We start from the raw sequence: 448,126 nt of genomic DNA on the forward strand, positions 1-448,126 counted from the left end.
ACGGCGGCCGGGCCGGCAGCGGCCGGCGTGGGCACTGCCAGTGACCAGGCGTCGAAGAGCGCGACCCAGCCGCGCAGCACGGCGACGTCGTCGCGGTCCCAGGCGCGCAGCCGCCACCCGGGGCGGGCCAGGCCGTCGTGGAGCTCGACCAGGCCCGCGAGCCGGGCCCGGTCCCAGTCGGCGCGGACGTGGTGGGGCGTCAGGCCCAGCGCGTCGGCGGCGTCGGCGACGGCGGCGTCCGGGAGCGATCCGTCGGGGCCGGCGCGCAGGCTGCCGGTGCGGTCGGCCCAGCGCGCGAGCCGGGCCGCGCCGGCCAGTGCGGCACGGGCCTGGCGGGCCAGCTCCGCGGGCGGCGGGGTGCCCTCTGGGGGCCTGGGCGCCGGGCGGGTGGCCCGGGTGCTCACCGCCCGGCGGGCGGCCGCAATCGGTTGTCGGGGGACGAGTCGGAGCCGGGAGTCGCGCGGTGTACGGGACGTCACAAGAGCAGTCTTGCCGCTGACGGCCCGAAAGCCCAATCGGAACCCGGCCCGTGGGCCTCCCGGCCTGCGCCACCGGGCCGTCCCGCGCCGGACGGGGGAAGTTGTCCCCCTGTACAACCTCCGGCCCCCGCGAGGGCGCCTCGGGGCCCGGGGCGGCGGTCGGCCGGCCCGGTCACATGAGGGGGGTGAGGAAGCGGCGCAGGGTCTCCTCGTAGCGGTCCGGGTCGGCGTTCCACATCGCCGCGTGCGGGGCATGCGGAACGGGCTGAAGGGTGATCAGCTCCGGACGGCGGGCGGCGAAGCGGCGGGAGGCGTCCCAGGGGGCGAGGGTGTCCTCCGGGCCGTGGAAGACGAGGACCGGCGCGTCGAGTGCGTCGGGGTCGACGGCGTCCGCGGGGCGGTCGACGGGCAGTCCGGTGTGCCCCTCGGCGGCGCGGACGGCCAGCGGCAGCAGGGCGCGCGGGACGTGGCGGGCGGTGGCGAGGGCGCGGACGGTGGCGTGCCGGTCGAGGACCGGGGAGTCCAGGACGAGGCCCGAGACGCGGTGGCCCAGCCCGGAGTTGAGGGCGGCGCGCAGCGCCATGGTGGCGCCGGTGGACCAGCCGTAGAGGACGACCGCGCGGGCGCCGTAGCGGACGGCGTAGCGGATGGCGGCGTCCAGGTCGCGCCATTCGCTGTCGCCGAGGTGGTGGACGCCGTCGGCGGTGCGCGGGGCGCCGGGGTCGTTGCGGTAGGCGAGGTCGAGCACCGGGAAGTGGTGGCGGTGCAGGAACGGCAGGACCACCATGGGGTGCTCGCGGGTGGTGCCGAGGCCGTGGACGGTGATGACCCAGGTGTCGCGGGTGCCGGGCACGAACCAGGCGGGCAGCGCGCCGAGTTCGCCGGGGACGTCGACGTCGGCACAGGTGAGGCCGAGGGTGTCGTAGGGGTTGCCCAGGTGCACCTGCGGGGTCAGCCGCATCCGGGCGCCGGGCCGCAGCGTGCCGTGGGTGACCCGCTCCAGCCGGCGCACCACGGCGTCGGCGGGGTGCGGGGTGCCGTGGACGACGGGGCCGACCACCGCGTGGCAGCCGGCGCCGGTGAGCCCGTAGGTGCCGGGCCGGAGGGAGGCCAGGCTCCGGGTGAGGACGATGTGGTCGTCGGCGGCCCCGTGGACGGTGAGCCGGGAGTCGCCCGGGAAGGGGTGGCCGGGCGACGGTTTCAGGGCAACATCCCCGGCGTACCGCCCGGCCGCCACGGCGGCCACCGCGATGCCGATCACGGTGGTGGCGGTCAGCGCCGCCACGGTCCCCAGTCGCATTTCTCCAGTGTGCGCAGCGCCGCCGGACCCGGCCACCGGGCGCCGGGAGCGGCGGCCGGACCAGCGGTGTTGTGCGGTTCCCGGGGCTGGCGCGCGAGTGTCCGCGGGCGTTTCGGGCGCTACGCGGGGTCGTCGGCGGGCTGGCCGTAGCCGCGCAGCCGTTCGCCCGCGGCGTCGAGCTGGGCGGGCGACAGCAGGCTGGGGGTGTGGCCCGGCACGGTGGCGGCGGTGAGCCAGACCCGGCACATCCACTCCAGTTGGGCGGTGCGGTCCAGGGCCTGGGCGAGGCCGGCGCCGTAGGCGAGGGTGCCGTGGTTCTGGAGGAGGGCCGCGGTGCGGTCGCGGAGCGCGTCGAGCAGGTGGGCGGCGAGTTCGTCGCTGCCGTAGAGGGCGTAGGGGGCGACGCGGACGGGGCCGCCGAGCGCGGCGGCCATGTAGTGGATGGGCGGGAGTTCGGTGACGAGGGTGGAGACCGCGGTGGCGTGCGGGGCGTGGGTGTGCACGACGGCGGTGGCGTCGGTGTGGCGGTAGACGGTGAGGTGGAGCGGAAGTTCGCTGGTGGGGCGGAGCCGGCCGATGATCGGGCGGCCGTCGAGGTCGACGCCGGTCAGGTGGGACGGGCCGAGCCGGTCGTAGGGGATGCCGCTGGGCGTGACGAGAATCAGGTCCTTGACGCGGACCGAGACGTTGCCCGACGTACCGACGACGAGGCCGTCGGCGGCGGTGCGGCGGGCGGTGGCGACCAGCTCGCTCCAGGCGTCGGCGAGGTGGTCGGGGTGGTCCTTCATGCTGTCCTCCGGTGCGACGCTGCGGGACGTGCGGAAACGCACGAGGGCGCTGCACGACACCGTACGAGCGGGCCGGGGCACTGTACGCCGCCTCGCCAACTGTCCGGTATCCGCCATATGGGGGTACCTGGCCATCTAGGGGCGATTGGCCGGAGATCGACCACTTGGCGTCGATCATCCATTAACGTCGAGTGAACTACACCCCTCACATGTCATCACCCAGGGGGACCCATGACCTGTGACCGTTCCACCCCCCGGACCAGGCTGGCGACCGCGATAGCGGTGGCCTCGCTGGCCGGGGGCACCGCACTCGCCGAACACCCCTCGTCGGCCGCGGCGGACAGCCAACCGCTCGGGCACGACGTCTCCTCCTACCAGAAGCAGATCGACTGGCGGGCGGCGCGCGCGAAGGGTGCGCGGTTCGTCTACGTCAAGGCCACCGAGTCGGACAGCTACCGCAATCCGCACTTCTCGGCGCAGTACAGCGGCTCCCGGGCGGCCGGGCTGCTGCACGGCGCCTACCACTTCGCCGTGCCCAGCGCCTCCTCCGGCACCCGGCAGGCGACGTACTTCCTCCAGCACGGCGGCCACTGGAAGGCGGACGGCTGGACGCTGCCGCCCGCCCTCGACATCGAGCACAACCCGTACGACGCCCGGAAGTCCTGCTTCGGGCTGGGCCGGACGGCGATGGTCCACTGGATACGGGCGTTCAGCGACGAGGTGCGGCGCAGCACCGGCCGGCGGCCCGTGATCTACACCACCGCCCGCTGGTGGGACCGCTGCACGGGCGGCAGCCGGGCCTTCGGCGCCACCCACCCGCTGTGGCTGGCGGACTACTCGGGCGCGGCCCAGTTGCCCGCCGGCTGGTCGTACCTGACCCTCCGGCAGTACGCCTCTCGGGGGCCGCTGCCGGGCGATCAGGACCGCTGGAACGGGACCCTGGCCCAGCTCAGGAGATTTGCCGACGGATGAGGCAGAAGTGACGGTAGGGGCGCCTCCGCGTGAACACTGCGGGGGTGTCACCGCGGCGCCCGGCCGAGTTCACTTTCCGTTCACCCGTCGTCCGTACGGTCCCGAGGACACTGACCTTCGAACAGGATTGCCTGGGTGAATGGAACACATCACGCTTCTCATCGGGATCGTGATCGTCACGGCCTTGGTGTTCGACTTTACGAACGGCTTCCACGACACGGCCAACGCAATGGCCACCACCATCTCCACCGGGGCCTTGCGACCCAAGACCGCGGTGGCGATGTCGGCGGGGCTCAACCTCGTCGGGGCTTTCCTCTCCGTTGAGGTGGCGAAGACCATCTCCGGCGGCATCATCGACGAGAGCGCCGGCATCAGACCTGAAGTGATCTTCGCGGGTCTGGTCGGCGCCGTCGTCTGGAACCTCCTCACCTGGCTGGCCGGCCTGCCGTCCAGTTCCTCCCACGCCCTCTTCGGCGGTCTGATCGGCGCGACGCTGGTGTCCGTGGGCACCGGCGGCGTGCACGGCGAGGCCGTCGTCATGAAGGTCCTGATCCCCGCGGTCGCCGCGCCCTTCGTGGCGGGGCTCGCCTCGATGGCGGCGACCCGGCTCACCTACCGACTGGCCCGCGGCCGCGACGAGGCCGACACCGCCAAGGGCTACCGCGCCGGGCAGATCGCCTCGGCCGCCCTGGTCTCGCTGGCCCACGGCACCAACGACGCGCAGAAGACGATGGGCGTGATCACCCTCGCGCTGATCACCGGCGGGGTCGTCGCCCCGCACTCCGACCCGCCGATGTGGGTGATCGTCTCCGCCGGCCTGGCCATCGCGCTCGGCACGTACCTGGGCGGCTGGCGGATCATCCGCACCATGGGCAAGGGCATCACCGACATCCAGCCGCCGCAGGGCTTCGCCGCCCAGACCGGCGCCGCGGCCACCATCCTGGCCTCCTCCCACCTCGGTTTCGCGCTCTCCACCACCCAGGTCTGCTCCGGGTCCGTGATGGGCTCCGGGCTGGGCCGCAAGGGCGGCGTGGTGCGCTGGTCCACGGCCGGCCGGATGGTCGTGGCCTGGGGCCTGACCCTGCCGGCCGCCGGACTGGTCTCCGCCGGCGCCGCCTACCTCGCCGACCAGGGCCCCTGGGGCGTGGCCACGGTCGCCGTCCTGGCCCTGGCGGTCTGCGGCGGCATCTGGGCGGCCTCCCGGCGCAAGCCGGTGGACCACACCAACGTCAACGAGGGCCCGGCGGTGGAGCCGGCGGGCGTCGTCACCACGGCGCTCCAGACGGTCGCGCCGCCCCCGGCCGGCCCTGTCGCGGCGAACGCCGCAGCGGACGCCGCGACCCACGCCGCGCCCGCGACCACCCCGGCGAAGACCCCCGCCCAGCCCGCGACGGCCTCGTCCTGACGCCGACCACCCTGACCTAAGGACTCCGCAATGCACATCGACTGGGCAGCTCTCGGCCAGGTCTTCGGCGTCAGCCTCGTGGTGACGGTGGGGCTCGTGGGCCTGTTCACCGTCGGGATCGTGGGCACCTCCCGCAAGCCCGCCGCGGACGGCGACGCGACGGCCACGACCGTCCCCGGTACGGGGTCGCGCGTCGGGGCGCTGGCCGCCTACGGGCTCTGCGCGGCCGCGGTGGCCTACGGGATCTACCTGATCGTCGCCGCCTGACGGCGGAGCCGGCGCGGCCGGCAACGGACGGGGCGTCCGGTGGACGCGGCAGCAGCCGCGGCCCCGGGCGCCCCGTCCGCGTGCGGCACCCCACCGGCCCCGCGGGTGGCCTTGGCCACAGGGTGGCGGTCGGCACTGCGTCGCAGGTCAAGGGTGAGTTGACGGACCTGGGCGGGCGTGGTGGACTTCCGGGGCCAATCGGCGACAGCAGAGGAAGTCCGGTGCGAATCCGGCGCGGTCCCGCCACTGTCACCGGGGAGCGCTCCTCCGACGAGGGCCACGGTCCGTACGCACGCCGTACGGGCGGGAAGGCCGGGGCGGCGCCGATCCGGGAGCCAGGAGACTCTGGTCGCCGTCACGTCGAGCCAGGGCGCGGACCCTGAGTGAGGACACCGCCATGCCCGGCTGCCCGTCGAGAGCTCCACTGCCCGCTGTCGCAGGGCCCCTTCGAGGGCGGACGGCGGCCTGATCCGATGCGCGGCGAACACGCGGGGTACGCGTGCGGCGCGGCCCTCGGCTTCCTCGGTGACCTGATCGTCGCGGACCCGCGGCGCGGCCATCCGGTGGCCGCGTTCGGCCGGGCCGCGGGCGCCCTCGAACGCCGGCTGTGGCGCGACCACCGCGGTTACGGAGCGGCCCACACCCTGTTGTGCGCGGGCGGCGCGGCCGTCGGCGCCGCGTTGCTCCAACGCGCCCTCGGGGAGCGTCCGGGCGCCCGGACCGCGCTGACCGCGGCGGCCGCGTGGGCGGTGCTGGGCGGCACCTCGCTCGGCCGGGAGGCGCGGGCCGTGGGCGGCGCGCTGGCCGTCGGCGACCTGGACGTGGCACGGGAGCGGTTGCCGCACCTGTGCGGGCGCGATCCGCAGGCGCTGGACGGGCCGCAGATGGCCCGTGCGGTGGTGGAGTCGGTCGCCGAGAACACCTCCGACGCGGTGGTCGGCGCCCTGGTGTGGGGCGCGGTCGCGGGCGTGCCCGGCCTGGTGGCGTTCCGGGCGGTGAACACCCTGGACGCGATGGTGGGGCACAAGTCCCCGCGCCACCGGCGGTTCGGCTGGGCGGCCGCCCGCCTCGACGACGTCGCCGGCTGGCCCGGCTCCCGACTGACCGCCGCGCTGACCGTGGTGGCGGGCCCCGACCGGCGCGGTGCGCTGCAGGCCTGGCGGGCCGACGGCGGGGCCCACCCGAGCCCCAACGCCGGCCCGGTGGAGGCGTCGTTCGCCGGCGCGTTGGGCGTCCGGCTGGGCGGCACCCTCGCGTACGGCGGGCGGGTGGAGCACCGGCCGGTGCTCAACGGTGGTGGGCGGCCCCCCGCGGTGTCCGACATCGAGCGGGCGGCCCGGCTGTCCCGGCGGGTCGGCCTGCTGGCGCTGGGCGTCACGGTGGCGGGCCGGCTGGCGGTCGGCGCGGTGCGGCGCGGGAGGAAGGGCGTGACGGCGAACGTGAGCGGGAGGGTGACCCGGTGAACGGGCGCAGGAAGACGGCCGACGGGGCCGTGGGCGGCGGGCTGTTGGTGGCCGGGACGACGTCCGACGCCGGCAAGAGCGTGGTGACCGCCGGCATCTGCCGCTGGTTGGCGCGGCAGGGCGTCTCGGTGGCGCCGTTCAAGGCGCAGAACATGTCGCTGAACTCGTTCGTGACCCGCGAGGGCGCGGAGATCGGCCGGGCGCAGGCGATGCAGGCGGCCGCGGCCCGGGTCGAGCCGACCGCGCTGATGAACCCGGTGCTGCTCAAGCCGGGCAGCGACCGCAGCAGTCAGGTGGTGCTGCTGGGGAAGGCGGTGGGCGAGCTGAGTGCCCGTGGCTACCACGCCGGCCGGCAGGAGCAGTTGCTCGGCACCGTGACCGACTGCCTGGCCCAGCTGCGGCGCACCCACGACGCGGTCGTCTGCGAGGGCGCCGGCAGCCCGGCCGAGATCAACCTGCGGCGGACCGACATCGTCAACATGGGCCTCGCCCGGGCGGCGCGCATCCCCGTCGTGGTGGTCGGCGACATCGACCGCGGCGGCGTCTTCGCCTCGTTCTTCGGGACCACCGCGCTGCTGTCCGAGGAGGACCAGTCGCTGGTCGCCGGCTACCTCGTCAACAAGTTCCGCGGCGACGTGACGCTGTTGGAGCCGGGCCTTCAGATGCTGCGCCGGATCACCGGACGGCAGACCTACGGCGTCCTGCCGTACGCGCACGGGCTCGGCATCGACGAGGAGGACGGCCTGAGGGTGTCGCTGCGCGGCGCGGTCCGCGAGTCGGTGGTGGCGCCGCCGGCCGGCGAGGACGTGCTGCGGGTCGCGGTGTGCGCGGTGCCGTTGATGTCCAACTTCACCGACGTGGACGCGCTGGCCGCCGAACCGGGCGTGGTGGTGCGGTTCGTGGACCGGCCGGAGGAACTCGTCGACGCGGACCTGGTGGTGCTGCCGGGGACCCGCGGCACGGTCCGCGCGCTGGCCTGGCTGCGCGAGCGCGGACTGGCGGACGCGGTGGTCCGCCGGGCCGCCGAGGGCCGTCCGGTGCTGGGCATCTGCGGCGGCTACCAGATGCTCGGCGAGCACATCGAGGACGAGGTCGAGTCGCGCGCGGGTGCGGTCGACGGGCTGGGGCTGCTGCCGGTCCGGGTCCGCTTCGCGGTGGAGAAGACGCTCGCCCGGCCGTCCGGCGAGGCGCTGGGCGAGCCGGTGGAGGGGTACGAGATCCACCACGGGGTGGCCGACGTGACCGGTGGCGGCACGTTCCTCCACGACGAGCGGGGCGACGCCCTCGACGGCTGCCGGGTCGGCAGCGTGTGGGGCACGCACTGGCACGGCTCCCTGGAGAGCGACGGATTCCGCCGGGCGTTCCTGCGGGAGGTGGCCCGGGCGGCCGGGCGCCGGTTCGTACCGGCGCCGGACACCTGCTTCGGGGCGCTGCGCGAGGAGCAGTTGGACCGGTTGGGCGATCTGATCGAGGAGCACGCGGACACCAAGGCGCTGCTGCGGCTGATCGAGGAGGGGGTGCCGGTGGGGCTGCCGTTCGTTCCTCCGGGGGCGCCGTGAGGGCCGCCGGAGGCGGGATCCCCGCGGGTGCGGGGCGCATGACAGCAGCTCCACCACGTGCTCGTGAAGCAGCGGGCCACCCCCGCAGACGCAGGGCCGAGGACACCAACACGCCGCACGGCGCGCACAGTTCGACCGGCAACGGACGTAAGCCACCCGAAGGAGCGATCACCACATGAGCACCCGGTATCCGTTCACTGCCGTCGTCGGCATGGACGACCTGCGGCTGGCGCTGCTGCTGAACGCCGTCAGCCCGGCGGTCGGCGGTGTCCTGGTCCGTGGCGAGAAGGGCACCGCGAAGAGCACCGCGGTGCGTGCCCTGGCGGACCTCATGCCCGAGGTGCCGGTGGTGGCGGGCTGCCGCTTCAGCTGCGACCCGCTCTCCCCCGATCCCCAGTGCCCGGACGGTCGGCATGAAGGCGGTTCCGCCGCGTCCCGGCCGGCGCGCATGGTCGAGTTGCCGGTGGGCGCGTCCGAGGACCGGCTCGTCGGCGCGCTCGACATCGAGCGGGCGCTCGCCGACGGGGTCAAGGCGTTCGAGCCGGGGCTGCTCGCGGCCGCCCACCGCGGCATCCTCTACGTGGACGAAGTCAACCTCTTGCACGACCACTTGGTCGACGTGCTCTTGGACGCCGCCGCCATGGGTGCCTCCTACGTGGAACGCGAGGGCGTCTCCGTGCGGCACGCCGCCCGCTTCCTGCTCGTCGGGACGATGAACCCCGAAGAGGGCGAGCTGCGGCCGCAGTTGCTGGACCGGTTCGGGCTGACCGTGGAGGTCGCGGCGTCCCGCGAACCGGAGCAGCGGGTCGAGGTGGTGCGGCGCCGGCTGGCGTACGACGACGACCCGGCCGGCTTCGCGGCGCGCTGGGCGGACGAGGAGCACCGGCTGCGCGAACGGATCGCGCTGGCCCGCGCGTTGCTGTCCCAGGTGCGGCTCGGCGACGCGGCGCTGCGACAGATCGCGGCGACCTGTGCGGCGTTCGAGGTGGACGGGATGCGGGCGGACATCGTGATGGCCCGCACGGCGACCGCGCTGGCGGCGTGGGCGGGCCGGACCGAGGTGCGGCCGGAGGACGTCCGGCAGGCGGCGCTGCTGGCACTGCCGCACCGGCGGCGGCGCAACCCCTTCGACGCGCCGGGGCTCGACGAGGACAAGCTCGACCAGGTCCTGGAGGACTCCGGCGGGCAGGACCCGGAGGGCGACGACGATCCGGAGCCGGAGGGTCCGGACGACCGCCCCGACGGACCGGACGGCGGCCCAGGCGGCGGCCCAGGCGGGCTGCCGCCGCAGGACGGCGGGCCCCGGGAGCAGCCCGGCGACGCGCCCGGCCCGGAGCTCCCGCGGCAGCAGGAGCCGGAGCGGCCGGCGCGGTCCGAGGAGTCCGCACCGGAGCCGGCGGGCGAGCCCGCGGCGTCCGGGCCGGCGCCGGAGCAGGCCGCAGTGGGCGCCACCGAGCCGTTCCGGATCCGGCGGCTGGACGTGCCGGGGCTGGGCGAGGGCGCGGACGGCCGACGGTCCCGGGCGCGGACCGCGCACGGCCGGACGACCGGGGCGCGCCGGCCCCGAGGGGCCCTGGGCAAGCTGCACCTGGCGGCGACCGTGCAGGCCGCGGCGCCGCACCAGTGGGCCCGCGGGCGGCGCGGCCCGGGCCTGGTGGTGCGCCGGGACGACCTGCGGGAGGCGGTGCGCGAGGGGCGCGAGGGCAACCTCGTGCTGTTCGTGGTGGACGCGTCCGGGTCGATGGCGGCGCGGAAGCGGATGGGCGCCGTCAAGGGGGCCGTGCTGTCGCTGCTGCTCGACGCGTACCAGCGGCGGGACAAGATCGGGATGGTCACCTTCCGGGGTTCGGGTGCCGAGGTGGCGCTGCCGCCGACGTCGTCGGTCGAGGCCGGCGCGGCGCGGCTGGCGCAGCTGCCGACCGGCGGCCGGACGCCGCTGTCGGAGGGGCTGCTGCGGGCCCACGAGGTGCTGCGGGTGGAGCGGCTGCGGGACCCGTCCCGCCGGCCGCTGCTGGTCGTGGTCACCGACGGTCGGGCCACCGGCGGGCCGGAGCCGCTGGCGCGGGCGTACCGGGCGGCGGGGTTGCTGGCCGCCGGGGGCACCGCGTCGGTGGTGGTGGACTGCGAGGCGGGCCCGGTGCGCCTGGGGCTGGCCGGTGAGCTGGCCCGGGAGTTGGGCGGCGCCGCCGTCACCCTCGACGAGCTGCGCGCGGACAGCGTCTCCGCGCTCGTCAGGTCCGTGCAGGGCAGGCCCGCGGCGGGCGGCAGTGGTGCCGGCCGGGGCGGGGATCGGGATCGTCACAACAGGAAGGCCGCGTAATGCCGCAGGGACAGCCGTCCGTCGTACCGGAAGACGGGCTCACCACCCGCCAGCGCCGCAACCGCCCGCTGGTGCTGGTCCACACGGGTCAGGGCAAGGGCAAGTCGACCGCCGCCTTCGGGCTGGCGCTGCGGGCCTGGAACCAGGGCTGGCCGGTCGGGGTGTTCCAGTTCGTGAAGTCGGCGAAGTGGAAGGTCGGCGAGGAGCGGGCGCTGACGGTGCTGGGCGCCACCGGGGAGGGCGGCACCGTCGCCTGGCACAAGATGGGCGAGGGCTGGTCCTGGGTGCAGCGCGACTCCCAGCTCAGCAACGAGGAGGCGGCCCGGGAGGGTTGGGAGCAGGTCAAGCGGGACCTGGCCGCGGAGACCTACCAGCTGCTGGTGCTGGACGAGTTCGCCTACCCGCTCAAGTGGGGGTGGGTGGACGTCGAGGAGGTGGTGGCGGTGCTGCGGGACCGTCCCGGCACGCAGCACGTCGTCATCACCGGGCGGGACGCGCCGGCGGCGCTGCGGGACTTCGCGGACCTGGTGACGGACATGACGAAGGTCAAGCACCCGATGGACGCGGGGCAGAAGGGCCAGCGGGGCATCGAATGGTGAGCAGGTCATGAGTGGCGGTGCCGTCCCCCGGCTGGTGATCGCCGCGCCGTCCTCGGGCGCCGGCAAGACGACGGTGGCGACCGGTCTGATGGCGGCCTTCGCCGAGTCCGGTCTCGCGGTGTCGCCGCACAAGGTGGGGCCCGACTACATCGACCCCGGCTACCACGCGCTGGCCACCGGCCGCCCCGGGCGCAATCTGGACGCCTTCCTGTGCGGACCGGCGCAGATCGCTCCGCTGTTCCTGCACGGGGCGGCGGGCGCGGACCTGGCGCTGGTCGAGGGCGTGATGGGGTTGTTCGACGGGGCGTCCGGGCAGGGCGAGCTGGCGTCGACCGCGCAGGTGGCGAAGGTGCTGCGGGCACCGGTGGTGCTGGTGGTGGACGCCTCGTCGCAGTCCCGTTCGGTGGCGGCGCTGGTGCACGGCTTCGCGTCGTGGGACCCGGAGGTGCGGCTGGCCGGGGTGATCCTCAACAAGGTCGGTTCACCGCGGCACGAGGAAATCCTGCGGGACGCCATGGACTCCTCGGGGGTGCCGGTGCTCGGGGCGCTGCACCGTGCCGAGCAGGCCCGGACGCCGTCCCGGCACCTGGGGCTGGTGCCGGTCGCCGAACGCCGGGCCGAGGCCCTGGAGTCGGTGCGGGCGCTGGCCGCGCGGGTGCGCGAGGGCTGCGACCTCCCGGCGCTGCTGGCGCTCGCGCGCAACGTGCCGGAGCTGCCGGACCGGCCGTGGGATCCGGGCACGGCGGTGCCGGCGCCCGCCGCGGGGGCCGGGCGTCCGGTGGTGGCGATGGCCGGCGGGCCGGCGTTCACCTTCTCGTACGCCGAACACGCCGAATTGCTGACCGCGGCCGGCGCCGAGGTGGTGCCGTTCGATCCGCTGCGGGACGAGCGGCTGCCGGCCGGCACGCGGGGGCTGGTCATCGGCGGCGGCTTCCCGGAGGTGTACGCGCCGGAGCTGTCGGCGAACGCGCCGCTGCGGGCGGCGGTGGCTCAGCTGGCCGCGTCCGGGGCGCCGGTCTCCGCGGAGTGCGCCGGGTTGCTCTACCTCGCCCGGTCGCTCGACGGGAAGCCGATGTGCGGGGTGTTGCCCGCCGACGGCCGGATGACGCAGCGGCTCACGCTCGGCTACCGGGAGGCGGTGGCGCTGAGCGACAACGCGCTGGCCGCGGCCGGGACGCGGGTGCGGGGCCACGAGTTCCACCGCACGGTGCTGGAACCAGGCGCGGGGGCGTCCCCGGCGTGGGGGGTCACGCACCCCCGGCGAGCGGTGGAGGGCTTCGTCGCGGGCGGGGTGCACGCCTCGTACCTGCACGTGCACTGGGCGGCGGAACCGGCGCTGGCCGAGCGGCTGGTGGCGGGGGCGGCGCGCGCCGCGGTGCCGGCCGCGGGCGGCGCCCGGTGACCGCCGGCGGCACCGCCGCCTGTGCGTGCGCCGCGCCGGTCCGCACCGACCGCGGCCCGGTGTCGTGCGGGCGGCGAGCCGTCGCCCCGTGAGCGGCGCACGCCCGGCCGGCGCGCCGCAGCGGCCGGACCCGGTCGTGGTCGCCGGCGTGGGGGCCCGTCGGGGTGTGCGCGTGGAGGAAGTGGTGGCGCTGGTCGGTGCCGCGCTGGCGGCGGTCGGCCGGGCGCCGGGTGCGCTGGTGGCGCTGGCCACCGTCGACGCCAAGGCGGCCGAGCCCGGGGTGCGGGGTGCCGCGCGGCGGCTGGGGGTTCCCCTGCGGGCGTTCCCGGCGGCGGAGTTGGCGGCGGTGCGGGTGCCGGCGCCGTCGGCGGCGGCCCGGGACGCGGTGGGCACCCCGAGCGTCGCGGAGGCGGCCGCGCTGCTGGCCGCGGGGCCGGGCGCCCGTCTGGTGCTCGGCAAGCGGGTGTCGGCGCCGGCCGGGCGCCCGGGCGCGGCGACCTGTGCCCTGGCGGCCCCCACCGGCCAGGACACTTGGGACACTTGGGCCATTACCCGCGGTACGGCGGGCGCGGCCGTGGGGTCCCCGGATGCTGCCGCTATCGTCGTCCCCTCCCCCGACCCGTCGGTGCACGTACCGGCTGCACCGGACCGGCGGGCGGCGGAGGTCGGCGGCGGCCACCGCGGACAGGAACTTCCCGGCACCAAGGAGACGTTGTGACCATCCGTCCCGCACTGCTCATCGCCGGTCACGGCACCCGTCACGAAGGGGCGGCCGACGCCCTGCGCACGCTGGTGCGGGTGCTCGGCGAGCAGCACCCCGACGTACCGGTCGCCGGGGGCTTCTTCGGCGCCCCGGCGTCGCCGCTGCCGCTGTCCGGCGCGGTCGACGCGTTGGTCGCGCGGGGCGCGACCCGGCTGGTCGTGGTGCCGCTGCTGATGGCGCCCACCGGCTCCCTGCGGGAGACGCTGCCGGAGGCGGTGGCGCGGGCGGTCGCGGCGCACCCCGGCGTCGACGCGGTCTGCGAGCCCGAACTGGGGCCGCACCCCCGGCTGCTGGCGGCACTGGAACGACGGCTGGACGAGGCGCTGGGCGGCGGTGCGCGGCGGCCCGAGGACCGGGACCGCACCACGGTGCTGCTGGTGGGCCGGGGCGCGGCCGATCCGCACGCCAATGCCGAAGTGGTGCGGGCCGCCCGACTGTTGTGGGAGGGCCGGGGCTTCGCGGGCGTGGAGACCGCGTTCGTGACGCTGGCGGCGCCGGACGTGCCGGCCGGGCTGGACCGGTGCCGGGTGCTGGCCGCGGCGGCGCCGGGGACCCGCCGGGGGCACCGGATCGTGGTGCTGCCGTACTTCTTCTTCGCCGGTGACCTGCTGGAGCGGCTGCGGATGCAGACCGAGGGCTGGGCGGCGGCGTACCCGGGCGCCGAGGTGCTGGGCGCCGACCCGATCGGTGCGGCGCCGGAGTTGGCCGAGGTGGTCCTGGCCCGCTACCGGGCGGCGGTGGCGGGCGGGGCGGCGTTCACCGGCCGGGCCGGCGACGCGCTGCCCACCACCGCCTTGAGCGCCGCGTCCGCCGGGGGCCCGGCATGACCGGGCCGGCACTGTCCGCGCCCCGCACCGGGCCCGGTGCGGGAGAGGTCGACCTGCGGCACCACGGTGACGCGGAGGTGCGCGGCGCCGCTCTGACGGACCTGGCGGTCAACGTCCGGGCGGGCACTCCCCCGGCCTGGCTGAAGGCCGAGATCGCCGCGTCGCTGGACGGGCTGGCGGCGTATCCGGACGGCCGGGCGGCCCGTCGGGCGGTCGCCGTCCGGCACGGCCTCCCGGAGCGTCGGGTGCTGTTGACGGCCGGCGCCGCGGAGGCGTTCGTGCTGCTGGCGCGGGCGGTCCGGGCGCGACGGCCGGTGGTGGTGCATCCGCAGTTCACCGAGCCGGAGGCGGCGCTGCGGGACGCCGGGTACACGGTCGGGCGGGTCCTGCTGGCGGAGCGGGACGGCTTCCGGCTGGATCCGGCGGCGGTGCCGGACGACGCGGACCTGGTGGTGGTGGGCAATCCCACCAATCCGACCTCGGTGCTGCACCCGGCGGCCGCGCTGGCGTCGTTGGCCCGGCCGGGCCGGACGCTGGTGGTGGACGAGGCGTTCATGGACGCGGTGCCCGGGGAGCGGGAGTCGCTGGCCGGGCGGGTCGGTGCGCTGCCCGGGCTGGTGGTGCTGCGCAGCCTGACCAAGACCTGGGGGCTGGCGGGGCTGCGGATCGGCTACGTGCTGGCGGACGAGGGGACGGTGGCGGAGCTGGAGCGGGCCCAGCCGCTGTGGCCGGTCTCCTCGCCGGCGTTGGTGGCCGCCGAGGCGTGCTGTGCGCCGACGGCGCTGGCGGAGGCGGCCGCGGCGGCCGAGGAGATCGCCGCCGACCGGGCCCATCTGCTGGCCCGGCTGGGCGCGTTCCCCGAGGTGGCGGTGGCCGGTCCGGCGGCGGGGCCGTTCGTGCTGGTCCGGCTGCCCGGTGCGGCGGCGGTCCGGGCCGGGCTGCGCACCCGCGGCTTCGCGGTGCGCCGCGGGGACACCTTCCCGGGCCTGGGCCCCGAGTGGCTCCGGTTGGCCGTCCGGGACCGGGCGACCACCGACCGGTTCGTGGCCGCTTTGGCGGACGTGCTCGGCGCCGCGCCCCGGTAGCGGAGGGCTCGGCGCCGCCCGTACCGCGACGTTCCCCCGCCGGGCCGGTGCACCGGCCCGGCGGGGGGCGGGTGCGTCGCGCGGGCCCGCGCGACGCACCGTCCGCACCCGCCTGCGACGTCCCCACGGCGCCGGGTGGCGGGTGCGCTCCCCTGCCGTTGGGCAAGGGGAGGCTCCGTCAGCCGCGTCCGTGCGACGCGGCGGTGCGGCGGCGGGCGTAGACCAGGGCCCCGGCGCCGCCGGCGACCAACAGGGCCGCGCCGCCGACGAGGTATGGCGTGGCGGAGCTGCCGCCGGTCTCCGCGAGGTGCTGCTCGGTGGCCGGGCGGACGCCGCCGCTGCCGGAGTTCACCTGCGTGCCGGTGCCGGGGTGGGTGCCGGTGCCGGGAGGGGTGCCGGTGCCGGGCGGCGGGGTGCCGTGCGGGGTGGTGCAGGTGGCCTGGGCCAGGGTGACCTCGCCGTGCACCTCCGCCACGTTGAGCTTCAGCGGGTTGACGGAGACCCGTAGGCGGAGGGCGGTGGCGGCGGCGCTCGCCGAAGTGGTGCCCTTCTGCGACAGGTCGAGCCGGACGTCGCCGACCCCCGGGACCTTGACCTCGGTGGTCCCGCCGGCGCGGAGCCCGACCCGCTTGCCCAGCACCACGACGTCGCCCAGCACCTGGGCCTCGGCCCGCGGCCGCTGCCCGGCCTGGCAGAGCGCGCGGGCGGTGACCTGCTGGACCCGGGCCAGCGGCACCGACGACAGGCCGGGCAACTGGACCGTGGCGCCCACGAGGTGGGCGTAGCCCTCGGCGGTCCGCCCGTCGGCGGTGGCGCGGGCGGTGGCGACGTCGGCGCGCAGCAGGCTGACCGGCCGGCCGCCGTCGATGCCGTCCAGGCGGACGGTGAGCGCGGTCTTGTCGGCCGAGGCCGGGGCGTGGACCTCGTTGAGGACGGCCCGGACCGGGACGTTCAGGGTCTTGTCGAGCAGGCCGACGTCGAGGGCGGTGCGCAGCACCACCGCCCCCGAAGTGCCGTGGTCGCGGCCGTCGTTGCCGTTGGCGTGCGCGGCGGGTGCGGCGGCGAGGACGACGGCGGGGCCGGCGGTCAGGACGGCGGCGACGAGGGCGGCGCCGAGCCGGCCTCTGGTGCCGGTGGCGCCGGCGGAACTGGTGGACACGTGTGTGGAACCCCCACAGGAGAGATGGAGCCGCCGACCGCGCCAATGGGGGACATCACGCGGGCCGACGGCCTCGACCCGCACATCGTGTACGCACTGAGGGTGAACGGGCAGCCACGCGAGGTCAGTTCACCCCAAAGGGTGGTTTCCGTGCCTTTATTCGATTGCTTCCGGCTCGTCCGTCTCGGCGGACACCCCACGCCACAGCCGTACCGGTCCAGAACGGTCCGGTACGGCCGACAGTGGAGCGCGCAGCCAGCGGCAGCCCGTGGCAGTCAGCGCGATCAGCGCATCAGGACGCCGCCGTTGACGTCGTACGTGGCACCGGTGACGAACGTCTCCCGGGAGGCGAGGAAGACGGCGACCCGGGCGACCTCCTCGGGGGTGGCGATCCGTCCCATCGGCACCTGGGCGGTGAGTTCGGCGAGCGCCTCCGGGTCGATCGAGCGGACCATCGGGGTGTCGATCATGGCCGGGGCGACCGCGTTCACCGTGACGCCGTACGGGGCGAGTTCGGCCGCGAAGACCCGGGTGAGGGCGATCAGCCCGGCCTTGCTGGTGCCGTACGCGGCGCCGGTGGGCCGGGGCGTCTGGCCGGCGACGGAGGCCATGTTGACGATCCGCCCGAAGCCGCGCTCGCGCATGTCGGCGCCGACCGCGCGGGTCAGCAGGAAGACCGCGCGGAGGTTGACCGCGAAGACGTCGTCCCACTCCTCGGGGGTGATCTCCCACAGCGTCCGGGCGAGCGGCCGGGCGGCGTTGTTGATCAGCACGTCGACCGGGCGCCAGGCCCGGACGTCGTCGTAGGCGGCGGCGAGCGCGGCCGGGTCGCGCAGGTCGGCCCGGACCGGCCGGATCCGTTCCCCCGCGGGGTCGAGCCGCTCGACGAGGGCGCGGTTGGCCGCCTCGTCGACGTCCAGTGCGGCCACGTGGGCGCCCTCGGCGTGGCAGGCGCGGACCAGGGCGGCGCCGAGCCCCTGGGCGCTGCCGGTGATCAGGACGGTCCGGCCGTCGAGTCCGGTGTCGAGCACGGTGGTCCCCTCAGGACGTGGCGAAGAAGAGCGGGCGGCCGACGCGGGCCTCGATGCGCAGGTAGCGCCAGAGCCGCCCGTCGCCGACCGGGGTGTCGCGGACGAGGCCGCACACCGCGGCGACGGTGTCCAGGTCGGGGACGTCGGCGAGGACGTAGGAGGTCCACGGCCAGGCGGTGGTGGCGCCGACCATCAACTGGTCGTCGTCCAGGGTGCCGAGCACGGTGACGCCGAAGCGCTCGCCGAGCCGGTCGAAGGCGGGCGGGATCGCGGCGGCCACGGCGGCACGCCGGGCGTCGTCGGCGGCGAAGAAGTCCTGGGTCACGCCGATGCAGAACAGCGTGCGCAGCGGGCCCGCGGCGGACGGGTCCCCGGTGGGCGCGTGCGTGGGGGCGGAGGGGGGTGCCGGGTCGGCAGTGGTCATCGCGGAGCCTCGCGGGAGCGTCGGTACCGACGGGCGCGCGGGTACGTCCTCGGGTGGCGTCGGACGCCCTCGCCGTCGGTGAATAATTAGAGGATCGTCAACACATTGACGATCACCGACCGTATCACTCGCTTAGAGAGTTCTCGAACAATGCCTCGAACGGACCCGGGCGGCGCCCTGGGCGCGGACCCCAGCGCCACCTCCGCGCCGGCCGACCCCGACCAGCCCGAGACCGCGTCGATCCGGCTCGGCGACCTGCTCCAGGCGTTCAGCGACCCGCTGCGGCGACGGATCGTGCGCCTGCTCGCCACCGAGGGCGAGGCGGGCTGCGGGGACATCGCCCTGCCGGTGACCCGGGCCACCGGCAGCTACCACTTCCGGATCCTGCGGACGGCGGGCTGGACGCACACCCGCCGCGCCGGCCGCGAGCGGTACCTCTCGCTGCGCCGCGCCGACCTCGAAGCGCGCTTCCCCGGCCTGGTGGACGCGCTGCTGCGGGCCGACGCGGCGGAGCGGGGCGGCCCCGCGGGGCCCGGGGCGCCCGGCGCGTGAGCCGTCCGGCGCGGCCCGCGGCGGCTCAGCCGACGATCCGGCCGCGCAGCACCACCAGGCGGGGCGCCGCCAGCACCCGGACGTCGGCCCGCGGGTCGGCCTCGAAGACGACCAGGTCGGCCGGGGCGCCCTCGGTCAGGCCGGGGCGGCCCAGCCAGGTGCGGGCGCCCCAGGTCGTCGCGGAGAGGGCGGCCTCGACCGGCAGCCCGGCCTTCATCAGCTCGGCCACCTCGTCGGCGACCAGGCCGTGCGGCAGCGAGCCGCCGGCGTCGGTGCCGGCGAAGATCGGCACCCCGGCGTCGTAGGCGGCCCGCACCGTGTCGTAGCGCCGGTCGTACAGCCGGCGCAGGTGCGCGGACCAGCGCGGGAACTTCGCCTCGCCGCCGTCGGCGAGCTGCGGGAAGGTCGCGATGTTGACCAGGGTGGGGACGATGGCGACCTGCCGCTCGGCGAAGAGCGGGATGGTGTCCTCGGTCAGGCCGGTGGCGTGCTCGATGCAGTCGATCCCGGCCTCGACCAGCGGGGCGAGGGACTCCTCCGCGAAGCAGTGCGCGGTGACCCGGGCGCCGAGCCGGTGCGCCTCGGCGATGGCCGCGGCCACCTCGCCGGGCGGCCAGCAGGCGGCCAGATCGCCCACCGAGCGGTCGATCCAGTCGCCGACGAGCTTGACCCAGCCGTCGCCGCGCCGGGCCTCCTGGGCCACGTACGCGACCAGGTCCGCCGGCTCGATCTCGTGCGCGTAGTTGCGGATGTAGCGCCGGGTGCGGGCGATGTGCCGGCCGGCGCGGATGATCCGCGGCAGGTCGGGGCGGTCGTCGATCCAGCGGGTGTCCGAGGGCGAGCCGGCGTCGCGGATCAGGAGGGTGCCGGCGTCACGGTCGGTGAGCGCCTGCTTCTCGCTGGTGGCCGCGTCCACCGGTCCGTGCGCGTCGAGCCCGACGTGACAGTGGGCGTCGACCAGCCCGGGGAGCACCCACCCCGACACGGTCGTGACATCCCGTGCCACCGAAGGTCGCTCGAACGTCACCCGGCCGTCGATGACCCACAGCTCGTCGCGGACCTCGTCCGGTCCGACGAGCACCCTCCCCTTGAGGTGCAGCGCCGCACCTTCACTCATGGACGTCATGCAGGCACTGTATGCGGGGGCCGCGGCGGGCGACCACGGTGCGCCGGGCGCCCGCCCCGCGCGCCCGGCGGGCGCTTTCGCAAAAATCACGCACCGGTATGCACGGTATGCGCACCCCGCCCGTTCGCATAACACCCGGCGAGGCTTCCCGCATCTCTTGACGGTCTCTTCGGGGTGGCGCCCCGGTGACTTCTCGTGTCCGTTTTGGCGAATCGTCCGCGACACCTTCCGGCGGCGAATTCCCAATTTCCAAGAAGCCAGCTTCCCGTATTCGTATGCCCGCTTTCCCGAACCTCAAACGCCAAGATTTCGCTAGCGTCGAGTCTCATTATTCAGGCACTTCGCGGGAGCGTTATCGAGCTGTGACCGACTACACAGCGTGTCCGTTTCGTCCCGAACTTCCATGACGAAACGTGACAACTTGCCGCCGATTCGCGCGCCCGTACGCCCCCGCGTGATAACACAAAACCGCCTGTGGCGTAACCCAGACCCGCGATGCAATTTGCTTTTCGCCTGGGTAAATTCAATTGCATGACCGCCGCACAAGCAGACCATGCCGGTGCCCGAAGCGATATCAAGGAATTTCCGGAGGGCTTCAAGCTCGACACCCCCCGGGTGGAGGACGGGGCAGCGATCTGGCGCATCGCCCGCGACTCGAAGGCGCTGGACCTCAACTCCTCCTACAGCTACCTCCTGTGGTGCCGCGACTTCGCCGCCACCTCCGCCGTCGCCCGCGATGCGACCGGCGAACCAGCCGGGTTCGTCACCGGCTACCTGCGTCCCGACCGCCCGGACACCCTCGTCGTCTGGCAGATCGCCGTCGACGCGGCGCACCGCGGACGGGGCCTGGCCGCCGCACTCCTGGACGGGTTGACCGCCCGCGCCATCGACGAACTGGGCGTCCGCAGCGTGGAGACCACCATCACGCCCGGCAACGACGCCTCCAACCGACTGTTCGCCTCCTTCGCCGCACGGCACTCAGTGCCGGTCAAGCGCGAGGTGCTGTTCGACGCCGCGCTCTTCCCCGAACAGGGCCACGAGCCGGAAGTCCTGCACCTCATAGGCCCGTTCGAGGCGCCGCCCGGCAGCCAGCGCTGATCCGGGCAGCGCGCACGGCGCCGCCCCCAGACTTCGCCCTCCCGCACTCATCTCCCAGGAGCATGCTGTGACCATCACCCAGCCCGATCTGAGCGTCTTCGAAACCGTCGAGTCGGAGGTGCGCAGCTACTGCCGTGGCTGGCCCACCGTCTTCGACCGCGCGCAGGGCAGCCGCCTGACCGACGAGGACGGCCACACCTACCTGGACTTCTTCTCCGGCGCCGGCTCGCTCAACTACGGGCACAACAACCCGGTCCTCAAACGCGCCCTGATCGACTACATCGAGCGGGACGGCATCACCCACGGGCTGGACATGTCCACCACGGCCAAGCGGGCCTTCCTGGAGTCGTTCCAGAACATCATCCTGCGGCCGCGCGACCTGCCCTACAAGGTCATGTTCCCGGGCCCGACGGGCGCCAACTCGGTCGAGGCCGCGCTCAAACTGGCCCGCAAGGTCAAGGGGCGGGAGTCGATCGTCTCCTTCACCAACGCCTTCCACGGCATGTCGCTGGGTGCGCTCGCGGTCACCGGCAACTCCATGAAGCGGGCCGGCGCCGGCATCCCGCTGGTGCACGGCACCCCGATGCCGTTCGACAACTACCTGGACGGCCAGACGCCGGACTTCCTGTGGTTCGAGCGACTGCTGGAGGACCAGGGCTCGGGCCTGAACAAGCCCGCCGCGGTGATCGTGGAGACCGTGCAGGGCGAGGGCGGCATCAACGTCGCCCGCGCCGACTGGCTGCGCGCCCTGGCCGCCCTCTGCGAGCGCCAGGACATGCTGCTGATCGTCGACGACATCCAGATGGGCTGCGGCCGCACCGGCGCGTTCTTCTCCTTCGAGGAGGCGGGCATCGTGCCGGACATCGTCACCGTCTCCAAGTCCATCAGCGGCTACGGGCTCCCGCTCGCCCTGACCCTGTTCAAGCCGGAGCTGGACATCTGGGAGCCCGGCGAGCACAACGGCACCTTCCGCGGCAACAACCCCGCCTTCGTCACCGCGGCCGCCGCCCTGGACACCTATTGGGCCGACGGCCAGATGGAGAAGCAGACGCTGAGCCGCGGCGAGCTCGTCGAGGGGCACCTGAAGGCCATCGTCGCCGAGCACCCGGGCGCCTTCGCCGAGTACCGCGGGCGCGGTCTGGTCTGGGGCCTGGAGTGCACCGACAAGGACCTCGCCAACAAGATCGCCAAGCGCGCCTTCGAGCTGGGGCTCCTCATCGAGACCTCCGGCCCGCAGAGCGAGGTCGTCAAACTGCTGCCCGCACTGACGACCACCCCCGAGGAGCTGGACGAGGGACTGCGGGTCCTCGCCCGCGCGGTGCGCGACTGCGCCTGACCGCACCCGTCGTCCGACGCCCCTCACCGTTCCACAGAAAGGCATCCAACGCACCATGATCGTCCGCTCGTTCAAGGACATCGAAGGCACCGACCGCCACGTCAAGGCCAAAACCGGCACGTGGGAGAGCAAGCGCATCGTGCTCGCCAAGGAGCGGGTCGGCTTCTCGCTCCACGAGACCATCCTCTACGCCGGCACCGAGACGTCGATGTGGTACGCCAACCACATCGAGGCCGTGGTCTGCGTCGAGGGCGTGGCCGAGCTGACCAATGACGAGACCGGCGAGAAGCACCTCATCACGCCCGGCGTGATGTACCTGCTCAACGGGCACGAGAAGCACACCATGCGGATCAAGGAGGACTTCCGCTGCCTGTGCGTCTTCAACCCGCCGGTCACCGGTCGTGAGGACCACGACGAGAACGGCGTCTACCCGCTGCTCACCGAGCCCGAGCCCGAGGCGAGCTGAGCGCGGACACCGGACCGTCCACCGTCCGGCGTCACCGTGACGCAGTGAGATTCCGTACGAGAGGAGAGGAAGGCACCACCATGACCACCGCACCCGAGCGCACCGCCGACCTGTACCCGACCCGTGGGACCTCAGAGGTCATCACCCCGCGGCAGGACCCGGTGGTGTGGTCGCAGCCCGGCGCGGCGGGCCCGCTCGCCGCGTCCGAGCTGAGCGACTTCGACCGCGACGGCTTCTTCGCCATGCCGGAGCTGCTCTCCGCGGACGAGGTCGCGGTGTACCGCGCCGAGTTGGACCGGCTGGTGAACGACCCGGCGACGCGCGCGGACCCGCGCTCGATCGTCGAGCCGCAGTCGCAGGACGTCCGCTCGGTCTTCGAAGTGCACCGGATCAGCGACGTGTTCGCACGGCTGGTCTCCGATCCGCGCGTGGTGGGCCGGGCCCGCCAGATCCTCGGCTCGGACGTCTACGTCCACCAGTCACGGATCAACGTCAAGCCCGGGTTCGGTGCCTCCGGCTTCTACTGGCACTCGGACTTCGAGACCTGGCACGCCGAGGACGGCCTGCCCAACATGCGCACGGTGTCGGTCTCCATCGCCCTGACGGAGAACTACGACACCAACGGCGGCTTGATGATCATGCCGGGGTCGCACCGGCACTTCGTCGGGTGCGAGGGCGCCACCCCGAAGGACAACTACAAGAAGTCGCTGCAGATGCAGGATGCGGGCACGCCGTCGGACCGAGCGCTGACGACGATGGCGGACCGGTACGGCATCCGGCTGTTCACCGGCCGGGCCGGCTCGGCGACGTGGTTCGACTGCAACGCCATGCACGGCTCCGGCGACAACATCACGCCGTTCCCGCGCAGCAACGTCTTCATCGTCTTCAACAGCATGGAGAACGCCGCGGTGGAGCCGTTCGCGGCACCGGTCAGGCGGCCGGAGTACATCGGGGCGCGGGCCCCGTTCACGCCGGTCAAGTAGGGAGCCGTCGGCCCGCCCGCCGAAGGCGGTGGGCGGCTCGGACGGCGGGCGGCCGCCGCACGGAGTCCCCTCGTGGCACTGTGCGGCGGCCGTCCGCGTTCCGCCGGTCGACGCGACCACCCACCTGATGGACCGTCAGTTGTCTGCCAGGGCGGGGTAGTCGAGGTAGCCGCGGTCGTCGCCGCCGTAGAAGCTGGCCCGCTCCGGGACGTTGAACGGACCGCCGGCCGCCAGGCGGCGGGGCAGGTCGGGGTTGGCGATGAACAGCGCGCCGTACGCCAGCAGATCGGCGTCGCCCCGCTCGACGAGCGCCAGCTCCTCGGGGCCGGTGGGGCGCCCGACGGTGGCCGGGTTGAGCAGGAACGGGCCGTCGAACCGCTTCCGCAGCCGGGCCAGCAGCTCCAGGTCGTGGACGTCGCAGGTGTGCAGGTAGGCCAGGCCGAGCGGGGAGACGGCGTCCAGCAGCGCGGCGTAGGTGGCCTCCGGCTCGGGCTCGGCGATGTCGTTGAACGGGTTGCCGGGCGAGAGCCGCAGGCCGGTGCGGTGCGCGCCGACCGCCGCCGCGACCGCCGTGACCACCTCGATGGCGAACCGGGCGCGGGCCGCGTCGGAGCCGCCCCACGCGTCGGTGCGCAGGTTGGCGTTGGGGGCCAGGAACTGGTGGACGAGGTAGCCGTTGGCGCCGTGGATCTCCACCCCGTCGAAGCCGGCCTCGATGGCGTTGCGGGCCGCGGCGGCGAACCCGTCGACGGTCGCGCGGATCTCCTCGTCGGTCAGCTCGCGCGGGGTGACGAAGTCCGTCGGGCCGTTCTGGGTGAAGCCCTGGCCGGCCGCCCGCACCGCGGACGGGCCGACCGGCTCCAGCCCGTCGGGCAGCAGCACCGGGTGGCCGACCCGGCCGCCGTGCCACAGCTGGGCGAAGATCCGGCCGCCGGCCGCGTGGACGGAGTCGGTGACCCGGCGCCAGCCGGCGACCTGCTCGGCGGTGTGCAGGCCCGGCGTCAGCGGGTAGCCGCGGCCGACCACCTCGGTCTGGGTGGCCTCGGTGACGATCAGGCCGGCCGACGCCCGCTGGGTGTAGTACGTGACCATCGAGGAGGTGGGCACGCCCGCCTCGGTGGCGCGGTTGCGGGTCATCGGCGCCATCACGATGCGGTTGGCGAGCGGGATGCCGGCGAGTTCTATGGGGTCGAACGCGGTGGTCACTGGCGGCCTCTCAACTGGGGGGACACGGGGCGCCAACTCACCTGTTCGAGCTGCCGCCTTGGCCATTAGATCAGCCCCCGCATCCCCGGCCGCGCCCCCCTGGCCTGCAAAAACACCGCGGCAACGGGCGGCGATCGAGGCGTTACGGAACCAGCAGTTCGAGCGCCCGGTCCACGTCCGCGCTGGAGTTGTAGAGGTGGAACGCCGCCCGGAGCAGCCCGCCGCGGACCGCGACCCGCACCCCGGCCGCGGCCAGCCGCGGTTCGGCGTCCGCCAGCCCGGGGGTGGAGACGATCGCGGAGCCGGGCGCGGCCCGCGGGGTGAAGCCGGCCGCCACCAGCCCCGCCCGGTACTGCTCGGCGAGCGCCACGTCGTGCGCGTGGACGGTCGCCGGCCCGATCTCCGCGAGCAGTCCGAGGGAGTGCTCGGCGCCCACGTAGGCGTAGTGGGCGTGCGGTTCGTCGTAGCGGCGGGCGGTCGGCGCCGGCCGGTCGATCGGGCCGTAGTTCGACTCCCCCGGGTCCTCGCCCGCGACCCATCCCGCGTGCGCCGGCACCGGCCATCCGGGGCCGCCCAACTCGCCGCGCTCACCGCCGAAGACCGTGAACGTCGTCCCCTTCGGGCACAGCAGCCACTTGTAGGCGCCGCACACCACGTAGTCGAAGTCGGCGACCGGCACCGGCAGCCAGCCCGCCGCCTGCGTGACGTCGACGTAGGTCAACGCCCCGTGCGCCCGGGCGGCGTCGCGGACCGCGGCCAGGTCGGCGATCCGACCGTCCTGGGGGTGCACCGCACTGACCGCGACCAGCGCGGTCCCGGGGCGCACCGCCTCGGCGAGCGCGTCGCGCGGCACCGCCCGCACCACGCAGCCGCCGTGCGCCATCAGCGGGTTCACCAACGAGCTGAAGTCCCCCTCGGCGACCAGCACCTCGCTGCCCGCCGGCAGCGACGCGGCCACGAACGCCGAGCGGACCGCGACCGAACTGCCCACCGCCACCCGCTGTGCCGGCACCCCCATCAGCCGCGCGAACGCCCCGCGCGCCCGGTCCGCCGTCCCGAGGTAGTCGCGCCCCATCGTCCCGTGCGAGGCCGACTCCACCAGCGCGTCCCGCACCGCGGCGGCGGTCCGCGCGGGCAGCAACCCGCTCGACGCCGAGTTCAGGTAGACCGTCTCGGACGCGAACTCGTCCCCACCCAGTGCCGTGTGTCGCTGCATGGCCCCCACTCTGGTCGGTAACGGGTCCGGCGTCCACGGGGGCGCCGGACCCGCCGGAGCGGTTCCGGCCGGCTCACGCCCCCGGGACGGCGCAGCCCCCGTCCCCGCAGACGTCCGCGTCGTCGGTGGCCAGCACCTGGACGGCGGAGTCGGCGTGCGCCCGCTGCAGCGCCTGGTGGAAGACGTCCACCGGCTGGGCGCCCGATATGCCGTAGCGGCGGTCGATGACGAAGAAGGGGACGCCGGTGGCGCCCAGCTCGGCGGCGGCGTGCTCGTCGGCGCGGACCTCGGCGGCGAAGGCGTCGGGGTCGGCGAGGACCCGGGCGGCCTCGTCGGCGGGCACGCCGGCCTCGACCGCGATCCGGGTCAGCACCGCCGGGTCGCCGAGCGGTCGGGCCTCGGCGAAGTTGGCGCGGTACAGGGCGGTGAGCAGGGCGTCCTGCACGCCGTGGGCCTTGGCCAGGTGGAGCAGTCGGTGCAGGTCGAAGGTGTTGCCGTGGATGCGGTCCGAGCGGTAGCCGAGCCCCTCCCCCGCGGCGGCCTCGGCGACCCGGGCCTCCATCTCCTCGGCCTGGGCCCGACTGACGCCGTACTTCGACGCCAGCATGTCGAGGATCGGCACGTCGGTGGCGGGCGGGGCGTCCCGGTCCAGCTCGAAGGAACGGTGGACGACCTCGACGTCCGCCCGGTGGGCGAAGGCCGCCAGGCCGGCCTCGAACCGGGCCTTGCCGATGTAGCACCAGGGGCAGGCGATGTCCGACCAGATTTCGACGCGCATGGGGGTGACTTTCCTCGGGGGGACCGGTCGGCGACCGGTCAGGGGTACGGAAGCGGTGCAACGCGGCGGCGGGCCCGGTTATTCCGGAGGCGAGCGGCATGCGGGAGTTCGCGGCGGCCTCGGCGGTACCGTCCCGGTATGGGCACGCCAGCACCGCACGGCACCGACGGGTTCTGGGAGACGACCGGGGCCGCCAAGACCTTCACCCACCCGATCGATCCCGCGCTGCTGGCGGAGTTCGTGCCACGCACCGCGCGGGTGCTGGACTACGGCTGCGGGTACGGGCGGCTCACCGCGGAGCTGGTGGGGCTGGGGTACCGGGCAGTGCGCGGGGTGGACCGGTCGGCGGCACTGATCGCCCGCGGGCGGCACGCGCATCCGGGGCTGGCGCTGCTGCGGTGGTCGGGGTTCCCGCTGCCGTTCGCGGACCGCAGCTTCGACGCGGCGCTGCTGTTCGCGGTGCTCACCTGCGTCCCCGACGACGCCGATCAGCGCGCGATCGTCGGGGAGCTGGCGCGGCTGGTGCGGCCGGGCGGGGTGCTGTACGTGAGCGACGTGCCGTTGCAGGACGACCCGTTCAACCGCGCGCGCTACGAGCGGTTCGCGGCGCGGTTCGGGACGTACGGGGTGTTCGAGACGCCGGACGGCGGGGTGTTCCGGCACCATCCGCCCACGTGGCTGCGGGGGCTGCTGCGGGCGGCCGGGTTCGCGGTGCTGCGGGAGTGCCGCACGGTGGTGCCGACGCTGGACGGCCGCACCGCCGAGCGGCTCCAGCTCATGGCGCGGCAGGAGCCGGCGGTGCCGGGGTCAGCGCCAGGGTGAGCGCGAGGTGGGTGGCGTCGGGCGCGGGTCGGCGGTCCGGGTCGGGGCGCCAGCCCAGGCGGGCGTAGAAGGTGCGGGCGCGGTGGTTGTGCCAGAGCACGTCGAGGACGGCCCGGGGGTGGCCGGCGGCACGCCAGGCGTGCAGGCAGGCGGCGTGCAGGGCGCGGCCGACGCCGGTGCCCCAGTGGGCCGGGTCGACGTGCAGTTGGTGGAGCGTGACGGCGGGCCGGGCCGGGTCGGCGGCGGGCGGGAGGTAGGAGGCGGCCCCGACGACGGCGCCGTGCCGGACGGCGCACAGGGTCGGGGCGTCCGCGCGGTGCAGCACCCGGTCCCAGGTGTCCCGGCAGCGGGCGTGTTCGGCGGGGGCGTCGAAGGGCGCGTCCGGCACCCGGGCGCGGAGGTAGGCGGCGCGGGCGGCGGTGTGCAGGGCGGCGATCGGCTCCAGGTCGGCGGCGGTGGCGGGGCGGACCTGCGGGGCGGTGGGGGTCATCCGTGGGCCTACGCCCCTGCCGCGCGGCCGGCGGGCCGGTCGGCCATCGGGTGCTCGGGCCGGTCGTCGACGCGGCGCGGCAGTCCCAGCGGGTTGTCGTCGCGCAGTGCGGGCGGCAGGAGGGCCGGCGGGGTGTCCTGGTAGGCGACCGGGCGGAGCCAGCGCTCGACGGCGGTGGCGCCGACGGAGGTGGCGGTGGAGGTGCTGGCCGGGTAGGGGCCGCCGTGGTGCTGGGCGGGGGCGACCGCGACGCCGGTGGGCCAGCCGTTGACCACGACCCGGCCGGCGAGCGGGGTGAGGGCGGCGAGCAGCCGGGCGCCGCGGCCCGCGGGGTCGGTGCCGGCGCTCTCGGCGGTGGACAGGTGCAGGGTCGCGGAGAGGCTGCCGGGGACGCGGGCGAGGACGGCGGCGGCCTCGTCCTCGTCGACGCACCGGGCGAGGACGGTGACCGGGCCGAAGCACTCCTCCAACAGGAGGTCGTGCGGGCCGCCGGTGGCGAGGTGGCGGGCGGGGACGGTGAGCACGGCGGCGCTGACGGTGTGCCCGCCGTCCTCGACGACCGGCGTCAATGGCGCCTGTACATCGGCGAGTTGGCTGCGCTCGTGCACTCCGGCGTGGAAGGCGTCGCGCATCCGGTGGTCGAGCATGGTGCCCGGCTCGTTGGCGCCGGCGGCCGCGGTGAGGGCGGCCAGCAGGCGGTCGCCGGCCGCGCCCTCGGGCACCAGGACCAGTCCCGGCTTGACGCAGAACTGTCCGGTGCCCAGCGTCATCGAGCCGGCCAGCCCGGTCCCGATCGCGTCGGCGCGTTCGGCGGCCGCGGCCCCGGTGACCACCACCGGGTTGAGGCTGCCCAGTTCACCGTGGAAGGGGATGGGGTGCGGGCGGGCCGCAGCGGCGTCGTGCAGAGCGCGGCCGCCGCGGACGGATCCTGTGAAGCCGGCCGCGGCGACCAGCGGGTGGCGGACCAGGTCGAGCCCGGCCTGGAAGCCGTGCACCAGCACCACGACGTCCGCGGGCAGGCCGGTCTCGGTGGCGGCGCGGCGCAGCAGGGCGGCGCACCGCTCGGCGGTGGCCGGGTGGTCGGGGTGGGCCTTGGCGACGACCGGGCAGCCGGCCGCGAGGGCGCTGGCGGTGTCGCCGCCGGGCACGGAGAACGCGAGCGGGAAGTTGCTGGCGCCGTAGACCGCGACCACGCCCAGCGGGATCTTGTAGCGACGCAGGTCGGGGCGGGGCGGGGTGAGGCCGGGGTCGGGGTGGTCGATCCGGACGTCGAGGAAGCCGCCCTCGTCGACGAGGTCCGCGAAGGACCTCAACTGGTAGGCGGTGCGGGCGAGTTCGCCGGTGAGGCGGGGCGCGCCGAGGGCGGTCTCGGCGTCCGCGACGGCGACGAGCTGGGCGCCGTCGGCTTCGAGGAGGGCGGCGGCGCGGCGCAGCAGGGCGGCCCGTCGGCCGCGGTCGGCGAGGGCGTCGCGGGCGGCGTGCGCGGCGCGGACCGCGGCGTCCACCGCGTCGGCTGTGGCCTCCACCGCAACCCGCTCCCGGTGCTTCCCGGTTCGGGGGTCGACGCTCCAGACTGGTGCTGCCACCGGCGCTGCTCCCGCTGCTGTCACCGTGTGTTCCTCCCGGGCGATGTCCTGGCCGCGCGAACCCTTGCCGCACACGGGATGGCGTTCTATATGCTGAACGCTGTCCCACATGATGAATACCTGGGACTCTATGGCTGTCCGAACAGAGGGGTCAAGGGCGATGTCAGCTGCCGCGGCCGGTGGGGCGCAGGTCAAGTCCGCGGTGCGGACGGTGGAGTTGCTCGAATACTTCGCGGGCCGCCCCGGCATGCACAGCCTCGCCTCCGTACAAGAGGCCGTCGGGTATCCCAAGTCCAGCCTCTACATGCTGCTGCGCACCCTGGTCGACCTCGGCTGGGTGGAGACCGACGCCACCGGCACCCGCTACGGCATCGGCGTCCGCGCCCTGCTGGTCGGCACCTCGTACATCGACGGCGACGAGGTGGTGGCCGCCGCCCGGCCGACGCTGGACCGGCTCTCCGACGACACCACCGAGACCATCCACCTCGCCCGGCTCGACGGCGTCAACGTCGTCTACCTCGCCACCCGCCAGTCGCAGCACTACCTGCGCCCGTTCACCCGGGTCGGCCGCCGGCTGCCCGCGCACTCCACCTCGCTGGGCAAGGCGCTGCTCGCCACCCACACCGACGACCAGGTGCGGGCGATGCTGCCGCCGACCCTGGCCGCGCTGACCGAGCACACCACCACCGACCGGGAGCAGCTGATCGAGGAGCTGCACGCGGTCCGCGCGCAGGGCTTCGCGGTCGACCGCGAGGAGAACACCGTCGGCCTGCGCTGCTTCGGCGTGGCGATCCCCTACCGCACCCCGGCCCGGGACGCGATCAGCTGCTCGGTGCCGGTGGCCCGGCTGACCCCCGCCCACGAGCAGACGATCAAGGACGCGCTGTTCGACGCCCGGGACCGGCTGACGCTGGCCACCCGCCGGCTCTGACCCCGGCGGCCGGGTGCGGCACCGGCCCGACGCCCCCGGACGGAGCAGCCTGCCGGGCCCGCTCACCCGTTCTCCGTAAGCCAGCAGGACCGCCGGGCCGCCGCGGGCTTATCTCGTGGGAGAAGGCGCGGAACTCCACCGACTTCCTCAGTGGCACACCTGTGTCGCGGCCGCGCTTCGCGGAGGTTGTTCCCATGCGTTCCACCCGACTGCTCACCGGCGCCGCGCTGTCCGTCGCCGCCCTGGGTCTGGCCGCCACCGCGGCGCACGCCGGCGACTTCGGCACCATCGAGGTCTCACCGGGCATGGCCAAGGCCGGTTCCACGGTCTCCCTCTCCACCATGGGGTGCGGGAGCAGCCGCTCGGCGAGCGTGGACGCCGCCGCCCTCGGCGGCGGCACGGTCACCTTCGCCCCGGGCTCCACCAAGGGCTCCCTGGCGGGGAAGGTGATGGTCAAGTCCGGTACCAAGCCCGGCAATTACGGGATCGGCGGCAAGTGTGCCGACGGCAAGGAACTCACCGGCACGGTCCGGATCGCCGCCCAGGACGCGTCGGCCGACCCGAGCACGAGCCCCGGCGCGAGCGGCAGCCCCAGCATGAGCATGAGCCCCGGCATGGGCCACGGCAGCGCCGGTCCGAGCATGCCCGCAAAGGAGCACTCGGCGATGCCCGCGCCGGGCAGCACCGGTCCCTCCATGCCGCCCAAGGGCAAGATGAAGACCGGTGAGGGCTCCACCAGCGAGGACGGCATCAACACCAAGGAGGTCGCCGCGGGCGCCGGTGTGGTGCTGGTGGCCGCGGCGACCGGAGTGTGGCTGGTCCGTCGCCGTCGGCACGGCGGCCGGTACTGACCCGAGCCACCGTTCCCGGCCGGTATGCCGCCCGACGGCCCCCCACGCCCCGGTTCCCCACCGCCCCCGCCCGGTGACGGCGGGCGCGCCGGGCGGGGGGAACGGCGGGCGCGGGCCGGCGGGGCGCGGCTGGCCGGTGCGCTGGCGGCCGTCGGCACGCTCGCCGCGGGCGCCGTCGGCGGGTGGCTGATCGCCGGCGGCACCCGGGACACCGCGCCGCCCCAACCGTCCGCCGCGCAGGGCTTCCCGAGCGCCGGGGCGGGCGCGGGGCGGGCGGCCGCGGAGCCCCTGCCGGCCGCGGAGCCACTGCGGGTGGCGGTGCCGTCGCTGCGCATCGACGCGCCGTTGGCCCGGCTGGGGTTGGCCCGGGACGGCAGCCTGGCCGCGCCGCCGGAGAACGACCGGAACCTGGCCGGCTGGTACGCCGAGGGCACCCCGCCCGGCGTCACCGGCACCGCCCTGATCGCCGGGCACGTGGACACCCGCGCCGGCCCCGCCGTCTTCTACCGCCTGGGGGCCCTGAAGAGGGGGCACACCGTGCGGATCCTGCGGGCGGACGGACGGACCGCGGTGTTCACGGTCGACGCGGTGGAGGTGTACGACGGCCGGCACTTCCCGGACGAGAAGGTCTACGGCGAGGCCGCCCGCCCCGAACTCCGCCTGATCACCTGCGGCGGCGGCTTCAGCCGGACCCGGCAGGAGTACCTGGGCAACGTCGTGGTCTTCGCGCACCTGACGGGAAGTCAGTTCGGTGGGACGGCGGCCGCCCCGCTGCCCTGGGCCCGGCCGCCCGCCGACCGGTTCAGCGCCCGCAGCGCGCCCCGCACCGCCTGAAGGTCCGCCGCGCCGGCCAACCCGGCGTGGTAGAGCCGCAGTTCGTCCGCGCCGAGGGCGGCGGCGTGCGCGGCGTCGGCGGCCAGCGTGGCGGGGCTGCCGCCCAGCCCGCTGACGACGGTGAGGTTGGCGGCCAGCGTCGTGCCCGCCGGGCGGCCGGCGAACGGCCCCAGCGCCGCGGCCCGGGCCCCCTCGCCCCCGGTGCAGGGCACCACCACCCCGTCCGCGTGCGCCAGGACCCCCGCCGGGTCCACGCCGGCGTTGGGGCCGCACCGGTGCGGCGCGGGGTCGGCGTGCAGCAGCACCCGGAAGCCGTCCACCGGGGCCCGCGCCGCGGCGTCCCGCACGGCGTGCACCACCGCGCGCTGGAGCTCGCCCGCCACCCGCTCCCGCCAGGCGCGCACCACGCCGGCCGGCCCGGCGCCGAGCAGTTCCTCGACGGCGGCCCACTCCCCGGCTCGGCCGCCGCCGTCCGGTGGCGCGGCCCCGGCCCAGACCGGCTCCAGGGCCCGCCGCACCGCGGCCGCCACCTCGCCGTCGGGCAGGCCGAGGGCGGCGTACCCGGCGCGGCACACCGGGCAGCAGCACACGGACATCAGGTACTCCGCGGCGCCGCCCAGCCCGACCCCGGCGAGCTTGTCGTGGCCGTGCAGGTGGGCCAGCCCGTACCAGCCGCAGGACTCCAGCTCCACGCCCCGGGCGCCGGGGCGGACCGCGGCCTCCGCGGCGAGGCGGACGAGGTAGTCGCGCACCTCGGGGCGGGCGATGCAGGGCGCCCACGGGTAGCGGTCGCCGTAGGCGTTGCGGACGACCGAGGCCGGGTGGTCGGCGCCGAGGCGGGAGTTGTGGGCCAGCACCACCCAGCTGTGCACCTCCAGGCCGGCGGCGGTCAGCGCCCGCGCGGCGGTGCCGAAGGGGTCCGGGTCGGCGACCCAGTCCTGGGGGTACGGGCGCAGGGCGCGGCCCGCCCAGCGCCCCGGGTCGGGCGGGTAAAGGATCGCGGAGTGCCGGGCGGTGACGATGCGGTGGCGGGGGTGGCGCGGGGTGAGGGCGCGGGTGGAGTGGTAGGCGGCGGCCAGCGTGACCTGGTGGACGCCGAGTGCGGCGAACCGGTCCGGGGCCTGCGGATCGCCGACCACGTCCCAGGGGTAGGCGAAGGCGCCGACCCGCATCAGGCGCCGCTCCCGGGGGCGTCCGCGGCCAGTTCGAGGCCGTGGTCCAGGAGGCGGGCCAGGCGCTCGACGTGGGCGGGCCGCGGGTCGCTGAGCGGTGGTCGCACCCCGCCGACGGGCGGCCCGCCGCGCAGCCCCACGCCCGCCTTGACCAGCGAGACGGCGTAGCCGCGGCCCTCGTTGCGCAGTTCCACCAACGGCCGGTAGAAGCCGTCCAGCAGTCGGGTGGTGGTGGCGTCGTCGCCGTCGCCCAGGGCCCGGTGGAAGGCGAGCGCGATCTCGGGGGCGAAGGCGAAGACGGCGGAGGAGTAGAGGCGGACGCCCAGGCCCCGGTAGGCGGGACCGGTGAGTTCGGCGGTGGGCAGGCCGTTGAAGTAGCCGAACGGCCGGCCGGCGGCGTCGGTGCGGACCGCGCTGATGATGCGCTGGAGCAGGTCCAGGTCGCCCAGGCCGTCCTTGAGGCCGATGATCCCGGGGGTGCGGGCCAGGGCGGCGACGGTGTCGGGGGCGAAGACGGCGTTGTCGCGCTGGTAGACGATGACCGGCAGCGCGGTGGCGGCGGCGAGGGCGGCGTAGTGGCGCAGCAGGCCGGCCTGGTCGGCGCGGACGAGGTACGGCGGCATGGCCAGCAGGCCGTCGGCGCCGGCGGTCTGCGCGAGGCGGGCGAAGTGGGTGGCGAGCGCGGTGCCGTAGCCGGTGCCGGCCAGGACCGGGACCCGGCCGGCGGCCTCCGCGACGGCCGCGGCGACGCAGGCGGCGTACTCCTCGGGGGCGAGGGCGTGGAACTCGCCGGTGCCGCAGCAGGCGAAGACCGCACCCGCGCCGGCCTCGACGCCGGCGCGGACGTGCGCGCGGAAGGCGTCCAGGTCCAGCGCGCCGTCGGGCGCGAAGGCGGTCACGGGGAAGAACAGCAGTCCGTCGAGGCGGTCGGTGAGGTGGGGGGACCTCCCGGCGGCGGCCGGGCGAGGGTGTGCGGTCACGGGCTCTCCCTGACGTGCGCAGACGCGTTCTCGTATATGTTTATGATCAACGTCCATATCTCTGAACGACGTCACGGTATTGCAGCCGAACTGGGCCGGTCAAGGGTCCCAAAGCCGCGCCGTACAAGCCGATTTGACCGTCCCGTCAAGGGGCTTGACCGGCCAGGATCGCCCTCCCTAGCGTTTCCCTCCGTCCGCCGCGTCCACCCACGTGAATCCTGGTCCGTGCAGACGATCCCGCCGCCCAGCCGGAGGAGTACCCCCGTGACCGCACCCCGCACCGTCCTGCTCACCGGCGCCGCCGGCGGCGTCGGCACCCTCATGCGTGCCCTGTTGCCGCCGTACGGCTACCGGCTGCGACTGTTCGACCGGCGCCCGATCGACGGCGAACCGGACGCCGTCACCGCGGAGTTGGCCGACACCGAGGCGCTGCGCGCCGCGGTCCGCGGGGTCGACGCCGTCGTCCACCTGGCGGGCATCTCCCTGGAGGCACCGTTCGAGGAGATCCTGCGGGCCAACATCGAGGGCACCTACCGGCTCTACGAGGCGGCCCGCGAGGCGGGCGTACGACGGGTGGTCTTCGCCTCCTCCAACCACGCCGTCGGCTTCACCCCGCGCCCGCCGGACGGCTCCGCGGCCATCCCGGTCGACGCCCCGCACCGCCCGGACACCTTCTACGGCCTCTCCAAGGGCTTCGGCGAGGACCTCGCCGCCCTCTACTGGGACCGGCACGGGATCGAGACCGTCTCCCTGCGCATCGGCTCCTGTTTCCCCGAGCCGACCACCGTGCGGATGCTCTCCCTGTGGCTCAGCCCGGCCGACTGCGCCCGACTGCTGCACGCCGCCCTCACCGCCGACGGCGTCGGCCACACCGTCGCCTACGCCTCGTCGGCCAACACCCGCCTGTGGTGGGACCTGTCCACCGCCCGCGCCCTGGGCTACGACCCGCAGGACGACTCCGAGCCCTACGCCGCACGGCTCCTCGCCGCCCAAGGGCCACTCGACCCCGACGACCCGGAACACGCCCACCTGGGCGGTGCCTTCTGTACGAACCCACCCCTTTGGCAACAGTCGTAGCGTTCCTGACCATTCCCGGGCGATCTTCCCGCGCACGGAACCTCGTTCCCACCGTCCGGCGTCCTTGAGGGCACAACGTCCGCCGGCACCGCAACCAGGTGCCGGCGGGCGCGAGCACACGACGCGAGAACGAGGTAACACACCATGGGCATCGTCAGCTGGCTCCTCCTGGGCCTGATCGCGGGCGTCATCGCCAAGGTCCTGCTGCCGGGCCGGGACCCGGGCGGCCTCGTCGGCACCACCCTGATCGGCATCGCCGGCTCCTTCATCGGCGGTTGGCTCTCGACCCGCTTCCTGCACCGCCCGATCCCCAAGGACTTCTACGACCCGGCCATGTGGATCTCCGCGGTGGCCGGTGCGCTGGTCCTGCTGATCGCCTACCGACTGCTCTTCGGCAACTCCCGCGCCCGCCGCTGACCGGCACCGACGCCCGCCCCGGCCGACCGGTGAGGCGCCGCCCGCAGGGAACCGCGCACCCTCCCGGACCGTTAGGGCTGGCATGACCGCTATGACTCCTGGCTCGAACCTCCCGCTCACCGCCGCGCGGGTGGCGGTGACCGTCACCGCCCCCGTGCGGCTGGACGTGTCGGGCCTGCTGCTCACCGCCGGCGGCAAGGTGCGCTCCGACGACGACTTCGTCTTCTACAACCAGCCCGCGGGAGCGGGCGTGAGCCACGGCACGACGCCGACCGGCGACACCATCACGGTGGACACCGCCGCGGTGCCGGCGGACATCGACAAGGTCGTCGTCACCGCGAGCCTGGACGCGCCCGGCGCGACCTTCGCCGGCACCGAGCCGACCGGCACGGTCCGTGACGCGGACGGCGGCGCCGTGTTGGCCACCTTCACCCCGCCGCAGCTCGGCGCCGAGACCGCACTGGTGGTCGTGGAGGTCTACCGGCGCGCCGGCGGCTGGAAGGTCCGTGCGGTCGGCCAGGGGTACGCGAACGGACTCGCCGGCATCGCCACCGACTTCGGGGTGAGCGTGGAGGAACCGGCGACCCCGGCAGCCCCGCCCGCCCCCCAGGCCCCGGAAGCCCCTGCAGCCCCGGCCGCCCCGCCGGTGCCTCCGGCCCCACAGGCACCGCCGGCGCCCGTCCCGCAGGACCAGTGGGCGCCCCCGGCCGGTGCCCCGGCGCCGCTCGCCCCGCCGCCGCAGGCCCCGGCGCCCGCGGCCCCGCCCGCCACCGGCAAGGTCAACCTCGACAAGGGCCGGGTCAACCTCCAGAAGAACCAGACGGTCTCGCTGGTCAAGGGCGGCCGCCCGTTGCTCGGCTCGGTCCGGATGGGCCTGGGCTGGGAGCCCGCCCGGCGCGGCCGCAGCATCGACCTGGACGCCTCGGTGATCGCCTACGGCCCGGACCGCGGCAAGGTCGACAGCTGCTACTTCGGCAAGCTGCGGATCCTCGACGCGGCGATCCAGCACTCCGGCGACAACCTCACCGGCGACGGCGCCGGCGACGACGAGGTGATCACCGTCCACCTCGGCGGGATCCCCCCGGAGGTCACCGGCCTGGTCTTCACCGTCAACTCCTTCTCCGGCCAGAAGTTCTCCGACGTCACCAAGGCGTACTGCCGGCTGACCGACGCCCAGACCGGCGAGGAACTGGTCCGCTTCGACCTGACCGGCGCCGAACCGCGGACCGGCGTGATGATGGCCAAGCTGATCCGCCAGTACTCCGGCGAGTGGGATATGACCGCGCTCGGCTCCTTCGTCGACGCCCGCACGGTGCGCGGCATGGTCAAGCCCGGGGCCGCCGCGCTGTAGCCCGCTCCCCCGGCGGTGCGGGTGCCGGCCCGCACCGGCCGGGCGGGCGGCCGGTCACCCCCGACCGACCAGCCCCGCCACCCCCGCCAGCCGCTCGAAGGACTCCAGCAGCGCCGCCCGGTCGTAGGTGCTGGTCGTCACCAGCACCTCGTCGGCCGCGGTCCGCTCGATCAGCGCCCCGAGGTCCGCCGCGACCTGCTCCGGCGTGCCGTGGACGTGCCCCCGCAGCGCCTGTGCGTAGCCGTCCCGCTCCCGTGCGGACATCCCGTCCCCGGCCACCTCCCGCTCCACGTCCGCCGCCGGCCGCAGCGGCGGGAACACCCCGTGCGTGCGCGCGAACGCCATCGCCCGGGCCTCCGGCACGAGCAGCCGCCGGGCCGCGGCCGTCGTCCCGGCCACCGCCACCGTCCCGGAGATCACCACGTACGGCCGCGGCCAGAGTGCGGACGGGCGGAAGGCGGCGCGGTACTCCTCGACCGCCGCCAGCACCTTCACCGGCGCCCGGAAGTCGCCGATCACCAGGGCCAGGCCGGCCCGCGCCGCCACCTGCGCCCCCGCGCCGGTGGCCAGCACGAACGCCGGCACCGTCAGCCCCTCGGCGGGGCGGGCGTGCACCTGCGGATGGGCACTCTGGGCGCCGGTGAAGTAGCCCAGCAGTTCGGCCAGCTGCGCCTCGAAGCCCTCGGCGGCGTCCTTCCCGGTGCCCAGCGCCCGGCGGATCCCGCCGGTGAAGCCGACCGAACGGCCCAGCCCCATGTCGATCCGGCCCGGGAAGAGCGACGCCAGGACCCCGAACTGTTCGGCGACCACCAGCGGCCGGTGGTTGGGCAGCATCACCCCGCCGGTGCCCACCCGGATGGCGGTGGTGGCCGAGGCCACCGCGGCGGCCAGCACAGTGGGCGCCGAGCCGGCGACGCCGGGCACGCCGTGGTGCTCGGCCACCCAGAACCGGTGGTAGCCGAGCCGCTCGGCGTGCCGGGCCAGCTCCACGGTGTCCCGCAACGCCGTGCCGGGCGGATGCCCTTCCCTGGTGCGGGAGCGGTCCAGGATTGAGAATTGTGTCGTCCGCATCGTCGAGCTCACCTCCCCTTCAACACCGCCACGCGCCCAGGATTCCGTCCCCGCGCCCCCTCGGCCCCCTCCCCCCACGGCTCACCACGAGGAGCGTCCGATGACCGAGCAGCCGCCCCCGACCGGCGGATCCAGCCGGTCCGGGCCCCCCGACCACCCGGACGGCGCAGCCCGCCCGGACCTTCCCGAGCGGGTCGCCGCCACCTACGGAACGGAGGACCTCAGCACCGTCACCGCGTTCACCGGCGGCTTCATCAACTTCGGCTACTGGGCCTGGCTGCCCGAGCTCGCGGACCGGCCGCTGACCGCGGAGGACCGGCTCCGCAGCGAGCAGGACCTCTACCGGCTGGTGCTGGACACCGTGGACCGGCCGCGGGACCGCACCGCCCTGGAGGTCGGCTGCGGACGCGGCCTGGGCTGCGCGCTGGCCCTTCAGGAGTTCGACTTCGGCTCGGTGATCGGCCTGGACGCCCATCCGGACCAGATCGCCCGCGCCCTGGAGGCCAACGCCCACCTGCTCGCGGCGGACTCCGGCCCCCGCCGGCTGGAGTTCGTGCTGGGCCCGGCCCAGCGGATGCCGCTGCCGGACGCCTGCACCGACGTCGTCTACTCCGTCGAGGCCGCCCAGCACTTCCGCGACCTGGCCGGCTTCGCCCGGGAGGCGGTGCGGGTGCTGCGCCCGGGCGGCCAGTTCGCGCTGACCACGTTCTTCGCCCGGGTCCCGGAGGCCGTGCGGGTGCTGCCCGAACTGCTGCCCCCGTACGCCAACGGGCTGGACGTGACGCACCTGGTCGACGACGTGGTCGCGGCGTTCGACGGGGCCGGGCTGGTCGACGTCGCGGTGACCCCGATCGGCGACGGCGTCTGGGAACCGTACGACCGCTACATGGCGGAACGGCCGGAGCTGCGCGACAAGTGGCCCCGCCAGTACCTGACGGCCTACCAGACCGGGCTGTTGGACTACTACCTGATCACGGCCGCGGCCCCGGCCGGCTGAGCGCCGGCCGGGCCGCCGCGGCTCAGCCGGCCTGCTGCGACCGCGCCTTGAAGGCGGCCTTGCGCGCCTCCTTGGCGGCCTTCTTGTCCGGGTGGAGCCGGCCCATGGCCTCCAGCACGTCCGCGGTGGCTGGGTGGTCCACCCGCCAGACCGCGTCGAAGAACCCGCTGTGCTGGTCGCTCAACCCCTGCACCAGCTCCTGGAGTTCGGCGCTCGCCTCGTCGTCGGCGTCACCGAGCTGGGCCGCGATGGTGTCCACCGTCAGCCAGAAGACCAGCTCCTGGGACGGCTCGGGGATGTCGGGCAGCCCGCGCTCGGCGAGCCAGACCCGGGCCAGCCCGCCCAGGTGCCGGTCGTCGAGCACCTCGCGCAGTGCCGGTTCGGCCTCGGGGGCGACCAGCGAGAGGGTCTGCTGGGCGGCGAGCCGGCGCAGCGGGCCCCGGGCGTCGTCGCCGCGGGCCGCGGCGAGCAGGTCCCGGGCGGCGTCCAGCGGGGCGCGGGCGGTCAGCCACTGCTCGGACTCCGCCTGGGCCAGCACCTCGGGGTAGTCGGGCAGCGCCGCCAGCAGGGCGTCGGCGCCCTTGTCGGCCAGGTCGCCGAGGGCGGGGGCGTCCACGCCGGCGTCGAGCATCCGGGCGCGGACCGCCCAGACGCCGAGCGGGGTGAGCCGAACCAGGCCGTAGCGGGCGACGTCCTCGTCCGCCAGCGGCTCGGCCTCGGTCACCGTCGTGCCGTCCTCGTCCAGCTCCTCGATCAGTGCCTCGTCGACCGGCCGGTAGGCGACCAGGCCGATCGGCTCCAGCACCCGGAACTGGTCGTCGAGCCGCATCATCGCGTCGGAGACCTCTTCGAGGATCTCGTCGGTGGGCTCGTCCATGTCGTCCGGGACGATCATGGAGGCGGCCAGTGCGGGCAGCGGGATGTCCTGGCCGGGGTCCTCGCCCAGGGCGCTGAGGAGGTAGAGGTTGCCGAGGATGCCGTCCAGCAGCTCGGCCTCCTCCTCGGGGTTCCAGTCGATCGCGTCCAGGTCCAGCTCGCCGCCCTCGGCGAGCTGGTCGGCGATGTCGGAGAAGTCGGGCGCGACCGCGTCCGCGAGGACGGTCTCCATGCCGCCGAGCCAGATGTCCAGGACGTCCTGCGGGTCGCCGGCGGTGAGCAGGCCCAGCTCCTCGCCGGGGGCGGCGGTGCCGACCGCGGCGTCGTCGGGCAGCTGCGCCGCGTCGTCGGTGTCGGCGTCCTCGTGCTCGGTGATCTCCACCAGTCCGGTGTCCACCGCCAGCTGCCACGCCTCGGCGGTGTAGGCGGGGCCGTCCTCGTCGGCGGCCAGGCCCAGGTGCTCGGTGGCCGCGACCAGCGCCTTCTCGACCAGCTCGCCGCCGACGCCGACCGGGACGCCGGAGTCGGCCCAGCGGGCCAGCTTGGCGGCCCGGGCCAGCAGCGGAGCACTCAGCGCGGCACGGGCCAGCTCCGCTTCGGAATGCAGCCGCACCGGCGGCATGGTGGGGCGGTCTGCGGACATCTGGTTCAGCTCCTCGGACGGACGGCGGCTGTGCGCCGCCCAAGCGTAGACGGAATTCTCCCCATCTCGGGCGGTTCACCTCCCCGTACGCTCCCGTCCACCGGGAGAACCTTGACAACTCCCTTGCGCACAACGGAGATTGACGCGCGTAGCGAGCGCCGGTCCCGCTCCGCCACATCTCCCTACCCCCCTCTCTCCGGAGGCACCGATGCCATCCCGTCGTACGCTCCGCAGGCCGGCCGTCCTCAGTGCGGTGGCCGCCTGCGCCGCCCTCACCGGCGGCCTGCTCAGCGTGCAGTCCGCCTCGGCGGCCGGCACCCGGATACACGACATACAAGGCAGGACCCGGATATCCCCGCTGGCCGACAAGCAGGTCAGCGACGTTCCCGGCACCGTGACCGCGATCCGGGCGTTCGGCTCGTCCCGCGGTTTCTGGGTGCAGGACCCGCACCCCGACGACGACCCCGCCACCAGCGAGGCGGTCTTCGTCTTCACCGGCAAGGAAACGCCCGCGGTGGCGGTCGGCGACGCGCTCACCTTCAGCGGCACGGTCACCGAGTACTACCCGGGCGGCAAGGACGCCGGCGGCCAGTCCGTCACCGAGGTCACCGGCGCCACCTGGAAGGTCACCGCGAGCAACCAGCCGCTACCGGCCCCGGTCAAGCTCAACGCGTCCGCGATCCCCGCGGCGTACGCGCCGGACGCCGGCGGCCAGAGCATCGAGTCGCGCACCCTACAGCCCGCCAGGTACGCGCTCGACCGCCTGGAGTCGCTGGAGGGCATGCGGGTCGCGGTCTCCGACGCCCCGGTCGTCGGCCCCACCAACACCCACAACGAGCTGTGGGTGACCGCCACCCCCCGGCACAACCGCACCACCCGCGGCGGCACGCTCTACGGGTCGTACGCCGACCCCAACGGCGGCCGGGTCAAGGTCCAGTCGCTCATTCCGTTCTCCCAACGACCGTTCCCGGTCGCCAACGTCGGGGACCGGCTGAACGGCACCACCGCCGGCCCCCTGGACTACGACAACTTCGGCGGCTACACCCTCCAGGCCACCGAGTTGGGCACGCTCGCCGCGCACACCCCCGCGCCCGAGGTCACCCGCAAGCAGACGGCAGACGAGTTGGCGGTGGCGACGTACAACGTCGAGAACCTCGCCCCGGACAACCCGCAGACCAAGTTCGACCGGCTGGCGAAGGGGCTGGTGCACAACCTCGCCGCCCCCGACGTGGTGGCCTTGGAGGAGGTCCAGGACGACAGCGGCGCCACCGACGACGGCACGGTGACCGCGGGGGCCACCCTGAAGAAGCTCACCGACGCCATCAAGGCGGCCGGCGGCCCGGCCTACGAGTGGCGGGCCATCGACCCGCAGAACGACCAGGACGGCGGCCAGCCCGGCGGCAACATCCGGGTGGCGTTCCTGTTCAACCCGCAACGGGTGGCGTTCACGGACGTCAAGGGCGGCGACGCGACCACGCCGGTGCAGGTCGTCGACGACCACGGCCGGGCCGGGCTCTCCGCGTCGCCGGGGCGGATCGCGCCGACCGACGCGGCGTGGAAGGCCAGCCGCAAGCCGCTGGTCGGCGAGTTCGCGCTGCGCAGCGCGCCGGACCGCCGGGTCTTCGTGATCGCCAACCACTTCAACTCCAAGGGCGGCGACCAGGGCCTGGACAGCCGTTTCCAGCCGCCGGCCCGGACCTCGGAGACCCAGCGCACCGCCCAGGCGAAGCTGGTCAACACCTTCGTCAAGGAACTGCTGGCCAAGGACCCCAAGGCCGACGTGGTGGTGGCCGGGGACCTCAACGACTACCAGTTCTCCCCCGCGTTGAAGGCGCTCACCAGCGGCGGCGTGCTCACCGACCAGGTCACCAAGCTGCCGGCCGCCGAGCGCTACAGCTACGTCTACCAGGGCAACTCCCAGGTGCTGGACCACCTGCTCACCAGCAGGGCGCTGGCCCGCACCGACTACGACGTGGTGCACATCAACGCCGAGTACGCGGACCAGACCAGCGACCACGACCCGCAGGTGCTGCGCCTGACGCCCTGACCGCCCGACTCCTGCCCCTCGCCTCACCCGGGGTGACCTTCGCATCACCCCACCAGCCCACTTCCGGGGGCCAACTGCGCCCGGGGGTGCGGTACTGGGCTGGTAAGCATCGTTTCGGCGAGACAAAAGGAGTCATGATGCCGAAGTCGCAGAACCGTAAGTCGGGCAAGCAGGACCGGGCCGCGGAGCGGCGCTCCGAGCAGCACCGGCCGCAGGCGGAGGAGTCCGCCGCAGAGCGCACCCAGGACCTGAAGCCGCGGTCGCGCAAGGCTGACTGACGCGAAGAGGGCAGTACGCCGAAGCGGCCGTCGCACCTCACGGGTGCGGCGGCCGCTTCTCGTCGTTCCGGCGCCGGTCGGGCGCGCGGTCACCTGGCGGCGGGTACCGCCGCCCGGCCGTCGGACCCGTCCCCGGCGACCGCCGTCGGCCCGGCCGCCGGCTCGACGGGCAGCAACTCCCGCACCAGCAGGGTCGCCCCGGCCACCGCGCCCGGCATCAGCACCACCGCCGCGAACGGGATCAGGAACAGCAGCACCAGCGGGGTGCCGAAGCCGACCGCCAGCCAGCGCCGGCCGCGCAGCAGCCGCAGCCGTTCGCGCACCGGCACGTCCCGGCGCTGCATGGCCACCGTGGTCAGCTCCACGGCGAGGAAGAAGCCGGAGACCCCGAAGCCGACGACCGGGACGACGGTCTGGCCGACGACCGGCAGGAAGCCCAGCAGGAAGAGCAGCACCCCGAACCCGGCGGCCCGCAGCAGCACGTGGACCAGGTCCCGCAGCGCGACGGCGATCTCCCGCCACAGCGGGCGGCCCGGCCCGGGCGGGCAGCCGCCCTCGCTCTCCTCGACCCGCTCCGAGAGCGACTCGTAGAAGGGGTCGCCGATCAGCAGGGTGACGGCGGTGAAGGTCAGCACCGACAGCGTCAGCCCGCCGGCCAGCAGCAGCGCCACGAACAGCCCGCGCAGCAGCCCCTGCCACGGCGCGCCCCAGCCGTCGGCGAACGGCGTCGCCCAGGCGGCGAGGTCGCCGGAGTACAGCGCCAGCACGGTGAACAGCCCCGCGTACAGCACCAGCGCGACCAGCGCGGGCAGGAGTCCGAACCCCCACCACCGGCCGTGCCCGGCGACCCAGCGCACGCCCCGGCCCAGGTACCGCATCCCCGCTACAAGATCACGCATGGAGTCACCCTATCGGCGCGGTGCGGCAGTTGACCGGTCCGGGACAACCGGCCGGCCGGCGGGCCCCCACCGGATCGGACGGAGAAACGCCCCGGGCCCGGCGGGGTGGCCGCCGGGCCCGGGGCGATGACCGTGGGACGGTGCCCGGTCAGTTGTGGCTGTGCAGGATCTCGTTCAGACCGCCCCAGACCGCCTTGTTCGGGCGGGCTTCCACGGTGCCGGTGGTGGAGTTGCGGCGGAAGAGGATGTTGTCGGCGCCGGAGAGCTCCAGCGCCTTGACGATCTGGCCGTCGGGCAGCGTGACGCGGGTGCCGGCGGTCACGTACAGACCGGCCTCGACCACGCACTCGTCGCCCAGCGCGATGCCGATGCCGGACTCGGCACCGAGCAGGCAGCGCTCGCCGATCGCGATGATCTGCTTGCCGCCACCGGAGAGGGTGCCCATCGTGGAGGCGCCGCCGCCGATGTCGCTGCCGTCGCCGATCACCACGCCGGCGCTGATCCGGCCCTCGATCATCGAGGTGCCCAGCGTGCCGGCGTTGAAGTTGACGAAGCCCTCGTGCATGACGGTGGTGCCGGCCGCGAGGTGGGCGCCCAGCCGCACCCGGTCGGCGTCGGCGATCCGGACGCCGGCGGGCGCCACGTAGTCGGTCATCCGCGGGAACTTGTCGACGCTGGTGACCTGGAGGTGCAGGCCCTCGGCGCGGGCGTTGAGCCGGGCCGTCTCCAGCTGGTCGACCGGCACCGGGCCGAGCGAGGTCCAGGCGACGTTGGCCAGCAGGCCGAAGACGCCCTCCAGGCTCTGGCCGTGCGGCTTGACCAGGCGGTGGCTGAGCAGGTGCAGGCGCAGGTAGGCGTCGTGCGCGTCCAGCGGCTTGTCGTCCAGGGAGGCGATGACCGTGCGGACGGCCACGACCTCCACGCCGCGGACCGGGTCCGGGCCGATGGCCTTCAGGACGGCGGCGCCCAGCAGCTCGGTGGCGCGGTCGTCCGCCAGCTGCTCGGTGCCGGCCGGGCCCGGCGCGTCGACCAGCTCGGGCGCGGGGAACCAGGTGTCGAGAACGGTGCCGTCGGCGGCGACGGTGGCGAGCCCGGCGGCGACGGCGCCGGTGGTACGGGGAGTTGCAGCATCGGTCATGCTGGAAACCTAACCGGAGCCGCCCCGTGGTGGCGAACCGGTCTCAGCGATCGGTCCCCGGCCGTGCGCTCGCGCCCCGGGGCCCTCCCCGCCCGTCGCCCGGCGGGTGCGGCCGTACCCGCCGCCCTACGGCGCCGACCGGTCACCGGACGGTCCCAGCACCCCCGCCAGCCCCTCGCGCACCACGTCCGGCTGGAAGGGCTGCCCGGTGAGCAGGTGCTGGAGCATCAGCCCGTCGGTGAAGGCCACCACCGCCCGCGCTGCGGCCCGGTCGCCGGTCCGTCGGGCGAGCAGCGTCACCATCTCGTCCAGGCACTCGGCCGCGATCGGCCGGACCGCCTCGTGCCGCAGCGCCGCCAGGTACAGCTCGTACTCCAGCTCCACCCGCGCCCGGTCCCCGGCGAGGGTCTCGGTGACCAGGCGGGCCGCCTCGTCGGCGAGCGGCACGGTCGGGTCGATTCCGTCCACCCAGCGGGCGAAGTCCGCCAGCCACCAGCCGTTGGCCTGTCGCAGCGCGGCGACCAGCAGGTCGTCGAGGGTCGCGAAGTGGTACGTCGTGGAGCCCAGCGGGACGTCCGCCGCGGTGGCCACCGCGCGGTGGCTGAGCCCGGCGATGCCCCGCTCCCCGACCACCGCGATCGCCGCGTCGATGATCCGCTGCCGCCGGTCCGGGTCGTAGCGGCGGGCCATCAGTGCGCCCCGCCGAGGTTGAGCACCACGACCCCGACTATCACCAGCAGCACCCCGAGGATCTTGAGCGGGTTGGTGCTCTCGCCCAGGAACACCATGCCGATCGCGGCGATCAACGCGGTGCCGGCCCCCGCCCAGATCGCGTACGCGGTCCCGACGCTCATCGACTTCAGGGTCTGGGCGAGCAGCGTGAAGGCCAGCACGTAGCCGAGGGCGGTGCCGAGCGAGGGCCACAGCTTGCTGAAGCCGTGGCTGTACTTCATCGAGGTGGTGGCGAGGATCTCGGAGAGGATCGCGCCGGCGAGCGTCAGGTAGGCCATGCGTACGAGCGTACACAGCGTTGCGTACGGGCGTACACAACGAGCGGGAGCCCTCGCCGCGACCGCACCGACCGGCGCCGGACCCCACAACGCGGACCCCACGACGACACCACGGCCGTGCCCACCGGTTGCCTGGTGGACACGGCCGTGGTGACCGTGCGGAGGTGCCGCGGGAGGGCCGCTCAGACGTTGAAGCCCAGCGCGCGCAGCTGCTCGCGGCCGTCGTCGGTGATCTTGTCCGGGCCCCACGGCGGCATCCAGACCCAGTTGATCTTCAGCTCGTTGACGATGCCGTCCGTCGCGGACCGCGCCTGGTCCTCGATGACGTCGGTCAACGGGCAGGCCGCCGAGGTCAGCGTCATGTCGATGGTGGCGATGTTGGCGTCGTCGATGTGGATGCCGTAGATCAGCCCGAGGTTGACGACGTCGATGCCCAGCTCGGGGTCGACGACGTCGTACAGCGCCTCGCGGACCTCTTCCTCCGAGGCCGGCTTGGTGGTGGTCGGGGTGTCGGTCATGCGGTCTTCGCCTCCTGGGAAAGGGCCTTGGCCGTGGCGTCCTTCCAGGCCATCCAGCTGAGCAGGGCGCACTTCACGCGCGCCGGGTACTTGGAGACGCCGGCGAACGCGACCGCGTCCTCCAGCACCTCCTCCATGGCGTCATCCGGCTCCACCTGGCCCTTGGACTGCATCAGCTCCAGGAACGCCTCCTGGATCCGCTGCGCCTCACCGAGCTCCTTGCCGACCAGGAGGTCGTTGAGCACCGACGCACTGGCCTGGCTGATCGAACAGCCCTGCCCCTCGTACGACACGTCCTCGATGGTCGTGCCGTCGAGCCGCACGCGGAGCGTGATCTCGTCGCCGCACGTGGGGTTGACGTGGTGCACCTCGGCGTCGCCGTCCCGAAGACCGCGCCCGTGGGGGTGCTTGTAGTGGTCCAGGATGACGTCCTGGTACATGGAATCCAGCTTCACGACTCAGTCAGTCCTCGTCCTCATCCGTCGTGCTCGTTCACCGCGGCTACTCGTCAGCCGAAGAAGTTGCGGACGTGCTCCAGGCCCTCGACCAAGGCGTCGACCTCACCCGGGGTGGAGTACAGATAGAACGACGCTCGCGTGGTCGCAGGAATTCCGTAGCGCAGGCAGACCGGACGCGCGCAGTGGTGACCCACCCGGACCGCGATGCCCTGTTCGTCCAGCACCTGACCCACGTCGTGCGGGTGGATGTCGCCGAGCGTGAAGGAGATCGTCGCCCCGCGGTCCTCGGCCGTGCTCGGGCCGATGATCCTGAGGTCGGGGACCTCCAGCAGCCGCTTGACGGCGTACTCGGTGATCGCGTGCTCATGCGCGGCGATCTTGTCCATGCCGATGGCGGCGAGGTAGTCCACCGCCGCGCCGAGGCCGACGGCCTGGGCGATCGGGGGCGTACCGGCCTCGAACTTGTGCGGCGCCGGGGCGTACGTGGAGGAGTGCATCGAGACGGTCTCGATCATCTCGCCACCGCCGAGGAACGGCGGGAGGTCCTCCAGCAGCTCCTGGCGGCCCCACAGGACGCCGATGCCGGTCGGGCCGCACATCTTGTGGCCGGTGAAGGCCACGAAGTCGGCCTGCAGCGCCTGGACGTCCAGGACCATGTGCGGCGCCGCCTGCGAGGCGTCTATGACCACCAGGGCGCCGACTTCCTGGGCGCGGCGGATGATCGTCTCGACCGGGTTGACCGTGCCCAGGAGGTTGGACACCAGGGTGAAGGAGACCACCTTGGTCCGGTCGGTGATGACCTCGTCGATCGTGGAGAGGTCCAGCCGGCCGTCGTCGGTCAGGCCGAACCACTTCAGCTTCGCGCCGGTGCGCTGCGAGAGCAGCTGCCACGGAACGATGTTGGAGTGGTGCTCCATCTCCGTGATGACGATGTCGGTCTCGTGGTCCACGCGGTAGGGCTCGTCGGCCCAACCGAGCATGTTCGCCACGAGGTTGAGCGACTCCGAGGCGTTCTTGGTGAAGATCACCTCGTTGCGGCTCGGCGCGTTGATGAAGGTGGCGACCTTGTCGCGGGCACCTTCGTACAGCGCCGTGGCCTCCTCGGCGAGCACGTGCACGCCGCGGTGGACGTTGGCGTTGTGACGTTCGTAGTAGGCACTCAGGGCGTCGAGGACCTGGCGCGGCTTCTGCGACGTCGCCGCGTTGTCCAGGTACACGATCTTCTTCCCGTCGTGGACCTGACGGTCCAGGATGGGGAAGTCCTTACGGATCGCCTCTGTGTCGAGGAGGCCCGGCAGCTGTGTCACGCGGTGGTACCACCCTTCACGTACGCCTCGTAGCCCTCGGCCTCCAGCTTGTCCGCCAGCTCGGGGCCGCCGGAATCGGCGATCCGGCCGTTGGCGAAGACGTGGACCTGGTCGGGCTTGATGTAACGGAGGATCCGGGTGTAGTGGGTGATCAGCAGGGTGCCCACCTCACCGGTCTCGCGGACGCGGTTGACGCCCTCGGAGACCACCCGCAGCGCGTCGACGTCGAGGCCGGAGTCGGTCTCGTCGAGGATCGCGATCTTCGGCTTGAGCAGCTCCAGCTGGAGGATCTCGTGGCGCTTCTTCTCACCGCCGGAGAAGCCCTCGTTGACGTTGCGCTCGGCGAACGCCGGGTCCATCTGGAGACGCTCCATGGCCGCCTTGACCTCCTTGACCCACGTGCGGAGCTTGGGGGCCTCGCCGCGGATGGCGGTGGCGGAGGTGCGCAGGAAGTTGGAGACCGAGACGCCGGGGACCTCGACCGGGTACTGCATGGCGAGGAAGACGCCGGCGCGGGCGCGCTCGTCGACGGACATCTCCAGGACGTCCTCGCCGTCGAGGGTGACGGTGCCGCCGGTGATCGTGTACTTCGGGTGACCCGCGAGGGAGTAGGCGAGGGTCGACTTGCCGGAGCCGTTGGGGCCCATGATGGCGTGCGTCTCGCCCTGCTTCACGGTCAGGTCGACGCCCTTAAGGATCTCGCGCTGGCCGTTCTCGGCCTCGACGGAGACGTGCAGGTCGTGGATCTCAAGCGTTGCCATGGGTGACTCAGGACTCCTGGGTGACGGAGACGAGCACGTCGTCCCCTTCGATCTTTACGGGGTAAACGGGGACGGGGCGCGTCGCGGGAAGGCCGGACGGCTTGCCGGTGCGCAGGTCGAAGCTCGAACCGTGCAGCCAGCACTCGATCGAGCAGTCCTCGACCTCGCCCTCCGAGAGCGAGACGTTGGCGTGCGAGCAGATGTCGTTGATCGCGAACACCTCGCCCTCGGTGCGCACCAGCGAAATCGGCGTGCCGTCGATCTCCACCCTCTTGGGGGTGTCCTCCTCCAGCTCGCTCAGCGCGGCGGCGCGTACGTAGGTCATGCCGCGGATGCTTCCAACTCGGCTTCGATCTTGCTCATCAGCCGCTCCTCGACGTCCGGGACGCCGATCTGCTGGACCAGCTCGGCGAAGAAGCCGCGGACGACCAGCCGGCGCGCCTCGTCGGCGGGGATGCCGCGGGCCATCAGGTAGAAGAGCTGCTCGTCGTCGAACCGGCCGGTCGCCGAGGCGTGGCCGGCGCCGACGATCTCGCCGGTCTCGATCTCCAGGTTGGGCACCGAGTCGACCCGCGCGCCGTCGGTCAGGACGAGGTTGCGGTTGAGCTCGTAGGTGTCGGTGCCGGTGGCGGCCGCCTGGATCAGCACGTCGCCGATCCAGACCGCGTGCGCGTCCTGCCCCTGCAGCGCGCCCTTGTAGGTCACCTGCGAGCGGCAGTTCGGGGTGTCGTGGTCGACGAAGAGGCGGTGCTCCTGGTGCTGGCCCCGCTCGGTGAAGTACAGGCCGTAGAGCTCGGCCTCGCCGCCGGGGCCCTGGTAGTCGATCCGCGGGTGGAGGCGGACCAGGTCGCCGCCGAAGGTGACGACCACGGACTTGAAGCTGGCGTCCCGGCCGACCAGGGCGTTGTGCTGGCCGCAGTGGACGGCGGTGTCGTCCCAGTCCTGCACGGAGACCACGGTCAGCTTGGCGCCGTCGCCGAGCAGGTAGTCGACGTTGGCGGCGAGCACGCCGTCACCGGTGTGGTCGATGACCACGACGGCCTCGGCGAACGCGCCCAACTCGATGACCTGGTGGCCGAAGGCGGTGCCGCCCTCGCCGTGCACCCGGATCCGCACCGGCTCGGTGAGGACGGTGTCCTTGGGGACGGTGATCACCGACGCCTTCTCGAACACGCTGTACGCCTGCGCGGCGACGCGGTCCACCGGCTTGCCGGCCTTGCCGACCCGCGGGTCGGCGCGGTCGACGAGCTCGTGGGTGACCCCCTCGGGCGCGGTGATGTCGACCTTCAGGTCGGGGCCACCGGCCGTGGCGCTGCCGTCGTGCAGACCGCGCAGCCGCGCGAGCGGCGTGAAGCGCCACTCCTCCTCGCGGCCGTGCGGCACCGGGAAGTCCGCCACGTCGTAGGACGGCGGGGCGCTCATCCGGGTGGCGACGGTGGACTCCGCAGCCACCGCGATGGAGCCGGTGGTCGTGGAACCCGCCGGGATGGTCGTCTGAGCCTCAGCCATGGCTGTCGTCTAGCTCGCTTTCTGCGTTCTGTCGGGAGTCAGTCGCTGCGTGGGGCCGGGGTCAGCCGACCGCGCCTTCCATCTGCAGCTCGATCAGCCGGTTGAGCTCCAGCGCGTACTCCATCGGCAGCTCACGGGCGATCGGCTCGACGAAGCCGCGGACGATCATCGCCATGGCCTCGAACTCCGTCAGGCCGCGGGCCATCAGGTAGAAGAGCTGGTCCTCGCTGACCTTGGAGACGGTCGCCTCGTGGCCCATGGAGACGTCGTCCTCGCGGACGTCCACGTAGGGGTAGGTGTCCGAGCGGGAGATGGTGTCCACCAGCAGGGCGTCACACAGCACGTTGGACTTGGAGCCCGCGGCGCCCTCGCCGATCTCGACCAGGCCGCGGTAGGAGGTCCGGCCGCCACCCCGCGCCACCGACTTGGAGACGATGTTGGAGGAGGTGTTCGGCGCCATGTGGACCATCTTGGAACCGGCGTCTTGGTGCTGGCCCTCGCCCGCGAAGGCGATGGACAGGGTCTCGCCCTTGGCGTGCTCGCCCATCAGGTAGACCGCCGGGTACTTCATCGTCACCTTGGAGCCGAGGTTGCCGTCGACCCACTCCATGGTCGCGCCCTCGTAGGCGACGGCGCGCTTGGTGACCAGGTTGTAGACGTTGTTCGACCAGTTCTGGATCGTCGTGTAGCGGCAGCGGCCGCCCTTCTTGACGATGATCTCCACGACCGCGGAGTGCAGCGAGTCCGACTTGTAGATCGGCGCGGTGCAGCCCTCGACGTAGTGGACGTACGCGTCCTCGTCGACGATGATCAGCGTCCGCTCGAACTGGCCCATGTTCTCGGTGTTGATCCGGAAGTAGGCCTGCAGCGGGATGTCGACGTGGACACCCTTGGGGACGTAGATGAACGAGCCGCCGGACCAGACCGCGGTGTTCAGCGACGCGAACTTGTTGTCGCCGACCGGGATGACCGTGCCGAAGTACTCCTGGAAGAGCTCCGGGTGCTCTTTGAGCGCGGTGTCGGTGTCCAGGAAGATGACGCCCTGCTCCTCCAGGTCCTCGCGGATCTGGTGGTAGACGACCTCGGACTCGTACTGCGCGGCGACACCGGCGACCAGGCGCTGCTTCTCCGCCTCGGGGATGCCGAGCTTGTCGTAGGTGTTCTTGATGTCCTCGGGCAGGTCCTCCCAGGAGGCGGCCTGCTGCTCGGTGGAGCGGACGAAGTACTTGATGTTGTCGAAGTCGATGCCCGACAGGTCGGAGCCCCAGGTCGGCATGGGCTTCTTGCCGAACAGCTTCAGCCCCTTGAGGCGGAGCTTGAGCATCCACTCCGGCTCGTTCTTCTTCCCCGAGATGTCGCGGACGACGGCCTCGGACAGGCCGCGCTTGGCAGCGGCGCCGGCGGCGTCGGAGTCGGCCCAGCCGTATTCGTAGTTGCCCAGTCCCTCAAGCTCAGGGTGAGCAGTCTCCGTGGGGAGCGTCATGCGGGGTTCCTCCCGGCCGTGGTGCTAGCAGAAGCTGTGGTGGTCTTTGTGGGGCGCTCACCGGTGCGGTGAGCTGCCTTGCCGGCGCCGGCCTTCGGGACGAAGGTCGTGCACACCCCGTCGCCGTGGGCGATGGTGGCAAGGCGCTGTACGTGGGTCCCGAGCAATCGGGAGAAGACCTCGGTCTCCGCCTCGCACAGCTGCGGGTACTGCTCGGCGACGTGGACGACCGGGCAGTGGTGCTGGCAGAGCTGTTCACCGAGCTGGGGATTGGGCGCACTGCGCGCCGTAGCAGCGTACCCGTCCGCGGTCAACGCCCTCGCCAGGGCCTGGGTGCGGGCCTCCGGCTCGGCCGTCTCGACCGCCTCGCGGTACCCCTCGGCCTGTGCGGCCAGCCGGGCCCGGGCGAACGCGGCGACCGCCGCCTCGCCCTGGGCGCCGCCGCCCGCGCTCTGCGCGATCCAGCGCAGCGCGTCGGCGGCGAGGTCGTCGTACGCCTGGTCGAAGGCGTCCCGGCCGCACTCGGTGAGCGCGAACGCCTTGGCCGGACGGCCGCGGCCGCGGGCGCCGTAGATCCGCTTCTCGCGGGGCTCCACGACGCCCTCGGCGGCCAGCGCGTCCAGGTGACGGCGGACGGCGGCCTGGGTCAGCTCCAGGCGGAGGGCGAGCTCGGCCGCGGTGGACGGACCGTGGTCGAGGATGGAGCGGGCGACGCGATTGCGGGTACCGGGCTGGTCGTCGTGCGCCGGCGCGACGGAACCCGGACCGGCGGTCTGCCGGGCCGCGGGCCTCTTCCGATCCTCGCTCGCGTTTTTCACAACGCCATTGTTGCGTAATTCGCCAAAGCGATTCAAGCCTGTACCGAATGGCGGACCGGTGGCCTCCATCACTTAGGGTTACCTAATTACGGCCCTGACCGTCACGCTCCGGAACCACCGTCGGCCGACCCAGGAGGTTACCCGGCGCCGGAGCCCCGCAGGGCCCGCCCGGACGGGCCCCGGCCCCCGCTCCCGGCACCCCGACCGGCTCCGTAGACTGCCCGGCATGCCCAGCACCTCCCCAGGGGACGCCCCCCGCTCCCCCGGCCGCGAGCCCGCCGTCGAGGTCGTCGGCCTGGTCAAGCGGTACGGGAAGAAGACCGCCGTGGACGGTCTCGACCTCACCGTCGCGCGCGGCACCGTGACCGCGGTCCTCGGCCCCAACGGCGCCGGGAAGACCACCACCGTCGAGACCTGCGAAGGGTACCGGCGCCCGGACGCCGGCCGGGTCCGCGTCCTGGGACTGGACCCGGTCGCCGACGCCGCCGCCCTGCGCCCCCGGATCGGCGTGATGCTCCAGTCGGGTGGGGTCTACGCGGGCGCCCGGGCCGAGGAGATGCTGCGGCACACCGCCACCCTGCACGCCCACCCCCTCGACGTGGACCGGTTGATGGACCGGCTGGGCCTGGAAAGCTGCGGGCGCACCGCGTACCGGCGGCTGTCCGGCGGGCAGCAGCAGCGGCTGGCCCTGGCGATGGCCGTGGTCGGCCGCCCCGAGCTGGTGTTCCTGGACGAGCCGACGGCCGGCCTCGACCCGCAGGCCCGCCGCGCCACCTGGGATCTCGTCAGGGAACTGCGCGCCGACGGCGTCAGCGTGGTGCTGACCACCCACTTCATGGACGAGGCCGAGCAGCTCGCCGACGACGTCGCGATCATCGACGGCGGCCGGGTCGTCACCCAGGGCAGCCCGGAGGAGCTGTGCAAGGGGGGCGCGGAGAACAGCCTGCGCTTCACCGGCCGCCCCGGCCTGGACGTCGCCTCGCTGCTCAAGGCGCTGCCGGCGGAGAGCGCCGCCGCCGAACTGACCGCCGGCACCTACCGCGTCCAGGGCCGGATCGATCCGCAACTGCTGGCCACCGTGACCTCGTGGTGCGCCCAGAACGGCGTGCTGCCCGCCGCGATAGCCGTCGAGCGCCACACGTTGGAGGACGTCTTCTTGGAACTGACCGGCAAGGAGCTGCGCGCATGACCACCGCGACCGGCACGTTCGCCCCGCGGCCCGGCGCCGCCCCGCTGCCCCGGATGATCCGCGCGCAGGCCACCTTGGAAACCAAGATGCTGCTGCGCAACGGCGAGCAGCTGCTGCTGACGGTGATCATCCCGACGCTGCTGCTGGTGCTGTTCTCCGCCGTCCGCATCATCGACACCGGCGCCGGCAAGCCGGTGGACTTCCTCGCCCCCGGCGTCCTCGGGCTCGCCGTCCTGTCCACCGCCTTCACCGGGCAGGCCATCGCCACCGGCTTCGAGCGGCGCTACGGCGTGCTCAAGCGGCTGGCCGCCTCGCCGCTGCCGCGCTGGGGCCTGATGACCGCCAAGACCTGCGCAGTGCTGGTCACCGAGGTCCTCCAGGTCGCCCTGCTGACCGTGGTCGCCCTCGCGCTGGGCTGGTCCCCGCACGGCGCTGGGACGTTTTCCGGCGTGCTCTCCGTGGTCCTGCTGCTCCTGCTGGGCACCGCCGCCTTCTCCGGCCTGGGGCTGCTGATGGCCGGCACCCTCAAGGCCGAGGCCACGCTGGCCGCCGCCAACCTGGTCTTCCTGCTGCTGCTCGTCGGCGGCGGGGTGATCGTCCCGCTGGACAAGTTCCCGGCCGGGGCCCAGCAGGTGCTCCAGTTCCTGCCGATCTCCGCGCTCTCGGACGGGCTGCGGGAGGTCCTCCAGCACGGCGCCGGCCTGCCCCTGGCCGACCTCGGCATCCTGGCCGTCTGGGCCGTCCTGGGCCTGGGCGCGGCGGCCCGGTTCTTCCGCTGGGAGTGACCGCCCGCCCCGCCCGACCAGCCCCGCGCGCCCGTTTCGCACCCCTCGTGAAAACTCGCACAAGCCGCCGCCTACGATGACTCCCGTGCCGAACACGCTGAATCCCCTTGAGCTGATCGCCCGCCACTGGCAGCCCTCCGCGCGCTTCGTCCGGCGGGCGGCGCTCGCCACCGTCGTGATGGCCGTGATCATCGTCGTGACCGGCGGCGCGGTCCGGCTGACCGAGTCCGGCCTCGGCTGCTCGACCTGGCCCAAGTGCACGCCGGACAGCCTCACCCCGACCGCCGCGATGGGCATCAACGGCCTCATCGAGTTCGGCAACCGCATGCTGACCTACGTCCTGTGCGCGGTCATCGGGCTGTTCATCATCGCCGCCCGGGCCCGCGCGCCGCGCCGCCGGGCGCTCACCCGACTCGGCTGGGCACAGTTCTGGATCGTGATGGGCAACGCGGTCTGGGGCGGCATCGTCGTGCTGACCGGCCTGAACCCGTACCTCGTCGCCGCGCACTTCCTGCTCACCAGCGCCCTGCTGACGGTCGCCGTGCTGAGCTGGCAGCGCGCCAAGGAGGGCGACGAGGAGCCGCGCGACGTGGTCGCCCGCCCGGTCCGGCAGCTGTCCTGGCTGCTGGTGGTGGCGACCGGCGCGCTCACCGTGATCGGCACGGTCGTCACCGGCACCGGCCCGCACGCCGGAGACGCCCACAAGGTCCACCGCATCCCGCTGAACTGGCAGGAAGTCACCCAGCTCCACGTCGACTTCGTCTACGTCGTGGTCGGCCTGAGCGTCGCCCTGTGGTTCGCCCTGCGCGCGGTCAAAGCCCCGGCCGCGGCGCGCCGCACCGCGCTGGAACTCCTCGGCTGCATCGCCCTCCAGGGCGTCATCGGCTACGTCCAGTACTTCAGCGGCCTGCCGGAGATCGTGGTCGGGCTGCACATGCTGGGCTCGACCCTGGTGTGGATCGCCGTGCTGCGGGTCGCCCTCGCCCTGCGCGAGCGCGGTCCGCTCCAGGTGGACGACCCCGCGGCGCCGGCCGTCGACGCGGCGCCGGACGCTCAGCTCGCCTCCGCCGCCAGCCGGTAGACCCGGCGCGCGGTCCCCGAGCCGACCAGCTCGGCGATCCGCCGGCCGTCCGAGGCGGCGCACAGCCCCTCGGCGGCCCACTCCCCGACGACGCGTTCGACGGCCCGTGAGAAGAGCCGGGCCGCGGTGACGTAGAGCTCGGGCAGCCCCCGCGCCCCCGAGGAGAACATCAGCTTGCCGAACGGCGCCTGACCCAGCGTCTCCTCGGGGAACGGGCCGGTGTCCGCGTAGACGTGGGCGTGCACCGTGGCGAGCTGCGCGGCCCGCCGGTGGTGCGGGACCCGGGGCAGCAGCACCACGTCCGAACCGAGCCCCGCGGTGGCCCGGAGGAACTCGGTCAGCGGCTGCGGATCGGGACAGTGCAGCTGCACCGGCAGCCCGGTGGCCACCGCGCTCCACAACAGGTGCCGGACGAGCGCCGGCTCCCCCAACAGCTCCCCCGGACGGCGACCGCGCAACCAACGGTCGGCGGCCCGGCGCACCGCGCCCGCATCCGGGGCCCGGCCCTCGCAGTAGGTGGCGCCCGAGGCGAAGGCGGTGGCGTGCTGGGCGGCGGCGTAGAGGGCCTCGGCGGTGTATCCGAGGAAGGAGTCGACGCTCCCGGAGGTGTCGGCGACCTGCTCGGCGAGCGGTTCCAAGCGGACGACCTCGTGGGCGCGGGCCTCGGCGGCGGCCGCGAGTTCGGCGGCCGAGGTCAGGCCCGCCGGGGCGCCGGCCTCCACCAGGAACGCGCCGATGCCGGCCCCGCGCAGCAGCATCCGGCCGGCCAGGAAGGCGCCCAGCTCCCGCCGGCGGGCCAGGTAGCGCACCGGCGAACAGTGCGGCTCCAGACCGAGCAGCGGGGGGCACCAGCGGCGTATCGCGAGTCCGGTGCGGGTGTCGAAGTGACTGGTGCCGGGGGGCGCCGGGCCCTCGGCACCGGAAGCGGCGGCCAACCGGGCCTCGAAGGAACCGAGGCCGAGTTCGCCGTGGACGGCACCGTGGCTGTGTTGGTCGACGAGCAGGGGGAGTGTCGCCATCCGCCCTCCTCCGCCGTCAGCCCACCGGCGTGGCCGGTCCACCGCGCCCGGTGAGCCTAACGGGCGAGCCCGCGGTGAGGTAGCGGGCGGTGCGCCCCGGCGCACGGCACCGGGGCGGCGCTGCGGAGCCCTACGGGTTGGCCGGGCCGCCCAGTTGGAGGCCGGCCATCCGGGACCACTCGTACGGACCGGTGCGGACCTTGCCGGCCAGCTCGCCGTCGAAGTCGTCCTGCAGGGTGAGGCCGGCCTGTTCGGCGGCCTTCTCGGCGGCGCCGTAGCTGTCCGCGACGAGGTTGCCCCACTCGCCGTTGGCGCCGACCAGGGCGATCCGGGTGCGCCCGCGGCCGATGTGGGCGAGCTGTCCCTCGGCGCTACCGCCGTGGGAACTCGCGAAGGCCCGGATCTGCTTGGCGAGTCGGGCCGCCTGCTTGTCGGCCCGCTTCTGCGCCGGGTTGGCGGGGGCCGGGCCGCCCGCCGCCTGCTCGTCCGCCTGCTGGGTGTCTGCCATGGTCAGCATGCTACTCGCGGGTACGGCCTTCGTGGGGGTGATCCCCCACACCTTGGTCAGCGCAGGAAGGGGTCCACCGCGACGGCGACGAACAGCAGCGACACGTAGGTGATGGACCAGTGGAACAGCCGCATCTCCTTGAGCTTGGCACCGGTGACGCCGGCCTTGGCGCGGGACTGGAGGGCGTGCGCCTCGCGGAGCCAGAAGGCGCCGCAGGCGACCGCGACCGCGGTGTAGAACCAGCCGGTGTAGCCCAGCGGCTGGAGCAGCAGCGAGACCGCGACCATCACCCAGCTGTAGACGACGATCTGCCGGGCGACGACCTTGTTGCCCGCGACGGCCGGCAGCATCGGCACGCCGACCCGCTTGTAGTCGTCACTGACCTTCATCGACAGCGGCCAGTAGTGCGGCGGCGTCCAGAAGAAGATGACGAGGAAGAGGATCAGCGAGGCCCAGGAGACGGAGTTGGTCACCGAGGACCAGCCGATGAAGACCGGCATGCAGCCCGCGATGCCGCCCCAGACGATGTTCTGCGAGGTACGCCGCTTCAGGATCATCGTGTAGACGACCACGTAGAAGAAGATCGCCCCGAGCGACAGCATCGCCGACAGCGGGTTGACGAGGTACCAGAACAACGCGGTGGAGCCGACCGTGAGCGCGGACGCGAAGACCAGGCACTCGCGCGGCGAGACCATCCCGGTGACCAGCGGCCGCTGCGCGGTGCGGTCCATCATCGCGTCGATGTCGCGGTCGAGGTACATGTTGAAGGCGGCGGCGCCGCCGGCGGAGAGGTAACCACCGACGCAGGTGGCCAGCACCAGCCACAGGTCCGGCACACCGCCGGCGGCCAGGAACATCACCGGCACCGTCGTCATCAGCAACAGTTCGATGACCCGCGGCTTGGTCAGCGCGATGAACGCCTTCACCCGGGCCCCGAACGGCCGGTTACCGGGACTCCCGGGGACTTGAGAGAGCCCCCCCGCAGGACGGGTTTCGACGGCCGTCACGCACACCCCTGGAAGTTAACGTCAGCGGCCTGGGCCGCGGAGATAAGGCCAGCAAGCTCCGCCGGCAGTGAACACCCGGTAAAGGCTTGCGCTTACCACGCCACTTTAGACGTTGGCCATACGGCGACTCTCGCGGGGGTGGGGTCGTGTTGGGCACCTGAGCGCGGGGTGGTGGTGGCGGCGGGCCCGGCGGAGCGCGCGACGGTTTGTCCGGAGGTCTCCCGGGACGTTCGCCCGGCGTTCGAGAGGCGGAGGCGCCCGGGGCCCGGCAGTCTGGTCCTAGGGCGCGCCCCAGGAACCGGGAATGCCCCGGCATCGACTTGATTGCCCCAAGCGAAGATTGCTCCCGCGAGACCCGCCCGCCGACTGAGCGCCCCCGGCGCCGACTGAGCACCGACTGAGCGCCGAAATCACCGACTGAGCGTCGAAAAGGCGGGCCCATTTACGGGGGTAGGCTCGACACCGCCTGGGCGGACACGCCGTCCGCGTTCGACAGTGGAGAGGAGCCCTGACTCAGGGTGAGCACCAAGCCGACCACCACAGATTTCGAGTGGACCGAACTGGACCAGCGGGCGGTGGATACCGCCCGCGTCCTGGCCATGGATTCCGTGCAGAAGGTCGGTAACGGCCATCCGGGTACGGCCATGAGCCTGGCGCCCGCCGCCTACGTTCTGTTCCAGAAGCTCATGCGGCACGACCCCGCCGATGCGGACTGGACCGGCCGGGACCGGTTCGTCCTCTCTGCCGGCCACTCCAGCCTGACCCTCTACACCCAGCTCTTCCTGGCCGGCTTCGGCCTGGAACTGGACGACCTGAAGGCCTTCCGCACCTGGGGCTCGAAGACCCCCGGTCACCCGGAGTACGGCCACACCACCGGCGTGGAGACCACCACCGGCCCGCTGGGCCAGGGCGTCGCCAACGCCGTGGGCATGGCCATGGCGTCCCGCTACGAGCGCGGCCTGTTCGACCCCGAGGCGGCGCAGGGCACCTCGCCCTTCGACCACACCATCTACTGCATCGCGGGCGACGGCTGCCTCCAGGAAGGCATCGCCGCCGAGGCGTCCTCCCTGGCCGGCCACCAAAAGCTCGGCAACCTCGTGCTGCTGTGGGACGACAACCACATCTCCATCGAGGGCGACACCGAGACCGCCGTCTCCGAGGACACCTGCAAGCGCTACGAGGCGTACGGCTGGCACGTCCAGCGCGTCGAGCAGGCACCCAACGGCGACCTGGACCCGGCCGGCCTGGCCCGGGCCGTCGAAGCCGCCAAGGCCGTGACCGACCGCCCGTCGTTCATCGCGATGCGCTCGATCATCGCCTGGCCGGCCCCCAACGCCCAGAACACCGAGGCCGCCCACGGCTCGGCGCTGGGCGACGAGGAGATCGCCGCCACCAAGCGCGTGCTCGGCTTCGACCCGGAGCAGACCTTCGAGGTCACCGACGAGGTCCTGGCGCACACCCGCGGCGCCCTGGACCGCGGCCGCGAGGCCCGCGCCGAGTGGGAGAAGGCGTTCGCCGCCTGGCGCACCGCCAGCCCCGAGCGCGCCGCCACGTTCGACCGGATCGCCGCGGGCGAACTGCCCGAGGGCTGGCAGGAGCACGTCCCGGCGTTCGAGACCGGCAAGGCGGTGGCCACCCGTGCCGCCTCCGGCAAGGTCCTGCAGGCGCTGGGCGCGGTCGTGCCCGAGCTGTGGGGCGGCTCCGCCGACCTCGCGGGCTCGAACAACACCACGATCGACAAGACCTCCTCGTTCCTGCCCGAGGGCAACCCGCTGCCGGGCGCCGACCCCTACGGCCGCACCATCCACTTCGGCATCCGCGAGCACTCCATGGGCGCGGAGATGAACGGCATCGCGCTGCACGGCAACACCCGCATCTACGGCGGCACCTTCCTGGTGTTCTCCGACTACATGCGCAACGCCGTCCGCCTGTCCGCCCTGATGCACCTGCCGGTGACGTTCGTGTGGACGCACGACTCCATCGGTCTGGGCGAGGACGGCCCGACCCACCAGCCGGTCGAGCACCTGGCCTCGCTGCGCGCCATCCCGGGCCTGAACGTCGTCCGCCCGGCCGACGCCAACGAGACCGCCCTCGCCTGGCGCGAGATCATGCGCCGCTGGACGAAGGAGTTCGGCGTGGGCGCCCCGCACGGCCTGGCGCTGACCCGTCAGGGCGTGCCGACGTACGAGGCCAACGAGGACACCGCCAAGGGCGGTTACGTCCGCTTCGAGGCCGAGGGCGGCGCGGCGCAGCTCGTGCTGATCGCCACCGGTTCCGAGCTGCAGCTGGCCGTCGCGGCCCGCGAGCAGCTCCAGGCCGAGGGCGTGCCCACCCGCGTGGTGTCGATGCCGTCGGTGGAGTGGTTCGAGGAGCAGGACCAGGAGTACCGCGACAGCGTGCTGCCGCCCTCCGTCAAGGCCCGCGTCGCCGTCGAGGCCGGCATCGGCCTCACCTGGCACCGCTACGTCGGCGACGCCGGACGCATCGTGTCCCTGGAGCACTTCGGCGCCTCCGCCGACGCCAAGGTCCTCTTCCGCGAGTTCGGCTTCACCCCCGAAGCGGTGGCCGCCGCCGCACGGGAATCCCTGGCCGCCGCCGCGCGCTGACGCCCACATACGACTAGTAGGAGATGCAGAACCCATGACAGACGCACTCAAGCGCCTCTCCGACGAGGGCGTGGCGATCTGGCTGGACGACCTGTCGCGCAAGCGCATCACGTCCGGCAACCTGGCCGAGCTGATCGACCAGCAGCACGTCGTCGGCGTCACGACCAACCCGTCGATCTTCCAGAAGGCGATCTCCTCGGGCGACGGGTACAGCCCGCAGCTGGCGGACCTCGCGGCCCGCAAGGTCACCGTCGAGGAAGCCATCCGCATGATCACCACGGCGGACGTCCGGGACGCCGCCGACGTGCTGCGCCCGGTCTTCGACGCCACCGGTGGCCAGGACGGCCGGGTCTCCATCGAGGTCGACCCGCGGCTGGCGCACCACACCGTGCCGACCATCGCCGAGGCCAAGCAGCTCGCGTGGCTGGTGGACCGCCCGAACACGCTGATCAAGATCCCGGCCACCAAGGCGGGCCTGCCGGCGATCACCGAGGTGATCGGCCTGGGCATCAGCGTCAACGTCACGCTGATCTTCTCGCTGGAGCGCTACCGCGAGGTGATGGACGCCTACCTCGCCGGTCTGGAGAAGGCCAAGGCCGCGGGCCTGGACCTGTCCGAGATCCGTTCGGTGGCGTCGTTCTTCGTGTCCCGCGTGGACACCGAGATCGACAAGCGCCTGGAGAAGCTCGGCACCGACGAGGCCAAGGCGCTCAAGGGCAAGGCCGCACTGGCCAACGCCCGACTGGCGTACCAGGCGTACGAGGAGGTCTTCTCCTCGGACCGCTGGTCCGCCCTGGACAAGGCGGGCGCCAACAAGCAGCGCCCGCTGTGGGCCTCGACCGGCGTGAAGGACCCCGCGTACAAGGACACCCTGTACGTGGACGAGCTGGTCGCCCCCGGCACGGTCAACACCATGCCCGAGGCCACCCTGCAGGCCACCGGCGACCACGGCCAGATCACCGGCGACACCATCGCCGGCACCTACGCCGCCGCCCAGGCCGACCTCGACGCGCTCGGTGCGCTCGGGATCTCGTACGACGACGTCGTGCAGCTCCTGGAGGACGAGGGCGTGGAGAAGTTCGAGTCGGCGTGGAACGACCTGCTCAAGTCGACCGAGGCGGAACTGGCGCGCCTCGCTCCCTCGGAGGGCTGATCTCCCTTGTCTGGTTCACACGGAGCTAACCCGCTCCGTGACGCCGCAGACCGACGGCTCCCGCGCATCGCGGGGCCGTCGGGCCTGGTCATTTTCGGCGTCACGGGCGATTTGTCCCGTAAAAAGCTGATGCCCGCGGTCTACGACCTGGCGAACCGGGGGCTGCTGCCGCCGGGCTTCTCGCTGGTCGGCTTCGCCCGCCGAGAGTGGGAGGACGAGGACTTCGCGCACGAGGTGTACGAGGCCGTCAAGCAGCACTCCCGCACGCCGTTCCGCGAGGAGGTCTGGCAGCAGCTGGTGCAGGGCTGCCGGTTCGTCCAGGGCAACTTCGACGACGACGAAGCCTTCGAGACGCTCAAGGACACCATCAACGAGCTCGACAAGGCACAGGGCACCGGCGGCAACTTCGCCTTCTACCTGTCGGTGCCGCCGAAGTTCTTCCCCAAGGTCGTCCAGCAGCTCAAGAAGCACGGGCTGGCCGACCAGAAGGAGGACTCCTGGCGCCGCGCGGTCATCGAGAAGCCCTTCGGCCACGACCTGAAGAGCGCCCAGGAGCTCAACCGGATCGTCCACGAGGTCTTCCCGCCCAACGAGGTCTTCCGGATCGACCACTACCTGGGCAAGGAGACGGTCCAGAACATCCTGGCGCTGCGGTTCGCCAACACCATGTTCGAGCCGCTGTGGAACCGCAGCTACGTCGACCACGTGCAGATCACGATGGCCGAGGACATCGGCATCGGCGGCCGGGCCGGCTACTACGACGGCATCGGCGCCGCCCGTGACGTCATCCAGAACCACCTCCTCCAGCTGCTCGCGCTGACCGCCATGGAGGAGCCCGCCTCCTTCGAGGCGGACGCGCTGGTCGCAGAGAAGACCAAGGTGCTGGGTGCCGTCCGGCTGCCCAAGGACCTCGGCAAGGAGACCGTCCGCGCGCAGTACACGTCCGGTTGGCAGGGCGGCGAGAAGGTCGTCGGCTACGTCGAGGAAGACGGCATCGACCCGAAGTCGAAGACCGACACCTACGCCGCGATCAAGCTCGGGATCGACAACCGCCGTTGGGCGGGCGTCCCCTTCTACCTGCGGACCGGCAAGCGCCTGGGCCGTCGGGTCACCGAGATCGCGGTCGTCTTCCAGCGCGCCCCGCACTCCCCGTTCGACCACACCGCCACCGAGGAGCTGGGGCAGAACGCCCTGGTCATCCGGGTGCAGCCGGACGAGGGCGTGACCGTGCGGTTCGGCTCCAAGGTGCCCGGCACCTCGATGGAGGTGCGCGACGTCTCGATGGACTTCGCGTACGGCGAGTCCTTCACCGAGTCCAGCCCCGAGGCGTACGAGCGGCTGATCCTCGACGTGCTGCTCGGCGACGCCAACCTCTTCCCCCGCCTGGAGGAGGTCGAGCTGTCCTGGAAGATCCTCGACCCGATCGAGACCTACTGGGACAAGCACGGCAAGCCCGCGCAGTACCCGGCGGGCACCTGGGGTCCCGACGAGGCAGACGAAATGCTCGCACGAGACGGACGGAGCTGGCGTCGGCCATGAAGATCGATCTGACGGAAACCACGGCCAGCAAGATCAACAAGGCGCTGGTCCAGGGCCGCCGCGCCGTCGGCACCCCGGCCATCGGCATGGTGCTGACCCTCGTCATCGTCACCGACGAGGAGAACGCCTACGACGCCCTGAAGGCCGCCAACGAGGCGTCCCGCGAGCACCCTTCGCGCACCCTCGTCGTCATCAAGCGGGTCAGCCGCTCGCCGCGCGACCGCGCCAAGGCCCGGCTGGACGCCGAGGTGCGGGTCGGCACGGACGCCGGCACCGGCGAGACGGTGGTGCTCCGGCTGTACGGCGAGGCGATCGACCACGCCCAGTCCGTGGTGCTGCCGCTGCTGCTGCCGGACGCCCCGGTGGTGGTCTGGTGGGCGGTCAACGCCCCGCTGGACCCGGCCCAGGACCCGCTCGGCGCGCTGGCGCAGCGCCGGGTCACCGACGCGTACGCCTCCGAGGAGCCCATCCGGGAGCTGTCCGCGCGCGCCGACACCTACACCCCGGGCGACACGGACCTGTCCTGGACCCGGATCACGCCCTGGCGCTCCATGCTGGCGGCGGCGCTGGACCAGTCTCCGTGCACCGTCACCTCGGCCGTGGTCGAGGGCGAGGAGTTCAACCCCAGCTGCGAGCTGCTCGCCATGTGGCTCGCCAGCAGGCTGGACGTGCCGGTCCAGCGCACCGTTTCGGCCGGCCCCGGCCTCACCGCGGTGCGCCTGGAATCCAGTGCCGGAACGATTGTCCTGGACCGTGCGGACGGCTCGCTGGCCACCTTGTCCATGCGCGGTCAGCCGGACCGCGCGGTGGCGCTCAAGCGGCGGGAGACCGCCGAGCTGCTCGCCGAGGAACTGCGCCGGCTCGACCCGGACGACATCTTCGCCGCCGCGCTGAAGTACGGCGTGCAGCGGATCGGCGAGCCGGACGGGCAGCCGGCGACCCCGGCCGCCGACCGGCCGGCGGCCGGCGAGGCCGCGGACGCGGGCGACGCCCCGGCCAAGCCGGCGGCGAAGAAGGCGCCCGCCAAGAAGGCGACCGCCAAGTGAGTGCACCGCAGGTCGTCGTCCACCGCGACAAGGAGCTGATGGCGAAGGCCGCCGCGGCCCGACTGATCACCAAGATCGTCGATGCCCAGTCGGCCCGCGGCACCGCCTCCGTCGTGCTCACCGGCGGGCGCAACGGCAACGGGCTGCTCGCGGCCCTGGCCGAGGCGCCCGCCCGGGACGCGGTCGACTGGTCCCGGCTGGACCTGTGGTGGGGCGACGAGCGGTTCCTGCCGGACGGCGATCCGGAGCGCAACTACACCCAGGCCCGCGAGGTGCTGCTGGACAGCGTCCCGCTGGACCCGGCCCGGGTGCACCCGATGGCGCCCTCGGACGGCCCGCACGGCAACGACGCGGACGCCGCCGCCGAGGCGTACGCGGCCGAACTCGCCGCCGCCGCGGGCCCGGAGCACTACCGGTCCGCGGCCGCCGACGCGGGCGGCGCGGTGCCGTCCTTCGACGTCCTGCTGCTGGGCGTGGGCCCGGACACCCACGTCGCCTCGCTCTTCCCCGAGCTCCCCGCGGTCTACGAGCGGGAGCGGACCGTGGTCGGGGTGCGCGGAGCGCCCAAGCCGCCGCCCACCCGGGTCACGCTGACCCTGCCCGCGATCCGCGCGGCACGGGAGGTCTGGCTGCTGGCGGCCGGCGAGGACAAGGCCAACGCCGCGGCCATCGCGCTGTCCGGCGCCGGCGAGGTGCAGGCGCCGGCCGCCGGGGCGCGCGGCCGCAGCCGGACGCTGTGGCTGCTGGACGAGGCGGCCGCCACCCGGCTGCCGCGCGCCCTCTACCCCCCGGCGTCCTCCTGAGCCGGGCGGCGCCCCGGCCCGCCGGAGCGCCGCGGATGCGCCGATGGCCCCACACCCCGACGGGTGTGGGGCCATCGGCGCATCGCATCAACGCCCGCGCAGCTCGCGGTACTTGGCGACCAGACCGGCCGTGGACGCGTCCAGGCCCGGCACCTCGGCGCCCTCGGTGAGCGCCGGCTCGACGCGCTTGGCCAGGACCTTGCCCAGCTCCACGCCCCACTGGTCGAAGGAGTTGATGTTCCACACCGCGCCCTGGACGAACACCTTGTGCTCGTAGAGCGCGATCAACTGGCCCAGCACCGACGGGCTCAGCTCCGACGCCAGGATCGTGGTGGTGGGGTGGTTGCCCCGGAAGGTGCGGTGCGGCACCAGTTCCTCGGCGACGCCCTCGGCGCGCACCTCGTCGGCGGTCTTGCCGAACGCCAACGCCTGGCCCTGCGCGAGGAGGTTGGCCATCAGCAGGTCGTGCTGGCCGACCAGGTGCGGCTGGAGGTCCTCGACCGGCCGGGCGAAGCCGAGCAGGTCCGCGGGGATCGTCTTCGTGCCCTGGTGGAGCAGCTGGTAGTACGCGTGCTGGCCGTTGGTGCCGGGGGTGCCCCAGACCACCGGGCCGGTCTGCCAGTCCACCGGCCGGCCCTCGCGGTCCACGGACTTGCCGTTGGACTCCATGTCCAACTGCTGGAGGTAGGCGGTGAACTTGGAGAGGTAGTGGCTGTAGGGCAGCACGGCGTGCGACTGGGCGTCCCAGAAGTTGCCGTACCAGATGCCCAACAGGCCCAGCAGCAGCGGGGCGTTCTCCTCCGGCGGGGCGGTGCGGAAGTGCTCGTCGACGAGGTGGAAGCCGGCCAGCATCTCGCGGAACCGCTCCGGACCGATCGCGATCATCAGCGACAGGCCGATGGCGGAGTCGAACGAGTAGCGGCCGCCGACCCAGTCCCAGAACTCGAACATGTTGTCGGTGTCGATGCCGAACTCGGCGACCTTCTCGGCATTGGTCGACAGCGCCACGAAGTGCTTGCTGACCGCCTCCTGGCCGGCCCCGAGGCCGGTCAGCAACCAGTCCCGGGCGGAGGTGGCGTTGGTGATGGTCTCGATCGTGGTGAAGGTCTTCGACGCGACGATGAACAGCGTCTCGGCCGGGTCCAGATCGCGCACCGCCTCGTGCAGGTCGGCACCGTCCACGTTGGAGACGAAGCGGAACTGCATGTCCCGGTGGGTGTAGGCGCGCAGCGCCTCGTAGGCCATCGCGGGGCCCAGGTCCGAGCCGCCGATCCCGATGTTGACGACCGTCTTGATGCGGCGGCCGGTGTAGCCCTTCCAGTCGCCGGAGCGGACCCGGTCGGCGAAGGTCGACATCCGCGTCAGGACGTGCTGCACGGCGGGAACGACGTTCTCCCCGTCGGTCACGATGGCCGCCGAGCCCGGTGCGCGCAGCGCGGTGTGCAGCACGGAGCGGTGCTCGGTGATGTTGATCTTCTCGCCGCGGAACATCGCGTCCCGCAGCTCGGCCACGCCGGTCGCCGCCGCCAGTTCGCGGAGCAGCCGCAGGGTCTCGTCGGTGACCAGGTGCTTGGAGTAGTCCAGGTGCAGGTCGCCGACCTGGAGGGTCAGCCGCCCGGCGCGCGAGGGGTCCTTGTCGAACAGCTCGCGCAGGTGCACCTCCCCCATCTGCTCGCGGTGCTTGCTCAACGCGGTCCACTCAGGCATGTGGTCGAGCCTGCCGCGGCCTTCTGCGTTCATTTCGGACATCAGCCTTCTTCGTCTCGTAGCGGCCCCGCCGTCCTCCAACCTAATTGATCAGGGCGCGGTATGAGGTATCTGTCCCCCGTTGGACGGGGTGCCGTCGCCGCCCCGAACAACCGGTGCCAGCACCACCGTCCCCGCCCCCAACAACACGGCCGCCACCAGCACCGGGGAGTTGGGCCCCCACGCCACCGCGGCCCCGCCGCCCAGCAGCGCACCCACCGGGGTCCCGGCGATCGAGACCGTGCGGAAGGCGGCGCTGATCCGCCCCAGCATCGCCTCCGGGGCGCGCTGCTGCACCACCGTGGTCTCCAGGACGTTCCACACCGTGCCGGCGAAGCCGAACAGGGCCAGCGCCAGGGCCGCGGTCCACAGCACACGCACCGTGCCGAACCCCACCAGCACCACGGTCTGCACCGCGCCGGCCAGCAGCACCGTGCGCAGCTGCCCGCCGAGAGCGGCGACGACCCGGCCCGCCAGCAGGCCACCGAGCACCGTGCCGGCCCCGTACCCCGTCGTCACGGCGACGTAGCCGAAGTCCCCCGAGCCCAGCCAGTCCTTGACGACCACGACGAGTTCGGCGATCAGCGCGCCGAGGCCGACGTTGCCCAGCGCCACCGACAGGCAGAAACCCCGCAGCACCCGGTCACCGCGCAACCCCCTTAGCCCCTCGGCGATTTCCCGCCGCAGGGTGCGCCCGGCGACGGCCCGCGGACGGGGCGGCGCACCGGTGCGCAACGAGGCCACCAGCGCGGCGGCGAGCAGGTACGTCGCCGCGTCGGCCAGGAAGGGCAGCGCGACGCTCACCCCCATCAGCACCGGCGCCACCGGTCCCCCGACGAACCGTCTGACGACCTCCTGGCCGGTCATCAGACGGGCGTTGGCGGTGGTCAACACCGCCCTGGGCACCACCGTCGGCAGCAGGGCCGTGGCGGCGTTGTCGAAGAGCGTCTGGAGGGTTGTGAGCGCGAAGGCCAGCGCCAGCAACAGCCCGATGCCGGCCGCGCCCGCCGCCACCGCCAGCGCGAAACCCGCCATCAGCAGCCCGCGCAGCAGGTCCACCGCCCACATCGCCCGCCGCTGGTCGACCCGGTCGGCGACCGCGCCGCCGAGCAACCCGAAGAGCAGCCACGGAGCGAAGCCGCAGGCGGTGACCAGCGCGATCAGCAGCGGATCGGCGGTCAACGCGTGGGCGAGCAGCGGGAGGGCGGTGCCCCGCAGCGCGTCGCCGAAGGCGGAGACGACGGCGGCGCTCCACAGCCGGCCGAAGCCGCCGCCCCCGAAGCGGCCGTCAACTCCCGCCGCGCCACCCGCCACCGTCCGCGCCATCGTCGCCCCCGTACCGCGCCCGGCGGTCCCCGCGCGGGACCCGCCTGCCAGAAACCGTACGGTCGACCACTGACATCGGGCCTGGGGCAACCTCCCCATCACGGGCCTCAGATGGCCGCCGGCCCGTCCCCGGCGCCACGTGGCGGGCCCGACAACGTGAGCGGCCCGGCCGGAAGGGGAGCGGTGTCCCTTCCGGCCGGGCCGGTCGTGCTCGGCAGTGCGCTGCGGTGCGGTCAGATCTCGCCGCGGAGTTTGGCGAGCGCCTCGGCCAGGATCGCCTCGCCGTCGGCGTCGCTGCGGCGCTCCCGGACGTAGGCGAGGTGCGTCTTGTACGGCTCGGTACGCGGCGGGTCCGGCGGGCTGTCCCGGTCCTTGCCGGCCGGGAAACCACAACGGGGGCAGTCCCAGGTGTCCGGCACCTGGGCATCGCCGGCGAAGCTGGGCTGCGTCTCGTGCCCGTTGGAGCACCAGAAGGAGATGCGGATGCGCGGTGCGGACTCGCCGCGCTCGGCCTCCCCCATCGGCCCCGCCCCGACCCGACTTCCTCGGATCGCGTTGCCACTTGCCACGGTCGTAACTCCCTGCGTAATGGTGCCGCGTGCTCTCACAGCAGCTGCGCTGCGGGCGCCCCAGTCTACGTAAGGCCCAACGCGCGTCCAGTGACACGAGTTACCGTCCCGGGACGCTGCCTTCATGATAGGCCGCGTCCCCGACGGTATGTCAGCTGCCGAGCTTCATCAGGATGCCGAGCACGACGATGCAGGCGAACCAGAGCAGAGCGATCACGATCGTGATGCGGTCGAGGTTGCGCTCGGCGACGGAGGAGCCGCCGACCGAGGACTGCATGCCGCCACCGAACATGTCGGACAGACCGCCGCCCTTCCCCTTGTGCATGAGCACCAACATCATCAGCAGCACGCTGAAGACGATGAGGGCGATCGAGAACCCGATGACCACGGCTGGACCAACTCTCTGAGGACTGTCGGACGGAACGCGCCAGCCGTCCGATGGTGCCGGACGGAGCAGGGCCGGGCGGTGCGCACGACACCGGACCCGGCCCTGACAGGGTACGACGGGCCGAGCCCGTCGTCATAGCTGCTACTGATCGCGGAAGCGGACGATCTTCACGAATTCGTCCGCGTCCAGAGCGGCGCCGCCGATCAGGGCGCCGTCCACGTCCGGCTGCGCCATGATCGCCGCGACGTTGCCGGACTTGACCGAGCCGCCGTACTGGATGCGGACCTTGTCGGCCAGCTCCTGGCTGTAGAGCTCGGCGAGGCGGCCGCGGATGGCACCGCAGACCTCCTGCGCGTCCTCGGGCGTGGCGACCTCGCCGGTGCCGATGGCCCACACCGGCTCGTAGGCGATCACGATCGTCTCGGCCTGCGCGGCCGGGACGTCCTTCAGGCCGCCGTCGACCTGGGCGAGGGTGTGCGCGACCTGGTTGCCGGCCTTGCGGACGTCCAGGCCCTCGCCGACGCACAGGATCGGGGTCAGACCGTGCTGGAACGCAGCCTTGACCTTGGCGTTGCAGATCTCCTCGTCCTCGCCGTGGTACTGGCGGCGCTCGCTGTGGCCGACGGCCACGTAGCTGCACTTGAGCTTGGCCAGCATGGCGCCGGAGATCTCGCCGGTGTAGGCGCCGGAGTCGTGCGCCGACAGGTCCTGGGCGCCGTACTTGATCTTGAGCTTGTCGCCGTCGACGAGGGTCTGCACCGAGCGCAGATCGGTGAAGGGCGGCAGGACCGCGACCTCCACCTGGTCGAAGTCCTTGTCGCTGAGGGCGAAGGCGAGCTTCTGGACGTGGGCGATGGCCTCGAGGTGGTTGAGGTTCATCTTCCAGTTGCCCGCCATCAGCGGGGTGCGGTCACTCACGGTTGTTCAGTCCTCCAGAGCGGCGAGGCCGGGGAGCGTCTTGCCTTCGAGGTACTCGAGGCTGGCGCCACCACCGGTCGAAATGTGGCCGAAAGCATTCTCGTCGAAGCCGAGCAGGCGCACCGCGGCGGCCGAGTCACCGCCGCCGACGACGGTGAAGGCGTCCGCGTCGAGCAGCGCCTGCGCAACGGCCTTGGTGCCGTTCGCGTAGTCGGGGTGCTCGAAGACGCCCATCGGGCCGTTCCAGAAGACGGTGCCCGCGTCGGCGAGCTTCGCGGCGTAGAGCTCGCGGGTCTTCGGTCCGATGTCCAGGCCCTCCTTGTCGGCCGGGATGGCGTCCGAGGCGACGAGGTCCGGGTGGGCCGGGGCCTTGGTCTTCAGGTCCGGGAAGTCGGCCGAAACCAGTACGTCGGCGGGGAGCACGAACTCCACGCCGCGCTTCTCGGCCTCCGCCAGGTACTCCAGGCAGACCGGGATCTGGTCCTTCTGCAGCAGCGAGATGCCGACCTCGTGGCCCTTGGCCGCCAGGAAGGTGTACGCCATGCCGCCGCCGATCAGGATGCGGTCGGCCTTCTTGAGCAGGTTGTCGATGACGCCGAGCTTGTCGGAGACCTTGGCGCCGCCGAGCACCACCACGTAGGGGCGCTTGACGTCCTCGGTGAGCTTCTTGAGCACGCCGACCTCGGTGGCGATCAGGTCGCCGGCGGCGTGCGGCAGCCGCTCGGGAAGGTCGAAGACCGAGGCGTGCTTGCGGTGCACGGCACCGAAGCCGTCGCCGACGTAGAGGTCGGCGAGCTGGGCGAGCTGGTCGGCGAAGGCGCCGCGCTCGGCGTCGTCCTTGCTGGTCTCGCCCGCGTTGAAGCGGAGGTTCTCCAGGACGGCCACCTGGCCGTCGGCGAGCTGCGAGGTCACGGAACGGGCGGACTCGCCGACCGTGTCGGTGGCGAATGCCACGTCCTGGCCGAGAAGTTCGCCGAGCCGCCGGGCCGCGGGAGCCAGCGAGAAGGCGGGGTCCGGGGCACCCTTGGGACGACCCAGGTGGGAGGCGACGATCACCTTGGCGCCGGCCGCGGCCAGCTTGGCGATGGTCGGCTGGACGGCGCGGATCCGACCGTCATCGGTGATGGCGGTGCCGTCCAGCGGAACGTTGAGATCAGCGCGGACGAAGACCCGCTTGCCTGCGACGCCATCCTGGATCAGGTCGTCGATCGTCTTCATATGAAGTGAACTCCGTTGTAGTCCGTCATGGGACGGGGCCCGTACGACGCGTTGCCGCGCCCTACGAGCCCCGTCCACACATTCCGGTGCCTTGGGTGACGTCAGGCAGTGATCAGAGCTGGCCGCCGACGAAGACGGTGAGGTCCACCAGACGGTTGGAGTAGCCCCACTCGTTGTCGTACCAGCCGACGATCTTGACCTGGTTGCCCTGCGCCATCGTAAGGGAGGAGTCGAACGTGCAGGAGGCCGGCCAGTTGACGATGTCCGAGGAGACGATCGGGTCCTCGGTGTACTCCAGGATGCCCTTGAGCTGACCCTCGGCGGCCTTCTGGAAGGCGGCGTTGATCTCGTCCTTGCTGACCTCGCGGTCGAGTTCCAGGACGAGGTCGGTGACCGAGCCGGTGGGGACCGGGACGCGCATGGCGATGCCGTCCAGCTTGCCCTTGAGCTGCGGGAGGACCAGGGCGGTGGCCTTGGCGGCACCCGTCGAGGTCGGGATGATGTTCTCCGCGGCGGCCCGGGCACGGCGCAGGTCCGAGTGCGGGAAGTCCAGGATGCGCTGGTCGTTGGTGTACGCGTGGACCGTGGTCATCATGCCCTTGACGATGCCGAAGCTCTCGTCGACAACCTTGGCCATCGGCGCCACGCAGTTGGTGGTGCAGGACGCGTTGGAGATGACGTGGTGGTTGGCCGCGTCGTACTTGTCCTGGTTGACGCCCATCACGATGGTGATGTCCTCGCCCTTGGCGGGCGCGGAGATGAGCACCTTCTTGGCGCCGGCGGCCAGGTGCTTGGCGGCGTCGTCGCGCTTGGTGAAGATGCCGGTCGACTCGATGACGATGTCGGCGCCCAGCTCACCCCAGGGGAGGTTGGCGGGGTCGCGCTCGGCCATCGTCTTGAAGGTCTGGTCGCCGACCGTGATGGAGTCGTCGGTGTGGCTGACGTCCTGCTTCAGCCGACCCAGGATGGTGTCGTACTTCAGCAGGTGGACCAGGGTGGCGTTGTCGGTCAGGTCGTTGACACCGACGATCTCGATGTCCGCACCCTGCTCCAGGAGCGCGCGGAAGTAGTTACGACCAATGCGGCCGAATCCGTTGATGCCTACGCGGATCGTCACGAACCGATCTCCTCGTTGGTACGCCGGTTTTGGATACCGGCGAGCTGTATGGGCTGTCCCCGACCGCCTACGACCCTACCCCCTAGAAGAGACGTACGTGACATTGACATCGGCGCCCAAAGGTGCTCAGGTGAGCGGCTTCGAGCCCCTCTGACGCCGACCGGTGCGCACCGGATCGCGCCGCCCACACGCACGCGCCCCCGACACCCGAGTGCGGGTGCCGGGGGCGCGGGGGACCGGGCCGTCGCGGTCAGCTGACCATGCCGTCCGCGAGCTCCTCGGTGAGGTTGGACTCGGTGCCCGGGATGCCCAGGTCCTGGGCCCGCTTGTCGGCCATCGCGAGCAGCCGCCGGATCCGACCGGCGACCGCGTCCTTGGTCAGCGGCGGGTCGGCCAGCGCGCCCAGCTCCTCCAGGGACGCCTGCTTGTGCTCCATCCGCAGCCGGCCGGCGGCGGCGAGGTGCTCGGGGACCTCCTCGCCGAGGATCTCCAGGGCGCGCTGCACCCGGGCGCCGGCGGCGACCGCGGCCCGCGCCGAGCGGCGGAGGTTGGCGTCGTCGAAGTTGGCGAGGCGGTTGGCGGTGGCCCGCACCTCGCGTCGCATCCGCCGCTCCTCCCACGCCAGCACCGACTCGTGGGCGCCGAGCCGCGTCAGCAGCGCGCCGATCGCGTCACCGTCCCGGACGACGACGCGGTCCACGCTGCGCACCTCGCGGGCCTTGGCGCCGATGCCGAGCCGGCGGGCCGCGCCGACCAGGGCGAGGGCGGCCTCGGGGCCGGGGCAGGTGACCTCCAGGGAGGACGAGCGGCCGGGCTCGGTCAACGAGCCGTGGGCCAGGAACGCGCCGCGCCACGCGGCTTCGGCGTCGCAGGTCGCGCCGGAGACCACCTGCGGGGGCAGTCCGCGGATCGGCCGGCCACGGCCGTCGACCAGGCCGGTCTGGCGGGCCAGCTGGTCACCGCCGGCCACCACGCGGACCACGAAGCGGCTGCCGCGCCGCAGCCCGCCGGGGGCCATCACCACCAGGTCGGAGGAGTGCCCGAAGATCTCCAGGATGTCCTTGCGGAGCCGGCGGGCGGCGATGCCCGTGTCGAGCTCCGCCTCGATCACAATGCGGCCGCTGACCAGGTGCAGACCACCCGCGAACCGCAGGATCGACGAGACCTCCGACTTCCGGCAGCAGGTCCGGGTGACGGGGAGCCGGGAAATCTCGTCCTTCACCGCAGCCGTCATCGCCATGGGCCGATCCTTCCATGCATCCGAAAAATACGGTCGTACGCGGCTGCCAGCAGCTCCGGATCGTGCCGGTCGGGGGCTCCCCCGGCACCGGGCCGGGCGTCGTCTCCGCGGGCCGCGACCGCGGCCAGCTCGACCTCGCTGCCGACCAGCTGCTTGGCGGCAGCGGTCAGACCGTCGATGTCGGGCACCGCGGCCTCGTCGGCCAGCACCACGTCGAAGGCGAGTTTAGGGGCGTGTCGGGCCAAAACCTCCAAATGACGCTGCGGGGAGAAGCCGTCGGTTTCGCCCGGTTGGGGCGCGAGGTTGAGCGAGAGCACCTTCCGCGCCTTGGTCTCCTCCAGGGCGATGCGCAGTTCGGGCACGAGCAGGTGCGGGATGACCGAGGAGAACCACGAACCGGGGCCCAACACCACCCAGTCGGCGTCGCGGACCGCGGCCACCACCTCGGGGACGGCCGGCGGGTCCTCGGGAACGACGTGCACCGACTGCACCTCACCGCAGGTCAGGGCGACCGTGGCCTGGCCGCGGACCGTGCTGATCTCGTCCGGGTGATCCTGGTCCAGCCCCTTGACCTGGGCCTGGAGTTCCAGTGGCACCGCCGACATGGGCAGCACCCGGCCGTGCGCGCCGAGCAGCTTGCCGACCAGGTCCAGCGCCTGAACGTGGTCGCCGAGCTGCTCCCACAGCGCGACGATCAGCAGATTGCCCACCGCGTGGTCGTGGAGTTCGCCCTCGCTCTCGAAGCGGTGCTGGATCACCCGGGACCAGGTCTGGCCCCAGTCGTCGTCACCGCAGAGCGCGGCCAGGGCCTTGCGCAGGTCGCCCGGGGGCAGCACGCCCAGCTCGTCGCGGAGCCGGCCGCTGGAGCCGCCGTCGTCGGCGACGGTGACCACGGCCGTCAGGTCCCGGGTGATGCGGCGCAGCGCGGCGAGCGAGGCGGACAGGCCCATGCCGCCGCCGAGCGCCACCACCTTGGGAGTGGCGCCCTTGGTCGCGCGGACGCTGGGGACGAATCGGCGGACCCGGCGCAGCCGTGGCGTGCGGGAGGTCACTCGCGCCCCATGTCCCGGTGCACGACGACCGTTTCGACGCCCTCGGCGATGAGTCGGCGGGCCAGCTTCTCGGACATCGCGACGCTGCGGTGCTTGCCTCCGGTACAGCCGACGGCGACGGTCACGTAGCGCTTGCCCTCGCGGCGGTAGCCGGCCGCGACCAGGCGCAGCAGCTCGGTGTAGCCGTCCAGGAACTCCTTGGAACCGGGCTGGTTGAAGACGTACTGGGAGACCTCTTCGTTCAGACCGGTGAAGGGGCGCAGCTCGGGGACCCAGTGCGGGTTGGGGATGAAGCGGCAGTCGACGACCATGTCGGCGTCGACCGGCAGGCCGTACTTGAAGCCGAAGGACATGACCGTGGCGCGCAGCTCGGGGACCTCCTCGCCGGCGAACTGGGCGTCGAGCTTGGCGCGGAGTTCGTGGACGTTGAGGCTGGAGGTGTCGATGACCAGGTCGGCGTCGCCGCGCAGCTCGCGCAGCAGGTCGCGCTCGGCGGCGATGCCGTCGACGATCCGGCCGTCGCCCTGGAGGGGGTGCGGGCGGCGGACCGACTCGAAGCGGCGCACCAGGGCCTCGTCGGAGGACTCCAGGAAGACGATGCGGCGCTTGACGTTCTGCGCGTCGAGGGTGGCCAGCGACTCCTTGAGGTTGGCGAAGAAGCGGCGGCCGCGGACGTCGACGACCACGGCGATCTTGGCGACGTTGCCCTGGGAGCGGGCGCCCAGCTCGACCATCGGGGGGATCAGCTCGGGCGGGATGTTGTCGACCACGAACCAGCCGAGGTCCTCCAGGCACTTCGCCGCCGTGCTGCGGCCGGCGCCGGACATGCCGGAGATGATCACCAGCTCGGGGATCGCGGCGCTCTCGCCCTGGTCGGCTTCGCGCATCGTGCCCGTACTCACCTGTGCACCGTCTCTCTCGGGTTCCTGCGTGTCGTGCGGTGTGCTCATCGGTCCTGCCCCCGTTCTGCCGGCAACGCGGCCGGTGGGGCCCCGTCATCCTCAATGATCTCTCCTGTGGCGGTGTTCACCGCGGGGGCGGACGGGGGTGCGGTGGCCAGTGCCGCGGCGACCGTCTCGGCCGTCTTGCGGCCGACGCCCGGGACCTGGCAGATCTCGTCCACCGTGGCGGCCCGCAGCTTCTTCAGCGAGCCGAAGTGCTTCAGCAGGGCCTGCCGGCGGGTCTCGCCGAGGCCGGGGACGGCGTCCAGCGGGGAGGACTTCAGCCGCTTGCCGCGCTTGTTGCGCTGGTAGGTGATGGCGAAGCGGTGTGCCTCGTCGCGGACCCGCTGGAGGAGGTAGAGCCCCTCGCTGCTGCGGGGGAGCACCACCGGGTCGTCCTCGCCGGGCAGCCAGACCTCTTCCAGCCGCTTGGCCAGGCCGCAGACCGCGACGTCGTCGATGCCCAGCTCGTCCATGGCCCGGCGGGCGGCGGCGACCTGGGGGGCGCCGCCGTCGACGACCACCAGCTGGGGCGGGTAGGCGAACCGCTTGGGGCGGCCCTCCTCGTCGGTGAGGCGGTCGGCGGAGTCGGTCGGTTCGGTCGGGTCGACGGGGTCGACGGCGGTGGTCGGGTCCATCGCGGCATCCGCGGTGAGGGTCCCGACGGGCTCTCCGGCGGCCCCTTCCTCGCCCCACTCCCCCGACTTCTGCTTCTCCTGGAGGTAGCGCCTGAAGCGGCGGCCGATGACCTCGTGCATGGAGCGCACGTCGTCCTGGCCCTCGCCGTGCCACACCTGGGTGTCGCCGATCCGGCCCTTGATCTGGAAGCGGCGGTACTCGCTCTTCCTGGCGAGGCCGTCCTCGAAGACCACCATGGAGGCCACGACGTCCTCGCCCTGGAGGTGCGAGATGTCGAAGCACTCGATGCGCAGCGGGACGGTGTCCAGGTCGAGGGCCTGGGCGATCTCCTCCAGGGCGCGGGAGCGGGTGGTCAGGTCGGAGGCGCGCTTGGTCTTGTGCAGCGCGAGCGCCTGCTGGGCGTTGCGCGCGACCGTGGCCATGAGGTCCTTCTTGTCGCCGCGCTGCGGGATGCGCAGCGAGACCTGCGCGCCGCGGCGCTGGGTGAGCCACTGGGTGACCGGCTCGACCGGCTCGGGCAGCGCCGGGACCAGGACCTCCTTGGGGACCGCGTCGCCCTGCTCCTCGCCGTAGAGCTGCTGGAGGGCGTGCTCGACCAGACCGGCGGTGGTGACCGCCTCGACCTTGTCGGTGACCCAGCCGCGCTGGCCGCGCACCCGACCGCCGCGGACGTGGAAGATCTGCACGGCGGCTTCGAGTTCGTCCTCGGCGAGGGCGATCAGGTCGGCGTCGGTGGCGTCGGCGAGCACCACCGCGCTCTTCTCCATCGCGCGCTTGAGCGCGCCTATGTCGTCCCGCAGGCGGGCGGCGCGCTCGTACTCCATCTCCTCGGCGGCCTCCTGCATCCCGTGCTCCAGGCGGCGGAGGTGGGCGCCGGTGCGGCCGGCCATGAAGTCGCAGAACTCCTCGGCGAGTTCGCGGTGCTCCTCGGGGGAGACCCGGCCGACGCAGGGGGCCGAGCACTTGCCGATGTAGCCGAGCAGGCAGGGGCGGCCGATCTGGGCGGAGCGCTTGAAGACGCCGGCGGAGCAGGTCCGCACGGGGAAGACCCGCAGCAGCAGGTCGACGGTCTCGCGGATGGCCCAGGCGTGGGCGTACGGGCCGAAGTAGCGCACGCCCTTCTTCTTGGCGCCGCGCATCACCTGGACGCGCGGGAACTCCTCGCCCAGGGTCACCGCGAGGTACGGATAGCTCTTGTCGTCGCGGTACTTGACGTTGAACCGGGGGTCGAACTCCTTGATCCAGCTGTACTCCAGCTGGAGCGCCTCGACCTCGGTGGAGACGACGGTCCACTCGACCGAGGCGGCGGTGGTGACCATCGTGCGCGTGCGCGGGTGGAGTCCGGCCAGGTCCTGGAAGTAGTTGGCCAGGCGCTGGCGCAGGCTCTTGGCCTTGCCCACGTAGATGACCCGGCCGTGCTCGTCGCGGAACTTGTAGACCCCCGGCGAGTCGGGGATCTGTCCCGGCTTGGGTCGATAGCTGCTGGGGTCTGCCATGCCCACCACCCTACTGACCGCCACCGACAATCAGGGCCGTGGCGACGGAGCCCGGCCCCCCGCCAACCGGTGAACGGGGCGGAAGGACGGGCTCCGGTGGGGCGGCGGCCGGTCAGCGGTTGCGGCGCCGGCGCACCGCCGCCGCGGCCGACAGGCCGAGGGCGAGCAGGGCGCCGGCGCCGGCCACGGTCGTGGCGGCGGTCACCGCCCCGTTCGCGCCGTCCGCGGTGGCGTCGGCGGTGGCCGCGGCGTCCGCCGCGAGCGGGTGGGGCGCACGGCCGGTGTCGTCGGCCGGTGCCGTCCCGGGCCCGAAGCCGCCGGCCTCGCCGCGCTTGTCGTAGGCGGAGCCGGGCAGCTTGTCGCCGTACGCCTTGGTGACCCGCTCCTGGTAGGCGGCGACGGTGGTGCCCCGCGCGCCCACGGCCTTGCGGGCCGCGTCGTCCAGGGGCTCGATGCGGTCGCCGCGCTGGACGTACCAGGCGTCGATCTGCGGCTCGTGGAAAACCGTTCCGCCACCGCTGGCGGCACCGGCCGCGGCGTAGCGGGTCTCGTCGTCGCCGCTGGCGATGTTGACGACCTTCCAGCCGGCGCCCTTGTGCGCGGTCCACACCGAGGCCGTGCGGCCGTCGGCGGCGACCGCCTTGCTGGCCATGAACTCCATCCTGGCGACCGGGGTGCCGGCCCGGCCGCGGACGAAGTCGGGCGACAGGACGTAGACCGGCACGGTGCCGCCCTCGACGTGCGCGGCGTTGCGGGCCGGGGCGGCGAGGGAGGCGGCACCGCCGGTGCGGGCACCGCCCTTGGCCGGGACGGTGGCGAAGAAGCGGGCCAGGGTGTCCAGGGTCGCGGTGGAGGCGGCCGCGGCGCGGGCGGCGGCGACGGCGGCGCGCGGCGGAGCCGGCGGCGCGGGCACGTCGGCGGCCAGCGCGGTGAGCGGGGCGAGGCCCAGGAAGGCCGCGGCGAGCGTGCCCGTGGCGACGGCGCGGGCGGCGGTGCGCTTGGTCATGGCCTCAGGCTCCTATCCGGTAGAGGGAGTGCGTCCAGGAGAAGGAGCTGCCGTTCACGTAGTTGTCGAAGTCGCCCCAGTTGTACCGGTTGTTGGTGGCCCAGGGGTCGCCCCAGTACACCCAGTTCCGGGCGGCGTCGTAGCCGTAGATGACGTGCATGTGGCCGCCGCCGGACGACCACTCGATGCGGCTCTCGACGGGGCGCTTGGCGTTGATCTCGCTCTGCACCGTGGCGTAACGAAGCCAACCGGTCACATATGAGCCAGGATTGATGCCCATCCAGTCAAGTGCGTTCTGCACGTTTCCCAGCGTGGCCTGGTTGTTGGGGCAGGTGCTGGTCTGCTGGCGGTTGAAGGCGGCGTTGCAGAACTGGTTCTGGCTGTAGTTCTTGCCGTACCAGGTCGCGATGGTGTTGCCCGAGGCCGCCCAGCACCAGTTGGTCTTCTCCTGGGCCTGCATGTTGATGTCCAGGCGGTTGGCGGCCTGTACGGCGGCGCCGGCGGGCTGGGGGGTCGCATGGGCGGCCCCCGGGAGCGCGGTCAGCGCCACTGCGGCGAGCACGGCCGCCGACAGCCGTCTGCCGCGCCGACGGCGGGTGCGAAGGGATGGGGACATGGCGTTCCTCCCGGTCATGGGGTGAGGGGGGGAGAGGAGCGCATCCGGATGCTGTTGAGGAGCATCAGGTGTTGTCGCAGGCAGGTCAACACGCTTCAATGCCAGGTGACATGGGGGTGTGGACGGACGGGCCCGGAAGTGAACGGCCGGCGCCCGGCGTCCTGCAGTGACGAGGCGGGGAGAGCGCGCGCCGTGCGTTCCAGTTGTGAACGTTCACCCCGTGCGCCGGAGGATTGAGGTAATGGCACAGAACACTCCCGATACGATGGAAAACCTTCCGGTTTCGGCCGAGTTGGCGCAACTCCTGCGGACCGGCCCGTTCCACCTCGCCCTGCGCAGCGCGCTCACCGCACGCGGCCTCGCCCTCACCCGCGTCCAGCACAAGCTCGCCCAGCGCGGCATCACCATCGGGGTCACCAGCCTCAGCTACTGGCAGCAGGGGGCCCGACGCCCGCAGCGCCCCGAGTCGCTGCGCGCGGTCCGCGCCCTGGAGGACGTCCTCGGGCTGCCCGACCGCTCGCTGCACCGACTCCTGGTGCCCGAGGGCGGCGCCCGCCCGGAGACCGAACGCCCGCCGGCCCGCTCCTACCGCTCCCTGGTCGCCCCGGCCGACTGCCTCCAACAGCTCTTCGCCGAGCTGGAGACCCCGGTGGACGGCGGCGTGCACACGATCGGCCACCACGAGCGGGTGCGGATCGGGGCCCGGCGCGAGCTGAGCGAACGGGAGTCGCTCCAGGTGGTGCGCGCCCACCGGGACGGGGTGGACCGCTACGTCGCCATCCACCGCGGCGACAGCGGCTGCGACCCGTCCCGGGTGCGGGTCAGGGCGCTGGAGAACTGCCGGCTGGGGCGGGTGCGCGGGAACGCGGAGAACGGCGTGGTCGTCGCCGAGCTGCTCTTCGACACCCGGCTGCGGGCCGGCGACACCCACGTCTTCGGCTACGCCTTCGAGGACGGCAGCGGGGGCCCCAGCTCCGAGTACGTGCGCGGCTTCAGCTTCGCCGGCGGCCAGTACGTCCTTCAGGTGCGGTTCGACGAGGGGGCGCTGCCGGTGCGCTGCCGCCGCTTCGCCCAGGCGTCGGCCGGCGCCCCGCGCACCGGCCAAGAGGAGCTGACGTTGGGCGGGCGGCACCACGGGGTGCACGTGGTGGAGCAGGGCGTGCGGCAGGGAATCCTGGGGATCTCCTGGGACTGGGGGTGAAGCGGGCGGCGGGCGCCGCCTCAGCCCGCCACCAGCTTGTCGCCCTTGACCTTGACCGGGACCTCCTCCAGGGGGCTGGACGCCGGGCCCTGGGCGACCTTGCCGGTGGCCACCTCGAAGTGGCTGCCGTGCAGCGGGCAGACGGCCTGCCCCTTCTCGATCTTGTTCAGCGTCCCGCCCATGTGCGTGCAGATGGCGCTGAAGCACTTGAACTCGCCCTTGGTGGGCTGCGAGACCAGCAGCCGCTGCGCGGCGTAGAGCTTGGCGCCGCCGACCGGCACCTCCGCGGCCGGGCCCAGCTCCACCGGCGCGTCCGAGGACGGCCGGGCGCCCGAGCCCTGCTCCCCCGCGGCACAGGCGGCGGCGCCGAAGCAGGCGATGCCGGCGAGCGCGGCACCGCGCAGCACGGTCCGACGGTCCGGGGACGCACTCATGGGGTACCTCCAGGTCAGTGGGCGGCGTCGGCCCCTGACGATACCGGGGGGCGCCGGCCGCCCGGCCGGCGGTCCACCCCGCCGGCCAACAGCTCCGCCTCGATCTCCTCCAGGCTGCGGCCCTTGGTCTCCGGCAGCAGCCGCTGGACGAAGAGGAACGCCAGCAGCGTCGTCCCGGCGAAGAAGCAGAAGTTGATCCCGGCACCCCAGGCGTGCAGCAGCGAGGGGAAGACCAGCGCCACCACCATGTTGAACAGCCAGTTGAACAACACGCACAGGCTGACCGCGGCGGCCCGGATCCGCATCGGGAACAGCTCCGGCAGCATCACCCACTGCACCGGCCCCCAGGAGACCGCGAACGACGCGATGTAGAGCCCGATCCCGAGCAGGGTGAGCGCGGACAGCAACGGCCCGTAGCCGAGCCCGGACAGGTTGGTGACGGCGAGCACCACCATCGCCGCGCACATGCCCAGCGCCCCGGTCCGCAGCAGCGGCTTGCGGCCCAGCCGGTCGATCAGCCGCATCGCCGGCAGCGTCATCACCATGTTGAGCAGGCCGATGCCGACGTTGGCCAGGATGGCGCCGCTCGGGCCGAACCCGATGTCGGTGAGCAGGGTCGGCGCGTAGTAGATGATCGTGTTGATGCCGACGAAGTTCTGGAAGAACACCAGCAGCATCCCGACCGTGAACACCCCTCGCAGCTGCGGCGACAGCAGCCGGCGCAGGCTCAGCGGCTCGCCGGCCCCCCGTTCCGCGCGCTCGGTCCGCTCGATCTCGGCCAGCTCCTCGCCCGCCGTCGCGGCGTCCCCGCGCAGCCGGGTCAGCACCTCGCGGGCCTGCCCGCCCCGGCCCTTGCTCACCAGCCAGCGCGGGCTCTCCGGCTGGGTGACGATGCCCAGCGCCAGCACCGCGGCCGGGACCACGCCCAGACCGATCATCCAGCGCCAGGCCCCGGAGCCGGCGAGCAGGTAGTCGGTGACGTAGGCGACGAAGATGCCGACGGTCACCAGCAGCTGCATCAACGAGGTCAGCCCGCCGCGCAGGTGCTTGGGCGCGAGTTCGGTGAGGTAGAGCGGGACGACGACGGAGGCGATGCCGACGCCCACGCCGAGCACGAAGCGGAACGCGATCAGCATGGCCGCCCCGGTGGCGCAGGCCGCGCCGAGCGTGCCGAGGATGAAGACCGCGGAGGCGGCCAGGATCAGCCGGCGGCGCCCCCAGGAGTCCGAGAGCCGCCCCGCGAGGCCCGCGCCGAGCATCGCCCCCACCAGGAGGCCGGAGACGACCAGGCCCTCCAGGAGCGGGGTGAGTGCGATGTCCTGCTTGAGGAAGAGCATGGCGCCGGAGATGACGCCGGTGTCGTAGCCCCAGAGGATGCCCCCGAGGGCGCCGAAGACCCAGATCAGCGCGTTCTTGACGGTTGCGGGCACCGCGCTCAGCCCTTCTGGGGGGCGATGTGGATCTTGCGCCCGGTGCCGGCCCGGAAGCGGGCCACCGCCTCGTCGAAGTCGTCCAGGCCGTAGACGTCGGAGACCAGCGAGTCGACCGGCACTCCGCCGAGGCCCGCGGCCAACAGGTCGATGGCGGGCTGGAAGCTGTTGTGCACCGCCATCGAGCCGATGATGTCGATCTCCTGGCTGTAGACGCGGTACGGCGAGACGGACACCGCGCGGGCCGGGTCGGCGACGCCGAACTGGAGGAACGTACCGCCGCGGCGCACCCGCCCCAGACCGTCCTCGATGGCCGCGACCACTCCCGTCGCGTCGATGACCACCTCGAAACCGGGCGCCCGGTCGAGGGCGTCGGCGTCGGTCACCGCCGCGTCCACGCCGAAGGACCGGGCGAACGCCAGCCGTTCCTCGTTGAGGTCGACGACGGAGACCGAGCCGGCCCCCGCGGTCCGCACCAGCGCGGCCATCAACAGGCCCATGGTGCCCGCGCCGTAGATCAGGTAGTGCTCGCCGGGGCGGCGCGGCAGCCGGTTGAGGCCGTGCACCGCGCAGGACAGCGGTTCGACGAGGCCGGCGGCGGCCTCCGAGAGGTGCGCGGGCAGCACGTAGCAGCAGCGGGCCGGCACGGCGACCAGTTCGGCGAAGCCGCCGGCCCGGGTGACGCCGATCGCGGTGTAGTCCTCGCAGAGGTTGCCGCGGCCGATCCGGCAGTAGTGGCAGGCGCCGCACGGCATGTTGGGGTCGACCGCGACCCGCTCGCCGACCGCCCGGTCCCGCACCGCCGCACCCACCGCGACGATCTCGCCGGTCAACTCGTGCCCGGGGACCAACGGGTAGCCGACCACCGGGAGTTCGCCGCCGAGGACGTGCATGTCCGTGCCGCACAGCCCGCAGGACGTGACCCGCACGACCACCTCGTCGGGTTCCGGGCGGGGGTCGGGCAGTTCGGTGACAGCGGTGGTGCCCCGAAGGCCCGGTGCGGTGACCACGAGAGCGCGCATCGGCGCCTCCTCACGACGTCGTGCGAGTTCGATGGCGGGGACACTACAGAAAAACCGCCGGGACGTAAACGCTTGCGCAAGCGTTTACGTTTGGTCCGTCGGCGACGTACTGTGATGGACTGCGACGGACCGGCACGGAGGCCGTCCGCCGGGATCCGGAGCACGGTGCACCGGGGCGTCGGGAGGAAGAGCCGGATGACGACGATGGTCGATGTGGCGCGGCGCGCGGGCGTCTCCGTCGCCACGGTCTCGCACGTGGTGAACGACACCCGGCCGGTGCGCCCGGACACCCGGGCCGCGGTGCTGGCCGCCATCGAGGACCTCGGCTACACCCACAACACCCTCGCCCGTTCCCTGGTCACCGCCCGCACCCGCTCCATCGGCCTGGCGGTCTCCGCGATCAGCAACCCGTACTTCACCGAGATCCTCCAGGGCGTCGAGGCCGGCGCCCTGGAGGCCGGCTACAGCCTGCTGATCGCCGATCCGCACGACGATCCGCAGCACGAGCGCAAGGTCGTCCAACTGCTCCACGAGCGGCGGGTGGACGGCATGATCGTCGCCCCCTCCGCCCAACCGACCGAACTGATCGACTACGTGACCCGGCGCCGGGTCCCCACGGTCTTCCTCGACCGGCTGGTCGGCGACGGCTTCGACCAGGTCTGCGCCGAGAGCGCCGGACCGGTCCGCCGGCTCGTCGAGCACCTGGCCGACCTGGGCCACACCCGGATCGGCCTGGTCGCGGGGCTGCCCGGGCTCAGCACCACCACCGAACGGGTCGAGGGCTACCGCGCCGGGCTGCGCGCCCGTGGACTGCCCCTCGCGCCCGAGCTGTTGGCGGGCGGCAACTCCGAGGCGGAGGGCGCCCAGGACGCCACCCGCCACCTGCTCGCCGCGCCGGAGCCGCCCACCGCGATCATCACCGCCAACAACGCGATGACCATCGGCGCGCTCCAGGCACTGCGCGGCCTGGGCCTGGAGGTGCCCCGGGACATCGCGCTGGCCTGCTTCGACGACTTCTCCTGGGCCGACCTCTTCACCCCCAGGCTGACCGCGATCGCCCAGCCCAGCAAGGAGCTCGGAGCCGCGGCGGTCCGGCTGCTGCTGGCGCGGCTGGACGATCCGGCCCGACCGCCGCGCACCGTCCGGCTGCCCTGCACCTTCGTGCACCGCACCTCGTGCGGCTGCCCCGAGACCGCTTAGCGGCCGTCCGGTGGGCCGGGCCCCCGGGCCCCGCCGGACGTCCCCCGGGCCCGGACGGGCCCCCGCCCGCACGCCCCGGCCGGTACCGGCCGCCGTAGGAAAGGACCCGCCCCCGTGATCGTCGTCGCCGGCGAGGCGCTGATCGACCTCGTTCCCAGCCAGCAGCCGTCCCCGGACGGCCCGTTGCCGGCGCTGCTGCCGCGGCGCGGCGGCGGGCCCTACAACACCGCGGTGGCGCTCGGACGGCTGGGCTCCCCCACCGCCTTCTGCTCCCGGGTCTCGACCGACGCCTTCGGGGCGTCGCTGCTGCACGGTCTGCACGACGGCGGCGTGGACACCTCGCTGGTGCAACGCGGCCCGGAGCCCACGACCCTGGCGGTGGCGGACGTCAGCGACGACGGCTCGGCCGGCTACGGCTTCTACGTGGAGGGCACCGCCGACCGGCTCTTCACCCTGCCCCCGGCGCTGCCCACGACGGTGCGGGCGCTCTCGCTGGGCACCTGCTCGCTGGTGCTGGAGCCGGGCGCCGGGGCGTACGAGGCGCTGTTGCGGCGGGAGGCCCGGCGCGGCGTCTTCACCGCGCTCGACCCCAACATCCGGCCGGGGTTGATCGTCGACCCGGACGCCTACCGGGCCCGCTTCCGCTCCTGGCTGCCGGACCTGGCGCTGCTGAAGCTGTCGGAGGAGGACGCGGCCTGGCTGGCCGGGGCGGGCGCCGACGGGGCCGACCGGGCGGCGGTGCTGGCGGCGGCCCGGGAGTGGCTGGCCGCCGGGCCGGCCGCGATCGTGGTCACCCACGGCGGCGACGGGTTGACGGCCGTGACGCGGGGCGGCGGGGAGGTGGCGGTGCCCGGCGAGCGGGTGCCCGTCGTCGACACCATCGGCGCCGGCGACACCGTCAACGCGGCGCTGCTGCACCGGCTGGACGGCCACGGCGCGCTGTCGTACGCGGCGCTGGGCGCGCTGCCCGCCGACGACTGGGCGGACATCTTGGGGTTCGCCGCCCGGGCGGCCGCCGTCACCTGCTCCCGGGCGGGCGCGGAGCCGCCGTTCGCCGCGGAACTGGCGGGCTGAGGCGCCCACGGGTCGACGGCCCGGCGCCCCGGCCGGGCGGTCGTGCGCAGCGCAGCGGGGGCGGAGCCCGGGAAGGGCTCCGCCCCCGCTGTGCGGTGGTGCGGCGTCAGGACGTCCGACGGGCCCGCGTCGTCGTCTTCTTGGCGGCCGTCTTCTTGGTCGCCGTCTTCTTGGCCGCGGTCTTCTTGGCCGTGGTCGCCGCGGTGCTCTTCTTGGCCGCGGTCTTCTTCGCCGCGGTCGAGGCCGTCACCGTCGCCTTCCCGGCCGCGTCGGCGGCCACCGCCTTCTTCTTCGCCGCGGTCTTGCGGGCGGCCGGCTTCCGGGGCCCGCCGGTGACCGGCGCCGCATCGCTGACCCGGTCGCCGAGGATGTCCCGCAGGAACTTGCCGGTGTGGCTGGCCGGGATCGCCGCGACCTCCTCGGGGGTGCCCTCGGCGACGACCATGCCACCGCCGTTGCCGCCCTCGGGGCCCATGTCGATGACCCAGTCCGCGGTCTTGATCACATCGAGGTTGTGCTCGATGACGATCACCGTGTTGCCCTTGTCGACCAGGCCGGACAGCACCTTGATGAGCTTGCTGATGTCCTCGAAGTGCAGGCCGGTGGTGGGCTCGTCGAGGACGTAGACGGTGCTGCCGGTGGAGCGCTTCTGGAGTTCGCTGGCGAGCTTGACCCGCTGCGCCTCACCGCCGGAGAGGGTCGGCGCGGACTGGCCGAGCCGGACGTAGCCGAGACCGACCTCGTTGAGCGTCTTGAGGTGACGGGCGATGGTCGGCACCGCCTCGAAGAAGCTCAGCGCCTCCTCGATCGGCATGTCCAGCACCTCGGCGATGGACTTGCCCTTGTAGTGGACCTCCAGCGTCTCGCGGTTGTAGCGCGCGCCGTGGCAGACCTCGCACGGGACGTAGACGTCCGGCAGGAAGTTCATCTCGATCTTGATGGTGCCGTCGCCGGAGCAGTTCTCGCAGCGGCCGCCCTTGACGTTGAAGGAGAAGCGGCCCGGCAGGTAGCCGCGGACCTTCGCCTCCATCGTCTCCGCGAAGAGCTTGCGGACGTGGTCGAAGACGCCGGTGTAGGTGGCCGGGTTGGAGCGCGGGGTCCGGCCGATCGGCGACTGGTCGACGTGCACCACCTTGTCGACGAGGTCGTCGCCGGCGACCCGGGTGTGGCGGCCGGGGACCGACTTGGCGCCGTTCAACTCGCGGGCGAGGTGGGTGTAGAGGATGTCGTTGACCAGCGTCGACTTGCCGGACCCGGAGACGCCGGTGACGGCGGAGAGCACTCCGAGCGGGAAGGAGACGTCGATGTCGCGGAGGTTGTTCTCCTTCGCGCCGTGGACGGTCAGCTGGCGGGACGGGTCGGTGGGACGGCGGACGTCCGGCGTCGCGATGGCCCGCTTGCCGGCGAGGTACTGGCCGGTGATCGAGTCCTTGTTGGCCAGCAGCTGCTTCATCGGGCCGCTGTGGACGACCTTGCCGCCGTGCTCACCGGCGCCCGGACCGATGTCGACCACCCAGTCCGCGACCTTGATGGTGTCCTCGTCGTGCTCCACCACGATCAGGGTGTTGCCCATGTCGCGCAGGCGGACCAGGGTCTCGATCAGGCGGTGGTTGTCGCGCTGGTGCAGGCCGATCGACGGCTCGTCGAGGACGTAGAGCACGCCCACCAGGCCGGAACCGATCTGCGTGGCGAGCCGGATGCGCTGGGCCTCGCCGCCGGACAGGGTGCCGGCCGCGCGGTTCAGCGAGAGGTAGTCCAGGCCGACGTCGACCAGGAACTTCAGCCGCTCGTTGACCTCCTTGAGGACCCGCTCGGCGATGGTCTTCTCGCGGGCGTTGAGCGTCATGGTGCGCAGGAAGTCGGCGCAGTCGCTGATCGACATGGCCGCGACCTCGGCGATCGACTTCTCCTGGACCGTGACGGCGAGCACGATCGGCTTGAGCCGGGTGCCCTCGCAGGTCGGACAGGGCACCTCGCGCATGTAGCCCTCGAAGCGCTCGCGGCTGCTGTCGCTCTCGGCCTCGCTGTGCCGGCGCTTGACGAACGGCACGGCGCCCTCGAAGGCGGTGGTGTAGGCGCGCTGGCGACCGTAGCGGTTGCGGTAGCGGACCTCGATCTGGGTCTTGTGGCCGTGCAGGAGGGCCTTCTTGGCGCGCTGCGGCAGCCCGGCCCACGGGATGTCGGTGCGGAAGCCCAGGGCGTCGGCGAGCGCGCCGACCAGACGACCGAAGTACTCCTTGGTGTGACCGCCGGACCAGGGGTGGATGGCGCCCTCGTCGAGGGAGCGCTCCTCGTCCGGGATGATCAGCTCCGGGTCGACCTCCATGCGGGTGCCGATGCCGGTGCAGTCCGGGCAGGCGCCGAACGGCGAGTTGAAGGAGAAGGAGCGGGGCTCCAGCTCCTCGAAGGAGAGGTCGTCGTGGGCGCAGTAGAGGTGCTCGGAGTACATCCGCTCGCGCTGCGGGTCGTCGGCGTCGAGGTCGACGAAGTCGAGGATGACCATGCCGCCGGAGAGCCCGAGGGCGGTCTCGACGGAGTCGGTCAGCCGGCGCTTGGCGCTCTCCTTGACCGTGAGGCGGTCGATGACCACCTCGATGGTGTGCTTCTCCTGCTTCTTGAGCGTCGGCGGCTCGGTGAGCTGGACGGTCTCGCCGTCGACCCGGGCGCGGCTGTAGCCCTTGGTCTGGAGGTCGGAGAAGAGGTCGACGAACTCACCCTTGCGCTCGCGCACCAACGGCGACAGCACCTGGAAGCGGCTGCCCTCGGGGAGCTCCAGGACCTTGTCGACGATGGCCTGGGGCGACTGCCGGGCGATCGGCCGCCCGCACTCCGGACAGTGCGGCTTGCCGATCCGGGCGAAGAGCAGGCGGAGGTAGTCGTAGACCTCGGTGATCGTGCCGACCGTCGAGCGCGGGTTGCGCGAGGTCGACTTCTGGTCGATCGAGACCGCGGGGGACAGGCCCTCGATGAAGTCCACATCGGGCTTGTCCATCTGCCCGAGGAACTGTCGGGCGTAGGAGGAGAGCGACTCGACGTAGCGGCGCTGCCCCTCGGCGAAGATCGTGTCGAAGGCGAGCGAGGACTTGCCCGACCCGGAGAGCCCCGTGAAGACGATGAGGGAATCGCGGGGGAGGTCGAGCGAGACGTTGCGGAGGTTGTGCTCGCGAGCGCCACGGACGATGAGACGGTCGGCCACGCCGGTCGGCACCTTTCTTGGAGGGGGCGGAAGCCACGGGCTGCGTCCGCCGCGCGGTGAGCGAGCAGAGGCGGCGGAGCGGAGCGGGCCCCCGACCAAGGGTATGGGGCCGTCGCGGCAGTGTCGTTGGGATGCCAGACACGAGCTTATAGCACGTGCATTCGATTTACGGGCCTCGCAAGCCCTCTTCACCCAAACGTGTGGCGGCCCCACAACCTTCCCACCGCGGTGACCAGCCGTTACGCCGTCCGGCGGGCGGCACCCCCGCACTCAGGACCGCTCCGGACCCCCGTCCGGCAGCGCCCGCGCCAGCACGTCGAACGTGTGCCGGATCACTGCTTCGTGCTCAACGGCCACCTCCTCCACGGGGTCACCCTCCAGTTGCCGGGTCACGACCTCCACGTAGAGCGTCCGCCAGGCCGCGACGATCATCGCGGCGGCGAGCCGGGCGTCCCGATCGGGCCGCGCGGGGTCGCCACCGGCCGCCTCGGCCAGCGCCCCGGCCAGCGCCGCCTCGATCTCCCCGGCCGCCTCGCGGGCCCGCGCCCGCAGCGAGGGCGCCGCCAGCACGGTGCGGAAGAAGCGCTCGAACCCCTCCCCCAGCCCGCCCAGCGGGTGCCGCCGCGTCAGCAGCTCCAGCGCCAGCCGACGCAGCGCGGCGAGCGGCGACTCCTCGGCGCCGCGCCCCCGCACCGCGCCGACGACCAGCTCCACGGCCTCGGGGATCCGGTCGAGGAGGAGGTCCTCCTTGCGCGGGAAGTAGTTGAAGACCGTCATCGTGGACACCCCGGCGGCGCGGGCGACCTCGGCGACGGCCACCTCGTCGAACCCCCGCTCCAGGAACAACGACGTCGCCTCCGCGGAGATCCGCTGCCGGGTGAGCCGCTTCTTCCGCTCGCGCAGGCCCAGCGTCCCGTCGTCCGGTGCGTCCCCCGCGTCGCGTCGCACCCCGCCCCGTTCCGCCACCGACTTCTCCTCCGTCACTCCCGCTCCTCTCATGCGAAAAATTGTAGCGGAAACAAATTTTTAGTGACTACACTCTTTCCCATGAAGCGAGACGCAGACGTAGTGGTGGCAGGGGGCGGCCCGGTGGGGCTGATGCTCGCCTGCGAACTGGCACTGGCGGACGTCCCGGTCGTCGTCCTGGAGCGACTGACCGAGGTGGACACCACGATCAAGGCGGGGGCCATCAACACCCCCAGCTCGGAGGCGCTCTACCGGCGCGGGCTGCTGCCGCAGCTGGTGGAGGTGCAGAAGGCCGGCCTGGCGAGGTTCGGTTCGTTCGTCCGGCAGCGGCAGGCGAGCGGGGCCGCCGTCACGGCGTCGGCCCCGAAGTTCGCCGGGCACTTCGCCGGCATCATGCTCCGCGGCGACCTGCTCGACGCCACGGACCCGGACTTCGCCGGCAGCGGACCGGCCGGCGACGTCGGCCTGGTCCCCCAGGAGGCACTGGAGCGGATCCTCGCCGAGCGCGCCGCCGAGCTGGGCGTCACGGTGCGCCGGGGCGTGACCCTCACCGGCTTCGACGCCGACGACGAGGGCGTGCACGTCCACACCTCACACGGCCCGCTGCGCGCCGGCTGGTTGGTGGGCTGCGACGGCGGGCGCAGCACCGTGCGCCGGCTCACCGGCATCCCGTTCCCCGGGACCGCCCCGACGATCACCGGCCACCAGGCCCTCGTGGAGATGACCGGGTCCGACGCGTTGGGGGCCGGCTGGAACTGGACCGGGACCGGGACGTACGCCCACGGGCCGGTGCCCGGCCGGATCCTCACCGTGGAGTTCGACGGGCCGCCCGCGGACCGCGAAGCCCCGGTCACCGCCGAGGAGTTGCAGACCGCGCTGCGGCGAGTCTCCGGCGTCGCGGACGTGACGGTCACCAAGGTGCACGCGGCGACCCGGTTCACCGACAACGCCCGGCAGGCGTCCACGTACCGCAGCGGCCGGGTGCTGCTGGCCGGCGACGCGGCCCACGTGCACTCGCCGTTCGGCGGCCAGGGACTCAACCTCGGGCTCGGCGACGCGGTGAACCTCGGCTGGAAGCTGGCCGCCACGGTGCACGGCTGGGCCCCGGAGGGGCTGTTGGACACCTACACCGCCGAGCGGCACCCGCTCGGCGCGTGGGTGCTGGACTGGACCCGGGCCCAAGTCGCCCTGATGCGGCCGGAACCGCACGCCGCGGCGCTGCGCGAGGTGATCGCCGAGCTGTCCGCGACGCCCGACGCCACCACCTTCTTCGTCAAGAAGATCTCCGGCGTCTGGCAGCGCTACGACCTGCCCGGTTCACACCCGTTGACCGGCCGCAGCGCCCCCGACCTGGAGCTGTCCGACGGCCACCGGCTCGCGGACCATCTGCACGACGGCCGGGGCCTGTTGCTCGACCTCGCCGACGATCCGGCGCTGCGCGGGCGCGCCGCCGGCCACCGCGACCGGGTGCGGACCCTGACGGTGCGCTGTCCGGACCGGCCCGACCTGGCCGGTCTGCTGCTGCGCCCGGACGGCTGCACCGCCTGGGCGGCCGACACCCCCGGCTCCTACGGGGAGTTGGACGCGGCACTGGCCCGGTGGTTCGGGGCACCCGCCGAGGTCCCGGCGGCCTAGGGCGTTTCCGAGCGCCCTAGGGGCGCGGAGCGGGCGGACGGTGGAGCAGGGGTGGCGACCCCGACCGCCCCTCTCGCGCCCTCATGCACCATCCGCGCCACCAGCACCACCCCGTGCTCACCGTCGAATGCCTCCGTACGACTCCCGGACCGGCCCGCCCGGCGCTAGCGTCGGGCCATGACCAACCCTCCTGATTTCCCGCGCCACGTGTCCGCCGTCCACGAGTCGACCGACCGGCTGCTGGTATCCCTGGGCAAGCTCGACGACGCCGCGATCGGCGAGCCGTCGCTGCTGCCCGGATGGACCCGGGGTCACGTCCTGGCCCACCTGGCCCGCAACGCCGACGCCCTGGTCAACCTCCTCACGTGGGCGCGGACCGGCGTCCGCACCCCGATGTACGCCAGCACCGCGGCCCGGGACGGCGACATCGAGCGCGACGCCGACCGTCCGCTGGCGGCCCACCTGGAGGACTTCCAGGAGAGCGCGGCCCGCTTCGAGGCGGCGGCGCAGGCCCTGCCCGAGGACCGCAGGGCGTACGAGGTCGAGATGCGCAACGGCGTCGTCGAGCGGGCCGACCGGCTCGCGCTGCGCCGGCTGGCCGAGGTCGAACTGCACCACGTCGACCTGGGCGTCGGGTACGCCGTCGAACAGCTGCCGCCGGCCTTCGTGGACAGCGAGTTGGACTTCCTCACCCAGATCAAGTTCGCCGGACACCCGGACCTGCCCGCGCTGGAGCTGCGGGCCGACGACGGCCGTCGGTGGCGCACCGGGCGCCGGGACGCCCCCGACGGCGCGCCGGCCGCCGCGGTCGTGGTCGGCGGGGCGCCGACGGACCTGGTCGGCTGGCTGACCGGCCGGTCCGACGGCGGCCAGCTGGACACCCCCGGCGCGACGCTGCCGGTCATCCCGCCGCTCTAGAGTTGGTGCCATGACCTACAGCGGAGCAGTGAAGGTCGGCGGACCGGCCGACGTGCACGAGCTGACCGACCTGATGATCTCGAAGGTCGCGGTCGGTCCGACGGACAACAACGCGTACGTGCTGCGGTGCCGCGCGACCGACGAGCAGTTGCTGATCGACGCGGCCGCCGAGCCGCACACGCTCCTGACCCTGATCGGCGACGGCGGCCTGGCCTCCGTGGTCACCACGCACCAGCACGGCGACCACTGGGGCGCGTTGCGCGAGGTCGTCGACGCCACCGGCGCCCGGACGTACGCGGGGCGCCACGACGCCGAGGGCATCCCCGTGCCCACGGACGTCCCGGTCGAGGACGGCGACACGATCACCGTCGGCCGGGTGCGGTTGACCGCGCGTCATCTGGTCGGGCACACCCCGGGCAGCATCGCGCTGGTCTACGACGACCCGCACGGCCACCCGCACGTCTTCACCGGGGACTGCCTCTTCCCGGGCGGGGTCGGCAACACCTGGGGCAGTGCCGAACGGTTCGCCAGCCTGCTCGACGACGTGCGGACCAAGCTCTTCGACCGGCTGCCGGACGAGACGTGGGTCTATCCGGGGCACGGCGGCGACACCACGCTCGGTGCCGAGCGGCCGCACCTCGCCGAGTGGCGGGAGCGCGGCTGGTAACGACCGCGCGCCCGGCACCGGGCCCGGTGGGTGTTCTCCGCCCACCGGGCCCGTGCCGTTCTCCGCGGCGCCTACGGGCGGGGGTGCGCCCCGGCCCCGTCGGCGTCCGCCGTGGCCTCCTCGGCCGCGGCCTGGCGCCGGGAGGCCCGCAGGCTGGTCACCGTCGTGACGGCCAGCACCGCGCAGATCACGCCCAGGGAGACCGGGATGCTGATCTCCGGGACGGGCACCCCGGACTCGTGCAGGGCGTGCAGCACCAGCTTCACGCCGATGAACCCGAGGATCACCGACAGGCCGTAGGAGAGGTGGACCAGCTTCTTGAGCAGTCCGCCGAGCAGGAAGTACAGCTGCCGCAGGCCCATCAGGGCGAAGGCGTTGGCCGTGAAGACGATGTACGGGTCCTGGGTCAGGCCGAAGATCGCCGGGATCGAGTCCAGGGCGAAGAGGACGTCGGTGGTGCCGATCGCCAGCATGACGATCAGCATCGGGGTCATCAGTCGCCGGCCGTTCTCGACGACGAACAGCTTGGTCCCGTGGTACTGGTCGGTGGACGGGAAGCGCCGCTCGACCGCCTTCAGGAAGCGGTTCTCCTCGAACTCCTCGTCCTCCTGGTCGCCCCGCGCCTCCTGGATGAGCTTCCAGGCGGTCCAGATGAGGAACGCCCCGAAGAGGTAGAAGACCCAGGAGAAGTTGGCGATGATCGCCGCGCCCGCGCCGATGAAACCGGCCCGCAGCACCAGGGCGATCAGCACCCCGACCAACAGCACCCGCTGCTGGTAGACGGCCGGCACCGCGAACTTGCTCATGATCAGGACGAAGACGAAGAGGTTGTCGACGCTGAGCGACTTCTCGGTGATGAAGCCCGCGAAGAACTCGCCGGCCGGCGCGCCCCCGCCGAAGACCAGCAGGCCGAGCCCGAACAGCACGGCCAGCGCCATCCAGACACCGGTCCAGATGCCGGCCTCCTTGAGGGACACCTCATGGGGCTTGCGCCCGCCGATGAAGAAGTCAACGGCGATCAGGGCGCCCAGACCGAGGATGGTCAGCACCCACAGATTCAGGGAAACGTCCACTGCTCCTCCGGCAGAGTCGTACGGCACTCACAGCGTCGTTGCTGCCGGGGATTTCTGCACCCCTTCCACAGAAGGGTAAAGCAAGTTCATTAAATGGCAAAGGAAAGGCTAAAAGTGCTGGTGGGGAGCGGTTTACCGAACGGTTGACGGGGCTGGTGGGCGTCAGCCCGGCTCCGGATCCGCGGCCGGTCGGGCCGCCGCGACACGGTCCAGCGCCCGGCGGAGCACCTCACTGCGCCGGGGCGCGAGCGGCGGCGCGTACGTCCAGGCGTGGCCGACCCACGGGTCGGCGAGATGGACGTCCGGCACCGGCGTGAGCCGCAACAGGGCACGCCAGAGCGGGTCCAGGACCGGCCCGAACTCCCGGGCCCGCTCCCGGTCGGCGACCATCATCAGATGGACCCCGACCGCCGGGCCCTCGTCGGCGAGGTAGCGCAGTTGGTTCAGCCCGCGGTCGTCGAAGCCGTGCGGGAAGTCGTGGACGATCAGCAGTTGCTCGGCCGGGTCCAGTTCCGGCGGCAGGGCCTCCGTCGCGCGGTGCCGCACCGCCATCTGGAGGAGGTCGACCCGCCGGGTCAGCGCCTCCAGCACCGCGGCCACGCCCGGGGCGCCGGTGGCCGGGGAGGCGGGCAGCAGGCCGCTCTCCCGCAGCGGGGCGAGCGCCGGGCCGGCCGCGCCGGCGGGGTCGACGACCTGGACCGCGAACGCGCCCGGCGGATGGGCGGCGAGCAGCCGGGCGGCGACCGCCACGGCGGTCTCCAGGGCCAGCCGCCCCAGCGCGGCCTCGTCGGGCACCGCGTCGGTGAGCGCACCGCCCAGCTCCCGGCGGGCGAACTCCCGCTCCGGGTCGTACCCGGCGCGCGGGTACGGACCGGGGCCGCTGTCGATCCACAGTCCGCGCTCCAGCGGGAGCCGGACGAGCATCGGGATGCGCAGACCGGGGGCCTCCGGGAGGTGCAGATCGCCCAGCCGCACCGCCATCGGGTGCTGTTGGGGGACCTCGTAGCCCTGCCACACCGGGTTGTCCCAACGGGCCAGGGCGGGCGGCAGCGCCGGCTCCACCACCGCCGACTCCGCGATCAGCTGGGCGAGGTCGCGGTCGAGGACGGCGCGGGCCCGGTCGACCAGGTCGGTGTGCCGGTCCCGGGCGGCGGCCCGGGTCGCCTCGGCCGCACCGCCCAGCCGGGTGGCGGGGTCGGCGAGCGCCTCGTCGAGCTCGCGCTCCAGGCGGGAGGCGGCGAAACCGGTGGCGCTGCGATACGCCGCGACCGACCGGGCCAGGTCCTCGAACATGCCGCGGACCTGGTTGTAGAGCCGCTCCTCCATGCTCCAGCCGTTGGCGTCGCCGGCGACCGGTGCGGTCGGGACGCCGGGGCCGCCGGCGGGCGCAGGCGGGCCGGACGCGGACGGGGCGGACGCCGTCGCGCCCCCGGGCCCCGGGGCGGGCGCGGGCGCGGTGGAGCGTCCGGGATGGCGGTAGTCGACCCGATCGCCGGAGGGCGGGGCGTCGGGGCCCGCGGCCGGGGCGCCGGGGGTGCGTTCGGCCGCCGGCCGCTCCAGGTGGTGCGCCGCCACCGGGTCGGGCGCCGATGCCACCGGTGCGCGGCCGGGTCCGGCCGCCGCTTCGATCTCGGCGGCCAGCTCCGCGGCCCGCGGCAGTCCCTGGTCGCGCAACAGCTCCGGCAGTCCGCCGGCGTAGCCCTGGCCGACCGCGCGGATCCGCCAGGCGCCCCGACGCCGGTACAGCTCCAGGGCGACCAGTGCGGATTCGGGGCCGAGGCCGGTGACGGCGTAGGCCGCGAGGGGGGCGCCGTCGGCCCGCGCCACGACGAGCGAGGGCGCGGCCGCGGCACCGAAGGCAGCGGGCGCACCGGGCCCGCCCGGCAACGCGAGCAGCACGCTCAGCCGGTGCACCGCGGCGGGCACCGCGTCGAGGTCGACCGCGATGCGTTGCTCGGCGGCCGCCTCGGAGGGCACCTCGACGCCGGGCCGACGCCGGGCGCCCGGATGGACCACCGACTCGGCGCCCGCCAGCCGGCCCTGCTCGTCACCGAGCGCGACCCCGACCAGGACGGGCCCGTCGGCCGCGATCCGGATCTCCACACGGGTGCCGTCCAGTGGGTGGTTCTGCCCCCGGACCAGCTCCGCCGTCATCGTCGTCCCCTTGTGTGTCGTGGCAGGTCGGGTGGGATGCCGGGTGCGTGTCGGACCCGGTCGCTCATCGGTGCTGCGGCTGCGGCGCCTACGGGTGCGGGCGGCTCGCCGGCGGCGGCTCCGGGGCCGGGTCCGGGGCCGGGTCTGCGAAGGTGCGGTCGACGGCGAGGGCGTCGAGGACGGGGGCGTCGACGGCGGGGGCGTCGAGGGCGGTCAGCCGGCGGTCGGCGGTCGCACGGCCCGCCGCGCGGACGACCCGTGCGGCGCCACCGATGGCCTGCCGCGTGGACGCGTTGACCGACACCCGCCGTCCCCTCCTCGCCCGTCCGCGTCCGCCGCGCCGGCGAACTCTGCCGACCCTACGCACCCGGGCGGGGCGGAGCACGCCGGATCCCGCCGCCTGTGGCGGATCCGCAACACACCGGGGCACCGCCTCGGAACGCTCCGCCCGCCCGCCGTCGCCCCCGGTGGGCACGGCGGGCACGGTCACGCACCCCCGCTACCGCAGTCCGGCCTCCTTCATCTGCCGCAGCTCCTTCTTCAGCTCGCTGACCTCGTCCCGCAGCCGGGCGGCGACCTCGAACTGCAGCTCTGCCGCGGCCGCCCGCATCCGCTCCGTCAGCTCCTCGATGGTGTCGGCGAGTTCGGCCGCGGGCCGGTCCGTGAGGACCTCGCCGCCCTTGCCGCCCTTGCCCTTGGCGACCTTGCCCGCCTTGCCGGCCTTCCCCCCGAGCGACGGGACCGGCGCCTTGGCCTTGCCATCCTTGTCGCCGGACTTGCGGTAGCCGCTGCCCAGCAGCTCCTGGGTGTCGATCTCCTCGCGGGCCAGGGTGGCGACGATGTCGCCGATCTTCTTGCGGAGCGGCTGCGGGTCGATGCCGTTCTCCTTGTTGTACGCCAGTTGCTTCTCCCGGCGGCGATTGGTCTCGTCGATGGCCTTCTCCATCGCCGCGGTGATCTTGTCGGCGTACATGTGCACCTGGCCGGAGACGTTGCGGGCCGCCCGGCCGATGGTCTGGATCAGCGAGGTGCCGGAGCGCAGGAAGCCCTCCTTGTCGGCGTCGAGGATGGCCACCAGGGAGACCTCCGGCAGGTCCAGGCCCTCCCGGAGCAGGTTGATGCCGACCAGCACGTCGTACTCGCCCGAACGCAGCTCGCGCAGCAGCTCCACGCGCCGCAGGGTGTCGACGTCGCTGTGCAGGTAGCGGACCTGGATGCCGAGTTCGAGGAAGTAGTCGGTGAGGTCCTCGGCCATCTTCTTGGTGAGGGTGGTGACCAGGACGCGCTCGTCCTTCTCGGTGCGCTTGCGGATCTCGTGCACCAGGTCGTCGATCTGCCCGTCCGTGGGCTTGACCACCACTTCCGGATCGACCAGGCCGGTCGGCCGGATGATCTGCTCGACGAAGCCGTCGCTGCGGGAGAGTTCGTACGGGCCGGGTGTCGCGGAGAGGTACACGGTCTGGCCGACCCGCCCCAGGAACTCCTCCCACTTCAGCGGCCGGTTGTCCAGCGCGGACGGGAGCCGGAAGCCGTGGTCGACGAGGGTGCGCTTGCGGGAGGCGTCGCCCTCGTACATGGCGCCGATCTGCGGGACGGTGACGTGCGACTCGTCGATGACCAGCAGGAAGTCCTCGGGGAAGTAGTCGAGGAGGGTGTTGGGCGCCGAGCCGGGCTCGCGGTCGTCCATGTGCATCGAGTAGTTCTCGATGCCGGAGCAGGAGCCGATCTGCCGCATCATCTCGATGTCGTACGTGGTGCGCATCCGCAGCCGCTGGGCCTCCAGCAGCTTGCCCTGCTTCTCCAGGGTGGCGAGCCGGTCCGCCAACTCGGCCTCGATCCCGGCGACGGCCTTCTCCATGCGCTCGGGGCCGGCGACGTAGTGGCTGGCGGGGAAGACGTAGAGCTGCTGGTCCTCGCTGATCACCTCGCCGGTGAGCGGGTGCAGGGTGGACAGCGCCTCGATCTCGTCGCCGAACATCTCGATCCGGACGGCCAGCTCCTCGTAGACCGGGAAGATCTCGATGGTGTCGCCGCGGACCCGGAAGGTGCCCCGGGTGAACGCCAGGTCGTTGCGGGTGTACTGAATCTCGACGAAGCGGCGCAGCAGCTGGTCCCGGTCGAGCTCGTCGCCGACCCTGAGCGGCACCATCCGGTCGACGTACTCCTGGGGCGTACCCAGGCCGTAGATGCAGGACACGGAGGCGACGACGATCACGTCCCGCCGGGTGAGCAGGGAGTTCGTCGCGGAGTGGCGCAGCCGTTCGACCTCCTCGTTGATGGAGGAGTCCTTCTCGATGTACGTATCGGACTGCGGGACGTACGCCTCTGGCTGGTAGTAGTCGTAGTACGAGACGAAGTACTCGACGGCGTTGTTGGGCAGCAGTTCGCGGAATTCGTTGGCGAGCTGGGCCGCGAGGGTCTTGTTGGGCGCCATCACCAGCGTCGGGCGCTGGAGCTTCTCGATCATCCACGCGGTGGTCGCCGACTTGCCGGTACCCGTGGCACCCAGCAGGACGACGTCCTTCTCACCGCCGCGGATGCGCCGGTCGAGCTCGGCGATGGCCGCCGGCTGGTCGCCGTTGGGTTGGTAGGAGCTGACGACCTCGAAGGGCGCCACCGTGCGTTCGATCTTCGAAACGGGCCGCATGGGATCCACCGTACGACCCGCCACTGACAATCGGTGCCGCACAGGGGCTGACCTGCGGTTTCCTGCGGGGTGCCGAGCGGTGGGCGAGCAGTCCGGTCGCCTGGGCGCCGCCGGCGCTCCGCCGGTTCGCGCGGGTCGTCCTGGCCGGGGCCGGGCGCGTCGCGGCCAGCCGGAAAGGTATGCCCGGGGCGCGGGCGGCAAAAACGGTCACACATACGAGGGGTGACTCGCCGTCGGCCGAGATGCGCAGAAGCCGCTGCTCCGGCAAGTTGGACGACGTCGGGACGTACGCCTGCTGCACGGCCATTCCGGGCATCCTGCACCTGCGACGCTCCGCACGGAACACGGCCATTTCCCGTTCAGCGCCCGGCCACCGCACGTCCCTCTCCCCCTCCGGCCCGGCTGCGAGCCTCCGTCTGACCGTCCTCCCCGTTCACCTCACCCCACCTCACCTCACGTCAGTCCACCCTCACGACGTCACGAGGAGTCCGTATGCGTATTCGCCCCGTCGCTGCCCTCGCCGGTGCGCTCTTGGGTCTGTCCGCGCTCGTCCTCCCCGCCAGCGGCGCCCAGGCCGCGGCCCACGAGCATCCCCCCGTGGTGGTCGGCCACCGCGGCGCCGCGGCGTACGCGCCCGAGAACACGCTCGCGTCGGTCGACGCGGCGCACCGGCTCGGCATCACCTGGGTGGAGAACGACGTCCAGCGCACCAAGGACGGCCAGCTGGTCGTCCTGCACGACACCTCGTTGGCGCGGACGACCAACGTCAAGAAGGTCTTCCCGGACCGCTCCCCGTGGAACGTCGGCGACTTCACGCTCCGGGAGATCGAGAAGCTGGACGCCGGCAGCTGGTACGACGCGAAGTTCAAGGGCGAGCGGGTGCCGACCCTCGAGGACTACCTCGACGAGGTCGAGCACAACGGCCAGCGGCTGCTGATGGAGCTGAAGAACCCCGAGCTCTACCCCGGGATCGAACGGCAGGCCCTCCGGGAGCTGCGCCACGACGGCTGGCTGAACGGCGCGCACGTCAAGAGCCGGCTGATCGTCCAGAGCTTCAACGCCGACGCGATCAAGAAGGTCCACCGCCTGGAGCCGGCGATCAAGACGGGCTTCCTCGGGAACCCCTCGGTCACCGACCTGCCCAAGTACGCCGCGTACTGCGACCAGATCAACCCGCCCCACACGGCCGTCACCCGGGCGTACGTGGACGCCGTGCACGCGCTGCGCGGCCCGCACCACCGGCGACTGGAGCTCTACACCTGGACCGTCGACGACGCCAAGGCCGCGGTCGGCTCCGCCGGCCTGGGCGTCGACGGCGTCATCAGCAACAAGCCGGACGTGGTGCGCGAGGCCCTGGCCGACGGGGACGACTGACCCTCGGGCGCGGCGGGGAGCGGGGCCGGCGGGGGCCGCCCGGTCCGCTCCCCGCCGCGTTGTCGGTGGCCGGACCTACCCTTGGACCCGTGACGAACCCAGAGCACGGCCCAGGACCCGCCACGGCACCGGACGCCGCCCCGCAGGCGGGCCGTCCGCCCCGCCGCGACTGGGCCTGGACGCGCCTCGGGACCCCGATCGGCCCGCTGCTGCTCGCCGCGACCCGCGAGGGCCTGGTCCAGGTCGTCTTCCACGCCGACGAGCGGGTGACCCGGCGGGCGCTGGCCCGGCTGGAAGGCGCCTTCGGCGGGCCGCCGCTGCCGGAGCTGCCGCACCTGGCGACGGCCGCCGCCGAGCTCTCCCGCTACTTCTCCGGTGCGCTGCACGCCTTCACCGTCCCGCTGGACTGGTCGCTGTCCGGCGGCTTCAACGCCCGGGTGCTGCACGTCCTGGCCGACGGCGTGCCGTACGGCAGCGTGGTGGGCTACCAGGACCTCGCGGACCGCGTCGGGGAGCCGGGTGCGGCCCGGGCGGTGGGCGCCGCCATGGGCTCCAATCCGCTCCCGGTGGTCGTGCCCTGCCACCGGGTGGTGGCCAGCGACGGCGGGATCGGCGGTTTCGGCGGCGGCCTGGAGGCCAAGCGGCTGCTGCTGGCCCTGGAGGGCGTGCTGCCCGCTCCCCTGTTCTGAGCCCCGCCGGGCCGCGGCCCGGCCGCCTCCCCGTCCGCCCCTCGTGCCCGCCGCCGGCCGGCACCGTTCCGAAGGATCGCGCATGCCCCGCCAGATCGCCCTGCTCCGCGGCATCAACGTCGGAGGCCACAACGCCTTCCCCAAGGCCCGTCAGCTGGAGCTGGCCCGCTCCCTGGGGTTCGAGGAGGTCTCCGTCCTGCTGCAGACGGGCAACCTCGTCTTCGCCGACCCGGGGACGGCGCCGGCGGAGACCGCCCGGCGGATCGAGGAGCGGATCGCGGCCGAGCTGGGCCTGTCGGTGCCGGTGCTCGTGCGGACCAGGGACGAACTGGCCGCCACCGTCGCCGGGAACCCGTTCCCGCTCGCCGTCCCGGAGCCCAAGACCCTGCACGTGACGTTCCTGTCGCAGGTGCCGACCGACACGGCCCGGCTGGACGCGCTCGATCACGACGCGTACGCACCGGACCGGTTCCGGCTGGTGGGCCGCGACCTGTACCTGTGGTGTCCGCAGGGCATCGGGCGTTCCAAGCTGGCCGAGGCGGTCGGCCGGGCCCGACTCGGGGTGACGGCCACGGCGCGCAACTGGAACACCGTCACCAAGCTGCTGGCGCTGGCCGACGCCTGATCCGCCGCCCGCTGCGCCCGGGGTCGGCTCCCGCCCCCGGGCGGACGGCCGGCGTCACCGCCAGCCGTGGAGCTCCCGCAGCCGGTTGGCGACGAGGTTGAAGCGGCCCCGGTCCAGCGCGCACGCCTCGCGCCGCATCCCGTCCGCGTGGACCCGCAACACCCGGTCCGCGGCCACCCAGGAGTCCCGCCCGGCGCGGTCCCAGGGACCCGCGCCGATCGCCACCCAGTCCCGCTCGTCGCTGTGGCGCTTGCTCGACAGCTGCACGGCCAGCAGCGTCCCGGTCGCTTCCCGGGCCACGACCAGCACCGGTCGGTCCTTGCCGCGCCCGTCGTTCTCCTCGAACGGCACCCAGGTCCAGACGATCTCGCCGGGGTCGGGGTCCCCGTCCGGGTCGGGGGCGTAGGACATCGCCACGGCTCCGACGGCGCGCGGCGGGATCTCCGCGGTCGCGGTGGGTCCCTGGCTGCCGGGCAGGGGTGGTTGCGGTGCTGCTGCGTCGAACGAGGTCGTCATCCCCCGCACGCTACCGGCCGCGGTGAACGCGCCGTCGGGCGGCCCGCGTTCGGCCGTCTCCGGTCGATTGTCAGTGGCCGGCCGTACGGTTTTTGAGAGCGGGGCGGTCGCGGGGGCTGCCCGGGAGGGATCGCCATGACCGAGAACACGAAGCGCGGCACACCGGCCCAAGGAGGCTTCCCCGGGCGGGAGTTGTCGAGGGGTGCGGGACGGCGCGCCGGGGTCGGGGCCGGCCCCGACGGGCCCGTTCGCCGGGCGGGCGTCCGGTGGGCCGCCCGCTCAGTCCGTGGTGCCGCTCCACGCCGGTCGGCGGGGATCGTCGGCCCGCACGACGACGTCCGCGGCCTCCTCGGGCCGGGTCTCGGCCTCGTAGCGGGCGAACGCCGGCAGGGTCCATTGCTGGTCCTGCGGAGTGCGGCGGGCGAGCGCACCCGGCGACAGCTTCAGGTGCACGGCGAGGTCGAGCGGGAACCACTGCCCGAGCAGCAGCGGGCCGTGCAGCAACAGCACGCCGCCGGGCGGCAGTTGTACGTAGGCGCTGCGGGTCGCCCGGTCCGCCACCGGGTCCCAGAGGTCCGGGAGCACCCGCCCGGTGCCGCCCGGTTCCAACGGCTGGAACACCTCGCGCCACAGGGCCCGCCGGTCGAACCACTCGTCGTGGTAGGCGTCCGAGTCCTCCCGGCCGTACTCCAGGCGCAGCGAAGCGGGCCGCAGAAAGCCCTGGGCGCCGACCTCGTGCACCGCCCGCCCCCGGAGCCGGAGCGCCTCGGCGAGCCGCCCGGCGAGGGCGCCGGGGGCGGCGGCGGGAGCCCCGTCGACCGCCACCCGCAGCCAGGGGCTCCCGTCGTGCGCCGTCAGCCCGTCGACGCGCCCGGCGAGCGCGTCGGTGAGCCGTTCCCAGGTGATCGCTTCGAGCCGCACCCGGCCATTCTGCCGCGGCGGCCGGTGCGCGGCGCCCGGGATCAGCGGGGCTGCGGTCCGCCGGGCGGGATGCCGTGGATGCCACCGGAGATCACGCCGGCCTGCACCACCACCCCGCTCGCAGTTCCGCTGAGGGTGTTGTTGACGTCCCGCACAGTGGCCTGGGCCTGCTGCGGGGGCGCCACCTCGTCGAGCAGTTGGCGCAGTTCGGCCGCCGCGGCCGGATCCTCGGCGAGCAGCCGCCGCAGCCGGGCCTTCCAGATCACGGCCATCCCTGGGGCCACGTCCTCGTCGCCGTCCTGCTGGGCGGCGACGACGTCGGCGCGCGCCTGGTCCAGTTCGCGTTCGACCTCCGCCTCCTCCTCCGCGCCGCGGCGCCGGGCCAGCAGGGCCGCCATCCGCCGGCGGACCGCGGCCCAACCGTCGGTCGCCATCTGCTGCACCAACGTCGTCGCCCCGGACGCCGCGAGCGCCACCAGTTCCGCTTCCATCGGACCCCCTCGTCCCTCACGCGCGTCGTGTCGCGCCTGGTGCCACGGTAGAGAGGCGAGCCGCCTCGTGCACAGTCACGCGCCCCGGCGTCGCCGGGGTTCCCCGTCAGGCGTCCGTGCCCGGCCGGGCCGCCCCGTGGCGGCTGAGTACGGCCGCCGCCTCCTTGGTGGCCTCGATGACGTCGTCGGGGGCCTTCGGCATCACGGTCTTCTGCTTGAGCAGCAGCACCGCGCCCATGATGGCCCCGTCCCACATGATCGGTGCGGCACAGGAGTTCCAGCCGGCCATGCACTCCTCGTATCCGAGCGCGTGGCCGAGGTCGCGGACCTCGGCGAGGGAGGCCAGCAGCGCGGCGTTGTCCCGGTAGACGCCGGGCCCGGCCTGGTCGGGGACCGGTTCGGCGAGCACCCGCTGCTGGAGGACCTCCGGGAGGTAGGCGAGGATGGTCCGCCCGGAGGCGCCGGTGCGCAGGGAGCGGGTGACGGACAGCACGTCCCGTGGTGTCATGCCGAGTTCGGCCAGGTCGGAGTCGCCGACGGCCATGTCGACGCACTGCCGCTGCGCGCCCGAGAACGGCGCCACCATGTACAGGAAGACCAGCCCGTTCCCGGTCGCCTCGCGCAGGTCGCTCAGGACCGTCTGCGCCCCGTCGAGGCGGTGGTCGAGCGCGGTGAAGGCGAGTTGGGCGGCCGAGGTCCGCAGCCGATAGAGGCCGCGGTCCACCCGTTCGAAGATCCGCTGGTAGATGCCGGACTGCAGGATCCGGTAGACGACCGAGTCGTCCAGGCCGGTGAACTCCGCGATCTCACCGGGCCCGTGGGCGTGCCCGCCCAGCTCGGCGAAGGCCGTCTGGACGAGGAAGACCCGCTCGGCATGGCCGGATCCGTGCGTCCGGGAGCCGGCGGCGGCCGTGCTCCGGCGTGCCTGGCCGGTGTGCTGCGCGGCCTCCGGAGCCGTGGACTGCGACGCTGCGGTGCGATGGCCCATCGTGTGCTCTCCTCCCTGGCGGTGCTCCGCGCCCGAAGGCGCACGGCGTGTGTGGTGCGGGGCGACCGGCCCCCGGCGCCTTCGGCGTCAGCGGGTGACGTCGAGGGCGAGCTTGCCGGTCGGGGTGCGGGCGGCGAGGTCGTGGTGCGCCTGCGCCGCCTCCCCGAGCGCGTAGGTGGCGCCGGTCAGCGTGGTCAGGGAACCGTCGGCGACGGCGTCGAACAGCGCCCGCATGGACGTCGGCAGGGCGGTGCGGTCCCCGTAGAGCTGGGGCAGCCAGAAGCCCGAGACGGTGAGGGAGCGCTCCATCAGCTCGCGGGTGGACACGTCCGCCAACTCGCCGCCGGCGAAGCCGTAGACGGCGAGTCGACCGCGCGGTGCGACGGCCGCCAGGGTGCGGGCGAAGGTGGCGCCGCCGGTCATCTCCAAGGCGGTCTCGACGGGGCCGCCGGCGGCGTCCAGGATGCGCTCCGTGAGGTCCTCGGCGGTGGAGTCGACCACGGCGTGCGCGCCCATTTCCAGAGCCAGTTGGCGCTTGGCCGCGGAGCCGGCGAGGCCGATGACCTTGGCGCCGGCCCGGGCCGCGAGCTGGACGGCCAGCGTGCCGACGCCGCCCGCCGCGGCCGGGACGACGACCCTCTCGCCCTTGGTCAGGCGCAGTGCGGTGAACAGCAGGTGCCAGGCGCTGTTGCCCTGGAGGGCCAGCGCGACCGCCTGCTCGTCGCTGACGGCGTCGGGGACGTCCCAGGTGACCCGGCGGTGCAGCAGCGTCCGCTCGGCGTAGCCGCCACCGCGGGTGAGTCCGACGACCCGTCGGCCGTCGATCGTGCCGACGACTTCGTTGCCGGGTATGTAGGGCAGGTCGACCGGGGCGAGGTAGGTGTCCCCGCGGACGTGCACGTCCGCGTAGTTGACGCCGGCCAGGGTCACCTCGACGCGTGCGTGCCCGGCGCGCGGGGTCGGCTCGGGCGCGTCCTCCAACCGGAGCACGTCCGGGCCGCCGAATTCTCGCATGACGATCGCGCGCACGACTCTCCCTCGGGTTCTCCGGTGCGGTGCCCGCACAGGGTAGGCACGGCACCGGACGGCTCGCCGCTCCCCGATCATTTCGCGCCAACCCTCCGGACGCTCGAGGAGCAGCGCTCACAGCCGCACCCTCGATTCGTGGGAGATTTCTCGCGTCGCGAGAAAAGTTCGATGCCGTTTCTCACTATTGATGCCGTTTGGTGGTGATCTACCGGGCAGTACAGGTCGGGTGGCTCCCACGCATCGCTCACTCTCCGTCGGCTACCGGAAGTGATCGACGCCGCCTACGATCCGGACGTGTGTCCGCCGTTGACCTAAGGCGACGGCCACGTCCTCAAGGGCAGCGCACAGCATGCGAGGCAGCGGTGCCGGCCCGGCCCGCCCGGAGTCCCGGGCGGGGAGTGGCGGAGGGCGGGGTCCGAACCGCGGTCGGGCGGGCACGGCCTGAGGGGGAATCATGATGGGGAAATCGGGGGGCGGCAGGCCGGCGTTCGCGCCGGCCTGCCGGGACCTACAACGCGCTCTGCCTCTTCCGCCGGCACCTCTGCGCATCCTGCGAACCGCGTCTGCTTCCCTGCCGTCGCTGACGGCGCGGGTCACCGCCGCCACCGACGCCGTCATCGCCGCCGCGCGCCGTCACTCCCGGCCCCACACCGCTCCGCCCTTTCTGGACGTGGCCGGGCCCCGCCGGGGACCCGCGCGCCACCGCCGAGAAAGGGACCGCTCATGAACGCGTCGAGCAGCACGAGCAGCGCCGGGCTCCAGTTCACGCACCCGTACCTCGCCGTGGTGCTCGGCGGCGGCTTCACGGGCATGCTCGCCGCCGCGGCGCTGTCCGCGCACGCCGATGTGATCGTCGTGGAGCGGGAACGACTGCCGCGGACCCCCGCGCTGCCCAGCGACCTTCCGCAGCCCCGGCACACCCACCTCCTGGCGGCGGACGGCGCCCGGGTCATCGAGGACCTGCTGCCCGGCACCGTCGCACGATGGCTGGCCGAGGGCGCCCACCGCCTCGTGGTGCCGTCGGAGAACGGTCCGCTGCGCCCCGGCCGTTCGGCCCGCACGCAGCACGTGTTCACCTGCTCCCGCGATCTGCTCGACCGGGTCGTCCGCGGCCAGGTGCCGGCGCTCCCCGGGGTGTCGGTCCTCGACGGCACGGAGGCGGAACGGTTGACCGGTACCGCCGAACACGTCACCGGGGTGTGGGTCAGGGGCACCACCGGCGGTGAAACGTACCGCCTGGACGCCGATCTCGTGGTGGACGCCACCGGCCGTTCCTCCACCACCCCGGACCGGCTGGCGGCGCTGGGGCTGCCCGCCGCGCCGGAGGACGTCCGGGACTCCGGGATCGTCTGCGCCACCCGCATCTTCCGCGCGCCGGCCGGGTCCCGGAACTGCCCAGTGATCACCGGCCGTTCGGACCGCCGGCCGGCCGGCGACGCCGCCGCGCACGGCACTCCGCTCCCGCCCGCCCGGACCGCGACGCTGGTCCCGATCGAGGGCGGGCGTTGGCTGGTCACGCTCACCGGCGGCGGCACCGGCGCCGAGCCGCCGTCCGAACGCGCCGACCGCTTCGCGCCGTTCGCCCACCGCATCCACCCGGTCATCGGGGACCTCGTCGCCGAGGCCGAGCCGCTGAGCGAGGTGCGGCTGACCCGGGACACCTCCAGCCGCCGCCACCGCTACGAGCGGCTCCGCAACTGGCCCACCGGGTTCCTCGCCCTCGGCGGCGCGGTGGCCTCGGTCAATCCGGACTTCGGCCAGGGACTGTCCCTCGCCGCCCATGGTGCGGCCGAACTGCGCGCCGCGCTGCGACGGTACGGCCTGGACGAGCCCGCGCTGGCCCGCAGGGTGCAGCGGGCCGTCGGCGGTCTCGTCGACGGGCCGTGGGCGCTGGCCGCCGGCGAGGAGCCTCCGCGGCCCCCGCGCCCGGGCGCCTCCCGGCCGTCGCTGGCCACCCGTTTCGTGCGCGGCGCGCTCGACGGGGTGCGCGACCCGGCCGCCGGCCTGCCGCCGGTCTGCCGCGCCTACGTGGACGTGGTCCGGCCCGCCGTCCCGGTGACCCGCCTGCCGCAGGCGTGGACCCAGCAACCGGCGTCCGCCGCGCCCCCGTCCGCGGGGCGCGCACCGGGCGCCGATGCCCCGGACGTGCCGTCCGCGCTGCCGTCCCGGTGCGCCCCTTCGGCGACCGCCGCACTCACCACGGCGCCGGTCCCGGCCGCACCGAGCGCACCCGGACTCGAACGGGCGCTCCGCCGGCTGCCCCGCTCGCTCGGTTTCGACCCCGCGTCGTTGCGGTTGGGCCGGTTCAACGGCGGCCGGCGGCGGCCCGGGGACGCCTGAGGCCCGGCCCTGGACCGGGCACGGCATCGGCCCTGAAATACGGTGGCTGCCGGGCACACGTCCGATCGCCGGTGGCAGACCGCCGGAGACGTCACCACCAGGGGGTTGCAGATAACGGTGATGCGCGCTAGCACCACGCTGACCGCGAGCCGCGAGCCGCGAGCCGCGAGCCGCGAGCCGCGAGCCGCGAGCCGCGAGCCGCGAGCCGCGAGCCGCGAGCCGCGAGCCGGGCAGGGCAGGGCAGGGCAGGGCGGAGCGGACGGCGTCGAGGGGGGTGCGGCCGGCTCGCCCGCGGCTGCGGCGGACAGCACGCACGGGCTGCTCCCCCCGCTGCGCGTGCCGGTGGGGACGGACCCCGAACGATGGCAGACGTTCCGCGGCGAGCGGTTGGTGGTCGCCGTCGCCCGCACCGTCACCTCGACCGTGCGGGTCCTCGACGTCCTGCGCCCCGTCCTGCGCGATGACCCACGGGTCCACCTGGTCTTCGCGTTCGACCCCACCTCGGCGTTCAACGACGGCGTGCACGCCCTGCTCCGCTCGGTCGGCGCCCGGGTGCTGCCCTGGCACCAGTTCGCCCGGACCGACCCCGACCTGATCGTCACGGCGACCGAGAACGCCGACCTCACCACCGCGCACCACACCTGCCCGGTGCTGGTCCTGCCGCACGGCGTCGGCTTCCACAAGGTCGTTCCGGACGCGCGCAGCGACCGCGACCGGCTGGCCGGCGTCGTCCCGGAAGCGCTGCTGCGCAGTGGTCGCGCCCGACTGGCAATCTCCCACCCGGACCAGGCGGCCCAACTCACCGCCGCCCATCCGGCCACCGCCGGCCGCACCCTGCTCGTCGGCGACCCGTGCTACGACGCGCTCCTCGGCGGGCGGGCCCTGCGCGCGACGTACCGTGCGGCGCTCGGCATCACCGACGGGCGCCGGCTGGTCATGATCAGCTCGACCTGGCGCGACCGCTCGGTCCTGGGCCGGGACCCCGCCCTGCCGGCCCGCCTGCTCGCCGAACTCCCCCTGGACGACTACGCCGTCGCCCTGGTCACCCACCCCAACATCACCTCCGCCCACGGCGGTTACGCCCTCCGTTCGCACCTCGGCTCCGCGCACGACGCCGGGCTGTTGACCATTCCGCCGACCGCCGGCTGGCAGGCCACGCTCCTCGCCGCCGACCTGCTGATCGGCGACCACGGATCGGTCACCTTCTACGGCGCGGCGCTCGGCACGCCCCTGCTGCTCGGGGCGTTCAGCGACGAGGAGGCCGTCGCCGGCACCCCCATGGCGGAGCTGGGCCGGATCGCCCCGCGGCTGCAACTCGACGCACCGCTGCGACCGCAGGTCGAGCGGGCACTGGGCCTGGGACGAGGGGCCGCCGACGACACGCTGGAACGGCTGCGCAAGGTCGGGGAGAGCGCCTTCGCCGCGCCCGGCCGCGCCCTGACACGACTGCGCACCGCCGTCTACGACCTCCTGCACCTCCCGGAGCCCGAGAACGGCGCGCCGCTCCCGCTCCACGCCCCAGAGCCGCCCGTCCCGCAGGACCGCCCGGAAGCGACCACGGCCTGTTACGTCCGCACCTCCCTCGTCGAGGATTCCCCGGGTTCCGCCAGGCGTTCGGGGCCTTTCACTGCATCGGGTTCATGGGGTGCGCAGGGTTCGCCGGGCTCGCCGGGCGCTTCGGGCCCCTCGGTGCCTTCGCCCGCCGAGGGGTCTCCGGGGTGGGGCGGTTCCGGGGAGACCGAGGGCCCCCGGATAGCGGTGGAGCGCATCCCGGCCGCCGTAGTCGCCTTCTCGTCGCCTTCCACCGCCCCGTCCGCGGTCGGCACCGGAATGCCCCAGGGCGACGCCCCCGACGGCTCGTTCCGCCACTTGTCCTGTGCGGATGACGAGTGGGACCGGCGGTGGCCGGAGAGCGCGTCCGTCCTCGTGCGCCGGGCCACGGCCGACACCGCCGTGGCCGCCGACCGGTGGATCGACGACACCCTCGCCCGCTACCCCGGCTGCCTCCTCGCCGCGGCGACCGTCACCGGTCGCGGCTGCCGGGTCGGACTGCGCGACGGCCGCACGGTCGAGGTGTCGGCCACCGGAACGCCGCACGAGGCCGCCGTCCTGGCGGCCGCCGTCTACGCCTGCGTACGCGCCCGCCGCCCGCTCGCGGGCTTCGCCACCCTCGCGCTGGGCGACCGCACCGAGGACGTGGAACTCCGCCCCGCCCGCCGGGCGAGCCAACCGCGCCCGACGGACTGACGGGCCAACGGGCGCGCACGTCCACGGCGGCGTCGCGCCCCGAGCACCACGGGTGCCGGCCCCTGCACCGCCTACGCCTCTCCGGCCCCGTCACCGCCCGCGCCCGCCCGCGCCGCCCGCGCCGCCGTCCAGGCCGCCCTTCGGGCCGTCCGCACCGCCCTCCAGCCTGCGACGCAGCTGCACGGCGCGCGGGCCGCCGCCCGCTTCGTATATCTCCAGGGCCCGTGCCAGATGGCGGCGCCACCGCTCGTGGTCACCGCGCTCCTCGGCGAGTTCCGCCAACGTCTCGCAGACCTGCGCCTCGTAGTGGACGGCGCCGCGCTCGCGCAGCATGAGCACGGCCTCCTCCAGGGCCGCCACGGCCTCGGCATGCCGCCCGAGGGCGCGCAGGACGCCCCCGATGGCGGCCAGCGCGCGGGCTCCCATCCGCCGGTCGTCGAGGGCCATGAACCCGTCGTGGGCGTCCTGCAAGGTGGCTCGGGCCTCCTCCACGCGGCCGACGGCCTGCTGGGCGCAGCCCATGAAGTACCGGCCGATGGCGATGCCGCGCTCGTCGCCCGCGGCGCGGTAGAAGACCATCGCCTCCTCGTAGGTCGTCACGGCGCGGGCCGGATCGCAGCGGTCCCAGTAGCGGCCGTAGAACTCGCGGACGGAGGCGCGCAGCAGGGGGTGGCCGGACTCGTCGGCGCGGGCGACGGCGGTCTCCAACTCGCGTCGGGCGCGCCGGAGTTCGTCGCGGTCCATCAGCGGGCGGGACAGCAGGGTGCGCAGCCGGGCCTCGGCGGCCGGGTGGCCGTCCTCGGCGGCGTGCCGGGCGCCCAGGTCCCCGCTCCTGACCCAATCGTTGAGGTACCGGCGGTTGAGGAAGAGGGCGGTGAGCGCCTCGGCCAGCTCCCACACCCTGCGGTGCCAGCCGTGCTCGGCGGCGGCCTGTTGGGCGGACAGCAGCTCGCCGCGCCAGGCGTCCAGCCAATCGAGCGCCTCCTGCCGGTCGGCGAAGGCGGTGGCCCGGTCCGCTTCGCCCAACCGGTCGGTGTGGGACCCGATGCGCATCCGGCGGCCCATGACGGCGAGGTCGGCCTGGGCGGCGCGGGTGAGCAGATGGTCGACGACCCGGGCCACGACTGCCGTGCGCTCGGCCTCGTCGTCCTCCCGGACGGTCTGCTCACGGGCGTGCAGCCGCACCAGGTCGTGGAACTCGTAGCGCCCGTCGTCACTCATCGCGATCAGGCTCGCGGTCTCCAGGACGTCGAGTTGCTCGGCCGTGTGGACGACGGCGGTCCCGGCTGCCGCGGCCGCCGAGGCGACGTCCCAGTGGCGGCCGGGATGCAGGCCCAGCAGGCGGTAGAGCCGGGCGGCCGGTGCGGGCAGCCCCGCGTAGGCCACCCCGAAGACAGCGGACACCGTGCGCTCCCCTCCCCGGCGCAGGGCGTCCAATCGGCGCCGGTCGTCGGCCAATTCATCGGCCAGTGCGGCGAGCGTCAAACGCGGATGCATCACCAGTCGTGCGGCGGCGACGTGCAGGGCCACCGGCAGCCCGGCGCAGCCGGCCACGATCCGCTCGGCCGCGTCCGCGCCGCCCGCGTCGATCCGCGCCGGCCCGCACAGCCGGCGCAGCAGTTGCAGCCCGTGCTCCGGCGACAGCGGATCCAGCGGCATCAGACGGGCGCCGTCGTCGAGCAGCTCCCCGAGCATCGCCTGGCTGGTCGCCAGGACGACGCTACCGGGGGCGCCCGGCAGCAGTGCCCGGACCTGCGCGGGCTCGGTCACGTCGTCGAGCACCATCAGCACCCGTTTGTCCGCCGTCAGGGTCCGCAGCAGGCCGGTCAACTCGCCCAGGGTGTCCGGCAGGTAGCGGTCCTCGACGCCGAGCGCCCGTAGGCAACGGCTCACTCCGGCCGAGACGTCGCCGCCGGCCTGCGCCCGCAGCTCGGCGAAGTCCACGTAGAACTCGCCGCCGGGGAACCGGCCGCGCTCCTCCTGCGCCCATCTGCGGACCGTCGCAGTCTTGCCCACCCCTGGCAGCCCGCTGAGCACCGCGAGGCCGCCGCCGTCGCCCACCCAGCCGTCGATCGCCGCCAGGACCGGTTCGCGGTCGACGAACTGCGGTGATCCGGCCGGCACTTGGCGCGGCACCGGCGGCTCCGGGCGCGCCGCCTCGAACCGCACGTCGCCCTGGATCACGCCGGCTTGGATCACCGGTCCGTGCGCGGTCCCGCTGAAGGCGTTCCGCACGCTCTCGGCGCGCGCCTCCCCGTCGTCCTTCACGCCGACTCCCCCTCGGTCACCATCGGTCGATCCCGTCCACGAAAAACGCTACTCGACGCCACTGACAACGCAGAGCGACGGTACTCCTCCGGTCCGCCACCCGGTCATATCCGATCCGCAGCGACGAAATTCGGTCGCCCGGCGACTTTGGCTCGATCACAGTGGTGCAGGGCACCGGCCGGAGTCGCCCGGCGCGGGGCGGCACGCCACCCGGTCGGAACCGGAACCGGAAATACCGAACGAGGAACGAAGAGCGGGGGAACGGCATGTCGACGCTGCGCGTCACGGTCGAGGAACTGACGGTCCACGAGCATCCCGACGCCGATGCGCTGGAGCTCGCACAGGTGGGCCTGTACCGGGCGGTGGTCGCCAAGGGCGCCTATCGGACCGGGGAGTTCGCCGTCTACATACCGGAGCAGGCGGTGCTCCCGGAAGCGTTGATAGCCGAGCTGGGCCTCACGGGGAAGCTCGCCGGCGCCGCCGCCGACCGGGTCAAGGCGATCCGGCTGCGCGGCGAACTGTCGCAAGGCATCGTCTGCCGTCCGCGGGCGCTGTCCGGGGTCGACCTGGCCGGCGCGCACGAGGCCGGCGCGGACTTCGCTGCGGAACTGGGGATCGTGAAGTGGGTTCCCCCGGTGCCGATTTCGATGAGCGGGGAGGTCGAGCCGGCCGGCGACCTGCTGCCGTGGATCGACGTCGAGAACCTCAAGCGGTACCCGGCGGCGTTCCCCGAGGGCGAGCCGGTCGCGGTCACCGAGAAGGTGCACGGCACCGCCTGCTGCCTGACCTACCACGCGGGCGACGACCGGGTGCAGGTGACGTCCAAGGGGCTGGGCGCGCAACGCCTGGCACTCGTCGAGGACGCCGGCAACCTGTACTGGCGGGCGGTCCGCGGCCACCACCTCCCGCGGGTCGCCGCGGAGCTGGCCGGGGAGTTGGGGGCGTCGCGGGTCGGGATCTACGGCGAGGTGTACGGCGACGGCGTCCAGGACCTCGGGTACGGCACGGACGGTCGGCGCGACGTGCCCGGATACGCGGCCTTCGACCTCGCCGTGGAGGTCGGCGGCGCGGTGCGGTGGCTGGATCCGCAGGAGTTGGACCGGGTGCTGGCCGGACGGCTTCCGGTGGTGCCGACGCTGTTCAGCGGGCCGTACGGGGCGCGGCGGGTGATGGCGCTGGCCGAGGGCCGCGAAACGCTGTCGGGGCGGGCGGTGCACCTCCGGGAGGGCGTGGTGGTGCGTCCGTTGACCGGCCGCTACAGCCCCGAGCTGGGCGGACGGGCCATCGCCAAGGTGGTCAGCGGCGCCTATCTGACCCGCAAGGGCGGTACAGAGTACGAGTGACCGTGCCGTGCCGCAGCGGCCACATACCGCGGCGCGGCACCGGATCAACGGCCGCCGGGTGCGCGGCTCTCCGCGCACTCCGCCTGGTGCCCCAGGAGGCGCCGGGCGAGGGCGAGCGTGGCCTGCGGGGCGCGGGTGGGACCGGGGGCTGCGGTGCGGTGGCTGGGGAGCCGTTCGACGGTGGCGGCGCCGGTGTCGGACTCCAGGGCGGGGGCGTAGCCCGCAGCGCGCAGGGCGTCCAGGGTGGCGGCCGGCGGCCGGCCGCTGACCAGGACGGTCGGCGCGAGGGCACGCAGCGCCAGCTCGCGCAGGGCGTGGTGGGCGGCGAGTTCGGCGAGCAGCGCCTCGTCGTCGGAGCGGATGCAGCAGCCGGTGGGCACGACCCGCATCCGGCCGTGGCTGCGGGCGGTGTCCTTCAGGAGGTAGTCGAGGGGCTGCGGCAGGGGGCCGGCGGCCGAGACGGCGGCGAGGGCCGCGCGGAGGGTGTCGACGGCGTGGCCGGAGTCCAGCGCGCGGCGGACCGAGCCGGGGGTGAAGCGCCAGGTCACGGCGTGGCCCTCGGACTCCCGGTCGGCGGCGGAGGCGAGGAGTCCGGCGAGCGCGGGGGCCGGGCGACCGGGCACGACGGCGGTCAGATCGGCCTGGAAGTGGGCCTGTTCGACGGGGGGCGGCAGGAGGTCGCGGAGCGGCGCGTCGAGGTCCGCCGGGTCGCTCAGCAGGGCCCGGCCGAGGGGGGTGAGGGTGCCGTGGGCGGTGAGGCCGAGGTAGGCCGCCTCGTGGAGGGTGTGGGCGGCGCGCTCCGGCGCCGACGGCTGCTCGGTGACGGCGAGCGGACGGTGCCAGTCCGCCGCCCGGAGCAGGTGCTGGAGGGACGCGTGGGCGGCCTCGTCCGCCGACGCCTCCGGCAGCGGCGGGAGTGTCTCGCCGGCGCCCGGCGGGACGTCCGCCAGTGTGGCGAGGAGGGCGTGCCGGAGGGCCGGGGCGTACCGGTCGTGACCGCGGACCAGGGCGGTCGGGGTCTCGCCGAACGGCGTGTGGGTGGGGACGTCCCACAGGGCATACCAGGCGGCCAGTACGGGGGCCAGGCGGGCGCCGGGCGGACAGGCGAGCCAGTCGTCGTAGGCGTGGGTGGGCAGTGCCGTGATCCCCGACGGGCTGCGGGTCAGGGCGATCAGGCCGGCGGCCAGGGCGAGATCGAGCAGGAGCCGGGTGTGCGGTTCGGTGGCGCCGGCCGCCTTGGCGAGGCGTTTGAGTTCGCGCACGGTCAGTCCGCCGGACTTGCGGAGCGTGGCGGGCTCGGTGGCCAGGGCGGAGAGCAGGCGCTCCACCGTAGTGGCCAACTGTGCCGCGGCCGCCTGGGATTCATCGTGCGGCGAGGTCCGAGGGGCGGGTGGGGCAGCGGCGTCCGGTTGGACGCCGGGGGGCTCGGCGCCCTCGGGGACGGACGTCGGCGCGTGCGGGGCGAACGGGCCGAGGTCGTGGGCCGCGAGGAGTTGCGGGACCCGCGGCGGGACGACGACGGCGCCGTCCTCGGTGACCGCGGCGAGGCCGTCGGCGCAGAGCGCGGCCAGCGCCGCTTCGGCGGCGGTCCGCGCCGGTCCGGGAGCAGTGGCGCCCAGCGCGGCGTGCACGTCCGCGGGCGGGACGGGTTCGCTGGCCAGTTGGGGGAAGGACAGCCGGTGGGCCATCAGGGACTGGTAGTCGGCGCCCGCAGCCGGGGCGGCGGGGGCGGCCGCGTCCCGGGCGGCCCGCTCCTGGCTGATGCGCGCGGTGGTGGCGAGCACCTGCAACCTGGGGTGATCGAGGTGCAGCACCACGTGGTGGAGGGTTTCGTAGGACCACAACGCGCCGGCCAGTCCGCGGAGTTCGGTGGGCGCGGGGCGACGGGCGAGCGGCTCGGCGTGGCGGGTGAGCAGTGCGGCGAGCTGTTCGGGGGTGCGCTGCGCGAGGGAGCGGGTGAGTGCGTCGAGACCTTCCACGACGTTGAGGGTAGTCATCGCGCCAACAGGGTGGTGAGGGCGCCTACGGGGTCCGGGTCGGCGGGGCCGGCGGGCCACCACTCCTGGGCGCCGGGCTCGGATTCGTAGGGGTACCAGCGGTTGTCGTGGCCGAACCGCAGCTGGATGCCGCGGTCGGCGTCGGTGAGGCGATTGTGGTGGGGGCGCAGCCCCGGCAGGCCGGCGGCGAGCAGGGCGCTGCGGGCCCGGTCGAAATCGCCGGCCGGGGGATTCCAGGCGTCTTCCAGGAGGGTGAGCCCCTCGGCACCGCCCTGCCGCCAGGCCGCGACGGAACGTGCGATGTCGGTGGGGTGCCGGCCGGTCGCCGCCGCGACGTCGCGGTAGAGCGCGCGGGTCGTGGCGGTCAGACCGGCCGTCGGATGGGCGGTCGCGGCCAGCCGTACCGCGTCCTCCCACGGCGGCAGCGTCGCGAACGGGCCGGGGCCGGCCGGGCCGTCGGGCCCCGTGGTCCCTGCGGCGGACAGGTGGGCGTGGGCGCGGGCGGCGGCATCGGCCGCGACGAGTTCCAGGACGGTGGCGTCGAAGGGCAGCCCGCCGGCGTCCGGGAGGGCCGGCGGCTGGCCGGGCTGTGCCGGCACCGCGGCGGGCGGCGGTAGCGGCGGGCGGGGCCGGTCGACGAGGGCCTCCCGGGCGAGCACCCCGCGGGGCGCGGCCACGGTAGGTGCGGCTGCCGCGGCCCGTTCGACGACCGACGGGGCCGGGACCGAACCGGGGATTCCTCGGGGCGCGGTCGCATCGGCCCCCGATGCGGACACCGGTCCCGGCAGGTCAGCGGCGGCGGGCCCGCCGGCCGAGTCACCGGGGGGTGCGAAGGCCCGTCCCCGGCTCTCCCGTGCGCCGTGGTCGGCGTTGCGGCGCGCGAGCTCGTCGAGGAGTTCCCGCTCGCCCCGGCCTCGGATCAGCAGGAGGACGAAGGGGTCGGCGTCCAGCAGGCGGGCCACCTGGAAGCAGAGCGCGGCGGCGTGCTTGCAGGGCCGACCGCTGTCCGGGCAGGAGCACCGGGGCGTCAACTCCCCCGGCCCCGGGAGGAGCCGCACCGCCCCCTCGGCCAGGGCCCGGGGCAGCTTCTTGGCCAGCAACGCGGCGAGCCGGTCGGGGTGGGCCGCGACGTCGTCCAGGAGCGCGTCCCACTCCTGCTCGGTGAACGTCGTGATCCGCACCTCGGCGCTGTACGGGCGGGGTCGGCTGCCCCGCACCGTGGCGATCACCCGGCCCGGGGTGACGTTGATCGTGTCGACGCGACCGTCGCGGGCGTAGGCGCGACCGCGGGCGAGGCGCGCGCCGTCGAGGGCGCTGGCCTCCAGCGCCTCCAGCCAGGCGCCGCCCCACCAGGATCGCGCGCCCGAGGCGTCCGGTCCCTCCGTGGTGTCCGGTTCGGGCAGCGGCGGGAAGGTGCGGGACCGATCGGCGCGGACCAACCGGTCCGCCGCGGCGGCGCGCCCGGGGCTGCCGGTCCGGCGCCGGTGTCCCGGGCTCATCCGGTCCTCCTCAGGGAGACGAGATCGGCGAGTTGGGCATCGGACAGCTCAGTGAACGCGCCCTCCCCGCCGGAGAGCACCGCGTCCGCGAGGGCCCTTTTGGCGGCGAGGAGTTGGGCGATGTTGTCCTCGACGGTGCCCTCGGTGATCAGTCGGTGGACCTGGACGGGCTGGGTCTGGCCGATGCGGTAGGCCCGGTCGGTGGCCTGCTCCTCCACCGCCGGATTCCACCAGCGGTCGTAGTGGACGACGTGTCCGGCGCGGGTGAGGTTCAGGCCGGTGCCGGCCGCTTTCAGGGACAGCAGGAAGACCGGTGCCCGGCCCGACTGGAAGTCGTCGACCATCCTCTCCCGCTCGGCCACCGGGGTCCCGCCGTGCAGGAGTTGGGTGGGGATCCCCCGGCCCGCGAGGTGGCGTTCGAGCAACTTCGCCATGCTGACGTACTGCGTGAAGACCAGGGTGGCGCCGCCCTCCGCGAGGATGGTGGCGAGGAGTTCGTCGAGGAGTTCCAGCTTCCCGGAGCGCGCGGCGAGGCCGGGGGCGGTCTCCTTCAGGTACTGCGCCGGGTGGTTGCAGATCTGCTTGAGGGCGGTGAGCAGCTTCATCACCAGGCCGCGCCGCGCCATCCCCTCGGCGCCCTCGATCCTCGCGAGGGTCTCGCGCACCACTGCTTGGTACAACGCGGCCTGTTCGCGTCCGAGCGGAACCGGGTGGTCCGTCTCGGTCTTCGGCGGAAGCTCGGGCGCGATCCCGGGGTCGGACTTCTTGCGGCGCAAGACGAACGGACGCACCAGTCTGGCCAGCCGTTCCGCCGCCCGTGGGTCCTCACCACCCTCGACCTCCCGGGCGTGCAGCGCCCGGAACGTCTTGAGCGGGCCGAGGAGTCCGGGGGTCGTCCAGTCCAGCAGCGCCCACAGCTCGGACAGGTTGTTCTCCACCGGCGTGCCGGTGAGGGCGATCCGCGCCGGAGCCTTGATGCCGCGCAGCGCCCGCGCCGTCGAGGACCGCGGGTTCTTCACGTGCTGCGCCTCGTCGGCGACGATCCACGCCCAGGCGCGGTCGGCGAGTTCGGCGGCGCTGCTGCGCATCGTCCCGTAGGTCGTGAGCACGAATCCGCCGTCCACGCCGTCGAGGCTGCGGCCCGCGCCGTGGAAGCGGCGCACGGGCGTGCCGGGGGCGAAGCGTTCGATCTCGCGCTGCCAGTTGCCGAGGAGGGAGGCGGGACAGACGACCAGGACGGGGGCGGTGGGCAGCCGGTGCAGGTGGAGCGCGATGACGGTGATCGTCTTGCCCAGGCCCATGTCGTCGGCCAGGCAGCCGCCCAGCCCGGTGGAGACCATCGTGTCGAGCCACGCCATGCCGCGCAGTTGGTAGTCGCGCAGGGTCGCGCGGAGACCGGGCGGTTGCGGCAACGGGCCCGCTTGGGTGGTGAGTCGGCCGCGCAGGGCGGCGAGCGCGCCCAGGGGCACCACCTCGACCTCTTCGCCGTCCACCTCGGTGGTGCCGTCGAGCGTCGTGGCGAGCGCCCGGAGGGGGTCCACGTAGCCCAGTTCGCGCTTGCGCGCCTTGCGGACCGTCGCGGGGTCGACCAGGACCCATTGGTCGCGCAGTCGGACCACCGGGCGGTGCGCCTCGGCGAGCACGTCCATCTCCGCCTCGCTCAGCGGCACCCCGTCCATCGCCACCTGCCAGCGGAACTGGGCCAGCTGATCGGCGTCGAAGAAGCCGAAACCGTCCGCCGCCGACCCCGGCGCGGGGCGCAGCACCGCCGTCGCGGTCAGGCCGCGGGTCAGTTCCCTGGGCCAGTGGACGGCCACTCCGGCGGCGGCGAGGCGGGGTGCGGCAGCGCCCAGCAGCTCGGACAGCTCGTCCTCGCTGATCGGGAGCACATCGGGGACGGGGCGCTCCAGGAGGCGGTCGAGCGGAGGCCAGAACCGGGCGGCCCGGCGCAGCGCAAGGAGCGTGTCGGCGAGGGGCCGCGGGCCGAAGGCGTCGGGCGCCTCGCCCTCCCACAGCTGGCGGGCGTCGGCCACCAGGGTCGGATCGGTGAGGCTCTGCACCTGGAGGACGGCCGCCGCCGCTCGGCGTTCGCCCGAGGCTCCGGTGTACGGCGCCGCGCCTTCTTCGACCTCGTCGCCCTGGTCCCCGTGCGTCGCGTCGCTCTCTTGCGCTCGTTCTCCCGCGTCGAAGAGCTGGTGCGGGGCGAGGTCGAGGCGGAGCGAGAGCCGCACCCCGGCGTCGACGCCCGCTGCGACCTCGGCCGCCCACTCCCGGGCGGCCGGGAGATGCTGCGGCGCCGGGGCGGCGAACGGCGCACCGGCCACCAGCGCCGCCGCCGGGGTGCGCGGCAGGGTGTCGACGACGGCGTCCACGAACTGCCGCACCAGGACGGCCGGATCGGGCAAGTGGAGCGGTCGGCTGCCGGGCAGCGGTACGGCGTACGCCTCGCCGGGCATGGCGGCGGCGACGGCCCGCAGGTGCGCGACGTCGTCGGGGTCGAGCGGGCCGGCCCGCCAGGCGTCGACGTCCGCGCCCGTCAGACCGGGCAGCAGCTTGCCTCGGGCGACGAGGTGCAGGGCGTGCAGGGTGGCCGCGCCCCAGCAGGACGCGGCCGGGTGGGCGTCCGGAGCGTGCCGGGCGCGGGTCAGCAGCGGAATGGCCGCGGGGAGCGGGACCACCAGTGCGGGCACCGTACGGCTCCGCGCCCCGGCGCCGTGGCGGCGGGCCACCGTCAGTCGCGTGACCTCGCCGACCGACGTCGCGTCCCGGCCGCTGCCGGCCTCGGCGGCTCCGGCCACGGCATCGGGGAGCGGCCCGCCGTCCGGTCGCCAGAAGGCGACCGTCCCCGCGCGCGGTGGGCTGGCGGGCAGGAAGACGGCGGCACAGCCCTCGACGGTCACGGCCGGGTGGCCGGCTCCCCCCTCGGGCACCGCGACCGCTCTGGGCGCACCGGCGGCAGGGACGGTCGACGGCCGGGGCGCCCCGGTGGGTGCCTCCTGCCAGCTCGCCATGCCATCCCCTGTCCTCGGGTCCTTCCGCGCCGGTCCCGGCGCCCACCGGGCCCGTCGCGCCCGGCCTCGTTCTGCTGCTTCCCCGACCTGCGAGTCTACGGTCGCCGTCATGTCGTCCTCCCCCGTCGTCCTGCGGCGCCGCGACGCTCGCAACCGGCTGCGGCGCGCTCCCCTGCCTGGCCGTCCCGCTGCTCCCCCGCCCGTTCCCGTCGTCCGTCTCGGCCGTCCGCGCCGCTTGCGTCGTCGCGGCTCTGCGTGATGTCGAGGAAAGCAGAGACCACTGACAATCCCCCCACCCGCAGCCGCCCGCGAAGCGCGAGCGCCGCACCACACCCCACCCCTCCACACCTCACATAGATCTCCTGACCAGCAAATATTCACCCCGGACGGCACTCCACGCAGGGCATGGGGAAACTCCCGAAGAAGTTATCCACAGCCCTGGCGCACCGCACCCACCGCCAGCGCGATTCGATTACATTCAGTGACGAAGCCGCTCGCGGTGGCGCGCACCGCACCGGCCACCACTGATCCCGACACCATCCGGCAGTCCCCACCCACCAGGAGCCCCCATGCACGCCCCGACCTCCGAACAGACCGCCGCCGCCGAAGCCCTACCGACCGGCGCCCACCTCGTGATCCAGGCCGGCGCCGGCACCGGCAAGACGACGACCCTGGCGATGCTGGCGCACGTCGCCCGCCGACAGCGCCGCACCGGCCGCTACCTCGCCTTCAACCGCGCCGTCGCCCACCACGCCGCCCGGACCTTCCCCGCCGAGGTGCGCTGCGGGACCGCCCACGCCCTCGCGTACGGCGCGGTCGGCCGGCACTACCGAGCCCGGCTCAACGCCCCGCGCCGGGCAGGCTGGCGCACCGGTGCCGCCCTCGGGATCGACGACGGGACGTGCTTACGCATCGGCCCCCGCAAGGTCGACAACAGGGCCCTCTCCTACGCCGTCCTGCGGACCGTCGCCCGCTTCTGCCAGTCCGCCGACGCCGAGATCGCCCACCACCACGTCCCGCCACTGCGCGGCGCCGAGTGCGAGCCGCTGCACGCCCAACTCGCCGGCCACGTCCTGCCGTACGCCCGCAAGGCATGGGCCGATCTCCAGCGACCGGACCACGGCGTGGTCCGCTTCGAGCACGACCACTACCTCAAGATGTGGGCCCTGAGCGCCCCCGTCATCCCCGCGGACTTCCTCCTCCTCGACGAGGCGCAGGACACCAATCCGGTCGTCGAGCAGGTCCTCACCGCACAGCGCGATCACGCGCAGCTGGTCCTCGTCGGGGATTCGGCACAGGCCATCTACGGCTGGCGCGGCGCTCGCGACGTGATGACCGGCTTCGACGGCACGCACCTCGGCCTCACCCGGTCCTTCCGGTTCGGTCCCGCCCTCGCGGCCGAGGCCAACCGCTGGCTGACGATCGTCGGCGCGCCCATCCGTCTCACGGGGTCGGCCCGGCAGAAGACCGAGTTGTGCCGCCTCCCCGCACCCGAAGCGATCTTGTGCCGCACGAACGTGGGCGCCATGATCGAAGTGATACGGCAACTGGAGGCGAACCTGCGGGTCGCCCTCGCCGGGGGCGGAGAGACGCTGAGCGCCCTGGCCCGCGCCGCGCACGACCTCGCCTCAGGGCGCCGCACCGCTCACCCCGAGCTGGTGCTCTTCGAGACCTGGTCCGAACTCCGCGAGTACGCGGAGTGCGATCCCGCCGGCCGCGATCTGCTGCCCCTGGTGGAGCTCGTCGACGACCACGGGCCGGACGCGGTGCTCCGTGCCATGGAGCAGCTCTCGCCCGAGCGGTCCGCGCAGGTCACAGTGTCCACGGCACACCGGGCGAAGGGCCGCGAGTGGGCGAGCGTACGCATCGCGGACGACTTCACCGGGCCCGATGACCTCGACGAGCGCGACGAGGACGGCGCACCCCTGCCCGGCCCGATCGATCTCGACGAGGCCCGCCTGGCCTACGTCGCGGTGACCCGAGCCCGCTCACAGCTCGACATCGGCGGACTCTCATGGCTCAACACCCACCCGGCAGGCGATCCACACCGCGGAAGCACCCCGCCGCCGCTCCGAGGGCCGACGACCCCTCCCACGACGAGCCGGAAACCCCCGCCGCGGGAGTCCGTGCACATCGGAGCCGCGCACGACGGCGCCCACACGCCGAAGGAGAAAGCGCCCGAACCGCACCCCAAGGAATCCGCCATACCCACGACACCCGTCAGACCTGCCAGACCCACCCGACGCGGCAGTCCCGCCAGGGCCGGCCAGGCGCAGAGAGACAGCGTGCCGGGAGCGGCCACCCGGGCAGGAGGGCGGCGATCAGGCACGTGACGCACGTAGCGATCAGGAGGATGCTGGAGAGAGGAGATGATTGGCGATGCGCTCGGGTGATGAGCCGCTGCACGCACGCAGTCCGCTACGGATGCGGTGCGGGTTGGCGCTGTGGGGGCTGCTGTGGGCCGTCGCCGGCACCGTGGCGTTCGTCATGGCCGGCCGGCCGCAGTGGGCGGCCGCCTGCGCCGCATTGGCCGCAGTGGCACTGACCGACCTCGGCATGGTGATCCGGCACATCCATCAGGGGCCGCACTACCAACCCGGCAGGAACATCCCGCCCTACGAACCCGATCACGGTCGCAACGAGATACGCACGCCGGCCGGGCGGCGGCGCGACTCCAGACCGTAGCCACAGCGAGCGCGACCGCCCCGGCCGTCACCACCCGACGGACGACCCACACGTCCAACGAGGACGAGGACTAGGACTCCCCGACGGCGTCGTCCGGACCACTCGCGTGACCGCCATCGACCGGCTCCTGGGCGAACCGTGCGGCACGGAGGAACTCCGGGCGCGGTTCCAGAGCCGCGGCCAGGCGGAAGTGGCGCAGGGCCTCGTCGGGCCGGCTGGCGCGCTCCAAGGTGCGGCCGAGGGCGAAGTGGGCGAAGGCGTTGTCCGGTTCGCGTTCCAGCACGATCTGGAACTCCAGCTCCGCGGGGCGGAGTTGGGCGGAGAGAAAGAAGGCGCGAGCGCGCAGCAGGCGCGCGGCGGTGTTCTCGGGGTGTGCGGTGATGACGGAATCCAGCAACCGGATCGCGCCGCGCGGGTCGCGGGCGGTCAGCAGTTGCTCCGCGGCACGGTAGTCGATGACGTTCGTCTCGGGACTGCGCTGGTGCACGGGCCGTCTCCTCTCCGGGTGTCGCCGGGCTGGCCACCAAGGACCATGCTCCGTACGGCGTTCTGTGCGGTGCAACAACGACGTCGTTAACACTTGGGTCCGTTGCCGCATTCCCCGGTCCGGCGGACTCGTCCCGCCGGGGCGCCCAGCCATCCATGGCGCGTCCCACACCGACGTCAGCCCCTCACGCTGACGCCGATGCACCACCGCTAGAGGCTGATGTGGTACGCCTTGCGCAGCGTCTCGTGCACCGTCCACCGCGTGCGGTCGCCCTCGCGCAGGACGCAGGCGTCGCCCGGTCCCACCTCCAGGACCTGGCCGCCCTCGACCTCGATGGTGGCCCGTCCGCTGACGACCACGAAGAGTTCGTTCGCCTCGGTGTCCGTCACCACGCCCGGTGTGATCTGCCAGATGCCCCGGATCTGGCGACCGTCCGGTGATTCCCACAGCACCTTGCCCGTCACCACCGGGTCCCCGGAGACGATCTGTTCGGGGTCGTGGGGCTCCGGCTCCAGGTCGGCGTCCGCGAGGCCGGGGACGTTCACCACGAACGACGCGGGAGCGGGATCGGCTGCCGGACCGGGGGCCCCGGCAGCCGATTCGGGGCCGGTGGCCGGGGACTTGGGATCAAGCTCGGTAGTTGTCATGGCGGTGAGGCTATCGTCCGACCTCAGGCGCCCCGCAGGCGCTCCCACACCTCGCGGACCTGCGGCTCCAGCGCCTCCAACGGCCCGTCGTTGTCGATCACCAGGTCGGCGACGGCCAGCCGGTCCGTGCGGCTGGCCTGCGCGGCCATTCGCTGTGCCGCCTCGTCCGGGGTCATGCCGCGCAGCCGCACCAGCCGGTCCAACTGCGTCTCGGGCGTCGCGTCGACGACCACCACCAGGTCGTAGAGCGGGGCGAGGCCGTTCTCCGTCAGCAGTGGCACGTCGTGCACCACCACGGCGTCCGGCCCGGCCGACGCTTCGAGTTCGGCGGACCGCGCGCCGACGAGCGGGTGCACGATCGCGTTGAGCGCCTTCAGCTTCTCGGGGTCGGAGAAGACCAGCGCACCCAGCTTGGGCCGGTCCAGGGTGCCGTCCGGCGTAAGGACGTCCTTCCCGAACTCGGCGACCACCGCCGCGAGTCCGGGTGTGTCCGGCTCGACGACCTCGCGTGCGATCTTGTCCGCATCCACGATCACCGCGCCGTACGACGCCAGCAACCGCGACACTGCACTCTTGCCGGCACCGATCCCGCCGGTCAGCCCCACCTTCACCATGGCCCCACGCTATACGGCCGGCACCACGAGCGGGACGTCCGGGCGGCGCCCCGCGCACGGGGGGGGAACCTCGCCTCCCACCAACAGGACCGCATCCCACCGCATACGGGGAGGGGAGCGGAAAACCGCCGACCGCTCGGTGCGGCGGAAACCAACCGGCGCCCTCCGAGCGACAGTTACCACCCCACGACCGACCGCACCCTCTCCCTAAACCACACTCACGGCATCCGCCTCAGCTCACGCCCCGCCGCCCTCGGCCTCGCGTTCCGCCAAGAAGCGTTCGAACTCGCGGCCGATCTCGTCAGCCGACGGGAGTTCCACGGGCTCGGCCACGAGGCTGCCCCGGGTCTCGGCCCCGGCCACCGCGTCGTACTGGTGCTCAAGGCCACTGACCAGGGCGACCAGTTCCTCGTCGCCCTCGGAGATCTGCCGCTCGATCTCCTCCTGCGTGCGCAGCGCCTCCGTGCGCAGTGCGTGCGCGGCGCTCGGCAGCACCAGCCCGGTGGCGGCCGTCACCGCCTCCAGGGCGGTGAGCGCGGCGTCCGGATACGCGGACCGGGCGATGTAGTGCGGAACGTGCGCCGCCACGCCCAGGACGTCGTGCCCGGCCTCTTCCAGCCGGAATTCGATGAGGGACTCGGCGCTGCCGGGCACCTGGGCCTCGTCGAAGAAGCTGCTGTGCCCGGGCATCAGGTCCGTGCGGTTGCCGTGCGGGGTCAGCCCCACGGGCCGGGTGTGCGGGACGCCCATCGGAATGCCGTGGAAGTTGACCGACAGCCGGACGCCCAGCCGCTCCACCATCTGCCGGACCGCCGCCGCGAACCGCTCCCACTCCACGTCCGGTTCGGGCCCGGACAGCAGCAGGAAGGGGGCACCGGTGGCGTCCTCGACCAGGTGGAGTTCGATGCGCGGCGTCTCGTACGCGGTCCAACGGTGCCGTTCGAAGGTGAGCAGCGGGCGGCGCGCCCGGTAGTCGACCAACCGGTCGTGGTCGAACCGGGCCACCACCCGGTGCGGCAGGCCGTCCAACAGCCTCTCCACGATCTGGTCGCCGGTCTCACCGGCGTCGATGTAGCCGTCGAAGTGGTACAGCAGCACCAGGCCGGCGGAATCCCTGGCAGTGATCGCCTCGACCGCCGCGAGCCCGCTCGGCTCCCATTCGTACAACCCCTGGGGATCCAACACAGTGACCGCTCCTCCTCGTGTCCATGAGCAAGAACACCCCGGACACCCCCGGGCATTCCCGCCCCGGCCTTCCGCTCTCCGGTTCCGGAGGCCCGGGCCAGCCCCACGCCCCCAGCCCCACTCCCTCATCTCCCGTCCCACACCGCCCGGCACTCCACCGCGCCACGCCACCCGTTCACGTCGCTGAACCCCACGCCCCCGCCGGCTCGCCCCGCGCATCCCCGTGCTGCCTCTTGACGCTCCTTGGTCCGGACCTCTAGCTTCACCACCGCTCCAGCGATTCACATTGCCGCCCAACGTTCATATACGGAAAGGCAGTTGAATGCGTACCGGCCCCCTCATCACCCTTGCCACCACCGCGCTCCTGGCCGCCACCTGCGCCCTCACCACCACCGCCCAGGGCGCACCCGCCCCCACCCTCAGCGCTGTCTCCTCGGCCCCCTCCCTCTCCCGCGCGGTCGACGTCTCGACCGCGGCGCAGCTCAAGAGCGCACTGGCCGCCGCCCGCCCCGGGGACACCATCCGGCTCGCCGACGGCACCTACCGCGGCAACTTCGCGGCCTCCACCACCGGCAGCGCCACCTCCCGGATCACGCTCACCGGCTCGTCGAAGGCCGTGCTCACGGCGAGCGGCGGCTACGGACTCCACCTGGACGGGGCGTCGTACTGGACCGTGCAGGGGCTCACCGTCACCGGCGGCCAGAAGGGCATCGTGACGGACGCCGCGAACGGCGTGGTGCTCGACGCGGTCACCGTCCAGGACCTGACCATGGAGGGCGTGCACTTCCGCTCGTCCAGCAAGGACGGGATCATCCGGAACTCCACCATCCGCGACACCGGCAAGGACGGTCGGGGGATGGGCGAGGGCGTCTACGTGGGCAGCACGGGCGGCACGGACGACAAGAGCGACAACGTGCAGGTCCTGAACAACACCATCGGCCCCGGCATCGGCGGCGAGAACGTCGACATCAAGGAGGGCACGACCGGCGCCAAGCTCATCGGGAACACCTTCGACGGCAGCGGCCTGACCGGCGCCAACTTCGACGACTCCTGGGTGGACATCAAGGGCAACGGGGTCCTCGTCGAGGACAACACCGGCATCCACACCACGAACAACGGCTACGAGACCCACACCCAACAACCGGGCTGGGGGTGCGGCGCGGTCTTCCGCGGCAACCGGTCCGATCTGAGCGGCGCCACCGGCTCGGGCCGTTACGGCTTCAACATCACCAACTACCGGGCGGGCGACTGCCCGGTCACCATCGCGGGCGACAACACGGTCACCGGCGGCCGGGGCACCGCCAACCCCGGAATCCCGGTCGGCTGACGAGCACCTCGGCCGCAACCACCGCGCGCCCCAACGGCCCCCGGACCTCCCGGGCCGGCGCCCCACGGCATGACGAAGGCCCGCCCCCCGAAGGGAGCGGGCCTCACGTCTTCAGCTACCTCAACCGGCTAGCGCTGACGGTGGGAACCGTTCAGCTCTGGCCGCCGGCCAGCTTCTCGCGGAGCGCGGCAAGGGCCTCGTCCGACGCCAGGGCGCCGGAGTTGTCCGCCGACTCCGAGGAGTACGAGCCACCGGAGACGTTGCCGCCGCCGCCCTGGCTGCCGGCCGCCGGAGCGGCAGCACCCTCGGCCGCAGCCTGCTCGTCGGCCTCGCGGGACTTGATGACCTGGGCCTGGTGCTGCTCGAAGCGCTGCTGAGCCTCGGCGTACTGGTTCTCCCAGGCCTCGCGCTGCGTCTCGTAGCCCTCGAGCCAGTCGTTGGTCTCGGGGTCGAAGCCCTCGGGGTAGATGTAGTTGCCCTGGTCGTCGTAGGACGCGGCCATGCCGTACAGGGTCGGGTCGAACTCGACCGCCGACGGGTCGGCACCGAAGGACTCGTTGGCCTGCTTCAGCGAGAGGCTGATGCGACGACGCTCGAGGTCGATGTCGATGACCTTGACGAAGATCTCGTCGTTGACCTGGACGACCTGCTCCGGGATCTCCACGTGGCGCTCGGCCAGCTCGGAGATGTGGACCAGACCCTCGATGCCCTCGTCCACGCGGACGAACGCACCGAACGGCACCAGCTTCGTGACCTTGCCGGGCACGACCTGGCCGATCTGGTGGGTGCGGGCGAACTGCTGCCACGGGTCTTCCTGGGTCGCCTTGAGCGACAGGGAGACGCGCTCGCGGTCCATGTCGACGTCCAGGACCTCGACCGTGACCTCCTGGCCGACCTCGACGACCTCGGAGGGGTGGTCGATGTGCTTCCAGGACAGCTCGGAGACGTGGACGAGACCGTCGACGCCACCCAGGTCCACGAAGGCACCGAAGTTGACGATGGAGGAGACGACGCCGGAGCGCACCTGACCCTTCTGGAGGGTGGTGAGGAAGGTCTGGCGGACCTCGCTCTGGGTCTGCTCCAGCCAGGCACGGCGGGACAGGACCACGTTGTTGCGGTTCTTGTCCAGCTCGATGATCTTGGCCTCGAGCTCCTTGCCCACGTAGGGCTGAAGGTCGCGGACACGGCGCATCTCGACCAGGGAGGCCGGGAGGAAGCCGCGGAGGCCGATGTCGAGGATGAGACCACCCTTGACGACCTCGATGACGGTACCGGTGACGATCCCGTCCTCTTCCTTGATCTTCTCGATGGTGCCCCAGGCACGCTCGTACTGGGCGCGCTTCTTCGAGAGGATCAGGCGGCCTTCCTTGTCCTCCTTCTGGAGGACGAGGGCCTCGATCTCGTCACCGACGGCGACGACCTCATTGGGGTCGACGTCGTGCTTGATCGAGAGCTCACGGCTCGGGATGACGCCTTCGGTCTTGTAACCGATGTCGAGCAGGACCTCGTCCCGGTCGACCTTCACGATGACGCCGTCGACGATGTCGCCGTCGTTGAAGTACTTGATCGTCTCGTCGATCGCGGCGAGGAAAGCTTCCTCGTTACCGATGTCGTTGACCGCAACCTGCGGGGTGGTGGCGGTGGTCTCGGTGCTGCTCGTCATGTGGGAAAGGGCTCCGGTACGGACATTGAAGTCGTAGGTACTGCTACGCCGAGAGCCCGTATCGCCATCTGCATCAGACCGGACAGCGTCTAAGGCGCATCCTCCGGAGGCCCCGCAAACGGAGCAACCTGAAGCGCCTCAAAACCGAGGGGACATTCATACAGATGCGAGCGCGGCCTACTCCGTCCGAGGCACGCAGGCCCGCAGCGCAACTTGTAGCATACGGGGGCAGCCGGACAGGGTCAATGCGCGAAAGGCGCACACCAGGGAGAGAACGCCCTATAACCGGCGCACGCGATGTTCCGCGAGGTCGTACGACCTCACAGTCCCCCGCTGCGACAAGCACAGCGAAGACTACGACGACGGGCGCGATGAGCCAATACGCGAAGGACGACGAGCCGGAGGCGACCCGCCGTGACGCCTCGGACGCCGAGAGCAGCCGGGCCAGCCGAGGCTGGTGGGACCGCAACGCGGACGACTACCAAAGGGAACACGGCGGCTTCCTCGGGGACGACCGTTTCGTATGGGGCCCGGAGGGGCTCGACGAAGCGGACGCCGCACTGCTGGGGCCGGCCGCAGAGCTGAAGGGCCGGCGGGTCCTGGAGATCGGTGCCGGGGCGGCGCAGTGTTCCCGCTGGTTGGCGGCGCAGGGAGCGCTGCCGGTGGCCCTGGACCTCTCCCACCGGCAGCTCCAGCACGCGCTGCGGATCGCCGGCGACGACACCGGTGGCCCGCTCGACCTCGTGCAGGCGGACGCGGGCGCCCTGCCGTTCCGCGACGCCAGCTTCGACCTGGCGTGCTCCGCCTACGGGGCGCTGCCGTTCGTCGCCGATCCGGTGGGGGTGCTGCGCGAGGTCCGGCGGGTGCTGCGGCCGGGCGGGCGGTTCGTGTTCTCGGTGACCCATCCGATCCGCTGGGCGTTCCCGGACGAGCCGGGGCCGGAGGGCCTGTCGGTGGCGGCCTCCTACTTCGACCGCACGCCCTACGTCGAGCAGGGCGACGACGGGCGGGCGGTGTACGTGGAGCACCACCGCACGGTCGGTGACCGGGTGCGGGACGTGGTGGCCGCCGGCTTCCGGCTGGTGGACCTCGTCGAACCCGAGTGGCCGGACTGGAACGCCCAGGAGTGGGGCGGCTGGTCGCCGCTGCGCGGGCAGCTGATTCCGGGGACGGCGATCTTCGTCTGCACGGCGGACCGGGCGTAGGGGCCGGGCCGCAGCGCAGTGGGGCGGCCAGCCGGCGCCCTCCTGCCGGGCGGCAGACTGGAACGGTGAGCCTCCCCCCTTCTCCGGCCGCGGGCACGCCCGGTGCCGCCCTCGCCCAGCTGCCCGTCCGCAGCGCGCTGCCCGCGCTGCGCAGCGCCCTCGACACCGCCGGTGCCGCGGTGCTGTGCGCGCCGCCCGGCACCGGCAAGACGACCCTCGTGCCGCTGGAACTCGCCGGGCTGACCGGTGCGGGGCCACGGCGGCGGGTCGTCGTCGCCGAGCCGCGCCGGATCGCGGCCCGCGCCGCGGCCCGGCGGATGGCGTGGCTGCTCGGCGAGCGGGTGGGCGACCGCGTGGGCTTCACGGTGCGCGGCGAGCGGCGGGTCGGGCCCCGCACGGCGGTGGAAGTGGTGACCACCGGGGTGCTGCTGCAACGGCTGCAGCGCGATCCGGAGCTGGCCGGGGTGGACGTCGTGGTGCTGGACGAGTGCCACGAGCGGCATCTGGACGCCGACACCTGTGCGGCCTTCCTGCTGGACGTCCGGGCGACGCTGCGTCCGGAGTTGCAGTTGCTGGCGGCCTCCGCGACGACGGACGCCGAGGGGTGGGCGCGGCTGCTGGGCGGCGACGGGGAGCCGGCGCCCGTGGTGGCGGCGGACGGGATCTCCTACCCCGTGGACATCGTGTGGGCGCCGCCGGAGCGGCCGGTCGCGCCGGCACACGGGATGCGGGTGGATCCGGCACTGCTGGCGCACGTCGCCGCCGTGGTGCGGCGGGCGCTGCACGAGCGGAGCGGTGACGTGCTGTGCTTCCTGCCCGGCGTCGGGGAGATCGCGCGGGTCTCGGGGCAGCTGGCCGGGGTGGACGCCGAGGTGCTCCAGGTGCACGGGCGGGCGCCGGCCGAGGTGCAGGACGCGGTGTTGGCCGGAGGGGACGGGGTGCGTCGGGTGGTCCTGGCGACCTCCGTGGCGGAGTCGAGTCTGACCGTGCCGGGGGTCCGGACCGTGGTGGACAGCGGGCTGGCGCGGGTGCCGCGGCGGGACCATGCGCGCGGGCTCAGTGCGCTGGCGACCGTGCGGGCCTCGCGGGCGGCCGGGCGGCAGCGGGCCGGACGCGCCGGGCGGCAGGAGCCCGGGGTGGTCTACCGCTGCTGGGCCGAGGCGGAGGACGCGCGGCTGCCGCGCTTCCCGGACCCGGAGATCAAGGTCGCCGACCTGACGGCGTTCGCCCTCCAGGTGGCCTGTTGGGGCGATCCGACGGCGAGCGGGCTGGCGCTGCTCGACGCGCCGCCGGGCGGGGCGCTGGCCGCGGCCCAGGAGGTGCTGGCGGCGATCGGCGCGGTGGACGGCGCGGGCCGGTCCACCGGACGGGGCGTGCGGATGGCGCGGCTCGGGCTGCACCCGCGGCTGGCCCGCGCGCTGGTGGACGGCGCGGCCGAGGTCGGCGCACGGCGCGCGGCGGAGGTGGTGGCGCTGCTCAGCGAGGAGCCGCCGCGGTCCTACGGGGACGACCTGGCGGCCGCGTGGCGCACCGCGCGCCGGGGCGGTGACGCCTACGCGGCGCGGTGGCGGCAGGAGACGCGACGGCTCGCGACGACCGACACGGGACCCGCGCGGGAGGACGGCGAGCGACCGCAGCCGACCGCCGGGGGCACCGGGTCCGACGACGCGGTGGCGGGACTGATCGCGGCGCTGGCCTTCCCCGAGCGGGTGGCCCGGGCGCGCGGCGCCGGTGGCTACCTGATGGCGTCCGGGACCGGCGCCGAGCTGGCCGGGGGCCGGGACGGGGACGGGTCGCGACTGCGGGACGCCCCTTGGCTGGCGGTCGCGGTGGCGGACCGGCCGGTCACCGCGGCGTCCGCGCGGATCCGGCTCGCGGCGGTGCTCGACGAGGAGACCGCCCGCGCCGCGGCGGGGGCGCTGTACGCCGCCGGGGAGGAAGTGCACTGGGCGGACGGGGAGGTGGTGGCCCGGCAGGTGTCCCGGCTGGGCGCGATCGAGTTGACGGCCCGGCCGTTGACCACGCCGGATCCGGCGCTGCTGCGGGACGCGGTCGTCGACGGTCTGCGGCGGGAGGGGCTCGGGCTGCTGCGGTGGACGGCCGGGGCGACCGCGGTGCGGCAGCGGATGGCCTTCTTGCACCGGGAGCTGGGCGCGCCGTGGCCGGACGTGTCGGACGCGGCGCTGCTGGAGCGCGTCGAGGACTGGCTGGGGCCGGAGTTGGGGCGGGCGCGGCGGCGGGCCGACCTGGCGCGGGTGGACGCGGGCCAGGCGCTGCCCCGGCTGCTGCCGTGGGCGACCGGTGAGGCGGTGCGCTTCGAGGAGCTGGCGCCGGAGCGGATCGAGGTGCCGAGCGGGTCCCGGGTCCGTGTGGACTACGAGGGCGAGCAGCCCGTACTGGCCGTCAAGTTGCAGGAGTTGTTCGGGCTGCGGGAGTCGCCGCGGGTGGCGGGCGGGCGGGTGCCGGTGTTGGTGCACCTGCTGTCCCCGGCCGGGCGGGCGGCGGCGGTCACGGCGGACCTGGCCTCCTTCTGGCGGGACGGCTACCGGTCCGTCCGGGCGGAGTTGCGCGGCCGCTACCCCAAGCATCCCTGGCCGGAGGACCCGTCGACGGCCGAGGCGACCCGGCACACCTCGGCGCGGCTGCGGCGGGGGTGAGGGCCCGCCGGGCGGGGCGGCCCCGCTGCGCGGCGGACGGTCTCGTGCGCCCCGCCCTCTCCGAGCTGCGGGGCGCGTCAACTCCCTTTCGGCACAGGGCGTTCGGGGGCGGTGCGGTCGGTTCGTCGGCGTCATGTCTCCACGCTACGACGCACCACTGACAACGCCCTCGGTCGCCGGTGGCGCGGGGTCGGGGCGGGGCCGTCGGCCGCGGGCCTCCAGGTGCAGGCTGACGGCGAGGAGGACGGCGCCCAGGCCCAGGAAGCCCCAGGGGAGGTAGCTGGTGAGCAGCAGGACGAGGGTGCGCTGGGACGTGACGAGGGACAGCGTGGCGTCGACGTAGTCGGCGCGCATCTTGACGTGACCGGCGAAGGCGGTGACCTTGCCGCCGCCGGGCAGCAGTTGGCCGCCGCGCAGCTCTTCCTTGTGGATCTCCTCGCCGTTGACCGGGGCTCCGGTGACCGGGTCGACCCAGAACATCCGCGTGGTGGAGTACCAGCGGGTGGTGCCCATCTTCTCGACGGCCTGCGGGGTGATGCCCTTGACCGGCATCTTCTTGGGGAGCGGGACCTTGGTCCAGGGGATGGTCTGCTCGAAGTAGTAGACCTGGAGGCCGTGGAAGGTCCGGGTCCCCTTGTAGTGGATGGGGGCGGAGGTGCGGGTCTGCGGGTCGAAGTAGGAGTAGTCGCGCTTCTCGGTGAGGAACGGCCACTTGAACTCGATGCCGGACCGGCGCACGGGGTCGCCGTCGACCATCTCGCCGGCGGCGTGGACCGGATCCTGGGAGTGCGCGTCGAAGACGTAGCGCTCGGGGATCTCGGAGACCATCTTGCCGTCGGGCCCGGCCACGTAGGAGAGCGCGTCCCAGACCACGACGTCGCGGCCGGTGCCGGCTTCGACCCGGTGGGCCTCGGCGACGTTGCCCTTGAGGGTCTGCACGATGGTGACCTTGGGAACCTGCCGGGCCTTCATGGTGCCGTAGTCGAGGAGGGTGGCGGGGCGGGCCTCCAGCACCATGTCCTGGTACTGGCTGGGCGGGATCTTGGCGAGGCGGGGGAAGGCGTACCACCGCATCAGCGGAGACAGGGCGGTGAAGAAGGCGGCGAGGCCGAGCAGGACGAGGCTCGCGGTGCGGCGCATCCCTCTCGGCGGCTTTGACGGGTGCGCCCCTTTGCCGGGCGGGGTTCGGCGCATGGCGGTGGCGGCCCTCCCTCAGGGGTGTGCAGGGACGGTGGTCAACAGCGGCTTGGGGGAGGTCCGGCCCTCGGGGGCGCCGATGGCGGTGACGGTGAAGATGAGGGCGAGCGCCGCGGCCAGGCCGACCGCGGCTGCTATCAGGGCGCGCATGGCCGTCCTCCCGGGGAACTGGACTGATGCAGCGTCAGGGCGGGGGCACGGTAGCAACGGGCGGTCGAGATGAGAACACGTTTCACCGCCGCCCCGCCCGGTGAACGGGCGGGGCGGCGGTGGTGGTGCCGGTGGTGGTGCGGCCGGGGCCGGTCCGTCAGGAGGCGGCGGCCGGTGCCGTGACGGTGAGGGTGACGATCAGCACGGCGCCGTCGGCGGTGGTCAGCCGGAGCCGGAAGGTGCCGGCGTGGGTGTCGGTGTAGATCTTCGGGAGGGTGAGCAGGCCGTCCGCGTCGGTGGTGAGGCCGGTGAGGGCGCGGACCGGCTTGTCCTTGTCGGCGCCGGTGGCCTTGGGGTCCTTGAAGTAGGGGCCGCGGTCGTTCTCGACGGGCTTCTTCGGGTCGTCGGTGATCAGGGTGGCGGTGACCGCGGCCCCGGCGGCGACCTTGCCCCGGTAGGTGGCCTTGATCCGGACGGCGTCGTCGGCGTACGCGCCGCCGGCCGTAGTGGTCAACGCCTCGTCGGAGGTCCGGGCGAGCGCGTCGGCCTTCGGCGCGGGCTTGGCGGTGACGGTGCCGGCGAGGTCGACGGGGCGCACGGTGCGGTCGACGGCGGTGGCGCGGACGGTGAACGGGCCGGCCGTGTCACCGGCGTGCAGGGTCGGGGCGGTGGCCAGGCCGTCCTTGTCGGTGGTCACGGTGACCTCGGTGGCGCCGCCGGGGAAGCGGGTGCCGGTAGTGCCGGTGAGGGTGAAGCGGATGCGCGCGCCAGCCACCGGTTTGCCGTCGGCGTCCTTGGCGCGGATCCGGGGCGCGGTGGCGAAGTCGGTGCCCGCGGTGGCGGTGAGGGCCTTGCCGTCCGCGTCGCCGACGGCTTCGAGGGCGGTGAGCGGGGCGGGCTTCGTGGGCGTCGGGGTGGGCTTGGGCGTCGGCTTCGGGTCCGGGGTCGGCTTCGGGGCGGGCGTGGGGGTGCCGGTGCCGTCGCCGTGGGTGGGGCCGGTGGAGCCGTGGGGTGCGGACGGACCGCCGGGGACGGCCGACCCGTCGGGCTTCGTCCGGCCGGCCGTGCCGCCCGGGGCGGTCGGGGCGTCCTTCGCGCCGCCGCGGTCGCCCTTCGCGGTGCCGCCACCGGTGTGGGCCGTGCCGCCGCCGCGGTGTACGGGCAGCGAGCCCTTGCCGTCCGGGACCTCGAACGTGCCCTTCTGGTAGAAGCCGTACCAGGACAGCACCAGTTGCAGGTACTCGCGGGAGTCGTTGTAGCCGAGGACGGCCCGGTCCAGGTCGGCCTGGACCGACAGGTCGCGGCCGTTGGCGCAGAGGTAGCGGCCGGCGGCGAGGGTGGCGTCGAAGACGTTGTTGGGGTCCTTGACGCCGTCGCCGTTGCCGTCGGCGCCCCAGCCCGTACCGCCCGGACCCCCTTGGGACCAGGTGGAGGGGATGAACTGCATCGGCCCGACGGCACGGTCGTGGGTGGTGTCACCGTCGTAGCGACCGTGGTCGGTGTCGGGTATCAGGGCGAAGCCGTTGCCGTTGAGCTGGGGTCCGAGGATCGGCCGGAGCGTGGTGCCCGCCGCGTCGACGGCGCCGCCCCGGGCGTGGCCGGACTCCACCTCGCCGATGCCTGCGAGGAGTTGCCAGGGCAGCCGGCAGCCGGGGTCGGAGGCGCGGAGCTCGGACTCGGCCTTCTTGTACGCGGCCAGAACGGTGGCCGGAATGCCGGCCTGGGACGGGCCGTGCACCGGAGTGCCGGTGCCGCCGGGATGGCCGGAACTGTGCGGTGGAGTGGGGGTCTTGCGGGGTGGCGCGTCGGTGAAGAACGACGAACCGCCGTCGATGGGGGTGTCCGCGGGCGGCGCGGGGCTGCGGTCGGCGCGACCGGCCGGGTGTTCCGCGGCACCGGGCGCCTGGGAGGCGGTCAGCGCGGCCAGCGCCGCCGCTGCCACCGCCGTCGAGGCCGCTCCCCTGTGGAGCCGCCGCCGGAATGTGGCTGCCATACCTGGTGTCCCCTCCGTGTCGACTGTCGCGCGCACGGCGCCGGATCCCCGGCCCTTCGTGCGTGCCGCCGTAGGGCGCTCCCCAGCGCCTCAGCTGCGGCGACACTACGACAACTCGGGCCGCACAGCTACTACTCCCATCGGCCACATAATGATCCGAATCGATCGAGGAGGGGCAGATGCCGTTCACCCTGAGCCATGCCGCCGCGGTCCTGCCGCTCGTCCGTCGCACCGGCGCGGCGCGCGGTCCCCTGGTCGCCTCGGCGCTGGTCGCCGGCTCGTTCGCACCGGACGTGACGTACTACGCCGGCACCGTGGTTCCCGGGGGCATGGCGTTCGGTTCGGTCACCCACGCCCCGGTCGGTGTGGTGACGGTGGACGTGCTGCTCACCGCGGTGTTGGTCGGCGGCTGGCGGCTGGTGCGCGCGCCGCTGCCGGCGCTGCTGCCGCCGGCCGGGCGGGAGCGGCTCGGGGCGTTCGTCCGCGGCGGGGCACGGCGGCCGCGGACGCTGCGCGAACGGGCGGCGCTGGTGGGGTGGTTCGCGGTGTCGGCGGTGCTCGGCTCGGTGTCCCACGTGGTGTGGGACGCCTTCACCCATCCCGGCCGCTGGGGCACCCGGCTGGTTCCCGCGCTCAACACGGTGGTGGGGGACCGTCCGCTGGCGATGTACGTGCAGTACGGGACCTCGGCGCTGGCGTTGGTGGGGATCGGGTGGTTCCTGTGGACGGCGCTGCGGCGGCGTCCTGCGGCGGGCGACGGCGGCGCGGGACGTGCGGTTCCCGAACTGTCGCTGCGGCTGCGGCTGTTGCTCGCCGCTCCGGTCGTCCTGGGGGTGCTGCTGGGCGCCGGCTACCGCACGGTGCGGGCGTACGCCGTCCACGGGGCGGCGGTGGGGTGGTTCGACTACCTGCCGGACCTGCTCTTCGGGGCGGGCGCCGGGCTCGCACCGGGGCTGCTGGCCTGTGCGGCGGCCTTCCGCCTGGTGGTCCGCAGGGCCCGGCGGAACGGTGCCGCGGTGGACGGGACCGCGCCCGGGCGGCCGGCGGGCGCCGGGGCCGCCTGACGCGGCGGTCCGGGAAGAGGGGCGTACGGCGCGGGCACCGTACGCCCCGTCCCGGCGGTCAGTGCGCCGCCGACTCCCAGTCCTCGCCGGAGCCGACCGAGACGTCGAGCGGGGCGCGGAGTTCGACGGCGGCGGCCATCTCCCTGCGGACCAGCTCCTCGACCGCGGCGCGCTCGCCGGGGGCCACCTCGACCACGATTTCGTCGTGGACCTGGAGCAGCATCCGGGAGGACAGCTCCGCGGTGCGCAGCGCGGCGTCGACCCGCAGCATCGCGATCTTGACGATGTCGGCGGCGGTGCCCTGGATCGGGGCGTTCAGCGCCATCCGCTCGGCCATCTCGCGGCGCTGGCGGTTGTCGCTGTTGAGGTCGGGCAGGTAGCGGCGGCGGCCCAGGATCGTCTCGGTGTAGCCGGTGGCGCGGGCCTCCTCGACGACCCGCTGGAGGTAGTCGCGCACCCCGCCGAACCGCTCGAAGAAGGTGTCCATCAGCTTGCGGGCCTCGTCGGGCTGGATGCCCAGCTGCTGGGAGAGCCCGAACGCGGAGAGTCCGTAGGCCAGGCCGTACGACATCGCCTTGATCTTGCGGCGCATCTCCGGGTCGACGTCGGTCTTGGCGACCGAGAAGACCTGCGAGGCGACGGTGGTGTGGAGGTCCTCGCCGGAGGTGAACGCCTCGATCAGGCCCTCGTCCTCGGAGAGGTGCGCCATCACCCGCAGCTCGATCTGGCTGTAGTCGGCGGTCAGCAGCGACTCGAAGCCCTCGCCGACGACGAAGCCGCGGCGGATCGCCCGGCCCTCGTCCGTCCGCACCGGGATGTTCTGCAGGTTGGGGTCGGTGGAGGACAGCCGGCCGGTGGCGGCGACGGTCTGGTTGAAGGTGGTGTGGATCCGGCCGTCCGCGGCGACGGTCTTGATCAGGCCCTCGACCGTGGTGCGCAGCTTGGCCTGCTCCCGGTGGCGGAGCATGATCACCGGGAGTTCGTTGTCCGTCTGGCCGGCCAGCCAGGCCAGGGCGTCGGCGTCGGTGGTGTAGCCGGTCTTGGTCTTCTTGGTCTTGGGCAGGCCCAGCTCGCCGAAGAGGACCTCCTGGAGCTGCTTGGGCGAGCCGAGGTTGAACTCGTGGCCGGCGGCGGCGTGCGCCTCCTTGACGGCCTGCTGCACGGCGCCCGCGAACTGCTGCTCCATGCGCTCCAGCCAGCCGCGGTCGGCGGCGATGCCGGCCCGTTCCATCCGGGCGAGCAGCTCGCTGGTGGGCAGCTCGACGTCGCGCAGCAGGTCGGCGGCGCCGACCTCGGTCAGCTTCGCGGCGAAGGCCGTCCCGAGGTCCGAGACCGTGCGGGCCTGTGCCATCAGGGCCTCCGCCTCGGCCTGCTCGTCCGCGCCGAACGCCAGCTGCCCGTCGCCGGCGGCGGCCGGGGCGAGGTCGCGACCGAGGTACTCGATGGAGAGGGCGTCCAGCGCGAAGGAGCGGCGGCCGGGCTTGACCAGGTAGGCGGCGAGTGCGGTGTCCATGGCGACGCCGTCGATGCGCCAGCCGTGCTCGCCGAAGACCCGCATCAGGCCCTTGGCGTTGTGCATCACCTTGGGGCGGGCCGCATCGGCGCTCCAGGCGGCGAAGGCCCGCTCGTCGGCCTCGTCCAGCTGGGACGGGTCGAACCAGGCGGCCGGGCCGTGCCCGGTGGCCAGCGCCACCTCGGCGACGCTGCCGCTGCCCAGCGTCCACACGTCGACGGTGGCCACGCCCAGCACTGTGGTGCCGTGCTCGGCCAGCCACGGGGCGAGTTGGCCGGTGCCGAGGACCGTGCCGTCCACCTCGACGCCGGCGGCCGGCTCGACCGGCTCGGCGTTCTCGGCGGCGCCCGGGTCCACGGCCAGGAGGCGGTCCCGCAGGCCCTGGTTACGGATCTCCAGGGCGTTGAGGAAGACCTTGAGGGCCTCGCGGTCGTAGGGCGCGCGGGTCAGCTCGGCGGGGCCGCAGGACAGCTCGACGTCGCGGACCATCTCGGTCAGCCGGCGGTTGAGCTTGACCGACTCCAGGTGGTCGCGGAGGTTCTGCCCGGCCTTGCCCTTGACCTCGCCGACGCGCTCCACCAGCTCGGCGAACGAACCGAACTGGTTGATCCACTTCGTGGCGGTCTTCTCGCCGACGCCCGGGATGCCCGGGAGGTTGTCCGACGGGTCGCCGCGCAGGGCCGCGAAGTCCGGGTACTGGGCGGGGGTCAGGCCGTACTTCTCGGCGACCTTCTCGGGGGTGAAGCGCGTCAGCTCGGAGACGCCCTTGGTCGGGTAGAGGACCGTGACGTCCTCGGAGACCAGCTGGAAGGAGTCGCGGTCGCCGGTGACGATGGCGACCTCGAAGCCCTGGGCGGTGGCCTGGGTGGCCAGCGTGGCGATCACGTCGTCGGCCTCGAAGCCGTCCACCGCGAAGCGCTTGACGTGCATCGCGTCGAGGAGCTCGCCGATCAGCTCGACCTGGCCCTTGAACTCGTCGGGCGTCTTGGAGCGGTTCGCCTTGTACTCGGGGAACTCCTCGGAACGCCAGGTCTTGCGGGAGACGTCGAACGCCACCGCGAAGTGCGTGGGCGCCTCGTCACGCAGGGTGTTCGCGAGCATCGACGCGAAGCCGTAGATCGCGTTGGTCGGTTGCCCGGTCGCGGTGGTGAAATTCTCCACGGGCAGGGCGAAGAACGCCCGGTACGCCATGGAATGCCCGTCCATCAGGAGCAGGCGTGGACGGCCGCCCGCCGCCTCGGTGCCGGTCGCTTCGCTCATCTTCGCTGCCTTTCCTGCCACGCCCCCGATCCTGCCACGGTCCACTGACAATCCCCGCCGCGACGGGATCCGCCGGGCCGACGCACCGCCGCGCGCAGCGCCCAGGCCCCCTGTCGCGCCGCGCCCACCGCCGCGCCGTCCCCTTACTCGCCCCGGCCCGTCCATGACAGGATCTGAGGCGCACCAATCAGATGTGTACGGCAACGATCCGCCGCGACCCGGCGGTCCGGCCGCGGCACACGACCCCAGGGAGAGCGCCATGGCAGGCAAGCCGCCCGCTTCGGACCCGGTCCAGGACGCGCCCGAGGTCAGCGCGCCCCAGCACTCCGCGGTCGGCCTCCCGGCCATCACCCACGCGCTGAAGATCTCCCAGCAGCAGATGGGCGTGCGCCGCACCGCCCTCACCCTGCTGCGGGTCAACCAGAAGAACGGCTTCGACTGCCCCGGCTGCGCCTGGCCCGAGGGCGACAAGCGGCACGCCGCCGAATTCTGCGAGAACGGCGCCAAGGCCGTCGCCGAGGAAGCCACCCTGCGGCGGGTCACCCCCGACTTCTTCGCCGCCCACCCGGTCGCGGACCTCGCCACCCGCAGCGGCTACTGGCTCGGCCAGCAGGGCCGCCTCACCCACCCCATGTACCTCGCCGAGGGCGCCGAGCGCTACGAGCCGGTCACCTGGGACCGCGCCTTCGACCTCGTCGCCGAGGAACTCACCGCCCTCGACTCCCCCGACGAGGCCGTCTTCTACACCTCCGGCCGGACCAGCAACGAGGCCGCCTTCCTCTACCAGCTCTTCGCCCGCGAGTTCGGCACCAACAACCTCCCCGACTGCTCCAACATGTGCCACGAGTCCTCCGGCTCGGCACTGACCGACACCCTCGGCGTCGGCAAGGGCAGCGTCCTGCTGGAGGACCTCTACAAGGCCGACCTGATCATCGTCGCCGGCCAGAACCCGGGCACCAACCACCCCCGGATGCTCACCGCGCTGGAGAAGGCCAAGGCCGGCGGCGCCAAGATCATCTCGATCAACCCGCTGCCCGAGGCCGGCCTGGAGCGGTTCAAGAACCCCCAGACCCCGCGCGGCCTGGCCGGCGGCGGCACCGCCCTGACCGACCTCTTCCTCCAGGTGCGGCTCGGCGGCGACCAGGCCCTCTTCCGCGCCCTCAACCGGCGCATCCTGGAGACGGACGGCGCCCTCGACGAGGACTTCCTGCGCGAACACACCCACGGCTTCGAGGAGTTCGCGGCCCTGGCCCGCGCCGGCGAGGACGCCGACGACACGCTGCGCGCCACCGGCCTCACCCACGACGAGATCGAGCGCGCCCTCGCCATGGTCCTCGCCTCCGAGCGCACCATCGTGTGCTGGGCGATGGGCCTGACCCAGCACAAGCACTCCGTCCCCACCATCCAGGAGGTCGTCAACTTCCTCCTGCTGCGCGGCAACATCGGCCGCCCCGGAGCCGGCGTCTGCCCCGTGCGGGGCCACAGCAACGTCCAGGGCGACCGCACCATGGGCATCTTCGAACGGCCCGCGCCGGCCTTCCTCGACGCCCTGGAGGAGGAGTTCGGCTTCGCCCCGCCCCGTGAGCACGGCTACGACGTCGTCCGCGCCATCCGCGCCCTGCGCGACGGACACGCCAAGGTCTTCTTCGCCATGGGCGGCAACTTCGTCTCCGCCACCCCCGACACCGACGTCACCGAAGCCGCCGTCCGTCGCGCCCGCCTCACCGTGCACGTCTCCACCAAGCTCAACCGCTCCCACGCGGTGACCGGCGCCCGCGCCCTGATCCTGCCGACCCTGGGCCGCACCGAACGCGACCGCCAGGCGAGCGGCGACCAGTTCGTGACCGTCGAGGACTCCATGGGCATGGTGCACGCCTCCCGCGGCCGCCTGGAGCCCGCCGGCCCCCGACTGCTCTCCGAGCCCGCCATCGTCGCCCGCCTCGCCCGCCGCGTCCTGGGCGAGGGCAGCAACACCCCCTGGGAGGCGTTCGAGCAGGACTACGCCGCGATCCGCGACCGGATCGCGCGCGTCATCCCCGGCTTCGAGGACTTCAACGCCAAGGTCGCCCACCCCGGAGGCTTCGCCCTGCCGCACGCCCCCCGGGACAGCCGCAGCTTCCCCACCGCCACCGGGAAGGCCAACTTCACTGCCGCCCCCGTGGAGTACCCCACCGCCCCCGAAGGCCGGCTGCTGCTCCAGACGCTGCGCTCCCACGACCAGTACAACACCACCATCTACGGCCTCGACGACCGCTACCGCGGCATCAAGAACGGCCGCCGGGTCGTCCTCGTCAGCCCCGACGACGCCGGCCGACTGGGCTTCGCCGACGGCGCCTACGTGGACCTGGTCAGCGAGTGGACCGACGGCAGCGAACGGCGCGCCCCCGGCTTCCGGGTGGTGCACTACCCCACCGCCCGCGGCTGCGCGGCCGCCTACTACCCGGAGACCAACGTCCTGGTGCCGCTGGACCACACCGCGGACACCAGCAACACCCCGGCCTCGAAGTCGGTGGTCGTGCGGCTGGAGGCCGCGCGGGAGGGCTGAGCGCCGGCCGGACGGCACGCGGCCCGGCCGCCAACGGGCACCCCGCCACGGGTGCCCGCCCGAAGACCTGATAGGAACGGGCCCAGATCCGCGACGATCAAGGGCGCGTTCGAGGGCGAGCGAAACGGAGCAGTCCATGGGTGAGCAGAGCACGACCACGTTCCCGCAGGAGATCCTCGATCAGTGGGCCGGCATCGGGATCGACCTGCCCACCCTGTTCTCCGCCGGACACCTGGGCGAGCGGATGAGCGTTAGGGTCACCGAGGCCGCCCCCGAGCGCGTCGTCGGCACCATGCCCGTCGAGGGCAACACCCAGCCCTACGGACTGCTGCACGGCGGCGCCTCCGCCGTACTGGCCGAGACCCTCGGCTCCGTGGGCGCGATGCTGCACGGCGGCCCCACCAAGGCGGCCGTCGGCGTCGACCTCAACTGCACCCACCACCGCGGCGCCCGCTCCGGACTGGTCACCGGCGTGGCCACCCCCGTGCACCGCGGTCGGTCCACCACCACCTACGAGGTCACCATCACCGACGAAGACGGCAAGCGGGTCTGCAGCGCCCGCCTGACCTGCCTGCTGCGCGACGCCGACCCCGGTATGTACCGCGCCTGACGTCGGATACCAGCCAACCGGCCGGCGCCCCGGCGCCGGCCGTCACGGCCCCGTCCCGGACTCCCGGGGCGGGGCCGTCCGCCGTCCCGTCACCCTGCGTGACGCGCACGCCGGGCGGTCGCCCGGCCGAACATCCACCCCCGGGCGTTTCCTGCGGTTCCCGGACGCCACGGCGCCGCCACCGCCCCAACTCCGCGCCAGAAGTGCGAGTTCACCCTCCGCTCCGCCGACTCACTCGGTAAGGAGCGTGACGGCAAAACGCTCATAGAAGGTCATAACAAGAGCGTCACAAGCTCGACAGGGTCAGTTCCGGCCAGCCGCGGCGCGCTCTAGAGTTCACCGCCAGTCACTGCGCCGCCGGGCGCTCCGCGCACGCCCCCCGCCCCGCCCCGTACGGCCCGGTGCGCGATCCGGCCAGGCGTCAGCCGTGGCCGCGGCCAAGGAAAGGACTGATCGTGCGTCACCGTTCCTTGCTCTTCCTCACCACCGCACTGACCACCGGCGCCCTCACCCTCACCGCCTGCGGATCCCGCGGCGACGGCAACGGCACCGACGACGGGAAGACCCGCGTCGTCATCGGCCTCGACGCCCCGACCACCGGCGAACTCTCCGCCCTCGGCCTCGGCATCCGCAACTCCGCCCAACTCGCCGTCGACATCGCCAACAAAACGGGCGAGGTCAACGGCGTCACCTTCGCGCTCGAACCCCTCGACGACAAGGCGCTGCCCAACGTCGGCCAGCAGAACGCCACCAAACTCGCCGGCGACACCGACGTCCTCGGCATCGTCGGCCCGCTCAACTCCGGCGTCGCCCAGTCCATGCAACAGGTCGCCCAGCAAAACGGCGTCACCCTGATATCCCCCGCCAACACCACCCCCGACCTCACCCAGGGCAAGGACTGGAGGAAGAACAAGCGCACCCGCCAGTTCCCCACCTACTTCCGCACCGCCACCACCGACGAAGTGCAGGGCGCCTTCGACGGGCAGTACGCCTGGGAAAAGATGAAGGCCAAGACGGCCTACGTCATCGACGACCAGAAGACCTACGGCACCGGGCTGGTCTCCTCCTTCAAGGACCAGTTCACCGAACTCGGCGGCACCGTCGTCGGCACCGACCACATCAGTCCCGACGACCGCGACTTCAAGGCCGTCGTCTCCAAGGCCAAGACCGCCGCCCCCGACATGGTCTTCTACGGCGGCGAGTACCCCGCCTCCGGCCCGCTCAGCCAACAGCTCAAGGACGGCGGCGTCACCGTCCCCCTCATGGGCGGCGACGGCATGTACAGCGCCGACTACATCAAACTCAACAAGCGGGCCCAGGGCGACTACGCGTCCTCCGTCGGCAAACCCGTCGCACAGCTCCCCTCCGCGAAGAAGTTCATCGCCGACTACAAGGCCGCCGGCTTCAAGGAGTCCTACGAGGCGTACGGCGGCTCCACCTACGACGCCACCTGGGCCCTCGTCCAGGCCGTCAAGAAGGCCGTCGCCGACAACAACGGGAAACTCCCCGACGACGCCCGCAAGAAGGTCACCGCCGCCATGAACACCGTCACCTTCGACGGCGTCACCGGCCACCTCGCCTTCGACGCGTACGGCGACACCACCAACACCATGATCACCGCCTACCAGGTCGAGAAGAACGCCTGGGTCTCCCGCTTCAGCGCGGAATTCAAGAAGTTCGACAAGAGCTGACCGACCGGCACCGGCCCCCACCGGGCCGCGCCCGGCCCCTCCCCGCCCCGGCGCGGCCCCCGGCACCACGCAGACGCACACCTTCCCACCCCACGGAGGCCCTGCGGTGACCGAACTGCCGCAACAGCTGGCCAACGGACTCATCCTCGGCGCGATGTACGGCCTCATCGCGATCGGGTACACGATGGTCTACGGCATCGTCCAACTCATCAACTTCGCCCACGGCGAGATCTTCATGGTCGGCGGATTCGGCGCCCTCACCGTCTACCTCGCCCTCCCCACCGGCACCGCCCTCACCCTCGCCCTGCCCGCCATGCTCCTCGGCGGCGTCGCGGTGTCCGTCCTCGTCGCCGTCGCGGCGGAACGATTCGCCTACCGCCCGCTCCGCCGCGCCCCCCGCCTCGCCCCCCTCATCACCGCCATCGGCCTGTCCATCGCCCTGCAACAAGCCGTCTGGAAGTGGTACCCGGACGGCAAACAGGCCCGCGTCTTCCCGCAGTTCAAGGGCCACGCCCTCGACGTCCTCGGCGCCACCGTCCAACGCGGCGACCTCTTCGTCCTCATCGCCGCACCCCTGTGCATGACCGCCCTCGGCCTCTACGTCGCCCGCACCCGCACCGGCCGCGCCATGCAGGCCACCGCCCAAGACCCCGACACCGCCCGCCTCATGGGCATCAACACCGACCGCATCATCGTCCTCGCCTTCGCCATCGGCGCCGCCTTCGCCGGCGTCGCCGCCGTCGCCTACGGACTGCGCACCGGCGAGGTGCAGTTCCGCATGGGCTTCCTCATGGGCCTCAAGGCCTTCACCGCCGCCGTCCTCGGCGGCATCGGCAACATCTACGGCGCCATGCTCGGCGGCCTCGTCCTCGGCATCGCCGAATCCCTCGCCACCGCCTACGTCGAACACCTCCCCGGCATGGAGCAGTTCGGCGGCGGCGCCTGGAAGGACGTCTGGGCCTTCGTCCTCCTCATCCTCGTACTCCTCCTGCGGCCCCAGGGCCTCCTGGGCGAACGCGTCGCGGATCGGGCGTGATACCGATGACCACCCTCCCCAACGCCGCCCCCCGGGGCCTCCTCCCCCTGCCCGCCCGCACCGCCCGCCTCACCACCGCGACCGGCGCCCTCGCCACCGCCGCCACCACCGGCCTCGCCTGGACCTGGACCCACGACTTCCCCGGCGACCTCACCTACTACGGCTCGCCCGCCGGCCTCCAACTCGTCACCCTCACCGGCGCCCTCCTCACCCTGCTCCTCGCCGCCTCCGCCCACGGCCTGCCCGGCCTGCGCTGGCTCACCCCCGCCGGCCGCACCGCCCCCGTCCTGCTCGCCGCCCTCGGCACCTTCGCCGCCACCGCCTTCACCCTCACCGCCATCGCCGTCCAACTCGGCGGCCTGATCAACCTCGAACCCGGCGGCTACCTCGCCGGCGGCGCCGCCCTCGCCACCCTGCTCGGCGCCCTCGCCCTACCCCCCGACCACCCCACCGGCCCGCCACCCGCCACCCTCCGACAACGCCTGACCGCCGCCCTCACCCCCGGCCCCCTGAGGCCCCCCGAGCGACCCCTGCCCACCTGGGGCGAACACCTGGCCATCGCCGCCGCCACCGCCGGCGTCCTGCTCGCCTTCACCTACGGCATCGACACCGACGACGGCGCCCCCTTCATCGGCTACCTCCTGCTCGTCGCCCTCGCCGTCCCCGCCCTCCACCGCGCCGGACTCCTCGCCCGGCTCACCGCGCTCACCCACCGGCACCGCGGCACCGCCCTCGGCACGGCCTTCCTCGCCGCCGCGGTCTTCCCGTTCACCCAGGACACCGACCAGTACACCCTCATCGGCGCCAACATCCTGATCTTCGCCACCGTCGCCCTGGGCCTCAACGTCGTCGTCGGCCTCGCCGGACTCCTCGACCTCGGATACGTCGCCTTCCTCGGCGTCGGCGCCTACGCGGCCGCCCTCGTCTCCGGCTCCCCCGAATCCGCCCTCGGCCTCCACTTCCCCTTCTGGGCGGCCCTGCTCACCGGCGCCGCCGCCGCACTCGTCTTCGGCGTCCTCATCGGCGCACCCACCCTGCGCCTGCGCGGCGACTACCTCGCCATCGTCACCCTCGGCTTCGGCGAGATCTTCCGCATCGCCATGCTCAACCTCAACGGCACCACCGGCCCCGACATCACCAACGGCGCCATGGGCATCCCGAACATCCCCAATCTGGAGATCCTCGGCTTCAACTTCGGCGAGCCCCACCGCCTCCTCGGCCTCCCCCTCGCCCCCTACGGCAACTACTACCTGCTGATGATCCTCGTCACGGCCCTCGTCGTCCTCGTCTTCCGACGCGCCGCCGCCTCCCGCATCGGCCGCGCCTGGATCGCCATCCGCGAGGACGAGACCGCGGCCGTCGCCATGGGCATCAACAGCTTCCGCCTCCGCCTCCTCGCCTTCGCCCTCGGCGCCGCCCTCGCCGGACTCGCCGGAACCGTCCATGCACACGTAGTAACCACCGCCACCCCCGAACAATTCCAGTTCGCCGGCCCCCAACCCCCCAACTCCGCCTTCCTCCTCGCCGCCGTCATCCTCGGCGGCACGGGCACCCTCAGCGGCCCGCTCGTCGGCGCCGCCCTGCTCTTCCTCATCCCCGCCAAACTCGACTTCCTCCAGGACTACCAACTCCTCCTCTTCGGGCTCGCCCTCGTCCTCCTCATGCGCTACCGCCCCGAAGGACTCGTCCCCGACCGCCGCAAACGCCTGGAATTCCACGACACCGACCGACCCCGCGCCACAGGGGCACCCACGGACGCCGTCCGGGACGGCCACACCGACCCCACCGGCACCCTCGGCACCCCCCAGGCAAAGGCGTGACCCCATGACCACACCCACCACCGCCCCCACCCCGGCCCCCGCCGCCGACACCCTCCTCCGAGCCACCGACGTCACCATGCGCTTCGGCGGCCTCACCGCCGTCCGCAACGTCGACCTCACCGTCCGCACCGGCGAAATCGTCGGCCTCATCGGCCCCAACGGCGCCGGAAAAACCACCTTCTTCAACTGCCTCACCGGCCTCTACACCCCCACCGACGGCACCATCAGCTACCGAGGCACCCGCCTCTCCCGCAAACCCCACCTCGTCACCCAGGCCGGCATCGCCCGCACCTTCCAGAACATCCGCCTCTTCGCCAACATGACCGTCCTGGAAAACGTCCTCGTAGGACGCCACACCCGCACCCGGGAAGGACTCTGGTCCGCCCTCCTGCGCACCCCCGCCTTCACCCGCGCCGAACACCACAGCACCCAACGCGCCCTGGAACTCCTCGACTTCACCGGGCTCGCCACCAAACGCGACCACCTCGCCCGCAACCTCCCCTACGGCGAACAACGCAAGCTCGAAATCGCCCGCGCCCTCGCCAGCGAGCCCGGACTCCTCCTCCTCGACGAACCCACCGCCGGCATGAACCCCCAGGAGACCCGCGCCACCCAGCAACTCGTCCACGCCGTCCGCGACCGCGGCACCGCCGTCCTCGTCATCGAGCACGACATGCGGTTCGTCTTCAGCCTCTGCGACCGCGTCGCCGTCCTCGTCCAGGGCCGCAAGCTCACCGAAGGCACCCCCCGCACCGTCCAGGCCGACGCACGCGTCATCGCCGCCTACCTCGGCACCACCGACGCCCCCACCGACGCCGCCGGAGACGCCTCATGACCCCGCTGCTCGAAGTCGAGGACCTGCACGTCGCCTACGGCAAGATCGAAGCCGTCAAGGGCATCTCCTTCACCGTCCACGCCGGCCAGGTCGTCACCCTCATCGGCACCAACGGGGCCGGCAAGACCACCACCCTGCGCGCCCTCTCCGGCCTGCTCACCCCGCACACCGGAAGGATCACCTTCGACGGACGCCCGCTCGACGACGTCCCCGCCCACAAGATCGTCCGACGCGGCCTCGCCCACTCCCCCGAAGGCCGCCGCCTCTTCCCCCGCCTCACCATCGCCGAGAACCTCCAACTCGGCGCCTTCCTGCGCACCGACACCGCCGGCATCGCCGCCGACGTGCAACGCGTCTACGACCTCTTCCCCGTCCTCGGCGAACGCCACCGCCAGCCCTCCGGCACCCTCTCCGGCGGCGAACAACAGATGCTCGCCATGGGCCGCGCCCTGATGTCCCGCCCCAAGCTCCTCATGCTCGACGAGCCCTCCATGGGCCTCTCACCGATCATGATGCGCACCATCACGGACACCCTCCGCGCGCTCCGCGACCAGGGCACCACCATCCTCCTCGTCGAACAGAACGCACACGCCGCGCTCTCCCTCGCCGACGAGGCCCACGTCATGGAAACCGGCCGCATCGCCCTCTCCGGAACCGGCGCCCGCCTCCTGGGCGACGCCTCCGTCCGCAAGACCTACCTCGGCGAGGACTGAACCGGCACGCCCCCGGACACACGAAATCGCCGGCGGCGTCCCTGGGGACACCGCCGGCGACCGGCGAACCGAACCAGGCCCTACTCGCCCTTGTCCTGCTCCTTCGACTGCTCCTTGGACTGCTGACGCTCCGCCGCGTCCTGGATGACCGCCTCGGCCACCTGGTGCATCGACAGCCGACGGTCCATCGACGTCTTCTGGATCCACCGGAACGCGGCCGGCTCCGTCAGCCCGTACTGGGTCTGCAGGATGCTCTTCGCCCGGTCCACCAACTTCCGCGTCTCCAGCCGCTGGGCGAGGTCGACAACCTCCTTCTCCAGCGCCCGCAGCTCGGTGAACCGGGACACCGCCATCTCGATCGCCGGCACGACGTCGCTCTTGCTGAACGGCTTGACCAGGTACGCCATGGCCCCCGCGTCCCGGGCCCGCTCCACCAGCTCGCGCTGCGAGAAGGCGGTCAGCATCAGGACCGGCGCGATGCTCTCCTCGGCGATCTTCTCGGCCGCCGAGATGCCGTCCAGGACCGGCATCTTCACGTCCAGGATCACCAGATCGGGGCGGTGCTCACGGGCCAGTTCCACGGCCGTCTGGCCGTCACCGGCCTCACCGACGACGGAGTAGCCCTCTTCCTCCAGCATCTCCTTGAGGTCGAGGCGGATCAGCGCCTCGTCCTCGGCGATCACGACGCGCGTGGTCAGCGGCGGGACGTGCGACTGGTCATCATCGGCGACGGGCTGCTGGGGCTCGGCGGCGCTCAAGGGGACTCCTCGTTCCAGGCAGGTGGTGCCCTTGCAGCCTACCTAGAGGCGGTCATCGTTACTCACACGGTATGGTGTCTCGTGCCGCCGGCCGGGTTGGTGGAATGGCATACACGGATGTCTCAAACACATCTGCCCGAAAGGGCTTGCGGGTTCGAATCCCGCACCCGGCACTCCCAGACCCCCCGGAATTCCACGTTCTCGTGAAGTTCCGGGGGAATCATTTCTTCCGCACGCATCGTCACGCAGAGTGACGGTATGCGAATCCACGACACAGCCGTACGACAGCAGGCGCTCACCCGACTCCGCGCGGGAGCGAAGAACGCCGAGGTCGCCCGCGCACTCAACGTCCCACTCGGCACCATCAGCTACTGGCGACACGTCGACCGCGCCGCTCGCGGAGAGTGTCCGGGGCGACCTCATCGACTCTGCCCCCGCTGCCACGGCCGCGCACTCGACGAAGCCGCCTACGCCTACCTTCTGGCCCTCTACCTCGGCGACGGCCACCTCATCCAGCACGCCGCCCACCGCGTGCCGAGCCTCATGATCACGTGCGACGACCACTGGCCCGGGCTCATGGACGCCTGCGAGGCCGCGATGCGGACGGTCTTTCCCGACAACTCGGTATGCAGGGTGAGCAAGAAGGGCTGCCACAATGTGAAGGTCTACTCCAAGCACCTGTGGTGCATGTTCCCCCAGCACGGCCCCGGCAAGAAGCACGAGCGGCCGATCGCCCTCGAAGGGTGGCAGCAGGGGATCGTGGAGCACCATCCCTGGGAGTTCATCCGGGGGTTCATCCACTCCGACGGATGCCGGATCACCAACTGGACGACGCGGACGGTCGCCGGCGAGCGCAAACGCTACGAGTACCCGAGGTACTTCTTCACCAACACGTCCGCCGACATATTGCGGCTCTACACCGCCGCACTGGACAGGACCGGAGTCGCCTGGAAACACACCCGTCAGTCCCGCGCGGCGAAGACCGTCTCCGTGGCCAAGCGTGACTCCGTGGCGCTCATGGACCAACACATCGGGCCGAAGTACTGACAGGGACGGCAGTCAGGTACCTCGGCCCAGCTCTTCGGGGTGCGGTGGTGCGGTGTGTGCGACGGGGGGGTTACCGCGGCGGGTGGATGTCGTCCTCGCCGATGTGGTGGACGCGGACGAGGTTGGTGGAGCCCGGGACCCCGGGCGGGGAGCCGGCGGTGATGATGACGACGTCGCCCTTCTTGCAGCGCCCGATCTTCAGCAGCTGCTCGTCGACCTGGGCGACCATCTCGTCGGTGGAGTTGACGGTGGGCCCGAGGAAGGTCTCCACGCCCCAGGTGAGGTTGAGCTGGGAGCGGGTGGCGGGGTCGGGGGTGAAGGCGAGGAGGGGGATGGGCGAGCGGTAGCGGGAGAGGCGGCGGACGGTGTCGCCGGACTGGGTGAAGGCGACGAGGAACTTCGCGCCGAGGAAGTCGCCCATCTCGGCGGCGGCGCGGGCGACGGCGCCGCCCTGGGTGCGCGGCTTGCTGCGTTCGGTCAGTGGCGGGAGCCCCTTGGCGAGGATGTCCTCCTCGGCGGCCTCGACGATGCGGCTCATGGTGCGGACCGTCTCGGTGGGGTACTTGCCGACGCTGGTCTCGCCGGAGAGCATCACGGCGTCGGTGCCGTCGATGATCGCGTTGGCCACGTCGCTCGCTTCGGCCCTGGTGGGGCGGGAGTTGTCGATCATCGAGTCGAGCATCTGGGTGGCGACGATGACCGGCTTGGCGTTGCGCCGGGCGAGTTTGACGGCGCGCTTCTGGACGATCGGGACCGTTTCCAGGGGCATTTCGACGCCGAGGTCGCCGCGGGCGACCATGATGCCGTCGAAGGCGGCGACGATGTCGTCGATGTTCTCGACGGCCTGGGGCTTCTCGACCTTGGCGATGACGGGGAGGAAGCGGTTCTCCTCGCGCATGATGCGGTGGACGTCCTGGATGTCGCGGCCGCTGCGGACGAAGGAGAGGGCGATGACGTCGGCGCCGTAGCGCAGGGCCCAGCGGAGGTCGTCCTGGTCCTTCTCCGAGAGGGCGGGGACGGAGACGGCCACGCCGGGGAGGTTGAGCCCCTTGTGGTCGGAGACCATGCCGCCTTCGATGACCTTGGTGTGGACGCGGGGTCCTTCGACGGCGGTCACTTCGAGGGTGACCTTGCCGTCGTCGACGAGGATCTGCTCGCCGGGGGTGACGTCCCCGGCGAGGCCGGAGTAGGTGGTGCCGCAGGTGTGGCGGTCGCCCTCGATGCCGTCCTCGACGGTGATGGTGAAGACGTCGTCGCGTTCAAGGAGTACGGGACCTTCGTGGAATCGGCCCAGGCGGATCTTCGGGCCTTGAAGGTCGGCGAGGATTCCGACGCTGCGGTGGGATTCTTCGGATGCTTTGCGGACCCGGTCGAACCGCGCTTCGTGGTCGGCGTAGGTGCCGTGGCTGAGGTTGAAGCGGGCGATGTCCATTCCGGCGTCGACGAGGGCTTTGATCTGCTCGTACGAGTCGGTGGCGGGTCCTAGTGTGCAGACGATCTTTGCTCGGCGCATGTTTCGACCCTATGACTTACCCGACGGTAGGGAGCTGTGGAGACATGACTGCTCAACGACCGCTTGGTGAAAGGCTGTTGACAAGTAATGGAATGGGCGCGTAGCCGCTCCGATGAGCAGAATTACAGCTTGGCGTGGGGTGGTCTCACAGTGCGGGACGGGTCATGGTGAAGCGTGCGTTGAGGCTGGCGTAGACGGTCTGACGCTGGGGTTCGAGGTCGAGGACGGGGGCGGCGTCGTGGGCGGCGCTGCGGGCTCCGCCGGGGGCCGCGAAGCCGTAGCCCTGCTGCTGGGGTTGGCCTTCGGCGCCGAGGTCGGCGATTTCGAGGACGGCGTCGAGGTGGGCGCCGAGGGCCTCGGCGTATTCGCGGGCGCGCTGGACGGCTTCGTGGACGGCCTGGGTGCGGGCGCTGCGGTGGGCGGGCGAGTCGGGGCGGAGGGCCCACCAGGGGCCGTCGACGCGGGTGAGTTCGAGGTCGGCGAGGCGGGTGGCGAGTTCGCCAAGGGCGGTGAAGTCGTTGAGGGTGGCGGTGACGGTGACGCGGCCCTGGTAGGCGCGGATGCGTTCGTGGCGGCCCTTGTCGGTGAGTTGGGGGGTGAGGGCGAAGCTGCCGGTTTCCAGTTTCTCGACGGCGTCGCCGTAGCTCTTGATGAGGGTGAGGGCGTGTTCGTTGCGGCGGGTGAGGTCGGTGAGGGCGGTGGTGCGGTCGGTGCCGCGGGCGCTGACGGTGACGGTGATGCGGGCGATCTCGGGGTCGACTTCGAGGCGGGCTTCGCCGCGGACGGCGAGGCGAGGGGCGTCGGGGGTGCCGTAGGGCAGGGCGGAGGTGGTGTGGGTGGTGGCGGTGGCGGTGGTGTCGTCGGTCATGGGGGGTGCCCTTCTGGTGGTGGGGGCGGGGGCTGGAGTTGCAGGGTTGCACAGTGGGGGCGGGGTGCGGTTGGTCATCGGATCGCAACCTGTGGGGGGTGTTGCGCCGGGGGTGGCTGCGCCAGAATCTACGCGCGTTGCCCGGGTCGTTGCGTCCGGGCTTGCCGTGCGGTGCCGGGCGTGCACCGCGGACTGTCAGGCACCGTGTTCTTTCTGGGAGTTGCGATGACGTTCGACCGGAGGAAGTTCCTGGGTGGTTCCGTGGTGACGGGGGCGGGGGTGGTGCTCGCGGGGGCGGGCGCGCCGGCTGCCGCCGCGGCGCCGGTCGGATCGGCCGGCGGGAGCGGTGCGCTCGGCCCGGGTCGGGGACGGGACCGCTACGCGTTCACGGTCATGGGGACGACGGACCTGCACGGGAACGTCTTCAACTGGGACTACGCCACCGACGCGGAGTTCGACGACAAGGACCACAACGACGTCGGGTTGGCGAAGATCTCCACGCTGGTGCACGACGTCCGCCGCGCGAAGGGGCGGGAGAACACCCTGCTGATCGACGCGGGCGACACCATTCAGGGCACGCAGCTGGCGTACTACTACGCGAAGGTGGATCCGATCACGGGTCCGCGCGGTCCGGTGCATCCGATGGCGCGGGCGATGAATGCGATCGGCTACGACGCGGCGGCGCTGGGGAATCACGAATTCAATTACGGGATTCCGGTGTTGCGGAAGTTCGAGGAGAGTTGCCGCTTTCCGCTGTTGGGGGCGAATGCGGTGGACGCGAAGACGCTGCGGCCGGCGTTCCGGCCGTATGTGATCAAGCGGATGCGGACGCCGCGCGGGCGGGACGTACGGGTGGCGGTGCTGGGTCTGACGAATCCGGGGATCGCGATCTGGGACAAGGCGAACGTGCAGGGGAAGCTGGCGTTCCCGGGGCTGGTGGAGCAGGCCGCGAAGTGGGTGCCCAAGCTGCGGTCGATGGGTGCCGACGTGGTGATCGTGGCGGCGCATTCGGGGACCAGCGGCACGTCGTCGTACGGGGACCAGTTGCCGTACGTGGAGAACGCGGCGGCGTTGGTGGCGGAGCAGGTGCCGGGGATCGACGCGATCCTGGTGGGGCACGCGCACGTGGAGATCCCGGAGCGGCGGGTGGTGAACGGGACGACGGGCCGGGAGGTGGTGCTGTCGGAGCCGTTGAAGTGGGGGCAGCGGCTGACGTGCTTCGACGTGGAGGTGGAGTGGCGTCGGGGGCGGTGGGCGGTGGCGTCGGTGGGTTCGAAGGTGCTCAATGCGAATGCGGTGGCGGAGGATCCGCGGATCACCGAGATGCTGCGCGCGGCGCACGCCAAGGTCGTGACGTACGTGAACCGGGTGATCGGGAAGTCGACGGTCGCGATGTCGGCGGCCGAGGCGCCGGTGAAGGACGTGCCGGTGCTGGACTTCATCGCGTTCGTGCAGGCGGAGGCGGTGCGCAAGGCGCTCGCCGGGTCGGCGCACGCGGCGTTGCCGGTGGTGTCGCAGGCGTCGTGCTTCTCGCGGACGGCGAACGTGCCGGCGGGGGACGTGTCGATCCGGTCGATGGCGGCGCTGTATCCGTTCGACAACACCCTGGAGGCCCGGGTGTTGACGGGGAAGCAGTTGCGCGAGTACTTGGAGTTCTCGGCGCGGTACTACGTGCGGACGGCGCCGGGCGGTCCGGTGGATCCGGCGCGGATCACCAATGCGGACGGGACGCCGGACTACAACTACGACGCGGTGAGCGGGGTCGCGTACGAGATCGACATCGCGAAGCCGGCGGGTCAGCGGATCGGGAAGCTGACGTTCGACGGGAAGCCGGTGGCGGATGCGGCGCGGTTCGTGTTGGCGGTGAACAACTACCGGGCGAGCGGTGGTGGCGGCTTCCCGCACGTGGCGTCGGCCGAGCAGGTGTGGTCGACGTCGGAGGAGATCCGGAATCTGATCATCGCGTGGGTGGAGGCGAGCGGGGTGATCGATCCGGCGGCGTTCGCTTCGGTGGAGTGGCGGCTGACGCGGGACGGGGTGCCGGTGTTCTAGGTGGGGCCGGTGCGCGCGGTAGTGGGGTAGTGCGCCGTGGTGCCGGTGGGCCGCCCCTCTCCCCCGGCCTTGGGGTGGGAGGGGCGGTGGCCTTCAGTGGCGCGGGACGAGCGTCGAGCCCTGGCGGGGGACGGTGCCGGTGCGGCGGGTCGGGGGGTGGCCGAGGCCGAAGGTGGTGAAGGAGGTGCGGGTGGGGAGGGAGTAAGCGGGGCTGCCGGTGAGGGAGTTGAGGATGGTGGCGCTGCGCCAGGCGGCGAGGCCGAGGTCGGGGGTGCCGACGCCGTGGGTGTGGCGTTCGGCGTTCTGGACGTAGAGGGAGCCGGTGACGGCGGGGTCGAGGACGAGGCGGTGGTGCTCGTCGATGCGGGGGCGTTCGGAGGCGTCGCGGCGGAGGTAGGGGTCGAGGGCGGCGAGCAGGGTGTCGAGGCGGCGTTCGCGGTAGCCGGTGGCGAGGACGACGGCGTCGGTGGTGAGGCGGGAGCGGCTGCCCTGTTGGGCGTGTTCGAGATGCAGCTCGACCTTGGTGGTGCCGACCCGGCCGGCGGTGCGGACCTGGACGCCGGGGGTGAGGACGGCGTTGGGCCAGCCGCCGTCGAGGGTGCGGCGGTACAGCTCGTCGTGGACGGCGGCGAGGGTGTCGTGGTCGATGCCCTTGTAGAGCTGCCACTGGGCGGGGAGGAGTTCGTCGCGGGCGCGTTCGGGGAGGGCGTGGAAGTAGCGGGTGTAGTCGGGGGTGAAGTGCTCCAGGCCGAGCTTGCTGTACTCCATGGGCGCGAAGGCCGGGGTGCGGGCGAGCCAGTGGAGGTTCTCGCGGCCGGCGGGGCGGGCGCGCAGCTGGTCGAGGAAGATCTCCGCGCCTGACTGTCCGGCGCCGATGACGGTGAGGTGGTCGGCGGCGAGGAGCCGGTCGCGGTGGTCGAGGTAGTCGGCGGCGTGGATGACGGGGACGGTCGGGGCCTCGGCGAGCGGGCGCAGCGGGATGGGGACGTGGGGGGCGGTGCCGATGCCGAGGACGAGGTTGCGGGCGTAGGTGCGGCCGAGGGCTTCGGCCTCGCCGTCGGCGCCGAGTTGGGTGAAGTCGACTTCGAAGAGGCTGCGTTCGTGGTTCCAGCGGACGGCGTCGATCTGGTGGCCGAAGTGGAGGGAGGGGAGGTTCTCGCTGACCCAGCGGCAGTAGGCGTCGTATTCGGCGCGGTGGATGTGGAAGCGCTCGGCGAAGTAGAAGGGGAAGAGGCGTTCGCGGGTCTTGAGGTAGTTGAGGAAGGTCCAGGGGCTGGCGGGGTCGGCGAGGGTGACGAGGTCGGCGAGGAAGGGGACTTGGAGGGTGGCGCCGTCGATGAGGAGGCCGGGGTGCCAGTGGAAGGCGGGGTGCTGGTCGTAGAAGGCGGTGCGGAGTTCGGTCAGGGGGTGGGCGAGGGCGGCGAGGGAGAGGTTGAACGGGCCGATGCCGATGCCGGCGAGGTCGAGGGGCTCGTCGGGGCCGGGGGCGTCGGTGGCGGTGCCGGGCTCGGTGTGCGGTGGGGTGTTCATCGCGGGGTGTGGCCTTCCACGAGTTTGAGGAGGTGGGTGAGGTCTCCGGGTTGGGTGTGGGGGTTGAGGAGGGTGGCTTTGAGCCAGAGGCCGGTGGGGGTGGTCGCGCGGCCGAGGACGGCGTGGCCTTCGAAGAGCAGGGAGCGGCGGATGGCGGCGAGGGCGGTGTCGTCGGCTCCGATGGGGCGGAAGAGGACAGTGGTGAGGGTGGGGCGGGAGTGGAGTTCGTAGCCGGGGTGGGCGTCGACGAGGTCGGCGAGGGTGCGGGCGGCGGCCAGGGTGCGGTCGACGAGGTCGCCGAGGCCCTGGCGGCCCAGGGCCTTGAGGGTGACGGCGATCTTGAGGATGTCGGGGCGGCGGGTGGTGCGCAGCGAGCGGCCGAGGAGGTCGGGGAGGCCGGCTTCGGTGTCGTCGTCGGCGTTGAGGTAGTCGGCCTGGTGGGCGAGGGGGGTGAGAGTGGCCGGGGCGGGGACCGCGAGGAGGCCCGCCGCGACGGGTTGCCAGCCGAGTTTGTGCAGGTCGAGGGTGACGGTGTGGGCGCGGGTGAGGCCGGTCAGGACGCTGCGGTGGGTGTCGCTGAAGAGGAGCGGTCCGCCGTAGGAGGCGTCGACGTGGAAGCGGGCGCCGTGTTGCTCGGCGAGGTCGGCGAGGGCCGGGAGGGGGTCGATGGCGCCGGCGTCGGTGGTGCCGGCGGTGGCGGTGAGGAGGACGGGCCCGGTGCGTCCGGTGAGTTCGGCGAGGCAGGTGTGGACGGTGGCGGGGTCGAGGGTGCCGTCGGGGGTGGGGAGGGTGAGGGGTTCGGGGAGCCCGAGGAGCCAGGCGGCGCGGTGGATGCTGTGGTGGGCGTTGGCGCCGCAGACGATCCGTAGGGGATCGGCGGTGTGCGGGGGGCGGGGGGCCTCGCGGGCCAGGAGGACGGCGAGTTGGTTGGACTCGGTGCCGCCGGTGGTGACGAGGGCGTCGGGTGCGGTGGCCGCGGGGTAGACGAGGCCGGCGAGCGCGCGGGCGGTGAGGACTTCGAGTTCGGAGGCGGCCGGGGCCTGGTCCCAGGAGTCCATCGAGGGGTTGAGGGCGCCGGCGGCGAGGTCGGCGGCGGTGGCCAGGGCCAGCGGGGGGCAGTGCAGATGGGCGGCGCAGTGCGGGTCCGCGGGGTCGGCGGCGCCGGCGGCGAGGGTGTGGACGAGGGTGCGCAGGGCGGCGTGCGGGCCGGCGCCCTGCTCGGGGAGGAGGGGGAGGCAGGCGTCGCGGACGGTGCGCGCGACGGCGTCGGGGCCACCGGGCGGGAGGGGGCCGGAGCGGTCCTGGGCGCCGGTGGTGAGGGCGTCGAGGACGATGTCGAGGAGGGGGCGGAGCGCGCGGGGGCCGTCGGTGCCGCCTGCAAGGGCGGTGCCGGCAGGGGCGACTGGCATCAAGGGGCTCTTCTTCAACGGGAGTTGGGTGCACGGGCACCGGGTCTTAGGACGCCCTAAGTTACTGGCCCGGTACGGCGGGTATCCACCCGTTGCGCCGGGACCACCCGTTCGTGGGATGGATGTCCCGCAGGTGTTCGGTTGCCTGCGGTCTTGCGTCCCGTCGAAGGGCGGTGCCGGGCCGGTGCCCGTGCATGCGGCGCGGGTGCCGCCGGCGGTCCGCTTCCGCCGGGCGACACCCGCGCCCTCGGTGTCCGCCGCGCCGTGGCTGCCGGCGGCGGCGTCTCCCGTCTGTGGTGGGGCTCCGGCCGGCTACCGCACGGCGGCCGCTCGTACGCGCAACGCCCGCCGCAGGTCGGCCAGTTGGTCGTCGAGGGTGCGCCGCAGGGCCGGTGTCGGGTCGCCCTCGGCCAGGCACTGCTCGCCGCGGCGGAGGGTCTCTTCCTCGACGAGGACGGCGGGGAACGCCCACCGGCCGGCGGCCTTGGCGAGGGCAGGTCCGCGGCGGACGGCGAGGGCGGGGACCTCGGCGAAGTAGCGGGCGACGTAGGGGCGGAGCAGGTCCTGCTGTTCGGCCGCCCAGAAGCCGGTGGCGGTGGCGGTGAAGAGGTAGTTGGAGAGTTCGGTGCCGGTGTCGGTGTCGGTGCCGGTGCCGAACAGGGCCTGCCACGCGGCCCGTTTGGCTTCCGGGTCGGGGAGGGCGGCGCGGCAGCGGGCGGCGCCCTCCTGGCCGGTGGCGCTCTGGTCGCGGGCGAGTTCGGCGTCGATGAGGGCGTGGAGTTCGGGCAGGGGTGCGGCGCCGAGCGTGGCGAGTCGGGCGAGGATCCGCCAGCGCAGTTCGTGGTCGAGGGTGGGGCCGCCGGGGACGCTGCCGTCGGCGAGCCACTCCTGGATGCCCTCGGGGGTGGTGGCGCTGTCGATGAAGGCGCGGACGGCGGTCAGTCGCAGGCCGGCTTCGGGGCCGTGGCCGGGGCCTTCGGTGCGGCGCAGGATGTCGCGGCTGAGGGCGTTGAGGGTGGTGAGTGCGGTGTGGCGGGTGGTGGCGGCCGGTTGTCCCGGGGACGACGGGGAGGAGGGGAGGTAGCGGTCGGCGAGCTGGGTGCGGGCGAAGGCCAGCACGCCCTGGACGACGGCGAGTTCGCTCTCGTGCGGGAGGTGGGTGCGGGCCGCGTCCAGGTAGGCGGCGGGCGCCAGTTCGCCGTCGCGGACCAGGTCGCGGGCGGCGTTCCAGACGACCGCGCGGGTCAGCGGGTCCGGCAGTGAGGACAGCGCGCGGGCGGCGGTCTCCCAGGAGGCGGCGTCGAAGCGGACCTTGGCGTAGGTGAGGTCGCCGTCGTTGAGGACGACGAGGGCGGGGGCGGCCTGGGGGAAGGTGTGCCGGGCGGGGTCGCCGTCCGCCGGGACGTCCACGTCGAAGCGGTCGCGCAGCGCGAGCCGGTCGGGGTGGCCCGGGTCGGGGTCGTAGGCGCCGACGGCGATGCGGTGCGGGCGGCTGCCGGTGTGGGCGACGTCCAGGTGCCAGGTGCCGGCGTCCTCGGCGACGGTCGGGGTGAGGGTGTCGACGCCGGTGGTGCGCAGCCAGCGGGCGGCCCAGGCGTGGACGTCGCGGTCGGTGGCGCGGGCCAGGGAGTCGAGGAAGTCGGCGAGGGTGGCGTTGCCGAAGCGGTGCCGGGCGAAGTGGTCGTTGATGCCGGCGAGGAAGTCCTTCTCCCCCATCCAGGCGACGAGTTGGCGCAGCGCGGAGGCGCCCTTGGCGTAGGAGATGCCGTCGAAGTTGAGGAGGGCGGAGGCGGTGTCCGGGACGTCCTCGGGGGCGGGGGCGACGGGGTGGGTGGAGGGGCGCTGGTCGGCGTCGTAGCCCCAGCCCTTGCGGGCGATCGCGAAGTCGGTCCAGGTGTCGCGGAAGCGGGTGGCTTCGGAGAGGACCTGGTATCCCATGTACTCGGCGAAGGACTCGTTCAGCCAGATGTCGTCCCACCACTGGAGGGTGACGAGGTCGCCGAACCACATGTGGGCCATCTCGTGGGCGATGACCATGCCGCGGGTCTGCCGCTCGGTGTCGGTGACGGCGGAGCGGAAGACGAATTCGTCGCGGAAGGTGACCAGGCCCGGGTTCTCCATCGCGCCGGCGTTGAACTCGGGGACGAACGCCTGGTCGTAGGAGTCGAAGGGGTACGGCTCCTCGAAGATCTCGTGGTAGCGGTCGTAGCAGCGGCGGGTGAGGTCGAGGAGTTCCTCGACGTCGGCGTCGAGGTGCGGGGCGAGCGAGCGGCGGCAGTGGAGGCCGAAGGGCAGGCCGGCGTGCTCGGTGCGGACGGAGTGCCAGGGGCCGGCGGCGACGGCGACGAGGTAGGTGCTGATGCGGGGGGTGGCGGCGGCCCGCCAGGTGCCGTCGGGGAGTTGCTCGGTGCGGCCGTTGGCGAGGACGGTCCAGGTGGGCGGGGCGGTGACGGTCAGCTCGAAGGCGGCCTTGAGGTCGGGCTGGTCGAAGGCGCCGAAGACCCGTTGGATGTCGTCCATGAAGAGCTGGGTGTAGACGTAGTTCTCGCCGTCGGCGGGGTCGGTGAAGCGGTGCATGCCCTCGCCGGTGCGGGAGTAGCGCATGGTGGCGTCGAGGCGGAGTTCGTGGGGGCCGGCGGCCAGGCCGGTGAGCGGCAGGCGGTTGTCGTCCAGCGCGGCCGGGTCCAGCGGGTGGCCGTCGAGGGTGGCGCCGTGGAGCGCGGCGGGGCGGATCTCGACGAAGGTGTCGCCCGGTTCGCGGGCGGTGAAGTGGATGGCGGTGCGGGAGGTGAACTCCTCGTCGCCGTGGGTGAGGTCGAGGGCGACCTCGTACCGGTGGACGTCGAGCAGGTGGGCACGGGCCTCGGCTTCGGGGCGCTGCAGTACGGGCATGCCTGGCAGCTTGCCACGTCGGGGGTGCGCGGGTCCGGGGAGTTTCGCCGGTCCGTGGGGCGTGGGGCGGGCGGTGGCGCTACTGCACCCTCGGGGGGTCCGCGGGGTCCGGTACCTGCGTCGACCAGCCGCCGGGCACGCAGTGGACCTGGCGGTCGCGGAAGCGGGCCGGGGCGAGGCCGACGCGGCGGGTGAAGAGGCGGCTGAAGTAGGCGGGGTCGTCGTAGCCGACGCGGCGGGCGACGGCGGCGATGGGCAGTTCGGTGGCGATCAGGAGTTCCTTGGCGCGGCCCAGGCGGATGCCGAGGAGGTAGTCCTTGGGGCTGCAGCCCGCGCCGCGGCGGACCGCGGTGCGCAGTGCGGCGGGGGTCATGCCGTGCCGGGCGGCGTGCTCGACGACCGAGAGCGGGAGGAAGGCGTCGCGGGCGAGGGCGGCGAGCACCGGTTCGCCGTCGGCGTCGGTGTCGGCGCGGGCGCGGCGCAGGGCGACGAGGAGTTCGTGGACGGCGGCGGCGGTCTCGACCTCCAGCAGCGGGTTGCCGCGGCGGGCGGCGCGGGCGATGCGGCCGATCGCGGTGCGGGCCGGGCCGGCGTCGGCGAGCGGGACGACGGGCTGCTGCGGTTCGATGTAGCCGAGTTCGGTGTAGGTGTCGGCGGCGGGTCCGGTGAAGTCGACGAAGCTCTCGTCCCAGCCGGTGGCGGGGTCGGCGCCGTAGTGGTGGGGGACGCCGGGCAGGAGCCAGAGCAGGGCGGGGGCGGTGACGGTGCGGCGGCGGCCGTCGGGGGCGGTGCACCAGCCGCGGCCGGCGCTGATGACGACGGCCACGTGGTGGTCGAGGGTGCGGGGGCCGACCGGTGGCAGGGTGCCGTGTTGCAGGCCGACGCCCAGGCAGACCAGGCCGAGTCGGTGGTGGACCGGGCTGGGCGTGAAGTAGCGCATCCAGGTGTGGTACATGCCGCCCGGCCTCCCGTCCTCGTGCGCCGCCGCCGTGTCGGCCCCGCCCACCGGAGCGCCGGACGTCGCACCGTCCAAGCACCACCGATCTTTGTCCATGGACCGGCGGGCCGCCAGAGGGCGAGGGTGTGGGCGGCCGGGGAGCGGCCGGGGGGACGACCAGTCGGGAGGCGTCGGGTGCGGTTTGCCGTGGGGGAACGAGACTTCGAGGCGGACGGGCGGCCGGTGCGGCTGCTGTCGGGGGCGTTGCACTACTTCCGGGTGCACGAGGCGCAGTGGGGGCACCGGTTGGCGATGCTGCGGGCGATGGGGCTGAACTGCGTGGAGACGTACGTGCCGTGGAACTGGCACGAGCCGCGCCCGGGTGAGCTGCGGGACGTCGCGGCGTTGGGGCGGTTCCTCGACGCGGTGCAGGCGGCGGGGTTGTGGGCGATCGTGCGGCCGGGGCCGTACATCTGCGCCGAATGGGAGAACGGCGGACTGCCGTCGTGGCTGACGGGGGCGTTGGGGCGGCGGGTGCGGACCAGGGACGCGGCGTTCCTGCGGGCCGTGGACGGGTGGTGGCGGGCGCTGTTGCCGCAGGTGGTGGCGCGGCAGTGCGACCGCGGCGGGCCGGTGGTGCTGGTGCAGGTGGAGAACGAGTACGGGTCGTACGGGTCGGACGCCGCGTACCTGGGTCATCTCGCGCGGCGGCTCGGGGAGTTGGGGGTGACGGTCCCGCTGTGCACCTCGGACGGGGCGGAGGACCACATGCTGACCGGTGGGAGCATGCCGGGGGTGTTGGCGACGGTGAACTTCGGGTCGGGGGCGCGGGCGGCGTTCGCGGCGTTGCGCCGGCACCGGGGGCGGGGGCCGTTGATGTGCATGGAGTTCTGGTGCGGGTGGTTCGCGCACTGGGGGCGGGCGGCGGAGGGGCGGGGCGCGGCGGACGCGGCCGCGGCCCTGCGGGAGGTGCTGGAGTGCGGCGCGTCGGTGAACGTGTACATGGCGCACGGGGGGACGAACTTCGGCGGGTGGGCGGGGGCCAACCGGGCGGGTGAGCTCCAGGACGGGGCGTTGCTGCCGACGGTGACGTCCTACGACTACGGGGCGCCGGTGGACGAGCGGGGGCGGCCGACGGAGAAGTTCTGGCGCATGCGGGAGGTGTTGGCGCCGTACGCGCAGGGGCCGGTGCCGGAGCCGCCGGAGCCGGAGCCGGTGTTGGCGGGACCGGTGGGGGTGGTGTTGTCGGGGTGGCTGCCGCCGGACGCGGTGGTGGAGGCGCTGGGGGAACCGGAGGTGTGCGCGGGGCAGCCGCCGACCTTCGAGGAGTTGGGGGTGGACCGGGGCCTGGTCCGCTACCGGCTGGCGGTGCCGGGACCGCGGCGCCCGTACGCCCTGCGGGTCGTGGGGCTGCGGGACCGGGCGGTGACGGTGCTGGACGGGGCGCGGGGGCCGGTGCTGGAGGAGGGGGACGCCCAGGGGGCGGTGCTGGGCGAGGTGCCGGGCCCGGCGGCGGTGGAGCTGTGGGTGGAGTCGCTGGGGCGGGTCAACTACGGGCCGCGGTTGGGCGAGGCGAAGGGCATCACGGGTGGGGTGCTGCACGAGCGGCAGTACCTGCACGGGGTGCGGGCGCGGGGGCTGCGGCTGGACGCGGTGGACGGCGCGGCGGGGGCCGCGGCGGTGGCGGGGTTGGCGTTCGGTGCCCCGGCGGCGGGGGCGCGCGGACTGCACCGGGGCACGGTGACGGTGCCGGCGGGCGGCGTGGGTGACGCGGTGCTGGAGTTGCCGGGGTGGACGCGGGGCTACGCGTGGGTGGGGGGCTTTCCGGTGGGACGGTACTGGTCGGTGGGGCCGCAGCGCGGGCTGTTCGTGCCGGGCCCGGTGCTGCGGGAGGGGGAGAACGAGGTGTTGGTGTGGGAACTGGAGGGCCCGGACGGCGCGGACGCCTCGGCGGGGCCGCCGCGACTGGTGCCGTGAGGCGGGCGGGCCGGGGCGTGCGCCGCCCCGGCCCGCCGGCACCTCACACCTCGGTGACCTGGAAGGCGTCGAGGACGCATTCGGCGGTGCCGTCGGTGCCGGTCTTGCGCAGCCCGACCCAGGCTTCGCCGCGTTCGGGTGCGGTGAACTCGTAGCTGAGGGTGGTGGGTTGGACGGCCACGGGCAGCGGTTGGCGGGCGAGTTCGCGGGCCGCCGGCTCGTCGACGGCGGTGATCCAGGCGTACTGGCCGGCCTGCTCGTTCTCGTAGCGCAGGGTGACGCGGTAGCGGCGGCCGGGGACGAAGCGGGCGGTGTGCGGGACGGTGCGGTAGACGAGACCGGTGTTCTCGCCGCGCGACTTGAGGGACTGGCCGCCGTCGACGACGTCGTCGATCGCCTTGCCGTTCCAGCCGCGCTGGGTGTACCGCGCGTGGCGTTGGGCGAGGTGGGTGCGGGGGTCGGTGGAGCCGCCGGCGTCGCCCTTGACGAAGGGGCCCCAGCCCTGCGGGACGTGCTCGAAGTCCTCGAAGACCAGGGTGCCCGGGCGGGCGGTGCGGGGCGCGGGCACGACGCGGACGTTGTCGAAGCGCACCCGGGCCGCGCCGGCGGCGGCGCCGAGGGTGAGGGTGACCGGGCCGCCGCCGTCGGGGACGGTGAAGCGGGTGGTCATGCGCTGGAAGCGGGTGCCGGTCTTGCGGTCGGCGGCGACGTGGTTGCCGGCGGTGGAGGTCTCGGTCCAGTTGGTGGCGGTGACGCCGTCCGCGGTGCGGACCGTGAGGGCGGCGCGCCGCCGCTCCCCCGCCGTGGCGCCGACCTCGACCTGGACCGAGGCGGCGTAGTCGCCGGGGGCGAGCCGGGCCAGCCGCTGGGCGACGGTGGCGGCGGCGCCGGCGGCGATGACGAGTTCGTGGTCGCCGCGGTCGTTGGGCCGGACGGCGGCCGGCCCGGTGGTCTCCCAGGCGGTCAGGTCACCGGCGTGGAATCCGGGGTCGACCAGGGGCGTGCCCTCCCCCCAGTGGGGAGCGGGCTGGGCGGGCGCCTCGGTGCGGTAGACGACGTAGGCGGTGCCGGGGCGGGCGGTGAGGGTGATCCGGCCGGCGGTGACGGGGATCCGCGTCGCGTCGGCGCGGCCCTGGTCGGTGAGCCGGTAGGCGTGCACCGCGGACGCGCCGGACCAGCCGCGCGGCAGCTGCCAACTGCTCTGCCCGCCCTGGGGGTTGTAGTGGTAGAGCTTGTCGGGGTCGGTGGCGCGGCGGGGTTCCCAGGGCAGGAGGTAGCGGCCGCCGTCGTAGACCGGACGGCCGTCGGTGGTGATCCTGCGGACCCCGTCGGCGTCGGTGACCACGGTGCGGGTCGGGCCTTCGAAGGTGATCTCGTGGTCGGTCCAGGTGCGGATGGGGTACGCCTGGAGGTACTTGGCGGGCAGGGCGTCGTTCCAGACGACGGCCTGGAAGGCGTGCCAGTCGTTCTTGCCGGTCCAGCCCTCGAAGTTGCCCATCCGGGGGGCGCCGAGGAGGGTGGGCCACTTGTCGGCGAAGACGTCCTTTTGGTGGTTGCGCAGGAAGCGGACGAGCCGGGAGTTGATGCCGCGGGAGGTGTCGGGGCCGTAGTCGGTCTCGTTGGCCCAGTGGGACCACAGGGCGGAGCGTTCCAGGCCGTGGCCCCATTCGGTGGCGACCTGCCAGCCCTGGTCGCGCAGGTGGCGTTGGAGCCGGTCGGAGTTCCAGCCGGATTCGCGGAAGACGTCGAGGTAGACGGTGTTCAGGGCGGCGTCGGTCTCGCGGCGGAGCTGGGCGAAGCGGGCCGCGATGGTGCCCGCGGTCAGGTCGCGGCGGGCGTCGATGCGGTAGGACTGGTCGAGCCAGTCCCACTGCTTGTCGTCCTTGTCGACCAGGGTCTCGGAGAAGGCGTGCGCGACGGGGTAGGACTCGGTGGCGTTGACGTGGACGGCGAAGTCGCTGGACCACTTCCTCCCGGCCCGCAGCAGGGTGTTGAGGTCCGCCAGGCCGCCGGCGCGCTCGTTGTAGTTGCCGCCGTAGTCGGGGTGGGCGGAGTCGTGGCCTTCGGACTGGTAGCCCTTCAGCAGCGTGAACTGGCGCAGGCCGTCGGTGGCCAGCGCGATCCGCTTGACGTCGTCGAGGGTGGCGAGGAACGGGTTGGTGGCCTGGCTGGCGAAGTTGAAGGGGATGTGCGGGACGACGCGCAGGTGCTGGGTGTCGGCGCCGAGCGGCTCGACCATGACGTCGCGCAGCGCGAGGGCGGCGTCCTGCCAATCGGTGCGGCCGTCGCCGTTGCGGTCGCGGGTGAGGACGACGGTGGCGTACGGCAGGGGCTCGGTGGCGTCGGTGGGTTGGCCGGCGGCGCGGTGGGTCCACTGGCCGGGGGTGAGTTGGGCCTCGACGCGGCCGTCGCGGTGCCGGGTCCGGCGCCAGAGGCGGCCGTTCTCCCACGTGGTGGCGCCGGTGGGGGTGTCGTAGACGGTGTTGGTCTCGATGGCTGCGGCGAGCTGGTCGGTGGCGACGACGGCGTAGGCGCAGCCGGTGGGGGCGGCGTCGGCGGGGGTGTCCGCGGTGACCTCGATCAGGGTGTCGCCGCTGGTGGCCTTGTCGAGTTGGAGGCGGGCGGCGAGGAGGTGGGCGCCGGGTTGGTCGCTGCGGACGGTGAGCAGCGCGAGGTCGGGGATCTGGAGGGTGCCGATGCGCAGGGCGGGGGTGTCGTGGACGGCGGTGACGCGCCAGGTGACCTGCCAGCCCTCGACGGCGATCTCGACGTCGAGGGTGGTGCCGCCGTCGAGGGCGAGGGTGTAGGCGGCGCGGTCGGTGCGGGCCCGGTGGGTGACGCGGGGGGTGTGCGCGGTGCCGTCGACGAGGAGCTGGGTGACGGGGGTTTCCTGGCCGTGCAGGACGGCACCGGTGGCGCGGTCGGTGTAGCTGAGGACGCGGGGGAAGGCCGGGTCGACGCGGACGTCCAGCGCGGTGGAGCGCAGGACCGTTTCTCCGGCGCGGGGCGCGGCGGCCGCGGTGCGGGTGCCGAGCGGGAGGGCGGTGGCGACGCCGGCGAGTGCGGTGGCGGCGACGAGTTGTCTGCGGCTGGGCCCTGGCTGTGCGCTCACGCGCGTCCTCCTCGGTGGCGGTGCGGCCTGTCGGCGGACAGCGTGCGCGGCGGGCGGGGCGCGGGCCCATGGACTTAGGGGCCGGAGGTGTTGGACAGATGTGGCCGGGGCGCGGGGTCAGTCGCCGGCCGGGTCGCTCGCGGGCAGGACCGCGGTGACCTCCCAGCCGCCTTCGGGTGCCGGGCCGGCGGTGAGCGTGCCGCCCAGCACCTCGGCGCGCTCGGTGAGGCCGGCCAGCCCGAAGCCGCCGCCGCGGGCCGCCTCGGCCAGGCGGGCCGGTGTGCCGCCGTCGTTGGCGATGCGCAGTTCGGTGCCGCGGGGGACGGTGTGCACGGTGATGCGGACCGCGGTGGCGTCGGCGGCGTGCTTGCGGACGTTGGTGAGCGCCTCGCGGACGATGCGGTGGACGGCGGCGGCCACTTCGGGGCGCAGGGTGCGGTCCAGGCCGGGTTCGAGGTCCAGGGTGACCGGCGGCCCGGTGCGGGTGAACGCCTCGGCCAGCGCGCGGACCTCGGCGAGGCCGGCGACCGGGGCGGTGCGGGCCTCGCCCTCGCGCAGCACCCGCACCAGCCGGCGCATGGCGCCGAGCGCCTCGCCGCCGGAGGTCTCGATCCGGGCGAAGGCGGCGCCGGCCCGCGGGCCGTCGAGGGCGGTGAAGCGGGCCGCCCGGGCCTGCACGACGATGCCGGTGACGTGGTGGGCGACGAGGTCGTGGAGTTCCCTGGCCAGTTCGAGGCGTTCGGCGTCCCGCACCGCTGCCAGGTCGCGCAGCCGCCCGGCGTCCTGCCAGCGCAGGATCAGCGAGTAGGCGGTGACGACGACGGTCAGCACGCCGTAGACGACGGTGAAGACGCCCATCCGGATGTCCCGCATGGGCGCCAGGACGCAGGACAGGCCGAGCAGCGGGCCGAGGACGGCGGCGGTGCGTCCGGGGGCCCGCCGCACCACGGCGGTGAGCAGGACCAGCAGGGCGATGCCCTCGCCCAGGCCCCAGACCCGCAGGGCGTGCTGGCCGGCGATCAGCACGGCGGAGGCGGTGAGCGAGACCGCGACGGCGATCCGGGCCCGCAGGGTCAGCGGGATCCGCTGGTACGGCACGGCGCACAGGCAGACCACGACGGCGGCGGCGACGACGATGGCGTGCGGCCGGGTGGGCTGCTGGGTGAGCACGACCGACTCGACGCCGACGAGGAAGAGCAGGACCGCGGCGAGGCCGGTCTTGGCGGCGGCGGCCTTGCCGGGGTGGGCGCGGGCCCACCCGGTCAGCGGGCTCATCCGCCGCCGGCCAGCCCGGTCTCCCAGGCCCAGGCGGCGATCTCGACGCGGTTGCGGACGGCGAGTTTGGCCTGCACGTTGGCCAGGTGCGTCTTGACCGTGGAGAGCGAGACGAAGAGTTCGTCGGCGATCTCGGCGTTGGTGCGGCCGGTGGCCAGGGCGCGGACGACCTGTTCCTCGCGTTCGGTGAGCGGTTCGCCGGGCGTGCGGGCGGTGGCGCGGCCCGCGGTGGGGGCCATGGTGCGCAGCAGCCGCAGGGTGATGGCGGGTGAGACCAGGGCGTCGCCGGCGGCCGCGGCGCGGACCCCCTCGACGAGCAGCGCGGGGCTGGCGTCCTTCAGGAGGAAGCCGCAGGCGCCGCCTTGTAGTGCGGCGTGCACGTACTCGTCCAGGTCGAAGGTGGTGACGATGACGATCCTGGGGCGGTCGTGGAACTCGGGGTGGTCGGCGGCGCGCTCGGCGAGCCGGCGGGTGACCTCCAGGCCGTCCAGCTCCGGCATCCGGATGTCGAGCAGCAGCACGTCGGGCTGGAGCCGCTCGACGGCCTCCAGGGCGGCGGCGCCGTCGGTGACGTCGTCCAGGACCTCGATGTCGGGCTGGCTCTCCAGGATCATCCGGAAGCCCGTCCGGACCATCTCCTGGTCGTCGGCGATGACCACGCTGATCGGCATGGCTCCATCGCACCCGGGGCGCCCGGGGCCCGCAAGCCACGGCGGCGGATGGCGGAACGGGCCGGGGCCCGGGGGGTGGCCGGGCCCCGGCCGTCTGGGGTCGGCCGGTCAGCCGAGTTCGGCGGCGGCCTTCTTGATGTCCGCCGCGAAGGTGCTCACCTCGCTGTAGACGCCGGGCTTGCCGGGCCGGGCGCAGCCCTCGCCCCAGGAGACGATGCCGACCTGGATCCACGCGCCGGCGTCGTCCTTGCGGAACATCGGGCCGCCGGAGTCGCCCTGGCAGGTGTCGACGCCGCCGGTGTCGAGCTTGCCGGCGCATATCTCGTCGCCGGGCGTCAGGGAGTCGCCGTACGCCTTCTGGCAGGTGGCGTCGTCGATGAACGGGACGGACGCCTTGAGGAGGTAGCGCTGCTGGTCGCCGCCCTCCTTGTCGGCGCCCCAGCCGGCGATGGTGAAGTCGCCCTTGTTGTAGGCGTCGTTCTCGGCGATCTTCAAGGTGGGCTGGTCGATGGGCTTGGCGAGCTTGATCAGGGCCCAGTCCTTGCCCTTGCCGTTGTAGCCGGGGGCCTGGAGGACCTGGGTGGAGTTGACCGTGACGGCCGCCGAGTCCTCCAGGTCGACCACGCCGCCGGTGGCGGTGATGGAGGTGTCGGGTCCGCTGCCGTCGACGCAGTGCGCGGCGGTGAGCACGATGTCCTTGGTGTAGAGGGCGCCGCCGCAGCCCATCGACAGCCGGACCATGAAGGGGAACTCGCCCTGGTCGGCGCGGGTGCCGCCGACGACGTGGGAGTGCACGGAGCCGCCGGGGTCGGGGGCCGGGGCGGCCTGCGCCGCGGCGGGCTGGAGGCTGAACGCGGCGACGGCGATCGCGCCGGCGGCGGTGGCTCTCTTCAGGTGCTTCAGGGAGCTGCGCACGGGCTTTCCTTTCGTGGGGGGTCGAAAGCGTCATGACAGGCTCATGCCAAACCCGGCGCCGGGTACGGCCACCGCAAAATCCGCGCGGGCGGCGGCAGCACACCGCAAAGCCTCCGGGCGTCTGGGCAATGAACCCGTAAAGCGCCCTGTGATTATGTGGAGTTCGGGAACAGAGTGACAAGGGTCAACATCCGGCCAACTCCCTTACCCCATACGCCCCGTACACCCTGGTACCGCCCTGGACCGCCCCGGTCGTACAGTGTCCGGATGACCACCGGCGGCGGCGCGATCGCACACGGCTTCCCCCACCTCGACACGGTCCGCGCGGCCCTCACGGCGCTCTTCCGGCGCCTGTCCCACGACACCGTGCGCACCTTCCCCACCAGCGTGCCGCCGGTGGACGTCGCCTTCGACGACGACGAGGACCTCCACCTGGGCGCGCAGCGGGTGGCCCGCGCCATGGTCCGCCAACTGCACCTGCCGGACGCCCGGATCGTGCTCACCTTCCGCGAGATGGAGCACGCCGCGACCGTGGAACCGGCCGCCGGACCGGAGTACTTCATCGAGCTCAACGACCGCTTCCGACGGCACCGCAAGGACATCGGCGCCGCCCTCGCCCACGAGGTGACCCACGTCTGGCTGCACCGACTGGACCTGTCCTTCCCCGGCACCCGCGACAACGAGATCCTCACCGACACCGCCGCCACCTACCTCGGCGCCGGCTGGCTCCTGCTGGACGCGTACCGCGAACACGGCCCGTTCTCGCAGAAGCTCGGCTACCTGACGCCCGAGGAGTTCGGCTACGTGCTGGCCAAGCGCGCCGCCTTCTTCGACGAGGACCCGTCGCCGTGGTTCACCAGCCCGCAGGCGTACGACGCGTACACCGCCGGGCGGGCGCGGGCCGAACAGGACGCCCGCCGACCGCCGCTCGCCGGCGCCGGCTGGGCCGCCCGGCTCCGCTACGCCAAGGACCGCCGCGCCGCCGGGGCCGCGCACCGCACCGCGCCCGACGCCGGCCCCGGCGGCGGCTACGCCTTCGCGTCCGCCCCCGGCACCGACACGCCCCTGCGGGTGTCCTTCCCCTGCCCGGTCTGCTGCCAGCGGATCCGCGTCCCGGTCCGCGGACGCCTCCAGGCCCGCTGCGGCCTGTGCAAGACCCTGCTGGACTGCGACACCTGACGGGGCATCACCCCACGGGCCGCCGGGGACGGCCCCGCCGGCCCGACCGGGTCAGATCCACCCCTCCAGCCCGGCCAGGAAGCCGTCGAAGTCGTCGCGGTGGATGGTGTGCCCGGCGCCCTGCACCGTGCGCACCTCGAAGCCGCGCCGGGCCAGCTCCTTGCCCGCCTCCCGCGTGAAGAGGAACCCCTCCCCCGCGATCTGCACCAACGACGGCACCAACGGCCGCTCCGGCGTCCGGTCCTGGAGGTGGCCACCGGAGAGCGCCAGCGCCGTTGCGGTGTCCCAGTCCGCGATGGTGGCCAGCTCGACCGCGACGTCGGTGTCGTCCCAGCGCGGGTTGAAGGCGCGCACCCGGGACGCGTCGGCGTTCTTGAACGTCACGAACACCGCCGGGTCGACGGCCTGGCCCACGCCGGCCAACGACCACGCCGGGTCGCAGTAGACCGCACGCCGCGGCCGCAGCCGCTCGACCGCCAGGGACAGCGCGAGCCCACCCAGCGAGTGCCCGAGGACGACGTCGGCACCGACCGGCAGGGTGTCCACCAGGTCGTCGGCGAAGAGCTCGGCGCCGTAGTCGCCGCGCGGACTGCGGCCGTGGCCGCGCAGGTCGACGCCGATGACGCGGTAACCGCGGTCGGCGAGGGCCGGCCCGACCCGGTGCCAGGTGCGGTGGTCGGACATGATCCCGTGGATCAGCACCGCGGTCCGGTCGCCGTCGCCCCACTCGTGGGTGTGCAGCTGCATCCGTGCCTCTCTCCCGCTCGTCTCCCGCCCGCTTCCGGGCGCCGGTGCGCCGCGCGCGAGGCCCGCAGGGGCCGTCCGGCACGGCCGCACGAGCGAAGTTACACGTGTAAGTCGTCGGGTAGGCGTAAGCGGCGCCGCACCCCGGCACCCGGCACCCCCTGTGCGAGGATGCCCACCAGCATGACCGATCCCACCGGCCACGAGGCCGTGCCAACCCCCCCGACCAGCGCGGCCGTTGCCCGCCGCGCCGGGGTCTCGCGCGCGACCGTCTCGTACGTGTTCAACGGCCAGGCCGCCGGGCGCGTCGGGGCCGGCGCCCAGGCCCGGGTGCGGGCCGCCGCCGAGGAGTTGGGGTACGTCCCGCACGCGGCCGCGCGCAGCCTGCGGGCCGGGCGGGGCCGGATCGTACTGCTGGCCGCACCGGCGGACACCGCGCCCGTCTTCGGCCCGCTGTTCGCCGACTTCCTGGCCGGATTCCAGAGCGCACTGCACCGCCTCGGCTACACCGGCGTGCTGCACGGCGCCCCCGCCGACGCCCCGCTGGACGCCGCCCGCGCCTGGGCCGAACTCCGCCCCGCCGCCGTACTGACCCTGCACGACCCGCCGTTGGACGCGTCCGCCGTGGACCTGCTCAAGCGGGCCGGCACCGCGGCGGTGCTCACCCCGGGCCCGCAGGCACCACCGGGCGCCCACGCCCTCCTGCTGGACCAGTCCGAGGCCGGCCGCCGGGCCGGGGCGCACCTGCTGGCCGCGGGCCGCCGCCGGATCGGCGTGGTGCTGCCGGCCGAACCGGGCCTGGCCGCGTCGGCCGATCCGCGGCTGGCCGGTGTGCGGGCGGCGGCCGCCGGCCACCCCGACGCCGCGGTGCACCCCCTGGACCTGGCGCTCACCGAGGAGTCCGCCGCCCGGCTCGTCGCCCGGTGGCCGGCGCTCGGCCTGGACGCGGTCTTCGCCTACAACGACGCGTACGCGATGCTCCTGATGCGCGCCCTCCAGGACGCCGGCCACGCGATCGGGACCGGTCCGGGGCGGATCGCGGTGGTCGGCGCGGACGACCTGCTGCTGGCCCGGCTGCTGCGCCCCCGACTGACCAGCGTCCGCACCGAGGCCATCGCCCCGGACCGGCTCGCCCACCTGGTCGACACCCTCGTCCGGGCCCCGTCGACGCCGCCGGCCACCCACCGACTGGGGACCTTCCGCGTCGTGCCCCGCGCATCCGGCTGACGTCACGTCACCTCACCCTTTGCGCAAGGCACTTGGGGGCATGCGTCCCGCCCCTCACCACCAATCCGCCTCCGGTGTCGCCGCCGCCAGCGCCGCGTGACCGTCGGCGCGGATCGGCACGCCGTGCGGCACGCAGACGGTGTCGACCTCTTCGAGGGCGGCCAGCCGGCGGAAGGAGGCGACGGCCCGGGCGCGGTCGACGTTGAAGGGCCCGAGCAGGACCCGGGTGCCGTCGGGATCGGTGGCGATGGTGTCGCCGGGGAGGAGCACCCGGCTCCCGGGGAGGTGCAGGGCGATGCTGCCGGGGGTGTGGCCGGGGACATGCAGCACCCGGGCGGGCTCCGGCCAGCCGTCGAGGACGTCCCCGTCGCGGAGCGCGACGTCGACCCCGGTGCGGCGCAGCGGCGGGACCCCTTCGGCGGCCATGCCGGCCAGCACCTGCTCGTGCAGGACCCGTTCGACGGGGGTGAGGTCGGGCTGCGGCTCGGGCCGGGTGCCGTCGACGTACGGGACCTCCGGCGCACCGGCCAGGACCCGGGCCCCGGTCGCGGCCACGAGGTCGGCGGCGGAGCCCATGTGGTCCACGTGGCAGTGGGTGAGCACTATTTGGCGCAACGCCCCGGGGCGGCCGCCGAGCCGGGTCACCGCGTCGAGGATCGCGGGGGCCGAGCCGGGCAGTCCGGTGTCGACCGCGGCGTAGCCGTCGTCGGGCAGCGCGACGAGGTACACGTGGCCCACGGGGAAGAGCAGTTGCCAGACGTGCGGGGCGAGCTGCTGAAGGGTGTCCATGGGCGGAACGCTAAGTGTCGGCGGGTCCCGGACGCGGTGGTTTGCGCCGTGGGCGGATTGAGCGGACGGCGCAAGCGGACGACGGCGGTCCGGACCGGTCGGCCATCCGGCGGAACCCGTCGTGCTCCTGACACGTCCCATCCGCGACCGATCCGAGGAGGCACGTCATGCAGCACCCCGTCCACCCCGCCCGCCCACGCACCCGGGTGACCGCCCTGGTCGTCGCCCTCGCATCGGCCGGCGCCGTCGCGCTCACCGGCTGCGGCAAGGACACCCAGACCGTGGGCACCGCACCGCCGCCGCGCGCCAAGGACGCCTTCGCGACGCGGGCCGCGCAGATAGTGCGGGACTGGCCGAAGGTCGCCCCGGTGACCGGCCGGCAGGAGGCGTTGCTCCCACTGGCCGGCGCCGACCACCCCACGAGCCCAAACGCCGAGGAGCTCACGGTGACCGTCGGCCACAGCGCCTGCGACGCCGGCTACGGCGCCCGCGTCCTGGAGTCCAGGGAGTTGGTCGTGGTGTCCGGATGGGGCAAGAAGAAGAACCCCGAGGGAATGTGCACCGAGCAGTTGGCCACCGACAAGACGAAGGTGCGGCTGGACGGCCCGCTGGCCGGCCGCAAGGTGGTGGACGCGGCCACCGGCAAGCAACTGCTGAAGGGCTGAACTGGCCGCCGGGCCGCGGCGACCCGGGCGGCGGGAGCCGTGTGGGTTCACCCCGGAGCGCACCGGACGCCCTAGGCTCGCGGGCATGAGCCCTTCCATCGCCACCACCACCCGAGTCGACCTGTCCGAGCTGCTGGAGTTCGTCCGCCCGCGGCACCGCGCGATCCTGCTCACCCGTCGCGCCGACGGCACCCCGCAGGGTTCGCCGCTGACCTGCGGGGTGGACGACTCCGGTCGGCTGGTGATGTCGACGTACCCGGAGCGGGCCAAGGTCCGCAACGTCCGCCGGGTCGCGTCGGTCAGCGTGCTCGTGCTGTCCGACGAGTGGACCGGCCCGTGGGTGCAGGTCGACGGCGAGGCCGAGGTGGTCGACTCCCCGGACTCCCTGGAGCCGCTGGTCGAGTACTACCGCAACATCGCCGGCGAGCACCCGGACTGGGACGAGTACCGGGCGGCGATGCGCAAGCAGGGCAAGTCCCTGATCCGGGTCACGCCCCGGCGCTGGGGCCCGATCGCGACCGGCGGCTTCCCGGCCCGCCTGGTGGCCGGCGACGCCGGCTGAGCGGCGGGGCGCGGCGTCAACGGGTGGTGTGGGCACCCCCGTTGACGTTCAGCACCTGGCCGGTGACGTGCCGGGCCGCCGGCGACGCCAGGAACGCCACCGCGCCGGTGACGTCGTCCACGGAGCCGGGGCGGCCGGTGACGGTGTCCGCGACCAGCCGCTCCCGGCGCGCGTCGGCGAGCTTGTCCCGGAAGAACTCGGTGCCGGCGATGTAGCCGGGCGCGACCACGTTGGCGGTGATCCCGCGCGGGCCGAGCAGCCGGGCGAGTTCGACGTTCCAGGAGGCCAGTGCGGCCTTTGCCGCCCCGTAGGAGCCGGAGCCCTGGTCGGCGGCGATGGACCCGAGGTGGACGACCGCTCCGCCGTCCGCCAGCCGGTCCTGGAGGGCCCGGGTGGTCAGCGCGGCGCTCAACAGGTTGGCGTCGAGGTTGGCGCGGAAGTCCCGGGCGTAGGAGGCCAGGTCGGTGCCGCCGTCGGCGTCGAAGTCGGTCTGCCCGCCGGCGTTGTTGACCAGGACGTCGAGGCGTTCGGGCAGGTCAGCGGCGAGCCGGAGCAGCGCCGCGGGGTCGGTGTGGTCGCAGACCAGGGCGCTCACCCCGGCGACGGCGTCCACGACCGCCCGGAGCGGGCCGGGGCGCCGGCCGGTGATGACGACGTGGTCGCCGTGGCCCGCGAAGTGCGCGGCGAGGGCGCGGCCGATGCCGGTGCCGCCGCCGGTGATCAGGATGGTGCGTGCCATATGCTGGGCTCCGTCCGTAGTTTTTAGGTCTAAATGGACAGCTCGCGACCGCCCTGCGTTGAGGGCTAAATTTAGACCTGAACATAACACTTCCAGGAGGTCCGGTGGCAAGCGAAGCCGCGACGCAGGACGGCGCCGACCACCCCGAGGCCCGCGCCGCCAGCTATCCCGTGGAGGAGATCGCCGCCGCCTGGCGCCGCGAGCGCCCGGGCACGCCGGTCTCCTCCATCGGGATCGTCACGCCCATCTGGCGCCTGGCGAAGCTCCTGGGCGACGACCGGCGCCGGGTGCTGAGCGGCGCCGGGACGGACCCGGCCACCCTGGACCTGATGAGCGTGCTGCGCCGCAGCGGCCCGCCGTACACCCTGACCACCCGGGAACTGGGCCGACGCTCCATGATCACCGCCGGCGCGGTCTCCCAACGGGTGGCCCGGGCCGAACGCGACGGCCTTGTCACCCGCCGCCCCGGCGAGGGCCGCCCGCGCACCGTCCTGGTCGAACTGACCCCGGCCGGCCACCACCTCGTCGAGTCCACCGTCGACCGCGTACTGGGCCGCGAGGCCGAACTGATCGAGGCGCTCGCCCCCGCACAGCAGGAGCAGTTGGCCGGGCTGCTGCGCGTCCTCCTCCAGGACGTCCAGCACCGCCTCGGCGACGACCGGATCACCCAGGTCGGCGAGGACTGACCTCCGTCCGGTCCCGCGCCGGCGGCGCCGGCGTGGGCGTGAGCACCTCGTCGGGCAACCCCAGCCGGGCCCCGAAGGCGAGCCGGCCGGCCTCGGTGACCGCGAGGATCCGGCTGGCCGGGGCCCTGATGACCCAACGGTGCTCCAGCGCGTGCCGGTAGAGGGCGGCCCCGACCGCACCGGAGAGGTGCTGGCGCCGCGAGGTCCAGTCGAGGCAGGTGCGCACGTGCGCCCGGTGGGCCGGCGAGTGGCCGCCGCCCTCGATGCCCAGCGCGGTCAGCCACGCGGTGCCCGCGTCGGTCAGCTCCAGTCCGTGTTCCCGCACCAGCAGGCCGCGTTCGGTCATCGCCTCGGCGATGGCCACCCCGAGGGCCCCGGCGATGTGGTCGTAGCAGGTGCGCGCGTGGTGCAGGGCCCGGCGGTGGTTGGCCTCGGCCAGCGAACGGATCCGCACCCGGCGGTAGGGGGCGAGCCCGGCGAGGTTCTCCAGGGTCTCGGCGGTGTCCGGACCGGCCAGTCTGACGTGGCGCCGTCGCCCCCGTCGCTCCTCGGCCAACAGACCGCCGGCGACCAGGAGGTTGAGGTGCTCGGTCGCGGTGGACGGCGCCACCCCGGCGTACTCGGCCAGCTCGCCGGCGGTCCACGTGCCGCCGTCGAGCAGGGCGATGCACATGGCGGCGCGGGTCCGGTCCGCGAGCAGCGCCGCGAGGGCTGCCAAATCGGGGGTTTCCGCGGTGCTTTCGTGATCGGCTTCCCATCGAATCATGTGCAGAGCGTAATCACATATAACACTTCGGTGAGCGCCGAATCGTCCGGCTTCTATCCTCAAGACCATGAGATCCGCGCTGGAGAAGAGCAGTTCGGTCGTGCCGGCGCTGCTGTCCACGGAGAACGACGACGGGACGTTCGTACTGGTCACGCTGCAGATCCGGTGGGACCTCGGCCCCGTGGCGAGCGTCTGGTTGCCCGCCCGCGGACGCACCGCGCAAAACCTCGCGGTACGCCCCGACGTTGTCTTCAACCTGCCACCCCAAGGGACAGCGGCCCAGGAAGGGACGGGCGGCGGCCCCGACGGGGAGGCGCCGTGGACGGAGCCCTCCGAACTCGTCCGCCCGCCCCGACTGACCCACTGCCCGGTGCAGTTGGAGGCCCGGCGGGTCGGCGAGCGGACGGTGACCGACGGCGCCTGGACCCAGATCGAGGCGCAGGTGCTGCGGGTGCACGCGGACCCGCGCTGGGTGCTGCCGCTCGGCGACGGCACCGTCGACGTGTCGGCCTGGCGCGCGCCGGTGCACGACTTCCGGCCGCCGGCCACTCCCCCGCAGCCGGCCGTGCCGGCGCCCGCCCGGGAACTCGCCCGGCAGTTGGGGCGGCGCTTCCCCGCCCAACGGGACGGCTGAGCGCGAGCGGGCCGGCGGGCGGCCGCACGGCCCGGAAAGACAGCGCGGCGCCTGCCCTCCGGTCGGGGTGGAGGGGCAGGCGCCGCCGTACGGGGGCCGGGCTCTCACCCGGTCCCCGTGCCTCCGTACGACGCTGTACGGGACATGCGGGGACGGACGCTCACGCCGTCAGGGCGCGGTCCGTCGGCTTGATCGGGGCCGGCAGGGCGCTGGCTCCGGTGAGGTAGCGGTCCACGCCGCGGGCGGCGGAGCGGCCCTCGGCGATGGCCCACACGATCAGCGACTGGCCGCGGCCGGCGTCGCCGGCGACGAAGACGCCAGGGACGTTGGTGGCGAAGTCCGCGTCGCGGGCGACGTTGCCGCGCTCGTCCAGCTCCACCCCGAACTGCTCGACCAGGCCGTTCTTCTGGTCGGTGCCGGTGAAGCCCATCGCGAGGGTGACCAGCTGGGCCGGGATCCTCCGCTCGGTGCCGGGCTTCTGCTCCAGCTTGCCGTCCTTGAACTCCACCTCGATCAGGTGCAGCCACTGGACGTTGCCGTCCTCGTCGCCCTCGAAGTGGGTGGTGGAGACCGAGTAGATCCGCTCGCCGCCCTCCTCGTGCGCGGAGGTGACCTTGTAGAGCATCGGGAAGGTCGGCCAGGGCTGGTGCGCCGCCCGCTCCTCGCCCGGCCTGGGCATGATCTCCAGCTGGGTCACCGACAGGGCGCCCTGGCGGTGCGCGGTGCCGACGCAGTCCGCGCCGGTGTCGCCGCCGCCGATGACGACCACGTGCTTGCCCTCGGCGCTGATCGGGGCGACGGTCAGGTCGCCCTCCTGCACCTTGTTGGCCAGCGGCAGGTACTCCATCGCGGCGTGGATGCCGTTCAGCTCGCGGCCGGGCACCGGCAGGTCGCGGGAGGTGGTGGCGCCGGCCGCGATGACCACCGCGTCGTACCGCTTGCGCAGCTTGCGGGCGTCGAGGTCGCGGCCGATCTCCACCTCCGTGCGAAACTTGGTGCCCTCCGCGCGCATCTGCTCGATGCGGCGGTTGATGTGCCGCTTCTCCATCTTGAACTCGGGGATGCCGTAGCGGAGCAGGCCGCCGATGCGGTCCGCGCGCTCGTACACCGCCACCGTGTGGCCGGCGCGGGTCAGCTGCTGGGCGGCGGCCAGACCGGCCGGCCCCGAGCCGATGACGGCGACGGTCTTGCCGGAGAGCCGCTCGGGCGGCTGCGGGGTGACGTCACCGCGGTCCCACGCCTGGTCGATGATGGAGACCTCGACGTTCTTGATGGTGACCGGCTGCTGGTTGATGCCCAGCACGCAGGCCGCCTCGCAGGGGGCGGGGCACAGCCGACCGGTGAACTCCGGGAAGTTGTTGGTCGCGTGCAGCCGCTCGCTGGCCGCGGTCCAGTCCTCGCGGTAGGCGTAGTCGTTCCACTCGGGGATGAGGTTGCCCAGCGGACAGCCGTTGTGGCAGAAGGGGATGCCGCAGTCCATGCAGCGCGACGCCTGCTTGGTGATGATCGGCAGCAGCGAGCCGGGCTGGTAGACCTCGTTCCAGTCCTTGACGCGCTCCTCGACGGGGCGGGTCTCGGCGTGCTCGCGCTCGTGGGTCAGGAAGCCCTTGGGGTCAGCCATTGGTCGCCGCCTCCATCATCTTCTCGTGGGTCTCGGACTCGGAGAGCCCGGCCTGCTCGGCGGCTTCCTTGGCGGCGAGCACTGCCTGGTACGTCGACGGGATGACCTTGCTGAAGCGCGCGGCCGCGGCATCCCAATCGGCGAGGAGCTTCTCGGCCACGGTGGAGCCGGTCTCCTCCTGATGGCGGCGCACCACGTCGTGCAACCACTGCTTGTCGGCGTCGTCCAACGGTCCGACCGCGTCGACGAGTTCCTTGTTGACGTTGGCCTGGTCCAGGTCGATGACGTAGGCGGAGCCGCCGGACATGCCGGCCGCGAAGTTGCGGCCGGTCTCGCCCAGGACGACCGCGCTGCCCCCGGTCATGTACTCGCAGCCGTGGTCGCCGACGCCCTCGGAGACCACCGTGGCACCGGAGTTGCGGACGCAGAACCGCTCGCCGACCCGGCCGCGCAGGAACAGCTCGCCGCCGGTGGCGCCGTAGGCGAGGGTGTTGCCGGCGATGGTGGAGTACTCGGCGAGGTGGGAGGCCGCGCGGTCCGGGCGGACCACGATCCGGCCGCCGGACAGGCCCTTGCCGACGTAGTCGTTGGCGTCGCCCTCCAGGCGGAGGGTGATGCCGCGCGGCAGGAAGGCGCCGAACGACTGGCCGGCCGACCCGGTGAAGGTGAGGTCGATGGTGTCCTCGGGCAGGCCCGCACCGCCGAACTTCTTGGTGACCTCGTGGCCGAGCATGGTGCCGACGGTCCGGTTGATGTTGCGGATCGCGACCTGGGCGCGCACCGGCTGGGCGTCCTCGGCGGTGTCCGCGGCCAGCGCGTCGGCGGCCAGCTTGATCAGCTCGTTGTCCAGCGCCTTCGCCAGGCCGTGGTCCTGGACGGTGATCTGGTGGCGGACCGCGCCCTCGGCCAGGTCGGGGACGTGCAGCAGCGGGGCGAGGTCCAGGCCCTGGGCCTTCCAGTGGTCCACCGCCCGGGCCACGTCGAGGACCTCGGCGTGGCCGATGGCCTCGTCCAGGGTGCGGAAACCCAGCTCGGCGAGGAGTTCGCGGACCTCCTCGGCGATGAACTCGAAGAAGTTGACGACGAACTCGGCCTTGCCGCTGAACCGCTCGCGCAGCACCGGGTTCTGGGTGGCGATGCCGACCGGACAGGTGTCCAGGTGGCAGACGCGCATCATCACGCAGCCGGAGACCACCAGCGGGGCGGTGGCGAAGCCGAACTCCTCGGCGCCCAGCAGGGCCGCGATGACCACGTCGCGGCCGGTCTTGAGCTGGCCGTCGGTCTGCACCACGATGCGGTCGCGCAGGCCGTTGAGCAGCAGCGTCTGCTGGGTCTCGGCCAGGCCCAGCTCCCAGGGACCACCGGCGTGCTTCAGCGACGTCAGGGGCGAGGCGCCGGTGCCGCCGTCGTGGCCGGAGATCAGGACGACGTCCGCGTGCGCCTTGGAGACGCCCGCCGCGACCGTGCCGACGCCGACCTCGGAGACCAGCTTCACGTGGATGCGGGCGGCCGGGTTGGCGTTCTTGAGGTCGTGGATCAGCTGGGCCAGGTCCTCGATGGAGTAGATGTCGTGGTGCGGCGGCGGCGAGATCAGGCCGACGCCCGGGGTGGAGTGCCGGGTCTTCGCGACCCACGGGTAGACCTTGTGGCCGGGCAGCTGGCCGCCCTCGCCGGGCTTGGCGCCCTGGGCCATCTTGATCTGGATGTCGTCGGCGTTGACGAGGTACTCGGAGGTCACGCCGAACCGGCCGGACGCCACCTGCTTGATGCTGGAGCGGCGCGCCGGGTCGTAGAGGCGGTCCGGGTCCTCGCCGCCCTCGCCGGTGTTGGACTTGGCGCCGAGCTGGTTCATGGCGATGGCGAGGGTCTCGTGGGCCTCGCGGGAGATCGAGCCGTAGGACATCGCGCCGGTCGAGAACCGCTTGACGATCTCGGACGCCGGCTCGACCTCGTCCAGGGGAATGGCCTGGCGGTCGGACCCGAAGGAGAACAGGCCGCGCAGCGTCATCAGCCGCTCCGCCTGCCCATTCACCCGTTCGGTGTACTGCTTGAAGATGTCGTAGCGGCGCGCACGGGTGGCGTGCTGGAGCCGGAAGACGGTGTCCGGGTCGAAGAGGTGCGGCTCGCCCTCGCGGCGCCACTGGTACTCGCCGCCGATCTCCAGGGCGCGGTGGGTGGCGGCGATGCCGGAGGCCGGGTACGCCTTGGCGTGCCGGGCCGCGACCTCCTGGGCGATGACGTCCAGACCGGCGCCGCCGATCTTGGTGGTGGTGCCGTGGAAGTACTGCGCGACGAATTCCTCGTCCAGGCCGATCGCCTCGAAGACCTGCGCGCCGCGGTAGGAGGCGACGGTGGAGATGCCCATCTTCGACATCACCTTCAAAACGCCCTTGCCGAGCGCCTTGATGAGGTTCTTCAGGGCGGTGTCGGTCTCCACGCCGGGCAGGAAGGTGCCGGCCCGGACCAGGTCCTCGACGGACTCCATGGCCAGGTACGGGTTGACCGCGGCGGCGCCGAAGCCGATCAGCAGCGCGACGTGGTGCACCTCGCGGACGTCACCGGCCTCGACCAGCAGCCCGACCTGGGTGCGGGTCTTGGTGGCGATGAGGTGGTGGTGGACCGCGGCGGTGAGCAGCAGCGACGGGATCGGCGCGTGCTCGGCGTCCGAGTGGCGGTCGGAGAGGACGATCAGCCGGGCGCCGTCGGCGATGGCGGCGTCGGCCTCCGCGCGGATCTGCTCGATGCGGTCGGCCAGCGCCTCGCCGCCGCCGGAGACCCGGTAGAGGCCGGAGAGGGTCACGGCCTTCATGCCCGGCATGTCGCCGTCGGCGTTGATGTGGACGAGCTTGGCCAGCTCGTCGTTGTCGATGACCGGGAACGGCAGGGTCACGCTGCGGCAGGACCCCGCGGCGGGCGCGAGGAGGTTGCCCTGGGGGCCGAGGGAGGAGACCAGGGAGGTGACCAGCTCCTCCCGGATGGCGTCCAGCGGCGGGTTGGTGACCTGCGCGAACAGCTGGGTGAAGTAGTCGAAGAGCAGCCGGGGGCGCTCGGAGAGCGCGGCGATCGGCGAGTCGGTGCCCATCGAGCCGATCGGCTCGGCGCCGGCCTTGGCCATCGGGGCGAGGATGACCCGCAGCTCCTCCTCGGTGTAGCCGAAGGTCTGCTGGCGGCGGGTGACCGAGGCGTGGGTGTGCACGATGTGCTCGCGCTCGGGCAGGTCGACGAGGTCGATCAGGCCGGCGTCGAGCCACTCCTGGTAGGGCTGCTCGGCGGCGAGCTGCGCCTTGATCTCGTCGTCCTCGATGATGCGGTGCTCGGCGGTGTCCACGAGGAACATCCGGCCCGGCTGGAGGCGGCCCTTGCGGACGATCGTGGCGGGGTCGATGTCCAGGACGCCGACCTCGGAGGAGAGCACGACCAGGCCGTCGTCGGTGACCCAGTAGCGTCCCGGGCGCAGACCGTTGCGGTCCAGGACCGCGCCGACCTGGACGCCGTCGGTGAAGGTGACGCAGGCCGGGCCGTCCCAGGGCTCCATCATCGTGGAGTGGTACTGGTAGAAGGCCCGCCGGGCCGGGTCCATGGCGGTGGCGTTCTCCCACGCCTCGGGGACCATCATCAGCACCGCGTGCGGCAGCGAGCGCCCGCCGAGGTGGAGCAGCTCCAGGACCTCGTCGAAGGAGGCGGAGTCGGAGGCGTCCGGGGTGCAGACCGGGAAGAGCCGGTCGAGGTTCTCGGGGTCCCCGTTGCCGAAGAGCGCGCTGGCCAGCTGGGACTCGCGGGCGCGCATCCAGTTGCGGTTGCCCTTGACCGTGTTGATCTCGCCGTTGTGGGCGACGAAGCGGTACGGGTGGGCGAGCGGCCAGCTCGGGAAGGTGTTGGTGGAGAACCGCGAGTGGACCAGTGCGATGGCGGTGGCGAACCGGCGGTCGGACAGGTCCGGGAAGAAGGGCTCCAGCTGACCTGTGGTGAGCATGCCCTTGTAGACGAGGGTGCGGGCGGACAGCGAGGGGAAGTAGACCCCGGCCTCCCGCTCGGCGCGCTTGCGCAGCGCGAACGCCTTGCGGTCCAGCGCCAGGCCGGTGCTCTTCCGGTCCGCGACGAACAGCTGGGAGAAGGCCGGCATGGTGGCGCGGGCACCGTTGCCCAGCAGCTGCGGGGCGACCGGGACGACCCGCCAGCCGAGGACCTCCAGGCCCTCCTCACCGGCGATCGTCTCGATCCGCGAGACAGCATCGGCCGCATCGTGGGCATCGGAGGGCAGGAAGGCGATGCCGACCGCATAGGAGCCGGCCGCGGGGAGCGCGAAGGTGACGTTCTCGCGAAGGAACGCGTCCGGAACCTGGAGCAGGATGCCCGCACCGTCGCCCGAGTCGGGCTCGGAGCCGGTGGCACCGCGGTGCTCCAGGTTCGTCAGCACGGTCAGGGCCCGTTCGACCAGGGCGTGGCTGGCCTCGCCGGTGAGCGTGGCCACGAAGCCGACGCCGCAGGCGTCGTGCTCGTTGCGCGGGTCGTACATGCCCTGCTGGGCGGGGCGGCCGTCCATGGGCGACCAAGCGGCGGCGGCGCTGCTGGTGGTCGCGGAGTGCGTGGACGCGTAGCGCATCGGCTCTCCCAACGTCGTCGTGGCATTTGCATTGCCGAGGGACGACGTTGGCCCTCCGCGAAATTTCGTGCAGGTTACAGGATGGCTCGCTTCTCAAAAAGCGGAAGACGCCTTCCAACATGCGGACACCGCACTGGCGGTGAAACGGAATTTCTCAGGAATACGGACGGAAACGAGCCGCCCTCTGCGGCGGCGTTCGGCGAGCGACATTGCCCGCGACGCCAGGGCCTTATGCCCGGTCGTCAACAAACCGAAACCGCTGGGTAATGCGGCAATCATGCGGTCACCCGAATGGGACGTCAACCCACCACCGTCCCGAACAGCGCGCCGAGGGCGTACGTCACGCCCGCCGCGGCACCGCCCAGGGCCAACTGCCGCAGCCCGCTGAACAACCAGGAACGCGCCGTCACCCGCGCCACCACAGCACCGCAACCGAAGAGCCCGACCAGCGCCAGGAGCACCGCCGGCCAGAGCGCACTGGCGCCCAACAGATAAGGAAGAAGAGGCAGCAGGGCGCCCAGTGCAAACGATCCGAAGGAAGAAACGGCCGCAACTGCCGGAGAAGGAAGGTCCGACGGATCGATTCCCAATTCCTCGCGGGCGTGGATCTCCAGCGCCTGCTCGGGGTCGCGGGAAAGCTGCTCGGCAACCTTCGCGGCGAGTTCCGGCTCGACCCCGCGGGACACGTAGAGCGCCGCCAGCTCCTCCTGCTCGTCCTTGGGGTACGTGCGCAACTGGGTCCGCTCGGCGTCCAGCTCCGCGACCACCAGCTCACGCTGCGAAGCCACCGAGGTGTACTCCCCCGCCGCCATCGAGAACGCACCGGCCGCCAGCCCCGCCAGCCCGGTGATCACGATCGTCTGCTGCGACACCGCGCCGCCGGCCACGCCCGTCATCAGGGCGAGGTTGGACACCAGGCCGTCCATCGCACCGAACACGGCAGGTCGCAGCCAGCCACCGTTGACGTCGCGGTGGGTGTGGTTGTCGCGGTGCGCCACGTGGGTCGGCGCGGCGGCGTCCATGATCTCCATGACCGACATGTCTGGACCTGCTCCCTGCTCTGCGAGGTGTGGGCCGCTGACGGCGCTTTCCCCTCCAACACCTCGAAGCTATGCGCGAATTGCCTTCCTCCGCTAGCAAGGAAGGCCGAACTTACCGCGCTGACCTGCGGCTTTACCGAGAAGTCGAGCTTGTGATCCCGATCACGAGCACTTTTGGCGGCCTCCCTGCCCCCGTGCCGGCCGGTCGACCGGGTGACCCTGCCGGCCCGCGCAGGACAGTCGGCCCGCCGCGGGGGACGGATACCGCGCCGGAGCGACTGCGCGCGGGCCCCGCCGACCGCCACCCGCCCCGGCGACCGCCGCCCCCAGCGAAAGGACGCCCCGCAGATGACGGACGCCACCGCCACCACGACGCCGCCGGCCCCGGAACCGGCCGCCCCCGCAGGGCCCCTGGCGTCCCACGCCGCCGTCCCGGAGCCCGGACCGGCCGGTGCGCCGCCCGAGGTCGCCCCGCTGGAGGACCGAGCGAGCGGCGCACTCGTCGGGGCCGCGGTCGGCGACGCCCTCGGCGGGCCGGCCGAGGGCCTGACGCCGGAACAGATCGTGGCCCGGCACGGCGGCCGGATCGAGGGCATCGTCGGGCCGTTCCACACCGACTGGCGCACCGCCAGACCGCTCACGCCGTACCACAAGGGCGACGGCCACGTCACCGACGACACCCTGATGACCCACGCACTGGTCCGCGTCTACGAGACGGTCCGCGACCACCTCGACGCCTACGACGTGGCCGACCACCTCGTCCCGGACCTGATCGGCACGCCGCGCTGGATCCCCGAACTGGAGGCCGAGGCGCTGCCGTTGCAGCGGATCCTCCTCGCCGAGAAGTGGATCGTGGCGCGGCTGCACTACGGGCACGCCGATCCGCGCGAGGCTGGCGTCGGAAACATCGTCAACTCCGGTGCGGCGATGTACATGACGCCGGTCGGCGTCGTCAACGCCGGCAATCCCGACCGGGCTTACGCCGAGGCGCTGGACATCTCCGCCGCCCACCAGGCGTCTTACGGGCGCGAGGCGGCCGGGGTGTTCGCCGCCGCGGTGGCCGCCGCGTTCCTCCCGGACGCCACCCCGGCCTCGGTGGCCGGGCACGCGCTGCGGCTGGCGAAGGACGGCACCCGGGCCGCGATCGAGGCGGTCTGCGACGTCGCCGCGCCGCACACCGACTACGAGTCCGCGCTGGTGCCGCTGCGGGCCGCGGTCGCGCCGTTCGACACCGTGGGCCCGGACCACCGCCAGCCGTCGTTGGGCGCCCGCCGGCCCTCCCGGCTGCACGCCGTCGAGGAATTGCCCATCGCCCTGGGCATGCTGCTGGTCACCGACGGCGACTACCGGGCCGGCGTCCTCGGCGCGGTCAACTACGGACGCGACAGCGCCGCCACCGCCACGATGGCCGGTGCCCTGGCCGGCGCCCTGAACGGCGCGGCGGCGGTGCCCGCCGACTGGCACACCGAGGTCGCCCGGGCCAGCCGACTCGACCTGCACGCCCCGGCCGCCGCCCTCGCCGCCGTCACCCGCGAGGTGTTCGCCCGCGACCGGGCCCGCCGCCTCCGCCACGAGCAGGCGTTCGACGCCATCGCGGCGCGGCTCACGGTGACCGAGGCCAGCGGGCGGTGACGGTCCGGGTGGCGGGGCGCCCCGCCACCCGGACCACGGCCGGAACGCCGGAGCGCCGGGCGGTCCCGCGGTGAGCGGGTCCGCCCGGCGCTCCGGTCGGAAGGACGAACGACGGTCGCGTCAGGTCTTCGCGCCGCCCTGGCTCCCGGCGGCCTCGGCCGGATCCGGCTTCCCTCCGGCCGCTCCCTTGGAGTCCTCAGCGCCCTTGACGTCCTCGGTGCCCTTGGTGTCCTTGGTGAGCTTCACCTCGGCCGCTCCCTCGCCGCCCTGGGCGCCCTCGCCGAGCTGCCACTCCGGCTCGACGATCTCCTCGCGCCCCGGGGCCTTCTTGGCGGAGACGATCATGTAGACCACCGCCAGGACGAAGACGACCATCGAGGTCCAGTCGTTCAGCCGCAGCCCGAGGATGTGGTGCGCCTCGTCGACGCGCATGTACTCGATCCAGGCGCGGCCGACGCAGTACGCGGCGACGTAGAGCGCGAAGACCCGGCCGTGGCCGAGGCGGAAGCGCTTGTCCGCCCAGATCACCAGCGCCGCGACGCCCAGGCACCACAGGCACTCGTAGAGGAAGGTCGGGTGGTAGGTGCCGCCGATGCGGCCGATGGCCGGATCCGGGTCGATCTTGAGCGCCCACGGCAGGTCGGTCGGCTTCCCGTACAGCTCCTGGTTGAACCAGTTGCCCCAGCGGCCGATCGCCTGTCCGATCGCCAGGCCCGGGGCCAGCGCATCGGCGTAGGCCGGCATCGGGATGCCGCGGCGACGGCAGCCGATCCAGGCACCGAGGGCACCCAGCGCGACGGCGCCCCAGATGCCGAGGCCGCCCTGCCACACCTTGAAGGCGTCGAGCGGATGACCGTTCTCGCCGAAGTACGGCTCGTACGTCGTGATGACGTGGTAGAGGCGCCCGCCGACCAGGCCGAAGGGCACCGCCCACACGGCGATGTCGGCGACGGTGCCGGAGCGGCCGCCGCGCTGCACCCAGCGACGGTTGCCGAGCCAGACGCCGACGAATACGCCGATGATGATGCAGAACGCGTAGCCACGCAGCGGGATCGGGCCGAGATGGACGACACCGGTCGGCGGGCTGGGAATGAATGCGAGGTCCATGGCAGGACCGACGCTACCGCGCCGGGCCGGGTTCACGACAACCCGCCCGGCAACGGCTGCGTAACGACCCCGCCCGGGCGGCGGGCCGTACCGCCGCCCGGTGGATCAGCCCTGGACGGGCGCCTTCTTGCCCTTGTTGGCCGCGAGCACCAGTTTCTTCAGCTCGGCGGGGGTGACCTGGCCGCCCTGGACCTGCGCGAGGTCCTTGCCGTTCAGGATGACGGTCGGCGTGCCGCGGAACCCGCCCTGGGCGAACGCCTGGTTCGACTTGCGCACGAAGCCGTCGAAACGGCCGGTGCGGACGCAGGTGGTGAACGCGTCCGACACCAGGCCGTCGACCTTCCCGGCCAGCTGGATCAGGTATTTCTTGTCGCTGAACCGGTCCTGCTGCTCCGGCGGCTGGTGGGAGTACAGGACGTCGTGGTACTCGCGGAACTTCCCGGCGTCCTGGGCGCACAGCGCGGCGTTGGCGGCGTTCAGCGAACCGGTCCCGCCGGCGTTGCCGTCGATCAGGGTGGCGAGGTGGTACTCGGTCTTGAGCTGGCCGGAGTCCTGGAGTTGGTGGATCACCGGGCGGAAGCCGGTCTCGAACTGCTGGCAGGCCGGGCAGCGGAAGTCCTCCCAGACGACGAGGGTGGAGGGGGCGCCGGCCGTGCCCACCGGGACCGCCGGCTTGTCGCCGTCGCTGGCCTTCTTGGGGAGGGCGAAGGCGGTGTCGCCGGTGCTGCCGGACCCGCCGCCGGAGGACACCCAGACGGCGACCCCGCCGGCCACCGCGAGCGCCGCCACCACCGCGCCGCCGACGACCGCCTGGCGGATCCGCCGGGCGCGCGTCCTGTCCTTGGTGCGCTGTGCCTGCAGCCGCTCGCGGGCGCTGTTCGTTCGGTCACGGTCCTGGCCGTCATGGTTGTGGTTCACGCCCGGGGACAACGAGGCGGAGGGGCGCGGTCGCACCCCTCCGCTCCGAAGTTCGCCCCATCGGACGATCCGCCGGTGTCAGTCGCGGACCGCGCCGCCCCGTCGCACGCCCTCGCCCAGCTGGCCGGCGAGGCCGCGCACCGCGGCGAGGCCGGCGTCAAGGTCGTCGTCCGCCGCCAGCAGGCACTTGACGAACGCCGAGCCGACGATCACACCGTCGGCGAACCGGGCGACCTCACGGGCCTGCTCGGGGTTGGAGACCCCGAGTCCGACGCAGACCGGGAGCCCGTTGCGGGCGCCGGCGGTGGCGCGGGTGCGGGCCACCAGGTCCTCGGCCTCCCGGCCGACGGACTCGCGGGTGCCGGTGACGCCCATCAGGGAGGCGGCGTAGACGAAGCCGCTGCCGGCCTCGGTGATCTTGGCCAGCCGCTCGTCCCGGCTGCTCGGCGCGACCACGAAGACGGTGGCCAGGCCGTGCTGCTCGGCGGCCTTGCGCCAGCCCTCGGACTCCTCGACCGGGAGGTCCGGCAGGATGCAGCCGGCGCCGCCCGCCGCCGCGAGGTCGGCGGCGAACCGCTCGACGCCGTAGCGGTCGACCGGGTTCCAGTAGGTCATGCAGAGCACCGGCGCCCCGGTGGCGGCGTGCACCTCGCGGACCGTGCGGATCACGTCGACGATCTTGACGCCGCCGCGCAACGCGATGTCGTCGGCGGTCTGGATCACCGGACCGTCCAGCACCGGGTCGCTGTGCGGCAGCCCGACCTCGACGACGTCGCAGCCGCCGTCCAGCATCTCGGTCATCGCGCGGATGCCGCCCTCGACGGTGGGGAAGCCGGCCGGCAGGTAGCCGACCAGGGCCGCCCGGTCCTCCGCCTTGGCCTGCGCCAGCACGGACGACAGGAGTTCGATGTTGCCCGTGTTGCCCGTGTTGCCCGCCATCAGTGGTCCCCCTCGCCGGTGCGGCCGTCGTTGTCGTAGAGCCCGAAGTAGCGGGCGGCGGTGTCCATGTCCTTGTCGCCGCGGCCCGAGAGGTTCACCAGCAGCAGGCCGTCGGGGCCCAGCTCCCGGCCGATCTCCAGGGCGCCGGCCAGCGCGTGCGCGCTCTCGATGGCCGGGATGATGCCCTCGCTCTGCGACAGCAGCCGCAGCGCCTGCATCGCCGCGTCGTCGGTCACCGCGCGGTACTCGGCGCGGCCGACGTCCTTGAGGTAGGCGTGCTCGGGGCCGATGCCCGGGTAGTCCAGGCCGGCGGAGATCGAGTACGGCTCGGTGATCTGGCCGTCCTCGTCCTGGAGGACGTAGGAGCGGGAGCCGTGCAGGATGCCGGGGGTGCCCTCGGTGAGGGTGGCGGCGTGCTCGCCGGTCTCGATGCCGTGGCCACCGGGCTCGCAGCCGATCAGGCGGACGTCCGCGTCGGGCAGGAAGGCGTGGAAGAGGCCGATGGCGTTGGAACCGCCGCCGACGCAGGCGACGGCAGCGTCCGGCAGCCGGCCGGCGCGCTCCAGGATCTGGCGGCGGGCCTCGACGCCGATGACCCGGTGGAAGTCGCGGACCAGGGCCGGGAAGGGGTGCGGGCCGGCGACCGTGCCGAAGAGGTAGTGGGTGCGGTCGACGTTGGCGACCCAGTCGCGGAACGCCTCGTTGATGGCGTCCTTGAGGGTGCGGCTGCCGGACTTCACGGCGATGACCTCGGCGCCGAGCATCCGCATCCGGGCCACGTTGAGGGCCTGCCGCCGGGTGTCGACCTCGCCCATGTAGATGGTGCATTCGAGGCCGAAGAGGGCGCAGGCGGTGGCGGTGGCGACGCCGTGCTGGCCGGCGCCGGTCTCCGCGATGACCCGGGTCTTGCCCATGCGCTTGGTGAGCAGCGCCTGGCCCAGCACGTTGTTGATCTTGTGCGAGCCGGTGTGGTTGAGGTCCTCGCGCTTGAGGAACACCCGGGCCCCGCCGGCGTGTTCGGCGAACCGCGACACCTCGGTGAGCGCGCTGGGCCGCCCGGTGTAGTTGACCATCAGGTCGTCGAGCTCGGCGGCGAACGACGGGTCCGCCTTGGCCTTCTCGTACTCGGCGGCGACCTCGTCCACCGCGGCGACCAGCGCCTCGGGGATGAACTTGCCGCCGAACGCGCCGAAGTAGCCCTCGGCGCTGGGCACGTGGCCTTCCGGATCGGGAAGGAAGAAACGGGAACTTCCGGAGGACATCTGAGCACTCCTCGACCGGGGCGCACTGCCCCTCAAGGTCCGGTGGAACGGGATGACGTGACGACTGCTGCGCGCGGTGGTGCGCCGCCGTTACGGGGACGGGCGCGTCAGCGCGCGGTCCCCGGGCGCCATCGCATCCCGTTGATCTGACCCGGTTCGGAGCCGATGTGGTACCGGACCCGGCGCCCCCGGACCCGCCGGGCGGGGGCCCGGCAGCCACGGTGCCACGAGGGCAGCGCGGAGCGGCTGGCCTCGGGGCGGCGGGGGACGGTGGTCATCTCGAAAGTGTCCTGCCTTCGGCTACCGGGTCAGTCCCGGCCGTGCCGGATCGCCGGGTGGGAACCGGCCGCGACCAGGTCGGCGACCGCGGTCCTGGGGTCCTTGCCGGTCACCAGCGACTCGCCCACCAGGACGGCGTCGGCGCCGTCGTTGGCGTACGCGATCAGGTCGTGCGGGCCGCGCACGCCGGACTCGGCGACCTTGACGATGTGGTCCGGGATCTCCGGGGCGACCCGGGTGAAGGTGCCCCGGTCGACCTCCAGGGTCTTGAGGTTGCGGGCGTTGACCCCGATGATCCGGGCGCCGGCGTCCACCGCCCGGGCGACCTCGTCCTCGTCGTGCGCCTCGACCAGCGGCGTCAGCCCGATCGACTCGGCCCGCTCGATCAGCGACACCAGCGCCTCCTGCTCCAGCGCGGCGACGATCAGCAGCGCGAGGTCGGCGCCGTAGGCCCGGGCCTCCCACAGCTGGTAGGCGGTGACGATGAAGTCCTTGCGCAGGACCGGGATGTCGACCTTGGCGCGGACGGCCTCCAGGTCGGCGAGCGAGCCGCCGAACCGGCGCTGCTCGGTGAGCACGGAGATCACCGCGGCGCCGCCCGCCTCGTAGTCGGCGGCCAGGCCCGCGGGGTCGGCGATGGCGGCCAGCGCGCCCTTGGAGGGGCTGGAGCGCTTGACCTCGCAGATCACCCGGACGCCCTCGCCCTTCAGGGCGGCGACACCGTCCTTCGCGGGGCGCGCCTTGCGGGCCCGCTCCTTGAGCTCGTCGAGGCTGACGCGCGCCTGCCGCTCGGCGAGGTCGGCGCGGACTCCTTCGATGATCTCATCGAGCACGCTCACGCGAGCGGCCTCCTTCTTGAACGGTGGAGGTGGACAGTGACCTGTGGGACCGGACGACTGTCCCAACCGGTCCTCTGATGGTATCCGCCTGCGGGGGCAGGTCCCGCATCCGGTGGACCGTGGTCCCACACCCTGGACACCTCCGGGCCGCGGGGAGGGGCGCCGACGGCGGGGCGCCGGGGCCTGGGCGCGGTGCGGGTCACGGGCGCAGCCCGGCGCCGAAGGGGAGGTTGCGGACGACCGCGAAGGCCAGCAGCAGCGTGCCGAGCGCCCACCAGTGGACCGGCCGGGGACGCGGGCCGGCGGTGGGCAGGCCGCGGGCCGCCCGGACCAGCCAGACGAGCCAGAAGAGCGCGAACGCGGCGTAGCCGGCGACCGCCGGGGCGTTGGCGCCCAGTGCCGTGACGAGGTCGCCGTGCGCGACGGCGTGCGCGCTGCGCAGCCCGCCGCAGGCCGGGCAGAGCAGGCCGGTGAGGTGCAGGAGCGGGCAGACGGGGTAGTGGCCCGGTTCGTTCGGGTCGACGGCGCCCACATAAGCGAAGGCGGCGGTCACCGCCGCGAGGGTGCCGACCGGTGCCGCGAGGCGGCGCAGCGGACGGGCGGGCCGGGAGCCGTCCGGCCCGAGCGGTACCACGGGATCGCTCACGGTGCCGATGCTGCTACCGGAAGCGGGAAGGCGCAGCTTCTCGGCCGCCGTACGGGGCGCGGGCCGTACGGGGAGCGGGAAGCGGGAAGCGGCGCCTTCGGGTTGCTGCCGAGCGGGGCTCAGCCCTCCTGCGGCTGGACCTTGGCCGGGGCGACCTTGGCGGAGCGCTTCGGCTCCTTGCCCATGCCGGCGGCGCGCATCAGACCGCCCACGACGGCACCGGCGGCGATCAGCACCATGCCCGCCCAGAAGCCGGCCACGTTGGCCATCACGATGAAGACGCCGGCCACACAGAAGCCGATGAACGCGATGATGACGCCGGTCCAGGCGGCGGGGGTGTGTCCGTGGCCACTGCTCGACATGGGGTGCTCCTCTTTGCTGAAGTCGCGCCGGGGACCGGGCGCGAAACCGTCGTCGTCCATTGTCACCGATGCCGGACGGAACCCTTTTACCGGGTCGGGTCCTCGCCGCGGTCCAGGGACTTCCAGATCTCCTCGGGGCGCTCCAGGTCCGGCGCCGCCGGGGCGCGCCGCGGGCCGCGGGCGCCGCCCGGGGTGCGCTCGTAGCGGCCCGACATCGCGGGCCAGGAGCGGCCGTACAGCAGGGCCAGCACGCCGGCGAGGAGCAGCAGCACGCCGCCGGCGGCGGCCACCCAGGGCCAGACGGTGTGCGTGACGTGATGCACATCGGCGCCGGCCAGGCCGACCGCGTCGGCGGCCTTCTCGCGCAGCGCCGAGGTGTCGCCGTAGCCGAGCGCGGCGGCGGCGGTGACGCCCAGGCCGCTGAGCGTCAGCAGTGCGGCGACCACGATCCGGCCGACCCGGCGGACCGCGAAGACGGCGACCAGGGCGGCCAGGCCGACCACCGCCAGCGCGCCGGGCACCCCGGTCACGTCGGCGCCGGTCACGGTGCGCGGCAGCTCGCCCTGGGCGAGCACCGCGGTGCCCCGGGCCCAGGTGCGGCCGGCGGCCAGCAGCGCCAGGCTGGCGCCGGCTGCGCCGAGCAGCAGGGCCGGGGCGAGGGAGCGCTTGGCGCTGCGCGCGGGCCGGGCCGGCGACGGCGGCGGCTCGGTGTCGGTACGGGGCTGGGGTGCGGCACTCACGCGTACCACTATCGCCCACCGGCCCCGGTGCGCCGGTGGGCGGGGGTGCGCCGGATCATTTCCCCAGGTGGTTGGCGGTGTGGACGGCGCGCAGGACGGCCGCGGCCTTGTTGCGGCACTCGGTGTCCTCGGCGACCGGGTCGGAGTCGGCGACGATTCCGGCGCCGGCCTGGACGTAGGCGGTGCCGTCGCGCAGCAGGGCGGTGCGGATGGCGATGGCGGTGTCGGAGTCGCCGGCGAAGTCCAGGTAGCCGACGCAGCCGCCGTAGATGCCGCGCCGGGTCGGTTCCAGTTCGTCGATGATCTGTAGGGCGCGCGGCTTGGGGGCGCCGGAGAGGGTGCCGGCGGGGAAGCAGGCGGTGAGCACGTCGAAGGCGGTGCGGCCGGCGGCGACCGTGCCGGTGACCGTGGAGACGATGTGCATGACGTGGCTGTAGCGCTCGACGGACATGAAGTCGACCACCTCGACGCTGCCGGGCTCGCAGACCCGGCCCAGGTCGTTGCGGCCCAGGTCGACCAGCATCAGGTGCTCGGCGCGCTCCTTGGGGTCGGCCATCAACTCGTCGGCGAGCGCCTGGTCCTCCTGGACGGTGGCGCCGCGCGGGCGGGTGCCGGCGATCGGGTGCACCATGGCCCGGCCGTCCTCGACCTTGACCAGCGCCTCGGGACTGGAGCCGACCACGTCGAAGGCGCGGCCGTCGTCGCCCTCGAAACGGAAGAGGTACATGTACGGGCTGGGATTGGTGGCCCGCAGCACGCGGTAGACGTCCAACGCGCTGGCCGTGCAGGGGGTTTCGAACCGCTGCGAGGGCACCACCTGGAACGCCTCGCCGGCGCGGATGCGCTCCTTGACGTCCTCGACGGCGGCCATGAACGCCTCGCCGCCCCACTTGCCGGTGTAGGTGGGCACGGAGGCCGGCGGGAGCGCGGCGGCGCTCGCGGGCGCGGGGCGGGACAGGTCGTCGGCCATGGCGTCCAGCCGGGCCACCGCGTCCGCGTACGCCTCGTCGATGCCGGATTCCAGGTCGTTGTGGTTGATCGCGTTGGCGATCAGCAGGACCGTGCCGCTCCAGTGGTCCAGGACCGCGAGGTCGGAGGTGAGCAGCATGGTCAGCTCGGGCAGGCCGAGGTCGTCGGTGGTGTGGTCGCCGACCTTCTCCAGGCGGCGCACGACGTCGTAGCCGAGGTAGCCGACCATGCCGCCGGTGAAGGGCGGCAGGCCCTCGCCCTCGATGAGGTCGCGGGGAGTGTGCAGGGTCTCGACGGTGGCGCGCAGCGCGGCGAGCGGGTCGCCGTCGGTGGGGACGCCGACGGGTGGGCTGCCGAGCCAGTGCGCCTGCCCGTCGCGGGTGGTGAGCGTCGCGGCGCTGCGGACGCCGATGAACGAGTACCGCGACCACGTGCGGCCGTTCTCAGCGGATTCGAGGAGGAAGGTGCCGGGGCGCTCGGCGGCGAGCTTGCGGTAGAGGCCGACCGGGGTGTCGCCGTCCGCCAGGAGGCGCCGGGTGACGGGGATGACCCGTCGGTCCTTGGCGAGCGTGCGGAAGGTGTCGAGGTCCGGTGCGGCGGTGCCGGTGGTTCCCGTGGTCATGGCAGCGGAGCCTACTGGTCGGCGGTGGGGGCGTCGGCCAGCACGTCGGCGTCGAAACAGGTGCGGGCGCCGGTGTGGCAGGCCGCGCCGACCTGGTCGACCTTGACCAGCACGGTGTCGGCGTCGCAGTCGAGGGCGACGGACTTCACGTACTGGACGTGCCCGGAGGTGTCGCCCTTGACCCAGTATTCGCGGCGACTGCGGGACCAGTACGTGCAGCGGCCGGTGGTCAGGGTGCGGTGCAGCGCCTCGTCGTCCATCCAGCCGAGCATCAGCACTTCCCCGGTGTCGTACTGCTGGGCGATGGCCGGGAAGAGGCCGTCCGCGTCGCGCTTGAGGCGGGCGGCGACGGCGGGGTCCAGGGCGGGGGCGGTGGCGCGACTGCTGGTCATGGGTCCATTGTGCCGTGCGGCATCCTGCTGGAATGGACCAGCAGCCCCCGGACGCACGCGCCGGCTCCACCGCCGCGCCCCCCGCTGCGCCGCCGCCGGACCCGGACCGGACGGCGAAGGTCGCGGTACGGGTGTTGGCCGCGGTGTTCGTGGCGTCGCTGGTGGCGGCCGTGGTGGTGGCGGTGGTCGTGCTGCACTGGTGACGGCGGCGCGGGGCCGGGGCGGGTGCGCCGTGGCAGGGGACGCGCAGCGGTCGTAGGCTGGCGGTATGTCGACCCATGCGAAGCGTGAACGGCTCCTTCTGGCCGACCTGTTGGAGAGCGCGGGCCCGGAGGCGCCGACGCTCTGCGACGACTGGACGACGCGGGACCTGGCCGCGCACCTGGTGGTCCGCGAGCGGCGCACGGACGCGTCCGCGGGGATCGTGCTGAAGCCGCTGGCGGCGCGGCTCGAGCGGGTGCAGGCGGAGTTCGCCGCGAAGCCGTACGAGGAGCTGATCGGCCTGATCAGGACGGGTCCGCCGAAGATGTCGCCGTTCGCGCTGAAGCAGATCGACGAGGCGTCGAACACCGTCGAGTTCTACGTGCACGCCGAGGACGTGCGGCGGGCCCAGCCGGACTGGACGCCGCGCGAGCTGGACCCGGTCTTCGCGGACGCGCTGTGGGCGCGGCTGGAGCGGGCGGCCCGGGTGCTGGGCCGGAAGGCGCCGGTCGGCGTGGTGCTGCGGCGGCCGGACGGGCAGACCGTGGTGGCGCACCGGGGTGCTCCGGTGGTGACGGTCACCGGCGAGCCGGGCGAGCTGACGATGTTCGCCTTCGGCCGGCTGGCCGCGGCGAAGGTGGAGCTGGACGGCGAGCCGGACGCGGTGGCGAAGCTGCGGGCGGCGAAGCTGGGGGTCTGACGGGGCGCGGCGCCGGGGCCTTCCCCGGCGGGCGCCGCTCTTCAGGGGGCGTCGCCGAAGGGCACGTCGTCGGCCAGGTGCGCGCGCAGGATGCGGTCCAGTTCGCGGGCGGCGCGCGGCGGTGAGACGTCGCCGCGGTGGGCGACGGAGATCACGCGGTGCATGCCGGGGGTGGCGAACGGCGTGATGCGCAGGCCGGAGCGTTCGGCGACCATGCTGGGGACGACGGCGACGCCGAGCCCGGCCCGGACGAAGCCGAGGACCGCGTCCATCTCGCCGCCCTCGACGGTGAAGGTGGGTTCGAAGCCGGCGGCGCGGCATGCGGCCGTGGTGAATTCCCGCAGGTCGTAGCCGCGGCGGAACATCGCGAGCGGGCGGCCGCGGAGGTCCTCGACGCGGATCCGGGTGCGCCGGCCGGTCACCGGTGCCGGACGGCCTGGGGCGGAGACCACCACCAGTTCCTCGCGCAGCAGCTCCGCGGTGGCCAGGGCCGGGGCCTGGCCGGGCAGCGGCGTGATGATCAGCGCCAGGTCCAGGTCGCCGTCGGCCAGGGCCCGCACCAGGTCCTGGGATCCGTCCTCGCTGACGATCAGGTCGACGCCCGGGTAGGCGGCGTGGAAGGCGCTCAGCACGTCGGGGACGAGGCTGGCGCAGAGGCTGGGCGGGGCACCGAGGCGCAGCCGGCCGCGGCGCAGTTGGGCGACCTCCTGGACCTCACGGCGGGCGGTCTCGGTGTCGGCGAGGATCCGGCGGGCGAGCGGCAGCAGGGTTTCGCCGGCGTCGGTCAGGGTGATGTGGCCACGGGCGCGGTGGAAGAGCTCGGCCCCCAACTCCCGTTCCAGGGCCCGGATCTGCTGGGAGAGGGAGGGCTGGGCGACGTGTTCGCGTTCGGCGGCGCGGGTGAAGTGGCGGGTGTCGGCCACGGCCGTGAAGTAGCGGAGCTGCTGTAGCTGCATGGGGGGAATATAAGGCAACGATAGGGCCAGCCTATCGAGATCAGCTGGACCATGTCTTGGACTGATGGCGAACGCGTCCCTACCGTCGGGACTCATGGCACTGGCAACACGGACGGACCAACGGCCGCCGAAGAAGAACCGCGCACCGCGGCGCCCCGGCGGCGGGCCGACGGGCGGGCGCGCACTGTGGGACTCCACCGTCGGCAAGAAGACAGTGATGGCCGTCAGCGGCCTGATCATGCTCGGATACCTCGTCGCCCACATGTTCGGCAACCTGAAGATCTTCTTCGGGCCCGACACCTTCAACGGGTACGCGCACTGGCTGCGCACCCTCGGCGAGCCGTTCATGCACTACGAGTGGACGCTCTGGGTGTTCCGCGTGGTCCTGGTGGCCGCCGTCGTCGCGCACGCCACCTCCGCGTACCAGCTCAGCCGGCGCGACATCAAGGCCCGCCCGACGAAGTACGTGCACAAGAAGCCGCGGGCCAGCTACGCCACCCGCACGATGCGGTGGGGCGGGATCATCCTCGGCCTGTTCATCGTCTGGCACGTCCTCGACCTGACCACCGGCACCGTGCACGCCGGCGGATTCCAGCCGGGCCACCCGTACCAGAACGTCGTGGACACCTTCTCCACCTGGTACGGCAACGTCATCTACCTCGTCGCGATGCTCGCGCTCGGCCTGCACGTCCGGCACGGCTTCTGGAGCGCCGCGCAGACCCTCGGCGCCGGCAGCCGGAGCCGCGACCGCCTCCTGAAGACCCTGGCCGACCTGCTCGCGCTGGTGCTGACCCTGGGCTTCATCGCCGTCCCCGTGGGCGTCATGACCGGATTGGTGAGCTGACCATGACCTACACCGACTTCACGACCGGGGAACCGGTCGTCGACAGCAAGGCCCCCACCGGCCCCATCGCCGAGCGCTGGGACACCCGCCGCTTCGAGGCCAAGCTGGTCAACCCGGCCAACCGCCGCAAGCACACGGTCATCGTCGTCGGCACCGGGCTGGCCGGCGGCTCGGCCGGCGCCACCCTCGCCGAACAGGGCTACCACGTCGTCCAGTTCTGCTACCAGGACTCGCCGCGCCGGGCCCACTCCATCGCCGCGCAGGGCGGCATCAACGCCGCGAAGAACTACCGCAACGACGGCGACTCCGTCCACCGCCTCTTCTACGACACCGTCAAGGGCGGCGACTTCCGGGCGCGGGAGTCCAACGTCCACCGGCTGGCCCAGATCTCGGTGGAGATCATCGACCAGTGCGTGGCGCAGGGCGTGCCGTTCGCCCGCGAGTACGGCGGCCTGCTGGACACCCGGTCCTTCGGCGGCGTCCAGGTCTCCCGGACGTTCTACGCCCGCGGCCAGACGGGCCAGCAGCTGCTGCTCGGCGCGTACCAGGCGCTGTCCCGGCAGATCGCCGCGGGCAACGTCGAGATGCACCCACGCACCGAGATGCTCGACGTGCTCGTCGTCGACGGCCGGGCCCGCGGCATCGTCGCCCGCGACCTGATCACCGGGAAGATCTCCACCTACTTCGCGGACGCGGTGGTGCTCGCCTCCGGCGGCTACGGCAACGTCTTCTACCTGTCGACGAACGCCATGAACTCCAACGCCACCGCGGTGTGGCGGGCCCACCGCCGCGGCGCGTACTTCGCCAACCCCTGCTTCACCCAGATCCACCCGACCTGCATCCCGCGCACCGGCGACCACCAGTCGAAGCTGACGCTGATGAGCGAGTCGCTGCGCAACGACGGCCGGATCTGGGTGCCGAAGGCCAAGGGCGACACCCGGCCGGCGCACGAGATCCCCGAGGACGAGCGGGACTACTACCTGGAGCGGATCTACCCCGCGTTCGGCAACCTCGTGCCGCGCGACATCGCCTCCCGGGCCGCGAAGAACGTCTGCGACGAGGGCCGCGGCGTCGGCCCCGGCGGCCAGGGCGTGTACCTGGACTTCGCGGACGCGATCCAGCGGATGGGCCGCGCGGCCGTCGAGGCCAAGTACGGCAACCTCTTCGACATGTACCAGCGGATCACCGACGAGGATCCGTACCGGGTGCCCATGCGGATCTACCCGGCCGTGCACTACACGATGGGCGGCCTGTGGGTCGACTACGACCTGCAGACCACGATCCCGGGCCTGTTCGCGGTCGGCGAGGCCAACTTCTCCGACCACGGCGCCAACCGCCTGGGCGCCTCGGCGCTCATGCAGGGCCTGGCCGACGGCTACTTCGTCCTCCCCGCCACCATCAACGACTACCTCGCCAAGCACCCGCACGGCGACGCGGTGGGCGCCGACCACCCGGACGTGCAGGAGGTGCTGGCCGACACCGAGGACCGGCTGAACCTGCTGCTCGCCGTCGACGGCGACCGCACCCCCGACTCCTTCCACCGCGAGCTCGGCGAACTCATGTGGGAGTACTGCGGGATGGCCCGCACCGAAGAGGGCCTGCGCAAGGCCCTGGACCGGATCCCGCAGATCCGCGAGGAGTTCTGGCGGCGCATCAAGGTGCCCGGCACCGGCGAGGAGTTCAACCAGTCGCTGGAGAGGGCCAACCGGATCGTCGACTACCTGGAGCTCGCCGAGCTGATGTGCCTCGACGCGCTGCACCGCAGCGAGTCCTGCGGCGGCCACTTCCGCGAGGAGTCGCAGACGCCCGACGGCGAGGCCGCCCGCCGGGACGAGGCGTTCTCCTACGCCGCCGCCTGGGAGTTCACCGGCACCGGCACCGCCCCCACCCTGCACCCGGAAGACCTGGTCTTCGAGTACGTCCACCCCACCCAGCGGAGCTACGCATGACCGCCGCCTCCCGGGGGACGACCCCCGCGATGTCCCTCACCCTGCGCGTCTGGCGCCAGAAGAACGCCGACGCACCGGGCACCATGTCCACGTACGCGGTGGACGGCATCTCCCCCGACATGTCGTTCCTGGAGATGCTCGACACCCTCAACGAGGAACTCACCCTCAAGGGCGAGGACCCGGTCGCCTTCGACCACGACTGCCGCGAGGGCATCTGCGGCGCGTGCTCGCTCGTCATCAACGGCGATGCGCACGGCCCGGAGCGGACCACCACGTGCCAGCTCCACATGCGCTCCTTCCAGGACGGCGACACCATCGACATCGAGCCGTGGCGGGCCGCGGCGTTCCCGGTGGTGAAGGACCTGGTCGTGGACCGGTCGGCCTTCGACCGGATCATCCAGGCCGGCGGCTACGTCACCGCGCCGACCGGCGCCGCCCCCGAGGCGCACGCCACGCCGGTGCCCAAGCCGGACGCCGACTTCGCCTTCGAGCACGCCGAGTGCATCGGCTGCGGCGCCTGCGTCGCGGCCTGCCCGAACGGCGCGGCGATGCTCTTCACCTCCGCCAAGGTCAACCACCTCAACGTGCTGCCGCAGGGCGCCCCGGAGCGCGAGAGCCGGGTGCTGGACATGGTGGCCCAGATGGACGACGAGGGGTTCGGCGGCTGCACCCTGGCCGGCGAGTGCGCCACCGCCTGCCCCAAGGGCATCCCGCTGTTCAGCATCACCAAGATGAACCGGGAGTTCGTCCGGGCGGTCCGCAAGAAGCGCTGACCCGGCGCCCGCCGGAACGCACCGGGGCCCCCGCCGCGTCCTCGCGGCGGGGGCCCCGTGCGGTGCGGGCACCGGGCCCGCACGCGGGAGTTCACCGCACCGGGTGTCCCGCCTCCCGCAGCGCGCCCTTGACCTCGCCGATGCGCAGGTCGCCGAAGTGGAAGACGGAGGCGGCCAGGACCGCGTCGGCACCGGCCGCCACCGCGGGGGCGAAGTCGGTGAGCTTGCCCGCGCCGCCGGAGGCGATCACCGGGACGCTGACGTGCCGACGCACCGCCTCGATCATCTCCACGTCGTAGCCGTCCTTGGTGCCGTCGGCGTCCATGGAGTTCAACAGGATCTCGCCGGCGCCCAACTCCGCGGCCCGGTGTGCCCATTCGACGGCGTCGAGCCCGGCCGAACGGCGCCCGCCGTGGGTGGTGACCTCGAAGGATCCCGACGCGGTGCGGCGGGCGTCGACGGAGAGCACCAGCACCTGGCTGCCGAACCGCTCGGCGATCTCCTTGATCAGCTCCGGGCGGCCGATCGCCGCGGTGTTGACGCCGACCTTGTCGGCGCCGGCCCGCAGCAGCTTGTCGACGTCCTCGGCGGTGCGCACCCCGCCGCCGACGGTGAGCGGGATGAAGACCTGCTCGGCGGTGCGGCGGACCACGTCGTAGGTGGTCTCGCGGTTGCCGGAGGAGGCGGTGATGTCGAGGAAGGTCAGTTCGTCGGCGCCCTCGTCGCCGTAGACCTTCGCCATCTCGACCGGGTCCCCGGCGTCACGGAGGTTCTGGAAGTTGACGCCCTTGACCACGCGGCCGTTGTCGACGTCCAGGCAGGGAATGACGCGGACCGCCAGGGTCATGTCGTTCAGCCCTCTCACTCGGTTTCCGGGGACGGGTCCCGGAACGCTTCTAGTTCTACTTCCACCAGGACGCGGGAGTCGACGAAGCCGGAGACCACGACCAGGGTCGTGACCGGTGGTGCGGCTTCGAACAGCTCGCGGTGGGCGCGGGCGGCGGCGTCCACGTCCCGCAAGTGGGTCAGGTACATCCGGGTGCGCAGGACGTCGGCGGCGCCCAGCCCGAAGGGCTTGAGCGCCGCCAGCGCGTTCCCGAAGGCGACCTTGGTCTGGACGTAGGGGTCACCCTCGCCCTGGAGTACGCCGCCGACCAGCGGCATGGTGCCGGCGACCAGGACCCGGTCGCCGGCGGCCACCGCGCGCGCGAAGCCGATGGTCTCTTCCCACGGACTGTCGGTCCGTACGCGCTCGATGCTCATCACGCCGCCTCCCAGGTGGTCGGTTGCGCACCCGCGGCTACGACACCGCCGCCAGTGCCTCTTCGAGGGTGAACGCCTTCGCGTAGAGCGCCTTGCCGACGATGGAGCCCTCCACACCCTCGGGCACCAACGCGGCGATCGCGCGCAGGTCGTCGAGGGAGGAGACGCCGCCGGAGGCGACGACGGGGCGGTCGGTGGCCGCGCAGACGTTCTTGAGCAGTTCCAGGTTGGGGCCCTGGAGCGTGCCGTCCTTGTTGATGTCGGTGACGACGTAGCGGGCGCAGCCCTCGGAGTCCAGGCGGGCCAGCGTCTCGTAGAGGTCGCCGCCGTCCCGGGTCCAGCCGCGGCCGCGCAGGGTGGTGCCGCGGACGTCCAGGCCGACCGCGATCTTGTCGCCGTGCGCGGCGATGATCTTGGCGACCCACTCGGGGTCCTCCAGCGCCGCGGTGCCGATGTTGACCCGGGTGCAGCCGGTGGCCAGCGCGGCGGCCAGCGAGTCGTCGTCGCGGATGCCGCCGGACAGCTCGACCTTGATGTCCATGGAGCGGGCGACCTCGGCGATCTGCGCGCGGTTGTCGCCGGTGCCGAAGGCGGCGTCCAGATCGACCAGGTGCAGCCACTCGGCGCCGGCCCGCTGCCAGGTCAGGGCGGCCTGCAACGGGTCACCGTAGGACGTCTCGGAGCCGGACTCGCCGTGCACCAGGCGAACGGCCTGGCCGTCGCGGACGTCGACGGCGGGCAGCAGTTCAAGCTTCTTCACAGCGTTCACGGGGCTCACAGGGTTCTGATCCAGTTGGTGAGGAGCTGGGCACCGGCGTCGCCGGACTTCTCGGGGTGGAACTGGGTGGCCCACAGCGCGCCGTTCTCGACCGCGGCCACGAACGGCTCGCCGTGCGTGGCCCAGGTGACCTTCGGCGGGGCGAGGTGCTCGTTGCCGACCTCCAGCTCCCAGTCGTGGACCGCGTAGGAGTGCACGAAGTAGTAGCGGGCGTCGGCGGGCTGCCCGGCGAAGAGCTGGGAGTCCGCGGCGGCGCGGACGGTGTTCCAGCCCATGTGCGGGACCACCTCGGCCTTGAGCGGGCCGACCGTGCCGGGCCACTCGTCCAGGCCGGCGGTCTCGACGCCGTGCTCGATGCCGCGGCCGAAGAGGACCTGCATGCCGACGCAGATGCCCAGCACCGGGCGGCCACCGGCCAGCCGGCGGCCGACGAGCCAGTCGCCGCGGGCCTCGCGCAGTCCGCGCATGCACGCGGCGAACGCGCCGACGCCGGGCACCAGCAGCCCGTCGGCGTTCATCGCGGTGTCGTAGTCACGGGTGATCTCCACGTCCGCGCCGACGTGCGCCAGGGCGCGCTCGGCGGAGCGGACGTTGCCGAAGCCGTAGTCGAAGACCACGACCTTTTTCCTGGCCGGCGACTGCGCGGCGCTCAATTCCACACCTCCAGTCGCATCACGCCCGCCACCAGGCACATCGCCGAGGCGATGGCCATCAGGACGATCACGGACTTGGGGATCTTCTGCTTCCAGAACGAGTACACCCCGCCGAGCAGGAAGAGCCCCACCAGGATGAAGACGGTGGACAGACCGTTCATTACAGCGCGCCCTTCGTGGACGGCAGGATGCCGGCCGCCCGCGAGTCGCGCTCGCTGGCGTAGCGCAGGGCCCGGGCGAGCGCCTTGAACTGGCACTCCACGATGTGGTGGGCGTTGCGGCCGTAGGGCACGTGGACGTGCAGGGCGATCTGCGCCTGGGCGACGAACGACTCCAGGATGTGCCGGGTCATCGTGGTGTCGTAGGTGCCGATCATCGGCGCCATGGTCTCCGGCTCGGTGTGCACCAGGTACGGGCGGCCGGAGAGGTCGACGGTCACCTGGGCCAGCGACTCGTCCAGCGGGACGGTGCAGTTGCCGAAGCGGTAGATGCCGACCTTGTCGCCGAGCGCCTGCTTGAAGGCGGCGCCCAGCGCGAGGGCGGTGTCCTCGATCGTGTGGTGGGTGTCGATGTGCAGATCGCCGTCGGTCTTGACCTTGAGGTCGAAGAGGCCGTGCCGGCCGAGCTGGTCGAGCATGTGGTCGTAGAAGCCGACGCCGGTCGACACGTCGACCTGGCCGGTGCCGTCGAGGTCGATCTCGACCAGCACCGTCGTCTCCTTGGTGGTGCGCTCCACGCGCCCCACCCTGGCGGTCGCCCCGCTCATCGCTTGTTCTCCTTCAGGCTGCGTTCTTTGAGCACCGCGCGCACCGCGTCGAGGAACGCGTCGTTCTCGGCCGGGGTGCCGGCGGTGACCCGCAGCCAGCCCGGTACGCCGTTGTCGCGGACCAGCACGCCGTGGTCGAGGATGGCCTGCCAGATGGCGTGCGCGTCGTCGAAGAGGCCGAACTGGACGAAGTTTGCGTCCGAGGCGACGACCTGGCAGCCGATCGCGCGCAGTTCGGTCACCAGGCGGTCGCGCTCCTCCTTGAGCTGTGCCACGTACTTCAGGAGCGTATCGGTGTGCTCCAGGGCGGCGAGCGCGGTGGCCTGGGTGACGGACGAGAGGTGGTAGGGCAGCCGGACCAGCTGCACCGCGTCGACCACGGCCGGGTCGGCGGCGAGGTAGCCCAGGCGGAGCCCGGCGGCACCGAACGCCTTGGACATGGTCCGGGAGAGCACCAGGTTGGGCCGGCCCTCGATCAGCGGCAGCAGCGAGGGGTGGTGGCTGAACTCGCCGTACGCCTCGTCGAGGACGACCAGCGCCCCGGCGGCGTCGGCGCGGGCGGCCTGGGCCGCCTCGTACAGCTCAAGGACGGTGTCGGCCTCGACGGCGGTGCCGGTGGGGTTGTTCGGCGAGCAGACGAAGACCACGTCGGGCCGGTGCTCGGCGATCGCCGCCTTGGCCGCCTCGACGTCGATGGTGAAGTCGTCGTGGCGCGGGCCGGAGATCCAGCCGGTGCCGGTGCCGCGCGAGATCAACGCGTGCATGGAGTACGACGGCTCGAAGCCGAGGGCGGTGCGGCCGGGGCCGCCGAAGGTCTGCAGCAGCTGCTGGATGACCTCGTTGGAGCCGTTGGCGGCCCAGACCTGGCCGGTGGTGACCGCGTGGCCCGCGGTGCGGGTGAGGTAGGCGGCCAGCGCGGTGCGCAGCTCGACCGCGTCCCGGTCGGGGTAGCGGTTGAGCTGGCGGGCGGCCTCGGTGACCCGCTCGGCGATCCGCTGCACCAGCGGTTCGGGGAGCGGGTAGGGGTTCTCGTTGGTGTTGAGGCGCACCGGGACGTCCAGCTGCGGCGCGCCGTAGGGGGACTTGCCGCGCAGCTCGTCCCGGATCGGGAGCTCGTCGATCTTGGTCATCTGCCTGCTCACTTGCTCTGCGGAACCGTCCAGTCGAACCGGGCCTTGAGCGCCGCGCCGTGGGCCGGGAGGTCCTCGGCCTCGGCGAGGGTCACCACGTGGTGGGCGACCTCCGCCAGCGCCTGGCGCGAGTAGTCCACGACGTGGATGCCGCGCAGGAACGACTGGACGGACAGGCCCGAGGAGTGGCAGGCGCAACCGCCGGTGGGCAGGACGTGGTTGGAGCCGGCGCAGTAGTCGCCGAGGGAGACCGGGGCGTAGGGGCCGACGAAGATCGCGCCGGCGTTGCGGACCCGGGCGGCGACCGCGGCGGCGTCGGCCGTCTGGATCTCCAGGTGCTCGGCGCCGTAGGCGTCCACCACCGTCAGGCCCTCGTCGAGGCCGTCGACCAGGACGATCGCGGACTGCCGGCCGGACAGCGCCGGCACGATCCGGTCCTCGACGTGCTTGGTGGCCTCGATCTGCGGGGCCAGCTCCTTCTCGGTGCGGTCGGCCAGCTCCACGGAGTCGGTGACCAGGACCGCGGCGGCCATCGGGTCGTGCTCGGCCTGGCTGATCAGGTCGGCGGCGACGTGCACCGGGTCGGCGGTGCGGTCGGCGAGGACCGCGATCTCGGTCGGGCCGGCCTCGGAGTCGATGCCGATCCGGCCCTTGAGGAGGCGCTTGGCGGCGGCGACGTAGATGTTGCCGGGGCCGGTGACCAGGTTGACCGGGGCGCAGTCCGCGGTGCCGTACGCGAACATCGCGACGGCCTGGGCGCCGCCCGCGGCGTAGACCTCGTCGACGCCGAGCAGGGCGCAGGCGGCCAGGATCGTGGGGTGCGGCAGTCCGCCGAAGTCGGCCTGCGGCGGGGAGGCGACGGCCAGCGACCCGACGCCGGCCTCCTGCGCGGGGACCACGTTCATGACGACCGAGGACGGGTAGACCGACCGGCCGCCGGGGACGTAGAGGCCGACCCGCTCGACCGGCACCCAGCGCTCGGTGACCGTGCCGCCGGGCACGACCTTGGTGGTGACGTCGGTGCGGCGCTGCTCGCGGTGGACGATCCGGGCGCGCCGGATGGACTCCTCCAGGGCGGCGCGGACCTTCGGGTCCAGCGTGTCGAGGGCCTCGGTGAGGGCCTCGACCGGGACCCGGACCCGCTCGATCTCGACACCGTCGAACCGCCGCGCGTACTCGATCAGCGCCGCGGTGCCGCGATGGCGTACGTCCTCGCAGATGGGCCGCACCTTCTCCAAGGCGGCTTCCACGTCGAACTCGGCACGGGGCAGCAGGTCGCGGAGCGCCGCGCCCTCGGGGAGGGCGGCACCACGCAGATCGATTCGGGAGATCACTCCCCCAGTGTCTCAGACCGTTCGTCGGGCCCGAGCGGCCGTATCACTGGGTGATACGCAGTGACGCGCGGGCCGGACGGCCGTCGGACCGGCCCGCGAAGTTGACCGGAGTTGGCCCTGACCACGCGTGTTCAACCGGTCACCGGGCGGGCAAGGGGTCGGTGCGGGCACACGGGGACGACCGCGACGCGGGCGCGAGGGCGCCCGCCGGAATGCATCCGAACAGGTAGCGCGACCGGATACCGGCCCGGACGGGGCGTGCGCCCCGGCCGCCGGGCACCGCCCCGGACGGGCGGTCGCCGCACCACCGCACCCGCACGGCGACGACCGGACGGCGGACGACCACCGAAGACGACCGACGACCACCAGACAGGGCCTGCCGGCAGGCACCGCTGAGAGCAAGGGGGAGCCACAGTGACCGGACCCAGGGACGGCGACGCACCCGCCGACCTGCGACTGACGTCCGCGGAATGGAGCATGTGGCAGGCGTTCCGCAACGGTAGCGCCTGCAACCTGCACACCGGCGAGCCGTCCCGGGACGACCCGCACGGGCAGCACCTGTGGGGCCCGGAGCGCCGGGTCCGGGCGCGGGTGGTGGCCCTGCTGCTGCTCGACGGGCCGGCGGCGCAGCCCGGCCGGGTGTCCGGGCTGAAACTGACCGGTGCGTACATCACGGACACTCTCGACCTTGCGGGCGGCACGATCAAGCCATTCGTGGAGCTGCGGGACTGCCGCTTCGAGGCCGAGGTGCTGCTGCCGGAGAGCCGGTTCACCACCCTGCGCATGGTGAACTGCGCGATACCCCGGCTGGAGGCGGCCCGGCTGCACACCGAGGGCGACCTGCACCTGCCGCGCTGCGTGGTGCACTCCGGCGTCCGCCTCACCGACGCGCACATCGGCACTGACCTGATGCTCAATCAGGTGGTGGTGCACAAGGACCGGCAGGGCCGGTCGATCATGGCGGACGGGCTCACCGTCGCCCAGGACCTCCAGGCCGAGATGCTGGAGTCCTACGGCGAGCTGTCGCTGCGCGGCGCCACCGTCGGGGTGTCGCTGAGCCTGCGCGGCAGCCACCTGAGCAATCCGTTCGGCCGCCGGGCGCTCAACGCGCCCCAGCTGACCGTCGAGCGGACCCTCTACCTCACCGCCGCGGGCCTGGCCAACTCCCCGTTCTCCAGCGGGGCCACGCCCCCGTACGGCATCACCCACACCCCGGCCCGCGGCACCCGGATGCAGCGCTTCGAGTGCGAGGGCGGGGTGCGGCTGGACGACGGGCGGTTCGGGGACGCGGTGGACCTGGAGCACGCCCGGTTCATCATGGAGTCCGACCAGGAGCTGTCGCTGCGCCGGATCCAGACGCCGGAGCTGCGGTTCCTGGGCGAGCGTCCGCAGCGCGGCCGGGTGATCCTCTCCGGCGCCCGGGTCGTCAACCTCGTCGACAAGTCGGCGAGCTGGCCGGGCCTGGGCGGGCTGATGATGGCCGGCTTCTCCTACGAGACGCTGATCCCGCGCGGCCACTTCCCGCTGGCGCTGCGGCTGCAGTGGGTGGCCGCGGCGACCCCGGAGTACGCGCCCGAGCCCTACGAGATGCTGGCCGCCTCGCTGCGCGCCATGGGCGAGGACGCGGACGCCCGGGAGGTGCTGCTGGCCAAGCAGCGGCGACGGCGCGAGACGCTGCCGCTGGCCGCGAAGGCGTGGGGCTTCCTCCAGGACTGGACGGTGGCCTACGGCTACCGCCCCGGTCGGGCCGCGGTGTGGATGGTGATCCTCTGGGCGATCGGCACGGCGTACTTCTCCTCGTACCCGCCGCCGCCCCTCAAGCACGACGAGTCGCCGATGTGGAACCCGTACCTGTACTCCCTCGACCTGCTGCTGCCGGTGATAGACCTCTACCAGGGCAGCGCCTGGAAGCCGGAGGGCACCGCGCAGTGGGTGTCGGCCGTGATGATCATGACGGGTTGGGTGCTGGCGACGACGATCGCGGCCGGCGCGTCCCGGCTGTTGCGACGGGCGTAGGGCGCTTGGGGCCCGTCCGGTGGTGGCCGTCCCGGGTACAGGCTCTAGGCTTACCGACTGTGTCCTCCGTGCGTCTGCCGCTGTTCCCGCTCAATTCGGTGCTCTTCCCGGGCCTGGTGCTGCCGCTCAACGTCTTCGAGGCGCGCTACCGGGCGATGATGGGCGACCTGCTCGACCGCCCGGAGGACGACCGGCGGTTCGCGGTGGTCGCCATCCGGGACGGCCGGGAGGTCGCCCCCACCGCGCCGGGGCTGCCGGACGCCACCGCGCCGACCGCCACCGGCCCGGCCGCCGGCTTCGGCGACGATCCGCTCGTGGCCTTCCACACCGTCGGCTGCATCGCGGACGCGGCGACCGTCCGCGAGAAGTCGGGCGGCGGCTACGAGGTCCTGGCCACCGGCACCACCCGCTTCCGGCTGCTGTCGGTGGACGCCTCCGGGCCGTACCTGACCGCCGAGCTGACCCCGCTGGAGGAGGAGCAGGGCGAGGGCGCGGGCGCGCTGGCGTCCGGCGTGGTCCGGGCCTTCCGCACCTACCAGAAGCGGCTGGCCTGGGCGAACGAGCGGACCCTCGCCAGCGACCAGGACCTGCCCGCCGACCCGTCGGTGCTGTCGTACCTGGTCGCCGCGGCGGCGGTGCTGGACGTGCCCGCCAAGCAGGAGCTGCTGGCGGCGCCGGACACCGCGGCCCGGCTGGGGCAGGAGCTGGATCTGCTGCGCCAGGAGTCGGCGGTGATCGGTAAGCTCCCGTCGCTGCCGGCGGTGGAGCTGACCCGGCAGCCGACCAGTCCCAACTGACGCACCGGCATCCGGGGCGTCCGCGCTCCCGGGGCCGGGGGCGCCGCGTTCGAACGAGGCGAGGCACGGTGGCGAAGAAGCCGAAGCAGGGGAAGAAGGGCGCGGCGCAGTCCGGCGGCACGCCCGCGACGGTGGCGCTGACCGCGGCCGGCGTCCCGTTCACGGTCCGCGCGTACGAGCACGACCCGGCGGCCGCCTCCTACGGCGAGGAGGCCGCCGAGGCCCTCGGGGTCTCCCCCGAGCAGGTGTTCAAGACGCTGCTGGCGGACGTGGACGGCGCGCTCACGGTGGCCGTGGTGCCGGTCTCCGGTTCGTTGGACCTCAAGGCGCTGGCCGCCGCGGTGGGCGGCAAGCGGGCCGTGATGGCCGATCCGGCGGCGGCCGAGCGCAGCACCGGCTACGTCGTCGGCGGGATCTCGCCGCTGGGGCAGCGCAAGCGGCTGCGCACGGTGGTGGACGCCTCGGCCCAGGCCCGGCCGACGGTCTGCGTCTCGGCGGGCCGGCGCGGCCTGGAGGTCGAGCTGGCCCCCGCCGACCTGGCCGCGCTGACCGGCGCACGGTTCGCGCCGATCGCGCGGGGCTGACCCCGGCCGGCGCCGCCGCGCGCCCCCGCTTGCCCCCGCCCGCACCGCACCGCGGCTACCGCGCACACCGCCTCCTCGGTTACCACCGGAGGGGAGGTGCGTCCATGTCGAAGAGGACCCGCAAGCGGAAGTGGCGCGTACGCAAGGGTCGGGCCAACCACGGTCGTCGGCCGTCCTGAGCGGGCGGCCGGCGCGGCGGTCAGCCGACCGGCGGCTGGTGGTGTCCGGACCAGTCCGGCACCACCGGCCCGTCCAGTTCCGGATCGCGCGGCCCGAACAGCCCGGTCAGCACGATCTGGGTGAGCATCGCGGCGATCGGCCAGGCGAGCAGGGCGCCCTTGGCCTGGAGCCGCAGCGGGCCGTCGAAGACGACCCCGGCACCGACCTGCTTGGCGTGCGCGACCACGTCCGGCGTGGGCCCCAGCCACATGCCGGTGACCCAGCCCAGTACGGCGCCCAGCAGCCCGCCCACGGCCAGCGAGACCACCAGCGGGATGCCGCCGCGCCGCCGGACGAGGAAGACCACCGCCGCGGTGACCACGCCGAAGCCGAACGCCAGCAGGGCGAAGGTGCCGTCGGCGCCGATCGCCTCCTCGCCCTCGGTGTTCTTCAGGTAGACGTTGTGGGTGTCCGCGATCAGCGGGATGCGCGGGGCCAGCCAGGCCCACAGCACGCCCAGCACCACCCCGCTCACGGCGACCGCCAGGGCGATCAGCACGCCCTCCCGCAGCTCGCGGGCGAACTCGGGGGCGCCGCCGGGTTCGACGGTGGCGCCGGACCCCTCGGCGGGGGCGGCCTGCGGCTGGTGCGGCTCTTCGGGCGGTTGGTTCTCGGAGGGCGTCTGTGGTGCGGTCACCCCGTCATCGTGCCAGGCCGGCGCCGCGGTGCCGGCAGCAGGACGCCCGCGCGGGTCGGTGGCCCCGCTCACCGGACCGCCGCCCGGCGGTACGCCCAGGTCGCGACGGCCAGGGAGAGCACCCCGACGGCCGCGCAGACGCCCAGGTCGGCGGCGACCGCCAGCCAGTCGGGGTGCGGGGCGAAGGTCCGCGCCAACGCCTCCACCCCGTACGTGGAGGGCAGCAGGTCGCGCGCCCAGGTGACCGGCGCGGGCATCCCCCCGGCCGGCAGCACGCCCAGCAGCAGCGCCGCGGACATGCCCAACTGGCCGCCGAGGGTGGCCAGTTCCTGACGCGGGGCGAGCAGTCCGAGGGCCGCGCCGAGGCCGGACAGCGCCGCCCCGGACAGCGGGATCACGGCCACCAGCACCCACAGGTGGACCATCGGCAGGTGGAAGAGCAGACAGCCGGTGACCGCGGTGACCACCGCACCCGGCACCGTGAACGAGGCGTACGCGGCGGCCGCGCCGAGCACCACGGCGGCCGGCGGCACCGGCAGCGTCGCGTAGTGGTCAAGACCGCCGCCGGCCCGCAGCTGGCCGAAGTATTGCGCGAGCAGGTTCAGCGCGACGAAGGCGACGACCAGCACCGCGGAGCCGGCGACCACCGACCACGCCGGGTCGCCACCGCTGACCACCCCGCGCAGCAGGACCATGATCCCGACGGACTGGAAGGTGGCGACGAACAGCAGCGGTATCCGGGCCACCCGGGCCCGGGAGAGCTGGGCGCGGTAGACGGCGCCGAGCGCGGGCAGCAGTCGGGCCCGGGGCGCCAGCGGTGCGGCCCCGCCGCCCGCCGCGCTCTCCTCGGCGGGCGTTCCGGAACCGGTCGTCGCCCGCGCGGACACCACACTCACGCCGTCACCCAGCTTTCTTCGACAGGCCGTCGGTCCGTAGTACGGGCGAGCGGCCGCAGGCCCTCGCCGTTGCCCCCTGCCGTGCCGGCCGGCGGCATCCGCACGCCGCGCCCGGTCATGCCTTCACCAGCCCCTCCGCGCGCCCGCCGAGGGAGACGTAGACGTCCTCCAGGCTCGGCGTGGCCAGCGTGAAGTCGTCCAGGGCCGCGAAGGCGGGGCCGGCGGTGACCGCGGTGACCGCCGAGCGGGCCCGGTCGGCGGGCAGCCGCAGGGTCCAGCGGCGGCCCGCGGTGCGGGCGTCGGCGGCGAGCGCGGCGACCTCGGGGACGTCGAGCGGCGGCCGGTCCCGCCAGACCAGTTCCAGCCGGACCTCCGCCCCCACCAGTTCCTTCAGCCGGCCGGGCGTGTCGCAGGCGATCACCCGCCCGCGGTCGATCACCGCGACCCGGTCGAGCACGCTCTCGGCCTCCAGGACGTTGTGGGTGACCAGGACGACGGTGGCGCCCCGCTCGGCGCGGCGGCGGTCCACGGCGGCCCACACGGCGCGCCGGGCGACCGGGTCCATGCCGGTGGTCGGCTCGTCCAGCACCAGCAGCGGGCGTTCGCCGATCAGCGCGGTGGCGAAGCAGGCCAGGCGCCGCTGGCCGCCGGAGAGCTTCTTCAGCGCCCGCCCGGCGAGCGGGCCCAGGTCGAGCTCGTCGAGGACCGCGTCGCGCTCGGCGCGGGCGGACCGGGTGGCCAGGCCGCGCAGCCGGCCGGTGGTCTCCACCGCGAGGGAGACGGTCAGCTCGTCCAGCGCGGTCGACTCCTGGCCGAGGTAGGCCAGCAGCCGGGCGGCCCGCTCGGGGTGCCGCACCAGGTCGTGGCCGAGGACCTCGATGCGGCCGGAGTCCGGCCGCATCAGTCCGGTCAGCTGGCGGACCAGGGTGGACTTGCCGGCGCCGTTGGGCCCGAGCAGCCCGAAGATCTCGCCGCGCCGGACGTCGAGGCTGATGCCGTCGCTGGCGCGCACCGCCGGCGCCCGGTCCGCTCCGCGCCGCCCGCGCAACGCGGGATAGGTCTTGACCAGGTCCTGCACCACACACACCGGCGTGCCGTGCGCCGCCTGTTTTGCGCCCGTCTTCACGAGCTACGAGGGTACGCGTCTCCGCGCGGCCGCCGGTCCCGGGGGCTGCGTGCGGCCGGGCGCGCACAACCCGCGCACGGCTTCCCGCCCGCCGGTCAGTCCCCGGCCGGGGAGTGTTCGGCGGCGGTGCGCAGGTCGACCTCGCGCCAGAAGCCGGCCCGGATGGCGTACCGGTCGTGCTCGTCGATCTGGTCGTCCTTGTGGGCGAGCAGACCGAAGCGGGCGGCGTAGCGGAGCAGTTCGCCGTCGATGCGGTGCGGGATGCGGGGGTACTCCGTCGAGAGCTGCTGGAGGTGGGCGGTGTCGGAGAGCCGCTCGGTCCAGCGGCGGGCGAAGACCTGGCCGACCTCGAAGGGGTCGCCGCTGACCGCGGTGATGTCCTCCTCGCGGTCGGCCCAGCGCTGTTCGGCGCTGGTGAGCTGGGCGAGGGTGGGCAGCGAGGCGGTCTCGGCGGGCTCCCCGAGCGGGCCGCCGCGCTCGATCCAGCCCTTGTCGGAGGACCAGCGCAGGGTGGCGGCGGGCTGGTTGCCGTTGACGGTGGGGCTCTGGGTGGCCTGCGGGCGGCCGAGGCCGGCAAGGTCCTTGGGGGTGGGGACGCCGCGGGCGGCGCCGGAGCCCGGTTCGCCGGGCGGTTCGTCGCGTTCGCCGGTGGGGGCCGGGCGGTCGGCGCCGTTGGTGCCGGGGCGGCCGTCGGCGTCCGGTCCGGCACCGGCCGCGGCGGCCGCGGCGGCGACCGCGGTCTCCGGCAGCGGGGCGGAGAGGATCGCGGCGATCTCCGGGCGGGGGGCCGGCGGCGGGGCGCACGGGCCGCCGAGTTCCTTGGCACGGACCGCGCCGGTGATCCAGGCGCGGTCCAGCACCCGCCGCTCGTCGGCCTCGGCGACCAGGTCCTCGGACTGGTTGTAGTCGCCGTCGGCGGCCTGCACGGCCCACAGGTGGACGGCGACGCCGTGCTCCTTGGCGGACATCAGGCCGGGCAGCAGGTCGCCGTCGCCGGTGACCAGCACGATGTCGGAGCAGGCGCGGTTGCGGGCGAGTTCGGTCAGTTCGGCGTGCATGGCGGCGTCCACGCCCTTCTGCGCCCAGCGGCCGTCACTGCGGGTCAGGGCACCCAGCCGGACGGTGACGCGGGGCATCACCCGCAGTCGGCGGTGCTCGGGCTGCGGGACGCGGTCGGGCGCGCCGTCGAACCAGTAGATGCGCAGCAGCGGCCGTTCGGTGTCGGCCTCGGCGCGCTGGCGCAGCCCCTGGATGAGGGCGGCGTGGTCGACGGTGATCCGGGACCGGGCGGGTTCTCCGGCGAGCAGGCTCGCGGCGGCACCGAGCAGATACCCGGCGTCCACCAGGACGACGCAGCGGTCCACGTTCCACCCTCTTCCCTGAGGTGCTGAAGTCCGGTCGCCCCCCGGCTCGGCCCGTGGCACGAGTGCTCTTCGGCTTCCTTCGAGTCTGCCCGACCGAACGGGGGTTATCTGTACGAACTCGATCTTCGGCGTGGCGGATGCGGTCTCGGGCCACCACACGGCGCGTAACTGGCGTTATCACCTACGGTAATTGCCCGAAATGCAGTGATGTGCCCGGCGTGTAAGGCTGAGGTCGGCCGAGCCGAAGACCCCCTCAGGAGGCACGATCATGGCCAAGAACAAGAAGGACCGAAAGCAGCCCAAGGCCAGCGAGTCCGAGCGCGGCCAGCAGCAGTCCGAGAAGGCGACCCTCGACGCGATCTCCCACTCGCAGAGCCAGGGCACCCCGGCGGACGTCGCACGCAAGCACCAGCGCCGCTTCGGCCACAACTGACGTCCCCGCGGGGCCGCCCGACGGCGTCCCCCAACTGACGTGCGCCACCGATGACTTGAGGGGCGCGCCCGCATTGTGTGGGCGCGCCCCTCGTGGCACGACGGGCCGGGGCGGGCGCCGCCCCGGCCGGTGGCTCAGCCGGCCAGGCAGGACGGGCCGAGCAGCACCTTCAGGTCACCGAACAACGACGGGTCGGCGGTGACCCGGTGGCGGTCCAGGCGCAGCACGGTGGTCTTGCGCACGCCCTGGAGCCGGATGCGGACCTCGGTCGAGCCGCGGTGGCTGCTGAGCACCTCGCCGAGCTTCTCGACCATCGGCGGGGTGACCTTGAGGGCCGGGATGGTGATCGTCACCGGGGCGTTGGCGCCCGCCTCCGAGAGGTCGGGGACCATCATCTCCATGGCGACCAGCCGCGGCACGTCCTCCCGCTTGTCGAGCCGGCCCTTGACGAACACCACGGCGTCCTCGACGAGTTGGGTGGACACCAACTGGTAGGTCGCCGGGAAGAACATGCAGTCGATGGAGCCCGCGAGGTCCTCGACGGTGGCGATCGCCCAGGCGTTGCCCTGCTTGGTCATCTTGCGCTGGAGGCCGGAGATGATGCCGCCGATGGTGACGATCGAGCCGTCCGCGTAGTCGCCGCCGGTCAGCTGGGCGATGGCGGCGTCCGCCTTGTCGCTCAGCACGTGCTCCAGCCCGAAGAGCGGGTGGTCGGAGACGTAGAGACCGAGCATCTCGCGCTCCTGGGCGAGCAGGTAGGTCTTGTCCCACTCGTCCTCGGAGAACTCCACGTCCAGTCCGAAGCCGGGGCCGTCGGCAGCGCCGTCGGCGGAGTCGCCCATCCCGCCGAAGAGGTCGAACTGGCCCTCGGCCTCCTTGCGCTTGACCTGCACGACGTTGTCGATCATCGGCTCGTAGTGCGCGGTCAGGCCCTTGCGGGTGTGCCCCATCTCGTCGAAGGCGCCGGCCTTGATCAGCGATTCGGTGGTCCGCTTGTTGCAGACCACCGCGTCGACCTTGTCGAGGTAGTCGGGGAACGAGGAGTACTTCCCCTTGGCCTTGCGACAGCGAATGATCGAGTCGACGACGTTCTGGCCGACGTTCCGGACGGCGGTGAGGCCGAAGAGGATGACGTCGTCGCCCTGGGCGGCGAAGTTCGCCTCGGACTCGTTGACGTTCGGAGGGAGCACCTTGATGCCCATCCGGCGGCACTCGTTCAGATAGACCGCGGACTTGTCCTTGTCGTCGCGCACGGACGTCAGCAGCGCGGACATGTACTCGGCCGGGTAGTTGGCCTTGAGGTAGGCGGTCCAGTAGGTGACCAGGCCGTACGCGGAGGAGTGCGCCTTGTTGAAGGCGTAGCCGGCGAACGGGACCAGGACGTCCCACAGCGCCTGGATGGCCTCGTCGGAGTAGCCGTTCTTCTTGGCGCCGGCCTGGAAGATCGTGAAGTTCTTGGCCAGTTCCTCGGGCTTCTTCTTGCCCATCACGCGGCGCAGGATGTCGGCCTCGCCGAGCGAGTAACCGGCGATGATCTGCGCGGCCTTCTGCACCTGCTCCTGGTAGACGATCAGGCCGTAGGTCAGGCCCAGGGTCTCCTTGAGCGGATCCGCCAGCTCCGGGTGGATCGGGGTGATCTCCTGGCGGCCGTTCTTGCGCTCGGCGTAGTTGATGTGCGAGTTCATGCCCATCGGGCCCGGCCGGTACAGGGCCGAGACGGCGGAAATGTCCTCGAAGTTGTCGGGCTGCATCTGGCGCAGCAGCGAACGCATCGGGCCGCCGTCGAACTGGAAGACGCCGAGGGTGTCACCGCGGCAGAGGAGTTCGAAGGTCTTGGGGTCGTCGAGCGCGACGGAGAGCAGCTCCAGGTCGATGCCCTTGTTGGCCTTCACCATCTTGAGGGCGTCGTCCATGATGGTGAGGTTGCGCAGGCCCAGGAAGTCCATCTTCAACAGGCCGAGCGACTCGCACTGCGGGTAGTCCCACTGCGTGATGGTGACGCCGTCGGTGTGCCGCACCCAGACCGGGGCGTGGTCGATGATGGGCTCGCTGGACATGATCACGCCGGCCGCGTGCACGCCCATCTGCCGGACCAGGCCCTCGACGCCCTTGGCGGTGTCGATGACCTTCTTGACGTCCGGCTCGTTCTCGTACATCCCCCGGATCTCGCCGGCTTCGTTGTAGCGCGGGTGCGAGGCGTTGGTGATGCCGTCGAGGTCGATGCCCTTGCCGAGGACGTCGGCGGGCATCGCCTTGGTGAGGCGGTCGCCCATGGCGTACGGGTAGCCGAGGACCCGGGCGGAGTCCTTGATGGCGTTCTTGGCCTTGATCTTGCCGTAGGTGCCGATCATGGCGACCTTGTCGGCGCCGTACTTCTCGGTGACGTACCTGATCACTTCGACGCGCCTGCGCTCGTCGAAGTCGATGTCGACGTCGGGCATCGAGACGCGCTCGGGGTTGAGGAACCGCTCGAAGATCAGGCCGTGCTCGATCGGGTCGAGGTCGGTGATGCCCATGGCGTAGGCGACGATCGAACCGGCCGCGGAACCACGGCCGGGGCCGACCGCGATGCCGTTGTTCTTCGCCCACATGATGAAGTCGGCGACCACGAGGAAGTAGCCCGGGAACCCCATCTGGAGGATGACGTCCATCTCGTACTCGGCCTGCTTCTGGCGGTCCTCGGGGACGCCGCCCGGGTACCGGCGCTCCATGCCGCGCCGGACCTCGTTCTGGAACCAGGTGACCTCGGTGAAGCCCTCCGGGATGTCGAACTTCGGCATCAGGTCGCGCTTTTCGAACATGCCGGTGGTGTCGACCTGTTCGGCGACCAGGAGGGTGTTGCGGCAGCCCTCCTGCCAGGCGTCCGAGGAGTCGATGGCGTACATCTCGTCGGTGGTCTTGAGGTAGTAGCCGGTGCCGTCGAACCGGAAGCGGTCCGGGTCGGAGAGGTTCTTGCCGGTCTGGATGCACAGCAGCGCGTCGTGCGCGGTCGCCTCGTGGGCGTAGGTGTAGTGCGAGTCGTTGGTGACCAGCGGGGGGATGCCGAGCTTCTTGCCGACCTCCAGCAGGCCGTCGCGGACCCGGCGCTCGATCTCGATGCCGTGGTCCATCAGCTCCAGGAAGTACCGGTCCTTGCCGAAGATGTCCTGGTACTCGGAGGCCGCCTTCAGCGCCTCGTCGAACTGGCCCAGGCGCAGCCGGGTCTGGAGCTCGCCCGAGGGGCAGCCGGTGGACGCGATGAGCCCCTCCGACCACTGGGAGATGGTCTCCTTGTCCATCCGCGGCCACTTCTGCAGCCAGCCCTCCTTGTACGCGTCCGAGGAGAGCCGGAAGAGGTTGTGCAGACCGGTCCTGTCGGCCGCCCAGATCGTCTTGTGGGTGTAACCACCCGAACCGGAGACGTCGTCGCGCTTCTGGTGCGGCTGGCCCCACTGGATCTTGCGCTTGTTGCGCCGCGACTCCGGGGCGACGTACGCCTCGATGCCGATGATCGGCGTGACCCCGGCCTTCTGCGCGGAGTGGAAGAAGTCGTAGGCGCCGTGGAGGTTGCCGTGGTCGGACATGGCGATGTGTGTCATCCCCATCTCCTTGCACGCCTTGAACATGTCGGACAACCGCGCGGCACCGTCCAGCAGCGAGTACTGGGTGTGGACGTGCAGATGCGTGAAGGGGGGCCTGGACGAGGGGGCCACGGCGCTGAACCTCCGGTAGCGGCAGTTGTCAGGACTGATCGGGCGGTACGGGCGGAAGATGCCTGTCGGGACGGGCGGGAGACGCCGGTCGGAACGGGCGGGAACGGTCGGGAGGGATGGGTGGGGACGGTGTCGAAGTCTACGTCCCACAGCTGACAGCGACGGCCCCGTCGGGGGTACTCGGCCCGTGGGCGGAGCGTGCGGCGGCCGGGCACTCACGGGCCGTCCCACCCGTTGTCCGGCTGATCTCCGAAACCGCTTTCCCGGCCCCCCAGGAGGCAGCCAGCGATGCCGATCCCCCATGCCCCCGCGCGCGACACCCCGCAGCCCGGCCAGGACACCGCGCGGCGCGACGGGCAGCTCCTCGCCGCCCTCGACAGCGCTTCCGGCCCGGCCCTGCGCCGGATGGCCGCCTCCCCCGCCGCGTTCTTCCGGGGCGCCGCGGCGCTGTTCCACCAGGACCTCGCGGCGGCCGGCGCGGGCGCGCCCGGCGCACCGTACCTGGACGAGCGCACCGGCCGGATCTGGATCCACGGCGACCTGCACGCCGGCAGCTTCGGCACGTACCTGGACGCCACCGGCCGGCTGGTGTTCGGCGTCACCGGTTCCGGTGAGGCGTACGTCGGCCCGTTCACCTGGGACCTGCTGCGCTGCGCGACCTCGGTGGCGCTGCTCGGCCACGCCCGGGGGCTGGGCGACGCCCGGATCACCGAGCTGGTGCGGTCCTTCGCCGGTGCCTACCGGGAGCACGTGCGCGCCCTGGCCTCCGGTGCGGACGCGGGGCCGCCGGCCACCCTGGACGCCGCCGACGGCCCGTTGCTCACCGCGCTGCGGACGGCCCGCGCCCGGACCCGCGCCGGGCTGCTGGCGCCGCTGACCGAGCTGTCCGCCGGCGAACGGCGGTTCGCCGGCGGCAGCGGCACCGTCGAGCTGGACGCCGCGCCCCGCTACACGGTCCTGGCGGCGTTCGACGGCTATCTGGAGACGCTGGCGGAGACCGGTCCCAGCCGCCCCGAGGCGTACCGCGTCAAGGACGTGGTGGGCCGGCGCGGCACCGGCCCAGCCGACGCGACCGCGTACGACCTGCTGCTGGAGGGCGCCAGCGACGTCCTGGAGAGCGACGTGGTGCTCACCGTGCGGCCGGTGCCGCCGCCGGCCCTCGCCCGGCACCGCCCGGTCCCGGAGGTCGCCGCGCACGTGCGGCACGAGGGGCACCGGGCGGTGCTGGCCCGGCGCGCCCTCCAGGCGCACGCCGATCCCTGGCTCGGCTGGACCGCGCTGGACGGCACCGGCCTCCTGGTCAGCGAGGACTCGCCGTACGCGGTCGGGCTGGACTGGTCGGCCCTGGACGACCCGGCCGAGATCGCCGCCGCGGTCGCCGGGCTGGGCCGGGTCACCGCCGCGGCGCACGCCGGCGGGGACGGCAAGGAGCGGCACCCGCTGGTGCCGTTCCGCCCCGAGCGGGCCGTCGACGCGGCGATCGCCGCCGACGAGGACGGCTTCGCCCCGCTGCTCGCGGACGCCGCGCACGCCGCCGCGTCCCGCGCCCGCGCGGACCACCGGATCTTCGTGGAGCTCCTGCGGGAGGACCGGTTCCCGGGCCGGTAGCGGAGGGCCCCGGGCCGCTCCCCCGCATACCCCGCGCTGCCCCTTAGTGCCGCTTTAGCGCGTCCCGTGGCACACTCGCTGGCGATGGACATCTCGGCGGCACACCTGCGGGCACTGCGCGCAGCGCTCTTCGCGGCGCTGTGCGTGACGCTGTCCTCGGCGTCCCACGTGCTGCTCTCCCGCATGCCGCTGCCGCCGGTCACCGTCGTGGCGACCGGCGCCGCGGTGTTCGTGCTCGCCTACGCGCTGGCCGGCCGCGAGCGCGGCTACTGGCGGATCGCCGGCCTGCTGCTCCCCCTGGAGCTGGCGGCCGACGCGGTCTTCAGCCTCGGCCAGCACACCTGTTACGGCGCGGACGGGGCACCGGCCGCGCCCGTGCACTCGCTGGGCACGATGCTGCTCTGCGGCGGCGGTCCGGTCGGCGGCCCGCTGGCCGGGTTGGTCCGCGAGGACGGCGCCCCGGCCTCCGTCTGGCTGCTGCTGCTCGCCGCGCACCTCGGGATCGGTCTGCTGGCCGCCGGCTGGCTGCGCCGCGGCGAGGCCGCGGTGGTGCGGCTCCTGGGCGCGGTGGCCGGCTTCGCGTTCCGTCCGCTGCTGATCGCGGCGGCGGTCCTGGGCCGCACCGTCGCACCGCGCCGCCCGGTGCCCGCCCCCGTGCGGACCGGGCCGCCCACCCGTTCCGCTCCCCTGCTCGTGCACTTTGTGGTGCGCCGCGGTCCGCCGTGCGCGCTCGCCGCCTGACGGCCCCTTCGGCCCGGCGGCCGGCGTCCGCCCGCCTTCGCGGGTACGCCCGGCACGCACCCCGTCCCACGGACCACGAAACCCACGGAGCAGAACAGTCATGAGCAACCGCAACAGCCAGGCCAACAAGCAGGCAGCCCGCGAGCGGCTGCGCGCCGAGCGCGAGCGGCAGGCCAAGAAGGAGCGCACCCGCCGGCAGTTGATCGTCGCCGGCTCGGTGGTGGCGGTGCTGGCGGTGGCCGGTGGCATCGGCCTGGCGGTCGCCAACTCCGGCGGCAGCGGCAGCGGCGGCGGCTCGGGCGCCGACGTCTGGGCCAAGGCCGCCAAGGCGAAGCCGGTCCCGCCCGCCCACACCAGCGGCACCAACGGCACCACCGTCGTCGTCGGCAAGCCCGACGCCAAGAACTCCCTCGAACTCTTCGAGGACCCGCGCTGCCCCGGCTGCGCCGCCTTCGAGCAGAACGTCGGCGCGACGGTGGAGAAGGACATCAACGCCGGCACGTACAAGGCGACGTACCACCTCGGCACGTTCTTGGACAACAACCTCCAGGGCACCGGCTCCAAGAACGCGCTGAGCGCCCTGGGCGCCGCGCTGAACGTCTCCCCGGACGCCTTCTTGAAGTACAAGTACGCGCTGTACTCCAAGGAGTTCCACCCGGACGAGACCGGCCCGGACAAGTTCGCCGACGACAGCTACCTGATCAAGGTGGCCGACACCGTCCCGGCGCTCAAGGGCAACGCCGCCTTCCAGAAGGCGGTCAAGGACGGCACGTACAACGCCTGGGCGATGGCGATGTCCAAGGAGTTCGACTCGCACAAGGACGTCCGCAGCACCCCGACCATCATGTTGAACGGCAAGGTCCTGGGCACCCAGAGCCCGCAGGGCCCGGTCGCGCCCTCCTCGGCCGCGGACTTCAGCGCCCAGGTGGAGAAGAACCTCAAGAAGTGACCCCCGGGTCCTGACGGCCGGGCCCACCCCCGGCACCGGCATCGGCCGGCGTGCTCCGCGCACGCCGGCCGATGCCAAATCTTGACCCGGATTCTGGTCGTGCCCATGGCAGACTCCCGGCCATGCAGGGGAGGGGAGTCCGCCCGGCGGCCCGGACCGGGGCCCCGCCCGGGGAGCGGCTGAGGGCGGTCCGGGCGACGCTGTTCACCGCACTGTGCGTCACCCTGTCCGCCGCCGCGCACGTCCTGCTCTCGCACGCCCCGCTGCCGCCGGCGACGCTCGCCGCGGTCTGCGCCGGGGTCTTCGCCGCGGCCTACGCGCACGCCGGCCGGGAGCGCGGCTACGGGCGGACCGCCGCGCTGCTGGTCCCCCTGGAACTCGCCGCCGACACCGTCTTCACCACCGGGCAGCAGGCGTGCTACGGACCGGCCGGCGGTCCGCTCGCCGGTCCGCTGCACACCGTCGGGGTCGACCTGCTGTGCCGGGGCGGCGCCGGCCCGGCGGCCCCGGCCGCCCTCCCGCACGGCCTGCCCGCGGTCCAGCCGGCCGCCGCCTGGCTGCTGCTCGCCGCGCACCTGACCGTCGGCCTGCTCGCGGCCGGCTGGCTGCACCGCGGGGAGGCGGCGCTCGGGTCCCTGTTGCGGGCGGCCGGGACCGGCGCCGTCCGGCCGCTGCGGACCGGGGCCGCGGTGGTCCGGGCCGCCGTGGCGCGCCGCGCCCACCGCCGGCCGCCGCGGCCGCCGGCGCCGGCCCGTCCGCTCCCCTTCCTCGCGCACTGCGTACGCCGGCGCGGTCCCCCGTTCCCGACCGCCGTCTGAGACCCGTTCCGCACGTCAACCAGCGCCGCACCGAAGGATCGGACACCCCCCATGAGCAACCGGAACACGCAGGAGAACAAGCAGGCCGCCCGCGAGCGGATCCGCGCCGAGCGGGACAAGGAGAAGAAGAAGGAGCGGCTGCGCCGGCAACTCGTCGTGGCGGCCTCGGTCGTCGGCGTCCTGGTGGTCGCCGGCGGCATCGGCTTCGCCGTGCTGAAGGCGAACGAGCCGACCGGCTGGGAGGCCGCCAAGGAGGCCGAACTCGTCACCCCGGCGCACACCCAGGGCAAGAACGGCACCGAGATCCTGATCGGCGACAAGAGTGCCAAGGACACCCTGGAGGTCTTCGAGGACGTCCGCTGCCCGGCCTGCGCGGCCTTCGAGCAGAGCACCGGCGAGGAGCTGGCCAAGGACATCCAGGACGGCCGCTTCAAGGTCCGCTTCACCATGTACGCGTTCATCGACGACATGCAGGGCGGCGAGGGCTCCAAGAACGCCCTGAGCGCGCTGGGCGCGGCGCTGAACGTCAGCCCCGAGGCGTTCTTGAAGTACAAGGCGGCGCTGTACTCGACCAAGTTCCACCCCGACGAGCGCGAGGACCTCTACGCCAAGGACGCCGAGCTGCTGAAGGTGGCCGCGGACGTGCCGGGGCTGAAGGGCAACACGGCGTTCGAGAAGCAGGTCAAGGACGGCACCTACGACCGCTGGGCGATGGAGATGTCGGCGCTGTTCGGCCGCAAGGGCGTGCGCGGCACCCCGACCTTCATGCACGGCGACAAGAAGCTGACGATCCCGGAGATCCCGCAGCAGCAGATGACGCAGGAGCAGTACGACGCGCTCGCGCGGGCCAACTTCCGCAAGATGATCGACAAGGAGTTCGGCCCGGCCAAGGGCGGGGACGCCGGCAAGGGCGACGGCAAGGGCGGCGAGGGCATCGCCAAGGGCGAGAAGGACCCGACCAAGGGGAACTGACCGCCCGCCGCAGGGCCGGTGACGGGGCCCGGGCGGCCTGTCCGGAGGCTCGAACCCTCCGGACAGGCCCGCCCACCCGGGCCCGCCCGGCCGCTGCCTCAGTCCCGCTCGGGCAGGTCCGCCAGGAAGCCCAGCGCCACCTTCCAGGCACTCTCGGCGGCCTCCGCGTCGTGGTCCGGCAGGCCGGGGTCGGTGAAGAGGTGGCCGGCGCCGGCGTAGCGGTACACCTCGACGTCGGCACCGGCCCGGCGCATCCGCAGGTACCAGGCGTTCAGCCAGTCGTGCGGCTCGAACGGGTCGGGGTCGGCCACGTGCAGCTGCACCGGCAGGTCGTCGACGCTGGCGTCGTCGGCGATGTCGGAGGTGCCGTGCATCAGCAGCAGCCCGCGGGCCTTCTCGTCCCCGAGGGCGAGGTTCTGCGCGACGGCGCCGCCGAAGGAGTACCCGGCGTAGACCAGTCCGCGGTCGGAGTGCGGTGCGGCGGCCGCGACGGCCCGCCGGAGCAGTTCCTCCTTGCCGATCTCGTCCTTGATCACGATGCCGTCGGCGACCGAGTCCGCGGTCCGCCCGCCGAACAGGTCCGGCACGATCACCTCGTGGCCCGCGGCCCGCAACCGGTCCGCGTCGGCGTGGACGGCGGGGCGCAGCCCGCACACCGAATGGAACAGCACGATGGTGGAGGAACCGCTGGTCGCGGACTCGGCGGAGGCGGGCACAGACATCACTTCCCTGGGGTTGGATCGCTCTGCCCCCATCGTGCCAGCTACCGTCGTCGCCACTGGCAGGAGCACACCGCACCAAGGAGGAGTCCCGTGTCCCTGGAGGCCGTGCTGCGCCCGATCGCCGTCGTCGGCGGCTCGCTCGTGGTCACCCTCGTCGTGGTCTGGTCGATCGACCGGACCCTGCAACGCATCGACACCCGCCACCCGGAGACCCCGCTGTGGGGACTGCTGCGGCGCTGTCGGATACCGCTCCAACTGATGCTCGCCGCGGCCCTGTTGCTGGGCTCCTACCGGCAGACCGAGATCCCCGTCGTGCTGCACCACGCGGCGGGCATAGGCCAGGCCCTGACCCTGGTGCTGATAGCGGCCACCGCCTGGCTGCTGGTGCGGGCCGCGGCGGCCATCGTGGAGTCGTCGTACGCGCGCTACGCGGCCGGTGCCCGGGACGCGGCGCGGGTGCGCCGGGTGCGGACGCAGGTGACGCTGATCCAGCGGGTGGTCACCGCGGTGGTGATCGTGGTCGCGGCGGCCTCGATGCTGCTGACGTTCCCGCAGATGCGGGCGGTCGGCACCTCCGTCCTGGCGTCGGCCGGGCTGCTGGGCATCGTCGCCGGCATCGCCGCCCAGTCCACCCTGGGCAACCTCTTCGCCGGGCTGCAGATCGCGTTCGGCGACATGGTCCGCATCGGTGACACCGTGGTCGTGGACGGCCAGTGGGGCACGGTCGAGGAGATCACGCTGACGTTCCTGAGCGTGCGGACCTGGGACGAGCGCCGGATCACGATGCCGGTGTCGTACTTCACCAGCAAGCCGTTCGAGAACTGGTCGCGCGGCGGCGCCCAGATGACCGGCGCGGTCTTCTTCCACCTGGACCACTCCGCGCCGGTGGAGAAGATGCGCCAGCACCTGCACGAGCTGCTCCAGGAGTCCCCGGACTGGGACGGCCGGTCCTGGAGCCTGGTGGTCACCGACACCACCCCGTCCACCATCGTGGTGCGCGCCCTGGCCACCGCCCGGGACGCGGACGCCGTGTGGGCGGTGCGCTGCCAGGTGCGCGAGCGCATGATCGAGTGGTTGCGGACCGAGCACTCCTACGCGCTGCCGCGGATCGCCACCGCGCCCGCCCCGATGCCCCACGAGACGCTGCGCGTGCCGCCGCCCGGCCCGGTGGAGCCCACCGGCGGCACGGACCCCAGGGGCGGCGTGGGCCCCGGGGAGCGCTGACCGGCCGCCGCCCCGTAGGCCCGACCGCCGGCCCTACGGGGTGGCGCGCAGGCTGCGCACGTCCAGGTGGCGCAGCACCCGGTCGACGATCTCCGGGTCGGCGCCCGGCTCGCTGCGGGCCGCCAGCACCTCGTGCCGGGCGGCCGAGAGCATCTCGTTCTGGATCCGCTGCACCTTCTTCACCCGGGAGATGCGCTGGTCGAACAGCTCGCGCCGCTCGTCGTCGACGATGTCCGGCGCGATCCGGGCCCCGATGTCGTACGCCCGACGGGCCAGCTGGTCGGCGACCTCGTCGGAGACCTCCTCGACCTCCAGGACCTCCTTCAGCCGCCGCTTGGACGCCTTGATCACCCGGAGCGCCAGCTCGCGCTCCAGCGCGTCCGCGGCGTCGGTGTCGGCCCGCACCCGCAGCTTGCGCACCAGCCACGGCAGCGTCAGTCCCTGGATGATCAGGGTGGCGAGCACCACCGCGAAGGCGATGAAGAGGATCTCGTCGCGGGCCGGGAAGGGCCCGCCGTCCACGCCGAAGGGGATGGCCAGCGCCAGCGCCACCGAGGCCACCCCGCGCATCCCCGACCACCACATGATCACGGTCTCGCGCCAGCTCATCGGGATGTCCTCGTCGACGTCCCGGCGCTTGTGCATCCGCTTGGCGAGCCAGGCGGCGGGCAGCAACCACACCAGGCGCACCGCGACGACCACGCCGACCACCGCGGCGCCGGCGCCGAGCAGCTCGCCCCAGCGGCCGGACGCGGCGCCGATGATGGTGTGCAGCTCCAGGCCGATCAGACCGAACGCGACGCCGGTGACGAGGGTGTCGACCACCTCCCAGAAGGTGTAGCCGGCCAGCCGCCCCAGCACGTCGTCCGCGTCGACCGCGTACTCCGCCAGGAACAACCCGCAGGTCAGCACCGCGAGCACGCCGGAACCCTTGAACTCCTCGGCCAGCACGTAGGACACGAACGGCACCAGCAGCGTCAGCCCGATCTGCAACGTCGGGTCGCCCAAGCGCCCCATCAGCTGGTTCGCGACCCAGCCGAGCACCAGACCGACCGCTATGGCGACGACGGCGGAGAGCACCAGCGAGCCCACCGCGCCGGGCACCGAGAAGGTGCCGCTGATCACCGCGGCCAGCGCGACGTGGTACAGCACGATCGCGGTGACGTCGTTGAAGAGCCCCTCGCCCTCCAGGATGGAGACCATGCGGCGGGGCAGGCCGAGCTTGCCGGCCACCGCGGTGGCCGCCACCGGGTCAGGCGGGGCGACCAGCGCGCCCAGCACCACCGCGGCGGCCACCGGCATCCCGGGCACCACCGCCTGCGCGACCGCCGCGACCGCCGCCGTGGTGGCGAACACCAGCAGCACGGCGAGCAGGAAGATCGGCCGGAGGTTGGCGGTGAACTGCCGCCAGGAGGTGCGCTGGACCGCCGCGTACAGCAGCGGTGGCAGCACGATGGGCAGGATGTACTCGGGCGGCACCTGGACGTTGGGCACGAACGGCAGCAACGCCAACACCGCACCGGCGAGCGTCATCAGCACGGGCGAGGGCAGGCCCAGTCGATCACCGAGCGGAACCATCACCACCGCTCCGAGGAGCAGGACGAACAGCAGGGCCAACTGATCCACGGTGGCTACGCTCCGGGACGGTCGATTTCGATCACTTTCCGCCCCAAGCCTGCCATGAAGTGATCAGATAACCGCACTTACGGAACGAGTTGTTCCGTGCTTGTTCCGTGCTTGTTCCCCGACCGCCCCGAGCCGTTCGCCCCGACGACCTCAGTGGCTGTCGTCGCGCACGGTGTCCAGCGCGTGCTGGAGGTCCGCCGGGTAGGCGCTCTCGAACTCGACCCAGCGCCCGTCCGACGGGTGCTCGAAGCCCAGCCGGACCGCGTGCAGCCACTGCCGGGTGACGCCCAGCCGCTTGGCCAGGGTCGGGTCGGCGCCGTAGGTCAGGTCGCCCACGCAGGGGTGCCGGTGCGCGGACATGTGCACCCGGATCTGGTGCGTGCGCCCGGTCTCCAGCTTGATGTCCAGCAGGCTGGCCGAGCGGAACGCCTCGATCAGGTCGTAGTGGGTGACCGAGGCCTTGCCGTCGGCGGTGACCGCCCACTTGTAGTCGTGGTTCGGGTGCCGCCCGATGGGGGCGTCGATGGTGCCGCTCATCGGGTCGGGGTGCCCCTGCACCAGCGCGTGGTACCGCTTGTCCGGCACCCGCTCCTTGAACTGGCGCTTCAGCGAGGTGTAGGCCCGCTCCGACTTGGCGACCACCATCAGCCCGGAGGTGCCGACGTCGAGGCGGTGCACGACGCCCTGCCTCTCGGCCGCCCCGGACGTGGAGATCCGGTAGCCGGCCGCGGCCAGGCCGCCGATGACCGTGGTGCCGGTCCAACCGGGGCTGGGGTGCGCGGCGACGCCCACGGGCTTGCTGATCACCACGACGTCCTCGTCGTCGTGGACGATCTCCATGCCCTCGACCGGCTCCGCGACGATCTCCACCGGCGCGGCGGCGGCCGGCATCTCGACCTCCAGCCAGGCACCCCCGTGCACCCGCTCGGACTTCATCACCTCGGAGCCGTCGACCCGGACCTTGCCGGCCGAGGCGAGCTCGGCCGCCTTCGTCCGGGAGAAGCCGAACATGCGGGCCAGCGCGGCGTCCACGCGCTCGCCCTCCAGGCCATCCGGTACGGGCAGGGTGCGGATCTCGGGAAGCGTGCTCACCCCACGAGTATGGCAGTCCCGCGGCACTGCCCCGTCCGGCGGCGGGCTCCGGCCTCCGGGACCCGCCGGCCCCGGGGCCGGACCGTCAGTCCTTGTGGACCGTGCCGTCGGGGTCCAGCCCCCGGAAGGACAGCAGCACGATCAGTACGCCGCCGCAGACGATCGCGGAGTCCGCGAGGTTGAAGACCGCGAAGTGCGCGGGGGCGATGAAGTCCACCACCGCGCCCCGGAAGACTCCCGGCGAACGGAAGATCCGGTCGGTGAGGTTGCCGAACGCGCCGCCCAGCAGCAGCCCCAGCGCGATCGCCCACGGCAGGCTGTAGAGCTTGCGGGCGATCCGGGCGATCACCACGATCACCACCGCGGCGATCACGGTCAACAGGACGGTCAGCGCCTCGCCGAACCCGAACGCGGCGCCGCGGTTGCGGATCACGCTGAACTGCAGCAGCGTCCCGATCACCTCGACCGGCGCATGGTGCTCCAGTTTGGCGACCACCGCGAGCTTGCTGCCCAGATCGAGCAGGTAGACGACCGCGGCCACCAGCAGCAGGGCGGTGATCCGCCGCTTGCCGCGCCCGGTGGGCCGCGCGCCCTCCGCCGTCCCTCCCCCTTCGGATCCCGCCGCGTGATCCGCCCCGGAACCCGGCTCGGATTCCGGCGTACCGGTGATGCGTTCCGCCTCTGCCACGTGTGCGTCCCTCAACCCGTCGACTCATCCGCCGGGCCCCGGCCCGGCTGCCCACGAGAGTACGGCACGTGCCCGCGGCGGCGGGCCGGACGGGTACCGCCCCGCAACGCGCCGCCGCGGGACCGGCGATCGGCTCAGCGCCGCTCCTGCTTCTGCTTGCACTCCACGCAGAGCGTCGCCCGCGGGAACGCCTGCATCCGCGCCTTGCCGATCGGCCGGCCGCAGTTCTCGCACAGGCCGTACGTACCGGAGTCCAGCCGGCCGAGGGCGCGCTCGGTCTGGTGCAGCATCTCCCGGGCGTTGGAGGCCAGCGCCAGCTCGTGCTCGCGGGTGATGTTCTTGGTTCCGGTGTCCGCCTCGTCGTCGCCCGCGCCGTCCCCGGAGTCCCGCATCAGGCCGGCGATGGCGTCCTCGGCGGACACGATCTCGGCCCGCAGCCGGCCCACCTCCGCCATCAGGTCGGACCGCGCCTCGGCGACCTCCGCCGGCGTCCAGGGGGCCTCGCCGGGACGCACCGCGAGTTCTCCGGGGACCGCGCCCGGGCGGGCCGGCACCGCGGAGCCCGTGCCGCGCGGGGCGGACGCGGCCGCCGTCTTCTTCGCCGCCACCGTCTTGGCTCCCGTCTTCTCCGCTTCCGGCGCGGCCGCCCCGGTGGGCGACGCTCCCGCGGCCGCCTTCGCGGCGGTCGCCTTCTTCGCCGCCTTCTTGGCGGCCGTCTTCCTCGGAGCCGCCTTCTTGGCCGCGTCCCCGGCGGCAGCCTCCTTCTTGGCCGGCGCCCTCTTGCCCGGCGCCTTCTTCGCGGCCGCCTTCTTCGGCGCGGCCTTCTTCGACGCGGCCGGGTGCCCGGCCGCCTCCTCGTGGGTGGACTGCTGCGCGACGTCCTCGTCAGCGGGCCCGGCGGACGTCGTGGTCTTCTCCGCGGCGGTCTTCTTCGCCACCATGGCCGCGACCCCTTCACATATGTGATCTTGTGCGCGAATCGTGACGGGAACGATAAATCGCCGCGCGACGCGCGGCAACGGGACGCACCGCCCGGCCACCCCGCCGCCGGGACCACACGTCCGGTCTGCCTCGGTTGTGCCCCGCCGTGACCGCGGTAATCCGTCCGGAATGAGCCGGTCTGCCGACTTTGCCATTCGGGTCATCCGGTGGCCGGCCAGACGGTGCCGCGCCGCCGGGCCCGACCGCCCCGAGCCGGCGGCCCACAATCCGGTCGGCCCTCGTCGGCACGGCCCTTTACACTGGGCGCAGCGAAAGGCATTGATGGGACGAGTAGCGTCGTACGCAGCCAGCAGCGACCCGGGGACGGTGCGAGCCCGGGGGCGTGCATGACGTGAAGATCACCCCGGAGCCGCCGGAAGAACGCCCACGGATCGCGCCGGGGCCACTAGAACCGGCAGCGCGACCCCAATGAGGGGACGGTGCGCGAAGCGCCGTCAAGGAGGGTGGTACCGCGGGAGCCCGTGCTCTCGTCCCTCCGGTCGGAGAACGCACCCAGGTGTCCGCCGGAGGAACCGATGAGTCCCACACCCCAGTACCGCCCGGTACCAGCCCAGGTAGACCTGCCCGCGCTCGAACACGCGGTGCTCGACTTCTGGCAGGAGCGGAAGGTCTTCGCCCGCACCCTCCAGCAGTCCGAGGGCCGCCCCGAGTGGGTCTTCTACGAGGGCCCCCCGACGGCCAACGGCATGCCCGGCGCCCACCACATCGAGGCCCGCGTCTTCAAGGACGTCTTCCCCCGGTTCCGCACGATGCAGGGCTACCACGTCGACCGCAAGGCCGGCTGGGACTGCCACGGTCTCCCGGTCGAGCTGGCCGTGGAGAAGGAGCTGGGCTTCAGCGGCAAGAAGGACATCGAGGCGTACGGCATCGCCGAGTTCAACGCCAAGTGCCGCGAGTCGGTGACCCGGCACACCGACGCCTTCGGCGAGCTGACCACGCGGATGGGCTACTGGACGGACCTGGACGCCCCGTACCGCACCATGGACCCCGACTACATCGAGTCGGTGTGGTGGTCCCTGAAGGAGATCTTCTCCAAGGGCCTGCTGGTCCAGGACCACCGCGTCGCCCCCTGGTGCCCGCGCTGCGGCACCGGCCTGTCGGACCACGAGCTGGCACAGGGCTACGAGACGGTCGTCGACCCCTCGGTCTTCGTCCGCCTCCCGCTGACCTCCGGCCCGCTGGCCGGCCGTGCCGCGCTGCTGATCTGGACGACCACCCCCTGGACCCTGGTCTCCAACACCGCCGTCGCCGCACACCCCGACGTCACCTACGTCGTCGCCACCGACGGCACCGAGCAGCTGGTCGTCGCCGCGCCGCTGCTGGAGAAGGCGCTGGGCGAGGGCTGGACGGCCACCGGCGAGTCCTTCACCGGCCGCGAGATGGAGCGCTGGGCCTACGAGCGCCCCTTCCAGCTCGTCGACCTCGACGGCGCCAACTTCGTCGTCAACGCCGAGTACGTCACCACCGAAGACGGCACCGGCCTGGTCCACCAGGCCCCCGCGTTCGGTGAGGACGACCTGAGGACCTGCCGCGCGTACGACCTCCCGGTGATCAACCCGGTCCGCCCGGACGGCACCTTCGAGGAGCAGCTGACGCTCGTCGGCGGCCAGTTCTTCAAGAAGGCCGACGAGGCGCTGGTCGCCGACCTCGACGCCCGCGGCCTGCTCTTCCGCCACCTCGCCTACGAGCACAGCTACCCGCACTGCTGGCGCTGCCACACGGCACTGCTCTACTACGCCCAGCCGTCCTGGTACATCCGCACCACCGCGGTCAAGGACGCCCTCCTGCGGGAGAACGAGAACACCAACTGGTTCCCGGAGTCGGTCAAGCACGGCCGGTTCGGCGACTGGCTGAACAACAACATCGACTGGGCGCTGTCCCGCAACCGCTACTGGGGCACCCCGCTGCCCATCTGGCGCTGCGAGGAGGGCCACCTCACTTGCGTCGGCTCGCTCACCGAGCTGTCCGAGCTGACCGGCACCGACCAGTCCGGCCTGGACCCGCACCGCCCGTTCATCGACGCGGTCACCTTCGGCTGCACCCACGAGGGCTGCACGCTGACCGCGGTCCGCGTCCCGGAGGTCATCGACGCCTGGTACGACTCCGGCTCGATGCCGTTCGCGCAGTGGGGCTACCCGTACCGCAACCAGGAGCTGTTCGAGAAGCGCTACCCGGCGCAGTTCATCTCCGAGGCCATCGACCAGACCCGCGGCTGGTTCTACACGCTGATGGCCGTCGGCACGCTCGTCTTCGACAAGTCCTCGTACGAGAACGTGGTCTGCCTGGGCCACATCCTCGCCGAGGACGGCCGGAAGATGTCCAAGCACCTGGGCAACACCCTCCAGCCGATCCCGCTGATGGACCGGCACGGCGCCGACGCGGTCCGCTGGTTCATGGCCGCCGGCGGCTCCCCCTGGTCGGCCCGCCGGGTCGGTCACACCACCATCCAGGAAGTCGTCCGCAAGACGCTGCTGACGTACTGGAACACCGTCGCCTTCCAGGCGCTCTACGCCCGCACCTGCCAGTGGGCGCCGTCCGCGGCCGATCCGGCCCCGGCGGAGCGCCCGCTGCTGGACCGTTGGCTGCTCGGCGAGCTCAACAGCCTGGTGGAGGGGGTGACCGACGCCCTGGAGGGCTACGACACCCAGCGCGCCGGCAAGCTGCTCTCCGCCTTCGTCGACGACCTCTCCAACTGGTACGTGCGCCGCTCCCGCCGCCGCTTCTGGCAGGGCGACGCCGCCGCGCTGCGCACCCTCCACGACGTCATCGAGACCGTCACCCGACTGATGGCCCCGCTCGTCCCGTTCATCACCGAACGGGTCTGGCAGGACCTGGTCGTTCCGGTCAGCCCGGACGCCCCGGACTCGGTCCACCTCACCACCTGGCCGGTCGCCGACCGCGAGCTGATCGACCCGGCGCTCTCCGCGCAGATGCAGTTGGTGCGCCGCCTGGTCGAGCTGGGCCGCGCCACCCGCGCCGAGTCGGGGGTGAAGACCCGCCAGCCGCTGTCCCGCGCACTGGTCGGCGCGCACGGCTTCGCGGACCTCTCCGCCGACCTGCGCGACCAGATCGCCGAGGAGCTGAACGTCAGCTCGCTGGCCTCCCTCTCCGAGGTGGGCGGCTCCCTGGTGGACACCACCGCCAAGGCCAACTTCCGGGCCCTGGGCAAGCGGTTCGGCAAGGGCGTCCAGGCGGTCGCCAAAGCCGTCGCCGGCGCGGACGCCGCCGCCCTCTCGCTCGCGCTGCGCGACGGCACGGCGAGCGTCGAGGTGGACGGCGAGACCGTCGACCTCACCCCGGAAGAGGTCATCATCACCGAAACCCCGCGCGAGGGTTGGTCGGTGGCCTCCGACGCGGGCGCGACGGTCGCCCTGGACCTGGAGATCACCCCGGAGCTGCGCCGCGCCGGCCTGGCCCGCGACGCGATCCGACTGATCCAGGAGGCCCGCAAGAACAGCGGCCTGGACGTCGCCGACCGGATCGCCCTGCGCTGGACGGCCGCCGACGACGAGGTGCGGACGGCCCTGGCCGACCACGCCGCCCTGATCTCCGACGAGGTGCTGGCCACCGACTTCGCCGCCGGCGAGCCGGACGGGTCCTACGGCCCGGCCTTCGCCGACGAGGCGCTGTCCCTGACCTTCCACCTCCGCAAGGCGTAACGGAGCACGGAAGCACGGCAAGCACGACCGGGCCGCACGGCCCGCCCGCAGGCCCCGGCGCACTTTGCGCCGGGGCCTGCGCTCTTGTCCGCCCCCTGCGCGCCACCGACCGCGCCCCCCACAGGGGCGACGGCACCAAAAGGGCCGGGCCCCGAGGGAGTTCCCTCGGGGCCCGGCCCTGATTGCCGACTCGGTGCGCCGTACCGGCGTCAGCCGTGCCTCAGTTGTCGTCCTCGTCGATGAGGAAGCCGCGCATCGGCGACGGCGTCTGCTGCATCGGCGACGGGCCCTGCGGCCGCACCGGCGCCATCGGCTGGGTCATCGCCGGCGACATCTGCTGCTGGCCGCCGTAGGACGGACCACCGCTGGACGGGCTGCTCATGGAGTGGTTGCCGCCCATCGACTGGCCGCCACCCATGGTGTGGTTGCCACCCATGGTGCCCGCACCGGCCGACGCCATCGACGGCGACGGCGGCAGCGAGGGGGCAGCCGGGGCCCGCGGCGGGGCCAGCGAGTCGTCGGACTGGTTCTCCAGCTGACGCAGCTGGCTCTCCAGGTACGACTTCAGACGGGTGCGGTACTCGCGCTCGAAGCCCCGCAGGTCCTCGACCTTGCGCTCCAGCGTCGCGCGGGCCGACTCCAGCGAGCCCATCGCCACGCGGTGCTTCTCCTGCGCGTCCCGCTCCAGGGCGTCGGCCTTGGCGCGGGCGTCCCGCTCCAGGCCCTCGGCACGACTGCGCGCCTCGCCGACGATCTTGTTGGCCTCGGAACGGGCCTCCGCGATCGCCTGGTCGGCGGTCTGCTGCGCCAACGACAGCACGCGGGCCGCGCTGTCACCGCCGGGGCCGCCCTGCTGCGGCGGGGCCTGCTGCGGCAGTTGCTGCGCGGGGGGGCCGCCGAGCGGACCGCCCATGGGACCGCCCTGGCCCATCGGGCCGCCCTGACCCATGGGGCCGGGACCGTGCGGACCCTGCGGACCGTGGCCACTGGGACCGGGGGGCAGCTGCGGTGCACCACCGGGCAGTTGGGGCGGGCCACCCATCCCCTGCTGCTGCGGCGGAACCGGCTGCGGACCGGATATGGCGGCGGGCACCGGAGCCCCCGGCCGCTGCTGCTGCTCCTGCTGCTGGTCGGGACCCTTGCGCAGACCCTGCTGCTGGTTCTGCGCCGCGGCACGAGTGGCGGCGGCCAGCTTGGCGCGCAGGTCCTCGTTCTCCCGGAGCAGGCGGGTCAGTTCGCCCTCGACCTCGTCGAGGAAGGCATCGACCTCGTCCTCGTCATAGCCTTCTCGGAGGCGGACGGTCGTGAACTGCTTGTTCCGCACGTCCTCGGGGGTCAACGGCATCTCTACTTCACCTCAACGTAGTCGTCGGCAATCGGCAAGACCGTATCGTTCACACCAACAACACCGCTCTCACGACGGTGATCAGGATGTAGACGATGATCATCAATACGAAGAAGGACAGGTCGAGCGCCACGCCCCCGAGACGCAGCGGCGGAATGACCCGCCGCAGAAGCTTGAGTGGCGGATCGGTGACAGTGTAGGTGGCCTCAAGAATCACCACCATCGCCTTGCCGGGTTGCCATGAACGGGCGAACTGGAACACGTAGTCCATCACCAGTCGGAAGATCAGGAGGATCAGGAAGCAATACAGCGCGATGTAGATCACCTGACCAGCGACACTCATCTCGCGCTTCCCTCTCCCCTTGCTTCTCCGTCAGACCTTACGGCCCTGGTGTGCCCGGTGTTGCGTCTCAGCTTTGGTTGAAGAACCCGCCCTCTGCGATACGGGCCTTGTCCTCCGCCGTGACATCGACGTTAGCAGGCGACAACAGGAACACCTTCTGCGTCACCCGCTCAATGCTGCCGTGCAGTCCGAAGACCAGACCGGCCGCAAAGTCGACAAGTCGCTTCGCGTCCGTGTCGTCCATCTCCGTGAGATTCATGATCACCGGAGTGCCCTCACGGAAGTGTTCCCCGATGGTACGGGCTTCGTTGTAGGTCCGGGGGTGAAGTGTGGTGATGCGGTAAGGCTCCCGCTCGGACACAACTTTGGGCATGATCACCGGTGCGTTCTTCTCCAGGTTCGGACGTTCGGGTGTGATGGATGCCACGGGGGCGATACGCGCGGGTCGTCCGCTTTCCGCGGCGAGCGGGGCGGGTTCACGCGGAGCGGGGGGCGTTACGGCGCGGACCGGTTCCTCCCGTTCCGGGCGTGTTTCGGGCTGCACTTGATGCTGCTGCCGCCGCCCGCGATCGGGCTCCGGGTCAAGCTCGGGCTCGAACTCGTCGTCGGGGTCGAACCCCCGGCCGTCGTACCCATCGTCCTCCACGAGGCCGAGGTAGACCGCCATCTTGCGCATCGCGCCGGCCATTCTCTGCGTCCTCCGCTCTGTGGTGGATCGGCTCCGTCACCGGGGGCCTTGGATCCACTCGGCCTGCCCGCTTCCTGCGGGAATGACCATATTTTGTGCTGTGGTCCGACTTGCTTGGCGACGTTACCCGAGCCGTGGTCGGACTCCGAGTACCGCGGTACCGATGCGCACATGTGTCGCCCCGGCAGCCACCGCGTCCTCAAGGTCCGCACTCATACCTGCCGACACCATGGTGGCAGCAGGATGGTTCGCGCGCAGGTCGGATGAGATTTCCACGAGCCGCTCGAAAGCGGCGCGTTGACGTCCCGCATACGGTCCGGCCAGCGGCGCGACGGTCATCAGGCCGTCCAGCCGCAGCCCTTGGGAACCGGCGATCACCTCGGCGAGTTCCGCGACGCCCTCCGGCGCCACCCCGCCGCGATCCCCGGTGGTCCGCCCGGCATCGCCTGAGTCGACGTCAAGCGCCACCTGGATCAGGCAACCCAGCTCGCGCCCGGAACGCACCGCCTCCTTGGACAGCGCGGTGGCGAGCCGCGGACGGTCGATCGACTGCACGATTCCGGCATAACGGGCCACGGACCGCACCTTGTTGGTCTGCAATTGACCGACGAAATGCCAAGTGAGCGGCAAATCAGCACATTCAGCCGCCTTGGGCGCCGCCTCCTGGTCGCGGTTCTCGGCGACCTGACGGACCCCCAGCTCCGCGAGCAGTCGGACGTCGCTCGCCGGGTAGGTCTTGGTGACGACGATCAGCGTGACCTCGTCACGCGCCCGGCCGGCCTTGGCGCAGGCCGCGGAGATACGATCCTCCACCCGCGCCAGGTTGTCGGCCAGTTGCATTCTGCGAACGTCGCTCACGGCGCAGCCTCTCCGGGGCCGCCCCCGAGCCAGACGTAGCTCGCGAGCCGCCCGGTCGTGCGGTCGCGACGGTACGAGAAGTGGTCCGCCGACTCGCGGGTACAGAGGGGCGATTGCGTACGCAACTGCACACCGGCCGCAGCGAGTTGGGCCCGGACCCCGGCGGTGACGTCCACCGACGGGGTGCCCCAGGAGGTGGTCGCCCACGCCTCGGGCACCGCCGCGGCGACGTCGGCGCGCATCGCCTCGGGCACCTCGTAGCAGCGCCCGCAGACCGCGGGGCCGACGTGGGCGAGGATCCGGGACGGCTCCGCGCCCCGGGCGGTCATCGCCGCGACGACCGCCGGCACGACCCCGGCGACCAGGCCGGGGCGCCCGGCGTGCGCCGCGCCCGCGATGCCGGCGACCGGGTCGGCCAGCAGGACCGGGGTGCAGTCGGCGGTCAGTACGGCCAGCGCCAGTCCCCGACGGGTGGTCACCACCGCGTCCACGGAGGGGACGTCACCCTCCCCCCAGGGCCCGTCGACCACGGCCACGTCCCGGCCGTGGACCTGGTTCATCCAGACCACCGCGGCCGGGTCGAGGCCCAGTTCCCGGGCCGCCAGGTCGCGGTTGGTGCGGACGGCCGCGGGGTCGTCGCCCACCGCGCCGCCCAGGTTGAGCTGCTCATACGGAGCGGCGCTCACCCCGCCCCACCTGTCGGTGAAGGCGAAGTGCGCGCCGCTCTCGTGGTGCTGTTGCCCTATCACGTCGGTGCTTTACGTCACTTCAGGAAGTCGGGGACGTCCAGCTCCTCGGCCGCGGAGTCCGAGTACGGACGGGCCGGGGGAACCGAGGGGCCACCGGTCGGCGGGGCGGAGACCTCGCCCAGCGACGAGGACTCCGACGACATCGGGGACTCGTCGCGGACCGACGGGACCGCACCGAGGCCGCCGAACGCCGGCGCCGTGCGCGGCGGGTCGGCCGGGGGCACCGTCGGGCGGACCGGCGTCGGGGCGGGCTCCTCGCGCTTCGGGGCGGGCATGCCGGCCTGCTGCGCGTCCCGGCGGGCCGGCGGCTGACCGCCGTCGAACCCGGCGGCGATGACGGTGACCCGGACCTCGTCGCCCAGCGCGTCGTCGATGACCGCACCGAAGATGATGTTGGCCTCGGGGTGCGCGGCCTCGCTGACCAGCTGCGCGGCCTCGTTGATCTCGAAGAGGCCGAGGTCGGAACCGCCGGAGATGGAGAGCAGCACGCCGCGGGCACCGTCGATGGACGCCTCCAGCAGCGGCGAGGAGATCGCCATCTCCGCGGCGGCCACCGCACGGTCGTCGCCGCGCGCCGAGCCGATGCCCATGAGTGCGGAGCCGGCCTCGGACATCACGGACTTGACGTCGGCGAAGTCGAGGTTGATCAGACCCGGGGTCGTGATGAGGTCGGTGATGCCCTGGACACCCGAGAGCAGCACCTGGTCCGCGGACTTGAACGCGTCGAGCACGCTCACCTGGCGGTCCGAGATGGACAGCAGACGGTCGTTGGGGATCACGATGAGGGTGTCGACCTCTTCGCGAAGGCTCGCGATGCCGTCCTCGGCCTGGTTGGCGCGGCGGCGGCCCTCGAAGGTGAACGGCCGGGTGACCACACCGATCGTCAGGGCGCCCAGCGAGCGGGCGATGTTGGCGACGACCGGGGCACCGCCGGTGCCGGTGCCGCCGCCCTCACCCGCGGTCACGAAGACCATGTCGGCCCCCTTGAGGACCTCCTCGATCTCCTCGCGGTGGTCCTCGGACGCCTTGCGGCCCACGTCCGGGTTGGCGCCGGCGCCGAGTCCGCGCGTCATCTCGCGGCCGACGTCGAGCTTGACGTCGGCGTCGCTCATCAGCAACGCCTGCGCATCGGTGTTGATCGCGATGAACTCGACGCCCTTGAGCCCGACCTCGATCATCCGGTTGATGGCGTTCACGCCACCGCCGCCGATGCCGACGACCTTGATGACTGCGAGGTAGTTCTGCGGTGCTGCCACGTCGAAGGCCTCTCGCCTCGATTTACGTGTCGTCGCCGCACATTGCGTGTGGACGCCGACTGATGCCGAAGGGATGGTCCGCTCTGCCGACCCAAACCCTAACCCTGAAGTTTAGGGTTACTGTGCCTGTGTTCCTGGTTCCACGGTCCCTTTGGAACGAGACACTAAGTCGACAAGGCGCGCGCGTTCAACGAACACGCCGAACCTCCCGTTTTTCTTTTCACCCTATGTGATCACCCATAGTCGTAGCCATCCAGGGTGCTGGCCTGCGACGCGGTACGTCAACTCCCGGACACCGCGGGTGCACTGGGGACCGAGATGTCGAAGTGATGGGCGTCCCGCGCGGCCTTCAACAGCCCGGCCAGCACCTTCGCCTTTTCCGCACCCTGTTCACGGCTGCCCCACATCACCGTGCGACCACCTGCGAGTTCGAGGGTGATGGAGTCGTAGGAACGGACCCGGACGGTGCGGACGTCCTTGCGGACCGCGGCGGGGAGGTCCCCGGCGACGGTGACCGCGGCGCGCAGCAATCGACCGGTTCCGAAACGGCGCGAACTCGGGGAGTCGGAAACCGACAGGTTCAACAGCGGAACGCCCTTGGGCGCGCGACTCACCGTGGCGAACCGGATGCCCTCGGCGTCCACTTCTTCGAACTTCCCGTTCGTTTGCAGCAGCAGTTCCGGCGTCCTTTCGGTCACTTCCAGACCGAGAGCGTGCGGCCATGAACGGGTGACCTCAACGCTCTTGAGGCGCGGGAGCCGGGTGAGCAGTCGGCGCCGCACCGCGTCGGTGTCCACCGAGGCGAGCGGTGCGTTGACGGGGGCGGCCGCGGCGGCGACCACCTCCGCCGGCGTGAGCACGTCGGTGCCGCTCGCCCGGACCTGCTCCAACCGGAGCCAGTCCGAGCCGTAGAGCACCCAGGTGCCGAACCCCCCGAGCAGCGCCGCGAGCACCGCGATGATGATCACACCGCGGCGGCTCGGACGGCGCAGCCGGGGCGTCGGAAGCCGGAAGCGCGGGCCGCCGGAGCGCGGCGAAGAGCGCGGGCCGGCCGGTGACTTCTTCGCTCCGCGTCTGGCGGTGGTCGGTCCGGCCACGCTCTCCGCCTTCTCTCGTCCGCTACTTGCGACGCTGCTCGATCGCGTCGTAGACCATGCCGACCAGCAACTCGTCGGCGTCCCGGCGGCCGAACTCCGAGGCCGCGCGGGACATCTCGTACAACCGGTGCGGATCGCCGAGGACCGGGAGCACGTTGTTCTGCACCCAGTCCGGGGTCAGCTGGGCGTCGTCGACCAGCAGGCCACCGCCGGCGTTGACCAGCGGCTGGGCGTTGAGCCGCTGTTCGCCGTTGCCGATCGGCAGCGGGACGAAGGCGGCCGGGAGCCCGACGGCGGACAGCTCGGCGACGGTCATCGCGCCCGCGCGGCACAGCATCATGTCGGCCGCGGCGTACGCGAGATCCATCCGGTCCACGTACGGTACCGGGACATAGGGGGGCATCCCCGGCATGTTGTCGACGTGCGGCAGTTCGTTCTTCGGTCCCACCGCGTGCAGCACCTGGATGCCGGAGCGCTGGAGCGCGGGCACGGCCGCCTGGACGACCTCGTTCAGGCGGCGGGCGCCCTGGGAACCACCGGACACCAACAGGGTCGGCAGGTTGGGGTCGAGGCCGAACGCGGCACGGGCCTCGGGCCGCACCGCGGCACGGTCCAGGGTGGCGATGGCGCGGCGCAGCGGAATGCCCACGTAGCGGGCGCCGCGCAGCTTGCTGTCCGGCGTGCTGACGGCGACGTACGTGGCGTACCGCGAGCCGATCTTGTTGGCCAGGCCGGGGCGGGCGTTGGCCTCGTGGACGACGATCGGCACCCCGAGCCGCTTGGCCGCCAGGTAGCCGGGCAGCGCCACGTAGCCGCCGAAGCCGACGACGCAGTCCGCCTTGGTGCGCTCCAGGATCTGCTCGGCGGCCTTGATCGTGCCGCGCAGCCGCCCGGGGACGGTGATCAGTTCGGGGGTGGGCTTGCGGGGCAGTGGCACGGCCGGGATCAGACCCAGCTCATAGCCGCGCTCGGGGACCAGCCGGGTCTCCAGGCCGCGCTCCGTGCCGAGTGCCGTGATCCCCACGGTCGGGTCCTGCCTCCGCAGGGCGTCCGCGAGGGCGAGCGCGGGCTCGATGTGGCCGGCGGTCCCCCCACCGGCGAGTACGACATGCACCGAAATTCACCGCTCTCCGGACGGCCGCCTCTTAACGCGCCGTCTCATCGTCTTCCATCTCACCCCAGCCGGTTTCCTTGCGGACACCGGCTTCCGCGCCGACCGGGCCGTCAACGCCGCCCGTGCGGCGGGCTCGTCACGCGCGAAGGCGATCAGCAGCCCGACGGCGAACATCGTCGGCAGCAGGGCGGAGCCCCCGTAGGAGAACAGCGGCAGCGGGACACCGGCGATCGGCAACAGACCGAGCACCGCACCGATGTTGATCACGGCCTGCGCCATGATCCAGGTGGTCACGCCTCCCGCTGCGTACCGTACGAAGGGGTCCTCCGTGCGTCCGGCCACGCGGATACCCGCATAGCCTAGAGCCGCGAAGAGGGCGAGCACCGACAGCGTCCCCGCCAGTCCCAGTTCCTCCCCGGTGATGGCGAAGATGAAGTCGGTGTGCGGTTCAGGGAGTTCTCCCCATTTTTCCATACTCGCCCCGAGCCCGGAACCGAAGAGTCCGCCCGAGGCCAGCGCGTAGATGCCGTGCACGGCCTGCCAGCACTGGTCGCCGGGGCCCGGATCGGTCGCGCCGAGGCAGGCGAGCCGGGACATCCGGTGCGCGCTGGTTTTGATCAGCAGCATGCTGAGCACCGCGGCCGAGCCCAGCACCGTCGCGAACAGGCGGGTCGGGGCGCCGGCCAACCACAGCAGCCCGAAGAGGATCGCGGTGAGGATGATCGTGGTGCCCATGTCGCCGCCGAGCATGATCAGCCCGAGCAGGAGAAACGTCACTGGCGTCAGTGGAACCAACAACTGCTTCCACTGCGTCAGCAGCTTCTTCTCCTCCTTGCGGGCGAGCAGGTCGGCGGCCCACAGGACGAGCGCGAGCTTGCCGAACTCGCTCGGTTGCACTTGGAAAGGACCGCCCAGGCTGAGCCAGTTCTGGTTGCCGTTGACCGAGACCCCGATGCCCGGGATCTGCACCAGGCAGAGCAGGAACACCGAGCCGGCGAGCAGCGGGTACGCCAGCATCCGGTGCCGGCGTACGGGCATCCGGGAGGCGAGCAGCAACAGCCCACCGCCGATGGCGGCAGCCAGGAGCTGTTTGCGGAAGAAGTACGACGGCGCCAGCCCGGACTGGAGGGCCTTGATCTGCGACGCCGAGTAGACCATCACCAGCCCCAGGACGATGACCAGCACGGGGGCGCCGAGGATGAGGTAGTAGGCCGTCAGCGGGCGGTCCCAGGCCCGCTGGGCCCGGGTGTAGAGCCCGCGCGGGCCGGCCGGGGTCCGGCCGGCCCGCGGCGGGCGCGCCTTCGCGGGGGTCCGACGCGCCGGGCTCGGCCGGGCCGGCTTCGCCGATCGGGCGGTCATCCTCGTCCCCTCCACGGGTGCGCTCGCCGCCGGCGACGACGGCAGCGGGGAGAACCGGGCTAGTGACCCGCGGCGGCCAGTTCGCCCACCGCGTCGGCGAACGCCTCGCCCCGCTTGTTGTAATTGACGAACATGTCCATCGAGGCACAGGCCGGGGCCAACAGGACGGTGTCGCCGGCCTCGGCCAGCCGGGCCGCCTCACGGACCGCCTCGGACATCGCCCCAGTGTCGGTCCGGTCGAGGTCGACGAACGGGACATCGGGGGCGTGTCGCCCGAGCGCTTCGCGGATCAGCGCCCGGTCGGCGCCGATCAGGACCACCGCGCGCAGCCGCCCGGCGGCGGTGCGCACCAGCTCGTCGAAGGTGGCGCCCTTCGCCAGTCCGCCGGCGATCCACACGATGTTCTCGTACGCCGCCAACGACGCCTCGGCGGCGTGGGTGTTGGTGGCCTTGGAGTCGTCGACGTAGGAGACCCCGGCGACATCCGCGACGTGCTGGATGCGGTGCGGGTCCGGGTGGAAGGTGCGCAGCCCCTCGCGGACCGCGGCGGCCGGGACGCCGAAGGCGCGGGCCAGCGCCGCGGCGGCCAGCGCGTTGGCGACGTTGTGCGGGGCCGGCTTCCCGGAGGCGGGCGCGATGTCCGCGACCTCGGCCAGCTCCTGGGCCTGCTGCTGGCGGTTCTCCACGAAGGCGCGGTCGACGAGGAGGCCGTCGACGACGCCCACTTGGGAGGGGCCGGGGGTGCCGAGGGTGAAGCCGATCGCCCGGCAGCCCTCCTCGACGTCGGCCGCCCGGACCAGGTCCTCGGTCGCCGGGTCGGCGGCGTTGTAGACGCAGGCGACGGCGTTGCCCTCGTAGATCCGACCCTTGTCGGCGGCGTACGCCGTCATGGAGCCGTGCCAGTCGAGGTGGTCGGGGGCGAGGTTGAGCACGGCCGCGGAGTGCGCCCGCACCGACGGGGCCCAGTGCAGCTGGTAGCTGGAGAGTTCCACGGCCAGGACGTCGTAGGACGTCGCCGCCGTCTGGCCCTCGCCGAGCACCACGTCGACCAGCGGAATGCCGATGTTGCCGACCGCGGCGGTGCGCAGACCGGCCGCGGCCAGGATCGAGGCCAGCATCCGGACGGTGGTGGTCTTGCCGTTGGTGCCGGTGACCGCCAGCCAGGGCGCCGCGTCGGGGCCGCGCAGCCGCCAGGCGAGTTCGACGTCGCCCCAGACGGGGACGCCGGCCTCCGCGGCCGCCAGGAAGAGCGGGCTGGTGGGCTTCCACCCGGGGGAGGTCACGACCACGTCGGTGCCCTCGGGCAGGGTCTCCCCGTCGCCGAGCCGGACCGTGACGCCCAGCTCCGCCAGTTCGGCCGCCTGGGCGCGTTCCCGTTCGCCGTCGCTGCCGTTCACGACGGTGACGCGGGCGCCGAGGCCGGCCAGGGCGCGGGCGGCGGGGACGCCGCTCACGCCGAGGCCGGCAACGGTGACGTGCCTGCCGGCGAAGTCCTGGGGGTCGCGCGGGTCGTACCCGGTCACTTCGACGCCTGCCAACCGCCGTAGAAGATGCCCAGACCGACGATCACGCACATGCCCTGGATGATCCAGAAGCGGACCACCACAAGGACTTCGGACCACCCCTTGAGTTCAAAGTGGTGCTGTAGTGGCGCCATCCGGAAGACCCGCTTGCCGGTCATCCGGAACGAGCCGACCTGGATGACCACGGACATGGTGATCAGGACGAACAGACCGCCGAGGACGGCCAGCAGCAGCTCGGTGCGGGAGCAGATCGCCAGGCCGGCGAGGGCACCGCCCAGCGCCAGCGAACCGGTGTCACCCATGAAGATCTTGGCGGGCGAGGTGTTCCACCACAGGAAGCCGAAGCAGGCGCCCATCAGGGCGGAGGCGACGACGGCCAGGTCGAGCGGATCGCGCACCTCGTAGCAGCCGGGTCCGGCGGTGATCTGGTTGGCGCAGGACTCCTGGTACTGCCAGATGCCGATGAAGGTGTACGCACCGAAGACCATCACCGAGGCGCCGGTGGCCAGACCGTCGAGGCCGTCGGTGAGGTTCACGCCATTGGACATCGCCAGGATCATGAACAGCGCCCAGATGACGAACAGCACCGGGCCGATCTGCCAGCCGAAGTCCTGGGTGAAGGAGAGCCGGTCGGACCCGGGGGTCGCCCCGCGCAGGTCGGCGAACTGGAGCGAGAGCACCGCGAAGGCGATGCCGACGATCAGCTGGCCGGCCATCTTCGCCTTGGCCCGCAGACCCAGCGACCGCTGCTTGACGATCTTGATGTAGTCGTCGAGGAAGCCGACCAGGCCCATGCCCGCGAAGAGGAAGAGCACCAGGACGCCCGAGAAGGTCGGGTCGCTGGAGGTGATCACCTTCGTCAGGGCGTAGGCGATGATCGTGGCCAGGATGAAGGAGATGCCGCCCATGGTGGGCGTGCCCTTCTTGCTGCCGTGGCTGCGGGGGCCGTCATCGCGGATGAACTGCCCGTAGCCCTTCTTGGCCAGCAGTTTGATCAGCAGCGGGGTGCCGATCAGGGTCAGGAAGAGCCCGATCATCCCGGAGAAGAGGATCTGCTTCATGGAGTTCATCGGGACGCGGCCCCGCCCTCAACACCGGCACCGATCTCGCCGTCCAGCAATGCCGCGGCGACCCGCTCCAGGCCGACCGACCTGGACGCCTTCACCAGCACGACGTCTCCCCCTCGCAGCTCCCTGCGCAACAGGTCGATCGCCGCCCGCGCGTCGGACACGTGCACCGACTCCTCACCCCACGAACCCTCGTTCTTGGCGCCCATGTCGAGCCAGGCCGCTTCCCTGCCGCCGACCGCCACGAGCTTGCTGACGTTGAGCCGGACGACCAGCCGTCCGACCGCGTCGTGTTCGGCGAGTGACTCCTCGCCCAGCTCGGCCATCTCACCGAGCACCGCCCACGTCCGGCCCCCCTGCGCCCTGGCGGCGGTGCCCATGGCGACCAGCGCACGCAGCGCCGCTCGCATGGACTCGGGGTTCGCGTTGTAGGCGTCGTTGACGACCGTCACGCCGTCCGCGCGCTCGGTGACCTCCATCCGCCAGCGGGAGAGCGTGCCGGCTTCGGAGAGCGCGGTGGCGATCTCGTCTACGGGCATGCCCAACTCATGGGCGACGGCGGCCGCGGCGAGCGCGTTCGACACGTGGTGCTCACCGTACAGCCGCATCGTCACATCGCTGCACCCGGAGGGTGTGTGAAGCGTGAAGGCGGGCTGTCCGAGGCCGTTGAGCCGGACGTTCTCGGCACGGACGGCGGCCTCTCGGGACTCGCCGAAGAGGACCGTGCGGGCCTTCGTGCGGGACGCCATGGCCCGGACGTACGGGTCGTCGGCGTTGAGCACCGCCACACCACCGTCCTCGGCCGCGGGCAGCGACTCGACGAGTTCGCCCTTGGCCTGGGCGATCTGCTCGCGGCCGCCGAACTCGCCGAGGTGCGCGGTGCCGACGTTGAGGACCACCCCGATCCGGGGCGGGGTCAGCCCGGCGAGGTAACGGATGTGACCGACACCGCGGGCGCCCATCTCCAGGACGAGGTGCCGGGTGGTGGCGTCGGCGCGCAGCGCGGTGAGCGGCAGCCCGATCTCGTTGTTGAGGTTGCCTTCCGGCCACACCGTCGGCCCGTGCCGCTGGAGCAGTTGGGCGATCAGGTCCTTGGTGCTGGTCTTGCCGGCGGAGCCGGTCAGGCCCACGACGGTGGTGCCCAGCCGGTCCACGACGGCCCGGGCAAGTGCGCCGAGGGCTGCGACGACGTCGTCGACGACGATCGCCGGGACGCCGACCGGACGGGACGCGAGCACGGCCGTCGCACCGGCTTCGACGGCGCCGACGGCGAACTCGTGACCGTCGACGCGCTCACCGGCGAACGCAACGAACAGGCCACCCGGGCGGACGGCCCGGGAGTCCGACACGACCGGCCCGGTGACCTCACGGTCCGGGTCCGGTATGTCGTGCTGCTGCCCGCCGACGATGCTCGCGATCTCTGCGAGGGACAGGGAGATCACAGGTCACCCCCGGGGCCGTGCAGAAGGTGCCAACAAGAGGATTGTGCGCGCATGGCGGTGTGTCATCCCTGGTGGTTCGGCTGCTGTGACTGCTGCGGCTGCCGTGACTTCAGCGAATCCTCGATGGAAGCGCGCAGCACCTGACGGTCGTCGAAGGGGCGTACCACTCCGGCGATGTCCTGACCCTGTTCGTGGCCCTTGCCCGCGATGATCACGGTGTCCCCGGGCTCGGCGCGGGCGACGACGGCGGCGATGGCGACGGCCCGGTCCTCTTCGACGAGGACGGTGCCGCGCTCGTGGACGGGCACCTCGGCGGCGCCCGCAAGCATGGTGGCGAGGATCGACAGCGGATCCTCGGAGCGGGGGTTGTCGGAAGTCAGCACCGCGGTGTCGGCGAGCCGGGCGACCGCGGCACCCATCGGCATCCGCTTGTGCGGGTCGCGGTCGCCGCCGCAGCCGAGGACGGCGTGCAGCTTGCCGGTGGTGACCTTGCGCAGGGCCCGCAGAACCGATTCGACGGCGTCGGTCTTGTGCGCGTAGTCGACGACCGCCAGGTAGGGCTGGCCGACGTCCACCCGCTCCAGGCGGCCGGGGACACCGGGGATCGCGGCGACGCCGTCGGCCGCAGTCTGCGGGTCGATGCCGGCGACGGCCAGCGCGGTGATGGCGGCCAGCGCGTTGGAGACGTTGAACGGGCCGGCGATCGGGGAGGCGGCGCGCAGCGTCACGCCCCCGGGGCCGTGCACGGTGAAGGTCGAGCCGAGCGCGCCCAGCTCGACGTCGGCGGCGCGCCAGTCCGCGTCCGGGTGGCCCTCGGCGGAGAACGTGGTGACCGGGACCTCGGACTCGCCGGCGGCGAGCCGGCGGCCGTACTCGTCGTCGAGGTTGACCACGCCGGCCTTGCTGCGGGCCCTGGTGAACAGCTGGGCCTTGGCCTGGAAGTAGTCCTCCATGCCGGAGTGGAACTCCATGTGCTCCGGGCTGAGGTTGTTGAAGATCGCGACGTCGAAGACGCAGCCGTCGACCCGCCCGAGCACCAGGGCGTGGCTGGAGACCTCCATGGCGACCGAGCGGACGCCGCGCTCGCGCATCACCGCGAACAGCGCCTGCAGGTCGGTGGCCTCGGGGGTGGTCCGCTCGGACTTCAGGCGCTCGTCGCCGATCCGGGACTCGACGGTGCCGATCAGTCCGGTCAGTCCGCCCGACCGTCCGCCGCCCGCCGTGGCCGCGGCGGCCCGCAGCCCGCCCTCGATGAGGTACGCGGTGGTGGTCTTGCCGGAGGTGCCGGTGATGCCGATCTGGAGGAGGTCCTCGCCGGGCGCGCCGTAGATCGAGACGGCCAGGGCGCCCATCCGGCCGCGCGGATGCTCGACGGCCAGGACCGGCAGGCCGGTCGCGGCGGCCCGCTCGGCGCCCGACGGGTCGGTCAGGATCGCGGCGGCACCGAGGTCGGCGGCCTGGGCGACGAAGTCGGCGCCGTGCAGACGGGCACCGGGCAGCGCGGCGTAGACGTCACCGGGGCGGACCGCACGGGAGTCGTGGGTGATGCCGGTGACGCGGACGGCGTCCGAACCGTCGGGAACCGGGATCGCCAGCTGCCGGGCGAGGTCGGCCAGGGGGGTGGGGCGGACCTCCTCAGGGCGCGGCGCGCCCGGATATCTGCCGGGTCCGCCCTTCTCCGCTCGCTGGGGTTTCGGGGACTGATCAGCTTGTGACACGGCGGTGAGCGTACCGGGCAGAACGGGCTCGGGGCGAAGCGAGGGCTTCGCCGGGGTTCTGTCGCCGGGCAGCTGCGGGCCGTCGGGAGTGATCGTCGTCACAGCGGTGTTGCCTCGATTTCATTCGCCTGGCTTGAAGGTGACCGGCAGCCGCGGCGGCTGCGCACCGGTCGGGGGGACCTGCAGGGTCTTCAGTGCGAACGCCATGACCTGCTGGAAGATCGGGCCGCAGACCTGGCCTCCGAAATAGCTGCCCCGCTTGGGGTTCTGCACGGCGCAGTAGACGGTGATGCGCGGCTTGTCGGCGGGCGCGAAACCGGCGAAGGACGCGGTGTAGCCGTGGTAGCGGCCGGTCTTCGGGTCCACCCGGTTGGAGGTACCGGTCTTTCCGCCGACCCGGTAGCCGTCGATCTTCGCCTTGGCTCCGGTGCCCTCGTCGTCGGACACCACCGACTCCAGCATGGTGGCGAGGGTGCTGGCGGTCTTCTCGCTCACCACGCGGTTGCGGGCGGGTTCGGGGGCCGGGGCGTAGCGGCCGTCCGGCCCGGTGGTGCCGCGGACGAGGGTGGGGGTGATCCGCTCGCCGCCGTTGGCGATGGTGGAGTAGACGGAGGCGGCCTGGACGGCGTTGAGGGACAGGCCCTGGCCGAACGGGATCGTGTACTGCTGCGAGGTGTTCCAGTCCTGCGGCTTGGCGAGGATGCCGTCGGTCTCCCCGGGGAAGCCGAGGCCGGTCGGCTGGCCGATGCCGAATTTCCGCAGGTAGGAGTAGAGGACCTGGTTGGCCTGGGGCTGGGTGGTGCCCAGTTGGCCGGCCGCCAGGATGGTGCCGATGTTGCTGGACTTGGCGAGCACGCCGTTGAGCGTGAGGTGCCAGGTGTCGTGGTCGACGTCGTCCGCGAAGAGCCGGTCGCCGCGGTGCAGCCGGTTGGGCACGGTCACCCGGGTCGACGGGGTCGCGGCGCCCTCCTGTAGGACGGCCGCCATCGTCATCAGCTTGCTGGTGGAGCCGGGCTCGAAGGCGTCGGTCAGTGCGGGGTTGCCGAGCGTGTCCGGGCCGGCCTTGGAGAGGTCGTTGGGGTCGAAGCCGGGCGCGTTGGCGAGCGCCAGGACCTGGCCGGTGCGGGTGTCCTGGACGACGACGTAGCCGCGGTCGGCGTCGGACTTCTGCACCTGCTGACTGATGGCTTGTTGGGCCGCCCACTGGATGTCGCGGTCGATCGTCAGCTGGACGTCGGTGCCGGGGACGGCGGGGTGCTCCTGGGTGTCGGCGGTGGGCACCCGGCGGCCGCCGGACTGGGCGTAGACCAGCTTCCCGTCCTTGCCGGCCAGCTCCTTGTTGAGCTGGGCCTCCAGGCCGCCGGCCCCCTTGCCGGTGCCGTTGACGAAGCCGAGGACGCCGGCCGCGAGGTCGCCGCCGGGGTAGACGCGCTTGCTGTGCTTGTCCGCGAAGATCCCGACCAGGACGTCGGGGCGGGGGGCGCTCTTGGGCGCGGCGGCCGCCTTGGCGTCCAGTGCCGTGCGCAGGTCCTTGATCTGCTTCCAGACCTGGGGGGTGCGCTGCCGGGCGAGCAGGGCGTAGCGGGACGTCGGGCGGTCGAGCTTGGCGGCGAGGGTCGCCTCGGGCTCGCCGAGGATCGGCGCCAGCAGCGCGGCGGCCTGCTGTGGGGCGTCCTTGATCTTGATCTTGTCGGGCGCCAGCAGGCTCGGGTCGGCGGTGATGTCGTACGCGTCCACGGTGGTGGCGAGGTCCACCCCGTTGCGGTCGGTGATGGCGCCGCGTGAGGCGGCGAGCGTCACCGGGACGTAGCGGTTCTCGTTGGCCTTGGCCGCGTACGCCGCCGCGTCCACGCCCTGCACCTGCACGAGCCGGATCACGAAGGCCAGCATCACCAGCGTCAGCGCGACGGCGATCAGGCGCAGGCGCGGGCGCGGGCTGACCGGCCGCAGCGCGCCGCCGGCCGGCCGTGGACGGCCCTGGACGGCGGGGCGGCGGGCAGCGGCCGGACGGGCGCCGGGCCGGGCGGGGCGCGGAACGCGACGGGGGTCCCTGGGCTGGGTCATACCGCGGCCTCCGGAACGGGCACGGGGGGAGCGGGGAACGGCGCGGCGCCGTCCGCCCGGTGGACCGGGACGTTGGGACCGCAGCAGTGGGGCGCGGGGGCGGGTGTCACGGGGTCACCTGCCGGTGGCCGACGGGGTCGGTCCGGCGACGGGGCCGGGCGCGCGGACGGCGGGGGCGGGCGGGTCGGGCGTGAGGGCGGAGGCCGGCGCCATGGGCGTCGCCAGCGGGCCGGGTGAGGACGGAACGCCCGGGGTGTGGGGGGCGAACGGGACGGCCGGGTTCGGTGCGCCCGCCGGGGTCGGTGGTGGTGCTGGCGGCGCCTGGGCCGGAACCCGCGGCGCCGACGCCGCCTCCTGGCCCACCGGCCGCAGGGCCCCGGGGCCGAGCACCGGCCCGGCGGAGGCGGACAGCGCGGCGCCCGAAGCCTCCACCGGCCCGGGCGCGCCGCGGACCGTGCCGTCCGGCATCAGGAACGCCGGGTTGCCGCCGGGCACCATGCCCAGCCTGCGGGCCCGGCGCGCCAGCGCGTCCGGTGCGGAGTAGCCGTCGACCTCCTGTTGGAGCGCCTGCTGCTCGTCCGTCAGCTCGCCGGTCTTCCGCTCCAGCTTGCTCAGCTCGAACGAGCCTTGGTTGAGCGCGGAGTTGAGCAGCAGCAGGGTGATCAGCCCGGAGCCCAGGAGCACCACGACGAGCAGGACGAAGGGCGTCCGCGCGGCGGTGGCGCCGCGCGGGACGGAGGGCAACAGCGCGGTCAGGCGCTGCCTGGCGCGCGGTCGGCCCCCCTGCCGTGTCACGCGATGTCCTCGCGGATGCGCTCGGCGCCGCGCAGCCGGGCCGGGGCCGCGCGCCGGTTCTGCGCGACCTCCTCCTCCGTGGGCAGTTCGGCCCCGCGGGTCAGCAGCTTGAGCCGGGGTTGGTAGCGCTCGGGGACCACCGGCAGGCCGGGCGGCGCGGTATTACTGGCGCCGGCCGCGAAGACCTGCTTGACCAGCCGGTCCTCCAGCGAGTGGTAGGCGAGCACGGCGATCCGGCCGCCCACCGCGAGCGACTTCACCGCGGCCGGGATGGCGCGCTCGACGCAGGCCAGCTCGCCGTTGACCTCGATGCGCAGCGCCTGGAAGGTCCGCTTGGCGGGATTGCCGCCGGTGCGCTTGGCGGCCTGCGGCAGCGCGTCGCGGATCAGCTCGACCAGCCGGGCGCTGTTGCTGAACGGCTCCTTCTCCCGCTCCCGCACCACCGCCGAGACGATCCGCTTGGCCTGCTTCTCCTCGCCGTAGGCGCGCAGGATGCGGACCAGTTCACCGGGCGGGTAGGTGTTGAGGACCTCGGCGGCGCTGATGCCGGTCGTCTGGTCCATCCGCATGTCGAGCGGGGCGTCCTGGGCGTAGGCGAAGCCGCGGTCGGCCTCGTCGAGCTGCATGGAGGAGACGCCGAGGTCGAACAGGACGCCCTGGACGTGCGGCAGCCCGAGCCGGTCGAGGACCTCGGGGAGTTCGTCGTAGACCGCGTGCACCAGGGTGGCGCGGTCTCCGTAGGGGGCCAGCCGCTCGCCCGCGAGGCGGAGCGCGGCCGGGTCGCGGTCCAGGGCGACCAGCCGGGCCTCGGGGAACGCGGCGAGCAGTGCCTCGCTGTGTCCGCCGAGGCCGAGGGTGCAGTCGACCACGACCGCGCCGGGCTCGGCGAGCGCGGGGGCGAGCACGTCCAGGCAGCGCTGGAGCATGACGGGTACGTGGCGGGTGTTGCTGTTCATGCGCCAGCCTCGCTTCGCTCGGCGGGCCTGCATGCGCGGAGCGCGCACCTCTTTATGATTCGCTCGCTGCGCTCGCTCATGTGCCTTCCGATGGTGGACGGCAGGTGGGTCCCCGGCCGTTGGCTGGGGGATGCCGCACGTACCGCTTGGTCCCCGCCCGCTCTGAAGGGGAAGTGGCCCTCCGGCGACGGGGAAGTGACGTCGGATGACCGGTGGAGCGGGAGGAGGCCGAACCGTACGTACGGTCACGCACGCGAGGGATCCGGGATCCAAGGAGAGCGTCACGCCTCCCACTTCGCGCCACTTTAGTCCACCTGCCGCCCCGGTCAATCAACCGGTTCCGCGCGTCCCCCGCAGGGTGCGCCCGGAGGATTCCTGGGGGTTTGTCCGTGGCACCCGCGCTGTGGAGTGCCTCACAAGGCGTGAGGTTGCCCCCTACGCCTGATTTCCGGAGGGGCCGATCACGCCGTGAACGATTACCGTGAAGCCATGCCCATACCTGCGTCGCAGCCGCTGCCCTCGTCCGCCGACAGCACCTCCCCCGCCCCCGACGGCACCGTCACCGACCGTCTCGTCGAGGCGAACGAGCACTACGCCGACGCCTTCACGGACCCCGGCATGGACGCCCGCCCCGTCCTCCAGGTCGCCGTCGTGGCCTGTATGGACGCCCGGCTCGACCTGCACGCGGCGCTGGGCCTGGAACTCGGCGACTGCCACACCATCCGCAACGCCGGCGGCGTGGTGACCGACGACATCATCCGCTCGCTGACGATCAGCCAGCGCGCGCTCGGCACCCGGTCGGTCGTGCTCATCCACCACACCGGCTGCGGCCTGCTCAGCCTGACCGAGGACTTCCGGCACGAGCTGGCGGCCGAGGTCGGCCAGCGGCCCACCTGGGCGGTCGAGGCGTTCAAGGACCTCGACGAGGACGTCCGCCAGTCCATGCAGCGGGTACGCACCTCACCCTTCCTGCTGCACACCGACGACGTCCGCGGGTTCGTGTTCGACGTGACGACCGGCCTGCTGCGCGAGATCGATCCACGGGGCTGACCTGCGGCGGGATCCGTCGCGCCCGGCGGAGGATCCCGCCCGCCACACCCCCTCGGCGCCCGTTTCGACCGACATGCCCGGTTGGCTGGGACCGGACGGTGTGAGTTATCCACAGGCCATGACGCGAGGCCGCGCGGGCGGCAAGAATGCGTAGGTGACGTTCCGTCCGGCCACGACCGGACGGAATGCGCACACGGGGAGGCCGGGTCCGTCAAGGGGGCGTCGGCCACCCGGGGAGGGGCCGAGGAGGGCCGAGTGACGACGTATGACGAACGAGCGAGCCTTGCCGATCTGACCACCACCGCCGGGCGGGTGCACCGGTCAGTGGAGGGCGTGATCGAGGGCAAGCCGGAGGTCGTACGGCTCGCGCTGACGGTCCTGCTGGCGGAGGGGCACCTGCTCATCGAGGACGTGCCCGGCGTCGGCAAGACGATGCTGGCCAAGGCGCTGGCCCGGTCCATCGACTGCTCGGTGCGCCGCATCCAGTTCACCCCCGACCTGCTGCCGTCCGACATCACCGGCGTCAGCATCTACGACCAGCAGCGCCAGGACTTCGAGTTCAAGCCCGGCGCGATCTTCGCCCAGATCGTGATCGGCGACGAGATCAACCGCGCCTCCCCCAAGACCCAGTCGGCGCTCCTGGAGTCCATGGAGGAGCGCCAGGTCACCACGGACGGGCAGACGTACCACCTGCCCAGCCCCTTCATGGTCGTCGCGACGCAGAACCCGGTCGAGATGGAGGGCACCTACCCGCTCCCGGAGGCACAGCGGGACCGCTTCATGGCCCGGGTGTCGATCGGCTACCCCAGCCCGGCGGCCGAGTTGCGGATGCTCGACGTGCACGGCGGCGCCTCCCCGTTGGACGACCTGCGCCCGGTGGCGCACGCCCACGAGATCGTGCAGCTGACCGAGGCGGTGCGCACCGTGCACGTCGCCGAGCCCGTGCGCCGGTACGCCGTCGACCTCGTGGGGGCCACGCGCAGCCATCCAGATCTGCGGCTCGGCGCCTCGCCCCGGGCCACCCTGCACCTGCTGCGCGCCGCCAAGGCCGCGGCGGCCATGGCCGGGCGGGAGTTCGCGCTCCCGGACGACGTGCAGTCGCTGGCGGTGGCGGTGCTCGCGCACCGTCTGCTGCCCACCGCCCAGGCGCAGTTGAACCGCCGCACCGCCGAGCAGGTGGTGCTGGAGATCGTGCGCCGCACCCCGGTCCCCGACCCGTCCGCCCTGCAATGGCGACAGGGCGAGCGCGGCCAGCAGCCGCCCCACGCACGGGGGTTGTGATGTCCGGCGGGGGGAGCGCCGGGACCCCGGCGCCGGGCGGACTGCGCGCCGCCTTCGGGGGGCTGACCACGCGCGGCCGGTCCTTCCTGGCGGCCGGGGTGGCCGCCGCGGCCTGCGCCTACCTCCTGGGGCAGGCGGACCTGCTGCGGGTCGGACTGCTGCTGGCGGCGCTGCCGCTGGTGTGCGTCCTGGTGCTGCACCGCACCCGCTATCGCGTCGCGGGCAGCCGCACGCTGGCCCCGGCCCGGGTGCCGGCGACGGCCGAGGCCCGGGTCGGCCTCCGCGTGGAGAACGTCGCCCGGCTCTCGACCGGCGTGCTGATGCTCCAGGACCGCGTGCCGTACGTGCTCGGGCCCCGGCCGCGCTTCGTCCTGGACCGGGTCGAGCCCGGCGGACACCGCGAGGTGTCCTACCGCGTCCGCTCCGACCTGCGCGGCCGCTATCCGCTGGGGCCACTCCAGCTGCGCCTGTCCGACCCGTTCGGAATGTGCGAGCTGACGCGTTCCTTCAGCACGTCCGACACCCTGACGGTGGTGCCCCGGGTCGAGCCGCTGCCCCCGGTCCGGCTGGCCGGCGAGGTCGCCGGGTACGGCGACGGGCGCCACCGCTCGCTCGCCCTCGCCGGCGAGGACGACGTCATCCCCCGCGGCTACCGGCACGGCGACGACCTGCGCCGGGTCCACTGGCGCTCCACCGCGCGCCACGGCGAGCTGATGGTCCGCCGCGAGGAGCAGCCGGAGAAGGCCCGCTGCACGATCCTGCTCGACACCCGCGCCGCCGCCCACCACGGTTCCGGGCCGGACTCGGCCTTCGAATGGGCGGTGGCCGGCGCCGCCTCGGTCGCGCTGCACCTGCTGGAGCGGGGCCTCTCGGTGCGGCTGCTGACCGACACCGGCAGTGCGGTGCCCGGCCCGGAGGGCGGCGGTTTCACGGGCGGCGGCGAGTCCGCCGACGCCGGGGGCCTGCTGCTGGAGACCCTCGCCATCGTGGAGCACTCCGCCGAGGACGGCCTCTCCGCCGCGTACGACGTGCTGCGCGGCGGCAAGGAGGGGCTGCTGATCGCCTTCTTCGGCGAGCTGGACGAGGAACAGGCCGCACTGGCCGGTCGGATCTGCCGGGGCAGCACCGCCGCGGTCGCCTTCGTCATGGACGGCGACGCCTGGGCCAGGACACCCGGCGGGTTCCGCTTCTCGTCCGGCGACTCCCCCGTCGGCGACCGGTTGCGGATGCTGCGGAAGGCGGGCTGGACGGCGCTGCCGGTGACGCCCGGTGACGCGCTGGCCGACCTGTGGCGGGCGGCGGACCGGGCGGGCGCCGCACCGACCGGGGCGGCCGCCGCTGCGGCGGCGGAGCCGGACGACCGGCGGGGCGCACCCGAGCGAAGCGGGGCGGACGCATGAGCGGGCCGGCGCGGCTGGCGCTGTGCGCGATGGCGGCGACGCTGTCCGCCGGGTGCGCGCTGCTGCCCCTCGTGGATCCGATCACCTGGCTCTTCCAGGCCGCGCTGCTGCTGGCGCTGGTGACGGGGGTGGGCGCACTGGGCCGACGGCTCCCCCTGGCCCGGCCGCTGACCGTCGGCGCGCAGGCGCTGGCAGCCGTCCTGTTGCTGACCGCGGTGTTCGCCCGCGACCACGCGGTGGCCGGACTGCTGCCCGGCCCGGACGCCGTCGCCGCCCTGGCCGACCTGGTGCGCAACGGCGTCGGCGACGTCGGCCGGTACGCCATCCCGGCACCGGTGACGCCCGGCATCCGGCTGCTGCTGGTGTCCGGGGTGCTGCTGATCGGCCTGGTCGTGGACGCGCTGGCGGTCACCTACCGCAGCGCCGCACCCGCCGGGTTGCCGCTGCTCGCGCTGTATTCGGTGGCCGCGGGGCTGTCCCAGAGCGGTGCGGGCTGGCTGTGGTTCGTCGTGGCGGCCGCCGGTTACCTGCTGCTCCTGCTCGCCGAGGGGCGCGACCGGCTGTCCCAGTGGGGCCGGGTGTTCGGCGGTCCGGTCGCCGGCCGGCCGGCAGCGGCCCGCCGCGACGGACTGCCGCTCCCCCGGGGCCGCCGGATCGGCGCACTGGCGCTGGGCCTCGCGCTGCTGGTGCCCGCCGTGCTGCCGTCCCTCGGCAGCGGCCTGCTCGGGCCGACCGCCGCCGGTGCCGGCCCCGGAGCCGGCGGCGGCACCATCTCCGCGGTGAACCCGCTGGTCTCGCTCCAGGACAGCCTGAACCAACCGGAGGACCGCGAGGTCCTCAACTACCGCACGACCGCGACCGACACCCGCGAGATGTACCTGCGGATCGTGGCGTTGGACCAGTTCGACGGCACGGCCTGGAAGCCCTCCGAGCGCACGGTCACCGACGTCCCGACCGAGCTACCGCGACCGCCCGGCCTCAGCTCCGACGTCTCCGTCACCCGGGTCAACACCTCCCTGTCGACCGCCCAGTGGTACGCGCAGAACTGGCTGCCGCTGCCCTATCCGGCGGCCAGGGTGGACCTCCCCGGCCGCTGGCGGTTCGAGCCCGAGGGCCGCACCCTGGTCGGCGACCGCGGGCAGAACACCCACGGCCTCCAATACCAGGTCGAGAGCCTCCAGGTGCGGCCCACCGCCCACCAACTGGCCTCGGCCCCGCCGCCGCCCGCCGCGCTCCAGCGCGAGTACACCCGCGTCCCGGAGTCCCTCCCGCCGATCGTGCGCACCACTGCCCGTCAAGTCACCCGGGGCGCCGGCACCGCGTACGACAAGGCGGTCAAGCTCCAGGACTGGTTCGCGCTCTACGGCGGCTTCAGCTACAACACCGAGGTCCGGGCGGGCAGCGGCACCGAGGCGATAGCCCGCTTCCTGAAGGACAAGGAGGGCTTCTGCGTCCACTTCTCCTTCACCATGGCGGCGATGGCCCGCACCCTGGGGATTCCCGCCCGGGTCGCGGTCGGCTTCACCCCGGGCACCCGGCAGCCCGACGGCACGACGTCGGTGTCCCTGAAGGACGCGCACGCCTGGCCGGAGCTGTACTTCCAGGGCGTCGGCTGGACCCGCTTCGAGCCGACCCCGAGCCGCGGCAGCGTCCCGGACTACGCCTACCCGGACACCTCGCAGGCCCCCGCCCCCGGCGGCCCGGAGCACGCGCCGGCGCCGTCCGCGGTGCCCCCGACCGGGCCGTCCGCGCCTCCCACCTGCGGCCCCGGGGAGCGCCGCACGGGGTCCGGCCCGGACTGCGCGGCCACGCCCTCGGTGCCGACCGCCGGCCCCCCGGGCGGCGGCCCCTCGATCGGGACGCTCGCGCTCCTCGCGCTGGCCGCGCTGCTGGTCGTGGCGCTGCCCGCGGTCCCGCCGGCATGGCGGGCCCGGGCCCGCACCCGGCGGTTGGCGGGCCCACCGGGCGGTGACGCCGCGGCACGCACCCTCGCCGCCTGGCAGGAGCTGCTGGACACCGGCTGGGACTTCGGCATCCTCCCGGACGAGTCGCTGACGCCGCGCACGGCGGCGGCCCGGATCGTTCGCATCGGGGAACTGCCCGCCGACGCCGCGGCGGCCGCCCAGCGGGTCGCCGCGGCGGTCGAGCAGGTCCTGTACGCCCCCCAGCCGGTCGCCACCGCCGGCCTCGCCGCGGACGTGCGGCTGGTCCACGCCGGCCTACGGGACGGCGCACCGCGGGCGCTGCGGATACGGGCCCGGCTCGCCCCGCGCTCGGCGGCCCGCCTGCGCTGGTGCTGGGCGGCGCGTTGGTCGGCCCTGCGGCGACGCTGCCGGAACGGCCGGCCGGCGACCGCGGCCCGACGCGCGGCGACCGCCCTGCGAACGGCCGGGTGGCAGCGCGACGAGCGGACGTAGTCCAGCGAGCCGCGATCCAGCGCCGCCCCCTTCCAGGCCGGCTCCGTCCACGGGGGGGGCGGGGCTGGTCCGGACACGCACCCGCAGCAACGCGTGCCCGGCCCGCGCGGAAGAGCAGCGCCGGCCGCACCCCCGTCGCGGCACACCTCACGGTCGCGCTCACGGGCCCCACGGGCGCAGCGCGGAAACGTGCGGCGTCGGCGTACGTACGGCTCCGCTTCCCGCGCTCACCGGCAGCGCGGGAAGCGGAGCCGTACGCAGAGACAGAGGCGGAGGCACAGACAGAAGCGAAGGCGGCGAAGAAGGCGAAGAAAAAGCTCTGGCCCCCGAAACGTCGGGGGCCAGAGCACGGAAGGGGTCACACGGGCGGGCCGCGCGAGATCGGCCGGATCCGAGCCTGAGCGCCGGGCCGAGCAGATCGCCTCCGGACGGCTCAGGAGACGCTGGTCAGTGGCCCTGCTGCTCGTCTCGGCGACGCTGCCAGCGGTCCTCGATGCGGTCCATCATCGAACGGCGCGACTTCGCCTGGCGACGGGCCTGCGGCCCGCTGGGGGCCGTCCCGCGCTCACCGGGCTTGGGGGCCTTGCGCCAACCGGTGACGGCCAGCACGGCACAGCCGAGCATGACGAGGAAGCCGACGACGCTGACCCACCAGATCTGCTGCGCGACCATGCCGGCCATGAGCAGGCCGATACCCACCAGGAAGCCCGCGACCGCTTGGTAAACCCGTCGCCGGGTGTACGTACGCAGCCCGCTTCCCTCAAGCGCTGTCGCGAACTTGGGATCTTCGGCGTACAGCGCTCGCTCCATTTGCTCGAGCATGCGCTGCTCGTGCTCCGAGAGCGGCACGGAGTCCTCCTACTCGTCGGTCGCGGGGGGCGACCGGGGTGCGACCCTTTCAGGATAGGCAGGGATTCGCCCCCGTGAAACCCGCCCCTCTACGCCAATTCACCGTCCGCACCGCCGCGGCGGTGCGGTGGTGATGCTGGCTGCATTCCCCACCCACCAGCCCGTCATGCCGGAGCGTCGTACCCCGATCATACGGGGCGAAGCGGCTGTTCGGGTGGCCTGTGGTCGACCGCACCCGCTACCCGCGGGCGTCGCCGGGCCCCGCCGCCGGCCGCGGGCGCCCCGGCGGGCGCGGCGCGCGGGCGGCGTGCACCGTCCCGGCGCGGGCGCGGCCGCGTCCGGCGCGGTCAGTCGCGCTCGGCCAGGACGTGCAATTGGGTGGCGACGGAGTGGAACGCCGGCTGCTCGGCCGCGGCGGCCTCCAGCTTCAGCAGTGCCTCCATGGCGCCGGGCTCGGTGTCGACCAAGACGCCGGGGACCAGGTCGGCGAAGACCCGCACGCCGTGCACCGCGCCGACCTGGAGGCCGGTGGCGGTGACCAGGTCGGTGAGCTGGTCGGCGGTGAACCGGCGGGGCACCGGGTCGCCCTCGCCCCAGCGGCCGGCGGGGTCGGTGAGGGCGCGGCGGGCCTCGGTGAAGTGGCCCGCCAGGGCGCGGGCAAGGACCGCCCCGCCCAGCCCGGCGGCGAGCAGGCTGAGGGTGCCGGCCGGGCGCAGCGCGTCGACGGCGTTGCGCAGGCCCTCGGCGGGGTCGTCCACGTACTCCAGGACGCCGTGGCAGAGCACCGCGTCGTAGCCACCGCGCTCGACGACCTGGAACAGGCCGTGGGCGTCGCCCTGGACCCCGCGGATGCGGTCGGCGACCCCGGCCTCCGCGGCCCGGCGCTCCAGGGCGAAGAGGGCGTTGGGGCTGGGGTCGACGACGGTGACGCGGTGGCCGAGGCGGGCCACCGGGACGGCGAAGTTGCCGCTGCCGCCGCCGGTGTCGAGGACATCCAGGGCGTCCCGCCCGGCGGCCTTGGCCCGGCGGTCCAGGGCGTCGTTGAGGACGTCCCAGACCACGGCGGTACGAAGGGAGGCGCGCGGGCGCAGCGGGTCAGACACGGTGGGTGGCTCCTCGGCGGGGCATGGACGTCCAGTCGTTCACCACCCTATTGCGTAATCGGGCGGGTGCCGCGTCCGGCCCGCGCACCGCCGCAGGTCGGGCCCGTCAGCCGGCCCGTCCCCAGCTCGCGTCGGGCGTCCCGCCGGCCCGCTGCGGGGGCAGCGCCGGCTGGAGCCGGAGCATCCGCTCCACGAGGCGGAGGAACATCCCGGCGTCCCGCAGGAGGTCGTCGGCGTCACGCTGGCCGGCCGCGCCCGCTATGCCGGCCTCGGCCCTGGCCCGGCGGTCGGCGCCGGCCGCGAACAGGGCGCTCCACTCGGCGAGTTCGGGAGCGACCTCGGGCAGGACCTCCCAGGCGCTGCGGATGGTCTTCCGACGGCGTGCGGTGGGCTCCGGTCGGCCGCGCACGGCGAGGACCGCGGCCGCGGCGCGCAGCGCGGCCAGGTGGGCGGTGGCGAACCGGTCGTTGGCGGATTCCAGGGTCTCGGCCTCGTCGAGGCCGAGCTGGGCCTTGGCGAGCAGGTCGAGGGCGGCGGGCGGCGCGGCCGCCCGGCGCAGGACGGGGTGGACGTCGCTCGGGGGACCGTACGCAGCCGAGCTGCCCGCGACGGGACGAGCTGCCATGACGAACCTCCTGTCGTCGCCCGCTGGTTGAGGGCCTGCGGGCCGATGCGGACCGTATGCACCCATCGTGCGGCACACCACTGACAATCGCCCCTGACCTGCGGTTCCAGTGGAAAACGGACAGCGAATCGGCAGATCCGGAACGGGTTTTCGCGGATTTCCGGCGAACCCCTTGCGGAGGGCGGACCGGGCTCCCTAGCTTGAACTGACCAGTCAGTGCAAGGGAGGGGATCGTGGACAGCACCCCGCACGGGGCGGCGGTCACGGCCGCGGGATTCGGGGTCAAGGGCCCCCGCGGTTGGGCGTTCCGGGACATCGACGTCACCGCCGGACCCGGTGCGCTGATCGCCGTGCAGGGCCCGTCGGGGTCCGGCCGCACGTGCCTGCTGCTGGCGCTCACCGGGCGGATGAAGCCCGCGGCGGGCACCGCCGAGGTCGGCGGGTTGCCGCTGCCCCGGCGCATGGCCGCGGTTCGGTCCCGCACCGCCCTCGCCCACGTGCCGGGGGTCGCCGAGCTCGACCCGGCCCTGACCGTCGGCGAGCACCTGCGGGAACGCGCCCTGCTCCAGGGCCGGTTCGGCGCCTCGCTCGGCGCGCTGCTGCGGCCCCGGCGGGAGCGCCGGGCACGGGCCCGCGCTCTGGTGGACGACGCGCTGACCGCCGCCGGACTGGACGTGGCGACGCTGCCCAAGGGCGTCCGCACCGCGGTGCGCGACCTGGAGCGGCTGGAGGCGCTGCGGCTGTCCGTGGCCCTGGCGCTGATCGGCGGCCCCGGGCTGCTGGCCGTGGACGACACCGACCTGAAGCTGTCCGACCAGGAGCGCGCCGCGGCCTGGGCGCTGCTGCGCTCCCTCGCCGCCGCCGGCACCACCGTGCTCGCGGTGTGCAGCGAGCCGCCGGCGGACCCCTCGGGCGTGGTGCTGGTGCGCACCGGCCGCCCGGCACCACACGCTGCCGACGCCCCCGAGGACGGCGGGCACGATGAGGAGGGGGCGGCCGATGCGCTCGCCGAAACTGGCCGCGCTTGAGCTGAAGCGGTTCGGGCGGGGGAAGCTGCCGCGCGCCGCGCTGGCCGCGCTCCTGCTGCTGCCGCTCCTGTACGGCGCGCTGTACCTGTGGTCCTTCTGGGACCCCTACGGCCGGTTGGACCGGATCCCGGTCGCGCTGGTCAACGACGACCAAGGGGCCGACGTCGGCGGACAGCGCATCGCGGCGGGCGACGGGATCGTCGCCGGGCTGCGCGACAGCCACACCTTCGACTGGCACCGGGTCGACTCCCAGGAGGCCGGCCGGGGCGTCGAGGACGGCACCTACTACCTCTCGCTGTCCATCCCGCGGGACTTCAGCCGACGGATCGCGTCCAGCTCCGGGGCGCACCCGGAGACCGGTGCCCTGACGGTGCGCACCAACGACGCCAACAACTACATCGTCGGGCAGATCTCCCGGACCGTCTTCTCCGAGGTCCGCGCGGCGGCCACGGCCAAGGCGTCGCGGACCTTCCTCGACAAGATCTTCGTGTCGTTCTCGACCCTGCACGGCAAGACCCAGGAGGCCGCCGACGGCGCGGCACGGCTCCAGGACGGCATCGGGCAGGCCAAGGACGGCGCCGGCAAACTGGCCGACGGCCTGGGCACCGCCAAGAACGGGAGCGCCGAGCTGGTCGGCGGCCTGGGCGACCTCGACGCCGGCGCGGGCCGCCTCAACCAGGGCAGCACCGACCTCGCGAAGGGGGCCGGCACCGCCGCCACCGGGGCCCGCCAACTGGCCGACGGCTCCGGCCAGGTGGCGCAGGGCACCCAGCAGCTCGCCGACACCGTCAACGGCGTCGTCGACCAGGTGGGGCCGTTCGTCCGGGCGCACGGCAAGGAGATCGGCGAGGCCGCACGGCTGGTCGCCGACGGCGCCCAGGCGGTGCGCGACCACCTGGACAAGCTGCCCGGCGCGGCCGACGCCGGCGCCCGGCTCTCCCGCGGGCTCGCCGACCACCTGGACACGTACTACCGGCTGCGCTGCGGCAGCGGCGGCTCCGTGGGGAGCGACTGCGCCGAACTGAAGCTGATCACCCAGCAGGCGGACGCCGCGGCGGACACCGCCGAGGAGGTCAGCGGCTACGTCCACGACCAGAAGAACCTCGACCAGCTCGGCCGGGACCTGGACACCCTGCACGCACTGGCCTCCGAGCTGGCCGCCCACGGGCCGACCCTCGGGGCCGACATGGACGCCGCGGTCCAGAAGATCAACGACCTCAACGACGGGGCCCACAAGGTCTCCGCGGGCGCCCGCGAACTGGCGGCGGGCAACGCCCAGTTGGCGTCCGGCGCGGACCGGCTCCATGACGGGGCGCGGCAGCTGCACGACGGCACCGGCCGCGCCGCCTCCGGGATGACCGACCTGGACGCCGGCGTCGGCCGCCTCAAGGACGGCGCGCAGACCCTGGACGGCGGGATGTTCAAGCTGTCCGACGGCTCGGCGCAGCTGGCCGGCGGACTGCACGACGGGGTGCGGCAGATCCCCGACTACGGCAAGAAGGACCGCGACGCGCGCACCCTGGTGATGTCCGATCCGGTGCAGCTCGCGTCCGGTGCCACCCACAAGGCGCCCAACTACGGCACCGGGTTCGCCCCGTACTTCATCCCGCTGTCCCTGTGGGTCGGCGCGATGGTGGCCTACATGCTGATCCCGCCGCTCAACCGGAGGGCACTGGCGACGGGCGCGTCCTCCTGGCGGGTGACGCTGTCCGGATGGCTGCCGGTGTTCGGCATCGGGGTGCTGCAGACCGCCGCGCTGATGTCCGTGCTGCACTTCGCGCTCGGCCTCCAGATGGCCCGGGCGGCCGGCACGGTCGGCTTCCTGGTCCTGGTCACCGCCTGCTTCTCGGCGATCGTGCAGTGGCTGAACGCGAAGTTCGGGCCGGCCGGCCGGATCCTCGTCCTGGCCCTGCTGATGCTCCAGCTGACGTCGGCCGGCGGCACCTACCCGGTGCAGACCAGCCCGGGCTTCTTCGGGGCCATCCACCCCTACCTGCCGATGAGTTACGTCGTGGAGGGGCTGCGCCGGCTCATCACCGGCGGCGAGCTGGCTCCCGTGTGGCAGGGCGCCGCGGTGCTGCTGGCGTTCACCCTCGGGGCGCTGGCGCTGACCTCCCTGGCGGCGCGCGGTCGCCAGGTGGTGCGGATGAAGGACCTCCACCCGGAGCTCAGCCTGTGAGCGCGCGCACAGCCGCGACCGGCACAATCACCCCCATGGACAGCTCCCACACACGCCGCGACGCGACCCGGCGCAAGCTCTTCGAGGCCGCGGTCACGCTCATCGCCGAACAGGGCTTCTCCTCCACCACGGTGGACGAGATCGCCGAACGGGCGGGGGTCGCGAAGGGCACCGTGTACTACAACTTCGCGAGCAAGAACGTCCTCTTCGAGGAGCTGCTGCGGCACGGTATCGAGTTGCTGGCGTCCTCCCTCCAGACGGCCGCCGACGAGGTCACCGACGGGGGCGGCACCCGGGTCGACGCCCTGGACGCGATGATCCGGGCCGGCCTGGAGTTCATCGCCCGGTATCCGGCCCTCACCCAGCTGTACGTCGCCGAGCTGTGGCGCACCAACCGGGCCTGGCAGTCGACGCTCATGGTGGTCCGGGAACGGGCCATCACCGTGGTGGAGAACGTGCTGCGGGAGGCCGTCGCCGGCGGCGAGCTGAGCGAGGAGATCGACATTCCGCTGACCGCCTCGGCGCTGTTCGGGATGGTCCTGGTGGCCGCGCTGGACTGGCAGTCGTACCAGCCGGACCGGTCGATCGACGACGTGCACGCGGCCCTGTCGCGGCTCCTACAGGGACGGGTCACCGGCCGCCCCGCCTGAAAGGGAGCGGCGCTCCACCCCGTCCTCGGGGCGGACCGCCGCGGCCCCCGGAAAGACATGAGCGCTGCCCTGGCACGGATCGTTCCCCCGAATCGACCCGACCAGGGCAGCGCCGCCCCCGTACTCCCCCGTGCTTCCCCCGTGGCGTCCGGGGAGCCGCACCGCTCCGCCGCCCCGTGTCGGCGGTGCGGCGCCACTTCCCGTCCGTGGCCCCCACTCTTCCGTCCGGACGGATCCCGGCCCATCCGCACACCTACTCATCTCGGCGTCTGAGTACGGATACTCAAAGCTGAGCACCGCGCCCCATCGGACGGGCGGCGGGCCCCGTGGACCGCCTACCATCGGCGGCGTGTCCGTACTTCCCCTGGTCTTCACCAGCGGCTGGGCGAGCGGGATCAACGCCTACGCCGTCATCCTGCTCCTCGGCCTGCTCGGTGCCACCGGCGTCTCCGACGAGGTGCCCGCCGCCCTGGAGCGGCCCGACGTGCTGATCGCCGCCGGGCTGCTCTTCCTGGCCGAGGCGATCGCCGACAAGGTCCCGTACGTGGACTCCGTGTGGGACGCCGTGCACACCGTGGTCCGGCCGATCGCCGGCGGCGTGGTCGCAGCGCTGCTGGCCGGGCACGACGGATCGTTGCCCCAGCTGGCGGCCGGTGCCGTGGGCGGCTCCACGGCGCTGCTGAGCCACCTGGTCAAGGCGGGCACCCGGATCGCGGTCAACACCTCGCCCGAGCCGGCCAGCAACATTCTGCTGAGCCTGGCGGAGGACCTGGGCGTCGCCGGGCTCGTCGCGTTCGCGCTGTTCCACCCGTGGATCGCGGCGGGCATCGCGGCGGTGCTGCTGGTCGCGGGGATCGCCACGGTGGTCTTCCTGTGGTCGCGGATCCGCCGGTACCTGCGGCGACGGCGGGAGCGGCGCGCGGACAAGCGGTTCGCGGCGGCCGGCAGCGGCGCGCCACCGCTCGGCTGACTCCGCCCGCCGGCGGGCCGGGTCCGGGGCGGACACCGGTCGTCGGCGGCGTTGTCAGTGCCGCCGGATACAGTCGCAGGCATGGCAGGAATTGCGGTGATCGGCGCCGGGATGGGCGCGATGGCGGCCGCCGCCCGGCTGGCCGTGGCGGGCCACCGGGTGACGGTGTTCGAGCGCGGTGCGACGTACGGCGGCGCGCTGGGCCGGTTCGAGCGGGACGGCTTCGCCTTCGACACCGGCCCCGGACTCCTGCACCTCCCGGCGGTCTACCGCGACCTGTTCGTCAAGACCGGCCGCGAGCCGCTGGAGCGCTGCGTCGAGCTCACCCAGGTCGATCCCGCCAGCCGGCACGTCTTCCCCGACGGCAGCTCCGCGACGCTGCCCAACGCCTCGCGGGCCGGCGTCCTGGCCGCCCTGGACGAGGCGCTGGGCGCCGGCGCCGGCGAGCGCTGGAGCGCCCTGCTGGTGCGCGCCCGCGAGGCGTGGGACGCCACCCGCCGGCCGCTGCTGGAGGAGCCGCTGTGGCCGGATTGGCGGGTGCTGGGCCGCGACCCGTACCCGGCGGTGCGCCGGCGCGGCCTGTTCGGACGGGGCGGCGGCAAGGGCCCGACCACCGCCACCCTCGCCGAGGTCGCCCACCGCGAGCTGACCGACCCACGACTCGTCGCCCTGCTGGAGAGCCACGCCCTGGCCTACGGCTTCGACCCGCGCACCGCCCCGGCGAGCGCGACGGTGCTGCCCTACATGGAGCAGACCTTCGGCAGTTGGTACGTGACCGGCGGCATGCGCGCGCTGGCCGACGCACTGTACGAGCGCTGCCGGGCCCGGAAGGTGGAGTTCGCCTTCGGCGCCGAGGTGACCGGGATCCTGGAGAAGGACGGCCGGGCCGCGGGCGTGGCGCTGGCCGACGGCCGCACCGCCGACGCGGAGTTCGTGGTCGCGGGCGTCGATCCGGTCCGGTTGTCGGCGCTCTGCGCCGACCGCGAGCCCTGGAGCGACGACGACGTCCGCCCGGGCGACCGGGCGCCCGCGCGGCTGACGGTCTGTCTGGCCCTGCGCGGCGCCCGCCCGGCGGACGCGGTGCACCGCACGGTGGTCCACGCCGCGGACCGCACCGCGGAGCTGACCGGCGTCTTCGGCGACGGGCCCGACCTGCCGACCCCGTGCGCCCGCCCGACGGTGACGGTGCTGCGCCCCGACGACCCGGCGACGCGCCCCGACGACGACCACGAGGCGGTGACCCTCACCGCCACCGTCGCCCCGCACGGTCCGGTCGACCGGCTGGACCGCGAGGCCCTGGAGCGGGACGCGGAGCGGCTGGTCGCGAGCGCCGAGGCGGCCGTGCCCGGCCTGCGGAAGCGGGCGCTGTGGCGGAAGGTGCTGCCGCCCACCGAGGGCGGGCCGGTGCCGGGCCCGGCGCTCGCCGGCCAGCAGGGGCGCTTCCTGCGGCCCGGCAACCGCACCCGGATACCGGGGCTGTACGCCGTCGGCGGCTGGTCCCACCCGGGCGGCGGGCTGGCGCACGCCGGGATGTCCGGGGCGATCGTCGCCGGCCTGATCGTGAACGGCGACGACTGGCACGGCTCGGAGTGAGCGTGCGGGGCAGGGACGGCGCGGGGGCGGAGTGAGCGCCGGCCGGTCCGGGCCGCCCCGCCGGTACCGGGGCGACCGCCTCCGAAGCGGTGGCCCAACCCGTCCCGGGGCGGCGGCAGTTGGCGTCCCGCCCGGCTCACGGCCGGGCGTCGCCGCTCAGTAGGGGTACCGCTGCTCGTCGTATCCCGGCTGGTGCGGGGGCGGGTAGGCCGGCTGCTCCGCCGGGTGGCCGGTGTCGCGCTGCTGCGGCACCCACACGCCGTCGGGCGGCGTCTGCGGAGCGTAGTGGTCCTGCCCGTACTCCTGCCCGTACTCCGGTGCGTAGTGCTGCCCGTACTGCTGCCCTTGGTCCTGGCCGTAGTGCTGCCCGTAGCCCTGGTCCTGCCCGTAGTGCGGTGCGGGCTGTCCGCCGAGGTCGTCGTAGTGCTGCCCGGCCTGATGCGGCGCCCGGCCGAACGGATCCGGCTCCTCGTACGGGTCGTGGTGCGCGGCGTACTGCTGGGTCCCGATGTACGGGTCGGAGTAGGGCGCCTGCCCGCCCTGGTAGGCGCCGTCGTCGTAGGCGGGGTAGGGGTCGGCGTAGCCGCCCTGGCCGGGCGTCGGGCCGTACCCGTCGCCGTACCCCTGGCCCTGGCCGTCGCCGTCCGGGGTGACGTTGCCGAAGAGGTCGTACGCAGCGGGGGCGGGCGTCGCATCGGGGCGGGCGTCGAAGCTGTAGACGCCGTAGGCCCCGGTCTCGTCCGGCAGCGGCTGCGGGGCGTAGACGGCGGGGGCGTCCGCCTGGGCGTAGGCGAAGAAGTCCTGGTGGGCGGGCGGTTCGCCGTGGCCGGGCGCGTCCGGCACCGGCTGGTAGGGGTCCGGGTTCCCGGGACCGTCGCCGCCGTGGCCGACCGGCGCGGCCTCCCCGGCGGCCACCGGGGCGGTCTCCTCGGCCAGTTGGGAGACCTGGAGGTTCGGCCCGTCGGCGGGGCCGCGGGAGGAGCGGGCGCGGCGCCGGCGCTTCGGCTTGGGCCGCCCGCCGATCGTCCAGCCCTCCGTGAACCCGCGGCGCACGGAGAGCGTCACGTACGTCTGGCCGAGCGCGAAGGCGATGGCGCCCAGGGCGATCACGATGACCGACGGGATGACCACGCCGACCACCACGCCGAGGAAGCCGCCCAGGGCCAACGCCCGCCAGCGCAGCGGCGCCTTGTTCTGGAACAGCACCTCACCGAGCAGCCACAGCGCGACCAGGGCAAACGCGATGTAGAGGATCGTCCAGCCCATATGCGCCCCTCTTTCGCCGGATGCCGGCCGCCGCGGTCAGGGCCGCTGGTGCAGCCCCAGGTTCTCGTAGATTTCCAGGGTCGCCGTGGAGTGGTTCAGGGTGATGAAGTGCAACCCGGGCACGTCCTCGGCCATCAAGCGCGCGCACAGGTCCGTCGCGTACTCGATGCCAATGGAGCGTACCGCCGCCGGGTCGTCCTTGACCGCGAGGATGCGCGCAGCGAGCTCGGGCGGGAAGGCGGCGTTGCTGAGCTGCGCGAACCGCTCGATCTGACGCACGTTGGTGACCGGCATGATCTCCGGAATGATCGGCGTCGAGCAACCCGCGGCGTGCACCCGGTCCCGCAGCCGCAAGTAGTCCTCCGGGAAGAAGAACATCTGCGTGATCGCGAAGTCGGCGCCGGCGCGGCACTTGTCGACGAAGTGCCGGACGTCGGTGTCCCAGTCCGTCGAGCGCGGGTGCATCTCGGGGAAGGCGGCCACGCCGACGCAGAAGTCGCCGGACTCCTTGATCAGCTGGACCAGCTCGGCGGCGAAGCCGATGCCCTCGGGGTGCCGGATCCACTCGCCCAGGGGGTCGCCCGGCGGGTCGCCGCGCAGCGCGAGCATGTTGCGGATCCCGGCGTCGGCGTACTGGCCGATGATGTTGCGCAGCTCGGCGGTGGAGTGGTTGACCGCGGTCAGGTGGGCGACCGGGGTGAGGGTGGTGTCGGTGGCGATCCGCTCGGTGGCGCGGACCGTGCCGTCGCGGGAGGTGCCACCGGCCCCGTAGGTCACGGACACGAAGGTCGGGGCGACGGCCTCGATGCGGCGAATGGCGTTCCACAGCGTCCGCTCGCCCTTCTCCGTCTTCGGGGCGGCGAACTCGAACGAGAAGGATCGCTTGCCGGAAGCAAGCAGGTCGCGCACGGTGCGTGCGCGATCAGTCCTGGTGGAAGCTGTACCTAGGGCCATACGGGCAGGTTAACCACAGGTCGGACGGACACCAACCGGCATCGACGTAATGCCTGGTTGGTGCAGTTCCTGTCCACTAGGTGGACATCCCGTGGCCATCCGGTGCTCTCCGACGGGCGCCGGCCGGCCGCGTCAGGCGGACCAGCTGCGGACCCGCTTGGCCAGCTCCGCGGTCGCTGCGCCCGGGTCGTCGGCCTCGGTGATCGCGCGGACCACCACCACCCGACGGGCGCCGGCGGCCAGCACCTCGTCGAGGTTGCCGGCGTCGATCCCGCCGATGGCGAACCAGGGGCGCTCGGGGTTCTGCGCGGCGGCGTAGCGGACCAGGTCCAGGCCGGGGGCGTGCCGGCCGGGCTTGGTCGGGGTCGGCCAGCAGGGGCCGGTGCAGAAGTAGTCCACGCCGGGCTCGGCGAGGGCGGCGTCCACCTCGGCCTCGGCGTGCGTGGAGCGGCCGATCAGCGGCTCCGGGCCGAGCAGGGCGCGGGCGGCGGGGACCGGCAGGTCGCCCTGGCCGAGGTGGAGCACCTCGGCGCCCGCGGCGTGGGCGACGTCCGCGCGGTCGTTGACCGCGAGCAGCGCGCCGTGCCGTCGGCAGGCGTCCGCGAAGACCTCCAGGTGGCGCAGTTCCGCGCCGGCCTCCAGGCCCTTGTCGCGCAGCTGCACGATGTCCACGCCCGAGGAGAGCACCGCGTCCAGGAACTGCGGGAGGTCGCCCTGGCGGGTGCGCGCGTCGGTGCACAGGTAGAGCCGGGCGTCGGACAGGGCCTGTCGAACGGTGGTCATCGGGCGGCTTCCCCCTCGTCGGCGGGGTACGGGCCGGCCGGAGCCGGTCCGTACGCCGCGTGGATGCGGTTGCGGATGCGTGGTGCGGTTACTGCGGGATGCGGCTGCGTCAGACGGCCAGCGCCTGGGCTCGGCGCTTGACCTCCGTGCCGCGATTCTCGCGCAGCGCCTGCGCCGGGGTACCGGGCAGGGTGTCATCGGCGGTGAAGAGCCACTCCAGCATCTCCTCGTCGGCGAAGCCGTCGTCCCGCAGGAGCGTCAGCGTCCCGACGAGCCCCTTGACGACCTTGCCGTCCTGGATGAATTCGGCGGGCACCTGGAGCACGCGGTTCTCCCCGCGGCGCACCGCGATCAGCTGGCCCTCCTTCACCAGCTGCCGCACGCGGGTCACCTCGACGTCGAGTTCTTCGGCGATGTCGGGGAGGGTGAGCCAGGCGGGAACGAGTCCATCGATCTTTGCGTCAATCTCGGTCACAGGACAAGCCTGCCACCTCCCACTGACAGCCGGTACCCGGGCCTCGCCGCCGGGCGACGCGTGTCCCCCGCCGGACGGCCGGCGGGGGGCCGCACGAGGGGTCAGCGGACCGCCGACTTGAGCGGAACGGCAGCGTCCGCCGCCCGCTCCCGGTCGAGCAGGGCGCCCCGCTCGATGAGCCGGCGCCCCTGGGCCAGGTCCCGCGGCCGCCCCACGGCCAGCAGCGCGACCAGCCGTCCGGCGCCGCCGGCGCCGTCACCGTCGCCGTCACCGTCGCCGCGGAGCCAGAGGACCGACCAGGCGGCGCCGGTGGGATCACCGCGCCAGACCAGCTCGTCGGCGTCCCCGTGGTGGCCGGCGTACTGCACGAACCGGCCGAACTGCTCGGACCAGAAGTACGGCACCGGGTCGTAGCGGACGCCCTCGGCGGCGCCGCGGGCGATGTTCTCGGCCACCGTGCGGGGCCCCTGGAGGGCGTTGTCCCAGTGGTGGACCAGCAGCCGGGTGCCGTAACGGGCCGACGGGAAGGAGGCGCAGTCACCGACCGCGTAGACGTCGGGGACGGAGGTGCGCAGCCGTTCGTCGGCCAGCACCGAGCCGTCCGTGGTGGAGAGGGCGACGCCGGAACCGGCCAGCCAGCCGGTGGCGGGCCGGGCGCCGATGCCGACGACGACGGCGTCGGCGGGCAGGGCGGTGCCGTCGGCGAGGGTCACCGCGCCGGGCGCGACGGAGTCGACCCGCACGCCGGTGCGCAGGTCGGCCCCGGCGTCCGCGTACCAACCGGTCATGTGCCCGGCGACCTCGGCGGGCAGGGCGCCGGCCAGCGGGTGGTCGGCGGCCTCGACGACGGTGACCTCGCAGCCCGCCTCGCGGGCCGCGGTGGCGAACTCCGCGCCGATCCAGCCGGCCCCGACCACCACGATCCGGTGCTGGGCGGCGAGCACCGGGCGCAGCCGCTCGGCGTCGTCCAGGGTGCGCAGCAGGTGCACGTCGGGGCGGCCCTCGCTGCCGGGCAGCCGGATCGGTTCGGCACCGGTGGCCAGGACGGCGTAGTCGTAGCGGACCGGGCCCCGGTCGGTCTCGACGAGGTGCTCCTCGGGGCGCAGTGCGGTGACCCGGCGGCCGAGGTGGAGGTCGATGCCGAGACTGGCGAAGTCGATGTCGAAAGCGGAGCCGTCGGCCTTGCCGAGCAGCACCGCCTTGGACAGCGGGGGCCGGTCGTAGGGCTGGTGCGGCTCGTCGCCGAGGAGCGCGATCGCTCCGCGCCAGCCTTGTTCGCGCAGGGCCACGGCGGTCTGCACACCCGCCATCCCGGCGCCGACGATCACCACGCGCGGCGTGCGGTCAGGGTCCTGGGGAGACTTGCTCTGCTCGCTCACCCGCTCACTCTAGGACGGCACCCGACGCGGCCCGCAGCAGCGCGCAAGGAGATCTCTGACACAGAGTCACGCCCCGTGACGGCCGGGCCCGGTCCCCGGGCGCTCCCTTACGACGCGTCGCGACCCGTATTAGGGTGGCGGACGCACGCACTCGCGGGAGCCCGGACGGACCGGGCTGAGAGGGAGGCTGGCCGGCCTCCGACCGTACGAACCTGATCCGGGTCATGCCGGCGAAGGGAGGGGCTGGACGCCCATGCATCCATCCACCACACCAACGGACCCGTCGCGGCCGGTGGACCGGCACCCCGACGTGCTGGTCATCGGCGGCGGCGTCATCGGGCTGGTGACCGCCTGGCGGGCGGCCGGCCGCGGACTGCGGGTCGCACTGGCCGACCCCGCGCCCGGCGGCGGCGCAGCGTCCGTCGCGGCCGGCATGCTGGCCGCGGTCACCGAGCTCCACTACGGCGAAGAGACCCTGCTGGGCCTCAACCTGGCCTCGGCGCAGCGGTATCCGCGCTTCGCGGAGGAGCTGGAGGAGGCCAGCGGGCAGCGGATCGGCTACCGCCGGTGCGGCACCCTGGAAGTCGCGCTGGACGCCGACGACCGCGCCCACCTGAGGGAGTTGCACGCCCTCCAGGTCCGCTCGGGCCTGGACTCGCAGTGGTTGACCGGGCGCGAGTGCCGCCGCCTGGAGCCGATGCTCGCCCCGGGGGTGCGCGGCGGCCTCCGGGTGGACGGTGACCACCAGGTCGATCCGAGGCGCCTGGCGGGCGCCCTGCTGGCCGCCTGCGAACGGGCCGGGGTGGTCTTCCACCGGACGGCGGCGGAGCGCCTGACGACCGCCCGAGGGCGCGCCACGGGCGCCGAACTCGCCGACGGGACGCGGTTGGCGGCCGGTCAGGTCGTACTGGCCGGGGGCAGCCGCAGCGGGCTGCTGGCCGGCGTACCGGAGGCCGTGCGGCCGCCGGTGCGGCCCGTCAAGGGGCAGGTGCTGCGGCTGCGGCTGCCGGACCGGCTCCCGGGCGGCCAGCCGTTCCTCTCCCGCACCGTGCGGGCCGTGGTCCGCGGCAACCCGCTCTACCTGGTGCCCCGGGAGAGCGGCGAGCTGGTCCTCGGCGCCACCAGCGAGGAGTTGGGCTGGGACACCACGGTGACCGCGGGCGGCGTCTACGAGCTGCTGCGGGACGCCCACGAGCTGGTCCCGGGGCTCACCGAACTGCCGCTGGTCGAGAGCCGCGCCGGGCTGCGTCCCGGCTCCCCCGACAACGCACCGCTGCTCGGCCCGACCGAGCTGCCCGGCCTCCACCTGGCCACCGGCCACTTCCGCAACGGCGTGCTGCTGACGCCGGTCACCGGTGACGTGCTGGCCGAGGTGCTGGCCACCGGAACCGTCCCGGAAGAGGCCCGCCCCTTCTCCCCCACGCGCTTCTCCCCCGCCCCCCTGGGGGCCGAGCGCGTCCGTGCCCTTGAGGAGCAGCCCGTATGAGCGCCCCCGGTACGCCCGGTACTCCTGCCGGCCCCGTCGGCCCCTCCGGCCCCGATGCTCCCGCCGGCCCCACCGTGTCCGTCTCCGTCAACGGGGAGGCCCGCCGGATCCCGGGCGGGCTGACCCTGGACCGGCTGGTCGCCACGCTGTCCCGGGCGTCGGCCGGGGTGGCCGCCGCGGTCAACGAGACCGTGGTGCCGCGCACCCAGTGGTCCGCCACCGCGCTCGGCGACGGCGACCGCGTCGAAGTGCTCACCGCCGTGCAGGGAGGCTGATCACCGTCATGACCGACACCGCAGTGGAACCGGCGGACGCCGTCGCGGCGCCCGCCACCGACGCCGACCCGCTCACCATCGCCGGCACCACGTTCCGGTCCCGGCTCATCATGGGCACCGGCGGCGCGCCCAGCCTCGACGTCCTGGAGCGCGCGCTGCTGGCCTCCGGCACGGAGCTGACGACGGTCGCCATGCGGCGGCTGGACCCGACCGTGCAGGGCTCGGTGCTCTCCGTGCTCCAACGCAACGGCATCCGGGTGCTGCCGAACACCGCCGGCTGCTTCACGGCGGGCGAGGCGGTGCTCACCGCCCGGCTCGCCCGGGAGGCGCTCGGCACCGACTGGGTCAAGCTGGAGGTCGTCGCCGACGAGCGGACGCTGCTGCCCGACCCGGTGGAGCTGCTGGACGCCGCCGAAACCCTCGTGGACGACGGTTTCGTCGTCCTGCCGTACACCAACGACGACCCCGTCCTCGCCCGGAAGCTGGAGGACGTGGGCTGTGCGGCGATCATGCCGCTCGGTTCGCCGATCGGTTCCGGCCTCGGCATCCGCAATCCGCACAACTTCCAGCTGATCACCGAGCGTGCGGGCGTCCCGGTCGTCCTGGACGCCGGCGCGGGCACCGCCTCGGACGCGGCGCTCGCCATGGAGCTGGGCTGCGCGGCGGTGATGCTGGCGTCGGCGGTGACCCGCGCGCAGGAGCCGGAGCTGATGGCGGCGGCGATGCGGCACGCGGTGGAGGCGGGCCGGCTGGCGCACCGCGCCGGTCGGATCCCGCGCCGCCACTTCGCGTTGGCGTCCTCGCCCACCGACGGCGTCGCGGAGCTGGACCCGGAACGGCCGGCGTTCTAGGCCCGGCGCCGGACGGGCGCGGGCGCCGGGCTCAGACCGGCCCGGCGACCGCGCCCGTCCGGTCCGCCGCCGCATCGGCCCCGTCCGCGGGCTCCGGCGCCGCGGCGAGCTGGGCGGTGAGCTCCGGCGGCGCCGCGGTGATCACCTCGTCGAGGAGGTTCCGGGAGGCCGTCAGGGCGTCGATGGAGCCGGTGAGCCGGGCCCGCTCCCGGTGGAGCTCGCCGACCAGCTGCGGGCAGGTGGGCACCAGCCGGCCGTCGTCGTCGCGCAGGCAGGGCAGCACCTGCGCGATGGTGGCGGTGTTCAGCCCGGAGGTCAGCAGCGTCCGGATCCGACGGACCTGGTCGACGTCGGCCTCCTGGTAGAGGCGGTAGCCGGCGGCGGTCCGCGCGGGTCTGAGCAGCCCCTGCTCCTCGTAGTAGCGCAGCAGCCGCTCGGTGGTGCCGGTCCGCCGGGCCAGCGCCCCGATCTGCAGTGTCGTCATCGGATCCCCCCTGTGGTGCGGTGTGGCGTCGGGGCCGCGGGCGCCACCCCTTCGGGTGCGACCACGGCCGGGTCCGGATTATTCCGTGCCGGGCCCGTCCCGGCCGCCCCGGCGTGGTCCGTCCCGGCGGCCCCCTTGTCACGGTTCCGCTGCGTTCCCCGTCGGGGGCGGCCGGGACGTCGGGGCTGTCGGCGCGGGCTCGTAGACTCGTCTGCCGTGGATACGACGTTGCAGGACCCCCTCGTGGGCCAGCTGCTCGACGGTCGCTATCGCGTCGAGGGGCGCATCGCCGCCGGAGGCATGGCCACCGTCTACCGGGCCGTGGACACCCGGCTGGACCGCGTGCTCGCGCTGAAGGTGATGCACCCGAGCCTGGCCGTGGACGGGGCGTTCGTCGACCGCTTCATCCGGGAGGCCAAGTCCGTCGCCCGGCTCTCGCACCCGAACGTGGTCGGCGTCTTCGACCAGGGCACCGACGGCACCTACGTCTACCTGGCGATGGAGTACGTCGCCGGCTGCACCCTGCGCGACGTGCTGCGCGAGCGCGGCGCCCTCCAGCCGCGGGCCGCGTTGGACATCCTGGAGCCGATCCTGGCGGCGCTGGGGGCCGCGCACCGCGCCGGCCTGGTGCACCGCGACATGAAGCCGGAGAACGTCCTGATCGGCGACGACGGCCGGGTCAAGGTCGCCGACTTCGGGCTGGTGCGCGCGGTCGACACGCACACCACCGCCTCCACCGGTTCGGTCCTGGGCACGGTCTCCTACCTCGCCCCCGAGCAGATGGAGCACGGCACCGCGGACGCCCGGGTCGACGTCTACGCCTGCGGCGTGGTGCTCTACGAGATGCTCACCGGCAGCAAGCCGCACACCGGCGGCTCCGCGGCGCAGATCCTCTACAGCCACCTGCACGACGACGTCACCCCGCCCTCCGAGCTGGTGCCGGGCCTGGCGCCCGAGCTGGACGAGCTGGTCGCGGCGGCCACCGCCCGCGCCCCCGAGCAGCGCCCGCACGACGCGGTGGCGCTGCTCGCCCGGGCCCGCTCGGCCCGCGCCCGGCTGACCGACGCCCAGCTCGACGTGGTCCCGCCGCAGGCCAAGGAGGCGCCGGCGACCGACGACGAGCGGACCGACGTGATACCGCGCCCGGCGGGCGTCCAACTCGCGCTGCCGGTCGAGGCCGGAGCGGAGCTGGACCGCACCAGCCGGCTGGAGGTGCCGCCGGCGGACGCCGCACCGGACGGCCGGACCACCCGGCTGCGGCCCCCGCCCGCACCGCACGCGGCCCCGGCCGACGGGCGCCTGCGGCACCGGCGGATCGCCACCATCGTGGCGGCCGTGCTGCTGGTCCTGGGCGTCGGCGGCGGCCTCTGGTACATCAACGTCGGCCAGTTCACCCACGTCCCGGCGGTGCTGGACATGACGCAGGCCGAGGCGCAGAAGTCGGTGCAGGACACGGGCCTGCGGATCAAGGTGGAGCGCGGCTTCAGCGCCAACGTCCGCCGCGGCCACGTGATGGCGACGAAGCCGGCCACCGGGCAGCGGATCCGCGGCAACGGCACGGTCACCCTGGTCGTCTCGCGCGGCCCGGACAAGGTCGCCGTCCCCGACCTGGCCGGCACCCCGCTCGCGGACGCCCGGCGCAAGCTGCGCGACCTGGGCCTGGTGCCGGGCACCGAGACCCGGACGTTCAGCGACGAGGTCGCCAAGGGCTCGGTGATCCGCACGGACCCGGCGGCGGGCAGCACCCGGCGGCCGGACACCGCGGTGGCGCTCACCGTCAGCCGGGGCGCGCCGGTGGACCTGCCGAACGTGGTCGGTGCGGCGCGGGAGGACGCCGCGGCGAGCCTGCGGCAGGCCGGCTTCCGGGTCCAGTTCGCCGACCAACCGGTCTTCTCGCCGCAGGACAAGGACGCGGTGGCCCGCCAGTCGCCCGGTGCGGGCACGACGCTGGGCAAGGGCGACACGGTCACCCTGACGCTCTCCAAGGGCCCGGAGATGGTCACCGTCCCGGATGTCGGCGGCAAGAACACCGCGGACGCCACCAAGGCGCTGACCGACCTCGGCTTCAAGGTCGAGGTGGACAAGCCGTTCCTGTTCCCGCAGGACAGCGTCGCGTCCCAGTCGGTCGCGGCCGGTGACCAGGCCCCCAAGGGCAGCACGATCACCATCCGGCTCAAGGGAGCGCTGTAGGGCCGGCTCCCCGCAGGTGCCCCGCGGACCGTCGCGGGGCACCTGGCACCCTGGGAGGGTGAGTACTCCCCTGTCCCCCGAGGGCGCCGCGCAGCGCGCCCGCGCACGCAATCCGGTCGGCGGCCACGTCCCGGTGGCCGGCGGCCTGGCCAAGGTGGGCCTGTCGTACGCCCGGCAGATCGACTGCGAGGCCGTCCAGGTCTTCGTCGCCAACCCGCGCGGCTGGGCCACACCGCCCGGCAACCCCGAGCAGGACGCCGCGTTCCGCGAGCGCTGCGCCGAGGACGGCATCCCGGCCTACGTGCACGCCCCCTACCTGATCAACTTCGGCTCGCACACCGCGGCGACGGTCGAGAAGTCCGTTCAGTCACTGCGCCACTCGCTGCGCCGCGGCCGGGAGATCGGTGCGCTCGGGGTGGTCGTGCACACCGGTTCGGCGACCGGAGGCCGCGCCAGGGAGACCGCGTTGGCACAGGTCAGGGCGGAGATGCGGCCGCTGTTGGACGAGCTGACGCACGACGACGACCCGTGGCTGCTGCTGGAGCCCACGGCCGGGCAGGGCGCCTCGCTGTGCTCGCTGGCGGAAGACCTCGGTCCGTACTTCGACGCGCTGGATCACCATCCGCGGCTCGGGATCTGCCTGGACACCTGCCACGCCTTCGCGGCCGGGCACGACATGGCGGCGCCGGGCGGCACGAAGGCGCTGCTGGACGAGCTGGTGGAGGTCACCGGCGAGGGCCGGTTGAAGCTGATCCACGCCAACGACTCCAAGGACGTGGTCGGCGCGCACAAGGACCGGCACGCGAACATCGGCGCCGGCCACATCGGCGCGGAGCCCTTCGCCGAGCTGTTCGCGCACCCCGCGACCGACGGCGTTCCGCTGGTGATCGAGACGCCGGGCGGCGAGGCGGGCCACGCCGCGGACGTGGCGCGGCTGAAGGAACTGCGGGCGTCCTGAGCGGACGCCGCCGCACACCGGGCGGGGCCTAGAGTTCCGGGCCCTCGCCCGGCCCCTCCTGGTAGGAGTAGCGCTGTTCCTGCCAGGGGTCGCCGAGGTTGTGGTAGCCGCGCTCCTCCCAGAAGCCGCGGCGGTCGGCCGTCATGTACTCGATGCCGCGGACCCACTTGGGGCCCTTCCAGGCGTAGAGGTGCGGGACGACCAGCCGGACCGGGAAGCCGTGCTCGGCGGTGAGCAGTTCGCCGGACCGGTGGGTGGCGAAGATGCACCCCGGGGCGTCGAAGTCGGCGAGCCGGAGGTTGGAGCTGAAGCCGTACTCGGCCCACACCATCACGTGGGTCACGTCGGGCGCGGGCGGTGCGAGCTCCAGGATCGTCCGGGTCAGCACGCCGCCCCATTCGGCGCCGAGCATGCTGAACTTGGTGACGCAGTGCATGTCGCCGACGACGGTGGCGTACGGCAGGGCCGTGAACTCCTCGTGCGTCCAGCAGTGCTTGGCGCCGTCGGCGGTGGCGCCGAAGACCCGGAACTCCCAGCGCTCGGGGCGGAACTTCGGCACCGGGCCGTAGTGCGTGACCGGCCAGCCCCGCTGGAGCCGCTGTCCCGGAGGCAGCACGGGCTCCTCTTCGCGACTCTCCGGCTGGCCCATGCCCCCATGGTGTCAGACCCCGGACGGTGCCGATGACCAGGGCGGTACGGAATCGGGCAACTCGTACTAAGTGTGAACTTACTGGACGGCTCGCGCGGCGCGGTGCGAGGATGCGCGGCACCTGCCCAGAACTCGCGTGAAAGGGGCCCGCAGCCATGCAGGGCGACCCCGAGGTCATCGAATTCCTCAACGAGCAGCTGACCGCCGAGCTGACCGCGATCAACCAGTACTTCCTGCACGCCAAGATGCAGGAGAACTTCGGCTGGACGAAGCTCGCCAAGTACACCCGCGCCGAGTCCTTCGACGAGATGAAGCACGCGGAGGTGCTGACCGACCGCATCCTCTTCCTCGAAGGGCTGCCGAACTACCAGCGGCTCTTCCACGTCCGCGTCGGCCAGACCGTCACCGAGATGTTCCAGGCCGACCGGCAGGTGGAGGTGGAGGCCATCGACCGGCTCAAGCGCGGCATCGAGATCATGCGCGCCAAGGGCGACATCACCTCGGCCAACATCTTCGAGGAGATCCTGGCCGACGAGGAGCACCACATCGACTACCTCGACACCCAGCTGGAGCTGGTCGAGAAGCTCGGTGAGGCGCTCTACCTCGCCCAGGTGATCGAGCAGCCGAGCTGACGGCGCGGCGCGGTGCGCACGGACCGGGCGCCCCTGGGTGCTACGCGGCCGCCCGGAGGCCCGCGGGCCCCGTTGCGGCCACCTCCGCGGCCAGCGGCTCGGACGGCACGGCGGTCGCCGGGCTCCACGGTTCGGACTCCGGGCGCAGCACGTCGGGCGCACCCCGGTCGATCAGCTCGCGACGGGGGCACGCACCGCGGCCCAGCAGCGCCTGGATGCGGCGGACGCAGTTCCCGCAGTCGGTGCCGGCCTTGCAGGCGGAGGCGACCTGGCGGGGCGTGCAGGCGCCCCGGTCCGCGTGCTCGCGGACCTGCTGCTCGGTGATGCCGAAGCAGGAGCAGACGTACACGCGGGTTCACCTCCGTAAGGGCGCCTCGTCCGATCCGGATGATCGTCAGTGAGGTAACCCTTACCTTACCCGCGACCGCGGGCGGGGAACAATGCGGGGCAACGCAGTGGGGCGCGGATCACAGGATCCGCGCCCCACTCGTCACTCCGTCACCGTCACTGGTCGCGGTACATCTCCGCCACCAGGAAGGCCAGGTCCAGCGACTGGCTGCGGTTCAACCGCGGGTCGCAGGCCGTCTCGTAGCGCTGGTGCAGGTCGTCGACGAAGATCTCGTCGCCGCCGCCCACGCACTCGGTGACGTCGTCACCGGTCAGTTCCACGTGGATGCCGCCCGGGTGGGTGCCGAGGGCCTTGTGGACCTCGAAGAAGCCCTTGACCTCGTCCAGCACGTCGTCGAAGCGACGGGTCTTGTGACCCGAGGCCGCCTCGAAGGTGTTGCCGTGCATCGGGTCGCAGATCCACACGACCTGCGCGCCGGAGGCGGTGACCTTCTCCACCAGGTGGGGCAGCTTCTCGCGGATCTTGTCCGCGCCCATCCGGGTGATGAAGGTCAGGCGGCCCGGCTCGCGGTTCGGGTCGAGCCGGTCGATCAGGGTGAGCGCGTCCTCCACGGTGGACGTGGGGCCGAGCTTGACGCCGATCGGGTTGCGGATCCGGGAGGCGAACTCGATGTGCGCGCCGTCCAGTTGGCGGGTGCGCTCGCCGATCCAGACCATGTGGCCGGAGACGTCGTAGAGGTTCCCGGTGCGGGAGTCGACGCGGGTCAGCGCCGACTCGTAGTCCAGGATCAGCGCCTCGTGCGAGGAGTAGAACTCCACGGTCCGGAACTCCTCCGGGTCCGCCCCGCAGGCGTTCATGAAGTTCATCGCCCGGTCGATCTCGCGCGCCAGCGCCTCGTACCGCTGGCCGGAGGGCGAGGACTTCACGAAGTCCTGGTTCCAGGCGTGCACCTGGCGCAGGTCGGCGTAGCCGCCGGTGGTGAAGGCGCGCACCAGGTTGAGGGTCGCGGCGGAGGCGTGGTACATCCGCTTCAGCCGCTCCGGGTCCGGGATCCGGGCCGCCTCGGTGAATTCGAAGCCGTTGACGGAGTCGCCGCGGTAGGTCGGCAGGGTCACCCCGTCGCGGGTCTCGGTCGGCTTGGAGCGCGGCTTGCTGTACTGGCCGGCGATCCGACCGACCTTGACCACCGGGACGGACCCGGCGTAGGTCAGCACAGCGCCCATCTGGAGCAGCGTCTTGAGCTTGTTGCGGATGTGCTCGGCGGAGACGGCGTCGAAGGCCTCCGCGCAGTCGCCGCCCTGAAGCAGGAACGCCTCGCCTCGGGCAACCGCGCCCAGGCGCTCGCGCAGCTGGTCGCACTCGCCCGCGAAGACGAGCGGCGGATAGGACTCGAGCTCCGCGATCACATCGCGCAGAGCCTCTTGGTCCGGCCAGTCGGGCTGCTGCGCCGCGGGCAGGTCTCGCCAGGTGTTGCCACCGGCGTGGGTTTCAGCGTTCACGGTCACGTCTCCCACATTACGGGGTCCCGCAGGGCACTCCGTCCGGCATCCGGACTGTGAGACGCGTCGTGGACAGGAGATCCGGTAGGGTGCGCGGCATGCAGACGCGACCGATCTTGAGCAGGAACTGGTGGTGGACCGCCCGACCGGCGGCCCACTGATTCGCGTACGCATCCCACAGACCGCGAAGGCCGCCCGAGGGGCGGCCTTCGGTGTTCCCGCGGCCGTTCCTCCGACCGGAAGTCCCCCGGAAGGAACCGCCATGCACCCCGAGCCCCAGCCCCCGTCCGACGCCGCCGCGCTGGTCCGACGGCTGCTCGACCCCGCCTGCCCGCCGTTCGCCCTGCTCCGCCGGCGCTCACCCGGCCGGGACGGCAGCACCGTCGAGGTGTTGATCGGCGAGGTGACCGAGGTCGAGCGACTGGCCGACATCCCGCTCGGCACGGAGGTGCCCGACGCCCCGGTGACCGACGCGCTGGCGCTGATCCCCTTCCGGCAGATCCGCGAGCGCGGCTTCCGGGCGCACGACGACGGCACCCCGTTGGCCGTACTGCGCCCCACCGCCTGCCACGAGCTGCCCCTGGAGGAGCTGCTGGCCGCGCTCCCGACGCACGACGTGCAGGTGCGGGGCGGGGCCTTCGACGTGACCGACGCGGAGTACGCGGAGGTCGTCGACCGGGTGGTGCGCGAGGAGATCGGCACCGGCGAGGGCGCCAACTTCGTCATCCGCCGGACCTTCCAGGGCGAGATCGCGGACTTCTCGGCGGCCGACGCGCTGGCGCTGTTCCGCCGGCTGCTGGCCGGCGAGCGCGGGGCGTACTGGACGTTCGTGGTGCACCGGCCGGGGGCGCGCACGCTGGTCGGCGCCAGCCCGGAGGTGCACGTGCGGATGACCGGCGGCACCGTCGTCATGAACCCCATCAGCGGCACCTACCGCTACCCCGTGGAGGGGCCCACCGCAGCGGGCCTGCTGGCCTTCCTCGACGACCGCAAGGAGGTCGAGGAGCTGTCCATGGTGGTGGACGAGGAACTGAAGATGATGTGCACCGTCGGCGACCAGGGCGGGGTGGTGGTCGGCCCCCGGCTCAAGGAGATGGCGCACCTCGCGCACACCGAGTACGAGCTGCGCGGCCGCTCCACCCTGGACGTGCGCGAGGTCCTCAAGGAGACGATGTTCGCAGCGACGGTCACCGGGTCGCCGGTGCAGAACGCCTGCCGGGTGATCGAGCGGCACGAGCCGGTCGGCCCGGACGGGCGCGGCCGCGGCTACTACGCGGGGGCGCTGGCGCTGATCGGCCGGGCCCCCGGTCCCGGCCGGGAGGCCGGCGCCGCGGCGCAGACGCTGGACTCCCCGATCCTGATCCGCACCGCGGACATCGCGGCCGACGGCCGGCTGCGGGTGCCGGTCGGCGCCACCCTGGTGCGCGCCTCCGACCCGCACGGCGAGGTCGCCGAGACGCACGCCAAGGCCGCCGGGGTGCTCACCGCCCTGGGGGTGCGACCGGCGCCCGCGCGGGCCGCGACCGGGCCCGCGCCGCGGCTGGCCGACGACCCGCGGGTGCAGGCCGCGCTGGACGCCCGCCGGGCCGACCTGGCCCCGTTCTGGCTGCGGATGCAGACCACCGCGCCGGTCGCCGGACTGCACGGCCACGCCCTGGTCGTCGACGCCGAGGACACCTTCACCGCGATGCTGGCGCACCTGCTGCGCACCTCGGGGCTGACCGTCACGGTCCGCCGCTACGACGAGCCGGGGCTGCGGGCCGAGGCCCTCGCGCACCGGGGGCCGGTGGTGCTGGGCCCCGGGCCGGGCGACCCGTCCGACGCCGCCGACCCCAAGATGCGCCTCCTGCGCGCGCTCACCGCGGAGCTGGTGGCCGGCCACCGGCACGGCCTGCTCGGGGTCTGCCTCGGCCACGAACTCCTCGCCGCGGAGCTGGGGTTGGAGATCGTCCGCAAGGACGTCCCGTTCCAGGGCGCCCAGGAGCGGATCGACTTCTTCGGCCGGACCGAGACGGTGGGCTTCTACAACACCTTCACGGCCCGCTGCGACGACCGAACCGCGGCCGAACTCGCCATGCACCGCGTCGAGCTGAGCCGGGACGAGGCCACCGGCGAGGTGCACGCGCTGCGCGGCCCGGGCTTCGCCGGGGTGCAGTTCCACCCCGAGTCGGTGCTGACCCTGGACGGTGCGGCGGTCACCGCACAGCTGCTGGCAGCTGTCCTCGTGTGACCAGCATGTGCACGTTGGTGCGGCCGGCCAGATGGTCTTCCACGTTGACCACCGTGGTCGCGACGATCTGGCCGACCGCCTCCCGCGTGAAGTACGCCTGGTGCGAGGTGACCAGCACGTTCGCGAAGGTCATCAGCCGGGCCAGGGTGTCGTCGCTGATGACGTCCAGGGACTTGTCGTAGAAGAACAGCCCGGCCTCCTCCTCGTAGACGTCCAGGCCGACGCCGGCGAGCCGGCCGGCCTTGAGCACCGCGACCAGGGCGGCGGTGTCGATCAGCCCGCCGCGGCTGGAGTTCACCAGGATCGCGTCGTCCTTCATGGCGGCCAGCGCGGCGGCGTCCACCAGGTGCCGGGTGTCGTCGGTCAGCGGGACGTGCAGGCTGATCAGGTCGGCCTCGGCGAAGAGCCGTTCCCGGGGGACGTAGCGCATGCCCAGCGCCGCGCACTCCGGGTTCTCGACGAGGTCCCAGCCCAGCAGTTCCATCCCGAAGCCGTGGGCGATCCGGGCGAACGCGGTGCCGATCTTGCCGGTGCCGACCACCCCGGCCGTCCGGCCGTGCAGGTCGCGGCCCATCAGGCCGTCCAGCCGGAAGTCGAAGTTGCGGGTGCGGTTGGCGGCCGGCACCAGCCGCCGGTTCACCGCCAGCGCCAGCAGCCAGCCGAACTCCGCGACCGCGTACGGCGAGTACGCGGAGACCCGGCCGACGGTCAGGCCGAGGTCCGCCGCGGCCTGGAGGTCGATGTTGTTGAAGCCGGTGGAGCGCTGGGCGACCATCTTGGTGCCGCCGGCGGCGAGGGTCTGCAGCACCTCGGCGGTCAGCTCGTCGTTGACGCTGGTGGAGACGACCTCGTAGCCGTGCGCGATGGGGGCGGTGTCGCGGTTGAGGAAGACGTCCAGGGCGCGGACCTGGTGGCGGCCGGCGAACGCCCGCTCCAGGATCGGCCGCTCGTCCGTCTGCACGCCGAATGCGACGATCTCCACGTTCCCTCCCGGTTCTCCGTCGCCGGTGGCGCTCGCGCGACGGTGCCCGCCGTCGGCGCCGCGCGGAGCAATGGGCCGGACATGTCGCGTCATGGCGAATATACGGCCCATTGCGTGGCGGTGCCGCCCGGAGAAACGGGCGGCACGGTTCAGCCGAAGAAGACCCCGACCTCGGCGTAGAGCGCCGGATCGACGGTCTTCAGCTTGGCGGTCGCCTCGGAGAGCGGCACCCGGACGATGTCGGTGCCGCGCAGCGCGACCATCGTGCCGTAGTCGGCGTCCCGCACCGCGTCGATGGCGTGCAGCCCGAAGCGGGTGGCCAGCCAGCGGTCGAAGGCGCTGGGGGTGCCGCCGCGCTGGGTGTGGCCGAGAACGGTGGTCCGGGCCTCCTTGCCGGTGCGCCCCTCGATCTCCTTGGCCAGCCACTCGCCCACGCCGGACAGCCGGACGTGCCCGAAGGAGTCGGTGCTGCCGTCCTTGAGGACCAGCTCGCCGTCCTTGGGCATCGCGCCCTCGGCGACCACCACGATCGGCGCGTAGCTGGCCTTGAAGCGGGACTCGATCCAGCGGCAGACCTGGTCGACGTCGAAGCGCTGCTCCGGGATGAGGATGACGTTGGCGCCGCCGGCCAGGCCGGAGTGGAGCGCGATCCAGCCGGCGTGCCGGCCCATCACCTCGACGACCAGCACCCGCATGTGGGACTCGGCGGTGGTGTGCAGCCGGTCGATGGCCTCGGTGGCGACCCCGACGGCGGTGTCGAAGCCGAAGGTGTAGTCGGTGGCCGACAGGTCGTTGTCGATGGTCTTGGGCACGCCCACGCAGGGGATGCCGTGCTCCGTGAAGAGCCGGGCGGCGACGCCGAGGGTGTCCTCGCCGCCGATCGCGACCAGCGCCTCGACCTCGTTCTTGGCGAGCGTCTCCTTGATCCGGCGGACCCCGTCCTGCTCCTTGAAGGGGTTGGTCCGCGACGAGCCGAGGATGGTGCCGCCGCGCGGCAGGATGCCGCGCACCGCAGGGATGTCCAGCCGCACGCTGCGGCCCTCCAACGGGCCCCGCCAGCCGTCCCGGAATCCGACGAAGTCGTATCCGTACTCCTGGGTGCCCTTGCGGACGATGCCCCTGATCACCGCGTTCAGACCCGGGCAGTCGCCGCCGCCGGTCAGTACTCCGACCCGCATCGCTTCACCTTCATCCCGTCCGTGGCCGCGTAACGGCCGTCCGTGAGCGTAACGCCGGTCACGCTAATGGTGACCTGGGTCACTCCGGGATGGGGCGCGCACCAATCCCCGTCCCCCGCACGGGAGTTGACGCACGGTCTTCACCCGTACGAGCGGACGGGCTGGGCGCCGACGGGACGGGGGGCGGCTCAGGCGCCGTCGAGGCCGCGCTCGATCGCGTACCGCACCAGCTCGACGCGGTTGTGCAACTGGAGCTTGCCGAGGGTGTTCTGAACGTGGTTCTGCACCGTGCGGTGCGAGATGACCAGCCGCTCGGCGATCTGCCTGTACGAGAGGCCCTTGGCGACCAGGCGCAGCACCTCGGTCTCCCGCTCCGTCAGCCGGGGCGCGCCGGGCTCGTCGGCGGTCGCCGGGGCCGGTTCGCTCGCCAGCCGCCGGTACTCGCCGAGGACCAGGCCGGCCAGGCCCGGGGTGAACACCGGCTCGCCGGCGGCGGTGCGCCGCACCGCGTCGAGCAGCTCCTCGGTGCTGGCCGACTTCAACAGGTAGCCGGTGGCCCCGGACTTCACCGCTTCCAGCACGTCGGCGTGCTCGCCGCTCGCGGAGAGCACCAGCACCCGCGGCGACGCGTCCGCGCCGACCAGCTGCCGGCACACCTGCACGCCGGGCAGCCCCGGCAGGTTCAGGTCGAGCACCAGCACGTCGGGCGCCACCGCCTGGGCCCGGCGCACCGCCTGGAGTCCGTCCCCGGCCGTCGCCACCACGTCGAACCCGGCCTCCGCCAGGTCCCGGGCGACCGCGTCCCGCCACATCGGGTGGTCGTCGACCACCATCACCCGCAGGCCCGTCCCGTCACTCACGCGCGCGCTCTCCCCCGTCGTCCGCCCTCGGGCGCGATGCCCGTGGGAACCCTCAACTCCACTTCGGTGCCCTGACCGGGGACCGAGATCCACTCGGCGCCGCCGCCCAACTCCCGCAGCCGGCCGCGGATCGACAGCGCCACCCCGAGGCGCCCCTCGCGCTCGGCCGCGGCCAACCGGCCCTCGGCAATGCCGGGGCCCTCGTCGCGCACCGTCACGAGCACCGCGTCCGGTTCGTCCTCCACCAGGATCCACGCGCGGGCGTCGGCCCCCACGTGCACCCGTACGTTGTCCAGTGCCGCGCCGACGGCGGCGACCAGCTCCGCCGCGGCGGCGGCCGGCAACGCGACCGGGCAGCCCGGTCCGGAGAGCGTCACCCCGGCGCCGACGTGCGGGGCGAGCAGCGCCATCAGGTCGCAGGGGCCGGCGGGAAGCGGCGGGTCGGCGACCGCCGGGCGGGCCGCGGGGTCGCCGTCGGCCGCGGCGGCCGGCACGGCCCGCTGCCGGGGCAGCAACCCGCCGGCGACCAGCGTGCGCAGCGCCACCTCCTGCTCGCCCGCCATCCGGCCCAGTTCGGCGGCCTCGCCGCCGATCGCGGTGCCGCGCCGCTGCACCATGGCCAGCACCTGGAGCACGCTGTCGTGGATGTCGCGGGCCAGCCGCTCCCGTTCGCGGGTGGCGGCCTCGATCTGGAGCGCGCGGGCCAGGGTGCGCTCACTGGCGCGGGCCACCTCGACCACGTAACCGATGGCGACGCTGGCCACCCACACCAGCACCACGTTGTGGACGGTGTCCCGGGCCAGCTCCTGGCGCTCGACGAGGTTGACCACGGCCACGATGGTGGAGGCCACCGCGGCCCACCGCCAGCCGCCCTTGATGGCGAAGCCCAGGACGGCGCCGGCCGTCCAGATGGACGGCAGCGTCGCCGCGCCGTCCATGATCCGCGCCTGGGTGTCGATCACGGAGGTCAGCAGGATGCCGCCGACCGCGACGCCGAGGTCGGCGACGAGGAACTGCCGGGTGCAGCGCTCGGGGGACGTGGTGCGGCGCCAGGTCGCCGCGGTCCAGGCAGTGAGTGCGCCCATGTAGGCGGCGGCGCCCAGCGGATGCGCGTAGTGCGGATAGGCGACCACGAACAGGCCCAGCACGTAGACCAGGGTCAGGATCCGGTAGCCGGTGAGCGCCCGCCACAGCGGCAGCTCGACCGACATCCGCATCGCCTGCCGCCGCCCGTCGGGCGGCGCGCCCCGGTCGTCCCGGGCCGCGCCGTCCGCGGTCCGTGCGTCGTCTCTGTCGGCATCCGTCATGCCGGCCCCCACCCCTCACCGGGGTTCGCCGCCCCGGTCTCGGCTCGTCCGTCCCGTCGCGTCCGGCGGCGGCCCGGTCGGCCGGCGCCGGCCCGCGCCGTCCTACGCCTCTGCCTTCTTCTGCGCCTCCGCGGCCTTGGCCGCCTCGGCGATCTGCCGCTTGGCCGCGGTCGCGTAGATGTCGACGTACTCCTGGCCCGAGAGCTTCATGATCTCGTACATCACCTCGTCGGTGATCGAACGCAGGATGTAGCGGTCGCCCTCCATGCCCTGGTATCGGCTGAAGTCCAGCGGCTTGCCGATGCGGATGCCGGGCCGGATCATCTTCGGCAGGACCTTGCCGGGCGGCTGCACCTTCTCGGTGTCGATCATCGCCACCGGGATGACCGGGGCGCCGGTGGCCAGCGCCACCCGTGCCAGGCCGCCCGGCTTGCCGCGGTAGAGCCGGCCGTCCGGGGAGCGGGTGCCCTCCGGGTAGATGCCGAACAGCTCGCCGCGCTCCAGCACCTCGATGCCGCTCTTGATCGCCGCCTCGCCGGCGCCGCGGGCGCCCGAGCGGTCGACCGGAAGCTGTCCCACGCCCTTGAAGAACGCCGCGGTCAACTTCCCCTTCACGCCCGGGGAGGTGAAGTACTCGGCCTTCGCGATGAAGGTGACCTTGCGGTCCAGGACCGCGGGCAGGAAGAACGAGTCCGAGAAGGACAGGTGGTTGCTCGCGAGGATCGCCGGACCCTCGGCGGGAACGTTCTCGATGCCTTCCACCCAGGGCCGGAACGCGAGCCTCAGCGGTCCGCCGATGGAAAACTTCATTGCGCCGTAGATCAACCGACTGCCTCCTGTGTCTGACGCACTGACCTTAACCCCCGTGCGGCGCGCCGAGGGCCCCGGCGGGCCACGCGACCGCGCGCGGGCCCGCCGCGGGCCGCGCACGGGTCCGGTCCGCGACGGTTCGCGCCCCGCGGCGGTCCCCCGACCCGGCGCTCCGGGCGGCCGCGGCCCTACCCCGCCGCGGTCACTTTGCGTACCCTGAAGTAACTCGCCAGCCAACTCACCGATCGGAGTCCCCCGGTGCCGCTCCTCCCCGGAGCCGAGCCGTTCCGCCGTGACGGCGGAGACGTCGGCGTCCTCGTCTGCCACGGCTTCACCGGCTCCCCGCAGTCCGTCCGCCCCTGGGCCGAACACCTCGCCGACCGGGGCCTGAGCGTCTCCGTTCCCCTGCTGCCCGGCCACGGCACGCGCTGGGAGGACATGCAGCTCACCACCTGGCAGGACTGGTACGCCGAAGTCGACCGGGAGCTGCGCGCGCTGGCCGAGCGCTGCACCAAGGTCTTCGTCTGCGGCCTGTCCATGGGCGGCGCGCTGGCGCTGCGACTGGCCGCCCGGCACGGCGACGCGATCAGCGGCGTGGCCGTGGTCAACCCCGGCAACAAGGTCCACGACGCCGCGGCACCGCTGCTGCCCGTGCTCCGGCACGTCGTCCGCTCGACCAAGGGCATCGCCAGCGACATCGCCAAGCCCGGTGCGGTCGAGGTGGGCTACGACCGGGTGCCGCTGCACGCCGCGCACTCGCTGCGGCAGTTCTTCCAGCTGGTCGACGACGAACTCCCGCGCGTCACCCAGCCGTTGCTGGTGCTGACCAGCCGGCAGGACCACGTCGTCCCGCCCGTCGACTCCGAGCGGATCCTCGGCCGGGTCTCGTCCACCGACGTCCGGCAGGTGCCGCTGGAGCGCAGCTACCACGTCGCCACCCTCGACCACGACGCCCCGCTGATCTTCGAGGACAGCTACGCCTTCATCACCCGGCTCGCGCCGGAGGCCCGGCCGGACGCGGTCCAGGAGGGAACGGCGGCCAGTGGCGGAGCGTAGCCCCCGCGACCCCCGGGACCCGCTCGACGAGGAAGCCGCATGGGCCGAGATCGTCGCGGGCTACGGCGAGCGGCCGGAATTCCCGTCCACCACCGACCGACCGGACCGGGCCCCGGCGGCCGACGGCGCGACGACGGACGGCGCTCAGCCGGACGGCACGACGACGGACGGCGCGGCCAAGGACAGCGCGGCCAAGGACAGCGCGGTGAAGGACGGTGCACGGCCGGACGGTGCGGCGAAGGACGGTGACGCCCCGGACCCCGGCGCGCCCGGGCCGGCCGACACCGTGCCCGGCGACGGCTCCCCGGCGCGCCCCGGCAGCTTCGTGGTCTTCGCACCCGGTGTGGGACCGCGCAGCTGGACCCCCGCCGAGCCCTCCGACGACGACTTCGACGAGACCGACGAGGGCCATTTCACGCCGCCCGAACCGCCGCCGCTGCCAAGCGCCGACACCACCGCCAAGTTCGCCTGGATCGCCGTGCTCGGCGGTCCGTTGCTGCTGCTCGGCACGGTCCTCCTCCAGCAGCCGGTCACCTGGTGGATCACGGTGCTGGGCATCGGCGGCTTCGTGGGCGGACTGGCCACCCTCTTCGCCCGGATGGGCACCGACCGGGAGGACGACGAGGAGCCGCCGGGCGGCGGCGCGGTCGTCTAGGGCGGGCGCCGAACGGCCGGCGGTCAGCCGCCGGCCGGCACCCGCAGTGCGCTGAGGACGGGCAGGTGGTCCGAGGCCGCCCGCAGGTCCTCCGCGCGCACGCCCGGCAGCCCCCGCGGCACCCCGCAGCCGAGGAACTCCACGCCGCCCGCGCCGAACACCGCGTCGATCCGCTGCCGCGGCCGGTGTGGCGTGGAGGTGAACTCGCCGCCCCACGGCGCGGCCGCCCAGCCGTCGTCGAGGGTCGCCGCGATCCGTCGGAAACTGCGGCCGTCCGGCCGGTCGTTGAGGTCACCGCCGACCACCGCGTGCGGCACGCCCAGCGCGGCGACCCGCTCCAGCAGCAGCCCGGCCTGCCCGTAGCGCTCCCGCGGATCGAGGCTGAGGTGGCAGCTGACCACGCCGAGTCGGGCCGCGGCGAAGCGCACCACGGCGGTGGCCAGACCGCGCTGGTGCAGCCCGGGAGTACGCGGCAGCAGGACGTCCTCGGTCCGCTCCACGTGCGCGCGCAGGTGGGCGAGGACCAGCGGGCCGGCGGTGGTGGCACCGCCGGTGACGTACACCAGGCCGCTGGCCCGGGCGAGGCGCTCGGCGGCCTTGCGCCAGCGGAAGAACCGCGGCGCCTCCTGGACGAGGACGAGATCGGGGGCGCAGGCCCGGATGACCCGGGCCAGCGCCGCCTGATCGTCGCGCATCGAGCGGATGTTGTAGCTGAGCACCCTGACGACCGCGGAGCCGTCCGCCTCGGTGGCGGAGGCCGGGAGTTCGGCGGCCGCCGCGCCGGGGCCGGCCGGCACCTCGGTGTCGGACGCCGGTCGTCCCGCGCGCTCGGCCGCCATCGGCGTCAGCCCTGGCGCGCCAGGTCGGCCGCGCCGACCAGTCCGGCCTCGCCGCCGAGTTGGGCGGCGAGGACCTGGGCGTGCGGGCGCCACTGGCTGCCGACCAGCCAGCGGCGGAACGACTTGCGGATCGGGTCGAGGACCAGCTCGCCCTCGTCCGAGACGCCCCCGCCGACGATGAAGGCGGACGGGTCGAAGAGCGAGGCCAGGTCGGCGAGGCCGGCGCCGGCCCAGCGGGCCAGTTCGCGGAACGAGTCGACGGCGACCGGGTCGCCCTGGCGGGCCGCCGCGCTGATGTGCCGGCCCTGGATCCCCTCGGGGGTGCCGTCGCCGAGCGAGAGCAGCACCGCGGCGTTCTCGGGGGTGGCGAAGGCGCGCTGCTGGGCGTAGCGCAGCAGGGCGCGGCCGGAGGCGTACTGCTCCCAACAGCCCTGGCTGCCGCAGCCGCACAGCAGGCCGTCCGGGACGACCCGGATGTGGCCGAACTCGGCGGCGACGCCGAACCGGCCGCGGCGCAGCTTGTTGCCGATGATGATGCCGCCGCCCAGGCCGGTGCCGAGGGTGATGCAGATGACGTCGCTGTGGCCCTGGCCGGCGCCGAAGCGGTACTCGCCCCAGGCGGCGGCGTTGGCGTCGTTCTCGACGACGACGGGGAGGCCGACGCGCTGTTCGACCTTGTCCTTGAGCGGCTCGTGGCGCCAGTCGATGTTCGGGGCGAAGAGGACCGTGGCCCGCTTCTCGTCCACGTAACCGGCGGCGCCGATGCCGACGGCCTCGACGTGGTGACCGGCGCCGACCGTGCGGACGGCGTCCGCGATCGCCTCGGTCAGTGCATCGGTGGCCCGCGGGGTCGCCACCTTGCACGTCTCGAGGATCGCCCCCTCTTCGTCGACCACGCCGGCCGCGATCTTCGTGCCGCCGATGTCGACGCCGATGGTGAGTCCCATGTGTCCCTCAGTTTTCGCTCGAACCCCGCCGGGATCCACCGTACCGGAGGCAGGGACGGCTCCCCCGCCGCTCACGGCGGCGGAGGTGGGGTCGTTCGCGCCCGCCGAGCGGCGCGGAAAGCGGATCAGTCGAGGTCGATCCGCTCGGGGCCGGCGGGGCCGTCGTCGCGCGGGTCGTCGGACGGGCCCTGGGCGTGGTCGTCGGCGGTGGCGTCGCGGGTCCAGCGGGTCTCGCTGCCCTCCACCACCGAGCGGTAGGCGGCGAGGAGTTCGGAGCCGGCCGCCGCGAGGTGGTCGAAGACGTCGGGGTTGCGCTCGATGACCGGCTCGACGGCGGCCTTGGCCTGCTTCAGCAGCTGGTTCACCGCGCTGCTGGCGGCGATTCCGCCCAGGGCACCGGGCAGCTGGATGGCGGAGAGCCGGTCGGTCACCGCCTCGGCGAGCCGGCGCAGTTCCTCGGCGGCGCTGCCCGGCTGGGGGCCGTACTCGGTCCGGCGGCGGGCCTGCTCCGCGGCGAGGTCCTCGGCGCAGGCCGTCTTCCAGGCGTCGGCGTCGGGCTCGACGCGGTGGTCGGCGGGGCGTTCGGTGGCATCACTCATGGCGGACTCCGTGGACTCCTGCGGGCGGTACGGACCGGACGGTGCCGCCGCGCGGTGCCGCCCTCGGCGGCCGGACACCTGCACGGCGGTGGCGTCCTACGTCTTACGACGTTACCCGAACGGGGGTGTCCGGATCAGTCGCTCGGCGCGGTCCTCGGCCACAGCCCCGGATCCGGGGTGAACCGGATCTCCAGGGCGCCGTCGCGCAGTGCGGCGCCGGAGACGGTGCAGCGGCGCAGCGCCGAGGGCAGGGTGCGGATCCGCCGGTAGCGGCCGACGGTCACCACGATCTCGTCGCCGCGGCGCACCAGCCCGAGGCCGTCCCGTTCGGCGCCGGGCAGCGGCACCCGCCAGAGCAGGATGCCGTCGGACGCCAGGTGGTCCTCGACGGTCCAGGGGTCGGTGGCGGGCGGTCGCGGTGCGGCGAGGACGGCGGCGGGGCCGTCGAGCAGCGCGTCGAGTTCGTCGATGCCCTGGGGATCGCGGCCCAGGTGCGCGACCTCGTGCACGGGGAGGTCGGGGCAGTTCGCGCGCAGCGCCTTCAGGGCGGCCTGTTGGCTGCCGGAGAGACCGGCCAGGAAGGGGTCGGCGGAGCCGGTCGGCAGCAGTCGGTTGACCAGCAGGGCGTCGGTGCGGCGGCCGTGCAGGGCGAGGCCGGCGCGGAGGGGGCGCAGGGCGGCGCCCGCGACCGGTCCGGCGTCGGTGACCAGCAGCACGGAGGTGTCGGGGGCGTCCACCACCCGCTGGACGGCGGCGAGTTCGCGTTCCCAGCCCTCGGCGGCCTCGTACAGCTTCTGGGCCGGCATGGGGACGCCGGCGAGCTGCGCGAGCACCGGGCGCAGCGCGCGGGCCGCCTGGCGCTCGGGCGGCAGCAGGCGGCGCAGGTAGCGGCGGACCTGGGCGGGCAGGGCCAGCAACCGGATCGTTTCGGCGGCCGGTGGCATGTCGACGACCAGCAGGTCCCAGGTGCCCGCGGCGTGTGCGGCGCGCAGCGCGTGCAGCAGCGCGAAGGACTCGGAGCCGGGGAGTTCGGTGAGTTCGTCCTCGTCGAGGGGGGCCGCACCGAGCAGGTCGAGGGCGGCGCCGGCGCGCTCCTGGAAGCCGAGGAACTCCTGGCGGAACCGGTCGGCGGGGTCGATCCGGCGGACGTGCAGGCCGGGGGCCGCGGCTATCGCGGAGGGCGCGGCGACGCCGGGGCGGACGCCGAGGACCGCCTCCGGGGCGCTGTCCTGGGGGGTGAGCAGCAGGGTCCGGGCGCCCTGCCGGGCACCTGCCAGGGCGGTCGCGGCGGCGAGCGTGGTGCGGCCCGCGCCGCCGGGGCCGGTGACGAGGACGGTGCGCACGCTCAGTGCTTCTCGGCCTCGTCGGAGGGGGTGGCCTCGGCACCGGAGGCCGTGGGGCCCTCGACCCGCTTCTTCAGCCCGGCCAGCGCCCGGTCGATGATGACCTTCTCGGCCTTGCGCTTGATCATCCCGAGCATGGGGATCTTCACGTCGACGGTGAGCTGGTAGGTGACCTCGGTGCGGACGCCGCCGTCGAGCGCGGCGAGCCGGTAGGAGCCGTCCAGGACGCGCAGCATCTGCGACTTGACCAGCGACCAGCTGACCTCGTCCTCACCGGTCCAGGTGTAGGCGAGGGTGTGGTCGTCCTTGATGGCGCCGGCGTCCAGCACCAGGCGCACCTTCTCCGCGCGGCCGCGGTCGTCGGTGGCGAGGATCTCGGCTTCCTTGACCTCTCCGGTCCACTCCGGATAGCGGGCGAAGTCGGCGATCACTCCCATCACCTCGGCCGGTGCCGCCTCGATCGTGATGTTCGAGCTGGTGTGTTCGGCCATCGCCGTGACTCCTCCATGCCGATTCGTGCCGGTCCGCCGACCCTTCCCCCGCTCGCCACCTTGGTGGAGCGGGGGAGACCCCATGACGCGGTGTCTGTGCTGCTGAAGGCTACCGCGCGGGGGAACCCGGACCGACACCAGCGGGCCCGCCACGACGGCCCGGCCGTCCGGCGGTCGCCGGCCTCACCACTCCAGCACGTAGGGCCGGCCGGTCGCGTTGAAGTGCCCGACATTGACGCATTCCGTACCGCCGATCCGGACCCGGCGGACCAGCGGCTGGTGGACGTGCCCGAAGAGGGCGTAGCGCGGCTTGGTGGTGCGGATGGCGTGCAGCAGGGCGGCGCTGCCCCGTTCGAAGCGGCGGGCGACGGTGTCGTAGCAGAGGTCGGGGACGTCCGGCGGGATGTGGCTGCACAGCACGTCCACGTCGCCGAGCGCCTCGACCTTGGCGGCGTACTCGTCGTCGCTGATCTCGTACGGCGTCTTCATCGGGGTGGTCAGGCCGCCGCCGACGAAGCCGAAGACCCGGCCGCCGATCTCGATCCGCTGTCCGTCGAGGACGGTGGTGCCGGCACCGGCGTATTCGGGCCACAGCCGCGGCATGTCGACGTTGCCGTAGGTGGCGTAGGTGGGGGTGGGGAACGCGGCGAAGAGGTCGGCGTACTGGCGGCGGACCGCGGCCTCGATGACCGCCTCCCGGCCGGCGCCGCTGCGGTCCAGTTCGGCCCAGAGCCGGCGGCCCAGCGCGCGGGCCTCGTCGAAGCGGCGGGCGGTGCGCAGTTCGACCAGGGCGTCGGCGTTGGCGACGCCGAAGAGGTCGGGGAAGATGCCGCGCGAATGGTCCGCGTAGTCGAGGAAGAGGACGAGGTCGCCGAGGCAGACCAGGGCGTCGGCCCCGTCCCCGGCCGCCGCCAGGTCCCGGCTGTTGCCATGGACGTCACTGACCACATGCACGCGCATGGCGTCACCCTAGATCGCTCCGGGCGGCAACGGGAGGCGGGGGGCGGCCCCGTTGGTTACTTTCGGGTCACCTCGGCGCTGGTCTAGTCTGCGCGTGCAGTCCCCATGACGTGTCCGCAGCATGTGACGCATCGAACATCTGGCCGCGACCCCCTATCCCAATAGCAATACCGATGGGTAACGTCCGGCCCGTCCAATCCCCCCGCATGATCATGGACCGCAGCCGGTGCGCACACAGCGTCGTGGTGCCGGCGCTTTCGAGGAGCAGCAGTCTTGCGCGAGTTCAGCCTTCCGGCCCTGTACGAGGTCCCCGCGGACGGCAATCTGACGGACCTGATCCGCCGCAACGCCGCACAGTACCCGGACGTCGCGGTCCTGGGACGGAAGGTGAACGGCACCTGGCAGGACGTCACCGCCGCGACCTTCCTCGCCGAGGTCAGGGCCGCCGCCAAGGGGCTGATGGCCGCCGGGATCCAGCCGGGCGACCGGGTCGGCCTGATGTCGCGCACCCGTTACGAGTGGACGCTGCTGGACTTCGCCATCTGGAGCGCGGGCGCGATCACCGTCCCCGTCTACGAGACCAGCTCCGCCGAGCAGATCCAGTGGATCCTCGGCGACTCCGGGGCGGTGGCCGTCCTGGTGGAGAGCCCCGCCCACGAGGCGACGGTGGAGTCGGTCCGCGACCGGCTGCCGGACCTGGCGAACATCTGGCAGATCGAGCGGGACGCGATCGCCCGGCTGCGCGCGGCCGGTGACGACCTCACCGACCGGGAGGTCGACGAGCGCAGCGCGCTGGCCGACGCGGACTCCCCCGCCACCATCGTCTACACCTCCGGGACCACCGGTCGCCCCAAGGGCTGCGTGCTCAGCCACCGCAGCTTCTTCGCCGAGTGCGGCAACGTCGTCGAGCGGCTGCGCCCGCTGTTCCGCACCGGCGACTCCTCCGTGCTGCTCTTCCTGCCGGTCGCGCACGTCTTCGGCCGGCTGGTGGAGGTCGCCTCGGTGATGGCGCCCATCAAGCTGGGCCACGCGCCGGACATCAAGAACCTCACCGACGACCTGGCCTCCTTCCGGCCGACGATGATCCTGGGCGTCCCCCGGGTCTTCGAGAAGGTCTACAACTCCGCGCGGGCCAAGGCGCAGGCCGACGGCAAGGGCAAGATCTTCGACAAGGCGGCGGAGACCGCTATCGCGTACAGCCGGGCGCTGGACGCCCCCGGCGGGCCGTCGTTCGGGCTGAAGCTCAAGTACAAGGTCTTCGACCGCCTGGTCTACGGCAAGCTGCGGGCGGTGCTCGGCGGCCGGGCCACCCACGCCATCTCCGGCGGCGCCCCGCTCGGCGAGCGGCTGGGCCACTTCTACCGCGGCATCGGCTTCACCGTCCTGGAGGGCTACGGCCTGACCGAGTCCTGTGCGGCCACCGCGTTCAACCCCTGGGACCGGCAGAAGATCGGCACGGTCGGGCAGCCGCTGCCCGGCTCGGTGGTCCGGATCGCCGACGACAGCGAGGTGCTGCTGCACGGCGAGCACCTGTTCACGGAGTACTGGAACAACCCGACGGCCACCGCGGAGGCGCTCTCCGACGGTTGGTTCCACACCGGTGACCTCGGCACCCTCGACGAGGACGGCTACCTGGCCATCACCGGCCGCAAGAAGGAGATACTCGTGACCGCGGGCGGCAAGAACGTCGCCCCCGCCGTCATCGAGGACCGGATCCGCGCGCACGCGCTGATCGCGGAGTGCATGGTGGTCGGCGACGGGCGCCCGTTCATCGGCGCGCTGATCACCCTCGACGAGGAGTTCCTGCCCCGCTGGGCCGAGGAGCACGGCCACCCGGCCGACGTGACGCCCGCCCGGATCGCCGCCGACCCCGAGCTGCTGGCCGCCGTCCAGCGCGCGGTCGACGACGGCAACGCGGCGGTCTCCAAGGCCGAGTCGGTCCGCAAGTTCCGCATCCTGCCGACCCAGTTCACCGAGGAGTCGGGGCACGTGACGCCGTCGCTGAAGCTGAAGCGGAACGTCGTCGCCAAGGACTTCGCCGAGGAGATCGAGGCGATCTACCGCGGCTGACGGCGCACCCGCCGACCGGCCGCGAGCACGGTGCCCCGCACCCTCAAGGGCGGTGCGGGGCACCGTGCTCGCGGCCGGCGGGACGGAACGCGTCGCCCGGCGCCTACAGCAGCTCCCGCAGCCGCTCCGCCAACAGGTCCCAGCGCCACTTCTCCTCCACCCAGGCGCGCCCCCGCGCGCCCATGGTGCGGCGCAGCTCGGGATCCTTGAGCAGGGCGACGATGCGCTCCGCGGCGGCCGTCGGGGAGCCCCCGGGGACCACCCAGCCGGTTTCGCCGTCCAGGACCGCGTCGGGCGCACCGCCCGAATCCCCGGCCACCACCGGCAGTCCGGTGGCCGACGCCTCCAGGTAGACGATGCCCAGGCCCTCGACGTCCAGCCCGCCGCGGCGGGTGCGGCAGGGCATCGCGAAGACGTCGCCGGCGCCGTAGTGGGCGGGCAGCTCCTCCCACGGGACGGCACCGGTGAAGCGGACCGCGTCGGCGACGCCCTTCTCCGTGGCCAGCGCGTGCAGGTGCTCCTCGTAGGGGCCGCCGCCGACCACCAGCAGCACCGCGTCCGGCACCGCCGCCCGGATCGCCGGCATCGCCTCGATGAGGGTGTCCTGCCCCTTGCGCGGGACGAGCCGCGAGACGCAGACCACGACCGGGCGGTCGGCGAGGCCGAGCCGGGCCCGTACCGCCTCGCCGCCCGAACCCGGGTGGAAGGTCTTCTCGTCGACGCCGGGCGGCAGTTGCACCATCCGGCCGGCGGCGTCCTCGGTGAGCGCGGCGGCGATCCGCGAGCGGGTGTACTCGCCGAGGTAGGTGAGGGTGTCGGTGCCCTCGCCGATCCGGCGCAGCAACTGCCGGGCCGCGGGCAACTGCGCCCAGCCGGCCTCGTGGCCGTGGGTGGTCGCCACGATCCGACGGGCGCCCGCCGCGCGGAGCGCCGGCGCCATCAGCCCCAGCGGCGCGGCGGCCCCGAACCACACCGCGGAGCAGCCGTGTTCGCGCAGCAGGGAGACCGCCCGCCGGGTCACCCGCGGCGTCGGCAGCAGCATCGTGGTGGCGTCCCGGACCACCGGGAACGGCTGCTCGGCGTCGAACGCGGCGGTGGCCGCGCGGCCCTCCGCGCTCCGCTTCCAGGTGGAGGCGTAGACGACGACCCGGTCCGGGTCCAGCCGCAGCGCCATGCTGTGCAGGAACGCCTGGATTCCCCCCGGCCGGGGCGGGAAGTCGTTGGTGACGATGAGGGTCTTGTGCACGGTGGTCTCTCGGCGCTCGATGGTCTCTCGATGGGGGCGCTCGCGCGACGCACGCGGCGCGGGGCGGCCCGGGCGGTCCCGGGCCGACAGTACCGGGTGGCCGGTCCGGACCGGGCGGGGCGCCCCGCCACGCCGCACCGGCCCTGCCCGAGGGCGTTCCGCGCCGCCCGGCATCATGCAGGCAGGACGATCGACGGGATGACGATGACCAGCACCGACAGCAGGACGGGCGGGGCACAGGACGCCGCGCGGCACACCGCGGCGGGCCGCCTGGCCCAGTCGTCGGCGGCGGCCTGGGCCGTCTGGGCCGCCACCCGGGCGCTGCTCCTGCTGTGCGTCTTCCGGGTGCTGGTGCTGCCCGGCCCGGACGTCACCACCGACGTCGCCGGGATCTACCGGGGCTGGGCCGAGGTCCTGCGATCCGGCACCTTCCCTCTGGACGACGTCACCTGGCAGTACCCACCGGCCGCCGCCCTGCCCGTCCTCGCCCCCGACCTGCTGCCGTTCCTCCCGTACGCCACCGCGTTCTTCGTCCTGGTGCTGGTCGTGGACGCGGCGGCGCTGGGCCTCTTCCTCCGGGCCGGTCGCGCACCGGGGCACCGCCGCACCGGGGCCTGGGCGTGGATCGCCGGCGTCGCCCTGCTCGGCCCGACCTCCTACGCCCGCTACGACCTGATGGTGGCGGCGGTGGCCGCGGCGGCGCTGTTCGCGGCCGCCCGCCGGCCGCGCACCGCGGGCGCGCTGATCGCCTGCGGCGCGCTGTTGAAGGTCTGGCCGGTCCTGCTGCTGACCGGGGCACCACTGCGCGGCCGCCGGGCCCGCGCCCTGTGGTCGAACGCGGCGGCCTGGGCCGCGGGGCTGACGCTGGCCGCGGTCCTGGCGGCGCCCGGCGCGCTCTCCTTCGTCACCTTCCAACGCGACCGCGGCACGGAGGTCGAATCGCTCGGGGCCCTGGTCCTCCACGTCGCCCGGCACGCCGGCTGGCCGGGCGAGGTGCAACTGCACTACGGCTCGCTGGAGTTCCTCGGCCCCGGCGTCCCCCTGGTCAGCGCCCTGGCGCTGGCCCTGACCGGCGCCGCGCTGGCCTGGCTGGTCCACTGGCGGCTGCGCGCCGGCCCGCTCGCCCACGCCGGGCCCGCGGTGCTCTGCGACGCCGCCTTCACCGCCGTGCTGCTCTTCACCACCACCAGCCGGGTCATCAGCCCGCAGTACCTGCTGTGGCTGGTGGGACTGGCCGCGGTCTGCCTGACCCTACGGGCGAGCCGGCAGGGCCTGCCGGCCGTACTGGTGCTGCTGGCCACCGGCGTGACCCTGCTGGAGTTCCCGGTCTGCTTCGCCGACGTGGTGACGAGCAGTGCCCGGGGCATCGCCCTGCTGGCGCTGCGCAACGGCCTGCTGGTGGCCGCCTGCCTGCTCGCCTGCCGCCGGCTGCGCGCCGCCACCGGCCGCGGCCGGGCCGCGGGGCCGACCGGGCTGCCCGGCGCCCGCCCCTCGCTCAGCGCAGCTCGCGCCGCAGGTACGCGCGCCACATCGCGGTGAACTCGGTCAGTCCGACGCCGAGTTGGTCACGCATCGCGCGCTCGACCAGTCCGCTGCGCCCGCTCGACCGGGCGCTGCCGCCGCCCGCCGGCGCCGTGGCCGGGGCGGTGGGAACCGCGGGAGCGGCGGTCCGGGCCTCCATCGGTGCCGCCACCGGGCCGGCCGCGGCGGGCCGCAGCCCGCGCCGCCCGGTGTCCCGGTAGAACGCGATCAGTCGGTCCTCGCCCCACTTCTCGGCGATCAACCGGCAGGCCAACCAGCCGCCCTCGTACGCCTTGGCCAGCCGCTCCGCACCGGCCCGGAAGCCGAACTCGGCGTCGCCCGGCAGCCGCGCGGGCAGTTGGCCGGCGGCGACCGCGCGGGAGAGTTCCGGCGCGGTGGTGGTCGGCCGGCGGTGCACCTCCCGGTAGGCGACCCAGTCCGCGAACCCCTCGGAGAGCCACAGCGGGGTGGCGGGCGTGGTGAGCGCACGGGTGGCGACGTGGGTGGTCTCGTGGGTGAGGACGACCGCGCGGCCCAGGTCGTTGAGTTCCTCGTACGCGTCCGGATTGACGATCACCCGGTCCGCGGGGGCCGCGGTCGACGCGCCCGCCTCCCCGGTGGTGACCGCCGCGATCCCGGCGTACCCGGACGGATCGTCACCGCCCATCAACTGCGCCATCCCCGCGACGGTGTCGGGCGCCTCCACCACCACCTTCCCCGCCCACTTGCCCTTCCAGACCGCGGAGACCGCCGGCACCGCCGCGTCCACCCGCTTCGCCAGGTCGCGCAGCCGCGCCTGGTCCCCGGCCCCACCCAGGACCAGGCTGTGCCGGCCGCGGACCAGCCGGACCGGCCCCTGGTCCCACAGCTGACGGGTGCCGCCCTTGCCGTCGGCCGCCCCGTCGGAGTCGGAGCTGACCAGCCAGCGCCCGTCGCGCTCGGTGAGGGTGAGGTACTGGAAGCTGGTGACCGGCGCGGTGTCGAAGCCCTTCAGGCGGTAGCGCAGCCGGACCTGCGCGGCCAGCCGCCGGCCGCCGCCGATCGGGAGCGGGAAGGCTCCGGTGGACACCAGGTCGTAGCGCCAGTCGGCGAGCGGCACGGCGGCCAGGTGGTCGAGGACCGCGCGCTGGCGGCTCCGGAAGCCGGTCGCGCGGGGGTCGACGGAGGCCAGGAAGGCCGCGGTGTCGTGCCGGCGGACGGCGTCGGCCCGCGCGTCGAGCATCTGCTGGGCCCCCGGGTACTGGTCGGTGGGCCCGTCCGCCGGGGCACAGCCGGTGAGCTGGACCAGCAGCGCCAGCAGCGGCACCGCGCAGCCCGCCGCCCGTGCGGCCCGCCACGGCCGCCTGCCTCGCGCCCTGTGCTCCGCCATGCGGCCGATCGTAAGGGCGCCCCGGCCGGGGCAACACCGCAGGGGGCGCGGCTCAGGGGCGGGTGATCGCCGAGATCGGCATCATGCCGACCGGGTCGTAGCGCACCCGGGCGCCCGGATAGGGCGCGTGCACGACCTGCCCGTTGCCGACGTACATCCCGACGTGACTGGCGTCCGAGCGGTAGATGACCAGGTCGCCGGGGCGGGCCTGGGACAGCGGGATGCGGGAGCCGGCGCCGCGCTGCGCCTGGGAGGTGCGCGGCAGCGAGACCCCGGCCTGGTTGTAGGCCCATTGGGTGAGCCCGGAGCAGTCGAAGGCCGAGGGCCCGGTGCTGCCCCAGGCGTAGGGGGCACCGACCGCGGCGCGCGCCGCGGCGACCGCCGCCGCGGCCCGGCCCGAGCCCGCCACGACCCCGGACAGGTCGGGGATGATCTCGTCCCGCCCGTCGCTGCGGGAGGCCCGCTCGTAGGCGGACCGGGCGCCCGAGGGCAGGGCGTTGAGCAGCCGCCGCGCGCTCGCCAGCTTCCGCTGGACGTCCTTCTTGTGGTGGGCCACCTCGGCCCGGCCGATCTCCAACTGGGCGAGCTTCCGGGCGGCCTCCCGGCGCTGCTGCTCCAGCTCCCGGGTCGCGGCCTGGAGCCGGTGCAGTTCGTGCGCCTGGGTGCCACTCAGCCGGTCCAGCGCGGACGCCTTCTCCAGGTAGCTCTCGGGCCGTTCGGAGAGCAGCAGGCGGACGGTGGGGTCGAGCCCGCCGGACCGGTACTGGGCGGCGGCCACCGCACCGAGCCGGGCCCGCAGCTGGTTGACCCACTCCTGGGTGCGGGCCGCGCGGTCCTGGAGGGCCGACACCTGCTCGCGCAGCTCCTTGGTGCGGGCGTCGGCCCCGTTGAACTTCTCGGTGGCCCGCTCGGCCTCCTCGTAGAGCTTGCCGACCTGGGCGGTCGCGCCCTCCCGGTCGGTCGCATCGGCGGGGTGCCCGGCGACGGCCGCTTTGGCGGAGCCGGTACGGGCTCCGGACGGGTCGGCGGTGGCCGGCTGGGCCGACAGCGCGGCGGCCGCGGTCGCCAGGGCGGCGGACAGCACGGTGACCGAGGTGAGGGTGGTCTGGCCGCGCTGCGAGGTACGGCGATGGGACACCACGAGGGCCGCAACTCCTTCCGTGTGCAGCCCCTGTCCGTCCGGGCGGGACGGTCGGTGATCCGGCAGCTGCGAGGGCAGACAGTAACCGCGCCGCGGCACCCCGGCCAAAGCCCGCTTCGGGCCCGCAAAAAGCCGCTCCGCCGGTGACTTCGCAGGTCACCGGCGGAGCGGCCGGTCAGCGGCGCAGGCCGCAATTCGCCCGATCGGGCGGCAGGTTGCAGGTGTTGTGAGGCTTGTCAGACCCGCACGCCGAACTGGAACGGCATGTTGTTGATCGACTCGTAGCGCACCGCGGCACCCGGCTTCGGGGCGTGCAGCACGGTGCCGTTGCCGGCGTAGAGGCCGATGTGGTGCAGGTCGCCGTAGAAGAGCACCAGGTCGCCGGGCTTGAGGCCGCTCTCCGAGTAGATGCGGCTACCGGCGTTGGCCTGCTCCTGCGAGGTGCGCGGCAGCGACTGGCCGGCCTGCGAGTACGCCCAGGACGTCAGGCCCGAGCAGTCGAAGGAGGACGGGCCGGTCGCGCCCCAGACGTACGGGGACCCTATCTTCGACTGGGCGGCGGACAGGGCGGCCGCACCGCGCTGCGAGGCGGGCACGTCGTCGCCGAGGTTGACCCGGTCGTTGCTGCGGTTGGCCCGGTCGTCCGCGGCCTGCATGGCCGCCCGCTCCTTGGCGGTGAGCGAGTTGAGCAGCTCCTGCGCCTTGGCGAGCTTGCCCTTGATCTCGTCCTTCTTGTCCCCGAGCGACTTGCGGGTCTCGGAGAGGTCCTGGATCTTGCTCGCGGCCTCGGCGCGCTCCTGAGCGAGCTGGCGCTGCTTGTCCGCGATGGTCTTGAGCTGCTCGGCCTGCTTGCCGCTCAACTGGTCGAGGGTGGCGGCCTTCTCGAGGTACGTGTCCGGGTTGCCGGAGAGGAACAGCTGGACCGACGGGTCGATGCTGCCGCTGCGGTACTGGCCGGAGGCGATCGCGCCCAGACCCTTGCGGAGCTGGTTCAGATCGCCCTGACCGCGGGCGACCTTGTCCTGGAGGTCGTCGACCTCTTTTTGGAGCTTGTTCTGCTGCTCCTTGACGCCGTTGTACTTCTCGGTGGCCTGCTCTGCCTCGTTGTAGAGCTTGTCGACCTCGGACTTGACGTCCTTCTTCGACGGGTTGGGGTCGGCGTGCGCCGCCTGGGACGAGAGGGCGACGGCCGCGGCTGCGGTCGCGGTGAGCACGGTCACGCGAGTACGGCTCGGCTGCTTGGGTCGACGGTGGGACGCCACGGGGGCGAGCTCCTTCTTCCTCCAGCCGCCTACCGGGAGTGGGGGGAGCTAAGGCCCCGGCTCCGCGCGAACACCACGGACTCGGCGGTACCTCCACTGACCATCCCGGTTGGATAATCACCTGTATGAAGGTTCGAGGCCCGACCTTAGTAACCGACTTGTGATCGCTTCAAATCCTCCCGGGGAAAAACTGCACCCGGAGCCCCATCTTTTACCAACATCACACGGCCCGTAAGCGGCATTTGACGCTCCGATACGAAGCGCAAGCGGTTTTCCCCGACGCCATTCCGGTCAACGACGGAAATGTCAGGTTCGTGCAAGTCGCTTGAGGAGCAGGGCCGATGCGACCGGCCGGGCACCGGCCTTGGCGACCCCGTCGGCCACCTCCCGGTCCGAGGAGACCACCACCACCGGGCGGCCCGCCGGCTCCGCGCGGACCAGCTGGCGGATCAACTCGTCGGCCGTCACGCCCGGCTTGCTGAACAGCACCCGCACCCCGCGCGGCGGCGCCAACAGCACCGGCGCGGCCAGCTCCGCCCCGTCGAAGACGCAGGTCATCTCCGCACCGGTCTGGGCCGCCAGCACCGCCAACCCGCCCAGCAGCCGCAGCCGCTGCTTCTCCAGGGGCATCGTCGGGTAGCCGGTCTTGGTGACGTTGTAGCCGTCCACCACCATGTGCGCCTGCGGCAGCGCCAGCAGCTGGTCCAGCAGCGCCGGATCGGTCTCCGACAGCGCACGGGTCGCGATGTCCTTGGGCGTCATCCGGCCCGGCGCGACCGCGTCCACGGTGTCCGCCGGCCGGCCCGCGGCGGGCGGCAGCGCCAACTCCCGGCGCAGCCCCTGGGCCGCGTCCAACACGGTGTCCAACAACAACCGCAGCCGCATGTCCTCGACGCTGCGGCCCTCGCGGGTGGACCGGCGACTGGCCTCCAGCGCCGCCTCCACCTCCGCGACCCGCGCCTTGAGCCGGCGCAGTTCGCTGTCGGCCGCGGTCTTCTCCAGCACCGCCCGCTCCCGGGCCTCGCCCAGCGCCGCCTCGGCCTTGCGGACCGCCGCCTCCCCGCGCCGCACGTCACTGAGGGCACTGCGCAGCTTCCGCTGGAGCGACTCGTTCTCCTTGCGGGACGCCTCCAGGTCCGTCCGGACCCGGTCCGCCTCCGTACGGGCCTCGCCTCGCGCCTGCGCCAGCTCCTCGCGCAGCCGCGCCAACTCCCGCTCGGCCTCCTGGCCGGCCCGCTCGGCGCGCGCCCGCTGCGCCTCCTCGCCGGCCGCCGCGACCAACTTGACCCAGCCCTCGGGGCGCAGCACGTACGCCGCGGCCGCCACGTCCAGCGGATCGGCCGCGGCCGGCGGGGTCCCCTGCTCCAGCGCCTCGGCCAGCTCCGGCTGGGCCTCCCGGAACTTGCCCGCGATCCGCTGCCGGAAGAGCGCGTCGCCCTCCAGCGCCGCGGCCATCGCGTTCCCCGCGAACTTGGCCCGGCGGGTCGGGGTGAAACGGGCGTACTGCCGCAACGGGGGCGGCAGTTCGGCGACCGTCAGCGCCCCGAACCACTCCGCGGTGAGCGCCACGACACGGCGCCGCACGCCCTCGGGCAGTGGCTGGTCGAGCACCTCGTCGGCCACCCCTCCGGGCGCGTCCGCACGCTCCGCCCCCGGCTCCCCTTCTGGACGTTCCACCACGGTTGCATCGCTCCGATCTCAGGCGCTCGCGCCCGGACGGTCCACCAGCTCGATCTGGTCGACCGCGTTGCACCAGCGGCAGCGCACCGACTCGACGGTCTCGCTGACCACCTCGCGCTCCTCCACCGACGGCTCACCGGCCAGATCCAGGTGCACGTACTCCACCACCTTGGACCGGCGGGTCACGTCGAACCGGGTGAGGTTGCCACAGAGCGTGCAGCGCCACCGGGTCGTCGCCGTCGGCAGGGGAACAGCCATCGTGTCGTCCTCTTTCGTGCTCGTCGTGCTCGGGCAGCGGTGCGGTTCACGCGGTACGGCGTCGGACTGCGGAAATACGCAACGTACTGCCTGTAACCCTACGGCCTGACGGCGGGCCGGCGCGGGCCCGCCCGACTGCCGGGACGCGGCGAGGCACTCTGTCCCGTGTGCCCGCATTGCGCCATGATCACTTCATGACGGCGCCGGCCCACCCCGCCCGCCCGCTGCGCGCGGTGTTCTCACGGATGACGAACGTGCTGATCGGACTGTGCTGCGCACTCTTCGTGCTCGGCCCGGTCTCCGGCCTGAACCACACGTACGGCACCGGAGAGGCACTGCTCCACGCCCAGGACAGGTACTTCGCGCACTGGGGCGTGATTCCGCTCGATCTGTGGAGCGGCGCACCGCGGGCCCTGCTCACCCCACTCACCGCACTGTTCGTGCACGGCAGCTGGCTGCACCTGCTCGGCAACGTCCTGTTCCTGTACGTCTTCGGCGGCATGACCGAGGCCCGGATGGGACGCCTGCCCTTCACCGCCTTCTACCTGGCCGTCGGCTACCTCGCGCTGCTGGGCTACGCGGCCGCGCACGCCGGCTCGGACCAAACCCTGGTCGGCGCCTCCGGATCGATCTCCGGCGTGCTCGGCGCCTTCCTCTTCCTCTTCCCCCGGGCCCGGGTCACCAGCCTCTTCCCGTTCCTGTTCTTCCTGCCGCTGCGCTTCCCGGCCTGGATCGTCCTGCTGTTCTGGTTCTCCCTCCAGTGGCACGCGGCCCGCCACGACCCGGCCGGACCGGGCGTCGCCTACCTCGCCCACGTGGTCGGCTTCGCCCTCGGCTTCCTCTACGCATGGGCCCGCTACGGGCGGGATACTGTGGGTGCCACCAGGGACAACGGAGTGTCGGCCGAGGGAGAGAGCCAGCCGTGATCACGTCGATCGTGCTCATCAAGACCAGCGTGGACCAGATCCCGGAGATCGCCGAGCAGATCGCCGCGCTGGAGGGCGTCAGCGAGGTCTACTCCGTCACCGGCCAGCACGACCTGATCGCGATGGTGCGGGTCGCCAACCACGACGACCTCGCCGACGTCATCCCCGGCCGGATCAGCAAGGTCCCCGGCGTCGCCTCCACCGAAACGCACATCGCGTTCCGCACCTACTCCCAGCACGACCTCGAGGCGGCGTTCTCGATCGGGCTCGATGCGTAGGCGCTGCGCTTTGCTGGGCTTCCCACGTTGTCGGCCGTCCCGCCGTGGGGGTTTCGCCTTTGCGCCTGCGGCGCGTTGCCGCTGCGCGGGGCTTGTTCGTACGTAGCTGGCTTTCCCGCCGTGGGGGTTGCTGTTTTGCGCCTGCGGCGCGGGGCCGCTGCGCGGGGCTTGTAGGGCGCGGTGTCGGGTTGGCGGGTGGTGGGGTGCCCGGACTGCTGCGCTTTACGTCCGGGCACCCCACCACCCGCCAACCCGACCCCTCCCGTAGATGGGTGGGAAAGAGGCGAGTGGGAGCCTGCGTTGATGGGTCCCTGCGGCTCCATGGATGGATTCACAGTCGCCAGTGAACGCCGTGGTGACCAGCACCAACCCACCCGCCCTCAGCACCACCCACCCGTCTTTCAACCCACCCTCAACGGGAGGGGGCGGGCCGGAGGGGGTGGTGTGCAGGACGTAAAGCGCAGCAGTCCTGCACACCACCCCCGCAGGCCCGACACCGCCACCCGAACGCCCCGCGCAGCGGACAACAAGCCCGCGCCGCAGGCGCAACAGCGAGACGCACCACGGCGGGAAAGCCAAAAACGTGGGAATCAAACAGCGCGTCGCGCTGGAACGCAACGGCCGTCCTCCACCTGGTAGTTCCAGCGGGCGCCGTCCGCGACGAGTTCCTTGACGGCGCGGACGAACCGCTCGACGTGTTCGTCGGGAGTGCCGGCGCCGAAGCTGACGCGGATGGCGTTGAGGGAGCGTTCGCCCGGTGCCGCCTCGGGGGCGCCGCACTCGCCGGGCTCCTGCGGCTCGCTGCCCAGCAGGGTGCGGACCAGCGGGTGGGCGCAGAAGAGGCCGTCGCGGACGCCGATGCCGTACTCGGCGGAGAGGGCGGCGGCGAAGTGCGAGCTGTTCCAGCCCTCGACGACGAAGGAGAGGACGCCGACGCGGGGGGCGTCGTCGCCGAAGAGGGAGAGGACGCGAACCTCGGGGACCTCCGCGAGGCCCGCCCGCACGCTGTCGATGAGTTCCTGCTCGCGGGTGACCAGGGTGTCCCAACCCGCCTCGGTGAGCGCCTTGCAGGCCGACGCGATGGAGTAGGCGCCGATCACGTTGGGCGAACCCGCTTCGTGCCGTGCGGCGCTGTCGTGCCATTCGACGTCCACCCCGCCGTCGGTCCGGCGGGCGACCTTCCGGCTGGCGCCGCCGCCGGCGAGGTACGGCTCGGCGGCCAGGAGCCAGTCGGCGCGCCCGGCCAGTACGCCGGCGCCGAACGGCGCGTACAGCTTGTGGCCGGAGAACGCGACCCAGTCGACGTCGAGTTCCGCGAGGTCCACCGGGTGGTGCGGGGCCAGTTGGGCCGCGTCGAGCACGATCCGGGCGCCGTGGGCGTGCGCGGCGGCCGCCAGTTCCCGCACCGGCCACAGCTCGCCGGTGACGTTCGAGGCGCCGGTGACGCAGACCAGCGCCGGGCCGTACGGCTCGCGGGCGGCCAGCGCCTGCTCCAGGGTGTCCACCGCCTGCTGCGGGGTGCGCGGCGCGTTGAGGTACGTCACGGAGACGTCCGCGCGGCGCTCCCAGGGCAGCAGCGAGGCATGGTGCTCGGTCTCGAAGACGAACACCCGGGTGCCCTGCGGCAGGGCCGCGGCCAGCAGGTTCAGCGAGTCGGTGGTGGAGCGGGTGAAGACCACCTGGTCGTCGGTGCGGCAGCCGAGGAAGTCGGAGACGGTGCTGCGGGCGTTCTCGAAGAGGTCGGTGGAGAGCTGCGAGAGGTAGCCGGCGCCGCGGTGGACGCTGCCGTAGTACGGGGCGTAGGCGGCGACGTCGTCCCAGACCCGCTGGAGCGCCGGCGCGCTGGCGGCGTAGTCGAGCGCGGCGTAGACGGCCTCGCCGCCGGTGACCAGCGGGACCAGGACGTCCCGGCCCAGCACGGGCAGCGGGGCACAGACGGAACGGTCGGCGGCAGCGGAAACGGACATGGCGAACTCCCGGAAGGCATGAGCGAATTCGCTGCGGCGGGGGGCGTCGCACGGTACGCGAAAGGTACGCGGGACCCGCCCGGCACGACGCCGCAGCGTGGAGAGAAAAGGGTGGCGCAAAGAGGGGCCGTGGGCCCTAGCGCATTCGCTTCATCACGGAAGGACTCCCTCGGGGACCAGGATCCCTGGCGAGGGATCCGCGCTTGCCGCAGACCTCGCTGCCTGCGGCCTGGTCATCACCCGGGGCACCCCGCCACGGAAGGAGGGTTGCCGGACAGCGGGCCGGGGCCTACATCGCTGTCACTCGTGACCTGCGCAGAATCATGCCACACGATCATCCGGGCGCAAGTCCCGGTCCGCATTCCGGACCGGGAGCTGCGTCACATCGTCGTCAGGCGTTGCTGGCCGCCACCCAGCGCTCCAGCGAGCGCTTGGCGGCCCCCGAGTCGAGCGCCGCGGCGGCCTTGTCGAGGCCGGCGCGGATCCGCTCGGTCAGCGGGGCGTCGCAGGGCTCCAGCGCGGCCAGCGCGGCGGCGGAGTTCAGCAGCACCGCGTCCCGCACCGGGCCCCGCTCGCCGTCGAGGAGCCGTCGGGCCACCTCGGCGTTGTACGACGCGTCGGCGCCGCGCAGCGCCTCCACCGGGACCAGGTCGATCCCGACGTCGCGCGGGTCGAACGGTTCCTCGCGGACCCGGCCGTCCTGCACGATCCACACCCGGGACGTGGCGGTGGTGGTCAGTTCGTCCAGCCCGTCGTCGCCGCGGAAGACCAGTGCGGACGAGCCGCGCTCGGCCAGCACGCCGGCCAGGATCGGCGCCATCCGGGCGTCCGCGACCCCGGTGGCCTGGGACTTGACCCGGGCCGGGTTGGTCAGCGGACCCAGCACGTTGAAGGTCGTGCGGATGCCCAGCTGGCCGCGGGCGGCCGCCACGTGGCGCAGCGCGGGGTGGAACTTGGCCGCGAAGCAGAAGGTGATCCCGGCCTCGGCCGCGACCTCGACGACCCGCCGCGGCGTGAGGTCGAGGTTGACGCCCAGCTTCTCCAGGACATCGGTGGCGCCGCTGGCCGAGGAAGCGGCGCGGCTGCCGTGCTTGACGACCTTGGCGCCGGTGCCGGCGACCACGATCGCCGACATGGTGGAGATGTTGACGGTGTTCGCCCCGTCGCCGCCGGTGCCGACGATGTCGACGGTGGGGCCGGGCACCTCGATCAGGCTGGCGTGCGCGTACATCGTCCGGACCAGACCGGAGATCTCCGCGACGGTCTCGCCCTTGGCGCGCAGCGCCACCGCGAAGCCGGCGATCTGCGCGTCGGTGGCCTCGCCCCGCATGATCCGGTCCATGACCCAGGCGGTGTCGTCGGCGGTGAGGTCGCGGCCGTCGAGGAGGGCGTTCAGTACGGCCGGCCAGGAGCGGTCCGCCACGCTGCCGCCGCCCACCGGGGTCACAACGTTCATGGTCCACGCTCCTGGTTCGTCTCCTGCTTGTGCCGCTCACCCTATCGAGCCGCGGGCATGCCGGAGGGCCCCGTCCTATCCGTGGACGGGGCCCTCTGGGTGGCGTACTACCAGCGGTGCGCGGCGGTGCCGCGCCCGCGGGGATCAGTGGTGGCCGTGGCCGCTGGTGATCTCCTTGTACTCCTCGACGGTCGGCTTGGGGATGACGTTGTCCTCGCCGTAGTAGCCCTTGGAGAGCTTGGCGCGCAGCTTCTGCGTGCGCTTGAGCTTGCGCCGGACGCCGTTCTCGTCGACCTCGGGACCGAGTTCGAGCGGCTCGGGCTGCTCGTGCTGGGTCAGGACGTGCAGCTGCTCCTGGTTGAGCGGCTCGTGGACCTCGATGAACTCACCGTGCGGCAGGCGCTTGATGATGCCGGACTCGCGTCCGTGCAGCACCTTGTCCTTGTCGCGGCGCTGGAGGCCCAGGCAGATCCGCTTGGTGGCGATGAAGGCCAGCACCGGCCCGACGAAGAACGCGATCCGGACGAACCAGGTGATCGAGTTGATCGACAGGTGGAAGTGCGTCGCCCACAGGTCGTTGCCGCCACCGATCAGCATCACGAAGTACGCGACGAGCCAGGCCACACCGAAGCCGGTACGGGTGGGCACGTTGCGCGGGCGGTCCAGGATGTGGTGCTCGCGCTTGTCGCCACGGACCCAGGACTCGATGAACGGGTAGACCGCGATGGCGACCAGGACCAGCGGGAAGACCAGGATCGGGATCAGCACACCGAAGTTGATGGTGTGGCCCCAGAAGTCCCACTCCCAACCCGGCATGACGCGCACCAGGCCCTCGGCGAAGCCCATGTACCAGTCCGGCTGCGCACCGGTGGACACCTGGTCCGGCCGGTACGGGCCGATGGCCCACACGGGGTTGATGCTGGCGACCGCGGCGATCACCGAGATCACACCGAAGACCAGGAAGAAGAAGCCTCCGGCCTTGGCCATGTAGACCGGCAGCAGCGGCATGCCGACCACGTTGTTGTTGGTCTTGCCGGCACCCGGGAACTGCGTGTGCTTGTGGTAGAAGACCAGGATCAGGTGCGCCACCAGCAGGCCGAGCATGATGCCCGGCAGCAGCAGCACGTGGACCGTGAAGAACCGCGGGATGATGTCGTGCCCGGGGAACTCGCCACCGAAGATGAACATCTGCAGGTACGAGCCGACCAGCGGCATCGCCAGGATGACGCCCTCGATGAAGCGGACACCGGTGCCGGACAGCAGGTCGTCGGGGAGCGAGTAACCGGTGAAGCCGGTGAACATGCCCAGGACGAACAGCAGGAAGCCGAAGAGCCAGTTGACCTCACGCGGCTTGCGGAACGCACCGGTGAAGAACACCCGCATCATGTGGACCATCATCGCGGCCAGGAAGACCAGCGCCGCCCAGTGGTGGATCTGCCGGATCAGCAGACCGCCGCGCACGTCGAAGCTGATGTTCAGCGTCGACTCGAACGCCTGGGTCATCCTGATCCCGTGCATCGGCACGTAGGACCCGTGGTAGGTGACCTCGGCCATGCTCGGGTGGAAGAACAGCGTCAGGTAGACACCGGTCAGGATGATGATGATGAAGCTGTAGAGCGCGACCTCACCCAGCATGAAGGACCAGTGGTCCGGGAAGATCTTGCGCATGTTGGACTTGGCCAGGCTGTAGATGCCCAGCCGGCCGTCCGCCCAGTCGGCGATCCGCTCGCCCCGTGGCGCTTGGCCGCGGCGCGTAGTGGTCGCGGTCGTCTCGTTACTCATCCGCGCTCCCAGAAGCTCGGGCCGACGGGCTCCGCGAACTCGCTTGCGGCCTCGAGGAAGCCGTCCTTCACCGTGATGTGCAGCTGCGGCAGGGCGTGACCGGCCGGGCCGAAGATCACCCGACCGCCGTCGGAAAGGTCGAAGGTCGACTGGTGGCAGGGGCAGAGCACGTGGTGCGTCTGCTGCTCGTACAGGCTGATCGGGCAACCCACGTGGGTGCAGATCTTCGAGTACGCCACGATGCCCTCGTGCGACCAGGCGAGTTCCTGCTTGTCCTTGATGTTCTGCGGCTGGATCCGCACGAGCATCAGGGCGTCCTTGGCGATCTTGTTGGCGAAGTCCTCGTCGTTCTCCTCCAGGCCCTCGGGCTTGGCGAACGTGAGGGAGCCGACCGCGATGTCCTCGGGACGCAGCGGGAGGTTCGTCGACTGGTTGACCAGGCGGATGCCCTTCTTCCAGCCGGTGGTCCGCAGCTTCTTCTCGGGCAGCGGGCCGAGGTCGCGCAGCAGCACGACGCCGGAGAGCGGCACCAGGGCCAGCGCACCGAACATCGTGTTGCGGATCAGCTTGCGCCGACCGAACTGCGACTCCTTGGCGCCCTGGGCGAAGTCCGCGAGGACCTTGGCCTTGACGTCGGGGGTGGCCTCGATCGGGTGCCGCTCGTCGGCGACCTCCTCGTCCGACATCAGCGTGCGGGCCCAGTGGACCGCGCCGGCGCCGATGCAGAAGAGCGCCACGCCCAGGGTCAGACCGAGGGCGAAGTTCAGCCCGCTGACGTGACCGATCGGGAAGATGTAGACGATCTTGTCGATCGGGATGGCCACGTACGACGCGATGAACGCGACGGTGGCGAGCATGGACACCAGGAAGAGCATGGCGACGGTGCGCTCGGAGCGCTTGGCGGCCTGCTCGTCGATGTCCTGGATGCGGTGCTCGTGGGGCGGCAGCCCGGGGTCGGCGAAGGGGTTGCCCGCCTTCCCCACCGCGCCCTCGTGAGGCGTCTCCCGCTCACTGGGAAGGTTTTCTTCTGTCTCACTCATGACTTCTTGGCCTTCGTAGTCCGGGCTGCGACCCAGATGGCGACCGCGACACACGCACCCAGGCCGAAGATGTAGCCGAAGAGACCTTCGGTCACCGGGCCCAGACCACCGAGTTCCATACCGCCGGGGCTCGCGGTCTTGTCGCCGTTGACGGCGCCGAGGTACGCGACGATGTCCTTCTTGTTCTGCGGGCTCAGGCTGCCGTCACCGAAGGAGGGCATGTTCTGCGGGCCGGTCTGCATGGCCTCGTAGATGTGCTTCGGGTCCACGCCTTCGAGCGTCGGTGCGAACTTGCCGTTGGTGAGGGCGCCGCCCTTACCGGTGAAGTTGTGGCACTGGGCACAGTTGGTGCGGAACAGCTCGCCGCCCTTGCCGATGTCGGCACCGTCGGCGCTGTACTGCGCCTTGTCCGGCACGGACGGGCCCGGGCCCAGCGACGCGACGTAGGCCGCGAGCTGGTCGATCTGGGCGTTGTTGTAGATGTTCCGCTTACTCGGCACCTGGGCGCCGGGCTGCTGGGCGGGCATGCGGCCGGTGCCGACCTGGAAGTCGACGGCGGCGGCGCCCACGCCGACCAGGCTCGGGCCGTCGGAGCTGCCCTGACCGCCGGTGCCGTGGCAGCTTGCGCAGCCCACGGCGAAGAGCTTCTTGCCCTCCTTGATGGCAAGAGACTGGGCGGCGTCATCGGCTTGAGCCTTGTTCGCCGGCGCGAACGCGGCGTACAGCCCCCCAGTGACCGCCAGCGCGAAGAGTAGGACGACGAGCGCCGCCAGCGGATGGCGCCGTCGTGCGGAGAGCTTTTTCACGGATTACCCCGGTGTCAGGATCTTCTGCGTCGATGCTTTGGCTGTGTCTGTCCGATATGCGAGTCCGGTCGGACCTCTTACCGGATCAGGTAGATCGTGGCGAAGAGGCCGATCCAGACGACATCGACGAAGTGCCAGTAGTAGGACACGACGATGGCCGCGGTGGCCTGTGTGTGGGTGAACCTCTTGGCCGCGTACGTCCTGCCCAGGACCAGCAGGAAGGCGATCAGACCGCCCGTCACGTGCAGTCCGTGGAAACCGGTGGTCAGGTAGAACACCGAGCCGTACGGGCCGGACGAGAGCGAGAGGCCCTCGTGCTTGACCAGCTCCGTGTACTCGAAGACCTGACCGCCGATGAAGATGGCACCCATGATGAAGGTGATCGTGAACCAGGTTCGCAACTTCTTGACGTCGCCACGCTCGGCCGCGAAAACGCCGAGCTGACACGTCAGCGAGCTGAGCACCAGGATCGTGGTGTTGGTCGCGGAGAACGGAAGATTCAGCGCATCAGCGGAGTGCTTCCAATACGCCTCGCCCGTCACCGATCGAAGGGTGAAGTACATCGCGAAGAGGGCCGCGAAGAACATCAGCTCGGAACTCAACCAGATGATGGTTCCGACGCTGGTGAGGTTCGGCCGATTGACCGACGGGTGCGCGTGCCCGGTTTCTACTGTCGTTGCTGTCGCCACGACCGACATTATGTCGGTCGCTTATCCCGCCCTCACTCCGGGGGGTGCCGTTCGGTGTGTCAAGGGCGTATGCGCTGCTCGTTCGGGCCGGCTCGACGGTCGCCCGAAGGGGGGAAGTGCGCAGCGCCGGATGGCGCACGGCCCCTGGGAAAGCCGCTCCTGACGGGCCGTCGACCGCATTTCGGGGCCGTACGCCCTCTCCTGCCCGGGGCCCGTCCGGGAGTAGCATCGCGCAACGGTTTGATCAGGAGCCGTATCCGCGCTACGCAGGTCCGCGACAAAGGTGGAGGAACGATGCAGGCGACTGCCACGGTGCTGGTCTACAGCGACAACGCCAACACCCGCGAGCAGGTCCGGCTGGCGGCCGGACGGCGCCCGGCCCCCGACGCCCCACAGATCGAGATCCTGGAGTGCGCCACCGCCCCGGCCGTCCTGGAGGCCCTGGAGCAGGGCGGCATCGACGTCTGCGTCCTGGACGGCGAGACGGCGCCGGCGGGCGGCATGGGCGTCTGCCGGCAGGTCAAGGACGAGATCTTCCAGTGCCCGCCGGTGCTGCTGCTGATCGGCCGTCCACAGGACGCCTGGCTGGCCACCTGGAGCCGCGCGGACGCCGCGGTGACCCATCCCCTCGACCCGGTGGCGTTCGCCGACGCACTGGCCGGACTGCTGCGCCGGCGGCGGCTCGTCCAGGACGTGGTGCCGGCCTGACCGAGGTGCTCGAAGGGGCCGTGAACGGCCCCTGAGCGGCCCTCAGACCTGCGGGCGGAGCCGGGCGTCGGCGGCGGGGTTCTGCTGCCGCTCGGCCGCGCCTGTGGTCGTGGCGGCCTGGTTCTTGAGCGCGCTGCCGGCGCGCCAGTCCTTCCAGGGCATGTTCCAGTCGCCGAAGCCGTTGTCGAACGGCGTCATGGTGGCCCCTCCGCTGTTGACGACCTTGACGACGTCGCCGACCCGGACGGTGTTGAAGAACCACTGGGCGTTGCCGGTGGACATGCCGGTGCAGCCGTGGCTGACGTTGGCGGCGCCCTGGGAGCCGACCGACCAGGGCGCGGCGTGCACGTATTCGCCGCTCCAGGTCACCCGGGTGGCCCAGTAGACCGGCAGGTCGTAGGCGTCGGAGCTGCCGGCGGCGATGCCGACGGTGGCGCTGCGCATCCGGACGAAACTCTCCTTGCCGAGCACGACCTTGACGCCGTTGCGGGTGGAGAAGCCGGGCTTGCCGGTGGTGACCGGGATGGTGTTGATGGCCTTGCCGTTGCGCAGCACGGTCATCTGGTGCGCGGCGGCGTCGGTGACGGCCTCGATCCGGTCGCCGGTGGTCAGCCGGACCGGCTTGGCGGGTCCGCCGTAGAGCCCCCCGGCGATCTTCAGGCCGTCGAGGTTGCTGTGGACCGCGATGGTGGCGTGGGTGGGCCAGTAGGCCTTGGGGCGGAAGTGCAGCTTCTTGCCGTCCACCCAGTGCCAGGAACCCTCCACGCGGGGCGTGGAGTCGACCTTCAGGGCGCTTTCGACGACGGCCCGGGCCTTGGGGTCGGTGACCGGCTTGCTGAGCTCTGCGGTGACCGGCTGGCCGACGCCGTACTCGCCGCTCTCCGGGCCGAACTTGACGGTCAGCCGGTCGTCCGCGTCCTTGGTGTTGACCACCAGGGTCTTGCGGCCCGGGGTGCCGTCCTCCTCCTCGGTGCTCACCTGCACCGTGTAGCGCGTGCCGGCGGCCAGGGGCACGGTGGTGCGCCAGTGCCGGCCGTCGGCGCTCAGTTCGCCGCGGACGTAGCGGCCGGTGGAGTCGGTGGCGGTGACGTCCGTGATCCGCGACTCGTCGCCCTTGAGGGAGACCTCGAGCGGCTTGTCGGGGTCCGCCTTGTGCCTGCCGTCCGCCGGGATGTTCGCGGATATCTGGTCGGACGCGTCGTAGGGGTTGGCCGAGAGCGATTCCGACGACGAGCCCCCGCACGCGGTGGTGCTCACCGCGAGGGGCACGAGCAGGAGGCCGCAGCTCAGCACCGTCCGGGTTCGGGGTCTGTGGCTCATGCCCCAAACGTACGAAGAATCCCTTTCGGCGGCGCGTTGGAGGACTGCAAACGGGTCGGGCCCGGACACCTGTTGGGGTGTCCGGGCCCGACCTTGCGGCGTGTCTGCCGCGGTTCTCGTCTGGTGCGTACTACTGGGTGCGGTTCTCGCCGCGGTAGTACTCGAAGACCCAGCCGAAGAGGGCCGCGAGGATCACCGGGAGGGAGAAGTACAGCAGCCAGAACCCGAAGACGACGCCCAGGAAGGCGAGCGCGCCACCGATGCCGAGGAAGAGCGGCTGCCAGCTGTGCGGGCTGAAGAAGCCCAGCTCACCGGCGTCGTCCGCGACCTCGGCGTCCTCGTTGTCCTGGGCACCCGCGTCGATCCGCCGGGCCGTGAAGGCCAGGTAGTAACCGACCATGATGCACAGGCCGAAGGCCAGGAAGAGCGCCGTGGTACCGGCCGGCTCCTTCGACCACACGCCGTAGACGACCGCCATGGCGAGGATGAAGACGCTCAGCCAGATGAACATCTTGCCCTGGATCTTCACTTGCCCGCCTCCTTGCCGCCGGCCAGCGCCTTGTCACCCTCGCGACCGTTGTGCAGCGCGTCCAGCGCCGCGATCTCCGGGTGATGCAGATCGAACGCCGGGGATTCGGAGCGAATGCGCGGCAGGGTGAGGAAGTTGTGCCGCGGCGGCGGGCAGGACGTCGCCCACTCCAGCGAGCGGCCGTAGCCCCACGGGTCGTCCACCTCGATCTTCTCGCCGTACTTGGCGGTCTTCCAGACGTTGTAGAGGAACGGCAGGATCGACATGCCCAGCAGGAACGAGCTGATCGTGGAGATGGTGTTCAGCGTGGTGAAGCCGTCCGCGGCGAGGTAGTCCGCGTAGCGGCGGGGCATGCCCTCGGCGCCCAGCCAGTGCTGGACCAGGAACGTGCCGTGGAAGCCGATGAACAGCGTCCAGAAGGTGATCTTCCCGAGCCGTTCGTCGAGCATCTTGCCGGTGAACTTCGGCCACCAGAAGTGGAAGCCGGCGAACATCGCGAAGACGACCGTGCCGAAGACCACGTAGTGGAAGTGGGCCACGACGAAGTACGAGTCGGAGATGTGGAAGTCCATCGGGGGCGACGCCAGGATGACGCCGGTCAGACCACCGAAGGTGAAGGTGATCAGGAAGCCGATCGCCCAGAGCATCGGCGTCTCGAAGGACAGCGAGCCCTTCCACATCGTGCCGATCCAGTTGAAGAACTTCACACCGGTCGGGACGGCGATCAGGAATGTCATGAAGGAGAAGAACGGCAGCAGCACACCGCCGGTCACGTACATGTGGTGCGCCCACACCGTCACCGAAAGACCGGCGATGGAAATCGTCGCGGCAATCAGGCCGACGTAACCGAACATCGGCTTCCGGGAGAAGACCGGAATGACCTCGGAAATGATGCCGAAGAACGGTAGGGCAATGATGTACACCTCTGGATGGCCGAAGAACCAGAAGAGGTGTTGCCATAGCAGGGCGCCGCCATTGGCCGCGTCGAAGACATGGGCACCGAATTTGCGGTCCGCCTCCAGGGCGAACAGCGCGGCGGCCAGCACCGGGAAGGCGAGCAGGACCAGCACACCGGTCAGCAGCACGTTCCACGTGAAGATCGGCATCCGGAACATCGTCATGCCCGGGGCTCGCATGCAGATGATGGTGGTGATGAAGTTGACCGAACCGAGGATCGTGCCGAAGCCGGAGAAGGCCAGACCCATGATCCACATGTCGGCGCCGACGCCCGGCGAACGCACCGCGTCCGAGAGCGGCGAGTAGGCGAACCAGCCGAAGTCCGCGGCACCCTGCGGGGTGAGGAACCCGGCGACCGCGATCAGCGAGCCGAAGAGGTACAGCCAGTAGGCGAACATGTTCAGCCGCGGGAACGCCACGTCCGGCGCACCGATCTGCAGCGGCATGATCCAGTTCGCGAACCCGGCGAACAACGGCGTCGCGAACATCAGCAGCATGATCGTGCCGTGCATCGTGAACGCCTGGTTGAACTGCTCGTTCGACATGATCTGCGTACCCGGGCGGGCCAGCTCGGCGCGCATGAGGAGCGCCATGACGCCGCCGATGCAGAAGAACGCAAACGACGTGGCCAGGTACATCGTGCCGATGGTCTTGTGGTCAGTGGTCGTGAGCCACTTGACGGCAGCGATACCGGGTTGCTTCTTGCGTACGGGTGGTGCTGCCGGAGCCGATTCGGCGGCGGCACCCTGAGGTTCGTTGAGGATGCTCACTGGTTCTTGGTCTCCGCATTCCTGGCGTGGTCAGTCTGCTCGATACCCGCCGGCAGGTACCCGGTCTGTCCCTTCGCCGCCAGGTCCTTCAGGTGCTGCCGGTACTTGGCAGGCGAGACGACCTTGACGTTGAAGAGCATCCGGGAGTGGTCGACGCCGCAGAGCTCCGCGCACTTACCCATGAAGGTGCCCTCCTTGTTGGGGGTCACCTCGAATACGTTGGTGTGGCCCGGGATGACGTCCTGCTTCATCAGGAACGGCACCACCCAGAAGGAGTGGATGACGTCCCGCGAGGTCAGCACGAACTGGACCGTCTCGCCCTTCGGCAGCCAGAGCGTCGGGCCGGGGTTGCCGGTCTGCGGGTTGCGCGTGGCCGGCGTGCCGAAGTCGTAGACGCCGTCCGCACCCTGCGGCGCGGACTTCTTCCACTTGTCCGGGACCGCCTTGAGCTCCGGAGAATTGATGTTCGTCGTCTTCGGGTTGCCGTCGACGTTCTCCAGGTAGTTGAACGCCCAGCTCCACTGGAAGCCCACGACGTTGATGACGTGGTCCGGCTTCTTGGACGTCTTGAGGAGCGCGCTCTCGTCACGCGCGGTGAAGTAGAACAGCACCGCGATGATGATGAACGGGACGATGGTGTACAACGCCTCGATCGGCATGTTGTACCGCGTCTGGGCGGGGACCTCCACCTTGGTCCTGCTGCGACGGTGGAAGATCACGCTCCAGATGATCAGGCCCCAGACCAGCACGCCCGTTGCGAGGGCGGCGGCCCAGGAGCCCTGCCAAAGAGAGAGGATCCGCGGCGCCTCGTCGGTGACGGGCGTTGGCATGCCGAGGCGGGGGAAGTCCTTGTATGTGCAACCAGTCGCGGTCGCCAGGACCAGGCCCGCAGCAAGCACCTGCGGCAGCTTCCGCCGCATCGGGCGCCGCGACGAGCGGTCGGAGCCGTTGGGACTCACGTAGCGCCTTCCCGAGAGTCTCGCCCGAGCGGTCGGCTGCGGCCTTACTCGCTGGTCGGTCGCCGCCCTGCTTCGGGCAGGGGTTTGGATGTTTATGCGGACCAAACCCTACTGGACGCTATTTGGGGTCGCGCGGGGAGGGTGCCCAACGCGCCGCATCGCACCCCTAAGGGGTGGCCGAGCCCTTCCCCCACCGGCGTCGTGGGCCCCGATCGCCCCCCGCCGCGGGGCATCTGACGGCCCGCCCGGCGACCCCACCGAGGGTGCTCTACCGTCTCGTACGTGCCCTACTTCGACGCGGCGTCGGCCGCTCCGCTGCACCCGGTCGCCCGGGAGGCCCTGCTCGCCGCGCTCGACGAGGGGTGGGCCGATCCGGCCCGCCTGTACCGCGAGGGGCGACGGGCCCGGCTGTTGCTGGACGCCGCGCGGGAGGCCGCCGCGGACGCCGTGGGGTGTCGCCCCGACGAGCTGACGTTCACCCCTTCGGGGACGCATGCGGTGCATGCCGGCATGTTCGGCGTCCTGGCGGCCCGTCGGCGTGTCGGACGGCGGCTGGTGCACTCCGCGGTGGAGCACTCCGCGGTGCTGCACGTCGCCGAGGTGCACGCCGCGGCCGGTGGGACCGTGACGGAGGTCGGGGTGGACCGGACGGGCCGGGTGGCGGCGGCCGCGGTGGCCGACGCGCTCGGCGGGGACGCGGCACTGGTGTGCCTGCAGTCCGCCAACCACGAGGTGGGCACCGCACAGCCGGTGGAGGAGGTGGCCGCGCGCTGCCGGGAGGCCGGTGTGCCGCTGCTGGTGGACGCGGCGCAGTCGGTGCCGTGGGGACCGGTGCCCGGTGCCTGGTCGGTGCTGACGGCGAGCGCGCACAAGTGGGGCGGGCCGCCCGGGGTCGGGCTGCTGGTCGTCCGCAAGGGGACCCGGTTCGCGCCCCAGGGGCCGCTGGACGAACGGGAGTCGGGGCGCAGCCCGGGTTTCGGGAACCTGCCGGCGGTGGTGGCCGCGGCGGCCGCGCTGCGCGCGCTGCGGGCCGCGGCGGAGGGCGGGTCCGACGAGGCGGTGCGGCTCGGCGGGCTGGTGGACCGGATCCGGGCGCGGGTGCCGGAGCTGGTGCCGGACGTGGAGGTGGTCGGCGATCCGGTGCGGCGGCTGCCGCACCTCGTCACCTTCTCTTGTCTCTATGTCGACGGCGAGGCGCTGTTGCACGAGTTGGACCGGGCCGGGTTCTCCGTTTCCTCCGGTTCGTCGTGTACGTCCAGCACCCTGACGCCGAGCCACGTGTTGCGGGCGATGGGGGTGCTGTCGGAGGGGAACGTCCGGGTGTCGCTGCCGTACGGCACCGAGGCGGCGGACGTGGAGCGGTTCCTGACGGTGCTGCCGCAGGCGGTGCGGTCGGTGCGGGAGCGGTTCGGGGTGCCCGTGGAGGAGCCGGCGCGCCGGGCGGCGGAACCGGCGGCGGTCGCCGAGCCGGCGGCGGCGCCGGGGGTGGTGGTGGACGCGCTCGGCCGGCGCTGCCCGGTGCCGGTCATCGAGCTGGCGAAGGTGATCGACCAGGTGCCGGTCGGCGGGACGGTGACGGTGCTCGCCGACGACGTGGCGGCCCGGCAGGACATCCCCGCGTGGTGCGCGATGCGGGAGCAGGAGTACGTCGGCGAGGAGCCGGCGGAACGCGGCGCCGCCTACGTGGTGCGGCGCCGCGTCTGAGGCCGGGCGGCCCGGTGGGTCAGACCAGGAACTGACGGACCTCGCCGGCGGCGTCGTGGCCGTACGCCTTGGTGAAGCGGTCCATGAAGGAGCTGCGGTGCAGCTCGTACTCCTGGGTGCCGACGGTCTCGATGACCAGGGTGGCCAGCATGCAGCCGATCTGGGCGGCGCGCTCCAGGCCGACGCCCCAGGCCAGGCCGGACAGGAAGCCGGCGCGGAAGGCGTCGCCGACGCCGGTCGGGTCGGCCTTGACCTTCTCCTCGGCGACGCCGACCTCGATGTCCGGCTCGCCGACCCGCTGGATGCGGACGCCGTTGGAGCCGAGGGTGGTGACGCGGGTGCCGACCTTGGCGAGGATCTCCTCGGCGGTCCACCCGGTCTTGGACTCGATGAGCCCGGCCTCGTACTCGTTGTTGAAGAGGTAGGTCGCGCCCTCCATGAGGAGGCGGATGTTCTCGCCGTCCATCCGGGCGATCTGCTGGGAGAAGTCGGCGGCGAAGGGGATGCCGCGGGTCCGGCACTCCTCGGTGTGCCGGATCATCGCCTCGGGGTCGTCCGCGCCGATCAGGACCAGGTCCAGGCCGCCGACCCGGTCGGCCACCGTCTGGAGCTCGATCAGCCGGGCCTCGCTCATGGCACCGGTGTAGAAGGAGCCGAGCTGGTTGTGGTCGGCGTCGGTGGTGCAGACGAAGCGGGCGGTGTGCAGGACCTCGGAGATGTGCACCGAGTGGGTGTCGACACCGTGCCGGTCGAGCCAGGCGCGGTACTCCTCGAAGTCGCTGCCCGCGGCACCGACCAGGATCGGCCGGATGCCGAGCTGGCCCATGCCGAAGCAGATATTGGGCGCGACCCCGCCGCGGCGGACGTCGAGCTGGTCGACCAGGAAGGAGAGGGAGATCGTATGCAGCTGGTCGGCGACCAACTGGTCGGCGAAGCGGCCGGGGAAGGTCATCAGGTGGTCGGTGGCAATGGAGCCGGAGACTGCGATACGCACGGCGGGTCTGCTCCTGCGGAGGGCGTGGGGTCGGGCGGACGGAGGGCAACGCTACCCGGCGAGGGGCCCGGCATCTGCCCATTCCTGGACACTTCGAAAAGCGCGAAAACACCTCATGATAGGGCGTTTCAAGCGGGGCTGACGGGCGTCTCTTGTGGTGCGCACCGTCTGTTGTGAGGGCCGTCACAGGGGGTGCGGGGCGGCGGGGCGGACGGCGTGCGGGGAACCGTCCGCGCCCCTGTTCCGTCCCATCGGCGTCCACCCTGCCGGGTGGCACGTCAGATGACCGGCGGAGCTGAAGGAGCGAGCGGTGAGCACCGAGGAGACCCCGCAGAGCCAGGACACCCCCCAGGCCACCCGACCCGAACGGCGCGGCCGGCGCACTCCCCTGGTGGTCGCGTCGGTGGCCGGCGCGGTGCTGGCCGTCGGAGGCGGCGCGGCGTACTGGGCCTCGTCCGCGTCCGACGGCGCCGGGCAGGCCGGCGCGGCCGACGGCGGGCCGCCGCCGCTGGCGCTGGATTCGGCGTCGATCGCGGTCGGCGAGCCGGCCCCGCACCACGACCAGTACCGCGTGGTGGGCAAGCTCCCCGACGGCCCGCGGTCCGCACCCGTCTACCGGCCCACGGGCGGAATCGACCAGTCCGCCGTGGCGCGACTGGCGAAGGCGTTGGACGTGGCCGGATCGGTGCGGTCGGACGGCACCTGGTGGGCGGTCGGCACGCCGGGGCCGGACGGTCGGGGCACCACGCTGCGGGTCGCCAAGACCGGCGCGGGGAACTGGGTGTTCAGCCGGTTCGGCGGCGGCGACGGGACCAAGTGCCCGCTGACCGACGGCCGGTCGGGCTGTCCGTCGTACCGGGGCGGGACGGACGGTGCGGACGCCGGGAGCGGGGCCGGTGGGGACGCCGGCAGCGGTCCGGCGTCCGAGGCGACGGCCCGGCAGGCGGTGCGGCCGGTGCTGGCCGCGCTCGGCCAGCCGGATGCCCGGCTCGACGCGCACCAGACGTTCGCCGCGGTGCGGGTGGTGACCGCCGACCCGGTGATCGGCGGGCTGCCGACGTTCGGCTGGCAGAGCCGGCTCCAGGTCGGTTCGGACGGACAACTGGTCGGCGGCAGCGGCGAGTTGGCGAATCCGACGAAGGGGGCGGAGTACCCCGTCCGGGACGCCAGGACGACGCTGAGCGAGCTGAACGGCGACGGTCGGACGATGCACCCGCTGGCCCACTGCCCGTCGGCGCCCACCTTCCAGCAGAAGGGCGACAAGGCCCCGCAGGGCGGCGGGATAGCGCCCTGCGAGCCGTCGCCGAACGGCAAGCCGGCGGTGTCCGAGGTGACCGGTGCGGCCTTCGGGCTCGCGGTGCGGTACTCGCACGGCGGGCAGGTGCTGGTGCCGTCCTGGCTGTACACGGTGCGCACGCCGGGCGCCGCGGGTACGCCGGGCACCACCTCGACGATCGCCGGGACCGCGGTGGAACCGAAGTTCCTGCGGGGCAGTGAACCGGCGGGCCCGAAGCCGTCCCGGCCGGGGACCACCGCGATGACGCTGTCCGGCTACCAGGTGGCGGACGACGGCCGGACGCTGACCGTCCACTTCTGGGGCGGGGTGTGCAGCACCTACACGGCCGGCGTGCAGGAGTCGGGCGGCACGGTGCGGGTCACGGTCACCGGGAAGGACAAGCACCCCGGCCAGATCTGCGTGAAGATCGCCAAGGACTTCAGCAAGACCGTGACGCTGGAGAAGCCGCTGGACGGCCGGACGGTGGTGGACGCCACGTCCGGCAAGTCGGTGGCGCCGCGGTAACCGGCGGCGGGACGCACGAAAAGGCGGCACCCCCGGCCGAGGGTGCCGCCTTTCACGTGCCGTGGCCCGTGGGCCCGGGCAGGGTCAGCTGAAGGAGTCGCCGCAGGCGCAGGAGCCCGTGGCGTTCGGGTTGTCGATCGTGAAGCCCTGCTTCTCAATCGTGTCGACGAAGTCGATGGAGGCGCCGCCCAGGTAGGGAGCGCTCATCCGGTCGGTGACGACCTTGACGCCGTCGAACTCCTTGACGACGTCGCCGTCGAGCGAGCGCTCGTCGAAGAAGAGCTGGTAGCGCAGGCCCGAGCAGCCGCCGGGCTGGACCGCGACGCGCAGCGCGAGGTCGTCCCGGCCTTCCTGCTCCAGCAGGGTCCTGACCTTCGACGCGGCCGCGTCGGACAGGATGATGCCGTCGGTGACGGTGGTCTCGTCCTGAACGCTCATCTACATCTCTCCCGGGTTGTACGGACCGCTTGCCATCGGTTGCGAACAGTTCCAACCGGCGGCGTCCCGGATTAATTCCGGCTGCGCGTGATCTGTCCTTCTCTTTCTTCATGCTCGCACACCGACGGGCGGACGCCCCAGGCCCGACCGGCGGGCGGGGTGGCCCGCGGGCCACGCGGCTGGTGCGTCACATCGACACTATGGCCATCGTCAAAGTGACGTGAACCGGCTATGATAGATAGCGTCAAATAGACGAAAAGGCGGAGCCGCAGCGCATCCCGCCGTCCCCGCAGAGACCGTCCGCAAGGACTTTCCGCAGAGAAGAGAGGGTGCGTGTCGTGACCACCGCCCAGCCCCTGGACGTCCAGCCCACCCCGCTGGCGCTGCTCCTCCTCGGCCGCGAGGCCGACCCGAAGAGCGAGCGCGGCGTGGAGTGCCCCGGTGACCTGCCGGCGCCCTCCGACCCGGACCTGGTCGCGCGCGCCCGCGCCGCCAAGGCCAAGCTGGGCGAGAAGGTCTTCGTCCTCGGGCACCACTACCAGCGCGACGAGGTCATCGAGTTCGCGGACGTCACCGGCGACTCCTTCAAGCTCGCGCGGGACGCCGCGGCCCGGCCCGACGCGGAGTACATCGTCTTCTGCGGCGTGCACTTCATGGCCGAGTCGGCGGACATCCTCACCGGCGACGACCAGCAGGTGATCCTCCCCGACCTGGCCGCTGGCTGCTCGATGGCCGACATGGCCACCGCCGAGCAGGTCGCCGAGTGCTGGGACGTGCTCACCGAGGCGGGCGTCGCCGAGCAGGTGGTGCCGGTCTCGTACATGAACTCCTCGGCCGACATCAAGGCGTTCACCGGCAAGCACGGCGGCACGATCTGCACCTCGTCGAACGCCAAGCGGGCGCTGGAGTGGGCCTTCGACCAGGGGGAGGACCGGGCGACCACCAAGGTCCTCTTCCTGCCGGACCAGCACCTGGGCCGCAACACGGCCGTGCGGGACATGGGCATGTCCCTGGACGACTGCGTGGTCTACAACCCGCACAAGCCGAACGGCGGGCTGACCGCCGAGGAGCTGCGGGCCGCGAAGATGATCCTGTGGCGCGGTCACTGCTCGGTGCACGGCCGCTTCTCGCTGGACTCGGTGAACGACGTGCGGGCCCGCATCCCGGGCGTGAACGTCCTGGTCCACCCCGAGTGCAAGCACGAGGTCGTGGCGGCGGCGGACCAGGTCGGGTCGACCGAGTACATCATCAAGGCCCTGGAGGCGGCGCCGGCCGGCTCCAAGTGGGCGATCGGCACCGAGCTGAACCTCGTCCGCCGCCTGGCCAACCGCTTCGCGCCCGAGGGCAAGGAGATCGTCTTCCTCGACAAGACGGTCTGCTTCTGCTCGACCATGAACCGCATCGACCTGCCGCACCTGGTCTGGACGCTGGAGTCGCTGGCGGACGGCAAGGTCGTCAACCGCATCCAGGTCGACGAGGAGACCGAGCACTTCGCCAAGCTGGCGCTGGAGCGGATGCTGGCGCTGCCGTAGGCGGCGGGATGCCGCAACGCGGCGGGCGGGGCGGTCCATGGGTGGACCGCCCCGCCCGCCGCGTTGCGGCCCGTCGCCCGCTGGTCGGTGTACTCGACCGTCACCGGCGCGGTGTCGTTCTCCCGGCGGGGGTCGGCCGCGGGGGCGGACGGCGCGGAGTCGGGCGCGGCGTGGCCTCGGTCGCGACGACCTTCACGACGATGTCGTCGGCGACGTCGGTGTCCCCCGGTCGCCTGGAGGAAGACCTGGCACTCGGTCGGGGCGTCCTCCTGCCCCGCTCCGGTGGGCCGTGGGAGGTAGTGCGTGCGCATCGCGTGGGTGAGCGCCGGCCCGGGGCCCGAGGACCGCTGCGCCACCTCCGACGCCTGCCGCGCCGACCCGGGGCCCGACTTCCCCCCGTCCGCGGCGGACGGCGGCCTTCGGGCCAGGCCGGGGCCGGGGCGCACTCGCTCGTGGTCCCTTCGTGAAGGGCCAGACCACGCCGCGAACCGAACGGTTGCACGATGCGCGCAGGGGGCGCCGCCCCGTTACCCCGCCTCATCCCGGTCACCGGGCTCCGGCAGCCGCTCGCCCCGGCTGACGGCGATCCGCCGGACGTCGCGCAGCGCCGCGCGCAACCCGACCACCAACCCGCTCAACTCCCTCCGCCCGGCCTCCGGTCCGGGCGGCGGGTCGGTGTCCGCGAGCAGCTTCCCGGCGGCGGCGAGCATCTCCTCCTCCACGTCGTCGGCCAGCAGCGACATCCGGCTGCACGGATCGTCCGTGATGAGGAAGCACGGCGCGCCGTCGTCCCGGGTCCAGGGCAACAGCCGTGGCGTGGTGGTGCGTTGGGCCATGGGGGGCGTCCTTTCGGCGGGCTCCGGCCCCGGATGGCGAAGCACGCTTGCGGGGGCTGGAGTTCGGATCTCGACTGTGCTTACCGTCTGTATCGACATCGTCGCTGTGTGAGACATGGCCTCAACAGCCATGCGTCGTCCCCGCGTTGAGAGCGGGAGCATTCGAATTCCGGAAAACACGAAGGGCGGAACAGTGAAGTTCGCACCCAAGATCCTGACCCCGTACGTATCGGCCCGGCACCACTTCGGCTCGGAGCTGCGCCGCTACCGGGAAGAGGTCAGGATGTCGCTGGTCCAGCTGGCCGACATCGTGAACTCCAGCAAGAGCAATCTGGCCCGCGTCGAGACGGCCGAGATGATGCCGCCGCCGGAACTCCCCTCCGCCCTGGACGCGGCCTTCGGCACGGGCAAGCACTTCCACGGCCTGTACCAGTTGGCGAAACGGGAGGTGCATCCGGATCAGTACCGGCGGTTCATGGACTGCGAAGCCCAGGCGACGGTCATCGAGAACTACGAACCGCAGGTAGTGCCTGGGCCGTTGCAGACACCTGATTACGCCCGAGCACTGCTGCGCTGCCAGGAGGAGCTGGCCGAGGGCCAGGTCGAGGAACGGGTCAACGCTCGCATCTCCCGCCAGGAGCGGCAGCGCTCCGACGACCCACCGCTCCGCTGGGCCATCATCGATGAGTCCATCCTCAGGCGTCGCATCGGGGACGCGGAGTGCATGCACAAACAGCTGGCTTCACTGCTGAGGCAGGCAGATACTCGGGACAGCAAAATTCAGGTGATGCCGTTCAGCGGGGGTGGCCACTCACTCATGAGCGGCGCACTGACTCTGCTGACGCTGCCGAACAGCTCCACGATTGCCTACGAGGAAGGCATCAAGTTCGGTCATCTCTACGAGGACTCGGCGCGGGTGATGAAATGGCGACGCCAGTACGAGGTGCTTCGCGCCAACGCCCTCACAGTGGCCGACTCCGTGAAGCTGATCCGAACCACAATGGAGGACTACACGTCATGCGACACAGCCCCGAACTGAGCACCGCCCGCTGGCGCAAGAGCAGCTACAGCAATACCAACGGGGGCAACTGCGTCGAGATCAGTGAGGACTTCCCGGGCATCGTCCCCGTCCGCGACAGCAAGACCCCCGACGGACCCGCGCTCGTCATCCCCACCACCGCCTGGACGGCGTTCGTCCGGACGCTCAAGGACTGAGGCGGCAAACCGAGACCGAGCAACGGAGGACTACTCGCCATGCAACACACCCCCGAACTGAGCACCGCCCGCTGGCGCAAGAGCAGCTACAGCAACACCAACGGTGGGGAATGCATCGAGATCGCCGACCACTTCCCCGGCATCGTCCCCGTCCGCGACAGCAAGACCCCCAACGGACCCGCGCTCGTCATCCCCACCACCGCCTGGACGGCGTTCGTCCAGACGCTCAAGGGCTGAGGCGGGGCCCCGGGCAACACGAGAAAACCAGGTCAGCCCGTCCCGATCGACTGTCGGGACGGGCTGATGGCTGATGCGGTGCGCGCGGAGTGCGGCGGGCTGCCGGCCGCGGGGCGTTCATGGACGACCTCAGCTGAGGGGCGAAGCAGCTCCGCAGACATGTTGCGTACATGACACCACGTCGTCGTTGCCCCCGCGAGAGACCCCGTGACCAGCAGAAACAAGGCTCTGCCCCCCTTCCTCTTTTCCGGTGCGGCGCGGGAACCTCAGGACCGCGAGAGGCAGGGAAACCATCGGGCCCAGCCAGGCACAGGGGTCAAGGAGGCAGAAGGACCGTGAACACCACAGCGGACGGCCGGTCGGCGCCCTCAGCGCAGGACGACGGCGGCGGCGACTGGTACGTGGATGACCGGTGCACCAACTGCGACGTGGCGCGGCAGCTCGCGCCGGAGCTGATCGAGGAGGTCGACGGCCGGTCCGAAGTGGTCCGGCAGCCGCGCGGGGCGGCGGAGGAACGGCAGCTGCACGCGGTGGCGTTCGCCTGTCCGACGCGGTCGGTCCGACGGCGTGACGGCCGGGTGGCGGCGGAGCTGGACCCGTTCCCGTTGCGGCTCGACGACGCGGTCAGCTTCTGCGGGCACAACTCGCGGCACACCGCGGGGGCCAACGCGTACCTGCTGCGGCGGCCGGGCGGCACCCAGATGATGATCGACACCCCGCGGTTCAGCGAGCCGCTGGCCGAGCGGTTCGAGGCGGCCGGGGCGGTGACGGACGTGCTGCTCACCCACCGGGACCACGCCGCGCACGGGCGCCGCTACGCCGACCGCTTCGGGGCCCGGCTGTGGATCCACGAGGGCGACCTGGACGCGGCGCCGGACGCGGACCGGGTGGTGCGGGGCACCGATCCGGTGGAGGTCGCCGCGGGGGTGGTGGTCCACCCGCTGCCCGGCCACACCCTGGGCAGCGTGCTCTACGTCGCGGACGAGCGGTACTGCTTCAGCGGCGACAGCTTCTACTGGTCGCGGGCGACCGGGGACGTCGAGGTGGCGGACAGCGTCACCTGGTACTCGATCACGGAGCTGGCGGCGTCGCTGGCCCGGACCGTCGGGCGGCTGCGCTTCGCGTGGCTGCTGGCCGGGCACGGGGACCGCAAGCACCTGCCGGAGGGGGAAATGGCCCGGCGGATGCGGGAGTTGACCGCCCGGACGCAGGCGCTGCGGCCGCGGCCGGTGGACTTCGCGGCGGTGCGGTGGTGAGCGGGGCCCGGGCGCCCCGGGCCTGACACGGGAGCCCCCGCGGCCGTCGGATGCGGTCGCGGGGGCTCCGTGGGGTGGTGCGGTGCGGCGGGCCGTCAGACGCCGGCCGGCTCCGGAGTGCGGTCGGCGTCCGCGGGGGCCGCGGGGCCGCCGCCCTGCCCGGTCCGCTTCGCCGCCTTCTTCTTCGCCCGGCGCTCCTTGCGGAGTTCGATGATCGCGTAGAGCGTCGGGACGAGGAGGAGGGTGAGCAGCGTGGAGGTGATCAGACCGCCGATCACGACCACCGCCAGCGGCTGGGAGATGAAGCCGCCGCTGTCGCCGGTGATCGACAGTGCCATCGGCAGCAGCGCCATGATCGTGGCCAGGGCGGTCATCAGGATCGGGCGGAGGCGGTGCCGGCCGCCCTCGATGACCGCCTCGACGACGCCGTAGCCCTGCGCCCGGTACTGGTTGATCAGGTCGATCAGCACGATGGCGTTGGTGACCACGATGCCGACCAGCATCAGCATGCCGATCATCGCCGGGACGCCCAGCGGGGTGCCGGTGGCGACCAGCAGGCCGATCGCGCCGGTCGCCGCGAACGGGATCGAGATCAGCAGGATCAGCGGCTGGACGATCGACCGGAAGGTGCCCACCAGCAGCAGGAAGACGATCGCGATGGCCGCCAGCATGGCCAGGCCCAGCTTGCCGAACGCGTCGGACTGGTCCTGGGAGACGCCGCCGACGGTCGCGGTGGCGCCGGCCGGCAGCTTCAGCGCGTCGATCTTGCTCTGGAGCTTGGTGGAGACCGCGCCGGTGTTGTCGCCGGTCGGCTTCGCGGTGACGGTCGCCGAACGGGCGCCGTCGATCCGGGTCATCTGGACCGGACCCGCCACGGTCTTGACGGTGGCGAGGTCGCCGAGCCGGGCCATCCCGGACGGGGTCGGCAGCGGCAGGTCCTTCAGCTGGGCCTCGGTGGTGGCCGGGTGCGCCGACTTGATCACCACGTCGCGCTCGGTGTCGTCGAGCACGGCCTGACCGCTGGGGGTGCCGCTGACGGCCTGCGCGACGGCCTGGCCGAGCGCGGCCTGCGAGTAACCGGCCGCGGCGGCCTTCTCGTTGGGTGTCACGGAGATCCGCGGCACCGACTGCGACAGGTCGCTCTGGACGTCGGTGACGTGGTCCAGGCCCGCGACGGCCTTGCGGACCTGCTCGCTGGCCTGCGCCAGGACGTCGGCGTCGCCGGCCTTGACGACCACGCTGAGGTCCTGGTTGCCGAAGCCGCCGCCGCCCGCGCTGACGGAGGTGTCGCCGGCGGCCGGGCCGAGCTTGGCCAGGTCGGCGCGGAGGTCCTCGGTGACCTTGTCGGAGTCGGCCGCGCTCTTGAGCTTGACCTGGTAGCTGGCCTGGTTGGCGCCGGAGCCGCCGCCGAAGGCCGCCATCATCCCGGAGGAGCCGACGGTGACCTGGTAGTCCTGCACGTCCTTGTTGGCCGCGAGGACCTTCTCGACCCGCTTGGCCTGCGCGTCGGCCGCGGTCAGGCTGGTGCCGGGCGTCAGCTCCTGCTTGATGCTCAGGGTGTCCTGCTTGCCCTGGTCGAAGAAGGTGGTCTTGAGAAGCGGGGCCATGCCGAAGGTGCCGAGGAGGATCACCACGGCGATCAGCAGGCTGATCGCGCGGCGGCGGGTGGCGAAGCGCAGCACCGGGACGTAGAGCCGCTGCAGCGCGCTGCGGGACTCCTTCTCCTCGGCCTTGCGGCGCAGTTCCTCGGGGTCGGCGCCCTCGGGCAGCTGCGGGGCGCGCAGGAACCAGTAGGACAGCACCGGCACCACGGTCAGCGACACCAGCAGCGAGGAGAGCAGCGCGACGGTGACGGTGATGGAGAAGGAGCCGAAGAGGGCGCCGACCATGCCGCCGACCACGCCGATCGGGAGGAAGACCGCGACCGTGGTGAGGGTCGAGGAGGTGATCGCGCCGGAGACCTCCTTGACGGCCTTGAGGATCGCCTCGCGGCGCTCCTCGCCGTAGCCCAGGTGCCGCTTGATGTTCTCCAGGACGACGATCGAGTCGTCGACGACCCGGCCGATCGCGATGGTCAGACCGCCCAGGGTCAGCACGTTCAGGGAGAGGTCACCGGTCCACAGCACGATCAGGGTGATGACCACGGACAGCGGGATGGAGACCGCGGTGACCAGCGTCGAGCGCAGGCTCAGCAGGAAGACCAGGATCACGATCACGGCCATCACCAGGCCGAGCAGGCCCTCGGTGGTCAGCGACTCGATGGACTTGGAGACCTGCGGGCCCTGGTCGGAGGCGATGGTGACGCTCGCGCCGGCGCCCAGGTCCTTGCGGATCGAGTCCAGCTTGCCCTTGACCGCGTCGGAGATGGCGACGGCGCTGCCGTCCTGGTTCATCGTCACGGTGACCGAGAGGCTGGGCTTGCCGTCGGTGCGGGTGATCGAGGTCGGGGTGGCCGACGCCTCCTTGACGGTGGCGACGTCGCCGAGCCGGACCGGCTTGCCGCCCTGGCCGCCGCCCATCGGGCCGGCCGCCGGGGTGACCATCAGGTCCCTGATCTGCGCGACGGAGGTGAAGCCGGCGCCGACCTGCACGGTCCTGCTGCGGCCGTCCTCGGAGAAGGCACCGGCCGGCACCGACGTGCCGTTGGCCTGGAGCGCCTGGCCGAGCGCGGCGGAGTTCAGGCCCGCGGCGGCCATCTTCTTGTCGTCCGGGGTGACCGCGACGATCCGGTCCTGCACGCCGCCGACGTTGACCTGGCCGACGCCGTCGATGTTCTTCAGGTCCGGGACGACCGTGCGGTTCAGCTGGTCGGCGAGGGTCTGCTGGTCCTTGGAGGTGGAGGAGACGGCGAGCACGACCGTGGGCAGGTCGTCGGTGCCGCCGGAGACCACCTGCGGGTCCACGTCCTTGGGCAGCTTCGCCCGGGCCCGGTTGACGGCCTGCTGGACGTCGGCGACCAGGGTCTTGGAGTCGTTGCCGTAGTCGAACTGCGCCATGATGACGCCGGAGCCCTCGCTCGACGTCGAGGTGACGCTCTTGATGCCGTTGACCGCCTGGATGCCGTTCTCCAGCGGCTCGACCACCTGCTTTTCGACGACATCGGGGGAGGCGCCCTGGTACGGGGCGATCACGGAGACCATCGGCAGGTCGATGGACGGCAGGAGCTGCTGCTTGAGCTGCGGGATCGCGATGGCGCCGAAGGCGATCGCGACGATCGACATCAGCGCTATCAGGCCCCGTTGTACGAGGCTGATTCGGGACAGCCAGGACATGGGTGGGGGTCTCTCTCTTCGGTTCAGAAAAGCGGGTACCGAGGGCGGGGAACGCCGGCGGGAGCCGTGTTCGGGCCCGGCGGGAGGGCCGACACCGGCCCACCTACACCTTCGGCCATGGCCAGGCCGGTTTTCCTCGCTCGCAGGTCGGTTTCCGGCCGCCGCCCGTACCGCGTTCGGAGTACGGGGGACTCCACCCGTTCTGCACCCCTGGGCGTACGGGCCGGGACCGCGCTCAGTGCGTCCGCGGGCGGACCAGTCCCGACTCGTAGGCGATGACGACGAGTTGGGCCCGGTCGCGGGCGCCGAGCTTGGCCATCGCACGGTTGACGTGCGTCTTGACGGTGAGCGGGCTGACGTCCAGCTGCACGGCGATCTCGTCGTTGGACAGCCCGCCGGCCACCAGCACCAGCACCTCGCGCTCCCGGCCGGTCAGCGTGGCCAGCCGCTCGGCGCCCGCACCGCCGGGCCGCTCCCCCTCCGCGCCGTCGCCCTGGGCGAGGAACTTGGCGATCAGGCCCTTGGTGGCGACGGGCGAGAGCAGCGCCTCCCCGCCGGCCGCGATCCGGATCGCGTGCAGCAGCTCGTCCGGCTCGGCGCCCTTGCCGAGGAAGCCGCTGGCGCCGGCCCGCAGCGACTGCACGACGTAGTCGTCGACCTCGAAGGTGGTGAGGATGACCACCTTGACGTCGGTCAGGTCCGGGTCCTGGCTGATCAGGCGGGTGGCGGCCAGGCCGTCGGTGCCGGGCATCCGGATGTCCATCAGGACGACGTCCGGGCGCTGCGCGCGGGCCAGTTCGTACGCCTGCGCCCCGTCGGACGCCTCGCCCACCACCCGCATGTCCGGTTCGGAGTCGACCAGGATGCGAAACGCGCTGCGCAGCAGCGTCTGGTCGTCGGCCAGCAACACCTTGATGGTCATCCCCGTCGCCCTCACGCTCATGTCGTCCCGCCGGTGCGCGCGCCGCCCAGGGGCAGGGTGACCCGCACCTGGAAGCCACCGGCCGCGCGGGGGCCGGTGACGACCGTGCCGCGCAGCGCCTGGACCCGTTCGCGCATGCCGATCAGACCATGCCCGCCGCCGCCCTCCGGCACGGCCCCCTCCCCCACGGCGCCCGAGGCGTGCGCCCCGGCGCCGCGCCCGTCGTCCTGCACGGTGACGGTCAGCGCGCCCTCGGTCCGCACGATCCGCACCGCGGCACGGGCCCCGTCGCCGGCGTGCTTGTGGACGTTGGTCAGCGCCTCCTGGACGACGCGGTACGCGGTCAGGTCCACCGAGGCGGGCAGGGCGGGCTGCGGACCGGGCGGCAGCTCCAGGGCGACCGGCAACCCGGACCGGACGAACCCGTCGACCAGCTGGTCCAGGACGCCGAGGCCGGGCGCCGGCTCGGTGGGCGCCTTCGGGTCGTCGGACTGGCGCAGCAGGCCGACCGTGGCGCGCAGCTCCTCCAGGGCCGAACGGGATGCCTCCCGGACGTGCGCCAGGGCCTGTTTTGCCTGGTCGGGGCGGTTGTCCATGACGTGGGACGCGACCCCGGCCTGGACGTTGACCAGGGCGATGTGGTGGGCGACCACGTCGTGCAGTTCGCGGGCGATGCGCAGCCGTTCCTCGGCGACCTGGCGGCGGGCCTCCTCCTCACGGGTGCGTTCGGCGCGCTCGGCCCGCTCGCGGATGGCGTCCACGTAGGCCCGGCGGCTGCGGACCGCGTCGCCGGCGGCGGCCGCCATCCCGGTCCAGGCGAAGATCGCCAGGTTCTCCTGGGCGTACCAGGTGCGGTGCCCGAAGAACATCGCGGCGGCGGTCAGCACCACGCAGGTGAGCGCGCCGATCCGCCAGGTGGTGGGGCGGTCGGTGTGCGAGGCCACGGTGAACAGGGCGATCACCGCCGCGCCGGCGACCGGGGCGCGCGGGTCGTTGGACTGCGCGACCAGCTCCACGATGGTCAGCGCGCCGGTCGCGGCCAGCACCGTGCGGGGCAGCCGGCGGCGCAGCACCAGCGCACCGCAGGCGAGCGCGGCCAGCACCACCGTGGTGGCGGTGAGTTCGCGGGCGGCGAAGCGGGGCAGGTGCGCACCGTGCGCGCCGTGCGGGCCGGCCACCGCGCCGCACAGGATCGCCACGAACGCCACCACCGCCACGGCGGCGTCGAACGCGAGCCGGTGGTGGCGGTGCCACTGGCGGAGCCGGGCGACGCGGGTCGCATCCCCGTCGGCCTTGTCGCCGAAGCGCGACGCGCCGGGGCCCGGGGCGGCCGGCTGGGGGCACCTCCCGGCGGTCGCCGGGGACGGATCGGGGGTCACAGCAGGCAACGGTAACGCCCCGGTCCCTCGAAGGGGCCGGGGCGCTGTCGGTAGTGCGCTGGGTGTGCGGTGCGGTCTGCGGCTCAGCCCGGGATCAGGCCGTCGTCGCTGAGCATCTCCCGGACCTCGGCCAGGCTGGCGTCCGGGCCGGGCAGGATGAGTTCGGAGGGTTCCAGGGCGTCGTCCGGCAGCGGGGTGCCGAGGCGGCGGACGGAATCCAGCAGGGCCCCGAGGGTGCGCCGGAATCCGGCTTCGTCACCGCTCTCCATTTCGGCGAGCAGTTCGTCGTCCAGCTTGTTGAGCTCGATGAAGTGGGCGTCGTCCAGCTTCACCTGGCCCTCCCCCATGATCCGTACGATCACGACGGTCTCCCTTGTTCCGTTCGGGCGGGGTCGCCGCGGCGTCGCCGGACCTGCCGCGGGGGCGGTCCGGCGACGTCCGTCACTGCTTGTCGAGACGCGGGTGCTGCTGCTGCGGAGCCTGCTGGGCGGCACCGCCCTGGCCGCCCTCGAGGGCCTGCTGCTGGGCGGACGAGCCACCCGCCAGCTCGGCCTTCATCCGCTGGAGCTCCAGCTCGACGTCGCTGCCGCCGGAGAGCCGGTCCAGCTCGGCGGCGATGTCGTCCTTGGCCATGCCGGACGGATCGTCCAGCGCGCCGGAGGCCATCAGCTCGTCGATGGCACCGGCCCGGGCCTGGAGCTGCGCGGTGCGGTCCTCGGCACGCTGGATCGCCAGGCCGACATCGCCCATCTCCTCGGAGATGCCGGAGAACGCCTCGCCGATCCGGGTCTGCGCCTGGGCGGCCGTGTACGTGGCCTTGATCGTCTCCTTCTTCGTGCGGAAGGCGTCGACCTTGGCCTGGAGCCGCTGCGCGGCGAGCGTCAGCTTCTCCTCCTCGCCCTGGAGCGTCTGGTGCTGCGTCTCCAGGTCGGTGACCTGCTGCTGCAGCGCACTGCGCCGGGACAGCGCCTCGCGGGCCAGGTCCTCGCGGCCGAGCGCCAGCGCCTTGCGGCCCTGGTCCTCCAGCTTGGCGGACTGGCCCTGGAGCTGGTTGAGCTGCAGCTCCAGGCGCTTGCGGGAGGTCGCCACGTCGGCGACTCCCCGGCGTACCTTCTGCAGCAGTTCGAGCTGCTTCTGGTACGAGTAGTCGAGGGTTTCGCGCGGGTCTTCAGCCCGGTCAAGGGCCTTGTTGGCCTTCGCGCGGAAGATCATCCCCATCCGCTTCATGACACCATCGCTCATGGGCCTCGCGCGCCCCCTTCTGACCGACTTGCATCGGGCTTCGGCTCCAGCACATCTACAGACCCCACAGTACGGGCCCTGGTTCCATTACCGCACTGTTCGGGCCCGGATGCGCTCCTCCTCCAGGACGATCGGGCCGTCCGACTTCTCCAGCCCAGGGAGTAGAACGGCCCCGAGTCACCACCGCACCGACCGGTCCGTCCCGTTATGCCCCCGCGGGAGGGTCCATGCCGTTGCCGGATCGTTCCCCGTCGCCCCGTGGCCCATTCCCGGCGAGCACGTACTCTTGGTTGTTGTGTTCCGAAGCCGTTCGAAGGATGAGCAGGCCGCGGCCGCCAAGGTGACCGCGTCCCAGCCCCAGCAGCCCCGCGACCCGCAGGCCCCCAAGGGCCGCCCCACGCCCAAGCGCAGCGACTCCCAGTCGCAGCGCCGCACGCGTGCGCAGACGCCGACCAACCGCAAGGACGCCGCGAAGGCGCAGCGGGAGGCCCGCCGCGTCGACATGGCCCGCCAGCGCGAGGCGCTGGCCAACGGCGACGAGCGCTACCTACCGGTGCGCGACAAGGGACCGGTGCGTCGTTTCGCCCGGGACTACGTCGACTCCCGGTGGTGCGCGGCGGAGTTCTTCCTGCCGATCGCCGTGGTGATCCTGGTGCTGACCATGATCCGGGTGCCGCAGATCCAGAACCTCGCACTGCTGCTCTGGATGATCATCATCGTGCTGATCGTCCTGGACTCGGTGCTGATCTGGATCCGCCTGGGCAAGCGGCTGCAGGAGCGCTTCCCGAAGGAGAACCTCAAGGGCGCCCGCGCCTACGCGGTGATGCGCACGCTCCAGATGCGGCGCCTGCGCCTGCCCAAGCCGCAGGTCAAGCGGGGCCAGCGGCCCTGACGCCGCACTGAGTTCGGACGACTTCCCACGGGGGCCGGCGGTGCGCCGGCCCCCGCCCGCTCATTCCGCGTCGGCGTGCAGGCTCATCGCCTGCGGGTAGATCTCCGTGTCGTCCTCGAACAGCCGGACCTGGTCGACGCCGCCGTCGCGCAGGTCGCGCCACTGCTCGCCGATCCAGGACTCGGCGTCCCCCTGGGTCGTGAACTCCTCCGGTTCCACGGTGGGCACCGCCTCCGAACCGTCCGTCTTCTCGAACCGCCACGTCCACGCCATGTGCGCCTCCTGGAGTCCCTCCGGGTCCGCCGGGTCCGCCGATCCCCTCGCGCACGCCGGGAATCCCTGCCGTGCGCCGTGCCCGAGATCGCGCCTTCCCGCTTGATCGGAAGCCTAACGGCCCTGTCGAGGGGCGTTGGGGCGCTTCCGACGGATCGTCGCAGCGCACGGAACGGCGCGACGCCGCGGAGCTCCGCCAAAAGCGCCCCAGGCGCGTGGGGCAAGCCCAACGGCCGTGCGTGGGGGCGCCCCGCGCGCTGGTGCCGGTGGGACGCGAGAGACTTACCCGGGTGGACCTGACTCTCCTCGGCACCGGAGCCCCGCAGGGGCTGCCGCGCCCCGACTGCCCGTGCGCGGCCTGCGCGACCGCCGTCGGCGACGCGGCGCGCGCGGCGACCGCCCTGCTCCTCGACGGGGTGCTGCTCATCGACCTGACCCCCGGCCCGGCGTTCGCCGCCGCCCGGGCGGGCCGGTCCCTGGCCGGGATCCGCCAGGTCCTGCTCTCGCACCCGCACGACGGGCCGGCGCTGGAGGTGCCCGCGGGGCTGCCGCAGCCGGGCCGGGTCGCCGACGGGCGCGAGCTCGCGCTGCTGGACGGGCACCGGGTGCGGGCGGTCGCCGTCGACGTTCCCGGCACCGGCTACGAGGTCACCGGCGGCGACGGCGAGCGGCTGCTGTACCTGCCGCCGGGCGCGGCACCGGCCGGACTGGGCGAGCCGGGCGGCGCGGGCAACGGGGGCGCGGCACCGGGCGGTCCGGCACCGTACGACCTGGTGCTGTTGGACGTGCTGGCGCGGCCGGACGCGCTGGCCCGGCTGCGCGCCGGCGGCGCGGTGGACGCGGCCACCGACGTGGTCGCGGTGCACCTGGACCACTGGGTGCCGTCCGGGCCCGAGCTGCACCGCCGGCTGGCGTCGCTGGGCGCCAGGGCGGTGCCGGACGGCACTTCCCTGGTGGTCGGCGAGTACCACGCGGTGCCCGATCTGCCGCGCCGGACGCTGGTGCTGGGCGGGGCGCGCAGCGGGAAGTCGGTGGAGGCCGAACGGCGGCTGCTGGCGTTCCCCGAGGTGCTGTACGTGGCCACCGGGGGCACGCGGGACGGCGACGAGGACTGGGCGCAGCGGGTGGCGCTGCACCGCGAGCGGCGGCCGGCGGGGTGGCGGACCGCCGAGACCTGCGACCTGGTGCCGCTGCTGGCGGAGCCGGCGACCGCGCCGCCACTGCTCGTCGACTGCCTGGCGCTGTGGCTGACGCACGCCATGGACGAGGTCGGGGCGTGGGACGACGCGGCCTGGGAGGCGGGCGGCCGGCGGGCGCTGCGGGAGCGGTGCGACGCGCTGGTGGCGGCCGTACGGGAGACCCGGCGGCGGCTGGTGGCGGTGAGCAACGAGGTCGGTTCGGGGGTGGTGCCGGCGACCCCGGCGGGCCGTCGCTTCCGGGACGAACTCGGCCGGCTGAACGCCGCGTTCGGCGCCGAGTGCGAGCAGTTGTTGCTGGTGGTCGCGGGTCAGGCGCTTGCGCTGCGCGGCTGACAACGGCCCGGTGCGGCCCGTGTCCGCTTGCCCGGGGGCGCGGTGGCGGGTCCGCTGGAGACGTGACCGAACTTTCCCGTCATCGCGGACATCACCTACCTTTTCGCCACTTCCTCGTGCTCACGCCCCCGTTCCGCCGGCCCCTGCGGTGGCTGTCCCGCACCCTGGGGCGACCCCACACCGGACGTTCCGGGGCGGGCGGGCCGGGTGAGTTGAGCGCCCCGGCCGAGGCGGCCGTCCGCGGCTACCTGGCACACCGGCCGGACGCCACCGTGGTGGTGCTCGGCGAGGGCCTGGGAACCGGCTTCGGCCGGCTGGACAACGGGCGGCTGACCTGGCTGTCGGTGCTGCCGCCCGGCGACGCGGCGGCCCGCCGGCTGCTGCTGCCGGACGGCCCCCGGCGCCGCACCCTCGACCGCCCGGGAGCCGGCGCCGACTGGCCGACCCTGGTGGCCGCGCCGGAGCACGGGGTGGTGGTGGCGGTGCCGGACCCGCCCGCGGGCCTGTCCGCCGTTGCGGTGCGGGAGTTGCTGGCGGTGTGCGCGGCGCGCTTCCCCGGTGGGGCGCTCGTCCTGGACGCGCTGCCCCGGTGGCGGGCGGCGGCGGTGCTCGCGGCCCGCCGCCACCCGGCCGTCGCGGCGGTGCGCACCCGGCCCGTACCGGCGGGCGGTCCGTCGTCCGGCCGACCCCGCCCAGGATGGCGGTGGCCGTCGCGGACGGTGGTCTGCGAGGTGCGCTTCGCGGTCCGGGCGACCGTCTGACGGCCCGTCGACGGCACCGGCACCGGCCGCTGCCCCAGGTGCGCCGCGTCACCACGCGGTTGCGGGTAATCTGCGCCGAATGAGCGCCCTGAACCTCGATGACTTCGCCCAACTGATCGAGCGCCCCGACGCCGACCTGCGTCGGGCCGCCGAGGACCGACGGGCCCGCACCCCCGTGCCGCCCGGTGCCCTGGGGCGGCTGGACGAGCTGGGCGGGTGGCTGGCCGCCGTGCAGCAGCGGGTGCCGGTGCAGCCCGTGAAGCGACCGCAGGTGGTGCTGTTCGCCGGCGACCACGGCGTGGCCGAGCTGGGCGTCTCGGCCCGGCCGGCCGGCGGGACCAAGGACCTGGTGCGGGCCGTACTGGACGGCGTGAGCCCGGTGGCGGTACTGGCCCGCGACGCCGCGGTGCCGGTGCGGGTGGTCGACATGGCCCTCGACTGCGACCCGGCGGAGCTGCCCCAGGAGGTCACCCGGCACCGCGTCCGCCGGGGCTCGGGACGGATCGACGTCGAGGACGCACTGACCGCCGAGGAGGCCGAGGCGGCGTTCCGGGCCGGCATGGCGATCGCCGACGAGGAGGCGGACGCCGGCACCGACCTGGTCGTGCTGGGCGATCTGAGCGTGGGCGGCACCACCGCGGCGGGCACCCTGATCGCGGCGCTGTGCGGAACGGACGCCTCGGTCGTCACCGGGCGGGGCGGCCGGCCGATCGACGACCTGGCGTGGATGCGCAAGTGCGCGGCGATCCGGGACGCGCTGCGCCGGGCCCGGCCGGTCCTGGGCGACCAGTTGGAACTGCTGGCCACCGTCGGCGGCGCCGACCTGACCGCGGCCACCGGCTTCCTGCTCCAGAGCGCGGTGCGCCGCACCCCGGTGATCCTGGACGGCGTGGTGTCGGCGGCAGTTGCGCTGGTGGCGCAGCGGGTGGCGTTCCGGGCGCCGGACTGGTGGGTGGCCGGCCAGGCCAGCGGCGAGCCGGCACAGGCCAAGGCGCTGGACCGGATCGCGCTCAACCCTCTGCTCGATCACGGCGTCACAACGGGTGAGGGGGCCGGGGCGCTCCTGGCCCTGCCGCTGGTACGGGCCGCCGCCGCCCTGGCGGCGGAGCTTCCGGTACGCGACTGAATCCACCGGACGCGCCCGCGCAGCGCCCATCGGCCACCGCACCGCGTCGGCCCGGCATCGGCTCCCCGTAAGATCGCTTTTTGCACGTTTTTATCGGGAGACATCGCTGTGAATCCGGAGGAAGGGCGCCCCCCGCGACCGGCGGGCGCGGCGTGGCGCCGCGGGCACGCGGAGCGCACGCGATGAGCGCGTCCGGGGCGGGCCGCCGGCGCGGCACCGCCCTGCGGCGGGCCGCACGCGCCGAATGGGGCCCGCTCCTGCGGACCGTGTGGCCGGCCCTGGTGGCCCGCCGGCTCCGGGCGATCCCGCTGACCCTGACCGCGGTGGGCCTGACGCTGGCCTTCCACTTCGTCCAGCAACAGTCCTGGGGCTACCGAACCGTCCAGAACATCGGCTCGATACAGGCGTACGAGCACCTGTGGTTGGCGCTGCTGCGGACCCCGCTGTCGCTGTTCGTCCCGGCGCTGGACCTGCCGGTGTGGGGCGCGCTGGCGCAGGTCCTGGTCGTCTTCGGGATCGCCGAGATCTGCCTCGGCCGGTGGCAGACGCTGCTGGTCGCCTACGCGGCCACGCTCGCCGGGACGACGTACGCCCGGTTCGGCCTGTGGCTCGGCCCGGACAGCCCGATCGGGCTGACGGACGTCGACAAGTTCGTGGTCGACACCGGCCCGTCGGCGGCGGTGGTCGGCCTGGCGGTGGTCGTCTGCTGGCGCTACCGGGCCCGCTTCACCTGCGCAGCGGTGGTCGTCGCGATGGTCGTCGAGGTGGTGTTCATCAAGAACAACCTCGCCGGCAAGGAGCACGTCGCGGCGGTGCTGGTGGTGCTGGCGCTGTGCGTGGTGTGGGACTGGTGGCGGCCGCGGAAGCCGTGGGACGTCCACTACGCCCGCGGGCGGGCCGGCCCCTGAGCGGCGGGGCGGGGCGCCGCCCCGGCCGGACCCGACCGGGCCCCGGGTACCCTGCCGCGGTGAACGACACCGCCCCCGCTGCCCCCACCTCCCCTGCCTCCCCCGCCGATGCGCTCCGCTTCGCGTTCGGCACGCTGACCGTGCTGCCGGTGCGGGTGACCCGCTGGGACCGGGCCGCGGCCCGCGGCGGGATGCTGTGCGCACCGGTAGCCGGGCTGGTCGTCGGCCTGTGCGCGGCGGCGCTCGGCGGGCTGCTCCTGCTGCTCGGCGGCGGGCCGCTGCTGGCCGCGGTCGGCAGCGCCGTGGTGCCCGCGGTGCTCACCCGCGGACTGCACCTGGACGGGCTCGCGGACACCGCCGACGGCCTGGGCAGCGGCAAGCCCGCCGAGGAGGCGCTGCGCATCATGAAGCGCTCCGACATCGGACCGTTCGGCGTCGTCACGCTGCTGTTCGCGCTGCTCGCCCAAGTGGCCGCGCTCAGCAGGCTGTACACCGCGGGCTGGGCGGCCGGCGCGGTCGGCGCGGTGGTGCTGGCGGTCACGGCGCGCGCCGCGCTGACCCTGGCCTCCCGGGCGGGGGTGCCGGCGGCCCGTCCGGAGGGGCTGGGCGCGGCGGTCGCCGGGAGCGTTCCGGTGCCGGCCGCGGCGGGGTGCACGGCGTTGGTGGCGGTCGGTTGCGCGGCGGCCGGTGCCGGGGTGGGCGGCCCGTACGGGGCGCTGCACGCCGGGTTGGCCGCGCTGTTGGGCCTGGCCGGCGGAGAGTTGCTGCTGCGGCACTGCCGGCGGCGGTTCGGCGGGGTGACCGGGGACGTCTTCGGAGCGCTCGCGGAGGGCGCCGGGCTCACCGCGCTGGTACTGCTCGCGCTCGGCTGAACATCCGACGGAACCGACAACTGCGCCATTTGACGGGATAGTTGGCGCATCCGCCCGCCGTCGACCGTCGCCGCGTCAGATCCCGGCGTCGCAACCGGCCGGGCCAGGCGGCGCTCCCAAGCGTAGGCTCGGCCGCAGCAGCGCGTACGCGCGCAACGGATTCCCCGGACGGAACAGGACCTTCATCACCGTGACTGCACTGAGCCTCAGTACTTCTTCCGCCGCAACGGTGCGTGCGGATGCCGTCGTCGTCGGCGTGGCCAAGGGCGCCAAGGGCGTCGTGGTGGCCCCCGGCGCCGAGGCCGTGGACGACGCGTTCGGCGGCAAGCTCGCCGCCGTGCTGGAGACCCTCGGCGCGAGTGGTGCCGAGGGCGAGGTGACCAAGCTGCCCGCCGCCGACGGCATCAAGGCGCCGGTCGTGCTGGCGGTCGGCCTGGGCGGCGCCCCGGCCAAGGACGACTCCTACGACCACGAAGCGCTGCGCCGCGCTGCGGGCAGCGCCGCCCGCACCCTGGCCGGCGCCAAGAAGGCGGCCTTCGCGCTGCCGGTCGAGCACGCCGGAGCGGCCGCCGCGGTGAGCGAGGGCGCCCTGCTCGGCGCGTACGCCTTCACCGCGTTCCGCAGCAACGGCGCGAACGGCAAGGGCGCCAAGGCCCGGAAGGACGACGCCAAGTCGGCGCCGCTGGGCGAGGTCGTGGTCCTCGGCGGCAAGCCGCGGGACAAGGAGTTCAAGGCGGCCGCGGAGCGCGCCCAGGTGCTGGCCGCGGAGATCAACCGCGCCCGCGACCTGATCAACACGCCCTCCAACGCCCTGGACCCCAAGCAGTTCGCGGCGCACGCACAGGCGGCGGCCAAGGAGTTCGGCCTCACCGTCGAGGTGCTGGACGAGAAGGCGCTCAAGAAGGGCGGCTACGGCGGCCTGATGGGCGTCGGCCAGGGCTCGGAGGCGCCGCCGCGGCTGGTGCGGATCGCGCACACGCACGCGACCGCGGAGCGCACGCTGGCGCTGGTCGGCAAGGGCATCACCTACGACTCGGGCGGCATCTCGCTCAAGCCGGCCGGCCACAACGAGACCATGAAGTGCGACATGAGCGGTGCCGCCGCGGTGTTCGCCGCGGTGGTGGCCGCCGCCCGCCTGGACCTCCCGGTGAACGTCACCGGCTGGCTGGCGCTCGCCGAGAACATGCCGTCCGGCTCCGCCACCCGCCCCGGCGACGTCCTGACCATGTACAGCGGCAAGACCGTCGAGGTGCTGAACACCGACGCCGAGGGCCGGCTCGTGCTGGCCGACGCGCTGACCCGGGCCTCGGAGGAGACGCCGGACGCCATCGTGGACGTGGCGACGCTGACCGGCGCGATGGTGCTGGCGCTGGGCCACCGCCACTTCGGGATCATGGCCAACGACGACGCCTTCCGCACCTCGATCCACGAGATCGCCGAGGAGGTCGGCGAGGAGGCCTGGCCGATGCCGATGCCCGGCCACCTCCGCAAGGGCATGGACTCCCCGGTCGCCGACCTCGCCAACATGGGCGAGCGGATGGGCGGCGGCCTGGTCGCCGGCCTCTTCCTCAAGGAGTTCGTCGGCGAGGGCATCCCCTGGGCGCACCTGGACATCGCCGGCCCGGCCTTCCACGAGGGCGCGCCCTGGGGCTACACCCCCAAGGGCGGCACCGGCTCCGCGGTCCGCACCCTGCTGCGGCTGGCCGAGCGCACCGCCGAGGGCGACCTGGGCTGATCCGGCAGCGCGTCCGCCGGACTCGCGACGGCCCCGGGGTGCCCCCCGGGGCCGTCGGTACGCTTACCACGTCGTGTTCGCCCTCAACGAAATCCGTACGTGAGTACGCAGCAGTAACCCCCGATGGAGCGGCTGATCGGCCGTCCAGAGACCGGCCCCGCGTCCCGCCTTCGTTGAACAAGTGCGAAGATGGGTTCTCGGCAGGACAGGGCCCCCCTTACCCAGGGCCGAGTTAAAGCGGCCGAACAACAGCCGCGGTCCGGTCATCGCAGACCGGCTCCGGCGCACCCATGCATGGAGGACGTGACGTGGCGAACGACGCCAGCACCGTTTTCGACCTAGTGATCCTCGGTGGCGGTAGCGGCGGTTACGCCGCCGCCCTGCGGGGGGCGCAGCTGGGTCTCGACGTCGCCCTGATCGAGAAGGGCAAGGTCGGCGGCACCTGCCTGCACAACGGCTGCATCCCCACGAAGGCCCTGCTGCACGCCGGCGAAATTGCGGACCAGGCTCGCGAAAGCGAGCAGTTCGGTGTCAAGGCCACCTTCGAGGGCATTGACATCGAAGCGGTCCACAAGTACAAGGACGAGGTCATCTCGGGCCTGTACAAGGGCCTCCAGGGCCTGATCGCCTCCCGCAAGGTGACCTACATCGAGGGTGAGGGCCGGCTGTCCTCGCCGACCTCCGTCGCGGTCAACGGCCAGCAGGTCCAGGGCCGTCACGTCCTGCTCGCGACCGGCTCCGTTCCGAAGTCGCTGCCGGGCCTGGAGATCGACGGCAACCGCATCATCTCCTCCGACCACGCGCTCACGCTCGACCGCGTCCCGACGTCGGCGATCATCCTGGGCGGCGGCGTGATCGGCGTCGAGTTCGCCTCGGCGTGGAAGTCGTTCGGCACCGACGTCACCGTCATCGAGGGCCTCAAGCACCTCGTCCCGGTCGAGGACGAGAACAGCTCCAAGCTGCTGGAGCGGGCCTTCCGCAAGCGGGGCATCAAGTTCAACCTCGGCACCTTCTTCGACAAGGCCGAGTACACCGCCGACGGCGTCAAGGTCACCCTCGCCGACGGCAAGACCTTCGAGGCGGAGGTGCTGCTCGTCGCCATCGGCCGCGGCCCGGTCTCGGCCGGTCTCGGCTACGAAGAGCAGGGCGTCGCGATGGACCGCGGCTACGTCCTGGTCGACGAGTACATGCAGACCAACGTCCCGACCATCTCGGCCGTCGGCGACCTCGTCCCGACCCTCCAGCTCGCGCACGTCGGCTTCGCCGAGGGCATGCTGGTGGCGGAGCGGCTGGCCGGCCAGAAGGTCGTCCCGATCGACTACGACGGCGTCCCGCGCGTCACGTACTGCCACCCCGAGGTCGCTTCGGTGGGCATCACCGAGGCCAAGGCCAAGGAGCTGTACGGCGCCGACAAGGTCGTGGCTCTGAAGTACAACCTTGCGGGCAACGGCAAGAGCAAGATCCTGAAGACCTCGGGCGAGATCAAGCTCGTCCAGGTCAAGGACGGTGCCGTGGTCGGCGTCCACATGGTCGGTGACCGTATGGGCGAGCAGGTCGGCGAGGCCCAGCTGGTCTACAACTGGGAAGCCCTGCCGGCCGAGGTTGCGCAGCTCGTCCACGCGCACCCGACGCAGAACGAGGCGCTCGGCGAGGCCCACCTGGCCCTCGCCGGCAAGCCCCTCCACTCCCACGACTGACCCCAGTCCCGGGCGCGACCACATCCGTACTTGCGATAGGAGCAACTGAAACCATGGCGGTTTCCGTAACCCTGCCGGCGCTCGGCGAGAGCGTCACCGAGGGCACCGTCACCCGCTGGCTGAAGGCCGAGGGCGAGCGCATCGAGGCCGATGAGCCGCTGCTCGAGGTCTCCACCGACAAGGTTGACACCGAGATCCCCGCGCCGGCCTCCGGCGTGCTGGCCTCCATCAAGGTGGCCGAGGACGAGACCGTTGAGGTCGGCGCCGAGCTGGCCATCATCGACGACGGCACCGGTGCGCCGGCCGCCGCGCCGGCGCCGGCCGCGACCGAGGCTCCGGCCCCGGCCGCGCAGCCCGAGCCGGCTCCGGCCCCCGCGGCCGAGGCCCCCGCCGCCGCCCCCGCGGGTGGCGCCGAGGGCACCGACGTGCTCCTCCCGGCGCTCGGCGAGAGCGTCACCGAGGGCACCGTCACCCGTTGGCTGAAGGAGGTCGGCGAGGAGGTCTCCGAGGACGAGCCCCTGCTCGAGGTCTCCACCGACAAGGTTGACACCGAGATCCCCGCCCCGACCTCCGGCACCCTGCTGGAGATCCTCGTGGCCGAGGACGAGACCGCCGAGGTCGGCGCCAAGCTCGCGGTGATCGGTGCCAAGGGTGCGGCTCCGGCCGCCGCCCCGGCCCCGGCCGCCCCGGCTCCGGCCGCGGCCCCCGCCCCGGCGCCCGGGCCCACCCCGGCGCCCGCCCCGGCTCCGGCTCCGGCCGCTGCCCCGGCTCCGGCCCCCGCGCCGGCTCCGGCCCCGGTCGCCGCCCCCGTCACCCCCGCCCCGGCGGCCGGTGAGGCGGACGGCGCCTACGTCACCCCGCTGGTCCGCAAGCTCGCGGCCGAGAACGGCGTCAACCTCGCCACGGTCAAGGGCACCGGTGTCGGTGGCCGGATCCGCAAGCAGGACGTCATCGCCGCCGCCGAGGCCCTCAAGGCCGCCGTCCCGGCTCCGGCCGCGCCGGCCGCCGCCCCGGCCAAGGCCGGCGCTCCGGTCATCGAGGCGTCGCCGCTGCGCGGTCAGACCGTCAAGATGCCGCGGATGCGCAAGGTCATCGGCGACAACATGATGAAGGCCCTGCACGGCCAGGCGCAGCTGACCTCCGTGGTCGAGGTGGACATCACCGCGATCATGCGGATGCGCAACAAGGCCAAGGACGCGTTCGCGCAGCGCGAGGGCGTCAAGCTCTCCCCGATGCCGTTCTTCGTCAAGGCCGCCGTCCAGGCGCTGAAGGCCCACCCGGTCGTCAACGCCCGGATCAACGAGGACGACGGCACCATCACCTACTTCGACACCGAGAACGTCGGTATCGCGGTGGACGCCGAGAAGGGCCTGATGACCCCGGTCATCAAGGGTGCCGGTGACCTGAACATCGCCGGCATCGCCCGCAAGACGGCGGAGCTGGCGGGCAAGGTCCGGGGCAACAAGATCACCCCGGACGAGCTGTCCGGCGCGACCTTCACCATCAGCAACACCGGTTCGCGCGGCGCCCTGTTCGACACGGTCATCGTGCCGCCGAACCAGGTCGGCATCCTGGGCATCGGTGCCACCGTCAAGCGTCCGGTGGTCATCAACCACCCGGACCTCGGCGAGACCATCGCGGTGCGCGACATGACCTACCTGGCGCTCTCCTACGACCACCGTCTGGTGGACGGCGCGGACGCCGCCCGCTACCTGACCACGGTCAAGCAGATCCTGGAGGCCGCGGAGTTCGAGACCGAGATCGGTCTCTGATTCCGACTCCCGTCAGGGAAACGGTAGTTGTGCAAGGGGTCGGCCCCGGTTCGTTCCGACGAACCGGGGCCGACCCTTTTGCGTGCCCGCGTCCGGCGATAATGGCCCCCGCACCACCCGCGGCCCCACCCGCTCTGAAGGAGCACCTCATGACCCCGCCCGTCGTCCACTCGCTGCGCGAACAGATCCGCGAGCACATCCTGGAGGGGATCGTCAGCGGCCGTTGGCAGCCGGGTGAGCGGATCGTGGAGCGGCGGATCGCGGTGGAGCTGGAGGTCAGCCAGACGCCGGTGCGGGAGGCGCTGCGGGAGCTGGAGTCGCTCCAGCTGATCGAGTCGGCGCCGAACAAGGGCGTGCGGGTCCGCAACCTCACCGCGGACGACCTCAAGGAGAGCTACCCGGTCCGGGCCGGCCTGGAGCAGGTGGCCGCGGAGCTGGCGGCGGGGCGGCTGGCGGAGGACACCGCGGCACTGGAGCGCGAGGTGGCGGCCCTGCGGGAGGCGGACGCGGCGGGCGACGGCGAGGCCCAGGTGCGGCACACGGTGGCCTTCCACCGGGAGATCGTCCGGGCGGCCGGGAACGCCGTGCTGCTGCACACCTGGGAGTCGCTGGGCGTGGAGGTCTGGACGACGCTGTCGATCCGCTGGTTCAGCCCGGAGCCGCGCTCGCACGCCCAGGACCACCAGGAGCTGGTGGACGCGTTCCGACGGCGCGACCCGCGGATCGGGGCGCTGTTGAAGGCGCACGTGCTGAGCTGCGCGCCGCGCGTCTAGCCGGCCTCGGGAAATCCCGGTCGAGCGGCCCCGCCGAGCGTCGTGCGGGGCCGCTCCGCCCTGTCGGGCGGGAGCGTTTCGGGGGGCGTTGGTTCCGGGGTGTGCCGGAGGCGCTCCGGGGCGTAACGGAGGGGGGCTCCGGAGCTGGCACGCGGTGCCCTACATTGCGGCACCCCGTGCCGACCTGCGGTTTTTCCCCCGATCGACGTTGATCGATCATCGATCAGAGGGTTATCGTCGACAACTGGGGCGCGACACCCCTGCCTGCCGAATGCCTGCCGAACTCGCATTCCCACCCGTCCGGAAAGGGGCCACCCATGCCCGACCCCGTGCGCCTGCCGTACAGCCAGCTCGACCAACTCCCGGACCGCGACCCCGAGGAGACGGCCGAGTGGCGCGAGTCGCTGGACGCCGTCACCAAGGCAGCGGGCCCGCATCGCGCCGCATACCTGATGCGACGCGCCCTGGAGCACACCGCCCGCACCGAAGGCACCGACCTGCCGTCGCTGCTGGAGACGGACTACGTCAACACCATCCCGACCTCCGCCGAGCCCGCCTTCCCGGGTGACGAGGCACTGGAGGCCCGGATCACCGCCTGGAACCGCTGGAACGCGGCGGCCATGGTCACCCGCGGCTCCAAGCTGGGCCTCGGCGGCCACATCGCCACCTTCGCCTCGGCGGCCTGGCTCTACGAGACCGGCTTCCAGCACTTCTTCCGCGGCAAGGAGGGCGACGGCTCCGGCGACCAGCTCTACATCCAGGGCCACGCCTCCCCCGGCATCTACGCCCGCGCCTTCCTGGAAGGCCGGCTGACCGAGGAGCAGCTCGACCACTTCCGCCAGGAGGCCGGCGGCGAGGGCCTGCCCTCGTACCCGCACCCGCGGCGGCTGCCCTGGCTGTGGGAGTTCCCCACCGTCTCCATGGGCCTCGGCCCGCTGTCCGCGATCTACCAGGCGCGCTTCAACCGCTACCTGGAGCACCGCGACATCAAGGACACCAGCAACTCGCACGTCTGGGCCTTCCTGGGCGACGGCGAGATGGACGAGCCGGAGTCGACCGCGGCACTGGCGCTCGCCGGCCGCGAGGGCCTGGACAACCTGACCTTCGTCATCAACTGCAACCTGCAGCGCCTCGACGGTCCGGTCCGCCCGAACTTCAAGATCGTGCAGGAGCTGGAGGCCCAGTTCCGCGCCGCCGGTTGGAACGTCGTCAAGGCCCTGTGGGGCCAGGCGTGGGACGAGGTCTTCGCCCTCGACACCGACGGCGCGGTCGTCCAGCGCCTGCGCGAGACCCCGGACGCGCAGTTCCAGACGTACGCCACCCGCGACGCCGCCTACCTGCGCGAGCACTTCTTCGGCGCCGGCGACGCCCTCAAGGCGATCGCCGCGCAGCTCTCGGACGCCAAGCTGCTGGAGCTGTTCCAGACCTCCCGCGCCGGCCACGAGCCGCGCAAGGTGTACGCCGCGTACCAGGCCGCCGTCGAGCACAAGGGCGCGCCGACGGTGATCCTGGCGCAGACCGTCAAGGGCTACACCCTCGGCGCGGGCTTCGAGTCCCGCAACGCCAACCACCAGATGAAGAAGCTGACGACGGCGGAGTTCCGCACCATGCGGGACCTGCTCGAACTCCCCATCCCGGACAGCGCCCTCGAAGGCGACCTGGTGCCGTACTGGCGCCCGGCCGAGGACTCGCCGGAGATGCAGTACCTGCGCACCCGGCGCGCCGCCCTCGACGGCCCGGCCCCGGCCCGCCAGGTCGCGGCCAAGCCGCTGCCGATGCCCGCGGACAAGGTGTTCGACGCCCTGAAGAAGGGCTCGGGCAGCCAGGAGATCGCCACCACCATGGCGTTCGTCCGGCTGGTCAAGGACCTGATGCGGGACAAGGAGACCGGCAAGCGCTGGGTCCCGATCGTCCCGGACGAGGCCCGCACCTTCGGCATGGAGTCGCTCTTCCCGACGGCCGGCCTGTACTCCCCCAAGGGCGCGACCTACGACCCGGTCGACCGGGACCAGCTGCTCTGGTACAAGGAAGCCAAGAACGGCCAGATCCTCAACGAGGGCATCACCGAGGCCGGTTCGCTGGCCGACTTCACCGCCGCCGCGACGTCGTACGCGACGCACGGCGAGCCGATGATCCCGTTCTACATCTTCTATTCGATGTTCGGCTGGCAGCGGACCGCCGACCAGTTCTGGGCGCTCGCCGACCAGCTGGGCCGCGGCTTCGTGATCGGCGCCACCGCCGGCCGCACGACGATGACCGGTGAGGGCCTCCAGCACGCCGACGGCCACTCGCACCTGATCGCCTCGACCAACCCGGCGGCGCTGTCGTACGACCCGGCGTTCGCCTACGAGGTGGCGGTGATCGTCAAGGAGGGTCTGCGCCGGATGTACGGTCCGGACGCCGAGGACGTCTTCTACTACCTGACGGTCTACAACGAGACCAAGGTGCAGCCGGCGATGCCCGAGGGCGTCGAGCAGGACATCCTGAAGGGCCTCTACCGCTTCAAGGAGGCCACCGCCATCGAGGGCGCCGAGGTCCCGCGGCTCCAGCTGCTGGCCTCCGGCACCGCCATCCACTGGATCCTGGAGGCGCAGCAACTGCTGGCCGCCGACTGGGGCGTGGCGGCGGACGTGTGGTCCGCGCCGTCCTGGACGGAGCTCCGCCGGGACGCCCTGGAGTGCGACGCGGCCCGCCTGGAGGGCGAGGACCGGGTCCCCCACGTCACCCGTGCGCTGGCCGGTGCCCCCGGCCCGGTCGTCGCGGTGAGCGACTGGATGCGGGCGGTACCGGACCAGATCGCCCCGTGGGTCGAGCAGGACTGGACCTCCATCGGGACCGACGGCTTCGGCCTGTCCGACACCCGTGACGCGGCCCGCCGCCACTTCGGCGTCGACCCGCAGTCGGTGGTCGTCCAGGCGCTGGCGGCCCTCGCCCGCCGCGGGGACGTCAAGCCGGAGACGGTCAAGGAGGCCCGGGAGCGCTACGGGCTGTGACACCACCGGGCCCTCGGCGCCGCACGCGCCGTCGAGGGCCCCCGGGACGCGGGCGGCCCCGGCCGACACCGGGCGCCGCCCGCCCACGAACTCCCGTGCGGAGACCACCCACCGCGCCCGGGGTCTTCGCACGGGATCCTTCCCGTCCCGCGTCCGCGGGGCGTTGTCAGTGCCGGCACGCATGATGGATGCATGCGTGCCGCACGGCTGATCAAGATGGTGTTGCTGCTCCAGTCCCGGCCGTCGATGACGGCCGGCGAGCTGGCGCGGGAGCTGGAGGTCTCCCAGCGAACGGTCGCCCGGGACGTGCTGTCGCTGTCGGAGGCCGGCGTGCCGGTCTACGCGGACCGCGGCCGCGCCGGCGGCTACCGCCTGATCGGCGGGTACCGCACCCGGCTGACCGGGCTCGGCCGCAGCGAGGCGGAGGCGCTCTTCCTGTCCGGAGTGCCCTCCGCGCTGCGCGAGATGGGCCTGGCCGACGTCGCCTCCGCCGCCCGGCTGAAGGTCTCCGCTGCGCTGCTGCCGGAGCTGCGGGACGCCGCGTCGGGCGCCGCCCAACGCTTCCACCTGGACGCACCGCGCTGGTACCACGATCCCGAGACGCCCGCACTGCTGCCGGTGCTCGCCGACGCGGTCTGGGACGACCGGCGGCTGACGGTCCGCTACCTGCGGCGGGACCGCGAGGTGGTCCGGGAGCTGGAGCCGTACGGCCTCGTGCTGAAGGCCGGCGTCTGGTACGTGGCGGCCCGGGCGGCGCCGGAGGGGTCCGCGGCGCTACCGGCCGGTGCGCCGCCCGACGGTGCCGGGGCGCGGGCCGGATTCCGGGTCTACCGCGTCGACCGGTTCACCGCCGCGGCGCCGACCGTCCCGCCCGAGGGCCTGCCCGGCGGCCTGCCCGGCGCCGACGCGGTGCACGCCGGGCGGTTCGTCCGCGATCCGGCGTTCGACCTGCCCGCGTTCTGGGCCGAGCGGGCCGCGCAGTTCCGCCGCTCGCTGCTGCGCGAGGAGGTGGTGGTCCGGCTCTCCCCGCGCGGCGTCCGGCAGTTGCCGCACGTCACCGAGCCGACCGCGGCGCGGGAGGCCGTCGAGCGGGCGACCGCCGCGGGCGGGCCGGACGCCCAAGGGTGGTTGACGGTCACCCTGGCCGTGGAGTCCGAGGAGGTCGCCTACGCCCAGCTGCTGGGGCTCGGCCCGGAGGGCGAGGTGTGCGCACCCCCCGCCCTGCGGGAGCGGTTCGGGGCGGCCGCCCGCCGCGCCGCCGCGCTCTACGCGCCGTCGGAATCGGAAGGGGCCGCCGACTCGCGGTAGTCCTCGGGGCCCGCCTCCTTGCCGCCCATCACCACGTCCAGGAAGTAGCCGAAGCAGTCGGGCCGGGTGCCGTCCGTGTCGGTGAAGTCGTACTCCTTCGCCAGTTGGCCGCTGGAGAGCGACCGGCCGGTCCAGCGCGCCTTGTCCGGGTCGGTGGCCAGGGCCCGCACCGCGCGGCCGATCAGCGCCGGCGACTCGGCGATGGCGAAGTGCGGTTCCTGGGCGATCGCGTCGCGCCAGGTCTCCTCGGTGACGCCGAAGTGGTCCAGCATCTCCTCGGACCGCAGGAAGCCCGGGGTGAGCGAGACGGCCGTGCCGCCGTACTCCGTCAGCTCGCGGGCGAGTCCGAAGGCGATCCGGTGCGGGACGTTCTTGGTGAGGTCGAAGCAGAGGCTGTCGCGGTAGGTGCGGTTGAACTCCGCGGTGCCGTCGGTGACCTCGACGGCCAGTCCGCCGGGCCGTCGGATCAGCAGCGGCAGCGCGAAGTGGTGGGTGATGACGTGGGTGTCGATGCCGAGCCGGAACATCCGCAGTCCGCCGGCCAGGTCCAGGTCCCACACCTTGGTGTCGAACTGGATCAGCCGGTCGCCGCCCCAGATGCTGTTGACCAGGACGTCCAGCCGCCCCTGCTCCCGGTCGATGCGCTCGATCAGCGCCTTGACCTGGTCCGGTTCCAGGTGGTCGGTGGGCACCGCGATCCCGGTGCCGCCGGCGGCCGTCACCAGCTCCGCCGTCTGCTCGATGGTCTCCGAGGGCCGGCCGACCTCACTGGTGCGGTGCCGGGTCGTGCGGCCGGTGACGTAGACCACCGCGCCGGCCCGGCCCAGTTCCACCGCCATCGCCCGTCCCGCGCCCCGGGTGGCCCCGGCGACCAGCGCCACCCGGCCGGTCAGGTCGCCCGCGGGGTGCCGCCCCCCGGGTGCCGTCGCTGCCGTCCGCCGGTCCGCCGTCTTGTCCTGCGCCGTCACGTGTCACTCCTTGCTCTGCTGCCTGCTGTGCGGTCGTACAGGGCGACCCTGACAGCCAATCCCGACACCTTCTGTCGTGTTTCCATCGGCGGTTTCCGCACTTCACACGGACCCGCCGACAGTCGGCGCGCCCCCGTCCGCGGGGCCGCCCGCCGGAGCCTGCCGGCGCAGCGCCTACGGGCGCAGCGCCAGCAGGCTCCGGCCGTCCCCCAGCCGTCCGGCGACCCGTACCGGGGCCTGGGGCCCGGCCGGTACCGCCAGCGTCGCCGCCGCGGCCCCGGCCCGCACCCCGCCGGTCACGTCGATCCCGGCCACCTCGCTGCTGCCCGCCGCGAGCAGGTACCACTTCCCGGACTTCGCCTGCCAGTGGACGTCGCCGAGCACGTGCCGGCCGAACGGGCTGCACGCCGCGGTGCCGCGCGCCCGGCCGGCGGTCTTCCCGGGGTCGGCCGGCCCGGTGGCGGGCGGCAGGAACTGCACCACGGCCCGGCCCGGCCCGCGCCAGGTGTCCGCCCGGTTGCACACCCAGGTGGCGGTGCCGCCGCCCTCGGGGAGGTCCTGCTGCGCGTAGGCCCAGTTGTTGACCGCCCGCACGCCGGTGCCGCGCAGCGACCGCAGGGTGCACGCGGTGCGCGCCCAACTGTGCAGCGCGGGTGTACCGGTCGCCTCGCCCGGGCCGCCCGCGCCGGGCGACGGCAGGTACGTCAGGTGCACCGGCGCCAGGTCGCCGAGGTCGGTGACCAGGAACGAGCGCCGGTCGTCGATCCGCGGCGAGGAACGGAACTGGGTCGCCGGCCAGTGCCCGCAGGGGACACCGTCCGCGGGCGGGAGCGGGATGCGGTCGGTGACGCCGTCCGGGGCCAGGTGCAACCCGTGCGGCGGCGCCTCGGGGGCGAGCAGGTCCCGGACGGCGACGTCGGAGACCCAGGGCGCGATCAGGTACCGCAGCCAGCCGTTGCCGCGGCCGATCACCAGCCCGCCGGCGGAGGTGAGGTCGGCGGCGTCGACCCGGGCGAAGTGCAGGGTGGGCGTGGCCCCTTCGGGCTCCGCGTACCGCACCAGCCGCTCGCCGTCGTGGAGGACCACCACCATGACGTTGTCGATCAGGCCCGCGTACAGCAGCCGGGGCGGGGCGGCGGGCGGCCGGGTGGAGGTGTCCGCCGCCGCGACGATCCGGGTGCCCGGGGGCGGCGCGGCCCAGACCCGTAGCGCCCGCGCCAGCAGCTGCCGGTCGCCGGCCTGCCGGCCGCGCGGTGGCCAGGCGGTGAAGTCCACCCGGGAGGTCTCGGCCCACTGCTCGTGCGGCGTCCGCAGCAGCCGCGCGGGGTCGAGGGCCTGCTGGGCGGCGGTGGGGACGGGGCCGGTCGCCGGGGGGCCGCCGGGCAGCGCCGCCACCGCGACCGTCCCGGCCACCAGCACCGCCGCCAACACGGCCGTCGCCCGCACCCGCTGTCGACGGCGCAACAGGTCCGTCGGCCGCGCCTGGACCGTGCAGGGGTCGAACTCGCCCGAGTTCAGCAGCGCCGCGGTCCCGGCGGTCCGCCGGTCCACCTGGCCGGCCGCCCGCTGCGCCGCTTCGGGGTCCGCGACGCCGGCCCGCACCAGGACGGCGCGCGCCGCGTCCGCGTCCAGCCCCTCCAGCTGCCACAGCCCCAGGGCGGCCCGCACCGCGGCCGGGACCGCCGACAGGGCCTGGTCCAGGGCGAGTTCGTCGGCGCCCCCGGCGCGCGGGAAGAGCCGCAGCCCCCAGACGAACGGCACGGTCGGCAGCAGCACCGCGGGCCGCTGCCGCTCCTCGTAGGCCAGCGCCAGCTCCACCGTGCGCTGGCGGACCAGGTCGTAGCCGGCGCCGGGGTCCGCGCCGCGCTGGGCGGGCAGCGCGCCGGCCGGCCGGCGCGGCGCGCGCCACGGCAGCGCCCGCTGCACCAGGCCGTGCGCGGTGAGGACCTTGCGGTGCCGGCCCATCGACGGGGGCAGCACCAGATAGGCGAGGCGGACCAGCCGCGGGTAGTGCTCGACGAGGGCCGCCTCGGCGCGTTCGACCTCGGCCCGGGTTCGTTCGTCCATGGGCATGGCGGTGTGCGCCCTTCACGAAGTGGGAGTGCGGTGGGGGGACGGAGGGTGCGGATGCGGGGCGTTGCGGAGGGGCTGTGGTGGGGGTCTGCTCTGCCGTCGTTGCATGCCGCACAACGAGGGAATCCCGGCGCGGTCACCCGCCGGACCCTCGCTCCTGACGCCCCGGCGCACCGCACGGAAGGGCGCCCGGCCGGGTCCGGGGCACTCCGCGTGCGGGGCGCGGCGGCAGGACGGATGCTGGAGCGGTGATGGACGAGACGGAGTTCTGGGAGCTGGTCGACGGCTCCCGCGCGAGTGCCGCCGGCGACCCCGAGGAGCAGGCCGACGCGCTGGTCGAGCGGCTGCTCGGGCTCGATCCGGACCGCATCGTCGACTTCGCCCGCCACTTCGAGGCCCGCTACAACCGGGCGTACACCTGGGACCTGTGGGCCGCCGCCGCACTGATGCTGGACGGCGCCAGCGACGATGCCTTCGACTACTTCCGCTGCTGGCTGATCGGCCAGGGCCGGCACGTCTTCGAGGGCGCGCTGCACGACCCGGACCAGTTGGCCGGCCTCGTCGGGGACTTCGACGAGGAGACCGACGGCGACGCCGAGGAGCTGGGGTACGCCGCCGACGAGGCGTACGAGCAGCTGACCGGCGTCGTGATGCCCGACCTGGAGCTGTCCCCGGCCCCGCCGGAGCCGCTGGGCACCTATCTCGACCTCGACGACGACCCGACGCTCGCCGAGCGCCTGCCGCGCCTGTGGGACCGCTTCCGGCGCTGAGTTCCCGGGCCGCCGCGGACTCCCGCCCGGCGCACCCCGGACCCTCCCCGGCGGCGCCCCGGATTGCGGGCAGGATGGCCCCATGCGGATCGCGATCACCGGCTCGACCGGACTCATCGGCACGGCCCTCGTCCGGAACCTGCGCGCGGACGGCCACGACGTCGTCCGGCTGGTCCGCCGGCCGTCTACGGCGGCCGACGAGGTGACCTGGGACCCCAAGGGGCGACGACTGGATCCGGCCGCCCTGGCCGGCTGCACGGCGGTGGTCCACCTCGCCGGGGCCGGCATCGCCGACCGCCGCTGGACCGCCGCGTACAAGCAGGAGCTGCGCGACAGCCGGGTGCTGGGCACCCGGACGCTGGCCACCGCGCTGGCCGCGATGGACGACCCGCCGCGGGTCTTCGTCTCGGGCAGCGCGATCGGCTACTACGGCGACACCGGGGACCGGCGCACGGACGAGGACGCGCCGGCCGGTACGGGCTTCCTGCCGGAGCTGTGCGTGGCGTGGGAGGACGCCGCGGCCCCCGCCCAGGACGCCGGCGTGCGGACCGTCTTCGCCCGCACCGGTCTGGTCGTGGCAGGCTCCGGGGGCGCCTGGGGGCGGCTCTTCCCGCTGTTCCGGCTGGGGCTGGGCGGCCGGATCGGCGACGGCAGCCAGTACTGGAGCTTCATCTCGCTGCGGGACCACGTCGCGGCGCTCCGCCACGTGCTGGCCACCGAGGGGGTGTCCGGGCCGGTCAACCTCACCGCGCCGGAGCCGGTCACCAACCGCGAGGCGACGGCGGTGATGGGGCACGTGCTGCGCCGCCCCACGCTGTGCACCGTGCCGGCGCCGGCGCTGCGGATCGCCCTCGGGGAGTTCGCCGAGGACGTGCTGGGCAGTCAGCGGATCGTGCCGCGGCGGCTGCTGGACTCCGGTTTCGCGTTCACGGACCCGCGGATCGGCGACGCGGTGCGCGCCGCGCTGGCGTCGTAGGCCGCCGCGGGCCGGGGCGTGGCGCGGGGGCGCTCCGACGCGCCCCCGGGGCGCCCCTGTCGGCCGGGCCGCGGTGCTCCCTACGGTCCTCGGACACACCACTGGCATCCCGGCGGCCCGCACCGGGCAGGAGAACCGTGCGCTGCCGCTGGAACCGACCTCGGGAGGGGCATGTGCTGCGCTCCGCATCGGCCGTCGACGTCGTCATCGTGGGGGCCGGGCCGGCCGGCCTCGCCGCCGCCCGCCACCTGACCTCGGCAGGGCTCGCGGTCACCGTCCTGGAGGCCGCGTCACGGGTCGGCGGGAGGTCCGTCACCGACGAGGTGGACGGCTTCCGCCTGGACCGCTGCGGGCGCCCGCTGGCGGTCTCGCCGGCCGCGCTGCGCCGCACGCCCGGCCTGGGCGAGTTGACGCTGCGTCCGTTCGCGGCCGGGGTGAGCCTGCACAACGGCCAACGGGCGCAGCGCATCAGCCCGCTGCGGTGCACGAGGGGCGCACTCTCCGCGGCGCGCGCCCTCACGCGCGCCGACCGGCGTACGGAACGGTCCGCCGACCGTCCGGTCAGCGACGTGCTGGCCGGTCGCCCGGCGTTCCCGCCGCGCACCCACGACACCTTCCTGCGGCCGCTGTTGGGCGCGCTGCTCTGCGACCCTCGGCTGCACGGCTCCGGCCGGGGCGCCGCGCAGGTGCTGCGGGCCTTCGCGGAGGGGCGACTGGCCCTCCCGGCGGGCGGCGCCTCGGCCGTCCCTGAGCTGCTGGCGGCCGGTCTGCCGCCGGGCACGGTGCGGACGTCCGTGGAGGTCACGGCCGTCGACACCAACGGGGTCAGCACCCGCGAGCACGGGCGGATCCCGTGCCGGGCGGTGCTGGTGGCGACCGGCGCGCGGGACGCCGCCGCACTCCTGCCGGGGCTGCGCCGGCCGGCCTTCCACCCGGTGACCGTGCTGCACCACACCTCCGCCGCCCCCGCCGGCACCCGCGGCGGCCCGGTCCGGGACACCGCCCTGATCCTGCCGACCGAGGGCCCGATCGGCTTCAGCTACCTCGCCGGCGCGATCGACCCGTCCCGCACCCCGCCCGGCCGGTCGCTGGTCACCACCGTCGTCCTGGGCCCGGCCTGCGCGCTGCCGCTGGACGTCCTCGACAAGACCGTCCGGCCGCAGCTGGACCGGATCTACGGGGTGCGGTCCGACGACTGGCAGCTGTTGACCGGCCACCACGACCCGTACGCGGTGCCCGCGATGGCCACCCCGCACGACCCGCAGCGCGCCGTACGGGTGTTGGCCGGGCTCTACGTGTGCGGTGACCACCGCGACACCAGCACCGTGCAGGGCGCGCTGCGCTCCGGCCACCGGGCCGCCCGCGCCCTGCTCCAGGACTTCGGCATCCCGGCCCGCCCGGCGCCGGACGCCGTGCGGGCCGCGGCGTGACGGGCCGGGACGCGTCACCACCGGCCCGTCACCCCAGCGTCGCCACCCGCTCCCGGTAGCCGCGCACAGCCGCCGCGTCCCGGTACGGCTCCAGCCGCCGCTCGAAGTCCCGGACGTACTCGTGGGCGCGGACGGAGCGCATCTCGGACGCCTGGAGGGCCGCCTCGGCGCCGAGCGTGCACGCCTGCTCCAGTTCGCCCAGTCCCAGCCGGGCGGTGGCCAGCACCACCCGGCAGAACAGCCGGCTGCGGGCGAACCCGGCGGCACGCAGCTGCAAGGAGCGCTCGGCGTGCTGGGAGGCGGCGCGGAACTGCTGGAGGTCGCGGTGGCAGTGCGCGAGTTCGTCGGCGAGCTGGGACTCGTCGAAGAACCGTGCCCAGTAGGGGGTGTCGTCCCCGGGGCGGGCGCCCTCCAGGGCCCGTTCGGCGCGGGCCAGTGCGGCCGTGCAGGCCCGGACCTCGCTCAGGACACCGTGCCCGCGGGCCTCGGCGGCGTGCAGCAGCGCCTGCACCGCGGGCGGCACGCTGCTACCGACGCCCTGCTGGGCGACCCGGGCCAGTTGCACGGCCTCCCTGCCGTGCCCCAGATAGACCGCCTGCCGACTCATCGTCACCAGGACGTAGGCGCCGTACCCGCGGTCCCCCGCGGCCTGTGACAGCCGCAGCGCCTGCACGAAGTACCGCTGCGCCAGTCCGTGCGCGGCGATGTCGTACGAGGTCCAGCCGGCCAGTCTGGTCAGGTCGGCGGCGGCCGCGAACAACCGGCGGCCGATCGCCTCCCCGTAGGTGCCCCGGAGCATCGGCTCGGCCTCGTGCTCCAGATAGCGCACCAGGGCCTGGCGGGCGTGGCCGCCGCCGTAGGCGTGGTCCAGGGCGCGGAACAGCTCGCCGACCGAGCGCAGCGCCGCGATGTCGCCGGAGGTGACCCGGCCGCCCTGGGTGCGGTCGACGCGCTCCGTCTGGCGCTGGCGGGGCACCGCCGTCCGGCCACCCTGGACCGGCACCCGCTCGACGGTGTCGACCGGCTGCTCGCCGTGCGCGACGCGTTCGTCGGGGCGGCCGATCAGCCAGTCCCGGCTGGGCACCACCAGCCCGGCCGGGGTGAAGGCGATCTTGCGGAGCTCGGCATGACTGCCGGAGTCCTTGCGCCAGAGCCCGCTGACGATGTCCACCGCCTCGGCGGGGGTCGACGCGAATTCCAGCCCGGCGTACACCGGCGCGCAGGCGTCCAGGCCGAGGTCCTGGGCGGACAGCCGGCGGCCCAGCCGCCGGGTGAAGACCTCCGCGATCAGTGCGGGGGTGGTGCCTCTGGGCTGCTGGCCGCGCAACCAGCGCGTCACCGAGGTCTTGTCGTAACGCAGGTCCAGGCCGTGCTCGATGCCCAGTTGATCAACCCGTCTGGCCAGCCCTGCGTTGGAGAAGCCCGCCTCGGCGATGAGCGCGGCGAGCTGGCGATTGGGCGTGTGGTGCGGGGGTCGTTCCGTCATCAGCTTTACCGGTCTCCTGCCTTCCGGGCCGGGCCGCCGGCCTCGACTGACCCCGTCCGGCGTGCTCTTCGCCCTTGTGGAACGGCGTGAATGTAACGGCCTTCAGCGCCTTTCTCGCGGCTTGCGCCTCGCGTTCATCCGATCGTGTGAGCACGTCACAGGCGCGTCGGGGGCTGCGCGGCGCACCGGCCCCGTGCAGGGGGCGCGCGCGGCGCCCGTACAGTGGCATGGGCGCGATGTGGCATCGCACGTGCTTCGCGTGAGGCATCAAACGTCGCGAAGAGCTGCGACAACAGTTCGAAGAGGAGCTGCCGTGACTGCGATCTCTCGGGGGGAGACCCCCGCACCCGAGGGGCTGCACTTCGTTCATCTGGGCTTCGGGGCGGACGCCGTCGCGTACGAGCCCGCGTGGCAGGAACAGCGCCGCGTCCACGCCGCCCGGTTCGCCGACGAGGTCCCCGACACCTGCCTCCTCCTGGAGCACCAGGAGGTCTACACGGCGGGTCGGCGCACCTCCGACGACGAGCGCCCGTTGGACGGCACCCCGGTCGTCGACGTGGACCGCGGCGGGAAGATCACCTGGCACGGTCCCGGCCAGTTGGTCGGCTACCCCATCCAGAAGCTGCCGCGCCCGGTCGACGTGGTCGCGCACGTCCGCCGGCTGGAGGACGCGCTGATCCGGGTCTGCGCCGAGTTCGGCGTCGAGGGCACCCGGGTCGAGGGCCGCAGCGGCGTGTGGGTCCTGGGGGACCCGGTCGAGCAGCGCCCGGCCCTGGGCGGTCTCCAGCTCGACTTCGACCCGCGGACCACGGACGAGCTGTTCGACCCGCGGCTGAACGGCCCCGAGTACGCGCCGTCCAACGCCGGCCAGCGCCGCGAGGACCGCAAGCTGGCCGCGATCGGCATCCGGGTCGCCAAGGGCGTCACCATGCACGGCTTCGCGCTCAACGTGAACCCGGACACCACCTCGTTCGACAAGATCGTGCCCTGCGGCATCCGGGACGCGGGCGTCGCCTCGCTCTCCGGCGAGCTGGGCCGCGAGGTCACCATCGCCGAGGTCCTGCCGGTGGCCGAGAAGCACCTGCGGGACGTCCTGGAGAACGCCGTCCTCCTGCCCCGCGCGCTCTGAGCGCCGCACCCGCGGCATGACCGCGGGAATGCCGTCCTCCCGTCCGAGGTTGGCCCTGCACCACCCGCACGTGGATATGCGTGCGAATTGACGGGCGTACCCTGGTGTACGCCGAAGAATCGAAGTTGTTAGGGAGCCGACGTGTCCGCAGTCGCACCCGACGGACGCAAGATGCTGCGCCTGGAGGTCCGCAACAGCCAGACCCCCATCGAGCGCAAGCCCGAGTGGATCAAGACCCGGGCGAAAATGGGTCCCGAGTACAACCACCTCCAGGGCCTGGTCAAGAGCGAGGGCCTGCACACGGTCTGCCAGGAGGCGGGGTGTCCCAACATCTTTGAGTGCTGGGAGGACCGCGAGGCGACCTTCCTCATCGGTGGTGACCAGTGCACCCGCCGCTGCGACTTCTGCCAGATCGACACGGGCAAGCCGCAGGAGCTGGACCGCGACGAGCCGCGCCGGGTCGCGGAGTCGGTGCAGACCATGGGTCTGAAGTACGCCACCATCACCGGCGTCGCCCGCGACGACCTGGAGGACGGCGGCGCCTGGCTGTACGCCGAGACCGTGCGCCAGATCCACGCCGCGATGCCCGACACCGGCGTGGAACTGCTGATCCCCGACTTCAACGCGGTCCCGGAGCAGCTCGCCGAGGTCTTCTCCTCCCGCCCCCAGGTGCTGGCGCACAACGTCGAGACGGTGCCGCGGATCTTCAAGCGGATCCGCCCCGGCTTCCGTTACGAGCGGTCGCTGGAGGTCATCACCAAGTCCCGCGAGGCCGGTCTGGTCACCAAGTCCAACCTGATCCTGGGCATGGGCGAGACCCGCGAGGAGATCAGCCAGGCACTCCAGGACCTGCACGACGCGGGCTGCGAGCTGATCACGATCACCCAGTACCTGCGCCCGTCGGTGCGGCACCACCCCATCGAGCGTTGGGTGAAGCCGGCCGAGTTCGTGGAGCTCAAGGAGGAGGCCGACGAGATCGGCTACGCCGGCGTCATGTCCGGCCCGCTGGTCCGCTCCTCCTACCGCGCCGGCCGGCTGTACCAGCAGGCCATCGAGCGGCGCGAGGTCGAGGCGTCCAGTCAGGCGGTTTGACGCGTCCGACGCGCCATCTTGTGAAACGTGGCACATGCTGGAGAGACGCGGCCCGCACTCCCCCAGGTTGGGGGGCGTGGGGGCCGCGTCAACGTTTCATAGGTGTTTGACCGGCAGGTCATCCGTTGGTAACACCCTTCAGTGACGATGGCTGTACGCACCGCTCAACACCTCCCACCCCCGCATCCCCCTGCTCGTTCCGTTCGTCCGAGGGAGACCACCACCATGGAGGCCGCGCCGCTCCGCGCCACCCCCCGCCCCATCCCCTCCGTCACCGGTACCCTGCGCGCCATCGAGGCCGTGCTGCTGCGCAACGGCCAGCGCACCGCCCGCCGCAACGCCTGGACGTCGGTCCTGGAGGACCGCCGGCGCGCCAAGGACCGGTACGACGCCGAGTACGTCCTGGAGGCCGCGGCCACCCGACGCCCGCACGCCACGTAAACTTCGCTGTATGGCGAGGAAGGCAAACGCAACCGGCGCTGGCGGCGCTGAGAACACCGGGCGACTGAAGCAGATCGCCCAGACCTACAAGATGACCCGTCGGGTCGATTCCAAGGTCGGTCTTGTTGTCGCTGGCACAGGAATCGTCGTCTTCGGCGTACTCCTCGCCATCGGCTTCCTGATCGGCCACCCCGTCTACGCGGGCATCCTGGGCTTCGTCCTGGCGTTCCTCGCGATGGCGATCATCTTCGGCCGGCGTGCCGAGCGGGCGGCGTTCGGACAGATGGAGGGCCAGCCCGGCGCGGCGGCCGCCGTCCTGGAGAACGTGGGCCGCGGCTGGACGGTGACCCCCGCCGTCGCGATGAACCGCAGCCAGGACGTGGTGCACCGCGCCGTCGGCAAGGCCGGCATCGTCCTGGTCGGCGAGGGCAACCCGAACCGGCTGCGCGGTCTGCTGGGCGCCGAGAAGAAGCGCATGGCGCGCACCGTCGCCGACTCTCCGGTGCACGACGTGATCATCGGCGAGGGCGAGGGCCAGGTTCCGCTGAAGAAGCTGCGCACCCACCTGCTGAAGCTCCCGCGCGTGCTGCCCGGCCCCCAGGTGACGACGGTCAACGACCGACTGCGCGCGCTCGGCGACCTGATGAGCAACATGCCGGTCCCGAAGGGCCCGATGCCCAAGGGCATGCGCATGCCCAAGGGCGGCGGCAAGACGCGCTGACCCGAACGCCCCACTCGTCCCCGACCGCGCGGAAGTCACCGCCCGGCCGACACCCACAGGAACAGCGTCCGACGCCCCGAGGCTTGGCCTCGGGGCGTCGGACGTTGTTCGGCTGCGGGCGGCCCTGCCGCCAACCGTTTTGCGTTCGGTGCGGAATGTTGCAAGGTTGACGTCATGACAGCGCGTCAAGGCTTCGCAAAAGGGTCTCGGGCTCTTACTCCTTGCGAGTATGAGCAGGCGTACGAGCGGCTTACCGCCGTGGCTCTCCGCTCCGGCGCTCGGCTCGACGCGGACGCCGCCCACGATGCCTTGACCGAAGCCTTGGCCGTCCTCGGCGTGGCGGCCCCGCCCGTTGAGCCCAGGCCGGAAGGCGGGCCCGCCGGACGAACGGCCGGCACGGTGACGTGGCTCCTCGGTACTGATGAGGGTGCCCAGCACGGCGGGTTCGTCCTCGGGCGCCTCTCCGATGGCACCGTCCCCACCTTCACCTCCGGGCACACGCAACATGAGCGTCGGTTCGCCGATGACTCCGCTGCCTACGGTGGCACGTGGATCGGTCCCGAAGACGGTGTCCCGGCAGAGCAGCCCCTGGCCCTTGTCCCTGGATGCACCTGCGGATGGCGCGGCCCTGATCTCCCCTACGATCCCGCGGGCGGACGCTGCGGCAACGGCACGTGCTACGACGGGCAAGCCGTCGAAGCGCACCGGCGGTGGAAGACGCACGCGCAAGCCGCACTGATCGCCGGCGTCCCGCCGCAGCGCCACGGCCGCCCGGCCGCAGTCGCCGCGTCGGCGTGACGGATGCTGCCGGCCTTCCTCGGCCGTCATCCCCACGCTGATCGCACCGTTGTCCCTCACCGACCGGTTGGCCCAGCGCACTGGGCCGCGTCAGTCTTCGGAGGCCGGTGACAGGGCTCTTGGGGTTGGCTCTGGCCGCGATGCCGTGAATGATCTTGTTGCCGACGGCTGTTCCTCAGGCCGTTGGCGCTGCTCTCAGGTCGTTGGAGCTGCCCTCAGCTCTTCGTAGACCGCTTCTGGGTCTTGCTGAGCCAGGTAGTCGAAGTGCCAGTGGAGGACTGGGTCGTTGGTAGCGAGTGAAGCCAGCGCGGAGTCCGCGGGTGCGAGGAGCCTGGGCCCTTTCCACTGCTGTGCGACCACGGCGATCGGGGCATCGGCACTGGTCAGGATCCAGGTGGCCGTGCCCCCGCGATCGGAGCGAGGTAGCCCCTCTTGATGACGGAGGTGACTGCCTCACGAAGCGGCATTGCGTCGGGCAGATCCAGGGTCTCGGTGTGTGGAGCGTCAACGTCGTCGCCCATCGCGACGCTGCCCCTGGTCAGATGCACTCTCATGGCCGGATCCTGAGAAGTGGCGCCAGCGAGCACGCAGAGCGCTGTCGCATCGTCCGCTCTGCGCGCTGACTGGTGCCTGTGCCTGTGCCTGTGCCTGTGCCTGTGCCTGTGCCTGTGCCTGCCGAGTGTGCTGTTCAGCCGGTCTTGGCGACGGTGAGGAGCACCGCTGAGTCCTCGATCGCGTCGAGGCTGTGGCGAGCCGGGGGAATGACGAGCAGATCGCCGGCCCGGCCTTCACAGGAGGCGTCGCCTTCGACGAGCCGCACGTGTCCGCGCAGCACGAGAAGGGTCGCATCGCCGGGGCTTTCGTGCTCGGCGAGGCCGGAACCGGCGGTCAAGGCCAGGACGGTCTGACGCAGTCCGTGCTCCTGGCCGGCGTAGACGGTTGCCGCACTGCGTCCGGAAGTGGCAGCTGCTGCGCGTTCCACATGCTCACGGGCCTGCTCATCCAGGGAAATTGTCTGCATCGTGCCAGTATCCGACACGGCGGACGGCCGTCCGGGGCCGGAGGAGAATGCCGTTGATCACCCTGCCTGGCGGCCGTTCCCGGTGGACGCCCACCGCCCGCACGCCAGAGCCCGCACCGAGTGCTCGTCGGCGGACAACCGCCGTACTGGGATGGGGCGTTGCGTTGGGCGGGAGCTGCCACAGGGCGAGAGAACAGGGGCCTTTCGCCGGCCGCGAATCGGGCTGGGTCGGCCCCTTCCGCCGAGTAGGGAGTGGCGGCCCGCGCCTGGTGGTGGACGGCGGGGCGGGGGTGTGCTGTGGCGAGTGGCGGCGGCTCGACCTGCCGCAGGGCACGCGGCCAGGTGTCGCCGGTCGACCACAGTCGCCAGTGCCTCAGGTGCCGTCTTGCAGGCTGTGCCGCACGGGCGCCGGGCCGTCCCGCTTCGTTCGATTCCGGCAAACCGTCTTATTTTGTGCTCTCATTGGTGGAGGACGACTCAGCTGCCTTGTGCGCACGCCGCCCTCCTGGCGGGGTACCCGAGCACGACGGCCGGCTCACCGCACCTCGGTAGCGATCTCACGGACGAGGGAACCCCGATGCCACGCACTCCGGCCATCGACATCCCGGCCCCCGCCCCGCTGACTGCCCTGACCCTCCAGCAGCCGTGCCCCACCGACGCAACCGCCATGTGGCGCCTCGTACGGGACGCGCGGGACCTGGACACCAACTCCCCCCACTTCTATCGCCTGTGGTGCCGGGACTTCGCCGCCACCTCGGTCGTCGCCCGCGACAAAGCCACCCTTTGCGGCTTCGTCACCGGCTTCACCCGCCCCGCGCAGCCGGACACCCTCTTCATGTGGCAGGCCGCCGTCGCGCCCCGCTGGCAAAACATCGGCCTGGCCCGCCACCTGCTCGACGCCCTCGCCGCCGATCAATATCGCTTCGTCGAATGCACCGTCACCCCCGACAACACGGCGTCCGAGCGTTGCGTGCGTGCCTTCGCCCACAAGCGCGGCGCCCCAGTGCGCCGGCAGCCGCTGTTCAGCGCCGACCACTTCCCCGTACCGGGTCACGCACCCGAGGTGCTGTACCGCGTGGGTCCCCTCACGCGATGACGGCCGGTGCAACTCGTCTACGGCCCGTTTGCCTGGGACGGGATGCGCGTCACGCGCCACCGTGCGACCCCGACCGTGCGACGCGTCATGCCGGGCAGGTGGAGCTGATCAGGTGGTCGACGACGCCGTGGAGGCTGGAGCGTCGGGCGAAGGCCGCCCGCTGCCGGTCGGATCCGTTTCCCTCCGCGAGCAGGCGCGTCCACTGCGTCCGCACGAGGTCGAGGTCACGGTGGTGACGCAATGCCGGAGCGATCAGGGTCAGCAGTCGGTGGACCAGCTCCGTCTGAGGCACGAGCCTGCCGGTGGCCAGGTCGACGCCTTCCCCGGCCAGTCCGTCACGTGCCGCACGCCAGCCGGCCGCGCGCAGCATCTCCGCTGCCGGGCGGGGCGCCGGGACACCCGAACGGACAGCGTGCAGGGCGGTTGCCGCCAGGGCCCGGACAACGGCAGTGAGCAAGATGGTGTCCTCGGGCACCAGCAACGCGTCGCAGACGCGCACCTCCAGGGTGGGCACGTGGTGGGAGGGGCGTACGTCCCAGAACAAGCCGGCTCGATCCGTCACCGCTCCCACCGCGATGAGCCCTTGGACGAGTTCCTCGAAGTGCGCGGAGGACTCGAAGTACGGCGGTGGTCCGGCCACGGGCAAGCGGCCGCAGATCATGGCGCGCCAGCTGGCATATCCCGTGTCCTGGCCGGCCCAGTAGGGCGAGTTCGCCGCCAGCGCACTCAGCGTCGGAAGCCAGGGGCGCAGGTGGTTGCTCACGCCGACGGCTTCGTCCGGATCAGGGATTCCGATGTGGATGTGGCATGCGCAGATGGTCGCCTCGTTGCCCATGAAGCGGTAGGTGGCGATGGTGTGTGCGTAACGGTCGCCGGGGGTGACCTGGAGCGGCGAGGGTTGTGGGAGGACGGGACTGCCGGTGGAGATGAGCCGCAGGCCGTGATCGGCGGCGGCGCGGGCGACGGCGGAGCGCGTGGCGCGCAACTGCTCGGAAGCGTCGACCAGGCAGGTATGCGGGTCGGTACGGATTTCCACCTGGTAGCGCGTGGTCTCGGTACTCACCCGCCCCGCAAGCTCGCGAGCGGCGCGGCGCACGACCTCGGGGCCCAGCGGACACAGGTCCCGGGTTTCGGGATCGACCAGAAGAAGCTCTTCCTCGACGCCGACCGTGATCGGACCCGAAGCGCTGGGGCTGTCGCCCCTGGGGGCTCGGGCTACGTGGCCTTCGCCGCACGGGGCGTCCAGGGGGTGGCTGGTCACGGTCATCACGGTGGCAGAGGACATTCCGGCAGCCTCTGAAAGCCACGCTGTTGTCACGCGGAAGGCCGGGGGGGAATCAGGACGGGGGCCGGCGTACGTCGATCTCTCTGGCCATTCCTCCAGGTCGGTGGCTACACCCGCAGAGCGAACGCAAAAGCCACCTGGGAGAACGCTGCCGAAGGGCCCGATGTCCAAGGCAAGGGCATGCGGATACCCAGGGGCGTGCCGATGACCAACGGCGTGCCGATGACCAACGGCGTGCGGATGCCCAACGGCGTGCGGATGCCCAACGGCGGTGGCAAGGCGCGCTGACCTGGTCGGACAGCGCATCAGGATCGGGACGGCGAGCGGGTCAGATCCGTACCTGCACCGCGCGGCTGAGTCGGTCGTGCAGGCCCCGGCCGTCGCGGTCCCAGATCGCGGCGGGGATGACCAGCACCAGCAGCACCGTGCGCAGCACCACGCGCGGCAGGGTGATCCGGCCGCCGCCCTCGGAGACCACCCGCAGACCGAGCAGCCGCTTGCCGGGGGTGCAGCCGACGGTGCCGACGGTCAGCACGCTGAGCACCGCGAAGACCGCCAGCGCCCAGTTGCTCGCCGACTGCGCCTTGCCGCCGCTGAGCAGCCCGTAGGCGACGAGCAGGCACAGCGCCCAGTCGATGAAGAGCGCGCCGAAGCGGCGGCCGACCCGTGCGACCGAGCCCGGGCCCTCCTCGGGCAGCCCGAGTTGCTGACCCCGGTACCCGAAGTCGACGCCCATGTCCTCGGCTGCCGCCCGGGGGCCGGAGATCCACGATCCGAATGCTTGCCTGTTGTCCACCCGTCCACGGTACTGCGACCGCGTTCGTTCCCCGGGTGGCGGGTTGCCGGGTCCCGGTTTCCGGTGCGTTTCCGCCACGTCCCCCTGCCCGGGGCGGGGCCGGAACCGCGGGGTCGGCCGGAGACAACCGGGGGCGCCCGGGCGCCCCCGGAGCCCCCGGAGGCAGCCGCCGGAACGGCCCGTCGCGGCCCCGTCTCCCGGCCTGTCGAGCCCGCCTCCACCGGCGTCCCCGCGCCCGCCCGGGCGGGCGCACACTGGGGGTGGGCAGACAGCGTGCCGGTTAACCTCGGCGAAACAAATGGGTCATGCTTGGGAAATCCCGCCTGCCTATGGTCGGGCGAGCGCACCACTGCACGAGGTCGCGCTCCGAGTCGCAACCCCGCGTCCGCCGAGCGGTGACCGGGCTAGGAGGAGTTGGATGTTCCAGAACGCCGACGACGCGAAGAAGTTCATCGCGGATGAGGACGTGAAGTTCGTCGACGTCCGTTTCTGCGACCTGCCGGGCGTGATGCAGCACTTCACGATCCCCGCTACGGCGTTCGACCCGGACGAGGAGCTGGCGTTCGACGGTTCGTCGATCCGCGGTTTCCAGGCGATCCACGAGTCCGACATGGCCCTGCGCCCGGACCTGTCGACGGCCCGCGTGGACCCGTTCCGCCAGGAGAAGCACCTCAACATCAACTTCTTCATCCACGACCCGATCACGGGCGAGCAGTACAGCCGCGACCCGCGCAACATCGCCAAGAAGGCCGAGGCGTACCTCGCCTCCACCGGCATCGCGGACACCGCGTTCTTCGGCCCCGAGGCGGAGTTCTACGTCTTCGACTCGGTCCGCTTCGAGACCTCCGCGAACCAGGGCTTCTACCACATCGACTCCGAGGCCGGCGCCTGGAACACCGGTGCTCTGGAGGACAACCGCGGTTACAAGGTCCGTTACAAGGGCGGCTACTTCCCGGCCCCGCCGGTCGACCACTTCGCCGACCTGCGCGCCGAGATCTCCCTGGAGCTGGAGAAGTCCGGCCTGCAGGTCGAGCGCCAGCACCACGAGGTCGGCACCGCCGGCCAGGCCGAGATCAACTACAAGTTCAACACCCTGCTCGCCGCCGCCGACGACTTGATGCTCTTCAAGTACATCGTCAAGAACGTCGCCTGGCGCAACGGCAAGACCGCCACCTTCATGCCCAAGCCGATCTTCGGCGACAACGGCTCCGGCATGCACGTCCACCAGTCCCTGTGGCAGGGCGGCCAGCCGCTCTTCTACGACGAGCAGGGCTACGCGGGCCTCTCGGACACCGCCCGCTACTACATCGGCGGCATCCTCAAGCACGCCCCGTCGCTGCTGGCGTTCACCAACCCCACGGTGAACTCCTACCACCGCCTGGTCCCGGGCTTCGAGGCCCCGGTCAACCTGGTCTACTCGCAGCGCAACCGCTCCGCCGCCATGCGCATCCCGATCACGGGCTCCAACCCGAAGGCCAAGCGCGTCGAGTTCCGCGCCCCGGACCCGTCGTCCAACCCGTACCTCGCCTTCTCGGCCCTCCTCCTCGCCGGCCTCGACGGCGTCAAGAACAAGATCGAGCCGGCCGAGCCGATCGACAAGGACCTCTACGAGCTCGCCCCGGAGGAGCACGCCGGCGTCCCGCAGGTCCCGACCTCGCTCCCCGCGGTCCTCGAGGCCCTCGAAGCGGACAACGAGTACCTCCAGCAGGGCGGCGTCTTCACCTCCGACCTGATCGAGACCTGGATCGACTACAAGCGCACCAACGAGATCGCCCCGATCCAACTCCGCCCGCACCCGCACGAGTTCGAGCTGTACTTCGACCTCTAAGAGGCGGCGCCCGGCGACCTGGGCGCAAGTTTGAAACACCAGCTGTGACCTGCGGAAACTCTTCTCGTGAGTTCTCGTGGGTCACAGCTGTTTTCCACTCCCTTGTGCACCGTGTGTGCACCGCCTGGCCGATTCCCTGATGTGATGTCAGGTCGACCCTCACTGGGTTGGCGGCGCTTCGGGGCCCTTGCAGATCAGCTGACCAGGGCAACGGATGCCCTCGCGCATTGTTGCCTTCTTGGTCTCCAAGTAAGCGGCCGGGTCAGTGACCTGCGGCGATGGCTGCCGCAGGTCACTGACCTGGCCTTTTGCTGATTGCTGGCGACGGGGTCCGACGGTCCTGATCGGGTGTCTTGCGGACTGTGTGCGGACTGCTGGAACTCGGTGCGGATTATTGGGCACCTGGAGGGCGCCCGAGGGGCAAGTCCGCGGAGCGCCGACGGGGCGTGCTCCGCGGAGTCCCGAAACCCGAGACGCGCCCTCCAAGAAGCAGCTACTTCGCAGCCATGCTGCGCCCGCAACAGTGCTTGAACTTACGTCCTGTGCGCATCATGCACGGGCAAGGGCCGTTCCTGCTGGGACGCACCACGGTCAGCGCCACCGTGCCACCGACAGTGTTGCCCGAAGCCATGGCCCGCACCAGGTAGGACAGATCGTCGGCTGCCATTCCCTGCAAGTTTCTACCGACGACGACGATTAGCGATCCGTCGAGCGCTTTGCGAAACCAGCGGGGGAGGAACTTTAGTGGCATGCAATGCAGAATCTCTCCATGCGGTCCGGTGATCGAGAGGTTGTTGTCCTCGAGTCGTGCCAGAACGTCATTGACGCCGAGGATGTCACGCAAGTCCAGCGGTCGACCGTCATTCCAGTCGAACATGGACTGCAGATTAGTGAACCCCTCCTCGAGGTAGTTTTCGAGGATAGCGTCTACAAACTTTCCATCTTTTCGGGACCCCAACCCTCCGTAACAGTCGACGATGATCCCTGCCCGGTCCCCTCCGAACAGGATGCATTCCACCTCGAAGCCGACTTTCGATTCCTGTGGCGCCTCGCCCTTTAGATGGATAACTCTGGAGGCGACACAGTGAGGATGCGCAAGGCGCACCATGAGGGGGTTCATTTCCCGATGGCGCAGAAGAAGCATTTCGGCATCCCCTGTCTCGTCGATCAAGAGGTTGCAGGCAACGCAAGTCTGCCGGGAATTTCCAAGATGGGTGGCGAGTTGTTCGATATCGATTCCGGTAAGTGCTTGGGTTATGGATTCCGAAATCCTGATCTTTCTTCTGTTGGTGATGGTCGTCGAACCGTCGCGTTCGGGATCGGATTTGGCTATCGGTTCATCGCTGGAAGAGCTGAGATGGCTACGGATGGCCTCCAGTACGCGACTGTCGAGTTTGTGCTCGGTGCCCAGAAGCTCGTTTAGCGTAGGTTCTCCGGCGTCAGGTGCTGTGTCCCAGTGCAGCCTTCCGAGCAGCAGAAGTGCATCGCCAGCTTTTGACCAGTTGTCGAGTTTCTGGTGGAGAGTGAAGGCTTCGCGTGCATGTGTGCGAGATTGCTCAGTGTCGCCAAGCGCACGGTGCGAGCGAGCCAGGTTGAGCAGGCAAGACGCACATGTGGTGTCGTCATCGAGCTGTTCGGAGAGGGTTAGGGCCATGTGGAATTCAGTGATCGCTTGGCTGTGGTCACCAACGTCGGCGTAGTGCACACCGACATTGGCGTGCAGGGCTGCTTCGAGTGACCGCATCCCAAACTGCTCGGTCAGAGGGATTAGCTTGGCGATATCGGCAGCCGCTTTTCCCTTCTCTTCGCCTTGAAGTCGGCACACGGCGGCCTGACTCCGGGCGGTGAGCAGTACATGAAGGTCTCTCTGTTCCGCGGCGAGCTCGGCGGCCTTGTTGTATTGATCGAGGGCCTCAGGCCATTTCCTGTTCCGGGCGTGTACATTACCAAGGGCCATCCGGCAGTGCATTACGGCTGACTTGTTGCCGGCCCGCTCGCACTGATCGAGCGCCTTGATGACCGTGGACATGGCTTCCTTGTGGAGGCCCCGGCGCGAGTAGAGGACGGCGAGCGCACGAGATGCCTCAGCCTTGGTACCAGAAGATGCGTCGTCCGACATCACAGAGACAACCGATTCCAGGACCTGTGCGCCCTCCTTCCATCGTCCCGCGACGATGAGCGCTTCTCCGAGCGCCGTCTTTGCCTGGGCCAGGACCTGTTTTGCTTCGGTTTCCTCCAGCAGGGAGACTGCTTCGGTGAGATAGCTGACGGTCGTACCGATCTGACCCAGATGCCATAGATATTCGGCGTTCCTCTGCAGAATCTGAGCGAGAGTGATTGGGCTCCCCACGCTGCGGGCCATATCCCGAGCGTCAGCAAAGTACCTTTCCGCTTCCTCAAGGTGCCCGACGTTGCTGAGGTAGGAGGCCAGGTAGGCCAGGGCTCGCGCGGCGTGCTCATAGTCGCCGATCCCGATGGCGAGATTGACGCATTCCCAGAGGTGCTCCGCCGCTTGATCGATGTCTGCTCGTTCTGCGGCCTGACTGCCGAGACGATATAGGACCCGGACCTGACCCTGAACGTCGGCAGTGTCCCGGTAGATGGCCAGTGCAGTCTCGAGGGGCTGAACAGGAGCTGACTCTGGCCGCTCCTCCGCGGGAGTCTCGGCGAGCTCCAGCAGCGCCCTTGCCTCCAATTCCCGGCTCCCGACGGCGCGTGCCCGTTCAAAGTCCAACAGAGCTTCCTGGGCAGCCTCAGTCATTCTGCCTGTCTTGCGCAGCAATGCCGCGTGCGTTTCTCGGTTCCACAGATCGGCACTGCTGTCGGATTGGGACAGGCTCCTGCTGTTCTGGAGGTACTGCTCGGCTCGTCGGAGCTGCCCGATGGCCTGGTGAGCTTGGCCCAAGTTTCCCAGGGCCTGGGCCAGTACCCGCTTGTCCTCGATGAGCCGCCAGAAGGGCAACCCGCTGCGGAGATACGGGATGGCATCACGGGCCCGCCCGAGGTTGATGAGCAGTGACCCCAGAGCAAGCTGCGCAATATGTAGCTGGTACGGGTCATTGGCCTCGTAGGCGGTCTCGGCGCAGCGCTGGTACAGGTCCACGACCCGTTGGCTGTCGCCGAGATGGCCAGCAACCATAGCCAGGTTGTGCAAGGCCGTTGCTGTCCACTCATACTTGTCTGACCGGTTGCCGGCTTCAAGTACGGACCTGTACACGCGATCGAGATCGTGCCAGTGGCTGCCATGCCGTAGCGATGCCGTGAGATTCGCGGCAAGAAGGACGAGCGGTTCCCACATCTCGTGATGCCGGGCCTTCTCTGTCATGGCTACGGCTCCGGGGCGATCTGCGTTCAGCAGGTGCAGCGCGTCCGCATTGCCTTGCGCGGGTACCTTGGCTTCCTTGTCCACGAAACCGATTGACTCCGTCGCGGACTGCGCCCGAACGGCCAGCATCAGGCAGGTCTGTCGAATCACGGTTTCCCGGCGCTCCGTCGTGGCCGAGGCCGACTTCGGGCGGGCGAAGCGGTGCAGAATTTCGTGGAACACAAACCGGTCCTCGTCGATCTGCTCGATGAGGCTGAGCTCGAACAGCGAGTCCAGTAGCTCCGTCACGGCATCGACCTGGGCGTCGTCGAGTTTGTCTTGGGGCGTGAGCGCAGCAGCAACCACGTCCGGGGTGACCGACATGTGAGGCAGGATCCCGAGAGTGGTGAAGACTTCTGCCTGTTCCGGGCTGAGCGCGGCAAAGCTTCGCTCGATCACGGGCTTCAGCTCGGTCTGACCGGCCCGCAAGGCCTGCAGGCCCCGGTCCGGGCTGGTGATGTCGTCGAGGAACCGGTCGACACTCATCTTGGGGCGACGTGCCAGGAGAGCGGCTGCGATATGCAAGGCGAGGGGATGTCCCGCGCACGCTTGGGCCAGCGTGGAGACCTGTTCGCCGGTCAGTCGAGTTGGTCCGACTACCGCCCTGACCAGCTCTTTGCTGTGCCGCTCTGGCATCGGACCGAGCTCGATGAGGTGAACGAGCCCGGTCAGTCCGCTCAGCTTTGCCCGACTGGTGCACACCATGGCGAAGGGCCCGTTCATCTGGAGGACCTCGAGAAGCGCACCTTCGGAGGCGACGTCGTCGATGAGTAGCAGGACCTTGCTACCGGACAGCGTCGCGCGAAGCACAGCGAGCTGTTGTGCACGGTTTTCAGGCAGTGGTTCGCTGGGGCGCAGCGTGTGCAGAAGCGCCAGCACCAGATCTGCAGGGTCTCCCTCGCCGACAGCTAGGGCGAGGTCAATGTGGAACTGCCCGTCTGGGTAGATATCCGCAACGAGTCGGGAGAGGTGCAACGCCACGGCGCTCTTGCCGATCCCTGGTGGGCCGGTCACCACAACCGCCGCCCCACTCTCGCGATCCGACCTCTCGAGCAGCTTTCGCCCCTCGGCGATCTCCGCCTCGCGTCCGAACAGTTGGCGTAGCTCTCTCGGAAGGCAGTGGATCTCCGACGGCGACGCGGACGCCTCTGGTGGCATCATCACCACCACCTGCTTGGCCTGCACCCCCACCGCTCCAGCACCGGTAATCGCCTGCCCGATGTCCCCGCCTGCGGCAACAGAACCGTCCCCAGATGCAGTTGCCGCCACAGGTGAGGCGGGCTTCTCCGGGTCTTCGCGCCGACGCCTGAACCATGGACTCAAGACGACCCCTGGCCCGTACCGCCGGTGCTGGCGGTACCGATGTCCCCGCCAGCGGCGATGGATCCTCTCCCGGATGCCGTAACCGTCCCGCCGGTAGCAGCTGGCGGCGACGAGGGAGGCGGTGTCGTATTGGGGGCAGTTGGCGCCGTAGAGGTACCGCCGCCCGTCGTTGCCGTGATGATGTTGCCGCCTGCGGCGATCGCCCCGTCACCGGAAGCTGTCGATACAGGGCCGGTGGCCAGCGTCACGGGAGGCTCTTTGAACAGCGCGTACAGCGAGGCGCCTAGCCCTGCCAGTCCAGCGATTGCTCCCACGACACTGGCTGCTTGACCCGCCGTATTCAGATCCGCGAGCAAGGCCACACCGATCAGCCCGCCGGAGACAACAGTCCCGGCCACTATCCCGCACCATGCAATCACTCGTGCTCGCCCCATCATCCCACCATCGTTACCGAACAGGCTCGGCGCGTCTCGCCGTTGCGCGAATTGCCCACCGCTATGCCCCTTCCCTTCCTGTGTAGGGCGGCAGTGGCTGACAAGCCGCGCTGTTGCGTCGCTCAGGTGCTGGACGGTTCTCTACCGCCACCCGTCCAGGGATACCTGGGGTCCGTCGTCGAGGTAGCGGTGCAATGCGCTGGCCGTGGTGTCGACGAACGCCTCTGGGATGGCGTCGGCGTTGACCCAGCGGACCTGGGCGTGCTTGCGCGGTTCGCGGTTTTCCGGCTCGCCAGCCCACTCGTGGGCGACGAAGACGACCGTAAGGAAGCCATTGGGAGCCTCTACGCCCCAGGCGCCGTGGATGATGTGGGCGACCTTGAGGGACTCGGGCTTCACCGTGAGCCCCGTCTCCTCGTGGAGCTCACGGACGGCGGTCTCCGTGACGGGCTCGCCCGGCTCACTCTTTCCGACCGGGAGGTCCCACATGCCCTGGGCGAACTTGGCGTTCTGGCCGCGCTGGAGGAGGACGACGCGATTGGTGGCCTTGTCGTGGACGATGACCGCGGCGACCAGCAGGGTCATCGATTCGAGCGCCGGTTTGAGGGCCGTCGGCTGGGTGTCGGTCTGCTGGGTCACGGGAGTTCCCTTCGGCAGGCGGGTGTCGGGCATGTTAGGCCAGGGCTTCGCGGGCGCGGCGGGCGAGATCTGCGGCGCCCGGCACTTTGCGTCGCTGGTAGACGGCGAGGGTGGAGCGGAGTGAGGTGATCGCTTTGCGGGTGCGGTCGGAGGTCATGCCCTCCATGAGGGTCAGGGCCTGAGACCAGGCGGCGACGGCTTCGTCGGCACGGGCCTGGGCGGCGAGACTGTCGCCGAGATCGGCATGGGTGAGGGCGTGGACGCGCTTGAACTTCGCAGGGTCCCAACGGACGAGCGCGTCCCGGTGCTGCTGCTCGGTGCCGACTTGATCGGCGAGGTCGGTGAGCGTACGAGCCGTGTGGCTTGTGACGGTCCCGGCAGCTGGCCCGCTGACGAGGGAGAAGCTGGGCTGAGGGCCGTCGTCGCGGAGCAGGGCGTCCTCGGCCGAGAGCAGGGCACGGGCCGCTGCGGGTTTCTCGTCGATCGCGGCGAAGGCGCGGGCGTGGGTGATATGGAGCAGCGCCTCGGTCTGGCCGTCCACGTGGCCAAGGCCGCGGGTGAGGGCCCCTTCGACGAGGTCGACGCAGTGGTGGGGCTGTTTGAGGCTGAGGGCCTGGTGGGCGAGGGTGCGCATCATCCAGGCGGCGTGGCCGTGGGGGTCGGCTTCGCAGGCGAGTTCGTAGCCGACCTGGTAGTAGCGCTGGGCGGCGCCTTCTTGGCCGAGGTCGTGGTGTTTCCAGCCTGCCAGGTAGGCGAGTTCGGCTACCGCGCCGAAGGCGGCTCGACGTAAGGCGTCGTTGGGGAAGCGTCCGCGGAGGATGGGGGCTGCGGTGTCGGCGAGGTAGGCGGTGACGGTGGTCAGGCCGTGGCCGCCGCCGAGGCGTTCGTCGGCCGCGCTGAAGGCGGTGGTGATCTGGCGGACGACGTCGACATCCTCCGCGCCGACCAGGGCCGTGCTGGTGCGGGCGCGGAGCATGCGGGCGGTGGCCTCGTGATCGTAGGCGAGTGGCATGGCGACGCCGGCGGTGGTGAAGGCGGCCACGGCGAGGAAACGGCGGCGCTCGACATCGGCGCGGCCGAGGTCGGTGGCAGCGAGGACCGGATCCGATTCAGTCGAGCCTTCGTTGTCGGCTGGGCTCAGGCCGATCTCGGTTTGGGTGATGGTGCGGCCTGCTCGGCGGGAGAGCGCCTCGGCGAGGTACTGGCCAGTGCGGCCGGTGGGTTGGCGGGCGCCGTTCACCCAGTGGGAGATGGCCGACTTGTTGGTCCGGAGGATTTCGCCGTTCTCCGCGGCGACGCGTCGGACGCCCTTGGCCAGGGCGTCATAGGTGCAGCCGATCGCCTCGATGGTGTCGCGCAGGTGGGAGTTGGGTGCTCTCTGCGCTGACATGGCCGCCTCCGTTTCGGGGCTGTAAACCGCGTATACCGCTTCAACTGCCTCTCACCGTACCCACTGTGCGTGACAACGGGTTCACTAGTTATCAAGCCGCCCGGAACGGCGCGACAGTGTTCCAGGCTCTCCCTTTGGACCGGGCGGCTTCCCGAAGTTCCGTACGCCTACACCGGCGTTGGGCACCCCTGTGCCTGAAGCCGGCCGATCAGAGACGGAGACACGGTGACCACCATCGAGACGATCGACAAGACGGCCATCACGGTCGAGTTGCCCGAGGCGTTCGACGAGCGCTGGAGCCGCCTGCCCGGCATCCAGGTCGAGGGCCGGCGCATCACCATCGACCCGGCCGAGTACTTCTTCCGCTTCGAGTCCCACACCTGGCTCGTCGCCGACTGGGACCTGGTCAAGGCCCAGCTCCTGGACATGGACGAGACGACCGAGAGCGCGGTCGAGCAGCTCGCGCTGGACTTCATCAAGGCCCACGGCCAGTCCACGCCCGACGCTGCCCGGGTCGTGACCACCGCATACGAGGTGTACGCGTACCTGTTCCGCGACGAGCACCTCGCGGGGCTGGGGCTTCCGCAGGTCACCGCCGAGCACCTGCGGATACTGCGCGAAGCGGCAACGCTGATGGCACTGAACAAGGTCGAGCTGGACGGGCGCATCTCCAACGTCGGCCCATGCTGGTTCTTCCCCGCCGCCACCTCCGTCGTCTTCGACCTGGACGAGGAGACGGGCGGGCTGCTCGACGAGGTCTACCACGGCGGCTGGTTCAACGAGCACCGCCGCATCGAGTCCATCAAGGCACACGCCGCGCTCGGCGGGCGGCTCGTGCACGGCTGCCAGTCCGTGCCGGACCAGTCCGGCGGCGTCGTCGCCCCCTACGGTGCGTCGATGGCCACCTTCCGCGACGACCTCGCGGCCTTCAAGGCCGGCTGGATCAAGCAGGTCTACGCCCACCGTGTGAGCCCTGCCGCGTAGTCGCCTTCGATCAGGCTCCGGGGTGGGCCGGCACCATTCGCCCGCCCCGGACGCCTCCAACCCCGAACCGGAGCCCCCACATGGACGCGAACCTCAACGCCGAACTCCTCGACAGCCTGCTCACCATCGCCGGCCGACCTGCCCCAGCGCGCAAGAAGGTGCGCGTGTGGTCCATGTCCGGCGTAGAGCGTCTGACCTTCCCGGATGGCACCACCGCCATCTTCAAGTACGCCAAGAAACCGTTCGATAACGAGGGCCGGGCCCTCCGCCTGGCCCACACCCACGGCATCCCGGTCCCGCAGGTCCACGCCTCCGCCGTCGTGGGTGGCTGGCTCGGAATGCTGCTGGAAGATCTCGGTCCCGCCATCCGCGAGGCCGACGACCTCGACGGCGCCGCCGCGGCCGTGGTCCTCCACCGCACGCCTACGGCCCATGCGCTGCCTGTTCTCGATCAGGCGCAGTTGCGCACGCTGCCGAGCCGGGCCCTGGACCACCTCGATCAACTCCGCAAGGAGGAACGGTGGCAGGAGGCAGACGACATCGAGGACGCCCTCGACCGGATCGCCCGCGCCGCCGAGGTCCGCTCCGCTGGGGCGATGGTGGCACCGTTCGGCTGGGTCCACTCGGAATTCCACCCCACCAGCCTCCACATCGGCCAGCATGGCTGGAAGCTGCTCGACTTCGCCCGCGCCTTCACCGGCCCCGGTCTGCTCGACCTTGCCAGCTGGCACGGCACCCTCGACACCCCCGACCCCGTACGCCTGCGCGTCTTCCTGGAGGCGTACGTCACTGAGGGCGGCACCGCCGACGCCCTCGCCGAGCGCGGTGGGCTCGCAGCCGAGAAGTGGGCACTGGGCTGGCACCGCATGTGGGCCGTCGAGTGGTTCATGGAGCAGGCCATCCGCTGGATCAACGAACCGTCCACCGACCCCGCTTACGTCAAGACCGTCCGCCGCCACCTGACCGACATCCTCCAGCTCCTGGAGGTCTAGATGCTTGCCCAAGCTTCCCCGTGGTACGTCCACGCTCTCCAGCGCACCGAGGCCCGCCCCGCCGAGCCACTCTCCGTGCAGGCCCGGATGGAGTGGACCACGCGGCCCGGACGAGGCCCTGGCGCCGAGATCCTGAGCGCGGACCTGGGCAGCAGGCGAGTGCTGGAACTTGGCTGCGGCCCTGGCCACAACGCCGCGTACCTCGCTACCCGCCACGGAGCCCGAGTCACCGGCGTCGACCTGATCGGCCTCCAGGTCCGCCGGGCCCGCTCGCACTATGGACGACTGAACAACCTCACTTTCGTCGCCGGCCACGCGCTGCACTACCTGCAGGCATCCGACGAACGGTTCGACGCGATCTACTCCGTCTTCGGCGCGGTCGGCCTCGTCGCCCCCGAACTCCTGTTACCCGCCATCGCCCAGCACCTCAAACCGGGCCGCACCCTGGCCTTCTCCACTCCCCACCCCCAGCGCGGCGGCAGACGACCAGCCACCGATGACCGGCCCTGCCGCGACTACGTCACCCTGCCCGACCGCACCCGACTTCCGGTCGCCCGCTGGGACTTCGACGCCGACCGCTGGGAGAGGCACCTCGACCGCGCGGGCCTCTGGCTCACCTCAGCCAGGGAGTTCCACGACGCCCGCGCAGGCGGCTGGCCCACCACCTTGCTGATCACCGCACGCAAGCTCTGATCCCACCCCGGCTTCCTACGGGAGGAACCCATGCGCCTGCCCTACCTACTCCTCGATATCGACGGTGTCCTCATACCGTTCCCCGATGACCAGGGGAACACCCCAGCGACCCACACCCGCCACGACGTCGTCCCCACCGGCCGCCACGCCGACGACCCGGTCACCGTCTGGCTCAACGCTGCCGACGGCCCCATGCTGATGGATGTGATCCGCACCAGGCTGGCCACACCGGTCTGGTGCACCAGCTGGCGCCAGGACGCCACCACCCTGATCGGACCGCTCCTCGGCCTCCCACCCCTGCCGCACATCGATCTCCCGCGCCCGCAGATCACCACCAGCCACCCCAACGGCTACCTCTGGAAACGCGACCACGTCGACGCCTGGCTGGGCGACGCACCCGCCGTCTGGATCGACGACGACTTCACCAGCCTCGACCACGCCTGGGCCGCGGAACGCACCGCCCATGGCGCGGCAACCCTCCTTCTTCAGCCCGATCCTCGCGTCGGGCTGCTGGCCGAGCACTTGGTCGAGGCTCTGGAATGGGCCGGGCAACTGCCCGCGGCGCCACCTTGTGAGTCCGGTGCTCCGCACGGAGCCGAAGCAGCCTGATGCGATCACAGAGCAGGATGCTGGTGCCCTCGCCGCGAGGAGCGGTGAGGGCACCAGGCTGGATCAGGGGCGCCAACGACGCCTGGGGCTATCGGCGTCGCCCTCGTTCCTCGGGCCTGATGTTCACCGGTGTGGCCAGGGGGTGCGGCGCTCCGGGCACGGAGGGTGCACCAACGGCGCTGCTTCGCCGACGCGCTGCCTCTGCGCGCCTGTTCGGCTGGGCGATGATGCGCCAGTTGAGGACCTCAGCGGGGCGCTCGGCGGTGTCGAGTTCTCGCCTGGCGCTGACTTCGGCCAGGAGGCGGCAAGGGCTGTGGCCGGCGGATTCGGCGCGGGCGAGGGTCGTGGCGAGGGCTGGCCAGGCGGAGTCGGTGAGGATGCGGTCGGCGTGTTCGGGAACGGCCTGGCGCACGGCGGCCTCGAAGCGCTGGACGGTCTGAGGACGTGGGACGCGTCGGGCGAGATCCGCAAGGACGGGCTCGGCGGTCTGCTGGCAGCTGGCTTGCAGGTGGCGGAAGGCTTCCTGGGCTGCTGCGGCCTGCTGCTGGTGGCCCCGTTGCTCGTGCCACTTGGCGGCAGCGCGGGCCATGTGCAGGGCGGCGAAGACCACGGCGATGGCGAGGCCGCCCGGAATGTTGGGGGCGTACGCGAGTTCCTTGGCGGCTTGGCGCAGCCCGTTGGCGGCCTGGTGGTCGGCCCGTATCGCCGAGCGGCGCGCCCGGTTGAATGCCTGTGCTGCGGCCTGCAGTTCAGGCTGCTGTGGGCCGGGTGTGGTGCGGGCCAGGTTGTGCAGGGTGTCGCCGTATGCATCCAAGTGGCCCTGGGTCACGGCGTCGTCGCCTGCATCGAGAACCGTGCGGGCCGTGCGCAGCGCGGTTTCGGCGCGGCGCCACGAGTCGGCCGGGTCCGCCGCCTGCTGCGGGCGGTTGGCCACCTCCTGGGTAGGGAGGCGTTCGGTCAGGCGGTTGTAGGACAGGTCAGGGGCGAGTGTGGAGCCGCCGAAGAAGATGATGTCGCCGGGGGCGGCCAGGCTGTAGCCGGTCACCTCACCGGTCTCGGGGCCGATGCGGGGCTTGACCTGGATGCCGAGCGAGGTGAGGACGGTGAAGTAGTCCTCGATGCTGCGGACGGCTGCTGCGACCGCATACGCCTGCTCGCGCAGCCACTCCCGCGCGCTCACCTCCTGGCCCTGCCGCTCGGCCTTGGCCCGCTCCGCCCCTGTCGGCGTCTTGGGCGCGGTCAGGTCACCGGACTTGAGGCGGCGCAGCCCGAACTCGGCCTCGATCGTGCGGCACTCCTTCTGTGCCCGCCAGCCGTCGCGGTTCGTACGGGGGCGACGGCCGTCGGCGCGGACGGTGGTGGCCAGGATGTGGATGTGGTCCTCCGCGTGTCGCACGGCGATCCACCGGCAGGCTTTCTCGTCGCCTTCGGGTGCGATGCCGGTGGCGGCGACGACGCGGCGGGCGACGTCGGCCCACTCGGCGTCGGTCAGGTAGCGGTCACCGGGCGCGGCGCGTACCGGGCAGTGCCACACGTGTTGCGGTGGCTTCTTGCCAAGGTCGCGGGTGCGCAGGTCGACGTGGTGGTCGAGGCGGCGGGCGAGCTGGGTGTAGGTGGCGTTCGGGTCGTGGCCAGGGTCGGGGGCGCCGGCCATGTCCCAGGCGCCCACGATGTGCGGGTCGGTGTGCTCCTCGCGGCGCCCCTTGCCGAACAGGTAGTTGATCAGACCGAGGATGCTGGAGCCGGTGGAGACGTCAGGCACCATGGCCGGCACCTTCCTCCACGAGCTGGTCCATCAGTTGGTAGCTGCGTTCGACGGCCTCGCCTACGCGGTCGAGTACAGCCCTGGTCTGGTCGGGGATCGTGCCGCTGTTGATGGCCATGGTGATCTGGTTAAGGTTGTTGCCGATGCGGTTCAGCGCCGTGATGTGCGACTCGACGGCCTCCACCAGCGGGCGGACGGGGTCGTCCTCCGGACTACTGGTCAGCGCCGTGTGACCGAGGGCAGCGGCAAGCGCAGCGTCGCCGACGAACCCGGCGAACGTCTGATCGCGCCGCGCGGCCTCCTCGTCGATGATGCGAACCGCGGTTGGGGGTGAAACGGATGGTCTTGTCCTGGTCGCGCTTTTCGGTGGTGCGCTTGCGGTTCATGCGCGCGGGCAGCTTGGGGGAATCAGGCTAGCGCCACGAGGGTTGCTCGACGGGTGGTGCGGTGTCGGCAGACGGCTGGGTGGGCGGCGCGCTGGATTCGGTGGCGGGTGCGGTGTTGAGCTCGGCCTTCCCCTCACCCGGCTCGGGCGCCCGCTGGCGCCCGGCCCCCTCTTCCTCCGCCACCCCTGGGGCGGGGGCAAGCGCGGACGAAGCCTCGTTAGAGGCTCGTTCGCTCCAGCTTGCTGCTGTGTGGTTGGACCTGCTGAACAGATGCCAGCGGCGACGAGAGCGGCCTGGCGTGTGGTGGCCATCCTGCCGGTTGACCTCGGTGTCGTCGATGGGGTCGTACATGTCTTGCTCCAAAGGGCGTTTCTGGGGTTCGGGACGGCGGTGGTGGGGGCGTTCACGGAGGGGGCGTTCACGCGAGCCCCCCTCTAAGAGCGTCACCGGTCAGGGCGGGTTTCTGCTCGACTGGGCCGGCTCTGGGCCGTCGGCCGTGTTCTTCCCGCGTCGGGAGTCGCGGCCGACGGCCTTTTCTGTGGCGGCGCTCGCAGGCGGCGGACTGCGCGCATCAGTCCTTCGGCCTTTGAGGAGCGGCCCCACCGCCCCCAGTCGGTTGGTTGGTTGGCTGGTGGTTGTGGTGGTGAGGGCCGTCACCCGTGGTGGGTGGCGGCCCTCGGGGTGTGGGGGTCAGGTGTGGTGGGGGGGCCGGGGTCAGCAGTTGTCGTAGATGAGGGTGCGGACCAGGCGGCAGGTGGTGTCGGAGGGGTGGTGGACGCCGATGGTGCGGGCGGTGGCGCGGATCTTGGTGTTGGTGGCGTGCTCGGGGCGGTAGGTGCCGGTGTCGAGGAGGGCTATGGCCAGGCGCATGGCCTTCAGGCGGCGGTTGTGGGATTCGTACCGCTCGCGGGGCCAGCCGGCGGGGAGCGGTTTCTTGGGCAGCGGGTGGGCCGGGAGGGGTTTCGTCATGAGTGTGGCAGCAGCCATCCGGCGGACCTCCTGGAGCTTCGGTGAACCCTCATTTACTGGTTCCCATTTTACTGCCGGGCACTGACAAAAGCCCCTGGCCAGGAGGTATTTGGTGGCTCGGGAGAGGGGCGGGGGGACGGGCGTTCCGCCGGCGGTTTCAGGGGGTGGGGGCGGAGGCCGTGCGGGTGCGGAGGAGCTTCTTGTCGGGCTTGCCGACGGAGGTGAGCGGGATGGCGTCGACGACGTGGACGGCGGTGGGGGCGTAGAGGGCGCCCTTGCGGGTGGTGACGAAGGTGCGGAGGGCGGTCGGGGAGAGTTCGTCGGCGGGGTGGCCGGGGGCCGGGACGACCGCCACGTGCACCTCCTCGGTCTCGTCGGGGGTGCGGACGCCGTAGACGGCGGCGTGGGCGACGGCGGGGTGGGTGTGGAGGAGGTCTTCGAGTTCGGAGGGGTGGACGTGGCCGCCGACGACGATGATCACGTCCTTGACGCGGTCGACGAGGTAGAGGCGGCCGTCGGTGTCCAGGTAGCCGACGTCGCCGGTGCGCACCCAACCGTCCTTGAGGACCTGGGCCGTGAGGTCGGGGCGCTTCCAGTAGCCGCGCATCGCGCCGGCGGAGTGGACGTGGATCTCGCCCGGTTCCCCCGGGGGCAGGTCGCGGCCCTCGGGGTCACGGATCGCGAGGGTGACGCCGTCCATCGGGCGGCCGACGGTCATCGGGCGATCGGTGCGGATGTCGGCGTGGTCGGCGGGGCCGGCCTCGGTGATCGACATCGCCTCGGACTGGCCGTACATGCCGTAGAGGACCGGGCCGAACGTCTCGGCCGCCTGGCGCATCCGGGGCGCGGAGGCGGTGCAGCCCCCGTAGGTGATGCGGGTGAGGGAGCTGAGGTCGGTGGTGGGGAGGGTCGGGTCGTCCAGGAGGCGGTAGAGGAGCGGCGGGAGCACCCAGAGGTGGGTGATGCGGGCGCGGGCGACGGTGGCCAGGACCGCGGTGGGGTCGAAGCTCCGGTGGAGGACGACGCTGCCGCCGGCCACGAGGGTGGCGTCGGCCATGATGCCCGCCAGGTGGGCCAGCGAGGTGCAGGCCAGGAATCGGGGCGGGTCGCCGGCGGCCTGCCACGTGGCGTGGGTGAGCAGGGCGGCGATCGGGCCGTGGGTCATCCGAACGCCCTTGGGGACGCCGGTCGTTCCGCCGGTGTGGCGGATGCACCAGTCGTCCTCGGGACGGGCCGCGCCGGTGATCGTCGGGGTGCCGGGCAGGGCGGCGCAGGCGGCCAGCAGGTCAGGGCCGAGCGGGGCGGCACCGTCGGCGGGCGGGCCGAAGGTCATGACCTGGGGGCGCGTGCCGGTGAGTCCGTCCAGGAGGGCGGCGGCGGTGGCGTGCAGGTCGGGGTCGACCAGGAGGACGGCGGTCTCGGCGCTCTCGGCCACTAAGGCCAGGGTCTCGGCGGCCATCCCGTCGTAGAGGAGCACCACTCGCGCGCCCAGGAGGTTGACGGCGTAGCGGGCGGCGAGCGCTTCGGGACGGTTGCGGCTGAGGACGGAGACGGTCTGGCCGCGGCCGACGCCGTGGGCGCGGAGGGTGGCGGCCATGCGGTGGACGGTGGTGTGCAGGGCGCCGGCGGTGACCTCGTGGCCGTCGGCCGCGGTGACGACGGGGCGGTCGGGGTCGCGGGCCAGGACGGTCAGGACGAGGTCGACGTAGCTGGTGAAGGGCGGGGCGGGGGTGGTGGAGGGGTGGGCGGTCATGACGGGTGGCTCCTTGGCGACCGAGGGAATGAGATGGGGTGGGGTGAGTGGGGTGGATGCGGTGGGTGGTGATGTAGGGGTGGGAGGGGGGGAGGTGGGGTGGGGAAATGGTTACTTGTGACGTTAGGCGGGGTCGGTGGCGTGTTCCATGACCAAATGCGCCATGTGGTCATGTACTGGCGGGCATGAGGGCAGCCGTGCCGCGGGCCGGGGGTCTCGGCTAACTGGAGCGCCGGGGGCGGCACTTGGGGGCGCGACGTCGCCGGTGGGCGGCAGGATCTCGCGCCGGGCACGGGAATCCCAGGTGGTTTGTGGCGAATCGTCGCGGAATCAGAGGATGTCCGAGTGAGTAACCTGCGGTTCACATACGGGCAACGGACGGGAAACGGCCTGTTGCGAGAGTGCTCCAGTACGCCCGCACGCGTACCCGCACCGACCCGTATTAAGAGGACCCCGTGAGCATCAAGGCCGAGTACATCTGGATCGACGGCACCCAGCCGACCCCCAAGCTCCGCTCCAAGACCAAGATCCTTGCGGACGCCGGCTCGCTGCCACGCTGGGGCTTCGACGGGTCCAGCACCAACCAGGCCGAAGGCCACTCCTCGGACCTCGTGCTCGACCCGGTGTTCAGCTGCCCGGACCCGATCCGCGGCGGCGCGCACCTGCTGGTGCTGTGCGAGGTGCTCAACACCGACCTCACGCCGCACTCCTCCAACACCCGGGCCCTGCTGCGCCCGGTGGCGGAGCGCTTCGCCGCGCAGGAGCCGATCTTCGGCATCGAGCAGGAGTACACCTTCCTCAAGGGCGACCGTCCGCTGGGCTTCCCCGAGGGCGGCGGCTTCCCGGCCCCCCAGGGCGGCTACTACTGCGGGGTCGGCGCCGGCGAGATCTTCGGCCGGGAGATCGTCGAGACGCACCTGGACCGTTGCCTGGCGGCCGGTCTCGGCCTGTCCGGCATCAACGCCGAGGTGATGCCGGGCCAGTGGGAGTTCCAGGTGGGCGCGCTGGCGCCGCTGGTGGTCTCGGACCACATGTGGGTGGCGCGCTGGCTGCTGCACCGCACGGCGGAGGAGCACGGCGTCACCGCCTCCCTGGACGCCAAGCCGGCCCAGGGGGACTGGAACGGCGCGGGCGCGCACACCAACTTCTCCACCCGCGCGATGCGCGAGGGGTACGACCCGATCATCACCGCCTGTGAGGCGCTGGGCGAGGGCGACAAGCCCCTGGAGCACGTCCGCCAGTACGGCACCGGCATCGAGGAGCGGCTGACCGGCGCCCACGAGACGGCGCCCTGGAACGCGTACTCCTACGGGGCCTCCGACCGCGGTGCGTCGGTGCGCATCCCGTGGCAGGTCGAGGTCGAGAAGAAGGGCTACATCGAGGACCGGCGGCCCAACGCCAACGTGGACCCGTACGTGGTGACGCGACTGATCGTGGACACCTGCTGCACGGAGCTGGAGCGGCGCGCGCAGGTGTGACCACCGCCCGCCGGAGCGCGGGAACGGACGGGGCCGGACCGGCGGGTCCGGCCCCGTCCGCGCGTCCGGGCCGGGCGGCGGCGGGGCGGCACCGGCGGTCGGGGCCGGTTGTCGGTGCGGGGTGGCACGCTGGAACCATGCTTGCGATCACCGTGCAGACCGAGTCCGGACCGGCGCTCGCCCGGCCGTCCGCGGACGAACTGGCCGCGCTGCTACGGCGGATCGGCGGCGACGACGACCACTTCGCCGTCGTCGAGCGGATCCCCGGCGCGGACCAGGTCTTCCTCCAGACCTGGCGGGAGGGCGACGGACCGTTCGCCGTGGAGCACCGCGACGGCGGGCCGGAGCGGCACTTCGAGGCCGAGGGCGCCGACGCCGGCGCGGTCGCCGGGGTCTTCCTCGCCTGGGCGCGCGGCACGGAGTCCTGGCGGACCGCGCTCGACTGGCGGCCGGCGGACCTGTACTCCACGCCCGGTCCGGACCCGCAGACCCGGGCGGCGGCCGAGGCGCGGGCCCGCACCGACATCCGGACCGGCTGCTGGACGGCCGAGGAGGTCGCGCAGGGGGTGTGCGACGCCTTCGGCCCCGACGGGAGCCCGGTCACCGTGGAGCAGGCGCGGCGGATCGTGGCGCGGCGGTGGCAGGAGCGCCTCGCCGAGCAGGCGCACTGGCCCGCGGAGACCGACCCGGACCGGGTGGCGCGGGCGTTCGGCGCGCTGGCCTCGCAGGGGCTCACCGCCCTGATGAACTTCGCGTGTTGCAGCGGCTGCGCCCTGAGCGAGCTGGCCGGTGAACGGGCCGAGGGTGACCGGGGGTTCGTCTTCTTCCCCTACCAGGACACCGCCGCCGCGGCGGACGGGCACGGCCTGTCGATACGTTACGGCGCGTACCCGGACTCCGGGGCGGACAGTGCCGCGATCGGGCGGGCGGTGACGGCCGCGTTGACCGACGCCGGGCTGCCGGTGGTGTGGAACGGCGACCCGACGAAGGTCGTCGAGGTCACCCCGCTGCGGTGGCACAAGCGGCTGCCGTCCGGGAGGTGAGGCCACGACGAGGAGGGGGCGTGCGGATGGGCGCACGGGAAGACGGCACGGCGAGGGGACGCGCGGCGGGGCGCGGCACGCTGCGCGGAGCGGCTCCGTGGGTGACGCCGTGGGTGACGCCGCTGTACGTGGGGGCGTTGCAGTGCGGTGCGCTCGCCACCGCCCGGCTGCCGGCGCCGCGGCGCACCGCGCTGCTGCGGGCGCACTCCACCAACGTGGCCAATCTGCGGGCCGGCCGGTGGGGCACGCTGGCCACCAGCGCGGCCTTCGTGGAGGAGCCGCTGCCGGTGGCGTACGGGGCCGCGCTGCTGGCGACGCTCGGGGCGGCCGAGGTGCGCTGGGGCACGGCCCGCGCGGCGACGGTGTTCGCGGCCGGGCACATAGGTGCCAGCCTGCTGGTCTACGCCGGACTGCGGGCGCGGCGGGGCGGCGCCCGGCCGGCACCACGGGCGCTCGACGGGGACGGCAGGGACGGCGGGGACGGCGGCATCGCGCACGCCGTCGACGTCGGGGCGAGCTACGGCTTCTACGCCACCGTCGGCGCGCTGGCCGCGTCGCTGCCGCACCGGGGTGCCCGGGCGGCGGCCACCGGCGGGTTGCTGGCGTTGGGCGCGGTGCCGGTGGTCCGCCGCGGCCGGACGTTCACCGACGTCGGACACCTGGCGGCGTTGGTGCTCGGGGTGGGCATGGGGGCCGTCGGGGCGCCGCTTCGGGGGCGAGTTCCGGCCACCGGGTGGGGGCGCTTCCGACCTGCGGCTACGGCAACTCCGGGGCGGTCAGGGGCAGTCGGGACCGGCCCCGCGGCGGTCCGCCGGGGAGCGGGGGCGGCGCGCGGCGGGATCGCGTCACCACGGGGAGTGGTGTGAAAGACAGATCAGTGACCGTCTGGTTCAATAGGGCCATGGCCAGCCTCACAGATACCGCGACAGGTCGCAGCGACCTTGAGCCGTTCTGGCCGTCCCGACAGGCGCACGCCTTCGACCGTCTGTGTTGCCGCGCGCACTGAGCGCGGGCCCGCACCTTCCTCTTCGACACCGTTGACCGGTGTCGCCAGCCCTGCCCGCGCGCATGACGTCCCCCGACGGTCCCCTGCGCGAAAGAGCTGACGTTCGATGACCAATCTCCGTACCGTGCCTGCCGGTTCCCCCACGGCCGCCGTTCCGCATCCCGCCCACCACCGCCACCGACTGCGCGCCGTCGCACCCGGCGAAGCCGTCCCGGCGCCCGCCGCCCCGGGCTCCGGCGCCACCCGGCACAGCGCCCAACAGGTCGCCGAACTGCTGAACTCCGGGGCGACCTGGCTGCCGGCGCCGCAGCACAGCCTGCCCGCCCTGCCCGGGCAGCCGCCGATGGTCGGCTACCTCGTCCTGGTGCCGGCCGAGCAGGCCCCCACCCCGCCGCAGCCGCCCGTCGGGCCCGCCCCGGCGGCCCGGACCGGCGACGCGACGGTGCGGATCGATCCCGAACAGCGCACCGTGCACGTCCAGGGCCGGCAGTTGGACCTGACGTACCTGGAGTTCGAACTGCTCGCCCATCTGGTCGCGCATCCGCACCGGGTGCACACCCGCGACCAGTTGGTGACCACCGTGTGGGGCTACGGGCACGTCGGCGACGGCCGCACGGTCGACGTCCACGTCGCCCGGCTGCGGCGGAAGTTGGGCGCCGAACTCCGCGGGTCGATCGTCACCGTCCGCCGGGTCGGCTACAAGTACGTGCCGAGCGCCTGACCGGCCCGGTCGGGCACCCGGCCGCCGCGCGGCGCCGCCCGGCCGCCGCCGAGCACCACCCGCTCGGCGGCGGCCGCCAGGGCGCGCCGGTCCAGGCCGCGCCCGGCGGTCGGCAGCGCCGGATGGACGGTGGCCCGCACGGTCAGTCCGCGGGCGGCGACCACCCGGCGCAGCGACGCGGCGAAGGTGTCGGTGCCGCAGAAGGCGGCCACCGTGGTGGGGCGCCCCTGCTGGACGTAGTCGACGGTGACCGGTCGGACGGGGGCGCCGGCGTCCAGCGCGGCCTGGAAGGTGGCCCGGCGGAAGCCGCCCTGCTCCGCGGTGCACCAGGTGGTGGCCTGGGGGAAGACCGCGACCGAGCGGCCGGCGGCCAGGAGCGCGGCCAGTTCCGCCACGGTGCGCGGGAGTCGGCGGGGGTGGGTGCGGTCGATGAAGTGGGTGCCGGCGCGCCGGGCCAGGCCGCCGACCAGCGGCCAGCCGCCGACCTCGCGCTTGGCGAGCAGGACGGCGGGCTCGACGGCGAGCAGGGCGACGATGTCCAGCCACGAGATGTGGTTGAGGACGATCAGGGTGCCCGGGGTGCGCTCCCCCGCCCCGGGGCCGGGCACCGTCAGCGGCCCGGCCGGGGCCGCCCCGCGGACCTCCAGCCCGACTCCCAGCGCCGTCAGCAGGGCCCGGGCGTGCGTCCGGAGCCGTACCGGGTCGGCCAGGTGCGGGCCGGCCGCCAGTGCGCGGGCGACCGCGCCGGTGAACGCGGCGGTGCGGCGGGCGGCCGTCGGGAGGGGGACGGGCACGGTGGCGTGCGCGGCACAGTGCGGGGTGCACACCGCGCGGACGTCCCAGGGGCCGTTCACCGCTCCCCCAGGAAGAAGCGGCGGTAGCGCTCGCCGAGCCGCTCGATGTCCAGGACGGTGAAGAAGTCGGCGACCCCGAAGTCCGGGTCGTGGGCGGGCGCGCCGCAGATCCAGGCGCCGATGCGGAGGTAGCCACGCAGCAACGGGGGCAGTTGGGCGAGGACGGGGCGCTCGGGCAGCGGGCCGGTGGGGTGCCAGGGGCGGCGGGGGGCGACCAGGAAGGCGGCCGGCGCGGCGTGGCGGGTGCGGGCCAGGGCCCAGGCGTGGGTGGCGGCGGTGCCGCCGTCGGCGAGCGGCACGGAGGCGCAGCCGGCGAGGTAGCGGTGGCCGGAGAGCAGGGTGTAGCGGGCCAGGGCGGCCCACATCTGGTTGATGACGGCGCCGTTGCGGTGGTCGGGGTGGACGCAGGAACGGCCGGCCTCGATGAGGGCGGGGCGCACCGCGTCGAGGGCGGTGAGGTCGAACTCGCCGTCGGAGTAGAGGCGTTGACTGCGGCCCGGGGGCAGCAGGCGGTAGGTTCCGACGACCGCGCCGGTTGCGGTGTGGACGACGACGAGGTGGTCGGCGAGGTCGTCGACCGGGTCGACGTCGTGGCCGGGGAGCGGGGTGTCGAGGGTGGCGCCGAGTTCGTCGCCGAAGACCTGGTGGCGCAGCCGCTGGGCGGCCCGGACCAGGTCGGGGGTGTCGGCGATCAGTGCGGTGTAGTCGGGGGCGGCGGCCGGGGCGCCGGGCCGGGCGGCGGCCGTCGCTCCGGTGGGGCCGGTGCTCGCGCCGGGGGCGGGGGTGTCCGGGGTGCCCGATCCGCGGGTCGTCGTGGGTGCCGTGCTCATCGGAGCCTCCGTAGGTGGTGCTGGGTACACCCCCCATGGGGTGCGCAACCCAATGACCTGGCGTTCTCCTACGCGGCAGACTGTCCCCGCGCCCGAGGTCCGGTCGCGTGAAGCCCAGGGAGCGTACGGATGAGGGTCCGCAGAACACTGGTCGCCGCGGCGCGGGGGCTGGCGCTGGCGGTGGCCGTGGAGGCCGGATCGGTCGTCCTCCTGGTGCTGGTCCTGCTGTCGTTGGCGCTCCTGGTCGTCGGCGTGGGGGTGCTGACCACGCCGGTGGTGCTGACGTGGGCCCGCCGCCACGCCGATCTGCGGCGGGTGTGGGCGCACGAGCTGAGCGGGGTGCGGATCCCGGCCGGGTACCGCCCGTTCCCGCCGGTGCTGCGGCGCGGCCCCGCGGGCCGGTGGCAGCGCTGTGCGGTGATGTTGCGGGACCCGGCGACCTGGCGGGAGCTGCTGTGGCTGGTGGTCGATTTGTCGGTGGGGCTGGCGCTGGTGCTGCTGCCGGCGACGCTGCTGGTCTACGGCGCCGGGTTCGTGCTGCTGCCGGTGGTGCAGGGGCTGACCGGGGCGGGCGGCGAGCTGCTCGGGGTCGGGTCGCTGACCGTCGACCACCCGTTGCTGCTGCTGGCGGCGCCGGTGCTGGGCGCGGGGTTGCTGTGGCTGGCGTGGCGCGGCAACCCGGCGCTGTTGCGGGCGCACTTCCGCCTGGCGGCGGCGTTCCTGGCCCCGCCGCAGGCGGTGTTGGCGGACCGGGTGGCGCGGCTGACCGAGACCCGGGCCGACGCGGTGGACGCCTCGGCGGCCGAACTGCGCCGGATCGAGCGCGATCTGCACGACGGGGCGCAGGCCCGGCTGGTGGCGATGGGGATGGAACTGGGCGTCGTCGCGGCGCTGATCGAGAAGGACCCGGCACGCGCCAAGGAGCTGGTGGGCCGGGCCCGGGAGTCGTCCGCGGAGGCGCTGGCCGAACTCCGTGACCTGGTGCGCGGGATCCACCCGCCGGTGCTGGCCGAGCGGGGCCTGGGGGACGCGGTGCGGGCGCTGGCCCTGCGGACGGCGGTCCCGGTAGAGGTGACGGTTCAGCTGCCGCGGCGGTTGCCGGCGTCGGTGGAGTCGGCCGCGTACTTCGCGGTCAGCGAGCTGCTGACGAACGCGGCGAAGCACTCCGGCGCCGACCGGATCGCGGTGGACGTCCGGCATGTGGAGGGCCGGCTGCTGGTCACGGTGTGCGACGACGGGCGGGGCGGCGCCGCGGTGCGTCCCGCCGGGGCCGGTGGGGGCGCGGAGGGTTCGGGGCTGCGCGGGGTGGCGCGCCGGCTCGGTACCTTCGACGGCGTGCTCGCCGTCGACTCCCCGGTCGGCGGCCCGACGACGGTGACGATGGAGATCCCGTGCGCGTAGTCCTCGCCGAAGACCTCTTCCTCCTGCGGGACGGTCTGGTCCGGATGTTGCAGGCGTTCGACTTCGAGGTCGTGGCGGCGGTGGCGTCGGGGCCGGAGCTGAGCCGGGCGCTGGCCGAGCTGGAGCCGGACGTGGCGGTGGTGGACGTCCGGCTGCCGCCGTCGTTCACCGACGAGGGGTTGCAGTGCGCGCTGGCGGCCCGCGCGGCCCGGCCGGGGCTGCCGGTGCTGGTGCTGTCGCAGCACGTGGAGCAGTTGTACGCGCGGGAGTTGCTGGCCGACGGCAGTGGTGGGGTGGGGTACCTGCTCAAGGACCGGGTCTTCGACGCGGAGCAGTTCGTGGAGGCGGTGCGCCGGGTGGCGTCCGGGGGGACCGCGATGGACCCGCAGGTCATCGCCCAGCTGTTGTCGCGGCGGGCCGGGGACCGGCCGATGGCGAGGCTGACGCCGCGCGAGGTCGAGGTGATGGAGCTGGTGGCGCAGGGCCGGTCCAACGCGGCCATCGCGGCCCGGCTGGTGATCACGGAGCGGGCGGTCGCCAAGCACACCTCCAACATCTTCGGGAAGCTGGCGCTGCCGCCGTCGGACGACGACAACCGCCGGGTGCTGGCGGTGCTGGCCTACTTGGACCGGGGTTGAACGCGCGCGGGCGGCGGCTCGGCGCCGCGCGTCCGTGCGGCGGCTTTCGGCCAATCGCCGGGGCACACCGGCGCCCCGCCGGTCGCCGGGTGCCGCCAACTCCCTTGTCCGGCGGGGCGGACGGTCGTCCCGACGCCGCTGGAAGGCACCCCGGGCGCCGCGTACGCTGACCGGCACGGCTCACCGCGAGTAAGGGGATCAGACATGGGCACCGCAGCCGACAAGGAATGGCTCTACGGCCTCGACATCTCCGACGCCGTCTGGCAGCGCCCGCCCGGCGACCCCGACGCGGAGGCGGTGGAGATCGCCTTCCTGGAGCGCGGCGCGGTGGCGATGCGCAACTCCACCGACCCCGACGTCGTGCTGCGCTACACCGAGGCGGAGTGGCGGGCGTTCGTCCTGGGCGCCCGGGACGGCGAGTTCGACCTGGACCGGCACCAGTCGGCCTGACCCCGGCGACGGGTCCGCCCGGGGTGCGGTCACCCGTTCGGGTCGGCCCGGCCGGTCGGTGACCATCACAGGATTCACTCGTTCCACCGAACGTGGAACACCAGCAGGCGGCAACCCCGCGCCCGGACCGCACCTCCCCCGTCGGACCTGCCGACGGGGGTGACCCCATCGACGTCGAGCAGGCCGAGGCGGCCCTGGTCGAGCACTACCCCCGGCTGGCCCGGCTGGCCTACGTGGTGCTGCCGCCGGGGCCCAGCCGCGGGCGGCGGGTGCTGGCCGCCCACGCCGTGGTGCAGCGGGCCCTGCCCCGGCGGGCCGGCCCCGGGATCGCGCTGCCCGCACAGCGCGGCGCGGACGAGGCCGTCGACCCCGGTTACGCCCTGATGCGGCTGCGGGTGCTGCGGGCAGCGCTGGCCGCCGGGCGGCGCCGGTGGCAGCCGCCGGCGCCGCTCCCCCAGGTCTGGGGCCTGCGGTTGTTCCCACGCTCCGGCGGTGCCGACGAACTCGCCCTGGACCAGGCCCTGTCGGCGCTCTCCGGGCCGGCCAGGGCCGCGTTCGTACTACGCGACCTGGAGCGGCTGTCGGTCCAGGAGACCCGGCGGGTGCTGGAGGCCGCGGGGGTCGCCGACGTCCCCGCGGCACTGGCCGGTGCGGACGGGGCGGCCCTGCCGGCCGGGAGCCGGGACCGGGCGCTGCTGGAGTCGGTGGAGTTCGACCCGTGCGCCCTCCAGGCCCGCCCGACGGACCTGATCCGGCGCCGTCAGCACGGCCGGGCGGCGCTGGCGGCCGGCGCGGCGGTGCTGGTCTGCGGGGCGCTGCTGGGCCTGCCGGGCGGAGGCTGGGGTGCGGACGGCGCCGCGGCCCCCTCGTACGCCCGCAACGCCGCGGCCGAGGCGGCGCTGGACCCCGGCCGGCTGACGGTGTCCTCGGCGTCCGCCTGGAAGAGCGCGCCCCAGCCGGACTTCACGTCCTGGCCGGCCCGCGGCGACCGGCTCGGCGACAAGGCGCTGCTGCGGCGGGCGTTGGCGGTGTGGGCCCGGCCCGGCAACGGCGTGCCGGTCACCGCGACCCCCGGCACGCCCACCGGTCCCGCCGCCGGGCCGCCCCAACTGCTCTTCGCGGGCGTGGTGGACCACGCCGTGGTGGTGCTCCTCCACGACGGGCTGCGGGTGGTGCGGTACGCGGAGCGGGTCGACGGCCAGGGGCGGGGCGACGGCTCGGGGGCGAGCCTGGACTTCGCCCGGGCGGACGGCGCGACGGCGGACGCGGCGAGCGCGTTGGTGGTGGGCCGCACGGAGGGCAACGTCCGTTATCTGACGGCCCCTTGGGTCACGTCGGTGCGGCTGGTGGACCTGCTGAAGCCGGACGCGGCGGGCCAGCCGGTCGCCGTCGCGGCGGACGGCCTGACCGCACCGGTGCCGGCGCCGCGCACCGACGGGAACTGCGCCGGATGGCCCGCCCTGCGGGTCGGCGGCCGGTTGGACGGGCAGCCCGGCGGGGTGCCGGGCGGGCGGTCCGACGGCGAACTGGTCACCGACCTCGGGGAGTTGTCGCCCGCGCGCCTGACCTACGGCCCGCCGGACGCGCCGGACGCGGTGGTCGGGCCGGAGGGCCGGACGGCCTGGGCGCGGACCGCCTGCCAGCTGCCGGCGGTCCGTTCGCAGGGCGTGCGGTCGGTGAACACCTGGCGGTTCGCCCAGCAGCCGCTGCCCGGGGGTGCCGGCGTCGCGGCCTGGCTGTGCACCCGGGCGGAGACCTGGCGCGGGGCGGGCAGTCGGACGATGGCGCAGTTCCAGGCCACGCCGCCGAGCGGGCCGCCGTACCCGGCGGGCGCAGTGACGGCGCGGGCGGACGGCGGTACGGCCTGCGGTCCGCGGGCGCCCCGGGTGCTGTCGGGCGTGCTGTGGAAGAGCTCCGGCGGCCGGTGGTGGCTGCTGGCGGCGGGCAGCGAACAGGTCAGGTCGGTCGTCGCCAGCGGCGGGGTGCAGGGCCGGGCGTCGGGCCGGCTGCTGGCGGTGCCCGCCGCGGCGGGTGCGCACGCCGATCTGGTGGGCGAACTCGCCGACGGCAAGAAGGTGCGCGCGCTGCGCTGAGCCCGCGGGGCGCCGGTCGCGGCCGGCGCCCGCCCGGCCGCCCCCGTTTCCCGGCTTTCGGCGTCCGGGGGGTACCGGCATTCCTTACCCGCCAGTACATTGACGCCATGTCTAATACGGCCTCGTTGCGGCCCCAGCCGGTCGCGTCCGAGCACACCCCGCTGAAGGCCCGCAACGTGGCCTTCGACTGGGCGGACACCCCCTTGCACTGGATCCCCGGCGATCCGGCCAGCACCCACACGATCAACGTCCTGCACCTGCTGCTGCCGGCCGGCGAACGCTGGTTCGTGCACGTCTACAAGCAGGCGCTGCCCCTGATACGCGACCCCGAACTGCGGGCGGACGTCATCGGGTTCATCGGCCAGGAGGCCATGCACGCGCAGGCGCACGACGACGTCCTGCCGCACCTGAAGGAACAGGGGCTGGACCCGACCCCGTACACCGCGCAGGTCGACTGGCTCTTCGAGAAGCTGCTCGGCGACCGGACGCTGCCGCCGGGGCGGGCCAGCGAGTGGTGGCTGAGGGAACGGGTGGCGATGATCGCCGCCATCGAGCACTACACGGCCTTCCTGGGCCACTGGGTGCTCAACGCCGGGGCCCTGGACGCCAAGGGGGCCGACCCGACCATGCTCGACCTGTTGCGCTGGCACGGGGCGGAGGAGGTCGAGCACCGCTCGGTGGCGTTCGACCTCTTCGTCCATCTGGACGGCGGCTACCGGCGGCGGGTGCGCACCTGGGCGACCGCCTTCTCCGCGCTGGTGTTCCTGTGGCAGCGCGGCACCCGGTTCTTCATGGAGAACGACCCGACGCTGGTGGGCGGGAAGGCCGTCGTGCGGGACTTCGTACGGGGCGGGCGGCAGGGCGTGCTGCCCACCACCGGGGCGATCGCGCGCTCCATCCCGCAGTACTTGAGCCGGACCTACCACCCGTCGCAGCACGGCAGCACCGAGCAGGCGCTCGCCTACCTCGACCATTCGCCCGCCGCGACCGCCGCCACCGCCACCGCCACCGCCACCGCCACCGCCACCGCCACCGGAGGAGCCTGAGATGCCCGCGTCCGTCCGCGTCCCGTCGTCCGCCGGCCGGGGCGGCCCGCTCCGTCCCGGTCTGCCGCGGCTCCGTACCGTCCTGACGGTGGCCGGTACCGCCCTGGTGGTCCAACGGGCGCTGCGGCGACGGATCCGGCGGTCGCCGCTGTGGCCGTTGCCCGCGTTGGAGCAGCCGATCTCCGGACGGGGGCGGGACGCGGCCCGGGCGGGCGGCCGGGACCGGGACCCGACGCCGCCGGCCCCCGGGCGCCCGGGCGCGCTGCGGCTGCGGGTGGCCGAGCGGACCGAGGTGGCCGACGGGGTGGTGGCGCTGCGCCTGGAGGGCGAGCGGCTGCCCGCCTGGGAACCGGGTGCTCACCTGGACCTCGTGCTGCCCTCGGGGGCCGTGCGGCAGTACTCGTTGTGCGGCGAACCGGCCGACGCGGTACGGGCGGACGGCGGCTCGTACACCCTGGCGGTCCGGCTGATCGGGGACGGTCGGGGTGGTTCGCGGGAGGTGCACGAGGCGCTCCGGGCGGGCACGACCGTCGAGGTGCGCGGCCCCCGCAACCGCTTCCCCCTGGAGGACCGCCCCGCCTACCTGTTCGTCGCGGGCGGCATCGGCATCACGCCGATCCTGCCGATGGTGCGGCGGGCCGAGGCGGCGGGGGTGCCGTGGCGGCTGCTGTACGCGGGGCGTTCGCGGGCGTCGATGCCGTTCCTGGCGGAGGTGGAGAAGCTGGCCGGGGGCGGGGCCGGCGCCGCGGGTGCCGGCGGCGCGCGGCTGACCGTGGTCGCGGAGGACGTGGACGGGCGGCCCGATCTGGCCGCGGCGCTCGCCGACGCGCCGCCGCACACCGCCGTCTACTGCTGCGGTCCCGAGCCGCTGATGGACGCCGTGGCCGACCTGCTGCCGGCCGGGCCGGCGGGGCCGACCCTGCACACGGAGCGGTTCGCCCCGGCCGCGGGCGCGGCGGGCGGCGCGAACGGGGCGGCGGACGACGAGGCGTTCGAGGTGGAGTTGCGGCGGACCGGCCGCACGGTCACCGTCCCGGCCGGCACCAGCGTGCTGCGCGCGATCCGCGAGCAGGCCCTGCCGGACCTGGCGTACTCCTGTGAGGAGGGCTTCTGCGGCACCTGCCAGCAGCGGGTGCTGGCCGGCGAGGTGGACCACCGCGACGCGTTGCTGACGGATGCGGAACGCGACGACTCGCTGCTGATCTGCGTGTCCCGGGCGCGGCGGGGGTCCCCCCTGGTGCTGGACCTCTGAGGCCGGTCCCGCGCCGCGGTGGGCGGGGCGCGGGGCGTGCGGCACCGGGGCGAGGAGGGCGGTCCGCGCGCTGGTGCGGCCGCGCGGCCGGTCGTTAGGGTGGACGCATGACCACCGGGGCACGCCGCAGGATGGGGGTCGAGGAGCGACGGGAGCAGCTGATCGCCGTCGCGCTCGGCCTGTTCAGCCACCGCTCCCCCGACGACGTCTCGATCGACGAGATCGCCGAGGCGGCCGGCATATCGCGACCGCTGGTGTACCACTACTTCCCGGGAAAGCAGCAGCTCTACGAGGCGGCGCTGCGGCGCGCCGCCGACGAGCTGACGGCCCGGTTCGTGGAGCCGCACGAAGGCCCGCTCGGCACCCGGCTGTTGCGCGTGATGCAGCGGTTCTTCGACTTCGTGGACGAGCACGGGCCCGGTTTCTCGGCGTTGATGCGCGGCGGGCCGGCGATCGGCGGGGCGCGTACCAGCGCGCTGATCGACGGCGTGCGACAGGCCGCCTTCACGCAGATCGTCGCGCACCTGGACGTCCAGGACCCGCCGCCGCGGCTGGAGTTGGTGGTCCGGTCGTGGATCTCGCTCGCCGAGACCACGGCGCTGCTGTGGCTGGACGGGCAGCGGCTGCCGCGCGCCGAGTTGGAACGGCAGCTGGTGCACGACTTCGCGGCCCTGGCGGCGGTCAGTGCCGCGTACGACGAGCGGATGGCGCAGGTGGTGCGCCGGATGCTGGCGGACGAGCCCGCGGACGGGATGTTCGCGGACCTGGTGGGGCGGTTGTTGGAGCTCCCGCAGCCGGCGTGACACCGCGGGCGGTCCGGGCCCGACCGGCGGCGCGCAGCTGCGGCAGAATCCGGCCATGGACGAGATCACGTATCGGTTGGCCGGGGCGGCGGACGACCCGGCCGTTCTGGTCGGCCTGCACGACGCGGCGGCCCGTTGGATGGTGGCGCACGGCGTCGACCAGTGGAAGCCCGGGGGCAAGGACGAGGAGCACTTCCGGCGGCGGATAGCGGCCGGCGAGGTCTGGCTTGCGGAGGGCGCCGGGCGGGTGGTCGGCGGGTTCGAACTGTGGTGGGCGGACGGGCCGGCGTGGGGTCCGCAGCCGCCGGTGGCGGGGTACGTGCACCGGCTGATGGTGGACCGCTCGTGCGCGCCGGCCGGGACCGGGCGGGCGATGCTGGCCCGGGCCGAGCGGCGGATCGCCGAGTCGGGGCGGGCCTGGTCCCGTCTGGACTGCATGACGAGCAATCCGCGGCTGCGGGCGTACTACGAGGGGGCGGGCTACGCGGTCGTGGGCGAGCAGCCGTTCAAGGAGGGGGCCGGGGGCAGCCGGTACGGCGTGACGTTGCTGGAGAAGCGGGTGGGCTAGGGCGTTTCCGACGCCCTGGGGAGAACCGCTGCCGACCGCCCCGGGTGTCCGCCGGCCGTCCGCCGGCCCGGGTCAGCCGCGGCGGAAGACGGCGACGGTGCGGGGCGGGACGGTGAAGGTGCCGAAGGCCCGGTCGTAGGTCGCGGTCGCGGTGGTGCGGTCGGCGCCGTGCGCCTGGAGGGGGTGCAGGGCGTAGCGGCGGCCGGTGAGCGCCGGGACGGTCTGGGCCTGTCGTTGCGGGGTGGCGTTGAAGACGACGACGAGGTCGGCCAGGCGCATGGTGAGGACGCCGGGGGTCTCGTCGGGGCCGGAGCGCGGGAAGGAGAGCGCCGACTGGACGGCGGCGGTGGTGGCCAGGCCGAAGGCCGGTTCGGTGGCGTGGATGCGCAGCAGGTCGCGGTAGGCGGCCGACGCGGCGTTCTGGGTGGCGCAGTCCGGGCGGAGGGCCGGGTCGGCCAACAGGGGCTTGGCGTAGGGCCACTTGTCCTTGTTGTCGGCGGCCGGCGGCAGGCCGCGGCCGAAGCCGTTGTCGGCCGCGGCGCCCCGGGGGGCGTCGGTGCACTGCCAGTGCAGGGCGTTGAACCAGTCGCCGCTGTTGAAGGAGTTGCGGTCCAGGGACTTGGAGCGCAGCAGGTCGGAGCCGGCCTGGGAGAGCGCCGGGCCCTGGGCGAGGGCGGCCGTGGCGAGGGCGACGACCTGCATCCGGGCGCGGTCGGCGGCGGGGGTGCCGGGCGGCAGTTTGTAGGCCAGGGCGTCGTAGAGGGTTTCGTTGTCGTGCGCGTCGACGTAGGCGAGAGCGTCGCCGGGGGCGGCGGCGTAGCCGGCGGGGGCGCCGTCGTAGTCGATCTGGGCGCCGGTGACCCGTCGGCCCGCGGTGTCGGTGAAGGCGTAGTCGGCGAGGTTGCCGGTGAGCCCGACCTTGATGAGGTCCTGGTAGTGCAGGAGGCGGGCGCGCTGGGCGGCCGAATCGCCGTTGGCCGGTGCGGAGTTGGGGTCGGTGTACAGGCCGGAGGCGAAGCCCTGGACGCGGGGGTCGGCGTCGAAGGGGCCGCCGCCGCGGACCGCGTCGCGGGCCCGGTCGTTGAAGGTGGCGATGCCGGTGCCGGCCATGTGGCGCTGGGTGGCCTGGACGAAGCGGGCGTCGTCGGCGACCTCGCCGAAGTTCCAGCCCTCGCCGTAGAGGATCACCGATTTCCCGTCGACGCCGTCCCGGGCCGGGGTGAGCGCGTCGAGGGCCTTGCGGACGGCGAGGACGTTGGCCTTGGGGTGGTGGCCCATGAGGTCGAAGCGGAAGCCGTCGACCTTGTACTGCTTGGCCCAGGTGACCACGGAGTCGACGACGAGCTTGCCCATCATGGTGTGTTCGGGCGCGGTGCCGGCGCAGCAGGTGGAGGTGGCGACGGTGCCGTCGTCGAGCAGCCGGTGGTAGTAGCCGGGCACGATGCGGTCGAGGACGGAGTGCGGATCGTCCTGGCCGGCGGCGGCGGTGTGGTTGTAGACGACGTCCATGACGGTGCGCAGGCCGCTGCCGTTGAGGCCCTGCACCATGCGGCGGAATTCGACGGTCCGGGCGGTGCCGTCGGGGTCGGAGGCGTAGGAGCCCTCCGGGACGGTGTAGTGCAGGGGGTCGTAGCCCCAGTTGTAGCCGTCCCGGTCGGCCGTCTTGGCCACGCACTCCTGCTGGCGCTCGGAGCCGGCGGGCAGGGCGGCCAGGTCGCAGGCGGGGCGCTGCTGGTCGGCGCGGCGTTCGGGGACGGAGGAGAAGTCGAAGGCCGGCAGCAGGTGGACGTGGGTGGTACCGGCCGCGGCGAGGGCCTTCAGGTGGCGCATGCCGGCGGAGCCGGTGTCGGTGAAGGCGAGGTACTGGCCGGGGTGGTGCGAGGTGCGGTCCTCGATGGAGAAGTCGCGGACGTGGAGTTCCTGGATGCGGGCCCGGCGCAGCGGTACCGGGGCGGGCTTGCGCAGCGCGGCCCAGCCCTCGGGGGCGAGCCGGGGGTCGGCGAGGTCGACGACGAGGCTGCGGGCGGAGTCGGCGGTCAGGGCGGTGGCGTACGGGTCGGTGACCGCGTTGGTGACGGTCCGGCCGGCGTCCGGCGCCCAGACGGTGACCAGGTAGCGGTACGGCTGCCCGGTCCAGTCGCGCTCGCCCCGCGCGCTCCACACCCCACTCGCCCCGTCGCGGTGCATCGGCACGCGCCGGCCGGCCAGTTCGAGGGCGACGGTGCGGGCGGTGGGCGCCCAGACGGCGAGGGTGGGGCGGCCGCCGTGGAACACCGGCCCCAGGGCGGCGCGGCGGGCGCGGGTGCCGTAGAGGTCGTCGAGGACGCCGGGGAGTTGGACTCCGGTGGTGCGCGGCCCGTCGGCGGTGCGCTGGGTGGCGACCAGTCGCCCGCGCAGGGCGGTGGCGGCCAGGGCGCGGTCGCGGGGGTCGACGGTGAAGGCCGGGTAGCCGGTCAGGTGGGGGTAGGCGGCGCGCTCGGCGGGGGTGAGGGTGCCGGGGGTGAGGCGGATGCGGCCGGTGGGGCGTCCGTCGCGGTCGGCCGGGTCGCCGAACTCCAGTTGTGCGGCGGCGGATCGGGCGCCCTTCCAGACCACGGTGGTGCGGTCGATCCACTGGGCCTCGGCCGTGGTCCGGCGATCGGACGGGACCGCCTGGGCCCGGGGGTGCGGCGGGAGGGCGAGCGCGGCGGCGCCGGCCAGGAGGGCGAGGACGGCGGCGGTCCGGCGGCGGAGGCGGTGCGCGGTGGAGGGCATGGCCCCTGGTTCTAGTCGGACCGGACGATTGCTGCAAGACCTTTCGCAAGAGATTGCAACGGTGTTACGTTCCCAGGCGAGTCGGTCCGGCCGGCCGGAGACCCGCCACCGGTGGGTCCACGCGCCCGGCCGGCCGGACCGGCCGCCATGCGACGGCGAGTTGGCGCATAGTCGCCCGAACCGCTACGCCGTGCGCATCACCCGCACCAGCGCGGGGAATCCCCCCACCATGATCAACACCCCCGAGAACGCCACCGGCAGCGCCCCGCGCCACGACGACGCGACCCACGACGACACGACCCGCGACTACTACGACACCGGCGACGTCGACGCCTTCTACGACGCCGTCTGGGGCGGCGAGGACATCCACGTCGGCCTCTACTCCCATCCACACGAGGCGATCGCGGCCGCCTCGCACCGGACCGTCGAGCACGCCGCCGACAAGGCCGCGGACCTGCTCGGCCCGCACGCCACGGTGCTCGACCTCGGCTCCGGGTACGGCGGTTCGGCCCGCGCGCTCGCCACCCGCTTCGGCTGCCGCGTCGTGGCCCTCGACCTCAGCGAGGAGCACAACCGGCGCCAGCGCGCGACCAACGCCCGACGCGGGCTGGACGGCCTGATCGAGGTCGTCACCGGCTCCCTCAACGACCTGCCCTACGAGGCCGAGCGGTTCGACGTCGTCTGGTCCCTGGAGGTCCTGTGCCACGTGGCGGACCGGGAGGGCGCGCTGGGCGAGGCGGTACGCGTACTGAAACCGGGCGGCGCGCTGGTCTTCTCCGACATCATGGTGGGCGAGGAGACACCCGCCGAGGCGGTGCGGCCGGCGTTCTCCCGCCTGGGCGTCGAGACCCCGGCCACCCCGACCTCCTACCTTCGGCGACTGACCGAACTCGGCCTGGAGGACGTCGACTTCGAGGACCGCAGCGGGGACATCGCCACCCACTACGCACGCCTCGACGAGGAGGTCCGCCGACGCTCGGCCGAACTCCGCGACGTCATCAGCCCCGCCTACCTCGACGAACTGCGGACCAACCTCCCCCTCTGGGCCGACATCGCCCGTCGGGGCCTGCTGCGCTGGGGCGTCTTCCACGCGCGCCGCCCGGCGGCCTGAGGGCCGTCAGCCGCCACGGAGGTCCGGATCCGCGCGGCCGACCCTGCCCACCGAGGGCCGGTCCGGGACGGTCCAGCGGGCGGCGTCCGTCACGTACGCCGCCCGGCAGGGCCGGTGGATCCGCGCACCACCAGCTCCGGCTGGAAGACGAACTCGGTGCGCTGGACGGGATTCCCCTGGATCTCCTCGACCAGTGCGCCCACCGCCGCGGTCGCCATCGCCTGCACCGGCTGCCGCACCGTGGTCAGCGGCGGGGCGGTGAAGGCGATCAGCGGGGAGTCGTCGAAGCCGACGACGGAGAGCCGGCCCGGGACGTCGATCCCCCGTTGCCGGGCCGCCCGCACCACGCCCAGCGCCATCAGGTCGCTGCCGCAGACGATGCCCGTGCAGCCGTCGTCGAGCAGGGCGGCGGCCGCGGCGTGACCGCCCTCGACGCTGAACAGGGTGTGCGTCACGCGCCGTTCGGCCTGCCCCCTCGACAGGCCGAACGACTCCTGGAGCGCCGCGGTGAAACCCTCCGCCTTGCGCCGGGAGGGCACGTAGCGGGCCGGCCCGACGGCCAGGCCGATGTGCTCGTGGCCCAGTTCGGCGAGGTGGCGCACGGCCGTCCGGGCCGCGGCGCGGTCGTCGGGCGAGACGCAGGGCGCGTCGACCCGTTCGTTGTAGCCGTTGATCAGGACGTAGGGCACGCCGCGCGAGGTGAGCCGGGTGTAGCGGGAGGGGTCGGCGGCGGTGTCGGCGTGCAGGCCGGACAGGAAGACGATGCCGGTGACGCCGCGCTCCTCCAACTGCTCGACGAGTTCGTCCTCGGTGGCGCCGCCCGGCATCTGGGTGCACAGGACCGGCGTGTACCCGTGGCCGGCCAGGCACTGCTCGATGACCTGGGCGAAGGCCGGGAAGATCGGGTTGGTCAGTTCCGGGATGACCAACCCGACCAGCCCGGCGCTGCGCCGCCGCAGCCGCACCGGGCGTTCGTAGCCGAGGAGGTCGAGCGCGGCGAGCACGCGCTGACGGGTGCCCGCCGCCACGCCCGCCCGCCCGTTGAGGACGCGGCTGGCGGTCGCCTCGCTGACCTGGGCCTGGACGGCGATGTCGGCCAGGCGCGGGGTGGGGCGGGGGGCCGGCCGGGTCACTCCGCCCACCAGATCGTGGTGTCCGCGGGAATCTCCCGCACCGGCGGGGCGGGCCGGGCCGTCGGGGCGGCGGCGGCGAACGGGGCACGGGAGGAGAGGAGTTGGCGGACCGGCGGCAGCTCCAGTCGCACGGGTTCGGCCGTGGTGTTCACCGTGCAGAGCAGACCGCCGGGGCGGCGGAAGACCAGCACGCCGTCGGGGGCGGCCAGCCACTCCACCGCGTCCCCCGCCCCGAGGCCGGGGTGGGTGCGGCGCACCGCCAGGGCGCTGCGGTACAGCTCCAGCGTGGAGGTCGGGTCGCCGGTCTGGGCCGCCACGGTGAGCGCGGCCCAGTCGTCGGGCTGGGGCAGCCAGGTCTCGCCGGCGCCGAAGCCGTACGGGGGTGCGGTGCCGTCCCAGGGAAGCGGCACCCGGCAGCCGTCCCGCAGGCCCTCCTGACCGTTGGCGCGGAAGAAGGACGGGTCCTGGCGGACCTCGTCGGGGAGGTCGGTGACCTCGGGCAGGCCGAGTTCCTCGCCCTGGTAGAGGTAGGCCGAGCCGGGCAGGGCCAGCATCAGCAAGGTCGCGGCGCGGGCGCGGTCCAGGCCGCCGCCGAGGCGGGTGCGGTGGCGGACGACGTCGTGGTTGGACAGGACCCAGGTGGCCGGTGCGCCGACCGGGCCCAGGGCGGTGAGGGAGGCGTCGATGGTCCTTCGGAGTTCGGCGGCGTCCCACCCGGCGCTCAGGTAGTGGAAGTTGAAGCCCTGGTGCAGCTCGTCCGGGCGGACGTAGCGGGCGAGGCGCTCGACGGTGGGGGTCCAGGCTTCCGCGACGCCGATCCGGTCCCCGGGGTACTCGTCGAGGATGGTCCGCCAGGAGCGGTAGACGGCGTGCACGCCGTCCTGGTCGAAGAAGGGCAGCACCTGCGAGCCGATCAGGCGGGCCTGTTCGCCGCGGCCGATGTCCGGCAGGCCGGGGGCCTTGACCAGCCCCTGGGCGACGTCCACGCGGAAGCCGTCGACGCCCAGGTCGAGCCAGAAGCGCAGGATCGAGCGGAACTCGTCCTGGACGGCCGGGTGGTCCCAGTTGAAGTCGGGCTGTTCGGGGGCGAAGAGGTGCAGGTACCACTCGCCGTCGGGCAGCCGGGTCCAGGCGGGGCCGCCGAAGACGGACTCCCAGTCGTTGGGCGGGAGTTCGCCGTTGTCGCCCCGGCCCTTGCGGAAGTGGAAGCGTTCGCGCAGGACCGAACCAGGACCCTCGGCGCGCGCGCGGCGGAACCAGGCGTGCTGGTCGGAGCAGTGGTTGGGGACGAGGTCGACGATGATCCGCAGGCCCAGGCGGTGGGCCTCGCGGATGACCGCCTCGGCGTCCGCGAGGGTGCCGAAGAGCGGGTCGGTGGCACGGTAGTCGGCGACGTCGTAGCCGGCGTCGGCCTGCGGGGAGGCGTAGAACGGGCTCAGCCAGACGGCGTCCACGCCGAGGTCGCGCAGGTGGCCGAGGCGGTCGCGGACGCCCGGCAGGTCGCCCATGCCGTCGCCGTTGCCGTCGGCGAAGCTGCGCGGGTAGATCTGGTAGATCACGGCGTCGCGCCACCAGTCGGTGACCCGGGCGGCGGCCCCGACCGGGGCGTCCGCCGGATCGGGGTGGCCGCCGGGCACGGTGGCCGGGGCGCTGGGCTGTCGGGTCATGTCATCCCTTGGTGGTGCCGGCGGTCAGTCCGGAGACGAGGTGGCGTTGGGCGAAGGCGAAGACGAGCGCGGCCGGTACGGCGATGATCACGGCGGCGGCGGTCATCGAACCCCAGTCGCTGCCGTACTGGTTGACGAAGGTCTGTAGCCCGCCGGCGAGGGTGAGGTTCTCCTCGCCGGTCATGAAGGCGGAGGCGTAGGCGACCTCGGCCCAGGCCGTGACGAAGGTGTAGAAGCCGGTGACGGCGAGGCCGGGGCGGGCGAGCGGCAGCACCAGCCGCCAGAAGGTGCCGAACGGGTTGAGGCCGTCGACCCGGCCCGCTTCGTCGATCTCCACCGGGATGGTGTCGAAGAAGCCCTTCATCATCCAGGCGCAGAACGGGACGGCGATGGTGAGGTAGGTGAGGACCAGGCCGAGGGGCTGATTGAGCAGGCCGAGGGCGGCGAGGAGGTTGTAGAGCGGGACGATCAGCACCGCGACCGGGAACATCTGGGTGAGCAGCAGCAGCCACATCAGCGGCCGCATGCCGGGGAAGCGGAAGCGGCTGACGGCGTAGCCGGTGGTGGCGGCGGTGAAGACGCCGAGGACGGTGGTCAGGCCGACGACGACCACGGAGTTGCCGAACCACGTGAGGAAGGAGGTGCCGGTCAGCACGTGGCTGTAGTTGTCGAGGGTGAAGTGGGTGACGAGGCTGGTGGTGAAGGCGTCGTTCTTGGGCTTGAAGGAGGTCACCAACAGCCACAGCGGCGGGAAGACCGCGAGGACGGCGGCGAGCGCCAGCGCCAGGTGCAGGCCGACCGAGGCCAGCGGGTGCCGTTGCCCACGGATGCGGGTGCGGATGCGGGTGCGCGCCATGGTCACCACACCTCCCCTTGCTTGCGCAGCGCCCTGCGGTAGCCGACCGCGACCAGGGCGAGGAGGGCGAGAATGACCACGCCCCAGGTGGCGGAGGCGGAGAAGTTGCGGGGGCTGTCGACGAACGAGAGCCGGTAGGCGTAGGTCACCAGGATCTCGGTGGCGTCGCCGGGTCCGCCCCGGGTGAGCAGGAAGATCACCGGGAACATGTTGAACGTCCAGATGGTCGAGAGCAGGATCACGGTGCCGCTGACCGTGCGCAGACCGGGCACGGTGATGTGGCGGAAGCGCTGCCAGGCGCCGGCGCCGTCCATCTCGGCGGCCTCGTACAGCTCGCCCGGGATGGACTGGAGTCCGCCGAGCAGCGCGACGAGCATGAAGGGCACGCCCAGCCAGACGTTGACGGCGATGACCGAGAGCTTGGCCCAGGTCGGGTCGTTGAGCCACGGCACGGCGTCGATGCCGCCGCCGGCCAGCAGCTTGTTGAGGAGGCCGTTCTTCTCGTTGTAGAGCATCCGCCAGGTGAAGACGGAGACGAACGCGGGGATCGCCCACGGCAGGATCAGCGCCAGGCGGTAGCCGGTGCGGCCGCGCAGCGGGCGGTTGAGCAGCGTGGCCAGTGCCAGGCCGGTGAGGAAGGTGAGGCCGACGCATCCGACGGTCCACACCACGGTCCAGCCCAGCCGGTCCCAGAAGACGCCGTCGGTCAGCACCGCCCGGTAGTTGTCCAGGCCGGTGAAGTGGTAGGTGGCGGGGAGGTGGTTCATGCCGATCGAGCGCTCGACGTTGGCCTCGTTGGCGTCGGTGAGGGAGAAGAAGACGCCGCGGACGAGGGGGATGCCGATGACGACGCCGATGACGAGGACGACCGGGGCGGTCATGGTCCAGGCGTACCAGTGGGTGCCGAACGCCCGGCGGGTCCGGGCGAGGAGCGTCACGTGTAGTCCTTGAGCAGCTTCCGGTAGGCGTCCCCGACGGACTTCGCGGCCTGTTCGGGGGTGGCGGCGCCGGTGAGCACCTTGTTCATCTGGACCTTGAGCGGTTCGAAGAGCGCGTTGCCCTCGGCGATCCAGGGGCGTTGGACGGCGCCGTCGACGGCGGGCTTGAAGAAGGTGACCATCTCGTTGTGCTTGACCGCCGGCACCGCGTAGACGGACTTGCGGGTGGGCAGCAGGCTGAGCGCGTCGGTGGTCTGCTGCTGGACCTTCGCGGAACTCATGTACTTGGCGAAGGCGTAGGCGGCCGGGAGGTTCTTGCTGCCGGCGTAGACCGAGAGGTCCCAGCCGCCCTGCGGCGAGCCCTGGGCGGCGGATCCGCCGGGGACGGGCGCGACGCCGAGGTTCTCCTTGTCCCGGAACGCCTTGCCGGCGCGGGCGCCCTCGATGTCCCAGGGGCCGTCGACGGCCATCGCGACGGTGCCGTCCTTGAGGGCCTTGAGCTGGTTCTCCTGGCCGTCGGTGGCGTCGGTGACGGCGGCCTTGGAGTCGACGAGCTGCTTGAGGGTGCGCAGCGCGCGGACGCCGGCGGCGTTGTCGATGGTGACCTTCTTGTGGGCGGCGTCGACCATGTCGCCGCCCTCGCCGTAGAGGTAGGGCAGGAACCAGTACGGGTCGTCGCCGCGCAGGTAGAGCGCGGTGGCGCCGGTCCTGGCCTTGATCTTCTGGGCGGCGGCGGTGAGTTCGGCGACGGTCTTGGGGACGTCGACCCCGGCGTCCTTGAGGAGCTTCTTGTTGTAGAAGAGCCCGAGGGTGTCGATGACCTGCGGCACGGCGTAGGTCCTGCCGCCGAACTTCGTCGAGCCGACGGCCTGCGGGAGGTAGTCGTCGGTGCGGTCCAGGGCCGGGGTGCCGTCCAGCGGGGCGAGGTAGCCGAGGTTGGCGAAGTCGGCGACCCAGGCGACCTCGGTGCGCATCACGTCGGGGGCGCCCGCCCCGCCGCCCGCGGCGTTCTTGAACTTGGCGTTGGCGTCGCCGAACGGGACGTTCACGTAGGCGACGTGGACCTTGGGGTGCTCCTTCTGGAAACCCTCGGCCAACTTCCGGTAGGTGGCCTTCTCGGCGTCGTTGGAGGTGTCCCAGAAGGTGACGGTTCCGGACAGCTCGCCGCCCGCCGAACTCCCCCCGCCGCCCCCGCCCCCGCACCCCGTCGCCGCCAGTGCCAGGCCCGCTACCAGCGCGGTGGCCAGAGTGCCACGTATGCCACGCCGCATGTGAACTCCTTAGGGAAAGCCTCGGTTGGCGGTCTGGAACGTAGCAGCGCCGAAAACAATCCGAAAGATGTTGCGGGATTTTTCTGCAAGAAATCTGGAAGCGGTTGCGGCGTCCTGGCCGGAACGGGACCCACCGGGGCCCTGGCGCACCGTCACCCGCCGCCCCTCCGAGCGTTGACTCCCTGGAAGCACCTTCGCCTCATGACCTGACAGGGACGGCAGATGACCCAGGAGCTCACTTCCCCCAGCCCCGCCCCCCAGGCCGCCGGACCGGACCGAGGGCAGGGGTGGTGGCGCGACGCCGTCATCTACCAGGTCTACGTCCGCTCCTTCGCCGACAGCGACGGCGACGGCATCGGCGATCTGCGCGGGGTGCGCGAACGGCTCCCGCACCTCAAGGACCTGGGCGTGGACGCCGTCTGGCTCACCCCGTTCTACTCCTCGCCGCAGGCCGACGGCGGGTACGACGTCGCCGACTACCGCGCCGTCGACCCGCTCTTCGGCGACCTCCAGGACGCCGACGAGCTGATCCGCGCCGCGCACGCGCTCGACCTGCGGGTGATCGTGGACGTCGTCCCCAACCACACCTCGGACCGCCACCCGTGGTTCCAGGACCCGGACCTGGCCCGGCAGCGCTACGTCTTCCGCGCCGGCAAGGGCGAGAACGGCGAACTCCCGCCCAACGACTGGGAGTCGGTCTTCGGGGGCCCGGCCTGGACCCGCACCGACCGCGGCGACTGGTACCTGCACCTCTTCGCGCCCGAACAGCCCGACCTGGACTGGGAGCGGCCCGAGGTGCACGAGGAGTTCGCCGCGATCCTGCGCTTCTGGCTGGACCTGGGCGTGGACGGCTTCCGGGTGGACGTGGCGCACGGCATGGTCAAGGCGCCTGGACTGCCCGACATCGGCCGCGGCGAACAGGCCCGGCTGATCGGCAGTCAGGTGCTCCCCTTCTTCGACCAGGACGGCGTGCACGCCATCCACCGTGCCTGGCGCCGACTGCTGGACGGCTACGGCGAGGCCAGCGGACGCGAGGTGATCGGGGTCGCCGAGGCGTGGGCCCCCAGCAGCGAGCGGCTGGCCCTGTACGTCCGGCCGGACGAGCTGCACCAGGCGTTCAACTTCCAGTTCCTGAGCACCCCGTGGGACGCCGGGGCGCTGCGCGCGGTCATCGACTCCTCGCTGGCCGCCACCGTCGCCGTCGGCGCCCCCACCACCTGGGTGCTCTCCAACCACGACGTCGTCCGGCACACCACCCGCCTCGGCGGCGGTCTGGCCCGGGCCCGCGCCGCGACCCTGCTGATGCTGGCGCTGCCCGGGTCCGTCTACCTCTACCAGGGCGAGGAGCTGGGGCTGCCGGAGGTCACCGACCTGCCGCCCGAGGTGCGCCAGGACCCGGCGTTCTTCCGTGGCCGGGTCGGCGCCGACGGGCAGCACGGCGACGGCTGCTCCGGCGCCAGCGGCCAGGACGGCTTCCGGGACGGCTGCCGGGTGCCGCTGCCCTGGTCCGGGGAGCAGCCGCCGTACGGCTTCGGGCCGGGGGGCAGTTGGCTGCCGCAGCCCGCCGACTGGGGCCGGCTGAGCGTCGCGGCACAGACCGGCGACCCCGCCTCCACGTTGGAGCTGTACCGCGGCGCACTTGAACTGCGCCGGCGCCTGCCGGGCCTGGGCGACGGGGAGATGGCGTGGCAGTCGGCCCCCGAGGGCGTCCTGGCGTTCCGCCGGCCCGGGGTGCTGTGCACCGTCAACACCCAGGCCCGGGAGGCCGAGATCCCGCTGCCCGGGGAACTGCTGCTCGCCAGCGCCGCGGTGACGACCGGCGACGGCACCGCGGTGCTGCCCGGGGACAGCTGTAGCTGGTGGGCAATCTGACATGCGACCGGTACAGTCCAGTGCCATGACCGCCCGGCTGGCCGACATCGCAGCGCAGGCGGGTGTCAGCGAGGCCACCGTCAGCCGGGTGCTCAATGGGAAGCCCGGCGTCTCCGCCACCACCCGCCAGTCCGTGCTTGCCGCACTCGACGTGCTCGGGTACGAGCGGCCGGTGCGGCTGCGGCGGCGCAGCGCCGGCCTGGTCGGGCTGATCACCCCGGAGCTGGAGAACCCGATCTTCCCGGCGTTCGCCCAGGTCATCGGGCAGGCCCTGACCCGCCAGGGCTACACCCCGGTGCTGGCCACCCAGACCCCGGGCGGCTCGACCGAGGACGAGCTCACCGAGATGCTGGTGGACCGCGGGGTGGCCGGCATCATCTTCGTCTCCGGACTGCACGCCGACACCGACGCCGACATGGGCCGCTACGAGCGGCTGCGTGGCCAGGGCGTGCCGTTCGTCCTCATCAACGGCTTCTCCGACAAGGTGCAGGCGCCGTTCGTCTCCCCCGACGACCGGACCGCGGTGGAGTTGGCGGTGACCCACCTCACCGCGCTGGGGCACCGGCGGATCGGGCTGGCGCTCGGGCCGAAGCGGTTCGTGCCGGTGCAACGCAAGATCGAGGGGTTCCTGCGCTGCGTCCAGGAGCAGCTGGGTCTGGACCCGGTGGCGGCCGCGCCGCTCGTCCAGCACTCCCTCTACACCCTGGAGGGCGGGCAGGCCGCGGCGGCCGCGCTGATCGAGCAGGGCGTCACGGCGATCGTGTGCGCCAGCGACATGATGGCGCTGGGCGCGATCCGGGCGGCCCGGCAGCGCGGGCTGGACGTGCCGCGGGAGGTGTCCGTGGTGGGCTTCGACGACTCCCCGCTGATCGCGTTCACCGACCCGCCGCTGACGACGATCCGGCAACCGGTGCAGGCCATGGGGCAGGCGGCGGTGCGGGCGCTGCTGGAGGAGATCGGCGGCACCCCGGCGCCGCACAGCGAGTTCGTCTTCCACCCGGAGCTGGTGGTGCGGGGGTCGACGGCCTCGGCACCGAAGGCGGCGAGGGTGCCGCGGCCGCTGCGCGCCGCGCAGTGAAGGCGCACCCCGGGCCCGTAAGGGGTGCGGGGCGGCCCGCGGACCCTCGTCCCGTAGGGGGATTCCCGTCCTCCTCCAGGTCGAGCCAGGGGGCCGTTTACCCGACTGGAGGATGATCGGTCACACGTCCCTTTCTGGCAGACTGTCTGCCTATGGGTGATGCGCATGTGAGGACTCTGGACGACCTGTCAGCCGCCCCGCCAGCCAGCGGGGAGCCTGCGGACCGTCCGGCGGACAAGGGGCGACGGGTCCGGTTCCGGGCCCCGCGCGCACCCCGGCTCTGGTTCGAGGTCCTGCTGATCGCGGTCAGCTACTGGATCTACTCGATGATCCGCAACGCGGTGCCGGAGCAGAAGGCGCAGGCACTGCGGAACGCCGACTGGATCTGGCGGGCCGAGCACGCCCTGGGCATCGCCGTCGAGCACACCGTCAACCACGCCGTGAACTCCGTGACGTGGGTCATCGTCTCGATGAACTACTACTACGCGACGCTGCACTTCATCGTGACGATCGGCGTGCTGATCTGGCTCTACCGCTGGCATCCGGGGCGGTACGCGGCGGCCCGGCTGGCGCTCTTCGCCACCACCGGCGTGGCCCTGGTCGGCTACTACTTCTTCCCGCTGGCGCCGCCCCGGCTGATGCCGGACGGCGGCTTCGTGGACACCGTCGTGCAGCACGGCACCTGGGGCTCGATGGCGTCCGGGAACCTCGCCTCGATGTCCAACCAGTACGCCGCGATGCCGTCGATGCACATCGGCTGGTCGCTGTGGTGCGGCCTGACCATCGCGCTGCTGGCGAAGCCGGTCTGGGCCAAGGTGCTGGGCCTGCTGTACCCGGCCACGACGCTGACCGTGATCGTCTCCACCGCCAACCACTTCTGGCTGGACGCGTTGGGCGGGGTGCTGTGCCTGGCGTTCGGCTACGGGCTGGCCCTGGCGTGGTACGGGCGGCTGCCGCACCGGCTGGCACGGCACGTGGGAACGGCGGAGCTGGAGCCCCTCGGGGCGTGACCGGGCGCGGGGCGGGACCTCGCGCACGGTGCGGCGGCGGGCCGCGGGCGGAGGGTTCGCCCGCGGCCCGTCGTCGTGGCTACCGCTCGGCGCGGTGGGTGAGGTGGCCCCCGGTCATGGTCAGCAGGACCGGGGCGGTGGCCACCTCGTCGGCCGGGGCGGTGACCGGGTCGACGGCCAGCGCGGTGAGGTCGGCGCGGAAGCCGGGGGCGATCCGGCCGGCCTCGGACTCCTCGCCGACCGCCCGGGCCGCGTGCGAGGTCAGGCCCTCCAGGGCGTGGAGTCCGGTCAGTGCCTGGTCCGGGGTGATGGGTGCGGTGTCCGGGTGGCCCGCGGGGCGGCGCAGCCGGGCGGTGGCCAGGACCTGGCGGGGGTCGTGGTGCGCGATCGGCCAGTCCGAGCCGAGGACCAGGACGGCGCCGGCGTCCCGCAGGTCGCGGCAGCGCCAGGCCCGCCCGGCCCGTTCCGCACCGACCCGCCGGGACCAGGCGTCGGTGTGGTCGGCGCGGGTGTAGTGGGTGTGGGTGGGCTGCATGGAGGCGGCGACGCCGAGCCGGGCGAACCGCGGGAGCTGGGAGTCCGGGACGGTCTCGATGTGCTCGATGCGGTGCCGGTGGCGGGCGCCGGGGCGGTCGGTGCCGAGCAGTTCGACGGTGTCCAGGACGTGACGGACCGCGGCGTCGCCGATGGCGTGGGTGGCGGTGCGCACCCCGGCCCGGTCGAGGTGGTGGACGGCGTGGGTGTAGGCGGCGGGGTCCGGCCAGAAGGCGTCGGTGCCCTGGCCGTGGCAGTCGGGGCGTTCCAGCCAGGCGGTGCCGCCCTCGACGGTGCCGTCCATGAAGAACTTCACCCCGCCGATCCGCCAGTGGCGGCCGGCCCGGCGTTGCAGCGCGACCAGGTGGTCCAGCCCGTCGGCGTCGATGCCGGGCATGCACCAGGGGGCGAGCCGCAGGCGGACCGGGAGGGGGCCGTCCGCCTCGATGGCGGCGAGGAGTTCGGGGGCGTCCGCGTCCTCCATGTCCATGACGTGGGCGCCGGTCAGGCCGGCCGCGGCCATCTCGTGGAGCAGGCCGAGCAGCCGGGCGCGCCGGTCGGCGGCCGAGGGGCGGGGCATGGCGGGCAGCACCAGGTTCATCGCGGCGTGCTCGACCAGGTGGCCGGTGGGGCGGCCGGTGTCGTCGCAGACCACGCTGGCGCGCTGGGCGAAGGCCCGTGGTCCGGTGATCCCGGCGGCGTCCAGGGCCCGGCCGCTGGCCAGCGCCGAATGGCCGTCGTAGAGGCGGAGGAAGGCGGGGGCGCCGGCCAGCGCGTCCTCGATCAGCGCCCGGTCGACGGGCCGGTCGCCGAAGGCGTTGTGGTCCAGGCCCCAGCCGGTGAGCCAGGCGCCCGGGGGCAGCGTCCGGGCGGCGGTGGCGAGGGCCGCGCGCAGTCCGTCGAGGTCGCGGACGGCGCTCAGGTCGAGGCCGGTGGCCATCTCGACGCCCCAGACGGGGTGGCTGTGGCCGTCGGTGAGGCCCGGGACGAGGGTGGCGCCGGCCAGGTCGACGACCTCGGTGGTGGCGTCGCGCCAGTGCCGGACGTCCGCCGCGTCGCCGACCGCGGCGATCCGCCCGTCCTTGACGGCGACGGCCTCGGCCCAGGGGCGGGCCGGGTCGAGGGTGCGGACCCGGGCGCCGATCAGGACGGTGTCGGCGGCGGTGCGCGGACCGCCGGACGGGGTGGACGGGGTGGCGGGGGTGGCGGGGGTGGACGGCACGGGCAGCTCCTCGGTGCGGGCGGGGTGGCGGGGCCGGTGCGGGCCCCGGAGAGGTCGGCGGGTCAGCCGCGGGCGGCTGCCTCCTCGGGGGCGGCGGCGGACGGGGCGGCGGGGGCCGGCTCCGGGTCCGCGTCGGGTTCGGCGGCGAAGCCCGCGTAGACGGCGGGGCGGGTGCGGCGCACCCGGCGGGCCAGGAGGAGGCCGCCGGCGAAGGCGACGGGGACGGCCAGCACCAGGGCGGCGTTGGTGGTGGAGCCGGCGCCGGTCATGATGTCGATCTTGGCGATGACCAGCCACAGCGCGCCGAGCATCAGCACCGTGGCGGCGATCGGCGTGACCAGCGTGCGCAGTGCGCCCTCCCGGTGCCGGAAGCGGCGGAAGTACAGCGGCACCGCGAGCGCGGTGAGTGCCTGGAGCGCCAGCAGGCCCAGCATGCCGGGGGTGTTCATCCACAGCAGCAGCTGGGTGTACGGGTCGGCGCCGGCCAGGGCGAAGCCGAGCACGACCAGGACGGCGAGGACGCTCTGCAGGGCGCCGGCGGCGTACGGGGAGCGGTGGCGGGGGTGGACCCGGCCGAGGACGGGGGGCAGCACGCCTTCCTGCGCCATGGCCAGGCCGTAGCGGTTGATCGCGTTGTGGAAGGCCAGTTGCGAGGCCAGGATGCTGGTGAGGATGAACACGTGCATCAGGTCGGCGGCCCAGCTGCCGACGTAGCGGGTGGTGGCGGTGAAGAAGAGGCCCGCCGGGTCCGCCAGGGCGGCCCGCACGATCCGGTCGGCGCCGTACGCCTGGATGACGATCCAGAGGGTGAAGGCGTAGAAGAGGCCGAGGAAGGCGACCGCGATGTAGGTGGCGCGGGGGATGGTGCGGCGGGGCTCGCGGGCCTCGTGGCGGTAGATGGCGGTGGACTCGAAGCCGGTGAAGGCGGCGAAGGCGAAGGCCAGGACCGCGCCGGTGCCGGGGACCAGCACGTGCTGCGGGGTGAAGGAGTCCAGTGCCAGGCCGTGCGCGCCGCCGTGCAGCAGGACGCCGCCGGCGAGCAGCACGAGGATGCCGGTCTCGGCGACCAGCAGGACGCCCAGCACCTTGGCGCCGAAGTCGATGCTGCGGTAGCCGAGGAACCAGATGACGACGACGCCGGCGAGCGCGATCGGCGGCCAGGGGACGTGGACGCCCCAGAACGCCTTGACGGCGTCCTGGGTGGCGGTGGCGAGCAGGCCGTAGACGCCGATCTGCATGCCGTTGTAGGCGAGCAGCGCCAGGGTGGCGGCGCCGAAGCCGGCCGGGCGGCCCAGGCCGCGGGTGATGAAGGCGTAGAAGCCGCCGCCGTGGCGGACGTGCCGGGCCATGGTGGTGAAGCCCACCGCGAACAGGGCCAGGGTGGCGCCGGCCAGCACGTAGCCGACGGGGGCGCCGACGCCGCCGGAGCCCAGGGCGATCGGGGAGGTGCCGGCCATCACCGTGAGCGGTGCGGCGGCGGAGATGACGAAGAAGGCGATGTCGGCGACGCCGAGGGTGCCGCGGCGCAGCGTGGTGGCGGCTGCGTCGGGCGGGGGTGCGGTCTGCTGCGGCGCCTCGTTGGGGGACCCGGACTCTACGGCCATGGCTCGGTTGCCCTTCTGCGACCTGACGGGGAGGGGAGCGGCCGTGCGCGTACGGGGGTGTGACGGCAGGGTGACCGCGGAGGGAGAGAAACCTAAAGCCTTTCGGTTTTTGGGACCGTACCCGCCGCCGTACGATTCGGGAAGACCCCGCGACGGGGACTCTCGCCGGGAGGGGACACCATGGGGCGGCCGCGGAAGGCCCTGCTGGACCGGGCGCGGATCGGCGCGACGGCACTCGAACTCGTCGACGAGAGGGGCGACTTCAGCGTTCCGGAGGTGGCCCGGCGGCTCGGCGTGCAGACCGCCTCGGTGTACCACCACGTGGACGGCCGGGCCGGGGTGATCGAGCTGCTGCGGGAGCGGGTCACCGACGCGATCGACCCCGGCACCCTGGCGGACGCCCGCTGGGACGTGGCGCTCGCCGCCTGGGCGCACTCCTACCGCGCCGCGTTCGCCGCCCACCCGCGGACCATCGCGATGCTGATGACCTCACCGGTCCGGGCGCCGAAGGTGCTCGCCCACTACGACCGGGTGGCCGGGCTGCTGCTGGACGCGGGCTTCGCCCCGGAGGCGGTGCTGGCGGTGATCACCGGGCTGGACAACCTCGTGCTCGGCTCGGCGCTGGACATGTCGGCACCGGACCCCATGTGGGAGGTCGCCTACGGGGTCGACGCACCGCGGCTGGTGGCGGCCCAGGAGGCGAGCGCCCCGGACCGCGCCGACGCCGCGTTCGCGCTCACCCTGGCCGGGTACCTGGCGCACCTACGGGCGCTGCTGGGCGACGCGCCGGAGCCGGCCGCCCGCTGATCCGGGCGCGGGAGCCGGGTCCGTGGGCCGGGGCCGGGATCAGGCCCCGTAGAACAGGTCCTCGACGACGGCGCGCGCCCGCCGGGTGATCCGCCGGTAGTCGTCGACCATGTCCCCGACGTGCCCCTCCTCGTAGCCGAGGTAGCGGCCGACGGCGGCCAGCTCCCGGCCGTCCGCCGGGAAGGTGTCCCCGGGCCGGCCGCGCACCAGCATCACCGCGTTGCGCACCCGCGCCGCCAGCACCCACGCCTCGTCCAGCGTCCGGGCGTCGTCGGTGCCGATCAGGCCGGCGGCGTGCGCGGCGGCCAGCGCGTCCCGGGTCCGGGTGGTGCGCAGCCCGGGCAGCTCCCAGCCGTGCCGCAACTGCATCAGCTGGACCGTCCACTCCACGTCGCTCAGGCCGCCGCGGCCCAACTTGGCGTGCGTGGTGGGGTCCGCGCCGCGGGGCAGCCGCTCGGACTCCATCCGGGCCTTGAGCCGGCGGATCTCGCGGACCGCGTCCTCGCCCAGCCCCTCGGCGGGATAGCGCAGCGGGTCGATCAGTTCGACGAACCGCTCCGCCAACTCGACGTCGCCGGCGACCGGTTCGGCCCGCAGCAGCGCCTGCGCCTCCCACACCAGCGACCACCGCCGGTAGTACGCCGCGTACGAGGCGAGGGTGCGCACCAGGGGGCCCGACCGGCCCTCCGGCCGCAAGTCCGCGTCGATCAGCAACGGCGGGTCGGCGGAGGGGAGTTGGAGCAGCCGCCGCATCTCGTTGGCGACCGCGTGGGCGGCCTTGGCGGCCTCCTGCTCGTCGGCGCCCTCGCGCGGTTCGTGGACGAACAGCACGTCGGCGTCGGAGCCGTAGCTCAGCTCGTGGCCACCGAAGCGGCCCACCCCGATCACCGCGAACCGGGTGGGCAACATGTCGCCCCAGTGCTCGCGGACGGCGGCCCGCAGGGCGCCGGCGAGGGTCGCGGCGTTGACGTCGGAGACCGCCGAACCGACCGCGTCGACGGCGTGGCCGTGGTCGGTCTCGGCCGGGCTGGACTCGGTGCCGTACGCGCCGATGACGTCGGCCGCGGTGGTGCGGAACAGCTCCCGGCGGCGCACCCCGCGGGCCGCCGCCACCGCCGCCTCGGCGCCGTCGGCGCGGCCGACCGCGGCCAGCACCTCCTGCTCCAGGGCGGCCCGGCTCCGCGGCTGGAGCCCGTCGGCGGCACCCAGCAGGGCGACCGCCTCGGGAGCGCGCAGCAGCAGGTCGGGGGCGAGCCGGCCGGCGGACAGCACCCGTGCAAGGTTCTCCGCGGCGGCGCCCTCGTCGCGCAGCAGCCGGAGGTACCAGGGGGTCTTGCCGAGCGCGTCGGAGACCTTGCGGAAGTTCAGCAGGCCGGCGTCGGGGTCGGCGGAGTCGGCGAACCAGCCGAGCAGCACCGGCAGCAGCGTCCGCTGGATCGCCGCCTTGCGGCTCACCCCGGACGCCAGCGCCTCCATGTGCCGCAGCGCGGCGACCGGATCGGCGTAGCCGAGGGCCTCCAGGCGGTGGCCGGCGGCCTTCGCCGACAGCCGGACCTCGCCGGGCTCCAGGTGCGCGACGGCGTCCAGCAACGGCCGGTAGAAGAGCTTCTCGTGCAGCCGGCGCACCTCGCGGGCGTGCCACTTCCACTCCCGGCGCAGCGAGGCGACCGGCTCGGTGCGCAGCCCCAACGACCGTGCCAGGCGCCGCAGTTCGCTCTCGGCCTCGGGCATCAGATGGGTGCGGCGCAGCCGGAACAGCTGGATCCGGTGCTCCAGCGTGCGCAGGAAGCGGTAGGCGGCGTCGAGCGCGGCGGCGTCCTGGCGGCCCACGTAACCGCCGGACGCGAGCGCCGCCAGCGCGTCCAGGGTGGTGGCGCTGCGCAGCGTGGCGTCCGTGCGGCCGTGCACCAACTGGAGCAACTGGACGGCGAATTCGACGTCCCGCAGCCCGCCGGGGCCGAGCTTGAGTTCGCGGTCTACCTGGCCGGCGGGGATGTTCTCCACCACCCGCAGGCGCATCTGGCGGACGTCGGTGACGAAGTTCTCCCGCTCGGCGACGTCCCACACCATCGGCGCCAGCGCGTCCACGTACTCCTGGCCCAGCGCCAGGTCACCGGCCATCGGACGGGCCTTGAGCAGCGCCTGGAACTCCCAGGTCTTGGCCCACCGGTGGTAGTAGGCGAGGTGGCTGGTCAACGTGCGCACCAGCGGCCCGTTGCGGCCCTCGGGGCGCAGGTTGGCGTCCACCGGCCAGATGGTGCCCTCGGCGGTGCTGTCCGAGCACAGCCGCATCATCCGGGCGGCGAGCCGGGTCGCGGCCTGGAGCGCCTTGGCCTCCTCGGCGCCCTCCCGCGGCTCGGCGACGTAGATCACGTCCACGTCGGAGACGTAGTTGAGTTCCCGGCCGCCGCACTTGCCCATGCCGATGACCGCCAGCCGGCACTGCGCGGCGTCGCCGGGCTGCTCCTCGTAGGAGATCTCCAGGGCGGCCCGGACGGTGGCGGTGGCCAGGTCCGCGAGCTCCGCCGCGGCCTCCGCGACGTCGGTGGTGCCGCACACGTCACGGGCCGCGATGCCCAGCAGGCAGCGGCGGTAGGCGGCGCGCAGCGCGTCCGCGCGCGGCCGGTCGGCGCCCCGCTCGCCCCAGATGCCGTCGGCGAGCGCCTGCTCGAACTCCGGGGTGGTGGGGTGCAGGTCGACCGACTCGTAGGTGACCAGCGACCGCCAGTCGTCCGGGTGCCGGACCAGGTGGTCGCCGAGCGCCTCGGACGCGCCCAGCACGCCCAACAGCCGGTCGCGCAACGGCTTGGCGGCGGCGACGGTGGCCAGCAGCTCCTGCTGCTCGGCCGGCTGGAGCGCCTCCACCAGCCGGAGCAGGCCGCGCAGCGCCAGATCGGGGTCGGACGTGCCGCCGAGCGCTTCGAGGAGCACCGAATCGTCGCGTACGGAGGCGAGTTCGGGGGCGTCGAGCAGCGTGCCGGCCGCCGAGGGGTCGGTGAAACCGTGCCTCAGCAGCCGGGCGAAGGCGCTGCTCCGCCGTCCCTGCGGAGCGGGTAGTGCCATGGGGCGGCCTCTCGGTGGCGGGTCGGCACGGACACGGGGCGCGGGTCCGGGCTCACAGCACCGGCAGCATCTTCCGCAGCTCGAAGGCGGTGACCTCGGAGCGGTACTCCTCCCACTCCTGCTTCTTGTTGCGCAGGAAGAAGTCGAAGACGTGCTCGCCGAGGGTCTCGGCGACCAGTTCGCTGCGCTCCATCAGGTCGATGGCCTCGCCGAGGTTCTGCGGCAGCGGCTCGATGCCCATGGCCCGACGCTCGGAGTCGGACAGCGCCCACACGTCGTCGTCGGCGCCGGCCGGGAGTTCGTAGCCCTCCTCGATGCCCTTCAGGCCGGCGGCGAGCAGCACCGCGTAGGAGAGGTAGGGGTTGGCGCCGGAGTCGACGGAGCGGACCTCGACGCGGGTGGAGCCCATCTTGCCGGGCTTGTACATCGGGACGCGGATCAGCGCGGAGCGGTTGTTGTGGCCCCAGCAGATGTACGAGGGGGCCTCGCCGCCGGCGCCCGCGGTGCGGTTGGCGCCGCCCCAGATGCGCTTGTAGGAGTTGACCCACTGGTTGGTGACGGCGGAGATCTCGCCGGCGTGCCGGAGCAGACCGGCGATGAAGGACCGCCCGACCTTGGAGAGCTGGTACTCCGCCCCCGACTCGTGGAAGGCGTTGCGGTCGCCCTCGAAGAGCGAGAGGTGGGTGTGCATGCCCGAACCCGGGTACTCCGAGAACGGCTTGGGCATGAAGGTGGCCTGGACGCCCTGCTCCAGCGCGACCTGCTTCATCACCAGCCGGAAGGTCATGACGTTGTCGGCGGTGGAGAGCGCGTCGGCGTAGCGCAGGTCGATCTCCTGCTGGCCGGGGGCGCCCTCGTGGTGGCTGAACTCCACCGAGATGCCCATCGACTCCAGCATGGTGATCGCCTGCCGGCGGAAGTCCATCCCGACGTTCTGCGGGGTGTGGTCGAAGTAGCCGGAGGAGTCGCCGGGGATCGGCCGGGAGCCGTCCACCGGCTTGTCCTTGAGCAGGAAGAACTCGATCTCGGGGTGGGTGTAGAAGGTGAAGCCGAGGTCGGAGGTCTTCGCCAGGATGCGCTTGAGGACGAAGCGCGGGTCGGCGTACGAGGGCGAGCCGTCCGGCATCAGGATGTCGCAGAACATCCGCGCGGTGCCCGGGGCCTCGGCCCGCCACGGCAGGATCTGGAACGTGCCGGGGTCGGGCTTGGCGATCATGTCGGACTCGTAGACGCGGGCGAAGCCCTCGATCGCGGAGCCGTCGAAGCCGATGCCCTCGTCGAACGCCTGCTCCAGCTCGGCCGGGGCCACCGCCACGGACTTCAAGAACCCGAGGACGTCGGTGAACCACAGCCGGACGAAGCGAATGTCGCGCTCTTCCAGCGTCCGGAGCACAAACTCCTGCTGCTTGTCCATGGTTCACCAATCCTTGCAGGTCATATGGCCTGTCCACGCGCGGGGATCATCGCGTTCCGGCCCACCAGTATCACGTCAGGGGGTTACCGTCACATTACGCACCCTTGGCCTGAATCAGAACCGCCGACCCGTGACCCCCTCCTCGGTTCCTTCCCGCATCTTCCCCGCCGCGACCAGAGTCAGCGCACGGCGACCCGCGAAGCGAGGGCCTTGGCCCACTCTTGGACGCTCCGTGATCCCTCGTTGACCCGGCATTGAGCGCTCCGTGTGCCGATGTTCGGCGGGTATGCGCCGTTGGCAAGGGCCACCGTCACCTCAGGTCCAGCACTGCCCGGGCCACCGCCTCCGGCACGTCCGCCATGACCAGGTGGCCGGAGGGCGCGGCGACGGTGCAGCGGCCGCCCAGCTCGGCGGCGAGCGCCCGCTGCCGGGCCAGCCAGCGCAGTTCGCCGGCGGACTCGCTGCCGTCGTAGGCGGCCAGCACCGTCACCGGGACGGCCGGCATCGGGCGGTGGGCGCGCAGCGCGACCAGGTCCGCGGCCTGGTAGGGGTAGCCGGCGTTCTCCAGGGCGCAGGCCCGCAGCACCCGACTGGTGCGGTAGCCGGCGCTCTCCCAGCGGTGGCGCGGGTGCCGGCCCACCGTCCCCGCGCGGGATATCAGGCGGCGCGCGGCGGGGCCGAGCAGCTGCGGCAGCCCGGCCGCGGAGAGCGCCCCGGCCGCGCCCCGGGCCCAGGCGGCGCGGACCGCGCGCGGCAGCCGGGGCCGGGGGTCCTCCTCGACGCTGCCGTCGACGAGGACCAGACCGGCGCAGCGGGCCGGGTGCAGCCGGGCGAACGCCTCGGCGTGGAAGCCGGCCAGCGAGTGCCCGACGACGGTGGCCGGCGCCCGGTGGCCGAGGGCGTCCAGGAGGGCGGCGATCCGGTCCGCCTCGGCGGCGAGGTCGGGCGGCGCCGCGGCGGGGGCGCTGAGTCCCAGGCCCGGACGGTCGAAGCGGACGACGGTGCGGTGCGGGACGAGCAGCGCGGCGACCGCGTCCCAGTCGAACCAGGCCATGCCGAGACCGCCGCTGAGCACCACGACGGGGCCGGCGCCCTCGCTCAGCACGTGCAGCGGCAGCCCGTCGACGCGCACCATCCGGCCGGGGGCGGGGCGGGGGTTCATCGGTCTCCTCGCGGTGGGGTCGACGGGGGCGGCGGCACGTGTGGGGTGCCGGTCCGGGCGGGGTGGCGGGCCAGGCACCGGGCGAGCAGGGCGAGGTAGAGCGCGACCAGCAGCACCTGGAGGCGCTGGCCGACGCCGAGCGCCCAGGTGTCCCGGCCCGCGGTGAGGACGGCGACCTCGGCCAGCGTCCAGACGGTGGCCGCGAGTTCGGCGAGCACCAGGGGCGGGCCGAAGCGGGCGAGCGCGGGCCACTGGGCGTACCGGCGGGCCGCGACGGTCAGCAGGACCAGCGCGGCCAGCGCGCCGAACATCGCCAGCGTGCTGCTGACGGCGTGTGCGGTGTGGGTGGCCGGGACCAGTCCGGCGGTCTCCCGGGCGGCGCACACCGGGTCGCTGGTGGGGGCGCAGCTCAGCGGCAGCCGGGAGTCCAGCGCGGTGGCGGCGCCGAAGAGCGCCAGGGCGGCGAAGCCGGCCACCGTCCAGGGCCGGCGCTCGGTGGTGGCGAGCGCGAGGAGCGCGCCGACCAGCACCAGCAGCCCGGCGACCAGGTCGGTGGCGCGGAACAGACCGCCCAGCGGCTGGTCGGCGGCGGCCAGTTCGCTGACGTACGCCCGCACCGGGTCCAGGCCGGTGACTATCACCAGTTCCAGCACCCAGGCGGTGTAGGCGAGCGCGCCGAGCAGCAGCGCGACGGCGGCCGCGCCCGTGGTGGTGCGGGTGCGGACGCCGGTGGCGGCGGCGCCGGATGCGGGGCGGGTCGGGCTCACGGACATCCTGGTGTTCGGGTGGTCCCGACGGCGCGTCCGGAATGCCGGATACGTCGGGAGTGCGGGAAGGCCAAGAATAGGCAGACGGTCCACCGGACGCGGCGAGCGCGGCGCGCTGGGCCACCTCTGGGGCCGCAGCCCCGGGAACCAGGGTGCGTCGGCAGGTCTCCGATCGTCGAGAGGTCCGCGATGGGTGAACACCGCAAGGCCGCCACGCGGCGCGGCCACCCGCCGCCCGGGCCCGGGGCGATACGCCCGGCCGCGTCGCCCCTCCCCCGCCCGACCGCCGGCTGAGTGCGCCGCAGCGCACCCCGCCCCGCCACCGCCTCCGCCGCTTCCCCCTTCCCCGGCCCCGCCCCGTTTCCGTACGGGTGCCCCTCCGGCCGGGGACCGCCGGCCGGAGGGGCGCGGTCGCCCTCGCCTCCCCGCCCCCGACATCGCCACGAGGTGCTCCCCCCATGGATTCCCCTTCCCCCCACTCCCGCCGCGCCGTGCTGACCGCGGGCCTCGCGGTCGCCGGCGGCAGCCTGCTGGCCTCGGCACCCGGCGCCGCCGCCGCGACGCCGGGCCCGGACGGCCGGCGCGCCGACGCCCGCCCGCGCGGCGGCCGCTACGTCGACCCGCACGGCCCGGAGGTCGCCGAGGTCGAGCGGCGGCGCGCGTCGTCCGGGCGGGTGCGCCAGCTCCACCTCGAGGCGCGGAAGGCCCGCATCGACATCGGCAGCCGGACGGTCGACACCTGGGTGTACGGCGACCGGCTGCCCGGCGAGGAGGTCCGGATCACCGCGGGCGACACCCTGTCGATGACCTTCCGCAACGAGCTTCCGCAGTCGACCACGCTGCACTGGCACGGACTGGCGCTGCGCAACGACATGGACGGCGTCCCGGACGTCACCCAGCGCCCGATCCGGCCGGGCGACTCCTACCACTACCGCTTCCGGGTCACCCAGCCGGGCACGTACTGGTTCCACCCGCACGTCGGCGTCCAGCAGGACCACGGGCTGTACGCCCCGCTGATCATCGACGACCCCAGGGAGCCGCTGGAGTACGACCACGAGTGGGTCGTCGTGCTGGACGACTGGCTCGACGGGGTGGACGGCAGCGACCCGGACGAGGTGCTCAACGAGCTCAACCACGGCCGGGGCTCCATGCACGGCAACAGCGACGCCGACCACGGGCACGGCTCCGACGGCGGGCACCCGCACGAGGGCGGCGGGCACGGCGAGGCGGCCGGGCACGGCAGCCACGGCACCGGCCACGGCAGCAGCCCCGGCCACGGCACGAGCAACAACAACGGCAACAGCAACAGCAACCACCGGGACCACAGCGGTCACGACAGCGGCAGTGCGGGGACGGCGGTGCCCGCCTGGGTGCCCCCGGCCTTCCCCGACGTGGACCTCGGCCGGTACGTCCCGCTCGTGAACGGCCCCGGCAACCTGGGCCTGGACCTGGCCAACAAGAGCCTGAACGAGGTCGGACTGGGCAACCTGCCGCTGCACGGCATGAACGCCAGCGCGGCCGCGGGCGCCGCGGCCATGGGCGCCGCGTCCAGGGAAGCGACCCGGGCCGGTCGCGGGGCGCGCCGCGACGACGGCCCCGGCCGCGGCCACAACGGACCGTCCCGGCTGCTGAAGAGCGGCGCCCGCAGCGACGTGCTGGGCGGCATGCCGGGCAGCGTGGACTACCCGTACCACCTCATCAACGGCCGCACGAACAAGGACCCGGAGGGCTTCCGGGCCCGGCCCGGCGACCGCATCCGGATCCGCTTCATCAACGCCGGCGGCGACACCGCCTACCGGGTGGCGCTGGGCGGCCACCACATGACCGTGACGCACACCGACGGCTACCCGGTGCAGCACGCCCGCGCCGAGCAGCTGCTCATCGGCATGGCCGAGCGCTACGACGTCCTGGTCACCGCCAAGTCCGGGGTCTTCCCGCTGGTCGCCGTCGCCGACGGCAAGGGCAGGGACAAGACCGCGCTGGCCGTGCTGCGCACCGGAAGCGGCCCGACGCCGGAGCCCTCGGTCCACCCCAAGGAGCTGAAGGGGCCGCTGACGACCGCGGACCGGCTGCGGGCAGCCGAGAGCGTCCGGGGCCGGTCCGGGAGGCCGGACCGCGTGCTGACCATGAAGCTCATGGGCAACATGGAGCGCTTCAACTGGTCGTTCAACGGATACCCGTACACCCCGTCGCAGCGCTACGCGATCGAGGAGGGCGAGCGGGTGCGGCTGGTGTTCCGCAACCGCACCACGATGTGGCACCCGGTCCACCTGCACGGCCACAGCTTCACGCTCCCCGGCGGCGGACCGCGCAAGGACACCACGGTCATGCGGCCCGGGCAGCGCCTCGCCGTGGACTTCGACGCCGACAACCCGGGGCTGTGGATGCTGCACTGCCACAACATCTACCACTCGGAGTCGGGGATGATGACGGTCCTCGGCTACCGGCGGAAGTGACCGCGCGCCGACCGGGCCCGTGCTCCAGCGGGCCGGTCGGCGGCCGTGCGGCGCCCCGTTCGGCCCCCGGCAACCACGTTGCCGGGGGCCGCCGCGCGCCGCGCCGCACCCCATTGCGTCAGAAGGACGATTACACTGGCGGGGTGCCCCGACTCCGTCTCGCCCTCCACCAGATCGATTCCTGCGTCGGCGACCTCTCCCGGAACGCCGAGGCGGTCGTGCACGGGACCCGGCAGGCCGCCGACCAGGGCGCGCACCTCGTCGCGTTCCCGGAGATGGCGCTGACCGGCTATCCCGTCGAGGACCTCGCCCTGCGCCCGTCGTTCGTCGAGGCGAGCCGGGCGGCACTGTCCGCGCTGGCCGCCCGACTGGCCGCGGAGGGGCTGGGCGAGGTCCCGGTCGTCGTCGGCTACCTCGACCGGTGCGCGCGGGCGCTGCCCCGCTACGGCCGGCCGGCCGGTGCCCCGCAGAACGCGGCGGCGGTGCTGCACCGCGGCGCGGTCGCGCTCTCCTTCGCCAAGCACCACCTGCCCAACTACGGCGTCTTCGACGAGTTCCGGTACTTCGTCCCCGGCGACACCCTGCCGGTCGTCCGGGTGCACGGCGTCGACGTGGCGCTGGCCATCTGCGAGGACCTGTGGCAGGAGGGCGGCCGGGTGCCCGCCGCGCGCGACGCCGGCGCCGGACTGCTGCTGTCCGTCAACGCCTCGCCCTACGAGCGGGACAAGGACGACACCCGCCTGGAACTGGTCCGCAGGCGGGCGCAGGAGGCCGGCTGCACCACCGCCTACCTCGCGATGACCGGCGGGCAGGACGAGTTGGTCTTCGACGGCGACTCCCTCGTCGTCGACGCGGACGGCCGGGTGCTCGCCCGGGCCCCGCAGTTCGCCGAGGGGTGCGTGCTGGTCGACGTGGAACTGCCGGCCGCCGCGCCGACGCCGCCGTCCGGGGTGCTGACCGACGGCCTGCGGGTGGACCACGTCGTGCTCTCCACCGCGCCCCCGGCGCAGCCGCCCGCCCGCGCGAAGCGGGCGGCGGGGACGCTCGACGAACACGCCGAGCGGCTGGGCGACCTGGAGGAGATCTACACCGCGCTCGTCGTCGGCCTGCGGGCCTACGTCACCAAGAACGGCTTCGGCAGCGTGGTGCTGGGGCTGTCCGGCGGGATCGACTCGGCGCTGGTCGCCGCGCTGGCCTGCGACGCGCTCGGCCCCGAGCAGGTGCACGCGATCGCGATGCCCTCGCGCTACTCCACCGAGCACTCCGTCGGCGACGCCGCCGAACTGGCCCGCCGCACCGGGCTGCACTTCCGCACGGTGCCGATCGGCCCGATGTTCGACGCGTACATGACGGCGCTGCCCCTGACCGGGCTCGCCGAGGAGAACCTCCAGTCGCGGCTGCGCGGCACGACCCTGATGGCCCTCTCCAACCAGGAGGGGCACCTGGTCCTCGCCCCGGGCAACAAGTCCGAGCTGGCGTGCGGCTATTCGACCCTCTACGGCGACTCGGTCGGCGGCTACGGCCCCATCAAAGACGTCTACAAGACCGTCGTCTACGAGCTGGCGCGCTGGCGCAACACGGCCGCCGCCGCGCGCGGCGAGACCCCGCCGATCCCCGAGCACTCGCTCAGCAAGCCGCCCAGCGCCGAGCTGCGGCCCGGCCAGGTCGACACCGACTCGCTGCCGGACTACGCGGTGCTGGACCGGATCCTGGAGCTGTACGTCGACCGCGACCGGGGCCGCGAGGAGATCGTGGCGCAGGGCTTCGACGCGGCGCTGGTGACCCGGGTGCTGCGGATGGTGGACCACGCCGAGTACAAGCGCCGGCAGTACCCGCCCGGCACCAAGATCTCCGCCAAGGGCTTCGGGAAGGACCGCCGGCTGCCGATCACGAACCGCTGGCGCGAGGGGGGCTAGGGCGCCGCGGCGCCCCTACCGGCCGGCGACGTCGGGGGCGAGGGCCGCCTCCGCCGCGGCCGCCGGCGCCGGTTCGCCCTCCCGGCCGCGCGCCACGATGCGGGTGGGGGCTCCGCCGCCCGCCCCGGGGGGCGCGTCGCCGGCGCCGCGGTCCAGCAGGCCGGCGACCAGCGCAACCACCAGGCCGGCGGCGGCCAGCACCGCGCCGGCCAGGGCGGGCGCGGTCCAGCCCCAGCCCGCCGAGAGGACCAACCCGCCGATCCAGGCCCCGCCCGCGTTGGCCAGGTTGAACGCCGACTGGTTGGAGGCGGCGGCCAGGGTGGGGGCCTGTCGCGCCTTGTTCATCACCAGCATCTGCAGCGGCGTGGTGGTCAGGAACCCGGTGGCGCCGATGAGCACGACGCCGACCAGCGCCGCCCACTTCACCGGGGCGACGAAGTGGAAGGCCGCCAGGATGACGGCGAGCGCGCCCAGGGACCCGTAGAGGGTGGGGCGCAGCGCCCGGTCGGTGAGCGGTCCGGCGGCCAGCGCACCGAGCGTCATGCCGATGCCGAAGAGGGCGAGGACCAGTGGGACCGAGCCGGCGGCGAAGCCGGTGACCTCGGTCATCATCGAGGCCAGGTAGCTGTAGACGGCGAAGATCCCGGCGAAGCCGAAGACCGTGGTGAGCAGGCCGAGGAGCACCTGGCGGTTGCCGAGGGCGCGCAGCTCGCGGCCCAGGCCGGTGTGCGGTTCGGCCGGCAGCGGCGGGATCAGCCGGGCCAGGGCGGCCATCGCGACCAGGCCGATGGCGGCCACGACGAGGAAGGTCGCGCGCCAGCCCAGGTGCTGCCCGAGCAGGGTGGCCGCGGGCACGCCGACGATGTTGGCGATGGTCAGGCCGAGGAACATGGTGGCCACCGCGCGGGCCTGGCGGCCACCGCGCACCAGGCGGGCGGCGACCACTGCCCCGACGCCGAAGAACGCGCCGTGCGGGAGGCCGGCCAGCAGCCGGCCGGCGATCAGCAGCCCGAAGGTGGGGGCCAGGGCGGAGGCGAGGTTGCCGACCGTGAAGACCGCCATCAGCGCGACCAGCATGCGCGTGCGCGGGACGCGGGCGCCGAGGGCGGTCAGCAGGGGTGCGCCGATGACGACGCCGAGGGCGTAGGCGGAGACGAGGTAGCCGGCGGTGGGCACGGAGGTGCCCAGGTCGTTCGCGACGTCGGGCAGCAGGCCCATCATCACGAATTCGGTGGTGCCGATACCGAAGGCCGAGATCGCGAGCGCGAGCAGAGCCAAGGGCATGGAGAACCTTTCGGGGTGGGGGTGGCGCGGTGCGGCGCGCGGCGTTCTAAGTTCTGTATCGGAACAAAGTCTCCCAGGCCGAGTGTTCCGACGCGAAAACGGGACGTGAAAAGCCCGCGTCCGCAGGACGGCCGGGGGCCGACCCACGGGGCGCGGGCTTGCGGGGGGGGCGCGGTGCGGGCGCGCCGCCGCCGGTCAGACCTTGACGGTGGCCGCCACCGGCCGGTGGTCGCTGCCGGTCGCCGGCAGCACCCACGCCTTGACCGGGTCGATGCCCTTCACCAGGATCTGGTCGATCCGGGCCATCGGGAAGCCGGCCGGCCAGCTGAAGCCGAGGCCGTCGCCGGCCGCGCCCTGGGCGGAGCGCAGCTGCGAGGTCAGCGGGGCCAGCGAGCGGTCGTTCATGGTGCCGTTGAGGTCGCCGAGCAGCACGACCTGCCGGACCGGGTCGGCGGAGATCGCCTCGCCGAGGGCCTGGGCGCTGCCGTCGCGCTGGTTGGCGGTGAAGCCCTTGTCGACGTAGACCCGCACCGACGGCATGTGCGCGACGTAGACCGCGACCTTCCGGCCGTCCGCGGAGGTGACGGTGGCGCGCAGCGCGCGGACCCAACCGATCTTGATGTCGACCGGTCGGGCGTCGGCCAGCGGGCGCTTGCTCCACAGGCCGACGGTGCCCTGCACGGTGTGGTACGGGTACGTCTCGGCCAGGCCCTTGCGGTACGCGGGCAGGGCGGTGCCGGTCAGCTCCTCCAGGGCGACCACGTCGGCGCCGGAGGCCACGATGTCCCGGGCGGTGCCCGCCGGATCGGGGTTGCCCGCGTCGACGTTGTGGGTGAGCACGGTCAGGTTGCCGCCGGTGCCGGTCTTGTCGGTGAGCTGCCCGCCGAAGAGGCTGACCCAGGCGACGGCCGGCAGCAGCAGTGCCACCAGCGCCGTCGCCGAGCGGCGCAGCAGCGCGCAGAGCAGCAGCAGCGGGACGCCCAGCCCCAGCCAGGGCAGGAACGTCTCCAGCAAACTGCCCAGGTTCCCCACGGTGTTGGGGATGCGGGCGTGCAGCAGCATGGCCAGCCCGAGGAGGACCGCGAGCACCGCGAGGACGATGCCGCGCCGCCACATCCCTTCGCGCCGCCACCAGTTCCGCAGGCGCCCGGGCCGGGAACCGGCCCGCTCGGACCCCTGGCCCTGTCCCGGCTCCGTCATGTACGCCTGCGCCATACCGTTGTCCTCACTGCCTTGCCGCCCTGCTCCGGTGCGCCTCACCTGTGATCATCGACCCTAGGTGATGGCCGTGAAACGCACTCTTAGATCCGCGTTCCGCCGAACCGTCTTGTGCGTTCCCGCAGGAGAGGACGGCATGCCTGCGGCCCGGGGTTCCGCTCCACGGGTTCATGACGGCGGCTGTGACAGAACGGGCATGGTCCGGTCACACGGCGCCCACCGCCCGGTCAGTGCGCCGGCGTTCCCGGGCCGGTGCCCGGCTCGGCCGCCGGCGGCCGGACCCCCTCCAGCACCGTGTCGACGACGTCCTCGGCGAGCCCCTCGGGCAGTTGCCGCCACTCGTGCAGCAGCGCGCGGGCCAGCATCGGGCCGACGAAGAGGGCGGCGAGGGTGTCCAGGTCGCGGTCGGCGCGGATCTCGCCGGTGGCCACCCCGCGCCGCAACGCCCCGAGCAGCGCCTCGTGCCGGGCCCGGACGACCGTCTCGTGGTACTCCGCCCACAGTTCGGGCTGCGCCTCGACGTGACTGACGACCGTGCGCAACACGGCCGAACTGCGCTTGGCCAGACCGCGGCGGTGCAGGAACTCCACCAGCCGCACCAGGTCGTCCCGGACCGAGACGCCCTCCAGCGGCGGACAGGGCGCGTCCAGCGACCGCATCGCGTCGAGCAGCAACGCGCTCTTGCCCGACCAGCGGCGGTAGAGCGTGGCCTTGCCCACGCCGGCCTCGCGGGCGATCCGCTCCATGGACAGCTCGGCTATCGGGACGCCGTCCTCGATCAGCCGGAGCACCGCCTCGACGATGGCGGAGTCGGCCGCGGCACTGCGCGGACGGCCCCGGCGCCGGGGGGCCACCCCACCCGTGCGCGCCCCGGCCGTCCGCCCGCGGTCTTCCGCCACCCGGCTCATCGTGCTGCGCCCGCCTTCCGCCCGTCCCACGGCTCCGCCGCGTGCGGTGCCGGGCCCATTTTGCCCGGCAGGAACAGCACGACCACCACGGCCCCGACCATCGAGACGGCCGCCGCCCCCAGGGCGGTGACGTGCATGGCGTGCAGGAAGGCCGCGTCGGCCCGTTGGGTCAGCACATGGGCGGGCAGCGGGCGGAGCCGGGCGGCGAGGCCGAGGGTGGCCTCGATGGACTCGCCGGCCGCGGTCCGCACCGGGCCGGGTACGCCGCGCAGCGCGTCGAGGGTGCCCTGGATGCCGTCGCGGTAGCTGGTGGAGAGCAGCGAGCCCAGGACGGCGACCCCGAGCGTGCCGCCGACCTGCCGGAAGATGTTGTTGAGTGCCGAGCCGGAGCCGGCCTTCTCGCGCGGCAGCGACTGCATGATCGCGACGGTGACCGGCGGCATGATGTGCGCCATCCCGGTGCCCTGGAGGAAGAACAGCACCTCCAGCACCCAGATCGGGGTGTCGGTGCCCAGCAGCAGCATCCCGGCCATCGTGACCGCGACCACCAGCATGCCGACGGTGCACACCGCACGGGCCCCGAAGCGGTCCACCGCGAGCCGGGCCCGGGGCGCGAAGATCAGCTGGGCGGCGGCCAGCGGCAGGATCAGCAGCCCGGAGTCGAGCGGACTGTAGCCGCGCACGCTCTGGACGTAGAAGACGATGAAGAAGGTGACGCCCATCAGCGCGAAGAAGACCAGCGCGATGGCGGCGACGGCGGCCGAGAAGGCCGGTTTGCGGAAGTAGCCGATGTCGATCGACGGGTGGTCGCTGCGCTTCTGGTGGACGACGAAGCCGGCCAGCACCACCAGACCGCCGAGGACCGTGGCGAGCACTTCGGGGTCGGTGAAGTCGGCGAGCTGACCGCCCTTGATGATCCCGAAGACCAGCAGGACCAGGCCCACCACGGAGAGCAGCACCCCGACCGGGTCCAGCCTGCCGGGGGCCGGGTCCTTGGAGTCGGGCACCACGATCACCATCGCGACCAGGGCGCACACCACGATCGGGACGTTGATCAGGAAGACCGAGCCCCACCAGTAGTGGTCCAGCAGCAGTCCGCCGGCGATCGGGCCGACGGCGATGGCCAGCCCCACCCCACCGGCCCAGACGCCGATCGCCCGGGGCTGTTCCTCGCGTTCGAAGACGTTCATCAGGATCGCGAGGGTGGCCGGCATCACGAACGCGCCGCCCAGGCCCATCAGGGCGCGGAAGGCGATGAGCTGGGTGGGCGAGGCGGAGACCGCGGCCAGCACCGAGCCGGCGCCGAAGACCGCCAGGCCGAAGAGGAGGACCTTCTTCCGTCCGAGTCGGTCACCGAGCAGGCCGGAGGTGAACAGCAACCCGGCGAAGACCAGCGTGTAGGAGTTGATCGCCCACTCCAGCTCGCTCTGGGTGGCGCCGAGGCCGGTGGGGGCCGGGGTCGCGATGGTCTTCATCGCCACGTTGAGGATGGAGTTGTCCAGCACCACGATCAGCAGGCTGAGCATCAGCACGGTGAGGATCACCCAGCGCCGGCGGTGGATGTGCGGGGGGATGCACGGGGCGGCGGGAGCGCCTGGGGCACCCGGTGGGGTCGGTGAGGTGGCCATGGCGGCACCATACGCTCATTTCGATACGGAACCGTTCCGTATTGGTGTTGAGCCGTGCGGAAGCCACCGGTTCGCCGGAACGCGCGCCGCCCCGCCACGCCCCCGCCCGCCTCCGCCCCCTTTTGCTCCCCCGGGAGGCCGTGCCAGCATGGACGGGAGTCCGGAGACACCGTCAGGGTGCTTCGAGATGACGAAACAGGAGCCGTCACCATGACGCTTTCGCCTGCCCAGGAGCCGGCCGCGGGGGCCACCGCAGAGCCCACCGCCCAGCCCGCCAAGGAGAACACCAAGACCCTCTACGGGGGCACCGGCTCGCGCCGGGTCACGGTCCGCGACGTCGCCGCCGCCAAGGGCCGCGGCGAGAAGTGGCCGATGCTCACCGCCTACGACGCGATGACCGCGTCGGTCTTCGACGAGTCCGGCATCCCGGTGCTGCTCGTCGGCGACTCGATGGGCAACTGCCACCTCGGCTACGAGTCCACCGTGCCGGTCACGATGGACGAGATCGCCCTGTTGTCCGCCGCGGTCGTACGCGGCACCAAGCGCGCCCTGGTCGTCGCCGACCTGCCGTTCGGCGCCTACCAGGAGGGCCCGGTCCAAGCACTGCGCAACGCCACCCGCCTGGTCAAGGAGGCCGGGGTCGGCGCCGTCAAGCTGGAGGGCGGGGAGCGCTCCGCGCACCAGGTGGAGCTGCTCGTCTCGTCCGGCATCCCGGTGATGGCCCACGTCGGGCTGACCCCGCAGTCGGTGCACGCCTTCGGCGGCTACCCGGTCCAGGGCCGCGGCGAGGAGGCCGCGGCGCAGCTGCTGCGGGACGCCAAGGCGGTGCAGGACGCCGGGGCGTTCGCGGTGGTCCTGGAGGCGGTGCCGGCCGAGCTGGCCGCCGAGGTGACCCGTTCGCTGCACATCCCCACCGTCGGCATCGGCGCCGGGGCGGAGTGCGACGCCCAGGTGCTGGTGTGGACCGACATGGCGGGCCTCAACGCCGGCCGGGTGCCGCGGTTCGTCAAGCAGTACCTCGCACTGCGGGAGCTGCTCGGCGGCGCGGCCAAGGCGTTCGCCGAGGACGTGGTCGGCGGCGCCTTCCCCGCCGAGGAGCACACCTTCCACTGATCCCCCGCCGACGGGCCGCCGACAACCGTTGCGCACGGGCTGTCGGCGGCCTGTCGGTGCGCTGTCGGCAGCGGCTGGCACCTTTGCTGGCATGACGCGACAGACGATAACCACCAAGGGCGGCAACGCCGTGGAGGTGCGCGGCCTGGTCAAGCACTTCGGCGAGGTGAAGGCCGTCGACGGGGTGGACCTGGACGTGCGCGAGGGCACCGTGCTCGGTGTCCTCGGCCCCAACGGAGCGGGCAAGACCACGCTCGTGCGCTGCCTGTCCACGCTCCTGGTGCCGGACGCCGGGCACGCCATGGTCGCCGGCTGCGACGTGGTGCGCCAGCCCCGCGCCCTGCGCCGCCGGATCGGCCTGACCGGGCAGTACGCCTCCGTCGACGAGAAGCTCTCCGGCTGGGAGAACCTCTACATGATCGGCCGGCTGCTGGACCTGTCCCGCAAGGACGCCCGGGGCCGCGCCGACGAGCTGCTGGAGCGGTTCTCGCTGACCGAGGCCGCCAAGCGGCCGGCCGGGAAGTACTCCGGCGGCATGCGGCGCCGGCTCGACCTGGCCGCCTCGATGATCGGCCGACCGGCGGTCCTCTACTTGGACGAACCCACCACCGGCCTGGACCCGCGCACCCGCAACGAGGTGTGGTCGGAGGTCCGGCAGATGGTCCGCGAGGGCGCCACGGTCCTGCTGACCACCCAGTACATGGAGGAGGCCGAGCAGCTCGCCGACGAGCTGACGGTCATCGACCGCGGCCAGGTGATCGCCGAGGGCCGGGTCGAGGAGTTGAAGGCCAAGGTCGGCGGGCGGACCCTCCAGGTCCGGCCGACCGATCCGACCGAGCTGGACCGGATGGTGGGCGCCGTCGCCCAGGCCGGCCTGGACGGCATCAGCGGCGCCACCGCCGACCACGCAGGGGGCGTGGTCAACGTCCCCATCGTCAGCGACGAGCAACTGACCGCGGTCGTCGGGGTGTTGGGCGCCCGGGGCTTCGCACTGGCCGGGATCAGCACCCACCTGCCCAGCCTGGACGAGGTGTTCCTGGCGATCACCGGCCAGAAGACGTCCGGGGCGGTCGCCCCGGAGACCGGTTCCGTTCAGCACGACGAGGAGTACGCGGGGGTGTCGGCATGAGTGCCGCGACGATGACGGTGCCGCCGCTCGGCACGACCGGCGGCGACGAGGGCCGGATCGGCCTCCGGGCCAACCTGCGGCACATCGGTGCGCTGGTGCGGCGCAACCTCGTGCAGATCAAGCACGACCCGGAGACGCTGTTCGACGCGGTGCTGATGCCGGTGATCTTCATCCTGCTGTTCGTCTACGTCTTCGGCGGCGCCATCGCCGGCAAGGGCAACCAGCAGGCCTACGTGCAGTACCTGGTCCCCGGCATGATGGCGATGATGGGCATGAACATCGCCATGGCGGTGGGCAGCGGCGTCAACGAGGACTTCCGCAAGGGCGTGATGGACCGCTTCCGGACGATGCCCATCGCCCGGTCCTCGGTCCTGATCGCCAAGATCGTGGTCGAGCTCGGCCGGATGCTGCTCGCGATCGCGATCCTGCTCGGCATGGGGTTCCTGCTGGGCCTCGAAATCCACGGCTCCCCGCTGGAGTTCGTCACCGCGATCGTGCTGTCCGCGGTCTTCGGCGCCGCCCTGATGTGGATCTTCATCCTGCTGGGGCTCAGCGTGAAGACGCCGCAGGCGGTGCAGGGCATGGCGATGCTGGTTCTGATGCCGCTCCAGTTCGGCTCGTCGATCTTCACGCCGACCCAGCAGATGCCCGGCTGGCTGGAGGCGTTCACCAAGATCAACCCGCTGTCCAACCTCGCCGACGCGGCCCGCGCGCTGATCAACGGCCAGGGGGCGGTGGCCCATCCGGCGCTGATCACGCTGGCCTGGGCGGTGGCCATCACGGCGGTCACCATGCCGCTCGCCGTGCGGAAGTTCCGCACCAAGACCTGACGCGGCGTCCGCGGCGGCGCGCCCCCGCGGACCGTCCAGCCCGCCCGGCTCGCGTCAGATGAGGGCGGCGGCCTCGTCCAACCCGAGGCCGCCGCCCTCGGCGTGCGCGGCCTCGTAGGCGGCGTCGCCCAGCAGCGCCCGGACGGCCTCCTCGGTGCGGACCCGGTCCCGACGGTTGGCCCGCGGCGCCACGTGCGGGCCGACGAGCAGCGCGTCGTGGGCGCCGATCAGCCGGGCCGCGTCCCGGGCCCCGGCCGCACCGCGGACCGCCGCCACCACCCGGGCGCCGGTCAGCAGCTGCACCACCGGCAGGTCCGGCGCGACCAACTCCACCAGCGGGTCCCGCACCTGGTCCACGGCCAGCCGGATCCGTGGGAGGAGTTCCGGCCCGTGCTGCCCCTCGTCCACGTCCAGCGAGACCAGCGAGGCGTCCAGCAGGCCCAGGAACATGTCCGAGTCGCGCGCGGTGAGCGCCTCCCGCACCACGAGCAACTCCCGGCGGGCCTCGTGGGTGCGGCCCTCCGCCGCCAGCTGCACGGCCAGCGTCATCCGGGTGAACCACGCCGCGTCCCGGCCGCTGTTGGCGTCCTCCGCCTCGGCCAGCACCTCCTTGAGCATCCGCTTGCCGTCCTCCGGCCGGCCGTCCTCGATCAGCACGGCGCCCAACCGGGCCCGCAGCAGCAGCGTCTGGCCGTGCGCGCCCAGCTGCTCGGCGTACACCATCGCCGCCTCGTAGTCGCACACCGCGGCGGCGTGGTCGCCGCGCTTCTCGGCGGACTCGGCGCGGCCGGCCAGCGCCTCGGCCGCGCCCCAGACGTCGCCCAGCCGGACGAAGATCCCGAGCGCCTCGTCGGCGTCCCGGGTCGCCCGCGGCAACTGGCCGGGGCGGTCGTTGAGGATCTTGGAGCGCAGTTGGAGGACGTAGGCCAGCTCCCAGTCGTAGCCGAAGCCGCGACAGCCCTCGACGGCCTGGTCGAGCATCTCGACCAACTCCCGCCACCGGCCGGTCATCAGGACCGCGTGGTACCACAGCACCCCGGGCACCTTGCAGGTCTGCGGCATGCCACCGCGGTAGGCGGCGATGATCCCGGCCAGTTCCTCCTGCCCCTCCGGTTCGCGCAGCCACTCGATGTTGCCGTCGGCGCTGGCGAGCGCCACCAGACGGACCTCGCGACGGGCCTCCACGAGCTGCTCGGGCGGCATCGGCGGGGGTGCGTCGATCGGCCGCGCGGGGAGTTCGGGGGCGACCTCCACGGGTGGGGCGAAGGGGTTGGGGCCGAGTGCGCCGACGGCCGCCGCCCAGGTGGCGGAGTCGCCGCGGTGGTCGCGCAACGACCAGAACCAGTGGAGCGACAGCACCAGGCACAGCCCCTCCTGCTCGTCGCCGGCGGCAACGGCCCGGCGCAGCGCGGTGCGCAGGTTGTCGTGCTCCAGCTCCAGCCGGTCCATCACCGCGCGCTGTCGGGGGCCGCGCAGCAACGGGTCGCCGGTACGGGCCAGTTCGCGGTAGGTGACCAGGTGGCGGCGCTCGACCGCGGCCCGTTCGCCGGCCTCGTCCAGCCGCTCCCCGGCGTACTCGGCCACCGTCTCCAGCAGCCGGTAGCGCATCTGGCCGCCGGCCCCCGCCCCGGTCCGCGGCGCGCGCCCGGCCTCGCAGCCGCGGGCGCCGGGGAGGACCCCGGTGCCGGGCCCCTCGTCGGCCGGGGCGGCGACCACCAGCGACTTGTCGATCAACGAGCCCAGCAGCCCGGCCACCTCGTACGCGGGCACGCCGTCGCCCGCGCAGACCTCCTCGGCGGCGGCCAGGTCGCACCCTCCGGCGAAGACCGACAGTCGGCGCAGCACCGCACGTTCGGGCTCGTCGGTGAGGTCCCAGGACCAGTCGACGACCGCGCGCAGGGTCTGTTGGCGGGGCAGCAGCGTGCGGCTGCCGCTGGTCAGCAGGCGGAAGCGGTCGTCGAGCCGGTCCGCGAGCTGACGGGGCGTCATCATGCGGAGGCGGGCGGCGGCCAGCTCGATCGCCAGCGGCAGGCCGTCCAGCCGACGGCAGATCTCCGCGCAGGCCAGGGCGGTCTCCTCGTCGACGTCGAGACGGAAACCGGGGCGGGCGGCGGCCCCGCGGTCGGCGAGCAGCCGCAGCGCGACCGGGTCGGGCAGCGGCTCCACCGGCCGCACCACCTCGCCCGGCACGGCCAGCGGCTCCCGGCTGGTGGCCAGCACGGTCACGCCCGGGCAGGCGATCAGCAGCCGCTCGGCGAGTTCCGCGGCGGCCCCGATCACGTGCTCGCAGTTGTCCAGCACCAGCAGCATGCGACGGCCCGCGCAGTGCTCGGCGAGCCGGGCGTGCGGGTCCCGGGCGCTGTGGTCGGCGGCGGCCCGCAGCCCCTCGGCGGTGGTGCCGCGGACGACGGTCTCGCGGGCCCCGAGCGCGGTCAGCACCGCCTCCGGCACGGTCCGCGGATCGTCCACCGGCGCCAACTCGGCCAGCCAGACGCCGTGCGGCCAGGCGTCCGGCAGCGCGGCCGCGGCGGCCTCCGCGCCCTCCTGGGAGAGCCGGGTCTTGCCGGCGCCGCCCGGCCCCAGCAGCGTCACCAGCCGGTGCGCGGCCAGGTCGGCCCGGAGGGCGTCCAGGTCGTGTTCCCGGCCGACGAAGGAGGTGAGGCGGGCGCGGAGGTTGCCGGGCCGGGCGGCCGGCGGCACCACAGCGTCCGCCGCCGGCGCAGGCGGAGCGGCGACCGGCGGCCGGGGGCGGCCCGTCGCGCCGACGCCCGCAGCCGCCCCCTCGGCCGCCGGGGCCGCGAGGTCCGGCCGCAACAGGGCGGCGTGCAGGGCGCGCAACTCCGGGCCGGGATCGGCGCCCAGGCGGTCGGCGAGGTCGGCGCGTATCGCCTCGTAGGCGGCGAGCGCCTCGGCGGTGCGGCCCGCGGCGCGCAGGGCGCGCAGCCGGAGCGCCTGGAGCGGCTCGTCCAGGGGATGGTCCTGGCAGAGCGCGCTCAGCGCGGGCAGCGCCCGGGCGGCCCGGCCCAGGGCCAGGTCGGCGGCGAAGCGGGTGCGCTGGGCGTCCAGGCGGCGGCTCTCGGCGCGGGCCGCCTCGACGGTCGCGTCGGGCAGGTCGGCCAGGGCCGGGCCGCGCCACAGGGCCAGCGCCTCGTCGAGCAGGGCGGCGGCGCGGCCCGGGTCGGCGGCGTCCAGCGCCCGGCCGCCCTCCGCCGTCAGCCGCTCGAAGCGGTGCAGGTCGACCGCGTCCGGCTCGGCGCACAGCAGGTAGCCGCCGTCGACCGAGGCGATCGCGGACCGGCCCAGGACCCGGCGGAGCCGGCCGACCAGCGCCTGGAGGGCACCGGGCGCGTCGGCCGGCGGGTCCATCCCCCAGACGTCGGCGATCAGGACGTCCGCGGGCAGTGCCCGGCCGGGGCGCAGCGCGAACGCCGCGAGCAGGGCGCGCAGCCGTGCACCGCCGACGGCGAGGGGGGTGCCGTCGGCGTGGCCGACCTGGGTGGTGCCGAGAATTCCGTAGCGCACCGGGCCATTGTCGGTCACCGGCGGAACTCTCCGCGTACCGCGCGGCGTTTCCGTTGGCGGGGCGCGGCCGTCACGGGGCCGTGCGCCGGCGGCCGCACCGCGGATACGGTCGGGGCGGCCCGCCGCGGCCCGGCCCCGCCCGCGACCCACCCTGGGAGATCCGTACCGATGACCACCGCAATCCCGCGCGCCGACCGACGCGTCAGTCCGGTCTTCCTCGCGCTCGTCGCCGTCCTGGCGGTCTCCGGCTGGGCCGTCTGGAGCGGGACGCTCGCGGCCGGCACCGGCTTCGCGGTCTTCCTGTTCGTGACGGCGGGCTGGGTGGTGTCGCTGTGCCTGCACGAGTACGCGCACGCCCGCACCGCCCTGCACGGCGGCGACATCACGGTGGGCGCGAAGGGCTACCTCACCCTCAACCCGCTGGTCTACTCGCACGCGCTGCTGAGCATCGTGCTGCCGGTGCTCTTCGTGATCATGGGCGGGATCGGGCTGCCGGGCGGCGCGGTGTTCATCGAGCGCGGCCGGATCCGGGGCCGCTGGCGGCACAGCCTGATCTCGGCGGCCGGGCCGCTGACCAACGTCCTGTTCGCCGTGGTGGTCAGCGCGCCGTTCTGGCTGCACGCCCTGGACGGGGTGCCGGACGCCTTCCGCTACGCGCTGGCGTTCCTGGCGCTGCTCCAGGTCACCGCGGCGCTGTTGAACCTCCTGCCGGTGCCCGGGCTGGACGGCTACGGCGTGCTCGAACCGTGGCTGTCGGACCGGGTCCGGCGACAGGTCGCGCCGATCGCGCCGTTCGGGATGCTGGCGGTCTTCGCGCTGCTGTGGGTGCCGGAGCTCAACCAGGTCTTCTTCGACCTGGTGCACACCGTCCTGCGGGGGCTGGGCGTGTCGACCTGGGACACCTACTGGGGCCAGGAGTTCTACCGCTTCTGGCAGGGCGAGCCGCAGGTGCCGCTGACCGGCGGGGCGGCTTGAGGCGCTTCTGCCGGATCTCCGCCGGAAGCGCCCCGAGCCGCCCCGCGGCTCAGCCGGCGGCCTCGGCCCGGCGGGCCCGCTCCAGCTTCGCCTTGCGGAGGTAGAACCACGCCATGTTGCTGGAGACGCCGGCCAGCAGGATCCACACGATGCCGATGAAGCTGCCCCGGACGAAGGAGAGGACCGCGGCGGCGACGGCGAGCGCGCACACGGCGAGGGCGAGGACGGCGAGGCGCCGGTCCGGTCCGGGCGGGGGCAGGGAGGGCATGGGGTCGGCTCCTGTCGGGTCGTGCGGTCCGTTCCAGTGTCCCCCATGGCCCGCGCCGCCCCCGCCGCCCCCTTCCCCGCGGCGGTGCGACGGCTCAGACGTCGGTGACCCGCAGGCCGGCGTGCGCCTTGTAGCGGCGGTTGACCGAGATCAGGTTGGCGACCAGCGACTCGACCTGGTGGGCGTTGCGCAGCCGGCCGGCGAAGACGCCGCGCATCCCGGGGATGCGGGCGGTCAGCGCCTGCACCAGGTCGGTGTCGGCGCGGCGTTCGCCGAGCACCATCACGTCGGTGTCGATCTCGGCGACCTCGGGGTCCTGGAGCAGGACGGCGGAGAGGTGGTGGAAGGCGGCGGTGACCCGGGAGTCCGGCAGCAGCGCGGCGGCCTGTTCGGCGGCGCTGCCCTCCTCCGGCTTGAGCGCGTAGGCGCCCTTCTTGTCGAAGCCGAGCGGGTTGACGCAGTCGATCACCAGCTTGCCGGCCAGTTCCTCGCGCAGCGCCTCGAGGGTCTTGGCGTGTCCCTCCCAGGGCACCGCGACGATCACGGCGTCGCTGCGGCGGGCGCAGTCGGCGTTGGCGGCACCCTCGACGCCCAGGCCGCCCAGCTGGGGGTCCTCGGCGGCGGCCCGGGCGCGCTCGGCGGCCCGGGAGCCGATGATCACCTTGTGGCCGGCCCGGGCGAACCGGTAGGCCAGGCCGCGGCCCTGGTCACCGGTGCCGCCGAGGACGCCGATCACCAGACCGGAGACGTCGGGCAGGTCCCACGGATCGCGGGCGGCCGGCTTGGCGCCGGTGGTGGACGGGTTCTCGGCCGGGGTCGCGGCAGCGTCGGAAGTAGTCATGACAGCGATACTGTCACGCCCCGGGCCGGTGTCGAGGGCACGGTCACGCCTTGACGCTCCCCTCCGTCAACCCCGTGCGCCAGTACCGCTGGAGCACCGTCATCAGCACCATCAGCGGCAGCACGGACAGCAGCGCGCCACCCACCGTGTACTGGTAGAGCACCGGCTGTCGGTCCGCGTAGCCCATCCAGGTCGTCAGCCCCAGTTGGACCGGGTACAGGTCGGAGTCGGAGAGCATCACCAGCGGCAGGAAGTAGTTGTTCCAGATGTGCACGAACTGGAACAGGAAGACGGTGACCAGCGCCGGTCCCATCAGCCGCAGTCCCAGCCCGGCGAAGATCCGCGCCTCCCCCGCGCCGTCGATCCGGGCCGCCTCCAGGAGCGCGTCGGGCACCGCGGCGGCCGCGTAGATCCGGCACAGGTAGACCCCGAACGGGCTGACCACGCTGGGGATCAGCACCGCACCGTAGGTGTCGGCCAGGCCCAGCGCGCTGAAGAGGAAGTACAGCGGCAGGGCCAGTGCGGTGCTCGGGATCAGCACCCCGGCCAGCACCAGGCCGAAGACCGTCTCCCGCCCCCGGAAGGGGAACTTGGCCAGTGCGTAGCCCGCCGCGGCGGACAGCCCGGTGGCGCAGACCGCCCCGATGCCGGCGTAGAGCAGCGAGTTGGCGAACCAGCGGACGTAGACGCCGTGGTCGTACGTCAGGACGCCGGTGAGGTACGTCAGGGGCCGGGGGTGGTCGGAGAACCAGAAGCCGAAGGTGCCGAAGAGGTCGGCGCTGTTCTTGGTGGCCGAGACGACCAACCAGTAGACGGGCGCGAGGAAGTAGAGGGCGGCGACGGCCAACAGGGAACTGGTGATGATCCGGTGACGGACGGGGACCCGGGTGCTCACGGGAGGTCCTCCCCTCTCCCGTCGGGGGCCTGGGGGCTCATCCGCGGTCCTTCCCGCGCCCGCCGACCAGCCGCAGGAAGCCGAACGACGCCGCGCACGCCACCAGGGCCAGCAGCACCGCCTCGGCCGCCGCCCGGTGCTGGTTGTTGCCGACGAACGCCTCGCTGTAGGCGTGCAGGTTGGGGGTGTAGCCGGAGTCGATGGACGAGGCGAGCGGGCGCAGCACCATCGGCTCGGCGAACAGCTGGAGGGTCCCGATGATGCTGAACACGGTGGTGAGCACCAGCGCCGGGCGGAGCATCGGGAGCTTGACGTACCGGGCCACCTGCCAGGCGCCCGCGCCGTCGATCCGGGCCGCCTCGTAGAGCTCGCCGGGGACCGACTTCAGCTGGGCGATCAGCACCAGCATGGTGTAGCCGGTGAACTGCCAGGTGACGATGTTGGCGACGGACCACAGCACGCTGCCGCGGGAGAGGAAGTCGACGTTCCAGCCGACGGCTTGGGCGATCCGCACCAACGGGCTGAGGCCGGGGACGTAGAGGAAGCCCCACAGGATCGAGGCGATCACCACGGGCACCCCGTAGGGCAGGAAGAAGGCGCTGCGGAAGAAGGTGACCCAGCGGGCGGCGGCGCTCTCCAGGAGCAGCGCCAGCGCGGTGGCGAGCGCCGTCATCAGCGGGATCTGCACGACGCCGAAGAGCAGCACCCGGCCGAAGCCGGTCAGGAACCGGTCGTCGGCCAGCGCCTGGGCGTAGTTGGCGAGGCCGGCGAAGACATCGTGCTCGGTGCCGAGGCCGAGCGGCCCGGTGCGTTCGGTGCGCCGCAGGCTGGTCCACACCGCGTAGCAGAGCGGGGCGAGGTAGCAGAGGGCGAAGAGGGCGAGGAACGGCAGGACGAATCCGGCCGCGGCCCGGGCGTTGCGGGCGCCGGGCCGCCCGGTCCGGCGCGGGCGTCGCGCAGCGGTCGCGCTCATGTGCCGCTCTCCGCCTTGAGCCCCTTGTCCCGCAGGTCGGCGACGGTCTGGCGCTGCACCTTCGTCAGCACCGCACGGAACGAGGTGCCGTCGGCGAGCGCGTCGGTGAAGGCGTCGCCGAGCCGCTGGAAGAGGGTGTCCACGCCCGGCCCCCACTGCCAGGCGGTGTCCACGTGCGCGCCGGCGTCGGCGAAGACCCTGCTGTACTGCTGGCCGCCGAAGAAGTCCCGGTCCGCGTCGAGGTCGGTGGTGGCGTAGCCCGTCTTGGCGCTGGGGAAGCCGTAGCCGCCCTTCAGGAGCAGGGCGATGGACCGCGGGTCGGTGTTGAGCCAGAGCGCGAAGTCCAGGGCGTCCTTGGGGTAGCTCGCCTTGGCGAAGACGGCGGTGGTGGAGCCGCCCCAGTTCGCGTACGCCCGGCCGCCGGGCTGCCACTGGGGCAACGGGGCGGCCCGCCACTTGCCCTTGGTGCCGGGCGCGTTGCCGGCCAGCAGGGCGTCGCCCCAACTGGCGCCCACCCAGGCGGGGATGGCACCGGTCTGGACGTCCTTGTACCAGGCGTCCCGGCGGTCCGGGACGGTCTTGACGAGCTTGCGCCGCACCAGCCCCTCCCAGAAGTCGGCGACCCGACGGGTGGGGGCGTCGTCGAGGTGCACGACCCAGGTGTCGCCGTGGGTGGCGTACCACTTGGCACCGGCCTGCCAGGCCAGGCCGGCGAAGCGGTTGCCGTTGGTCGGCGCGAAGGTCTCGATCCAGGCACCGTGCCGACGGACCTCCTTGGCCGCGGCCTCGTACGCGTCCCAGGTACGCGGCACCACGATGCCCCACCGGTCGAAGAGGTCCTGCCGGACGAACAGCCCCATCGGGCCGCTGGCCTGCGGAATGGCGTAGATCCCGGAGCCGAAGACGGACTGCCGCCACTGCCAGGCGAAGAACGCGTCGCGGTGCCGGGCGGCGCCGAGCGGGGCGAGGTCGCGCAGCCCGCCGTCCAGCAGGAAGCTGGGGATCACCGGGAACTCGATCTGGCCCAGGTCCGGCGGGTTGCCGGCCTTGATGGCGGCGTGCATCTTGGCGTACTGCTCGCCGTTGACCGCCGACACCTTCTCGACCCTGACTTCGACCTCGGGGTTGTTGCGGTTCCACAGGTCCACCGGCCGGTCGATGCCCGGCACCCAGGACCAGAAGGTGAGGGTGATCTTCTGGCCCTTCCTCCGCTGCCTGGGGGCGCCGTCGTCGCCGCTGCCGCACCCGGCGAGCGCGAAGCCGGTGGCGGCCGCGGCCGCCCCGCCCAGGACCGTTCTCCGGCGGACGCCGCCGCGGGGGGTGTCTGCATGGGTCATGCCGGCTCCTTGAGGGGGAAGCGGGGTCGCCTTCGGCGGTGGGGGTGG

Annotated in this window: 383 protein-coding genes, 1 tRNA gene and 3 riboswitches (1 of these 387 cut by a window edge); of the genes, 164 read left to right on the top strand and 220 right to left on the bottom strand. The window is 73.1% G+C overall.

All coding sequences use genetic code 11. The annotated features are described in order from the left end of the window. The 3 genes from ABD385_RS04285 to ABD385_RS04295 all read right to left on the bottom strand — a co-directional run. A protein-coding gene (locus tag ABD385_RS04285; protein WP_344573572.1) for a hypothetical protein crosses the window boundary here: on the bottom strand, positions 1-479 show its 5' end (the start). Its footprint begins 973 nt before the window's first position; only the first 479 of its 1,452 coding nucleotides appear in the window; its start codon is at positions 477-479; its stop codon lies beyond the left edge, outside the window. 172 nt (positions 480-651) lie between these two features. Further along, positions 652-1,779 carry an alpha/beta hydrolase gene (locus ABD385_RS04290; protein ID WP_344573573.1) on the bottom strand — a complete coding sequence of 376 codons (1,128 nt, stop codon included), beginning with the start codon at positions 1,777-1,779 and terminating at the stop codon, positions 652-654. A gap of 119 nt (positions 1,780-1,898) precedes the next feature. Further along, positions 1,899-2,567, bottom strand: coding sequence for a class II aldolase/adducin family protein (locus ABD385_RS04295; RefSeq protein ID WP_344573574.1), 669 nt, complete (start codon positions 2,565-2,567; stop codon positions 1,899-1,901). Between the two features lie 231 nt (positions 2,568-2,798). Between ABD385_RS04295 and ABD385_RS04300 the strand changes: the two genes are divergently transcribed. The 11 genes from ABD385_RS04300 to cobC all read left to right on the top strand — a co-directional run bounded on the left by ABD385_RS04300 (position 2,799) and on the right by cobC (position 15,229). Beyond that, complete coding sequence (locus ABD385_RS04300; protein WP_344573575.1) at positions 2,799-3,539, top strand: lysozyme; 741 nt, start codon at positions 2,799-2,801, stop codon at positions 3,537-3,539. A gap of 139 nt (positions 3,540-3,678) precedes the next feature. Next, a complete protein-coding gene (locus ABD385_RS04305) occupies positions 3,679-4,944 on the top strand; it encodes an inorganic phosphate transporter (RefSeq protein ID WP_344573576.1) in 1,266 nt (421 codons plus the stop codon). A gap of 30 nt (positions 4,945-4,974) precedes the next feature. Continuing rightward, entirely contained in the window at positions 4,975-5,211 is a 237-nt protein-coding gene (locus tag ABD385_RS04310; protein ID WP_344573577.1) for a hypothetical protein, read from the top strand. A gap of 211 nt (positions 5,212-5,422) precedes the next feature. Next, positions 5,423-5,556, top strand: a riboswitch (cobalamin riboswitch). Between the two features lie 128 nt (positions 5,557-5,684). After that, positions 5,685-6,674 carry a cobalamin biosynthesis protein gene (locus tag ABD385_RS04315; protein ID WP_344573578.1) on the top strand — a complete coding sequence of 330 codons (990 nt, stop codon included), beginning with the start codon at positions 5,685-5,687 and terminating at the stop codon, positions 6,672-6,674. After that, positions 6,671-8,233, top strand: a complete 1,563-nt coding sequence (locus ABD385_RS04320; RefSeq protein ID WP_344573579.1) for a cobyric acid synthase — start codon at positions 6,671-6,673, stop codon at positions 8,231-8,233. Before ABD385_RS04315 ends, ABD385_RS04320 begins: the two co-directional genes overlap by 4 nt. A 175-nt stretch (positions 8,234-8,408) precedes the next feature. Continuing rightward, on the top strand, positions 8,409-10,553 hold the full coding sequence (locus ABD385_RS04325) for a putative cobaltochelatase (RefSeq protein ID WP_344573580.1): 2,145 nt from the start codon (positions 8,409-8,411) through the stop codon (positions 10,551-10,553). Beyond that, on the top strand, positions 10,553-11,152 hold the full coding sequence (cobO, locus tag ABD385_RS04330; protein ID WP_344573581.1) for a cob(I)yrinic acid a,c-diamide adenosyltransferase: 600 nt from the start codon (positions 10,553-10,555) through the stop codon (positions 11,150-11,152). The genes ABD385_RS04325 and cobO overlap by 1 nt, the downstream gene beginning before the upstream one ends. Before the next feature lie 7 nt (positions 11,153-11,159). Then, a complete protein-coding gene (locus tag ABD385_RS04335; protein ID WP_344573582.1) occupies positions 11,160-12,554 on the top strand; it encodes a cobyrinic acid a,c-diamide synthase CobB in 1,395 nt (464 codons plus the stop codon). An 88-nt stretch (positions 12,555-12,642) separates the two neighbouring features. Next, positions 12,643-13,272: a cobalamin biosynthesis protein gene (locus ABD385_RS04340; RefSeq protein ID WP_344573583.1), complete on the top strand. Its 630-nt coding sequence runs from the start codon at positions 12,643-12,645 to the stop codon at positions 13,270-13,272. Next, positions 13,269-14,144, top strand: a complete 876-nt coding sequence (locus tag ABD385_RS04345; RefSeq protein ID WP_344573584.1) for a sirohydrochlorin chelatase — start codon at positions 13,269-13,271, stop codon at positions 14,142-14,144. Before ABD385_RS04340 ends, ABD385_RS04345 begins: the two co-directional genes overlap by 4 nt. After that, a complete protein-coding gene (cobC, locus tag ABD385_RS04350; RefSeq protein ID WP_344573585.1) occupies positions 14,141-15,229 on the top strand; it encodes an Rv2231c family histidinol phosphate aminotransferase CobC in 1,089 nt (362 codons plus the stop codon). Before ABD385_RS04345 ends, cobC begins: the two co-directional genes overlap by 4 nt. 178 nt (positions 15,230-15,407) lie before the next feature. Here the strand turns inward: cobC and ABD385_RS04355 are convergent, their stop codons facing one another. From ABD385_RS04355 to ABD385_RS04365, 3 genes are all read right to left on the bottom strand, one after another. Further along, positions 15,408-16,388 carry an SCO1860 family LAETG-anchored protein gene (locus tag ABD385_RS04355; RefSeq protein ID WP_344573586.1) on the bottom strand — a complete coding sequence of 327 codons (981 nt, stop codon included), beginning with the start codon at positions 16,386-16,388 and terminating at the stop codon, positions 15,408-15,410. 284 nt (positions 16,389-16,672) lie between these two features. Continuing rightward, positions 16,673-17,419, bottom strand: coding sequence for an SDR family NAD(P)-dependent oxidoreductase (locus tag ABD385_RS04360; RefSeq protein WP_344573587.1), 747 nt, complete (start codon positions 17,417-17,419; stop codon positions 16,673-16,675). A gap of 10 nt (positions 17,420-17,429) precedes the next feature. Further along, positions 17,430-17,843, bottom strand: coding sequence for a hypothetical protein (locus ABD385_RS04365; protein WP_344573588.1), 414 nt, complete (start codon positions 17,841-17,843; stop codon positions 17,430-17,432). Positions 17,844-17,993: 150 nt separating this feature from the next. On the opposite strand from ABD385_RS04365, the gene ABD385_RS04370 reads away from it, so the two are divergent. After that, complete coding sequence (locus ABD385_RS04370) at positions 17,994-18,395, top strand: ArsR/SmtB family transcription factor (protein WP_344573590.1); 402 nt, start codon at positions 17,994-17,996, stop codon at positions 18,393-18,395. Positions 18,396-18,420: 25 nt separating this feature from the next. Here the strand turns inward: ABD385_RS04370 and ABD385_RS04375 are convergent, their stop codons facing one another. Further along, positions 18,421-19,512 (bottom strand): amidohydrolase family protein, encoded by a 1,092-nt coding sequence (locus tag ABD385_RS04375; protein ID WP_344573941.1) that lies wholly within the window; start codon positions 19,510-19,512, stop codon positions 18,421-18,423. Positions 19,513-20,052: 540 nt separating this feature from the next. On the opposite strand from ABD385_RS04375, the gene ectA (ABD385_RS04380) reads away from it, so the two are divergent. From ectA (ABD385_RS04380) to thpD, 4 genes are all read left to right on the top strand, one after another. Then, complete coding sequence (gene ectA / locus ABD385_RS04380) at positions 20,053-20,619, top strand: diaminobutyrate acetyltransferase (RefSeq protein ID WP_344573591.1); 567 nt, start codon at positions 20,053-20,055, stop codon at positions 20,617-20,619. Positions 20,620-20,686: 67 nt separating this feature from the next. After that, positions 20,687-21,955, top strand: a complete 1,269-nt coding sequence (ectB, locus tag ABD385_RS04385) for a diaminobutyrate--2-oxoglutarate transaminase (protein WP_344573592.1) — start codon at positions 20,687-20,689, stop codon at positions 21,953-21,955. 55 nt (positions 21,956-22,010) lie between these two features. Further along, entirely contained in the window at positions 22,011-22,421 is a 411-nt protein-coding gene (locus ABD385_RS04390; RefSeq protein WP_344573593.1) for an ectoine synthase, read from the top strand. An 80-nt stretch (positions 22,422-22,501) separates the two neighbouring features. After that, on the top strand, positions 22,502-23,404 hold the full coding sequence (gene thpD / locus ABD385_RS04395; RefSeq protein WP_344573594.1) for an ectoine hydroxylase: 903 nt from the start codon (positions 22,502-22,504) through the stop codon (positions 23,402-23,404). Positions 23,405-23,539: 135 nt separating this feature from the next. On the opposite strand, the gene ABD385_RS04400 is transcribed toward thpD, so the two are convergent. The 3 genes from ABD385_RS04400 to ABD385_RS04410 form a co-directional block, all read right to left on the bottom strand. Further along, positions 23,540-24,610, bottom strand: a complete 1,071-nt coding sequence (locus tag ABD385_RS04400; protein WP_344573595.1) for an alkene reductase — start codon at positions 24,608-24,610, stop codon at positions 23,540-23,542. 142 nt (positions 24,611-24,752) lie between these two features. After that, on the bottom strand, positions 24,753-25,826 hold the full coding sequence (locus ABD385_RS04405; RefSeq protein WP_344573596.1) for an aminotransferase class V-fold PLP-dependent enzyme: 1,074 nt from the start codon (positions 25,824-25,826) through the stop codon (positions 24,753-24,755). A 73-nt stretch (positions 25,827-25,899) separates the two neighbouring features. Further along, on the bottom strand, positions 25,900-26,604 hold the full coding sequence (locus ABD385_RS04410) for a DsbA family oxidoreductase (RefSeq protein WP_344573597.1): 705 nt from the start codon (positions 26,602-26,604) through the stop codon (positions 25,900-25,902). Positions 26,605-26,742: 138 nt separating this feature from the next. Here ABD385_RS04410 and ABD385_RS04415 point away from each other — a divergent pair, with 138 nt between their 5' ends. Beyond that, positions 26,743-27,426 carry a class I SAM-dependent methyltransferase gene (locus tag ABD385_RS04415; RefSeq protein ID WP_344573598.1) on the top strand — a complete coding sequence of 228 codons (684 nt, stop codon included), beginning with the start codon at positions 26,743-26,745 and terminating at the stop codon, positions 27,424-27,426. Here ABD385_RS04415 and ABD385_RS04420 read toward each other — a convergent pair. Next, entirely contained in the window at positions 27,380-27,916 is a 537-nt protein-coding gene (locus ABD385_RS04420; RefSeq protein WP_344573599.1) for a GNAT family N-acetyltransferase, read from the bottom strand. The two genes, ABD385_RS04415 and ABD385_RS04420, sit on opposite strands and share 47 nt — an antisense overlap. 8 nt (positions 27,917-27,924) lie before the next feature. Then, complete coding sequence (locus tag ABD385_RS04425) at positions 27,925-29,502, bottom strand: aldehyde dehydrogenase (NADP(+)) (protein WP_344573600.1); 1,578 nt, start codon at positions 29,500-29,502, stop codon at positions 27,925-27,927. Between the two features lie 160 nt (positions 29,503-29,662). Between ABD385_RS04425 and ABD385_RS04430 the strand changes: the two genes are divergently transcribed. The 3 genes from ABD385_RS04430 to ABD385_RS04440 all read left to right on the top strand — a co-directional run bounded on the left by ABD385_RS04430 (position 29,663) and on the right by ABD385_RS04440 (position 32,118). Further along, the gene (locus tag ABD385_RS04430; protein WP_344573601.1) at positions 29,663-30,433 is read left to right on the top strand and encodes an IclR family transcriptional regulator; all 771 of its coding nucleotides are present in this window, start codon (positions 29,663-29,665) and stop codon (positions 30,431-30,433) included. 194 nt (positions 30,434-30,627) lie between these two features. Further along, positions 30,628-31,284 (top strand): hypothetical protein, encoded by a 657-nt coding sequence (locus ABD385_RS04435; RefSeq protein WP_344573602.1) that lies wholly within the window; start codon positions 30,628-30,630, stop codon positions 31,282-31,284. A 24-nt stretch (positions 31,285-31,308) separates the two neighbouring features. Next, on the top strand, positions 31,309-32,118 hold the full coding sequence (locus tag ABD385_RS04440; protein ID WP_344573603.1) for a class F sortase: 810 nt from the start codon (positions 31,309-31,311) through the stop codon (positions 32,116-32,118). Here ABD385_RS04440 and ABD385_RS04445 read toward each other — a convergent pair. Beyond that, positions 32,028-33,290, bottom strand: a complete 1,263-nt coding sequence (locus ABD385_RS04445) for a hypothetical protein (RefSeq protein WP_344573604.1) — start codon at positions 33,288-33,290, stop codon at positions 32,028-32,030. The two genes, ABD385_RS04440 and ABD385_RS04445, sit on opposite strands and share 91 nt — an antisense overlap. Continuing rightward, positions 33,290-34,270, bottom strand: a complete 981-nt coding sequence (locus tag ABD385_RS04450; protein WP_344573606.1) for a 5-dehydro-4-deoxyglucarate dehydratase — start codon at positions 34,268-34,270, stop codon at positions 33,290-33,292. Before ABD385_RS04450 ends, ABD385_RS04445 begins: the two co-directional genes overlap by 1 nt. Before the next feature lie 264 nt (positions 34,271-34,534). On the opposite strand from ABD385_RS04450, the gene ABD385_RS04455 reads away from it, so the two are divergent. The 3 genes from ABD385_RS04455 to ABD385_RS04465 all read left to right on the top strand — a co-directional run bounded on the left by ABD385_RS04455 (position 34,535) and on the right by ABD385_RS04465 (position 37,115). Next, positions 34,535-35,347 carry an NAD-dependent epimerase/dehydratase family protein gene (locus tag ABD385_RS04455; RefSeq protein ID WP_344573607.1) on the top strand — a complete coding sequence of 271 codons (813 nt, stop codon included), beginning with the start codon at positions 34,535-34,537 and terminating at the stop codon, positions 35,345-35,347. Positions 35,348-35,491: 144 nt separating this feature from the next. Then, on the top strand, positions 35,492-35,764 hold the full coding sequence (locus ABD385_RS04460; protein WP_344573608.1) for a GlsB/YeaQ/YmgE family stress response membrane protein: 273 nt from the start codon (positions 35,492-35,494) through the stop codon (positions 35,762-35,764). A 91-nt stretch (positions 35,765-35,855) separates the two neighbouring features. After that, positions 35,856-37,115 (top strand): TerD family protein, encoded by a 1,260-nt coding sequence (locus ABD385_RS04465; RefSeq protein WP_344573609.1) that lies wholly within the window; start codon positions 35,856-35,858, stop codon positions 37,113-37,115. A gap of 54 nt (positions 37,116-37,169) precedes the next feature. Here ABD385_RS04465 and ABD385_RS04470 read toward each other — a convergent pair whose 3' ends face one another. Next, on the bottom strand, positions 37,170-38,186 hold the full coding sequence (locus ABD385_RS04470) for an MsnO8 family LLM class oxidoreductase (protein ID WP_344573610.1): 1,017 nt from the start codon (positions 38,184-38,186) through the stop codon (positions 37,170-37,172). Between the two features lie 100 nt (positions 38,187-38,286). Between ABD385_RS04470 and ABD385_RS04475 the strand changes: the two genes are divergently transcribed. Further along, entirely contained in the window at positions 38,287-39,183 is an 897-nt protein-coding gene (locus tag ABD385_RS04475) for a class I SAM-dependent methyltransferase (protein ID WP_344573611.1), read from the top strand. Positions 39,184-39,205: 22 nt separating this feature from the next. Here the strand turns inward: ABD385_RS04475 and ABD385_RS04480 are convergent, their stop codons facing one another. Then, positions 39,206-40,702, bottom strand: coding sequence for a hypothetical protein (locus tag ABD385_RS04480; RefSeq protein ID WP_344573612.1), 1,497 nt, complete (start codon positions 40,700-40,702; stop codon positions 39,206-39,208). Positions 40,703-40,910: 208 nt separating this feature from the next. Here ABD385_RS04480 and ABD385_RS04485 point away from each other — a divergent pair, with 208 nt between their 5' ends. Together ABD385_RS04485 and ABD385_RS04490 are read left to right on the top strand one after the other, a co-directional pair. Further along, a complete protein-coding gene (locus ABD385_RS04485) occupies positions 40,911-42,749 on the top strand; it encodes an endonuclease/exonuclease/phosphatase family protein (RefSeq protein ID WP_344573613.1) in 1,839 nt (612 codons plus the stop codon). 137 nt (positions 42,750-42,886) lie between these two features. Next, entirely contained in the window at positions 42,887-43,027 is a 141-nt protein-coding gene (locus ABD385_RS04490; protein WP_165479640.1) for a hypothetical protein, read from the top strand. A gap of 89 nt (positions 43,028-43,116) precedes the next feature. Here the strand turns inward: ABD385_RS04490 and ABD385_RS04495 are convergent, their stop codons facing one another. The 12 genes from ABD385_RS04495 to ABD385_RS04550 all read right to left on the bottom strand — a co-directional run bounded on the left by ABD385_RS04495 (position 43,117) and on the right by ABD385_RS04550 (position 52,928). Then, positions 43,117-43,926, bottom strand: coding sequence for an EI24 domain-containing protein (locus tag ABD385_RS04495; RefSeq protein WP_344573614.1), 810 nt, complete (start codon positions 43,924-43,926; stop codon positions 43,117-43,119). Between the two features lie 148 nt (positions 43,927-44,074). Continuing rightward, entirely contained in the window at positions 44,075-45,064 is a 990-nt protein-coding gene (gene dapD, locus ABD385_RS04500) for a 2,3,4,5-tetrahydropyridine-2,6-dicarboxylate N-succinyltransferase (RefSeq protein ID WP_344573615.1), read from the bottom strand. A 126-nt stretch (positions 45,065-45,190) separates the two neighbouring features. Beyond that, the gene (locus tag ABD385_RS04505) at positions 45,191-45,754 is read right to left on the bottom strand and encodes a TetR/AcrR family transcriptional regulator (protein WP_344573616.1); all 564 of its coding nucleotides are present in this window, start codon (positions 45,752-45,754) and stop codon (positions 45,191-45,193) included. Next, positions 45,754-46,074 (bottom strand): DMT family transporter, encoded by a 321-nt coding sequence (locus ABD385_RS04510; protein WP_344573617.1) that lies wholly within the window; start codon positions 46,072-46,074, stop codon positions 45,754-45,756. The genes ABD385_RS04505 and ABD385_RS04510 overlap by 1 nt, the downstream gene beginning before the upstream one ends. A 182-nt stretch (positions 46,075-46,256) precedes the next feature. Continuing rightward, a complete protein-coding gene (locus ABD385_RS04515) occupies positions 46,257-46,592 on the bottom strand; it encodes a metal-sulfur cluster assembly factor (protein WP_016578639.1) in 336 nt (111 codons plus the stop codon). Beyond that, positions 46,589-47,047 carry a Fe-S cluster assembly sulfur transfer protein SufU gene (sufU, locus tag ABD385_RS04520; RefSeq protein ID WP_344573618.1) on the bottom strand — a complete coding sequence of 153 codons (459 nt, stop codon included), beginning with the start codon at positions 47,045-47,047 and terminating at the stop codon, positions 46,589-46,591. The genes ABD385_RS04515 and sufU overlap by 4 nt, the downstream gene beginning before the upstream one ends. Before the next feature lie 53 nt (positions 47,048-47,100). Continuing rightward, positions 47,101-48,357 carry a cysteine desulfurase gene (locus tag ABD385_RS04525; protein WP_344573619.1) on the bottom strand — a complete coding sequence of 419 codons (1,257 nt, stop codon included), beginning with the start codon at positions 48,355-48,357 and terminating at the stop codon, positions 47,101-47,103. After that, a complete protein-coding gene (gene sufC / locus ABD385_RS04530; protein ID WP_344573620.1) occupies positions 48,354-49,118 on the bottom strand; it encodes a Fe-S cluster assembly ATPase SufC in 765 nt (254 codons plus the stop codon). The genes ABD385_RS04525 and sufC overlap by 4 nt, the downstream gene beginning before the upstream one ends. Positions 49,119-49,125: 7 nt before the next feature. After that, positions 49,126-49,443, bottom strand: a complete 318-nt coding sequence (locus ABD385_RS04535; RefSeq protein ID WP_016578643.1) for a non-heme iron oxygenase ferredoxin subunit — start codon at positions 49,441-49,443, stop codon at positions 49,126-49,128. Further along, positions 49,440-50,627 (bottom strand): Fe-S cluster assembly protein SufD, encoded by a 1,188-nt coding sequence (sufD, locus tag ABD385_RS04540; RefSeq protein ID WP_344573621.1) that lies wholly within the window; start codon positions 50,625-50,627, stop codon positions 49,440-49,442. The genes ABD385_RS04535 and sufD overlap by 4 nt, the downstream gene beginning before the upstream one ends. A gap of 61 nt (positions 50,628-50,688) precedes the next feature. After that, positions 50,689-52,110, bottom strand: coding sequence for a Fe-S cluster assembly protein SufB (sufB, locus tag ABD385_RS04545; protein WP_344573622.1), 1,422 nt, complete (start codon positions 52,108-52,110; stop codon positions 50,689-50,691). Beyond that, positions 52,107-52,928 carry a helix-turn-helix transcriptional regulator gene (locus ABD385_RS04550; protein ID WP_344573623.1) on the bottom strand — a complete coding sequence of 274 codons (822 nt, stop codon included), beginning with the start codon at positions 52,926-52,928 and terminating at the stop codon, positions 52,107-52,109. Before ABD385_RS04550 ends, sufB begins: the two co-directional genes overlap by 4 nt. A 226-nt stretch (positions 52,929-53,154) precedes the next feature. Between ABD385_RS04550 and ABD385_RS04555 the strand changes: the two genes are divergently transcribed. From ABD385_RS04555 to ABD385_RS04565, 3 genes are all read left to right on the top strand, one after another. Beyond that, positions 53,155-54,117: an ABC transporter ATP-binding protein gene (locus ABD385_RS04555; RefSeq protein WP_344573624.1), complete on the top strand. Its 963-nt coding sequence runs from the start codon at positions 53,155-53,157 to the stop codon at positions 54,115-54,117. Then, positions 54,114-54,902: an ABC transporter permease gene (locus ABD385_RS04560; protein ID WP_344573625.1), complete on the top strand. Its 789-nt coding sequence runs from the start codon at positions 54,114-54,116 to the stop codon at positions 54,900-54,902. Before ABD385_RS04555 ends, ABD385_RS04560 begins: the two co-directional genes overlap by 4 nt. 85 nt (positions 54,903-54,987) lie before the next feature. Continuing rightward, positions 54,988-55,983 (top strand): COX15/CtaA family protein, encoded by a 996-nt coding sequence (locus tag ABD385_RS04565; protein ID WP_344573626.1) that lies wholly within the window; start codon positions 54,988-54,990, stop codon positions 55,981-55,983. Here ABD385_RS04565 and ABD385_RS04570 read toward each other — a convergent pair. The 3 genes from ABD385_RS04570 to ABD385_RS04580 form a co-directional block, all read right to left on the bottom strand. Next, on the bottom strand, positions 55,956-57,002 hold the full coding sequence (locus ABD385_RS04570; protein ID WP_344573627.1) for an amidohydrolase: 1,047 nt from the start codon (positions 57,000-57,002) through the stop codon (positions 55,956-55,958). The genes ABD385_RS04565 and ABD385_RS04570 overlap by 28 nt on opposite strands. A gap of 130 nt (positions 57,003-57,132) precedes the next feature. Then, positions 57,133-57,519, bottom strand: a complete 387-nt coding sequence (locus ABD385_RS04575; RefSeq protein WP_344573628.1) for a type 1 periplasmic-binding domain-containing protein — start codon at positions 57,517-57,519, stop codon at positions 57,133-57,135. A gap of 47 nt (positions 57,520-57,566) precedes the next feature. After that, positions 57,567-58,517 (bottom strand): heme o synthase, encoded by a 951-nt coding sequence (locus tag ABD385_RS04580; RefSeq protein WP_344573629.1) that lies wholly within the window; start codon positions 58,515-58,517, stop codon positions 57,567-57,569. Between the two features lie 518 nt (positions 58,518-59,035). Here ABD385_RS04580 and tkt point away from each other — a divergent pair. Genes tkt through pgl form a run of 5 tightly spaced genes read left to right on the top strand, consistent with a single transcriptional unit; the run spans position 59,036 to position 65,664 of the window. Next, positions 59,036-61,123, top strand: a complete 2,088-nt coding sequence (tkt, locus tag ABD385_RS04585; protein ID WP_344573630.1) for a transketolase — start codon at positions 59,036-59,038, stop codon at positions 61,121-61,123. Positions 61,124-61,157: 34 nt separating this feature from the next. Continuing rightward, complete coding sequence (gene tal, locus ABD385_RS04590) at positions 61,158-62,276, top strand: transaldolase (protein ID WP_344573631.1); 1,119 nt, start codon at positions 61,158-61,160, stop codon at positions 62,274-62,276. Between the two features lie 6 nt (positions 62,277-62,282). After that, positions 62,283-63,815, top strand: a complete 1,533-nt coding sequence (zwf, locus tag ABD385_RS04595) for a glucose-6-phosphate dehydrogenase (RefSeq protein ID WP_344573632.1) — start codon at positions 62,283-62,285, stop codon at positions 63,813-63,815. Then, a complete protein-coding gene (gene opcA, locus ABD385_RS04600; RefSeq protein WP_344573633.1) occupies positions 63,812-64,861 on the top strand; it encodes a glucose-6-phosphate dehydrogenase assembly protein OpcA in 1,050 nt (349 codons plus the stop codon). Before zwf ends, opcA begins: the two co-directional genes overlap by 4 nt. Then, the gene (pgl, locus tag ABD385_RS04605; protein WP_344573634.1) at positions 64,858-65,664 is read left to right on the top strand and encodes a 6-phosphogluconolactonase; all 807 of its coding nucleotides are present in this window, start codon (positions 64,858-64,860) and stop codon (positions 65,662-65,664) included. Before opcA ends, pgl begins: the two co-directional genes overlap by 4 nt. Before the next feature lie 87 nt (positions 65,665-65,751). On the opposite strand, the gene pgi is transcribed toward pgl, so the two are convergent. The 13 genes from pgi to ABD385_RS04670 form a co-directional block, all read right to left on the bottom strand. Further along, positions 65,752-67,404, bottom strand: coding sequence for a glucose-6-phosphate isomerase (pgi, locus tag ABD385_RS04610; protein ID WP_344573635.1), 1,653 nt, complete (start codon positions 67,402-67,404; stop codon positions 65,752-65,754). Between the two features lie 57 nt (positions 67,405-67,461). Next, positions 67,462-68,736, bottom strand: coding sequence for an MFS transporter (locus ABD385_RS04615; protein WP_344573636.1), 1,275 nt, complete (start codon positions 68,734-68,736; stop codon positions 67,462-67,464). Positions 68,737-68,969: 233 nt separating this feature from the next. After that, positions 68,970-69,305, bottom strand: coding sequence for an RNA polymerase-binding protein RbpA (locus tag ABD385_RS04620; protein ID WP_016578660.1), 336 nt, complete (start codon positions 69,303-69,305; stop codon positions 68,970-68,972). Between the two features lie 151 nt (positions 69,306-69,456). Continuing rightward, entirely contained in the window at positions 69,457-69,693 is a 237-nt protein-coding gene (gene secG / locus ABD385_RS04625) for a preprotein translocase subunit SecG (RefSeq protein ID WP_344573637.1), read from the bottom strand. 141 nt (positions 69,694-69,834) lie between these two features. Beyond that, a complete protein-coding gene (tpiA, locus tag ABD385_RS04630; protein ID WP_344573639.1) occupies positions 69,835-70,611 on the bottom strand; it encodes a triose-phosphate isomerase in 777 nt (258 codons plus the stop codon). A gap of 6 nt (positions 70,612-70,617) precedes the next feature. Then, positions 70,618-71,829, bottom strand: coding sequence for a phosphoglycerate kinase (locus ABD385_RS04635; RefSeq protein ID WP_344573640.1), 1,212 nt, complete (start codon positions 71,827-71,829; stop codon positions 70,618-70,620). Between the two features lie 112 nt (positions 71,830-71,941). Beyond that, a complete protein-coding gene (gap, locus tag ABD385_RS04640) occupies positions 71,942-72,946 on the bottom strand; it encodes a type I glyceraldehyde-3-phosphate dehydrogenase (RefSeq protein WP_344573641.1) in 1,005 nt (334 codons plus the stop codon). Positions 72,947-73,196: 250 nt separating this feature from the next. Then, positions 73,197-74,186 carry a DNA-binding protein WhiA gene (gene whiA, locus ABD385_RS04645; protein WP_344573643.1) on the bottom strand — a complete coding sequence of 330 codons (990 nt, stop codon included), beginning with the start codon at positions 74,184-74,186 and terminating at the stop codon, positions 73,197-73,199. Next, the gene (locus ABD385_RS04650; protein ID WP_344573644.1) at positions 74,177-75,238 is read right to left on the bottom strand and encodes a gluconeogenesis factor YvcK family protein; all 1,062 of its coding nucleotides are present in this window, start codon (positions 75,236-75,238) and stop codon (positions 74,177-74,179) included. Before ABD385_RS04650 ends, whiA begins: the two co-directional genes overlap by 10 nt. Continuing rightward, positions 75,235-76,188 carry an RNase adapter RapZ gene (gene rapZ, locus ABD385_RS04655; RefSeq protein WP_344573646.1) on the bottom strand — a complete coding sequence of 318 codons (954 nt, stop codon included), beginning with the start codon at positions 76,186-76,188 and terminating at the stop codon, positions 75,235-75,237. Before rapZ ends, ABD385_RS04650 begins: the two co-directional genes overlap by 4 nt. Next, positions 76,185-78,314 (bottom strand): excinuclease ABC subunit UvrC, encoded by a 2,130-nt coding sequence (gene uvrC, locus ABD385_RS04660; protein ID WP_344573647.1) that lies wholly within the window; start codon positions 78,312-78,314, stop codon positions 76,185-76,187. The genes rapZ and uvrC overlap by 4 nt, the downstream gene beginning before the upstream one ends. Before the next feature lie 112 nt (positions 78,315-78,426). Next, positions 78,427-79,320 (bottom strand): hypothetical protein, encoded by an 894-nt coding sequence (locus tag ABD385_RS04665; RefSeq protein ID WP_344573648.1) that lies wholly within the window; start codon positions 79,318-79,320, stop codon positions 78,427-78,429. 4 nt (positions 79,321-79,324) lie between these two features. After that, a complete protein-coding gene (locus ABD385_RS04670) occupies positions 79,325-79,936 on the bottom strand; it encodes a papain-like cysteine protease family protein (protein WP_344573649.1) in 612 nt (203 codons plus the stop codon). 241 nt (positions 79,937-80,177) lie between these two features. On the opposite strand from ABD385_RS04670, the gene ABD385_RS04675 reads away from it, so the two are divergent. Beyond that, on the top strand, positions 80,178-81,137 hold the full coding sequence (locus ABD385_RS04675; RefSeq protein WP_344573650.1) for a hypothetical protein: 960 nt from the start codon (positions 80,178-80,180) through the stop codon (positions 81,135-81,137). 20 nt (positions 81,138-81,157) lie between these two features. Here ABD385_RS04675 and ABD385_RS04680 read toward each other — a convergent pair whose 3' ends face one another. Genes ABD385_RS04680 through ABD385_RS04690 form a run of 3 tightly spaced genes read right to left on the bottom strand, consistent with a single transcriptional unit; the run spans position 81,158 to position 84,023 of the window. Beyond that, entirely contained in the window at positions 81,158-81,571 is a 414-nt protein-coding gene (locus ABD385_RS04680) for a Rieske (2Fe-2S) protein (RefSeq protein ID WP_344573651.1), read from the bottom strand. A gap of 14 nt (positions 81,572-81,585) precedes the next feature. Beyond that, the gene (locus ABD385_RS04685; protein WP_344573652.1) at positions 81,586-83,001 is read right to left on the bottom strand and encodes a sugar porter family MFS transporter; all 1,416 of its coding nucleotides are present in this window, start codon (positions 82,999-83,001) and stop codon (positions 81,586-81,588) included. A 5-nt stretch (positions 83,002-83,006) separates the two neighbouring features. Continuing rightward, positions 83,007-84,023, bottom strand: coding sequence for a zinc-dependent alcohol dehydrogenase family protein (locus tag ABD385_RS04690; RefSeq protein WP_344573653.1), 1,017 nt, complete (start codon positions 84,021-84,023; stop codon positions 83,007-83,009). Between the two features lie 195 nt (positions 84,024-84,218). On the opposite strand from ABD385_RS04690, the gene ABD385_RS04695 reads away from it, so the two are divergent. Together ABD385_RS04695 and ABD385_RS04700 are read left to right on the top strand one after the other, a co-directional pair. After that, a complete protein-coding gene (locus tag ABD385_RS04695) occupies positions 84,219-85,223 on the top strand; it encodes a LacI family DNA-binding transcriptional regulator (protein ID WP_344573654.1) in 1,005 nt (334 codons plus the stop codon). Positions 85,224-85,337: 114 nt separating this feature from the next. Further along, positions 85,338-86,297: a carbohydrate kinase family protein gene (locus tag ABD385_RS04700; protein WP_344573656.1), complete on the top strand. Its 960-nt coding sequence runs from the start codon at positions 85,338-85,340 to the stop codon at positions 86,295-86,297. A gap of 106 nt (positions 86,298-86,403) precedes the next feature. Here the strand turns inward: ABD385_RS04700 and uvrA are convergent, their stop codons facing one another. Continuing rightward, the gene (gene uvrA / locus ABD385_RS04705) at positions 86,404-89,493 is read right to left on the bottom strand and encodes an excinuclease ABC subunit UvrA (RefSeq protein ID WP_344573657.1); all 3,090 of its coding nucleotides are present in this window, start codon (positions 89,491-89,493) and stop codon (positions 86,404-86,406) included. A gap of 270 nt (positions 89,494-89,763) precedes the next feature. Continuing rightward, complete coding sequence (locus tag ABD385_RS04710) at positions 89,764-90,492, bottom strand: TetR/AcrR family transcriptional regulator (protein WP_344573658.1); 729 nt, start codon at positions 90,490-90,492, stop codon at positions 89,764-89,766. Positions 90,493-90,540: 48 nt separating this feature from the next. Between ABD385_RS04710 and ABD385_RS04715 the strand changes: the two genes are divergently transcribed. The 3 genes from ABD385_RS04715 (at position 90,541) to ABD385_RS04725 (ending at position 93,679) form a co-directional block, all read left to right on the top strand. Continuing rightward, on the top strand, positions 90,541-92,094 hold the full coding sequence (locus ABD385_RS04715) for an FAD-dependent oxidoreductase (protein WP_344573659.1): 1,554 nt from the start codon (positions 90,541-90,543) through the stop codon (positions 92,092-92,094). A 177-nt stretch (positions 92,095-92,271) separates the two neighbouring features. Next, positions 92,272-93,012 (top strand): maleylpyruvate isomerase family mycothiol-dependent enzyme, encoded by a 741-nt coding sequence (locus ABD385_RS04720; protein WP_344573660.1) that lies wholly within the window; start codon positions 92,272-92,274, stop codon positions 93,010-93,012. Positions 93,013-93,022: 10 nt separating this feature from the next. Then, a complete protein-coding gene (locus ABD385_RS04725) occupies positions 93,023-93,679 on the top strand; it encodes an MBL fold metallo-hydrolase (protein ID WP_344573661.1) in 657 nt (218 codons plus the stop codon). A 71-nt stretch (positions 93,680-93,750) separates the two neighbouring features. On the opposite strand, the gene ABD385_RS04730 is transcribed toward ABD385_RS04725, so the two are convergent. The 4 genes from ABD385_RS04730 to uvrB all read right to left on the bottom strand — a co-directional run bounded on the left by ABD385_RS04730 (position 93,751) and on the right by uvrB (position 99,553). Further along, positions 93,751-94,752: a TerC family protein gene (locus ABD385_RS04730; RefSeq protein WP_344573662.1), complete on the bottom strand. Its 1,002-nt coding sequence runs from the start codon at positions 94,750-94,752 to the stop codon at positions 93,751-93,753. 162 nt (positions 94,753-94,914) lie between these two features. After that, a complete protein-coding gene (locus ABD385_RS04735; protein WP_344573663.1) occupies positions 94,915-96,906 on the bottom strand; it encodes a TerD family protein in 1,992 nt (663 codons plus the stop codon). An 88-nt stretch (positions 96,907-96,994) separates the two neighbouring features. Further along, entirely contained in the window at positions 96,995-97,210 is a 216-nt protein-coding gene (locus tag ABD385_RS04740; RefSeq protein WP_344573664.1) for a hypothetical protein, read from the bottom strand. Between the two features lie 195 nt (positions 97,211-97,405). Next, positions 97,406-99,553, bottom strand: coding sequence for an excinuclease ABC subunit UvrB (uvrB, locus tag ABD385_RS04745; RefSeq protein WP_344573665.1), 2,148 nt, complete (start codon positions 99,551-99,553; stop codon positions 97,406-97,408). Positions 99,554-100,045: 492 nt separating this feature from the next. Here uvrB and ABD385_RS04750 point away from each other — a divergent pair, with 492 nt between their 5' ends. From ABD385_RS04750 to ABD385_RS04760, 3 genes are all read left to right on the top strand, one after another. Then, the gene (locus tag ABD385_RS04750) at positions 100,046-100,927 is read left to right on the top strand and encodes a glycerophosphodiester phosphodiesterase (RefSeq protein WP_344573666.1); all 882 of its coding nucleotides are present in this window, start codon (positions 100,046-100,048) and stop codon (positions 100,925-100,927) included. 89 nt (positions 100,928-101,016) lie between these two features. Beyond that, positions 101,017-101,616: a methylated-DNA--[protein]-cysteine S-methyltransferase gene (locus ABD385_RS04755; RefSeq protein ID WP_344573667.1), complete on the top strand. Its 600-nt coding sequence runs from the start codon at positions 101,017-101,019 to the stop codon at positions 101,614-101,616. Between the two features lie 82 nt (positions 101,617-101,698). Continuing rightward, the gene (locus ABD385_RS04760) at positions 101,699-102,241 is read left to right on the top strand and encodes a DUF1697 domain-containing protein (protein ID WP_344573668.1); all 543 of its coding nucleotides are present in this window, start codon (positions 101,699-101,701) and stop codon (positions 102,239-102,241) included. 54 nt (positions 102,242-102,295) lie between these two features. On the opposite strand, the gene ABD385_RS04765 is transcribed toward ABD385_RS04760, so the two are convergent. From ABD385_RS04765 to ABD385_RS04785, 5 genes are all read right to left on the bottom strand, one after another. Continuing rightward, complete coding sequence (locus ABD385_RS04765; RefSeq protein ID WP_344573669.1) at positions 102,296-102,757, bottom strand: type II toxin-antitoxin system PemK/MazF family toxin; 462 nt, start codon at positions 102,755-102,757, stop codon at positions 102,296-102,298. Positions 102,758-103,036: 279 nt separating this feature from the next. Next, complete coding sequence (locus ABD385_RS04770) at positions 103,037-103,678, bottom strand: nucleoside/nucleotide kinase family protein (protein WP_344573670.1); 642 nt, start codon at positions 103,676-103,678, stop codon at positions 103,037-103,039. A 41-nt stretch (positions 103,679-103,719) separates the two neighbouring features. Beyond that, positions 103,720-104,169, bottom strand: coding sequence for a hypothetical protein (locus tag ABD385_RS04775; RefSeq protein WP_344573671.1), 450 nt, complete (start codon positions 104,167-104,169; stop codon positions 103,720-103,722). 106 nt (positions 104,170-104,275) lie between these two features. Beyond that, positions 104,276-105,157, bottom strand: a complete 882-nt coding sequence (locus ABD385_RS04780; RefSeq protein ID WP_344573672.1) for an IclR family transcriptional regulator domain-containing protein — start codon at positions 105,155-105,157, stop codon at positions 104,276-104,278. An 87-nt stretch (positions 105,158-105,244) separates the two neighbouring features. Beyond that, entirely contained in the window at positions 105,245-106,186 is a 942-nt protein-coding gene (locus ABD385_RS04785) for a quinone oxidoreductase family protein (protein WP_344573673.1), read from the bottom strand. 723 nt (positions 106,187-106,909) lie between these two features. Here ABD385_RS04785 and ABD385_RS04790 point away from each other — a divergent pair. Beyond that, positions 106,910-108,526, top strand: coding sequence for an FAD-dependent monooxygenase (locus ABD385_RS04790; RefSeq protein WP_344573674.1), 1,617 nt, complete (start codon positions 106,910-106,912; stop codon positions 108,524-108,526). A gap of 120 nt (positions 108,527-108,646) precedes the next feature. After that, entirely contained in the window at positions 108,647-110,773 is a 2,127-nt protein-coding gene (locus ABD385_RS04795; RefSeq protein WP_344573675.1) for a CDP-glycerol glycerophosphotransferase family protein, read from the top strand. Positions 110,774-110,863: 90 nt separating this feature from the next. On the opposite strand, the gene ABD385_RS04800 is transcribed toward ABD385_RS04795, so the two are convergent. Beyond that, the gene (locus ABD385_RS04800) at positions 110,864-113,041 is read right to left on the bottom strand and encodes an NB-ARC domain-containing protein (RefSeq protein WP_344573676.1); all 2,178 of its coding nucleotides are present in this window, start codon (positions 113,039-113,041) and stop codon (positions 110,864-110,866) included. A 266-nt stretch (positions 113,042-113,307) separates the two neighbouring features. On the opposite strand from ABD385_RS04800, the gene ABD385_RS04805 reads away from it, so the two are divergent. Further along, positions 113,308-114,384 (top strand): RNA ligase (ATP), encoded by a 1,077-nt coding sequence (locus tag ABD385_RS04805; protein WP_344573678.1) that lies wholly within the window; start codon positions 113,308-113,310, stop codon positions 114,382-114,384. A 44-nt stretch (positions 114,385-114,428) separates the two neighbouring features. Here the strand turns inward: ABD385_RS04805 and ABD385_RS04810 are convergent, their stop codons facing one another. From ABD385_RS04810 to ABD385_RS04820, 3 genes are read right to left on the bottom strand one after another with little or no spacing between them, the layout of a single operon-like run. Then, positions 114,429-116,381, bottom strand: a complete 1,953-nt coding sequence (locus ABD385_RS04810) for a helicase-associated domain-containing protein (RefSeq protein ID WP_344573679.1) — start codon at positions 116,379-116,381, stop codon at positions 114,429-114,431. Then, positions 116,378-117,880: an SWIM zinc finger family protein gene (locus ABD385_RS04815; protein WP_344573680.1), complete on the bottom strand. Its 1,503-nt coding sequence runs from the start codon at positions 117,878-117,880 to the stop codon at positions 116,378-116,380. The genes ABD385_RS04810 and ABD385_RS04815 overlap by 4 nt, the downstream gene beginning before the upstream one ends. After that, positions 117,877-120,891, bottom strand: a complete 3,015-nt coding sequence (locus tag ABD385_RS04820) for a DEAD/DEAH box helicase (RefSeq protein ID WP_344573681.1) — start codon at positions 120,889-120,891, stop codon at positions 117,877-117,879. Before ABD385_RS04820 ends, ABD385_RS04815 begins: the two co-directional genes overlap by 4 nt. A 569-nt stretch (positions 120,892-121,460) precedes the next feature. On the opposite strand from ABD385_RS04820, the gene ABD385_RS04825 reads away from it, so the two are divergent. Both ABD385_RS04825 and ABD385_RS04830 read left to right on the top strand, forming a co-directional pair. Continuing rightward, complete coding sequence (locus ABD385_RS04825; RefSeq protein ID WP_344573682.1) at positions 121,461-123,224, top strand: UvrD-helicase domain-containing protein; 1,764 nt, start codon at positions 121,461-121,463, stop codon at positions 123,222-123,224. 46 nt (positions 123,225-123,270) lie between these two features. Next, positions 123,271-123,576, top strand: coding sequence for a DUF6343 family protein (locus ABD385_RS04830; protein WP_344573683.1), 306 nt, complete (start codon positions 123,271-123,273; stop codon positions 123,574-123,576). Between the two features lie 70 nt (positions 123,577-123,646). Here the strand turns inward: ABD385_RS04830 and ABD385_RS04835 are convergent, their stop codons facing one another. The 4 genes from ABD385_RS04835 to ABD385_RS04850 form a co-directional block, all read right to left on the bottom strand. Further along, positions 123,647-124,063: a tetratricopeptide repeat protein gene (locus tag ABD385_RS04835; protein ID WP_344573684.1), complete on the bottom strand. Its 417-nt coding sequence runs from the start codon at positions 124,061-124,063 to the stop codon at positions 123,647-123,649. 209 nt (positions 124,064-124,272) lie between these two features. Continuing rightward, positions 124,273-124,710: a cupin domain-containing protein gene (locus ABD385_RS04840; RefSeq protein ID WP_344573685.1), complete on the bottom strand. Its 438-nt coding sequence runs from the start codon at positions 124,708-124,710 to the stop codon at positions 124,273-124,275. A gap of 23 nt (positions 124,711-124,733) precedes the next feature. Continuing rightward, positions 124,734-125,324: a dephospho-CoA kinase gene (coaE, locus tag ABD385_RS04845; RefSeq protein ID WP_344573687.1), complete on the bottom strand. Its 591-nt coding sequence runs from the start codon at positions 125,322-125,324 to the stop codon at positions 124,734-124,736. A 237-nt stretch (positions 125,325-125,561) separates the two neighbouring features. After that, on the bottom strand, positions 125,562-126,509 hold the full coding sequence (locus ABD385_RS04850) for a PAC2 family protein (protein ID WP_344573688.1): 948 nt from the start codon (positions 126,507-126,509) through the stop codon (positions 125,562-125,564). 322 nt (positions 126,510-126,831) lie between these two features. Between ABD385_RS04850 and ABD385_RS04855 the strand changes: the two genes are divergently transcribed. Next, on the top strand, positions 126,832-127,836 hold the full coding sequence (locus tag ABD385_RS04855) for a right-handed parallel beta-helix repeat-containing protein (protein ID WP_344573689.1): 1,005 nt from the start codon (positions 126,832-126,834) through the stop codon (positions 127,834-127,836). Between the two features lie 151 nt (positions 127,837-127,987). On the opposite strand, the gene rpsA is transcribed toward ABD385_RS04855, so the two are convergent. Further along, complete coding sequence (gene rpsA, locus ABD385_RS04860) at positions 127,988-129,499, bottom strand: 30S ribosomal protein S1 (RefSeq protein ID WP_344573691.1); 1,512 nt, start codon at positions 129,497-129,499, stop codon at positions 127,988-127,990. A 371-nt stretch (positions 129,500-129,870) separates the two neighbouring features. Here rpsA and ABD385_RS04865 point away from each other — a divergent pair, with 371 nt between their 5' ends. Both ABD385_RS04865 and hrpB read left to right on the top strand, forming a co-directional pair. Further along, entirely contained in the window at positions 129,871-130,704 is an 834-nt protein-coding gene (locus ABD385_RS04865; protein WP_344573692.1) for a methyltransferase domain-containing protein, read from the top strand. Between the two features lie 65 nt (positions 130,705-130,769). Continuing rightward, a complete protein-coding gene (hrpB, locus tag ABD385_RS04870; RefSeq protein ID WP_344573693.1) occupies positions 130,770-133,361 on the top strand; it encodes an ATP-dependent helicase HrpB in 2,592 nt (863 codons plus the stop codon). 144 nt (positions 133,362-133,505) lie between these two features. Here the strand turns inward: hrpB and pgfA are convergent, their stop codons facing one another. The 3 genes from pgfA to ABD385_RS04885 form a co-directional block, all read right to left on the bottom strand. Beyond that, positions 133,506-134,501, bottom strand: a complete 996-nt coding sequence (gene pgfA, locus ABD385_RS04875; protein ID WP_344573695.1) for a cell envelope lipid trafficking protein PgfA — start codon at positions 134,499-134,501, stop codon at positions 133,506-133,508. Positions 134,502-134,573: 72 nt separating this feature from the next. After that, positions 134,574-134,708: an SPW_0924 family protein gene (locus tag ABD385_RS04880; RefSeq protein ID WP_103377210.1), complete on the bottom strand. Its 135-nt coding sequence runs from the start codon at positions 134,706-134,708 to the stop codon at positions 134,574-134,576. A gap of 157 nt (positions 134,709-134,865) precedes the next feature. After that, positions 134,866-136,701: a lytic transglycosylase domain-containing protein gene (locus ABD385_RS04885; protein WP_344573696.1), complete on the bottom strand. Its 1,836-nt coding sequence runs from the start codon at positions 136,699-136,701 to the stop codon at positions 134,866-134,868. Positions 136,702-136,880: 179 nt separating this feature from the next. On the opposite strand from ABD385_RS04885, the gene ABD385_RS04890 reads away from it, so the two are divergent. Beyond that, positions 136,881-137,765 (top strand): DUF4184 family protein, encoded by an 885-nt coding sequence (locus ABD385_RS04890; RefSeq protein WP_344573697.1) that lies wholly within the window; start codon positions 136,881-136,883, stop codon positions 137,763-137,765. 58 nt (positions 137,766-137,823) lie between these two features. Here the strand turns inward: ABD385_RS04890 and polA are convergent, their stop codons facing one another. Next, a complete protein-coding gene (polA, locus tag ABD385_RS04895; RefSeq protein WP_344573698.1) occupies positions 137,824-140,538 on the bottom strand; it encodes a DNA polymerase I in 2,715 nt (904 codons plus the stop codon). A 259-nt stretch (positions 140,539-140,797) separates the two neighbouring features. Here polA and ABD385_RS04900 point away from each other — a divergent pair, with 259 nt between their 5' ends. The 7 genes from ABD385_RS04900 to ABD385_RS04930 all read left to right on the top strand — a co-directional run bounded on the left by ABD385_RS04900 (position 140,798) and on the right by ABD385_RS04930 (position 149,788). Beyond that, positions 140,798-143,083 (top strand): FdhF/YdeP family oxidoreductase, encoded by a 2,286-nt coding sequence (locus tag ABD385_RS04900; RefSeq protein WP_344573699.1) that lies wholly within the window; start codon positions 140,798-140,800, stop codon positions 143,081-143,083. Between the two features lie 136 nt (positions 143,084-143,219). Next, positions 143,220-143,693 (top strand): PaaI family thioesterase, encoded by a 474-nt coding sequence (locus ABD385_RS04905; protein WP_344573700.1) that lies wholly within the window; start codon positions 143,220-143,222, stop codon positions 143,691-143,693. A gap of 470 nt (positions 143,694-144,163) precedes the next feature. Further along, on the top strand, positions 144,164-145,384 hold the full coding sequence (locus ABD385_RS04910) for a branched-chain amino acid ABC transporter substrate-binding protein (RefSeq protein ID WP_344573942.1): 1,221 nt from the start codon (positions 144,164-144,166) through the stop codon (positions 145,382-145,384). Positions 145,385-145,490: 106 nt separating this feature from the next. Continuing rightward, positions 145,491-146,420, top strand: a complete 930-nt coding sequence (locus tag ABD385_RS04915; RefSeq protein ID WP_344573701.1) for a branched-chain amino acid ABC transporter permease — start codon at positions 145,491-145,493, stop codon at positions 146,418-146,420. A gap of 5 nt (positions 146,421-146,425) precedes the next feature. Further along, positions 146,426-148,240: a branched-chain amino acid ABC transporter permease gene (locus tag ABD385_RS04920; RefSeq protein WP_344573703.1), complete on the top strand. Its 1,815-nt coding sequence runs from the start codon at positions 146,426-146,428 to the stop codon at positions 148,238-148,240. A gap of 4 nt (positions 148,241-148,244) precedes the next feature. Next, positions 148,245-149,075, top strand: a complete 831-nt coding sequence (locus ABD385_RS04925; protein ID WP_344573704.1) for an ABC transporter ATP-binding protein — start codon at positions 148,245-148,247, stop codon at positions 149,073-149,075. After that, complete coding sequence (locus ABD385_RS04930; RefSeq protein ID WP_344573705.1) at positions 149,072-149,788, top strand: ABC transporter ATP-binding protein; 717 nt, start codon at positions 149,072-149,074, stop codon at positions 149,786-149,788. The genes ABD385_RS04925 and ABD385_RS04930 overlap by 4 nt, the downstream gene beginning before the upstream one ends. Before the next feature lie 80 nt (positions 149,789-149,868). On the opposite strand, the gene ABD385_RS04935 is transcribed toward ABD385_RS04930, so the two are convergent. Further along, positions 149,869-150,546 carry an ANTAR domain-containing response regulator gene (locus tag ABD385_RS04935; RefSeq protein WP_344573706.1) on the bottom strand — a complete coding sequence of 226 codons (678 nt, stop codon included), beginning with the start codon at positions 150,544-150,546 and terminating at the stop codon, positions 149,869-149,871. Between the two features lie 90 nt (positions 150,547-150,636). On the opposite strand from ABD385_RS04935, the gene ABD385_RS04940 reads away from it, so the two are divergent. Continuing rightward, positions 150,637-150,719 (top strand) — tRNA-Leu (locus ABD385_RS04940). An 85-nt stretch (positions 150,720-150,804) separates the two neighbouring features. Then, positions 150,805-151,593 carry a helix-turn-helix domain-containing protein gene (locus tag ABD385_RS04945; RefSeq protein ID WP_344573707.1) on the top strand — a complete coding sequence of 263 codons (789 nt, stop codon included), beginning with the start codon at positions 150,805-150,807 and terminating at the stop codon, positions 151,591-151,593. A 70-nt stretch (positions 151,594-151,663) separates the two neighbouring features. Here ABD385_RS04945 and pyk read toward each other — a convergent pair whose 3' ends face one another. After that, positions 151,664-153,106 carry a pyruvate kinase gene (gene pyk / locus ABD385_RS04950; RefSeq protein ID WP_344573708.1) on the bottom strand — a complete coding sequence of 481 codons (1,443 nt, stop codon included), beginning with the start codon at positions 153,104-153,106 and terminating at the stop codon, positions 151,664-151,666. A 145-nt stretch (positions 153,107-153,251) separates the two neighbouring features. Next, positions 153,252-153,974, bottom strand: coding sequence for an SIMPL domain-containing protein (locus tag ABD385_RS04955; RefSeq protein WP_344573709.1), 723 nt, complete (start codon positions 153,972-153,974; stop codon positions 153,252-153,254). Between the two features lie 225 nt (positions 153,975-154,199). On the opposite strand from ABD385_RS04955, the gene ABD385_RS04960 reads away from it, so the two are divergent. After that, positions 154,200-156,026, top strand: coding sequence for a bifunctional metallophosphatase/5'-nucleotidase (locus ABD385_RS04960; protein ID WP_344573710.1), 1,827 nt, complete (start codon positions 154,200-154,202; stop codon positions 156,024-156,026). A gap of 93 nt (positions 156,027-156,119) precedes the next feature. On the opposite strand, the gene ABD385_RS04965 is transcribed toward ABD385_RS04960, so the two are convergent. The 4 genes from ABD385_RS04965 to ABD385_RS04980 all read right to left on the bottom strand — a co-directional run bounded on the left by ABD385_RS04965 (position 156,120) and on the right by ABD385_RS04980 (position 162,812). Beyond that, positions 156,120-157,556: a lysine N(6)-hydroxylase/L-ornithine N(5)-oxygenase family protein gene (locus ABD385_RS04965; RefSeq protein ID WP_344573711.1), complete on the bottom strand. Its 1,437-nt coding sequence runs from the start codon at positions 157,554-157,556 to the stop codon at positions 156,120-156,122. Continuing rightward, complete coding sequence (locus ABD385_RS04970) at positions 157,553-158,965, bottom strand: pyridoxal phosphate-dependent decarboxylase family protein (RefSeq protein ID WP_344573712.1); 1,413 nt, start codon at positions 158,963-158,965, stop codon at positions 157,553-157,555. Before ABD385_RS04970 ends, ABD385_RS04965 begins: the two co-directional genes overlap by 4 nt. A gap of 312 nt (positions 158,966-159,277) precedes the next feature. Beyond that, positions 159,278-161,857 carry an aminopeptidase N gene (gene pepN / locus ABD385_RS04975; protein ID WP_344573713.1) on the bottom strand — a complete coding sequence of 860 codons (2,580 nt, stop codon included), beginning with the start codon at positions 161,855-161,857 and terminating at the stop codon, positions 159,278-159,280. A 79-nt stretch (positions 161,858-161,936) separates the two neighbouring features. Beyond that, positions 161,937-162,812 (bottom strand): helix-turn-helix domain-containing protein, encoded by an 876-nt coding sequence (locus tag ABD385_RS04980; RefSeq protein WP_344573943.1) that lies wholly within the window; start codon positions 162,810-162,812, stop codon positions 161,937-161,939. Between the two features lie 189 nt (positions 162,813-163,001). Between ABD385_RS04980 and ABD385_RS04985 the strand changes: the two genes are divergently transcribed. Further along, a complete protein-coding gene (locus tag ABD385_RS04985) occupies positions 163,002-164,771 on the top strand; it encodes a beta-galactosidase (protein ID WP_344573715.1) in 1,770 nt (589 codons plus the stop codon). A 43-nt stretch (positions 164,772-164,814) separates the two neighbouring features. Here the strand turns inward: ABD385_RS04985 and ABD385_RS04990 are convergent, their stop codons facing one another. The 4 genes from ABD385_RS04990 to ABD385_RS05005 form a co-directional block, all read right to left on the bottom strand. Beyond that, on the bottom strand, positions 164,815-167,883 hold the full coding sequence (locus tag ABD385_RS04990; protein ID WP_344573717.1) for an endo-alpha-N-acetylgalactosaminidase family protein: 3,069 nt from the start codon (positions 167,881-167,883) through the stop codon (positions 164,815-164,817). A 117-nt stretch (positions 167,884-168,000) separates the two neighbouring features. Continuing rightward, entirely contained in the window at positions 168,001-169,149 is a 1,149-nt protein-coding gene (locus ABD385_RS04995; protein WP_344573944.1) for a sensor histidine kinase, read from the bottom strand. Between the two features lie 5 nt (positions 169,150-169,154). Beyond that, positions 169,155-169,829, bottom strand: a complete 675-nt coding sequence (locus ABD385_RS05000) for a response regulator (RefSeq protein WP_344573718.1) — start codon at positions 169,827-169,829, stop codon at positions 169,155-169,157. A 108-nt stretch (positions 169,830-169,937) separates the two neighbouring features. Continuing rightward, positions 169,938-170,744 (bottom strand): S1 family peptidase, encoded by an 807-nt coding sequence (locus ABD385_RS05005; RefSeq protein ID WP_344573719.1) that lies wholly within the window; start codon positions 170,742-170,744, stop codon positions 169,938-169,940. Between the two features lie 267 nt (positions 170,745-171,011). On the opposite strand from ABD385_RS05005, the gene ABD385_RS05010 reads away from it, so the two are divergent. After that, positions 171,012-171,923 (top strand): hypothetical protein, encoded by a 912-nt coding sequence (locus ABD385_RS05010; RefSeq protein ID WP_344573720.1) that lies wholly within the window; start codon positions 171,012-171,014, stop codon positions 171,921-171,923. A 51-nt stretch (positions 171,924-171,974) separates the two neighbouring features. Here ABD385_RS05010 and ABD385_RS05015 read toward each other — a convergent pair whose 3' ends face one another. Continuing rightward, positions 171,975-172,670, bottom strand: a complete 696-nt coding sequence (locus ABD385_RS05015) for an alpha/beta fold hydrolase (protein ID WP_344573721.1) — start codon at positions 172,668-172,670, stop codon at positions 171,975-171,977. A gap of 180 nt (positions 172,671-172,850) precedes the next feature. Between ABD385_RS05015 and ABD385_RS05020 the strand changes: the two genes are divergently transcribed. Then, positions 172,851-173,894, top strand: coding sequence for a LacI family DNA-binding transcriptional regulator (locus ABD385_RS05020; RefSeq protein WP_344573722.1), 1,044 nt, complete (start codon positions 172,851-172,853; stop codon positions 173,892-173,894). A 54-nt stretch (positions 173,895-173,948) separates the two neighbouring features. On the opposite strand, the gene ABD385_RS05025 is transcribed toward ABD385_RS05020, so the two are convergent. Further along, entirely contained in the window at positions 173,949-174,683 is a 735-nt protein-coding gene (locus ABD385_RS05025) for an MBL fold metallo-hydrolase (RefSeq protein ID WP_344573723.1), read from the bottom strand. Between the two features lie 167 nt (positions 174,684-174,850). Between ABD385_RS05025 and ABD385_RS05030 the strand changes: the two genes are divergently transcribed. Both ABD385_RS05030 and ABD385_RS05035 read left to right on the top strand, forming a co-directional pair. Continuing rightward, the gene (locus ABD385_RS05030; protein WP_344573725.1) at positions 174,851-175,348 is read left to right on the top strand and encodes a hypothetical protein; all 498 of its coding nucleotides are present in this window, start codon (positions 174,851-174,853) and stop codon (positions 175,346-175,348) included. An 85-nt stretch (positions 175,349-175,433) separates the two neighbouring features. Then, the gene (locus tag ABD385_RS05035; protein WP_344573726.1) at positions 175,434-175,910 is read left to right on the top strand and encodes a PPOX class F420-dependent oxidoreductase; all 477 of its coding nucleotides are present in this window, start codon (positions 175,434-175,436) and stop codon (positions 175,908-175,910) included. A 16-nt stretch (positions 175,911-175,926) separates the two neighbouring features. On the opposite strand, the gene ABD385_RS05040 is transcribed toward ABD385_RS05035, so the two are convergent. Continuing rightward, positions 175,927-176,649: an SDR family NAD(P)-dependent oxidoreductase gene (locus ABD385_RS05040; protein WP_344573727.1), complete on the bottom strand. Its 723-nt coding sequence runs from the start codon at positions 176,647-176,649 to the stop codon at positions 175,927-175,929. 104 nt (positions 176,650-176,753) lie between these two features. Between ABD385_RS05040 and ABD385_RS05045 the strand changes: the two genes are divergently transcribed. Continuing rightward, the gene (locus tag ABD385_RS05045) at positions 176,754-177,335 is read left to right on the top strand and encodes a MarR family winged helix-turn-helix transcriptional regulator (RefSeq protein WP_344573728.1); all 582 of its coding nucleotides are present in this window, start codon (positions 176,754-176,756) and stop codon (positions 177,333-177,335) included. Here the strand turns inward: ABD385_RS05045 and ABD385_RS05050 are convergent. Beyond that, entirely contained in the window at positions 177,313-178,101 is a 789-nt protein-coding gene (locus ABD385_RS05050; RefSeq protein WP_344573729.1) for a winged helix-turn-helix domain-containing protein, read from the bottom strand. The genes ABD385_RS05045 and ABD385_RS05050 overlap by 23 nt on opposite strands. Positions 178,102-178,168: 67 nt before the next feature. Between ABD385_RS05050 and ABD385_RS05055 the strand changes: the two genes are divergently transcribed. Then, positions 178,169-178,735, top strand: coding sequence for a hypothetical protein (locus tag ABD385_RS05055; RefSeq protein ID WP_344573730.1), 567 nt, complete (start codon positions 178,169-178,171; stop codon positions 178,733-178,735). 160 nt (positions 178,736-178,895) lie between these two features. Here the strand turns inward: ABD385_RS05055 and ABD385_RS05060 are convergent, their stop codons facing one another. From ABD385_RS05060 to ABD385_RS05070, 3 genes are all read right to left on the bottom strand, one after another. Next, the gene (locus ABD385_RS05060; RefSeq protein ID WP_344573731.1) at positions 178,896-180,356 is read right to left on the bottom strand and encodes a glutamate synthase subunit beta; all 1,461 of its coding nucleotides are present in this window, start codon (positions 180,354-180,356) and stop codon (positions 178,896-178,898) included. Beyond that, positions 180,349-184,959 (bottom strand): glutamate synthase large subunit, encoded by a 4,611-nt coding sequence (gene gltB / locus ABD385_RS05065; RefSeq protein WP_344573732.1) that lies wholly within the window; start codon positions 184,957-184,959, stop codon positions 180,349-180,351. The genes ABD385_RS05060 and gltB overlap by 8 nt, the downstream gene beginning before the upstream one ends. Positions 184,960-185,258: 299 nt before the next feature. Then, entirely contained in the window at positions 185,259-185,990 is a 732-nt protein-coding gene (locus ABD385_RS05070; protein ID WP_344573945.1) for a VIT1/CCC1 transporter family protein, read from the bottom strand. 357 nt (positions 185,991-186,347) lie between these two features. Here ABD385_RS05070 and ABD385_RS05075 point away from each other — a divergent pair, with 357 nt between their 5' ends. Further along, positions 186,348-187,631, top strand: a complete 1,284-nt coding sequence (locus ABD385_RS05075; protein ID WP_344573733.1) for an ADP-ribosylglycohydrolase family protein — start codon at positions 186,348-186,350, stop codon at positions 187,629-187,631. Between the two features lie 120 nt (positions 187,632-187,751). Here ABD385_RS05075 and lgt read toward each other — a convergent pair whose 3' ends face one another. The 11 genes from lgt to hisI all read right to left on the bottom strand — a co-directional run bounded on the left by lgt (position 187,752) and on the right by hisI (position 196,706). Beyond that, entirely contained in the window at positions 187,752-188,738 is a 987-nt protein-coding gene (lgt, locus tag ABD385_RS05080) for a prolipoprotein diacylglyceryl transferase (RefSeq protein ID WP_344573735.1), read from the bottom strand. Positions 188,739-188,843: 105 nt separating this feature from the next. Next, complete coding sequence (locus ABD385_RS05085; protein ID WP_344573736.1) at positions 188,844-189,656, bottom strand: DsbA family protein; 813 nt, start codon at positions 189,654-189,656, stop codon at positions 188,844-188,846. A gap of 78 nt (positions 189,657-189,734) precedes the next feature. Further along, a complete protein-coding gene (trpA, locus tag ABD385_RS05090; protein ID WP_344573737.1) occupies positions 189,735-190,595 on the bottom strand; it encodes a tryptophan synthase subunit alpha in 861 nt (286 codons plus the stop codon). After that, positions 190,595-191,857: a tryptophan synthase subunit beta gene (trpB, locus tag ABD385_RS05095; protein WP_344573738.1), complete on the bottom strand. Its 1,263-nt coding sequence runs from the start codon at positions 191,855-191,857 to the stop codon at positions 190,595-190,597. The genes trpA and trpB overlap by 1 nt, the downstream gene beginning before the upstream one ends. Positions 191,858-191,964: 107 nt before the next feature. Then, positions 191,965-192,135 (bottom strand): tryptophan biosynthesis modulator TrpM, encoded by a 171-nt coding sequence (gene trpM, locus ABD385_RS05100; RefSeq protein WP_344573739.1) that lies wholly within the window; start codon positions 192,133-192,135, stop codon positions 191,965-191,967. Positions 192,136-192,165: 30 nt separating this feature from the next. Continuing rightward, positions 192,166-192,975, bottom strand: a complete 810-nt coding sequence (gene trpC / locus ABD385_RS05105) for an indole-3-glycerol phosphate synthase TrpC (RefSeq protein WP_331248881.1) — start codon at positions 192,973-192,975, stop codon at positions 192,166-192,168. A gap of 199 nt (positions 192,976-193,174) precedes the next feature. Continuing rightward, complete coding sequence (locus ABD385_RS05110) at positions 193,175-193,621, bottom strand: DUF2752 domain-containing protein (protein WP_344573740.1); 447 nt, start codon at positions 193,619-193,621, stop codon at positions 193,175-193,177. Positions 193,622-193,740: 119 nt separating this feature from the next. Then, on the bottom strand, positions 193,741-193,983 hold the full coding sequence (locus ABD385_RS05115) for an HGxxPAAW family protein (protein ID WP_037632767.1): 243 nt from the start codon (positions 193,981-193,983) through the stop codon (positions 193,741-193,743). A gap of 86 nt (positions 193,984-194,069) precedes the next feature. Then, positions 194,070-194,723, bottom strand: coding sequence for a TIGR02234 family membrane protein (locus ABD385_RS05120; RefSeq protein ID WP_344573741.1), 654 nt, complete (start codon positions 194,721-194,723; stop codon positions 194,070-194,072). Between the two features lie 55 nt (positions 194,724-194,778). Next, a complete protein-coding gene (locus tag ABD385_RS05125) occupies positions 194,779-196,314 on the bottom strand; it encodes an anthranilate synthase component I (RefSeq protein WP_344573742.1) in 1,536 nt (511 codons plus the stop codon). An 11-nt stretch (positions 196,315-196,325) separates the two neighbouring features. Next, a complete protein-coding gene (gene hisI, locus ABD385_RS05130; protein ID WP_233658147.1) occupies positions 196,326-196,706 on the bottom strand; it encodes a phosphoribosyl-AMP cyclohydrolase in 381 nt (126 codons plus the stop codon). A gap of 32 nt (positions 196,707-196,738) precedes the next feature. Here hisI and ABD385_RS05135 point away from each other — a divergent pair, with 32 nt between their 5' ends. Both ABD385_RS05135 and ABD385_RS05140 read left to right on the top strand, forming a co-directional pair. Next, complete coding sequence (locus ABD385_RS05135) at positions 196,739-196,909, top strand: hypothetical protein (protein ID WP_275465091.1); 171 nt, start codon at positions 196,739-196,741, stop codon at positions 196,907-196,909. A 65-nt stretch (positions 196,910-196,974) separates the two neighbouring features. Beyond that, positions 196,975-197,607, top strand: coding sequence for a TIGR03085 family metal-binding protein (locus ABD385_RS05140; RefSeq protein ID WP_344573743.1), 633 nt, complete (start codon positions 196,975-196,977; stop codon positions 197,605-197,607). Positions 197,608-197,648: 41 nt separating this feature from the next. Here ABD385_RS05140 and ABD385_RS05145 read toward each other — a convergent pair whose 3' ends face one another. Beyond that, complete coding sequence (locus ABD385_RS05145; RefSeq protein WP_344573744.1) at positions 197,649-198,563, bottom strand: LysR family transcriptional regulator; 915 nt, start codon at positions 198,561-198,563, stop codon at positions 197,649-197,651. Positions 198,564-198,657: 94 nt separating this feature from the next. On the opposite strand from ABD385_RS05145, the gene ABD385_RS05150 reads away from it, so the two are divergent. The 3 genes from ABD385_RS05150 to ABD385_RS05160 are packed head-to-tail and all read left to right on the top strand — an operon-like array spanning position 198,658 to position 202,129. Then, positions 198,658-199,407, top strand: coding sequence for a succinate dehydrogenase (locus ABD385_RS05150; protein ID WP_425585346.1), 750 nt, complete (start codon positions 198,658-198,660; stop codon positions 199,405-199,407). Positions 199,408-199,409: 2 nt separating this feature from the next. After that, positions 199,410-201,356 carry a fumarate reductase/succinate dehydrogenase flavoprotein subunit gene (locus ABD385_RS05155; RefSeq protein WP_344573745.1) on the top strand — a complete coding sequence of 649 codons (1,947 nt, stop codon included), beginning with the start codon at positions 199,410-199,412 and terminating at the stop codon, positions 201,354-201,356. Positions 201,357-201,385: 29 nt separating this feature from the next. Further along, positions 201,386-202,129, top strand: coding sequence for a succinate dehydrogenase/fumarate reductase iron-sulfur subunit (locus ABD385_RS05160; RefSeq protein ID WP_344573947.1), 744 nt, complete (start codon positions 201,386-201,388; stop codon positions 202,127-202,129). A gap of 91 nt (positions 202,130-202,220) precedes the next feature. Here ABD385_RS05160 and hisF read toward each other — a convergent pair whose 3' ends face one another. The 8 genes from hisF to hisD are packed head-to-tail and all read right to left on the bottom strand — an operon-like array spanning position 202,221 to position 208,053. After that, on the bottom strand, positions 202,221-202,976 hold the full coding sequence (gene hisF, locus ABD385_RS05165) for an imidazole glycerol phosphate synthase subunit HisF (protein ID WP_344573746.1): 756 nt from the start codon (positions 202,974-202,976) through the stop codon (positions 202,221-202,223). A 14-nt stretch (positions 202,977-202,990) separates the two neighbouring features. Beyond that, positions 202,991-203,392 carry a Rid family hydrolase gene (locus ABD385_RS05170; RefSeq protein ID WP_344573747.1) on the bottom strand — a complete coding sequence of 134 codons (402 nt, stop codon included), beginning with the start codon at positions 203,390-203,392 and terminating at the stop codon, positions 202,991-202,993. A 37-nt stretch (positions 203,393-203,429) separates the two neighbouring features. Beyond that, positions 203,430-204,152 carry a bifunctional 1-(5-phosphoribosyl)-5-((5-phosphoribosylamino)methylideneamino)imidazole-4-carboxamide isomerase/phosphoribosylanthranilate isomerase PriA gene (gene priA / locus ABD385_RS05175; protein ID WP_344573948.1) on the bottom strand — a complete coding sequence of 241 codons (723 nt, stop codon included), beginning with the start codon at positions 204,150-204,152 and terminating at the stop codon, positions 203,430-203,432. A gap of 14 nt (positions 204,153-204,166) precedes the next feature. Beyond that, complete coding sequence (gene hisH / locus ABD385_RS05180; RefSeq protein ID WP_344573748.1) at positions 204,167-204,823, bottom strand: imidazole glycerol phosphate synthase subunit HisH; 657 nt, start codon at positions 204,821-204,823, stop codon at positions 204,167-204,169. Continuing rightward, positions 204,820-204,984 carry a hypothetical protein gene (locus tag ABD385_RS05185; protein WP_016573061.1) on the bottom strand — a complete coding sequence of 55 codons (165 nt, stop codon included), beginning with the start codon at positions 204,982-204,984 and terminating at the stop codon, positions 204,820-204,822. The genes hisH and ABD385_RS05185 overlap by 4 nt, the downstream gene beginning before the upstream one ends. Next, a complete protein-coding gene (hisB, locus tag ABD385_RS05190) occupies positions 204,984-205,589 on the bottom strand; it encodes an imidazoleglycerol-phosphate dehydratase HisB (RefSeq protein ID WP_344573749.1) in 606 nt (201 codons plus the stop codon). Before hisB ends, ABD385_RS05185 begins: the two co-directional genes overlap by 1 nt. Then, entirely contained in the window at positions 205,586-206,719 is a 1,134-nt protein-coding gene (locus ABD385_RS05195) for a histidinol-phosphate transaminase (protein ID WP_344573750.1), read from the bottom strand. Before ABD385_RS05195 ends, hisB begins: the two co-directional genes overlap by 4 nt. 8 nt (positions 206,720-206,727) lie before the next feature. Then, entirely contained in the window at positions 206,728-208,053 is a 1,326-nt protein-coding gene (gene hisD, locus ABD385_RS05200; protein WP_344573751.1) for a histidinol dehydrogenase, read from the bottom strand. A gap of 414 nt (positions 208,054-208,467) precedes the next feature. Between hisD and ABD385_RS05205 the strand changes: the two genes are divergently transcribed. The 3 genes from ABD385_RS05205 (at position 208,468) to ybaK (ending at position 211,450) form a co-directional block, all read left to right on the top strand. Further along, positions 208,468-210,069: an oxidoreductase gene (locus ABD385_RS05205; RefSeq protein WP_344573752.1), complete on the top strand. Its 1,602-nt coding sequence runs from the start codon at positions 208,468-208,470 to the stop codon at positions 210,067-210,069. 59 nt (positions 210,070-210,128) lie between these two features. Then, the gene (locus ABD385_RS05210; protein WP_344573753.1) at positions 210,129-210,866 is read left to right on the top strand and encodes an LON peptidase substrate-binding domain-containing protein; all 738 of its coding nucleotides are present in this window, start codon (positions 210,129-210,131) and stop codon (positions 210,864-210,866) included. A gap of 68 nt (positions 210,867-210,934) precedes the next feature. Continuing rightward, a complete protein-coding gene (gene ybaK, locus ABD385_RS05215) occupies positions 210,935-211,450 on the top strand; it encodes a Cys-tRNA(Pro) deacylase (RefSeq protein ID WP_344573754.1) in 516 nt (171 codons plus the stop codon). Positions 211,451-211,649: 199 nt separating this feature from the next. Here ybaK and ABD385_RS05220 read toward each other — a convergent pair whose 3' ends face one another. The 4 genes from ABD385_RS05220 to ABD385_RS05235 form a co-directional block, all read right to left on the bottom strand. Further along, complete coding sequence (locus ABD385_RS05220; RefSeq protein ID WP_344573756.1) at positions 211,650-212,306, bottom strand: ABC transporter permease; 657 nt, start codon at positions 212,304-212,306, stop codon at positions 211,650-211,652. Between the two features lie 68 nt (positions 212,307-212,374). Further along, positions 212,375-213,196, bottom strand: coding sequence for an ABC transporter permease (locus ABD385_RS05225; RefSeq protein ID WP_425585353.1), 822 nt, complete (start codon positions 213,194-213,196; stop codon positions 212,375-212,377). Positions 213,197-213,317: 121 nt separating this feature from the next. Then, positions 213,318-214,328, bottom strand: coding sequence for an ABC transporter ATP-binding protein (locus ABD385_RS05230; RefSeq protein ID WP_344573757.1), 1,011 nt, complete (start codon positions 214,326-214,328; stop codon positions 213,318-213,320). A gap of 95 nt (positions 214,329-214,423) precedes the next feature. Then, entirely contained in the window at positions 214,424-215,692 is a 1,269-nt protein-coding gene (locus tag ABD385_RS05235; protein WP_344573758.1) for an NYN domain-containing protein, read from the bottom strand. 268 nt (positions 215,693-215,960) lie between these two features. Here ABD385_RS05235 and ABD385_RS05240 point away from each other — a divergent pair, with 268 nt between their 5' ends. After that, positions 215,961-216,125, top strand: a complete 165-nt coding sequence (locus tag ABD385_RS05240; RefSeq protein WP_344573759.1) for a hypothetical protein — start codon at positions 215,961-215,963, stop codon at positions 216,123-216,125. 134 nt (positions 216,126-216,259) lie between these two features. Here the strand turns inward: ABD385_RS05240 and dnaE are convergent, their stop codons facing one another. Next, positions 216,260-219,817, bottom strand: coding sequence for a DNA polymerase III subunit alpha (gene dnaE, locus ABD385_RS05245; RefSeq protein ID WP_344573760.1), 3,558 nt, complete (start codon positions 219,815-219,817; stop codon positions 216,260-216,262). A gap of 288 nt (positions 219,818-220,105) precedes the next feature. Here dnaE and ABD385_RS05250 point away from each other — a divergent pair, with 288 nt between their 5' ends. The 5 genes from ABD385_RS05250 to ABD385_RS05270 all read left to right on the top strand — a co-directional run bounded on the left by ABD385_RS05250 (position 220,106) and on the right by ABD385_RS05270 (position 224,905). Beyond that, a complete protein-coding gene (locus ABD385_RS05250; RefSeq protein ID WP_344573761.1) occupies positions 220,106-221,425 on the top strand; it encodes a DUF2252 family protein in 1,320 nt (439 codons plus the stop codon). Positions 221,426-221,509: 84 nt separating this feature from the next. Beyond that, positions 221,510-222,166 (top strand): hypothetical protein, encoded by a 657-nt coding sequence (locus ABD385_RS05255; RefSeq protein ID WP_344573762.1) that lies wholly within the window; start codon positions 221,510-221,512, stop codon positions 222,164-222,166. A 100-nt stretch (positions 222,167-222,266) separates the two neighbouring features. After that, the gene (locus ABD385_RS05260; protein ID WP_344573763.1) at positions 222,267-223,115 is read left to right on the top strand and encodes a thioredoxin domain-containing protein; all 849 of its coding nucleotides are present in this window, start codon (positions 222,267-222,269) and stop codon (positions 223,113-223,115) included. A 122-nt stretch (positions 223,116-223,237) separates the two neighbouring features. Continuing rightward, entirely contained in the window at positions 223,238-223,933 is a 696-nt protein-coding gene (locus ABD385_RS05265) for a hypothetical protein (RefSeq protein WP_344573764.1), read from the top strand. 51 nt (positions 223,934-223,984) lie between these two features. Then, a complete protein-coding gene (locus tag ABD385_RS05270; RefSeq protein WP_344573765.1) occupies positions 223,985-224,905 on the top strand; it encodes a thioredoxin domain-containing protein in 921 nt (306 codons plus the stop codon). Positions 224,906-225,003: 98 nt separating this feature from the next. Here the strand turns inward: ABD385_RS05270 and ABD385_RS05275 are convergent, their stop codons facing one another. Beyond that, entirely contained in the window at positions 225,004-225,627 is a 624-nt protein-coding gene (locus ABD385_RS05275; RefSeq protein WP_344573766.1) for a dienelactone hydrolase family protein, read from the bottom strand. 96 nt (positions 225,628-225,723) lie between these two features. Here ABD385_RS05275 and ABD385_RS05280 point away from each other — a divergent pair, with 96 nt between their 5' ends. After that, positions 225,724-226,851, top strand: a complete 1,128-nt coding sequence (locus ABD385_RS05280) for a mechanosensitive ion channel family protein (RefSeq protein WP_344573950.1) — start codon at positions 225,724-225,726, stop codon at positions 226,849-226,851. Between the two features lie 33 nt (positions 226,852-226,884). Here ABD385_RS05280 and ABD385_RS05285 read toward each other — a convergent pair whose 3' ends face one another. The 4 genes from ABD385_RS05285 to ABD385_RS05300 form a co-directional block, all read right to left on the bottom strand. Further along, positions 226,885-228,477, bottom strand: a complete 1,593-nt coding sequence (locus ABD385_RS05285; RefSeq protein WP_344573767.1) for a Na+/H+ antiporter — start codon at positions 228,475-228,477, stop codon at positions 226,885-226,887. 150 nt (positions 228,478-228,627) lie between these two features. Further along, entirely contained in the window at positions 228,628-229,569 is a 942-nt protein-coding gene (locus ABD385_RS05290) for an RluA family pseudouridine synthase (RefSeq protein ID WP_344573768.1), read from the bottom strand. Between the two features lie 85 nt (positions 229,570-229,654). Continuing rightward, the gene (gene lspA / locus ABD385_RS05295) at positions 229,655-230,257 is read right to left on the bottom strand and encodes a signal peptidase II (RefSeq protein ID WP_344573769.1); all 603 of its coding nucleotides are present in this window, start codon (positions 230,255-230,257) and stop codon (positions 229,655-229,657) included. Between the two features lie 134 nt (positions 230,258-230,391). Next, a complete protein-coding gene (locus ABD385_RS05300) occupies positions 230,392-231,198 on the bottom strand; it encodes a TraR/DksA family transcriptional regulator (protein WP_344573770.1) in 807 nt (268 codons plus the stop codon). A gap of 576 nt (positions 231,199-231,774) precedes the next feature. Between ABD385_RS05300 and ileS the strand changes: the two genes are divergently transcribed. After that, entirely contained in the window at positions 231,775-234,918 is a 3,144-nt protein-coding gene (gene ileS, locus ABD385_RS05305) for an isoleucine--tRNA ligase (RefSeq protein WP_344573771.1), read from the top strand. Positions 234,919-235,138: 220 nt separating this feature from the next. Here the strand turns inward: ileS and ABD385_RS05310 are convergent, their stop codons facing one another. The 16 genes from ABD385_RS05310 to rsmH all read right to left on the bottom strand — a co-directional run bounded on the left by ABD385_RS05310 (position 235,139) and on the right by rsmH (position 253,292). Continuing rightward, on the bottom strand, positions 235,139-236,263 hold the full coding sequence (locus ABD385_RS05310) for a DivIVA domain-containing protein (protein WP_344573772.1): 1,125 nt from the start codon (positions 236,261-236,263) through the stop codon (positions 235,139-235,141). A gap of 49 nt (positions 236,264-236,312) precedes the next feature. Then, on the bottom strand, positions 236,313-236,606 hold the full coding sequence (locus ABD385_RS05315) for a YggT family protein (RefSeq protein WP_344573773.1): 294 nt from the start codon (positions 236,604-236,606) through the stop codon (positions 236,313-236,315). A gap of 67 nt (positions 236,607-236,673) precedes the next feature. After that, positions 236,674-237,294: a cell division protein SepF gene (locus ABD385_RS05320; protein WP_016575127.1), complete on the bottom strand. Its 621-nt coding sequence runs from the start codon at positions 237,292-237,294 to the stop codon at positions 236,674-236,676. Between the two features lie 123 nt (positions 237,295-237,417). Then, a complete protein-coding gene (locus ABD385_RS05325; RefSeq protein ID WP_344573952.1) occupies positions 237,418-238,134 on the bottom strand; it encodes a YggS family pyridoxal phosphate-dependent enzyme in 717 nt (238 codons plus the stop codon). A gap of 14 nt (positions 238,135-238,148) precedes the next feature. Beyond that, the gene (gene pgeF, locus ABD385_RS05330; protein WP_344573775.1) at positions 238,149-238,901 is read right to left on the bottom strand and encodes a peptidoglycan editing factor PgeF; all 753 of its coding nucleotides are present in this window, start codon (positions 238,899-238,901) and stop codon (positions 238,149-238,151) included. Between the two features lie 14 nt (positions 238,902-238,915). Continuing rightward, the gene (gene ftsZ, locus ABD385_RS05335) at positions 238,916-240,157 is read right to left on the bottom strand and encodes a cell division protein FtsZ (protein WP_344573776.1); all 1,242 of its coding nucleotides are present in this window, start codon (positions 240,155-240,157) and stop codon (positions 238,916-238,918) included. 281 nt (positions 240,158-240,438) lie between these two features. Further along, positions 240,439-241,254, bottom strand: coding sequence for a cell division protein FtsQ/DivIB (locus tag ABD385_RS05340; RefSeq protein ID WP_425585347.1), 816 nt, complete (start codon positions 241,252-241,254; stop codon positions 240,439-240,441). A gap of 22 nt (positions 241,255-241,276) precedes the next feature. Next, positions 241,277-242,368: an undecaprenyldiphospho-muramoylpentapeptide beta-N-acetylglucosaminyltransferase gene (gene murG, locus ABD385_RS05345; protein ID WP_344573778.1), complete on the bottom strand. Its 1,092-nt coding sequence runs from the start codon at positions 242,366-242,368 to the stop codon at positions 241,277-241,279. Between the two features lie 6 nt (positions 242,369-242,374). Further along, positions 242,375-243,727: a putative lipid II flippase FtsW gene (ftsW, locus tag ABD385_RS05350; RefSeq protein ID WP_344573779.1), complete on the bottom strand. Its 1,353-nt coding sequence runs from the start codon at positions 243,725-243,727 to the stop codon at positions 242,375-242,377. A 59-nt stretch (positions 243,728-243,786) separates the two neighbouring features. Further along, positions 243,787-245,250 (bottom strand): UDP-N-acetylmuramoyl-L-alanine--D-glutamate ligase, encoded by a 1,464-nt coding sequence (gene murD, locus ABD385_RS05355; RefSeq protein ID WP_344573780.1) that lies wholly within the window; start codon positions 245,248-245,250, stop codon positions 243,787-243,789. Continuing rightward, the gene (gene mraY, locus ABD385_RS05360) at positions 245,247-246,311 is read right to left on the bottom strand and encodes a phospho-N-acetylmuramoyl-pentapeptide-transferase (protein ID WP_344573781.1); all 1,065 of its coding nucleotides are present in this window, start codon (positions 246,309-246,311) and stop codon (positions 245,247-245,249) included. The genes murD and mraY overlap by 4 nt, the downstream gene beginning before the upstream one ends. Before the next feature lie 5 nt (positions 246,312-246,316). After that, complete coding sequence (locus ABD385_RS05365; RefSeq protein WP_344573782.1) at positions 246,317-247,759, bottom strand: UDP-N-acetylmuramoyl-tripeptide--D-alanyl-D-alanine ligase; 1,443 nt, start codon at positions 247,757-247,759, stop codon at positions 246,317-246,319. A 62-nt stretch (positions 247,760-247,821) separates the two neighbouring features. Beyond that, entirely contained in the window at positions 247,822-249,579 is a 1,758-nt protein-coding gene (locus ABD385_RS05370) for a UDP-N-acetylmuramoyl-L-alanyl-D-glutamate--2,6-diaminopimelate ligase (protein WP_344573783.1), read from the bottom strand. Positions 249,580-249,597: 18 nt separating this feature from the next. After that, entirely contained in the window at positions 249,598-251,541 is a 1,944-nt protein-coding gene (locus tag ABD385_RS05375) for a peptidoglycan D,D-transpeptidase FtsI family protein (RefSeq protein WP_344573784.1), read from the bottom strand. 114 nt (positions 251,542-251,655) lie between these two features. Further along, positions 251,656-252,336: a cell division protein FtsL gene (gene ftsL / locus ABD385_RS05380; RefSeq protein ID WP_344573785.1), complete on the bottom strand. Its 681-nt coding sequence runs from the start codon at positions 252,334-252,336 to the stop codon at positions 251,656-251,658. Then, complete coding sequence (rsmH, locus tag ABD385_RS05385; protein WP_344573786.1) at positions 252,333-253,292, bottom strand: 16S rRNA (cytosine(1402)-N(4))-methyltransferase RsmH; 960 nt, start codon at positions 253,290-253,292, stop codon at positions 252,333-252,335. The genes ftsL and rsmH overlap by 4 nt, the downstream gene beginning before the upstream one ends. A 489-nt stretch (positions 253,293-253,781) precedes the next feature. On the opposite strand from rsmH, the gene ABD385_RS05390 reads away from it, so the two are divergent. The 4 genes from ABD385_RS05390 to ABD385_RS05405 all read left to right on the top strand — a co-directional run bounded on the left by ABD385_RS05390 (position 253,782) and on the right by ABD385_RS05405 (position 259,440). Next, on the top strand, positions 253,782-254,342 hold the full coding sequence (locus tag ABD385_RS05390; RefSeq protein ID WP_344573787.1) for a beta-class carbonic anhydrase: 561 nt from the start codon (positions 253,782-253,784) through the stop codon (positions 254,340-254,342). A 255-nt stretch (positions 254,343-254,597) separates the two neighbouring features. Beyond that, positions 254,598-255,623 (top strand): AAA family ATPase, encoded by a 1,026-nt coding sequence (locus tag ABD385_RS05395; protein ID WP_344573788.1) that lies wholly within the window; start codon positions 254,598-254,600, stop codon positions 255,621-255,623. Next, on the top strand, positions 255,623-257,023 hold the full coding sequence (locus ABD385_RS05400; protein ID WP_344573791.1) for a DUF58 domain-containing protein: 1,401 nt from the start codon (positions 255,623-255,625) through the stop codon (positions 257,021-257,023). The genes ABD385_RS05395 and ABD385_RS05400 overlap by 1 nt, the downstream gene beginning before the upstream one ends. After that, on the top strand, positions 257,020-259,440 hold the full coding sequence (locus tag ABD385_RS05405) for a transglutaminase TgpA family protein (RefSeq protein ID WP_344573792.1): 2,421 nt from the start codon (positions 257,020-257,022) through the stop codon (positions 259,438-259,440). The genes ABD385_RS05400 and ABD385_RS05405 overlap by 4 nt, the downstream gene beginning before the upstream one ends. A 447-nt stretch (positions 259,441-259,887) precedes the next feature. Here the strand turns inward: ABD385_RS05405 and ABD385_RS05410 are convergent, their stop codons facing one another. The 3 genes from ABD385_RS05410 to ABD385_RS05420 all read right to left on the bottom strand — a co-directional run bounded on the left by ABD385_RS05410 (position 259,888) and on the right by ABD385_RS05420 (position 262,017). Further along, positions 259,888-260,289 (bottom strand): DUF3040 domain-containing protein, encoded by a 402-nt coding sequence (locus ABD385_RS05410; protein ID WP_344573793.1) that lies wholly within the window; start codon positions 260,287-260,289, stop codon positions 259,888-259,890. Positions 260,290-260,636: 347 nt separating this feature from the next. Beyond that, entirely contained in the window at positions 260,637-261,392 is a 756-nt protein-coding gene (locus ABD385_RS05415) for a methyltransferase (protein WP_344573794.1), read from the bottom strand. A 106-nt stretch (positions 261,393-261,498) separates the two neighbouring features. After that, on the bottom strand, positions 261,499-262,017 hold the full coding sequence (locus ABD385_RS05420) for an SAV_6107 family HEPN domain-containing protein (protein ID WP_344573795.1): 519 nt from the start codon (positions 262,015-262,017) through the stop codon (positions 261,499-261,501). Between the two features lie 233 nt (positions 262,018-262,250). Between ABD385_RS05420 and ABD385_RS05425 the strand changes: the two genes are divergently transcribed. From ABD385_RS05425 to ABD385_RS05445, 5 genes are all read left to right on the top strand, one after another. After that, complete coding sequence (locus tag ABD385_RS05425) at positions 262,251-263,045, top strand: ATP-binding cassette domain-containing protein (RefSeq protein ID WP_344573796.1); 795 nt, start codon at positions 262,251-262,253, stop codon at positions 263,043-263,045. Continuing rightward, on the top strand, positions 263,017-265,224 hold the full coding sequence (locus ABD385_RS05430; RefSeq protein ID WP_344573797.1) for a YhgE/Pip family protein: 2,208 nt from the start codon (positions 263,017-263,019) through the stop codon (positions 265,222-265,224). Before ABD385_RS05425 ends, ABD385_RS05430 begins: the two co-directional genes overlap by 29 nt. Positions 265,225-265,259: 35 nt before the next feature. Next, positions 265,260-265,874, top strand: a complete 615-nt coding sequence (locus ABD385_RS05435) for a TetR/AcrR family transcriptional regulator (protein ID WP_344573798.1) — start codon at positions 265,260-265,262, stop codon at positions 265,872-265,874. Positions 265,875-266,223: 349 nt separating this feature from the next. Further along, entirely contained in the window at positions 266,224-266,844 is a 621-nt protein-coding gene (locus tag ABD385_RS05440; protein ID WP_344573799.1) for a DUF4126 domain-containing protein, read from the top strand. Positions 266,845-266,925: 81 nt separating this feature from the next. After that, positions 266,926-268,437: a phytoene desaturase family protein gene (locus ABD385_RS05445; RefSeq protein ID WP_344573800.1), complete on the top strand. Its 1,512-nt coding sequence runs from the start codon at positions 266,926-266,928 to the stop codon at positions 268,435-268,437. Positions 268,438-268,593: 156 nt separating this feature from the next. Here ABD385_RS05445 and ABD385_RS05450 read toward each other — a convergent pair whose 3' ends face one another. From ABD385_RS05450 to ABD385_RS05470, 5 genes are all read right to left on the bottom strand, one after another. Further along, a complete protein-coding gene (locus ABD385_RS05450; protein ID WP_344573801.1) occupies positions 268,594-269,703 on the bottom strand; it encodes a hypothetical protein in 1,110 nt (369 codons plus the stop codon). A 36-nt stretch (positions 269,704-269,739) separates the two neighbouring features. Beyond that, positions 269,740-270,657, bottom strand: a complete 918-nt coding sequence (gene metF / locus ABD385_RS05455) for a methylenetetrahydrofolate reductase [NAD(P)H] (RefSeq protein ID WP_344573802.1) — start codon at positions 270,655-270,657, stop codon at positions 269,740-269,742. A gap of 132 nt (positions 270,658-270,789) precedes the next feature. Beyond that, entirely contained in the window at positions 270,790-271,440 is a 651-nt protein-coding gene (gene thiE / locus ABD385_RS05460; protein WP_344573803.1) for a thiamine phosphate synthase, read from the bottom strand. A 109-nt stretch (positions 271,441-271,549) separates the two neighbouring features. Next, positions 271,550-271,915, bottom strand: coding sequence for an Rv2175c family DNA-binding protein (locus ABD385_RS05465; protein WP_016575220.1), 366 nt, complete (start codon positions 271,913-271,915; stop codon positions 271,550-271,552). A 101-nt stretch (positions 271,916-272,016) separates the two neighbouring features. After that, positions 272,017-273,294 (bottom strand): NAD(P)/FAD-dependent oxidoreductase, encoded by a 1,278-nt coding sequence (locus ABD385_RS05470; protein ID WP_344573804.1) that lies wholly within the window; start codon positions 273,292-273,294, stop codon positions 272,017-272,019. A 143-nt stretch (positions 273,295-273,437) separates the two neighbouring features. Then, a riboswitch (TPP riboswitch) is annotated at positions 273,438-273,550 on the top strand. Here ABD385_RS05470 and thiO point away from each other — a divergent pair. The 3 genes from thiO to ABD385_RS05485 all read left to right on the top strand — a co-directional run bounded on the left by thiO (position 273,548) and on the right by ABD385_RS05485 (position 275,906). Next, positions 273,548-274,780, top strand: coding sequence for a glycine oxidase ThiO (gene thiO, locus ABD385_RS05475; protein WP_344573805.1), 1,233 nt, complete (start codon positions 273,548-273,550; stop codon positions 274,778-274,780). Its footprint overlaps the riboswitch before it by 3 nt. After that, complete coding sequence (gene thiS, locus ABD385_RS05480) at positions 274,777-275,055, top strand: sulfur carrier protein ThiS (protein ID WP_344573806.1); 279 nt, start codon at positions 274,777-274,779, stop codon at positions 275,053-275,055. The genes thiO and thiS overlap by 4 nt, the downstream gene beginning before the upstream one ends. Before the next feature lie 8 nt (positions 275,056-275,063). Then, positions 275,064-275,906: a thiazole synthase gene (locus tag ABD385_RS05485; RefSeq protein ID WP_344573807.1), complete on the top strand. Its 843-nt coding sequence runs from the start codon at positions 275,064-275,066 to the stop codon at positions 275,904-275,906. Between the two features lie 31 nt (positions 275,907-275,937). Here ABD385_RS05485 and ABD385_RS05490 read toward each other — a convergent pair whose 3' ends face one another. Further along, on the bottom strand, positions 275,938-276,390 hold the full coding sequence (locus tag ABD385_RS05490) for a MerR family transcriptional regulator (RefSeq protein WP_344573808.1): 453 nt from the start codon (positions 276,388-276,390) through the stop codon (positions 275,938-275,940). A 216-nt stretch (positions 276,391-276,606) separates the two neighbouring features. On the opposite strand from ABD385_RS05490, the gene pknB reads away from it, so the two are divergent. Next, positions 276,607-278,580: a Stk1 family PASTA domain-containing Ser/Thr kinase gene (pknB, locus tag ABD385_RS05495; RefSeq protein ID WP_344573809.1), complete on the top strand. Its 1,974-nt coding sequence runs from the start codon at positions 276,607-276,609 to the stop codon at positions 278,578-278,580. A gap of 58 nt (positions 278,581-278,638) precedes the next feature. Further along, positions 278,639-279,538 carry a deoxyribonuclease IV gene (locus ABD385_RS05500; RefSeq protein WP_344573810.1) on the top strand — a complete coding sequence of 300 codons (900 nt, stop codon included), beginning with the start codon at positions 278,639-278,641 and terminating at the stop codon, positions 279,536-279,538. Positions 279,539-279,566: 28 nt separating this feature from the next. Here ABD385_RS05500 and ABD385_RS05505 read toward each other — a convergent pair whose 3' ends face one another. Continuing rightward, complete coding sequence (locus tag ABD385_RS05505; RefSeq protein WP_344573811.1) at positions 279,567-280,187, bottom strand: sulfite oxidase-like oxidoreductase; 621 nt, start codon at positions 280,185-280,187, stop codon at positions 279,567-279,569. A 155-nt stretch (positions 280,188-280,342) separates the two neighbouring features. Between ABD385_RS05505 and bfr the strand changes: the two genes are divergently transcribed. Continuing rightward, positions 280,343-280,819, top strand: coding sequence for a bacterioferritin (gene bfr / locus ABD385_RS05510; RefSeq protein WP_233661313.1), 477 nt, complete (start codon positions 280,343-280,345; stop codon positions 280,817-280,819). Between the two features lie 40 nt (positions 280,820-280,859). Here the strand turns inward: bfr and ABD385_RS05515 are convergent, their stop codons facing one another. Next, positions 280,860-281,168 carry a (2Fe-2S)-binding protein gene (locus ABD385_RS05515; RefSeq protein ID WP_344573813.1) on the bottom strand — a complete coding sequence of 103 codons (309 nt, stop codon included), beginning with the start codon at positions 281,166-281,168 and terminating at the stop codon, positions 280,860-280,862. 155 nt (positions 281,169-281,323) lie between these two features. Further along, positions 281,324-282,673 (bottom strand): class II 3-deoxy-7-phosphoheptulonate synthase, encoded by a 1,350-nt coding sequence (locus tag ABD385_RS05520; protein ID WP_344573814.1) that lies wholly within the window; start codon positions 282,671-282,673, stop codon positions 281,324-281,326. 256 nt (positions 282,674-282,929) lie between these two features. Between ABD385_RS05520 and ABD385_RS05525 the strand changes: the two genes are divergently transcribed. Next, complete coding sequence (locus tag ABD385_RS05525) at positions 282,930-284,897, top strand: anthranilate synthase family protein (protein WP_344573815.1); 1,968 nt, start codon at positions 282,930-282,932, stop codon at positions 284,895-284,897. On the opposite strand, the gene ABD385_RS05530 is transcribed toward ABD385_RS05525, so the two are convergent. From ABD385_RS05530 to ABD385_RS05550, 5 genes are all read right to left on the bottom strand, one after another. Continuing rightward, complete coding sequence (locus tag ABD385_RS05530; RefSeq protein WP_344573816.1) at positions 284,863-285,879, bottom strand: 2-hydroxyacid dehydrogenase; 1,017 nt, start codon at positions 285,877-285,879, stop codon at positions 284,863-284,865. The genes ABD385_RS05525 and ABD385_RS05530 overlap by 35 nt on opposite strands. Before the next feature lie 149 nt (positions 285,880-286,028). Next, on the bottom strand, positions 286,029-287,057 hold the full coding sequence (locus ABD385_RS05535) for a 6-phosphofructokinase (RefSeq protein ID WP_344573817.1): 1,029 nt from the start codon (positions 287,055-287,057) through the stop codon (positions 286,029-286,031). Between the two features lie 188 nt (positions 287,058-287,245). Next, positions 287,246-287,890, bottom strand: a complete 645-nt coding sequence (locus tag ABD385_RS05540; protein ID WP_344573954.1) for a response regulator — start codon at positions 287,888-287,890, stop codon at positions 287,246-287,248. Between the two features lie 23 nt (positions 287,891-287,913). Beyond that, positions 287,914-289,134, bottom strand: a complete 1,221-nt coding sequence (macS, locus tag ABD385_RS05545; RefSeq protein ID WP_425585354.1) for a MacS family sensor histidine kinase — start codon at positions 289,132-289,134, stop codon at positions 287,914-287,916. A 192-nt stretch (positions 289,135-289,326) separates the two neighbouring features. Continuing rightward, positions 289,327-290,034: a lysophospholipid acyltransferase family protein gene (locus ABD385_RS05550; RefSeq protein ID WP_344573819.1), complete on the bottom strand. Its 708-nt coding sequence runs from the start codon at positions 290,032-290,034 to the stop codon at positions 289,327-289,329. Positions 290,035-290,292: 258 nt separating this feature from the next. Between ABD385_RS05550 and ABD385_RS05555 the strand changes: the two genes are divergently transcribed. Together ABD385_RS05555 and ABD385_RS05560 are read left to right on the top strand one after the other, a co-directional pair. Further along, entirely contained in the window at positions 290,293-291,090 is a 798-nt protein-coding gene (locus ABD385_RS05555) for an alpha/beta hydrolase (RefSeq protein ID WP_344573820.1), read from the top strand. Further along, on the top strand, positions 291,077-291,745 hold the full coding sequence (locus ABD385_RS05560; protein WP_344573821.1) for a hypothetical protein: 669 nt from the start codon (positions 291,077-291,079) through the stop codon (positions 291,743-291,745). The genes ABD385_RS05555 and ABD385_RS05560 overlap by 14 nt, the downstream gene beginning before the upstream one ends. Before the next feature lie 23 nt (positions 291,746-291,768). On the opposite strand, the gene ABD385_RS05565 is transcribed toward ABD385_RS05560, so the two are convergent. The 6 genes from ABD385_RS05565 to ABD385_RS05590 form a co-directional block, all read right to left on the bottom strand. Continuing rightward, complete coding sequence (locus tag ABD385_RS05565; protein WP_344573822.1) at positions 291,769-292,584, bottom strand: endonuclease/exonuclease/phosphatase family protein; 816 nt, start codon at positions 292,582-292,584, stop codon at positions 291,769-291,771. Between the two features lie 5 nt (positions 292,585-292,589). Next, positions 292,590-293,531, bottom strand: a complete 942-nt coding sequence (locus ABD385_RS05570; RefSeq protein ID WP_344573823.1) for an ROK family glucokinase — start codon at positions 293,529-293,531, stop codon at positions 292,590-292,592. 125 nt (positions 293,532-293,656) lie between these two features. After that, positions 293,657-294,130 carry a DUF5304 domain-containing protein gene (locus ABD385_RS05575; RefSeq protein ID WP_344573824.1) on the bottom strand — a complete coding sequence of 158 codons (474 nt, stop codon included), beginning with the start codon at positions 294,128-294,130 and terminating at the stop codon, positions 293,657-293,659. 134 nt (positions 294,131-294,264) lie between these two features. Further along, positions 294,265-295,473: an ArsA family ATPase gene (locus tag ABD385_RS05580; RefSeq protein ID WP_344573825.1), complete on the bottom strand. Its 1,209-nt coding sequence runs from the start codon at positions 295,471-295,473 to the stop codon at positions 294,265-294,267. A 2-nt stretch (positions 295,474-295,475) separates the two neighbouring features. Further along, positions 295,476-295,964, bottom strand: a complete 489-nt coding sequence (locus ABD385_RS05585; protein WP_344573826.1) for an SRPBCC family protein — start codon at positions 295,962-295,964, stop codon at positions 295,476-295,478. 183 nt (positions 295,965-296,147) lie between these two features. Continuing rightward, positions 296,148-296,924 (bottom strand): metallophosphoesterase family protein, encoded by a 777-nt coding sequence (locus tag ABD385_RS05590; RefSeq protein ID WP_344573827.1) that lies wholly within the window; start codon positions 296,922-296,924, stop codon positions 296,148-296,150. Positions 296,925-297,197: 273 nt separating this feature from the next. On the opposite strand from ABD385_RS05590, the gene ABD385_RS05595 reads away from it, so the two are divergent. Continuing rightward, entirely contained in the window at positions 297,198-298,994 is a 1,797-nt protein-coding gene (locus ABD385_RS05595; protein ID WP_344573828.1) for an AMP-dependent synthetase/ligase, read from the top strand. A 103-nt stretch (positions 298,995-299,097) separates the two neighbouring features. Here the strand turns inward: ABD385_RS05595 and ABD385_RS05600 are convergent, their stop codons facing one another. Beyond that, positions 299,098-300,240 (bottom strand): glycosyltransferase family 4 protein, encoded by a 1,143-nt coding sequence (locus ABD385_RS05600; protein ID WP_344573829.1) that lies wholly within the window; start codon positions 300,238-300,240, stop codon positions 299,098-299,100. A gap of 198 nt (positions 300,241-300,438) precedes the next feature. On the opposite strand from ABD385_RS05600, the gene ABD385_RS05605 reads away from it, so the two are divergent. Beyond that, a complete protein-coding gene (locus ABD385_RS05605; protein WP_344573830.1) occupies positions 300,439-301,779 on the top strand; it encodes a glycosyltransferase 87 family protein in 1,341 nt (446 codons plus the stop codon). Here the strand turns inward: ABD385_RS05605 and ABD385_RS05610 are convergent. The 5 genes from ABD385_RS05610 to ABD385_RS05630 form a co-directional block, all read right to left on the bottom strand. Then, positions 301,736-303,130 (bottom strand): hypothetical protein, encoded by a 1,395-nt coding sequence (locus ABD385_RS05610; RefSeq protein ID WP_344573831.1) that lies wholly within the window; start codon positions 303,128-303,130, stop codon positions 301,736-301,738. The genes ABD385_RS05605 and ABD385_RS05610 overlap by 44 nt on opposite strands. Positions 303,131-303,182: 52 nt before the next feature. Further along, positions 303,183-304,271, bottom strand: a complete 1,089-nt coding sequence (locus ABD385_RS05615; RefSeq protein WP_344573832.1) for a C40 family peptidase — start codon at positions 304,269-304,271, stop codon at positions 303,183-303,185. 236 nt (positions 304,272-304,507) lie between these two features. Beyond that, positions 304,508-305,533, bottom strand: coding sequence for a C40 family peptidase (locus ABD385_RS05620; RefSeq protein ID WP_344573833.1), 1,026 nt, complete (start codon positions 305,531-305,533; stop codon positions 304,508-304,510). Positions 305,534-305,839: 306 nt separating this feature from the next. After that, complete coding sequence (locus tag ABD385_RS05625; protein WP_425585348.1) at positions 305,840-307,213, bottom strand: NYN domain-containing protein; 1,374 nt, start codon at positions 307,211-307,213, stop codon at positions 305,840-305,842. A gap of 18 nt (positions 307,214-307,231) precedes the next feature. Beyond that, the gene (locus ABD385_RS05630) at positions 307,232-307,471 is read right to left on the bottom strand and encodes a hypothetical protein (RefSeq protein WP_016573920.1); all 240 of its coding nucleotides are present in this window, start codon (positions 307,469-307,471) and stop codon (positions 307,232-307,234) included. A 194-nt stretch (positions 307,472-307,665) separates the two neighbouring features. On the opposite strand from ABD385_RS05630, the gene ABD385_RS05635 reads away from it, so the two are divergent. Both ABD385_RS05635 and ABD385_RS05640 read left to right on the top strand, forming a co-directional pair. Beyond that, complete coding sequence (locus ABD385_RS05635) at positions 307,666-308,397, top strand: rhomboid family intramembrane serine protease (RefSeq protein WP_344573834.1); 732 nt, start codon at positions 307,666-307,668, stop codon at positions 308,395-308,397. Next, the gene (locus tag ABD385_RS05640; protein WP_016573922.1) at positions 308,394-308,675 is read left to right on the top strand and encodes an Lrp/AsnC family transcriptional regulator; all 282 of its coding nucleotides are present in this window, start codon (positions 308,394-308,396) and stop codon (positions 308,673-308,675) included. Before ABD385_RS05635 ends, ABD385_RS05640 begins: the two co-directional genes overlap by 4 nt. Before the next feature lie 590 nt (positions 308,676-309,265). Here ABD385_RS05640 and ABD385_RS05645 read toward each other — a convergent pair. The 6 genes from ABD385_RS05645 to ctaE all read right to left on the bottom strand — a co-directional run bounded on the left by ABD385_RS05645 (position 309,266) and on the right by ctaE (position 316,424). After that, complete coding sequence (locus tag ABD385_RS05645; RefSeq protein WP_344573835.1) at positions 309,266-310,642, bottom strand: aminotransferase class V-fold PLP-dependent enzyme; 1,377 nt, start codon at positions 310,640-310,642, stop codon at positions 309,266-309,268. Between the two features lie 194 nt (positions 310,643-310,836). Further along, positions 310,837-310,954: riboswitch (SAM riboswitch) on the bottom strand. A gap of 79 nt (positions 310,955-311,033) precedes the next feature. Further along, positions 311,034-312,098: an anthranilate phosphoribosyltransferase gene (gene trpD / locus ABD385_RS05650; protein WP_344573836.1), complete on the bottom strand. Its 1,065-nt coding sequence runs from the start codon at positions 312,096-312,098 to the stop codon at positions 311,034-311,036. Positions 312,099-312,242: 144 nt separating this feature from the next. Then, complete coding sequence (qcrB, locus tag ABD385_RS05655; protein ID WP_344573837.1) at positions 312,243-313,880, bottom strand: cytochrome bc1 complex cytochrome b subunit; 1,638 nt, start codon at positions 313,878-313,880, stop codon at positions 312,243-312,245. Next, complete coding sequence (qcrA, locus tag ABD385_RS05660) at positions 313,877-314,920, bottom strand: cytochrome bc1 complex Rieske iron-sulfur subunit (protein WP_344573838.1); 1,044 nt, start codon at positions 314,918-314,920, stop codon at positions 313,877-313,879. The genes qcrB and qcrA overlap by 4 nt, the downstream gene beginning before the upstream one ends. Beyond that, positions 314,917-315,726, bottom strand: coding sequence for a cytochrome bc1 complex diheme cytochrome c subunit (qcrC, locus tag ABD385_RS05665; RefSeq protein ID WP_344573839.1), 810 nt, complete (start codon positions 315,724-315,726; stop codon positions 314,917-314,919). The genes qcrA and qcrC overlap by 4 nt, the downstream gene beginning before the upstream one ends. 77 nt (positions 315,727-315,803) lie before the next feature. Further along, entirely contained in the window at positions 315,804-316,424 is a 621-nt protein-coding gene (gene ctaE, locus ABD385_RS05670) for an aa3-type cytochrome oxidase subunit III (RefSeq protein WP_016572312.1), read from the bottom strand. Between the two features lie 285 nt (positions 316,425-316,709). Here ctaE and ABD385_RS05675 point away from each other — a divergent pair, with 285 nt between their 5' ends. Then, positions 316,710-317,123 carry a hypothetical protein gene (locus tag ABD385_RS05675; protein ID WP_275465011.1) on the top strand — a complete coding sequence of 138 codons (414 nt, stop codon included), beginning with the start codon at positions 316,710-316,712 and terminating at the stop codon, positions 317,121-317,123. Between the two features lie 42 nt (positions 317,124-317,165). Here the strand turns inward: ABD385_RS05675 and ABD385_RS05680 are convergent, their stop codons facing one another. The 4 genes from ABD385_RS05680 to ctaC form a co-directional block, all read right to left on the bottom strand. Continuing rightward, positions 317,166-318,443, bottom strand: coding sequence for a L,D-transpeptidase (locus tag ABD385_RS05680; protein ID WP_344573840.1), 1,278 nt, complete (start codon positions 318,441-318,443; stop codon positions 317,166-317,168). Positions 318,444-318,573: 130 nt separating this feature from the next. Continuing rightward, positions 318,574-318,972, bottom strand: coding sequence for a cytochrome c oxidase subunit 4 (locus tag ABD385_RS05685; protein ID WP_016572309.1), 399 nt, complete (start codon positions 318,970-318,972; stop codon positions 318,574-318,576). Further along, positions 318,969-320,699: an aa3-type cytochrome oxidase subunit I gene (gene ctaD, locus ABD385_RS05690; protein ID WP_344573841.1), complete on the bottom strand. Its 1,731-nt coding sequence runs from the start codon at positions 320,697-320,699 to the stop codon at positions 318,969-318,971. The genes ABD385_RS05685 and ctaD overlap by 4 nt, the downstream gene beginning before the upstream one ends. Further along, positions 320,696-321,658, bottom strand: coding sequence for an aa3-type cytochrome oxidase subunit II (ctaC, locus tag ABD385_RS05695; RefSeq protein WP_344573842.1), 963 nt, complete (start codon positions 321,656-321,658; stop codon positions 320,696-320,698). The genes ctaD and ctaC overlap by 4 nt, the downstream gene beginning before the upstream one ends. A 282-nt stretch (positions 321,659-321,940) precedes the next feature. Here ctaC and ABD385_RS05700 point away from each other — a divergent pair, with 282 nt between their 5' ends. Continuing rightward, positions 321,941-323,362 carry a cysteine desulfurase/sulfurtransferase TusA family protein gene (locus tag ABD385_RS05700; RefSeq protein ID WP_344573843.1) on the top strand — a complete coding sequence of 474 codons (1,422 nt, stop codon included), beginning with the start codon at positions 321,941-321,943 and terminating at the stop codon, positions 323,360-323,362. Between the two features lie 19 nt (positions 323,363-323,381). Here the strand turns inward: ABD385_RS05700 and ABD385_RS05705 are convergent, their stop codons facing one another. Next, on the bottom strand, positions 323,382-324,356 hold the full coding sequence (locus ABD385_RS05705) for a carbohydrate kinase family protein (RefSeq protein ID WP_344573844.1): 975 nt from the start codon (positions 324,354-324,356) through the stop codon (positions 323,382-323,384). 310 nt (positions 324,357-324,666) lie between these two features. Here ABD385_RS05705 and ABD385_RS05710 point away from each other — a divergent pair, with 310 nt between their 5' ends. Continuing rightward, positions 324,667-326,157 carry a hypothetical protein gene (locus ABD385_RS05710; protein ID WP_344573845.1) on the top strand — a complete coding sequence of 497 codons (1,491 nt, stop codon included), beginning with the start codon at positions 324,667-324,669 and terminating at the stop codon, positions 326,155-326,157. Between the two features lie 84 nt (positions 326,158-326,241). On the opposite strand, the gene erpA is transcribed toward ABD385_RS05710, so the two are convergent. Continuing rightward, positions 326,242-326,595: an iron-sulfur cluster insertion protein ErpA gene (gene erpA / locus ABD385_RS05715; RefSeq protein ID WP_344573846.1), complete on the bottom strand. Its 354-nt coding sequence runs from the start codon at positions 326,593-326,595 to the stop codon at positions 326,242-326,244. A gap of 338 nt (positions 326,596-326,933) precedes the next feature. On the opposite strand from erpA, the gene nadA reads away from it, so the two are divergent. Beyond that, positions 326,934-328,127, top strand: coding sequence for a quinolinate synthase NadA (nadA, locus tag ABD385_RS05720; protein ID WP_486388769.1), 1,194 nt, complete (start codon positions 326,934-326,936; stop codon positions 328,125-328,127). A 527-nt stretch (positions 328,128-328,654) separates the two neighbouring features. Here the strand turns inward: nadA and ABD385_RS05725 are convergent. Beyond that, entirely contained in the window at positions 328,655-328,963 is a 309-nt protein-coding gene (locus ABD385_RS05725) for a hypothetical protein (protein WP_344573848.1), read from the bottom strand. 193 nt (positions 328,964-329,156) lie between these two features. On the opposite strand from ABD385_RS05725, the gene ABD385_RS05730 reads away from it, so the two are divergent. The 4 genes from ABD385_RS05730 (at position 329,157) to ABD385_RS05745 (ending at position 331,671) form a co-directional block, all read left to right on the top strand. Beyond that, positions 329,157-330,002, top strand: a complete 846-nt coding sequence (locus tag ABD385_RS05730; protein WP_344573849.1) for a helix-turn-helix domain-containing protein — start codon at positions 329,157-329,159, stop codon at positions 330,000-330,002. Further along, positions 329,981-330,178 (top strand): DUF397 domain-containing protein, encoded by a 198-nt coding sequence (locus ABD385_RS05735; protein ID WP_344573850.1) that lies wholly within the window; start codon positions 329,981-329,983, stop codon positions 330,176-330,178. The genes ABD385_RS05730 and ABD385_RS05735 overlap by 22 nt, the downstream gene beginning before the upstream one ends. Before the next feature lie 39 nt (positions 330,179-330,217). Beyond that, complete coding sequence (locus tag ABD385_RS05740) at positions 330,218-330,415, top strand: DUF397 domain-containing protein (RefSeq protein WP_344573851.1); 198 nt, start codon at positions 330,218-330,220, stop codon at positions 330,413-330,415. A 335-nt stretch (positions 330,416-330,750) separates the two neighbouring features. Next, positions 330,751-331,671, top strand: a complete 921-nt coding sequence (locus ABD385_RS05745) for a 4Fe-4S domain-containing protein (protein WP_344573852.1) — start codon at positions 330,751-330,753, stop codon at positions 331,669-331,671. 95 nt (positions 331,672-331,766) lie between these two features. On the opposite strand, the gene ABD385_RS05750 is transcribed toward ABD385_RS05745, so the two are convergent. The 5 genes from ABD385_RS05750 to ABD385_RS05770 form a co-directional block, all read right to left on the bottom strand. Continuing rightward, entirely contained in the window at positions 331,767-334,943 is a 3,177-nt protein-coding gene (locus ABD385_RS05750) for an efflux RND transporter permease subunit (protein ID WP_344573853.1), read from the bottom strand. Between the two features lie 235 nt (positions 334,944-335,178). After that, positions 335,179-335,865 (bottom strand): response regulator, encoded by a 687-nt coding sequence (locus ABD385_RS05755; RefSeq protein ID WP_344573854.1) that lies wholly within the window; start codon positions 335,863-335,865, stop codon positions 335,179-335,181. Positions 335,866-335,882: 17 nt separating this feature from the next. After that, a complete protein-coding gene (locus ABD385_RS05760) occupies positions 335,883-337,244 on the bottom strand; it encodes a sensor histidine kinase (protein WP_344573855.1) in 1,362 nt (453 codons plus the stop codon). A gap of 83 nt (positions 337,245-337,327) precedes the next feature. Beyond that, entirely contained in the window at positions 337,328-337,606 is a 279-nt protein-coding gene (gene pspAA / locus ABD385_RS05765) for a PspA-associated protein PspAA (RefSeq protein ID WP_016574234.1), read from the bottom strand. Positions 337,607-337,685: 79 nt separating this feature from the next. Beyond that, a complete protein-coding gene (locus ABD385_RS05770) occupies positions 337,686-338,471 on the bottom strand; it encodes a PspA/IM30 family protein (protein WP_344573957.1) in 786 nt (261 codons plus the stop codon). 310 nt (positions 338,472-338,781) lie between these two features. Here ABD385_RS05770 and ABD385_RS05775 point away from each other — a divergent pair, with 310 nt between their 5' ends. After that, positions 338,782-339,378, top strand: coding sequence for a DUF3043 domain-containing protein (locus tag ABD385_RS05775; RefSeq protein ID WP_344573857.1), 597 nt, complete (start codon positions 338,782-338,784; stop codon positions 339,376-339,378). A 60-nt stretch (positions 339,379-339,438) separates the two neighbouring features. Here the strand turns inward: ABD385_RS05775 and ABD385_RS05780 are convergent, their stop codons facing one another. Continuing rightward, on the bottom strand, positions 339,439-339,651 hold the full coding sequence (locus tag ABD385_RS05780) for a hypothetical protein (RefSeq protein ID WP_016579044.1): 213 nt from the start codon (positions 339,649-339,651) through the stop codon (positions 339,439-339,441). Between the two features lie 290 nt (positions 339,652-339,941). On the opposite strand from ABD385_RS05780, the gene ABD385_RS05785 reads away from it, so the two are divergent. From ABD385_RS05785 to ABD385_RS05835, 11 genes are all read left to right on the top strand, one after another. Continuing rightward, positions 339,942-341,183, top strand: a complete 1,242-nt coding sequence (locus tag ABD385_RS05785) for a bifunctional adenosylcobinamide kinase/adenosylcobinamide-phosphate guanylyltransferase (RefSeq protein ID WP_344573858.1) — start codon at positions 339,942-339,944, stop codon at positions 341,181-341,183. 116 nt (positions 341,184-341,299) lie between these two features. Continuing rightward, positions 341,300-341,944 (top strand): class I SAM-dependent methyltransferase, encoded by a 645-nt coding sequence (locus tag ABD385_RS05790; RefSeq protein ID WP_344573859.1) that lies wholly within the window; start codon positions 341,300-341,302, stop codon positions 341,942-341,944. Positions 341,945-342,023: 79 nt separating this feature from the next. After that, entirely contained in the window at positions 342,024-343,070 is a 1,047-nt protein-coding gene (cobT, locus tag ABD385_RS05795; RefSeq protein ID WP_344573860.1) for a nicotinate-nucleotide--dimethylbenzimidazole phosphoribosyltransferase, read from the top strand. Positions 343,071-343,252: 182 nt separating this feature from the next. Then, a complete protein-coding gene (locus ABD385_RS05800; protein ID WP_344573861.1) occupies positions 343,253-343,978 on the top strand; it encodes a hypothetical protein in 726 nt (241 codons plus the stop codon). Positions 343,979-344,037: 59 nt separating this feature from the next. After that, positions 344,038-344,850: an adenosylcobinamide-GDP ribazoletransferase gene (locus ABD385_RS05805; protein WP_344573863.1), complete on the top strand. Its 813-nt coding sequence runs from the start codon at positions 344,038-344,040 to the stop codon at positions 344,848-344,850. A 190-nt stretch (positions 344,851-345,040) separates the two neighbouring features. Then, positions 345,041-346,585: a leucyl aminopeptidase gene (locus ABD385_RS05810; protein WP_344573864.1), complete on the top strand. Its 1,545-nt coding sequence runs from the start codon at positions 345,041-345,043 to the stop codon at positions 346,583-346,585. A gap of 308 nt (positions 346,586-346,893) precedes the next feature. Continuing rightward, a complete protein-coding gene (gene lpdA, locus ABD385_RS05815) occupies positions 346,894-348,282 on the top strand; it encodes a dihydrolipoyl dehydrogenase (RefSeq protein ID WP_344573865.1) in 1,389 nt (462 codons plus the stop codon). Positions 348,283-348,335: 53 nt separating this feature from the next. After that, positions 348,336-350,054: a 2-oxoglutarate dehydrogenase, E2 component, dihydrolipoamide succinyltransferase gene (sucB, locus tag ABD385_RS05820; protein WP_344573866.1), complete on the top strand. Its 1,719-nt coding sequence runs from the start codon at positions 348,336-348,338 to the stop codon at positions 350,052-350,054. Between the two features lie 149 nt (positions 350,055-350,203). Then, on the top strand, positions 350,204-350,827 hold the full coding sequence (locus ABD385_RS05825; RefSeq protein WP_221909007.1) for a GntR family transcriptional regulator: 624 nt from the start codon (positions 350,204-350,206) through the stop codon (positions 350,825-350,827). 317 nt (positions 350,828-351,144) lie between these two features. Further along, positions 351,145-353,820, top strand: a complete 2,676-nt coding sequence (aceE, locus tag ABD385_RS05830; RefSeq protein ID WP_344573867.1) for a pyruvate dehydrogenase (acetyl-transferring), homodimeric type — start codon at positions 351,145-351,147, stop codon at positions 353,818-353,820. A 192-nt stretch (positions 353,821-354,012) separates the two neighbouring features. Continuing rightward, on the top strand, positions 354,013-355,128 hold the full coding sequence (locus ABD385_RS05835) for a helix-turn-helix transcriptional regulator (protein WP_344573869.1): 1,116 nt from the start codon (positions 354,013-354,015) through the stop codon (positions 355,126-355,128). Here the strand turns inward: ABD385_RS05835 and ABD385_RS05840 are convergent. Together ABD385_RS05840 and ABD385_RS05845 are read right to left on the bottom strand one after the other, a co-directional pair. After that, a complete protein-coding gene (locus tag ABD385_RS05840) occupies positions 355,086-356,096 on the bottom strand; it encodes an SDR family oxidoreductase (RefSeq protein ID WP_425585349.1) in 1,011 nt (336 codons plus the stop codon). The two genes, ABD385_RS05835 and ABD385_RS05840, sit on opposite strands and share 43 nt — an antisense overlap. A gap of 174 nt (positions 356,097-356,270) precedes the next feature. After that, positions 356,271-358,163: a hypothetical protein gene (locus ABD385_RS05845; protein ID WP_344573870.1), complete on the bottom strand. Its 1,893-nt coding sequence runs from the start codon at positions 358,161-358,163 to the stop codon at positions 356,271-356,273. Positions 358,164-358,420: 257 nt separating this feature from the next. On the opposite strand from ABD385_RS05845, the gene ABD385_RS05850 reads away from it, so the two are divergent. The 3 genes from ABD385_RS05850 to ABD385_RS05860 all read left to right on the top strand — a co-directional run bounded on the left by ABD385_RS05850 (position 358,421) and on the right by ABD385_RS05860 (position 361,345). Continuing rightward, positions 358,421-358,939, top strand: a complete 519-nt coding sequence (locus ABD385_RS05850) for a DUF4240 domain-containing protein (RefSeq protein WP_344573872.1) — start codon at positions 358,421-358,423, stop codon at positions 358,937-358,939. An 82-nt stretch (positions 358,940-359,021) separates the two neighbouring features. Next, entirely contained in the window at positions 359,022-359,915 is an 894-nt protein-coding gene (locus ABD385_RS05855; protein ID WP_344573873.1) for a TIGR01777 family oxidoreductase, read from the top strand. 173 nt (positions 359,916-360,088) lie between these two features. Continuing rightward, a complete protein-coding gene (locus ABD385_RS05860; protein ID WP_344573874.1) occupies positions 360,089-361,345 on the top strand; it encodes an FAD-dependent oxidoreductase in 1,257 nt (418 codons plus the stop codon). 28 nt (positions 361,346-361,373) lie between these two features. Here the strand turns inward: ABD385_RS05860 and ABD385_RS05865 are convergent, their stop codons facing one another. After that, on the bottom strand, positions 361,374-362,831 hold the full coding sequence (locus tag ABD385_RS05865; protein WP_344573875.1) for an NsdA family TPR-like regulatory protein: 1,458 nt from the start codon (positions 362,829-362,831) through the stop codon (positions 361,374-361,376). A 313-nt stretch (positions 362,832-363,144) separates the two neighbouring features. Between ABD385_RS05865 and lipB the strand changes: the two genes are divergently transcribed. The 4 genes from lipB to ABD385_RS05885 all read left to right on the top strand — a co-directional run bounded on the left by lipB (position 363,145) and on the right by ABD385_RS05885 (position 366,214). Next, the gene (lipB, locus tag ABD385_RS05870) at positions 363,145-363,960 is read left to right on the top strand and encodes a lipoyl(octanoyl) transferase LipB (protein WP_344573876.1); all 816 of its coding nucleotides are present in this window, start codon (positions 363,145-363,147) and stop codon (positions 363,958-363,960) included. 141 nt (positions 363,961-364,101) lie between these two features. After that, a complete protein-coding gene (gene lipA / locus ABD385_RS05875; protein WP_016572046.1) occupies positions 364,102-365,052 on the top strand; it encodes a lipoyl synthase in 951 nt (316 codons plus the stop codon). 225 nt (positions 365,053-365,277) lie between these two features. Beyond that, on the top strand, positions 365,278-365,493 hold the full coding sequence (locus tag ABD385_RS05880; RefSeq protein ID WP_016572047.1) for an SCO2195 family GlnR-regulated protein: 216 nt from the start codon (positions 365,278-365,280) through the stop codon (positions 365,491-365,493). Positions 365,494-365,503: 10 nt separating this feature from the next. Continuing rightward, positions 365,504-366,214: a DUF4191 domain-containing protein gene (locus tag ABD385_RS05885; RefSeq protein WP_344573877.1), complete on the top strand. Its 711-nt coding sequence runs from the start codon at positions 365,504-365,506 to the stop codon at positions 366,212-366,214. A gap of 1,486 nt (positions 366,215-367,700) precedes the next feature. On the opposite strand, the gene ABD385_RS05890 is transcribed toward ABD385_RS05885, so the two are convergent. Further along, the gene (locus tag ABD385_RS05890) at positions 367,701-368,033 is read right to left on the bottom strand and encodes a cupin domain-containing protein (protein WP_344573878.1); all 333 of its coding nucleotides are present in this window, start codon (positions 368,031-368,033) and stop codon (positions 367,701-367,703) included. 577 nt (positions 368,034-368,610) lie between these two features. Here ABD385_RS05890 and ectA (ABD385_RS05895) point away from each other — a divergent pair. Further along, the gene (gene ectA / locus ABD385_RS05895) at positions 368,611-369,129 is read left to right on the top strand and encodes a diaminobutyrate acetyltransferase (protein WP_344573879.1); all 519 of its coding nucleotides are present in this window, start codon (positions 368,611-368,613) and stop codon (positions 369,127-369,129) included. Positions 369,130-369,214: 85 nt separating this feature from the next. Here the strand turns inward: ectA (ABD385_RS05895) and ABD385_RS05900 are convergent, their stop codons facing one another. Both ABD385_RS05900 and ABD385_RS05905 read right to left on the bottom strand, forming a co-directional pair. Further along, positions 369,215-370,414, bottom strand: a complete 1,200-nt coding sequence (locus ABD385_RS05900; RefSeq protein WP_344573880.1) for a carboxylate-amine ligase — start codon at positions 370,412-370,414, stop codon at positions 369,215-369,217. A 328-nt stretch (positions 370,415-370,742) separates the two neighbouring features. After that, a complete protein-coding gene (locus ABD385_RS05905; protein ID WP_344573881.1) occupies positions 370,743-371,210 on the bottom strand; it encodes an RDD family protein in 468 nt (155 codons plus the stop codon). Positions 371,211-371,628: 418 nt separating this feature from the next. Between ABD385_RS05905 and glnA (ABD385_RS05910) the strand changes: the two genes are divergently transcribed. Then, entirely contained in the window at positions 371,629-373,038 is a 1,410-nt protein-coding gene (glnA, locus tag ABD385_RS05910) for a type I glutamate--ammonia ligase (RefSeq protein WP_016572050.1), read from the top strand. 493 nt (positions 373,039-373,531) lie between these two features. Here the strand turns inward: glnA (ABD385_RS05910) and ABD385_RS05915 are convergent, their stop codons facing one another. From ABD385_RS05915 to ABD385_RS05925, 3 genes are all read right to left on the bottom strand, one after another. Beyond that, positions 373,532-377,587: a tetratricopeptide repeat protein gene (locus ABD385_RS05915; RefSeq protein WP_344573882.1), complete on the bottom strand. Its 4,056-nt coding sequence runs from the start codon at positions 377,585-377,587 to the stop codon at positions 373,532-373,534. Positions 377,588-378,300: 713 nt separating this feature from the next. After that, entirely contained in the window at positions 378,301-378,831 is a 531-nt protein-coding gene (locus tag ABD385_RS05920; protein ID WP_344573883.1) for an NUDIX domain-containing protein, read from the bottom strand. A gap of 1 nt (position 378,832) precedes the next feature. Then, a complete protein-coding gene (locus ABD385_RS05925; protein WP_344573884.1) occupies positions 378,833-380,188 on the bottom strand; it encodes an NsdA family TPR-like regulatory protein in 1,356 nt (451 codons plus the stop codon). 234 nt (positions 380,189-380,422) lie between these two features. Between ABD385_RS05925 and ABD385_RS05930 the strand changes: the two genes are divergently transcribed. The 4 genes from ABD385_RS05930 (at position 380,423) to ABD385_RS05945 (ending at position 383,466) form a co-directional block, all read left to right on the top strand. Continuing rightward, on the top strand, positions 380,423-381,172 hold the full coding sequence (locus ABD385_RS05930) for a hypothetical protein (RefSeq protein ID WP_344573959.1): 750 nt from the start codon (positions 380,423-380,425) through the stop codon (positions 381,170-381,172). 80 nt (positions 381,173-381,252) lie between these two features. Further along, positions 381,253-382,164 carry a phosphotransferase family protein gene (locus tag ABD385_RS05935; protein ID WP_344573885.1) on the top strand — a complete coding sequence of 304 codons (912 nt, stop codon included), beginning with the start codon at positions 381,253-381,255 and terminating at the stop codon, positions 382,162-382,164. After that, entirely contained in the window at positions 382,165-382,857 is a 693-nt protein-coding gene (locus tag ABD385_RS05940; protein ID WP_344573886.1) for a class I SAM-dependent methyltransferase, read from the top strand. It begins immediately after the preceding gene. Positions 382,858-382,887: 30 nt separating this feature from the next. Next, positions 382,888-383,466 (top strand): HAD domain-containing protein, encoded by a 579-nt coding sequence (locus ABD385_RS05945; RefSeq protein WP_344573887.1) that lies wholly within the window; start codon positions 382,888-382,890, stop codon positions 383,464-383,466. Between the two features lie 88 nt (positions 383,467-383,554). On the opposite strand, the gene ABD385_RS05950 is transcribed toward ABD385_RS05945, so the two are convergent. From ABD385_RS05950 to ABD385_RS05965, 4 genes are all read right to left on the bottom strand, one after another. Then, positions 383,555-385,231 carry a relaxase/mobilization nuclease domain-containing protein gene (locus ABD385_RS05950; protein WP_344573888.1) on the bottom strand — a complete coding sequence of 559 codons (1,677 nt, stop codon included), beginning with the start codon at positions 385,229-385,231 and terminating at the stop codon, positions 383,555-383,557. After that, entirely contained in the window at positions 385,221-385,415 is a 195-nt protein-coding gene (gene mobC, locus ABD385_RS05955) for a plasmid mobilization relaxosome protein MobC (protein ID WP_425585350.1), read from the bottom strand. Before mobC ends, ABD385_RS05950 begins: the two co-directional genes overlap by 11 nt. A 916-nt stretch (positions 385,416-386,331) precedes the next feature. After that, on the bottom strand, positions 386,332-386,604 hold the full coding sequence (locus tag ABD385_RS05960; protein WP_344573889.1) for a hypothetical protein: 273 nt from the start codon (positions 386,602-386,604) through the stop codon (positions 386,332-386,334). 139 nt (positions 386,605-386,743) lie between these two features. Next, positions 386,744-388,339, bottom strand: coding sequence for an AMP-binding protein (locus ABD385_RS05965; RefSeq protein WP_344573890.1), 1,596 nt, complete (start codon positions 388,337-388,339; stop codon positions 386,744-386,746). A 455-nt stretch (positions 388,340-388,794) separates the two neighbouring features. Here ABD385_RS05965 and glnII point away from each other — a divergent pair, with 455 nt between their 5' ends. The 4 genes from glnII to ABD385_RS05985 all read left to right on the top strand — a co-directional run bounded on the left by glnII (position 388,795) and on the right by ABD385_RS05985 (position 392,587). Continuing rightward, positions 388,795-389,817, top strand: a complete 1,023-nt coding sequence (gene glnII / locus ABD385_RS05970; protein WP_344573891.1) for a glutamine synthetase — start codon at positions 388,795-388,797, stop codon at positions 389,815-389,817. A 137-nt stretch (positions 389,818-389,954) separates the two neighbouring features. Beyond that, positions 389,955-390,860, top strand: a complete 906-nt coding sequence (locus ABD385_RS05975) for a DUF6891 domain-containing protein (protein ID WP_344573892.1) — start codon at positions 389,955-389,957, stop codon at positions 390,858-390,860. A gap of 26 nt (positions 390,861-390,886) precedes the next feature. After that, positions 390,887-391,726: a rhomboid-like protein gene (locus ABD385_RS05980; protein WP_344573893.1), complete on the top strand. Its 840-nt coding sequence runs from the start codon at positions 390,887-390,889 to the stop codon at positions 391,724-391,726. A gap of 246 nt (positions 391,727-391,972) precedes the next feature. After that, a complete protein-coding gene (locus ABD385_RS05985; protein ID WP_344573894.1) occupies positions 391,973-392,587 on the top strand; it encodes a winged helix-turn-helix domain-containing protein in 615 nt (204 codons plus the stop codon). Here ABD385_RS05985 and ABD385_RS05990 read toward each other — a convergent pair. Further along, positions 392,563-393,441 (bottom strand): lysophospholipid acyltransferase family protein, encoded by an 879-nt coding sequence (locus ABD385_RS05990; RefSeq protein ID WP_344573897.1) that lies wholly within the window; start codon positions 393,439-393,441, stop codon positions 392,563-392,565. The two genes, ABD385_RS05985 and ABD385_RS05990, sit on opposite strands and share 25 nt — an antisense overlap. Continuing rightward, positions 393,438-394,271 carry a GNAT family N-acetyltransferase gene (locus ABD385_RS05995; RefSeq protein WP_344573898.1) on the bottom strand — a complete coding sequence of 278 codons (834 nt, stop codon included), beginning with the start codon at positions 394,269-394,271 and terminating at the stop codon, positions 393,438-393,440. The genes ABD385_RS05990 and ABD385_RS05995 overlap by 4 nt, the downstream gene beginning before the upstream one ends. A gap of 129 nt (positions 394,272-394,400) precedes the next feature. Between ABD385_RS05995 and ABD385_RS06000 the strand changes: the two genes are divergently transcribed. The 8 genes from ABD385_RS06000 (at position 394,401) to ABD385_RS06035 (ending at position 402,522) form a co-directional block, all read left to right on the top strand. Then, complete coding sequence (locus tag ABD385_RS06000; RefSeq protein ID WP_344573899.1) at positions 394,401-395,672, top strand: sensor histidine kinase; 1,272 nt, start codon at positions 394,401-394,403, stop codon at positions 395,670-395,672. Next, on the top strand, positions 395,663-396,310 hold the full coding sequence (locus ABD385_RS06005) for a response regulator transcription factor (RefSeq protein WP_344573900.1): 648 nt from the start codon (positions 395,663-395,665) through the stop codon (positions 396,308-396,310). Before ABD385_RS06000 ends, ABD385_RS06005 begins: the two co-directional genes overlap by 10 nt. 204 nt (positions 396,311-396,514) lie before the next feature. Then, complete coding sequence (locus ABD385_RS06010; protein WP_275464967.1) at positions 396,515-396,760, top strand: DUF397 domain-containing protein; 246 nt, start codon at positions 396,515-396,517, stop codon at positions 396,758-396,760. A 92-nt stretch (positions 396,761-396,852) separates the two neighbouring features. Further along, the gene (locus tag ABD385_RS06015) at positions 396,853-398,853 is read left to right on the top strand and encodes a hypothetical protein (RefSeq protein WP_344573901.1); all 2,001 of its coding nucleotides are present in this window, start codon (positions 396,853-396,855) and stop codon (positions 398,851-398,853) included. A 107-nt stretch (positions 398,854-398,960) separates the two neighbouring features. Continuing rightward, positions 398,961-399,899 carry a metal-dependent hydrolase gene (locus ABD385_RS06020; RefSeq protein ID WP_344573902.1) on the top strand — a complete coding sequence of 313 codons (939 nt, stop codon included), beginning with the start codon at positions 398,961-398,963 and terminating at the stop codon, positions 399,897-399,899. Between the two features lies 1 nt (position 399,900). Further along, the gene (locus tag ABD385_RS06025) at positions 399,901-401,151 is read left to right on the top strand and encodes a PDR/VanB family oxidoreductase (RefSeq protein WP_344573903.1); all 1,251 of its coding nucleotides are present in this window, start codon (positions 399,901-399,903) and stop codon (positions 401,149-401,151) included. A 107-nt stretch (positions 401,152-401,258) separates the two neighbouring features. Beyond that, positions 401,259-401,954 carry a TetR/AcrR family transcriptional regulator gene (locus tag ABD385_RS06030; protein WP_344573904.1) on the top strand — a complete coding sequence of 232 codons (696 nt, stop codon included), beginning with the start codon at positions 401,259-401,261 and terminating at the stop codon, positions 401,952-401,954. Between the two features lie 55 nt (positions 401,955-402,009). Next, positions 402,010-402,522 carry a GNAT family N-acetyltransferase gene (locus ABD385_RS06035; RefSeq protein ID WP_344573905.1) on the top strand — a complete coding sequence of 171 codons (513 nt, stop codon included), beginning with the start codon at positions 402,010-402,012 and terminating at the stop codon, positions 402,520-402,522. 72 nt (positions 402,523-402,594) lie between these two features. On the opposite strand, the gene pulA is transcribed toward ABD385_RS06035, so the two are convergent. Then, positions 402,595-405,222 carry a pullulanase-type alpha-1,6-glucosidase gene (gene pulA / locus ABD385_RS06040; RefSeq protein WP_425585355.1) on the bottom strand — a complete coding sequence of 876 codons (2,628 nt, stop codon included), beginning with the start codon at positions 405,220-405,222 and terminating at the stop codon, positions 402,595-402,597. 283 nt (positions 405,223-405,505) lie between these two features. Here pulA and ABD385_RS06045 point away from each other — a divergent pair, with 283 nt between their 5' ends. Then, on the top strand, positions 405,506-406,387 hold the full coding sequence (locus ABD385_RS06045; protein WP_344573907.1) for an SAM-dependent methyltransferase: 882 nt from the start codon (positions 405,506-405,508) through the stop codon (positions 406,385-406,387). Between the two features lie 89 nt (positions 406,388-406,476). Here ABD385_RS06045 and ABD385_RS06050 read toward each other — a convergent pair whose 3' ends face one another. Genes ABD385_RS06050 through ABD385_RS06070 form a run of 5 tightly spaced genes read right to left on the bottom strand, consistent with a single transcriptional unit; the run spans position 406,477 to position 412,252 of the window. Then, positions 406,477-407,529 (bottom strand): LacI family DNA-binding transcriptional regulator, encoded by a 1,053-nt coding sequence (locus ABD385_RS06050; protein WP_344573909.1) that lies wholly within the window; start codon positions 407,527-407,529, stop codon positions 406,477-406,479. Further along, complete coding sequence (locus tag ABD385_RS06055; protein WP_344573910.1) at positions 407,517-409,187, bottom strand: glycoside hydrolase family 13 protein; 1,671 nt, start codon at positions 409,185-409,187, stop codon at positions 407,517-407,519. Before ABD385_RS06055 ends, ABD385_RS06050 begins: the two co-directional genes overlap by 13 nt. A 1-nt stretch (position 409,188) precedes the next feature. After that, a complete protein-coding gene (locus ABD385_RS06060; RefSeq protein ID WP_344573911.1) occupies positions 409,189-410,043 on the bottom strand; it encodes a sugar ABC transporter permease in 855 nt (284 codons plus the stop codon). A 2-nt stretch (positions 410,044-410,045) separates the two neighbouring features. Further along, positions 410,046-410,981, bottom strand: a complete 936-nt coding sequence (locus ABD385_RS06065; RefSeq protein ID WP_344573912.1) for a carbohydrate ABC transporter permease — start codon at positions 410,979-410,981, stop codon at positions 410,046-410,048. Continuing rightward, complete coding sequence (locus tag ABD385_RS06070) at positions 410,978-412,252, bottom strand: extracellular solute-binding protein (RefSeq protein ID WP_344573913.1); 1,275 nt, start codon at positions 412,250-412,252, stop codon at positions 410,978-410,980. Before ABD385_RS06070 ends, ABD385_RS06065 begins: the two co-directional genes overlap by 4 nt. 222 nt (positions 412,253-412,474) lie before the next feature. Between ABD385_RS06070 and ABD385_RS06075 the strand changes: the two genes are divergently transcribed. The 3 genes from ABD385_RS06075 (at position 412,475) to ABD385_RS06085 (ending at position 416,212) form a co-directional block, all read left to right on the top strand. After that, positions 412,475-414,124 (top strand): glycoside hydrolase family 13 protein, encoded by a 1,650-nt coding sequence (locus ABD385_RS06075; protein ID WP_344573914.1) that lies wholly within the window; start codon positions 412,475-412,477, stop codon positions 414,122-414,124. A 25-nt stretch (positions 414,125-414,149) separates the two neighbouring features. After that, complete coding sequence (locus ABD385_RS06080; RefSeq protein ID WP_344573915.1) at positions 414,150-415,202, top strand: LacI family DNA-binding transcriptional regulator; 1,053 nt, start codon at positions 414,150-414,152, stop codon at positions 415,200-415,202. Between the two features lie 152 nt (positions 415,203-415,354). Continuing rightward, positions 415,355-416,212, top strand: coding sequence for a phosphatase PAP2 family protein (locus ABD385_RS06085; protein WP_344573916.1), 858 nt, complete (start codon positions 415,355-415,357; stop codon positions 416,210-416,212). 79 nt (positions 416,213-416,291) lie between these two features. Here the strand turns inward: ABD385_RS06085 and ABD385_RS06090 are convergent, their stop codons facing one another. Both ABD385_RS06090 and ABD385_RS06095 read right to left on the bottom strand, forming a co-directional pair. Beyond that, positions 416,292-417,893: an amidohydrolase gene (locus ABD385_RS06090; protein ID WP_344573961.1), complete on the bottom strand. Its 1,602-nt coding sequence runs from the start codon at positions 417,891-417,893 to the stop codon at positions 416,292-416,294. Between the two features lie 137 nt (positions 417,894-418,030). Next, positions 418,031-419,572, bottom strand: coding sequence for an APC family permease (locus ABD385_RS06095; RefSeq protein WP_344573917.1), 1,542 nt, complete (start codon positions 419,570-419,572; stop codon positions 418,031-418,033). A gap of 180 nt (positions 419,573-419,752) precedes the next feature. Here ABD385_RS06095 and ABD385_RS06100 point away from each other — a divergent pair, with 180 nt between their 5' ends. Continuing rightward, complete coding sequence (locus ABD385_RS06100; RefSeq protein ID WP_344573918.1) at positions 419,753-420,379, top strand: TetR/AcrR family transcriptional regulator; 627 nt, start codon at positions 419,753-419,755, stop codon at positions 420,377-420,379. Positions 420,380-420,418: 39 nt separating this feature from the next. Here the strand turns inward: ABD385_RS06100 and ABD385_RS06105 are convergent, their stop codons facing one another. From ABD385_RS06105 to ABD385_RS06120, 4 genes are all read right to left on the bottom strand, one after another. Next, the gene (locus tag ABD385_RS06105) at positions 420,419-423,442 is read right to left on the bottom strand and encodes a bifunctional [glutamine synthetase] adenylyltransferase/[glutamine synthetase]-adenylyl-L-tyrosine phosphorylase (RefSeq protein WP_344573919.1); all 3,024 of its coding nucleotides are present in this window, start codon (positions 423,440-423,442) and stop codon (positions 420,419-420,421) included. Between the two features lie 52 nt (positions 423,443-423,494). Beyond that, positions 423,495-424,856, bottom strand: a complete 1,362-nt coding sequence (gene glnA / locus ABD385_RS06110) for a type I glutamate--ammonia ligase (protein WP_344573920.1) — start codon at positions 424,854-424,856, stop codon at positions 423,495-423,497. A 310-nt stretch (positions 424,857-425,166) separates the two neighbouring features. Continuing rightward, a complete protein-coding gene (locus ABD385_RS06115; protein WP_344573921.1) occupies positions 425,167-426,018 on the bottom strand; it encodes an alpha/beta hydrolase in 852 nt (283 codons plus the stop codon). Further along, complete coding sequence (locus ABD385_RS06120; protein ID WP_425585351.1) at positions 426,015-426,785, bottom strand: DUF998 domain-containing protein; 771 nt, start codon at positions 426,783-426,785, stop codon at positions 426,015-426,017. Before ABD385_RS06120 ends, ABD385_RS06115 begins: the two co-directional genes overlap by 4 nt. Positions 426,786-427,243: 458 nt before the next feature. Here ABD385_RS06120 and ABD385_RS06125 point away from each other — a divergent pair, with 458 nt between their 5' ends. After that, complete coding sequence (locus ABD385_RS06125; protein ID WP_344573923.1) at positions 427,244-429,241, top strand: multicopper oxidase family protein; 1,998 nt, start codon at positions 427,244-427,246, stop codon at positions 429,239-429,241. 143 nt (positions 429,242-429,384) lie between these two features. Continuing rightward, positions 429,385-431,157, top strand: coding sequence for an NAD+ synthase (locus ABD385_RS06130; RefSeq protein WP_344573924.1), 1,773 nt, complete (start codon positions 429,385-429,387; stop codon positions 431,155-431,157). Positions 431,158-431,172: 15 nt separating this feature from the next. On the opposite strand, the gene ABD385_RS06135 is transcribed toward ABD385_RS06130, so the two are convergent. The 4 genes from ABD385_RS06135 to ABD385_RS06150 all read right to left on the bottom strand — a co-directional run bounded on the left by ABD385_RS06135 (position 431,173) and on the right by ABD385_RS06150 (position 436,195). After that, positions 431,173-432,441 (bottom strand): MFS transporter, encoded by a 1,269-nt coding sequence (locus ABD385_RS06135; RefSeq protein ID WP_344573925.1) that lies wholly within the window; start codon positions 432,439-432,441, stop codon positions 431,173-431,175. A gap of 195 nt (positions 432,442-432,636) precedes the next feature. Then, positions 432,637-433,557 carry an endonuclease/exonuclease/phosphatase family protein gene (locus ABD385_RS06140; RefSeq protein ID WP_425585356.1) on the bottom strand — a complete coding sequence of 307 codons (921 nt, stop codon included), beginning with the start codon at positions 433,555-433,557 and terminating at the stop codon, positions 432,637-432,639. A 329-nt stretch (positions 433,558-433,886) separates the two neighbouring features. Further along, positions 433,887-434,567 carry a TetR/AcrR family transcriptional regulator gene (locus tag ABD385_RS06145; protein ID WP_344573927.1) on the bottom strand — a complete coding sequence of 227 codons (681 nt, stop codon included), beginning with the start codon at positions 434,565-434,567 and terminating at the stop codon, positions 433,887-433,889. Then, positions 434,564-436,195: an MFS transporter gene (locus ABD385_RS06150; RefSeq protein WP_344573928.1), complete on the bottom strand. Its 1,632-nt coding sequence runs from the start codon at positions 436,193-436,195 to the stop codon at positions 434,564-434,566. Before ABD385_RS06150 ends, ABD385_RS06145 begins: the two co-directional genes overlap by 4 nt. A 210-nt stretch (positions 436,196-436,405) precedes the next feature. On the opposite strand from ABD385_RS06150, the gene panB reads away from it, so the two are divergent. From panB to ABD385_RS06165, 3 genes are all read left to right on the top strand, one after another. Beyond that, the gene (panB, locus tag ABD385_RS06155; RefSeq protein WP_344573929.1) at positions 436,406-437,308 is read left to right on the top strand and encodes a 3-methyl-2-oxobutanoate hydroxymethyltransferase; all 903 of its coding nucleotides are present in this window, start codon (positions 436,406-436,408) and stop codon (positions 437,306-437,308) included. Positions 437,309-437,399: 91 nt separating this feature from the next. Next, positions 437,400-438,437: an ATP-binding cassette domain-containing protein gene (locus ABD385_RS06160; RefSeq protein WP_344573930.1), complete on the top strand. Its 1,038-nt coding sequence runs from the start codon at positions 437,400-437,402 to the stop codon at positions 438,435-438,437. After that, positions 438,434-439,267: an ABC transporter permease gene (locus ABD385_RS06165; protein ID WP_344573931.1), complete on the top strand. Its 834-nt coding sequence runs from the start codon at positions 438,434-438,436 to the stop codon at positions 439,265-439,267. The genes ABD385_RS06160 and ABD385_RS06165 overlap by 4 nt, the downstream gene beginning before the upstream one ends. Positions 439,268-439,321: 54 nt before the next feature. Here ABD385_RS06165 and ABD385_RS06170 read toward each other — a convergent pair whose 3' ends face one another. Then, positions 439,322-442,807, bottom strand: coding sequence for an AfsR/SARP family transcriptional regulator (locus tag ABD385_RS06170; protein WP_425585352.1), 3,486 nt, complete (start codon positions 442,805-442,807; stop codon positions 439,322-439,324). Positions 442,808-442,957: 150 nt separating this feature from the next. Between ABD385_RS06170 and ABD385_RS06175 the strand changes: the two genes are divergently transcribed. Then, complete coding sequence (locus tag ABD385_RS06175) at positions 442,958-443,764, top strand: site-2 protease family protein (RefSeq protein ID WP_344573932.1); 807 nt, start codon at positions 442,958-442,960, stop codon at positions 443,762-443,764. A gap of 49 nt (positions 443,765-443,813) precedes the next feature. Here the strand turns inward: ABD385_RS06175 and ABD385_RS06180 are convergent, their stop codons facing one another. From ABD385_RS06180 to ABD385_RS06200, 5 genes are all read right to left on the bottom strand, one after another. Next, positions 443,814-444,032 (bottom strand): hypothetical protein, encoded by a 219-nt coding sequence (locus ABD385_RS06180; protein ID WP_344573933.1) that lies wholly within the window; start codon positions 444,030-444,032, stop codon positions 443,814-443,816. A gap of 94 nt (positions 444,033-444,126) precedes the next feature. Beyond that, positions 444,127-444,873 (bottom strand): NADPH-dependent F420 reductase, encoded by a 747-nt coding sequence (gene npdG, locus ABD385_RS06185; protein ID WP_344573934.1) that lies wholly within the window; start codon positions 444,871-444,873, stop codon positions 444,127-444,129. Positions 444,874-444,916: 43 nt separating this feature from the next. Then, a complete protein-coding gene (locus ABD385_RS06190; protein ID WP_344573935.1) occupies positions 444,917-445,768 on the bottom strand; it encodes a carbohydrate ABC transporter permease in 852 nt (283 codons plus the stop codon). A 37-nt stretch (positions 445,769-445,805) separates the two neighbouring features. Further along, a complete protein-coding gene (locus ABD385_RS06195; protein WP_344573937.1) occupies positions 445,806-446,741 on the bottom strand; it encodes a carbohydrate ABC transporter permease in 936 nt (311 codons plus the stop codon). After that, positions 446,738-448,078, bottom strand: a complete 1,341-nt coding sequence (locus ABD385_RS06200; protein ID WP_344573938.1) for an ABC transporter substrate-binding protein — start codon at positions 448,076-448,078, stop codon at positions 446,738-446,740. The genes ABD385_RS06195 and ABD385_RS06200 overlap by 4 nt, the downstream gene beginning before the upstream one ends. Between the last annotated feature and the right edge of the window lie 48 nt (positions 448,079-448,126).

The sequence above is a fragment of the Streptomyces lunalinharesii genome (assembly GCF_039532155.1).
In the GTDB taxonomy this organism is placed as follows: Bacteria; Actinomycetota; Actinomycetes; order Streptomycetales; family Streptomycetaceae; genus Streptomyces; species Streptomyces lunalinharesii.

What these genes read in the sequence shown, in the direction of transcription:
- ABD385_RS04290 (WP_344573573.1), bottom strand. Translation starts at nt 1,779, where the DNA reads ATGCGACTGGGGACCGTGGCGGCGCTGACCGCCACCACCGTGATCGGC.
- ABD385_RS04295 (WP_344573574.1), bottom strand. Translation starts at nt 2,567, where the DNA reads ATGAAGGACCACCCCGACCACCTCGCCGACGCCTGGAGCGAGCTGGTC.
- ABD385_RS04300 (WP_344573575.1), top strand. Translation starts at nt 2,799, where the DNA reads ATGACCTGTGACCGTTCCACCCCCCGGACCAGGCTGGCGACCGCGATA.
- ABD385_RS04305 (WP_344573576.1), top strand. Translation starts at nt 3,679, where the DNA reads ATGGAACACATCACGCTTCTCATCGGGATCGTGATCGTCACGGCCTTG.
- ABD385_RS04310 (WP_344573577.1), top strand. Translation starts at nt 4,975, where the DNA reads ATGCACATCGACTGGGCAGCTCTCGGCCAGGTCTTCGGCGTCAGCCTC.
- ABD385_RS04315 (WP_344573578.1), top strand. Translation starts at nt 5,685, where the DNA reads ATGCGCGGCGAACACGCGGGGTACGCGTGCGGCGCGGCCCTCGGCTTC.
- ABD385_RS04325 (WP_344573580.1), top strand. Translation starts at nt 8,409, where the DNA reads ATGAGCACCCGGTATCCGTTCACTGCCGTCGTCGGCATGGACGACCTG.
- cobO (WP_344573581.1), top strand. Translation starts at nt 10,553, where the DNA reads ATGCCGCAGGGACAGCCGTCCGTCGTACCGGAAGACGGGCTCACCACC.
- ABD385_RS04335 (WP_344573582.1), top strand. Translation starts at nt 11,160, where the DNA reads ATGAGTGGCGGTGCCGTCCCCCGGCTGGTGATCGCCGCGCCGTCCTCG.
- cobC (WP_344573585.1), top strand. Translation starts at nt 14,141, where the DNA reads ATGACCGGGCCGGCACTGTCCGCGCCCCGCACCGGGCCCGGTGCGGGA.
- ABD385_RS04365 (WP_344573588.1), bottom strand. Translation starts at nt 17,843, where the DNA reads ATGACCACTGCCGACCCGGCACCCCCCTCCGCCCCCACGCACGCGCCC.
- ABD385_RS04370 (WP_344573590.1), top strand. Translation starts at nt 17,994, where the DNA reads ATGCCTCGAACGGACCCGGGCGGCGCCCTGGGCGCGGACCCCAGCGCC.
- ABD385_RS04375 (WP_344573941.1), bottom strand. Translation starts at nt 19,512, where the DNA reads ATGAGTGAAGGTGCGGCGCTGCACCTCAAGGGGAGGGTGCTCGTCGGA.
- ectA (WP_344573591.1), top strand. Translation starts at nt 20,053, where the DNA reads ATGACCGCCGCACAAGCAGACCATGCCGGTGCCCGAAGCGATATCAAG.
- ABD385_RS04390 (WP_344573593.1), top strand. Translation starts at nt 22,011, where the DNA reads ATGATCGTCCGCTCGTTCAAGGACATCGAAGGCACCGACCGCCACGTC.
- thpD (WP_344573594.1), top strand. Translation starts at nt 22,502, where the DNA reads ATGACCACCGCACCCGAGCGCACCGCCGACCTGTACCCGACCCGTGGG.
- ABD385_RS04405 (WP_344573596.1), bottom strand. Translation starts at nt 25,826, where the DNA reads ATGCAGCGACACACGGCACTGGGTGGGGACGAGTTCGCGTCCGAGACG.
- ABD385_RS04410 (WP_344573597.1), bottom strand. Translation starts at nt 26,604, where the DNA reads ATGCGCGTCGAAATCTGGTCGGACATCGCCTGCCCCTGGTGCTACATC.
- ABD385_RS04415 (WP_344573598.1), top strand. Translation starts at nt 26,743, where the DNA reads ATGGGCACGCCAGCACCGCACGGCACCGACGGGTTCTGGGAGACGACC.
- ABD385_RS04420 (WP_344573599.1), bottom strand. Translation starts at nt 27,916, where the DNA reads ATGACCCCCACCGCCCCGCAGGTCCGCCCCGCCACCGCCGCCGACCTG.
- ABD385_RS04430 (WP_344573601.1), top strand. Translation starts at nt 29,663, where the DNA reads ATGTCAGCTGCCGCGGCCGGTGGGGCGCAGGTCAAGTCCGCGGTGCGG.
- ABD385_RS04435 (WP_344573602.1), top strand. Translation starts at nt 30,628, where the DNA reads ATGCGTTCCACCCGACTGCTCACCGGCGCCGCGCTGTCCGTCGCCGCC.
- ABD385_RS04440 (WP_344573603.1), top strand. Translation starts at nt 31,309, where the DNA reads ATGCCGCCCGACGGCCCCCCACGCCCCGGTTCCCCACCGCCCCCGCCC.
- ABD385_RS04445 (WP_344573604.1), bottom strand. Translation starts at nt 33,290, where the DNA reads ATGCGGGTCGGCGCCTTCGCCTACCCCTGGGACGTGGTCGGCGATCCG.
- ABD385_RS04460 (WP_344573608.1), top strand. Translation starts at nt 35,492, where the DNA reads ATGGGCATCGTCAGCTGGCTCCTCCTGGGCCTGATCGCGGGCGTCATC.
- ABD385_RS04465 (WP_344573609.1), top strand. Translation starts at nt 35,856, where the DNA reads ATGACTCCTGGCTCGAACCTCCCGCTCACCGCCGCGCGGGTGGCGGTG.
- ABD385_RS04470 (WP_344573610.1), bottom strand. Translation starts at nt 38,186, where the DNA reads ATGCGGACGACACAATTCTCAATCCTGGACCGCTCCCGCACCAGGGAA.
- ABD385_RS04475 (WP_344573611.1), top strand. Translation starts at nt 38,287, where the DNA reads ATGACCGAGCAGCCGCCCCCGACCGGCGGATCCAGCCGGTCCGGGCCC.
- ABD385_RS04480 (WP_344573612.1), bottom strand. Translation starts at nt 40,702, where the DNA reads ATGTCCGCAGACCGCCCCACCATGCCGCCGGTGCGGCTGCATTCCGAA.
- ABD385_RS04485 (WP_344573613.1), top strand. Translation starts at nt 40,911, where the DNA reads ATGCCATCCCGTCGTACGCTCCGCAGGCCGGCCGTCCTCAGTGCGGTG.
- ABD385_RS04490 (WP_165479640.1), top strand. Translation starts at nt 42,887, where the DNA reads ATGCCGAAGTCGCAGAACCGTAAGTCGGGCAAGCAGGACCGGGCCGCG.
- ABD385_RS04495 (WP_344573614.1), bottom strand. Translation starts at nt 43,926, where the DNA reads ATGCGTGATCTTGTAGCGGGGATGCGGTACCTGGGCCGGGGCGTGCGC.
- dapD (WP_344573615.1), bottom strand. Translation starts at nt 45,064, where the DNA reads ATGACCGATGCTGCAACTCCCCGTACCACCGGCGCCGTCGCCGCCGGG.
- ABD385_RS04505 (WP_344573616.1), bottom strand. Translation starts at nt 45,754, where the DNA reads ATGGCCCGCCGCTACGACCCGGACCGGCGGCAGCGGATCATCGACGCG.
- ABD385_RS04510 (WP_344573617.1), bottom strand. Translation starts at nt 46,074, where the DNA reads ATGGCCTACCTGACGCTCGCCGGCGCGATCCTCTCCGAGATCCTCGCC.
- ABD385_RS04515 (WP_016578639.1), bottom strand. Translation starts at nt 46,592, where the DNA reads ATGACCGACACCCCGACCACCACCAAGCCGGCCTCGGAGGAAGAGGTC.
- sufC (WP_344573620.1), bottom strand. Translation starts at nt 49,118, where the DNA reads ATGGCAACGCTTGAGATCCACGACCTGCACGTCTCCGTCGAGGCCGAG.
- ABD385_RS04535 (WP_016578643.1), bottom strand. Translation starts at nt 49,443, where the DNA reads ATGACCTACGTACGCGCCGCCGCGCTGAGCGAGCTGGAGGAGGACACC.
- sufD (WP_344573621.1), bottom strand. Translation starts at nt 50,627, where the DNA reads ATGGCTGAGGCTCAGACGACCATCCCGGCGGGTTCCACGACCACCGGC.
- sufB (WP_344573622.1), bottom strand. Translation starts at nt 52,110, where the DNA reads ATGACGCTCCCCACGGAGACTGCTCACCCTGAGCTTGAGGGACTGGGC.
- ABD385_RS04555 (WP_344573624.1), top strand. Translation starts at nt 53,155, where the DNA reads ATGCCCAGCACCTCCCCAGGGGACGCCCCCCGCTCCCCCGGCCGCGAG.
- ABD385_RS04560 (WP_344573625.1), top strand. Translation starts at nt 54,114, where the DNA reads ATGACCACCGCGACCGGCACGTTCGCCCCGCGGCCCGGCGCCGCCCCG.
- ABD385_RS04570 (WP_344573627.1), bottom strand. Translation starts at nt 57,002, where the DNA reads ATGGCGACACTCCCCCTGCTCGTCGACCAACACAGCCACGGTGCCGTC.
- ABD385_RS04575 (WP_344573628.1), bottom strand. Translation starts at nt 57,519, where the DNA reads ATGCTGACCATGGCAGACACCCAGCAGGCGGACGAGCAGGCGGCGGGC.
- tal (WP_344573631.1), top strand. Translation starts at nt 61,158, where the DNA reads ATGACAGACGCACTCAAGCGCCTCTCCGACGAGGGCGTGGCGATCTGG.
- opcA (WP_344573633.1), top strand. Translation starts at nt 63,812, where the DNA reads ATGAAGATCGATCTGACGGAAACCACGGCCAGCAAGATCAACAAGGCG.
- pgi (WP_344573635.1), bottom strand. Translation starts at nt 67,404, where the DNA reads ATGAACGCAGAAGGCCGCGGCAGGCTCGACCACATGCCTGAGTGGACC.
- ABD385_RS04615 (WP_344573636.1), bottom strand. Translation starts at nt 68,736, where the DNA reads ATGGCGCGGACGGTGGCGGGTGGCGCGGCGGGAGTTGACGGCCGCTTC.
- ABD385_RS04635 (WP_344573640.1), bottom strand. Translation starts at nt 71,829, where the DNA reads ATGAAGACGATCGACGACCTGATCCAGGATGGCGTCGCAGGCAAGCGG.
- whiA (WP_344573643.1), bottom strand. Translation starts at nt 74,186, where the DNA reads ATGGCGATGACGGCTGCGGTGAAGGACGAGATTTCCCGGCTCCCCGTC.
- rapZ (WP_344573646.1), bottom strand. Translation starts at nt 76,188, where the DNA reads ATGAGCACACCGCACGACACGCAGGAACCCGAGAGAGACGGTGCACAG.
- uvrC (WP_344573647.1), bottom strand. Translation starts at nt 78,314, where the DNA reads ATGGCAGACCCCAGCAGCTATCGACCCAAGCCGGGACAGATCCCCGAC.
- ABD385_RS04665 (WP_344573648.1), bottom strand. Translation starts at nt 79,320, where the DNA reads ATGACCAAGCGCACCGCCGCCCGCGCCGTCGCCACGGGCACGCTCGCC.
- ABD385_RS04670 (WP_344573649.1), bottom strand. Translation starts at nt 79,936, where the DNA reads ATGTCCCCATCCCTTCGCACCCGCCGTCGGCGCGGCAGACGGCTGTCG.
- ABD385_RS04675 (WP_344573650.1), top strand. Translation starts at nt 80,178, where the DNA reads ATGGCACAGAACACTCCCGATACGATGGAAAACCTTCCGGTTTCGGCC.
- ABD385_RS04680 (WP_344573651.1), bottom strand. Translation starts at nt 81,571, where the DNA reads ATGAGTGCGTCCCCGGACCGTCGGACCGTGCTGCGCGGTGCCGCGCTC.
- ABD385_RS04690 (WP_344573653.1), bottom strand. Translation starts at nt 84,023, where the DNA reads ATGCGCGCTCTCGTGGTCACCGCACCGGGCCTTCGGGGCACCACCGCT.
- ABD385_RS04695 (WP_344573654.1), top strand. Translation starts at nt 84,219, where the DNA reads ATGACGACGATGGTCGATGTGGCGCGGCGCGCGGGCGTCTCCGTCGCC.
- ABD385_RS04710 (WP_344573658.1), bottom strand. Translation starts at nt 90,492, where the DNA reads ATGAGAGGAGCGGGAGTGACGGAGGAGAAGTCGGTGGCGGAACGGGGC.
- ABD385_RS04715 (WP_344573659.1), top strand. Translation starts at nt 90,541, where the DNA reads ATGAAGCGAGACGCAGACGTAGTGGTGGCAGGGGGCGGCCCGGTGGGG.
- ABD385_RS04720 (WP_344573660.1), top strand. Translation starts at nt 92,272, where the DNA reads ATGACCAACCCTCCTGATTTCCCGCGCCACGTGTCCGCCGTCCACGAG.
- ABD385_RS04725 (WP_344573661.1), top strand. Translation starts at nt 93,023, where the DNA reads ATGACCTACAGCGGAGCAGTGAAGGTCGGCGGACCGGCCGACGTGCAC.
- ABD385_RS04735 (WP_344573663.1), bottom strand. Translation starts at nt 96,906, where the DNA reads ATGACGGCGGAGCTGGTCCGGGGGCAGAACCACCCACTGGACGGCACC.
- uvrB (WP_344573665.1), bottom strand. Translation starts at nt 99,553, where the DNA reads ATGCGGCCCGTTTCGAAGATCGAACGCACGGTGGCGCCCTTCGAGGTC.
- ABD385_RS04750 (WP_344573666.1), top strand. Translation starts at nt 100,046, where the DNA reads ATGCGTATTCGCCCCGTCGCTGCCCTCGCCGGTGCGCTCTTGGGTCTG.
- ABD385_RS04760 (WP_344573668.1), top strand. Translation starts at nt 101,699, where the DNA reads ATGCCCCGCCAGATCGCCCTGCTCCGCGGCATCAACGTCGGAGGCCAC.
- ABD385_RS04765 (WP_344573669.1), bottom strand. Translation starts at nt 102,757, where the DNA reads ATGACGACCTCGTTCGACGCAGCAGCACCGCAACCACCCCTGCCCGGC.
- ABD385_RS04775 (WP_344573671.1), bottom strand. Translation starts at nt 104,169, where the DNA reads ATGGAAGCGGAACTGGTGGCGCTCGCGGCGTCCGGGGCGACGACGTTG.
- ABD385_RS04780 (WP_344573672.1), bottom strand. Translation starts at nt 105,157, where the DNA reads ATGGGCCATCGCACCGCAGCGTCGCAGTCCACGGCTCCGGAGGCCGCG.
- ABD385_RS04790 (WP_344573674.1), top strand. Translation starts at nt 106,910, where the DNA reads ATGAACGCGTCGAGCAGCACGAGCAGCGCCGGGCTCCAGTTCACGCAC.
- ABD385_RS04795 (WP_344573675.1), top strand. Translation starts at nt 108,647, where the DNA reads ATGCGCGCTAGCACCACGCTGACCGCGAGCCGCGAGCCGCGAGCCGCG.
- ABD385_RS04805 (WP_344573678.1), top strand. Translation starts at nt 113,308, where the DNA reads ATGTCGACGCTGCGCGTCACGGTCGAGGAACTGACGGTCCACGAGCAT.
- ABD385_RS04810 (WP_344573679.1), bottom strand. Translation starts at nt 116,381, where the DNA reads ATGACTACCCTCAACGTCGTGGAAGGTCTCGACGCACTCACCCGCTCC.
- ABD385_RS04815 (WP_344573680.1), bottom strand. Translation starts at nt 117,880, where the DNA reads ATGAGCCCGGGACACCGGCGCCGGACCGGCAGCCCCGGGCGCGCCGCC.
- ABD385_RS04820 (WP_344573681.1), bottom strand. Translation starts at nt 120,891, where the DNA reads ATGGCGAGCTGGCAGGAGGCACCCACCGGGGCGCCCCGGCCGTCGACC.
- ABD385_RS04825 (WP_344573682.1), top strand. Translation starts at nt 121,461, where the DNA reads ATGCACGCCCCGACCTCCGAACAGACCGCCGCCGCCGAAGCCCTACCG.
- ABD385_RS04830 (WP_344573683.1), top strand. Translation starts at nt 123,271, where the DNA reads ATGCGCTCGGGTGATGAGCCGCTGCACGCACGCAGTCCGCTACGGATG.
- ABD385_RS04840 (WP_344573685.1), bottom strand. Translation starts at nt 124,710, where the DNA reads ATGACAACTACCGAGCTTGATCCCAAGTCCCCGGCCACCGGCCCCGAA.
- coaE (WP_344573687.1), bottom strand. Translation starts at nt 125,324, where the DNA reads ATGGTGAAGGTGGGGCTGACCGGCGGGATCGGTGCCGGCAAGAGTGCA.
- ABD385_RS04855 (WP_344573689.1), top strand. Translation starts at nt 126,832, where the DNA reads ATGCGTACCGGCCCCCTCATCACCCTTGCCACCACCGCGCTCCTGGCC.
- rpsA (WP_344573691.1), bottom strand. Translation starts at nt 129,499, where the DNA reads ATGACGAGCAGCACCGAGACCACCGCCACCACCCCGCAGGTTGCGGTC.
- ABD385_RS04865 (WP_344573692.1), top strand. Translation starts at nt 129,871, where the DNA reads ATGAGCCAATACGCGAAGGACGACGAGCCGGAGGCGACCCGCCGTGAC.
- pgfA (WP_344573695.1), bottom strand. Translation starts at nt 134,501, where the DNA reads ATGCGCCGCACCGCGAGCCTCGTCCTGCTCGGCCTCGCCGCCTTCTTC.
- ABD385_RS04880 (WP_103377210.1), bottom strand. Translation starts at nt 134,708, where the DNA reads ATGCGCGCCCTGATAGCAGCCGCGGTCGGCCTGGCCGCGGCGCTCGCC.
- ABD385_RS04885 (WP_344573696.1), bottom strand. Translation starts at nt 136,701, where the DNA reads ATGGCAGCCACATTCCGGCGGCGGCTCCACAGGGGAGCGGCCTCGACG.
- ABD385_RS04890 (WP_344573697.1), top strand. Translation starts at nt 136,881, where the DNA reads ATGCCGTTCACCCTGAGCCATGCCGCCGCGGTCCTGCCGCTCGTCCGT.
- polA (WP_344573698.1), bottom strand. Translation starts at nt 140,538, where the DNA reads ATGAGCGAAGCGACCGGCACCGAGGCGGCGGGCGGCCGTCCACGCCTG.
- ABD385_RS04900 (WP_344573699.1), top strand. Translation starts at nt 140,798, where the DNA reads ATGGCAGGCAAGCCGCCCGCTTCGGACCCGGTCCAGGACGCGCCCGAG.
- ABD385_RS04905 (WP_344573700.1), top strand. Translation starts at nt 143,220, where the DNA reads ATGGGTGAGCAGAGCACGACCACGTTCCCGCAGGAGATCCTCGATCAG.
- ABD385_RS04920 (WP_344573703.1), top strand. Translation starts at nt 146,426, where the DNA reads ATGACCACCCTCCCCAACGCCGCCCCCCGGGGCCTCCTCCCCCTGCCC.
- ABD385_RS04925 (WP_344573704.1), top strand. Translation starts at nt 148,245, where the DNA reads ATGACCACACCCACCACCGCCCCCACCCCGGCCCCCGCCGCCGACACC.
- ABD385_RS04930 (WP_344573705.1), top strand. Translation starts at nt 149,072, where the DNA reads ATGACCCCGCTGCTCGAAGTCGAGGACCTGCACGTCGCCTACGGCAAG.
- ABD385_RS04945 (WP_344573707.1), top strand. Translation starts at nt 150,805, where the DNA reads ATGCGAATCCACGACACAGCCGTACGACAGCAGGCGCTCACCCGACTC.
- pyk (WP_344573708.1), bottom strand. Translation starts at nt 153,106, where the DNA reads ATGCGCCGAGCAAAGATCGTCTGCACACTAGGACCCGCCACCGACTCG.
- ABD385_RS04955 (WP_344573709.1), bottom strand. Translation starts at nt 153,974, where the DNA reads ATGACCGACGACACCACCGCCACCGCCACCACCCACACCACCTCCGCC.
- ABD385_RS04960 (WP_344573710.1), top strand. Translation starts at nt 154,200, where the DNA reads ATGACGTTCGACCGGAGGAAGTTCCTGGGTGGTTCCGTGGTGACGGGG.
- ABD385_RS04965 (WP_344573711.1), bottom strand. Translation starts at nt 157,556, where the DNA reads ATGAACACCCCACCGCACACCGAGCCCGGCACCGCCACCGACGCCCCC.
- ABD385_RS04970 (WP_344573712.1), bottom strand. Translation starts at nt 158,965, where the DNA reads ATGCCAGTCGCCCCTGCCGGCACCGCCCTTGCAGGCGGCACCGACGGC.
- pepN (WP_344573713.1), bottom strand. Translation starts at nt 161,857, where the DNA reads ATGCCCGTACTGCAGCGCCCCGAAGCCGAGGCCCGTGCCCACCTGCTC.
- ABD385_RS04980 (WP_344573943.1), bottom strand. Translation starts at nt 162,812, where the DNA reads ATGTACCACACCTGGATGCGCTACTTCACGCCCAGCCCGGTCCACCAC.
- ABD385_RS05000 (WP_344573718.1), bottom strand. Translation starts at nt 169,829, where the DNA reads ATGCCGATCAGCGTGGTCATCGCCGACGACCAGGAGATGGTCCGGACG.
- ABD385_RS05010 (WP_344573720.1), top strand. Translation starts at nt 171,012, where the DNA reads ATGACCACCGGCGGCGGCGCGATCGCACACGGCTTCCCCCACCTCGAC.
- ABD385_RS05015 (WP_344573721.1), bottom strand. Translation starts at nt 172,670, where the DNA reads ATGCAGCTGCACACCCACGAGTGGGGCGACGGCGACCGGACCGCGGTG.
- ABD385_RS05020 (WP_344573722.1), top strand. Translation starts at nt 172,851, where the DNA reads ATGACCGATCCCACCGGCCACGAGGCCGTGCCAACCCCCCCGACCAGC.
- ABD385_RS05025 (WP_344573723.1), bottom strand. Translation starts at nt 174,683, where the DNA reads ATGGACACCCTTCAGCAGCTCGCCCCGCACGTCTGGCAACTGCTCTTC.
- ABD385_RS05030 (WP_344573725.1), top strand. Translation starts at nt 174,851, where the DNA reads ATGCAGCACCCCGTCCACCCCGCCCGCCCACGCACCCGGGTGACCGCC.
- ABD385_RS05035 (WP_344573726.1), top strand. Translation starts at nt 175,434, where the DNA reads ATGAGCCCTTCCATCGCCACCACCACCCGAGTCGACCTGTCCGAGCTG.
- ABD385_RS05040 (WP_344573727.1), bottom strand. Translation starts at nt 176,649, where the DNA reads ATGGCACGCACCATCCTGATCACCGGCGGCGGCACCGGCATCGGCCGC.
- ABD385_RS05050 (WP_344573729.1), bottom strand. Translation starts at nt 178,101, where the DNA reads ATGATTCGATGGGAAGCCGATCACGAAAGCACCGCGGAAACCCCCGAT.
- ABD385_RS05055 (WP_344573730.1), top strand. Translation starts at nt 178,169, where the DNA reads ATGAGATCCGCGCTGGAGAAGAGCAGTTCGGTCGTGCCGGCGCTGCTG.
- ABD385_RS05060 (WP_344573731.1), bottom strand. Translation starts at nt 180,356, where the DNA reads ATGGCTGACCCCAAGGGCTTCCTGACCCACGAGCGCGAGCACGCCGAG.
- gltB (WP_344573732.1), bottom strand. Translation starts at nt 184,959, where the DNA reads ATGCGCTACGCGTCCACGCACTCCGCGACCACCAGCAGCGCCGCCGCC.
- ABD385_RS05070 (WP_344573945.1), bottom strand. Translation starts at nt 185,990, where the DNA reads ATGGAGATCATGGACGCCGCCGCGCCGACCCACGTGGCGCACCGCGAC.
- ABD385_RS05075 (WP_344573733.1), top strand. Translation starts at nt 186,348, where the DNA reads ATGACGGACGCCACCGCCACCACGACGCCGCCGGCCCCGGAACCGGCC.
- lgt (WP_344573735.1), bottom strand. Translation starts at nt 188,738, where the DNA reads ATGGACCTCGCATTCATTCCCAGCCCGCCGACCGGTGTCGTCCATCTC.
- trpA (WP_344573737.1), bottom strand. Translation starts at nt 190,595, where the DNA reads ATGGCGGGCAACACGGGCAACACGGGCAACATCGAACTCCTGTCGTCC.
- trpB (WP_344573738.1), bottom strand. Translation starts at nt 191,857, where the DNA reads ATGTCCTCCGGAAGTTCCCGTTTCTTCCTTCCCGATCCGGAAGGCCAC.
- trpM (WP_344573739.1), bottom strand. Translation starts at nt 192,135, where the DNA reads ATGACCACCGTCCCCCGCCGCCCCGAGGCCAGCCGCTCCGCGCTGCCC.
- ABD385_RS05115 (WP_037632767.1), bottom strand. Translation starts at nt 193,983, where the DNA reads ATGTCGAGCAGTGGCCACGGACACACCCCCGCCGCCTGGACCGGCGTC.
- ABD385_RS05125 (WP_344573742.1), bottom strand. Translation starts at nt 196,314, where the DNA reads ATGACCACGGGAACCACCGGCACCGCCGCACCGGACCTCGACACCTTC.
- hisI (WP_233658147.1), bottom strand. Translation starts at nt 196,706, where the DNA reads ATGACCAGCAGTCGCGCCACCGCCCCCGCCCTGGACCCCGCCGTCGCC.
- ABD385_RS05135 (WP_275465091.1), top strand. Translation starts at nt 196,739, where the DNA reads ATGGACCAGCAGCCCCCGGACGCACGCGCCGGCTCCACCGCCGCGCCC.
- ABD385_RS05140 (WP_344573743.1), top strand. Translation starts at nt 196,975, where the DNA reads ATGTCGACCCATGCGAAGCGTGAACGGCTCCTTCTGGCCGACCTGTTG.
- ABD385_RS05145 (WP_344573744.1), bottom strand. Translation starts at nt 198,563, where the DNA reads ATGCAGCTACAGCAGCTCCGCTACTTCACGGCCGTGGCCGACACCCGC.
- ABD385_RS05150 (WP_425585346.1), top strand. Translation starts at nt 198,658, where the DNA reads ATGGCACTGGCAACACGGACGGACCAACGGCCGCCGAAGAAGAACCGC.
- ABD385_RS05155 (WP_344573745.1), top strand. Translation starts at nt 199,410, where the DNA reads ATGACCTACACCGACTTCACGACCGGGGAACCGGTCGTCGACAGCAAG.
- ABD385_RS05160 (WP_344573947.1), top strand. Translation starts at nt 201,386, where the DNA reads ATGTCCCTCACCCTGCGCGTCTGGCGCCAGAAGAACGCCGACGCACCG.
- hisF (WP_344573746.1), bottom strand. Translation starts at nt 202,976, where the DNA reads ATGACCCTGGCGGTCCGCGTCATTCCCTGCCTGGACGTCGACAACGGC.
- ABD385_RS05170 (WP_344573747.1), bottom strand. Translation starts at nt 203,392, where the DNA reads ATGAGCATCGAGCGCGTACGGACCGACAGTCCGTGGGAAGAGACCATC.
- ABD385_RS05185 (WP_016573061.1), bottom strand. Translation starts at nt 204,984, where the DNA reads ATGAACGGTCTGTCCACCGTCTTCATCCTGGTGGGGCTCTTCCTGCTC.
- hisB (WP_344573749.1), bottom strand. Translation starts at nt 205,589, where the DNA reads ATGAGCGGGGCGACCGCCAGGGTGGGGCGCGTGGAGCGCACCACCAAG.
- ABD385_RS05195 (WP_344573750.1), bottom strand. Translation starts at nt 206,719, where the DNA reads ATGACCAAGATCGACGAGCTCCCGATCCGGGACGAGCTGCGCGGCAAG.
- ABD385_RS05240 (WP_344573759.1), top strand. Translation starts at nt 215,961, where the DNA reads ATGGCCAAGAACAAGAAGGACCGAAAGCAGCCCAAGGCCAGCGAGTCC.
- ABD385_RS05250 (WP_344573761.1), top strand. Translation starts at nt 220,106, where the DNA reads ATGCCGATCCCCCATGCCCCCGCGCGCGACACCCCGCAGCCCGGCCAG.
- ABD385_RS05255 (WP_344573762.1), top strand. Translation starts at nt 221,510, where the DNA reads ATGGACATCTCGGCGGCACACCTGCGGGCACTGCGCGCAGCGCTCTTC.
- ABD385_RS05260 (WP_344573763.1), top strand. Translation starts at nt 222,267, where the DNA reads ATGAGCAACCGCAACAGCCAGGCCAACAAGCAGGCAGCCCGCGAGCGG.
- ABD385_RS05265 (WP_344573764.1), top strand. Translation starts at nt 223,238, where the DNA reads ATGCAGGGGAGGGGAGTCCGCCCGGCGGCCCGGACCGGGGCCCCGCCC.
- ABD385_RS05270 (WP_344573765.1), top strand. Translation starts at nt 223,985, where the DNA reads ATGAGCAACCGGAACACGCAGGAGAACAAGCAGGCCGCCCGCGAGCGG.
- ABD385_RS05275 (WP_344573766.1), bottom strand. Translation starts at nt 225,627, where the DNA reads ATGTCTGTGCCCGCCTCCGCCGAGTCCGCGACCAGCGGTTCCTCCACC.
- ABD385_RS05300 (WP_344573770.1), bottom strand. Translation starts at nt 231,198, where the DNA reads ATGGTGGCGAAGAAGACCGCCGCGGAGAAGACCACGACGTCCGCCGGG.
- ileS (WP_344573771.1), top strand. Translation starts at nt 231,775, where the DNA reads ATGAGTCCCACACCCCAGTACCGCCCGGTACCAGCCCAGGTAGACCTG.
- ABD385_RS05310 (WP_344573772.1), bottom strand. Translation starts at nt 236,263, where the DNA reads ATGCCGTTGACCCCCGAGGACGTGCGGAACAAGCAGTTCACGACCGTC.
- ABD385_RS05315 (WP_344573773.1), bottom strand. Translation starts at nt 236,606, where the DNA reads ATGAGTGTCGCTGGTCAGGTGATCTACATCGCGCTGTATTGCTTCCTG.
- ABD385_RS05320 (WP_016575127.1), bottom strand. Translation starts at nt 237,294, where the DNA reads ATGGCCGGCGCGATGCGCAAGATGGCGGTCTACCTCGGCCTCGTGGAG.
- ABD385_RS05325 (WP_344573952.1), bottom strand. Translation starts at nt 238,134, where the DNA reads ATGCAACTGGCCGACAACCTGGCGCGGGTGGAGGATCGTATCTCCGCG.
- ftsW (WP_344573779.1), bottom strand. Translation starts at nt 243,727, where the DNA reads ATGACCGCCCGATCGGCGAAGCCGGCCCGGCCGAGCCCGGCGCGTCGG.
- mraY (WP_344573781.1), bottom strand. Translation starts at nt 246,311, where the DNA reads ATGAAGCAGATCCTCTTCTCCGGGATGATCGGGCTCTTCCTGACCCTG.
- ABD385_RS05375 (WP_344573784.1), bottom strand. Translation starts at nt 251,541, where the DNA reads ATGACCCAGCCCAGGGACCCCCGTCGCGTTCCGCGCCCCGCCCGGCCC.
- rsmH (WP_344573786.1), bottom strand. Translation starts at nt 253,292, where the DNA reads ATGAACAGCAACACCCGCCACGTACCCGTCATGCTCCAGCGCTGCCTG.
- ABD385_RS05390 (WP_344573787.1), top strand. Translation starts at nt 253,782, where the DNA reads ATGCCCATACCTGCGTCGCAGCCGCTGCCCTCGTCCGCCGACAGCACC.
- ABD385_RS05400 (WP_344573791.1), top strand. Translation starts at nt 255,623, where the DNA reads ATGTCCGGCGGGGGGAGCGCCGGGACCCCGGCGCCGGGCGGACTGCGC.
- ABD385_RS05405 (WP_344573792.1), top strand. Translation starts at nt 257,020, where the DNA reads ATGAGCGGGCCGGCGCGGCTGGCGCTGTGCGCGATGGCGGCGACGCTG.
- ABD385_RS05420 (WP_344573795.1), bottom strand. Translation starts at nt 262,017, where the DNA reads ATGGCAGCTCGTCCCGTCGCGGGCAGCTCGGCTGCGTACGGTCCCCCG.
- ABD385_RS05430 (WP_344573797.1), top strand. Translation starts at nt 263,017, where the DNA reads ATGCGCTCGCCGAAACTGGCCGCGCTTGAGCTGAAGCGGTTCGGGCGG.
- ABD385_RS05435 (WP_344573798.1), top strand. Translation starts at nt 265,260, where the DNA reads ATGGACAGCTCCCACACACGCCGCGACGCGACCCGGCGCAAGCTCTTC.
- ABD385_RS05445 (WP_344573800.1), top strand. Translation starts at nt 266,926, where the DNA reads ATGGCAGGAATTGCGGTGATCGGCGCCGGGATGGGCGCGATGGCGGCC.
- ABD385_RS05450 (WP_344573801.1), bottom strand. Translation starts at nt 269,703, where the DNA reads ATGGGCTGGACGATCCTCTACATCGCGTTTGCCCTGGTCGCGCTGTGG.
- metF (WP_344573802.1), bottom strand. Translation starts at nt 270,657, where the DNA reads ATGGCCCTAGGTACAGCTTCCACCAGGACTGATCGCGCACGCACCGTG.
- thiE (WP_344573803.1), bottom strand. Translation starts at nt 271,440, where the DNA reads ATGACCACCGTTCGACAGGCCCTGTCCGACGCCCGGCTCTACCTGTGC.
- thiO (WP_344573805.1), top strand. Translation starts at nt 273,548, where the DNA reads ATGCATCCATCCACCACACCAACGGACCCGTCGCGGCCGGTGGACCGG.
- thiS (WP_344573806.1), top strand. Translation starts at nt 274,777, where the DNA reads ATGAGCGCCCCCGGTACGCCCGGTACTCCTGCCGGCCCCGTCGGCCCC.
- ABD385_RS05485 (WP_344573807.1), top strand. Translation starts at nt 275,064, where the DNA reads ATGACCGACACCGCAGTGGAACCGGCGGACGCCGTCGCGGCGCCCGCC.
- ABD385_RS05490 (WP_344573808.1), bottom strand. Translation starts at nt 276,390, where the DNA reads ATGACGACACTGCAGATCGGGGCGCTGGCCCGGCGGACCGGCACCACC.
- ABD385_RS05505 (WP_344573811.1), bottom strand. Translation starts at nt 280,187, where the DNA reads ATGGGCCAGCCGGAGAGTCGCGAAGAGGAGCCCGTGCTGCCTCCGGGA.
- bfr (WP_233661313.1), top strand. Translation starts at nt 280,343, where the DNA reads ATGCAGGGCGACCCCGAGGTCATCGAATTCCTCAACGAGCAGCTGACC.
- ABD385_RS05525 (WP_344573815.1), top strand. Translation starts at nt 282,930, where the DNA reads ATGCACCCCGAGCCCCAGCCCCCGTCCGACGCCGCCGCGCTGGTCCGA.
- ABD385_RS05535 (WP_344573817.1), bottom strand. Translation starts at nt 287,057, where the DNA reads ATGCGGGTCGGAGTACTGACCGGCGGCGGCGACTGCCCGGGTCTGAAC.
- ABD385_RS05540 (WP_344573954.1), bottom strand. Translation starts at nt 287,890, where the DNA reads ATGGTGGTCGACGACCACCCGATGTGGCGGGACGCGGTCGCCCGGGAC.
- macS (WP_425585354.1), bottom strand. Translation starts at nt 289,134, where the DNA reads ATGCGGATGTCGGTCGAGCTGCCGCTGTGGCGGGCGCTCACCGGCTAC.
- ABD385_RS05550 (WP_344573819.1), bottom strand. Translation starts at nt 290,034, where the DNA reads ATGAAGTTTTCCATCGGCGGACCGCTGAGGCTCGCGTTCCGGCCCTGG.
- ABD385_RS05565 (WP_344573822.1), bottom strand. Translation starts at nt 292,584, where the DNA reads ATGGCGGCCGAGCGCGCGGGACGACCGGCGTCCGACACCGAGGTGCCG.
- ABD385_RS05570 (WP_344573823.1), bottom strand. Translation starts at nt 293,531, where the DNA reads ATGGGACTCACCATCGGCGTCGACATCGGCGGCACGAAGATCGCGGCC.
- ABD385_RS05575 (WP_344573824.1), bottom strand. Translation starts at nt 294,130, where the DNA reads ATGAGTGATGCCACCGAACGCCCCGCCGACCACCGCGTCGAGCCCGAC.
- ABD385_RS05585 (WP_344573826.1), bottom strand. Translation starts at nt 295,964, where the DNA reads ATGGCCGAACACACCAGCTCGAACATCACGATCGAGGCGGCACCGGCC.
- ABD385_RS05590 (WP_344573827.1), bottom strand. Translation starts at nt 296,924, where the DNA reads ATGCGCGTGCATGTGGTCAGTGACGTCCATGGCAACAGCCGGGACCTG.
- ABD385_RS05605 (WP_344573830.1), top strand. Translation starts at nt 300,439, where the DNA reads ATGACGATGACCAGCACCGACAGCAGGACGGGCGGGGCACAGGACGCC.
- ABD385_RS05610 (WP_344573831.1), bottom strand. Translation starts at nt 303,130, where the DNA reads ATGGCGGAGCACAGGGCGCGAGGCAGGCGGCCGTGGCGGGCCGCACGG.
- ABD385_RS05630 (WP_016573920.1), bottom strand. Translation starts at nt 307,471, where the DNA reads ATGGCTGTTCCCCTGCCGACGGCGACGACCCGGTGGCGCTGCACGCTC.
- ABD385_RS05635 (WP_344573834.1), top strand. Translation starts at nt 307,666, where the DNA reads ATGACGGCGCCGGCCCACCCCGCCCGCCCGCTGCGCGCGGTGTTCTCA.
- ABD385_RS05645 (WP_344573835.1), bottom strand. Translation starts at nt 310,642, where the DNA reads ATGTCCGTTTCCGCTGCCGCCGACCGTTCCGTCTGTGCCCCGCTGCCC.
- trpD (WP_344573836.1), bottom strand. Translation starts at nt 312,098, where the DNA reads ATGAACGTTGTGACCCCGGTGGGCGGCGGCAGCGTGGCGGACCGCTCC.
- qcrB (WP_344573837.1), bottom strand. Translation starts at nt 313,880, where the DNA reads ATGAGTAACGAGACGACCGCGACCACTACGCGCCGCGGCCAAGCGCCA.
- qcrA (WP_344573838.1), bottom strand. Translation starts at nt 314,920, where the DNA reads ATGAGTGAGACAGAAGAAAACCTTCCCAGTGAGCGGGAGACGCCTCAC.
- ctaE (WP_016572312.1), bottom strand. Translation starts at nt 316,424, where the DNA reads ATGTCGGTCGTGGCGACAGCAACGACAGTAGAAACCGGGCACGCGCAC.
- ABD385_RS05675 (WP_275465011.1), top strand. Translation starts at nt 316,710, where the DNA reads ATGCAGGCGACTGCCACGGTGCTGGTCTACAGCGACAACGCCAACACC.
- ABD385_RS05680 (WP_344573840.1), bottom strand. Translation starts at nt 318,443, where the DNA reads ATGAGCCACAGACCCCGAACCCGGACGGTGCTGAGCTGCGGCCTCCTG.
- erpA (WP_344573846.1), bottom strand. Translation starts at nt 326,595, where the DNA reads ATGAGCGTTCAGGACGAGACCACCGTCACCGACGGCATCATCCTGTCC.
- ABD385_RS05725 (WP_344573848.1), bottom strand. Translation starts at nt 328,963, where the DNA reads ATGGCCCAACGCACCACCACGCCACGGCTGTTGCCCTGGACCCGGGAC.
- ABD385_RS05735 (WP_344573850.1), top strand. Translation starts at nt 329,981, where the DNA reads ATGCGACACAGCCCCGAACTGAGCACCGCCCGCTGGCGCAAGAGCAGC.
- ABD385_RS05740 (WP_344573851.1), top strand. Translation starts at nt 330,218, where the DNA reads ATGCAACACACCCCCGAACTGAGCACCGCCCGCTGGCGCAAGAGCAGC.
- ABD385_RS05750 (WP_344573853.1), bottom strand. Translation starts at nt 334,943, where the DNA reads ATGTCCTGGCTGTCCCGAATCAGCCTCGTACAACGGGGCCTGATAGCG.
- ABD385_RS05755 (WP_344573854.1), bottom strand. Translation starts at nt 335,865, where the DNA reads ATGACCATCAAGGTGTTGCTGGCCGACGACCAGACGCTGCTGCGCAGC.
- ABD385_RS05770 (WP_344573957.1), bottom strand. Translation starts at nt 338,471, where the DNA reads ATGAAGCGGATGGGGATGATCTTCCGCGCGAAGGCCAACAAGGCCCTT.
- ABD385_RS05780 (WP_016579044.1), bottom strand. Translation starts at nt 339,651, where the DNA reads ATGGCGTGGACGTGGCGGTTCGAGAAGACGGACGGTTCGGAGGCGGTG.
- cobT (WP_344573860.1), top strand. Translation starts at nt 342,024, where the DNA reads ATGAGCGCCCTGAACCTCGATGACTTCGCCCAACTGATCGAGCGCCCC.
- ABD385_RS05800 (WP_344573861.1), top strand. Translation starts at nt 343,253, where the DNA reads ATGAGCGCGTCCGGGGCGGGCCGCCGGCGCGGCACCGCCCTGCGGCGG.
- sucB (WP_344573866.1), top strand. Translation starts at nt 348,336, where the DNA reads ATGGCGGTTTCCGTAACCCTGCCGGCGCTCGGCGAGAGCGTCACCGAG.
- ABD385_RS05825 (WP_221909007.1), top strand. Translation starts at nt 350,204, where the DNA reads ATGACCCCGCCCGTCGTCCACTCGCTGCGCGAACAGATCCGCGAGCAC.
- aceE (WP_344573867.1), top strand. Translation starts at nt 351,145, where the DNA reads ATGCCCGACCCCGTGCGCCTGCCGTACAGCCAGCTCGACCAACTCCCG.
- ABD385_RS05835 (WP_344573869.1), top strand. Translation starts at nt 354,013, where the DNA reads ATGCGTGCCGCACGGCTGATCAAGATGGTGTTGCTGCTCCAGTCCCGG.
- ABD385_RS05845 (WP_344573870.1), bottom strand. Translation starts at nt 358,163, where the DNA reads ATGGACGAACGAACCCGGGCCGAGGTCGAACGCGCCGAGGCGGCCCTC.
- ABD385_RS05850 (WP_344573872.1), top strand. Translation starts at nt 358,421, where the DNA reads ATGGACGAGACGGAGTTCTGGGAGCTGGTCGACGGCTCCCGCGCGAGT.
- ABD385_RS05855 (WP_344573873.1), top strand. Translation starts at nt 359,022, where the DNA reads ATGCGGATCGCGATCACCGGCTCGACCGGACTCATCGGCACGGCCCTC.
- ABD385_RS05865 (WP_344573875.1), bottom strand. Translation starts at nt 362,831, where the DNA reads ATGACGGAACGACCCCCGCACCACACGCCCAATCGCCAGCTCGCCGCG.
- ABD385_RS05880 (WP_016572047.1), top strand. Translation starts at nt 365,278, where the DNA reads ATGGAGGCCGCGCCGCTCCGCGCCACCCCCCGCCCCATCCCCTCCGTC.
- ABD385_RS05885 (WP_344573877.1), top strand. Translation starts at nt 365,504, where the DNA reads ATGGCGAGGAAGGCAAACGCAACCGGCGCTGGCGGCGCTGAGAACACC.
- ABD385_RS05890 (WP_344573878.1), bottom strand. Translation starts at nt 368,033, where the DNA reads ATGCAGACAATTTCCCTGGATGAGCAGGCCCGTGAGCATGTGGAACGC.
- ectA (WP_344573879.1), top strand. Translation starts at nt 368,611, where the DNA reads ATGCCACGCACTCCGGCCATCGACATCCCGGCCCCCGCCCCGCTGACT.
- ABD385_RS05900 (WP_344573880.1), bottom strand. Translation starts at nt 370,414, where the DNA reads ATGTCCTCTGCCACCGTGATGACCGTGACCAGCCACCCCCTGGACGCC.
- glnA (WP_016572050.1), top strand. Translation starts at nt 371,629, where the DNA reads ATGTTCCAGAACGCCGACGACGCGAAGAAGTTCATCGCGGATGAGGAC.
- ABD385_RS05920 (WP_344573883.1), bottom strand. Translation starts at nt 378,831, where the DNA reads ATGCCCGACACCCGCCTGCCGAAGGGAACTCCCGTGACCCAGCAGACC.
- ABD385_RS05925 (WP_344573884.1), bottom strand. Translation starts at nt 380,188, where the DNA reads ATGTCAGCGCAGAGAGCACCCAACTCCCACCTGCGCGACACCATCGAG.
- ABD385_RS05935 (WP_344573885.1), top strand. Translation starts at nt 381,253, where the DNA reads ATGGACGCGAACCTCAACGCCGAACTCCTCGACAGCCTGCTCACCATC.
- ABD385_RS05940 (WP_344573886.1), top strand. Translation starts at nt 382,165, where the DNA reads ATGCTTGCCCAAGCTTCCCCGTGGTACGTCCACGCTCTCCAGCGCACC.
- ABD385_RS05945 (WP_344573887.1), top strand. Translation starts at nt 382,888, where the DNA reads ATGCGCCTGCCCTACCTACTCCTCGATATCGACGGTGTCCTCATACCG.
- ABD385_RS05950 (WP_344573888.1), bottom strand. Translation starts at nt 385,231, where the DNA reads ATGGTGCCTGACGTCTCCACCGGCTCCAGCATCCTCGGTCTGATCAAC.
- ABD385_RS05960 (WP_344573889.1), bottom strand. Translation starts at nt 386,604, where the DNA reads ATGGCTGCTGCCACACTCATGACGAAACCCCTCCCGGCCCACCCGCTG.
- ABD385_RS05965 (WP_344573890.1), bottom strand. Translation starts at nt 388,339, where the DNA reads ATGACCGCCCACCCCTCCACCACCCCCGCCCCGCCCTTCACCAGCTAC.
- ABD385_RS05975 (WP_344573892.1), top strand. Translation starts at nt 389,955, where the DNA reads ATGCTTGCGATCACCGTGCAGACCGAGTCCGGACCGGCGCTCGCCCGG.
- ABD385_RS05980 (WP_344573893.1), top strand. Translation starts at nt 390,887, where the DNA reads ATGGGCGCACGGGAAGACGGCACGGCGAGGGGACGCGCGGCGGGGCGC.
- ABD385_RS05985 (WP_344573894.1), top strand. Translation starts at nt 391,973, where the DNA reads ATGACCAATCTCCGTACCGTGCCTGCCGGTTCCCCCACGGCCGCCGTT.
- ABD385_RS05995 (WP_344573898.1), bottom strand. Translation starts at nt 394,271, where the DNA reads ATGAGCACGGCACCCACGACGACCCGCGGATCGGGCACCCCGGACACC.
- ABD385_RS06000 (WP_344573899.1), top strand. Translation starts at nt 394,401, where the DNA reads ATGAGGGTCCGCAGAACACTGGTCGCCGCGGCGCGGGGGCTGGCGCTG.
- ABD385_RS06010 (WP_275464967.1), top strand. Translation starts at nt 396,515, where the DNA reads ATGGGCACCGCAGCCGACAAGGAATGGCTCTACGGCCTCGACATCTCC.
- ABD385_RS06020 (WP_344573902.1), top strand. Translation starts at nt 398,961, where the DNA reads ATGTCTAATACGGCCTCGTTGCGGCCCCAGCCGGTCGCGTCCGAGCAC.
- ABD385_RS06025 (WP_344573903.1), top strand. Translation starts at nt 399,901, where the DNA reads ATGCCCGCGTCCGTCCGCGTCCCGTCGTCCGCCGGCCGGGGCGGCCCG.
- ABD385_RS06030 (WP_344573904.1), top strand. Translation starts at nt 401,259, where the DNA reads ATGACCACCGGGGCACGCCGCAGGATGGGGGTCGAGGAGCGACGGGAG.
- ABD385_RS06035 (WP_344573905.1), top strand. Translation starts at nt 402,010, where the DNA reads ATGGACGAGATCACGTATCGGTTGGCCGGGGCGGCGGACGACCCGGCC.
- ABD385_RS06045 (WP_344573907.1), top strand. Translation starts at nt 405,506, where the DNA reads ATGATCAACACCCCCGAGAACGCCACCGGCAGCGCCCCGCGCCACGAC.
- ABD385_RS06055 (WP_344573910.1), bottom strand. Translation starts at nt 409,187, where the DNA reads ATGACCCGACAGCCCAGCGCCCCGGCCACCGTGCCCGGCGGCCACCCC.
- ABD385_RS06060 (WP_344573911.1), bottom strand. Translation starts at nt 410,043, where the DNA reads ATGGCGCGCACCCGCATCCGCACCCGCATCCGTGGGCAACGGCACCCG.
- ABD385_RS06070 (WP_344573913.1), bottom strand. Translation starts at nt 412,252, where the DNA reads ATGCGGCGTGGCATACGTGGCACTCTGGCCACCGCGCTGGTAGCGGGC.
- ABD385_RS06075 (WP_344573914.1), top strand. Translation starts at nt 412,475, where the DNA reads ATGACCCAGGAGCTCACTTCCCCCAGCCCCGCCCCCCAGGCCGCCGGA.
- ABD385_RS06080 (WP_344573915.1), top strand. Translation starts at nt 414,150, where the DNA reads ATGACCGCCCGGCTGGCCGACATCGCAGCGCAGGCGGGTGTCAGCGAG.
- ABD385_RS06085 (WP_344573916.1), top strand. Translation starts at nt 415,355, where the DNA reads ATGGGTGATGCGCATGTGAGGACTCTGGACGACCTGTCAGCCGCCCCG.
- ABD385_RS06095 (WP_344573917.1), bottom strand. Translation starts at nt 419,572, where the DNA reads ATGGCCGTAGAGTCCGGGTCCCCCAACGAGGCGCCGCAGCAGACCGCA.
- ABD385_RS06100 (WP_344573918.1), top strand. Translation starts at nt 419,753, where the DNA reads ATGGGGCGGCCGCGGAAGGCCCTGCTGGACCGGGCGCGGATCGGCGCG.
- ABD385_RS06105 (WP_344573919.1), bottom strand. Translation starts at nt 423,442, where the DNA reads ATGGCACTACCCGCTCCGCAGGGACGGCGGAGCAGCGCCTTCGCCCGG.
- glnA (WP_344573920.1), bottom strand. Translation starts at nt 424,856, where the DNA reads ATGGACAAGCAGCAGGAGTTTGTGCTCCGGACGCTGGAAGAGCGCGAC.
- ABD385_RS06115 (WP_344573921.1), bottom strand. Translation starts at nt 426,018, where the DNA reads ATGAACCCCCGCCCCGCCCCCGGCCGGATGGTGCGCGTCGACGGGCTG.
- ABD385_RS06125 (WP_344573923.1), top strand. Translation starts at nt 427,244, where the DNA reads ATGGATTCCCCTTCCCCCCACTCCCGCCGCGCCGTGCTGACCGCGGGC.
- ABD385_RS06135 (WP_344573925.1), bottom strand. Translation starts at nt 432,441, where the DNA reads ATGCCCTTGGCTCTGCTCGCGCTCGCGATCTCGGCCTTCGGTATCGGC.
- ABD385_RS06140 (WP_425585356.1), bottom strand. Translation starts at nt 433,557, where the DNA reads ATGTGGCGGCGCGGCATCGTCCTCGCGGTGCTCGCGGTCCTCCTCGGG.
- ABD385_RS06145 (WP_344573927.1), bottom strand. Translation starts at nt 434,567, where the DNA reads ATGAGCCGGGTGGCGGAAGACCGCGGGCGGACGGCCGGGGCGCGCACG.
- ABD385_RS06150 (WP_344573928.1), bottom strand. Translation starts at nt 436,195, where the DNA reads ATGGCCACCTCACCGACCCCACCGGGTGCCCCAGGCGCTCCCGCCGCC.
- panB (WP_344573929.1), top strand. Translation starts at nt 436,406, where the DNA reads ATGACGCTTTCGCCTGCCCAGGAGCCGGCCGCGGGGGCCACCGCAGAG.
- ABD385_RS06160 (WP_344573930.1), top strand. Translation starts at nt 437,400, where the DNA reads ATGACGCGACAGACGATAACCACCAAGGGCGGCAACGCCGTGGAGGTG.
- ABD385_RS06165 (WP_344573931.1), top strand. Translation starts at nt 438,434, where the DNA reads ATGAGTGCCGCGACGATGACGGTGCCGCCGCTCGGCACGACCGGCGGC.
- ABD385_RS06175 (WP_344573932.1), top strand. Translation starts at nt 442,958, where the DNA reads ATGACCACCGCAATCCCGCGCGCCGACCGACGCGTCAGTCCGGTCTTC.
- ABD385_RS06180 (WP_344573933.1), bottom strand. Translation starts at nt 444,032, where the DNA reads ATGCCCTCCCTGCCCCCGCCCGGACCGGACCGGCGCCTCGCCGTCCTC.
- npdG (WP_344573934.1), bottom strand. Translation starts at nt 444,873, where the DNA reads ATGACTACTTCCGACGCTGCCGCGACCCCGGCCGAGAACCCGTCCACC.
- ABD385_RS06195 (WP_344573937.1), bottom strand. Translation starts at nt 446,741, where the DNA reads ATGAGCGCGACCGCTGCGCGACGCCCGCGCCGGACCGGGCGGCCCGGC.
- ABD385_RS06200 (WP_344573938.1), bottom strand. Translation starts at nt 448,078, where the DNA reads ATGACCCATGCAGACACCCCCCGCGGCGGCGTCCGCCGGAGAACGGTC.